The organism is Methylomonas sp. HYX-M1 (assembly GCF_040741385.1).
Taxonomy (GTDB): domain Bacteria; phylum Pseudomonadota; class Gammaproteobacteria; order Methylococcales; family Methylomonadaceae; genus Methylomonas; species Methylomonas rhizoryzae.
Window position 1 is genome coordinate 802,664 of record NZ_CP160405.1, and the last position, 461,373, is coordinate 1,264,036.

Sequence of the window (461,373 nt, forward strand, 5' to 3'; positions counted from 1 at the left end):
AGTTGATAGCGGTTCTCGACGACGGCAAACTGGTGGCCGGCGGTTTGGAAGGTTCCGAGAATTCCTCGTTGGACGTTCGATACGTGGTCAGCCGCTTGAAGGCGGACGGTAGTTTCGACAGCGATTTCGACGGCGACGGCCGCTTGGAGATCGACTTTCCGGTCACTTCGGTGCGAGTACTGGACGACGGCGGGATCATGGTCAGCGAGTTGACTCCCAACAGCAGTACCGGCGGCGTCGAAGTCGTGGTGGCGCACTATCAGGCCGACGGTAGCGCCGACGACCAATTCGGCAGTGCCGGCGTGGCGGATACCGGATTCGTAGCCGCCGACGCCCGCATTATCGACGTCGATACTACCGGCCGCATCCTGTTGCAATTGACGGGCAGCGGCTTGGACGGCTCCGACCAATTGATCAGGCTGGCGGCAGACGGTGCGGTCGACGATCAATTCGGCTTGGGCGGCAGCGTCGACGGACAGTTGCTGACGCAAACGGCCGACGGCAAATGGTTGATCGGCGCCACCGCATTCGACGGCGCGTCATTTACGCTTACCAGACTCAACGCCGACGGCGCGTTCGACGACAGTTTCGACGCCGACGGCGAAATCGCTATCGATGCCGCGGTCGCCGCAGTCGGCCTGTTGGACGACGGCCGCATTCTAGTCGCGCAAGACGCCGGTGCCGCCGCAAGCTTAGGCAATCCGCAAATTGCATTCGCCTTGTACAACGCCGACGGTAGTTTGGATAGCGCGCTTGACGGTAGCCGTAGCATAGCGATGGCCGGCCAAGTGAGCGGTATCGACGTGTTGTCGATTTCGGACGATGGACAATTATTGATTCGCCTGGATTATGCCGACGACTCCGGCGATGCCGATAAGGGCGGCTTGCCGTCCCTGCTGCGCTTGAACCCGGACGGCTCCGTCGACCGCAGTTTCGCCGCGGCCTCGGACGCCGCCGGCCCCGTGCTGTTGGATGCTACGGTTAGCGTGGCGGACGCGGAATTGGACGCTTACGGTTGGGCTAACGCCACGGTGACGCTGCAACGCCGGGGCGAAGCCGCTGCCGACGATCAATTCTCGGCAAATCAAGGCGGCAGTTTGGCCGAATTGATCGAAGGCGGCGAGTTGAAAGTAGAGCAAACCGTCATCGGCACGGTCAGCCAAAATAGCGCCGGGATCTTGCGGTTGACCTTTAACGATCAGGCCGGCTCGGAGTTGGTTAGCGCTGCACTGCGGCAAATTGCTTACGAGAATGTCGGCAGCGCAAGCGGTGCGGTGGAAATAGCATGGCTATTCAATGACGGCAATAGCGGCGAGCAAGGCGACGGCGGGGCATTGTCGGCCAGCTTGATCAGCTGGGTGAATCTATCCGCGTCGCCTGCAGGCAACCATAACCCGGCGATTACCTCGGCCGGTACCGGCAGCGTGGCGGAAAACGCCGCGCCGGGCACGGTCATTTATACCGCAACCGCGACGGATCAGGATGCCGACACGGTTTTAAGCTTCAGTTTGGCCGGAGCCGACGCTAACTTGCTGAACATCGACGGCAGCAGCGGCCAGGTCTCGCTCAAGAATGCCGCGGATTTCGAAACCAAAGCCTTTTACAGTTTCCAAGTGTTGGCCAGCGACGGCAGCGCCAGCGTAGGCAAGGCGGTGACCGTTTCGGTCGAAAACGTCAACGAGGCGCCGCAATTCACTTCCGGCGCGAGCGGTAGCGTGGCCGAAAACGCCGCGACCGGCAGCGTGATTTATACTGCGACGGCAAGCGACGTCGACGCGAACAGCAGCCTGAGCTTTAGCCTGGCCGGCGACGATGCCGATTTATTGAATATCGACAGCAGCAGCGGCGCGGTGACATTGAAAAATCCGGCGGATTTCGAGACCAAGTCCGGTTATGTCTTCGAAGTCGTGGTCAGCGACGGCAGTTTGAGCGCCAGTCAAGCGGTGCAAGTTAACGTAACCGACCTGAACGAAGCGCCGGCCATCGGCTCCGCCGGCATAGGCGGCGTTCCGGATGGCGCGGCGGCGGGTACGGTGATTTATACCGCGCTCGCCGATGACCCGGACGCCGGCGCCACGCTCAGCTACAGCTTGTCTGGCGCCGACGCCGATTGGCTGAACATAGACGCGGCCAACGGTCAAGTGACCTTGAAGGCGGCTGCGGACTTGAACAGCAAAGCGGATTATAGCTTCGAGGTAATAGCGAGCGACGGCGAACTGTCGGCCGGCAAAGCGGTAACGATCAGCGTCGGCTTCGTCAATCAGGCGCCGGAAATTACCTCCGCCGCCACCGCCAGCGTGGCTGAAAATGCCGCCGGCGATAGTGTGGTCTACAGCGCGACCGCCAGCGATGCCAATCCCGGCAGCGAACTGCTATTCAGTTTGGCCGGAGACGACGCGGCTTTGTTGCGCATCGACGCCGGCACAGGCCAAGTGCGCTTGCAATCCGCCGCCGATTTCGAAACCAAAGCCAGCTACGCCTTTCAAGTAGTCGTCAGCGACGGCGAATTGAGTGCCGGCAAAGACGTGGTACTGACTGTGACCGACGTCAACGAAGCGCCGAGTCTGACCGCCCCGGCGGCAATTTCCTATACCGACACCGCCGGCGACGACAATTTCGCGGCGCAGACCGGATCCTTGGCAGCCAACGATCCCGAAACGGCCGCCCTGAGCTTCGGGATCGTAGGCGGAAGCTTGTCCGGCGACGGGGCGGCCGTTGTGCTGGCCGGGCTGTACGGTACATTGAGCGTCAACGTCGCCGCTGGAAGCTACCGTTACGATCCCGACGATGCGGCCTTGGAGTCGCTCACTCAAGCTGCGGCCGAACATTTCACTGTGACCGTCAGCGACGGCAATACGTTGGCCAACGCCGATTTGGCCGTCGAGATAAGCGGGGCGAACGACGCGGCCGAGATCGGCGGCGATTTGAACGGCGAAGTCAAGGAAGACGGGCAGTTGGAAGCGGCCGGAAGCCTGATCGTCGCCGACCGTGACGGCAGCGCCGATATCGTCGTGCAAACCGCTACGCTGGGAAGCTACGGTACGTTCAGTCTGGCGGCCGATAAAACTTGGCATTATCTGCTGAGTAACGCTGCCGACGCCGTGCAAGCCTTGGGTAGCGGTGTACGGCTGACCGATAGTTTCAGCGTGCTGGCGGCGGACGGCAGCAGGCAAACCGTGACGATAGGCGTGTCGGGCGCCAGCGAATACAACGAACTGACTGCGGTTAAACCCGGTAAATACTTGGGCGGCAGCAATAACGAGTCGATAACGGCGGATTCCGGCAACGACAGAATCGACGCCGGGGACGGCGACAACTTGGTTGACGCCGGCGCCGGCCGCAACAGCGTGAAAGCGGGTATCGGCGCGGACGACATCACGGCCGGCGAGGGCAACGACAAAATCGATGCCGGCGAGGGCAACAACAGCGTAGACGCCGGCGGCGGCAACAACAACGTCAAAGCCGGGGCCGGAGACGACGCTATTCGTTGCGGCGACGGCAACGACAAAATCAATGCCGGCGAGGGCAACAACAGCGTCGATGCCGACGGCGGCAAGAACAACGTTAAAGCCGGTAGCGGCGCCGACGAGATTATAGCCGGCAGCGGAAACGACGTTATCAATGCCGGCGATGGCGAGAATCTAATCGACGCCGGCGACGGTAAAAACAAAGTCGTCAGCGGGGCCGGCGACGATAAGGTCACTACCGGCAGCGGCAACGACAACATCGCTACCGGTGCCGGCAACGACGACATAGAGGCCGGCGCCGGTAAAGACAGAGTTAACGCCGGCGCGGGCGACGATATAATCCTGGGCGGCGAAGCTGCCGATAAATTGAGCGGCGGCAGCGGCAGCGATATTTTCGTATTCGCCGACCTTGCCGTCGGCGGCGCCGATACCGTCACGGACTTCGCCGAGGAAGACCTGCTGCGCCTCGATACCTCGGTATTCACGCAACTGCTAGGCGCTACCGCCGCCAACTTCGCGGTCGGCAAAGCCGCGGTCGACGCCGACGACTACCTGATATTCGACGACAAGAAAGGCGTGCTGTGGTACGACGCCGACGGCTCCGGCGCCGGAGCGGCGATCAAAATCGTGGGCTTGAAAGGCTCGGATAGCCATGGACTGAGCTTCGACGATCTGGATTTCGGGTAAGCCTTTCCAGCCGCATGCTTGCGGCTCGAGCGGGCCGGCTTAACGTTCATGAGGTGACGGCATCGCCCCGGCAAATGCAAGTCAACGGTGTTATGCCGTTAGTTTTTTGAGCCGCTGCCTCGTGACTTTCAGAGTAATATAGAAAGGTCGGCCCGCGTCGTTTCTTCGGCTATGTGCAAAATAAGCTTGGAATACAAGCCACTAAACTTTACCTGTGAGTTGAATCTCATGGCCGGAATCCGGTTCCCGGCAAATTATCGGCTTGGTAATGGATCAAATCGTAAATTTCCGCCAGTTTGTCATCCGGGATTTGCTTGATTTCGGCGATGATTTGGTCTTGTAGCATGACAGTGTTTCTCAATGGGCACATTTTTGTTTACCCAACCGAAAAATGCGCAACCGGAAGGTGCTGAAAATGTTTATCCAGGGTTAAAACCGTTATGCCGTGACGTTGGGCGACCGTGGCAATTAAAATATCGGTCAACGGCAAGGTTAAACCTTTAGCGCGTAGTTGTTGGGCAAGCATGCCAGCCGAATCAATCGTTATCCTCGGTTGGCAGGTAATGAATGGATTGGAACAGTAATCTTAACCGCCAGGCTTCCTTCTCCTGTTTAACGCCTTGCAACAATTCCGCAATGACTACACCCGTTATTGCGGCTTGGTTGGCTTCAATCAAAGTGGCAACCTGATCACCCATCTGACCATTTTTGGATTTGAAAAAGTCGATCCAGGCACAAGTATCGATTAACACCCGTTTCATGACGGACTTTCCAAGTCTCGTAATGCTTGCCAATTGTCTTCAACATCGATCGTCCCTGGCAATTCAGCAATTCTTGACGCTGCTTAAAGCGAATGTATTCCTCAATCGCTTCGGCAATGCTTTCCTTGGTCGTTTTGGCTTGGGTGTAAATCAACAGTTGTTCCAGAACGGAATTATCCAGGGAGATAGTGGTTTTCATTGTAGATAACCTCGTAATAATATTTCAGAATTCGCGCTTGATGCGTACATTCCTCACCGCACCCAGACTATTCGTTAAATTATTCGTAATGTGTCCACATCATGATGATCTTAATCGCCTGCTCGTTTTCCAAAACCTCATACACGAGCCGATGCTGTTTGTTGATACGCCGGGAAATCGCACCTTTTAGATCGCCTTTTAAAAACTCAAATTCAGGTGGATACGCATAAGGATCCTGAGCAATTAAGTCTAAAAGCGTCTGTGTTTTAGTTTGTAAATTAGAGGCGGTTATTAATTTGGCGTCTTTTTTAGCGCGCTGGGTAAAGTAAAGCTTGTACATTACCAATCCAAACGATCCGAACACTCGTCCAAAGGCGTATTCAAACCATCGATAATCGCTTGCTTGATTTTCGGGTCTTTAGACAAATAATCGCTGTCGCTCTCGGTGTTGAGGGTATTTTTAAGGAATAGCACAAAGTCCAGAACTTCTTTTTGGGAAGTCAACGGCAGTGTGTCGATTTCTTGATGAATTTTTTCTTGCAGAGAATTCATTTTTTAATCTCCGTTTGTCGTTCGGTAGCGAACTAATTTAGTTTGATAGTTCATTCCACTCGTTGCGTATTGTCAGAAACTCGGAATTGATCTCTTCGTCGCTACGCTGTCCGGCCGGCAGACTGTGAAGAAAAGCGGCCAAGGCTTCGTTGGCTGCGGGTTGCGGCAGTGAATTCGGTTTGGACTCCAGAAATTCGACGAAACGTAAAACCTCCAACGCCTTGGCGGGCGGCAGGGCTTTGACGTGTTGGTAGATGGTGTCGGCGATGGTCATTTAACTTGTTCTCCAGGAATCTTAATTTAAAAAAGTCCAAAAACTTGCAAAGTCTGATGTTTTAACGTTCTTCAATATCAATTTTTTTGTTTACGCAAACGATTTCATTTTGCTCATTCAATGAATAAACGAAAGAATGAACTCTGCGCCCAACGAAATCATCGTGATGCTCGCCATATGCGCCTTTTTCTCCGGCAATAATCCAGACCGGAGCCAAGTTTTCTTTATCAAGTAAATCTAGCAATGCTGTTCTGTCGATCAGTGCCGTAGTCGGTCCTTCTTCATGTACCGATGGATCTTTGAACAAAGTTTGGCCTTTCTCGTCTGCAAAACATAGCGTGCTTCCATTAATTAGCCTTAAACCAAGCTTTTGTATTAGCCACGGCGCAGGCAAATAAGTATTGATCGTCCCTTCAATCGAGTAATCATATCCGCCACGTTCCGCAGTATATTCGGCATATGTTGGTAGCGCTTTGTACCGAAAGCCATAGTCTCGATCAATGGCTTTCCAGTCATCGTCTAATTCGTATGACGGATACCAAGGGTATTCACCGATAAATGAACCATAAAATTCGCCGACTTTCGGAAATGCATCAGGATCAATCATGTTATGTGTAGAAATCGCATTTATGAATTGGTTTTTATGCTGTTTTTTGACGACTAAACACCAGCATCTGCACCATGAGTCGATACGCGAGTCCAAATCATACGAGGTGCTGTAATGCTTAAAACTTTTCATAACCAACCAGCGCTGTTCCGAATCTGGATCGGTTACATCCAGCAACGATGCACTATTCAATTGATCGGATTCGTTTTGTAGCCACAGTTTTTGCTCTTGCTTATTCAATAAGCGCAGTTTAAGTGTTTGCGGAGACCACCAGGCATGGGGATGATTTTCCCAATTGTCGTCTTTGGTTTTGCTAATAAGCAATGAAGGATCGATATTTCGTTTGTATATTTGCCAAGGACCTTCATATCGGCCAGCGTCATCGCTATAACCGGAGTCATAAATTAAATTGTCCGCTATACGGGCCAATAATTCATACAATGCTAGCCATTGGTATTTTTTACCAATACGTTCCATTTGTTTATGGCGTCTGCCCCGGCCGGAACCAATTCTGCCATCGAATTCGCCGAATAAGTCATAGGTCCACCCGTAATCGTGAGCCCGTTTGGTTACCCATCGCTGGGCTAAAATATCGTCAAAATGTTCCGGTCGATTATTTGAATATCGATTCAGAATTTGCCTTATTCCTTGTCGGCATCCAGACCAATATTGATATTTATATTTGTCATCGAGTAAGTTAATAAATATTTTCTCAAGCTCTTCGAATCTAGCGTCGTTTTGCTTCCTTTGTTCCAACTTCTTATTATCGTAAGCGACAATTTCAATTTTGACTTCAGTATCGGAGGCTTGGCTTTTTGATTTTTGACTTTCTGAATTTAGCTCCGAACTATTGCAGTCGATACAGAATTTCAGAATGTCATTAAATGCCGAAAGTTGATCAGAATTTGCATGATCGGCTAGCATTGAACGGAAGGCTTCAAAATTTTCGTACGGTGTTATTGCTTTATCTACGCCCAACGGTGTTACTGTCCAATGATGAACGGAGGGCTTAATAATATATTTGGCAAAATCGCCAAGCCACTCGCTACTTGCCGACCTAACAATATCATCCTTGTATTTGTCGCCATATTTCGCTAAATCCTTTTCGTCGACAAATTCAATCGGCCAATCACTTTGATACGGTGGCCTGACTTTTTCAATTTCTATTTGTTCAAGCAATAACTCGCAGTGCAATGCGTATTCGATGATACCCCTGGCATAGTCGCGCAGAAGCAAATGGGCTGGCGGCTTACCATCGGCAAAAATCCATTGGTAAACAAAAAGAGCAAGTTCGGCAAGATTTTTCTGGGTTTGTGCTTGTAATGCAGCGCCATAGCAGGCGGCCAATAATCTCTCCAAAATGTAAATGTCATCGACTTGCTGGAAACGTTCCAACAAGCTAAGTGCTAACGGCAAACGCGGCGCTAACAATGCAGACAATCCTTTAGTGGCTCTATCTCGAACGGTGCGATAGGAAGTCGAAAATAGCCAAGTCAGCATAGTTGCCGCCAATTCAGCGCGTATCGGGTCTATTTCCTCAAAACCCGATTCCACTGTCCAGGAAAGCAGGGTATCAAGTGGTGAACCATTCTCTAGGTCAAGATTAGCGATAGCAATAGACCATTTCGCATCGCGCTCAGGCATCGTCAAAGGGGCCAATTTATCGTGCAAGTAATTGGCATTGAAGCGGTTGTTAGGCTCGGTACTGACAGCAACAAGTGTTTCCAGCCAGGGATTGCGATAATTTTGTGATAAATCAATCACTAATTCACGGGTTCTATCGGTAAAAAAATCCTGTCGGCGCAATAACAAACTGTTCAAAAATGCTTCATTAATTGTCCATTTGTATGATCCGTTGGCTGATGGAAATATATCGAGCAATTCGCAATCTCTCGTTTCCGGTAGTAAAACCGATAATGCTTCGATAATACCGGCAACCCTGTAAACATCTTTACGAGAAAGAAAATTATGTAGCGGAGTCCCTGCCTCCAACGGTTGAACGCTATTATTCGAAGAAAGCTGCTCATTTAACAAATGCGTCGCTATTTGAAAATCGCTGAAACGCTCGAACGTGAAACGTGCTTGTTCTTCTAACTGATTATTTTCGATATAAACAGGCTCAATCGTTAAAATTCCCTCATGTTCGAATTGGCTCAACAAGCTGCGGTCATGTTGGCCCGTAGATGCATATATCGAATCAAAACAAGCGATAGTTGTTTCAATTGACAGGTAGGAAGATTGATTGGATAGTAGTTTCGCAGTAAATGCCTTTAACGCCCGCGCAATAATGTTCTGCCTTTTATCCAGCCCCATCCGCAATTCAATTTGGTTGGCTAATGATTTTAGATAAAAATCGAAATATTCCGTTAAACCTTGTATTCCTCGTGGAAAACAGTTAAGCCCTTGTCGTTCCAAACTGTCGCACAAGGTTTTAAGGAAAAGCGGGTTGTTAAATTCTGGCAATAAATGCGGAACACTGGGCCGGAAAATTTTGCGCTTGGCCAGATAAGTTCTGGCTGCGTACCCGCCTCCGTCGGCAAAACCGTGATGTTCTATCTGCTTCAAGCTATCGCGCAGAAGAGAATCAGCAGGCAAAACAAATGGCAGGTAAGTTGTGCGGCATGAAACGATAAGGGCAAGATGAGGGTAGCGTTTAACTTCCTCGATTAACAGTGCCAGGTATTGAGGCCAAATTTCTACACCGAAACGTTCGTTTAATGCGTCGATTATCAGCAATGCTCTCACGCCTGCAGCTTGTCCCGCCGCATCCAACGCTCCGAGAAAGGTTGAAAATGAGATATGCCTTAAATCCAACTGCTCAAGAATTTGCGTACGAGGGTCTTGTAAGAAAAACTGACTGTTGATCAAAAAAATAGCCGGGTAACCTTTTTTGATTGCATCATTGGCAATATCAGCCAACAGATGAGATTTGCCAGTTCCCGCTTCGCCGTAAAGAAGCACAGCCTGTTCATTTGCCAGTATCCAAGTATCTGAACTGAGTTTTTCGCTTATTTCTTCAAGTGTTTGTCCGAACGTATCTACATCATTTAATGCGCTGCTAATTTTATCTATCTCTGATTTGTCTTTTTCCTCTGACCGAATATGCCATAAATGAGCTTGACATTGATTGACAATGATTTGGATTGGTTGAATTTGACTGCACCATTCGGCGGTAGGATAAGACTTTGTTACAGGAAAGCTTTGATTTAGTAGGTCGATTAGTTTCGCGCTTTGGTTTAATAACGCCTGTAAATCAGTTTCCGGTATATTTTTCTGTTTAAAGTCATTGCATCGCTTTATTAACGACTTAATGAAATACTCGCGTTGCTCCTCAAGCCAAGGTGATCGACTAATGCCTAAAAATACCTGCCGTATTGGTAACGATATATGAAATTGAGGCGTATATCGGGAACCTAACGAATTACTGGCAGCGTTGATGTGCCGAGAAAACCAAACAGGAGTAAAGCGAAGTTCATCAAAGAAAAAGCACATCCTCCCGGCGTAAAACGGATCATTGCGATGCAAGCGCTCGCGAATATCGGTAGCTTGCCAAAGTATAATTTCGATATTGCGATCTTCGCTTAACTCAGAGAGACGAGTCGTTTTCCAATCTATCCAACGTTGCCCTTCTGTTTTATTTTTTCCGGTTCGCCCATCTTTAAGATCTATTGGTAGGCAGACAATGTAACGCGTCAGTTTGGGATGCTTCTCGATAGCTTGTCTAAATGACTCTGTAAGCTGTGTTATTTGACCGGATTCGAACTTATCGAAAAACTTCGCTTGCCAACCTGTTTCCGTTCCGTCAGCTTGACGCACATAGCATTCAACCCCTGCATCTGAACCATGGCCTTTACGAAGAAACTCATCGCCTACTACTCTTGGTTCAAGAGATGCAAGCTGGCAACATAACTCTTCAAAGCCATAGTGTTGGCTACCATTCAATGAACGAATTTTTAGCAGGTCGGTGTTAGTCATCGTCGTCGACATCTCGATGGCGCACATCGTTCCCCAATCCCTCTGCCGGCGCATGCGCCCAGCGGTTGCGGATGGTTTGGGCTTCTTTCAGCCAGTTTCGCGCGTCCCGGTTAAAGCCGCCTTGGTTGGCTATCTCGTACCAGTTTTGGTTGGCTATTCGCAATAAAGCCGCTAAGTCGAGCCGCTCCAATGTATGCGAGGGTAATGAAGCTGCGAAGGTTTTTTGCTGGTAGGTTAATTTGTCCAGTACCAGCGATTTCCACCAGTCGGAATCCAGCGCCGGCAATGTGGCTGACAATAGTTTGAGCAGTTGTTGCTTGAGCAGGCCGAGGATTTCCATATTTGATTGTCCGATTCCGGCTGACGGAAGTGTTGGTTAGTTGGTCATTTGGGTGTTTTAGCTAATTTTCCGGGCAAAGTCACGTGGCAATCAGTGCGTGACAGCCAAGGTCTTGATTTGCTCAACGGCGCAGGGTTACCCGTTCATATCTGGCGTATCGGTTGGGGTAGCGGGTGCTTAACTGGTTAACTTGAATGTCGCCGGGCTACATTCGATTTCAGCCTGCCGGAATCGAAGCCTGGGGGGCAGCCAGGTGGCCGGTTTTGCCTACAGTTCTCAACTGCCGGAATGGCTGAATGGTTACGACTTTTCTTGATAAAACCAGGCCGTAGAGCCAGCGTAAGTTTGCCGATGACAGGCAGAAAGAGGGCTACCCCTTGTCCGGCTTCATGCCGATTTGCCGAATGTCGTGTTCCATTAACAAGAAAAGCGCCGGAAGCGTTTGCCACTCTGCCTCAGTTCAAGCTCAATTCCGCCCTAAGCCGTTCTGCCATCAAGTCGACGAACGAACGGATTTTGGCCGAGGAATGGCGGCCCTCGCGGTGCAGGATATGCACCGGAACCGGCGGACTTTCGTAGTCGCCCAGTACGATTTTCAATAGGCCGCTACGTAACGCTTCGGCAATCTGATAGTTCAGCAGGCGGGTAATGCCCAGTCCCGCCTTGGCGGCAACGGCGGCCGAGTCGTTGTCGCTGACGCTCAACATCGGTTGTACTTTGACGGTTTGCTGCCGGCCGTCCTGTTGAAAGCGCAGTTCGTTGTTCGGATTCAGGCCGCGGGCCAGAATGATGCGGTGTCGGCTTAAATCGTCCGGGGATTGCGGGATGCCGTGCTCGGCCAGATAATCCGGCGCGGCGCACAGTACCCGCCTGACCGACCCGACCCGCAGTGCCCGGTAGGTCGAATCGGGCAACTCGGCGATGCGTATCGCCACATCCACGCCTTCTTCCAGCATGTTGACCACCCGGTCGACAAACAAGGCATTGACTTCCACCGCCGGATAACGGCGCAAATAGTCGATGATGCCTGGCATGATGAACAAGCGGCCGAACAATACCGAGGCGGTTACCGTCAGTTGGCCGCGCGGTTCGGCGTTGATGCCCAGCGCCGCGTCGTCGGCTTCGTCGGCCAGGGCGATGATGCGTTTGGCGTCTTCGTAATACTTCTGGCCGGCTTCGGTCATCCGCACGTAGCGGGTGGTGCGATTCAATAGCTTAACCCCCAAACGCTCCTCCAATGCCGCCACCGCCCGCGTTACGGCGGGCGGCGACATCTGCAACTTGCGCGCGCCGCCGGCAAAGCCCTCGGCTTCGACCACGGCCACATACACACTCATTAAATGCAATCTATCCATCTTTAATTCCACTTATCGGAATAGTTAATTGATAATTTTAGTTATTCTTTAATTGATCGCAATAGAGCACACTGTACCCGCCTGTTGAATTTCAGCCGGGCCAATGACAAATCCTTTATTTCATTTTTGGAGAATATCGATGAGCCGTATTAGCAGCGTCAGCAACGAAACCGCCAATGTCGAACAACGCGCATTGTTTGAAGCCATCCAGGGCCGGCTGGGCATGGTGCCGAACTTTCTGCGGGTATTCGCCCACTCGCCGGATGCTCTAAAAGCCTTTCTCGGCTTGCATCACATCGCCGAGCACGGCTCGTTGGACGCCGGCACCCGCGAACGTATCGCGCTGGCGTTGGCCCAGCAGAACCAGTGCGAATATTGCCTGTCCGCTCATACCGCCATCGGCCGCAAAGCCGGTTTGAATGGCGCGGAAATAGAAGCCAACCGCGCCGGTACCAGCCAGGACGCCAAGGCGGCGGTTGCGGTCAAATTCGCCCGCGCCCTGGTCGAACATAAAGGCGAGGTGACTAATGCCGAGTTGCAAGCCATGCGCGACGCCGGCTTTAGCGAATCGGACATCGTCGAGGTGATTACCCACGTCGGCATGAACATTCTGACCAACCTATTGGGCAAAGCCAGTCGGGTCGACATCGATTTTCCGAAAGTGGGGTTAAAACAAGCCGCTTAAGCCCTAACCGGGCGAGACGCAGGGAGGGCGTTTGGCCCGGTGTATTGCGTTGAATGGAATTAGGTATTGCAAATTATGACTATTCAGCACGGTTAAGGCCTGTGCCGGAGTAGTCGTCAACCTCTCAACCCCGTCCGGAGACGCCCGCATGGCCCGTGCATTTGCCAAGATCAGCTTTACACCCAACGTCCAAGCGGTACAAACCGAACGTGGCAGCCGCTCGGCCTATCGCGCCGCCGAGCTGGGCGACGCCGAAACGGTGGCGCTAAGCGAATTTGAACAAGCTTTCATCGCCGAGCGCGACAGCTTTTATCTCGCTACCGTGAGCCAAACCGGTTGGCCTTATGTGCAACACCGCGGCGGGCCGACGGGATTTTTGAAAGTATTGGACGAGCAAACGATAGGTTACGCCGATTTCAGCGGCAACCGTCAATACCTGTCGGTCGGCAACTTACGCGGCGACGACCGGGTCAGTTTGCTGCTGATGGACTATCCCGGCCGGCAGCGCTTGAAAATTTGGGGAAGGGCGCGGGTGGTGAACGAACGAGACGCGCCGGATTTGCTGACAAGACTGGAATTACCCGACTTTCGCGCCCCGGTCGAGCGCGGCATCGTCATCCGGGTCGAAGCTTACGACTGGAATTGTCCGAAATACATTACGCCGCGTTACAGCCAACGCGAGGTCGAAGCGCTATTGGTTCAGGCCCGTCAGCAACAACCGGTGGCCGACACAACGCATGTGCCGGCCGCTCCGGGCAACGGTCCATTGCCTTTGAGCGTGAGCGGCATTCGCCAATTAACGCCCAGCATTCGCGCTTACGAATTGCGCCATGCCGACGGCGCGCCATTGCCCGCTTTCCGGGCCGGAGCGCATCTGCGCGTGCCGATTGCGCTACCCGACGGTACGCTCACCAACCGGGCCTATTCGCTGACCGACGGCGCTAACGATCCGGATTGCTACCGTATCGCAGTGCTGCGGCTGGATGACGGCGACGGCGGATCCTGCGCCGTGCACGCCGGCTGGCAACTCGGCACCCGAATCAACGTCGAGGTGCCGGAAAACTATTTTCCGCTACACGACGACGGACGTCCGGCGCTGTTGATTGCCGGCGGCATCGGTATCACCCCCATCAAGGCCATGGCCGAAACCTTGGCCGCGCGCGGCACAGAATTTCAACTGCATTACAGCGGCCGCACGCCGCAGCAGATGGCGTTCGTCAATGACTTGCAACGGCAGTTTTCCGAGCGATGCCGGTTTTATTTCAGTCAGGCGCAAATCCCGACCCGGTTGGACATACCAGGTTTGCTGGGTAAGGCATCCACCGACACCGTCATTTATGTCTGCGGCCCGACTCGCCTGATCGAAAGTGTGCGCCAAGCCGCCCGCCGGCTCGGAATCGCCGACGAACGGGTGCAATTTGAAAGTTTCATTTAACTGAAGGAGTTCAGCATGATCACTCTGTATGACATGTCGCTATCCGGCAATTGCCACAAAGTTCGCTTACTACTGAGTTTGCTGGCTTTGCCCTATCAAATCCAAGCCGTGGATTTACGCGGCGGCGAGCAGCGCGGCCCAGGCCATTTGCAACGCAACCCGTTCGGGCAAGTGCCGGTGTTGGACGACGACGGCCTTATCATCCGCGACAGTCAGGCCATTTTGGTGTATCTGGCCAAGCGTTACGGCGGGGAATCGTGGTGGTCGGACGATGCTTACTCGTTGGCGCAGATCGCCGCCTGGTTATCGACCGCCGCCAACGAAATTGCCAACGGTCCCGCCAAACTGCGGGTACACCATAAATTCGGTAGTCCTATCGATACGGCGGCGGCCGGGCAAACCGCCGACAAGGTGCTGGGCATTATCGACCGCCATCTGCAAAGCCGCGATTGGCTGGTCGGCGATTCGGTATCCATCGCCGACATCGCCGTCTACCCCTATTTGGCATTGGCGCCGGAAGGCGGTTTGGACATAGCCGCTTATCCCAACATCCTTGCCTGGTTTCAACGCCTACGCGCCTTGCCCGGATACGTGGCCATGCCGGGCATGTGGCAAGCCTAAATCATCCAATCGTTTAGCATGGAGAAAGCAGATGACTCAAGAAGTCAAAGCCCCCGTCCCACCCTTTACCGCCGAAACCGCCGCGCAAAAAGTGCGTATGGCCGAAGACGCCTGGAACTCGCGCGATCCGGACCGCGTTGTCCTGGTCTACACGGAAGACACCCTCTGGCGCAACCGCGCCGAGTTTCCGCAAGGTCGCGAACAAGTGCGCGAATTTTTGCAACGCAAATGGGCCAAGGAACTGGATTATCGCTTGATCAAGGAATTGTGGGCGTTTACCGCACACCGCATTGCCGTGCGTTTTGCCTACGAATGGCATGACGATTCCGGCCAGTGGTACCGCAGTTACGGCAACGAGAACTGGGAATTCAACCCGCAAGGCTTCATGCAGCGCCGTTTTGCCAGTATCAACGATTTGTCGATCAAACCGGAACAGCGCTTGTTCCATTGGCCGTTGGGTCGGCGGCCCGACGAGCATGCCGGCTTGAGCGATTTGGGTTTGTAACCCGGTTTCGGCGCCTGTATGGAAATCCGGCAATGGTTGTGCCCGGTGCTGGTGCCGTTCTGAAACACAACATTGCCGATCATTGACAAGGCGGTGATCGCGCAGTCGCCACCTTCAAGTGTGCGCAAATCGATCGCGGCATAGTTTGAACAATCGGGTTGGGCTGATAGAGCTTGCGAAGGCTCGCTCGCTGATTTTATCCCTCCGTCGCCTTCTCGCTTCGGCGACAGCGGCGCACGGAGTGCGAATGCCTGGATGGCATGAGTCAGCAGGCGCCCAGGATGCCGCTTAGCTCACTCGGCACATCCATGTGCCTCGCCCTTCGGGTGCGATGCACGCAAATCGGCTATCCTGCCGATTTGTCCTGCGGTGCTCGACGCGGCATAACGGGAGCCCACCCGCCGTGAAAATCAAAACCGTCTAATATTTGCGAGGTTTTGTAGGGCGCATTAGCGATAGCGTCATGCGTCGAATCCTTGAAATCCCCCATGCGGCGCAATACGGCTGCGCCTATTGACGCCCTACGATTGCGCCTTACGGCCTGAGTGCTAGCGAAGCGCGGACAACGCGGGCCATGTTGTTTACTGCATACCACGAGACTTGATTGACGTCATGCGGGCGCAGGGATATATTTCTTGTATATAGCATTTCGGAGTCACCCATGGCGACCAGTACCGTATTTACCAACAACCGCAGCCAGGCCGTGCGCCTACCCGCCGACATGCGCTTTCCCGACAGCGTCAAAAAGGTTGAGGTTCGTGCCGTCGGGCAGGAGCGCATCATTGCCCCGGCGGGCGCGGCCTGGGACAGTTTTTTTCTCGATGGCCCGAGCGTCAGCGACGATTTTCTAAACGAACGGCCTAGCCAGCAGCAAGGCGAGCGCGAGAGCTTTTAAGCGCATGCTGAAATATCTGCTCGACACCAACATCGTCATCTATGTGATTAAGCGGCGACCGATCGAGGTATTGGCAACCTTCAACCGGCATCACGGCCGCATGGCGATTTCAGCCGTGACCTTGGCCGAATTGATCCACGGCGCCGAAAAAAGCCAATTCCCCGAAAGAAATCTCGCCACGGTAGAAGATTTTTGCAGCCGTTTGCAGGTATTGCCTTACAACGACAGCGCCGCGCTGCATTACGGCGGCATACGCGCCGCGTTGGAGAAAATCGGCCAGCCGATTGGTGTAAACGACCTGCATATCGCCGCTCATGCTCGCAGCCAGGGTTTGATACTGGTCAGCAACAACTTGCGGGAGTTCGAGCGCGTGCCGGGGTTGTTGATGGAGAATTGGTTGGGGTGATTTTTTCTGGGTAGGGTGTGCTGAGCGGTAGCGAAGCGCATCAATTGCGAACGATGCGGTGCACGTTGTTTACCGTTGCCTCCGGGACTGTTTCTAAGCAAGCAGTATGTATAATACACACCATGAATAGCGCGGAATTAATCAAGCAGCTGCAAAACGATGGCTGGCTATTACGAGGCGTGAAAGGTTCGCATCACGTTTTTACCCATCCATCCAAGCCTGGGCATATTAGCGTACCGCATCCGCGCCAGGACTTGGGTCACGGACTGGTCAACAAACTACTGAAGCAGGCAGGTTTGAAATGAGATACCCGATAGCGATAGAAAGCGGCGACGAAACCCACGCCTACGGTGTCGTGGTGCCCGATTTGCCCGGTTGTTTTTCCGCCGGCGACAGTTTGGACGAAGCGATAGCCAATGCCAAGGAAGCCATCGAATTATGGATGGAGACGGTCATCGAAGACGGTCAAGCTATTCCGGAAGCAGCGCCGATTGCCAAGCATCAAGCCGACCCGGAATTTGCCGGCTGGATTTGGGCGGTCGTGGAAGTGGATCTGTCCAAACTGTCAGGCAAAGCCAGGCGGGTCAACATCACGCTGCCGGAACGGGTGCTGGCAGCGATTGACCAAGCCGCCGCGCGATTCGGCGACACCCGTTCCGGATTGCTGGCTAAAGCGGCATTGGAATATGTCGAGCGACATTCGGAAGCTTGATCCAATTCCGTATCTTGTGGGCCGTACGTCCTGATATTGTCGAAGGGCGAGCGGCATTTTTCATGGACTAACTGCTCTTTTAAGTTAATTCGTTTTGGTGTCGCTAGCGCGAAAGCTTGATTGAATGCCGGTTCCCACACCGACAGCCGAGACCCGACACATAAAACATCCGTCGCAATAGCGACACCGAATAATCAATAGCCCCCCAATCCCGGATTCCGCTTCGCTTCATCCAGGCTACGCATCAAACCAATAAAACCGCCACCTCATTCATAATGAATCCACAACCGCAAAACTTTAACGTGCTTCTCGCCGCTCAATATTTGGTAAATCAAACGATGCTGAATATTGATGCGCCGGCTAAATCGCCGACCCGTTTTTCATAATACGGCGGGTTCTGAAAGGGATCGTTTTTTGAGACTAACTAAGAGTTGCGAGGTTTTGTCCTTCAATCCCGCCGCCGCGAGTTTACGGGCGTCTTTTTGCGCTTGTTTGCTGTAAATGATTTCCCGGCTCACCAATCGAGTTCCTTGCTGCATTCCTCGGCAGGGAATGCCGGGCTTTCCAAATGATAGTCTTGCGCATGCCGGCGTTTTACGTAAGCGCGCTTGACCGGATTGTTAGAAATAGAGTTGGGGTGGAGCGCATCATCCTCTTTATTGCGAATGGCGTATTCCCGGAAATATCTTTGCCGCTTGCGCCTTTATGGGTAAAGCGGTAGAGGACCAAAAGGGTCGGTCAGTCGGATCGATTTTTCGGGCAATCGCCTAAAGCCTTAGAGCATGCCGGTCAATCCGAATGCGGATGCGGCGATCCCGGTAAAAGGCCGATTAGGGCCGGGTCGTGTTCCTTGTCGCCTAAATCGGCGAAATCGATCACTCGGTAATCGGCCGTTTCCGGCGTAGGCCAGGGGGAATCGCCCAAGTGATGCCATTCTATCAAGCGCGTCTGCAAGGCATGGTCGCGGCGCTGGCGCTTGATCAACGCGGGCAATTGCAGTTGCGGCAGCCACAACAGTTCCAGGGTCTCTTGTTCCTCGGCTATGCTGCCGGCGTAACGAATCGCGCTGAACTCGCCGTATCGCTCTTCGCCGACGGCGTGCAACGCGGATAAGTCGGTCGGAGAAATCAGGGTGGCCAGCGTGGTCCAGATCGGCAGTTGGCCAATCGCTTTCAAGTCGCCGGATACGTATTCGATCAGTCGTTTTTGGGCGTGAAACAATTGTTGGTGGTTGATCTCGCCGTAATGGGTGCGGCTCCACACTTCGCTGCTTTCGGCGCATAGATTGTGCGTTTCGATTCGATCGGCGGCGCGGTACAGGCGCCAACGATAATGCCGGCTGCCGTTTTTGGGGCGCTTGGCGTAGGTATCGCTTAGCGTGGTTTGGTACTCCGCGGCTAGACTGGGTAACGGTTCTTGGATACGCAGTGCGGGCAGCGGTTGGCCCGGCTGGTCGGCGCACGCGCTCAGAAAAAGTAAACAAAGCATGTATAAACCGGCGAGTGTATGAGGCATGGATGGGGTGCGGCTGGCGAGGCGCAGACGGAAAACGGGCGGTAAGGATTCAATCCGCGCTCCTGAAAATGTAGGCTTTTGCAGTAATCAAGGGTTATCGGCCGGGTTTGAACTGGAGAGCGTGCGCCATGACTTGATAAATATAGCTTTGTTCCTGCACGCCGTGGAATAAATACGCCTTAGGGCCGGTGGCGTAGATGGCTACGTCTTCGGCGGCGTGGGTTTCCAGTTCCAAAGGTACCGCCGCTTCCTGTAAGAAATCCGGATGGGCGCTATCCAGGCTGTGCAAATCCGGGCGCTTGCCGGGGCCGCGGTAGCCGGGACCGTTAGCATAACCCAAGGTGGTATAGGGCTGGCCGTTTTTGTCCAACGCGAAATTCTTAGCGCCCGGATGTTTGACTAAACCCAGGATGGGATTGCCGCGTTCCGGGTAGCCGGCGATGGTAAAGGTGTGGCTGTGATCGGCGGTAACGACGATCAAGGTGTCGGCGGCGTCGGTTTTGTTCACCGCTGTGCGTACCGCATTGGATAGTTCTATGGTATCGGTCAAGGCCCGGAATGCGTTGCCGGCGTGGTGGGCCAGGTCGATGCGGCCGGCTTCCACCATCAAAAAATAACCCTTGGGATTTTTGGCCAATAGGTCGATGGCTTTCTCGGTCATTTGGCTTAAGGACGGTTCGCCGCCGCGGTCGCTAGGGCGATCGTATTCGTATTCCATATGCGAGCGTTCGAATAATCCCAGTAAATGCTCGGTGGTTTCCGGGTCTACGGCGTCGAATCCGGCTTTGTCGTAAACGTAGGCCGCTTTGGGATATTGTTTTAGCCACTGCCGGGTTAAATCCAAACCGTCTTTGCGTCCGCCGGTTTTGCCCTCGTCTTCCGGATCGGCTTGGCTGGCCGGGAGAAACATGCTGCGTCCGCCGCCCAGCGCCACTTCCAAACCGTTGCCGTAGCCGAAATTCACCAGTTGCCTGGCAATATCGCCGATGGCGGTATCCGCCGGCAGTTGCGCGTCCGATTCCCAGTCCCGCTCCGAGGTATGGGCGTAGCAGGCGGCCGGCGTGGCATGCGTCAGCCGGGCCGTCGTGACCACCCCGGTCGATAGGCCGTGTTGTTCGGCTTGTTCCAGCAGCGTTTTTACCTGGTAGCGGTTGACGACGTTGAGGTCTTTTTCCTTGCGGTTTACTTCGCTGCTGACCGATAGCACGCCTTCGTTGGTTTTTACCCCGGTGATGATCGCGCTCATGGTTGGCGCGGAATCCGGCGTTTGTTGGTTGGCGCCGTAGGTTTTGGATAAAGCGACATAAGGAAATCGCTCGAATTCCAGTTGATTTTCTTCTCCGCCCCTGTGATTGGGTTTGCCTTGCCCTTCCAGAATGCGCGCGGCGGTGACGGTGGAAATCCCCATGCCGTCGCCGACGAATAAAATGACGTTTTTGGCGAAGCGCTGGTTCGCCGTTAATTGTTCGGCGGCGTGCAGACTGTCTTTGCCGTTTTTTTGCCAAAATTCGGCGGTTTCCAGGGGCGTGCCGGCGGCGGTTTGATTGAGCATCGAGAACAACAGGGCGGTTAACGGTGCGGTGTGGATATTCATTCGAAAAGGAGTGCGGTACATGGTTGAAAGCTTGGCGTGACGGCGGGTGGCGACCGTTTCGCGCATCCGCTTGCTACCCACATAGTACAACGCGATTGTTGCAAATCGGTGTTGTCAATCTTCGAAAACCGAAATACTGTGCCTGGGTTTGGCCGAGCCCGCCGTTGTTCGGCAAGGCCCGGCGTTCGGAGCGTCAGCCGCCGTCGACGATCAGGGCTTTGGCTTCCAGTTTCAGGGCCATTGCCGCGTTCAGCAGCTTCTTGCGTTGATTGCCGAAGTTTAAGCGTTTTAAGGCTTTCTTCTCGTAATCCAGGGCTTTCTGTAATTTGTTCAGGGCTTCCGGATACGGGTTGATGACGGCTTGTTGCAACACTTGAACGGCGTCTTCGGTGTCGGCCAGGGCTAATTTGACCGCGTTGTTGCTTGTTTTGCCTTTGTAATCGATCGCTTTTTGATCCATTTGATTGGAGCTGCGTATGTTCTCCAGCACGTTGATGCTGCGCAGAAACATTGCCACCGCCACGACTTGCGACGAATCCAATTTGACTTGGCGGTTTTTAGCGCTGGAAGTGAAGGCGCCCAGCGAATTGTTGAACGCTTCGGTGTTGTAGAAGGCTACCGCTTCTTCCAGGGTGCTGATGCTGTGATTATGGAAAAACGGCGCGGTATCCGCCGCTTCGATCAACGACGGGGTGCTGAAGCGGTGCAGGTGTTTGCCGGCGGTTAACGGCAATCCGTCTTTTTGCGGGACTACGCTGTCGTCGCTATAACAGGTTTGGTCTTGGTCGGGGCCGCAATCGTCTTGTTGTTGTTGACCGAAGCCGCCGTCGTAGGCGACGTTCGGATCGACCAAGTGGTGCGGTTGGTCGCGCATCCGCTCTATGCCGGTATCGCGGGTCGGATTGCCGCCGGTGGTGGAACTGATGGCGCCGGCGTTCATGTGGCAGCCGTTACAGTTTGCGGTGGTGCCGAATATCGGCAGGCCGCTTTCGCTATCGATGGGATTCTGTTTGGTGTCGAACAATAATTTGCCGCGCTGTACGATCGGCGATTTAAACGTCATCGCCGCCAGATTGATGTCCTGACTGCGGCCCAAGGACAGGATGTAGGCTTCCAGCGCGTCCAGTTCGTCTTCGCTGGGCATGCGAAAATCGACGTTTTCCACCCGGTTCAGGGATTGGGTCATGTGCTGTTTGATCGCGCCTTTAGCGAAGTCGCGCAAGCTGCCGCCGTCCGGAGCGCCGTCCGCCGACCAGCCTATCGCCTGGGTTTCCCGGTTTCCGGCTTCGGCAATGGGGTTATGGGTGGCGTAGTAGTCGGTGTCTTGGCTGAATTCGCCACCCAGCTCGGTGGTTTCGAATACCAAGCTTTGGCCTATGCCCAGTAGCTGCGAGGCGGAACGCTCGACCGGCGGCCGGTCGAAGCCGTCGATGTTGGCGCTGAACAAGCCGAATTGGCGAATCAGCGCCGGTTTTTCCAACTCCGCCAGTTGGCTATTGTATTCGGCGACGAACAAGGGATCGTTGGCGGGTAAGGTAGCGATGTAGGCCGGATCTATCGTGTGGTTGTTGTCCGGACGGTGGCAGGTCGAGCAGGTACGACCGTTGCCGGCGAAGGTTTCTTCGGTAAACAAGCGTTGGCCGGTCGCTATCAGCGCCGCTAATTGTTGTTCGGGGGTTTGCGTCGTGCTTTTAGCCGCGTAAGCCGGCTTAGGAAGTAGGAAGGAAAACCCGCCGGCATCCTCGCTACGGGGGGCCGAAACTGCGGACACGTTGGTCAACGGCAAGGCGCGTTCGCTGAAGTACAGACGTTGCAGTAATCCGGGCGAACCGCTTAGCAGCGCGTGGGTTCGCGGGTTATCGCCGGCTTCGGCAATCGCTGCGGCATCCACTGTAAAGTCCTGCATCAGCTCACGGTTCAAGGCCAGTGTTAGTCGGTGATGATCGCCTACGCGCTGCAATTGGCCGAGGTTGATGGCGTCGGGTTGCCCGCCGCCTCGCTGCTGGTTGTTCAGCAGCCATAATTGGTAATCGCCGGATTCCGGTAAGCCGTCGATAGCCGCGGATAAACGGCCGTCGATCAAGTTGATCGATACCACACCTTTTCCCAGGTTTGCGGCGGCGGACGACGTTTTCGAATAGGCCACGCGTATCTGCATACTTTCCCGGTCGGAACGCGCTTCGTGGCTGGTTTTCCAACGTTGGTAAAGGCCGTTTAAGGTGGCCGAATCGCCTAAACCGGTATAGGGCGTTTGCGGGTTTTGCCGGCTTGTGCCGAGCGAAATGCTCAATATCGCCAGTACTAACAGTAGAGCCGATAGTCGGTATGTTTTCGGATTGGAGTGGTGGAAGAGTTGGTTGGCTGGTGTGTGTTTTTTCATATTTGGTTTGTGCTCTGTCAACAACAGCGCTTATCGGTATTCTCTTTTGCAATCAAAAGCCGCCGCTAACCATGGTGATGGTCCGGTACGCAATAAGGCCGAAGGTTTCGTTCTTTTAAAGAGCAATCCCGCTCTGTGAATCGGTTAAAGCAATACTCAGACCAATGCGCCGATTCGGTCTGCATAGGGCAGGCAATGCGAGCGCTTTATGAAAAAGTGCGTTAAAAAACTTAGTTTGGGTGATTTCCCGCATTAATCTTCGGGTTAATGGGGCAAGGGCTGAAGCCGAATCGCTTTAAGACAAGGGGGATTAAAGACTTAAAACAAGGCTAGGGCTTTTAAACAGGATAAATAATGTTTGCGGCCACGGTCCGGAGCAAATTCTTGGCCCGGCAAGCGTAAACCGTAGCGCAGTCCGCTGTGTTCCGCGTCTATCAACCAACGGCATAACAGGCTTAGCCGTTGCTCCCGGTCGCTGCCGGGGGTCACGGCGTAATCCAGCCATAGTTGATTGGCGTCGCTGCTGCCGGCGTACTGTTTGGTTTGAAGTTGCCGGCCTTTGGCGAAGGTTTTCCAATGGATGTGGCGTTGTGGGTCGCCGAGTTGATAGGGCCGGGCGCCGTAAAACTCGTCGCTACCTTGGAGCCGGCTCCTAAACTGTGTGCCGTTGTCTTGCTGAGCTTGGGGGAGAGGCGGCGCGTAGGCGGCCGGTTGGGGGTATACCAACAATTTGCGGTCGAAACGCAGTGGTGACCAGGCGCGGAACAAGCCGAGCGGAAAACAAGCGGATAGTGTTACGGTGCCGCACACCAGCCATCCGCGTTGGCTGGCCGGCGTGTATAGCGTAACGGTTTGGGTTTGCTTGGCCGGCAAGTCCAACATGAGGCCGTCGGACAATTTGATATGAATGCCGTAACGCGTTTGCCAAGTGGGGTTTTGCAGGTAAAACACGAATCCTGCTGCGGTACCGGCGAAGGCGTTTGCCGGCTGTCCGGCTCCGACCGTCAAGCCGGCCAGCGCATTGTAGGTGTGCAATATGGTCACGAAGAACACGCCGGCCAGCAGGAACGCTAAAAAATACGCCAAATTGTTGCCGTAGACAAAGGCGATCAACATCAACAAGACGATCAGCAGTGCGAAACCCAGTCCTCTGCGGGTCGGTAGGATAAAAATCCGCCGCTGGTTTAGGGTAATGGGATCGTCGCCGGGCGCTTCACCGCGCAAAAACCGGCTGATGTCCAGTCGTTGTTTTAGGGTTAATTTCAATGGACCGGTATATGCCGAAAAATGGGGGCGATTACCGCTTCCGGGTCGGCAACGTCGGGTAGCAAGCGATGGGCGGCGACGGCCGGCAATATCGCTTGAAGATCGTCCGGCAGCACGCTATTGCGGCCGTGCAGATAAGCCCAGGCTTTGGCGGCGGCCAACAAAGCCAGTCCGGCTCTGGGCGATAGCCCGCAAGGGTAGTGCTCCGACTGGCGGGTAAATTCCAAAATGGCTTGCAAATAGTCCAGCAAGGCCGGCGAGACGTAAACTTGTTCCGCCGCCAATTGCTGTTCCCTTAGCCGGTCCGGCGCTAGCGCCACCGGTAGGTCCGCGATCAGCCGGTGCCGGGGTTGGCCTTGCAGAAGTTGACGCTCCGCTTGCGAATCGGGATAGCCTAAGGCGATGCGCATTAAAAAACGGTCCAGTTGCGATTCCGGCAACGGAAAAGTGCCGATTTGGTGAGACGGGTTTTGGGTGGCCACCACAAAAAAGGGCTGGGGCAGCGGGTAGGTTACCCCTTCCGCCGTGACTTGACGTTCTTCCATGGCTTCCAGTAACGCGCTTTGCGCTTTCGGCGTGGCGCGGTTGATTTCGTCCGCCAAAATCAATTGATTGAAAATCGGCCCGGGATGAAAACTGAAACTGTGTTGGCGGGCGTCGAACACCGAGCTGCCGATGATGTCGGCCGGTAAAATGTCGCTGGTGAATTGGATGCGTTGATATTCCAGGCCGAACAGTCCGGCCAGGGTATGGGCGAGCGTGGTTTTGCCGACCCCCGGCAAGTCTTCTATCAACAAATGGCCTTTGGCGAGTAAACAGCAAACCGCTAGGCGTATTTGCCGTTGTTTGCCTAAGATGACGTGCTCCGCCTGTTCGAGCAATTGGCGTAAGGCGGAAATGGTTGGGTCGGCTTTGGTTGGCATGATGGGCTGTAAATAGGGTTGAGACCGGGGCGATGGACTGTTGGCTGCGAGATGGCAGCAAAGTTTGCCCGGCCGATTATGTTAAAATTTTTCGATGAGTGAGATGGAAACCTTTAAATTGATCGAGCGTATTAGCTCGATTTTACGTTCCGAAGAACGTAAGCGCTATGCCGCTCTGGGGTTGCAGCCGATACACGGCCAAGTTTTGGAATATTTATCCGGTTGCAATAAATATAGCAATACCCATTCCGCGGTTGCGGAATACTTGGGCCTGACTAAAGGTACCGTTTCGCAGACCATCCAAATTCTGGAGCGCAAACGCTTTTTGCAAAAGCAAACCGATAGTTTGGACGGTAGAGTGGTTCATCTGACCCTGACCGACAGCGGACGCGGCTTGGTCGCAGGCTTGAAGCCCTTGGAACTATTCAAGCAAGCCGAACAAGACGCCAGCCGTCAGGCGTTCGGCAGTATCGAAACGGCTTTGCTCAAAACCCTGGAAATTTTGCAAATTGCCAATCAAAGCCGCAGTTTCGGCGCTTGCCGGACCTGTCATCATTTCGCCGTTCAGGCTAACCATTATCTGTGCGGCTTAACCGACGAAGCGCTGGATCGCGAGGATACTGATAAACTATGCCGAGACCACGTGCCTAAAACACATTCCAGTAACGACCGAGAGTAATCCTATGTTCGATCCCAAAGCTATAGACGGTATCGCCGACCGTATCGCCAGCGCCATCCCGCCCGGTTTCAGCCATTTCAAGGAGGATATGGAGAAAAACCTGCACGCTTTTTTGCAGAGCGCCTTATCCAAGCTGGATTTAGTCAGCCGGGAAGAGTTCGAAGTGCAAAAAGCGGTTTTGGCAAAAACCCGCAGCCGCTTGGAAGCCTTGGAAAAACGTGTCGAAGAGTTGGAAAAACGCTTGGCCGGCGAATAGTGTCTTATGTCGCTGGCGGTTGTCTACAGCCGTGGCCGAACCGGAATCGCCGCGCCGTTAGTGACGGTTGAAGTCCACGTCGGTAACGGCCTGCCGGCGTTGAACATCGTCGGCTTGCCCGAAGCGGCGGTTAAAGAAAGCAAAGACAGGGTGCGCGGCGCCATTATCAATTCCCAGTTCGAGTTTCCGTTTCAAAGAATCACAATCAATTTGGCTCCCGCCGACTTGCCGAAAGAAGGCGGGAGATTCGATTTGGCGATTGCGTTGGGCATTTTGGCGGCATCCGGGCAAATCCCCAAAGACGGCCTAGCTCGCTACGAGTTCGTCGGCGAGTTGTCGCTGGGCGGTCAGCTGCGTCCGATCACCGGGGCATTGCCGGTTGCCATACAAAGCCGGGATGCGCATAGGCAACTGATCCTGCCAGTAGAAAACGCGGCGGAAGCTACTTTGATCTCGGATATCGAGCTATTGCCGGCCGAAACCTTGTTGCAAGTCTGCGCGCATTTAGCCGGTACCCACGCGCTGGATAGTTATCGGACGCCGTTAACTTCGGTCGAGCAGGAGTTTGCGCTCGACTTTGCCGACGTGCACGGTCAATATCACGTGAAAAGAGCGATGGAAATCGCCGCCGCCGGGCGTCACAATTTGTTGATGCTGGGACCGCCGGGTACCGGGAAGTCGATGTTGGCGGCGCGTTTACCGACCATATTGCCGGCGTTAACCGAAAGACAGGCTCTGGAGACCGCGGCAATCGCCTCGATCAGCGACAGCGGTTTGGACGTATCGAAATGGCGTCAGCCGCCGTTTAGAGCGCCGCATCACACGGCATCGGCGGCGGCCTTGGTTGGCGGCGGCAGCAATCCCAAGCCGGGCGAAATCTCATTGGCGCACAATGGGGCCTTGTTTTTAGACGAATTGCCGGAGTTCGACCGTAGGGTTCTGGAGGTACTGCGCGAGCCTTTGGAGACCGGGCATATCACGATTTCCCGGGCGAATCGGCAAGCGGAGTTTCCGGCGCGCTTTCAATTGATTGCCGCGATGAATCCTTGTCCGTGCGGTTATCTGGGCGATGCGTCCGGCCGCTGCCATTGTACCTCGGAGCAGGTGGCGCGTTACCGGGCTAGGGTATCCGGGCCTTTGATGGATAGGATAGACATGCATTTGGAAGTGCCGCGGGTACCGTTAGCGGTGTTGCGGGTCGGCGATTCCACGGTGGAAGAGGCCAGTGGCGAAATTCGCCGCAGGGTAATCGCGGCCCGCAAGTTAGCCGAATTGCGTCAAGGTAAATGTAATAGCGAACTGGGTGCCAAGGAAATCAAAGCGTTGTGCCGTTTATCGGATACCGGACACCAGTTGTTGGAACAGGCGATGGAAAAATTCGGCTTGTCGCACAGAGCCTATCACCGCATTTTGAAAGTGGCCAGGACGGTGGCCGATTTGGCCGATTCGAGTGCAATAGAAACGTCGCATTTGAGCGAAGCAATCGGCTACCGCAAACTGGATCGCAGTCGTTAGGCATGGCCGAAACAACGCAGGTTGCGAGCGTTGGGGGCTGGCCCGTAGCTCGCAACCGGACAGGGCTATTGCGAATAACTGACGTTGGTTAGGCTGTCTTTGACCACTTTAGGAGTAATGAACAGCAGCAATTCACGTTTGGTTTGGTCTTTGAGCGTCTTTTTGAACATCCAGCCGACTAAAGGCAAATCCGAAATCCACGGTATGGTGCTGACGGTTTGGTTGGTGTCGGATTCGTACACGCCGCCCAATACGATGGTCTCGCCATCCTCCACTTGTACCATGGTTTCCAGTTCGCGCTTGTCTATCGCCAGAGTGCTCAAGCCGCCGGTGGTGACTTGGTTACCGCGTGAGTCGCGTTTGATTTGCAACGACATGATGACGCTGCCGGTAGGGGTGATTTGCGGGATGACCTGCATTTCCAGCACCGCTTCTTTAAATTCGGTTTGGGTGCCGTTTTGGCTGACGGTGGTGTAGGGGATTTCCAAACCTTGTTTGATCGTAGCGGGCACCCGGTCTGTGGTCATGACTCGGGGATTGGAAACCAATTCGCCTTTGCCGTCGTCTTGCAGGGCGCTGATTTCTAAATTCAGCAAATAATCGGCCCCGCGTGCCAACGTCATCGCTAACGAGCCGCCGCTGGAGGCCGCTAAGGCGGTGCCCAAGTCTTGCAGAATTTGGGAATTATCGAAGCCGGTGCTGTTGACGCCTGTGGTGCCGGTACCGGTAAAGCCGAATTCCTTGCCGCCGCCTACATCGGCTCTTTTGGCGACACCGAATCGGGTACCGATGTCTTGAGCGAACGAGGTGGTTGCGATCACGATGCGCGATTCGATTAATACTTGCCGTACCGGAATGTCCAATTTAACGATCATCTTGTGAATTTCTTCCAATTGCTTGGCAGTGTCTTTGACGATCAGTGTATTGGTTCTGGCATCGACGATGACCGTGCCGCGCGCCGAGATCAAGCGTAAGTCGTTGGCTTGGGTGCCGCCACCGCCGGGAAGCCCGCCGGGATTGCTGACCAGGCTGGTGGTGGCTGAACTGGTACCGCCGCAACCGGCGCCGGCCGCGCCGGCCGCGCCGCCACCTTTGGTCGATTGAGACAGCGGCCCGCCGCCTTGATTAAAGTTGCCTTTACCCATCAACACGTTACAAATGTCGGTGGCTCTGGCGTAATTGATTTGTATGTTTTCGGTTTTCAGCGGTTCTAATTGTTCGTAAATTCTTCTGGCCTCCAATTCTTTTTCTTCCAGAATTTTGATTTCCTCGGTAGGTCCCACCAGAATCACGTTACCGTTTTCACGTTTGGATAAACCGCGTAATTTCATCACGACGTCCAGGACTTGATCCCACGGTACGTCGTTGACGTGCAGGGCAATGGAGCCGCTTACCGAATCGGTGGTCACAATGTTAATTTCTTTGCCCTCTTGGGTTTTGATGTGGTCGGCTAGAATCATCAACACCGATTTAACGTCGATTTCCTGGAAATTCAACGATAGCTTGCTGCCCACGTACGGGGTTTTTTCCCGCAACTTCGCTTCTTTTTCGGCCGGCGTCAACGGACGGAATTCCACCGTCAGCAAATTATCTTCTTGAAACGACGAATACTCGTAGTTAGGCGTATTGGGGGTGATCGAGATACTGACGTTGTCGCCGCGCGGTATCGCGTCGATTTTTTGTATCGGTGTAGCAAAATCGGCAACGTCGAAGCTTTTTATCAGCGATTCCGGCAATTTGGTATTCAAAAAATTCAATATGACTTTTGTGCCTTGCTGTTTGGCGTCCACCAAGGTGTTGGGCGACGATAGCGACAACAGCAAACGGCCTTCGCCTCTAGGGCCGCGGCGAAAATCGATGCTCTTAATGGCTTGTTCGGGGATGAACCGGCTGAGCGAAGCGTCTTTAGCCGCCGTACGTTGCAAGGTTTTGCTGACTTCGGCGATAGTCGCGGCGGACTTTAAGACGATAAGGAACTTGTTATCGACGGTTTTGGTTTCGTAAGGGACTTTTTGAGTCAGGTTGATGACCAAGCGGGTGCGCTCCGGCGTTTCCATCACGTAGGCGGTATTGGCGGCGCCTTGGTTGATAGGGAAGCTTTTCTTCGCTAGATTGCTTTTTACCCCGTTGAAATCCAGAGCCAGACGCGCCGGATTGTCGGTCTCGAAGATCTTGGGCTGGCCGACAGGTGCGCTGAGCTCCAACTGGATCTGCAATTGGTTTTCGCCCAAACTCGAGAACTCCAGGTTGTTGATGGAGATTTCTTCGGCCGTAGCCAGCGTGGACCACAGCAATAGGCTAAAAAAGCACCGGTAGAAGTATCGGTTCGGTGCGCGCCGGAGGGGTTTAATTTGCGTAGTGCTCATATTCATAACCTTTTTACTCGACTAGGGCCAAGGTAGCCGCTTGTTCGCGCCAGGTGCCCGGTTTGTCGGGTACGATTTCCGTTAATTCGATTTTATCGTCGAGAATACGTATGATTCTGCCGTGGTTTTGCCCGATATAATTTCCGACTTGTACGCTGTGGATGGTGCCCTCCTTGGTTTTAACCAATCCCCATAAGCCTTTTTGATCCGTCAAGGTTCCCATCATGCGTAACGAGTCTAACGAAAAGGCTTCCAGTTCCTCTTTCCTTCGATTAAAGTCGGGAATGATGCCGCCGGTTGCGGCAATTTGCGCCTGGTTTTCTTCGGCGGTTTTTTCCGCCGAGTGAAAGGGGTCGCGCAAACCATCCGGTTTAAATACGAATGCTTCGACAATTTTGTTTTCCGGCAGCGGTTCTATGCTGCCTTTGGGACGAGCTTTTACTTCGGCAATGTATTTGCTCAAATCGCTAATGTCGTCGTTGACGCAAGCGTTCAGCAGCAGCAGTGCGGCAATCGGCGTGAAGTTGAATCGGCGGGACTTTCCGGGGTAATGGCCTGTCATCGTTTACCGACCCCTTTTCGGTTTTTTCTGGGAGGCGCCGGAGTCGCCTTCGTTATACGTTTTTATCACGGCCGACATCGCTAGTTCGGTTTTGGAATTGGGAGCCGGAGCGATGTTGACGTTGTGTACGGTGACAATCCTAGGCAGCGAAGCGAGTCCGCTGACGAAGAGTCCTAATTCGTTGTAGTTGCCTATCACTTGAATGTTGATGGGTAATTCCGAATAAAAGTCTTTACGCACTTCGGCGTTAGGTTGAAACAATTTGAACTCCAATCCGGCCGCCAAGCCGGTTTGGGAAATGTCCACCAACAGATTGGCGACTTCGGCTTTGGTCGGCATTTGTTTCAACATTTCCCCCCAAGGACGATTCTATTTGTTCGAGCTGGGCGAGGTAGTCGGGGAGGTTGATGGCTTTTTTTTGTTTGGTTTCGAACGATACTTTTAAATTGGCTTCTTCCTGTTCCAAGGCGTTCAATTCGTCTAATTGCGGATTGGTGATGTAATAAATGTCCGCGGCGACCACCAGAACGGAAACGATTACTCCCGCGGCAATTTTTACCGGCGTGGGCCAGGTACCGGCCGCATTGATGTCCCAATTGATTTCGGAAAGGTTCATGGTGTTTTGCCGTTTTGCTCGTTATCGGAGTCTTTTTCCTGCTTCGCGGTCAGCGAAAAGTCGTTCAGCGTTTCGCTGTCCTTGCCTTGACCTTTGATGACGTTCAGCGCGGCCGAGCTTAGCCAAAACGAATTATCGATTGCCCGCATGAAAGTCGACACCCGGGCGTTGGACTCCGCTTTACCGTCTATGGTCAGGTTGTTGTCTGCCTGTACGAACTTGGTCAGGTAAATGCCGTCAGGCGTGGTCTTTGGCAGTTCGTCAAACAAATGCACGATTTCCGGCCGGCTTTCCTGCAATTTTTGAATGACGTCTATCTTGGTCAGCAGTTTGTTCTTTTTCTCCTCGATTTCTTTGATTTCCGCTATTTTTTTGTCCAGGACGGCGATTTGATCGCGCAGTATTTGGTTTCTGTAGTTTTGATGTTCCTTCATCGCATCGATTTGCAGATAAACCAACAATAGGATGGATGAGGTAAACAACACGCCGGCGCCGATACCGGCGGCAAAGTCTTGTTGGCGTTTTTTACGGAGTTCTTCTCGCCACGGGAGTAAGTTGATTTTGGCCATTAGTCGAAACTCCTCAAGGCCAGACCGCAAGCGATCATCATCGCCGGGGTATCGTTACTCAAGTTTTGCGGCTTGACTCTGTTGGATAACGCCATGTTGATAAACGGGTTGGCGATGTACGACGACAAACCCAAGTCCCGTTCAACCAGTTTTTCCAGGCCCGGAATCGATGCGCAACCACCGGCTAAAATTAAAGCGTCTATGCCGCGGTTGGCGCTGGAGGATACGAAGAACTGCAGCGAGCGGGCGATTTGTTGCAACATGGCCTTTTTAAAAGGCTCCAACACGTCGGGAATGTAATTGTCCGGCAAGCCGCCGTGCCGTTTCGCCAAACCGGCTTCTTCGTAAGACAAGCCGTAACGGCGTTGGATTTCTTCGGTCAGTTGTTTGCCGCCGAAGCCCTGTTCCCGCGTGTAAATGGTTTTGCCGTTGTGCAAGATGTTCAGCGAAGTCAGGGTTGCGCCGACGTCGGCAATCGCAACGGTTTTATTGGCCATGTTTTCGGGTAATTGATCGACCAACAAGGTAAACGCGTTTTCCATTGCAAACGCTTCCACGTCTACGATGGCAGCTTTCAATCCGGCGTAATTCAACGCCGCTACTCTATCCTCTATGTTTTCGCGTCTGGAAGCGGCCAGCAGCACATCGAGCATTTCCGGATTACTTTTGGACGGGCCTTGTACTTCGAAATCCAAATTCACTTCGTCCAGCGAATAAGGAATGTATTGATCGGCTTCGACCATGATTTGTTCTTCCATGTCGGCCTCGGTCAGGGAGGCTGGCATGGTGATGATTTTGGTCATCACCGAGGAACCAGCTACCGCGACGCAAGCGCGTTTCGCACGGGTGCCGGATTGTCTGGCCGCAGCTTTGATCGCTTCGCCTATTACTTCGACATTGGTAATGTTTTTGTCGATCACGGCGTCTTGTGGCAGAGGAGCGACAGCGTAACTCTCGACTTTATAGCGCGCGCCCGTCCGACTCAATTCCAACAGTTTGACGGCTGCAGTGCTAATGTCTATGCCGAGTAAAGCGGCCTGACTCCTGTTAAACCAGCTCATGAACTAAACCCAATTGAAACCTCTAAATCGTGTGCTATATCTACAGCGCTATCGCGAGCGCCCCTCAGCTAGGAGCCAAGTATAGTAAGGTTTTGCTATTTTCATACCTTAACACAAGTTAAAAATAACTTTAACTTTCCCCTGTAAATATAGCGCGTATAGATCAATTTTTTGAGCTGTCGAATTGCATGTGTCGGATCGTGCATTAAGGAATGCGTACCGGCGGAAGGATGAAACCAGCGTAAGAAAGTTAGCAAAAGCAGGCATCTTTGCGAATTACGCTAAAATCTTTCAAATTTCTATCGTAGAGTACCCGTGCAGGTCAGACATCAAATCAGGCCGTTGAGAATGTTAGCGGCCCTGTTCAAATGGTTTTTTATCGCCATCGCCATTTTCGGCATCAGTTTTCTGGTTGCCGCTTATTTTTTTATCGTCGAGCTGGACAAAGAATTGCCGGACATCGAGCAGTTGGAGCACGTTCAGTACCAAATGCCGCTCAGCGTTTATAGCCGGGACGGGCTGTTGATAGGGCAATTCGGCGAGAAGCGGCGTATTCCGGTTCCAATCGGCGAGATTCCCAAGCAGCAGTTGAATGCTTTTTTAGCCGCGGAAGACGAACGGTTTTTTACCCACCCGGGCGTGGATTACAAAGGATTGCTGCGTGCTGCGAATCATTTGCTGAAAACCGGCAAAAAAAGTCAGGGTGGCAGTACGATTACGATGCAAGTGGTGCGCAACTTTTTAATCAGCAAGGAAAAAACGTATTTGCGCAAATTGAAGGAAATTTTGCTGGCCTTGAAGTTGGAACGGCGTTTTTCCAAAAACGAAATTTTCGAACTGTACTTGAACAAGATTTATCTCGGCCAGCGCGCCTACGGATTGGCGGCGGCAGCCCAAACGTATTACGGTAAAAGCCTATCGGAATTGAGTTTGCCGCAGCAGGCTATGTTGGCGGGATTGCCCAAGGCGCCTTCGCTGTACAACCCCATCGTTAACGTAGAGAGAGCAACGGAGCGGCGCAATTATGTTTTAAAGCGGATGTTGGATTTGAATTTTATTTCCGCCGGGCAGTTTCGCCAAGCCTTGGCCAGCAAAGACGATGCGGCCATTCAGCCGACTGTCATAGAGTTTGATGCGCCTTACGTGGCGGAAATGGCGAGGCAGGAATTGTTGGAGAAGTACGGCGACGATGCCTATACCCTGGGCCTGAAGGCTTACGTGACGGTTTCTTCCGGTTTGCAGCAGGCGGCGGATAACGCTGTGCGCACCGGTTTGCATTTGTACGACGATCGTTACGGCTATCGCGGTTTGCCGCACAAAAAACTCGCTAAACAGAGTGCGCTGAAAAGCTTGCCGGCGTTTGGCGATTGTCGTCAGGCAGTCGTCTCCGCGCTGTCGGAATCCGGATTTGTTGCAATGGCAGCGGATGGAGCGGAACTGATGGTGGCCTGGGAGCAGGTGCCTTGGCGGCGAGCCGAGGTAGAGCGGTTTCGCAGTAAGCCGTGGCAGGGCTTTTTCATTCAACCGGGTGATATTGTCTGGCTGCGGCAGTTGGAAGACGGTCGCTGGGCTTTGAGCCAAATTCCCGCGGCGGAAGCTGCGCTGGCAGCGGTCGATCCTTTTTCCGGAGCCATTCAGGCGATTTCCGGCGGTTTCGATTTTTATCGTAGCCGTTACAATCGGGCCACGCAATCCAAGCGGCAACCCGGGTCCGGTTTTAAGCCGTTCATTTATGCAGCTGCGTTGGAGAAGGGGTTTACCCCGGCCAGCATTATCAACGATGCACCGATAGTGATAGCGGATCCGTCTCAAGCCAACGATTGGCGTCCGGAAAATTATACCCGCCGATTTTTAGGGCCTACCCCGTTGCGGGTTGCACTTAGGCAATCGATTAATTTGGTGTCGATCAGGCTATTGCAGGACATTGGTATTCCTTACGCATTAGAGGTTGCGATGAGGTTCGGTTTCGAAAAGGAGCAATTGCCCGGGACCTTGTCGCTAGCCTTGGGTAGCGGATACGCGTCGCCGCTGAAAATGGCGCAGGCCTATTCCGTATTTGCAAACGGCGGCTACGCCGTCAAACCTTATTTGATTGAAAGAATCGATGATTACAGCGGCAAAGTCGTGTTTCAGGCCAATCCGGCCGGCGTGTGTCGGCATTGTTCCGAAGGTTTGGAATCCGCCAACTCCGCCCGGCGCGTCGTTTCCCCTCAGGTAAATTTTCTGATGAATAGTCTGCTGCGCGACGTGGTTGAGCGGGGCACGGCAACTACGGCGAAACAATTGGGGCGTAGCGATTTGGCCGGCAAAACCGGTACCACCAACGACCAGCGCGACGCCTGGTTTAACGGTTATACCCAGGATTTTGCGGTTTCCGTTTGGCTGGGTTTCGATAATTCCAATTCGTTGGGGAGAGGGGAAACCGGTGGAAAAGCCGCGATTCCGATCTGGATGGAATTTATGCGCAAAGCCTTAAAAGACAAGCCGGAAATGCCGCTGGTCGCGCCCGACGGTATCGTTCAAGCATACGTCAATCCGGAGGATGGCTTGTTATTGGATAAATCCAACAAAAACGGCTTGTGGGAATTCTTTGCCGAGGAAACTGCGCCGAAAAGCTATTCGATGCCTAAGCAGCCGGAATTCGAATGGGATGAAAATGCGGAGGGTTTGCAGGAGGCTTTGTTTTGACCCGCTTCCGCTGCTAACCGCCCGGCAATGTTTGGGCGGTTAGTGGCGCAAGGGTATTTGCGTTTATTTGCCGAACTTTTTACGGAATTTGTCTACCCGGCCGGATGTGTCGACTACGCGTTGTTTGCCGGTGTAAAAAGGATGGCACGAAGAACAGACCTCGATATGTAAATCTTTACCCAGCACGGAACCGGTTTCAAAAGTATTGCCGCAACCGCACGTGACTGTAATCTGTTTATAATCAGGATGAATTTCTGGTTTCATATTGCTCACACACCCGTTTGGGCTACATCTAAAGAGAACTGCTTATAATACGATCTAACAAGCCTTGCCGCAATAGTAAAAAACGCTATGGCATTAGTCGGCTGTAGACGCGGTTTCGACCTGAGCGCGAAAAGACGGCGGCGAATTTCGAATCATTAGCGACAACACGATAGCCGGAATACCGATAACGGCCGCGTAGACGAAAAAACCGCCGTATCCGACGCCGGCTACGATTTGCCCGGAAAAGCCGCCGATCAGTTTCGCTGGCAACGTCATCAATGAACTGAACAACGCGTATTGGGTTGCGGTGTAATTGGCGTTGGTCAAACTGGATAGATAAGCGATGAATACCGCGGAGGCTATGCCGCCGCTCAGATTATCCGCACTGACCACGGCCGCCAGTGACCATAAATTCGGCGGAATAATCGCCAAAGCCGCAAACAGCAAATTGGTCAGGGCCACCAAAACCGCGCCGAGTAGTAAAGGGCGCATGAGTCCGTAGCGTACCACCAAAACGCCGCCTAATGACGTGCCGAATATCGTCATGAAAAAGCCGAACAATTTGGTGACGTCGGCGATTTCTTTTTTGCTGAACCCCAAATCCAAATAGAATGGATTAGCCATGACGCCCATTGCAATATCGCTCATTTTATAGAGGCTGATCAGCGCCAAGATGGTGATGCCGTGCCGGCCGTTGCGTTGGAAAAATTCTACGAAGGGGCCGACGACGGCGTCGAAAAACCATGCCGCGAGTCCGGTAAAGTAGCTTTGTTTGCCGGATTGTCCGGCCTGATGATTGCTTTGTTTTGTCGCTAAGTTGGCGTTGTGATGCGGCTCCGTGATGAGGAAGGTCGTGACGATGCCCGCCGCCATCAGGTAGGCCATGGTTTGATAGGCAGTCGACCAATCGAAATATTCCGCGATATATAGTGCGCCGGCACCTGCGGCCAACAATGAAACCCGGTAGCCGAAGATATACGCTGCAGCCATCGCGCCCTGATATTCTTGAGCGATTGCTTCTATCCGGTAAGCGTCGATCACGATGTCTTGGGTGGCGGAACAAAAGGCCACAATCACGGCTAATAAGGCTGCCTGTTCCAACTGATCGGCGATAGTGAGACGGCTTATGCTCCAAAGTCCTAAGGCAATGCCTAGTTGCGAGAGCAGCATCCAACTGCGTCGTTTGCCCAGGCATCGGGTAAGTAAGGGGAGGGGGGCTTTATCGATAATGGGAGCCCATATGACTTTAACGGAATAGGCGGCACCGACCAGGCTGAAGTAACCGATGATCGCCAGGCTGATGTTAATGTCGGCCAGCCAGGCGGATAAGGTCGACGACACCAATATGAAGGGTAGTCCGGCGGAAAAGCCGAGAAAGATCATTGCCAGCACCTTGGGTTGGCAATACACGGAGAACGCGCGACGCCAAGATGAATGCGTCTTAGGCATCGGCGAATTCCGTGGTTTGGACGTAGGGCTGTTAACCGTTAATCAGATAATGGGTCAGGATGCTGGCGAAATAGCCGCCGGCAATCACGGGTGTCCATTTCAAGTGGCTGAAAAAGGTGTATTTATGATTGGATTGGCCCATTAATGCCACGCCGGCCGCGGAACCGACCGAAAACAATGAGCCGCCTACTCCGGCTGTTAACGTTACCAGCAGCCATTGGTATAAATCCATGTCAAGATTCATGTTCAGCACCGCGAACATCACCGGAATGTTGTCGACGACCGCGGAAATAATACCAACCAGAATGTTGGCGGTGGTGGCGCCTAGGCCGTCGTACATAGCGGCGGACAGCAGCTCCAAATAGCCGATGTAGCCCAAACCGCCCACAGCGAACACCACGCCGAAGAAGAACAGCAGAGTATCCCATTCCGCGGCTTTAACTTTGTTGAAAATATCGAATCTCGAACCTTCTACCGTGTAGCGTACCTTCAGGCTATAGCCGTACAGCATTAATACCGATAAGCCCAGCATCATGCCCATGAATGGCGGCAGATGCAGGAATTGTTTGAAACTGACCGCGCTGACGATGGTTAATAGAAACAAACCGCAGACTTGGATTGCGCCGGGTCTCAACTCGACGGCGGCTTCATCCACCGCTTCCGGCTGGGCGTCGGGAATGGCTCGCGACATGAAAAACGCCGGGACCGCAAAATTGACTACGGATGGGATAAACAGTTTGAAAAAGTCGAAGAACTCGGCGTAACCGGCCTGCCAGACCATCAAGGTAGTGATGTCGCCGAACGGGCAAAACGCGCCGCCGGCGTTTGCCGCTATTACTAGATTCACGAAGCCGATGGAGACGAAGGTTTCGTTGTCCTTGCCGACCGCCAATACCACCGCGCCGACCAACAATGCGGAAGTCAGATTGTCCGCAACAGCCGATAAAAAGAAGGTGATGATGCCGGTAATCCAAAACAATTGCTTATAGCCGAATTGTTTTCTGATCAACCAGGAGCGTAAGGCTTCGAAAACGTTGCGTTCCGCCATGGCGTTGATGTAGGTCATGGCAACCAGCAGGAACAGCATCAGTTCCGCATATTCTTTCAGGTCATGTTCGAAGGCCGCATGTAATTGCTCGCCCGGTACTCCGGCCTCTTGAGCCAGGATAGCGACGTGTGCCCAAATGACGGCCGCGGCGAAAATAACCGGCTTGGATTTGCGTAAGTGGGTGAACTCTTCCGCCATCACAAATCCGTATGCGATTATAAAGATCAGAACGGTGTAGATCCCTCGTTCCGTACCGGTTAGTCCCAGGTTACTAAATTCCTCGGCCATGGCAAGTTCCGGCAAGAACAAGAGACCGGCCAAAATTGACAGTAAGCGCAACAAGTTAGCCCCCTTATTAAAAAGTTATGGTTGTTTTAATGGTGAAAAAATCAACTGGGCATGTTATCACCTAATATTAATCTTTGTCATTTAAAGCCCTGCAGTATATTATTGCGCGCTCAATACAACATGCCTGCCTTGCGTAAAACCTTAGTAAATGTATCAATATAACGAGCGAGATCAGAAACTTATTGAAGAGCGGGTTGCTCAGTTTCGCGGACAAACCCAGCGTTTTTTGAATGGCGAATTAGGGCCCGACGAGTTTAGAGCCTTGCGCTTGATGAATGGGCTTTACATTCAAACTCACGCGCCGATGTTGCGGGTGGCCGTTCCCTACGGTTTGTTATCGTCCAAGCAGTTACGCATGTTGGCTAAGGTAGCCAGAGATTACGACAAAGGCTATTGCCATTTCACGACTCGGCAAAACGTACAGTACAACTGGCCGGCTTTGGAAAGAGTGCCGGACTTGCTGGCCGACTTGGCCACCGTGCAGATGCACGCGATTCAAACCAGCGGCAACTGTTTGCGCAACACGACTTCCGATCATCTGGCCGGCGTCTGCCTCGATGAAATCGAAGATCCAAGGCCTTATTGCGAAATCATCAGACAATGGACCACGCTGCATCCCGAGTTCGCGTATTTGCCGCGTAAATTCAAGATTGCCGTCAGCGGCTCAGAACGCGACCGGGCGGCCGTGCAGTTACACGATATAGGCGTTTACCTGGTAAAAAACTCGGCCGGAGAGGTCGGATTCAGAGTGTTGGCCGGCGGTGGCTTGGGCAGAACGCCGATGATAGGGCAAACCGTAAGGCCGTTCTTGGAGAAAAAATATCTGCTGTCCTATCTGGAAGCGATCTTGCGGGTTTACAACCTGCTGGGCAGGCGGGATAACAAATACAAAGCCAGGATCAAAATCCTGGTTAAAGAAATCGGTTTAGAGAAATTCACTGCTTTGGTGGAAGAAGAATGGCTGCGTATCCGCGACGATTTACTGCTCAGCGAGCAGGAAATCGAAGCGATGAAAGCCCATTTTCTGCCGCCGGCTTACGATGCCGGCGCATCGAACGAAACCGGTTACCCAGCACAGTTAGCAGCCGATCCCGACTTTGCCACTTGGGCGAAATATAACACGGTCGAGCACCGTGTGCCCGGATATCGGGCCGTATTCGTTTCATTGAAAGCGCCCGATTCGCCGCCCGGAGACATTACCGCCGATCAGCTCGATGCCTTGGCGGAGTTGGCCGACGTTTACAGTTTCGGGGAAATTAGAACTACCCACCGGCAGAATCTGGTACTGGCGGATATAAAACAAGCCGATTTATACGTACTGTGGCAAAAGTTGGCGCAATTGCAGTTGGCCACGCCTAATATCGGCACCGTTACCGACATGATTTGTTGTCCGGGTTTGGATTTTTGCTCGCTGGCTAATGCCGCTTCCATTGGTGTTGCCAAAGAAATCAACCAGGTTTTGGACAACATCGATTACGTGCACGACATCGGCGATCTGAAAATCAACATGTCCGGCTGCATGAACGGGTGTGCGCATCAAAGCGTCGGGCATATCGGTATTCTAGGCGTCGATAAGAAAGGCGAAGAATGGTATCAAATCACCCTGGGCGGCTCTTCCGACAACGAAGCAGCCATTGGAGAACGATTGGGTCCGGCCGTCGCTAAAAACGAAATTACTAAGGCTATCACGGATATATTGGACGTCTACTTAAAGCAACGTCTGGACGGCGAGGCCTTTTTGCAAACCGTAAAACGTATCGGATTGGAACCCTTTAAAACGCAAGTGTATGCCACTCATTAAAGATCGACAGCTTATAGAGAACTCATGGCGATTTGTCGCCGACGACGAGCCGTTGCCGGAGGCCGGAAATATTTCGGTTTCTCTGCATCGCTGGTTAAGCGAAAAAACCTCGCTGTTGCAACGTGCCGGCCAGGCCGGCGTCCGTTTGATTTCTACGGAGCCGGTGGAGGCTATTGCGGGCGATGTAACAGCTTTAGGCTTGATAGAGCTCGATTTCCAAAATTACGGTGACGGGCGGGCGTTTTCGCAAGCCAGAATTTTGCGCGACCGTTACGGGTATCGCGGTGAGATTCGGGCGATCGGCAACTTTCTCGCCGACCAAGTGTTTTATTTGCACCGGGTGGGCGTCAATGCGTTCGACTGCAAAACCGAAAAAGACATCGCATTGGCTCTTGCTGCGTTAGACGATTTTTCCGTTTTCTATCAAGCGTCCGTCAACAACTAAACAGCGAAGGTTCCGTTCCGGAACGGTGTATTCAGTTTAGCGTTATCGCTTTGCCGAATTCCCGGCGGGGTTGCAGCCCGAATCCGCCGGACCGGCAACTGCATTCTACGGCGGGAATTTTTTTCCAATCGCCTTCATTGTCCTTTCAACAAAGATCGAAGAGTGACGCAGCCGATAGCGGTTTGCTATCGGCTGCGTTTCGACGCCGCGCTAGCGGCTTTTCATGATGCTAATGCCTTTCAGCAGGTTTAAGGCTTCATGCAACGGGTAGTCCCGCAGATCTGATTCCGCAGTGGCATCGGCGCTTTTTTCGTTGCTTTCTTTGCCGTCGGTATCGTCCTCATCGCCGGTTTTTTTATCGACTTCGTTGCCGTTAGATAAGTGTCCGGATAGGTCGGCTTCTTTGATCGATTCGATTTTCGCTTGCTCCAGAGCTTCCAGCTTGACTCTGGCCAGCGTGACGTCCGGCTCTATGCCTTGAGCCTGAATAGAGCGTCCGGACGGCGTGTAATAGCGCGCGGTGGTCAATTTGACCGCGCCGCCGTTGCTGGTGGGCAGTATGGTTTGCACCGAGCCTTTGCCGAACGATTTTTCGCCCATAATGATGGCCCGCTTGTGATCTTGCAGGGCCCCGGCCACGATTTCCGAAGCGGAAGCGGAGCCGCCGTTGATCAACACCACGATGGGAGCGCCGTCGATAATGTCGTCCGGCGTTGCGGAGAAACGCATCTCGGAGTTTTTGATGCGGCCTTCGGTATAAACGATCAAGCCGGATTCGATAAACGCGTCGCTGACGTCCACCGCGGCATTCAACACCCCGCCCGGGTTGTTGCGCAGGTCTAAAATAATCCCTTTCAACGGTGCTTCGTTTTCGCGTTTCAACTCCGAAATCGCATCGACCAAGCTCTCGCCGGTGCCGGATTGGAAGCTGCTGATTCTGAGATAGCCGTAGTTTTTCTCCAGCATGCGGCTTTTGACGCTTTTTACCTTGATGATGTCGCGGGTCAGCTCGAATTTCAGCGGGGCTTCGGCGCCTTCGCGTATCACCGTCAGCACGATTTGACTACCCGGTTCGCCGCGCATGAGTTTTACCGCTTCCGCCAAGGTCATGCCTTTAACCGGTCTATCGTCTAAGCGGACGATCAAGTCGCCGGCTTTGATGCCGGCTTTTTGCGCCGGGGTATCGTCTATCGGCGATACCACCTTGACAAAACCGTTTTCCATGCCGACTTCTATGCCCAATCCGCCGAATTGGCCGGTGGTGCCTTCTTGCAGCTCTTTGTACTCTTCGTCCGCTAAATAGGCGGAATGCGGATCCAGGCCGGACAGCATGCCGCGAATGGCGTCTTCCAACAATTTCTTATCGGAAACCGGTTCGACGTAGTCTTGTTTGATGCGGCCGAAAATCTCTGTAAAGGTGCGAAGTTCCTCGAACGGCAGAGTGTCCGATGCGGCAACGGGAGCCGCCGGAGCGCCGGGTTTTTGCGCCAGTACGTTGGCGCACAAGCTGATGGTAGTACCCAGCATGAAACCGATCGATAACACTAACAGGTGAGTTTTGTTTCGCATGTGTAATAAGTCTCCGACAACCTTTGTCCTAAACGTAAATAAATTAAAGATGGGGGTGTATGCTCAATATGTAAAGTAGGCCGGATTTGGGGCTTGTGAACTAAATACAAGCGGGCGAACTACTCGACAATAAGCGTGATAGCGAATTTTTTGTCGATTTTAATCGGAATTAGGCCGTCATGGGGTGATTGTTAACTTTTACCTAATCTTCGGCACCATTTTTCCGGATCGACCGCCTTGCCTTGCTGGCGAATACCGAAGTACAGCGCCGCTTGCGATCGGCCGCCGCTACGTCCTACCGACGCTACGCTATCCCCGGCTTTGACGGTATCGCCTACGCTTTTGTTTAAGCTTTGGTTGAATGCGTACAAGCTCATATAGCCTTTGCCGTGGTTGACGATAATCATTAAACCGTAGCCGCGCAACCAATCGGCGTAAACCACCCGGCCGGCTGCCACCGCATGGATGGCGGCGCCTTCTTTGGCGGCGATCACCGTGCCGTCCCAAGTGGTTTCGAAACGTTTGCTGCCGAAACGTTCCAAAATCGCGCCTTGCACCGGCCACGGTAACTCGCCTTTCAACTCGGCAAACAACTTGCCGGTGGGCGGAGTGTCAGGCTTGGCGGATACGGGTTTTTCCGCTTGCGGTTTTGACTGTGTCGCTTCAGGCGGCGGGTCGGGATTGCGTCGTTTGACGTGTGAATCCACATGCGAACCTTGTTCGCTATTATCGTCGGATATAGGAAGCGATGCCAGCAGCGCGGTCAGCTTTCGTTCGTCATGCAGCAAGTCGGCGAGTTGGTGTTTTTTTTCCGCCTGATCTTGCTCCAATTCGCCGATTAAGCGCTCTCTTTGTTGTTTAAGGCTGTAAAGGCGCTCGGTTTCCCGTTGTTTTTTATTCAAAGCGATTTGCAGCAATTGGGATTCCGATTGGTTTTGTTGTTCCAGCGCGCGCAATTTCTGTAAATCGTCCTGGATTGCGCGCAGATTCCGCGCTCTTGCTTTGACGATGTAGTCGTAATATTTGAGCATGCGGCCGGTAAGCGCCGGATCGTGTTGCTTGAGCAGCAAATCCAGCCCGCTACGACGGCTTTTTTCCATGATAAACGCCGATTTGACCGTGTATGCCAATTGCTCGCGTTGTTTGGACAAATCCTGTTGGGTGGCGGCGATGTCCGTACGCAACGCTTTTAACCGGGTTTCGAAGGCTTGAATGCTGATTTTTAACTCGTTTAACGCGTTAGCCTGTTCGCCGTATTGGGTTTCCAGATTGCGCAACTCTTCGAGCTGCGCGGCTTTTTCCTCGGTCAAGCGCTTTACCTGAGCGTTAACTTTCAGCTTCTGCGCCTGAATCTCGTCCAGCTGCTGTTTGGCATCCGTTTCCGAGGTCGCGTATGCCGGGCGCAAACAGCACAGAACGGCCAAACAGAGCAGCATTGCGTATCTCATCGATGACTAGTCGGACTGAATCGGAAAGTTGAAAGGTACAGCTTACATTTTATCCTTCAAAAACACGCTTAGCGAATCCAAGGTGGGACAAATGAATCATATTTCAATGAAATCAGATGGTTGGCGATTCCTGCGTGCCGTCCTGGCTACTCGTTACGACAGTTTAAACCGCAACGAGCGGTGCTTTCGCACATAGTCGTGCTGCTTAAGCTAACGGCGGGCGGTAAAATGCTCGATTCCCGGCGTTTTCCGGCTTGGGCGCAATTTAACAGGCGGCCCGCATTCATCTCGGCCCGAACGCCTAAAAAATTTGGACTCTCCATGACCAGCAGCAATGCATTTACCCAGCTTCAGGCTTTTCTTAAAGACATGTTCCAATTCGGCGAACATGATCTGGACTTCGGCCTGTACCGCATCATCCGCTTGAAACGGCAATTCATCGAAAACTTCATAGCCGGCGACGGCCGGGACAGCTTGCGCGCCGTGGTGACAAACGCCTTGAGCAGCGTGCAGAACGCGCAAGTCAAGACTTCCGAACACTGGCTGGCGGGGTTTGCCGGACGCTTCGGCCAAAACGGCGCGCCGGTCTGGCAAAAATTGTATGACAACCCGTTCGACCAGGCCGCTCTCGACAAATACCAACTGCTGTTCCAGCTCAGCCCCGAGGAACAACAACACGGCGAACAGCACCTCGCCACTTGGCTGGAAGCCCGGCAGCTTGACAGCGGCAATCTGGAAGCCAAGGTTTACAACCACCTGCTGAACTTCTTCGAGCTGTATTACCAAAACGGCGACTTCGGCTATAACAGCCGCGCCGCCAGCGCCTTCAAGGTGGCTTACGAGGCCGACTACGACGGCTCGGACGTCCTGTTTCACTGGAAACACAAGGATAGCTACTACATCAAAACCGGCAACGGCTTTCACAGCGTGCGTTTTCAGCTCGATGCCGGTGAACTCGGTGAGCGCTGGCTGGAATTCCGCCTGACTCAAGGCAGCGCCGCCGCCGCGCAAAGCGCCGAGCGCAACAATAACAAAGACAGCCAGAGCAAACGCTACCGGCTGGCTGCAATCGATTCCATACCAGAGGTTGATAAAACCGTCTGGCAAATACGTTTCGAACTGGCCGACGCCAACACACCCAAAACCGAGCTTTACCCAAGGCTATGGCAAACGCTGTTCGGCGATAGCGATTTAACGCCTTATCTGTACAAGAAACCCGGCAAACACGAAGCCTTGCCCGGCGCGCCCTTGTTCAATGACTTGAAAGACGACGCCGGCAACGCCGAGGGCGGCCAGATCAAGGGCATAGCCCAATTACGCCTGAAATGGGATAAATATCTGGACGAACTGGCCAAGCGTGACGAATTCGCCAACTTAGGCAAAAACGCCGAACAGCGCATCGAGGCCCTGGCCAGCGACGCGATTGCCAATGCCCTGTTTCAGCTCGACAAAAACCTCAACAAATTCTATGTCGGCAACGATGCCGACTACTTTATTCATAAAGACTTGCTGGGCTTTTTGAGCCGGGAGAAAAGCCGCTTCATCAAGCAAGTGGTGTTCTCCGATCTGGAAAGCCTGCTGCACGCCGGCCAAGACAACGCCACCGTGTTGATAGCCCAAGCCTTCAACCAAGTGGCCGACCGTTTAATTCAGTTTTTGGCTGCCATCGAAAACTTCCAGAAAGGCTTGTTCGAACTGAAAAAGCAGGTGGTCGATAGCCACTATCTGATTTCGCTCGGCAAGATACCGGCCGAGTTTTACCCGCGCCTGCTGGACAATGCCGCCCAAGTTGGGGAATGGCGCGAGGTGTACGGCATCGACATCGCCGCGCCGGAACAACTGGCCGAGCATCCGGCCCTGGTGGTCGATACCGGCTATTACGCCGAAACCGGTCCGGACAGCGGCATCACCCGCAACCCGCTGCAAGACGATTTGCTCAGCCACCCGGTTTTCGACAATCTGGACGAACAAACCGACGGCCTGCTGGTCAATTCCGAAAATTGGCAAGCGCTGAACCTGTTGCAGGACAAGTTCCGCGGACAAATCAAGACCATTTACATCGACCCGCCCTACAACACTGGCGGCGACGGTTTTTTGTACAAGGACAGCTTCAAGCATTCCAGTTGGGCCAGCATGATCCACGACCGTCTGCAACTGGCTTACCCGCTGCTGAGTAAAAACGGCGTACTGTTTGCCAGCATAGACGATAAAGAACGCACCCAACTGGAAACTCAGTTGCGGCAGGTATTCGGCGCCGGCAATCGGGTGGAGGAACTGATCTGGGCGCAAAACTCCACCAAAAACCAGTCGCCGACCTATTCCAACAACCACGAATACATCGAAGTGTTCGCCAAGGATCTGGAAACCGTCAAGGCCGAGCCGATGATGTTCCGCGAACCCAAGCCGGGTTACGAAGAGATGATGGAACTGGTGGCGCGGTTGAACCCGGATTATCCCGGCATCGCCGCGATCGAGGCCGAAATCGCCGCGCTGTTCGAGCAGCACCGCCGCGAGTTCAGGGCCGAGCTGGAAGCACAAGGCCTAGAGTTCGATAAGAGTCTGGATTTGTGGAAGGGTCTTTACAATTACAGCCATGCCGAATACCGCGACGCCGACGGCCGTTACGTGCCGGAAGACGAAGCCCGCCAACGCGAGGCCAATATTTGGATTTGGCAGGAGGCTGACGCCTCAATGCCGCTGGTGTCCGCCGGTTCGAAAAAACCCAGCGTCAAAGACCCGAACGACCCCAATTACCGTTTCTATCAACCGTTACATCCAATTACCGGCAAACCTTGCCAGCCACCCAAGCGCGGTTGGGTTTGGCCTCGTCATCCCTTGGAAGGATTCTCCCAATCGTTCAGTGAATGGGATGACGACAACCGGATTGCCTACGGCGAAACCGAGCAAAAAATTCCACGTTTAAAGCGTTTCATTCACGAAGTGGACACCAATGTCGGGCGTTCAGTTATAACTGATTACACCGACGGCGAAAAAGAACTCACAACCTTGCTGGGTAAATCGCGCAGCTTCCCCAATCCCAAACCCACCACACTGATCGAGCGCTTTATCCAGCAAACCGCCAATGCCGGCGACTGGGTGCTGGACTTTTTCGCCGGCTCCGGCACCACCGGCCAGGCGGTGATGCACAGCGACCGGCAACGCCGCTTTCTGCTGACCGAAATGGGCGGCTATTTCGACAGTATTTTAAAACCGCGCATCAAGCGGGTGATGTACTCGACGCATTGGCAGGACGGCCTGCCGACCCAAGCCGGTCATGTCTACCGTCTGATCAAGGTGCAAGGCCTGGAACAATACGAAGACCTGCTGGATAACCTGCACCCGGTGTGGGACGACGCCAGCCTGCCGCCGCCGGTTCCGGTCAAATACCTGTTCCGTCCGGAGCAGCAAGCTATATTGTCCACGCTGGATTTGCGCCGGCCGTTCGCCAATACCCTGACCGTAGGAAAGGCCCGGCAAACCGCAACCATAGACCTGCTGGAAACCTGGTGTTATCTGCAAGGCTATTGGCTGAAATCCCGCCGCCTGTACCGTAAAAATACTCGGCCTCTCCCTGAGGGAGAGGCGCTGGGTGAGGGCGAAACCGAATCCGGCCTGACACTGGACAGGGATTATCTGGCCGCCGAAACCACCTACGGCACATTGGTACTATTCCGCGACATCAAAATCGGCGAGGACGACAGCGCGCAAATCCGCGCTATTTTAAGCCTGTACCGCATCGAACGGCTGGAGCTGAATTTGGACGCCGATCTGCGCCAGTTGCCGTTGCCGGCTACGCTGATTCAGGCCCACGATTTTCTGCGGGGCGCGCAATGGAATTGAAGCTGTACAACCGGGTCAAGCGCGAGTTGCTGGGCGAGTTTGTCGGGCGCGCCGAAAACAACGACGCTGCTTATCAAAAGTTGGTGGAAGATTTCGCCTCCGCGTCCACGACCGGCATCAAAAAAGTCTACGCCCGCCGCATCCAGGATTGGCTAAGGCAATACAACAGCCTGTTGTCCCGCCCGTTCAAACTGCGCTATTACCAGATTCTGGCGCTGTATTTCACCGAATACGTGTTAAGCGAGAAACGGGCCGGTAAAGATTTTACCGAACAAAAGGCGCTGGCTTACTGGATGGCGACCGGCAGCGGCAAAACCCTGCTGATGCATTTGAACCTGCTGCAATACATAGACCATATCGGCGGCGGCAACGCCTTTGACGAGTTGCACATCATCCTGACCACGCCGGGCGTGAATCTGATAGAGCAACACCAGCGCGAACTTAGCGAAACCGTGCAGCATTTGAACCGCTTTTACAGCAACCGCATCAAGCTGACCTGCGAAACCACCGCCGCACTGCTGAACAAGGAAGCCGGTTTCTTCAATTTGCCGGACAACAAACGGTTGTTCCGGCTGGTGCTGGTGGACGAAGGTCATATCGGCCTGGCCGGCGGCGGCCGCGAGGTCGGCGCGTTCAAGGCCTTGCGCAGTCAATTGCTGGCGCCGGAAAACAGCTTTTTGTTCGAGTATTCCGCCACCTACCACGGCATCGCCGACAAATACGTGCAGGAATACCAGGAACAGATCGTCTACGACTACAACTATTACCGCTTTTTCAAGGACGGTTACGGTAAGGATTATGCATTTCAGTCGTTGAATGACGACCGTTTTGCCGATACCGGCCAGACCGAGGCGGGGTTTTTCGACGCCACCCTGTCTTGTTTGCAGGACAAACTGGCGACCTATGAACAACTGACGGTCAACCACGCTCGACACAGCGGCGAATTGCCGTTTGCCGGCCGTTTTCCGCACAAGCCGCTGCTGGCTTACATGGGCAATACGGTGGAAGACCCGAAAAACGAGGGCAAGGGCCGCGACGAGGTATCGGACATCCGCAAGTTCGTGGTGTGGCTGGCGCACTTGTCCACGGCGGACAAGCAGCGTTACGCCGAGGCCTTCAACGGCCAGTATCTGGGCCAATTGACGTTGACCCGCAGCCCCGGCATTGCGGACGAAATCTGGTTGTCGTTCGGCGACGGCGATTATTGGGGCTTGATCAACGTCGGCAACGGCGACAAGTTTTTCAACGATTGCGCCGAACATCCGCAATTGCAGGACGCGCAAGGCCGGTTGTGCGTTACCTTGCGCAAGGCGGCGATTATCGGCAGCCGTTACGGTTTCGCCGGTATCGACGATTTGGCCAGCCCGATCAATGTGCTGGTCGGCAGCCGCAAGTTTTCCGCCGGTTGGAATTGTTACCGGGTGTCGCTGATTGGCCTGATCAATCTGGGTTCGGCCAAGGGCAATATGATCATCCAGATTTTCGGCCGCGGCGTGCGCCTTAAAGGCTTGAAGGAAGACGGCAAGCGCCGCAACAGCGAACATTGCCTGGATTATGGGGAGTTGCTATCTACACCCGATACGGCGGGCCGGCAATTGCGGCGGCTGGAAACCTTGAACGTATTCAGCTTGAACCGCTCCTGGCTGGAAACCTTTTTGCAGGCGCTGGAACAGGATATTCCGGCGATTTCCGGGCCTTACAGCGTGGAGGTTCAGCCCGCCGTGGTGCGGCTCGGCAAAAAGCGGCTAGCCAAAACCTTTGCCGATTACCAAGACAAGTTATTGGCCTTCAAAGTGGGCTTGAGCGAATTCGACGCGCCGCTGCAAGCGGTGTTGAATCCGGCCAGCCACGAATGGCAGTGGCGCTACCGGGATGCGAACGGGGATATCGACGGCGTGTTGCAGCCGTTTGCCATTTCTCTTGACTATCGTTCCAATCCGGCATCGGCCGGGGTGAATGTCGTCCATGATCTGAGCCATGCCTTAGCCCACTATGGCGGCTTCATGACGCCGGGGCATTTACAACGGCAACTGGCGGTCTGGTCGGTTCAGCAGCGAGTGCAATTTTATGTGGGGCAAGCCAACGATTTGCAGCCCTTGACGCTGGCGGTTCTGCTGCCCTTGCTGGCCGAAGTCCGATACGACCGCGAACTGGACAGCCGCAGTCTGGACGTGATCGAACGTATCGCCGAGGAGGTGCAACGCGACCTGCTGGACAAGGTCTTCCACAAAATCCGCTATGTGATCGACAAGCGGGCTTATCGCTACGAAGCGGTCAAGCAAGCCGTGGGCGACGAGCCGGGCGACTTCATCGAGCGCTATACCTTGACGTATGAGTTTGCCAATCAGCAAGACAAGCAACATTTCGAGGCCAAGGCCGGCACGCGCGCGGACATCGAACAGGCCTTGCAGGAAAATCGGGGGGCTTACCATATCTACGAACCGCTGTTGGGCGAAGCCGATGCGGACTTGCTGAAACCGCATAAACTCCAGCGTATTGGGATTTCGCCGGACAAACTGAACGGCGGCGAAAAGAAGTTTTTGCGCGACATCTTGGCCTACATCGATTTGAACTTTGCCCACGATCAGCGCGAGTTTTACCTGATGCGCAATGTCGAGTCCTTGCGTTCGATTGGTTTGTATCTGGAAGGCGAAACGCGGGTGTTTTATCCGGATTTCGTGTTATGGATTGTGAATGACAAGAAAAATGAGACGACGATTGTGCTATTTGACCCGAAAGGCCAGACCGGCATCATCGATGAAGCCGAGCTGGGCATCAGCGGCAAAGCGGCCTTGAACCAAAAAGTCACGGTGGCGACCGGCCGGCATCTGGCCGAACTGGCGCGGGAATTGACGGCCAAAACCGGCCGCAAAGTCATGATTCATTCGTTCATTCTGTTGCGGGACAGTTCCAAGCTGGGCAGGCCGAAAGGCAGTTCGCTGACCGATAAGGAACTCGCCTTAGCCGAAGAGATGATCCGGCAGCATATTCTGCGTCTGGATTGGCACGAAAAACGGGAAAACGGTAGCCGGGGGTTCAGGCTGGATAACGGCGAAACCTATCTGAGCCGGCTATTCGCCCAAATTGCCGGGCAAGAATCGGGTAGCTGAGCTGCTTCGTTCCGCGGGTGGGCCGGAGGGCGAACCTGAAAGGTTTTAGCGGTTTTACCGGGCGGGCCGGTTTGCGTTTTCGCCAGCGTTCCAGCTATGGTATAAAAACCGCCGGTCGAGCGGAAACCGCTCGGTGCGACACCCTAAAATCAATAACAAGCAAACTATGCCGCGGGAGTTTACCTATGGGTATCATGCAGGAATTTAAAGAATTTACCATGAAGGGCAATGTCGTCGACATGGCGGTCGGCGTGATCATCGGAGCAGCATTCGGTAAAATCGTCACCTCGCTGGTCAGCGACGTGATCATGCCGCCGATAGGTGTGTTGCTGGGCGGCGTCGACTTTACCGACTTGGCCGTGACCATACAGGCCGCCGCTAAAGCGGCGGACGGCAGCGTGATACCGGCGGTGGTGATTGGCTACGGTAAATTCATTCAGACCGTCATCGATTTTCTGATCGTGGCAGCCGCGATTTTCGGCATGATCAAAATTCTCAGCTCGTTCAAGAAAAAAGCCGAGCCGGCCCCGGAAGCTCCACCGGTCCCGTCCAATCAAGAACTGCTGCTGGCAGAAATCCGGGATTTATTGAAAAACAAATAATCCTTAGCAGACAATCGCTTAGAACGCTGGGATTGTAGCCCGGCGTTCAGATCCGATATTCCGCCGAGCGGGCATGGGCGGTCAAACTTTCTCCGCGAGCCAGCACGGAGGCGGTTTTGCCTAGTTCCGCAGCGCCTTGAGCCGAACAATTGATCAAGCTGCTGCGTTTTTGGAAATCGTATACGCCAAGCGGCGACGAATAACGGGCGGTGCCGGACGTCGGCAGCACGTGGTTGGGGCCGGCGCAGTAATCGCCCAGGGCTTCGGCGGTGTAGCGGCCCATGAAGATGGCGCCGGCGTTGCGGATCTGTTCGGCCAAGGCTTGCGGCTCGGCCACCGACAGTTCCAGATGTTCCGGGGCGATGCGGTTGGCGACTTCGGCCGCTGCCGATAAATCCGGCACTTTGATGAAGGCACCGCGTCCGGTCAAGGAGGCGCGAATGATGTCGGCCCGCTCCATCGTCGGCAGCAGGCGGTTGATGCTGGCTTCGACCCGCTCCAAAAACTCGGCGTTATCGCTGATCAAAATCGCTTGCGCGTTTTCGTCGTGTTCGGCCTGGGAAAACAAATCCATCGCGATCCAATCCGGCTCGGTTTGGCCGTCGCAAATTACCAGGATTTCGGAGGGGCCGGCGATCATGTCTATGCCGACCTGGCCGAATACCAGTTTTTTAGCGGTTGCTACATAGATGTTGCCGGGGCCGACGATTTTATCCACCGCCGGCACGGTTTCGGTGCCGTAGGCCAAAGCCGCGACCGCTTGAGCGCCGCCTATCGTGAATATCCGGTCGACGCCGGCGAGATAGGCGGCCGCCAATACCATCGCGTTGGTTTCGCCGCGCGGCGTAGGCACCACCATGATCAATTCGCCGACCCCGGCAACCTTGGCCGGAATCGCGTTCATCAACACCGAGGACGGATAAGCCGCTTTCCCGCCCGGTACGTACAAGCCGGCCTTGTCCAGCGGCGTGACATTTTGCCCCAGCAGGGTGCCGTCGGTTTCGACAAACTGCCATGGCTGCAGTTTTTGCCGTTCGGCGTAAGCCCGGATGCGTGCGGCCGCGGTTTGCAAGGCTTGGGCTTGAGCGGCGGGCAGACTTTCCCAGGCTTGTTGCAAGGCCGTTTTGCTGAGTTCCAGCTCGGTGCCGCAAGTAAAAGCCGTGGCATCGAAGCGGTTGGTGTATTCGATTAGCGCCGCGTCGCCGCGCCGGCGGATGTCGGCGATGATGTCCAGCACCCGTTTGTGGATTTCCAAGTCTTCGCCGGCATCCCATGCCAAACGTTGCTTGAGTCGGCTAGCGAAATCAGCGGCGGCATAATCCAGCCGAAACATGGAAAGTGCAGTCATGACTGTGCCCTCTTAGCCAGGGTGATTTCGAATTGGTCGATTAAAGCCTGAATAGCTTGATGTTTCATTTTCATGGCCGCCTTGTTGACTACCAGCCGCGAGGTAATGTCGGCGATCAATTCGCGCGGCTCCAGGCCGTTGGCTTTCAGGGTATTGCCGGTATCGACCAGATCGACGATGCAATCGGCCAAACCGACCAGCGGAGCCAGTTCCATCGAGCCGTACAATTTGATGATCTCGGCCTGGATGCCGAGATTCGCGAAATAACGTTGCGCCGATTTGACATACTTGGTAGCCACCCGCAAGCGTCCCTTGACCGGCGGTGCGCCGACCGGCCCGGCCGTCATCAGCCGGCAGCCGGCTATGCCCAAATCCAAGGGTTCGTACAAACTTTCCGCGCCGTGCTCCATCAGCACGTCTTTGCCGGCGATACCCAGGTCGGCCGCGCCGTATTCGACGAAGGTCGGCACGTCGGTGGCGCGAATGATCACCAGTTGTACGTCCGGGCGGGTGGTTTGCAAAATCAGCTTGCGGCTTTTATCCGGGTCGTCTACCGGAGTAATGCCGGCTTGTTCGAGAAACGGCAAGGCTTCTTCGTAAATCCTGCCTTTGGAAACGGCGATGGTCAGCATGGGAAGGTTTCGCTTATTCGGGTACCCGGCGTATGGTCGCGCCTAATTGAGTCAATTTTTCTTCGATGTGATCGTAACCGCGGTCGATGTGATAAATCCTGTCGACCAACGTGTCGCCGTCCGCCACCAAACCGGCCAACACCAAACTAGCCGAGGCGCGCAGGTCCGTGGCCATGACCGGTGCGCCGGTCAAACGTTCTATGCCGGAAATAATCGCGGTATTGGACTCCAGCCGGATTTGCGCCCCCATGCGTTGCAACTCTTGCATGTGCATGAAGCGGTTTTCGAATACCGTTTCGGTGATCACGCCCACTCCGTCGGCCACCGCATTCAATGCGGTAAATTGGGCTTGCATGTCGGTCGGAAACGCCGGATAGGGGGCGGTGCGCACCGAAACGGCGTGCGGGCGGCGGCCTTCCATGTCCAATTCTATCCAGTTATCGCCGCAGGTGATTTTTGCGCCGGTTTCTTTCAGTTTGTCCAGCACCGCGTCCAGCAAGGTCGGATCGGTATTTTTCAATTTGACTCGGCCGCGGCTGATCGCGCCGGCTACCAAATAGGTGCCGGTTTCGATCCGGTCCGGCAGAATGTCATAGTGCAAACCCGGCCGGCCCAGCCGTTCAACGCCCTCTACCGTCAAAATATCGGTGCCTATGCCGCTGATTTTGGCGCCCATCTTGTTTAAAAAATGCGCCAAATCGGAAACCTCGGGTTCCTTGGCGGCATTTTCGATAATGGTAGTGCCCTCGGCCAGGGTGGCGGCCATCAGAATGTTTTCGGTGCCGGTCACGGTGATTTTTTCCAGTACCAGGCGGCAGCCCTTTAAGCGCTTGGCTTTGGCATGGATGTAGCCGGCCTCGACCTCGATATCCGCACCCATTTTAACCAACGAGTCGATATGGATGTCCACCGGTCTGGAACCTATCGCGCAGCCGCCCGGCAGCGACACGTGCGCTTCGCCGAAGCGGGCCAGCAGCGGACCTAATACCAGGATGGAAGCGCGCATGGTTTTGACCAGTTCGTAGGGCGCTTCGTATTTGTCGATGCGGCTGCTGTCGACTTCGACGTTCATTTTTTCGTCGACCAGCAGCCGCACGCCCATTTGCCCCAACAGTTCCAGGCTGGTGGTGATGTCGCGCAAATGCGGCACGTTGCCGATACTGACCGGCAGTTCGGATAGTATGGTTGCGGCTAAAATCGGCAAAGCGGCGTTTTTGGCGCCGGATATTTTGATTTCGCCCGATAAGGGGTTGCCGCCGGTAATCAGTAATTTATCCATCGATGTTTGTAAAGGAAGTGAAGCGGTTCAAGCGCCGGCGCCGGAAAAATAGTCGGTTTTATCCAAACCGCTTAATCTGGCGAGGGCCAACAATTGTTCCGGTACGTTTTTGAAGGTTAAGCGCGCGCGTATCATCCTGCTGTGGCGAATCCATTCGATCATTAACGCCAAGCCGGCACTGTCGGTGGTCTTGACTTGGGCCAAATCGATGCAGATTTCGTCTATGCCTTTCAGGTATCGAAACGACTGCAAGCTGTGCTTGTCGATGTTGGCAAAGGTCAAATTGCCTTCCACGCTGAAATAGCCGGGCGCTTGCTCGGTAAGGTTCAATCTGCCCATTATTTGCTATCCGCTTTGTTCAGCAAAAACTTGCCTATCATTTGCTCCAGCACGATGGCCGAACTGGTGATGTCGATTTGGCTTTTGTCTTGTAGATAGTCGTCCGACGAGCCCGGATCGATGCTGATGTATTGCTCGCCCAACAAGCCGGCGGTATAGATGCTGGCCGCGGAATCCATAGGCAGATTGTCGTACCGGGATTCGATGCGCATTGTCACTATCGACTCGTGGCTGTCTTTATCCAAAGCGATCGAAGATACTCGACCGATGCGCACGCCGGCGACCGAGACCGGCGATTTGACTTTCAATCCCCCGGAATTTTGAAACCGCGCGGTCACCGTATAGCTGTCGTTGCTGGTGTAAGTGCCCAGGTTGCTGATTTGTAGCGCCATGTAAAACAGGGCGCCTATGCCCGCGGCCACGAACAAGCCGACCAGGGTGTCCTGTGTATGCGAGTGCTGCATGTTAAATGTCTCCGAACATCAAAGCCGTTAAAATGAAATCCAAGCCTAAAATGGCAAACGCCGAATTGACCACGGTACGGGTGGTGGCGCGGCTGACCCCTTCGGAAGTCGGGACGGCGTCGTAACCTTCGAACAATGCGATCCAAGACACCACAAAACCGAATACCAAGCTTTTCACCCAGCCGTTGACGATGTCTTCGCGAAAATCGATGCCGGCTTGCATTTGTGCCCAGAACGAGCCGTCGTCGACGCCCAGCATGCCGACCCCGACCAGATAACCGCCCATTACGCCTATGGTGCTGAAAATTGCCGCCAGTAACGGGTTGGAGAGCAAGCCGGCCAAAAAGCGCGGCGAAATGATGCGGTTGATAGGGTCTACCGCCATCATTTCCATGCCGGACAATTGTTCGGTGGCTTTCATCAAACCGATCTCGGCGGTCAAGGCCGATCCGGCCCGGCCGGCGAATAACAGGGCCGAAACGACCGGGCCTAATTCGCGCACCAGCGAGGCGGCCACCATCAGCCCCAAGGACTCTTCGGCGCCGAAGTCCGACAGGATATAAAAACCTTGCAGTGCCAGCACCATGCCGACGAACAGCCCGGATATGGCGATGATCAAAAACGACAGCACGCCGACCGAATACATTTGTTTGGTCAGTAAATTCAGGCGCGGCAGCACTTCGCCTATGCCGGACAGGGTGTGCAGCAGAAAGAACGTGCCGCGCCCCAATTTGGCGAAACCGACGCGGGTGGTTTGTCCCAATGATTCCAAGTAATGCAACATGTTTTGCCGAACCGCGTTATTTAGAGGCTAATAAATCGTCGAGATAGTCGCGCGCGGGGTAATGAAAGTGCACCGGTCCGTCCGCATCGCCGTTCATGAATTGGCGCACCCACTCGGATTGCGACACCGCCAATTGTTGCGGTGTGCCTTGCCCGATGATTTTACTGTCCGATAATACGTAGACGTAATCGGCAATCGCCGCAGTTTCCTGCACGTCGTGCGACACCACGATGCTGGTCAAACCCAAGGTGTTGTTCAACGATTTGATCAAATGCACCAACACGCCCATGGAAATCGGGTCTTGGCCGGTGAACGGCTCGTCGTACATGATCATCATCGGGTCCAAGGCAATCGCCCGTGCCAACGCTACCCGCCGCGCCATGCCGCCGGACAATTCGGCCGGCATCAACTCGCGCGCGCCGCGCAAACCCACGGCGTTCAATTTCATCAACACTAAGGTACGGATCATCGATTCGGGCAAATGGGTGTGCTCGCGCAACGGAAACGCCACGTTATCGTACACGTTCATGTCGGTCAGCAGCGCGCCGCTTTGAAACAACATGCCCATCCGTTTGCGTAGCGCGTAAAGTTGCTTGGTTTTCAAACGATGCACGTCTTGTCCGTCTACCAGGATTTGTCCGGCATCCGGATACAACTGCCCGCCGATCAATTTCAGCAAGGTGGTTTTACCGGTGCCGCTCGGGCCCATGATCGCAGTCACTTTGCCGCGCTGTATGGTCAGGCTGACGTCGTCGAAAATCTTCCGGGCGCCGCGGGAGAAACTAAGATTTTTGACGGCGACGATAGAGTCGTGAGAGACGGCGCGGCTAGGCATTTGCTTGAATTTGCGGAAAATGGCGGCAACTGTAATCGGCTATTGTCCCCGACCCGCCGAGAACAAGTCAATGACTCGGGATGAAAACACAGGCCATAACATGCAATAATAGTACCTTTTTTAACGCGGCAAATTGGCGATGGGTTTTCAGCAAGATCAGGACGTTCAGGCATTGGCGCTCGCGGTGATACAAACCGAGATGCAGGCCGTGGCCGATCTGGTGGAACGCATAGACCGACAATTCGTAGCCGCCTGTCGGCAACTGCTGGCTTGCCAAGGCCGCGTGGTCGTCACCGGCATGGGCAAGTCCGGACATATCGCCGGCAAAATCGCCGCAACCCTGGCCAGTACCGGTACCCCGGCGTTTTTCGTGCATCCCGGCGAAGCCAGTCACGGGGATTTGGGCATGATCACTCGCCAGGACGTGGTGTTGGCTTTATCCAATTCCGGCAACACCGAAGAAATTTTGACTATCCTACCCATCATTAAGCGCTTGGGGGTGCCGTTAATCGCGATGACCGGCAATCCGGAGTCGCCGTTGGCTCAGTTTGCCAGCGTACATATCAACGTCGGCGTGTCGCAGGAAGCCTGTCCGCTGGGTTTAGCTCCCACCTCCAGTACCACCGCGGCTTTGGTGATGGGAGACGCATTGGCGGTATCTTTGTTGCAGGCGCGGGGGTTTACCCGCGACGACTTCGCGCTGTCGCATCCGGGGGGCAGCTTGGGCAAGCGCCTGCTGTTGCAAGTGCAGGACGTCATGCACTGCAACGGGGAAATACCCAAGGTGTCCGATGCCGTTTTGGTTAAACAGGCTTTGCTGGAGATGACCGACAAGAAACTCGGCATGACCGCCGTGGTCAACGGCGAGGGCAAAGTGAGGGGCATATTTACCGACGGCGACTTGCGCCGCATGCTGGAGAAAAATCTGGATGTACACACGACGCCGGTGTCCGAGGTTATGACCGAAACCTGTACTACGATTGCGGCGGACATCCTGGCTGCAGAAGCGATGCAAATTATGGAAACCAAGAAAATCAACGCCTTGCTTGTGGTAGACGCCGACAAGAGCCTGCTCGGCGCGTTGAATATGCACGATCTGTTGCGCGCGGGTTTGCGCTAATCGGCGATGATGGAAGCGCTCAATCATTTAAGCGGCGAACAGCGCGCCAAAATCAGCCGGCTGAAATTGCTGATTTTGGACGTTGACGGCGTACTCACCGACGGCAGGCTGTTTTTCGACGATAGCGGCAAGGAGTACAAATGCTTTCACGCCCGCGACGGCCACGGCATTAAATTGTTGCGGCAAACCGGCGTGGAAGTTGCGGTCATTTCCGGTCGCAAGTCGCATTCCGTGACGCTTAGGATGCAAAGTTTGGGGGTTGACCGGGTTTATCAAGGTCACGAAAACAAACGGGCCGCCTTCGCCGAGCTGTTGGACGCGCTGGATCTAAAAGCCGGTCAAGCCGCCCACGTCGGCGACGATATTTTAGACTTGCCCATCATGACTCAGGTCGGATTTGCGGTGGCGGTTGCCGACGCGCATTTCGCGGTCAGGCAACGCGCCGATTGGTGCACTCAAAATCCCGGCGGTTTAGGCGCGGTTCGCGAGGTATGCGATCTGATCATGCTGGTACAAAACACCTTCGACGCGGCGCTAAAGGCTTACTTATGAGCTTTTGGGACAAATATCAGCTATACGTTTACGTAGCTTTGCTGGCGCTGGCCTCGTGGTGGCTGCAGCAGCGTTACGAACAACAACAAGCGGAAATCAAAGTGGCCGAAAACAGCCCGGATTTTTATAGCGAAAGCTACAGCAAAGTACAAATGGACACGGACGGCCTACCGAAAAACCAATTGCACGCCAAAGCGATGCAACATTACAAAGCGGACGGGACAACCCACTTGCAGCAGCCGGTGATGACCTTGTTCAACGCCAACGCGGCGCCTTGGCTGATAACCGCCGATAGCGCAATCTTGGCGGCCGACGGCGATCATTTGCAGCTAAACGGCGAAACCCACATCAGCCGGGAGGCGCGTGTCGGTAAGCCTGCGTTGCGAGTCAATACTTCCGACTTAAACGTCGTACTCTCGACGCATTACGCCGAAACCGCGGCGTGGGCGGAGATTGTCAGTGTGCCCAACAAAACCGCGGGCATCGGTATGGAAGTGACCTTTGTCAGTCCGGTTAACTTGAAGCTATTGTCCAAGGTAAAAGGGCGTTATGAAGTTAAATAAAATAATGCTGAGCGTTTTTATCCCGTTATTGGCCGTACAGCCGATAGCCGCCTTAGAATCGGATCCCGAGCAACCGGTTTACATCGACTCGGACCAGGCCACTTACAACGAAAAAGCCGAAACCAGTACTTATACCGGCAACGTGGTAGCGACCCAGGGCAGTATCAAAATCGATGCCGACAAGCTGGTGGTGTATCTGAAAAACGGCGACATCGTCAAGCTGGTCGCGACCGGGAATCCGTCCAAATTCAAGCAATTGCCGGCCGCCGGCAAAGACGAAATTCACGGCGAGGGCTTGGTGAACGAGTTTTATCCGGACAAAAATCTGTTGATTTTCACCAAAAACGCTTCGGTGTGGCAGGGCGACGCCCGGCAATCCAGCGATTACATCGAGTACGACACCAAAAATTCGTTGCTGAAAGCCGGCGAGGCCAGTTCGGACGGGAAACGCGTACATTCCGTGATCAAACCTAAAGCGAAAAAAACTCCCTGATATGGCCCGGCTGCGCGCGAACCAACTCTTCAAAAGCTATAACCGGCGCAACGTGGTCGACGGCGTCAGCCTGCAGGTCGATACCGGCGAGGTAGTCGGCTTGCTCGGTCCAAACGGCGCCGGCAAGACTACCAGTTTCTATATGCTGGTCGGTCTGATCAAGGCCGAGGCCGGCGAAATTTTTCTGGACGAGCTAAGCATCACCCATCACCCTATGCACCGGCGCGCCCGCCTGGGTATCGGTTATTTGGCCCAGGAAGCGTCGGTGTTTCGCAAATTGAACGTAGCCGACAACCTGCGGGCGGTGCTGCAAATCCGTAACGATTTGACCGACGGCCAGATCGAATTGATGATAGACGAACTGTTGGGCGAGTTCGGCATCAGCCACTTGCGCAGCCAAATCGCACTGGGATTGTCCGGCGGAGAAAGGCGTCGGGTCGAAATAGCCAGGGCTCTCGCCTCCGAGCCGCAATTTATTTTGCTCGACGAACCTTTTGCCGGCGTAGATCCCATCTCGGTATTAGAATTGCAAAAAATCATCGCGCATTTGAAAAATCGCGGTATAGGGATATTGATCACCGAACACAAAGTTAGGGAAACTCTGCAAATATGCGACCGGGCCTACATTATGAATGCCGGCCGCGTGATCGCCGAAGGGCCGTCGCGCGAGTTGGTCGATAATGAGGAAGTACGCCGGGTATATCTGGGCGACACATTTAGTCTATAGCGATCCGAATAGTTATGAAGCAATCCTTACAACTTCGCATCGGTCAAAGCTTGACCATGACGCCGCAGCTGCAGCAGGCCATCAAGCTGCTGCAGATGTCGACCTTGGACCTGCAACAAGAAATTCAGCAGGCACTCGAATCCAACATGATGCTGGAAATCGAAGAAGACGATCTGCCGACGTTGGAATATCGGGATAAGAAAGCCGACAACAACGACCAAATGACCAGCGAGGGTTCGCAAACCGATATGCCGGACGAACTGCCGGTCGACGTTAGTTGGGACGACGTTTACGAAAGCACGCTGCCGACCGGAGAAGATGGCTCGGACAGTAGCGAATTCGAAACTTTTCGCGGTAAAACCCAAACCTTGCAAGATCATTTGCTTTGGCAATTGGATTTAACGCATCTCTCCGAACGCGACTACGCAATAGCCACCGCCATTATCGACGCCATCAACGATGACGGCTACATCACCGGCGAATTGCACGATATTTACCAAGGTCTGCTGGAACAATTGGACGATTTGGAAATGGACGAAGTGCAGGCCGTGCTGCACATGATTCAAAATTTCGATCCGGTCGGCGTGGGCGCGTTGAACTTGGCCGATTGCCTGTGTTTACAGCTAAGGCAACTGCCGGACGATACCCCTTACAAGGAAGATGCTCTGGAATTTGCCGGCCGCCATCTGGAGTTGCTGACCAGTTGCGATCAAGCCCGTTTGATCAAACGGGTTGGTTTCAGCGAAGAACAGCTGAAAGGTGTTCTGGCCCTGATTCGCAGCCTGGACCCTAAGCCGGGCGCGAGGCTGCAGGAAGCCGACGTCGAATACGTGGTCCCCGACGTGTTCGTTGCCAAGGTAAAAGACCAATGGCAAGTGGCCTTGAATCCCGACATCGCGCCCAAATTGCGCATCAATCCGTTTTATTCGGGCATGATCAAACGGGCCGACAACAGTCAAGACAATGTCAGCATGAAGAACCATTTGCAGGAAGCACGCTGGTTCATCAAAAGTTTGCACAGCCGCAACGATACCTTGTTGCGGGTGGCCAAAAGCATTGTGGAAAAACAAGGCGAGTTCTTCGAGCATGGCCCCATCGCGATGAAAGCCATGGTGCTAAGAGACATCGCCGAAGAACTGGATTTGCATGAATCGACCATCTCGCGGGTCACCACGCAAAAATACATGCACACTCCGCAAGGCGTCATCGAATTCAAATATTTCTTTTCCAGCCACGTCAGCACCGACAGCGGCGGCGAATGCTCGGCTACGGCAATACGGGCGTTAATCAAAGAACTGGTCGGCAACGAAAACCCGGCCAAACCCTTAAGCGATAGTAAAATATCCGACTTATTGAACGAGAAAGGCATCAATGTGGCGCGTCGTACCATCGCCAAATACCGCGAAGCCATGTCGATTCCTTCCACCAGCCAAAGGAAACGGCTAATTTAACCGAAACAGGAAGCACATTTTCTATAAACAGGAGTATTTCCATGCAAATCAGTATCACAGGCCATCACGTTGAAGTTACCGAAGCGTTAAAAGCCCATGTAGAAGATAAAATCAGCAAGCTGAAACGCCATTTCGATAACGTGGTGGATGTACATGTCATTCTGACCGTCGAAAAGCTGGAACAAAAAGCCGAAGCCACGGTACAAGTATCCGGTGCCAAACTGTACGCCGACGATACCCAAGAAGACATGTACGTCGCTATCGATAATATGGTCGATAAATTGGATAGACAAATCGTCAAACACAAGGAAAAATTGCAAAATCACCGTTAAGCGTACCCTAACTTCGACAGGGCGAAGCCGGATTCGCCCTGTTTTCCGGCTCCATTTATGAAACTGGTCATCATCAGCGGCCTATCAGGCTCGGGAAAGAGTATCGCCCTGGATACATTGGAAGATTGCGGTTATTACTGCATCGACAATTTGCCGGTAACCTTGCTGCAAGGCTTCATCGATCATATTCTGTTGGAGCGCAATACCACTTACAACAAGACTGCAATCGGCATAGACGCCAGGAATCAAACCGAGAAGTTGGCGGATTTCCCCGACAATCTCAAATACATCCGCGATAAAGGCATAGACTGCGAAGTGGTCTACATGCAGGCCGAGGAACGCATATTGCTTAAACGCTACAGCGAAACCCGCCGCCGCCACCCTCTGACCACCGCGGCACGCACCCTGCCGGAAGCCTTGGAAATCGAGCAGGAAGTGTTGCGTCCCGTAGCCTTGCATGCCGATATCGTCATCGACACCAGTTACACGCAATATTACCAATTGCGCGATTTGCTCAAAAACCGCTTGGGCGAGAAGGGCAAAAGCAATTTATCCGTGTTGTTTCAATCGTTCGGCTTTAAATTCGGCATCCCGCTGGACGCGGATTTTGTGTTCGACGCCCGTAGCTTGCCCAATCCGTACTGGGTGGCCGAATTGCGCGGCTTGACCGGACAAGATCAGCCGGTGATCGACTTTCTGCAAAACGAAACCATCGTTAAAGAATATTTACACGACATCAGCCAATTCATTGAACGTTGGGCGCCGCGCTTCGAGTCGGATAACCGCAGCTATCTGACGATTGCCGTCGGATGCACCGGCGGTCAGCACCGTTCGGTGTACTTAGTGGAAATGCTGGGCAAGCAATTTCGCCAAACTGCGTCCAACATCATCGTCAGACACCGCGAATTGCGTTAACCCTCTTTTTGCGCCAATCCATGCCTTGATTATGACTGCCGTACTTCAGTTAGAAAATCCCAGACACCTGTTAGATAGAGCCGGCTTGATTTTGGAGAAAGGTTCCATCGTCGAAATTCGCAATTTCGTGCACACGCTATATCCGGCCGAAACCGCGCATATCCTGGAAGCCTTGGAGCCGGAGCAGCGTGCGAAAATATGGGCAGTCATTCCACCCAGCGTGATGGGGGAAATATTGGTCGAAGTCAACACCGAGGTCGGCGGCAACTTGGTGAAAATGACCGATCGCAAGGACTTAATCGCCGCCTGCGAAAACGTAGATTCCGACAACGTAGTCGACCTATTGCACGTGCTCCCGGAGCCGCTGCTGTCGCAAGTGGTGGAAGCCATCGGTACGCATAACCGCAGCCGTTTGGAACACAATTTGCGCTACGACGAGCACAGTGCGGCCGGGTTGATGTCGCACGACGTGATTACCGTGCGTGCCGACGTCACGCTGGACGTAGTCGCGCGCTATTTGCGCTTGCGCGGAAAAATTCCGGCGACTACCGACAGCTTGATCGTGGTGGACCGTAAAGAACAGTTTCAAGGCGTATTGCCGTTAAGCCAGTTTTTATCCAAGGATCCGCACAAAAAAGTGATCGACGTGATGGACAACCGGGCTAAAGGCGTGCCCTACAACATGCCTGTGCGCGACGTCGTCAAACTATTCGAGCAACGCAAACTATTGTCCGTGCCGGTGCTTGCCGACGACGGCAAGGTGTTGGGGCGGATTACCATAGACGACGTGATCGGCGAAATACGCGAGGAAGCCGAGCATTCTCTGATGGGTATGGCCGGCTTGAACGAAGAACAGGATATGTTTGCGCCGGTGACGACCAGCACCCGCCGCAGGGCTATCTGGCTGGGAATCAACCTGCTGACTGCGTTCTTGGCTTCTTGGGTGATCGATTTGTTCGAAGATACGATTTCGCAAATTGTCGCGCTTGCGGTATTGATGCCCATCGTCGCCAGCATGGGCGGTATCGCCGGCAGCCAAACCCTAACCCTAGTGGTTCGCGGTTTAGCGTTGCAACAAATTTCGGCAGCAAACGTCTGGAGTCTATTGTTCAAGGAAATTTCGGTCGGTGTGCTGAACGGCATGATCTGGTCCGCCATTGTTGCCGGCGTCGCCAGCTTTTGGTTCCACAACGTCGATTTGGGCCTGATGCTGGGAGCGGCGATGATGATCAATCTAGTCTGTGCCGCCTTGTCCGGCGTCGCGATTCCGGTTGCGCTGGAACGTATCGGCATAGACCCGGCGCTGGCCGGCGGGGTGCTGCTGACCACCGTTACCGACGTGGTCGGGTTTATGGCTTTTCTGGGTTTGGCGACATTGTTTCTGCTTTAAGTGTGGCCATGCTTTTTCCTATGGAAGATGATAGTATTCTGAAACAACCTGCTGATCCGGTATGAAAAATCTATGTCCATCAGTCCAATGCCCGTACAGAAAATCGTTTTGGAGTTCAAAAGCACGTCCCTGACCCTCCCGGTATTACTTCTGTCCAGCACTGACCTAAACCTGATAGAACAGCAACTGCAAGATAAAATTGCCCAGGCACCCGAGTTTTTCAAGCATTCTCCGCTTTTGATCGACTTACAAAAGTTAAACGCTAGCGAGCAAGAGCTTGATGCCGAAGCCCTTATTCATTTGGTGCGCGGTTTGGAACTACTCCCTATCGGGATCCGCGGCGGGACCGAAGCGCAAAACCGCATGGCGTTAGCTAACGGTTTACCGGTACACGCATTGCACGGCAGTGCTTCATCGCCGAGTGCCAAACCCGCGCCTAAGCCGCTGACGGTACCGGAAACCGGTCAGGAAAAACCGCAAACTCAGTCCGTCGAAAATAAATTGCTGACCCAGCCCGTTCGTTCCGGGCAGCGTGTGTATGCCAAAGGCGATTTGATCATTACCGCTACCGTCAGCGCCGGCGCGGAAATCATGGCGGAAGGCAATATTCATGTGTACGGTAGCCTACGCGGCAGAGCCTTGGCCGGCGTACAAGGCAATCCGGATAGCCGGATATTCTGCTCCGATTTACAAGCCGAGCTGATTTCCATTGCCGGCATTTACCAATTGAGCGACGATATTAAGCCGGACATGGCACACAAGCCGGTGCAAATCAGCTTGGACAATCAAACATTGATAATTAAAGAAATATAAGCACGTTTCGGAGGAACAACATTGGCCAGAATTATCGTGGTAACGTCGGGAAAAGGTGGAGTGGGCAAAACCACAACCAGCGCGGCTGTCGCAATGGGCCTGGCAAAAAGAGGCCACAAAACCGCCGTGATCGATTTCGATGTGGGCTTGCGTAATTTGGACCTGATCATGGGCTGCGAACGCCGGGTGGTTTACGACTTGATTAACGTAATCAACAACGAAGCCAGTTTGAATCAAGCGTTGATCCGGGACAAGCGTTGCGACCAGCTCTACATACTGCCGGCCTCGCAGACGCGCGACAAAGATGCGTTGAGCATAGAAGGCGTCGAGCGTATCCTCGAAGAGCTGTCCAAAGATTTTAAATACATCGTCTGCGACTCTCCCGCCGGCATAGAAAGAGGTGCGACTTTGGCCATGTATTTTGCCGACGACGCATTCGTCGTGACCAATCCGGAAGTCTCTTCCGTCCGGGATTCCGACCGGATGTTAGGCATACTGGCCAGCAAATCCCGCCGTGCCGAGCGTGGCGAAGAGCCGATTAAAGAATACTTGTTACTGTCCCGCTATTCGCCGGATCGAGTCAAACTCGGCGAAATGCTCAGCGTCGAGGACGTGCAGGAAATCCTATCCCTGCATTTGTTGGGCGTAATCCCGGAGTCCAAATCGGTTTTGAACGCGTCAAACTCCGGTACACCCGTTATCCTGGACGAACAAAGCGACGCCGGCCAAGCGTATCAAGACATCGTCGCCCGTTATCTGGGCGAAGATAAACCCCACCGTTTCATTGAGGAAGAGAAAAAAGGCTTGTTTAGTAAGCTGTTAGGGAGAAAATGATGAGTCTCTTGGATTATTTCAGGGCATCTAAACCCAGTTCCGCTTCGGTAGCCAAAGAACGCCTGCAAATTCTGGTGGCCCACGAACGAGCGTCGCGCAATCAGCCGTCCTACCTGCCGCAATTGCAGCAAGAACTACTGGAAGTGATACGCAAATACGTCAACGTCGGCCAAGATGCCATTACTGTAAATTTCGAACAGGACGGCAATCAGGAAACCTTGGAGTTGAACATCGTGCTGCCGGACGAGCGTTGATTCTCATGGCACCATTGTCCGGATGCCGCCGAGCGGCGTCCGTAACCGGTCTTTTTGCTGCAATGTGAGGTGTTGAAATGAGAGAAGTAATAGGTGAAGCCGCCGGTAAAATCTGGCACTATCTAAACGACAACGGCGCCGCCAGCGTCACTAAAATCACCACGGAAACCGGTTTGGGTAAAAACGAGGTGCAACGCGCCATCGGCTGGTTGTTAATGGAAGATAAATTGAACATCGAGGTAGTCGGCCGCGCCGAAACCGTGTCGTTAAAATAAGTTTACGTTTCTCAACCCTGCTTTAAGTTCAGCCTAAGCGATTACCGGCATCGTGGCACAACCATGATGCCGAGCTCGGGTATGAACTGCAGGGTTTTTTATTGCGCGATTTTTGCTGCTGTCATTCTCCGCACCGTGCGGCAAATCTACTACATTTGTTAGTATTACAAGCTTACCCGCTTACCATTCGTTACCACTTTCTCGCCTATTGCTTCGGAGTTTTACACTCGATATGAAAGCCAAAATAGCTACTTTGTTTTCGATTATTTTCCTGGTGTTGTTGAATTTCGCCATCTGGACTTACGTCAACAATCCACTCCAGCTCCCGCCTTGGAACAGTACCATGATGGGGGTGACTTATAACGGTTTACGCAAGGATTTCAGTCCGGAACTTAAAAATTACCCGACCCGCGAGCAAGTGCAGGAAGATTTCGAATTGCTTGCCGGTAAAGTTCATTCGATTCGTACCTATACCGCTTTGGAAGGTATGGAAGTCGTACCGGAAATCGCCGCCAAAAACGACATTAATCTGGCCATGGGCGCGTGGATAGACCTGTTCGCCGACACCACCACCGAACAGGATAAGGCCACGATAGAGCAAAGAAACCGCCGTGAAATCGAAAGTCTGGTCAACCTGACGAATCAATATCCTAAGACCATCGTTCGCACCTTGGTCGGTAACGAATCCTTGTTGCGCGCCCGCGGCATGATGGCCGACGCCGTCAAAGCCGATATGAGAGCGCAATACGGTGATCAATTGAGCCCGCAGGCGTTCGAAGACAAGGTCGAGGCCGAAATCAAGCTGCGGGTAGCCGAAAAAGCCAAACAATTAATCGAATACATTCGCGAAGTCAAAAAGCGCACCTGGAAGCCTGTCAGCACCTCGGAGACTTGGGATATCTGGGTTGCCAATCCGGAGCTGGTGGCCGAGGTCGACTACATAGGCGTGCACATTTTGCCTTACTGGGAAAACGTCCCCGTGGATCTTCCAGAAGGTGCCGAAGGTACCAGCGCCGTCGAGTATGTGTTCCAACGTTATTACGAATTGAAACAGCTGTATCCGGACAAACCGATTGTGATCACCGAGGCCGGCTGGCCGTCGGTCGGCCCGGAGCGCGGTTCGGCCACGGCCTCATTAATCAACCAAGCCAAATTTTTACGGGCGTTCCTGAACCGGGCGACCGCGGAAAAAGTGCTTTATTACGTCATCGAAGCCTTTGACCAACCCTGGAAGATTTCGATCGAGGGGACGGCAGGTGCTTATTGGGGCTTGTTCAATGCCGAACGTCAGCCCAAATTTCCCATGGAAGGCGAAGTGGTCGCCAATCCGATGTGGCGTAACTTCGCATCCGGCGCGGCGATACTCAGCGTGATCTTGATGGGCGCCTTTTTGTTTTCGCGGCGCAGCCTGAAGTTGCCGGGTAAGCTGGTATTCGGTGTTATCGCCAACTTGGCGGCTTCGGTGTTGTTCTGGTCCGCATCGATTGCGGCCGAGCAATATCAAACCGATTTTTCGGTGGTGTTCTGGGGAATACTCTTGATGATGCAAGCCATGGCGATATTGGTATTGTTGACCGAAACCCTGGAACTCACCGAAGTGTTGTGGCACCGCAAGGGCCGCCGTACCTTTAGCCCGTTGGCGCCGCATCCGGAATTCAAATTTCCGAAAGTCTCGATTCATTTGCCTATCCACAACGAACCGCCGGAAATGGTGCGCAAGACTCTGAATGCGCTGGCCAAGCTGGATTATCCGCATTACGAAGTATTGGTGATGGACAACAATACCAAAGACCCGGCGGTTTGGATGCCGGTGCAAACCGACTGCGACCGCTTAGGAGAGAAGTTTCGATTTTTCCATCTGGACAACTGGCCGGGCTATAAAGCCGGCGCTATCAATTATGCCTTGGAAAATACCGCAGCCGACGCGGAAATTATCGCCGTGATCGATAGCGATTACATCCTGTCGCCGGATTGGTTGAAATGCATGGTGCCGTATTTCGATAGGGAAAACGTCGGTTTCGTGCAGTCGCCTCAGGATTACCGCGACGCGCATCAAAGCTGGTTCAAGGATATGTGTTACTGGGAATATGCCGGTTTTTTCAATATCGGCATGGTGCAACGCAATGAATATAACGCGATTATCCAGCACGGCACGATGACCATGGTACGTAAATCGGCCTTCGAAAAAGTCGGCCCATGGGGTGAATGGTGTATTTGCGAGGATAGCGAATTGGGCTTACGCTTGTACGAAGCCGGTTACGATTCGGTGTATTGCAAGGAATCGTTCGGACGCGGCTTGATGCCGGACACCTTTTCCGGTTACATGACCCAAAGGTTTCGCTGGGTATACGGCGCCATGCAGATCATCAAAAAACATTGGCGGCATTTCTTGCCTAACAAGCGCTCGGCCCTGACTTCCGCGCAACGTTATTATTTCGTGGCCGGTTGGTTGCCGTGGTTTTCCGATGCTTTGGCTTTGCTGTTCACCATGGCCAGCTTGGTTTTGACCGCCATTCTGGTAGCTAACCCGCTGCATACCGAACTGCCGATCAATGCCTTTTTGTTACCCACCATAGGCCTGTTCGTGTTCAAGGTGTTGCGCGGCTTATGGCTGTACAAGGCCAGGGTGGCCTGTTCGATACTACAAGCCTTGGGCGCGGCCTTAGCCGGCTTGTCGTTAACGCACACGGTTGCCCGCGGTACCCTGCAAGGCTTGTTCACTTCCGGCAAACCGTTTATGCGCACGCCTAAATACGAGGCTCAAGGCCCGTTAATCGCGGGCTTGTTGGTCATTTGGCAAGAGCTGTTGCTGTTGAGTCTGTTGGTCGCCGGTATCGTCGCGATGCGGATGACCGAACAATTCGACACTACCAGCGGCCGGCTATGGGTGGCGGTACTCGCCGTGCAAGCGGTGCCCTATATCGCGACTTTTTTGACCATCATCATCAGCGTCGCGCCCAATTACTTTCCCGGCAAGCTATCGGCGGACGAACTGGACGCAGAAGCTTAATCCTACAGAAGCAGGCGGGAGGCCGCCCGTGGCCGCTCGCCTTAAGCAATGCCGGACGCGCAATAGGAGACGGGCGGTTTTTACGAATGAGGTAAAGCAAGCCGCCGGTCTAATTTAGGAGAAAACAATGAAGTTTAAAGTGAAACGACTGGTTGTGACGTTGACACTGCTCGCCGGGTTGCCGGTATACGCCCAGGAACCGCAAGGCAGCGAATTTTTGGATTTGATTCTATATAGACCGTTGGGTCTTGCGGCTACGGTAGCGGGTTGCGGGGCTTTCGTGGCCCTAGTGCCTTTCACGGCGTTCGCCAACATCAGTCCGCCGCACGATGCCTTTGATCTGACTGCCGACATGCTGATTTACAAACCGGCCGGCTTTACCTTCGACAGGCCGGTTGGCGTCCTCACTCCCGACGCGGATGGAAGATACAGACGCCATTGATTCCCTGGCCTCCGCCGCTCAGGCGGCGGTATGCGCTGCTTTGGGAACGGGCGCGGTGCCCGCCAAACCTTGAGCAGCGCAGTTCCTATCGAGCAGCTCCCTATGCGCGCAGCAAAGCTTTGATCAATTTTTCGGACAATTGCTCTTCGACGAATTGCGGCTCGTTAGGCGGATACAAAGACACTTCGTCGATTTCGAAGCCGTATTCGGCGCCCAGCGCAATCAGTTCTTTAATTTTCATACAGGCTTTCAATTTTTCTTTCAAGCCCTCGTCAACCTTAGACTTTTCTGAAAATTCTTTAATGACCTTAACAGACATAGATGACTCCGTAAAATAAACACAATTTAAGTGGAATATTCCGTTATCTCTATAAGCAAAAATATGACCAATTTATCCGGCTTAATCGAATCATTGAATATCAATGCCTTACAGTCAACAAGGAATTACGGTGATTCGATTGGCCGACAATTCGCGAGGCGTTTGTCGCTTTTACGACAATCCTCGCTTTGATAGTCTGTCAAGCTTGCGCCAAGGCTAAGCCGCGAAATACCGAACAGCGCTTGAATACCTCCATGGTCGGTGCCAATTGTTTTTGTTGACAAAATTTGGCGACCAGTTTGGTCAGCCCTTTGATGTCGCGGCCGGTGGCCTCGGGAAAGACCGCCGCCAATTCGTCGATCAAGCCTTCCGCCACCGGCAACGAGAATTGCTCGGTCATGACCCGCCAGATTTTGCAGCGGTCGACGTGGTCGGGGGAGTGATAGCGTATCATCGCGATACAGCGGGACACGATGGCTTCGTCGATGTCGTCCACCCGGTTGGTGGTCAAGAACAACAAGCCGTTGAAATATTCCAATACCCTTAAAAACACCCCGACCACCGCGTTGGACGCCAGATTGTCGGCGCGCTTTTTGATGTACACGTCGGCTTCGTCGATCAGCATGACAGCCCCCCAACGTTGAGCACGAATCAGGGTGTCTTTCAGGGTCTTTTCCATTTCGGCGACGTTCAGGCCCAATTGCCCGGAATGTACCCGGTACAAGGGGCGTTTGATGATCTCCGAATACACCTCCGCCGTCAGCGTTTTGCCCACCCCGGCCGGACCGGCGCACAACACTGTAGTACCGCCGGATTTACCGGCTACGATGTCGTCCATCAACATGTCCATTTCCGCCGTTAATATATCGATCAGATCGGTTTGCTCGGGCGGCAAAATCAACTTTTGTTTCAGTTCCGGCTGGTATTGGTAGGGCAGCATATCGTCGACGTATACCCACACGTGGTGGTGTAGCTCCAAATGAAACATCAAGATATAACCGTGTACCGGCAGCTCGGTGAACAGGCCGGCCGGAATTTCCTCTTTAAACGACTCCATGGCTTGCTCGGCCTTGCTGTCGTAACGCATGCTTCTACCGGCCTTGCGCAGGTATTTGCCGAGAATGTCGCCGGAGGCGTCCAAACTCAGCGCCCGCTCCGCCAAAATGTTTTCGTCGTTGACTAAACGGCAGGCGCCGCCGCCCGACGACATAATCACGGTGCTTTTGCGGGTCCAATCGTTGCTGCGCTGGTTAGCGGTGGGGTCCTCGGCGTAAATTCCGGTACCCCAACCTGAAAACTGTTCGCCGTAACGCGCCCGCCAATCGAAGTAGCGGGCGGAGGTTTCGTCGTAACTGGCAATCAAATCGGCGGTTTCTTTTAAAAAGCCTTTGGCGGCGAAAATCTCGGGGATGGTTTTACCGTCCAAATCTTTGGCGCGGATGATTAAGGTTTCGATGGCAATTTTGCCGCGACTATTGGCTTTCAACTCCAGCATAATCCGCCCGGCTTCTTCTTCGCCCGGCGGCGTGTAATCCAAGCGGGTAATCAAGTAGGCGTGGGTACGGCCGTTGCCCTGCACTTGAAACAACCAGCCGCGAATCGCGCCCTCCAGCAAATAACTGGCGATGTCGGGCAGCAACATTTCCAATTGGTCGGCGCCGTATCGGCTGCCCTGGTCGGCCAGGGCGCTTCTCAATGCCTTCAACATCGCAGCCTGTTGCTGCAAGGTATCGCCTTCCTGCGCGTACAAATCGGCGAGACTGCCTAACTCGGCGGGATTTAATTGGTCGTAAAGCACGTGTGCCTTGTTGCCGAAGCGTAAATGCTCGGACAGGCTATGCAAACGCGGATGTTCCGACATCAAGGGTTCGAGATGGCGTTTTTCTATGATTAGTTTCATGAACACGACTCCGGGGAAGGTAAGGCAAGACAAAGCAATTCGGCTAAATGCAACGGTTGGCTGAAACCGCCGTTGGCGATTTGTTGCTGACAGGAAAATCCGTTGCTCAGCAAGACGGCTTCGGGTGCGGACCGTAAGGCGGGGAATAACGCTAATTCCGCCATTTGTTGGGCGTGCGGGTGATGTTCGGCCTCCAAGCCGAAGTTGCCGGCCATGCCGCAACACGACGACTCGATCAACTCGAATTGCAAGCCGGGAATTTGTTTGAGCAGCTTACGCATGGACTTGACGGCCCCGACCGCTTTCTGGTGACAATGGCCGTGCATCAATACTTTGGGCAGCGCGGGGATGGCCGCGAACTGCAGGGTCCAACGGTTGCCGGTTTGCTCCCGGACGATGAACTCTTCCAGTAACAAAACTTTTTCGGCTAGTTTGCGCGCCGGTTCGCCCAAGCCCAATTTCAGGTATTCGTCGCGCAAGCTCAAGATACAAGACGGTTCCAAGCCGATGATAGTGCTGCCCGCGTCGATGTGCGGCAACAACGCTGCCAGCAAGCGCTGAGCCTCGCTCTTGGCCCGGTCGATCAAACCGTTGGAAAAATAGCTGCGGCCGCAGCACAAGGGACGGCGGGTTTTATCTTCCGCGCCGGCCACGTGCACGCGGTAACCGCCGGATTCCAACAAACGCACAGCGGCGTCCGCAGCGGCGGGGTTGAAATAGCGGCTGAAGGTGTCGACGAACAGCACCACGGAGCGATCATTCCGGTCGGCTAGGGCGGGTTTACACTGAAACGCCCGCTCGGCGGGTAACGGCAATGGCGCCGCCGCGCTAATACCCAAGTACTTTTCTCCCAGTGCTCTCAGCCAGAGGCTGGCGTTGCGCCGGGCGATCAGACGGCGTACGCCCGGCAGCGCCAGCAAACGCGGCGTTTCGGCCCATAAGCGGCGCCTGAGCGGTATGCCTTGTTGCGCCGTTTTTTGCGCCAAGAATTCGGCCTTGATCAAAGCCATATCCACTTCGTTTTCGCATTCCCGTTTGCAGCCTTTACAACTCACGCACAGCGCCATTGCTTGTTCCAGGCTTTTGTCGAACAAGGCCTGGGGGTTTTCGGCGTTCAACGCCGCTTTCAATAACTTGACTCTGCCGCCGGGCGACAGCAACGGATTGTCGCTGATCCGGTAACTCGGACACATCACCCCTTTAGCGGATTTTTGTTCGCATTGCCGGCTACCGATGCAGACAGCCACGGCTTTGGCAAAATCGGCGCCGTGTTTGGGAATGTCGGCATACGCATCGCCCATCCCGGCGTTTTCGTAAGACGACCAATCGAGAAACAGTTTCATAATGTCGTAGCGAGTTTAAAACCGGCTTCAAGCAAATTCGGCGCCAGCCAACAAAGTCCTTACCTTGGGGGCGGCGGCGGCGAAGCAATGTAGTAAGTCCTACAATTTTCCGACTTTCGGCCGCTAAACCGACAGCCAATTTCCATGAGGTCGCCGCCAAGCTTGGTCTTAGCGCAAAGGTCACGAGGCACAAACCTTGCTTTTGGTATGGTTTTATCAATGCGAAATCTTTATGAACTTGGACGATTACACTTGCCGTTATTTCATTAGCTATAGCGGCGTAAAACTGCCGTTGAAGCTGGTCAACGAATTCGAAGGCAGCGGTTTGGCTAACCGCAATACCTATTTTCGCGGCTATTTCGATACCGACCAGCGTTTAATCCGCTGCGAAAAACTGGTATACGGCGAAACCGAACTACTGCACGACTACCAATACGACGACAGCGGCGTACTGAGACGCGCCGAAATTACCGATGCGGACGGCGAACTGACCGTGTTGCATTTTGATGCGGCCGGGCAAGCCGTAGAAGAATAAACAGTCATAGCCTCGGCGCGTTGATTCCCGGCGCCGACCTATCGGTTAGGCTTGTCAACCCCGGATACGGCGTTCGACCGTGTTACACCGGGGGCATTGTGTTGGTCAATTAACAAGCAACCCAAAGGCAGCTTATTCTCCGAGCTGCCATACTATCGTAACGCCAAAATTGGCATTGGCGCTCTGTCCTATTTGGGGGGGGCCGCGCAAGCCGTGAGTAAGCTGCGCAGGGAGCAATTACTCGACGGTTAAAGCGTCTTCATCTGCCAAAATTCCCTGTTACCCATAAGCCGAGGCTACTTCGTGTTTAAGCATTCAATCGGCCAATCAGCCGCCATTCTGAACAGCGATTTTGTTGCTCTTTTAATAGTCGAGGACATGCGCATCGTATGGGGCAATGCGGCCTTGCACCGCATTTTGGGTTACGACCCGGATGAACTGATCGGGCAACCCATCCGCATGCTGTTTCTCGATCAAGAGAGCTATGAATCATTCCGACGTGAGGCGAATTCGGCGATCGCCAACGGGAACAGCTACTCCGGAACCATTCCGCAGCAACGCAAGGACGGTACGACGGGTTGGTATGAGTTCAATGTTTCAAGTCTTGTGGGCGAGCCTGACGCGATAGTCGGTGCCATCGTCGACAGAACCGCGTGGTACCGAACGGCCCGGGAACTGCAAGAGAGCGAATCGCGTTATCGGTCGGTGGTGGAAGATCAGATCGAGGTGATCAGTCGATTGTTGCCGGACGGCACCTTCCTGTTCGTCAATGACGTCTATTGCCGGGTATTTGGAAAATCCGCCGATGAATTGGTGGGTAATCACTGCTGGCAACCAATAGCTCATCCGGACGATTTGCCGATGATCGAGGCCAAGCTCCGCGAAATGTCGCAGGACCATCCGGTCGTGACCATCGAAAACCGGGTATTTGACGGCAATGGCGACGTACGTTGGATGCAATTCGTCAATCGAGGGTTTTATGGCGTTGATGGGGTCCTCAAGGAAATTCAGTCGGTTGGCAGAGATATTACCAAGCTCAAGCAGGTTGAATTAAACCTGCGTGAAAGCGAGGAAAGGCTGCAACGTGCCCAGTCGGTCGCGCGAATCGGTAGTTTCGCGATGGGCAGCGATACTGAAACCTTCAGTATGACCAAAGAAACGGCTCGATTGTTCGATCTTGACGATACGGGGGTAACGACATTCGTTGAATGGTTCGCGCGCGTGCATCCCGACGATCAACGCAACGTTGAAATTGCTTGGCGTGCCGCCTTGCGAGGTGCGCCGTATGACATGACCTACCGCATCGTGGTGCAAGGCCAGATCCGCTGGATCAGGGCAATGGCCGATCTGCAATTCGATGTTGACGGGCAGCTAATCAGGGCGGTCGGGACGGTACAAGACATTTCCGACCTCAAGCAAATCGAGTCCGACCTGCGGGAAAGCGATGAACGTCTGGAAATGGCGCTGGCGGGATCGGAACTGGTCATATGGGACTGGAAAATTCCTGAGCATAAAGTCACGGCGGGCAATCGCTGGTTCGAATTGCTGGGCTATACCAAAGCAGAGCTGGGCGACGATGAAGCCGATTGGATGAATTTGATCAATCCCAAAGGTCTACAAGCTTTAAAACAGAAACTTTTATCTCATTTGCACGGCGAAACCGCTAGTTTCGAGAGTGAACTCCAGTTGCGGCACAAGGACGGCCATTGGGTTTCGGTCGAAGCCAGAGGCAAGGTGACTCGAAGGCTCAAAGACAATGCCCCGCTGCGTATGGTGGGTACGATACTGGATGTCAGCCAGCGCAAGCGCCTGAATGAAGAAGGGTTGAATTTGCTGAAGCGGATCGAAGCGCTGATCCGCGAGAGTTCGTCGCATTCGCTAGGCAAAGCGGACGAAAAAAAATCGGTCGAAAACTTGACGAAGCGGCAGCGGCAAGTGCTCGGTATGATTGCCTCCGGTATGACATCGGCGGAAATCGGCAGGCGTTTGCACCTGTCTACCGCAACGGTCATTTCGCATCGCCGCAACCTGATGGCAACGTTAGGTCTGCACAGCACCGCTGAAGTCACCCGATTTGCAATCGATCACGGTCTGTTGACAAGCAACTAGCGCAAACAACGCCTCGTCTGCATTTATTTAGCATATATGAGTCAGAAAAATACCACATAGCGGTGGTTATTTTTGGGGTTCAATTACGTATGCTTTCCTGCCCGAACTTCATTACAGCACGACCCATGGCGCAAGATGAGTACAAGTTATCTCCCAACATGACCATTATTTCCCACACGGATGGGAAGAGCATCATCACCCATTGCAATCACGACTTCGTCCAGGCTTCGGGATATAGCCTGGAAGAGCTGATCGGCAAGCCGCACAACATATTGCGCCACCCCGATATGCCGAAGGAAGCGTTCAGAGATTTGTGGGATACCCTTAAACGGGGCAAACCATGGAGTGGCATCATTAAGAATCGTCGCAAGGACGGCGGCTACTACTGGGTGCGGGCAACAATCACACCATTGCCGGATAAAAGCGGCTACACCTCCGTGCGCGTCATGCCGACCACTGAGGAAGTAAGCTCGGCGCAAGCGCTCTACAAACGCATGGCCAAGGGGGAAAAAATCAAGTTGCGCGAAGGCAGAGTCGCCAACGCATCGCTCAACCCGCTCGACAGATTGAACATCTGTCAACGTTTGTGGTTGATGACGCTGGCGCCGATTGCCTTTATCTTGGCACTGACGCTGAAATATGCCGGAAGCGAAGAAATCCTTTTCAGTTCCGCTCTCGGGGTAATGCTGATTCTTCTGATCGCGATCAGTGTTATTCGTTATCTCACCGCTACCCTAAAACAGACTGCGGAAACTTCGATTGCCATAGCCACAGGCAACCTGCTCCAGCCTATTCCTGCCAGTCTGGACGACGAAATCGGCGCGTTGGTGGCTTCGATAGCCATCATGCGCAACAACCAGCATGAGGTAATCGCTACCTTAAAGCGTAACTCGGAAGTGCTTACCCAATTTTCCAACAGGCTCAGCGCATCCGCGACAAATGGGGCGCAAACTGCGGTATCCCAATACGAGGCGGTTTCAAGCATGTCCGAGGCAACGGAGAAATTATTGGCATCGTTCGAATCTATCGGAGACAGGGTCAACAATGTGACTTCGGCAAGCGAACGGTCCTCGGCGGTAGCGGACACCGGCGGTCAAATCATCCATGACGCCGCGGAGGAGATGCGCAAACTAGGCGAAGCGGTTCATACGACCGCCCAGAGTATCCAGCAACTGGAGGAGATGTCTCTACAAATAACCGGGATCGTCAATGTGATTCGAGAGATTGCCACCCAGACTAACCTGCTGGCCTTAAACGCGGCTATCGAAGCCGCACGGGCGGGGGACGGCGGGCGGGGGTTTGCGGTTGTTGCGGATGAGGTGCGCAAGCTGGCGGTCAGGACTGCGGAATCCACCTGTGAAATTGCCGCAATGATAGGCAAGATTCAGGCCGGAACCGCAAACGCGGTAATCAACATGGATACGGCAGTCGTCAATGCCGCCGAAGGGGTAAAGCTGGCACACAAGACCGGTGATTCCGTGATAGGCATCCGAACCGAAGCAAGCCAAGTATGCGATGCTGTGATCGAGATTACCCGGGTGCTTAAGGAACAGGCACTGGCGGCCAAGGATATTTCGCAACACATCGTGACGGTCTCCCACGGTGCGATCAACAATAGCATAGCGGCGGATGAAACGGCCTTGTTGGCCGAGCAGATTAAAGAAATCTCTGCGGCGCTCAGCCAAACAACAGAAAAATTCAAAATTTAGCCCGGCTATTCCGTCGCTTGAATTGTCGGGCGCCTTTGCGTCAGAAATGCTGCAGGCTGGCCGCCGCAGCATATTTTCAATCGGCAATAGGCTTTGCGACCACAGGCTAGGCGGGCTTTGTCGCAATCGTTGGCGGTTGCATGCTTTTATGCCCGCTTGGAAATCAATCGAAGCAATCGAAACTCATTTGTCCGCCCGGCGCGGGTTTGCGAAACAAATCGCAACGTAAAGCCGGTAGCGCCGTATGCAGTTGCGTGCGCTTGCTGATCAAGCGAAAGCGTTGGCCGATCAAGTCGGAGTAGGCACCGGTGCCGCGTAAGCGTTGATGAAAGCTGGGGTCGTAAACCTTGCCGTCCCGGCTGTCGCGTACCCGGTTCAGCAAGTGTTCGGCCTTCAGCGGATAGTGCTGCTGCAGCCATTCCCGGAATAAATCCGCTACCTCCAACGGCAAGCGCAGCAGAATGTATTCGGCGCTTTGCGCGCCGGCTTCGGCGGCGGAGCGGACGATGCGCTCGAGCTCCGGGTCGGTCAATACCGGTATGACCGGAGCGACCATGACGCCTACCGGAATGCCGGCGGCGCGCAGCCGGGTTACGGTTTGCAGTCGGCGCTGGGGTGCGGCGGCACGCGGCTCCAGTTTACGCGCCAATTCCCGCTCCAGACTGGTGATGGAGATGAACACCGAGGCCAGTCCTTGTGCCGCCATGTCCGCCAAAATATCGATATCGCGTTCGATCAGCGCGGATTTGCTGACGATGCTCACCGGATGACGGCATTCCGCTAAGACTTGCAATATCTGCCGCATGATGCCGAATTGCCGTTCCAAAGGCTGGTAAGGATCGGTATTGGTGCCCAAGGCCAAGGGAGCGCAGCGGTAGTTGCGCCGGCCGAGTTCGTCGCGCAAGATCGCGGCGGCGTCCGGTTTGACCAGAATGCGGGTTTCGAAATCCAAGCCGGCGGAATAGCCCAGGTAGGCGTGGCTGGGACGGGCGAAACAATAGATGCAGCCGTGTTCGCAACCTCGGTAAGGGTTGATGGAGCGGTCGAACGGGATGTCCGGCGATTGGTTGTAAGTGATCAGGCTGCGGCTGGTATCGACGATGGTCTCGGTCGCTAGCGGCGGCAAATCCGCGTCCAAACCGTTCCAGCCGTCGTCTTCCCAGCGTGTGGTTTGCTTTTCGAAGCGGCCGGCTGCGTTACTGACGCTGCCGCGGCCTTTATACACCAAGGGGCGCTTTGTCATCGGTCGGCACGGCGGAAAACCGGTTTACCCAGGCCAGCAGGGCAAGCACGGTTCATTCCCGATCGCGAGGTGGGGTGGCCGGCGGCAAGTTACGGCTTGCTTCATTCCGGCCGGCGCGGCGGTACCCGCGGCAAGTCGTGGTGTTCCAGCACCGCGCCGTCTTGGCCGCAGAATACCGCGGTGGCCAGGTCGGCGAAGATGCCGTGTTCGGGGATGCCGGGCAGCGCGTTCAGACGGTCGTTCAGGGTCTTGCCGTCCAGTGCGGGATCGAATACGGTATCCAGCACCAAACTACCCGACGAAGTGACGAACAAGCCGTCGCCGTTGGCGCGCAACTTCGGTTGACCGCCGATTTGTTCCAAGCTGCGGCTAAGCAATTGCCAGGCAAACGGCAGCACTTCTATCGGGATAGGGAAGTTCTGGCCGATGCGTTCCACGCGTTTGCTAGGATCTATCAATACCCAGAAGGCCTTGGCGGCTTTGGCCAGCAGTTTTTCCCGTACCAAGTCCGAGCCGCGGCCTTTCAACAAGGTCAGATCCGGCGCGACTTCGTCGGCGCCGTCCACGTAAACGTCCAGCCGGCTGATATGTTCCATGCCGCGAATTTTGAGACCTAGCTGCTGGGCTTTTATTGCGCTGACCACCGAGCTGGATACGACTTCTAGCGCCAAGCCTTCCTGTTGCTGGCGGCGCGCCAGAGCTTCGATAAAAAAATTGGCGGTGGAACCTGTGCCTAATCCGACCAGCATATCGGCTTGAATCAATTGGGCGGCATGTTCGGCGACGCGTTGTTTATCGTTCATGGCGGGCTCCGGGCAAGAGGGTTTAGGATTCTAATTGATTTAAGCGCTTTTCCAGGTCTTTGACTTTTTGCAACAATTCCGGCAGTTTAGCCAGCGCGGCCAATTCGCGCCAGATCACTTTGCGGTCTTTGGCCGGGCTGCCCCAGACTTGGCTGCCGGGCGCTATGTCTTGCGAGACGCCGCTGCGCGCCATCACCACCGCCCGACTACCTATTTTGACATGGTCCGCCACGCCGACGCTGCCTGCCAAGATAGCGCCATCGCCGATCTCGCACGATCCGGAGATGCCGCATTGTCCGCAGACGATGACGTTTTTGCCGACCTGATTGTTGTGGCCCAGCTGCACCAAGTTGTCGATTTTGCTGCCCCAGCCGATGCGGGTGGAACCCAAAGCGCCGCGGTCTACGCAGGTATTGGCGCCGATTTCCACGTTGTCTTCTATGACCACGTTGCCGACGTGCGGGACTTTGACGTGCCGGTTGCCGCGGTATTTATAGCCGAAGCCGTCGGCGCCTATGATGGCCCCGGAATGAATGGTCACGTTATCGCCGATTTGGGTGCGATCGTAGATCACCGCGTTCGGGTAAATCCGGCAATTTTTGCCGATCACCACCTGATTGCCGATATGGGCATTGGCGTCTATGGTGCTGCCGTCGCCGACCCGGCTATGTTGACCTATGCTGGCGAACGGCCCTACGTGTACGTCGCTGCCGAGTTCGGCGCTGGCGGCGATGGCGGCACGTTCCGATAGTTGCCTCTCGAGAGCCGGTTCCGGGTGCAGGGCTTTGACGGCGTCAATGAAGCTGATTTCCGGGTCTGCGCAAACCAACAGGGTTAAGCCGGCCGGCACATCGGCGTCCAGTAACGCTTCGGAAATGAAACAGGCCGATGCGCGGCAATCTTTCAGATATTTTTTGTATTTGCCGTCGCTGAGTACCGTGACTTGGTGTGCTTGGGCCGACATGATGTCGGCGGCCGATAAAATGTCCACGCCGCCGTCGCCGCGTGTTTCGGCGCCGCATAAGCGGGCTAATTCCGTTATTTGCATGCTGTGTCCTATTTCCAAATGCCTATGATGTGGGTGAAGTCGTCCGTCCAGGGTTTTAGACCGAAGGTTAGCGGCAATTTTTGCCAATGGCCGAGCGGACTGTGTTGCAGCTTGTCCAGGCGCTGCGGGTTTTTAGCGATCACCACCCAGTCGGTAGCGACTACCAAGGGTATGTCGGTTTCCGGTTTGAACTCTTGAAGCAAGCCGGCGAGTTTTTGGCTTTCGACATGGTCGGCCAAAACTTTTTTCAAAGCCAGGTGGCGGTTGGTGATATGAAATGCCAGCAGGCCGTCCGGCTTCAATTTGTTCAAATAAAGTTGCAAGGCCTCCCGGGTCAGCAAATGGGTAGGCACCGCGTCGGAGCTGAAGGCATCCATGATCAATAAATCGAAACTTTGCTCGCTTTCTTTTTCCAGTGATAAGCGGGCGTCGCCGATGACCATGTGCGCTTGCGGGTTGCAGCGCTGCAGATAATGAAACCAGGTCGGGTCTTGCGCGACTTTGACCACCAAAGGATCGATTTCGTAGAAACTCCAGTTTTGTTCCGGTTTGGCGTAGCAGGCTAAGGCTCCCGCGCCCAGGCCGACCGCGCCTATCCGCCAGTTGCCGTTTTGATCGTCGAATTCGGCGAACAACTGGCCGATAGGACCAGGGCGGCTGTAATAGGTTAAAGGCGTGGTGATCTGGCTGGCGGTCAAACGTTCGGCGCCGTGTTTGGTAGTGCCATGGTACAGTTCGTGGACTTTTTCCGGCCGGCTGCGTTCGTCCGCTATCACGGTTGCGCGTACTGACAACACGCCGAAAAAAGTCCGTTCTTGAAACAAGGTGTTGCTGGCCAAACTATGCAAGCCTAGTGCGAATATCAGGATCACCGCAGTTAAAAGTCCGAGTCCCAGCGGGTGGTGTCGTACGGAATAGGTCAGGCCGGCCAGCAGGATCAAGGCGCCGCCGATGACGTCGAGATACTGAAACAAGTCGTCGCTGCCGAAGTAGATGCCAAAACCCAATGCCAAAAGGACAAGCGGGAATATGGTTTGCCACCACCAGCGGCCGCTGCGGAAACCCGGCCTTAGTAACAGTGCGGCCACTATCATGATCGGATATTCGTAGACCGCGTTGAATATAAACGGCGCTACAAAGGTATTGAACAGACCGCCTAACATGCCGGCAAACGACATGATCAAATAAAACCGGGTTAGGTAACGAGCCGGCGGCCGTTGTTTGGCCAATTCGCCGTGGCAGACCATGACGGCCAGAAAGAACGCCAAGCAATGCAGAATCAGATCCAGCCAATAAGGCAGCACCGCCGGATTAATGAAGGAATAAGCGATGAACAGCAAAAGTACCGCCGGTTGAGCGGCAAGCATGGCGGGGTGTATGCAAGCGGCCCATTTGGAAAATACCAGAATGAAACTCAGCAGGTACAAGGTCAGCGGCACTATCCACAGCAGCGGAACCGCGGCGATGTCGGTACTGATGTATTGTGTCAGGCCCAATAACAAGCTGGACGGCACCAGAGCCAGAGCCAGCCAATGCAGTTCCTGCCAACGCCCGGGCGGCGGCAGGTCGGTTTCAGGATCCGCTTCGGCATCCGCGCCATCGTCGCTTGGTAATTCCGGATGTTTGCGCCACAGGGCTAGAGCGCAGGACAAGATTAGCAGGCATAGCAAGCCGTAACCTATGCTCCAGAGCAGCCGTTGATCGGCCAAACCGATATTGGGTTCCAGCAAAAAAGGATAACTCAGCAAGGCCAGCAAGCTGCCGGCATTACTGGCGGCGTATAGATAGTAAGGGTCGCTGCTGCTGCGGTGGCCCAAGTGAGAGAACCATTTTTGCAGTAACGGCGCCGTCGCGGAGACCACGAAAAACGGCAGACCGATTGCAACGAACAAAGTGCGGATCAGCCAAAACGCGGGATTGCCGTCGGTGGGCGGCTCGGCTTGTTCCGGCAGGGCCACCGGCAATACCAAGACACTGAATATCATCAATGCGGTGTGAATCTGAATTTGCCGCAAGTCGCCGGCCCGGCTACTCAAGCGATGGGCATACCAATAACCGCCGAACAACAGTGTCTGATAAAACACCATGCAGGTGTTCCAGACCGCCGGCGTGCCGCCCAGCAGAGGCAGTAATAATTTGCCGAACAGCGGTTGCAGCACGAACATCAGCATCGCGCTGAGGAACAAGGTGGTGGCGAATAATGCCACCGGCGATAAAGCATGTTTTGAAGAAGAAGTCATGTCAGCTATTGTTGTTATTAGACTCGGCTGCGTAACGCGGTGGTTTTCCAGCGGCCTGCTACGTAATCCAGCGCTTCTTGTATGTTGAGATCGCGGGTGCCGCCGCCGGTGCGCACGAAAAATTTCGGGGTATTGCCCTGGTTTAGAAATACCGGTCGAATGGCCGGGGAAATGATAACCCGGCACACGTCTTTATGGTCAACGACGTGAAACAGCACGTGCACGCTAGGGCAGAGATCCGCGCCTAAATTGGCGGAAATGCCGGTCATCAAGGCTTGTTCGAAGCCGTCGCGGTCCGGCCGTTTCAAGGTTTGGTAATCGGGCTCCAAACCCAGGATTTCGCCGTTATCCGCCACGCCTATCAACAAGGTGCCGCCGAGGTGGCTGTTGAAAAAACCCGCCAAGGTTTTCATGATCACCATTTCCAGATTACGGTTGACCCGCAATTCCTGCAGGTCCCAGCGCAGCGACGATTTGAATTCCAACAACGGCCCTTCGCCTTGACGGACAATGGAGGGCAAATCTTTGTCCAGTTCGGCCTTCAATGCGTCCAAATCCAGCAGGCGTTTGTGCAACACCTGGTAAAAACCCAGCGACAACAAACCGAGCAAGGCGCCGATTTCGGCGTAAAACACGATGATGTTGTTTTGGTTGATCTGTCCGGTGACGACTTCCGAAAATTGGGTCAGGACGAATTCGATAGACGATAGCGGGTCGGCGTTGCGCTCTCTGGAGCTGATGTAGTCGTAGCTGGGCGCCAATAGGAAAATGCCCATGCCGGCGCCTATCCAGGCGGCAAAAAAATAAATCTTCAGTTTTTGTTTCCAGATTTCCAGCAACTGCAGCAAAAAGCGTTTCATGGCGCGGGAATGTCCGAATTCGATGGGGATATATGCATTGAAACCGTTAGCCGACAGGCGGTGCCGCGCTTGTTGAATGCAGCATAGGCAGCGTCGATAAAACGCCTTAGCACGTCGGGACGTTGTGGTTTTTTAAATCGTGGCATTTACCGGATTAAACCGTTCTAAACGAGGGATTTGCCATGATGAGCATGCGCTGTTGAATAGGTGTTTCACCGTAGATGCACTAAAGATGGGCGTTACCGTGTTAGAGGTATGTCCGCCGCTTGAGCCGAGCTGCAGCCGCTATGTTAACTGAAACCCGCGGATTTATTCAGTGTTTTAGCGCTTAGTTAACCGAAGGCGGCTAAACGCGGCCGGTTAACGTTACAGTTGCTATGCCCGTTAGAACGATACGCGGAGTCAACATGCGAAATAACGCAGTGCGGAAAATGAATTTGATACCGGCCCTGTCTGGAAGTGCCGGTTGCGACTTGCCAGGTGTGGTTTGGTTGTTTACTTCGGCCTTGCTAGGCGGCATGGGCCTGAAACGGCGCTGACCCGGTCGATTGCACTCGGCGCGCCAGGCGGGTGAGGGCGATGCGGCGGCCCTCGCACTCCGCCGGCGCGGCGTCGGCTTAGTCCAAATTGTCGGTGACCGCGCCCTGCGAAGCCGAACTGACCAATTTGGCATATTTGGCCAATACGCCGCGGGTGTAGCGCGGGGCGGGCGCTTGCCACTTTTCGAAACGACGGGCGATTTCGTGCTCGTTGACGTGTAGGGTCAATTGCTTGGTTTCGGCATCTATGGTGATTTGATCGCCGTCTTGCACGACGGCCAGCGTGCCGCCGACCTGCGCTTCCGGGGTGATGTGGCCGACCACGAAGCCATGGGTGCCGCCGGAGAAACGGCCGTCGGTGATCAGCGCGACGTCCTTGCCCAGGCCTTTACCCATGATCGCCGAGGTGGGAGACAGCATTTCCCGCATGCCGGGGCCGCCTTTTGGACCTTCGTAGCGGATCACGATCACATCGCCCTTGACGATGCTGCCGTCCAAAATCGCTTTCAAGGCTTGTTCTTCGGCGTCGAACACTTTGGCTTTGCCGGTAAACACCAAACCTTCCTTGCCGGTGATTTTGGCCACCGCGCCTTGCGCCGCCAGATTGCCGTACAAAATCGCCAAATGACTGTCTTTCTTGATCGGGTTGTCCAGCGGGCGGATCATGTCTTGTCCGGCCGGATAGTCTTGGACGCCGGCCAGATTTTCCGCCAAAGTTTTGCCGGTCACGGTCAGGCAGTCGCCGTGTAGCAGGCCGATGTTCAACAATTCTTTCATCAACGGTTGAATGCCGCCGATTTCCACCAATTCGGCCATTTGGTATTTGCCGCTGGGTTTCAGGTCGGCCAGCATCGGGACTTTGGCACCGATGCGGGTAAAGTCGTCCAGCGTCAAATCGACGCCGGTGGCGTTGGCCATCGCCAATAAATGCAACACTGCGTTGGTGGAACCGCCCAGCGCAATCACCACGGTAATGGCGTTTTCGAAGGCCGCTTTGGTCATGATGTCGCGTGGCTTGATGTCTTTTTGCAAGAGTTCCAGCACCGCCGCACCGGCGCGCTCGCAATCGAGTTTTTTGTCGTTGGAGATTGCCGCTTGTGCCGAACTGTTCGGCAGACTCATACCCAACGCTTCTATCGCCGACGCCATGGTATTGGCGGTATACATGCCGCCGCAGGAGCCGGCGCCCGGTATGGCTTTGGCTTCGATGGCCGCCAACTCGGCGTCGTCGATCTGGTTGTTGGCGCGGGCGCCGACCGCTTCGAACACCGACACCACGTCCAGCTTTTTATCGTTGTGGCAGCCGGGCAGGATGGTGCCGCCGTAGACGAAGATGGCCGGCCGGTTCAGACGGGCCAGCGCAATCATGCAGCCCGGCATGTTTTTGTCGCAACCGCCGATGGCGACCACGCCGTCGAAGCCTTGGCAGCCGACTACGGTTTCGATCGAATCGGCAATCACTTCCCGCGACACCAACGAGTATTTCATACCCTCGGTACCCATCGAGATGCCGTCGGAGATGGTAATGGTGTTGAATATCACCGCCTTGCCGCCGGCAGCGTCCACCCCGCGTGCCGCGTCGTCGGCCAGGTGGTTGATGTGCATGTTGCAGGGCGTAACCATGCTCCAGGTCGACGCAACGCCGATTTGCGGTTTGGCGAAGTCTTCGTTGTTGAAGCCGACGGCGTGCAGCATGGCGCGGCTGGGCGCGCGCTCCATGCCGTCGACGACGAGCGAGGAAAATTGGCGGGTTTTGTCGGTCATGGCTTTACGTCGAATAATGAATGAATCGAATGTTGCCTTGCGCGGGCTCGGCAAAGCGGGGGTGCCGGTTAACGGCGGTGGCGAATCATGGTTGGTAGGCGGCTAAAACGTGTCCCAGCCGCTGGAGCGGCGGCGCCAGCTAAGCTTGGGTAGAATGTAGCCTAATAGTACGCCGAACAGCGCCAAGCCGCCGCCGTACAAAAACCAGTCTTGATTGGTGCTGTCGGTTAACGCTTGGTTTTCGCGTTTCAATTGCTGTAATTCCCGTTCGACGGTCACTACCCGTTCTTGCAATTGGTCGCGTTGTTGTTTCAGTTGGATGGCGTTGGCGGCTGTCTGTTGCAGTTCGGCCAATTCGGTGCCTAGGCGGTCTTTTTCCTTACCCATTTCTTCGCTGCCGACTTGCAAGGTTTTTAAGGCTTTGTTTTCTTCCTGCAAGGTTTCCAGCTTTTTGTTCAGCGCTTCCAATTGCGCTTTGGCACTGGGTTCCTTGCTGATGTAGCGGGTGAGTATGTAACCTTCGGCACCGTTGGCGGCTTGCACGTAGGTGTAGCCGTTTTCGGTGTTGTCGCCCAGGATGTTTAGCGGCGTGCCGTTAGGCAGCATGCGCACGATGCGGCTGCGTTCGCTTTCGCCGCTACGTATGGGCAGGTCTACGCTGTCGGTTACGTAACCCGTTCTGGCATGTGCCAAACCGCTGCCGGCGATGAAAATCAGTAGGCGGAGTATGCATTTTTTCACGGCAAGGCTCTTTATGAGATCGACAATAAGCCGACGATTTTATCGAAATTATCCACAGATGAGAAATTCCAACAGCGCTTTTTGCGCGTGTAGGCGATTCTCGGCCTCCGGAAATACCACGCTTTGCGGGCCGTCTATCACCTCGGCGCTGACTTCTTCGCCGCGATGAGCCGGCAAACAGTGCATAAACAAGGCGTCCGGATGCGCGGCTTGCATGGTTTGCGTGTTGACTTGAAAGTGGCGAAACGCCACTTCGCGTTTTTTTTGTTCCTCTTCCTGGCCCATGCTGGCCCAGACGTCGGTGACGACCAGGTCGGCATTTTGAGCGGCTTGTTCGGGCGAGGCGCAAAAGGCGACTCGGTCGGTAGCCGGTTCGACGATGGCGCTTGACGGCCGGTAATCGTCCGGGCAAGCGATGTTCAATTTGAAGTCGAATTGTCTGGCGGCGTTGATATAGGAATGGCACATATTGTTGCCGTCGCCTATCCAGGCCACGGTTTTACCGGCGATGTCGCCGCGCCGTTCGAAATAGGTCTGCATATCGGCCAACAGCTGGCAGGGGTGTAGCAAATCGGTTAAGCCGTTGATGACCGGAACCCGCGAGTGTCGGGCGAAGGTGGTGACCGTTTCGTGTTTGTGGGTACGCAACATGATGCAATCGACCATGCTGGAGATGACTTTCGCACTGTCTTCCAGGGGTTCGCCGCGGCCTAATTGGGTGTCGCGCGGCGATAGAAAAATCGCGCTGCCACCGAATTGCACCATGCCGGATTCGAAGGAAATTCGGGTACGCGTGGACGATTTTTCGAAGATCATCGCCAACACTCGGCCTTTCAAAGGTTGAAAGTCGGGGTCGCGATGATTTTTCAATTCGATGGCCCGCTGAATCAGAGTGCGTAACTCGCTGCCGGTCAAATCGAGCAGGCTGGTGAAATGTCTGATGGGTTTCATGGGGTAACGGTGAATGCTTGGATGAGCGCGGATAGCGTGTCCGTTAGTTGGGCGATTTGCCGGTCGTCTATGACCAGGGGCGGCAGCAAGCGGATGGTGTTGTCTGCAGTGACGTTGATCAGCAAATGCTTTTGCAGGGCCATCCCCACCAGCGCGCCGCAGGGTTTATCCAGTTCTATGCCTATCATCAGGCCTTTATGTCTGATCGATACGACATGCGGATTGCCGGCGGTTTGTTCGGCGATAGCGTTACAAATTTGTGCGCCTTTGATTTCGGCTTGTTGCACCCAATCGCTATGCGTCAAGGTGTCCAATACTGCGAGCGCCGCGCTGCAGGCCAACGGGTTGCCGCCGAAAGTCGAGCCGTGATTGCCGGCTGTCAACACCGATGCGGCTTTGCCGCTGGCTAAACAGGCGCCTATCGGCACGCCGTTGCCCAAGGCTTTGGCCAAGGTACAAACGTCGGGCAGAATGCCGTTGTGCTGATAGGCGAAGAAACGACCGGTACGGCCTATGCCGGTTTGGATTTCATCCAACATCAGCAACAAGTCGAATTGATCGCATAAACCGCGAATCTGGTTTAAATAATCGGCGGCCGGGATGTTGACTCCGCCTTCGCCTTGTATCGGTTCGACCAATATGGCTACGACGTTGGGGTTGTTTTGTACCGCGGCGCGGATCGCACCGATGTCGTTATAAGGGACGTGAGCGAATCCGGGTAAGAGCGGAGCAAAACCTTGTTTGATTTTAAGATTGCCGGTCGCGCTTAACGAACCCATGGTGCGGCCGTGAAAGCTTTTATCCATAGTCACAACTATGGGTTCGGCGATGCCTTTGTCGTGGCCGTATTTGCGGGCGATTTTGATGGCGGCTTCGTTGGCCTCCGCCCCCGAATTGCAAAAAAAGGCGTTGTGCATCCCGCTCAGTTGGCACAGCTTATCGGCCAAGTCTTCTTGCAATTGGACGCCGTATAAGTTGGAACTATGAATCAAGCGCTGGCTTTGCCGGCAAAGGGCTTCGTGCACCGCCGGATGGGCGTGTCCCAAGTTGCAGACCGCGATGCCGGCGACCGCATCCAAATAGCGGTTTCCGTCCAAATCCCATAACCAAGCGCCTTCGCCGCGCTCGAATTTCACTGCTTGCCGGGCATAGGTAGGCATAAGGTGTGTGGTCATTTTGTTAAGAGCAAGAAGGAGTTACAAGTTCGGACGGAGCTAAAAAAAAGCCGCGATTATATTTTTTTGCTCCCCGCTTAGCAACAGGATTCTTGTGTTCGGTTTAGCCAAGTCGCATCCCGCGTTTGTTCTCGGCTTGCTGATCACGGGCGGGCGACGGCGTTTGTTAGCAAGCCCTTGATTGACGATTGTTGGGGGAGGCGTTTTCCTGCGAAAAAACTATCCGGCTGACGCCTTTGAGCTGAACAACAATCCCGGGGCATTCGGTTACATTTATGTTGGCAATCGCCTTAACCCTGCGATTTTACGCTCAATATATTTTGTCCGGACTGGTCGAGGTTTTTGTCCAAGGCTTTCAGTAACAGCTGATCTTGTTGATAGATGTCCCGATAAAAATGGACTTGGCCTTGCTGATCGACGAAAGAAGTCGAATAGATGAATAACACAGGGATAGGATTTTTTAAGGATACGCGGCGGGTTTTGCTGTCCGACATGGCTTGCAGAATGTTTTCGTTATTCCAATCGGAGTCCGGTTGGTTTTTTAATACGAATTCGGCCAATTTATCGGCTTGGGCAACTCTCACGCAGCCGTGGCTGAAATCGCGGCGGCTGCGTTCGAATAGTCTGGGCGATGAGGTGTCGTGCAAATACACGTCTTCTTTATTGGGAAAGACGAATTTGACTTTGCCCAGCGGGTTATTTTTGCCGGGACGTTGTCTGACCCGAACCCGGCCGCTTTTCAGGTCTTCGAATACGCTGTCCCAGGAGTCGGCGTCGCTTTCGTTACGTTCCACCAGCTCGATGTCCTGGCTCTCCAAGTAGCCGATGTCTTCGTATAGTTTGGGGAGAATTTCCTTATCGAGAATGCTTTGCGGGATGTTCCAGTAGGGCATGAATTCCAGATAACGCATTTTTTCGAACAACACCGGCGTTGGGTTCTGCAGCGCTTTGCCGACGATGACTTTCAGATTCAACGGTTCGCTATCGTCGTTATCGTTGAAGGCCCATAATTGAAAAGCCGGGATGTTGACAATAATCAGCGGACCGTCGATGTCGTCCGGCAGCCAGCGCAAGCGCTCCAAAGCCAGTTCGATCTGCAAGATTTTTTGTTGCAGCGTTTCGTTCAATTTAGCGGCGGTTTCCGTGCCGATGATGCCGTCGGCCAGCAAGCCGTTCTGCAGTTGAAAGTTTTTTACGCCTTGTTGCAGCGCTTCCGAATAGATTGTGTCTTCTGCGAGCGATTGCGGGCTCATCGCGCCGGCTTGAATTAAACGTTGCCGTAGCAATGGCATTTGCGGGTGAGTCTCGAACGGATGCAGTGATGCGTTGAACAGCAAGGCTTCCCGGTTGGCTTCTTTGGGTAACTTTCGGTAAGCGGCTAATACGTTTTGTAATTGCCGGTATTGTTTGAATTTCGGCCGCAGTTGGTCCGGCAGTTTATTGAGCGTTTGATGTTCGAGCGCTTGCGCCAGCAACGCCGGAATGTCGAGGGTTCGGTTTTTGCCGAAGGTTTGCGGATAATCGAGTTGCTGCGGGCTGACCCTGCCAAAATGCAAGTCGTTGGCGTAGCGCAAAAAAGCGATGGAAAAAGCGGTGTCGAATTCTGCCAGTTCTTGCACGGCGCCGGTCGCTATCGAGCCGGCCAGGGTCAAATTTTTCCGCAGCAGTTCGGCATCGTAATAGCGCGGGTCGAGTCCGTCCGCAAAGGCCTGGGCAATCATCGTCAGACCTTGTTCGACCGCCGTATGATTTCGATTTGGGGGTAACCAGAGCAGTTGGTAACCGGTTTGCCGATATAGTGAGGCTAGCTGTTCGGCGAGCGGGGAAAAATCCGGCGAACTCAGCAGCGGATTGCGTTTGCCGGCGATGAGGGTTTTGAGCGCATCGGCCGTTGCGTCTTTTGCACCGGCGTTATCGGTTGCCGATTCGGTTTGCGCGGAAAACAGCAGTAATGCCAACAGCATCAGATAAAACGCGCGGGGAATAGTCCCGGATTGGCGCCCATGATTTTGCATAATAGACTCGATACACAAAGGCCCATAGGAAAGGCGAGTGTTTAGTTAACTCGCCGACGACAGGAAAACCTTAAGCCGTTCGGTTTGAGAAGCGGGGGATGCAACGGCTTGATTCCCCCTGATTTTCGCCGGCGCTTTAATAAACGTCTCTGACGTAACGTTTTTCTTTTTTCAAATTATTGACGTATTCGACAGTGTCGACCAGCGTCAGTTTGCCGTGTTCCCTAATGATGTCGTGCAAGGCTTGGTCGACGTCTTTAGCCATCCGGTAAGCGTCGCCGCAGACGAAAAAATAGCCACCTTGTTCTAGCCAGGCGAACAGCTCGGCACCGTGTTCCTTCATACGATCTTGCACGTAGATTTTCTGTTCTTGATCGCGGGAGAAAGCTAAATCCAGGCGGGTTAAAATGCCTGTAGCTTGCATGTCTTCGATTTCGTTGCGATAAATGAAATCGGTGGCTGCGTTACGATCGCCGAAGAATAACCAATTTTTGCCATTGGCGTTGCGGGCGCGGCGTTCCTGCAAAAAAGCGCGGAACGGCGCAATCCCTGTGCCGGGGCCTACCATGATCATCGGTAAATTATCGTCGGCAGGAACCCGAAAGTTATTGTTTGGGGTGAAAAAAATCTTCACGTCGCTGTCTGCGTCGACCAAGTCCGCCAGATAGGTGGAGCAAACCCCTTTGTGATGGCGGCCGTGTGCGTCGTAACGAACGCTGGCGACGGTCAGATGAACCGCGTCCGGATGTTGCTTGCTGCTGGAGGAGATCGAATAGGCACGGTGCTGCAAAGGTTTCAGCAAGGCCAGGAATTCCGCGGCGGATAATTCGACGGACGGGAACTGTAACAGCAAATCCAGGGTGTCTCGACCCCAAAGATAGTCGGACAGTTGATCTTTATCGCCGGCTTGCAGAAGGGCGTTCAACTGTTGATCGCCCGAGCGTCTGGCTATTTCCTCGACCAATTCCTTGCTGGGGGTTTTGATTTCGAAATGGGTGCGCAAGGCTTCGGACAGCGGCATCAATTCGCCGCCGACCGGCTCGTCCTCGCTGCCGGTACAACCTAGTGCCTTGACGATTTGTGCGACAAGGTCGGGACAGTTGGTCGGTACGACGCACAGGGCGTCGCCGGCTTCGTAGCTGAGTCCGGACCCGGCAATCGAGATTTCGTAATGGCGGGTTTCCTTCGACGAATGTTCCGCGGTCAACAGACGGTTGACCAGCAGTTTGGCCGGGAATGGGTTTTTGCGGTTGTAGGCCGGTTTACCGTTGTCTTGACTGCCGGTATCGACCACGGCGACGGTGGCGGCACCTTCGGCCATCAGTGGGATGACCTCGCTAATCCATTTTTCGGCCGGAGTTTCGAAGTCGACGTCGCAATCCACCCGATCGAAAATCCGCTTGGCCCCCAATGCGCTCAGCCGGTTATCCCAATCTATCCCGGCTTGGCAAAACAAATCGTAGCTGGTATCGCCTAAAGCCAGTACCGAGTATTTGACGTTTTCCAGGCGCGGCGCGTTATCGCCGTTGGCCGCCTCCCACAGCATTTCGGCATTGTCGGGCATCGCCCCTTCGCCATAGGTGCTGGTAATGATCAGCAAATATTCCATTTGCGCCAGCTGGCCGATTTCCACTTCATCCATGCTTTTCGCGACCGGCAGCAAGCCGTGGCTTTTGGCTCTGGCGGCGGTATCGTGGGCCAGGGATTCCGAATTACCGGTTTGACTACCGTACAAGATGTGCAAAGTTCGGGCATTTGCGGGGTTGACGCTGCCGGCGCTCTGGATCATGTGGCTATGCATGCCGGCAAAAAATCCGCTTAGCCAAGCGCGCTGAATTTCACTAAAAGGGGCGTTTTCGGGAATAAAAGGTGATTTCATTTCTATACCAATGGGGTCGTGTCAAACAGACCCGGTCGCTTTACAAATCAATACTCGCTGTGTGTCGCTGAATGTTTAACCGCACTTAATCGCCGGCCCCGTCGCCGGGCGACGAGAGCCGGAGAATGCCGGCATTGCCAACCGGAATTTAAGGCTATGCTATTTCGCTGTCCAGCATTTCCTTTACGATGGCTAAGCTTTCCAAGCTCGCCAAATTTTTGTCGACCGAGGGCACCTCGGCCAATGCTGTCCGATTGATTCGGTTTTGTTGAATGATCCAAGCGGTGGAGCCGATTGAATAGATGCTTTGCACATCGCGCAACATCAATGTGGTTTTGTAATCCGTCAAGCGTTTTTGCGCCATTAACGCGGCCAGTTGCTTGTCGTCGTATTGGCTATACGCTTCGCGGATGTTTTTGATTAACGCATCTTGCAATTTGCGCGGCCTTTCGGTGATCAGTTTATAGGCGTGTTTATCGATCAAGGCCGGTGTCACCGGCAATCCGGACTTGTCGAGCTGATCCTTGGCGATTTGCTGAGCTTTGTCGATCACTGCGTAGCTATTGATCAATTTCAGCGTCAACTCGGTGTCGGTTTCGCCATAAGCCGGGATGGCGCCGCCGAATAACGCGGCACCGGATAGGTAGGCGCGTTTGATTTGCTCGATTTGCTGTTGAGCGAACGCCACCGACAGTTCTTCGATCATGGCTTTGCGGTCCATGCTTTGTTGTAAATAGTCGGCGGTTTGGGTACGGTTCAACCAAGTCGGTAGTGCAAATTTGAAAAATTGACGCTCTACAGGCCAATTAGCCATGATGCGTTTGGCCGTTTCCGAATCGGTGTGTTCGATGTGCTGCTGCAGCATGTACAAAATAAATTGCTCATGCGCTTGCGCCATTTCGCTGTCTTCGGTCAAACGATGCAGGGTGACGGACGTTTTATCGTACAGGGCTTCCAAACGATCGTGTGGATCGTATTGATAGGCGTTGCCGCCGGACATGCCGGTGCAATAACCCTTGCCGAAACCGCCTAAATTCAATACCGCGCCGTTGATCATGTATTCGCAGGCGAAATCGCCCACGCCTTCCACCACCGCCATCGCGCCGGAGTTACGTACCGCAAAGCGGTCGCCGGCTTCTCCGTTGATGAAGGTTTTGCCGCCGGACGCGCCGAACAGGGCGAAATTGCCGATTAACACGTTTTCACCGGCTTGACTGGAGCCACCGCCCGGCGATTTAACCACGATGGTGCCGCCGCATGCGGTTTTACCGACGCCATCGTTGCAGGTGCCGGTGTGTTCCATGCGCAACCCGTCGTTGTTGAAAGCGGCATAGCTCTGGCCGGCCGAGCCGTAGGTGCGGACGGTGATGGTGTCGTCGGCCAGATAACGCCGGCCGTGCTGGTTGGTGTAGATGATTTTGCTTGCGGATATTTGTTCTGCCGACAATTCGTATTGCAGTAGCCGCTCCAAATCGATGGCGGTTTGTCCGCCTACGCTTTTGTTGCGGTTGTTCAATTTGAATTCGCTGCCTTCGATCACGATAGCGTTACGGCCTTTGTCGAACAGCTCGGATTTCACCCGAGCGAAGATCAGGTCGTCGATGGCAAAGTTTTTTTCCAGATAGATCGGCTTTTCAATTTTGACTTCTTGGACTTCGGCGAGCAATTTTTGCAAGTGCAACTGACCTATCATGCTTGGGTGATTGATCAGATGCAGCAATTCGGTTTTGCCGCGAATCTCTTTCAAACTTTGGTAGCCCAAATCCGCCAAAATTTCGCGCACTTCGTGGGCCAAATTCATGAAATATTGAGCCAATACCCGCGGGTCGCCTTTGAACTCTTCGTGGGCGGTGGTCAAACCGGCCGGACAACGTATGTTGCAGTTTTTGGCCATCACGCAGCGCAGCATCATTAGCGCCGTGGTGCCGAATTCGAAGGAGTCCGCGCCGAGTATGGCCGATTTGATTACGTCGGCGCCGTTTTGGTGGGCGGCGCTGCAACGCAGGACGACTTTGTCGCGCAAGCCGTTGACCGCCAGCGCTTGATGCACTTCGGCGATGCCGATTTCCGGAGAGCGGCCGGTATTTTTCAAGCTGGTGACCGCTGCCGCTCCGGTACCGCCGGTATTGCCGGCTACGTTGATCACGTCGGCGCCGGCTTTGGCGACGCCGACCGCGATAGTGCCTATGCCTTCTGAGGATACCAGTTTGACGATCACCCGAACGCGGGCGGCTTTGGCGTCGTGGATCAGCTGGCCCAAGTCTTCGATCGAATAGGTGTCGTGATGCGGCGGCGGGCTGACCAGTTCGACTTTCGGCGTGCCGCCGCGTAAAGCGGCTATTTCCACCGAGACCTTAGGCGCTGGTAGTTGGCCGCCTTCTCCGGGTTTTGCGCCTTGGCCGATCTTGATTTCGATTTCTTCCAGATTCGGGTCGGCTAAATAGCCGGCCCAAACGCCGAAGCGGCCGGACGCAAATTGCTTGATCTTGCTGGAGCGTATGGTGCCGAAGCGGCTGGAGTGTTCGCCGCCCTCGCCGGAGTTGCTCATGCCGCCGGCGATGTTGGTGCCCTGGGCGACGGCTTCGTGGGCTTCGGCCAACAACGCGCCGTGGCTCATCGCGCCGGAAGCCAGGGTCGGGGTGATTTGGTGAGCCGGTTGTACCTGATCCAGCGCTATCCGTTCTCGGCCGGGTTTTACCTTGCTCAAGTAGTGGTACAACAGACTGTCGCTATCGTTGACGCGGATGTTGAGATTGCCGTCTTCTATCGACGCCGCAAAATCCTGTCCTAAGAAGCGGGCTTTAAAATGTTCCGCGAGTTCTTTTAGCCGTGTTGCATTGTTATCGGACGTCAGTTCGATCCGGAACACCGCGCCGTTGCTTTGAGTAACGCTGAGGCCGCGAATCAAAAAGTTGTTGTTCCCCGGTAGGTTTTGGCTTCCGAGTAAGCGGTCGAAATCGGCTTTGCTCTGTGCTGTGCTGACGTCGACGGGAAATTCCATGACGTCACGTAGCGCAGCCGGGCGAACCGCGCGCTCCTGCGCCAGATTTTTGGTAAAACTGCGATAGGCAGGGGTAATGCCGAACGCGTCGATCTGCGCCGGCGTGCGTTTTTCGTAGCCGAAATCCAGGTAAGCGGTATCGCTGGCCTGTGCGGCTTGCTGTTGCGGTACGTATAGAATCGCTTCGTCGGTCATGGCGATATATTCGCGTACCGCGGTGTTGCCGAAGGTATGGCCGGCGCCGTCTTGACGTTCCTTGAACAGGCCGAGGAAGGGGATGTCGCTTTCGCTTTGTACTGTCAGGGCTTTATGATGCCATTCGCAAGCACTGGCGGCTATATCGGAAAACCGCGCGCCGCCGACCGACGAGTTAATGTTCGGAAAATAAGGCTTCAGCTTGGGTTCATCGGTATCGAGATAATTGGATTCGAAAAATTCGCCGCCGATATAACTTTCCGCAGTGCACAGGCCGAATTTGCCCATGGTTTTCATCAACGATTTTTCTACGCCTTTTTGGAAGTGGTACAAGGCCTTTTGCCGTGCCGCCGCGTCGACGTATTCGGTCACTACCCGGTTATGCACGCTGAGCGGGCAAATCGCCGAGGCGCCGAATCCCAAAATCGTCGCCACGTCGTGCGGACTGGCCGCTTGTCCGGTTTCCATGATCAGCGACGAGTTGAAACGCAAGCCTTGCTTGACCAAATGTTGATTGGCTGCGGCAATCATCAGCAAGGCGGGTATCGCTGCGTGGGTCTTGCTGATGTTGGCGTCGCTTAGAATGATGATGCCGGTGTTGGCGCGCGCAGCCTGTTCGACCTGATTGCATACTGCTAAAAATGCTTGTTCCAGCAGCTGTTCGTTACGCTGTGGGTCGGCGAAATCAGGGGTGTACAGCATGTCCAGGGTTACGTGTTTGACCTGGGTTTGTCGGCGGATTTGTTCCAGTTGCGTGCGTTGCAGAATCGGCGACTCAATCATGAGCTGCTTACTGGCGCTAGGTGCGAATGTCGGTTTGGCGCCCAGGGCGACGCGCAAAGTCATGCCGTCACTTTCCCGTAAAGAGTCCAGCGGCGGATTGGTGACTTGGGCGAAGCGCTGGCTGAAGTAGCGCGACATGCCGCCTTCGGCCGCGCTCAATGCGTTGGGCGCCAGGCCGTAGCCCATGGCCGTGACTTTTTCCAGGCCGGTTTGCAGAATCGGATCGAGCAGGAATTTAAAGCTTTCCTGATTCAGCGAATAGGCGGTATGACGCTGGTCGATGTTCAATTCGTGGTCGTTGCCGACTTCGGCAAGCTCGACCTTGGGTAACTGGTCGATGTGTATACAACGTTGTGCCAATAACGATTTGTAGTCTTTTTCGCCGGCCAAGCGTTCCATGACTTGGCGGCTGTCGTAGGACTTGCCGCTGTGATGGTCGAAGTACAACATACCGCCGGCTTCGATACGGCCGCGGCGTAGCACTTGCTCGGGCGGAAAATCGATTTGCCCGGCTTCGGACATTACCGCCAGATACTCCGCGGTTTCGACCGAACGCAACGGGCGTAAGCCCAGGCGATCGAGGCGGGCGCCGACCCGAATGCCGTCGTTGAAAATCAAGGCCGCCGGGCCGTCGTTCTTCTCTTCGTACAGGCTGAAATATTCCAGCATGGCCCGGACTTCCGGAGACAGCGTCGGGTCGTTTTCCCAGGCCGGCGGCATCATGGCCAAAATGGCGGTAACGATGTCGAGTTCGTCTTCGTTAATGCGGCGGGTTAGGGTTTGGTCCAGGCGGCCGGAGTCCGATTGGCCGCAGGGGAATACGATGTGTTTATTGTTTTGTCGAGCAATGGCGTTTTCGCTGAGGCGGTTTTTTTTGTCGGTGTTCAGTTCGCCGTTATGCGCCATGTAACGGAACGGTTGTGCCATCATCGTGGCCGGCGCGGTATTGGTCGAGAAGCGGGTGTGGAAAAACAGGGTGCTGATTTCGTGGTCTTTGTCGTACAAGTCGACGAAGTACGGAATGACTTCAAACGAGTTCAGGCGGCCTTTGTAGACCAAGGTGCGCGAACTCATGGACAGCGGATAAAAACCTTGCAATTCCGGGCGTTTGAAGCCGTCCGCCTCTATGGCCAGCAAGGCTTGTTGAATATGTCTTTCGAAGGCGTCATGGCTTGCGTCGGTTAAAGAAGCGGGACGCCCGAAAATAAGCTGTTTGATCGGCAGTTGCGCTTTGACTGATGCGGCGTTCAGCACTGCTTTGTCGACCGGGACCTCGCGCCATTTGATAACCGGCAGATCGAACTCTTTTAAATGCGTTTCGATTAATTGTGTGGCAATCGCGTCGTATTGGGCGTGATTTTCCGGAAAAAAGAAATTGGCAACCCCGAATTGACCCGGTTGCAAACTCTCATTGCCGGTGATCTTGCGGAAGAAGGTTAACGACAGATCTATATTGACGCCGGCACCGTCACCTATGCCTTCGGCGCTCATGCCGCCGCGGTGCGGGATGGTGCACAAGGCTTCGTGCGATTTCAACAACAGGTCATGCGTCTGTTTGCTATCCTTGCGTGTGATGAAACCTACGCCGCAACTGTCTTGCGATAGGTCGGCATCGTAGAGCATGTGAATTGCGTTATATTTCTGGGCGTTATTGATCATTGCTATCCAGATCCTGTCTTGCTGGTTTAAACGCGCCCTCGTGCCGATTTGCGCAGAGGGCGACTGTGCCGAAATGGTGTTTATGGCAGCTGCGTGTTACAGTCGCCAATAGCAGCAAAAATTCTGTGAGATTTTCTTAAGTTTTTCGGCTAGAGAAACTTACTAATGATACCATGCGCCGGCTTCTCTGTCATGGTGTGCGTGGCAGCGTTAGCCTTTAGCTAAAAGGTGCGAGTATTGATTTATGACTAATCTGCAACAAGAGTTCGATGTCATCGTGGTTGGCGGCGGAATGGTTGGTGCTGCGATTGCTTGCGGCCTGGGTGGCAGCGCTTTGAAGGTTGCCGTGATAGAAGCGCAAGCACCGGAGCCTTTTGCTCCCGAACAAGCGCACGATTTAAGGGTTTCGGCTTTAAGCATCGCATCCAGAAAAATTTTGGAATCCATCGGCGCCTGGGATGGCGTGGTTGCCAGAAGATACTGTCCGTTTCGACGCATGCGGGTTTGGGAAAGTAGCGGCGATACCACGTTCGATAGTGGCGATATCCGTTTTCCGGAATTAGGCTATATAGTCGAGAATCGAGTCACGCAATTAGCCTTGCTCGAGCGTCTTGCGGATTTTGAGAACGTAAGCGTGTTAATGCCGCAGGCGATCGACAAAATTCTATATGACGGCTGTTCCGCTCGGGTGCAATTAACCGACGGTGCCGAGTTGCATGCGCGTTTATTGGTGGCGGCCGACGGCGGACATTCCAAAGTTCGGCAGGCGGTCGGTTTAGGCGTCACCAGCTGGGATTACAATCAGCACGCCTTGGTGTTGTATGTGGAAACGGATTATCCGCAACAAGACATCACTTGGCAGCGCTTTGTGCCTAGTGGGCCTCAGGCTTTTCTGCCGCTGACCGGGCATTTCGCCTCGTTGGTTTGGTATCACTCGCCGGATGAAGTGCGTCGTTTGAAAGCCTTGCCGTTCGACGCATTGCAACAGGAGTTGGTTGCCGCGTTTCCCGAGTGTCTGGGTACTATCAAGCGCATCGTTGCGGTTGGCAGTTTTCCGTTACGGCGCCAGCATGCGCAGCAGTATGTCAAGCAGGGGGTGGCGTTAGCCGGCGATGCGGCGCATATGATAAACCCGTTAGCCGGGCAAGGCGTCAATATCGGCCTGTTGGACGCCGCAGCTTTGGCCGAAGTGTTGGTCGATGCGGCGCATGCCGGGCGGGACATTGCGGATGTCACGGTGTTAAGGCGTTACGAAGCCATGCGACGCAAGGAAAATCTCAAAATGATGACGGTCATGGACGTGTTTTATCAGTCGTTCAGCAACGACATCATGCCGATCAAATTAATCAGAAATATAGGATTGGGGCTGGCGCAACGTTTATCCCCGGTGCGGAAAAAAGTGATGAAGGCGGCGATGGGCTTGGAGGGTCAGTTGCCCAAGCTGGCGCGCGGCGAATCTTTAAACTTGAGATAGGGCGGTTTCCGGCCTCAATATACTCGGCTGATCGGTTTTTTTGTTCGGCTGCTGTTGCAAAGAGCAAAAATCCGGTGCTATTCGGGTATATTAATTCTTGGCAAGCGCCTCAAGCCGCTATGAGCCGGTTGTTGTGTTTATTTGCCGGATACGTATCGAGATAAAGTGTTGACGATACGTTGTCTGAAGTCCGGGTCGGTTATCGGTTGGGCGTTTTGGTCGGTAATGTAAAACATATCCTCAGCGCGGCTGCCTATGGTAGTGATTTTGGCGTCGTGCAATTGAATTCCCAGTTCGTTGAACGCGTGCCCTACCGAGGACAATAAGCCTGCTCTGTCGGTGGTTACCAATTCTATGCTGCTCAAGCGCTTGGGCGTGTCTTCCAAAAAGGTAATACGTGTTTGAATCGGGAAATGCTTGGCCTGACGGGATTGTTTGTGAAAATTTTTAGAGGTTTTGACTTGTTTTTCGCGCAAGCATTGTCTTAATGCGTCGCAGATGTGGATTTCGCGATGCAAATCGATAATCGCTTCTCCCGACTGTTCCAATACCTGAAAGCTATTCAGTACATAATCGTCGTCGGAGGTAATGATACGCGCATCCAAGATGGTTAGGCCCAGATAGTCTAGGGTCGCTGTACAGATGGTGAAGATTTGCTCCTGGTTTTGGGTATAGACGAATACTTCGGCGCTGCCGCGCTGGGTTTGCGGTCGTAATAGTACTAAAGGCAAATCGTGTTCGGCGCTTGCGGCAATCGCAATGGTATGCCAAGCGATTTCGTCCGCCGAATAACGCATGAAATAATCTTCGCTCAAGTGCTGCCACGAATGTTCTATGGTGTCTTGTTTTAACCCGAGTTGGCGCAAAATGGCTGTGGCTTCCGTTTGATTTTCTTTGATGCATTCGGAACGGGCCAAGGGGTTGTGTAAGCCGCGGTGTAGTGCTCTATGAGTGGCGACGTACAGGTCTTTCAGCAGCGCGTCTTTCCAGTTGTTCCAAAGGCTGGGATTGGTGGCACGGATGTCGGCGACGGTCAGTAGATAGAGATAATTGAGGTATTCGATGCTGCCGACCTGCAATGCGAATTGGTGTATCACGTCCGGATCGCTGATGTCTTTGCGTTGCGCGGTCATAGACATCAGCAAGTGATTACGCACCAGCCAAGTGATCAATTTCGTGTCGTGCTGGGTTAAGTCGTGTTGCTGGCAAAACTGGCTGGCGATAGTTTCGCCGAGCATGGAATGGTCGCCGCCGCGGCCTTTGGCGATATCGTGAAACAGTGCGGCGACGTATAGTACTTCCGGTTTGGGGACCAGCATGAAGATGTTGTTGCAAAACGGTAGTTCCTTGCTGTGCTTATCCAGTGCAAAGCGGCGCAAATTCCGGATGACGAACAACGTGTGTTCGTCGACGGTATAAATATGGAATAAGTCGTACTGCATGCGCGCGACGATGTTGGCGAAATCCGGCATGTAGGCGGCCAGCACGCCGTATCGGTTCATGCGTTTAAGCTGGTGGGTAATGCCGCGCGGTTGCCGGAGTATTTCCACGAACAGCCGATTGGCGGTTTTGTTCTGTCTAAACTGCGCGTCTATCAGTGGCAGATGTTTGCGAATCAAGCGAATGGTGCCGGCCCTGATGCCTTTTAACGAAGGCGCTTGCTGCAACAACAAAAAAATTTCCAAAAGGGCGAGCGGCTCTTTCTCGAATACGTCTTCGTGGCTGGCTTCCAGGTAGCCGGCAATGGCCGAAAAATTTGCGGTAATCGGTATTGGAATTAGGGTTTCAGAATTGTTGATCAGGCGTTCGTTCAATAACTGCAGCAGCATCTCGTTCAAGCATTCAATTTCCGCCACCGTCTTAAAAAAGAACTGCATGAAGGCTTCGACGTCCGGTTGCTGTTCGTGATCGGCGAATCCGAATAGTTTGGCCAGCTCGCGCTGATAATCGAATAGCAGCCTGTCCTCGCAACGGTTAGTGACGGTGTGCAGGGCGAAGCGCAGTCGCCATAAATTGTCGCGCGCGGCGATTAAGCTGTCGTATTCCGATTTCGGCAAAAAGCCGTATTTGATCAGTTCGTGCAATGAATCGGCGTTGTAATGATGTTTGAACACCCAGCCTATAACTTGTATATCCCGTAAGCCGCCGGGACCTTCTTTGATATTCGGTTCGAGGTTGTAAGCCGTATCGTGGTATTTGCCATGCCTTTGTTCTTGTTCTTCCATTTTGGCCAGGAAAAACCGCTCCGACGACCACAGTTGGCTGGCGATGACTTGTTTTTTCAGGGCTCTGAACAAGGATTGGTCGCCGGTGATCAGGCGCATTTCCAGCAGGCTGGTGAAGATGGTTTGATCCTGGCTGGCTAAAGCGGTGCATTCGAATACGAAGCAAGTGCCGAGGCCGGGTTTCAAGCCGATGTCCCAGAGGAAGTTGCTGAATGCCGACAGCCGCTCCTGGACATTTTCGGAAAAATTTTGGTCCAGTAAGATCAAAAGATCAATGTCCGAATAGGGGAATAATTCGCGCCTGCCATACCCGCCGGTTGCGACAATGGCTTGTTTGTTAGCCTCGTCGCCGAGAAAATGTTGCCAGCATGTGCTCAGCAAGTCGTCGATGAATTGGGCTTTTTCAGCAAGCAGGAGGTGCGGTGATGCGGTCGGGTCGAAGCGCTGCTTTAGTTGAGCGTTGGCTTGTTGTATGGCTTGTTTGTAAGCCGAAATCGGCGCGTGTTCTGAAAAGTAATCAGAAAAATTGAACGTCAATCGGCTTGGGGATACGTTCAAAATTCTTCCCGCCGCAAGGTCAGAATTTCGTATCCGCTTTCCGTCACCAGAATAGTATGTTCCCATTGGGCGGAAAGGCTGCGGTCTTTGGTTACCGCGGTCCAGCCGTCCGGCAGAATTTTCATGTGGCGTTTACCGATGTTGATCATGGGTTCTATGGTGAAAATCATACCCGGTAACATCATAGCGCCCTCGCCGAGTGTGCCGAAATGCATGACATGGGGTTCCTCGTGAAATTGTTTTCCGATGCCGTGCCCGCAAAACTCTCGAACGACAGAGTAGCGATTGCTTTCGGCGTAGGTTTGGATGGCATGTCCGATGTCGCCGAAATGCGCGCCGGGTCTGACTTGTTCTATACCCAGAAATAGGCATTCGCGCGTGATGTTGACCAAGCGTTTGGCATGCGGGCTGGTGTCGCCTATGCAAAACATCTTGCTGGTATCGCCGTGATAGCCGTCTTTGATAACGGTAATGTCGATGTTGACAATGTCGCCGCTTTTTAATTTTTTGTCGCTGGGAATGCCGTGGCAAATTTGGTGATTGATCGAGGTGCAAATCGATTTCGGATAACCTCGGTAGTTTAACGGAGCGGGAATTGCCTGTTGTTCGTTGACAATGTAATCGTGGCAGATACGGTCAAGTTCTTCAGTGGTGACACCTGCTGTGACGTGAGCTTCTATCATTTCGAGTACTTCGGCAGCTAACCTGCCTGCAATGCGCATTTTTTCGATTTCGTCCGGGGTTTTTATTGGGATGCTCATGGTGAGGCGGTGCGCTCAAAAAAGATGTATAGATTGACTGGCCGGACTAGCGGCATGGCGCTGTGTGCGGCTTGTTATGCCGCCCAGTCTACCAGACTTGGTATTGTTGTAAAATCACAATCATGGTATAAAGCCAAGTTCACTATGTTTAATACTCACGCTCGTCGACACGTCTGATAGGGTGCCGGTCATTTTTATGACGGTCATCAGGCGGGGCGGTGCGGAGGCGTAACCCATGCCGTAAACGGCAATTTTTAGGAGAAATCAATGGCAGCAGTGTCAATGCGTCAAATGTTGGAAGCAGGCGTTCACTTCGGGCACCAAACCCGGTATTGGAATCCGAAAATGGCATCCTTCTTGTTCGGTGCCCGCAATAAGATTCATATCATCGATCTGGAACAAACGCTTCCTATGTTTAACGATGCAATGAATTATCTTGGTCAAATGACCGCCAACAAAGGCACGATTCTGTTTGTAGGCACCAAAAAAGCCGCTCGCAAGGCGGTGGCCGAAGAGGCGAGACGCTGCGGCATGCCTTACGTGAATCACCGCTGGTTGGGTGGTATGCTAACCAACTTCAAAACCATCAAAAAGTCTATCAATCGTTTGAAAGAATTGGAAGCGATGAAGGCGGATGGTAGCTTGTATCAAAAATTCAGTAAAAAAGAAGCTTTGGGAATGGAACGTGAATTGGAGAAACTCGAGCGTAGCTTGGGCGGCATAAAAGACATGCGCGGTATTCCCGATGCGATTTTCGTGCTGGATGTCGGTTATGAAAAAAATGCCGTCATGGAAGCGAAAAAATTAGGCGTGCCGGTTGTAGGCGTCGTTGACTCAAATAATTCCCCGGAAAACATCGACTATGTTATTCCCGGTAACGACGACTCGATCCGCGCAGTCACTTTGTATTGCCAAAGCGCCGCTGCGGCGGTTTTGGAAGCTAAAGCGTTGCGTATGGATGCGGGCAGTAAGTCTGACGAGTTCGTCGAGGAAGTTGTCTCCGAATCGTAACATTCGCTGCCCGGCATTAGCTAACGCTGACAGCGACGGCGTTAGCTTTTGCTATCAACTTGATTTAAACGCCTCCATTGTGAGGCGTTTTTTTAGTTAACGAATTTGAGGAAATAGAGAATGAGTATTAGTGCGGCGATGGTGAAGGAACTGCGTGAGCGAACCGGTTCCGGCATGATGGAATGTAAAAAAGCCTTGGTGGAAGCCAATGGTGACATGGAATTGGCTATCGAGAATATGCGTAAAGCCGGCCTTGCCAAAGCGGATAAAAAGTCCGGTCGGATTGCGGCAGAGGGCATCATCGGTGTAAAAGTCTCCGACGACAACAAAACCGTGGTCATGGTCGACGTGAACTGCGAGACCGATTTTGTGGCTAAAGGCGAGGATTTCACCGGCTTTGTGAACGATGTTGCCGGTGCTTTACTAGCGGCTGAGGTGGAAAACGACGAGCAATTGCAAGCTTTAACCCTGGCGAGCGGCCAGAGCGTTGACGATACCCGCCGTGCGTTGATTGCTAAATTGGGCGAAAATATTACGGTAAGACGCTTTCAAAAATTTGCCACCGCTAGCGGTGGTCAAGCATGCTATCTACACGGTACCAAAATCGGTGTAATCGTTGAGCTAGCAAAAGGCGATGCCGAATTAGGCAAAGATGTTGCGATGCACATTGCGGCCAGTAAACCTATGTGTGTCTCGGCGGATCAAGTTGCGCCTGAATCCATTGAAAAGGAAAAAGAAATTTTCTTGGCGCAACAAGAAGAAAAAATCAAAGGTAAACCAGCGGATATCGTCGAAAAAATGGTTTCCGGCCGCATCAATAAATTTTTGGCGGAAGTGACCTTGCAAGGCCAAGCTTTCATTAAAGACGATAGCAAAACGGTTGCTCAGCTGTTGAAAGAAAAAGGCAATGACGTGGTACGCTTTGCCCGTTTTGAAGTCGGTGAAGGCATAGAGAAAAAAGAAGAGAACTTCGCCGAGGAAGTGATGGCGCAAGTCAGAGGTTAATGCCTCGGAAAGACAAACCCGGTTCTTACCGGGTTTTTTCTGTATCAAAAGATTGCCTAAATCACGCTAGAGGATTAGCCGGTTGAATATGAGCCAGATTATTTGTCAAAGAATTTTACTTAAATTAAGTGGCGAAGCGTTGATGAGCGAAAAGGGTGGCAGTATTGATCCCGATATCGTTCAACGTTTGGCTCAAGAAGTTAAAGAATTGTGTGATGCGGGTGTGCAGGTTGGCCTGGTCATCGGCGGAGGAAATATTTTACGAGGCGCTGAAAAGGCTTCGGATGGTTTAAACCGGGTTACCAGCGATCAAATGGGGATGTTGGCGACGGTGATTAATGCTTTGGCGATGCAGGATGCGCTGGAATATCTCGGGCAACCCGTCCGCGTGATGACGGCGTTGAAGATTAATCAGGTTTGCGAAGACTATATTCGGCGGCGAGCGGTACGGCATTTGGAAAAAGGCCGGGTGACAATATTTGCCGCCGGTACCGGCAATCCTTTTTTTACCACCGATACCGCGGCGAGTTTGCGTGCGATTGAGATCGACGCCGAGTTGATGATTAAAGCGACTAAAGTGAAAGGCGTATATTCGGCCGATCCGAATAAAGAGCCTGATGCGGTGTTTTATTCGCGTTTGACTTACGACGAAGCGATCGATCAACGCTTAAACGTCATGGATACGACGGCGTTGGTATTATGTCGGGATAATAATCTGCCGATGCGGGTGATGAATGTTTTTGAACCTGGAGCAGTAATGCGTTTAATGCGCGGCGAAGATATAGGCTCCCTAATCGTGAGGAATTGAGGAAACAATAATGATCAGTGATATTCAGCAAGACGCCGCGGCGCGTATGGCGAAAAGTATTGAAGCGTTGCAAAAAGCATTCAGTAAAATTCGTACCGGGCGCGCTCACCCGAGTTTATTGGATCAAATCAGCGTCAGTTATTACGGTTCCGAATCCCCGCTTTCTCAGGTTGCTAATATCTCTGTTGAGGACGCCAGAACATTAAAAGTAGTGCCGTGGGAAAAAGGCATGGTGCAGGCGATAGAAAAGGCGATTATGTCCTCCGGTTTGGGTTTAAATCCGGCTACGCAGGGAACGGTCATTCGCATACCTTTACCGGCATTGACCGAAGAGCGTCGGCGGGATTTAGTCAAAATAGTCAAAGCCGAAGCGGAACAAGGCCGGGTTTCGATTCGCAACATCCGTCGCGATGCCAATGCGGCCATTAAAGATGCATTGAAAGACAAGCTGGTTTCCGAGGACGATGCGCGTCAGGGTGAAGATAAGATTCAAAAATTGACCGACCAATACATCAAAGAGGTAGAGAAGCATCTGGAAGAGAAAGAAGCCGATCTGCTGTCTATTTAACATACGAATTAGCTGCAGACCTTTGGAATTCCGATATGGCTCGCGATCTTGGCGGCAAAATAATCGTTAACGGCGAAAAACCTAAGCATATTGCCATTATCATGGATGGCAACGGACGCTGGGCGCAAAAGCGCATGATGCCGAGGATCATGGGACACCATGCCGGCGTTAAAGCCGTGCGAAAAGTGGTTGAATATTGCGCGAAGGAAGAAATTCAAGTGTTGTCGCTGTTTGCGTTTAGTAGCGAAAACTGGCGCAGACCGAAAGAGGAAGTCAGCCTGCTGATGGAGTTATTCATGAGCACGTTGCAATCCGAGGTGGATAAGCTGGATAAAAACAATATCCGGCTACGGATAATCGGTGACAAATCGGTATTTCCGGAAAGTTTGCAAAATAAAATATACGCGGCCGAGCGTCAAACCGCCGAAAATAGCGGACTGACCTTGGTGATAGCCGCTAATTACGGCGGACGTTGGGACGTTACCCAAGCGCTGCGGACCATTGTTGCCAAGATCGGCGCAGGGGAAATCGCCGAGCACGAGGTTAGCGAGCAAGTGATCAGCCAACATTTAACCACGGTCGATTTGCCCGACCCCGATCTTTTCATTCGTTCTGGCGGCGAGGAACGGGTCAGTAACTTCCTGTTATGGCAACTCGCTTATACGGAACTGTTTTTTACCGACGTATTATGGCCCGATTTCGATCAAGAAATGATGCAAAAAGCGGTCGACAGTTTTAAAAGCCGGCAACGGCGCTTTGGGCATACCGGAGAGCAAGTCGTCGATAAACGCGTTTTATAACCAATAACTACAACTATAAATTTACGATTATGTTACACCACCGCATTCTTACCGCCTGCATATTGGCCGCAGTCGTTGTTTTGGCCGTATTTCAATTGGAAGCGATTTACTTTTCGTTATTTGTAGCTTTGATTACGCTGGCCGGCGCATGGGAATGGTTGGCCTTGAGCGGCGTGGAAAAGTTGAGGCAGAGGCTGATATTTTTGGCTGCGTTAATTTTTCCGATGTTGGGAGTAACCTATTGGACTCTCTTTTTAGAGCTGCTGGGGGAGGCGATGGAGTGGCCGGAAGTGAAAGAATACTCCGATGCGCTCGAATGGTTCGTTGTCGTACCGGTATTGTTCTGGATTACAGCCATGGTACTGATTCGCCAAGCGGCGCCGCAGCTGTTGAAGGCGGAGTTTAAACCACGGCTGGAATTCTTTGTCGGATGGTTGATATTACTCTCTGCCTGGATGTTCCTAAGCAAGTTGCGGGCTTATTACGGTTCCAGCATGGTGCTGTATTTTTTGGTTTTAATCAGCGCCGCCGACATCTCGGCCTTTTTCGCAGGGAAAAAATGGGGCAAGGATAAGTTGGCACCTGAAATTAGTCCCGGAAAGACTGTGCAAGGCATGTACGGAGCTTTAACCTCGGCGATGGTTTGCGGAATCGGATTTTATGTATTCGGCAAATTGTTATTCGGAGATTCGGGCGAAAATCAAGACGATTCTTTGTGGTTTTTGAACGAATTGGTCTTAATCGACGTCATCATTCTGTCAGTGCTAACCGTGCTAATATCCATATACGGCGATTTATTTTTCAGTTTAATGAAAAGGCGTAAAGGCGTGAAAGATAGCGGCAATCTGTTGCCCGGACACGGCGGAGTATTGGATAGAGTCGACAGCATTATTGCTGCCACCCCGTTCTTTTATGCGGGTATTTTATTAATCGGCCGGATATTCTACTCATGAAAGGAATCTGCATATTGGGGGCAACGGGTTCGATAGGCGTCAGCACCTTAGACGTTGTCGGCAGGCATCCCGACTTATACAAAGTCGTTGCGTTGACGGCCAACGGCAATATCGATGGGTTGTTTCAACAATGTATGCAGCATCGTCCCGAATATGCCGTCGTGGTGGATGAAGCCAAGGCCGCCGATTTTTGCGAAAAAATTGCGGCGTCGCCAATAGCCGATATGTCCGTATTGTCGGGTCCTCGGGCATTGGAACAGGTCGCGACCTTGGCTAACGTCGATACCGTGATGGCGGCAATCGTCGGAGCGGCGGGTTTGTTGCCTACTCTTGCGGCTGCCAAAGCGGGTAAAACGGTATTGTTGGCGAATAAAGAAGCCTTGGTGATGTCCGGGCAAATATTCATGCAGGCCGTTAGTGCCTCGGGTGCAACCTTGTTGCCTATAGACAGCGAGCACAACGCTATTTTTCAGTGTATGCCGGCAAATTACGTTGCAGGTCATCGCGCCAAACAGGCCAGACGGATTTTGCTGACGGCGTCGGGCGGGCCGTTTAGAAAAACCCCCTTGGAGGCATTGCCCGATGTGACTCCTGAACAAGCGGTGGCCCATCCCAAATGGGACATGGGGAGAAAGATTTCCGTCGATTCGGCTACCATGATGAATAAGGGGCTGGAATTAATCGAGGCCTGTTTGTTGTTCGACATGGAGCCTGACGACATTCAAGTGGTCATACATCCGCAAAGTATCATTCATTCGATGGTAGATTACGTGGACGGCTCCGTGCTTGCGCAAATGGGTAATCCCGACATGCGGACGCCGATTGCCCACGCCATGGCATGGCCGGAGCGTTTCGACTCCGGCGTTGCTCCTTTGAATATTTTCGAGGTAGCGCATATGGATTTCGAACAGCCGGATTTACAGCGTTTTCCATGCTTGAAATTGGCATATGAAGCGATAAAAGTAGGAGGGATTATGCCAACCGTATTAAATGCGGCCAATGAAATCGCGGTCGACGCGTTTTTATCGGAGAAGGTTAGGTTTACCGATATAGCGCTGATTATCGAACAAAGTATGGCCCGGTTTGCACCTGAATCGGCCGATACCTTGGACTTGGTGTTGGCCGCCGACCGGAAGGCCCGCGATGTAGCCGAACAAGTGATCCAGGCGCTGTCCGCTTAATGGATACTTTGCATACCCTGTTTTACTTCAGCGTGGCAATCGCAGTGCTCGTGGCTTTTCACGAGTTCGGGCATTATTGGGTCGCGCGGCTAGCGGGTGTCAAAGTCCTTAGATTTTCGATCGGATTCGGGAAGAAATTGTGGGCGTATCAAAAAACGCCCGAGCAAACCGAATTCGTATTGTCCGCCGTACCTCTAGGTGGTTATGTCAAGATGGTTGATGAACGCGAAGGCGAGGTTAAACCGGAAGACTTGCCCTATGCATTCAACCGTCAATCAGTCGGTGTCCGCACGGCGATAGTGATGGCCGGTCCTTTGGCGAATTTACTGTTGGCGGTCACTTTGTTTTGGTTGGTATTGATTATCGGCGAAACCGGTCTAAAGCCGGTGGTAGGAAATATCAGCCCTGACAGTTTGGCGTACGAGGCCGGTTTTGAAGTCGGCGATGAAATTATCGCCGTCAACCAAAAAAGCACTCCGACCTGGAGTTTGGCATTCGATGAATTGTTTTCCTTAGCGATAGACGGCGCTCAAGATATTGTTGTAGACGTAAAAGCCGGCGACGGCAGTCAGAAGTTTAGGGTATTGAAATTCGCTTCCGCCGATTTGGTGAGTCCGGACGTATTAAATAGCCGTCTGGGTTTGCAGCCTTGGATGCCCAAGATAAAGCCGATTATCGGAAAACTATTGGACGGGGGCGTGGCGAAGCAGGTAGGCTTGCAAGTCGGTGATCTTATCGTTAGTGCCGATAACCGTCCCATAGCCGATTGGCAACAATGGGTAGAGTACGTTCAAGCTAGACCTGATAAGGAAATTACCGTTCTGCTTGAGCGGAACGATGTACAAACTTCGTTACAACTGACGCCGATTCGAGAAGAGCCCGAAGACGGTAAAGTCGTGGGAAAAATTGGCGCCGGTCCTTTAATTCCCGATAACCTGATGCAGGATTTACAGGTGGAATACTCGATGTCGCCGCTGGCTGCTGTGCCGGTTGCGTTGAATAAAACCTGGTTTTATTCGGTTAGTACGTTAAAAATGATAGGCAAAATGTTTATCGGCGCCGCCTCTGTCGAGAACTTGAGCGGGCCTATTAGCATAGCGCAGTATGCCGGCCAATCTGCTGAAGTGGGGTTTACTGCCTTTTTAAAGTTTCTCGCATTGGTTAGCGTCAGTTTGGGCGTATTGAACTTATTGCCCGTACCCGTTCTGGATGGCGGCCATTTGCTGTTTTATTTCATTGAGTTTATCAAAGGCAGTCCTGTACCGGATAAGATGCAATGGTATTTTCAGCAAATCGGTATGTTTTTGCTGATGTCCTTGATGACCTTGGCGCTATTTTTAGACCTGGACCGTTTATTTCAGTAGATCTGAACGAACGCAACGCCGCCTTGTCTGCCCATTATCTTCCAAAACCTAATTGGTTCATCTTATGAAAAAATTGATGCGCGTTTTGACTACGATGTCAGCGTTAGTTGCTTTAACGACCGGATATACCGATGAGTTAGCCATTAAAAAGACTTTAGGCGAGTTTGTTCCCGGAGCTCGTATAGACTCGATTGCCCCGATGGAGATTAAAAGTCTGTACGAAGTGATTGCCGACGGCAACATTTTTTATGTTTCTGAGGATGGTCGTTATTTACTGCAAGGCCAAGTGTTCGATTCGGTCGAAAAGAAAAATATTACCGAAGATAAAATGGCAGGCGTAAGAAAACAGGCGTTAGATAAGGTTGGCGAGCAAAACATGATTGTCTTCAAGCCTGATGCTAACAAACACATAGTGTCTGTTTTCACGGATATCGATTGCGGTTATTGCCGTAAACTGCATTCGGAGATCGATCAATATCTCGCACAGGGCATCACCGTGCGTTATTTGTTTTTCCCTCGAGCCGGCAAAGGTTCGGACTCTTACGCAAAAGCTGTTGCTGTTTGGTGTTCTGCAGACAAACAAAAAGCTCTGACTTCGGCCAAAAAGGGCGAAACCGTGCAAGCCAAGTCCTGCGATAATCCGATAGACCGGCATATGCAATTGGGCGAGGCATTCGGTATGAGCGGAACGCCGATGATTGTGACGGAAAAAGGCAATGTTTTGCCGGGTTATGTTCCCGCGGAAAAGCTGGCCAAAATTCTTAATGCCGAATAGTTTACGGGCATGTATGTTTTGCTAAAACTGACGTCCTAAAAAACCTGTCTGCCGAAACACAATCAGGTCCTATTCCGCTATCCCATCTACGCTTTCTTTTTTATTAGCTAGTGCGAATGTCTGAGGGCATTCGCTTTCCATTCTATAAATCGGACCGACATAAGCGCTGTCCGGATTAGTGCGGCCTGCATAATCCGAAATCTATTCAGTCTTGCTATTTCTACTTTGAAGCATGCCCATCCTTAGAACAGAAGTCGTGTTCGGGCCCCATTGTTTTTCCGAATTCGCTCGGTATCATCCTGTTTGCTCCTAATGCGTTAATCTTATAGGAGACGTAAAATCCGTTATTTTGGTAAATGTTAAGATCACTCATACTGGGTTTGCGTCTAAAGTTAGTCAAGCTCAAGATGGTTTGATTGAACGATGACAACGCTTTTGTGTCGGATCTAAACAATTGAGATATGAGCGACCGGATTTAATTGACGGGTTTTACTGAATCAGGAGAGAAAATGCGAATTAAGTTGCCTTTCGAAATGAATATTCCAATCGCGGGAGAAGCGAGCGTCGAAATTGATAAAACCATGAGAGAAGTATTTTATTTCATAGGTGAGCGATTTTTCGATAATTATCCTAAATGGGCGCAGGAAGTTATTGGTTTCGAGGCTCTTGATGGTGTTGAAGCCAGAGTCGGGGCAAAAGCCAAGCAACTACGGCAGGAGCCCGATGGAACATTCGAATCGATATTCGAAATCATTGAATATCAACCTTATGCCACAGTAGTGTTTCAAGGCATTCGAGATCCCTATAAACACCACTATCAATTGCAGGGACAAGAAACCGAAAAACCAACCAAACTGACGTTTCGCTTCGAACTTTTGGAGCTGGACGTATTTATGCGGCCCTTCGAAAAATTGATACGCTATGCGATCGAAGAAGGGGCGGAAAATACTGTAGAAAATATAAAAAACCTAATCGCGGCTGAGTGCTGATATAAAACCTATTTATTCGGAGTTGTCAATATGGAGTTTGTAGTTCATAAAGATACGGGATTGATTCCACAAGTGTTGGCCGCCATCCTGGATGAATGCGTCAATGGCGTTACGTTAGCTGATCCTGATCTGGAAGATGCACCAATTGTTTACGCTAATAAAGCGTTTGAAAAATTAACAGGTTATAGTCGAGAAGATATTGTAGGTAAAAATTGCCGATTTTTACAGGGTAACGATAGAGATCAAGAAGCTAGGTTTATAATTGCCGAGGCGATTAAAAATCGAGAAACCGTAGAAGTAACTCTGAGAAATTATAAAAAAGATGGAACTTTATTTCACAATAGATTGAAAATAGTTCCTTTGTTTGATAAAAAACAAAGAGTTATTTATTTTTTGGGTGTGCAGCACGATATTACGGTACAAGTAAATAATACTAATGAATTATTAGAGCTAAACGGCATTATTAATGCTTTAAAAAAATAAAACATTTGCGTGTATAAGGTATGAGCTCAATTAATAACGGTTCTAATCCGGATTTGCTACTTAATCAAAGTTTACTCGGACTAGCGGTTTTAGCCTTCGTCGTATTATTAGTGATTGAGAAGCGAAAGCCTTATAGGCAGTTTCCGTCCAAAGTGTATAAAGAATCAATTGTGACGAATACCACGGCATTTTTGGTTAACAACATCATTCTTACCGTACTCAAAGCATCCTCATTATTTCTGGTGGCGCAAGAGTTTTCATATTTAGGTTTGTTAAACGGAATGCAAACCGGGCCCGTTAAATTTTTGTTGGTATTTGCCCTATTTGATTTTGCAATTTATCTTTGGCATGTTGCCGGTCATAAGTTTGAATGGTTATGGCGATTTCATAAGGTGCACCACAGCGATAAAAGTTTTAACGTGTCTACCGGGTTTAGGTTTCACGTGCTCGACTTGCTGTTGGAAATAGTTTACAAATGCATATTTGTTATTTTAATAGGTGTAAATGCCTATTTGGTTTTATCGATAGAAATTATCGAATTATTTTTTATATTTTTTCATCATGCCAACATTAAAGTGCCTAATGAAGAATATGTTTCTAATTTTATTATCACCCCGTATTTGCATCGAGTTCATCATTCGAAAATACGCATAGAACACGATAGTAACTACGGCATTGTTTTGTCCGTTTGGGATAAGATGTTCGGTACCAGAAAGGAGTTGGTTCCTGCAAATATAGGTTTGGATTTAATCGAGGCGGAAAACTTCGTGCAATTGTTTTCGCTGGCGTTTATTACCGAACGAAAAATCAGGCAGCTTTTAGGCTTAATTCCAAAAGGCAAACGATAACAAATCAATGTAGTACGTTAACTGGGCATCGGGATGATTATTAAAACCAAAAAACAAATCCCGGATAGCGGAATAACCGATCCGAAGATTTTTCAGCAAAGAAGGCGGATTATAAAAGCGCTCGCTCTGGCACCTGTTTTGCCTTTGCAAAACACCTATGCAAATCGCGATAGCATAGAGAATAAATCGTTTGCTAAGCTGAACAAGGTGGCGCCTCATTTGGAAAATGTGGACCTAACTCCGCCGCAATTCGTCAAAAATTTCACTAATTATTACGAGTTTTCTTTTGATAAAGAAGAATCCTCGCAATTGGCAAGCAAGCTTGTAGTATCCGATTGGAGCTTGGAAATAGCCGGCGAGGTGGAGGTTCCGAAAAGGGTTTATATCGAAGACTTGCTTAAGTCGGCGTTGCTTCAGGAATATAGGTATAGACTTCGTTGTGTGGAAGGTTGGTCTATGGTCGTGCCTTGGATAGGGCTTCCGTTATCCGGAATATTGAGTGCAGCTAAGCCCTTGTCGTCCGCTAAGTTCGTAAGGTTTACCTCGATATTTCAGCCGGAAAATATGCCCAAGCAAGCTAAGGGTGCCATGTTGGACTGGCCGTACGTAGAGGGTTTAAGAATTGATGAAGCCATGCATCCATTAACCATCCTGGCGGTTGGCATGTACGGTGAATATTTGCCTAAGCAAAATGGGGCGCCGGTTAGATTGATTGTGCCATGGAAATATGGGTTTAAAAGTATAAAAGCGGTTGTCAAAATAGAATTGTTGAAAAGGCAGCCGATAACAAGTTGGAATAAGTTTGCAGCCGATGAATATGGGTTTTATGCAAACGTAAATCCCAAAGTGCCGCATCCTCGTTGGAGTCAACATTCGGAACGGGTGTTGGGAACGGGTTTTTTTACGCCCAGACGTAACACCGAATTATTCAACGGCTACGGGGACGAAGTAGCATCAATGTATAGTCAAATGGATCTGCGGCAATTTTTCTAATGTCATTGAAGCTTGATAATATCAGAATTCCGGTGGCGCTTTGCTGTTTGTTGCCTTTGTTTTGGTTGTTGTTGGATATTTTATTGGATAGATTGGGTGGCAATCCGATTCAAGCCATTACTATTAGGTTAGGGGATTGGGCGCTCCGATTTATTTGCATCACCTTAGCGATAACGCCGGTTCAAACGATTACGAATTGGCGTGGCATGGCCGATTTTAGGCAAATGTTCGGAATGTATGCTTTTTTTTATGCTTCGTTACATTTGTTGGCATACTTATTCGTTGACCATGCAGCGGCCTGGCATACCATATATGTGGATATAATCGAAAGCATTTATTTATGGATGGGGGTAATCGCTTATTTCGTCATTTTGTTGTTGGCGGTGACTTCTCCAAATTCAGCTAAAAAACGTTTAGGCAAAAATTGGAAAAAATTACACCGTTTTATATATTATGCCGCAATCATTGCTGTCACTCACTATATTTGGCAGCTGAAGGGCAATTTAATCCAACCCTTGGTTTATTTGATTTTAGTGATTTTGCTATTAGTTTTCAGAATGATGGTTTGGTTAAAAAGTCGCCAGTTGAGTAAATTGATGTTGCCCCGCGGAAAATCCGTACATCTCGATCAGAGCGATTGAGGAGATATAAAACTCGCTATATGTGGAGGTGAAACATGAACCAGCCAGCCGTATTAGTGACCGGAGGAACAGGGTTTCTGGGTAGCGCTTTAGTGAAGCGATTACTGGCCGGCGGATATGCCGTTACCGTATTCAGCCGAAGTTCGGCTAAGGTGGCCGGCCGGTTCGATGCGTCCGTTAAAGCCGTCACTCGCATTGACCAATTACCTGAAGCGGATCAATTTTTTGCCGTGGTAAATTTGGCCGGAGCGGGTATTTTCGACGGTTTTTGGACGGCTGCGCGCAAGGCATTAATCAGGAATAGCCGAATCCAGTTCACCTTGCAGCTAGTCGCTTGGATGACGGCGGCTAAGAGCAAGCCGGCGTTCGTTAGCGGCTCGGCGATAGGCTATTACGGTAATCAAGCGGAGCGAATCCTGGACGAAGACAGTAGGCCGGTTAACGATTTCAGCCAGCAGCTTTGTGCGGATTGGGAGACGGCGGCCCGCACGGCAGAGCTTGCCGGGATAAGAGTGTGTTTGATTCGTACCGGTTTGGTGTTAGGTGACAAAGGCGGCATTCTAAACAGGATGTTGCTGCCGTTCCGAATGGGGTTTGGTGGCAGATTGGGTAGCGGGAACCAATGGATGTCTTGGATACATATCGACGATTGGATCGCCATTGTTATGGCGATGTTAACCGATTCGACGATGACGGGCCCTTATAACGCGGTGGCGCCGGAACCCGTGACCAACCGCCAATTCAGCGCGGCACTGGCGGGCCAATTGCATAGACCCATGCTCATGCCTATGCCGGAACGCTTGCTAAGATTGGTTTTGGGCGAAATGGCCGATGTGTTGCTGGGTAGTCAACGAGTCGTGCCTAAGCGCCTTTTAGCGAGTGGATTTCGCTTTCAATTCAATCAGCTCAGTCAAGCGCTACACAATATTTTAAATCCGGTTTAATCCGCATGTTGATAGATTCTTTGTCTTTATTATTGGCATTTACCTCGTTCCTAAGCGGTTACGAAGTCTGCTTGATTGCGTTGGCACTTGGCTTATTGATTTATGCTGTTACCCCTGAGCCCGATGTCGGCTACGAGCCGCGTACTCCGACGAGCTTGTATTTTTATTTGCAGTGGACTTGGTTGGGCTACATCAAACTTAAAGACGCATTTTGGCCGTTTTTTATTCTGTATAACAGTTTATTGTTTTACATCGATTACCGGATCGATCAAGGTACTTTTACGGTCGCAAGCTGGGTGACCATGCACATTATCATGGCTATGCCGTTGATTTACTGGACCGGAGCGGTGTGGCGCTGCTCCAAAAATTGTCAACGGCGGTGGAGTGGGGTGGCGGCGCGTTGGCTGGTCGTTGCCGCCTATTTAGACTTGGCACTACGCTGGGTGATTTATCAGCATTACCCGAACATTATGTTCAATTGTCAGCAAATGATTATTCATTGGGGCGATTGCGTTTAAACGCCCATGCATCGCAGTTATTCAACCTCGTTGTTCATTTTTCGGCGAGATTTACGCCTTTATGATAATGCCGGCTTGAATGCGGCCTTGACAAACTCCAAGCGGGTGTTTGCCGCATTTGTTTTTGACCCCGAACAAATCGAGCCTCATGCCTACCAAAGCCGTTTCGGCTTGAACTATCTGTTGGAAGCCGTGCAGGATTTGCAGGAACAGTTGCGCGCACGCGGTGCGCGCTTGCATCTTTTTTATGCTGCTCCCATCCAGGTGTTATCCGTCTTGCATCGGCGGTTGAATTTGGCCGCGGTTTTCGTCAATCGCGATTACACGCCGTTCAGCAAACGAAGAGATTCCGAATTGGCGGCGTATTGCGCGGATCACGGGTTAGGCTTTTTTCAGCATGCCGATGCGTTGTTGAACGAGCCGGAAGCAGTGGTCAAAGCCAACGGCGGCCGCTATCAGGTGTTTACCGCTTTCTATCGACAAGCGCATGCCATTCCCGTCGCGCAACCTCGCGAGTTAGCGGCCGGCGAATTCGTGATCGACGCCGTACCGGAAGAAATCGAGTCACCAGCGCGATTTGCAGGGCCCTGCAGCAGTCCGTTGCGGGGCGGGCGCGCTCAGGCATTGCAACGCCTGCAGCAATTGTCCAAGCTGGTTGCTTATAGTCTGCAACGCGATTTTCCGGCGCTGGAGCAAACTAGCGGATTGTCCGCTGATTTGAAGTTCGGTTGTTGCTCGATACGGGAAGCCTACTTCGCCGCGGTTTTGAATCTTGGCTCCGACCACGCGCTGCTCAGACAATTTTATTGGCGGGACTTTTTTTACCATATCGCCGTTGATTTTCCACACGTATTCGGCCACGCTTTCCAGCCGCGATTCGACCATTTGTCTTGGCGTAACGATTTAGCCGAATTTGAAGCTTGGGCGGCGGGACGTACCGGCTTTCCGATAGTGGATGCAGGGATGCGGCAGTTGAATCAAACCGGCATGCTACCCAACCGGCTTAGAATGATAGTTGCGTCGTTTTTAGTCAAAGATCTACACGTCAGTTGGCGCTGGGGAGAACGCTATTTCGCCCAGCGATTGGTCGATTACGATCCTTGTTTGAATAACGGCAATTGGCAATGGGCAGCCTCAACCGGCTGTGACGCGCAGCCGTATTTTCGAATTTTTAATCCTTGGTTACAGCAAAAAAAATACGATCCGGATTGTGCTTACATCTCGCGTTGGCTGCCCGAACTTGCCCAGTTCGCGCCGCATGCCATTCATAATTGGCACATTAATCCTTTGGCCTGCGATTATCCGCCGCCCATGCTCGACCACGCCGAGCGTAGTCGTCAAGCCAAAGTGCTATTTCATGACATAGCCTCTGATAAATAATGGAACCTATATTAATCGGTATAAGCAGTTGTTTACTGGGTCATACGGTTAGGTACGACGGTGCGCATAAATACCACAGTTATATCGAACGCACGCTCGGTCAGTATTTTCAGTTTAAACCGTTCTGCCCGGAGTATGCCGCCGGGTTGGGCGTGCCGCGTCCGGCGGTTCAGCTGAGAGAATTCGGTGGCGAGGTGCGCGTCGTCGGGGTAAAAGATCATAGTTTCGACGTTACCGAGCAACTGCGGGAAACCAGCGCCCGTCAGAGCGACTGGCTTGCTCCGCTGTCGGGATATATCCTGAAAAAGGATTCGCCAAGCTGCGGCATGGAGCGAGTCAAGATTTATAAGAACGACATACCGGCTAAGACCGGTGTAGGTGTGTTCGCCCAATTCATGCAACGGCAATTTCCCGATTTGCCGGTAGAAGAAGAAGGGAGGCTCGGTGATCCGATGCTGAGAGAAAATTTCATTCAACGGGTTTTCGTACGGCATCGTTGGTTGGAATTAAAGCGAAGCGGCTTGAGCAAGCATGGCTTGATCACCTTTCACAGCCGACATAAATTGATTGCGATGAGTCACGAGCAAAATCGAGCCAAAAGTTTAGGCCGTATGCTGGCCGATGCCGAGACCGGCACTATCGATCAGCTTGCCGCCCGTTATTTCGGCGAATTAATGGCCTGCTTGCAAATCGTTGCCACCCGCGGTAATCACGTCAATGTGTTGCAGCATATACAGGGTTATTTAAAGCATACATTAGACGGCGAGGACAAAAAGGAACTAGTGGAGACCATCGAATCCTATCGGCGTGGCGAGGTACCGTTAATCGTGCCGTTGACGTTGTTGCGGCATCATTTTCGCAAGCAGCCCGATCCTTTTATCGATGCGTCGTTTTACATGGTTCCTCATCCTGCGCAATTAGCCTTGCTTAACGAAATTTGACGACCTCGTTATACAATGCCGGTGTTTTTCGGCCAACGCTCTGCAGTCTCACATCAAAATTCGATAAGGTAACTTTATGGAAACATGGCAAAAACTTGTCCCGGTCGGCCAAGATCTTTGGCAACAATGGTATCAACTGACCCTACACAATCGGGAATACGCCGTTGCATTGGTGGTGTGTGCGGTTTTGGTCACTGCAATTTTTTACAGTATCCGCATCGGATTTCTGAAAAGCGCCTACCGAAAATTGGAACAGGCCAGAGCTGCCGCACAAGCCGAACTCGAGGAAGCCGGGACCCATGTTGCCGCCTTGCAACAGCAAATCGCACAATTGGATGGCGAGCTGCAGCAAGCTAAGTTGGATGCCCAGGCTCAAGCCAGCCAAGCGGCAAGCAACGCAGAGAGTTTGTCCCGGCGCAACAAACAATTGGCGGAAAGTGCGGCTAGCTTGACCGAATGTTTCGAGTTGAGCGTGGAGAAACTGCCGGCAGCCGATGCGGCGCATTTGCCGGAAGCCTATGCGGCCATCCTGAACCGGGCGGCGGAGCGCTTTAGAAATGAGTTGCAGGCCAAGGCGCAGTTGCAACTATCGTTACATGCGGAAGCGACGAAAACCGCCGAAAAAGAAATGCTGGCCAACGGCTTGCAAGACCGGTTGAACATTCAAACGCAACAGCTGGCGAAGTTGGAATTGGAATTGGAACAGTTGCAGCATGCGCGGCAACAATGGGAAGCCGATAAACAACGTCTCACCACGGAAATTCAGGGCTTGAAAGCGCAAGCCGCGCTGGCGCAAGCGTCGGCAAGCGTTCCGGCTGCTCCGCCGGCGCCGACGATTGCTGTCGGTGCGGAATTGGAACCTGTAGCGGTTAACACGCTTGCCGACTTAGACGACGGCACCGTCAAACAAGAGTCCGCAACGGCAGATTGGGCAGCCGGCGAGGAGGTTGTTTCGCCGAAGGCGCCGATGGACGCCGAGCCGGTAAATGTTATGGAAAGTCGGAAAGAGGATGACGGACCGCGCAAAGGCTTATTCGCCCGGGCGATGAGTTCTTTCAGCAAAATCGACGGCAGATTGGGCATGAATACGGCTGCCGATGTAGAAGAATTGCAAACCGATGCCGTTCTCGGCGAAGTGCCGGCCATTTCTGCAGAAGAGCTGTCACCGATAAGCGCAGCAGCAAGCGTGGAAACAAGCGCCGTTGCCAAAAATTCCGGCATTTTCGGCATGTTCAATCAACCGGCAATTCCGGAGGAAACGCCAACGCTGCCTATTCAAGCAGCCGAGCCGGCCAAACCCGATACCCAGCCGAAAGGCAAAGGATTTTTCGCGAGAACCCTGGATTCCATCGCTAAAATCGACGAAAAACTCGGCATGAAACCGGACATGACAGCGGTTGAAGCGGAACAGCCCGCAAGGGTCGAAACCTTGGCCGCTACGGCTGTGCAATCTGAAGCGGATGCCGCCGATAAGACCCAAGCCTTTGGGGACGGCGTTTCCGCCAAACTAGGCGGTCTGTTGGGCGGATTCGGGAAACCGGTCCGGAAAAAAAATGCACAGCCGGCTGAGGCCGACGAACGCATTGAGCTTGCCGATAATGGCGAAGCGGCGAAAAAGGCATCGCTGTCCGGCTGGATGAAAAAACTTAAACCGGGCAAGTAAACCGTTTTTCCGTTTGGGGCCGAAGCTCCGTCGGCCTCAGCCAGCCGTTCGGCGGCATTGTGCCAATAAGGCGCTCAGCGTTTCAGCGCCTAGTTGTCTGGTCTTTTGTATGTTGCGAGCCGGTATGTTTTCCGGATCCGGAAAGGTGGCAATCGCCCGTTCTATGCTGGATTCTCTGAGCAAATGCAGCATAGGGAAGGGCGATCGGTTGGTGTAGTTGGCGGCGTCGTCTTCGCTGCTCGGCTCGCTGAACTCGAAATGATAGTCGGGATGAAAACTGGCTATTTGATAAATGCCTTCGTATCCCAGCTCGATTAGCAATTGTTCGGCGATAGCCAGTATGTCCAAATAATCGTCGAAATCCTCGTAACCTTCGGGCAGTATCAACAGCGTGGTTTCAGTTTCCGGATTTTTATCCAAATGCTCGCATTCCTCGACTACGGCTGCCAAAGTCTGTTCCGGCAGCGGCGTGCGGCACACCTGATAACGTATACTGTTGGAGAGATGTTCGCGTCTAGCGAAGGGACAGATTTCATAGGCAATCACGAAATCGGTGAGCCATCTTCCGGTAGCTTCAATAATGTGTTGATCATTCATGGCTGTTAGAACCGTTAATAAAGTTTTCGCGATTGGCTGCTTAGCCTCGGTGTGTTTGGTATTTTCGGCCTCGCACGCAAACGAGATATTCGAGTGGCACGACGCGGCGGGTAAGCACCATTATTCCGATCGTTCGCAGCAGCCAGCCAGAATTTTACAGATTGAGCCCGGTGCAGACTATTACTTGGTAAAAAAGGTCTACGACGGCGATACCGTATTATTGGCAAACGGCTGGAAAGTCCGTCTGTTAGGCATCAATACCCCGGAGGTGGCGGGACGATACAAAGCCGCCGAAACGGGCGGGGAAGCGGCCAAGGCGTGGTTGATTCGGGCGCTGGAAGGAAAAACCGTCCGTCTGGAATACGACGCGGAAAAACAGGATGCGTACCGGCGGGTGTTGGCCCATCTTTTTAGCTCGGACCGCAAGCACATCAATGTAGAGCTGGTTAAGTTGGGTTATGCCGCGGTGGCGATCCATCCGCCGAATTTAAAATACGCAGGGACCTTGTTGGCTGCCCAGGCACAAGCCGAGCGCGAGCGTTTGGGGATTTGGCGGGAGGCTGATTACGCGGCTGTTCCGGCCGAGCAATTGACGGACGGCAACTACAAAGGTTGGAAACGTATTACCGGGCGCGTGCACGATGTGAAATTGGGCAAAAAATATGGCTATTTAGAACTGTCCGATCAAGTTTCGGTACGCATCGATAGCGCCAATCTAAGCCTTTTTCCGGCTCTGGAGGGATATCTGGGCCGGCGCATAGAAGCCAGGGGGTGGGTGAGAAAGTCCCGGCAGCGTTTTGTGTTGGGCGTGCGCCATCCGGGCGAAATCAAGGAAATAAAGTAAAAAAAGGGGGCATAAAGCCCCCTTTGGAACGCGAGGGTGGGGGGTTATTTGTCGGTACGTCTATAGACCACGCGGCGATTGTAGGCGCGGCCTGCATCGGTATCGTTGGATTCTACCGGTTGACTTTCGCCGAAACCTACTGTGGTCATACGGTTGCCGTCTATTCCTTGGTTGACGATTTCTTTCTTGACGGATAGTGCTCGGCGTTCGGACAAGCCTTGGTTGTAGGCTTCGCTGCCGACGCTATCGGTATGGCCTTCGATTTCTACCGTCAGCGTCGGATTCAGTTTCATCACTTTAACCGCATTGTCGATCAAAGGATCGTATTTTGATTTAACGACGTCGCTGTCGAAATCGAACAAGACGCCGTGGAACGCCCAGCAGCCGTCTTTATCGACAATCGCGCCTTTCGGGGTGTCCGGGCATTTGTCTTTGTCATTGAGTACGCCGTCTTGGTCGTCGTCTTTAGGCCCGGGTTTGCCGTCATTGAAAAACACCTGCTTGACGAATGCGCTCATGCCGTCGGCATTGGCGACGCTGGTAGCATCGGTCGTAACGCCGCAGCCGGACGTTTGGGAAATTTCCTGCAATACCGCTTGGCCGCCGACATCGCTCTCGTTGCCGACCCAGACGGTGTGTATGCATAAACGGTCTCCGTATTGAGCCTTAAGCGCCTCTGCGGCGGGTATAGGCGAGGTTTCGTCCATGCCGTCGCTGAAGACGATCAGGGCGATGTTGCCGGGTGCCGAGGCTAAATCCGCATTGGTTGCGCTCAACGCTTCCGCCAAAGGCGTACCGCCGCTCGAACATTGCATGGACAGAATCGCGCTTTCGAAACCGGATGCCGAATAAGGCTGGATGCCTTGATTCAGTTGGGACGTGCTCCAGTCCACACAGGGACCGAAACCGAAGCTGCGCAGGCCGGAAGACAGCGGAATGGCCGGAATGCTTTTATTGAATTTATTCAGCAAGTTTTTTTCTACGTCTAATTTTGTTCCGCTGTACTCGGAAGCGCCCAGGTAGGTTTTGCTCATCGACGAAGACGAGTCGTTCAAGACAAAGAAGCTGTTGGTTTTCTGTACGAGCAGGCCGGCTTTGACTTGAGCGTTCAAGTCTTCGGCTTGAAAAGGTTGAAAAGTATTGCTGGATTGCGTTGCACAACCGGACAAGATCACGCCTGTCAGCGTTGCCGTAAGAGTGAGCATTTTTTGCATGAATGGTCTCCTGGTGCGTTATATGAATTTCGGCTCGTAGGCCTGGTTTTAGAGTCTAGCATTTTTTGTGACTAACTCTCTAATACCAGCGTAATTTTTAAAGCTTACGTGCTGCTTAGTTTTTGGACTTAAAATACCGGCGTTTTTTGCTTGCATTGTTAGAGTACGTCAAGCGGACTTAAAGTTTGGCATGCGAGCGTACTATAGCGCCGCCGGTTAATCCCAACCAGCCGGTGTTTGTAGGTTTTTAGTAACTATTCGGCGCGAGGCAAAAATCCCTGTTCCGATGGAGAGGGTGAGGACAGGGAGCACTCCTTTATCTTGGCTGACGCTGAATGAGTACCGTTTTTTATAGCTTAATTTAGGTAATTATTGAAATGACGATTAGAACCCGCTTCGCTCCGAGTCCCACCGGCTATCTGCACGTAGGCGGAGCCCGCACGGCTTTGTTTTCCTGGTTGTATGCGCGCAAACACGGCGGTAAATTCATTTTGCGTATCGAAGATACCGACCTGGAACGCTCCAGTCAGGAGTCGGTGAATGCGATCTTGGAAGGCATGACTTGGTTGGGGCTGGAATACGACGAGGGCCCTTTTTATCAAACTCACCGCTTCGACCGGTATAAAGAAGTGATCCAGCAATTGCTGGATCAAGGCGACGCCTACTATTGCTATTGCAGTCGCGAGGAGCTGGATGCCTTGCGCGAACAACAAATGGCCAATAAAGAAAAACCGCGCTACAACGGCAAATGCCGTACTGCGGAGGCCGCAGACGGCGAGCGGGTGGTGCGTTTCAAAAATCCGGATCACGGCGACGTGATCATCGACGATTTGGTCAAGGGCCGTATCGTGGTTGCCAACAAAGAACTGGACGATTTGATCATCGCCCGTTCGGACGGCACCCCTACTTACAATTTGACCGTTGTGGTCGACGATATGGATATGGGAGTGACTCACGTAATCCGCGGCGACGACCACGTCAATAACACCCCGCGGCAAATCAACATACTAAAGGCTTTAGGGGCGAGTTTACCGGTTTACGCTCACGTGCCGATGATTTTGGGGGCGGACGGAGCGCGCTTGTCCAAACGCCACGGCGCAGTGAGTGTGATGCAGTACCGCATGGACGGCTATATGCCGGAGGCCTTGCTGAATTATTTAGTGCGGTTGGGCTGGTCGCACGGCGATCAGGAATTGTTCAGCGTCGACGAGATGATACAACTGTTCGATCTGGAAAAAGTCAACGTCTCGGCTTCTACCTTTAACACCGAAAAACTGTTGTGGCTTAATCATCAATATTTGATGAATAGCGATCCGGCCAGGGTGGCGCATCACTTGAGCTGGCATTTTGGTGAATTGGGCATAGACCCGGCTACCGGGCCGGCGTTGACGGATGTGGTGCTGGCCCAACGCGAGCGTTGCAAGACGTTGGTGGAAATGGCAGAACAAAGTGTCTATTTCTACCGCGACTTCGATAGTTACGAGGAAAAAGCCGTCAAGAAAAATTTCAAGGCCGGCGTCGAAGACGTATTACAGCATTTATGGAGCCGCTTCGACAGTTTGTCAGGTTGGCAGCCGGAGGCTTTGCATCAAGTCGTCATCGACAGCGCAGCGGCGTTGGAGCTCAACCTGGGCAAAGTGGCGCAACCCTTGCGAATTGCCGTATGCGGATGCGGAGTGTCTCCGGCCATAGACCAGACCTTGTATCTGTTAGGCAAGGAAAAGACGCTGGATAGAATCGCGCGCGCCATCGAATACATCAAACAACATTGCTGAGCGGAAAAGCCGGCAGGCTTGGTATAGGCGAGGACACGGACGTTTCGGTCTAAACCGGGTTGGTATTCAGTTTTGCCGCCGCCTGCTGTTCGAATTCCGCCAGCGGCAGCGGCTTGGCGAACCAATAGCCCTGGTAGGTTTTGCAGCCCGATTGTTTCAGAAACTCGTACTGAGCTTGCGTTTCCACTCCTTCGGCGACGCATTCCAGCAGCAAGTTTTCGGCCATGCCAATGATGGTTTGCACGACTATCGTGTCGTTAGGGGTCACGCCGATATTGCGTACGAAAGATTGATCGATCTTGAGTTGGTCTATAGGCAATTTGGTCAAGTAGGATAACGACGAATAACCGGTGCCGAAATCGTCGATCGAAAACTGTAAGCCGGTTTCCCGCAAACGCTGAATTTTATCTATCGTATCGTCGATGTCGCTTAGCACCAACGATTCGGTTAATTCCAGTTTCAGGCGGTCGGCGGCACTGCCCAGCCCTTGTATCGTTCGGCAGACTCGTTCGACAAAATCGGTTTGATGAAACTGTAACGCACTGACATTCACCGCCAGCGTCAGCCTGGACAAGCCGGCGTCCTCGTCCCAGCGTATTAACTGTTGACAGGCGCGTTCCAATACCCATTGGCCCAAGGTCACGATCAAGCCGGTTTGCTCGGCGAGTGGGATAAAATCCTGCGGCGACACTAAACCGCGTTGCGGATGTTGCCAACGCAACAAGGCCTCGGCACCGACAATGCGGTTTAGGTGGTCTACTTGCATTTGGTAGAACAATACGAACTGATTTTCCCTTATGGCCAGACGCAAATCGTTTTCCAGCCCTGTTCTGGCCTCCAAAGCGGCTTGCATGGCAGGATCGTAGAACATCAGGCTGTTGCGGCCTTTGCGTTTTGCCTGGTATAGCGCCGTTTCCGAATGTTTCAACAATTCGCCGGCCGAATGGTTGCTGTTTCCGAACACGCTGACGCCGACGCTTGCCGAGCAATGGTGTTGTTGGCCTTTAAGTAGATAAGGCCCATCTATGCAGGTCAAGATTTTGTCGGCCAGCACTTTGACTTGTGCGGACGCCCGGCAAACTTCGTCGCCTACACCGTTTAACACCACGACAAATTGATCGCCGCCGGGTCTGGCCACGCTGTCGTCCTCGCGCACCGAATTTTGCAAACGTCCGGCGACTTCGGTCAACAACAAGTCGCCGACGGCATGGCCCCGCGTGTCGTTCAAGCTTTTGAAATCGTCCAAACCGATGAACAGTACCGCGCCGAAGCTACCGTTACGGGCGTTTGTGGCGATGGCTTGCTGCAAACGGTCGTACAGCAGTTTACGATTCGGCAAATGGGTTAATTGATCGTAAAACGCCAGCCGTTCGATTTCGGCTTCTGCGGCGAGGCGGGCTCGCTCGCGGCTGAAATTTTCCAGAGCGAAATTGATTTCATCGACCATTTCCGACAACAGATTGCGGGCCGATTCGTCGAAGGCCATAGCCATGGAGGCCTGCAACAACAAGGCGCCGATCACCGTGCCGTCGCGCCAAAGCGGTAACGCCGAAATGGCATGATGATCCGCATTATCGTCTTGCGGCGTGCCGTTCGGGGCGACAGACCACAACGCACGCTGTTCTTGAATGGCGGCCTTGCACGGGTGGCCGGCATCTTGCGCAATCAATCTATCCAACTCCGCTAAGCTGCGTGCTTCCCGGCCGGCACAAGCAATGGCGCGAAGTTTCCCGCTTTCTCCGTCGTTCAGCACGATACAGGCGCTCAGGATGCCGTCCAACTGGGCCGCGATTTGACATATCTGCGAAAACAATTCGTCTTCGCGAATGCAGTGCAAGATGGCTTTGTTGCATTGGCTTAACACGGCGTAAAGTTGCATTTGCCTGTGGATGCGGGCCTCGGCGTTTTTGCGTTCGCTAATGTCGCGCGCGATGCCCAGCACGCCGATCAAACCGCCCGCTTTGTCGTACATCGGCGTTTTCAAGGTTTCGAACAAGCCGTGGTGGCTGCCGTCGGCGAAGTTTAAATATTCTTCGTTGGCGCATACCCGGCCCGTTGCCGTTGCACGCAGGTCATGACAGCGAAAAGAGTCGGCGAGCGGTTTGTCTACGAAATCGTAATCGGTCTTGCCGACAATATCCGCCTCCTTTGCGCCGTACAAGGATTCGAAACGCCGGTTGCAGGCCAAAAACACCCCGTTAGGGTCTTTTAACCAGACCAAATCCGGAATGGTGCGCAGCAAGGTATGCAGTTGCGCATGGGCGATCATGTAATCGTTCAAGGTCGTTTTCAGTTGCTGTTCGCTGGCCAGCAACTGGCGGTTGCGTTCTTTGACGACGTCTTCCAGATGATGGCGCAGACGGGAAATTTCCAGATGGGTGCGCACCCTGGCCAGCAATTCTTCGCGCCGAAACGGTTTGGTGACGTAATCGACCGCGCCGAGTTCGAAGCCTTGCAGTATCTCTTGCGGTTCGCTAATGGCGCTGATGAACAACACCGGGATGTTGCAAGTGTGCGGGTCTGCTTTCAGCCGGCGGCAGACGGTAAAACCGTCGATCACCGGCATCATGATGTCCAATAAAATAAGGTCCGGGGTTTGACTGCGAACGGCTTCCAACGCGAGTTCGCCGCTAAGCGCCGGACGCGCGTCGAAGCCTTCGTTCTTGAGCAAGTCGGACAACAATTTCAAAGACGCCGGGGTGTCGTCGACTATCAAAATTTGGCTTTTTTCGCTCATAGCAATCAGGAAATGGCACGTAACGCAGTCAGAATAGCGGGATAATTCAAATCGGCAGCCAACTTCGCCAAGATTTGCGCCAATGTGCGGTTTTGTTCTTGAATTCGGGTTATGGCCTGTTCGATGCGGGCGCCGTCCAGACTGATCAAGGCCGCTTCCAGCTCGGTTCGGAGTGCTGCGTTCACTCCTGTCAGCATGTCGGCGCCCAGGCCTGGTTCGGCCGCAGCCGCGTCCGGATAATCGGCGTAAAGAAACGACACGCCGAGTTGTTTGCCGAGGCAGGCGTATAGTTCGGCGGCTTGAAAGGGTTTGCCGACGAAATCGTCTATGCCGCCGGTTAACATTTCCGCCCGCTGTTCGGTAAAAGCCGATGCGGATACCGCGACGATTTTCACCTTGTTTCCGCCGGGCAACTTTCGGATGATTTTAGCGGCTTGCAATCCGTCCAATACCGGCATTTGTCTATCCATCCAGATGAAATCCGGTTGCCAGCTTTCGAACAAGGCGACGGCTTTTTCGCCGTTTTCCACAGCCATAACGTCCAGGCCGATAGTTTTCATGAGTTGCGTCAACAACAAGCGGTTTTCCGGCTGATCTTCGGCGATTAGAATGCGCAACGGTTTTTGGCCCGGGGCGAGGCCGATCACCGTGCGCTCATCGACTTTTCTGTTGCGTTGAAATTCGCTTGCGCTGGCCAGCTGCAAGGGGATTTCGATGCGGAATAAGGAACCTTTGCCCACTGTACTCTCCAGGCTGATCTTGCCGTTCATCAGTTGCACGAATTGCCGGGAAATGCTCAAGCCCAGCCCGGTGCCTTTGACATTCGCCGCCGGATTGAGTTGTACGAAGGGTTCGAAAATACGCTGCCGCGCTGGTGCGGGAATTCCCGGCCCGCTGTCTTCGACTTCTATGGTTAACGTAGGGAGTTTGCCCGAGGCGGTAGCGATGCGAATGATGACCTGGCCGTGCTCGGTAAACTTGATCGCATTGCCGACCAAGTTGATCAGCACTTGCCGTAAGCGGGCTTGGTCGCCGATCAGGTAGCGGGGAATATCGGCCGCCGACTCCACCTTTAGCTGCAATTGTTTATCCAGGGCGCGTATCCGCATCATGTTCGCAACTTGTTCCACCATGGCCGGTAAATCGTAAGGCGCTTGTTCCAATTGAGTCCTTCCGGCTTCGATTTTGGCCATTTCCAATACGTTGTTGATCAGCGTCAGCAAGTGTTCGCCGCTGTGCTGAATGATTTCCAAATTGCAACGGTCGTCGCCTTGGATTTCGGCGTTGCTCAACAACAAAGATGAGAATCCCAATATGGCGTTTAACGGCGTCCGCAGCTCGTGGTTCATGTTGGCCAGGAAGGTGCTTTTAGCTTTGTTAGCCGCTTCCGCTGCCTCGCAGGCCAGGCGCAATTGCTCGGTGCGGCGTTGTACCGTTTCTTCCAGCAAGTCTTTGTAGCGCGAACGTTCGGCTTCGGCGTGTTTGCGTTCGCTGATGTCCCGGCAAATGGCCAGGTTGTAAACGCTGCCGTCGTATTCGAAATAATTGCAAGTCACCTCGACCGGAAACAGTTTGCCCGAACGGGTGCGGTGGACGGATTCGAATTGCATTTGCCGCTTGAACGACAAATCCTGCCAAAAATTTTGCCAGCGTTCCGCCTGCCATTTCGGGTCGATGTCGGCGATACCCATGTTCCCGGTCAATTCAGCGCGGCTATAGCCTAAGGTATCGGCGGTACTTTGATTGACGTATAAAAAACGCGGATCCTTCTCGCCGGTCAGCAAAATGGTTTCTCGCACTTTATCCAGGGCGAAGCTGAGTAAATTCAATTGGTGCTGGGTCTGTTTGCGTTCGGTTAAATCGTAAACCAGACCGACGAAGCCACCGACAGAGCCGTCGGCGTTCAGCAGTGCGGTGATGCAAAGATTGACCGGGAAGCGCTGGCCGTTCTTGCGAATAAACGTCCACTCATGCTCTTCCGACTGATGGTGCAACGGCCGGGTAACGAAGGCGGTAAATCCGGGCTTTACCGGATAGCCGAGTTCGTCCGACAAGGTTGTCGCGTAGCGGGCGATTTCCTCCGGGTCGTGCCAGCTTAGCGGGGTCGTGCGGCCTATCACTTCGTCGGCACGGTAGCCGAGCAAGCGTTCGGCGGCCGGATTGAAACTGGTGACGATGCCGTCGGCATCGGTGGTGACTATGCCGTAAGCGACGTTATCCAAGATGGTGCGGCGAAAATTGCTCAATTTAAGCAATTCGGCTTCGCGTTCCTCAATCGCATCCATCATCGCGTTAAAGCTGCCGGCCAATCTGGACAATTCGTCGCTGCCGCCGGTTTGCACACGGTGCCGGTAATTGGCGGCCGCTTGAATGGTTTCGGTGGCCGCCGTCAGTTTTGCGATAGGTTCCGCTACCGTGCATTTCAAAACGTGCAATTGAATCGCGGTGGCGGTCAGCATGACCAATAGGCCGGAGGCAAACAACCATGCCAATTGCGCGGTTTGATTTTCCAGTTGTCTAAGACTCATGTGCAACTGCAAATACGCACCGTGGCTCAAGGCCAGTCGCAGTTGCGCGTGCTTGCCGTTGAGGTGCAGGCCGTTGCTCGGCAGCGTTACGGACGGCGCGTCGCCGCTGGTAAAGCCGGCCAGGCGTTCGCCGTTTTGCAGCACGATCTCGGCGCCGAGTATTTCAGGATTGGCGTGCAGCGTTTCTAAAATCTCTTGGGCGCGGCTAGGGTCTTGAAAGGCAATGGCGGCATCGCTGCCTACCGCAACAAACCGGGCGTATGGCTCTATGATTTGCCGGACTCTTTGTTCCAAGGTCAAACGCTGATAAACGGCCAAGCCGGCTGCGCCTAGCAGCAAGGCCAGCAGAGCCGCCGTCCAAAGTACCGATGCCAGCCGGGTTTGAATGCTCATGCTTCACTGCCCTAATCAGCGTACACGGATGAAAGCGCCGTTGACCAAGACATCGTTGGACACTTCCAGCATCTTGGTTTGAATTTTCAAACTTACCGAACGGGCTTGATCCAAGTTGACGCTCATGCCTATCCGGTCGCGGACGTTGAAGCGGATGATGCCGCCTTCGTCGAGGAAGGTATCGGCATCGCCGGCCGTCAAAATAGGCATGCCGCGCGTTTCGGCCAGTATCGCGCGGCGTAGCGTGTCGTCTTGATACGTGACGTAGGCGATGTGGCAATTGCGCGCTTCTTTGGCGTTGCTGACGCGGACGACGGTAAAGCTGCGGCCGTTTTCATTGCGGTCTTGCAGGGTATTGTCCAAAATTTCGCCGAAGGGATCGGGGCCGATCACGCAAATGCGCCAGTGGTCCGCGACGCCGTTAAACGCGCTATCCGGCCAGTCGACATAGTGAGCGAAGTTGCGCAAAAAAGCGGCTTTGACCGAATAAGGGTTTTCTTGTGCCATGGCGTTGGCGTTAAGCGCCGAGGCGGCATACAGGAAAACGAAAGCACCGGAGACGGATGCGGCGAACAAGCGCGTGGTGAGCCGAGTTCGTCGCGCTAAACGGAGCCGGAGTTTGCCTGTCCTTGTCATGATAGGCTCCGACGTCTCAGTAGTTGAGCGAAAAGTTGATCATCAACTCGCGCGGCCGGCCCCGGCTGCTTTGCGAGGGACGATAGTGTTCGTCTAGTAGGTTTTTACCGATGAGATCGATGGTTAAGGCATGGTTACCGAATTTCCAGGTGTAACCGATCAAGGCGTTGAGCAAGGCATAGGTTTGATGCGCCGATTTCGGGGTGTCCGGCAGCAAGGTTTGATCGTAGACAAAGTTAACCCCGCCGCCGAGGTGCAGGCCGGCTAAGTTGGCGTCTTGAAAATCGTAACGGGTCCAAAGATTGGCCAAGTGCGGTGCGCTCATTTGCAGCGGCGCGTCGTGATAGCGCAATACGTTTTTGTAATTGGTGCGGCCGGCCGCGTCCAGCGTCGCCGGGTTTTGCGCCAAAATCGCAGCGTCTTGGCCGCTGAACTCGGTGATTTTGGCGTCCATGTAGCTGTAAGACAGATACATTTGCCAGCCGTCCAAGAGTTTTGCACTGGCATCCCACTCGATGCCGCGCGAGCGTTGTGCGCCGGTTTGCACGCTGTAAATGGTCGTGACCCCCGATGCATCGGTGACCGCCAGATCGTTGACGATGTTGCGGTTTTCGATGTCGAAGTAGGTCAGCGTGCTGCTGATGCGGCCGTCGAATAGGTCGGCTTTGAGGCCGACGTCGAAGCCGCGGCCTTCGCTGGGTTTGGCGGTCGATTGGCTGCCGTCCAGGTTGTTGATCAAAAACGTGCCCGGCACGAAGGATTCCGAATAGCTGCCGAACAGCGACCATTGCGGCGTTAGTTTGAACAGGGCGCCGTATTGCGGGGTCACCCGGTTGACGACCGCGCTGGGTTGGTCGATACCGGACAGGCGGTCCGATACTTGCGATTCGGTCAAGGTCCAGCGCCAGCCGCTCAAGATCAACAGACGGTCGTCGAACAAGCCTAGCGTCGAGCCGCCGTACAACGATTTGTCCACCGCATTGACGTTTTGATCGAAGCGGGCGGCGGTCAGCATGGACAGTGGAATGAAGGTGTTGCGGTTCCAAGTGGTGGGGTCGCTTAAATCCCAGCGCGGCAACGGCGAGCCGATAGGGTTGCTACCTAACGCCGGATTGTTGGGGGCTTGGCCGGCCGTGCGATAGAAATTGCGGTCGACGTATTGCCCGCCCAGCAGCAGTCGCAAGCTGGCGAAGCCGAAATCGTATTTTCCAACACCTTGCAATTCTATGCTGTCGTCGCGGTTGCTATAGAACTGATGCCTGACCCGGCGGCCTTGTACCACGGATTGGTTGTTGGCCATGCCCAAATTGCCGGTGAACAAAGCGTCTACATCGTATTCCAGATGCGAATAGCTGCTGCGCAACGACCAGTTGGAATCGACCTTGAAATCGATCCAAGCGCTCAAATTGTGGGTGTTGCTGTGTCGGTAATCGGTATAAGCCATGCTGTTCCAATTATCCGGCAAGCCGGGCACGTCCACTCCGGACAAGTTCGGATCGGTCGCTGTCGGCACTACGCCGGCCCAGGTACCGTAGCCGGGTTTTTGCATCAGCTGCGGTTCTTCGATTTTCTCGAAATGTTCGTATTTCAGCGAGGCGCTGACTCTATCGTTAGGCTGCCACAACAGCGACGGGGAAATATTCCAGGAATGGGCGTCGTAAGCGTCCCAGTAATGCATGTCTTGATCGTAAGAGGCCGCCAACCGGTAAAACAGGGTGTTGGACGCCGGACCGGTTACGTCGGTGTCGAAGCGGTATTCGCCGTAGGAACCGTAGCGGGCGTCCGCATTGACGGCGAATTGCCGTTGCGGGCTTTTGCTGATGACGTTGACGATACCGCCCGGCGCGACCTGGCCGTACAAAAACGATGCCGGCCCTTTGACGACTTCGACCCGGGCGATATTGGTGAAGTCGAAAATCGACGGACCGTGCATGCCGTCGCGTAGAACCTGGATATTGCCGCCGGGTAGCGAGCCGACCGTGAAACCGCGGATGGCCAGGTTGGCGTTGCCTTCGTTGAAATCGTTGCTGCGGTAAGTCACCCCCGGCGAGTAGCGGGCGATGTCGAAAATGTCGCGCGGTTGTTGATCTTTGATAAAAGCCGGTGTAAACGCCTGAACGGCGAAGGGCAGGTCGCGAATCGGCGTATCCAAGCGCGACGCCGAGACTGAATTGGATGCTTTGTAGCCGCTATCCAATTGTGCCGATACCTCGAAAGGGGAAACGACCACGTTGACCAGTTCGCTGATGTCCATATCCGCTACGGCCTGGGCAGGTGTTTTGGCGGTTGTAGGACGCGAAGCGTTTTCGCCCGTAGATGGATTTTCCTGCCAAAAGTCTTCCGTGCGGGCAGGCTGACTTAACAACAATGCTATTGCGCCGATGGTTTTAACCAAGAATGTCGGGCTGTCGCGTCTCATGCTCAGTCTCCTGACAGGAACCGCCTTATTGTAGTACCGAATTTAGGTTTTTTGGCGGCCCGGCCGAAGGCAATACGGCTACGCGCTATGCCGAGCTGGGAAGATTTGGAAGCCTTGCGCTAAAGGTTTGTTTCGCCTTGAGTAGAATGGGCTAGCGGCAGCGTAACTTTCTTTTCACGATGATCCGCAGCCTTGCTGTTATTGCAATTGACTCGGCAAACACAGCGCTTTTGCCGTTTTGCTAATCAATACCTGAGCGCCGAAACGGTCGTTGACGGAACTGATTTGTGAGTTGGGCCTGGTTTGGGCCGGTTTGGTTTTGGCCAAGCGTACAGGATAACACGTCAGTAAATCGGTTTTGCCGAAAGCGGAAGCGCTGCTGTCGTCTAGTGCGGCCGGGGCGCATAACTTAGACGGCGGCGCCAATTTAAACCTGAGAGGACCGGCCTGATCGTCTTGCAACAACAATTCCGTAGGCGTGAATTTCGCTAATGCGGCTTGGCCGGGCTTAGCCTTGGCTACTTTCGCCTTGTAGCATTGGAAATGTGTCAGGCGGGTGTCGTTCAAGGCGGTGGCGCCCCCGTCTCCTGCTGCTTTGGCGCCGGGTGACAACAGACTGGCCGGGGCGGACAGATTTAAACTCAGTTCGCCGAGTTGATTGCTGATGGCGACGGTTTTGGGTTGGAATTTGCTTTGCGCCGGTTTGGTTTTTGTCGGTTGATTCAAATACTCGGTCAGATGGGCGGGGTGGCTGGCTGTTTGCGTGTCGTTTGAGCCGATCGCAACCGGATTGCACAGTTGAGCCGGTTTGCGCAGGTTCATTTTTCTGGCCTGTTCTACCTCGGCCACGCCGAGGGCGTCGGCTACCGGCAACGCATTGACCGGACTGAATTTGGGATAAGGACCGGTGCCGCGCGCTGCCTTGGCCGGGCTGGCTTGCCAGCACAGGAAGGGATCCAAACTACCGCTATCGTCGCTCGGTGCCGTCAGCGGACAATCCTGCGACAGGCAGGCGGCGATGAAGCCGATGCCGGTGGAAACGATCAAATCCGGCTCAGTGTCGTCGTTCAATTGCGCCAGTTTGGCGTCGCCATAGCTGCCCAAGGAAATAAAGCCGCTGAACGTGAAACTGCCGTCGCCGTTGCCGCGCAGGCCGGCCGCGCGCGACGAGCTGCTAATGCTAAAGCCCAAATCCGGTTTGCCGTCCCGGTCGGCGTCGGCGGCCTGTAGACCCGCCAAACTGCCCAAATTCAAACCCAAGGCTTGCGAACCGGCAAAACCGCCATTGCCTTGGCCGGCGAAAAACTCAATATCGTCCTGGTTGTTGCTGCCGATGATCGCGGCCAGATCCAGCTTGCCGTCCAGGTTGAAATCCGCCGTGGCCAGTGACTTGGCAATGACGTCGGCGCGCACGATCTGCGCCGCCTGAAAGCTGCCGTCGCCGTTACCGAGAGCCAGTTGCAAGCTGCCGTTCGGCGCGCTTTCGTTGTCGCCGTAGTGGGCGATTGCCAAATCCGGCTTGCCGTCGCCATTGAAATCGGCGCTGGCAACCGCGACCGGTACCACGCCGACCGCCAGGGCAGGTTGCAAGGTGAAGCTACCCGCGCCGTTGCCCAACAGCAGTGACAGGCTGTTATGCGTCGGATCGGTCGCGATTAAATCGGGATAGGAGTCGTTGTTGAGCCGGGCACTGGTCAGAAACTGATTAGCCGAATAATTAGGCTCCGGCAGGGCTATCGTCTCGGCGTCGGTGAAACTGCCGTCGCCTTGGCCCAAACTGATGAGCAGATTGGGATAGCTGCCCGAGTTCAGAAAGGCGGCGTCCCGTTTGCCGTCGCCGTTCCAGTCGCCGCTGACCACCTTGACGCCGTCAATCGGCCTGGGTAATAGGGTGGGGCTGTCGAAGCGGCCTTGGCCGAGACCGAGCAGTAGCGCGGCTTGTTGGCTGTGGTTGGCGACCAAAAGATCGGCGATGCCGTCGCCGGAAAAGTCGGCGGCCACGCTATCGAGCGCGCCGAGGATGTATCCGGTTCCGTCGGTGGTCGGATAGGCCGGCAAGCCGCTGAAATAGCCGTCGCCCTTGCCGTAAAGCAGGCTTAGGTGGTCGTCGTAACTGTTGGAAACCAGCAAATCGGTTTTGTCGTCGCCGTCCAGATCGACTATGGACACTTCGGCCGGATTGTTTCCGGTCTGGTAATAGCGCGGCGGTGCCAGACTGCCGTCGCCTTGATTCAACAATACGCTGACGTTGTTGCTGCCGCCTGATGCCAGCACCACGTCGGGTTTGCTATCGGCGTTCAAATCGCCGACCCGCACCAAATAAGGCGGCGCGCCGAGCGGAAAACGGCTGGCCGGCAGAAAGCCGCCCGCGCCGTCGCCGAGCAGCACCGCGCCGTTGCTGACCAGATCGGGATTCTGGTCACCGTTCAGGTCGGTTGCCGCCAAGGATTGCGCCAACTCCGGTACCGGAAAGGTTTGGATCGGCTGAAAACTGCCGTCGCCGTTGCCCAGACGCAAGGCGATGGTTTGCGTCTCGTAGTCGTAATCGGCCACCGCCAGGTCCGGCTTGTCGTCGCGATTGAAATCGGCCACCGCTACGTCGAAAGGTAATTTGCCGATGCTAACCGACTGCGGCGCGGCAAAGCCGCCGCTGCCGTCGCCCAGCAGTAGCGACACGTCGCCGACGCCGGCAAACGGATCGCCGAGATTGGCGGTGACCAGATCGATATGGCCGTCGCGGTTGAAATCGCCGGCCTGGATGCGTTGCGGGCGTATGCCGGTGGGAACTGCCGTCGAGGCGTCGAAACTTCCGTCTCCTTTGCCAAAGTAAATGGAAATGTTATTGGTGGGTTCGTTGGCCGAGGCTGCATCGCTAATTCCATCGCCGTTAACATCGGTAAAAATCAGGTCGATCGGCCCCAGCGCATTGGTTACGGCAAAGCGATGGGGCTTGCCGCCAACCGTTGCAACCAACACTTTAGATCCTCCATGCGTGCCGCACTCCTTTTTTAGCGCCTGAACCAACGATTCCCCGTTCCCCAGATTGCTTAGCCAGATGTTCTCGGCAGTTGATGCGACATTGGCCGTGGAAAACTGGAGCGAATTTGAACTCGATGCCGTTGATTTACTTTTGGATCCATCTGCGCAATCTATATCAGATGATTTTGTGCATCCTTGAATTAAAACCAAGCCGCATAAAAAAATCGCTTGGATCAGCCTTCCACGCCTCTCAAAGCGCCGTATTGAACACAATGTTAAAAAGAAGCGAAACCAATGATTGATCCGATCAATCTTTAACGGCAATGGCGTGTTGGTCTTAGGCATTGTGGATTCCTGAAATTCAAACCGGCTAGTTAGTGTTGACCAGACATCAGGGTTTACGAAAAAACCGTTCATATTCGTTTCGCAATAGCCGACAGAACCGAAGCATGCAATCCGGTTGGATAGTGTCCGGCTTGCGGATTAGCGTGACAACGCCGAATTCTCCGGTTTCGGTGAAGTAGCTCAAGGTCAGATGGTCGGCCTTATCGCAGTTATCGAGCGGAAAATCGACGAAAGCCGCGCCTTGGTGGCATTTGAAATCGCTGCCGGGACGGTTGATGCGCGTAGCGAAATATTGGTGTTCCAGACGCACCACCCCGGCATCGACAATTAAGGCGGCGGAGGTGCTGCGCGAGGTGGATTCCGCGGTCGACAAAACAATGCTGATGGTTCGCCAAGTCTGCTCGATGCTGAACGTTCCGGTTTGAGACTGTTGTTCGCCGGCCAGACTTTTGTCGACGCCGGCTTGCCAAACTCCGTTGATGTTGGGCGTGGTGATGCCCAGCAAGCGGCGGGCGACGGAGCACCGCCACAAGTGCGATGAGGTCAGATTACCGAGCAGAATGTATACGATGGGCGTCGAAACCGGAACGGAGCTGATGCTTAGCCATGGCGACGAGTCGGCAATCGCGTGCAACGCATAGCCGATGGCCATGGCTATCGGCGAGGCGAATAAACTCAAGCGCCAATACACGCCAAGGGATTCGGCCGGTTGATTGATATCGTGAACAGTGTAGCGATGGTAAGCCATGATTGCCTCGCACGCAGGAGTCAAGTTTTTAAGGTGGGTGGCTCGATGATGCGAGCTTTGCGGGCTCGGGTCAAGTGTTTCTATAGCCGCTCTTGACAATCCCTTGCTCTTTAACGGATGACAAAGACGTGATTTGATGCTGACCGTTGGATAGTCGAGTGGCAACCGGTTCACCGTGCAGTTTGCGGCTCGATATACCTTACCTGAGTGCTCCGGCTTGCTTGACTAACAGCCGGGGTAAATCCGCTCCGCAGCTTTTGTCGAACGCGGCTCGGCGACCAGGCCGGACGACCGCACTTTGACCGCATTCAACCGCGCCCGCTAGGTTAGGTCTGTGACCATAGGCGGGCCGGTTGATCTGCCACGAATGAAAGGTTGTTGTAAGCTTGGCTGATTAGAATTTCGACTTTGCGCCACTTTCCATTCAGCCTTATGCCTTCGTCGTTTCTATGTGCCAGCGATGGGTTCGGTTTCGCTAGCGTTATGAAAACCAGACAACCGGTAGCGATTGCTTGCCGTTTGACGGACGCCGTCCGTAGCCGGGAACAGGCATGCGATAGCGGTTTGCTGCCGTGTGTGCCGGCCGGCCTAAGCAGGCGATAGCATGATCACCTCTAAATTCGTGCACCGCCCGGTGCTTTCCATCGTCATGGCCATCCTGACTATCTTGATCGGCCTGCTGTCGCTGACCCGGTTGTCCGTTACCCAATTTCCCGACATCGCCCCGCCCGAGGTGAGTGTGACCGCCAAGTTTATCGGCGCCAATGCCGAGGCCGTGGTCAAGACCGTCGTCACGCCGCTGGAACGGGCGATCAACGGGGTGCCGGGCATGGCCTATATGGCGTCGGTGTCCGGCAACGACGGCGTCAGCGTGATACAGATTATCTTTAAAGCCGGCACCGATCCGGAAGTGGCCTCGGTCAACGTGCAGAACCGGGTGGCCTCGGTGTTGGACGAGTTGCCGGAAGAAGCGATCAAAGCCGGGGTTATCGTCGAGAAGGTGCAAAACAGCATGTTGTTGTACATCAATATTCTCAGCCGGGACCCGAATCTGGATGAAAAATTTCTGTACAACTTTACCGACATCAACGTGCTCAGGGAGCTGAAACGCATTGAAGGCGTGGGCTTTGCCGACATCATGGGAGCGCGGGAATACGCGATGCGGGTTTGGTTGAAACCCGAGAAATTGCTGATGTACAACATTTCGCCGGCCGAAGTCATCGAGCAATTGCGCGCCTACAACGTCGAGGCTGCGCCCGGCAAGATAGGCGAAAGCTCCGGGCGAGACGCCCAGGCCATGCAGTATATTTTGAAATATACCGGCAAATATAACACCGTCGAAGAGTATGAAAACATCGTTTTGAGCGGTAAAAGCGACGGCGAAATTTTACGCTTGAGAGATGTGGCCGAAGTCGCTTTCGATTCGCAGGATTACGACGTGTTGTCCAAGGAAAACGGCAAACCTTCCGCGGCCATCATGCTGAAACAGCGGCCGGGCAGCAATGCCAAGGAAGTGATAGCCAACATCAAGGCCACTATGGAACGGATCAAGGCCGAGTCGTTTCCGCCCGGCATGGATTACAGTCTGAGCTACGACGTCTCCAAATTTCTGGACGCTTCCATCCACGAAGTGGTTAAGACCTTGCTGGAAGCCTTTGTGCTGGTGGCCTTGGTGGTGTTCGTTTTTCTGCAGGACGTCCGCTCCACCCTGATTCCGGTGGTCACCGTGCCGGTTTCGTTGATAGGCACGTTTTTCTTCCTGCAACTGATGGGCTTTTCGTTGAATCTGATTACCTTGTTTGCCTTGGTGCTGGCGATCGGTATCGTCATCGACGACTCCATCGTGGTGATCGAAGCAGTGCACGCCAAGCTGGAGCAAGGCAATATAGGCCCGAAACGGGCCACCGAACAAGCCATGCGGGAAATCGGCGGTGCGATTGTCGCGATTACCCTGGTGATGTCGGCGGTGTTTTTGCCGGTGTCGTTCATGGAAGGCTCCGCCGGCATTTTTTTCCGGCAATTTTCCTTGACCATGGCGTTTGCCATCGTGCTGTCCGGCATCACCGCCCTGACCTTGACGCCCGCGCTGTGCGCGTTTTTCCTGAAAGCCGTGCACCATCATCCGCAGCACAAAACCGGCTTGCAAAAATTCTTCGCCGGCTTCAACCGCCGGTATAACGGTTTGGCGGAAGGTTACAAAAGACTGATCGGCAGGATAGCCAACCGTAGATCGATTACCTTCGGTATCTTGCTGGGGTTCTCGTTCGGGGCGGGTTTAATCGGCAAGCAGGTACCTTCCGGTTTTATTCCGCAGGAGGACCAAGGCACGATTTACGCCAATATCACTACGCCGTCCGGCGCCACGCTGGAACGCACCGAACACGTGGTGGATGACGTGCAGCGTATTGCGTCGGAGATGGATGCGGTGGATTCGGTATCCAGTCTGGCAGGCTTCAGCGTGTTGTCGGACGGTACCGGGGCGGTCTACGGCATGAATCTGATCAGCTTGAAGGACTGGCAGGACAGACGTCTGTCCGATAAGCAGGTCATCAAACTGCTGGAGGAAAAAACCCGCCACATTAAAGACGGCGGCATCGAGTTTTTTACCCCGCCGCCGGTGCCAGGCTTCGGAAATTCCAGCGGTTTCGAAATGCGTTTGTTGGATAAAACCGGCGGCAGCCTGGAAAATTTGCAGAAAGTCGCCGATGAGTTCGTAGACGAACTTAACCGGCGGCCGGAAATCAGCAACGCGTTCACCACTTTTAACACCCGCTTCCCGCAGTTTCTGCTGCACGTCGATATCGACAAGGCGGCGCAAAAGGGCGTGACCACCGAGAGCGCCATGAGTACCTTGCAAGCCCTGATAGGCAGCGAATATGCCACCAATTTCATTCGCTTCGGCCAGATGTACCGGGTAATGGTACAAGCCTTGCCGGAATACCGTGCCAAACCGGACGATTTGCTGAAGCTGTACATAAAAAACAAAGACGGTCATATGGTGCCGTTTTCTGCATTTTTACGGGTGGAAAAAGTTTACGGTCCCGAACAGGTTACCCGTTACAACATGTATACCTCGGCCATGGTCAATGGTCAGCCCGCCGAGGGCTACAGCAGCGGCCAAGCCATCGAAGCCATCAAGCAGGTGGCGGCGCAAAAATTGCCCAAAGGGTTTGGTTACGATTGGGCCGGTTCGTCGCGCGACGAGGCCAATGCCGGCCATCAGGCCGTTTTTATTTTTCTGATCTGTCTGCTGTTCGTCTATCTGCTGCTGGCCGCCCAGTACGAGAGCTTTCTGTTGCCCTTGCCGGTGATCCTGTCCTTGCCTATCGGCATCTTCGGCGCCATGTTTTTTCTATGGTTGATGGGGCTGGAAAACAATATCTATGCGCAAATCGCCATGATTATGTTGATCGGCATCCTGGGTAAAAACGCGATTCTGATCATCGAATTTGCCGCCTTGAAGCACAAGCAAGGCCAATCGGCGTTCGAGGCCGCCATAGCGGGTGCCGTGTTGCGTTTGCGCCCCATCCTGATGACCTCGTTCGCCTTCGTCGCCGGCCTGATTCCGTTGATGTTCGCGTCGGGGGCCGGCGAAATCGGCAACAACACCTTGGGCTCGGCGGCGGCCGGCGGCATGATCTTCGGCACCGTGTTCGGTGTCATTGTTATTCCGGGCTTGTATGTGGTGTTTGCCGGTGCCGCCGACAAACATCGGCGCAGCGATCAAAAAGAAAAAGCCCCTTTTACCGAGACTTGGTAGCTGTCCGGCGGGGGCTCCAATTCCGCCGGCAAACTTGGGCAGACTTGAAATAGGGGGCTAGCCCGGGGGCAGGTCAACCACAGGCCGGACTCTTTGCCGCCACATATTGGATCACGCAAATGACGGCGTTTTGCGGGTCTTGCAATACGGCAAAGCGGCCGACTTCCGGTATGTCCTGCGGCGGCAGGCACACGGCACCGCCGAGTTGTTGCGCCAGCGCGGCGGTTGCGTCGACGTCGTCCACGGTCACGTAGGTGCCCCAATGCGGCGGCATGCCGGTTTTGTCGGCCGGTATCGCCATCAGGCCGCCGATGTGGTGGCCGTCGCAATTAATCAAGGTGTAATCGACTCCCGGTAAGGCGGTGGGGGCAGGTTCCATTTGCCAGCCGAACAAACTGCTATAAAAGGTTTTTGCCGCTTCCGCGTCGCTGGTTAACAGCTCGCACCAACTGAACATGCCGTGTTGCAGGGAGTTATAGTGGCCTTCACAGCCGGGCGCGGCGTCGGCCGGCTCAGGGGTGCTGCCGCTGCCGGCGAACAAAGCATCCATGCGGCTTTGCAAATCAGCCGGGTCCACGTCTTCCAGGTGGCTGGCGATCATCCAGTGGTGGCCGAACGGATCGGTCAATGCGCCCATGCGATCGCCCCAAAACTGGTCGGCCGGCGGCATGGTTTCCACTGCGCCGGCGGCGATGGCGCGGGCGAAAAAGGCGTCGACATCGGCGACATACAAATGCAGTTTGACACAGCTGCCGCCTAGCGTATGCGGTGCGGTGGACGTCGCCGCCGGGTATTCGTCGGCAATCATGAAATGGGATGCGCCGATGGTGAATTCGGCATGGCCGACGGCGCCGTTCGGCATGTGCAAGCGCATGGTCTCGGTGGCGCCGAAGGCTGCGCGGTAAAACGCCAATGCCGCCGCGGCGTTTTTTACGGTTAAGTACGGGGTTACACTCCGGTGGCTATCCGGAATCGGGTTGATGGTGCTCATGGAATTACTCTCCGGTGGTTATTGTTTGTCACGGGCTGAATTTGCCTTTGCTTGGAAAAGGATGATGTAGCGGGAATGGAAGCATGTCCGCATTTGCGCGGCAAAAGACATTATCCCCTTATCGGCAGCGGGCGCCGACGGGTTAGTCTAACATCTAAATTGTCCTGCGTTAACCATGGCCGGCCGCCGGTTGCGGGATGTTGCCGGACACGGGGTCTGCTCACGCAGCTTTAACCTAACGATCATGAAGGTCTGGAATCGCCCCGGCAAATGAAAGGTAGTTGGTAGGAGCGACGCATAGTCGCGATGATGGCCTTGCGGATCGCGGCTATCTGTCGTTCTTACCATGACTTTCATAGTAAAGAGCAGTTGAGTCTTGAAAAATCCCGTTCGCCCGGAGTTTATCGAAGGGTGAGCGGAATTTTTCAAATATCCGGAGGGTGGGTGTGTTGTAGATCGTCCGAACTTCGACGTTGCTCAGCACGAACGGCCTACAATACACGGCAACTGCTGTTTTTAGGTTTAACGGTCGCTATAGACGGTTTTGCAAACGTTGCGGGCGTCGCAGACTACGTTTTTGCGGATATTGAGATTTTTGCGCGGTTCGGGTTCGGCTGCAGCCGGTTGCACCGGAGTTTCCATCGCCTCGCCCGCGCTAAGGGTCATGGTTTCGCTGTCGTGCGTGATGCGAAAGTGCCTAAGAGCGTTCATGCCGATCAGCGCTTCGTTCAAATTGTCGTTGATGTGGGCGTCCAGGTTGCGGATTTCCAGGCTGCCGATTTTCAGGCTGTCGATGTGAGTCTCGCGTTCTAATATCCTGCCGCCGGCCGTGTTGGCCGGAATGTATTGGCCGTATTGCAGATGCGCTGCGCTGGCCAGCTTGGCTGGTATGACGGTCTTGGTCGCGCCGGTGTCGATCAAAAACGGTATCGGAGTGCCGTTGACCAGTGCGGTACCGCGAAAATGGCCGTAACGGTCGATTTTGAGCGTGGTTTCGCCCACAGAAACCAGCGCCTGTTCGGTTTCGCCGCGGGCGGCGTTAGCGGCTACCCGGTTCAAGTATCCATCGGCGGCCAACCACAGCAAGGCCAAGGTTGCGGCGGGATACAACAAATACGGCCAGGAGCCGGCGCGTTCGGTTGGTTTGCTCATGGTTTCCTCCCGGCAGGACGGTTAACCTACCCGCGGTCTACGGTTGGCTAAGCTATGCAAGGCCAAGGCCAGCAAAATTAAGCCGGTGCCCACGATAATTTTCCAGGTCATGGGTTCGTGGTTCACGCTATAGCCCAGCAGCAAGGACAAAGGCGGGGTGATTAAGGTAATCAGCGCCACCGAAGTCGCACTCAGATGGATCAGCAGGAAATAGTACAACACCAAGCCCAACGGGGTCGCCAGCAGGCCCAGATACAGGATAGACCATAGGGTTTGCGGCGTCATGCTCGGCGGCCACGCGCCGCCGTCCGCCGCGTACCAGGTCGCCAGATACAGCGGCAGCGACAACAGCAAGCCGCCCGAGACTTGAGTCATGGCCGGCAAGCCGGCGTCTATCCGTTTCACCCATACCGAGCCGGCCGATTGCAACAGCACTGACAGCAGCATGCCCACCAATGCCGGGATGGCGCCGCCGGGCAGTGCCAATGCCGATTGAAACATCAATACCAAGCCGGCTACTCCCAGCAAATAAGCCGATAGCTTGCCCCAGCCCAAACTGGCTTCGTTCAGCGCAAAAGCCGCCATAGGCGCTGTCATCAACGGGCTTAAGCCGAAAATCACCGATACCCAGCCGGACGGCAAATATTGAGTACACCAATAGGTCAGCAGCAAACTGGCGTAAAGCTGCAAGGCGACGGCGGCGTAAGTCTGCCAGGCTTTGCCGTGCAGCGGCAGATGTTGGCGGGCGAGCGGCATGGCCAGTAACAGGCATAACGCGCCTATGCTCATGCGCGCGGTGGCGGCGAATACGAAACCGACCTCGCCGCCACTCCATTTGATAGCCAGCGGCGTGGTGGCCCAAATCGCCACGACGACCACGTACGCAAACGCAACGCGCATCTTGGACCGGCGTCAACGATGCGCGCGCTGCGCCAGCAAATCGTCGACGACGCCGGGATCGGCCAGGGTCGATGTATCGCCCAGTTCGTGCACGTCGCCGGCGGCAATCTTGCGCAGGATGCGCCGCATGATTTTGCCGGAACGGGTTTTAGGTAAACCCGGCGCCCATTGAATGACGTCCGGCAAGGCGATGGCGCTGATTTCTTCCTTGACCAAATCGACCAATTGCTTTTTCAACTCGTCGCTGGGTTGCACGCCGAGGTTCAAAGTGACGAAGGCGTAGATGCCTTGGCCTTTGATGGCGTGCGGATAGCCGACCACGGCCGCTTCGGCCACGTCGTGGTGCAAGACCAGCGCGCTTTCGATTTCCGCTGTGCCCAGGCGGTGGCCGGAGACGTTGATTACATCGTCCACCCGGCCGGTGATCCAGTAATAGCCGTCGGCGTCGCGGCGGGCGCCGTCGCCGGCAAAATATTTGCCCGGAAAGTGCCGCAAATAGGTGTCCAGAAAGCGTTGATGGTCGCCGTATATCGTGCGCATCTGTCCCGGCCAGCTTTGGGTCAACACCAAAATGCCTTCGGCCTCGCCTTCCAGTAGACGACCTTCGTTGTCGACGATGGCCGGTTGTACTCCGAAAAACGGCAGGGTCGCGGAGCCGGGCTTCAAGGCAATCGCTCCCGGCAGCGGGGTAATCATGATGCCGCCGGTTTCGGTTTGCCACCAGGTATCCACGATAGGGCAGCGGGTTTCGCCGACCACGTGGTAATACCATTCCCAGGCTTCCGGGTTGATCGGTTCGCCCACGCTGCCCAGAATGCGCAAGCTGCTGCGCCCGGTACGTTTGACGAAATCGTCGCCTTGCGCCATCAGCGCGCGAATGGCGGTCGGCGCGGTATAGAAGATATTTACCTTATGTTTGTCGACCACTTGCCAGAAACGGTCGGCGGCCGGATAGGTCGGTACCCCTTCGAACATCAAGGTGGTAGCGCCGTTGCACAAAGGGCCGTACAACACGTAGGAATGTCCGGTAATCCAGCCGATGTCGGCGGTACACCAGTAAATGTCGCCGTCGTGGTAATCGAAAATGTACTTATGGGTCATCGCCGCATACAACAAATAACCGCCGGTGGTATGCAGCACGCCTTTGGGTTTGCCGGTGGAGCCGGAGGTATACAGGATGAACAGCGGATCTTCCGCGTCCATGGTTTCCGCCGGGCAGTGCGGCGACGCCTCGGCCATTGCAGCGCGATAGCAGACGTCGCGCTCGGGATGCCACGGAATGTCGTGGCCGGTGTGCTTGATGACGATGAGGGTCTGCAGGTTGGGGCACTGTGCCGCGGCTTTATCGGCGGTTTGCTTGGAATGGACGATTTTGCCGCCGCGGTAGCTTTCGTCAGAGCAAATCAGCACCCGGCAGTCGGCATCCAGGATGCGGTCGCGCAAGGCGTCGGCCGAAAATCCGCCGAAAACGATGGAATGCACCGCGCCGATGCGGGTACAGGCTAGGATAACTACTGCCGCTTCGCTGATCATCGGCAAGTAAATGCACACCCTATCGCCCTTTTTAACGCCCTGCGCTTTCAGCACGTTGGCGAATTTGCATACTTCCCGGTGTAATTCCTTATAAGTCAAGGTACTGTCGTCGGCCGGGTCGTCGCCTTCCCAGATAATCGCGACTTGGTCGCCGCGGGTTTCCAGATGTCTATCCAAGCAATTGACGCTGACGTTCAATTTCCCGCCGACGAACCAATGCACGTCGCCTTGCGCGAAGTCGCAATGCGTTACCTGTGTCCAGCGTTGTTCCCAATTCAAAAACTGTGCGGCTTGCTCGGCCCAAAAACCTTCCGGGTCGCTGATCGAATGCTGGTACATGCTATGGTAGGTATCGGCGTCGATATGCGCCCGGCGGGCGATCTCGGGTTTTACGGGATAGACATGATGCTCTGACATGGTAATTCCTTTGGTCGGGTCCGGTTCTTGTGCGTGGTAGACGCTGGCATTCGGGAAAATGTAAAGCCACCAAGCGTATCCTAAGCCAGGCGCCGCGTCCACTGGGATTAAGAGGGCGCACGTCAATACAGACGGCGACGAAATAGCCAGCCGGCGTTGGCCAAACACAGTAAGCCGATCAAGGCCAGAGGCCAATATTGGTCGCGCAGCTTGGCGACGTTCAAGCTTTGTCAAGGAATTGTGAGGAAACACAGGGCGATTCAGCTTACCGAGGGCTTGGGGTATTTTTAATCCGAGGCATTCGGTTCTACAATTATGTTTTGACAATATAAGCGCTTACTATATAATGCCCGAATTGACACGCCAGTCGTAGTCAAGCCGAGGTGGTGAAATTGGTAGACGCGCTAGCTTCAGGTGCTAGTGGGGGTAACCCCGTGGAGGTTCAAGTCCTCTCCTCGGCACCATAACTTATGTTATTGTTTTTACTCGATTTTTAACAAATCGAGCAGATAGAAAACTCCCTATGTAACCCATACTGTAGCCCATTGTGTAACCCACGGGGCGGGAGTTTTATCTTGTCTCATCTCTATAAGCGCGGTGATGTTTACTATTACCGTCGCCGTATTCCTTCCGCTTCTAAGCGTTTTTGCGTATCTCTTAAAACCTCTAATCATGCCGATGCTTCACGGTTGGCATCATGCTATGATTATTATTTTTCGCAAATAATTATCAATCGCATGAAGTTTGATTTTAAAAATATCAATTTTGATAACATTAGTAAGCTGGAAGTTACCATCGGTGCCGATGGTTCTAGAACACTAAAAACAACGCCAGAGGAGATTAACGCTACTAACGGCGATAAGTTCTCTATGCTTTTGGCTGCTTTTGGTAGTGGCTTGTCGGTTATTCATTCTCCTTCTCAAATTCCTTCCGTTTTGCCGGATTCCTCTGTTCCTGCTGCTGTTCCTGTTCCTGTATTTGATGATTCTTTACCTACCATCGATGAAGCTATAGAGCTTTATCGCAAGCATCGCATTTCAAAAAAAGAGTCAATGGCTAAGTTTGATACGCATTTCAAGCGTTTGTCAGAGATTTGTGGGTCAATGCGTATTAACCAAGTTACTTATAAGCACGCTTTTGAAATCGTAGAAAAGTTGAAGCAGATGCCTTGGAATATGCGTCCATATTTTCACTTGTCTATGGATGATATTATTGATCAGTATGATGGTGACAAGTGTTACACTTATTCTAACGTCAATAATTATATTGACAGATACAATAGTTTTTTTAACAAGTTTTTAGCTTCTGTTTTTCCTGATTCCAATATTCGCGTTAGCCCTTTTTCCACTTTGCGTCTTGACGAAGAACTGACTCCGCCTCGAATGGATAAAGTGCCTTTCGAGCATCAAGATTTGAAGGTTATTTTTCGTTCTAATCGTTTTTCGATGAAGGACTTTTCTCATAATTATCAGTATTGGGGGCCGCTGATAGCACTTTATACTGGCGCACGTCGCGCTGAGATTGCTCAGATTATGAAGAAAGATGTCTATATGGTCGATGATTATTGGTGTATTGATATAAATGACGATGATTTGGGTAAGAAATTAAAAAATATTGGTTCTCGTCGTATTGTCCCCATACATCAAGAATTGATCGATTTGGGTTTTCTTGATTTCGTTAAATCTGTTAATGGTAATCCAGATACTCGTATATTTCGTGAGATTAAGAAAAGCACGGATAAAGAAGGCTTTGGTCGTCCGTTGGAAGAATTTAACCGGTACATCAGGACACTCGCTAAATTCGAGAAGAAATATTTCCATTCGTTTCGCGGAACATTTTCAAGCGATTTGCACGCCGAAGGTGTCGATTATATTACTCGCTATCGTCTGTCCGGTCGTGCTGAGCAATCTCGTACAGTAGAGGAAAAGCATTACATAAAGCTTAAAATGAAAACCTTGCATGAAAATCTTCATAAAGTGTCTTATTGGCAATTTGTTCAGCATTTAAAGCCATAGTCCGTAGAAAATTACACATTACGCATGTAATCCTACACGTGTAAAGTGTAGCAATTCTACACTTCTCTAAATCTTCACTATTTCCAGTAGCGAGAAACCATTTATCGTTTTTCGCCGCTTTTTACGTCGCACCTTCCCACCTTATAACCTCATTATAGTTATCTTTCCGTTATTTAGACAATAATATCAATTCATTATATTCTTCTTATTATCCATATAACACAAACATAATTATAACTGCATTATCTAATAAATAATCGATATATAACATATATTCAATTATGTTATATATCTAAGCATTATAATAATAGTTTCACGTGAAACCAAAAAAAATAAAAATATCGTGAATGAAAAAAAGCGGATTCTTGTTTTTAGTGATAATAGACAGCGTAGAACGCAAAAATGATATTTAAAAATAAATATAAATAATAGCTGTCTTAATCGCATGCGCAGCGAAGCGAAGGCGTTTCATCTAAAGCGAATAGAGCAGCGCGAACATCGATAGTTAATATATATTGTGACATTCATCAAATAAAATATTAGTTTCTATATTATCGTTATTCTATTTTTGATATATACTTTAAATATATCTTAAATTCAAGTCACGGACGACGAAAATGCATCACTCGCATTTTAATCATAGGCAATATCATATTATCGGCGATTTTAATACCGCTGCGCCTGTCGTCTCGTATCGCAAGCCTGTTCATCTTAAGGGCTCTCCTAATAAATCAACGATAGTAGATCGCAAAGCTTCATGCATCCCTCTTCCGCTCGTTGTCGATGGTCGTCCTAAGCACATTCTGGACTGCCTGACACTCGTCTTCATGTCTGATTTCAGCATGTCAAAAAACCCTTCCAGCGTTGAAAGCGCGTTCTCGTTGCATGGAGCTTTGCCGTCCTCTATTGTCAATTATCGATTTTCAGCTGATGACCATGTCATGTCTGTCAAAATCATCGATTCCTTTGCTTTCGATGTTTCCAAGAAAAGGGATTTTCTAAAGAAATATTTCGATTTTTTCCGTCTTAAGTTCCCTACCGGTAAAACCTATTCTTCGATTTTGCTTCGCATGGATCGCAAGTTTTTTCTTGTGCGTAAAGACAAGCAATATAAACATGCTAAGTGTCTTTCTGACCTTTTGAGTGGTGTTGTCGGCAAGCATGGCGCTCTTTACGTTTCTGATTGGGTCGTCGATGAAGCAAAAGAGCGTAATGACCGCAATATAGCTAAGCTCAAAGACACTTATTTGGTTTCTTCTCGTGGTCACATGACTATTTTCGACGCTTGGCAGTCTTCTGTCAGCAACCCTATTAATCGTCGCAATGAGTTGCTTACACGTATTAACGGCATGGAGAAAGCTGCCAATGAAATGGGCTATGCCTGCCTTTTCGTTACATTGACCGCTCCTTCGTCTTTTCATTCTTCATCTCGCAAATACCAAGGTTTTACGCCTCGCGAAACTCTCAATGTGCTTAATTCGCAGTGGAACGAGTTCCGCACTGAATACTGCAAGAACAAGGGTATTGAGATGTTCGGGTTGTCGATTATCGAGCCGCATAAAGACGGTTCGCCTCACTTGCACAAAATCCTTTTTTTGCCTTCTTATGTTATCGATGGTGTTGTCGCTGAAATGTCTAAAATTGCCCTTCGCATAGATGGCGACGAAAACGGTGCGGCTCCGCTTCCTGGCTTTAACCACTTTTCTGCTGGTCATTACAAGAATGTTAAAGGTCAATTTATCGAGTGCGACAAAGACACAGACGGCGCAATGCCTGCGTGCGGCGGCCGCTTCAAAGCTGTTTTGATTGATCCTGAGCGCGGAAGTGCGACAGGCTATGTTGTGAAGTATGTCACAAAGTCATTGGGTTTTGATGTTGACAATCAAGATTATGATGTGCAATCAGACATCAATTTTAGAATTCGCGCGTGGGCCAGTTTCTGGGGTATTCGTCAATTCGACTTTTTTGGTACTCCCCCTGTTTCTTTGTGGCGTGAATCACGTCGCATGTTTCAAGAATGCCATTTTAAGGTTGAGTCTCAAGACTCAAGTGGCAGCTTTTCATATATCCGCATCACTGACGATTCCGGCAAAAAGCGCTGCTTTGGTAATCAGCAGTTGACCGATGCTATCGATCAGGCTGTCTATCATGCCGGTCACACCGATTTTAAAGAGTTTGTTGACTCTATTGGCGGATTTTCAGTTTCTAAGAAAGACCTCTCTATACATACATATTCAGTTGAGAAACTTAATAAGTACGGCGAGAAAGTCAGAAAGCTTGACGGCCTTGAGTATCAAGTTACGCTTGAAGAAAATTTCGGTGTTTCTACCGTCGACAGACATTGTAATCATGTTATCGAATGGAAAATCTCAAATATCCCGCATGTTGATTTGCAAGAATCTATTAAGTCTATTACTGCAAGCTCATTGTCTCGTGATGCTTCTTTCCTTGTTTATGATAAGACTAATATTAAGTCATATGATAATCGTATTATCGGCTGGGTATGTTCTGGTTTTTCATCAAATGGTGTTGGTCAATTTTCTTCTGATGCAGACTTTGACGATTACAAGCTTGCTCATTCTAAGCGCTTGAGCGCTTTGATTGACGTGCATCAAAACACCATAGATTTTGATGCAGATGTTAAGCGCGGAGCGCTGGCAGAGCTTGCGATGGTTGCGGGTGAGTCGCATCGCGCCGCGACCGCAGACAGCGGGAGCGAAGCCTCTCGGACTCGTATCAATAATTCTGTAATCAAAGAAAAACAGGAAATTAAAGAAAAAGTGCTGTTTTCTTGTTATCCGTCTATTACTAAGCGCGGTACAGCAGTCAAATACTCTCATTTGTACTGTAATTTCAGAAATTAGCTAATTTAATATCAAAAAACAATCTGTTTTAATACTGATATTTCAATATCAGCGGATTCTTTTTGTCTTTTAATTAAAATAGTATCTTTTTGCAATCTTGATAATAATAGTTTTTAGTATATAATATATATTGAAAGACAAAATCTTTCATCTATCCGTTTGCCCTCGCTTGAATATCAAGCGAGGGATTTTAAACGGCATCAAAACAAATTAAATGGATTTACAGATGATTACTCTACAGGGGCAAGTTTTAAATATCTTTCGATCAGATGATTACAAAAACGCTAAAACTGGCGAAGTGACTTTGGGTCGTTCTCGCGTTCAGATTTTAGGCGAAATTCATCTTGAAAGTGGCGACGTGCAAATGCAAATCTTCGAATTGTCTTTGCCTGAGCGCTTCAAAGACGAGATGCAAGAATACAAAGGACATGTTGTTCGTTTCGAGATCGGCGTCGGTGCCACGGCTACGGGGAAGGTTTACATCATGATGGCTCAAAAAGCGCACATCGTTTTAGTTAAATAAGGATTTCATGCATTCGCATGGACGCGTTGCCTGACGTTTTTTTTCAGGTTTTATAAGGAAATTAGTTATGAACATTAAACAAAAATTTGCTGCTGCATCTGCTCTTACTGTTGCTTCTGTGAGTTCTGCTTTCGCTGCTGTTCCCACTGAAGTTACTGACGCTATTGCTACTGCTAAAACTGACGCCGTGTCTTTGGGCGGTTCTGTTTTAGTTGTTGTTGTTGCGTTGTTCGGCTTGATGCTGTTGCGCAGAGCAATTAAATAATCCATTTTTTGGGTTGTTTGATGGGGAAGGCGGGGTTTTCCCGCCTTTTTTTAGAAGGAAACGGAGACATGGATGTCAAACTTATATAACGGCTATTGCTATAAAACGATTGAAGAAGCTGCTGATCACGAGCTTTCTACTTATGTGGTTTTTGGTAAAGACTTTATTTCTTCTATCACGAGTTATTCAGTCACTTCTCAAACTACTGTTGATTTTACTGTCGAATATAATAATTTTTCTGATTTTTTTTCTTCTAGTCATCATTTTACTAGAGTATATCCATCATGTTCGGTTGTCGGTTCTGATCCAGGACTAAATTCTTCGGGTTTAACTGTATCTGATGCAGTTGATTTGTCCTGGTCTGTTGTTGCTGTTCTTGTATCCGCTTACTGTTTTAAAATTTTAATCAGGTTTCTGAGGTCTTTAGAATGATCGCTGATATTTACGTTTATGCAATTCTGCTCTCAATAGTGGGTTCTGCATGGATATTATTCTCAGAGTAGTATTTTTATTGCTATTTGCTGCTAATGCTAATGCTCTTACTTATCCTGCATTAACATCATCGCCCGCGTCCGACGGTTCTTCGATGAACTATACAATAGACTCTGCGGGTAAAGAAATAACTCCTATCGGGGGTGATCTTATCAACGGCGCTACCGCTGTTAATAACGCTGACGGAACTGCTTCATATAAGTGGGTTCAGCATCTTGACGAAGTCGCAGCTGGCGTTGGCGCCGCTGCTGCCGTTACGCATGCTCTTTCTTATGCCAGCATTATATCTTCGACCGGCATCGCTTCTTCTGTTTCCGCTTTTTTTGTTTCAAATCCTTACGGCTTCGCGGCTCTTGCTATTGCTGGCGTCATTCCCAGCATTGTCAATTATTTTAGCAAAAACGGCGTCACTGTTAACAGCGACGGCACTCTTACTCAATCTTTGCCTTACGTTTATTGCGTCAATCCCAGTTGCTCAGTTTATCAGGGCCGATCTGCAGCAGATACTTGCTCGAATCCGGCGTCTATCAATTATCTGCGAAATCTTTATCAGCAGCAGAATGGCACCAGCCGCACGATCGGCTATATTTCTCCGGCTACTTCTGAAACCGGGTGTAACAGTTATATCACTTATCTTGACGGCGTTAGCTATTGGCCGAATGAATCGAGTCGTAATCCTTGGTATATTCAGCTCTATAAAGTCGTTCCGACTGTCGCTGTAAATGTTCCTCTCGATCCTTCTTATCTTCAACCCGCTTTAACTAAATCGCCGTCTGATCCTGCGGGTGTTGTGCATGATATTAGTAACGGTATAACGCTCGGCTGCTCAGCTGGAAAGTGTAGTAAGTCTGATATTGATAAGATGCCTGTTTCCGGTTCTCCTACTGTCGCTATTCCTGGCGGTAATGTTCAAATTCCGCTCGAATCTTCGAATAGTGTTACGCCCGACGGCAGGGTTAGAAAAAGTAAAACCGTTTTAGACGTTCAGCAAACTAGCCCGACATCTTTTTCTGTTTCAGAACAAGAAACTGTTGAGACTATAAACCCCGATGGCACTTCTAGCACTGCTACAGTTAGCAATCCTGCTACTCCTTCATCCAATTTTTCTAGCGATACTCAGACTTCTACTCAACCTGCTTTTGATTTTAAGAATGATTGTGAAACAAATCCGAATTCCCTGGGCTGTGTCGATGTTTCTAATCTTAATCTAGACGATCCTACTAATCAGAAGCCTCTTGATTCTTCTGATTTATCTAGTTTTGACAAGACTGTTAACCTTGTCACAGATTTTGCTCCAGCGAATTCCCAAGTGGGCACTTGTCCAGCCCCTTTGGTTGTTCATTCCAGTCTTTTAAGTATGGATATTACCCTTCCTTGGGATACCGTTTGTCAGTTTGCAGTGATGATACGACCCATGGTCGTATCGTTAGCTTATTTGTCAGCCGCTTTTCTTTTTGTTGTTGGGAGTTAATTCATGGGCGCTATTTTACGAGTTATTTTGCAGCTTGTTGGCTTGTTTACAGCTGAATTCATTGGCAAGTTATTGTTGCAGTTAGGTATTGCTAGCGTTACTTATCTTGGTTTTAAAGAGCTTTTAAATGTCGCAATTTCTCATATTCAAGAAAATTACGGCGCAATTAATGGCTCAGTTTTGCAGATATTACATCTTTCTGGTTTTACAGACGCATTTTCTATAATAACTTCTGCAATTGTCGCAAAAGCTGCAATGGTTTCAACAACTAAATTTGTTGCTAGCAAAATAAATACTTCATTATAGTTGGCATTTAAATGTAATATGCTAAAATAAAGTATAGGAAAGGATTTTCTATATTATTAAAACGGATTTTAATTATGATTACACTTATCACCGGCACACCCGGTGCCGGCAAAACCCTTTGGACTGTCAATGAAATTGACAAGCTTTTAAAGCGCGAAGAAAAAGACGCAAAAAAAGAGAATGGCGACAGTCATACTCCTCGCGCCACGTTGTGGGTGCATGGTATTAAAAAGCTAAAAATCCCACATATCCCAGTATATTGTCATTCCCCGCTTTGCGATTTATGCCGTTCTCAGGACGAAGAAATCAAGAAAGCCAAGGAAGAGGGTAAGCCGGTTTATTATGTAGACGATTGGCAAGAATGGGCTTGCCCAGGCTCTCTAATCGTAATCGATGAAGTACAGCGCATCTGGCGTCCTCGTGGCTCTTCTCAGAAGCTTCCTGAAGCTGTTGCAGGCTTAGAGACTCATAGACATTACGGTATTGATTTCTGGCTCATCAGCCAAGGCCCGCATCTCTTTGATAACTTTATTCGTTTGTTGGTTGGTCGACATATTCACTTAGTTGCAAAATGGAACAAACGTTTTCAATATGAATGGCCCGAATGCAAGCAAGACGTCACATCAAGAACTGATGCAACGGTTTTCGACTATAAATTGCCAAAGCATATATATGGCATGTATCACAGTGCTGAAGTTCATACAAAGCTTAATCTTAGAACACCCAAAGTCGTCTATTTTGTTGCAGCTATAATTCCAGTGGCTTTGTTCGCTGTTTATCATTCTTTTACTAGCGTGATAATGCCTAAATTGAGTCCTGATAAGCCAGCTATCGAGTCAAAAAAGACTGACAAGGTTGGCGTCGACAAACTTGCTCAGACAGCTATAGAACATAATGATTTAAAGCTTACTCAAGTTTCTCAAGAAAAAACATATTTTGATTTTGAACCAAAAATCAAGAATGTACCTGAGTCCGCTCCCGCATATTCTGGTCTTTTTAAAGTTGAATCTGCTCCGATCTTAGGTGCTTGCATCAAGATTAAAGACAAGTGTTCATGCTACACGCATCAAGCAACACCTTATCCTTCTTCTCATGAATTTTGTGAAGAAATGGTAAAAGGGCATTATTTTAATCCTTACTCTAAGCCCGTTGTTGTTCAACCTTTCATTGCTTCTCAAGTTTCTCAAGATAAACATAAAGATAATATTTTTGAGTCGCCCTTGAATTCAAACGAAACTATGTAATACTTAATATTGTGAATCTAATTAAATGGAGTTAATATGTCATCAATAAACTATTTACAAACTCAAGTCGCCGCATCAAAGCAGGGTTTATCTATATACGAGCGACATTTTCAAAATGATACTGCAAATATAATCAGCGCATATAAAGAATTGGTTCGATTACAAACTAATTTAATTGAAGCTTTGCAATTTCAATTGCCTGTGTATCCTACATATCAACTCGAAGACGATTATTTTGAAATAGTCGATCCTTTTTATAGTGATTTCGATTTCCATGGATGCGATTATGAATGAATATCAACTACTTCTATTAAAAGAATTAATCGAAATTTGGAGTAAAAATAATGGATAACGTTAAATTGATGATTGTTGGTAGTTTTCATAGAAAGCACGGTCTCACTTTTCTTCGTTTTTCGTCTGATCAAGCTTTTGTTGATCGCATTTTAGAAGATTCTGTCGACGAAATTCTGACTGTTAAGATTTTAAGAGATAGTAACGATCACAGATCATATGTGATGCACATTCTTGATTAATAAATTCAACATTGATAGATATTCATTTCATGATAGTGAGACATATAAATTATCTGGCGAAGATTTTTATTTGTATGTTCTTGAGCAAGAAAAACAGGGCATCAATGCCCTGTTTTCTGGTGATGCAACCGCGCGATTCAGGGGTTCTTTTGTCGTCATAAATTATAAATCTGGCAAAATTCGCGAAACTTCTCCCCATATTCAATATTTGGTCGATAGGCTTGCATCGTCTGGCTTTTCAGTCGACAAACAAGAGCAGATATTGCATGGTTGTAATAACGAAATTGCGATTGATTATTTAAAAAGCCTTGTCGAGCAGGACACTCTAAATAATCTGATTGAGAGTAATGATGACAATATTCAGCTTTGTGATTATATTGATTTTGATAACGACATAAATTCTTTTGATTTTTAGTCATGTATAAAGAAAATTATCTTGAAGAGCTAACTAGGAAAATCGAATATAACAGCTTCATGATTCGTTGTATTTACGTCGACATCAGCGTTTTGTTTGCTGAGCAAGGTTTGCTTTATACTCAGAATAATATCTACGATATGAACAAATATACTCTTCCCCGCGCTTTCAATTATGAATATTTATCTCTTTTGGATAGAGTTGAATTTTTCATTGATCGAAACTTGTTGCTCAAAGATACTGTTGATTTTGTCAAAAAGATGTCTGAATCAGAATATGACGACCATCTTTTTGCTATTTATGCTGAAGCTTTCTTTTCTATTCAACCAGGTTGCATTGACAGCAAAGAAGATTCTCATCATTTCCTTTATTTTATTGATCTCATCATACAGTTCCAAACTAAATGCGCTGATTACCGCGTCGAAATGATGTTCATTAATAACTTCTATTATATCCGTATAACTAGATCGAATGGTTTTTGTATTGCTTATAATGATTTTATGCACGAAGACTTTGCAATGCCAATTTTTACTAAGTGCGAATATTCATTGTATCGAATGCATGTTTATGATTATCTCTTAACTAAATCCGACGATTATCAATCAAAGTTTTTCAATCGCGTTCAATCTCCGCATTCATTAGATCAACATGAGTTTTATGTTTACAAAGAAGAGTATGAACTCAATTTATTGGTCGTTGACGATACCCATCCTTTTCAAGATTTTAGTTTTTAATATTCTGCGATATTCATCACAAAAATATTTAGAAATTCAATGAAAATATATTAACGAAGTGGTAAAAAGATACTATACTATAAGTATAGACAAACTAAACGGAGTTAATAAAATGAAAACTAAAGAAACTACTCAAGCTGACGTCGACTATCTTAAATATATTTTTTCAAAAGATGTTATTAACGTTAAAGAAGGCTATCTTGTCGATATTTATGTCAAGGATAATACTTTTCATGGTTTTAGTATTTACACTGTTACAAAGCAAGTTTATCTTGATTATTTGTCTTTTGTTGAAGCTGAAAAAGAAGCGTTGGTAAAAGAAGAAGCAACAAAAATAGAAGCTGAGAAAACTGAATCAGAGTTAAATTATGAAGAGTCTGGAGACTCTAAGATTCAACAAATCAAATCGCAAATTGAATCATTAAAAACTCTTGAGCGTTATCTTGATAATGAAGTCTTGGCAGTTTGGGCATTGAGCAGCTATGATCTCATTTCGCAAAAGCCGTCTTTGCCAGATTTTGATGTCGATCATTATCATGATTTGATGCGTAAGAGTAATAAAGTGTTTTTTGAGCTTTGCAAATTGTCTGAAGAGCTTCGTCATGAAGAATCTTTCGAGTGTATGGATTTTATTAGATAAATAAATATTTTTACCGCCTTCTTATAGAGAAGGTAAAAATATACGGGCGGCAAGGTTTTAGCGATAGCGTTTTGCTGCCTATTTTAAATGCCGTCTTGATTGGAAAATCAAGACACAACAACGGAGCATAAAGTCATGGATGACATTCGAAAATATTATGAAGCAATGAACGAAGCTACAAACTATCGTAAGAGTTTGCCTGCTCGTTATGCTATAGCAGAAGTGTCGAAGCGCAGATATTATGAGCTTTTCGAGCGCATGAAGATCGCTAAGAAAACGCCAATCGAATACGCTAATAGTCGTAGCTATTATTATACTTGTAGAGCTGCTTGGTGTTATTGTTTAGAGCAAGAAGCTAAAGCTTACTATGATTTAGCAAGCAAAGAAAAAGATGCGTCGACAAAAATCACTTACATAAAAGCGTATTGCAAGCTTGTTGATTACTTGCGTGAATGTCCGCCTGATTCTCAGCATAATCATTTGAAGCAAGCTGAAAATGGCGAATATGTCAGTGAATGGAAAGAGGCTAAAAAGCCTTACGTTAAATCAAAGTCTAAAAAAGGACAGAAACTTCCAAAGCTTTGGCAGGATACTTTTTTTAATTATTTGTCAGCTTTGGATTCAAAACAAAAAGACCAGAGCGACTATTTAACTGCTGTGTGCTGCCTTAAATTATTTGGTGTCAGGCCGCAAGAGCTGGCTACTGGTGTGGTTGTGCGACAAAAAGACAATATGTTGCACATCGTCGTTAAGAGTTCGAAGACTCATAGGGGGAAGTATGGTCAGGACATTAGGAGTTTTTCTGTTTATAGTGATTGTCCTTATTTCGCTCATTTAAAATCTTTAATCCATGATGATTCTGATCTTATCGTCAAGATTAAGAGCGCTAAAAACCTTGCAGAGCAGTTGCGCAAGTTCAACGACAGGCTTTTCCCAAGCCTGTCATCAAAAGTTAGCGCTTATACTTTCCGGCATCACTTTTTAGCATCAGCTAAAAGCTTGCTTACTAAAGAAGGCGTTGCTGTCGTTGCTGGTCATAGCAATGACCTTTCTCAAAGCTATTACAGTAATCGTAAGGGTGCAGGCACGTTCAAGATTGATAATATTAATGGCACTAAAAGGGTTAAGCTAGTTTCAAAAAACAATCTTAATCAATTGCTTTCTGATTTAGCGCCTTCTATGTAAACCATTTTTTTTTCCAGTATGTTGCTGTGAATTTGCCTTATTTCGTCATCGCTTTTTGATGCTGTAAATCTTAGTGCAGATGCAGCAACATAATTAATGTCTAAGTCAAAGCTTATCCATTTTCGTTCAAGATTTTCCGCTACAGAGCCTGTCGTATTCGATCCGCCAAATATATCGACGACGATGTCTCCAGGTTCTGTCAGCATCTTTATGAAGAACTCAGGCAGCTTTGCAGGGAATCTCGCTGGATGGCCTTTTATTCCAAGCATTTTGCATCCTGACAAGTAAGTTCCATTTGATTCTGAATTCGATATTTGCAGTAGGTTTGATGGTATAGCTCCGCCATTGTCTTTTCCAAAGCCGGTCCCTATGTCATGACCAGATGGTCTTTTTGCCGGGCTGTAGAATTCGTCAGGTGCTTTCAAAAGCTTTTTCATTCGTTCGCTGTATTCTGTTAAAACCTTTGATACGTCCGCTTTCGGCCACTCTGTTTTGCTGAACCACCATACCGTGTTAACAGAGTCTTTTGCCCTTATTTTACGTTTGTTTACCCACTCGATTGGCGAGGGTAATTTGCTGGGGTTATACCAGTAAAATTCTTCTGCAAGGTAGAACCCAATTTCGTCGCAAAATCGCAGTAAAACACGAAATTGGTAAAGGCTTCTTGTCGGAACTCCCTTTTGATATGCGCCGCCTAGGTCAAGCACAAAGCTGCCTTCTGGTTTTAGTTTTTTAAATACCATTTTCCCGAATTCAATCAGCCAGTCGACGTATTCGTGCTGGTCTTCGTTTCCATATTCTTTTTTTCTTAATAATGCGAATGGCGGACTTGTCATTACAAGGTCAATGCTGTTGTCAGGCATTTTTGCCATCAATTCAAGTGAATTTCCGCAGAACATGGCGCCTTTTTCTGTTCTGTAGGCTGGTTGCCTGTCAAAATTAAACTCCATCAATCAAAACCTTAAAATTGTTGCTAAAAATGATACTTATATGCTGTAGACCCAAAGTCGTCAATCTTTAATTATTTGTCATATGAAACGAGCCAAACATGGGTCAATTAGAGAGCTTTTCGCCAAAAATCTTAAGCGTCTTCGCTTAAAAAAAGATATGTCGCAAGAAGAGCTTGCCGAGGCGTCAGAATTACATCGTACGTATGTCAGTTCTGTCGAGCGTGGTGAGCGCAATATATCTCTTGATAATGTCGAAAAACTTGCAAATGCACTTGATTCAGATGTTCGGCTTTTCTTTGATACCGACAACGATTCAATTGATGAAAGTTCATCCTGACAAAGCCATACTTGACGAAATTTTCCCTTCTCTTCGCAAATACCAGCAGTTAGCAGAAAAGCACGGCATCAACGATATTTTTCAGGATAACGGCGGCAAGCTTTTGCAAGTCATTTTGACGACGAGCTTAGAGGTTTTGCCAGGCCGCGAGGGTAATGATGCTAAGGATGAAAACGGTAATGAATATGAGCTGAAATCAGTTAATCGCTTGCTGACAAAGAGTTTTTCGACTCATCATCATATGAATCCAACGATCATTGCTAAATACAAGCAAGTCGACTGGGTTTTTGCTATTTATGAGGGTATCGAGCTTCTTTATATCTATCTTTTGACGCCTTCACAGCTAATGCCATTTTACGACAAGTGGGAATCAAAGTGGCATGCTGATGGTGGAAAAGACATTAATAATCCTAAAATTCCCATGACATATGTTATGGAACATGGCAAGTTGATTTTTTCCAATATCAGTATTTATGAGTAGTTTTGCTTATGGTATCATTTCCTTGCTGTCGCCCGTTTTGTAGCCCGAAATGTAGCCCAGCGGGGAGTTTTTTCTCCTCAGAATAATCGTTTTTTATCAATAAAAACAGTTACTTAGTGAGTCGTGTTTTTTCTGAGCAGAGTCAAGTCCTCTCCTCGGCACCATATTACGGTTTCAGGTGGTAGCATCTGACAACAAAACCCGCAAGCTGTAAGGCTTAGCGGGTTTTTTTATGCCTCACGTGGCAACACCTAACACCGAGCAAAAAATCTTGGCGATTGGCGAATATCCGGCTATCGGCCTAGCCGATGCCCGCGCCAAGCGCGAAGAGGCCAAAAAGCAGCTTGCCAACGGCATCGATCCATCGACCGCCAAAAAAGCCGCCAAAGCGGCCAGCCAAGACGCCGCCGCCAACAGCTTCGAAGTCATTGCCCGCGAATGGCACGAAACCCACATGGCGAACAAAACCGCAGACCACGCCAAGAAAACCTTGCTCAACCTGGAAAGGGACGTTTTCCCCTGGCTGGGCCGAATGCCCATCGTCAACATTGAGGCACCCGACGTGCTGGCCGCAGTCAAACGCATCGAACAACGCGGCGCGAATGAAATCGCCTCGAAGACCCGGCGAGCCAACGGCCAAGTGTTTCGCTACGCCATTACCACTGGCCGCGCCGTTAGAAACCCGGTTCCCGATCTGCAAGGGGCATTCGTACCAACCACTGTCAAACACCATGCCGCCATCAGCGACCCGGTACAAATCGGCGCATTGCTGCGAGCCTGCGAAGGCTATACCGGTCACTTTACCACCCATTGCGCGTTGCGCTTGTCCTTCTTGGTCATGTTGAGGCCTGGCGAAGTGCGTAAGGCCGAATGGTCTGAAATCGACCTGGAGCGGGCCGAATGGCGCATTCCGGCCGCCAAAATGAAGATGCGCGAGGAACACATCAGCCCGTTATCCCGGCAGGCGCTAGCCATCTTCGAGGAAAGCAAGCCGCTGACCGGTACCGGCCACTTTGTGTTTCCGTCGGTACGCAGTAACGCCAGGCCCATGTCGGAAACACCAGCACCGGCGCTGAAATGACCGCCCACGGCTTCCGGGGCATGGCTTCTACCCGGCTCAACGAAGCCCACCTATTCAACCCGGATGCCATCGAGCGTCAGCTTGCCCACGGCGAGCAAAACAGTGTCCGCGCCGCCTACAACCGAGCGCAATACCTGCCGGAACGGGTGAAGATGTTGCAGTGGTGGGCGGATTATTTGGACAGCTTGAAGGAAGGCGCGGCGGTGGTGCCGTTTCAACGCAAGAGCGCCTAAGCGCTATACTCCAAACGCCATGGGCGGTTGTTTCCAATGGGAACGGTTACAGGCGCGAAAGTGATGGTATGATCCGGTTCGAATCCGGCACCGTTTATGGCCTGGATACCAACATCAGCAAGGCAAATTACCAACACCTCATCAATGCGCCGGTACCGGCCGCATTTCGTAACGACAAGCTACCCACATCATCACCCTTGATAGTGTTTGATTGTGTCGAATGCTGTTGCTTGGTGTAACGCTACAGCATACAATGCCGGCATGATTAAATCGTTCCAACACAAAGGCCTGAAAGCCTTTTTCGAAACGGGCAGCAAGGTCGGCATCAAGCCGGAACACGCTGCCAAGCTCAACCGGCAACTGTTGCGCCTGGACATCGCCAAGACAGCCAACGACGTGAACTTGCCCGGCTGGCGCTTGCACCCGTTGAGCGGCGATCTGGCCGGCCATTACTCCATCGTCGTCAATGGCAATTGGCGGATGACCTTCAAGTTCGAAGGCGAAGACGTGGTGTTGGTCGATTACATGGACTACCACTAAGAGGCAACCCCATGACGCAAATCCACAACCCACCACACCCCGGCGAAACCTTGCGCGAAGACATCTTGCCGGCGCTGTCGCTGACGGTCACCGAAGCCGCCAAGCAGCTTGGCGTCACCCGAGGCACCTTGTCCAAAGTGCTGAATGGCCGGGCGGCTATATCGCCGGAAATGGCGCTCAGAATCGAAAGCTGGCTCGGCGTCGAGAATGGCGGCCGGGCCGATCTATGGATAGCCCACCAAGCCGCCTACGACCTTTGGCAAGCCCGCCAAGCGGGAGCGCCTACCGTGCAACGGGCGGTGATACCGCACTGAAGCAACCCGGCAAGGCCATTGATGAGGCCGGCTGACACCCGATAAACCGCCTAGCCCGACGGGGCGAAACCTGGGCAACCTATCACCCAGTGACGCGGTTTTCCTCTTGAATGGCAGACCGAGAAAGGCCGAATGATTGATTACGATTTTTGGGGCATAAAGCAAGAGTTTACACCTGAATCCGTGACTTCAAATATTGTCAGCCCTTTTATTCGGAAACTATTACAAAAGTGGCCGAATTTAAAATTACATTCCTTGCAATCGAGTGTAACGGCTTAAAATTCACCCTATTAGCAGGCGTTTTTTCCAGGCATGGATAAATTGGCTGGATTTTAAGCGCAGCGATGCGCTCACTGCCGTATTTACGCAGTGAGAGGTGGCGGGCTTTGAGGGTTGAAAATCAGTCGCTAGCCGGCGGCGAGTTTGGCGTAGGTGGCTTCAAAGGCGATGAAACCCGGGCAGAGCTGCGAGAAACGCAGCTTGAGCCGGCGGCCACTGCGGATGAGTCGCGCGGCCAGATACATGAGTTCCTGGATCACGGTTTTGATGCGGCGCCGCTTGGCAGGATGTCTGACCGGGCTTTGTTCGCCCAGCAAGCCGATCAGGCCGATCCAGCGCAGGATAAAGCCAATATCAAACAAGTCCCAAATCGTCCCCGTCGGATCAGTAAACATCACCGGGTTGCCGCCCGCGTAAGTATACACATTGGTGCCGCCTTCCAGGCCGATCAGGTCCGGCTGCAGGTAGCGGCCGGTGCGGGGCGAGAAGTAGTGGGTGTGGTTGTAGTGCAGGCCGGTGGTGCTGTCGTAGTATTGGCCGGGGTAGCGCAGGTTGAACGTCACCTTCGCACCGTCGCCGTAGGGTGCGAACGGCCAGTGCCATACCGGCTGGCTGAGATTGCCGGCCTGTTCGTAGATCAAGCGACCGGCGGTGTCGTAGACGTAGCGGTATAGCCCTGACTGCCGTTAGCCGGCGGGGTCGGGGCGATGTTTTCCCTCGCCAGGTGTGTCGTTGTTGCAATAGGTGGCTTACTCCGCGAATCACCCGTCGATATCATAATAAACCGCCGCATGGTCGTAGGCGATCCGCAATCCAAATGCCACCATACGGCGAAACCGCGATGCGTTCCGTCTTACGGCCTTGATTTGGGAGCGATATTCGATTTTTGAGAGTGCTTTTGAAAAAGCTTTTTTGATAGCTCGCCATCGATTGGAGTATTGATCATCACCAGATGGCAATGTCCAAATGGCGTGCATGTGATCCGGCAAAACAACCCAGGCGTCGATATGAAAGGGCTGTTGTTGCCGAGTTGCGCGGACCGCTTCCCGTAATTCGGCAATATGCTCGATCAACAATGCCGATTTTCGCTCAAGCAAATTAACCGTGAAAAAATAAGTCCCGCCCGGAATGCGATTGCGTCGATAGTTTGGCATGGAACAAGTTTATTTCATTCGGCGGATGACGCAAGCTTATCCGCCCTACGGCCCTGCCGTTGCCGGCCTGTTCGTAGATCAAGCGGCCGGCGGTGTCGTAAACGTAGCGGGTTTGCCCGGCCCCGTTGGTTTTCAACACCCGCCGCCGGCCGCTGTCGTAGCGGTATTGCTCGGTGTTAGCGACTTGGGTGAATTTAGTCAGGGTACGGTCGGCGCCGTAGCTGTAGACAAAACTGCCGTAGCCGGTAATGAAGCCGGATTGATCGTATTGGTAAGCAGCGGTATAACCCTGACTGCCGTTAGCCGGCGGGGTTGGGGTGATGTCTTCCCTGGCCAGACGGTTGTCGTTGTTGCAATAGGTGGCTTGCGCCGCGAATCACCTACGACATACGGCCCTGCGTAGGAGGAGTCCATCCCATTGCCATACGGCCTTAAATACAGAAAACTATTCTTTACTGCGTTCTTCGGCAATAGCCAGCTTCTTACGTTCGGCCGGACTCAACACAGATTCAATTTTCCTATAAAGCTCGGCAGCTTCTCGGTACTTACCTAGCCGAAATGCCTCGTGTGCCTTGGGCCGCAATTTATCTGCCATCACGTCAAATGCGTATTTCTCCGCCCATAATTTTCGTTGGCTTCCAAGCGTTGTAAAAAACGCCGGATCGCCTTGCAACACTTTTATGCAATACCGTTTTGCCAATTCTGCTGTTTTTGTAAGACCATCGGCAAGAACCTCTTGCGTTGTCGCTGTAGGATAGCGATATTTTTCCGCGAATTCAGGATCAGTAGAGCGAATGCATTCCGACAGCGAATACCGAACTCCTTGGCGAGTAATTCCAAAGCCGATTTCGTATGATCGCCGTCCGTGATACACGTCAACGTCAATGTCGCCATTCCGATAAAGAACAAGCGTCGGCAGTGACTCAACCTCCACGAAGCCAAGAGCACTTAGGAATGCAAATCTCTCCTTAACAAGATTCGCAAAGTTGAGGTATGTGCGGTCCACCCCAGAAGCACCGTTCCTACTCATTTCGGCGGATTCCAAAAGTTCGTGTTAGCATCGAACGTCCATCCGCGTTCTTTAAGCAGATATCGTTCAGCGTTCAGGAATTGACCGCCGTTATCACCAACTGACGCATCCCTAATCGGCAAGCCCCGATTCATCTCACTACGAAGCACGCCAGAGTTCTGCGCCCAATCCGACTTTGAGTTTCGTTGATACGGCAAACGATCCAGCAGCGACTTTTCACCATTCCCCAAGTTTTGAAGGTCTTTAACCCTACCGATGACAGTGGTTGTCTCCTTTGCAACCTCCACCGCATTATCCGTAACCCGTCTGATCGTCCCTAAAGCCGGTACTCCCGGAGCCAATCCAATCGTATCGAGCGCTAAGTTGACGCCATTATACATGGTAGGGGCCATGGCGAAGGTAGCAAGACTATTGGCAAAAAAGCCAATATCAAACAAGTCCCAAATCGTCCCCGTCGGATCGGTAAACATCACCGGGTTGCCGTTGGCGTAAGTATACACGTTGGTGCCGCCTTCCAGGCCGATCAGGTCCGGTTGCAGGTAGCGGCCGGTGCGGGGCGAGAAGTAGCGGGTGTGGTTGTAGTGCAGGCCGGTGGTGCTGTCGTAGTATTGGCCGGGGTAGCGCAGGTTGAACGTCACCTTCGCACCGTCGCCGTCCGGGTCTTCCTGGGCGGCAACGTCGCCGTAGGGCGCGAACGGCCAGTGCCACACCGGCTGGCTGAGATTGCCGGAGGCGCGGCGCAGATAGCGCGGGGTGTTGGCGAAGTCGGTTTCGATGTAATAAATCGCCGCCAGGCTGCCGTCGGTTTTTTGGTCGACCACGGCCAGCGGCACGTCGCCCAGCCACACGTAGTTGCGGGCGCTGCCGTTGCCGGCCTGTTCATAGATCAAGCGGCCGGCAGTGTCGTAGACGTAGCGGGTTTGCCCGGCCCCGTTGGTTTTCAACACCCGCCGCCGGCCGCTGTCGTAGCGGTATTGCTCGCTGGTAGCGGCTTGGGTGAATTTAGTCAGGGTACGGTCGGCGCCGTAGCGGTAGACAAAACTGCCGTAGCCGGTAATGAAGCCGGATTGGTCGTAGCGGTAAGCAGCGGTATAGCCCTGACTGCCGTTAGCCGGCGGGGTTGGGGTGATGTCTTCCCGGGTCAGACGGTTGTCGCTGTAAGACAAAACGTCAGTACGTCTTAAGGCGCCGCTACCTGTGTAGTTTTCCAAGCGGGTCAGGTTGCCGTTGTTGTCGTGTTCCAGCAGGGTTTTTTCGGCACTGGCGCGTGACTTTTGCGAAACCAAGCGATCGAAGTCGTCGTAGTAGAAGGAGGTTATGTCGTAAACAGTTACCCGATTGCGACTGTCGTAGGCGAGATAATGGTTATACATGTCGCTGTTGTTAGCCTGTCGCATCCGCACAACGATTAAGCGTCCGCCGTTATCGCGGGAACGAATGTATTTCAAGCCGTTGCCGAAGGTCAGGCTGCGCAGGCGCTTGTCTAACGGTTGGTAGCTGACGTCGCGGGCCAAGGTGTTGGCGGTGCCGTTCAGGCTGGCGCCGACCTGGGCGATGCGAAAATCGCCGTCTGCATAGGCGTATTCGATGCGCAAGCCTTTGGGATAAGCGACGGCTTGCAGGCGGTTGCCGGGGCCGTATTCGTAGGCCGTGCTCAAGGCCGGCAGGCCGGTAACGGCTTGCTCGCTGTGGGTGACGTTGCCGCGGGCGTCGTAGCGCATGCGGTCGGTGACAGTCAAACCGCCGGCCGAGGTGCGGCTGCTTTCCACCAGGCGGCCTACATAATGGGCGGCATGGGCGCTATCGTCTGACGGCGCTTTGTCCCAAGTTTGACTTTCGCTGCCGCCGTCGGAGTAATCGACCCGGGTCAAGCGGTCCAGGGCGTCGTAGTGTTTGCGGGCGCTGTTGCCGTCGCTGTCTTCCCGGTAGATTTCGTTGCCGGCCAAGTCGTATAGCGAGCCGCGATTGCCGAAGTCCGGCGAGTCTTCGTCAATGTGTTTGCCCAGTTCGTTGTTGGTCAATAAGGAGGTGGCGTTGACCGGATCGACCACTTGCGTGACCCGGCCGGCCACGTCGTAGTCCAGGCTGAACAGCGGAATTTTGGGGCCTAATTTGCCTTTGCTCGACAGTGTGGCCAGGGAGCGATCGCTGATTTGATCCAGCACGGTGTAGTCGGTCAAGTCGCAGATTTCGCCGCTGATACAGGATCGGGTCTGATGATTGTTGCCGTCGTAGCTCAGGGTTTTGTCCCATGCGCCCGTGCCGTCGGCGGTTTCGATCAGCAGGCCTTTTTCGTCAAAGCTTTGTTTCCAGGTTTGGCCGCTATCGTCACTACGTTGCGCGATGGTTTGCAGAATGTTGCCGCGGCTGTCGCGCCGGTATTCGAGCGTGTCGGTAATCTCGCCGTGCGTCAGGCTGACGGTTTTTACCGAGCCGGCCGGGGTATAGCTGTAGTTGAGTACGCTGCCGTCCGGCCGGGTTTGGCTTTGCAGGCGGCCGTTGGTGGTGTAGCTGTAGCGGGTCACGTCGTCGCCTACGCTTTCCGTGACCGGCTGCCGCAGCGTGTTGTATTCGGTCACGCTGTGTACGCCGTTGATGTCGACTTGCTCGGTGATTTGGCCGTGAGCGTTGACGCTGAGCACGGACGACACCCGACCCAAGGCGTCGGTGGTGCGCCACAGATCTCCGTTGCGGCGGTATTCGGTGACCGTACTGCCGTTTTCCGCGCGTGGCCCGGTTTTGCTGACTTTTAAGGTGACGTGGCTGCTGTTGTCGTAAACGTAGGCATAGTCGGTCTGATGGCAGGTGGTGGATGTTGCCGGGCAACTGTCGTCGACCAAGGCTTCCGTAGCCGGGCGCACGATTTCCCGAATCACCTGGCCATTGTCGTCGTAACGCCAATCCTTGGCGACTTCGCCGACCACTTCCGAGGTTTTCAGCGGAAAGCGCTCGTCCCAGGTCCAGGTGGTGAGGCGCTCTTGTTTGGTGCCGTCGGCTTCGGTGCGGGTCAGCGGCAGGCCGCGGTTGAGTGTGCCCTTGGGGTAGGTGAAGCGGGTAACCCGGCCGAGAAAATCGGTACGGGTTAGCAGGTCGCCTTTGATATTGTAGGTGGACTTCTTAAAATCCTCCTCGCAGTCGGCGCAACGGGTGTTGGTCGAAACCGCTCGGTAAATCCTGGAATAAGGGCCGGTATCTTGACTGACTATATCGAAATTTTTTCGGGTGACAAACGAGCGGTATTTGTCGGTATCCGAGTCGGCGAATTTTAAAGTTAATTCGTGCGGATCGGCCAGACTGGCGCGCAGCGTGCGCTCGCTAATCAAATTCTTTTCGTTATGACCGGCCATTGCGATGGTTGTAAACCTTGGCCTTGAGTCCGCGCCAGCGCAAAGAAATTCGTTTTTAATTAACGTATTGCCATTTTCCACCACCGACTTTAAATAAGAAAACCTAAAATTATCTTTGGTATCGCAATTGATGAATTCCGGTCGGTAGGTTCTGGTAAGCGGCTCGCTGCCTTCCAGCGCCGCCGGGAAGGTGAATTGGTTTTTGTAAAGAGTTACGCCGTTGACGACTTCTTTCAGCCCAAGTACATATTTATAAATCTGGCCGTCGGGATCGGTAACTAACACCGATTTGTCCGGGTTGAAGGTAAAACGCAATTGCCGCCCGCTCGGCACGTGCGTGACGGTCGATAACTTATCGTCGACATAGTCCAACCGGTGCTCGATGCCTTGCCGGTTAAACCGGGCCAATAAATTACCGTTTTTGTCGTACGCTTCCCGCATGCCGCTAGAAAATTGGGTATAGACCCAATCGTAGGTTTGGCCGTTGACGACGCCTTTTTTCTCCAAGGTATCTCTGAGATCGTCGCGTAACGGCTTTAAATTTTTGCCGAAGGTGATGCAGACGCCCATGGTGCACACCTTGATTTTTTCCACCGTGCTCAGTTGGTTCAGAATGCAACTGGAATAATTGTGCCCCCACAGCGTGCCCATGTTGTTGCGGTAATCGCAGCCCGGGCTGGTGACGGATCGTGCCGAGACGTTGTAGCGAGTAAACTCTAACGGAAACTGTCCCGTACCCCGGTAATCGGTTTCGCTTAATAGGGTGAAACCGCCCCGCAGGTCGGTGTCGAATTTCACCTCCGGAATGCGCTTTTTGTCTTCGGTCGATTGCAGCGGGCCGGAGAATTCTTCGTAACCGAGTCCGGACTCGTCGGCCCGGCCGATGAGCGGACTCATTAGCCCGATCAAGAGCAAGCAGCCGTAAACGAAAAGGTTTCGGTGGTGATGTTTGAACATGTTAAAAATCCCGATGTTTGAATGGATAACGGCAGTTAAACAACGCATTAAAAGCGCGGCGGCTGAGCCTGCAAGGAAGACGAGTATCCGGCCGTTTGCCCGGACAGGCGCGCGCGCCCATCCGGGCCGGCCGGAACAAAAAAGGAAAAAAGCCATAAGCTGAAACGGGCTGTGACGGAAGGTTTCCCGATTTCCAACGTTGACTTGCACTGGTGTGCATCCATGGCTTTAAGCTTTACTTTCAATAAATAGCTTTTGAGTTGAGTTGTCTATAACGTTAGCGGTTAACCGACTCCGACAGGCTAACGCCATTAGCCTTGCGAAATACGGCGGGCTGATATTAGCTTAAAAAATACGCCGACTCAATACCTTTAGCAAATCGCAGTCGAGACAATATTCCATATATATTAATAAGTTATGTAATCATATTCTTACAGGCTATCAAGATAGGCGCGCTGGCATGTAATCTAGTAATACATTGCGCGGCATGCAAAGCCTTAAGGTACGCATGGCATTCCCCGCCGACTTTAAATGAGCATAAAACTTTAGCTGCCTCCCCGGCGGAGCCGGGGAATTTATCGTGCTTGCTTAACGTTGCTTCCAACCCGACGGCGTTTGGATAAATTGTCCGGGCGCCGCTTTTTCTATAACTTTTTGCGCTGTCAGCTTAGCCACCTCTTCCGCCGATACGCCGTTTTTGGCGGCTATCCGCTCGTATTCGGCCCGCCGTTGGGCGTTGATGTCGTTCACCAAGGCTTTTACGTCACTGGGTGCATTGGGGTTAACCAAGCCTAAATAACCGTTCATCAGTTCGCCGACTAGTCCCGCTGACTTTGCTTGCGCTAAGTCGGCCGCGGCGACCGGGTTTGCAGCCAACCAAAACGACAATAAGCCGGCCAACAAAAAATGCGTTGCTTTGATTCTCATTGAGGGCTCCTTTAAAACAAACCTTTTTCGCTACTGATCAGGGCATCCACGTCTTTTTCCACTTTGAGGCGAATTTCGTGTTCTATTTTGACGTTCATATTGATTTCTATCGGTTTTTCCGGCGCTTCCAATCTGACGGACGGCGAGCAGGCTGTCATTAACAGCGTATCGCAGACTAGGCCGGCAATAAATGCCGCTTTCAATTTCATAGAGTTCTCCAAGCCGCATTGTGCGGCGCAGTATTGACGGTTTCGGAACATTTTGTTTTACGGTTTGGCGTTTTTTACCTGTTCGAGAATCGGCCGCTCGAAATCGCCTGCCAGTACGCCTTTTTGCAAGAGTTCCGGCAACTGCCCGTGCAATTTCAAGTTAAACGCCAAAGGATGACCGGACAATACCGACGGATTTTTGCCTTCCAAACGCAAACCTAAACTATAACTGCCATCCGGCCGGTAATCCACGCCGGCTTGCAGGGCGTGGTATTGCAAATTTCTCAGCGCGCTGAAAGCCAAATTTCCGTCGTCCCCCGGGCCTGTGTAGCGCAGGACTCCCGGCACTATCCCCGTTAACGTTCCGTCCTTCAGTTCCACAGTGTCGGATTCGACGCTTAACGGCAACTTACCGTTCAGCATGCCGGTTCCCGACAAATTGGGGTAGTTCATGGCTTGCAGTAGCTGCTGCAGATCGACATTGTTGACGACTAAAATCAAGCGTATCGGCCCACCGGTCAGTTCCAATTCGGCCGGTTCCAGCTGCAACTTGCCGCCAAACATAGGCAGACTGGCTTGATCGATTGCCAAGCGGCCGTTTTGGTAAGCGGCGTTAAGTTGTATGTCGCGAAATTCGGTGTTTTCATTTAATTGCCAGCTCGGCACTGTCAATGAAACAATATATGTGGGTAGTGTCGATTCGGCGGCGTCCAATTGCACAAATCCTTTAGAGATGTGAGTAGAGCCTATTGCCAGCCCCAAATCATAGCCTTTTAGAAAAACCGCGTGCGTCATAGGCTTGCCGGCCTGCCAGTGCATGCGCACGGCTCCCATGATCTCGCCGGCGTTAACTTGCCAAGCCGAGGTTGCCGTCGGCAGCCAAGGCGCTGCAAGCCGGCGGGCTTGAGCGGCGCTGAGTGCCAGATGAGCGTCTACCGCCAACTCGTCGGCGGCTAATTCGAGTTCCGCGCCGGCCAGATAGTCGTTATGTTCGGTTAACTGCAGATAGCCTTTGAAGCGCTTATGGTCTTCCGGACTGTTGCCGTGCAAATGCAATTGCGCCTGTATCTTATCCAAAGCCGGCCAGATGAGCGCGGCGAGTGGCTGCCTGATTTGGTTCGGCAGCCATGCGCATTGCGTTAGCCAGCCGCGCAGCAACTCCACGTTCGCTTGCAAGCCGATGAGCGGACTGTTATCGGGCGGATTTCGGCCATAGTTGCCGGCCGCTATCGCACTGCCGTCCGCTTTGCGCAGTTGCAGTGAAAGCATGCCGGCGCCGAAATCCTGCCCTATGCTCAAGGCATATTCGGAGTCGTTGAGTAAAACCTGTACAGTTTGTTGTTCGGCAGTATTAAATTCCGCCTGACCTATAAATCGGGACTCTCCCCAGGGCGCGATTACCGTCAGATCCAGTTGCTTGATAGAGAGGCTGCGTAGCGGCAAGCGTAGCGCCGCCGCGGAATCCTCGGCCGGGGTGGTATCGGTATCGCTGTCGGCTCGATAGTGAAACGTCAACTTGGCTTTTTCGATAAAGCCGGTATCCGGCTGCAAGGTTTGCCAGTCGTAATTCAGATTCGCCTCGCTCAGTTCCGCCGCCAATAAGCCTTTCCCGGTCTCTAATTCGAATTGCAGATGCGCCAATGCGGCGTGATCCATAGTCAAGCTCAATCCGGAAACGGCGGGATTGGCAAATAAGCTTTGTGCCATTAAACGCCGTAACGCCTGTTCGCCCAGCCAATCCCGTTGTTGCCAGACTAACCATCCGGCCGATACTGTCAGCAAACAACACAAGGCCAAACCGATTTTGAAGCGCATCCGGCCAAGCCGGCCGGGCGAGGAAGCCGTCCGCATGCCTGGTTAAATGCTCACCGTTTGCCCGCTGGCGGCCGATTTGAGCGCGGCGACAATAACGCGGCAATTTGCTTTGGCGTCGTCCAAGGATAAAAGCGGCGGTTTATCTTGCAGCACGCAGTCGCTGAAATGCTCGATTTCCAGTTTGAAGTGATTGGCCGCGGGTAAGCGCTCCTCGCCTTGGCGGCCGTCTTCGCTCCACCAGGAAATGATCGGAATATCGCCGGGCAATTGCCAAACCACATGGCATTTAAGCCCTCCCTGGCTGCCGACGATTTCGTATTCGCAGCGGCGAGCCCGCTGGAAGCTGAAATCGAACTGGGCAAAGCGGCCGTCGCCGTAATCCAAAATTCCGCTGCTGGCAATATCGGCGCCGCTATCGGCGTATTTAGCCATGCAGGTAACCGCCGACGGCGCTTGCTCGAAAAACATGCGGATGACGTGTATCGCGTAACAGCCTATGTCCCACATGGCGCCGCCGCCCCGGTCGACGTGTTCGGCCAGCCGGTACATGCGGGCCGGACGCATCATGAACGAAAAGCAACTGCGTACCGAACGGACGTCGCCTATCAAGCCGGATTGGATGATTTCCATCACGCGCCGGTGTTGCGGATGAAATCGGTACATAAAGCCTTCCATGACTTTGACATCGTAGTTGCGGGCGGCTTTATCGATCGCTTCGATGTCGCTTAAAGATAATGCCATCGGTTTTTCGCATAGCACATGCTTGCGATGCGCTATTGCCCGTAACGCCCATTCGGCATGTTCGTGGTTTGCCATCGGTAAATAAACCGCTTGCACGTCCGGGTTGGTTAGCAAGGCCTCCATGTCGTCGTAAGCGTGTATGCCGGGATAGCAAGGGGCGTATTTTTTGAGCGTTTCCGCCGCGGCCCCCGGCCGCCGGCTGGCGATTGCAACCAGTTCGGCATTGTCGGCTTCTAAGATAGCGGGCAACAAACGCTCGTTGACGCGGGCTGCGCCCAGAATGCCCCAACGTAGTTTTTCGGCTTGGTTCATGATGCTCGGCTCCTGCTGATAAGTTTTATTTTCGAATCCGAGTTTGCAGGCTTAATGCCGAACAGTCAAACCCGCACGCCATTTTCGGGCAAAAGCGGCTGAGGGACGGACGCATCCCCGGCGGAACTATGTGAATTTGCGGCTAATCCAATCGGCATTGCGGTCAAGGAGGTAGTTATGAAAATGCATCCCGTAAAATCCAGCAAAATCGATGTGATCGGCTACGACGACGCGACGCACAAAATGCGGGTGTCGTTTCGGGGAGATTCCTCGTTGGATTTCTGCCACGTGCCGGAAGCGGTCTTCAACGCGTTTTTGCATGCGCGCTCTAAGAATAGGTTTTTCAAACGCCACATCTTGGGAGTTTTTCCGAGTTGAGCCTGACGCTGCCGCTTCAGTTTCCGACGGCGGCGGACGGTACAAAGCAAGCTAGCCTTCGCAACGTGTACAGGCTTACGCTGCAAGGCGTTTTTGCAACAAAAATATTTTCGTTGCAATCGGCTCCACTCCACACAGCTTTACTAGACTTACCCTGCCGTCAACTAAAAGGAATTCATTATGTCCGCATCTATCGAAAAATTATTCGACAACCTGCATAAACTCCCCCAAGTTCCCGAGGTAGTGCGAACCTTGATTAATCAACTCAACGATCCTCATGCCGAACTGCTCGATATTGTTAAAACCGTCGAAAAAGAGCAGGTGATTGCTTTGAAAGTGTTGCGTTTGGTCAACTCCGCTCACTTCGGTCTATCGCGAAAAGTCGGGTCGTTGAGTGAAGCCGTGCTGCTGATTGGCATGGGGCAGCTCAAGACGTTGGTGATTGCGTCCGGCCTGGTTGCCTCGGTGCCCAGCCTACAAAATTTCGATTTAAGGAAATTCTGGAGCACTAGTTTCAGAGCGGCCGAGTACGCCAAATGGTTCGCCGCAAGAGCCGGGGTAGACGCCGACGTGGCATTTACCGCCGGCCTGATAGGCGGCATGGGTAAGTTACTCATCCACATGGCTTACCCAAGCGAATCCAACGAAATCGAACAACACGCCAAAGCCGGCCACCTAAGCCGGCCCGACGTGGAACGAAAACGCATCGGATTTACCAACCAACAAGCGTGTGCGGAACTGTTCAGACGCTGGAAATTTGCGGACGAGTTAATCGATGCAATCAATCAATCCGCCGAACCCCTCACTTGGGAAAACCCATCCGCCTTGGCTTACGTCGTGCATCTGGCACAATTCATTAGTTATTGCATCGATTGCAATATGCCTAAAGAAACGATCGAGCAAAATTTCCCTTATCCCGTGGCCGAGAAACTCGGCCTGGACCGAGACGCGGTCGATGCCGATTTATGCGAGCTACTCCTGCTCGAATCGCCGCTGGAAGATCTCGCCGCTTAATCGTCAAGGCCGGGCAGGAACACTGTTCGATTAGAAGCGGTTTTTGATTGACGGACGTCAATACTTAACGGGGCGGCGTGTGTTCGAATGGTTTTGCCGGTAAGTCGTTAGTCTTTACGAATGCCAGGAGGTAGGGATGAAAACATCGTTATTCGATTACGACATATTGATAGACCAAGCGCGAGCGCTTTACGCCGCACTACATGCCCGCAGGGTCGCCGCCGCCGATTCCGAGCTGAGTCGATTGGAAAGCTTGTTCGAGAGGGCCGAAGCCCGTTACCAACGCCGCCTCAATCGCTGTGCAATCTGCTACCGCCTACGCAATCACGATTGCATTCGCGAGCCCGGCCGGAAATCCGTGGCTTGCCTGCGTAACGGACAGTTGCAACAGGCAGCCTGACAGCCGGCTGTTTCTTTATCCTGCCGGCCGATAGTCATTATGTGTTTCAAACGGCAACGACCCTTACAAATTCCGGCTCAGTTAGGCCGCGCTTTTACCTCATCCACCGGCTCAAAGCGGCCGTAATTCAGCAAAATAGCCGGCAGCAACAGTAAATTTAAAATGGTTGAAGACGTTAAACCGCCGATGATGATGGTTGCCATCGGCCCCATGATTTCTCGGCCGGGATTGTCGCTGTCGAATGCGACAGGCAGCATGGCTAATGCCGTAACGGAAGCCGTCATCAAAATTGACGGCAAACGCTCTTGAGCGCCCCGCAACGCGGTAGCCTGAGACCAGATTTGCCCTTCTTGTTCTATCAAATGGCGATAGTGCGAAATGAGCATGATCGAATTGCGCACCGTGATTCCGAATAAGGTGACAAAGCCGACGAACGAGCCTACCGACAAGGACGCGTCGGTCACTAGCACCGCCGCAACGCCCCCGAGCAGGGCAAAGGGCAAATTCACTAAGGTTAGCGCGGTGTGGCGTATGCTCCCCAACGCCAGCGAGATAAAAATCAATACCCCGGCCCCGGCGATGAGAGCATGCACGATTAACACCCGCCGCGCTTTAGCTTGCTCCAACGCGGCGCCGATGATTTCCGGATAGCTGTCGCTACTCCACGATAGCTGTTTGAACAATTTATCCTTAAGTTCGGCGATGAAACCGTCCATGTCGCGCTGATCGACGTTACAGGTAACCGTTTGCGCTCGCAAAGCCCCTTGATGCAGAATGTTGTACCTGCCTTCGCTATGGCGGATATCGGCTATTTGACCGAGCAGCACGCGCTCGCCTTCGGCATTTTTGATAGCCAGTTGTTGCAAGGATGCGGCCCTGGAACGCAGCTCCGGCGCTAAGGTAACCGTGACGTCGACGACGCGGTTACCCTGTATGCTTTTGCCGACAATTCGACCGCCGTAGGCGGTTTCCAGTGCCGTCATCGCTTGTGCCGGCGTGATGCCGCGAAACTTCAACTTGTCCAAATCCAGTTTGATTTGCAACATCGCCGTCGCGGATTGCGAGCGTTGTTGTACGTCGATAGCGCCGGCAAGTGTGCGCATTAATTCGGCGACCCGTCCGGCTTGCTCATCTAATACCGCAAGATCGCTGCCGTAAATATTGACGACTACCGATGCGGTGTAGCCGGATATGGTTTCATCCACCCGTTCGGTCAGAAAGGTGTTGGCTTCGTAATTGATGCCGGGGAATTCGTTCAATAGGGTTCTGAGTTGATCCAGCACCCGCTGTTGTTCTCGGCCGGACAAGGGTTTAAGGCGTACTTCGTATTCGCTGTAATGGCTGCCGTAAGTGTCGGCACCGCGTTCTGCGCGTCCGGCCCATTGCGATACAGACTCCACGCCGTCTACGCCCAAAAAGCGCGCCGTCAGCAACTGCCCTATCCGTATCGATTCTTGCAGCGAGCTTCCCGGGATGCTCGCGGTATGGACGATGAAATGCCCTTCGCGCAATTCGGGTAAAAACTGATGCTCCAAGCGGGAAAACCCCCAGATGCCGGCTACGCAGGCCAGTACTCCGCATAGCATCACCATGCGAAAATGCCCGATAACCCATTGCAATTGTTGAGCGTACCCTCGCTTTAGCCAGCGCACCAAAGGTGGCTCTGCGGCCGTTAGCTGACTTTTGTTTAGCAGCAGGTGACAAAGTGCAGGCGTAAGCGTCAGCGCGGTAAGCAGCGACATCAAGATCGCCAAAATATAGGCATAGCCTAAGGGAGAAAATAAACGCCCGGTTACGCCGTCCAAGGTCAGCAAGGGTACAAACACCAAGGCAACGATGAAGCTGGCGTATACCACCGACCCTCTAACCTCAAGCGAAGCACGTTGAATGACAGTGCCGGCCGTTTCAGGGAGCAAGCGGCTTTGATTTTCGCGCAAGCGGCGAAAAATGTTTTCGGTATCGATGATGGCATCGTCTACAACTTCACCTAGCGCAATAGCCAAGCCGCCCAATACCATAATATTCAGATTGACGCCCATCTCCAACAACACGATTACCGCAGATACCAGTGATACCGGAATCGCTAATGCGGCAATCAGCGAGCTGCGAAAATTGAATAAAAACAGGTATAAAACCAGGATGACGAAGCCGCCGCCAAACAATAAATGACCGGCTAAGTTGTTAACTGCGGTCTCTATGTAATCCGCCGGACGAAACAAATGCGGAAAAAAGCGAATATCTTGCTGCTTAAACAAGGGAGCGAAGGCGGCCAATGCGGCTTCGACTTGTTTAGAGACGGACAAGGTGTTGGCGCCGAATTGGCCGATGACCATCAATACCACGCCAGGCCTGCCCATGATTTGCGCGGCGCTGATCGGCGGTTCCGCCGAATAGCGTACCTCCGCGACATCCGCCAATGTGATGTTGCCGGCGTTTAAGCGTTTTATCACCACCGAGCTGAATTGCTCGGGCGTGACTAACTGGCCTACCACTTGTAGGGTGAAACGTTGGTTGCTGTTTTCCAAAAAACCGGCGCCTTTGATTTCCGCCGCCGCAGCCGCCGCGGCGGCCACTTGCTCGATGTCTAAGTTGAAGCGTTGCAACGCCTCCGGATGTACTTGAATTTGCAGTTGCGCGACGTCGCCGCCGAATACGTTGACGTCGGCCACTCCGGGAATGGCGAGCAATCGGGGAGCGAGCGTCCAATCGACCAGACTGCGCAATTCCATCAAGGACCGGGTGTCGGAGCTCAAACCTAAAGTCATTACCGTTGCGGACGACGAGGACAGCGGTACGGCAACCGGCGTACCGATGCCGGCCGGTAATTTTTGTCCCAAACTAACCAGGCGTTCGGCGACCAATTGCCGGTTTCTATAAATATCCGTGTCGTCCGCAAACGTTGCGGTAACGATGGACAAGCCCTGAATCGACTCCGAGCGTAGGGCTTCCAAACCGATTAACGGTCTTATCGAGGTTTCTATCGGCTGGGTAACCAAAACTTCCACTTGCTCCGCAGCTAAACCGGGCGCTTCAGTCTGGATAATGACGCGTTTGGGCGAGAATTCCGGAAAGATGTCCAGTCCGGCGTCCGAAAATCGGTAAATGCCGTATGCGACTAACAGAACGGCAACGGTAACCACAATACCGGAGTAGCGAATTGAGAAACGGATTAGCGCGGCTAGCATGGCGTGGGCGAATCGGTAAAAACTCCGCTATTGTGCCTTGCTCGCCGGATTCCGGTCTAATTTAATGCCGACAAGGATTGAGTGGCCGCGGACTGGTAGTCTGCTTTCTGGGCGGGTAGATACAAAAAAGGCGTGGAGAACCACGCCTTGTTGCCGGGGTTAGCTTTCAAACATTACCAACTGAAGCTGCCGGAGGTCGCACCGCTACCGTCGTAACTGAACCCGATTTTTTCGCCGTTGGTTACCGCGAAACTGCAAGTACCGCTGGTGCTGGCCGACAAGGTTGCGCCGTAGAAGATCGCTTTGCCGGCGTTGTTGGTGGTTACGGACGATGTGCCGGATATGGTTTTAGAACTGCCTTTGGTAGGCATGTACGATCCACTCCATGTGCCGTATACCGTGGCGCCGCTGACTATGGAACCGGCCGATTCAACCGTAACGGTAGCTACGCATCTGGATTTGCCGCCGCTCAACAGTTGGCGAGTGACGTTGGTGCTTCCTACCAGCATATTGGCGTCGGAAGCTGCTTGAATGACAGTGATGGTTTGAGTTGAACTGTTTTTCAGACCGGTATTATCGGTTACTGTCAAGGTAGCGGTATAGTTTCCGGGGGTGTTGTAAGTATGATTGGCGCTGGAACCCGTTGCATTGGTAGAGCCGTCGCCGAAGTTCCAATCGAATCCGACAATGGAACCGTCTTGATCGTACGAACTGTTGCCATTGAAAGAGGCCGTCAACGGACCATCCCCTTCGGTAGGCGTGGCCGACATCACTGCGGTCGGCGCCATCATAGAAACCGTGCTTTTCGGATAGCTACCGGTTATTTGGTACTGGCCCAAGCTAGCGTAATCCGAATATCCGGTGGTCAAATCGCCGTAACCCACGCCGTCGATGCGCAAATAGAATTGTCCTGATCCTAACGTCGCGCTGATAGAAGCCGACAAGCTGGTGGCCGGATTGGCGCTAGCAACCACTTTTCCGGCAGAATCCAACAATTCTACGGAAATATCCAGGTTAGAACCGGATGCAATGGTACCGGAGGCTACATTGAACTGCACTGCACCGCCATCGGTATAAAAAGTGAACATGTCCAAGTCCGTTCTGCGTTCTATCACGCCGGTTTGCACCACGGCGTTAGCGTCGCCAGCCAATGGCGCGGCGTTTGCCAGCGTATCGGCGAAATCATCGGCGCGTAGCGGAGTTCCGGCAGCGCTGATGACTGCAATGTCGTCTTGCAAATTGTTGGCATTGGGATATTCGCCCTTACTCCATTGGGTGGCCGGTTTGTAATAACCGGAGCCCATAATCGGCGCCCATCCGGTAGCTCCGCTACCATGGCCTGCGTAGTAAGTGACGCTGGAATTGCCGTCATGGGTTAAATTCAAATTGTGGCCCACCTCGTGCGATACCGCTTCAGCCACGTATTTAGGCGCACCATTGCCCAATTTATCGAAAAATACCCAAGCTGGCCGGTAGTAATCCGGATTCGACGAAGAGTAGTAGGAAAATACGTTTAGATAAGCAATGCCGCCGCAGGATTGGCTGCATAATTCCGGCATCGAACGGGTAATGACGGCTCTAGTGCCGTATTGAGCATCCGAGCTACTGGTTCGTTGCAAGGCATCGGCGCTCGGTTCTTCGGTGGTGACGTCTACATCAAAGGGTGCGTAATCTTCCGCCACCCGTTGCCAGATTTCTTTAACTTTACTTAATTCGCCCGAACTAAATGTGCCGGGAACTCCGTCGGTGTCGTAAGCTTGCGCGTTTAGCGTGCCGCTATTCCAGGCGGTGCTGCTTGCGGCATGACCGTTGAAATCCAGGTAAATCACCCGATTCGATCCGGGTTTACTGTGCAATGCGAAGGCGTCGGTTCCGGATGCAATGGTATTAAAGGTATCGGTAGAACTTACCGTTGCCGCCTGTTCAAAATCAGTAGTGCCACTTTTTTTAGGGCCGGGGACAGTAGGGGCCGCGGCTTGATTCTCTTCTTCAACGTATAGCAGGCGGCCGCTTTCGTCTATCCATGCGCTTGAATCGGTACGTAATATTTCGGTCAGTTTTTCAGCCGACATATCGTAGGCTTTAGCCACCTCAGGCAATCTTTCGCCCAAAGCATCGATAGCCGCTTGCCCGTTCGCTTTAGATTTTAAGCTGATTTGCGGAAACGGAGTTTCCGCATCATTATTCGCCACAAGAGTATTAGCAGCGTTCGCGGAGCTTTGCGCATTGGCGCGAACCACGGAGAGGGGCTGTTGCAATCCCGAACCGTTTAAGCCGGAAACGATCGCTTCTACACTACCGTCGAGTTGAGCGGTTAATGCATAGTTATAACCAAGCAGCGCTTGCCGGGCGGTTTGAACATCGAAAAAATGTAAACGCTCGATTGGAAATTGGACTGGCGCATTTGCGAAAGCGTCGTTAAATACCGTGTGATGAGCCTGTGTTTGAGCAAATGCCGTTGATGTGTCGCTTACCAGAGCCGTGAATACGGCAGATACGATAAAAGTTGTTCTGTTCATAGTCTTCTGTCCGCTTGATTGGGTAAAGAGTGGGTATGTCTTTGCCAAGATGTTTTTTTTATTTGGTCGGGGCTTAGTAAACGAAAAACGGTGCGTGTAATCTGTGAATTACTTTTCAGTCGGCCACAGCCGTATGGCGGCGCAAGCGAATTGCGCATCAATTTGTGCGACGTTGCTTATTTATATTTATAAAACAACACTTTGAGTCGCTTTAAGCACAATTCTTTGCGCAATCCGGCAGAATTGGACTAAACCGCTTAAAGCAGCACGGGGCAAATGGGGTTCTTGATGAAATATCCGAAATAGTTCGCGCTTTTTGGAGGCAGGAACCGGATTGGCGGCCTGACGAATCATGGGTAGAGCAAATTATCAGTTAGCAATATGACGACAATACGAGTGCGATTAGGCTATCGCATTCGGTAACTCACGAAGGCTGCTTCGACGAAACATATTGATAACGGGGACTAAAGCATCCGCTCTCGCAAAAATAGGATCTTTGAACCGGTAAAAATGATGTCAACACAAAACCATTCGTTCGATTAACAACTCAACATGATCTCAATTTTTTAGATATTAATCCAGATACTGGCGGTGTGACAGGTTTTCATCCGGCAGCAGTTTCATCGGGCTTTGATGGTGAAGGCATGGCGTTCCGGCCGGCGGCGAACTGTAGTGGTCTAATAAAAATGGCCACCCTGGGCCAAGGCGTGATCGGTCCATTTCACCATGTCTGAATATCTCGCAACACCTGTTCCGCGGGTGTGGCCTTGCCTTGTGCGGCATCCTGTTGACCGCGTCGGATATTTTCCTGCACATAAAGCCGGTATTTGCTATACATTTGTCCGACTTCGTTTTTGCTTAGCCGTTTCAACATTCAAGGATGCTGTCATGCTTATTCGTCATTCCATTGTTACCGCCAGTGCCGTCATCGCGGTTGCCGGCCTAACCTCCGCCTGCTCGTTGTTCGAAAGTTCGTCCGACAGTTCCGCGGGAATTTTTAATCTCGTGTCGAGCCCGCTTACTTCCAGTTCCGATTCTTCGTTGACCAAACAGGAGCGTTACGAAAACGACATCGCCAACTATACCGCTCAATTCGTCGAATCCGATCACGGCACGTTGGATAATTTTCGCGCCGATGTCGGCGAAATGGCGCAGGAATACGGCATCACCGATTGGGAGAACGATCGTAACACCTTTATCGGCATCGGCCGCGGGCTCAAAAAAGCCAAGTTGGGCAGACCGCAAATTTCCGCATTCAGCGAAAGTCTGACCAACAAAGATCCTTTAAAAATGCAAATCATCGACGAAGGGCTAAAAAAATAGGCTTGCCTGTTTGGGTTAAGGCCGCAGTGCGCGTATCCGGCTTGTTGTTACGCGCCTGTCTGTGCGCGGCCATTGCCGCTTGTACTCAGGTACGGGCAGCCACATTCGACTTTTTATATATCGAAGCTAACGAAGGCTCGGCCAGCGGCGGCCATGCGGCCTTGCGTTTCGGCGACCGGGTTTATCATTTCCAACACGAGGACTCCGGCTGGCTGCAGCTATACCGAGATAGTTTTTCGGCTTTCCGTTTTCAATATGCAGACCGGGAGAATCGACCCATCCATGGTCATAGCATTCAGGTCGACGCCGATTTTCTCGGCTTTTTACAAGATCATTTCGATCGCTTGTTATTAAGCCAACGCCGGCAATTGGCCAAATTGGCAATCACCCGAGACGGCCTTGGATTGATTGCGGGATTATCCAAACAAGATCGCCATGCGCTGATCGATTTACAAGGCGCCGGTTATTTCCGGCAGCATTACAGGCCCACGGAAACGGATAGTCCGCCGCGCACGCAGTCGAGTGCCTTGCTCAGCGAAGTCACATTGTTGGCAGAGCGCAGCGACGGCGCGGGATTCATCCAACGCAAACGGCTAAACGTGTTGCACGAGTTGTTGACTTTGACGCCGGAATCCGGCGCCTCGCCCGGAGAGAGCGAAGCGGAACATTCGACTAACGCGCTACTGCCTTTCGTGCAACGCTATCGCTACCAATTAACGAAACTAGCCGCATTAGACGTATTGCAAGCAGCCGTCCCGCCGCGCCCGGAAAGCATGCTAAGTCTGGCCGGGCAAACGCCGCGATTGACAGATGCACAGCACCGCGCGTTGGGCGATTTTCGCGAGCGCTTGATTCAAGACGCGCTTCGCCTATTGCATAGCGAACGCCCCGATTGGGGCTATCCACTTTTGGTGGTTTTGGCCAGATTGCACGCAGTCGACGCATCGTTACAAACGGGTTATCCGGTGGTGTTGTCCCGCCTGATCGACAACGCCGATGCCGGCCCGGTGCCGGAATATAAATTTGCTGCCTTATTGCAACGCGGGCTGCAAACAGTTGCGCACGCTGCTGCCGGGCTGGCTGCGGCCCGGTTACCTGACGAGCGGAGCTATGCCGATTGGGAAATGAGCGTCAATGCGCTATGGCAGGTATTGCATGCCGCAACCGGCACTTTGGCCGTTTCAGCGTTGACCCATACGCCGGCGCTCGCCGCCGAAAGCGAATTACTGCCCAGTGTACATTCCGCAGACGCGCTAAGGGAATATGGAAACCGCTTGCAAAATCAGCTTGATAAGCAGATTGCCGACCTGGATCGGCGCTATCGGTATCGAATTCTGACCCACAATTGCGTCACCGAAATCTTCCGCCAGCTCAATGCTGCCGCTTCCGACTATCATGCCAACCGGCACGCGGTTTCGCTAAGCGAGGCGGAAGCCGCAACAGATATATTCGGCGGATACATCCCGCCGGCAGGATGGGATTTCATTCCCAACCAGGCATTTTCCCAAGTCGGCTCGGAATATCGCATCGCCGGCAGTTACCGCATTTCACCCTATCGCGAGCGCGCATTGGCTGCCATGGCCGCTAATGCGGATTTTTGGCGCGGCTTAAGGGAAGCCAATACGCTAACGTCTGGTGTGTATCGTTGGAACGAAACCGACGCAGTCTTCTTGTTTTTTACGCAAGACTCTATTTGGTTCAGGCCGCTACAAGGCGGTTTAAATTTAGCCGCAGCGGCCGGCGAAAGCCTGTTCGGCTTGTTCAGTTGGCCTTGGGACGACGGCAGGCACTTACAACACAGTCTCAAGGGCGCCGCGGTCAGCTTGCCGGAATTGTTGTTTTTCAACATTCGCAAAGGCTCGTTTCCGGATTTACTCGGGGATGGTCCTGTCAACATGGCCGTGAACACGCCATAAATTATCGTGCCCGGTATGGCAGGCAATCGTGATACGCAAAGCGCGGACAGGCGCCTTGGTGCCTAACTATGTGGCCATGGACCGGGCGCTCAAGCCGCGAAAAAACGCCGGGTAGCAAAAATTTGCGGCGAAAAACGTTTGCCTTGCCAGGACAAGCTACGCTTCAACACGAAATCGAAACGGAAAGGGTGATAATCCTGCAAAGCTTGCAGCGGCGCGACGGCGTCTTCGGCTAACAAACCCGCTGTAGCGAAGGAGGCCGGCGAAATCAGCGGCAAAATGCCGGTCAAAGGATAATCCGAGCCGTACAGCAAGCGGGGGTGCCAAGCCGTTTCGCTAAGCAGCGTTTTGATGACGTTCGCATCGCGGTTGCGCAATATTATTGCCGAAATGTCGCCGAACAGCTGAGCGTGCCATTGGGATTGCGTCATCATGTGCGCGAATAAGTCGAAACTTCTGACGTGCTTGCCGTTGTCGTCTCTATCGCTGCCTATGCTGGCGCAGTGGGCGACCACGACCCGCACGCCGGCATCCAAAGCCCTTCGCAGACGTAGCGGATTGCCGAACTCCGGTCGGTCGGCACCGGTTACGGCCTTTTCTTCCCCACTATGACTGATGACGGGGATGTCCAGAGCCGCGGCGGCTCGATAAAAGCGATCGCACAGCGGCGAGGCCGGGTCTATGCCCATCGCCGGCGGCAGCCATTTAACCGCACGGGCGCCGTTTTTTACCGCTTGTTGCAACGCTTGTACGCAATCCTGCCGATAGGGATGAATACTGGCTACCCATTCCAGCCGGTCCGGGTAGCGTTGCGCAAGGGTTTGGGCATAGGCATTGGGTACGTAAAAAAATGAATGGACGTGATCCGCGTCGCCGGCCGCGCCATGGGTGCGGTCGAAGGCATACAGCATGGCTTTGGCACCGGTAGGCATGCTGTCCAGCAATGCCAACAGGCGATTCAGATAGCCCAGGTCCTGCCCGCCGGGACGGCCGGTACACGCCGCGTTGGAGTAAGCCCGGTATTGCAGCGATTGCAGCGGATGTAACAGCGGTTGTCTCATGGCGGGATTGAGTTCAATCCCGCTGTCGCCGTCGCCGGAGCCTAGAATATGCACGTGGCAATCCCACCACTCGTTCGGGTCTATCCCCTGCCAAGCTTCGGTTTCCAAGGCGGAGGCCGGCGCTTGGCGCGGATCCAGGCATTGATTGCTCAGTCGCCACCATCCTTGGGCTGCCGGGCTGCAAGCCGTCAAACCCAGGCCGGCCATGCTCAAAAAGCGGCGGCGCGAAACCTGGTGCGGCTGTTCAGGCGAGGTTGAGCTAGGCATTTTATCCTTGTATACGGGCTTATAGCATCGCTTGTATAGATTCAGGCTATCCGCTATATATTGGGCGCATTTCAACATTCGGTGGCCGCTTTGTCCGGCGAGGAAGCCTGGCTACGTCCTGCTAGGTTGTGCATCAGCCGCCATGCCGCTCAATATCCGGTAGGAGATCGACAGTGCAATTTAAAGATTATTACCAGATTTTAGGCGTAAATCGGGATGCGGCGGTAGAGGACATCAAAAAAGCCTATCGTAAACTGGCCCGCAAGTATCACCCGGATATTTCCAAAGAAGCCAACGCTGAAGCGCGGATGAAAGAAGTCAACGAAGCTTACGCGGTATTGTCCGATACCGAGAAGCGGGCGGCTTATGACCAGTTGGGGCGCGGCTATCGGCCCGGTCAGGAATTTCATCCTCCGCCCGATTGGGATGCCGGTTTCGAGTTTTCCACTACCGATGCCGGCGACTTCGGCGATTTTTTCAGCCAATTGTTCGGGCGCATGGGAGCGGGCAGGCGTCAAACCGGTCCGTTTGCAAGCGGCGGCTCGGTTCACGGCCGCGGCGAAGACCATCATGCCAAAGTATTGCTGGATATTGAAGACGCCTTTAGCGGTGCCACCCGGCAAGTGAGTCTGCGGGTGCCGCGTCTCGATGCGCAAGGCCGAGTCGGTTTGGACAATCGCACGTTGAACGTCAAAATTCCCAAAGGCGTGCACGAAGGCCAAATAATCCGCTTGGCCGGCCAAGGAGCGCCGGGATTGGGTAGCGGCACGCCGGGCGATTTGTTGCTGGAAGTGCATTTCAACCCGCATAAGTCGTTGCGCGTCGACGCTGCCAATCTGCACATGAGTTTGCCGGTCAGTCCTTGGGAAGCCGCACTGGGCGCGGCGATTTCGGTCAATTTATTCTCGACAGTGCTGAAAGTACGCATACCGGCCGGCACGCAGAGCGGTCAACAGTTACGCTTGCGCGGCCAAGGGATACCCAGTACGCCGCCCGGGGATCTGTTTTTGGACATTCAGGTATTGTTGCCGCCCGCGACTAGCGCTAAAGCGCGGGAAATCTATGAAACAATGGCGCGGGAACTGGCATTCGATCCGCGCGCAGACAGGAGGATATAAGCGATGCCGGAAGCGAAGCAGGTGATAGACGCCATACTCGAAGCAGGCGGATTGACTTTACAACAACTGGCCCAATTATCAGAGGTAGAGCCGGAATGGATTAGCCGGCATATAGCCGAAGGTTTATTGTCGCCCGGCAAGGAACAGGCCGGAGAATGGCGATTTTCCAGTGCCAGCTTGTTAAGAATACGTCGCATCGTTAGCCTGGAGCGCGATTTCGAAGCCGTACCGGAACTGGCGGCACTGGTTGCCGACTTGGAAGAAGAAATCGCTATTTTGCGCAAGCGTTTGCAGCGGGCCGGGCTGGATTGATCCGGATGCGCGTGTCTGGGGCCGCCATCGCAAGGCAGGACTTTGTTTTTAAGTTTTCCGATCAGGGGGAAATGGCATGAGCGAATTACTCCACTTGGCTTGTCCGCACTGTTTGGCGGTCAACCGTCTGCCGGCCGAACGGTTGGCGCAAGGACCTAAATGCGGTGTGTGCCATAGGGCTCTGTTTGACGGTCATCCGATTGCATTGAATGCGGAAGGGTTCGACAAACAACTGCAGCACAATGCGCTTCCGCTGCTGGTGGATTTTTGGGCGGATTGGTGCGGACCGTGCAAAATGATGGCGCCGGCTTTCGCCCAAGCGGCTCGGACCTTGGAGCCGCGTATGCGGCTGGCCAAGGTCGATACCGAGGCGGAGCCGGAACTGGCCGCCCGTTACGCTATCCGCAGTATTCCCACGCTGATTTTGTTTCGCGGCGGCCGGGAAGTGGCGCGGCAGGCCGGCGCCATGGCGGCCGGCGATATTGTCAACTGGGCATTGCGTCCTCAATGAACTTGCCGGCGGTTGGTTTTTACCGCGCCCGAATCGGGGTTGCGCTCGATGGATGATAGAATCGGCGCTTTTTTCAAACGGATTGATTTTGCAATGCTGAAACGTGTTTCTCTAGCCTTGGCGTCTTTTTGCTTGGCCACTTCAGGGGCGGTTGCCGAACCTGAGGACGATTGGTCGGTCTGGCTAAACAGCACCTTGCAAACCGATTTCGGCGGCAGCCCCTATCTAGCTTATTTGGAGTTGGCGCCGCGTACCAAGAACGACAACGGCGAATTTGCCCAGATGATTGTGCGACCGCTGTTGGGATACAAAATCACGCCGAAATTGCAAGTGTGGGCCGGCTACACCTGGCAGGGCGAATACAGCAAAGATAACGATTTTGACATGGCGACTCACGATGCCGTGCAGCAATTGCAGTGGATCGACAACTGGACGCCGCAGCTCAACTTCCAGTACCGGTTTCGAGTGGAACAGCGTTTTTTCGCCGACGAAGCCGATGCCGGACATCGCATGCGTCATCGTTTGCGTTGGCTGTATTCATTGCCCGCCAGCCAGGTCTATCTGATTGCGCTGGACGAATTGTTCGTGTATTTCAACTCTATCGACGAAGGACCGAGAGCGCATTCGGTTCAAACCGGCGTCAACCAAAATCGAAGTTATGTCGGAGTCGGTTACAAATTGACGCCCAAGATCAATGTCGACACCGGCTATCAATTGCACTATGTGCATAATTACGGCACGCCGGATTTGTTGAACCATGTTTGGTTGACCAATTTCAACCTCAACTTTTAGTCGGCAGCCGAAAGCCGGCGGTTTTTATGCGGACATTGCGCTTCGAACGCGCAGTGCGTCGCGTACTCGATAAGTGAGTTTTTATGCCTAAATTACGATTAGTTGCTTTGACTTTGCTGTGGTTTTCCCTACCTCTGCATGCCGAAACCGTCGGTTGCGTTACCACCAGTTGGAAGTTGATCGGCGCCAATCACAAAGTTTGCGTCGAGGCGTTCGCCGACCCGGATATTGCTGGAGTTACCTGTCACGTCAGCCAGGCCAAAACCGGCGGTATTTCCGGCGCCTTGGGCGTGGCGCAGGACCCGTCACAGTTCTCGTTGTCTTGCCAGCAAACCGGGCCGATTCAATTACCCGGCAAGATGCCGGAGCAAAAGGAAGTATTTTCGGAAGGCACGTCGTTGTTATTCAAGGAAACCAAGGTCATACGCTTGTGGGACGAGGCACACAACAGCTTGGTGTACTTGGCGATCAGCCGCAAGATCATCGAAGGGGCGCCGGCTAACAGCATCTCGACGGTGGCTGTTAGGCCTTGGGGTGGCGGCGGGCAATGAGTCAGGAATTACCCCGTGCGGCCGAAGAACGGATTGCGGTGAGTCTGAAAACCCTGATCGATCTGGCTCAACCGGCTGCCGCGCTGAAACTTCAGCCTGGCCGGATACGCGCGGCGCAAAGCGGCAATTATTTGTCCGGTTTCAAGGGGCGCGGCATGGCGTTTTTGGAAACCCGGTTGTACCAGCCGGGAGACGACGTGCGGCGCATGGATTGGCGGGTGACCGCGCGCACCGGCAAAGCGCACAGCAAGATTTTTGCCGAAGAACGCGAGCGACCATTGTTTATTTCGGTGGATTACCGGGCCTGCATGGCTTTTGCCAGCCGGGGAGTGTTCAAGCGTGTGCAAGCCGCTAAATTGGCCGCATTGCTGGCTTGGAGCGGCTTGAAACAAGGCGACCGTATCGGCGGGCAAATATTCGGTGAAGCCGGGTGCATGGAATTGAAGCCGCGCAACGGCAAAGCAGCCTTGCTGCGTTTTCTGAATGCCTTGGTACAACCGGTTTATACGAGTGTCGGCGCGGAAGGCTCCAGTGTCTTGGAGCGGGCTTTGGTTCGCTTGCAACACCATGCCCACCCCGGGAGTCGGGTGTATGTGATCAGCGACTTTCGCGGTTTGACGACCGGCGTTGAAAGCCACTTGACCTTGCTGTCCCGGCACTGCGAAGTAATATTGCTGCAAGTCTACGATGCCCTGGAAACGCAATTGCCGCAAACCGGCCGCTACCGGTTTACCGACAAAATACGCGATTTGGTCGTGGACAGCGGCGACATTGGCCTGAGACAGGAATATGGCCGACGCTTCGAGCAGCGTCAGGCCCGATTGATGCAGCTGTGTCAAAAATTGAGTTTAACCTTACTGACTTGCGACACCCGGCAATTGCCGCAACAAGTGCTCAGTGTCCATGCGTTGTCCACTCAGTCGAATAAAAGCGTGCGAATTTAGGTGTTGGCTGGTGTTGCGTCGTGTAAATGTGGCTCGAGTTTGATCCGTTTCTACCTACGTTGGATATAGGAAAGACAGTGACGCCGCTCGACGAAAATCCGCTTAAGGAAATCTATCGCGACCGTTGGTTGCTGGCGGTACATAAGCCGGCCGGCTTGTTGGTGCACCGCAGTCCCATCGACAAACACGAAACCGAATTTGCCTTGCAGTATGCTAGGGCCCTGAACGCAGGCGCGCACGTTTACCCGGTGCACAGGTTGGACCGGCCAACTTCCGGGCTGTTAGTCTTCGCTCGCGATGCCCGGACTGCCCGCAGTTTGGGTAAAGCGCTGATGGCCGGCGAAGTCCGCAAAACTTATCGGGCCGTAGTAAGAGGATGGCCGCCCGAGCAAGGTTTGATCGATCATCCGTTACGCGACGAGCCGGACGATCGGCGTCTGAAGAGCGAGCCGCACGCGGTGCGCCAAGCCCGCACCGGCTACCGACGTTTGGCGACTACGGAAATTCCGGTAGCAATCGAAGGTCACGCCACCAGCCGCTACAGCTTGGTCGAGTTGTATCCGGAAACCGGCCGCAAGCACCAATTGCGCCGACACATGAAGCACATCAGTCACCCCATCATCGGCGACGCCAACCACGGACGCGGTCGTCACAATCGTTATTTCGCCGAACGTTTCGGTTATGGCCGCTTGATGCTGGCGGCTACCGAAATGAGATTCCGGCATCCCGCCACCGGCGCGGAGTTGCATTTGCATGCCGAGCCGGACGCCAGCTTCATGCAAGTGTTGTCGATATTTTAACAGGCGTCCGCCGGAGACTGGCGCCGGGGTGATGCACCTCATCAAGCAAAGCCGAACAGCAGCCCCAGCAAGCCGCCGAATACGCCGCCCCAAACCACCAGCCAGCCCAAATGTTGTTTGATGATGGTTTGCACGATTTCTTTGACCATTAACGGGGTCAGTTCGCTCAGCCGTTTATCGATGACGGCTTCGATTTTTCCGGTTAAATCCTCGCCGATTTTGTGCGCGTTCAAACCGTGCTGCAGCGCTTGCCTAAAACGTTCGGATTCGACCATTTCCTGCAGGGTATGCCGCATTTTTTCGCACACCGGTGCTTGCAACGGCGCCAGTGCCTCTTCGCCGCCCATCATCATCACCATGCCGCCGAACGGAGAAGCCATGATGGAAACGACCAAGCCTTGGTAAATTTTGTCGTAATCGACCGCCTCCAACAAAGGCTGTAAATTCAATACCCGGCTGCCTTGCGCTTCTTCGGTTTCGATAAAATTTTCGATATTCTCGACGGTAAAGAATTGCTGCATCATCAGAGCTTTGATCGAGGCTTTAAATTCTTCGAACCGAGCGGGAATAACCCCGGAGCCGTACAAATAAGGTACTTTCTCGAACAGCATATGAACGGCCAGCCAGTTGGTGATGGCACCGGAGAAGGCAAAAAAACCGATGGCCTTGAAAGTATCAGAACCTACCGGGCTGATATAGCCAAGCAGAATGATCAAGGCGGAAATTGAATTGGTGAGAAAGCTTTTGTCGAGGAATTTTTTTGTGTCCATGAGTGATGATGTATCGAGTGATTGGAAGTTAACGTTGCGAAACGCAGATAAGGCGGCGCTCCAAGGTTGACCGAATCATCAATGGGTGCGGTTTGGAAAAATTCAAGATTACTATGGTTCGTAGTGCAAGCGGTCTATAAGCGTTGGGAGCCGGTGTTTGGGCGGCCGAGCTTCTGTGTTGGGCTCAGGGTCCGGTTGCTGCATTGATGCTCGGATCGAAGCATGCTTTTATGCCGGCGTTTGTTAAGCTCCTGCCGGCATGGGCTTTTTAGATGCGGCCGATTCCGTTGAGCAAAGTAAGCCTCCTTCGGGGGGGGGCATGGCGTTACTCAAAAACAACCGCTGTTTGAGGCGATTTTTTAAATCTTTTACTCAACTATAAGTAATTGATTTTATATGTACAAAAAAGCTGTTTCTTGAGAGCGCTTTAGGCAGGGAGCCGGCCGGGTTTACGGCGATGCTAGCGGCCGTTACCGGTAATCCTCATGTTTACTATGAAAGTCATGGTGGGGGCGACGTATAGCCGCGATTTGCAAGGCCATCATCGCGACTATACGCCGCTCCCAGTGCGCTCGTGAAGGCGCACACATCGGATGGTGAAAGTCCATGTCAGGGTATGCCAAGGCTCTGTGGCTGGAGGTGGATCGTTGGGACGTGTGTGCGAGATAAGCGAGGAGCTCTGTGCGGTGGCGCGAAACCGGGCAGGCGTCAGAGCTCGATACGACTACATGGAGGCAGGAGGTAGAGCAACGCAGGAGCAGTTGCCGAGCACGGAAGGGGCGAAAGCCGCGAGAGGCTGGGTTAGCCCGGCTCAGGCCCGCTACTCAGTCTGTTTGTCGTTCGGCCTTGCTTTTGAGCGTTGTCATTAAACGGGACATCGCTTGTGTCAACTCGTCACCACTATCAGCCGGACTATGCGGTGCCAATGCTGCAATCGTATCGGCCGAAGGCAGCCTGGCCGGCCGCAACGGGCGGACGTCCCGCCACGGCGGTAAAATCTTGATGCGTACCTTGTCGATTTTGCCGGAAGCGATAGTAGTCGGAAGGTTGAGCAGGGTGTCCTGATAAAACCTCAGCTGCGTAGCCCAGGCGGAGGAGGTTGCATATATCGTCAAGCGTTGCCGGTTACGTAAGCAATGTACGATATTTTCCGCTATATTTTGGGGTAATAGGGAGCGCACTTGCTGCAGCAACTGCCGTTGTTCGGCTATCTGCACCAGACAATAGGCCAAGGCGTGGTTTTCATAGCCTAGGGCCGATTTGAAAACGGTTTTTTTCGATAGATTCATACTCTCGCAATAGATCAGGAAACGGTGGTGGTACGATGAGAACGTTTTTACAGGCTTTACTGACAAAGACGCAATTCCAGCCGGTCCGCTTGTTGACTATTCTTAGGGCCGTACAAGCCGAGTTTCGGCATATTCCGTCTTCGGCTGTCGACATCCTGGCCGAAGCTTTGCAGATTTCACGCACTCAAATCCTAGCGGTCGCGGAATTTTACAGTTTTCTGCATTTGACGCCACAAGGGCGTTACGCGGTACTGTTCAGCGATTCGATTACTGACCGTATGCTGGACCAGCAAAATCTGCTGCATTACGCGGCCAAGCGATGGAATGTCGCGATTGGCGAGGTTCGCGCCGACGGCATGGTCAGTTTGCATACGACGTCTTGCACCGGGTTATGCGATCAAGGCCCGGCGGCTTTGATCAACGGTATCGCTATTGCGAATTTGAATCGGCCAAAAATCGATCTCATCGCGGAACTGATCGAACGGCAAGCGCCGTTAGCTCAGTGGCCAGCCTCCTTATTCGCTGTCAACGACAATCTATATAAAGCCGGTTTATTGCTCAAATCTTCGCTCGACAGCGGCGCAGCGATTCGGGCCGCATGCGCGCATGACCGAGCTGAGGTCTTTTCCGAGTTGGAACGATCCGGGTTGCGCGGTCGGGGCGGTGCCGGTTTTAAGACCGCGTTGAAATGGCGTTATTGTGCGGAAGAGGTTTCCGACCGCCATTACGTGGTATGTAATGCGGACGAGGGGGAACCCGGTACTTTCAAGGATAGAGTGCTGCTGAATAGTTTTGCCGATCAGGTATTTGAAGGCATGACGGTATGCGCCTTTCTGATAGGCGCCCGGCAAGGGTTTTTGTATTTGCGCGCGGAATACGAATTTTTGCACTCTAAGTTGGAGGCTGTTCTCGAGCGGCGCCGACAAGCCGGTTTGTTGGGAAATAACATTCTGAACAAAGCTTTCGATTTCGACATCGAGATTAGGTTAGGTGCAGGCGCTTATATTTGCGGCGAAGAATCCGCGCTGATTGAGTCGTTGGAAGGTAAGCCGGGCATTCCCCGCAATCGTCCGCCTTATCCGGTCAGCAGCGGCTATTTGCAAAAACCCACGGTAGTCAACAATGTGGAAACTTTTCTGGCGGCGGCGCAGATCGTCGTGCGCGGGGCGGATTGGTTTAACGTGCAAGGGACGGAAAAATCTCCGGGTAGCAAAATTCTCAGCGTTAGCGGCGATTGTTTAAGGCCCGGCATTTATGAATATCCTTTCGGTACCCCGGTCCGGCAAATACTGAACGACTGTGGTGCACGCGACGTACTCGGCGTGCAAGTGGGCGGGCCGTCCGGGACGTTTATATCCAATAGGGAACTCGGTCGCTGCTTGGCGTTTGAAGACCTGCCTACTGGCGGATCGTTTATCGTGTTCGATAACAGCAGGAATATCTTGCAAATCACCCAAAATTTTATCCATTTCTTCGCACACGAAAGCTGCGGTTTTTGTACGCCGTGCCGGGTGGGGACTTCGTTATTGAAGCAACAACTGGATAAAATCGTGGAGGGTCACGGTTCGGCCGGCGATGTGGCGGAGCTGGAAAGTCTGTGCCGGTTGGTCAAGCAATACAGCCATTGCGGTTTGGGACAAACTGCGGCGAATCCGATTTTGTCGACTTTGCAACGCTATCCCGACGTTTATCAAGCTCAGCTGAAGCGTATCAGTTACGAGCCGGGATTCGATTTGGACGGGGCTTTGGCTGTTGCCCGGCGCATGGCGAATCGCGACGACGCCGCGGCGCATTTGTCGCAAGTGGAGGAGTAAACCATGTCGGGCACGATAAACATCGACGGTAAGACCGTGCCGTATCGGGACGGCCAAACCATTATGGACGCGGCCATTGCGGCGGGTATCTATATTCCGCATTTATGCCATAAGCCGGGGTTTACGCCGCACGGCAGTTGTAAGCTCTGCACGGTTAAGGTGAACGGGCGCAATTGTTCCGCTTGTACGTTTCCGGCGGCGGACGGTCAAGTGGTGATCAACACTAGCGACGAGTTGCTGCAAGACAGGCGGCGAATCACGCAAATGCTGTTCGTCGAAGGCAATCATTTTTGTCCGTCCTGTGAGAAATCAGGTAATTGCCAGTTGCAGGGTGTTGCTTACCATTTGAATATGCTGGATAACCACTTTCCGCATTTTTACGCCGATCGGCGGGTGGACGCGTCGCACCCGGACATCATGATCGACCATAATCGCTGCATATTTTGTAATTTGTGCGTGCGCGCCAGCCGGGAAAAAGACCGGAAAAACGTTTTCGACATCGCCGGACGCGGGATCAATAAACGCTTGATCGTCAACTCGGTCAGCGGCACGTTGAAAGACAGCGCCATTAGCGTCGACGATTGCGCTGCTCATATTTGTCCTACCGGAGCCATTCTGATCAAGCGCAGTGCTTATCGCTTACCCATAGGTCAGCGTACTTACGACCAACGGCAAATCAGTGATGTGGCGCTTTCCGGGGAGGTGGAACATGGCCAAGATTAAAGTCGCTACCGTGTCATTGGCCGGATGTTTCGGCTGTCACATGTCGTTCCTCGATATAGACGAGCGCCTGATCGCGTTGCTTGAGGTCGCTGAGTTTGATCGTTCGCCATTGACGGACATAGAGCACTGCGGTCCTTGCGATGTTGGCCTGATAGAAGGGGGTGTTTGTAACGCGGAAAATGTGCACGTGTTGCGCGAATTTCGCAGAAATTGCAAAACGCTGGTTGCAGTTGGTGCTTGCGCAATCAACGGCGGCTTACCGGCCATGCGTAACCAGTTTGCCTTGGAGGAATGTTTGCTGGAGGCGTATCGGGACGGAATTGGCGTCGAGAATCCGCATATTCCTAACGATCCGGAACTTCCTCTGTTGCTGGACAAGGTTCATCCCATCCACGAAATCGTTAAGGTCGATTATTTTTTACCCGGTTGCCCGCCATCGGCAGATGTGTTCTGGACATTTCTGAGTGCGCTATTGGCTGGGCGCGAACCGAGTTTACCTTATGAATTAGTTCATTACGACTAATAAGGATGACAAATGTACGAACATCTCGAAACTGCCGCTAATCCGGCCGGGTTGAAGCGGGTTGCCGTGGATCCGGTGTCCCGCGTGGAAGGACACGGCAAGGTCACGCTGTTACTGGACGAGAATAATCAAGTCCGACAAGCGCGCTTGCACATCGTCGAGTTTCGCGGCTTCGAAAAATTTATCCAAGGCCGCCCGTACTGGGAGCTGCCGGTGATGGTGCAGCGTTTGTGCGGCATTTGCCCGGTCAGTCATCATCTCGCCGCCGCTAAAGCCATTGACCAGTTAGTCGGCGTAGATCCGCCGGATTTAACCCCGGCCGCCGACAAGTTGCGCCGCTTGCTGCATTTCGGCCAGGTGTTGCAATCGCACGCCTTACATTTCTTCCACCTATCCAGCCCCGATTTGTTATTCGGTTTCGAAAGCGATATTAGCAGGCGCAATATTGTTGCGGTGTTGGCGGATTATCCCGGCATCGGCATGCAAGGCGTCAAACTACGCAAATACGGTCAGGAAGTGATACGCATGGTATCCGGTAAAAGGGTGCACGGAACCGGAGCGATTGCCGGCGGAATGAATAAGGCGCTCGACAAAGACGAGCGGGATTACCTGTTACAAGACATCGAACAAGTGATCGTTTGGGCGCAGGAGGCGGTAGGCTTGATCAAAAAGGTGCATACTTCCAACCAGGCTTTTTACGATACTTTCGCTACCGTTCCCAGCAGCTACTTGGGCCTTATTAAACCGAATGGTGCTTTAGAGTTATACCACGGCGGTATTCGCGCAAAAAATGCCGATGGAGAAATCTTGGTCGACCATTTCGATTATTGCCGATATTACGACTTGATACGGGAAGAAGTAAGGTCATGGAGTTATATGAAGTTCCCGTATCTGACTTCAATCGGCAAGGAGCAAGGCTGGTATAGGGTCGGTCCGCTGGCGCGGCTGAACAACTGCGATTACATCGATACGCCATTGGCCGAGTCTGCCCGAGTGGACTTCAAGCTGCACGGCGGCGCGATGATGGTGCATAGTACGTTGGCTTTTCATTGGGCGCGCTTGATCGAGTTGTTGCATTGTGCGGAAAGTATTCGGGATTTATTGCACGATGCGGCTGTGTTAAGTCGGGATCTCATCGTTAAGGGCGAAAAGCGCTACGAGGGCATCGGGGTGATAGAAGCGCCGCGAGGTACTTTGTTTCATCATTATCAAGTCGACGAAAACGATATTGTCACTAAGGCCAATCTGATCGTGTCGACCACGAGCAACAACATGGGGATGAACGAATCGATACGGCAAGTCGCGGCGGAGTATCTGTCCGGCCGCGAGTTGACCGAGCCTTTATTGAATAACTTGGAAGTAGCTATCCGCGCCTACGATCCATGTTTGTCTTGCGCTACCCATGCTATCGGCAAAATGCCTTTGCAACTGGAATTGGTCGATTCGGCAGGCCGTTTGCTGGACCGCTTGACGCGGGATAGCGACGGCGGTTTTGTACGCTGAGTACCGATGGTTGCGCCGGTTTTGATTTTCGGCTACGGCAATCCCAGTCGTGGCGACGATGCGCTGGGGCCAAAGGTAATCGAATATTTGCAGTCGCGATATAGCCCGCAGGACGTTGAGCTGTTAACGGATTTTCAGTTGCAGATTGAGCATGTTCTGGATCTAAGCGGACGTCGGACGGTGTTGTTTGTGGATGCTGCGGTTATCGGCGATGGACCTTACGCTTTATCGTTGCTTCAGCCTGAACGGGATAACAGTTATAGCAGTCATGCTATGAGTCCGTCGGCATTACTCGCTGTATATCAAGCGGTTATGGGGCAAAATCCACCCTGCAGTTATATGTTGAGTATACGTGCGCGTTCCTTTCAATTGGGAAGCGGACTCAGCCATGCGGCTGCCGAACATTTGATCCAGGCTTGCGGGTTTGTCGATGCGTGGATTACCCAGCTTTTTCGTGAAAACATAACGGCAAATTGAGCGGGTGGAAAGCCATTTTGCCCGCTTTAACCTGAATCTTTGCCGAATGGCCAGAGTTCAGTGCCGCCGTCAAATGATGCGATTGAGGTTTAGCCGCATGGACCTTTCCCCTTAAGATCGAATCTTTTTCTTTGACATATCGACTCACAGCTCCCAAAATTCAAGGTCCGCCATCAGACGAAATGCGACTGCCGGGGAAATTCGTCTATCAAGCGTTTCGAGATTATGATTGCTAGGTGCTTGGTATCCTAATAGAGCATTCGCTATCTAAGCGTTTTTTTTTGTTAGAATTTTAATAAGCACACTACAACACCAGCACAACACACTTATGAACAAAAAAAAAATTATCCTGTTTGTCGCTTGTTTAGCAGGCCTTTTAGCCTTGCAAATAAAGTTTTTATTACCGTGGATGTACGATATCGCCGCATCGGATTTGTTTTTAGTCGAGTCTAAAGATACAGCAAACCCTATGCCTATTTCCAACGACATGACGAATCTGGCGTTTTTGCAATGTAATCGATATGTCAGCAATCAAATCGGTTCAGAGGGTAGCGCTCAGTTTGCCAGTCAACCGGCAAATGCCTGGAGTTTGGGAAACTACGAATACATCGTTAACGCGGAAGTGGAAGTGACTTTGAAAGATGTACCGACTAATTTATACCACTATGTCTGCAGGATTCAGTACACTGAGGGTGACGATTTGTCCGGCGTGAACAATGGCGACAATTGGTCGGTAGTCGGAATAACAGGATTGCCGGACCTTTAAGCGAAAAGATTCCGTTTGGGAGTTTTCTTAGATTCCCGCACAGGCTCGCTCGCAGCCTGTGCATAACATAGAGCCGGATTTTTTTAGAGAGAAGATTCGGCTTTTCAGTGAGCCCGGAGGGTGGCGGCAGTCATCCTTGGTTAGGCAGTCCATGTTTGCCTTAAGTAGGTAACCTATTTTAGGTAAGCCGCTCGTGTTGTTGATGCTTCGAATTTGATATACATTCGGATCAATCATCCTCTTCAACTTGCCGGCTAGGTCAAGAAAATCAGATGTTGCGTCACTTTAAGCAATACAATGAATAGCATTTTTTTGCCGTCGCTTCTCCGTCTCGAAATCAACCGCTATGCTTATGCGATGGCTGCCGTCTTGCAGCCTTGATTAGCCTGACCCGGTTCGCGATGCGGTTTCGGAAAATTTAATCCAGTTTGTACCCACCTTGAAGAACAGCTCTCTAGATACAAATTGCCAGCTTGCCGACGCTTTGGGCATCGGGGAAGACGAAATCACTCGGCGCATGTCCTTTTTAGAGTTTGCGGATGAGGATAGACGGATGCTGGCCCAAGCGAAGGATTTGCTGCAACCTCTGCAGGTTGAAATTGCCGAGGCATTTTACGAATTTATCCTGTCTTTTCCGGAACTAAAAAATATAGTCGACGCTAGCGGTACCGGCATTGAAGAGCTCAAACGCATCCAAGGGGACTATTTCACCTCTCTGCTTGATGGAAATTACGACCTAAATTACTTTTGCGATCGCCTCAACGTTGGTTTGGCGCACGAACGTATCGGTTTGGATATTAAATGGTACGTCGGCGCTTACCGGAAATACTTGTCGGAAGTTTACGACCGGCTCCACGGCCAGCTGTCCGGTGACATCGAGTTGTTACACCGAATGTTTGCAGCATTGGGCAAAGTCGTGTTGTTGGACGCGGGACTTGCCATAGACGCCTATAACTTTTCCAACAAGCAGGCAGTTTTGGCGCTGGATAAGCGCTTGCACGAATTGATCCAAGGCATAGACGGCTTTGTTTGGGAATACGATGTCGCGTTGTGCCGTTTTCGCTATGTAAGCAACAAAGTAGAGAAACTGCTCGGATACGCGCAGCAACAGTGGTTAGAAGACTCGGGTTTGCGTCAGCGCATCGTTCATCCGGATAATCAGCGCGATACGGCTGAAGCGTTTACCAAAGCGTGTCAGGAAGGCGGAAATTTTGCGATTGAATATCGGGTTTTTACGCTAACCGGCAGCACGGTGTGGGTAAGCGAACGGGTGAGTGCCGAAAAAAATGCGCTAGGCCACGTCACTTTGCTGAGAGGCTTGATGTTGGATGTGACTGAGCGTAAACGTAACGAGGAGCAGTTAGCGTATTTGGTGACCTATGACGAACTAACCGGTTTGCCCAATCGCAGTTTGTTTGTCAGCCATTTAAAAATCGCATTGGCCGAAGCTACACGAAACGGCCGAAGATTGGCCATCTTATTCTTGGACCTGGATGGTTTTAAAGATATTAACGATAGTTTAGGGCATGAGGCTGGCGATCAGTTGATTAAAGGCATAGCAAAAACTCTGAGCGACCGTTGCTTGCGTAAAGATGACTTTATTGCTCGGTTCGGTGGCGACGAGTTTTGTGTGATTTTGGAAGATAAGCAAGACTATTTTAGACCGGAGACTGTCGCCGAGCGTTGTTTAACTCAGTTGGCTAAGCCTATTTTGATCGAAAGCAATTGCATTTATCCACGGGCGAGCATAGGCATTACTCTATTTCCCGACGATGCCGAAACGCCGGAAGCATTGCTGCAGTGCGCGGATAGCGCAATGTACGCTGCCAAGACCGCGGGTAAACATCGGTATACCTTCTACAACCCGAAAATGACGCGCTTGGCGGAGCAGCGGTTGAGTTTGGAAAACGATTTAAGAAAAGCGGTGGAATTAGGGAGTTTTGTTTTGCATTATCAGCCTCAGATTGCGTTGCTTGATGGCAGAATGGTTGCCGTAGAGGCGTTGATTCGTTGGATCGATCCGGAAAGGGGGATGGTATCGCCGGACGAGTTTATTCCGGTTGCGGAGCGTATAGGCTTGATCACGCCGATAGGAGAGTGGGTGTTAAGCACTGCCTGCAAGCAATTCATGGTTTGGCGGCAGGCAGGTGTCGAGCTGGATTACATCGCCGTGAACATTTCAGCTATGCACTTCGAATCGAAGTCTCTGCCGGCAACAATCGATAAAGTCATGCGCGAAACCGCCATACCTGCTTCTGCACTGGAGTTGGAAATCACCGAAAGCGTGTTGCAAACGAATGTGGATTGTTCGGATTGTTTTAAGGAGTTGCAGACCTTGGGAATTAAAATCGCCATTGACGACTTTGGCACCGGTTATTCCTGTTTGAATTCGTTGACTCAATTGCCGCTCGATTGTTTGAAAATCGATAAATCGTTTATCCGCGATGTTTTAAACAATACCAATGATGCGGCGATTGTAGCCACAATATTAGCGATGAGTAGAATTATGAAGTTTAAGGTTGTTGCAGAGGGAGTGGAAACCCTGGAGCAACTGCATTATTTGCATGCCGTAGGCTGCGACTTGGCGCAAGGCTATTATTTTAGCAAGCCGGTACCTGCGGAGCGGATTTCCGAATTGGCGGTATCCGGTTTTTTACCGCTATAGTGAATTTTTTACGGTAATAATGGATTGCTAGCGTGGCTGCCAAATCTAAGTTAGAGCAAATTTTGTTATCCAATCGTCCCGCCCCGATTTTGCCTACCGGTTTGAATCGCCTGTTACAAGCCTTTGAAGCGCATTCGCTCACACCCAAGGATTTGGTCGAAGTCATTTCGGAATATCCTGCTATCGCTGCGCGGCTGCTGTTTGTTGCAAATTCGGCGTGGGCTCCGCCTTCGGTGCCTATAGAAAGTTTGGAAGCAGCTTGTATTCGCTTAGGAGTAACTTTAGTTCGTAGCGTAAGCATTTCGTTGTGCATCACGGCTTCATTCGATGTGATTAGCCGCTGCCCGGCGTTCGAGCCGGAACGGTTTTGGTGTACCGCGTTGATGGCTGCCGAGGCTTCTGCTTTATTGGCGGACATGTGTGTCGGAATTGATGTTCCTGATAACGCCACGATGTATACGGCTGGATTGCTGCATAATTTAGGTTTGTTGTGGTTAGCGGGAAATTGGTCCGAAGAAACTTCGAGGGCGTTGCAGCTCAAATCTGAACGGGATGACATTTCGGTAAGAGCCGCCTTGCGCGAAGTCGTTGGCATCGATTATTGCGAAGCGGGTGGCGTGCTCGGCAGGGCGTGGAAGTTGCCTCAGGTGCTGGTGTCCGCAATCGAGTATCACAGTGCCGAGGATTATCCCAATTGTGCGGAACCGAGTGCTGTATTGGTCGGCTATGCGTTAGAGCTTATGGATGCTTTGAATTCGGAGAGCGAACAAAGCCCGTCTTTGCGGGAGCGGGGCGGGATAGCGCTCGATCATCAGCGTTTAGACGAGGTGTTGCAACGTCTGCGCGAGAAACGCCAAGAAATCTCGAGATTGTCTAGCGTTATATTTTCCTGAGGATTATCGGTAAGCATAAAGTCACGACTGTTAACTGCTTACATTTCATGCCATTGTTGATTAGGCGCGACCAATTTCTTGGATCCTTTTAGGAAAACGGTTGCACGCACTCACTTAAAAAGAGGGGCGGATTAAATAATGGTAAAATAAGCGATCTTTTTCTTCGCCGTGTATTTTTATGACAGACATAGCCGCACTTTATCAATCGGATTTGCCAAATCTAAGGTTGCTAGGACGTGGAAAAGTGCGGGATATGTATGAAGTCGACGAGAAGCATCTTTTGATCGTCACCACGGATAGGATGTCTGCGTTCGATGTGGTATTGCCAAATCCGATTCCCGGTAAAGGGCTGGTTCTAACTCGACTAGCCAATTTTTGGTTCGACAAAACTAAACATATCATTGCGAATCACATCGCGGACGATCTGAGCTTGGAACAGGCGGTTTCCGATCCTGAGCTGCGCCGGCAAATCGAAGGGCGGGCTATTGTGGTTAAACGCCTTAAACCTCTGCCGGTAGAAGCTATTGTGCGAGGTTATTTAATTGGTTCAGGTTGGAAAGATTATCTAGCAAACGGTAAGGTCTGCGGCATTGTCTTGCCCAACGGATTGAAGCAAGCCCAGCAATTACCTGAACCGATTTTTACGCCATCGAGTAAAGCGGAAGTCGGAGTTCATGACGAGAATATCAGCTTTAGTCAAATGGTTGGTATGTTAGGTGAAACCCTTGCCGAGCAAGTCCGCAACGTTAGCTTGCAGATCTACGGTTATGCTGCAGAGTTTGCCCGTCAGCGCGGCATTATCATCGCCGATACCAAGTTTGAGTTTGGCTTGGACGATAATGGCGTTTTACATTTAATAGACGAAGTCCTTACCCCTGATTCGTCTCGATTTTGGCCTGCGGACCAATATCGCGTAGGCATTAGTCCGCCAAGTTTTGATAAGCAATACTTGCGGGATTATCTGGAGACATTGGACTGGGATAAAACGCCTCCCGGCCCTCGGTTGCCCGAACAAGTTGCTGCGCAATGCAGCGACAAATATCGCGAAGCTGCAGCCATTTTGATAGGGGATTAATATCCCGTATTCACGTAGCTAAGAGCATGCGCACGTCTATTCATTTTGTCATTGAGTTGTAATAAATTATTGATTTAAAAAGATTGTTAAGTTGGTCGCCGGTTTTTAAGTATAATCAGGAATCTTTAATAACACCCGAGGAATACTTATGCTAGACGCGGAATGGTTCAGCGAAGCGCAGCATGCAAACGGTACTGCATTTTCTCTAAAAATTAAGCGAAAGTTGCACGAAGAGCAGTCCGAGTTTCAGTTTTTGGAAATCTATGAAACCGAGCATTTCGGTAATCTGATGGTCATCGACGGCTGTACCATGGTTTCCACTCGAGATAATTTTTTTTATCACGAGATGATGAGTCATCCGGTTTTGTTCAGCCATCCTGATCCGAAAAAAGTTTGGATTATTGGTGGCGGGGATTGTGGTACGTTGCGTGAGGTCTTGAAGCACCAATCCGTAGAACAAGCCGTGCAAATCGATATAGATGAAAGGGTTACTCGCTTAGCGGAAATTTATTTTCCCGAACTGTGCGTATCAAACAACGACCCGCGTGCCGAGCTGAAATTTATCGATGGTATCAAATGGGTAAAAGATGCTGAGCCGAATAGCGTTGACGTCATTATTGTCGACAGTACCGATCCTGTCGGACCCGCCGAGGGGTTGTTCTGTGCAGATTTTTATAAGGATTGTTTTAATGCGTTGACTGAAAATGGAATAGTGATCCAACAAAGCGAATCGGCGTTGTTGCATATGGATATACTAAATGAAATGCGGCAAGAAATGCGCGCTGGTGGCTTCGAAAACATGCAAACTGTGTTTTTTCCACAATGCATTTATCCGTCCGGATGGTGGAGTGCGACTATGGCGGGTAAGTGCGACTTGTCAGCATTTCGGGAGCAAGCTAGCGCTAGCAAAGATTTCGACACGACCTATTACAATCGAGAAATTCATCTGGCCAGTTTAGCCATGCCTGAGTTTTTCAGAAAACATGTGTTGAAATAAAGGCGTCAAGCTGTTTTAGCAGTCTAATCATTGATATATAGTCATTTGCTGCTGTAGACATCTACATTTAAACGCAGTCGAATGTGTTTGCTAGCACGTTTCCATCTCTGCCAACACATGACATATCTGTCATGTGTTGGCAGTCTAGTCATCAGTAAAGTTCTAAGCCGCTTTAATTTACGCTTAATTTCTTCAAGGCAAACTTAGTCATAATATTGCGTTACGGGATAAATTCTCTAACGAAATCAGGCGGTAGTGCTCAGTCTAGACATTTGTTTTCGAATCTTTCCGGGAACGGTGGGCAATTGTGAATAACTTGGCATACAAATAGCATTTTCCCTAGTAATCTCGAGGCCGATTTTGGGTGCTGCTTTTGCTGACGCGAATTTTCAAGCTCGTAGAGAATAAACAACAATAATTCGGGTGATCCTAATGGTTAAGGTTAAGATGTTTAATATTGTAATTACGTTGGCAGCATTTGCTGCATTGGTGTTTTTGCTACCTGCAGATAAAGATTTGCCTCAAGCGACTAAAAGCAAACAACAAACTTATTCAAGTAAAGAAAACATTTCTACCAAATCTAATGAAAAGCAGTCGACTACAACAGACAGCGGCTACTTGAGAGCCGTCTAATAGTTTTGTAATAAGTTGAATTTAAGGCTTAAATATGGGTAATTTGAATCGTTGTTGTAATTGGCTTTTTGTTTATTGAGCTTGTCTAAGGTATTGTTTGACTTTAGATATTAAAATGGGCTTTTGATTCTTTCGCTTCAAAACAAAAAACGACAATGGCGATTGGAATTAAATATGAAACTTATTTTTACATTGAGTTTGTTAAAAAAAGTATTTCTACTTAGGAAGTAAAAAATGAGGTTGTAGGGTCAGCCGCAATATGTATACTCCCCATTTAAAATTTACCTGTCTGTAAGTTATAGTGTTTTTCAAGTCCCCTCTATATAAAACTTTCCAGTTGCTTTTCAATTTTTTCTAGGTCCAATTTTCCGATATTTTTCCATTCAATTTTTCCAGTCGGCGATATAAGTAAAGTGGTCGGAGTGAATGTTATTCCGCCGAATTCTTTTGCTAAAGCGTCGGTTGGATCTAAAGTAATGGAATACGGTATCTGCATGGCTGTTGCAATTTCCAACACGCGATTAGGTGGATCGTAAGACATGGCTATGGCGATAATCTTTAATCCGCGATGATTGTATCGGGCATGCAAAGAGCTCAGTATCGGAATTTCTTGAATGCAAGTCCGGCAGTCGGTAGACCAAAAGCTAACGATCACAGGATGTTGTTTCAAATCAGCTGAATTGATTGTCTCCCCCTTTATCGTTACAAAGCTGGTTTTTGGGATGTGATCGTCATGATTGTGTCTATATAAGGAAACAATGGACATGCATGCTATCAATACTCCTGAAGCAAAAATTAAAAGTTTTTTAGTGCGCATAGGCCGATATTGACATGTGCGTTATGGGGCTGTAACAAGAACGCGGGTTTGGTTTGTATCGGATTCGTTTTTCGTTCATCACATATTTTCGCTTAAGCCACTTAATTAGGACGCTACAACAGACGTTAGCATGTCGGTGTATTGATGAAGCTGCGAATATGTTTGTTCCATAGCTATACCTCTGTAAAATATTGCACAATTGACTGTGGCCTAGGGTGACACGATGAAAAGAATCCTTATTTCCGACAAACTGGCCGATGATGGTATTAATTTTTTAAACGCGCAAGAAGGAATTCAAATTCATATACAAACCGGGGTGTCGGAAGTCACGCTTTGCGAAATCATACCTGACTTCGATGCGTTGTTGATTCGCAGCGATACTCAAGTTACCGCTAAGGTATTGAAAGCGGCTAAGTGCCTCAAAGTGGTGGGAAGGGCCGGGATTGGCGTCGACAATGTCGATTTAGAGGCGGCCATGGAACAAGGCGTCATTGTAATGAACACCCCGGATGCGAATGCTGTCACAACCGCAGAGTTGGCCATCGCACATATGTTTTCTCTAAGCCGGAATTTGCCGAGCGCCAACTTGTCGGTGCGTCAAGGGAAATGGGAGCGTAGCAAATTGATGGGTGCCGAAATTGCCCATAAGACACTGGCAATTTTGGGTTTTGGCACAATAGGCCGCATCGTAGCGCAACGCGGCAACGGTTTAAGTATGCGGGTGATCGCGTACGATCCTTATGTGGCGCCGGAAATTTTTGAAAAATATGCAGCCGAGATGGTGGATTTGGATGCTCTGATCAGGCAAGCCGATTTTTTGACTCTGCATTGTCCCTTGTTAGAAAAGACGCGTAACATCATCGGCATGAAGCAGTTGGCAATGATGAAAAAAAGTGCGAGGCTGATCAACTGTGCGCGTGGAGGATTGGTCGACGAACAGGCTTTATTCGATGCTTTGAACGAAGGGCGAATCGCCGGGGCGGCATTGGACGTGTATGAGCAAGAGCCTCCCAAAGACTCTCCGTTGTTCAAGCTGGACAACATTGTGTTTACCCCGCATCTGGGCGCTTCCACCAAGGAAGCGCAAGTGGCGGTTAGCGTGGAAATCGCTCGACAAGTCGTGAAATTCCTGCAGACCGGGGAAGCGGTCAATGCCTTGAATTTGCCGCGGATGACCGCAGAGGAGTTGAAACAGGCGCAGCCCTTTATGAACTTGGCGCGTACGCTGGGAAAAGTGATGGTGGGCTTGATCGATCAACCTATCCATAAATTGGAGGTTTCAGTTTACGGCAAAGCGGCTTCCTGCAAGATTCGGGCAATTTCGGACGAGGCTTTGATCGGGTTGTTAGCCGATAAGTTGTCCACCCCGGTTAACCGGGTCAATGTGGACGGTATAGCAAAGCGTCAAGGTATAACCTTACATGAGTCTCAGGCTGAGGAAGCGGAAGGTTATCAATCGCTGATCAAGCTCACCGGATATTGTGGTGACGGGATATTAAGCTTGTCCGGTACCTTATTAGCGGACCATCATCCGCGTCTGGTCAGTATTGATCAATTCGAAATCGAAGTGGTGCCTGAAGGCGTGTTATTGTTTACCCGTCATACCGATAGGCCGGGAGTCATCGCGGCGATTAGCTCGATATTGGGTAGTTGTAATATAAACATTACACGCATGGCGGTGAGCGTTGCGGATGGTGAGCAGTTGGCGATGATGGCTATTGGCGTATCCGATTTATTAGACGGGAAATTGCTGCAATCCGTTTGTAGCGTTCCTGCAGTTCATAGTGCAAAGCAGATCAAATTATGAGTTTTGAGGTTGTTTGTTTCGATTGTGACAGTACGTTAAGCCGCGTTGAAGGCATAGACGAATTGGCGCGTCGCAACGGTTTATTCGAGGAAGTCTCGGCATTAACCGATAAGGCGATGAATGGCGAATTGGCTTTAAACGAGGTCTATGGCAAAAGACTGGAGCTTATCAAGCCGGATCAAGCGGCAATCGACTGGTTGGCGGATTTGTATATTGCCGAAATGGTGGATGGGGTGGCCGAAACCGTAAGCACTTTGTTAGCCAACGGCGTAGGCGTACACATTATTAGCGGTGGCTTGCGTCAGGCGATTTTACCGCTCGCGGCGCGTCTGGGTATTCCCGACGAGAATGTTCATGCCGTGGAGTTGCTGTTAAGCGAAACCGGTCAGTACGTCGATTACGTGCGCCATTCTCCGCTAGCGGTTAACGGCGGAAAGGCGCGGATTTGCCGACGATTGAAAATGCAGTTTAGAGCGCTTGCTATGGTAGGTGATGGAAAAACCGATTTAGAGGCGAAAGAAGCGGGTGCGTTTATGATAGGTTTCGGTGGCGTAGTAAGTAGACCTCTGGTACAAGAGCAAGCCGATGTGTTCGTAACCGATCGATCGTTGACGGCGGTATTGCCCCATGTGTTGTAACAAGAACTCGAAAAAACCGCTAGGGCAATGATAAAATTCAAAATTTACAGTTAAGAGAGAGACAATGGCTGGGCATAGTAAATGGGCGAACATCAAACATCGTAAAGGCGCGCAAGACGCCAAGCGCGGCAAGATTTTCACCAAGCTAATCCGTGAAATTTCCGTTGCCGCTAAAAGCTCAGGTGGAGGCGATCCGGCCAATAATCCCGCTCTACGCACTGCGATCGATAAAGCCTTGGGTGTCAATATGAAGCGTGACACCATCGATAACACCATTAAAAAGGCCACGGGAGCACTGGATGGCGACAATTTCGAAGAAGTTCGATACGAGGGCTACGGACCCGGCGGTACGGCTGTGATGGTGAACTGTTTAACCGACAATCGTAATCGCACCGTCGCCGAAGTCAGGCATGCCTTCTCCAAACATGGCGGAAATTTGGGTACCGACGGTTCCGTAGCGTATATGTTTCGGAAAGTCGGTATCATAAGTTTCGGTAACGAGATTAACGAAGATGCGTTAATGGAAGCGGCTATGGAAGTCGGTGCCGAAGATATTGTCAGCAACGACGATGGTTCCGTGGATATATTCACGGCGCCTGAAGATTATTTGAACGTGAAAGAGGCTCTAATTGCCGCAGGCTGGGTTCCCGAGAACAGTGAAATTACCATGCATGCGGATACAAAAACCGAACTGGATGCCGAGGCAGCGGAAAAAATGCTCAAACTGATCGATCGCTTGGAAGACTTGGATGACGTTCAAGACGTCTATACCAACGCCAATATTAGCGATGAGATTATGGACGCCGTTGCTGCCGGCTGAGTTCGAAACTGCATACGTAAGGCTTTGAGTAGAATTCTTGGGATAGATCCCGGTTCTCGAATAACAGGATACGGTGTTTTGGAACCCACATCGGGCGGCATCCGATACGTAGCAAGCGGGTGTATTCGCATTCATGCCGAAGACTTTCCGTCCCGGCTGAAGCAAATATTCGATGGTATCAGCGAGATCATTGCCTTATACCAGCCGCGGCAAATGGCTATCGAACAAGTGTTCATGCACAAAAATGCCGATTCGGCATTAAAGTTGGGACAAGCACGGGGGGCCGCGATTTGCGCAAGCATGAATCAAAGTCTGCCGGTTTTCGAATACGCGGCTCGACAGGTCAAGCAGGCTCTGGTGGGTAACGGAAACGCCGATAAACACCAAGTACAGCACATGGTAAAAATTCTGTTAAGCATCAGGGGCGATTTGCAAATCGATGCCAGCGATGCATTAGCCATTGGTTTGTGCCACTTCCATTACCAGCAAACCGCTCAGCGATTAGCCGGGGTTATCTCTTGATTGGTTATTTACGCGGCCAGGTAATTCAAAAATCCCCGCCGCAATTGCTTTTGGAGGTACACGGCGTCGGTTACGAAATCGAAGCGCCTATGACCACGTTTTACGAGTTGCCGGCCGTGGGCGAGCAAGTTTGCTTGCATACTCATTTGGTTGTTCGGGAGGACGCCCATATTTTGTTTGGTTTTAGCAATCTGGCGGATCGCACCCTATTTCGCTACCTCATCAAAGTAAATGGGGTTGGGCCGAAATTGGCCTTAACCATTTTATCCGGCCAAAGTGCCGAGGAATTTCAACGTTGCGTGAGCGATAGCGACATTAAAGCCTTGGTGCGCTTGCCTGGAGTTGGCCAAAAAACTGCGGAAAGGCTGATCGTGGAAATGCGCGGTCGTTTGCCGGCGTTTTCCAGCGTGCACGGCTCAGGGAGTTCTCTCGTTTCCGCAAGCGAGACGCAGCCGAGCCATGCTAAGCAAGAAGCAATCAGCGCCCTATGTGCGTTGGGCTATAAGCCGCAAGATGCCAATCGGATGATACAGGCGGTTGCCGGCGACGAGTTGAGTTGTGAAGACATGATTCGCCAAGCTCTGAGAGGAGCGGCCAAGTGATTGAAAGCGATCGTTTGCTGACGGCTCATGGCGTCAAAGACGAAGAGCGCCTAGACCGAGCAATTCGCCCCAAGCGTCTCAAAGATTATGTCGGCCAACGCGAGTTACGGCAGCAGATGGAAATATTCATTCAGGCCGCTGTGAGCCGTTCGGAAGCGCTGGACCATGTGTTGATCTTCGGGCCGCCGGGCTTGGGCAAAACAACGTTGGCTAATATCGTGGCTGCGGAAATGAACGTGAGCATACGCCAGACTTCCGGGCCTGTGCTGGATAAAGCCGGCGATTTGGCCGCCTTATTGACCAATTTGCAAGCACACGACGTATTGTTTATCGACGAAATCCACAGGTTGAATCCGGCCGTAGAAGAAGTGCTATACCCGGCTATGGAAGACTATCAGATTGATATTATAATAGGCGAAGGTCCTGCTGCTCGTTCCATAAAACTTGATTTGCCGCCATTCACCTTAGTCGGTGCGACAACGCGTGCCGGTTTGCTGACATCCCCGTTACGAGACCGCTTCGGTATCGTCCAGCGTTTAGAGTTTTACAGTATAGAAGAGCTTTCCGACATTGTGTGCCGGTCGGCGGCCATGCTGGGTATCGCAATCGATAAGTACGGCGCCGAAGAAATTGCCAGACGTTCGCGCGGTACGCCGCGAATCGCAAACCGGCTGTTGCGTAGGGTCAGAGACTATGCCCAAGTCAAAGGGAACGGACAAATCAGCGATAACATAGCCCGGCAAGCGTTAGAAATGTTGAAAATCGATAAGCATGGTTTCGATATGTTGGATCGTAAATTGTTGTTGGCGATGCTCGAACATTTTGACGGCGGGCCGGTGGGTTTAGATACGTTGGCTGCAGCGATCAGCGAAGAACGCGGTACGGTAGAAGACGTTTTGGAACCCTTTTTGTTACAGCAAGGTTTTATCATGCGAACGCCACGCGGCAGGGTTGTTACGCAAAAAGCATATGATCATTTTGGTTTGAACCCGCCAGGGCGCCCACCTGCAACAGAGGACTTATTTGATCGTTAATGGATTTGCCGAAACGCATGAAGACATTTAATTGGCCGGTTCGCGTTTACTACGAAGATACCGATGCCGGCGGAGTGGTATTTTACGCGAACTATTTAAAGTTTTTCGAACGCGCCCGTACTGAAATGTTGCGGCAAGCGGGCTTCGAGCAAGACAGACTGATGGTAGAACTGGGCGTCCTCTTCGTGGTGCGCTCGGTTGGGGTCGACTACTTAAAGCCTGCCCGATTCAATGATCAACTCGACGTCAGCGCCGGCATCGTTGAAGTCAAAAAAACCAGTCTTACCTTCGAACAAGCGGTCACGCGAAACCTGGACATATTATGTACGGGTAGTGTACGCATCGCGTGTATAGACGTGCGAACTATGAAACCCCAACCCATTCCCGTTGCCATTATGGAGCAGTTAACATAAATGAACGCTGATTTGTCGATTATCACGCTGGTTAAGGAAGCCAGCTTCGTTGTGCAGTTCGTCATGTTTATCTTACTTTCGGCGTCGATAGTATCTTGGACTTTTATATTCAGTAAGCGGCGCGACTTGAATCAAGCCATCGACATTACCGACGAGTTCGAAGACGAATTTTGGTCCGGCGTCGGCCTTGCGGAGCTTTATAAGCGCATGTCCGGCGATCGGTTCGACCCCGAGGGCATAGAAAAAATATTTTTAGCGGGTTACCGAGAGTTCGCGCGTATGCGGCAAAAAGGGGATGTCGAGCCGGCCATACAGGTAGAAAGTGCGCAAAGGGCCATGCGCATCGAGTTGTCCAGGGAATTGGATCGGTTGGATGAAACTTTGCCGTTTTTAGCAACAGTCGGTTCTACCAGCCCCTATATCGGCTTGTTCGGTACGGTATGGGGCATTATGAATTCGTTTCAGGCTTTGGGCGAAGTCAAAAATGCTACGTTGGCCAACGTGGCGCCCGGCATTTCCGAAGCGCTTATCGCTACTGCTATTGGTTTATTTGCCGCAATCCCGGCGGTAATCGCTTATAACCGGTTTTCCACGCGCTTGGACCGGTTGGCCGGACGATACGAACTGTTCATCGACGAATTCGTCGTGTTATTGCAAAGACAGGCGCACAGCAAATGAATGTAGCGAACAGTAATCGTCGGTCACGGAAACGCCGTGCGCCTATGGCTGAAATTAACGTTGTTCCGTATATCGACGTTACCTTTGTGCTTTTAATCATCTTCATGATCACCGCACCTTTAGTCCAGACAGGCGTAGACGTCGATTTGCCGCAAGCCGAGGCGGAATCGGTCGATTTGCAAGATCAGACTCCGGTGATCGTATCGATCAAAAAGGATGGTAGCTTTTACGTTGATATTGGCAATGGCGACGAAGAAGCCGATACCCCGGTAGACGAGGATGCTTTGCGAACTCGGGTAGCAGCGGTGTTTCGCAATAATCCCAAAGCTCAGTTATATGTGCGCGGCGACCACGAGGTCGATTACGGCAGTATCGTAAAAGTGATGGTCGAATTGAAAAAAACCGGTGCGCCCAAAGTCGGTTTGATGACATCGCCGCCGCCCGAACAATGATTTGCCGTGGATTATGAGAAAATTCGGACCTTCGCTAGTGTTGGCCGTGCTGTTGCACGTGCTCATTTTCGCCGTTTTTTTATTGAGTTTTAATTTCAGCGCTGAGCCCGAAACGGCGCAAATCTCTCCGGCCGACATTATCGAAGCGACTGTTTTGGACGGAGCGGAAATCGATGCCGAGGCGGAGCGCTTAAGGCAGGCGGAAGAAATCCAACGTGTAATGGAACAGCAGCGACAACAAGCCATAGAAGAGGCTCGAAATAAAGAGCAGCAAATGTTGGAGCAGGCTAAAGCTCAGCGGGTATTAGAAGAAAAAAAAGCCCTGGAGCAAGCGGAAAAGTTAAAGCGTGAAGCCTTGGAGGAACGCAAGCAACAAGAACGGCTGGAGGCCGAGAGAAGACAGGAAGAGCAACGATTAGAAGAAGCCCGGCAACAGCGGTTGTTGGAAGAGAAAAAGGCTAAACAAGCGGCCGAGGTCGCAGAAAAACAGCGGCAAGCCAAATTGCTTGCTGAAAAGCAACGAGCTGAGGAGGCGGCACGAGCCGCTGCGGAGGCTAAAGCAAGAGCCGAACAAGAAAAACAAGCTGCACTGCTAGCTGAAAAAGCTAAGCAGGAAGCGCAAGTCAAGGCGGAAAAAGCGGCAGTTGAAAAAGCCGAACAGCATAAAAAGGAAAAACTGGCCGCAGAAGCAAAGGCTAGAAAAGAGGCTGAGGCGAAAGCGGAGGCCGAGGCAAAAGCGGAAAGAGAGCGTTTGGCCCTAGAGACTGCCGCCAAGGCGAAGGCCGAAGCGGCGGCTAAAGCCAAAGCGGAGGCAGAGGCTAAGGCTAAAGCCGAAAAAGAGAAATTGGCTGCCGAAGCTGCCGCCAAGGCAAAAGCCGAGGCGGCGGCTAAAGCCAAAGTGGAGGCAGAGGCTAAAGCCGAAAAAGAAAAATTGGCTGCCGAAGCCGTTGCCAAGGCAAAGGCCGAGGCGGCGGCTAAAGCCAAAGCGGAGGCGGACGCCAAGGCTAAAGCGGAAAAAGAGAGACTGGCTGCCGAGGCTGCCGTCAAGGTAAAGGCCGAAGCGGCGGCTAAAGCCAAAGCGGAGGCGGATGCCAAGGCTAAAGCGGAAAAAGAGAGACTGGCCGCCGAGGCCGCCGCCAAGGCAAAGGCCGAGTTAGCGGCTAAGGCCAAAGCGGAGGCGGAAGCCAAGGCTAAAGCGGAAAAAGAGAGACTGGCCGCCGAAACTGCCGCCAGGGCAAAGGCTGAAGCCGAAGCTAAAGCCGAGAAAGAGCGTCTAGCCGCGGAAGCAGCCGCTAAAGCTAAGGCGGAACAAGAAAGGCAAGCGGCAGAGGCCGCTGCTGCGGCCAAGGCTGAACAAGAGCGTCAAGCTGCGGCGGCAGCCGAAGAAGCACGTATTAATCAATTGATCAAAAATAAAACCGAGGCGGCTTGGATAAGACCGATGAGTGCTGCAGCCGGTCTGAAGTGCGCAATTCAGGTAAAATTACTACCTGGCGGCGATGTCATGGATGCCGTCGTGGTCGAAAGTAGCGGCGATCCCGTATTCGATCGATCTGCGGAAAATGCGGTCAGAAAAGCAACGCCTTTACCGGTGCCGCAAGACAAAGTGTTGTTCAATCAAAAATATCGCGTGTTCAAATTGATATTCAATCCTGGTTAGGTATTACACGGAAAACTTGCAATGAAACTATTCGCAAACATATTCTGCATTAGCGTTCTGATTTTGATATCCGAATGTGCAAGCGCGGAAGGGCTCACAATAGAAATTACCAAAGGCGCGCAAACGGCGGTGCCGATCGCCATCGTGCCCTTTGCACAACAAGGCAGCATAGGCAATGTCAAGCTTTCCGATGTGATCGATTCGGACCTGGCCGGCAGCGGTTTTTTTAAAACCTTGGCCGAGGAAGATATGCTCACTCAGCCAAGCGAGCCTGACAAAGTCAATTTTCGCGATTGGCAAGCGCTGGGCCAGGATTACTTGACAATAGGTCAAATCCAGGGCAACGGCAATAGCTTCAACATCGAATTTCACTTGTTCAACGTTCATAACGGCCAGTTATTGATGGGTTATCGCCTGACTGTCGGTCCCCAAGAGCTGCGGCGCGCGGCCCACCATATCAGCGACTTGATTTACGAGAAACTTACCGGGCGTAAAGGTGTTTTCAACACGCGCATCGCCTATGTGACTAGTGCGGCGCGCGGAAGCGGCAAGCAATACATGCTGCAAGTGGCCGATGCCGACGGTTACAATCCCAGGACCATAGCGGAGTCGCCGGAACCTATCATGGCGCCGGCGTGGTCGCCCGATGCCAGCAAAATCGCTTACGTATCGTTCCATACCAAGCGCTCGGCTATATATGTGCAGACTTTGGCGAACGGGCAGCGGGAAAGCGTTGCCGCATATCCCGGAATCAATGGTGCGCCGGCGTTTTCGCCTGATGGCAGTAAACTGGCAATTACCTTGTCCAAGGACGGTAGCCCGGATATTTACGTATTGAATTTGGCTACGCGCGGATTAACCCGGTTGACCTCCGGTTTGTCGATTGATACCGAGCCGACCTGGTCGCCCGACGGCAGTTCCATTGTGTTCACTTCCGACATGGGCGGAAAACCGCAGCTTTACAGCATTCCGATTTCGGGGGGCAGAGCGACTCGCTTGACATTTCAAGGCGACTACAACGCTAGGGGACGATTTTCTCCGGACGGCCGTAGCTTGGCGATGGTCAACGGCAGCGGCGGGCGTTACCGGATTGCCGTGTTGGACTTGGCTTCTCGCACGACGACCTTGCTAAGCGAGGGTAACTTGGATGAATCTCCGAGTTTTGCGCCGAACGGGGCGATGATATTGTTCGCGGCAAACCGTGGCGGACGTTCGGTATTATCAGTAGTCGCTAGCGACGGCGCGATGCAGCAAAAATTGGATTTCCAAAGCGGCGGCGTCCGCGAACCGGCCTGGGCCCCTTAACCTTATTTTTATTTGACTTAGCAAAATTTTGGAGACGAAGTATGAAATTCAGTAAATCTTGTTTGGCCTTGGCAATGCTGGCGGTATTGGCGTCCGGTTGCGGTTCGACGGACGAAGAAAGCAGTTTCACCGAAGGGCAAGGTAGCGACGCTTCGACCAGCGGTTATAACAACGGGTCAATGTCCGGTAGCCAATTCGGCAACGGAGACGGCTATTCGTCCGGATACGGTTCGGGTTCCGGCAGTAATTTGGGCCCGGAGTTTAGCGACCCGAACAATCCTCTGTCCAAACAAGTCATCTACTTCGAGTTGGATAGCAGCCAAGTCAAACAGGAATTCGTTCCGGTCGTTGCCGCACACGCTCAGTATTTGGCCTCGCATCCGAATCAACACGTGATTTTGGCCGGCCATGCCGATGAACGCGGTTCCAGCGAATACAACATCGCTTTAGGCGAACAGCGCGCTAAAGCGGTGGAGCGCATGATGCGCGCGCAAGGCGTAACCGCCGGCCAATTGGAAATTGTCAGTTACGGCGAAGAAAAACCGGCGTCCGCCGGCCATGACGAGTCGGCCTGGCAAATGAATCGTCGGGTCGAAGTAGGCTATCAATGAAAAAAAACGCACTTCTAATGCTGTGCGCAAGCATCGGAGTTAGCGCCGACGCTTGCGCGGTTCAGCCTAATAGCGATGCTTATGGCAATAGCGTTAATTACGCGGCACCTGCCGAATCGGCGAGTGACAGCGCTGTTTTCGAGTTGTTAGGACGTTTGGAACAACTGCAATTGGAAGTGCAGCAACTGCGCGGCATGGTGGAAGAGCAGGCGCAAACTATCGCCGACTTGGAACGCAAGCAAGGCAATATGTATTCCGATTTGGACGAAAGATTACAGTTGCTTTCCGCCCAACCGGCATCCGCTCAAGCTTTAGCAGCGCAAACGCCGAATCCGGTAGTTGCCGCTCCGCCGGCGGCGGAGGCCAGTCAGCCGTCGCCGCAAGCTGTCGCTCAGGCTGCGGCCGCACAACCGGCAGCGGTTAGCGAAGCGCCTAAATCCGCGCCCGCGCCGTCAGCCAGTGAGCAAGACCGTTACAAAGAGGCTTACGATACCCTGCGCAACGGTCATAATGGTCAGGCAATTCAAATGCTGCAAGCTTTGTTGGCCGATTTTCCGGCCGGCGCTTATAGCGATAATGCGCAGTATTGGTTAGGGGAGGCCTACAAAATCGAGCGCGATTACGATAAATCCCGTCTAGCCTTCGCCAAAGTAGTCAGTAATTACCCGAATAGCAGCAAAGTTCCGGATGCCTTGCTGAAATTGGGTTATATCGAAATCGAACAACAAAATCCCGCAAAAGCCCGCGACTATTTGACGCGGGTGACTACCGGTTACCCCGGCACTACCGCTGCGCATTTGGCGGCCAAAAAACTGGCTCAACTGCCGCAATAAGCAGCGATGTCCATTTCGCTCCGTATCACGGAGATTTTTTACTCTTTGCAAGGTGAAGCGAATACGGTCGGAATCCCCACCGTATTCGTGCGCTTGACCGGTTGTCCGTTGCGCTGTGCCTATTGCGATACGGCCTACGCGTTTAACGGCGGCGAACGAGTGCCGTTAGCCGACATTGTTGCTCAGGTTAAAGGGTTCCGTACAAAATATGTGACGGTGACCGGCGGCGAGCCGTTGGCCCAGCCCGGATGCAAGGAATTGCTGCGAACCTTGGCGGATGAAGATTATTTGGTCTCACTAGAAACCAGCGGTGCTATCGACTTATCCGGAGTCGACGGACGCGTGGTTAAGGTGATGGATTTAAAAACCCCGTCATCCGGGGAAATGCACAAAAATTTGTACGGAAATATCGAGCACTTGACGCAACAGGATCAGGTGAAATTTGTAATTGGCGATGACTCCGATTACGTTTGGTCCAAGCAACAGTTGGTCGATTTTAATCTTTCGGGTCGTTGTCAGGTCTTGTTCTCGCCGGTGATGGGAATGATGTCACCCACCGAATTAGCGGACCGGGTATTGGCGGACCAATTGCCCGTGCGCTTTCAAATTCAACTGCATAAGCTACTCTGGAACGATGCCCGTGGAAAATAAGCTAACGGCTAAGTCCGCTATCGTTTTACTGTCCGGAGGATTGGATTCCATTACAGTATTGGCCGGTGCACAACGGCAGGGTTACCTCTGTCATGCGTTAAGCTTTAATTACGGTCAAAGGCATAACGCCGAACTGGCTGCGGCTAAGCGTATCGCTCACCAGTATCAGGTGCAGTCGCACAAGATCATCGAATTGGGCTTGGGCAATATTGGCGGCTCGGCTTTGACGGACCCGCATATCGATGTGCCGCTGACCCCGCAGTCAGGTATTCCTGTCACCTATGTGCCGGCTCGCAACACCCTATTTTTGGCGTTTGCATTAGCTTGGGCCGAAGTTTTGGAGTTGCAGGATATCTTCATTGGAGTGAATGCGGTGGATTACTCCGGCTATCCGGACTGCCGCCCGGAATTCATTCAAGCGTTCCAAACCATGGCAAATCTTGCGACCAAAGCCGGCGTCGAAGGGCGGGAAATCCGCATTCACACGCCGTTAATCGATTTAAGCAAGGCGCAAATCATTGCGCGCGGGCTGGCGTTGGGCGTTGATTATTCCGCTACCGTATCGTGTTATGCGGCCGATGCGGACGGTAGAGCTTGCGGTAGTTGCGATGCCTGTCGCTTACGCAAGGCTGGCTTCGAGGCTTTGGAGCGGCCGGACCCAACTCGTTATCAGTGCAACAATTCTTAACGGCAGCCGTGCAGGGCTCGGATTTGTGGATTATGCTTAATCGCGATCTACAAATCGAAACGGAACCTGCGTCATGCAAATCAATCATGAGAAATCCCAATTTATTGCGGTAGCGTCCATTGCGGCCGAATTAACCTCGGTAATGGAAGTGGCCAAAGAAATTTCATTGGCTGCCGCGAACGCCAAAGCTATTGCCTTTCGAGCCGGGGAGAAGGCCAAAGGTTTTCAACCGATTACCGACTACATCAACGAGCTGGCCAAAGATGCGATGGATCTGGTTACCCGCATCCACGAGCACGCTACCCAACTGTACCGAATGACGGTAAGCGAACACCGCATGACCTACACGAGTGCTCAATTGCAAAAAATAGCCGCCGCGGTTGCGACGACCAAAGCGCCCTATGCGTACTCGTTAGCTGAACCTATCCGCCGGTTCGAAGAAAGGCGTAAGGATGAATATTTTGCTTTTGTCGATCAGGCTAGTGGTTTGGTGATGCAGCTGACCGAGATCATGTATCCCGCCCGGGCGGCACGGGTAATCGCTGCGAATTCTCGAATCGAGGCTTCTCAAGCGGGAGAATATATGCAAAGTCTGCAGGCAGTAGCCGAAAGTGTCGATAACGCCGCGCAAGTTATTAACGATAAAGTGCATAAATGCCGTAGCGCGTTAGGCTTGATCACCAATACTCACTAGTATCCAGTCAGACGAAGAGGTAAACAACACAATGAAATCGACCAAAATTTATGAAGGCAATTATCAATGGATAATGTTTGGTAGAGATCCGCACAAGCCTCAAAAGCTTATCGATACCAATCAATATATGATTCGCACCGACAAGCGTTGTTTGCTGATGGAGCCCGGTGGCGTGGAGCTGTTTGCGCCGATGTTGTCGGCGGTGCTGCATTATGCACCTGTCGAGGAAATCACCGATTTGTTTGCGTCGCACCAAGATCCGGATATCGTATCCTCCTTGGGTTTATGGGATCAGGTGTTGCCTAACGCTAAACTGCATGCCCCGAAAATTTGGGAGGGTTTTATTCGGCATTTCGGCTGTGAAAATATCGACTATGTCGGCATTCCGGATCATGGCGGCACTATTAATCTGGGAGCTTTAGAGATTGAATTCATTCCTGCACATTATTTGCATGCGACAGCGAATTTTCATGTTTACGATCCGCAGGCAAAAATTTTGATGTCCGGTGACGTGGGGGCGTCGCTGGAGTCAAACGAGTCTCCTTTATTCGTAGAAAATTTCGAAGCGCATATCGAAAAAATGCGATATTTTCATCAGCGTTGGATGCCCTCTAATCAAGCTAAACGTGCATGGATAGAGCGTGTGCGTGGCTTGGATATCGACATCATTGCCCCCCAGCACGGCCGAATGTTCAAAGGCGACGATGTCAAGCGCTTTCTGGAATGGTTCGACGGTTTACAAGTTGGTATTGCCGTATAAAACAAGCATTTGCTGCGAATAATGTTTATAATTGCGCACCAATAGCCCTCGTCGAGAGACGGGGGTTTTTTGTTAGACAGTGTTTTGGAGTGTCTCGTCGCACATGGCGCAAAAGCTTTACATACAGACAAACGGTTGTCAGATGAACGAATACGATTCCGACAAGATGCGGGACGTATTGCAGGCCTCGCACGGCATGGAGTTTACCGAAAATCCGGAGCTTGCCGACGTATTGTTGTTGAACACGTGTTCGATTCGGGAAAAAGCGCAAGAGAAGGTGTTCTCGGCAGTAGGCCGCTGGAAAAAAATCAAAGACAAACGCCCTGACGTGATTATCGGCGTGGGCGGTTGCGTAGCCAGTCAAGAAGGCGCAGCGATTCAACAGCGCGCACCTTATGTCGATATCGTCTTCGGTCCGCAAACCTTGCATCGCTTGCCGGAATTGTTGAATCAGGCGCGCAATGGGGTTAAACACGTCGTCGACATTTCGTTTCCGGAAATAGAAAAGTTCGACAATTTACCCGAGCCACGGGCAGAAGGGCCTAAGGCTTTCGTATCGGTGATGGAAGGCTGCAGCAAATATTGCACTTATTGCGTAGTTCCTTATACCCGCGGCGAAGAAGTCAGCCGGCCGCTTGCCGATGTCGTTGCGGAAGTCGAAACCTTAGCAAAACAAGGCGTCAGGGAAGTCAATTTGCTGGGACAAAACGTAAATGCGTACCGCGGTGTTCTACCGGACGGCGAAATTGCCGGTTTCGCATTGCTGCTGCATTTTGTTGCAGCGGTCGACGGTATCGATAGAATTCGGTTCACGACCTCGCATCCCCTGGAGTTTACCGATGACATCATCGACGCGTTCGCCGAAATTCCGAAATTGGTCAACCATTTACACCTGCCGGTGCAAAGCGGCAGCGACCGCATATTGGCGGAAATGAAGCGCGGCCATAAGCGGGCGGATTATTTGGAAATTATGCGCAAAATTAAGGCGGTGCGTCCCGGAATTTCGCTTTCCTCCGACTTTATCGTCGGGTTTCCGGGCGAAACCGATCAAGATTTCGAGGACACTATGTCGCTAATAGAAGAAGTGGGCTACGACTTTTCCTATAGTTTCATATTTAGTGCGCGGCCCGGCACCCCCGCCGCCGAATTTCCGGATAGCGTTGCCATGGATGTGAAAGAGCAACGCCTGCAACGTTTGCAGCAGCGTTTGGCGGAAATGACGCTGGCGATATCCGAGAGTATGGTAGGTTCAGTGCAAAGCGTTCTGGTGGAAGGTAAGTCCAAGAAAAATCCGCTGCATTTGACCGGGCGCACGGAAAACAATCGAGTCGTTAATTTCGCGGCACATCCGCGTCTGATCGGTCAGTTCGTCGACGTGCTGATTACCGAAGCGCTACCCAATTCTCTACGCGGCCGGATAGTGGAATCTTCGCTTGACGGCATAGTGGCTAAGGTTGCATGTTGAACACAGCCGAATTCACTCAAGAAATCACGTTATTACCCGCCGACATTCAGCGCTTATCCAACCTATGCGGTCAGTTGGATGTGCATTTAAGGCAAATCGAACAAAGGTTGCATGTCGATATTTCTAATCGCAGCAATCGTTTTCAAATTACCGGCATAGACGCAGCGGTAAAGGCGGCTTGTGCAGTGGTGCAAAAATTGTTCGAGCTGGCGGAAAAAGAAGAAATTACTCCGGAACAAGTCCACCTCAGTTTGCAGGACGCCAATATCGATCAATTATTGGCTGCGGATTCCGGAACGAAAACGGAACCGGTTGCCATCAAGACTAAGCGCGGCTTCATTAAAGGACGCGGGCACAATCAACAGGACTATCTGCGTAAAATTCTGACTCACGACATTAATTTCGGCGTAGGTCCGGCCGGTACCGGCAAGACCTATTTAGCGGTCGCCTGCGCGGTGGAAGCCTTACAAAATGAATATGTCAGACGTATCGTGCTGGTACGCCCGGCAGTGGAAGCCGGGGAAAAATTGGGCTTTCTGCCGGGCGATATGGCGCAAAAGGTAGACCCTTATTTGCGTCCGTTGTACGATGCCCTGTACGACATGTTAGGTTTCGAACGGGTCGAAAAGTTATTGGAAAAAAACGTGATAGAAGTTGCCCCCTTGGCTTTTATGCGGGGTAGAACGCTGAACGATTCTTTTATTATCCTGGACGAAGCGCAGAATACGACGACCGAGCAAATCAAAATGTTTTTGACTCGCGTCGGTTTCGGTTCCACTGCGGTTATTACCGGCGATGTCACCCAAATCGATTTGCCCAGCGAAAAGATGTCCGGGTTGAAGCACGTATTGAAAGTGTTAAAAGACGTAGAGGGTATTAGTTTCACGTTTTTTGGCGTAAAAGACGTGGTCAGGCATCCCTTGGTACAGCGCATCGTCGCGGCATACGACCGCTACGAACAACAGGAAGCGTCCCGCTCCAATCCATGAATTTCCTAGAAGTACAAATTGCAACCGAATGCGCGAATATTCCGGGCGAGCAGCAGTTCCAATACTGGGTGGATACGGTGTTGAGCGACGCAACCCGAGATAGCGAAATTGTGATTCGTCTGGTCGACTTTGCCGAAAGCGCCGAATTAAACCAACAATTTCGGAATAAAACCGGGCCGACCAATATCTTGTCTTTTCCTTTCGAGCCGCCGGCGGAAGTCGAGTCCGATTTACTCGGCGATTTGGTAATCTGTGCCCCGCTTATTGCCGAAGAAGCCTTGCAGCAACATAAACCCATTGACCATCATTGGGCCCATATCACCGTACACGGTATACTGCACTTATTAGGTTACGATCACATCGCAGAGCAGGACGCCGAGGAGATGGAGGCCGTGGAAGTCAGAATCTTAACAGTATTGCATATCCCAGATCCCTATCAGGAAGCGAGTACGCCATGAGCGACGGTATCCCCCCGACGAGTCAATCCCATCAGAAAAGCTTATTGGAAAGAATCAGTCATTTTTTGACCGGAGAGCCGCAGGACCAAGAAGATTTGTTGGAAATTCTGCGGGAATCGGAAGAAAAGCATTTATTGGACGCCGATTCGTTGGCGATGATCGAAGGGGTGATGCAGGTTTCGGAGTTGCGGGTCAGAGATATTATGATCCCGCGCTCGCAAATGGTGGTGGTACCCAGAGAAGCCGAGTTAGAAACTATTTTCCCCTTGGTCATCGAGTTTGCCCATTCCCGGTTTCCGGTGATCGAGGAAGACCGCAGCAAGGTTGTCGGTATTTTGCTGGCTAAGGATTTGTTACCGCATGCTTTACGCGATAAAACCGCTAAAGTGGAAGACATCATGCGTCCGGTCGTAGTCGTGCCGGAAAGCAAGCGCTTGAACGTATTGCTCAAGGAGTTTCGTACCGAGCGCAATCATATGGCTATCGTGGTCGACGAATACGGAAACGCCGCCGGATTGGTCACAATAGAAGACGTGTTGGAACAAATCGTCGGCAAGATTGAAGACGAACACGACGACGACGATACCAAGGAATATATTTCGCAGCGCAGCGAACGGGAGTTTATCCTGAAAGCATTAACGCCGATTGTAGAATTTAACGACTATTTCTCTGCGGATTTGGAAGACAACGATTGCGATACGGTGGGTGGATTAATCTTGCAGCGATTAGAGCATTTTCCAAAAAAAGGCGAGAAGGTGGAAATAGACGATTTCGTATTCGAAGTTCTACGCGCCGACAACCGTCGCGTTCACTTGCTAAGGCTTAAGCTCAAATAAGCCGCATGATTCAACTTGTTTGTATCGCATTATTGCTATTCCTCGGAGCCAAAGCAGCTTGAGTAGTCGTGGCATACTTCGCAAGACGGAGCGCGGCATACGTATAAACCTTCCGTTTCGCACAATTGTTTATATAAAAACTTTTTCCATTTCATATCCCGGCTATTATGCGCGGCCAATTCCGGAAAATTGTGTTGAAGCATAGCCGTTAGTTCTTTTCGGCTCCATAAGCCCAAATCCTGCCAAAGATGGTCGCTGCCCAAGCAGGCCGCCACGATAATCGTTATCAAAAATTCCGTGACATTGGATTGTTCCCTTGCATACTGACGCAGCAAGTGTTCCAGGTCTTGCTTTTCCAGCATGCGGCTGAAATCCAACGATTTGCCGGAAACTGCATAGTCGGCCAGTGGATAGGCGGGAAACAGGCTAGACGAAAACTGTTCGAATTGTTCGCCAGTCATGCCCAAGGCATCGGGCAATACACCGTCGCCGACCAGCCAGCTCGCCACGATTTGCGCCAGCCAGTGGCTATTGGCGGAGGGTTCGCAGTGGGCGATCAATTCCGCGTAATAGTGTTCTCGAGTATACGAAGCGAGTGCGGGTATAGACATGATGCGGTTCCCCTTCGGTTGGAAATGCCGCACCGGTGACGCATGGGTATGCTGCAAGGCCAGTGTGACATTTTTTACGTGCAGGTTAAGTTAGTATTGAACGCGGATATCTTCGTCGCGCACGATCATTTGGCAGGCTAGGCGCCAATCGGTCGGCAAATCGTCGACAGCCATGGTGTCGATTTGCTCTTGAGTGATTTTGCCGAGTTCCTTCAATACAGTCTTTTCCTTATCGGTCAAAGGACCGCCCATGCGCTGATTTTTCTTGTCGATGCTGGAAACCTGCACGATGCAGGTGCCGCACTCCCCGTCCTCGCAAGAAAAGTTAATGGGGATTTTGTTTTCCAGCGCTAACTTCAGCACGGTTTGAGTATGGCTGCCGGCAACGGCGTAAACCGTTTTGTCCCGGTATTCCGGACTGGTAAATGTAATTAAAGCCATGATGAGTACCTCTAAACGTTATGCGGGTTTGACGCAGATTTTGCCGCCTAACACCTGTGCTTGGCAGGCTAAACGGTTGTGTTTGCCGGCCATGTTTTCCCTCAGAATTTTGTCTTCCAATACCGAAGGCTCGCTGAGATGATTCCAGCCTTCGGTCACTTTCATCAAACAGGTGCCGCAGTCGCCTTCGCGGCAGCCGTAGGTAATGCCTGAACCGACTTTTTCGGATATTTCTATTACCCGAGTTCCAGCCGGAACGGTTACGGTCACACTTATATCTTCAAACGTAATGGTCGCTTTCGCCATTGATAACACTCCGTAAATAATAACAAGCACGAAAATAACCGACTCCGCGGTATCTTCGTTTGGTTTTCGCCCCAATTTAGCGGCGATAAATACCCGCTTCGTACCGAATGCGGGTGACCCGCGCGTCAAGTGCGGGTTTGGTCTTCGGACTCGTCTAATTCAGAGTCGGAAGGCCTCACATCAGGTCTGAAATATCGAGAGTTTTGGCGGCTCTGATGCCCATCAGCTCTTGGGCAAGCTCGAGGCCGAATGCTTTACACTCCACGATTTCCGCGTCGGTAGGGATCAACTTAACTCGGAGTCCGGGTACCGGAACTCTTAACTTCAAACCTCTCAACCGGTCTTCGACCAGTCTGACGCCTTCGCCCGTCCATCCGTAAGAGCCGAATACCCCGCCCAGCTTGTTTTTCAAGTTGACGACGGTTAACGAAGACAACAAATCCCAAATCGGCTTGACGGCATCGCCGTTAATGGTCGGCGTGCCTAGCACCAAACCGTCCGCTTCTTCGATTAAATCTACGAATGGAGAGACTTCGCCGCCTTCCAGGTCGTACAAAGAAACCCGGACTTCAGGTACTTGCATGGCTCCCTGGTAAATGGCCTCCGCCATGCGGCGGGTGTTGCCGTAAGAGCTGATGTAGAAAATCAACAAGGATTTTTGCTGGGGACTGATTTCGCTATGCAGCGCGGGGCTGGACAACTGCCGGTAACGATTGATGTATCGATCGGGGCGGTCGCGTAATATCGGCCCGTGGGTAGGGGCGATCAGTTTGAGCGGCAAGGGTTCGATCAACTCCAGGGCGTGCAGTACGTATTCTTTAAACGGGCGCATGATATGCGCGTAGTAGTATTCGAACGAAAAGCGGAAATCGCCAACCTGATCGTTGAATAAACGTTGGTCGCAAAAGTGGCAGCCGAAGACGTCCCCGGAAAACAAGGTTTGTTCTTCCGGTACGTAGGCGCATTGGGTATCCGGCCAGTGCAAGTAAGGGGTGTGCAAAAAATGGATGCTGCGATCGCCTAGCGAGACAAAATCGCCGGTTAACACCGGTTTGTAGCTCAACTCGTCCTGTTTGAGCAGGCCTTTTAACATCGATTGCGCCTTTTGCGAGATGAACAGTTGCGCCTGCGGCGCGCGGCGCATCAGTTCCGGAAGTGCGCCGGTATGGTCGGGCTCCAGATGATTGAGGACGATGACTTTGATTTCGGAATAGTCGGCGATGCTTTCCAAGCGGGCAAAAAAGTCGCCGGCAAAGCCTTCTTTAACGGTGTCGACCACTGCAACGCCGGTACTGCCACGGATCACATAGGCGTTGTAGCTGGTACCGTTAGCGGTTCTCAAGATAATATCGAATGTGCGCAGATTAGGGTCCAGCGCACCGACCCAATGGACGCGTTCAGACAATGCTACCGCTTGAGGGGCCCCTGCGGCATTTGTCAATATGGCGGCGTTCATGGGCTGCATGCTTGTTGCCTATGTTGCCGGGTACAGGTTTCCGGATCGTTGGCGTCCCGATTCGTATCCAAACCCAGCCACGCGTCTATCTGTTCCGCCTCGAATCCGGCGCGCCGTTTGCCGTCGACTTCCAGCAGCGGGCGTCTGATCAAAATCGGGTCTGAGACCATCAATTCGATTGCTTCCGGTTCGCTCAGAATATCGGGATTGATGGCACCGCTTTTAATCGCCGGTGCGCTTCGGTTAAACCATTCCTGTACCGGCATGGAGCCGAAGAATGAACGCAATTTAGCGCGATCTTGTTTCCAAGGTTGCTGAAGTAGATCGTACACTATCAGCAAATGTCCGGCTTTGGACAAGAGTTGCTTTTGCTTGTTGTTGTTTATACAACCGGGCTTTTCATAAAAATGCACTATTGCCATAACAATTAATGCGCTTGCAATGCTGCCATGGCCTCCGCCATTTTTTCCGGTGGAATGCCGGTCAGCGAGCCGGGCGGATTGATTTCCATGCCTTTGGCATCCAGGATTGCGCCTTCGATCGGACAAATCGTTGCGCATTGCGGCGTATCGTAATCGCCGTCGCATTCGGTGCATTTTCTAGGGTTGATCAGAAAATGTGCCTCGGCTTTGTAGATGGCTTTGCTTGGGCACAGAGGTTCGCAGGCGTAGCAATTAACGCAGGTATTGATAATCTTTAAAGCCATGACATCACCTTAACTTGTTCTTTCGTTTTTAATTAAAGTGGCAGGCCGGCTTGCTTATCCATAAGCCAGCCTGCCGACGAGTCCATCTGCGCTATGCATCGATCTGTTCGAAAAGGTGCCTAAGGCTATTCTTTTCGAAGCCGGCTAGGCGGGGTGCCTAGCCGGTTATCGATCAAGCGGTAGCGCGTATTCTGCCTTCCGCGTCGTCCAGTTTGCCGGCAGCCGCCATTTCCTCGTAGACGGCCATGACGGCTTCTTCGATCGGCTCCATCGCGTGTTCGCCGTTGGGTTGGATGCCGGCTTTTTCCAGCATATCCCAAGGTTCATAACCGATCTTAGAGCACAGAACGACTTCGCAGCCTTCCAATGCACGAATGGTGCGTTGCAATACGCTTTCGCCGTCGCCGCAGGTGTCGTCGCCGCTGCAATACAAATCGGTTTTACGGTGGCTCATGAAACGAACGCCGTTCGGAGAGGCTTCGTAAATCAAGAACTCTTTCGCGTGGCCGAAATGTTGGTTGATGACGCCTTGACCGCTGGTCGCGATAGCCATCAATACCGGACGGGTGTCGAGTTTTTTCGCTTCGGCATGCTTAGCGGCCGCTTCATCTTTCTTGGCGCGTTTGCTGTGCATCTCTTCGGCAATGGCTTCGTGGATGACTTTGCGTTTTACCATGGCGGATTGATAATCGATTTCCATCTCTTCGATTTTATCCAGCGTGAACTCGTCGCCGCGGTCTTCACCCAACAAGCCAACCGCGTCCGCCCGGCATTGGCGGCAATGGCGCATCATGTTCATGTCGCCGGAGCAGGCGTCTTGCAGATCCATCAATTCGTCTTGAGTCGGTCCGCGTTGGCCCATTACCCCAAAGAACGTGCCGTGTTCCGCTTCGGCGATCAACGGCATGACGTTGTGCAGGAAAGCGCCTTTGGTTTTGACGATTTTGCTGACTTCGGCCAAATGCTTGTCGTTAATGCCGGGAATCATGACCGAATTGACTTTGACCAAAATGCCTTTTGCAACCAGCATTTCCAAGCCTTTTTGCTGTTGTTCGATCAGGATGCGGGCACCTTCCACACCTTTAATGCGCTTGTTTTCCCAGAAAATCCAAGGATAAATTTGCGCACCGATTTCCGGGTCGACGCAGTTGATCGTGATGGTCACGTGATCGATGTTGTGTTTGGACAATTCTTCGACCGATTCCGGCAATGCCAAACCGTTGGTGGACACGCAGAGCTTTATGTCGGGCGCGTCTTCGCTCAGGCGGCGGAAGGTTTCGAACGTCCGGTCCGGATTGGCTAACGGATCACCGGGGCCGGCAATGCCCAATACCGTCATTTGCGGAATGGTAGCCGCCACCGCCATGGTTTTTTTCACGGCTTGATCAGGCGTCAGCAGCTCGGAAACCACGCCTGGGCGGGATTCGTTAGAGCAATCGTATTTACGGTTACAGTAATGACATTGAATATTGCACGCCGGCGCGACTGCTACGTGCATGCGGGCAAAATAATGGTGAGCGTCTTCCGAATAGCAGGGATGATTTTCCACCTTGGCGCGGATTTCGTCCGACAAATGACCCAGTTGGTCGTCGGATGAGCCGCAAGAATGGGATGAACAGCCGCCTGCACTGGCAGCTGGGGTTTCGTTTAATACTGGCAATTCCATGAATGTCACCTCGCTTGATTTGGTTCGATTGCTTTCAAGCATAGGTTGTGCCAAATCATAATTTATTGAAATATATGATTTCTTTGGTTAAATACCGCCTGTATTTGTCGGAAACCAAACAGGATGCCTTCTCGCCGATGTGTTTTAGTTGACAAATTTGTAATTTCCACATTTAACGGAAGGGTTTGATTTTTATGGCAATGAATAGAGGTGGATGGCACAAGAGCCATTGGCATGACGCGCGGGTTGTGTAACCCGCGTAGGGTTAGGAGCGTCTATCGGTTCGCCGTTATGGACGGATACCATGCATTGGGAATGGCAGATAAATCACAGGTTGCGGCAGGGGCGGCCGACCCGACGTCCGTGTCCGGGTCAGGGGGGCGGTTTGCCTTCGCTTAAACCGGTCGTGCGAGCACCAAATTACTGCGAGGTGTTGGCGCCGGCCGGCGCGTAAGCGCTGACGCTGATCTCCAAATCCGGTTGACCTTCCTGGCCTTTTTGTCTTAAGCGCAAGGCGCCGCTCAACGAAGCCGGGGTGGCGGAGGTGCAGCCGCTTTGGACGAAAAACCAGGAGGAGTCGCGTTGCGAGGAGCCGTCAGGATCCTGGTAATTGACGTCGGTGGTGAAATCCACCCAATTGGTGCTGATAGGCGCCACGCTGGTCAAAGGTTGTGCACTGTCGCCCGGCTGGTGCACGACCGAGGTATAGGTCAGGCCGGCCCGGTATAACACTTCGTCGGATTGCTGGGCGCCGCGGGTGACGAAATTATAGCCGGCGGCAATGGGGCCGCGGTCTCTATACCCTGCCCGCACCACGTCGTTGATTTCGAAATATTGGGTGCCGGCGGTGTTGGGGTCGTAATCGACGTTGTTCAAGCGAATTTTCACCCCGTACACGCAACTGGTACCGGCGGAGTTGCGCCACACCCGGTCGGTCAGAGTACCGATGGTGATGCCGTTGATTATGATGTTGCGGGAGGTGGAGGCTTTTTGCGAGTAACCGGATACCGGCGGACTGTTGGACGGTACGGCGCAGGTGTTGTTTTCGCCGCCGTTGGGCGAAAATGTCGGCGGGGTGGATTCGTCGGAACCGAAATCGCCGGTCAAATTACAGGTGACGTAGGCCGAGGTGCCGCCGGACACCGGCACGCCGGTGTCCGGCAGGCTGACTAGACCGGTCGCCAACGCGCCGGAAGAGACGGCCAAACCGCCGAGCAAGCCGCTGATCATCGAGAGTTTTTGCATAGTAGTTTCCGTTTGAAGTGAAAGTAAGCCGGCGCCTTAGCAAAGCCGGTAAGAAAAGGCATCCGTGCCGGAGCGCGGTTAAAAACCGTGTCCTATGCAGGTCGTGACCTGCACTCCATCTACCGTGACGCCGTCCGGACAGACGGCGGCGGTGAAATCGGTGGCGGCGTCGATTACGGCGTGTTCCGTGTTTTGCGCATCCGCCAAATTGGCGCCGTGCAGGTCGGCGCCGGAGAAATCGCTGCCGGCCAGATCGGCGCCGGCCAGATCGGCGTTTTGCAGGTCGGCGCCGTTGAAATCGGTATCCGCCAAGTAGGCCGAACTCAAATCGGCAGCGTTCAGCTCGGCTCCGGCTAAACTCGCGCCGGTTAAATTGGCGTAGGCCAGTTTGCCGTTGGCCAGTTGCGCGCCTTGCAGATTGCTTTCCGCCATTTGCGCGCCGCTCAACGTGGCGCCGTTCAACTTGGCGGCGCTTAAGTCGGCTTGATTCAGTTGGGCGCCGTACAAATTCGCGTCGGAAAAATCGGCATGGTTCAAATCGGCCCCGGCGGCGATTAGCGGGTTGTTGCCGCCGGTTTGCAGTTTGGAGAAATTGGCGCCGGCCGCTTGGGTCTGCGGGCTCAAAGTCAGGGAGCCTATGACCGCAGAACCGCTCAAATCGGCGCCGCGTAAATTGGCTTGCCCCAACTCTCCGGCCAAGCGGGCGTTGCGCAGAATCGCGCCTTGCAGGTTCAAGTCCTTCAAATGGTCTGCGGTACTGAAATCGCACTGGCTCATGTCGCGCAACAGTTCGGGATGGGCGCAAGCGAAAGGGTCCGGGCCGGCTTGTCGTTCGGTGGGCTGCCAGGCTTGCGGATGTTCGTCCGGCGGCAGATTTTGGTTGGCGTCTATCAGGCTTTGATAGACGACTTGCCGGTAGCGCACGCTGTCGTTCAGGCCGTACACCGGCTGCTCGCCCCAGTCGCCACGAAATTCGCCGGCCGCTCTGGCGGTCGGAGCGGCTTGCGTGTCACCGTCGAGGCCCAGTCCGACGAATACCCGGTCCCAGCCGAGATCGCTGTCGTCATTCCCTGATGGGGATTGCCGCGCGGAGACATCCGTCCCGGCCGAGGCGTGTGCAGTATGCGCGCGCGCTGAGTGTCCGCTCGCCTGCGTTTGCCGGCCGTCGAGCCATAATTCGGCCAAGGCGATAGCCATAACTACGGCGAGTAGTGAGAGTCCTAAGGGTCTGGTGCGACTAGTCATCATGCGGTACCGGAATCAGCGGGGAGGTTGCAGTGCGAGCCGGACATACCGGCCGCAAAAGACTAGTGGGATAAGGCGGATTTGCGTATAGGAAAAACTCCTTAAATTCATTGAAATATAAAGGAATTTTTCCCATATATGGCCGGGGCGTGGTCTTGTAGAATGCCTTAGGCCGTTAGAGGCGGCTGGTCGATTGATTTCGTTTGCCCGTCTACCCTTCACCGCTTGCATGCCCGCATTACTCTCCCGAATTGTTTTCGCCGCCGGCCCGGCGGGCCGTGTTCAACGCGTTTTGTTAGCCGGTCTATGCGGGTTGGCCGCCGACGCGGCGTGGTGTCAAGCACCGCAAGCGGAGGAGTCGCCGACGGTTTTGCAGGAAATTGCGGTAGACGAGGCGACCGAACTGGAAACCGTAGTGGTGGAAGAGAAAGCCGCAACCAAACTCGGGCCATTGGAAGGTCTGCTGTTGGAAAAGGAGCAAATCCCCGGTAACGTGCAATCTTTGAGCGGCGAGGAGATTAAGGCCTCGTTCGCCACCAGTATGGGCGATTTGCTGAACAGCCGGCTGCAGTCGATCAACGTCAACGATTACCAGGGCAATCCGTTTCAAATGGACATCAGTTTTCGCGGGTTTTCCGCGTCGCCGCAGCTTGGTACCCCGCAAGGCTTGTCGGTGTTCGTCGACGGGGTACGGGTCAACGAGCCGTTCGGCGACGTCGTCAATTGGGATTTGGTGCCGATGAATGCCTTGTCCGGCGTGGATGTGTTTCCCGGCTCCAACCCGCTATTCGGCTTGAACACTCTGGGCGGGGCGCTGTCGCTACGTACCAAGAACGGTTTCGACGATACCGGAACCTCGTTGCGCTTTACCGGCGGTTCCTGGGATAGAAAAAAAGGCGAATTGACCGCCGGTTGGAATAACGGCACCTTGGGCGGCTTTATCGCCTTTACCGGTTTCGACGAGGAAGGCTGGCGGCAAAACTCGCCGTCGCAAGTCAACCAAGGTTTCGCCCGCCTGGATTTACGTGGGGACAATTACGCGTTGCGCTTCAGCAGCTTGCTGGTCGGCAACGAATTGTTGGGCAACGGCTTGGTACCGACCAGTTTGTACCGGCAGGATCCGAGTGCCGTATTCACTTCGCCGGACGCGACCACTAACGAGCTGCAACAATTCACCTTGGGCGGTGAATTGTTTTTTAACGACGAGCTCAGTCTGACCGGACAAATTTATCGGCGCGACAGTAGCCGCCAGGCGGTAGCCGGGGATATTTACGAGGACTTTTCCGAGATGGAGGCCGGGGATTTGGACCGGCCGATGCAGGCGAACGGCACGCTGACCGGCGATCCGGTTTGTCTGTATCAGGACGTCAACCACGACGGCTTGCCGGATTACGGCTTGGACCGCGACGGCGACGGCTATGTCGATAGCGGCACGCTGAACATGGAAAATTTGTCTCTAGCCGACAGCAACTATCTGGTTCGTTTGCCGTCGTTGAATTTTCCATGCAGCAAGGTCAAATACGACCGTACCAGCGGGCCGCGCGACGGTGCGGCCGGCGACAATACCGATCCGATTTCCACCGATCCCAGGCATTCGCCCAGCGGGGTCGTCCAGGGTACGCCCATCGGTGTCATCAGCAAGACTGCGGTCGGTCAATTGACCGACGGCGCTTCCTTGCAATTGAACTGGAACGGCAAACAGCATAAATTCATGTTCGGCGGTTCGATCGACGACGCCAATACCGATTTCGCCACCAGCCAGCGTTTGGCTCTGATAGACGCCAGCCATAGGGTGTACAGCGATCCGAGTGCACTGGATCCGATTTATACCGCCGGGCAGCAAGATATCGTCAACAATAGTTTTGCGGGCAAGTCGACTACTCTCAGCGCCTATTTCAGCGAAACCTATTCGCCTTGGGACAACTTGCACTTGAGCGTATCGGGGCGCTTTAACCGCACCCGAGTCAAAAACCGCATGCGCGCCCGGACCCGGGCCGGTTTCGAAAGCTTGAGCGACATTCAAAACCTCAATCAATACCGGCCCAACGTCATCGTCTGTCCGTCGAACGATCCGGCTTCCTGCCCCAACGATCCGAATTATCAGGACCGTTCTTGGTTGTCCGACGTGTATTTGTCGCAAGATCCGTATTGGGGCTTGGGCCAATATTCGGAAACGCCGACCTCGGAAGTGTTCGACTATCTGTCGTTCAATCCGTCGGCCGGCATCAGCTATTTGCCGTTTAAAGACCAAGACGTGCCGTATCGGGACCTGAACCCGTTTTTCAACTGGAGCCAAGGTACCCGCACCCCGTCCAGCGTCGAATTGGGTTGTGCTTACGACGGTACCTTGGTCAGACAAACGCCGGGCGATCCGAATTCGCCGCTGATCCCGAAAAGCTTGGCATCGGTCGGCGGCGCTTGCACCCTGCCTACTGCCTTGTCCGGCGATCCGTATCTGCCGCAAATTTTCGCCGATTCGTATGAAGTCGGCTTGCGCGGTAAGGCCTTCGGCGATTGGAACTGGAATGCCGGTTTGTATCGCACCGATATTCGCGACGATATTTATTTGGTGGGCATCACCGCCGACCGCAGTTTTTTCGACAGCATAGGCGAAACCCGGCGGCAAGGCATCGAATTCGGCTTCAACGGCAAGGCCGGCATTGCCGACATCAGCGTCAATTACGGCTATACCGATGCGACTTTTCAATCGCATTTGTTCATGCTCAGCGCACACAACAGCAGCGCAGCCGTGGTCAGCCCGGACGCCAGTTACGGCCAAGTGTTGTACGACGAGACCGGCCGCCCGCTACGGGCTTTGAACGATATGATAGAAGTGCGACCGGGCGACCGCATGCCGGGCATCCCGCTGCACAACATCAACGCTTCGTTAAACTTGCACCTGACCGAGCAATGGCAATTCGGCATCACCATGGTGGCGCATTCCTCGTCGTACGCGCGCGGTAACGAAAACAACCAACACAGCCAGGGGGCTTACGAATATTACTATGGCTTTAACGAGCAGGGCGAGCGGGTGTTGTTGAAAGGCCGGCAGTTCGCCGACGAGGGCAAAACGCCGGGTTACGTGGTGTTTCATCTGAAAACCCGATACGAAGTCGGCAACGGTTTGGCATTTTTTGCCATGGTCAACAACCTGTTCGACCGCGAATACGCCACCGCCAGTCGGCTGGGGGCCAATCCGTTCTCGCCGTCTATTCGCGGCGCCGTGGGCGGCAGCGGTTGGAATTACAATTCTGCGGAATGGCTGAGCAGCACCTTCATCGGCCCCGGCGCGCCGCGCGCCTATTGGGCCGGGGTGGAGCTGAACTTTTAAGCGCGTCCTGCATTGTGCCGGTTCGGGTTACCATAGCGCCGCTTTAAACCATCGAATAATCAGACACAAACAGGAGCAACATGGAGATTTTATTGATAGGCGCGGTCGCTTGCATGGCGGCCTTAATCGCATCGGCGTGGCTGATGACTTTCGCCCGCTGGTTTCCGATTCCGGGCATAGACGGAAAATTTCTGGTGGATTACAAAACCATGATCCGCGCCCACGTCGATTATGCGCTGATGGCCTTGTTCAACTTGGCTTTTTACGGCGTGGGCATCGATTTGCCGGTGTTCGCCTGTTGGTGCGTGGCAATCGGCGGCTTTGCCAATCCCACGGTATTCGTCATCGCCGCATTCGACCCGGATTTCTGGCAGAAAAATCATTGGCGGGTATACACCGCAATCAGCTTTGCGCTAACTACTATCGGTTTTATCGGAGTGGGCGCGGCGCTGTTGAGTCGCGCTTTGTAACGGCCCCCGGCGTTTCTAAAGGCTTAGCACTCTTTCCGCTCGGGCGCACGCATGGCTAGCTCTCGGTTGACGAATGGTTTTTCAGGTAGGGTAAAAATTCCTGATCTTCGATCAACATATGTTTGGCGATGAGTTCGTGGACTAAAAATCCGAATAGTTCGCTGGTTCCTAATTCGCCGCGGCGAAACGCGGCTACGCGCTGCAGGGTTAACTCGCTAAGGCGCTTATGGCAGCTCGTGTGGTGTTCCAGATTGGGAAAGCCGATTTGGGCTAGCACGGTTTCTTCGTCGTGAAAATGCTGCTGCAGCGTTGCGACCAGATCATTCAGAATGGCCGCGGCTTGCGGGGACGGGGTTTTGGCGATAGCGGCCGCTAATAAATCGTTCGCTAATTGGAACAAGGTTTCATGCTGATGATCGATTAATTCGTTGCCGGTTTTGTAGGTGTTGTTCCAGCTCAGTTTCACTAAGCCGGCCGGATAATGGGCGTTACTCGCCGCGGAACAGTCGGCGGCTTGTACTTGGTTGCGGCCGTGTTTTTTGGCGGCGTAAAGCGCTTGGTCGGCGCGTTTAAGCAGGACGTTCAAATTTTCCGGGCCATGATTCAGCGTTGCAACGCCGATCGAAATAGTGGCCCGCACCGGAATGTCGTCTTTGTTCGCCAAGTTGGCGGCGGATACCGCTATGCGCAAACGTTCGGCAATCTGTTTGCCTTCCTCGCAAGCGGTCTCCGGCAGAACCGCGGCAAACTCCTCGCCGCCCAGCCGGCCGACTTGGTCCGCTTCTCGCAAGGTTTGACGCAAAATGCCGGCCACTTGCTTGAGTACTTGATCGCCGGTGTCGTGACCGAATCTATCGTTGATCGCTTTAAAATAATCTATGTCCAGCATCAATAGCGTTAAGGCCGAACCGTAGCGAACGGCGCGGGCCAATTCGACTTCCGCCAATGCCATAAAATGCCGGCGGTTGGCGATTTCGGTTAAAAAGTCGGTATGCGCCTGGCGTTCCAGTTCGGCTTCCGTTTGCGAATGTTCTATGGCGATGGCGGCAAGGTTGGCCGCGCTTTCTATCAGTTCCAAATTCCGCTCGCTCGGCGCCTGCGGATGATGGTGATAGATTGCGAAGGTGCCGAGTATCCGGCCTTTGGACGATAAAATCGGTTCGGACCAGCAGGCCGCTAACTTGGCCGATGCGGCCAGTTCTTTATAAGGCGCCCAGTAAGGGTGGGTTTGAATATTCTCCACGATGACTCGTTTGCGGGTGGCGACCGCGCTGCCGCAAGAACCTACGCCGACGCCAGTGCTGATGCCGTTAATCGCCTCGTTGTAAAACTCCGGCAAACTGGGTGCGGCACCGTGTATCAGGTGTTGGCCGTCCCGGTCCAGTAACAGGATGGAGCACAGCATCCCCGGGTTTTCGGCTTCCAAATTGTGCACGATGTCCAGCAAAATCTGCGGTAACGATGCGCCGGTAGCAATTAATTCCAGGGTCGATTTTCGGGCTTGATCGTGCTGTTCGGCGCGCCAACGGTCGGTGATGTCGTGAAAGCTGACCAAGCGGCGGTTGCCGACCCAATTGACGATCATGTCCACCCGCCGAATCGAGCCGTCCTTGCATGTCACCGAAGCTTCCAGTTGCGGCGGCTTGAGGCCTTTAGAGCGAGCCTCGGCGGTTTCCTGCACCCACTTGGCGACGACTTGGTTACGGTAGTTTTCGTCCGGGTAAGCCAGCCGGTACCAATGCTCTATCGTGGGAATGTCGGTTAAGTTGTAACCAAACAAATCGATAAAGCGTTCATTGATGTACTCTATTTGGCCGTTCACATTCGACCAGCCTATGCCGATGGGCGAAGAATCCAAGATGGCCTGGAGTTGTATCCGGCTGTCGCGTAGTGCATCCGCCGTTCGCTCCCGTTCCTCGATTTCGGCCAATAATTGCCGGTTCGTTTCAGTGAGTTCGGCGGTGCGCCGGGCGACGTGGCGGGACAGATTTTCATTCAAGTCCGCAAGACGCTTTTCGGTGTCCCTCTGTTTTAAGCGGTTCAAACCGTTGCCGGCCAACATTTGCGCCAACTGCACGTAGAAGTTCATGATAGGTTTGATACGCTCGCGCTCAATGATAGGCACGGCCCGAATCGCCGTAAGATATTCCGCCTCGTCGAAACCCATTTGTTGCGCTTGTTTGCGAAAAAACTCCAAATCGGGCGGCTCGTGCAGCACCTGGCCGAAATGTAAGGTCGCCAATGACCGGCCTTCCACGATGATAGGCGTGGCGTAATCGAATAGACCGTTAGTGCATGCGCAGCCGCAGTATTGACCTTCCGCCACGCTGTCCGCCAAGGCGCAGTTGCTTTGTTGGCAGCGCTCCAAGGTTCGCGGGGTGGCGCGGTGAAAATCCGTGCAGACTTTTTGCCAGCCGGCCGCGCTGATAATCTGATTGTCGGTGTCGATCAAACCATGAAGTATGCCGGTCGCTTCATATAACGATTGCAGCAAACTGTGAAACTGTTCGATGTCGACCAAGTCGGAAAAGCGGTAGTTCATCGATATGTTGTTGATGCCATGGTTTGAGAGAGGGGGTACGTTGTGATTATCGGCGGGAATGCGCCTTTAATACAAAATTGCGAAACATAGTGTGAAGGCGTTTGAAAAATAAGCTGCAGCTATCATAGCGTCAATGTTGTTAAACCGTAACGAATGGGTGGCCCCACGGCGTCTTTCCATGTGCTGACGATTTTAGCTTGGCCGTTGCGGCAAGGTTGCCGCCATTCGAGAAGTGCCGGTCATGGTGGGCTTAACCAATAGCGGCGTTGCGAAGCGCGCCAAGTTTGCATGTCCAGATGGTTGCCGGTTACGGAGGCTACAATCGCACCGCTCCGGCCGGTGATCAATACGGAAGCGCCCAATTGTTGGTAGCGGGCATTAACGGCAGGATGCGGAAAGCCGAAACGGTTGGCGTGACCGGCCGGAATGAGTACCCAAGCCGGTTTGATTTGCTGCAAAAATGCCGGGCTCGAAGAGGTTTTGCTGCCGTGGTGCGGGGCAATCAAAATAGTGCTGGCCAGACTGCCGCCATAGCCGCTGGTCAAACTATCCTCGGCTGCGCGTTCGATGTCGCCGCTGAACAATACGCCAAAGTGCGGGCCGTTGATTTGCAAGACGCAAGAGTTGTCGTTTTCCGAGGCAAAGGGGTGTTCCGGCGGGCCAAGCATGCGAAAGCCAATCCCGTTCCATTCCCACTGCTGGCCGGCGCGGCAATAGCGACCGCGCTGTTGTTTGGCCCAATAAGGGGCGCTACTGTAGATGGTGTCGACCGGCATCTCGGCCAGTAAAGAGGCGGTGCCTCCGCTATGGTCATTGTCGGCGTGGCTTACTATTAGCGTGTCGATTCGGCGGATTCCGCGGTAACGCAAATACGGCAAGACCACGCTTTCGCCCATGTCGGCCTGTTCGGAGAAACGCGGGCCGGTATCGAAGACCAGTACGTGCTCCGAGGTTTCCAGCACGGCCGACAGACCTTGGCCGACATCTAACACGCTTAAGCGAAAATCGCCATGTTGCGGTAGGTCGCGCGTCGGAAACAGCAGCGGCAGGCAAAACACCGCGCACCAGTGCCGGCCCGGCAAGCCGCGCGGTGCCAAGGCTAAAGCGACGCCGGCCAGTGCGCATGCGAGCGCGAAGGACGACGGCGCCGGCAGCGAGACACTGGCGGCGGGAATGGTAGCCAACAGGTTTAGCGCATCGCATAAGCCATTGATGATAAAACCAAGCGGCCAAAGCAAAACGCCGGCTAATTCGCTGGATAGCAAGCCTAGAGCGGCTGCCGATAACGCAACCGGGGTGACGATTAAGCCGACCAGTGGGACCGCCAACGCGTTGGCAATGGGGGCGATCAGCGAGGTTTGCTGAAAAAACAGAATCAATAGCGGCGTCAAGCCGGCCGCCATGGCGATATGTAGCGTAACGGCGCGCCGCCAAGCCGAATCCGGTACCAAACGTCCGCCGGATATATACAGCAAGCAAGCGACGGCGGCGAACGATAGCCAGAAACCGGGCGAAATCACGGCCAACGGATCGAAAGCGGTGACGGCAACCAAGGCCAAACAAAGGGTGCGGCTCGCCGAACTATGCCGCTGCCAAGCCAAGGCCAGCAGGGCTATGCTTAACATGACCAGGGCGCGTTGTACCGGTATGGTCAAGCCGGCTAAGCCGGCGTAGAGCAAGGCCGCCGACCATGCCGCCGCTGCCGCGATTGCGGGAGGCGCTAGTTTGCCGGGCCCCAGCCAAGCGGCGGCCCGGCCGGCGGCCCAAAACACCAGGCCGGCGATCAGGCTGACATGGGCGCCCGAGATGACCATGAGATGAATCACGCCGGTGCGGCGGAACAGCTGCCATTGCGGACGATCGATTTGTTGCTGATCGCCTATCGTCAGCGCTTTGACGATGCCTAAACCAGCCTCGGCCGGCATGGCGAGATCGAGGTTGTCGGAAATGCGCTGCCGCCAGGCGGCTAGCGTTCTGGTCGGCGAGAACGGCGGGGATGTTACGTGTGCCGCGGTCGGGTTGGTTCGCACGTAACCTGTGGCGTCTATCCCGTTGGCGAACAGCCAGGCCTCGTAGTCGAAGCCGCCGGGATTGCTGCGTCCGTGCGGGGCTTTCAGGCGTACTGTCAATGCCCAACTTTGTCCGCCTTTTAGCAGGGGAGTAGGTTCGTACCAGCTGAGACGAATTTTTCCGGGAATGCCGGGCGCGGCTTTCAGCACCGCGAATTCGAAGCTGATCCTATGCTGATCGATGCGCGGCAAGTCGGCAATATAGCCCTCAATGCGAACATCACGGCCTTCCCATTGTGCATCCAAACGCTGGGCCAAGCGCCAGTGGCCGAATAACGACGCCCACAATATTGCCGACAACAACGCACACCCCCAGTGTCGCAAGCCTAGCCGGGTGCGGCCGAACGTGAAAGTCAAGGCGCACAGCGCTAGAGCTTCCGGCACATCCGGCAAGCGGGTCAATTGTTGTACCCAGGCTATCCCGGCTACGAAGGCGAGCGACCACCACATGGGGTTGCGGTGTCAGCGCATCTCCGGAGAATTTTGCGTGGCTAGGCTGCGTTTTGTACACTGGCGGATTTTATTAACCGGTTGCTTATTCATGTCGTTCAACCTGCCTCACAATTTGCTGCGTAAGATTTGGCGTCAATCTCATGTGTTTTTAGCCTTGGCGGTCGGGCTGTTGTTTGTACTGCAGGGAATTACCGGCAGCTTCAGCGTTTACCGGGAAGAGTTGGATAAGCTGTTCAATCCCGAGCTGCATGTCGAGGCTAAGGCGAATCAGTTTTTGCCGTTAGATACAATATTAGCGGAAATTCGAAAAGCCCACCCGGATAGACACGGTTCCTGGGTCTTGGAAATGCCGGTAAGTTCTGACGGTGTGCTGACGGCCTGGTTCGAAAAACCGCGCGAAAGCGTAGATCTGTGGTACGCACCGCTGATGGTTGCGGTGGATCCTTATACGGGGCGGGTGCTCGCCAATCGGTTTTGGGGGCAAACCTTGACTACCTGGGTGGCCGATTGGCACAGCCATTGGTTATTGGACGCGGCCGGCAGAGTTTGGGTGGCACGTTTGGCTGTACTGCTGATGCTATCCGTGCTCAGTGGCTTGTGCCTGTGGTGGCCGGGACGGAGCAATTTGCTCAAGGCGTTGCGCCTACGCCACGATGCGGGTTTGATGCGCTTATTAATGGACAGCCATCGGCTGCTGGGACTTACGAGCGCGATTTTGCTATTGCTGCTGGCATTTACCGGTTTTCATCTGGCCAATCCGGCATTGTTGGAGGCGTGGACCGGGGCTGGCGGCATGGGGCACGGCGATGCCGGGCCGAATGTCCGCAGTACCGCGGTGCCTAACGGCAGACCGATTTCAGTTGAGGAAGCGGTATTGGTCGCCCGCGGCCTGTTTCCGAGTTCCGAATTGCGGCGAGTCACTACCCCGGCCGGAGAATTGGGAACTTACAAAGTCAATTTGCGGCAGCGGCGCGAACTCAATCAACGCCACTCGTTTACTACGGTGTGGATAGACCGGTGGAGCGGGCAGATTCGCGCGGTCAACAATCCGATTTTATACACGCCCGGCCAGACCTTCACCACCTGGCAATGGCCGCTACATACCGGCGAGGCCTTCGGTAGCGGGGGGCGTTTGTTATGGTTTTTGCTGGGGTTCGTACCGTTGTTGCTGTGGACTAGCGGCGTTGCCCACTGGTTATACCGCCACGGGCACTTGCAGGATAAAGCCGTCCGGCCGGGCTTGTGGGCGCGAGCTTTGCCGGCCAGGCTGTTAAATGCGGGTAAAAATCTAATTTTGCTGCTGTTGACTTGGTGGAATGGTTGTAAATACCTGACACGTTGGGCGGTCGCATCCGGTGCGCGCCGATTTCGGGTTTTCGCCGCGCAGTGTAGAGAGCGCTTAAACCGTGGCGAATAAAGCGGACCGTACTGCCATTTCATCAAAATCTCAAGGACAAGAGCAGCGCTTAGCCTGAGTCTTGTCCTTGAGAGCTAAGGCATTATTGGTCGAGTGTTTCGCAGCTGCGGTATTTTTCGCCATTGTTGCAAGTATCGGTACCGGGGCCGCCGCTTAATTTATCGGTACCGTCGCCGCCGTCCAGGGTGTCGTTGCCGGCGGAGCCGTTAACGATGTCGTTGCCTGTGCCTGTGGTAACGGTGTCGTCGCCGCTTTGGCCATTGACTCGATTGTTGCCGTCGCCGGCGTGGATTTCGTCGTTGCCGTTGTTGCCGTTGATGCGGTCGTTGCCGGGGCCTGTGACGATGATGTCGTTACCGTTGCCGCCGTTGATGACGTTGTTATCCGGGCCAGCAATTAAGTAATCGTCGCCGTTGTTGCCGTTGATGACGTTTTTGCCGTAGCCGCCGTCTATCGAATCGTAGCCGTCGCCGCCCTTGATGTTGTCGTTGCCGTCCAAGCCGCAAATGATATCGTCACCCTTACCGCCGTTAATGATGTTGTTTTTGCTGTTGCCGATAATAACGTCGGAGGCATTGCTGCCTTTGATGGTGACTTGGGTGGGAAATACGAAAATATCCGGGTAAAAACCGAAACATTGGTAAGCGCCGCGGTCGTGCAAAAACACGTCGTCTTTGTTATTGGTATCCCCAAGGGCAATGTCGGTAGCGACCGAGTCAAATACGATAAAGCGGCCGTTAGCCGATATGCTGGGATTGGCACTGCTGCCGTTACCGGCTTGCCCGTAAGGCGCGATCCAGGGCGGTATGTACGTGGCTACCGATACATTGTTGAAGCGGCCGTATTGGGTATCGCCGACCAGGATTTGGTTGACGTTGTTCGCTCGATAGCTGTAAACCACATAGCGACCGTCGCTGCTGATCGTGGCATTCGAGGAATAGGCGTTTTCCAACGAAGGGCTGACCATGCGGGCGAATGGCGGGTTATTGTGTTCTTGGTACTTCCTGTCCAGCACGTAAATATCGCGCAAGCCGTTGTAGTCCCCTATGATGAGATTCGTGGCATCGGATTCGAACGCGACGTAAACCGCATCAGCCGAAATGCTGGGTGCGTAGCTGTCGCCGTCGGCCAATACGCCGTCGGCGGTTTGGCTGACTCTAAGCGTTTGCGCTTGAGCCCTATCCCGTACATAGATGTGGTATTTAGCGTTGCTGTCGCCCGCCACCAGATTACCGGCTATTGAACTGAACGCCACGAATTTGCCGTCGCCGGATAGGGTAGGACTTTCGCTGGGGCCGTTGGCCTGGGTATCGGTGCCAGCGATGGATACTCTCTCGGTGGTGTGAGCAGCCCAGTTGTGGACGAAGATGTCGATCAGGCCGTTGGTGTCGCCCGCGACTAAATTTGTCGCCTTGGATTCGAAAGCGATCGTGCTGCCGTCGGCCGAAATGGCCGGATGTTGACTGAAGTTGTCGGCTTGACTGCCGTCGCTTTTCACCGAAACTCGAATGGTGTCGTCGGTTTGCCTATCGTGTAAAAACACGTCGACCGCTTTATTGCTGTCGCTGTCGACTAAATTAGTGGCGGCGGATTCGAAGGCGACGTAACGGCCGTTAGCCGAGATCGTCGGATGGTTGCTGGCCGCGTTACCGACGATGCCGTCGGAATTGACCGAAATCAGTTCGACTTCGCCGGAAACGATATCTACCAGATAAATATCGGCCTTGCCGTTGTTGTCGTCTTGTAACAGCGGCGCTAGCGATTCGAAGACCACGACGCTGCCGTCGGCGGATACGCTCGGATTTTGGTTGGCGCCCGCCACTTGTTGTCCCGAGGACGTTAGAGAAATGCGGGTCGTCGTCGGTACGGCGTTTGCAGCGTTGGAAAGTAATATCGCCGAAAACAGTAATATCCAGGGGAAACCGTGCACACGCGATGCGATGCGGGCGGCAGAGCAGGTCATAAATGCGCTCCTGTCGGAAAATTAGTAAATGTAAACATATGTTAACAAATTGAATCGGTCGCTGAGCTATGTACTTTGGGGCGAGGCAGGCAGGCGTATCCGCGCCTTGCTTAAACCTGATAGAATTCTTAAGTGCTTCCCAAGCTACGCAGAGTGTAGAAATGCCTAAAAAAATAATAAAAAAATATTTACCGGATCCCGAAAAAATCAAATCGATAAAAAGCTTGCAGTTTTTAGGCGATCGTTTGCATGACCCGAATTTGTGGCATTTAAATCGCCATTCGGTTGCCTTGGCATTCGCGGTCGGCCTGTTTTTCGCCTGGGTGCCGTCACCGACGCAAATGGCGATGGCCGCTGCCGGAGCATTGTTCGTTCGCGCTAATTTGCCCATTTCGGTTGCGCTGGTATGGATTACCAATCCGATAACCATGCCGCCCTTGTTTTACTTTGCTTATTTAGTGGGCATTTGGTTGTTGAATAAACCGCATTTCGACGGCGAATTTGCGCTGGACAGCGTATTTTCCAGCATGGCCGACATCGGCGGGCCGTTTTTGTTCGGTTGCTTGGTGGTGGGGGTTACCTGTTCCGCCGCCGGTTATTTCGGAATGAACGCTTTTTGGCATTGGCATGTTGCCCACCGTTGGAAGGTGCGTAAACGGCAGCGCGCAGAAAGACGGCAGCAATCTTGAGTGCCGGCATCAGGGCGATGCTGCTAGCCGCCGCCCTGATTCTTAGGCGCTAAGCCCTCGCCTCGTTTGCCGAATAAACGGCAAATGCAGGGAGTTACCGTTTGTAAGCGCTCGTCGCGCTAACAAAACCATTTTGCAGGTTCCAAACTATTTGTGCTGGCGGCATGACCGGCAGATACAACTGGTTTACCAAGTTTCCAATCTTAATCGGTCATAACCGAACTTTCGGGCTTGACCGGCCAGCGCAAGCCTCGCGCCTCATAAGTCATCAAATCGCTAAAAACAAGCCCGCACTATCGGTAGGGACGGCCTTGATATGCGCAAACTTCTGTTTAGGAGTATGCCTTGTTGAGATAACGCCGGTAGCAGACGGCCACAAAACCACATGATCTATGTTGGTTACATGACATCGGCTAACAAATTGTCGTTATGCATCCACGCCTTGATTGTGGTTATTTTAAAAAAATATAATATAAACAGGATGTTGTGGGTAAAAAACTGTTTGGCATGGCCATTGCATTAATAGCATTGTCATTAACAACACGCCCACAAGAGGAGAATGTCATGGCATTACGTCAATGTGCTATATACGGTAAAGGTGGTATCGGTAAATCGACCACTACGCAAAATCTGGTTGCGGCTCTGGCTGAAGCCGGCAAAAAAGTCATGATCGTCGGCTGCGATCCTAAAGCCGATTCTACCCGTTTGATCCTGCATGCGAAAGCGCAAAACTCCATCATGCAAATGGCTGCCGATGCCGGTAGCGTTGAAGATTTGGAACTGGAAGACGTATTGAAAGTCGGCTACGGCGACGTTAAATGCGTTGAATCCGGCGGTCCAGAGCCCGGCGTAGGTTGCGCAGGCCGTGGTGTTATCACCGCTATCAACTTCTTGGAAGAAGAAGGCGCTTACGACGACGACTTAGACTTCGTATTCTACGACGTATTGGGTGACGTTGTTTGCGGCGGTTTCGCTATGCCTATCCGCGAAAACAAAGCCCAAGAAATTTACATCGTATGCTCAGGCGAAATGATGGCTATGTACGCTGCCAACAACATCGCTAAAGGTATCGTGAAATACGCTAACTCCGGCGGCGTGCGTTTGGCCGGTTTGATCTGCAACAGCCGTAACACCGACCGCGAAGACGAGCTGATCATGGCTTTGGCAGAACGCATGGGTACTTTCATGATCCATTTCGTGCCACGCGACAACGTTGTACAGCGCGCTGAAATCCGTCGTATGACCGTTATCGAATACGATCCAACCGCGCAACAAGCTAACGAATACCGCGCTTTGGCTCAAAAAATCATCGAAAACAAAAAATTGGTCATCCCAAGCCCGATCACCATGGACGAGCTGGAAGACTTGTTGATGGAATTCGGCATCATGGAAGCGGAAGACGAATCCGCTATTGGTAAAACTGCTGCTCAAGAGTAATTAGCCAAGCAGGGTGGGGTTGCCTTGTGCTGTCCCACCCTTTAAACGGCGAGCAGTACTCGTTGCTTGCCAACGATTTCTCAAAACTGGTTATGTCGGGAGATTGCCCGCGACCATAGGAGGATTACATCATGGCTGCCATGACTAGAGAAGAAACCGAAGCGCTTATCCAAGAAGTGCTCGAAATCTACCCTGAAAAAGCAAAAAAAGACCGGGCTAAACACTTAGCCGTCAACGATCACGAGTTGGAAAAATCCAACAAATGCATTACCTCCAACCGTAAATCATTGCCGGGTGTAATGACTATCCGCGGTTGTGCCTATGCCGGTTCTAAAGGTGTGGTATGGGGTCCTATCAAAGATATGATCCATATTTCACACGGTCCTGTCGGCTGCGGTCAATATTCCCGTGCCGGTCGTCGTAACTACTATATCGGTACCACCGGCGTTAACGCATTCGTAACGATGAACTTTACCTCTGACTTCCAAGAGAAAGACATCGTATTCGGCGGCGACAAAAAACTGGCCAAATGTATCGATGAAATCGATCAATTGTTCCCATTGAACAAAGGTATTTCTATCCAATCCGAGTGCCCAATCGGTTTGATCGGTGACGACATCGAAGCGGTTTCCAAAGCGAAATCCAAAGACATCGGCAAAACCGTTGTGCCTGTTCGTTGCGAAGGCTTCCGCGGCGTATCGCAATCTCTGGGTCACCACATCGCCAACGACGCGATCCGTGACTGGGTTTTGGACAAACGCGACGGCGACGACAGCTTCCCAACCACTCCTTACGACGTTGCCGTTATCGGTGACTACAACATCGGTGGTGACGCTTGGGCTTCACGTACCTTGTTGGAAGAAATGGGTCTGCGCGTAGTAGCTCAATGGTCCGGCGACGGTACCATCGCCGAGATCGAAAAAACCCCGAAAGTTAAATTGAACCTGATCCACTGCTACCGTTCAATGAACTACATTGCACGGCACATGGAAGAAAAGTACAGCATTCCCTGGATCGAGTACAACTTCTTCGGCCCGACCAAAATTGCTGAATCTTTGCGCAAAATCGCTGCTCACTTCGATGACACCATCAAAGAAGGTGCAGAGCGCGTAATCGAACGCTACAAAGCCGAATACGAAGCGGTTATCGCCAAATACAAACCACGTCTGCAAGGCAAACGCGTCATGCTGTACATCGGCGGTCTGCGTCCTCGCCACGTTATTGGTGCTTATGAAGATTTGGGCATGGAAGTGGTCGGTACCGGTTACGAATTCGGTCATAACGACGACTACGACCGTACCATTAAAGAAATCGGCAATGCGACTTTGTTGTACGACGACGTCACCGGTTACGAATTCGAAGAATTCGTTAAAAAAGTGCAACCCGACTTGATCGGTTCCGGTATTAAAGAGAAATACATTTTCCAAAAAATGGGTATCCCATTCCGGCAAATGCACTCTTGGGACTATTCAGGCCCTTATCACGGCTACGACGGTTTCGCGATCTTCGCCCGCGATATGGACATGACCTTGAACAATCCTTGCTGGAAACAAGTCAAGGCCCCTTGGAAAGCCGAGGCAGCAAGCGAGCCGGTTAAAGCCGTCGCGTAATGTGCACGCGCAAGGTGGGCGCAGCCGCTGCTCACCTGCCCTCCGAAGCAAGAGCGGCCTGCTTTGCGCGATGCCCAACGAACATCGGTGCACAACACCCGATTTAATCCAATCACGCCTGTCCACAGATTAGTGGCGCGTTAGGAGATTACTATGAGCCAACAAGTCGACAAAATTGAACCTAGTTACCCTTTATTTCGCAACGACGAATACAAGGACAACCTTGCCGAAAAGCGTGCCCTGTACGAAGAGCGTTTTCCGCAAGAACAAATCGATGAAGTATTCGAATGGACCACTACCAAAGAATACCAAGAGCTGAACTTCCAACGTGAAGCGATCACAATCAACCCCGCCAAAGCTTGCCAGCCCCTGGGCGCGGTATTGTGCGCATTGGGTTTCGAAAAAACCATGCCGTACGTACACGGATCACAAGGTTGCGTAGCCTACTTCCGTACTTACTTCAACCGTCATTTCAAAGAGCCGGTGTCTTGCGTATCCGACTCCATGACTGAAGACGCAGCGGTATTCGGTGGACAAAAAAATATTTTCGCCGGTTTGGAAAACGCGAAAGCCTTGTATCAACCGGACGTAATTGCCGTATCGACCACCTGTATGGCGGAAGTTATCGGCGACGACTTGAACGCGTTCATCAACAACGCCAAAAACGAAGGCCATATTCCGAAAGAGTATCCGGTACCGTTTGCGCATACTCCAAGTTTCGTTGGTAGCCATGTTACCGGTTGGGACAACATGTTCGAGGGTATCATCCGGTACTACACCCTGAACTACATGGAAGACAAAGAAGTCGGTTCCAACGGTAAAATCAACTTCGTTCCGGGTTTCGAAACCTACTTGGGTAACTACCGCGTGATTCATCGCATGATGAAAGAGATGGGCGTAGGTTATTCCTTGTTGAGCGATCCTACCGAAGTTCTGGATACGCCTGCCGACGGTACTTTCCGTATGTACTCGGGCGGTACTTCTTACGACGAAGTCAAAGATGCGCCGAACGCGATCACTACCGTGCTGTTGCAACCTTGGCAATTGGAAAAAACCAAAAAATTCGTCGAAACCACTTGGAAACAAGACGTGCCTAAACTGAACATTCCGATGGGCTTGGAATGGACCGACGCGTTCTTGATGAAAATCTCCGAGTTGAGCGGTAAGCCGATTGCCGAATCGCTGGAAAAAGAACGCGGTCGTTTGGTCGACATGATGACCGACTCGCACGCTTGGTTGCACGACAAAAAATTCGCATTGTACGGCGATGCGGACTTCGTGTTGGGTATGACTAAATTCTTGCTGGAATTGGGCGCTGAAGTAACCGACGTATTGGTTAACCACGCCAACAAACGCTGGAAAAAAGCGTGCGAAGCGATGTTGGCCGAATCTCCTTACGGCAAAAACACCACCGTACACATCGGACGCGACTTGTGGCATTTCCGTTCATTGATGTTCACCAACAAACCGGACTTCATGATCGGTAACTCGTACGGCAAGTTCATTCAACGCGACACCTATTACAAAGGTGAAGAGTTTGAAGTGCCGCTGATCCGTATCGGTTTCCCCATCTTCGACCGTCATCATCTGCACAGAATGACGACCTTGGGTTACGAAGGCTCCATGTACATCCTGACCACCCTGGTCAACTGCGTACTGGAACAGTTGGACAAAGAAACCAAAGGTATGGGAACCACCGACTACAACTACGACTTGATCCGCTAAGCGTAGACGTACCAGGGTGGGCTCGGGATCTCCCGAGTCCACCCTCCCATCGTTTCAAGTCGGGTGTTAACATAGCCCGGACAATCTTATCTCAATCGGAGAAATCTATGCCTAGCGTGATGCTGAGAAAGCGTGAAGACGGCAAGCTACTGTTTTACGTTGCTAAAAAAGATTTGGAAGAGACCATAGAATCGTTAGAATTCGACAGCCCGGACAAATGGGGCGGCGAAGTGATTTTAGGGGATGGTTCCAAATATTTCTTTGAAGTCCTGGATGCGCCGCCTAAGATTCCTATCACTTTGCAGGCGAAAAAAGTTGCGGAGGCCTAATCATGGCGCTTTACATCGTTGCAGACGAATGCATTTCTTGCGGTGATTGCGCACCGGTATGCCCTACCGATTCGATTAAAGAAGGCGCAGTGGTGTTCGAAATCAGTAAAAAAACCTGCACCGAATGCGAAGGCGATTTCGATGAGCCGCAATGCGTCAGAGTTTGCCCCATAGATAACTGTATCTTGCCCTTAGTAGCTTAAAATCGGTCCGGTTCGCGGACACACCTTCTATTTTTTTCCAAATTAGCGACGAATCTAGGAAAACCACATGATCAGTCCCGAGCAAGTACAAGAGATAGCGACGGCGGTAAAAGGTCGGGTGTTGAGTGAGACGACGATAGCTTCGTTGCGCGCGGAATATCCCGGCCTACATTTCACTTATTGCCTTGACGACGACATTTCCAATCACGAGCCTGTGCTGGAATGCGGAACCTTCAACCTTTACTTGGTCGACGGCCGCGAACACTGCTTGCGTTTCACTAGCGTTCACGAATATGCCTCGGGGATCGTCATCGCAGAAGTGATAGACGAGTAAGCAGGCGCATGGCAGAACCGGCAAATCATATCCAGGTTCCGTTCGGCGATTGCAGTTTATGCCCATTTAGAAACAAAACCTTGTTGATGGGTCGCTGCATGCCCGGCCACACCTGCGTGCGCGTGGAAAGCGGCAAGCAAATCGACCGATTTTTTAGGGTCAACCCGGTCTACGCGGAACACTATCTGCGCGATCCCTATTGGGAACGACGCGCGGTTGCCGCCCGCTATGCACCGCAAAAAGCCTTGCACGCCTTGATCGAAGACAGCGACGAAGTCGTGCGTCGCGTCGTCGCTTTTCGATTGCCTTCCCACCAATTACAGGCTTGGATAAGCGATTCCGACCGCGACGTGCGCATGACCGTAGCCGAACGCATAGACTTGGAACACTTAGAGCAACTAGCGGATGACAGGGATTATCTGGTACGCTTGACCGTGGTTAAACGCTTGCCGCCCGGCCGCTTGTTTCGTTTCATTAAAGACAGGGACACCCAAGTGCGCAAACGGGTAGCCGAGCGGCTTCCGGAAGTCAGTTTGGGCCTGATGATGGCCGATCCTTCGCCGGAAGTGAGGCGCATCGTTGCGGAGCGCTTGCCGGCCGACGAGGCCGTGGCGCTGTTGAACGACAGCGATTGGGTGGTGCGGTATACGGCGGCGACTAAAGTTAGCCCGGAAAATCTGCCGCCCTTGCGTAACGACCCCGAGCCGGACGTACGAGAATTAGTGCTCCATCGTCTCCATCTAACTAGCGATACCGATTCGAAACATGACTGACGCCCGCTTGACCGTAACCGGACCCGAAATTGCCGAATGTTGCAAAAAGTGTATCCCAGGCCAAACGGACGAATTACTGACGCAAAAATTGCAGAGCCTGTATCCCGAATTTCCGGTTCATCTGGCACAGGTGGGCGAAGAGTGGTACCGCTTGGGTGGCGTGGTAGGCTCTGACGGCAGCCGGATTGCCAACGATTTGACCGAGTGGGTGGAACGAACCTACATCGAATGCGGGCAAAACCTACAGACCTTGATCGACTACACGCTGGAGCAACGCTTGATTGCCACCAAGCAGACCGGCCATACCCTGTATTTCGTCGTGCAAACCGGCGAGCAGGCCGAAGATTTCACCTTGATCGAAGTCGATAAAACTCACGAGGTATCGGATCGGATGTTGGCGAACGAAACCCGCCCGCCGGAAGATTTGGAAGAGTTTATCGACCCGTTACACCCTTTTTGCATAGACAGCTTTTGCTTCGGGCAATCCCGGTACGCTTACCGGCGCAAAACCGACGTGCGTTTATTCATGGAAGTCGTCAACGAACGCCACAGCGGCGAGCATCCGGTACAGCGCTTCATGGACGATTGGAACCGCAGCAGTGCCGGGCAAAAGCATAGGATGTCCGACGATTGGATCATTCGTCCTTATAGCCATACCGGCCGTTTCGGCGAGCAAATCGTCAACGTCGAATTAATCAACGTGCACCAAGGCCATTTGCCGCATTTGGAAGACTTTGCCGGCAAAAAAGGCAGTGCCTTGAGTAATTTACTGAATCGTTTCGACCGGCAAGCCGGTTATCCTTTTGCCTGGTACTTTTACATGCTGAAAGGCAAATTGGTATCCACCCATAGCGCGGAAGCCGTGTTCGCCGACATTTCCGGGGATTTTGCTTATTTGCCGCAACGCGACGAAGCGGTGCTGCGCGATTGGATTGCCAGCCCCTACAACGTGTAAATCCATTTACTCAAGCCGGGCGTGATTAAGATCAACCGGCATTTTCCGCAATAACTTGTCGAATCAATTGTTCCGCAGCCTCCAGTTCCCGCTCGAAAACATCGGTGCGGTAGGCTTCGTGATTCAAATCTATCGCGTTTTCAACCGGTGTTATCGAGTCGGAGCCGACGTAAACCCGGGTTACAGTCGACAGCCCCGGTTGCAAAGGTTGGGCGCGCAAGTCGTCGGCATTCAAGGCAATTCGCACTTGCAGGCGCTCCGCCACATGGATGAAATTGCCGGTGGCGTTATCGGCCGGCAATAGCGCGAACGTACTGCCGGTGGCCGGATTGATGCCTTGTACCCGGCCACGGTATACCCTCTGGGCTTGCTGGGCGTCGATGCGAATCTCGGCCGGTTGACCGACGCGTATCGGTGCGGCTTGGGTTTCCAGAAAATTGGCCTCCACCCATACCTGATCCAACGGGACAATGACCAGCAACGGCGTGCCCGGATTTAAACGGTCGCCCACGTGCACTTTGCGCTTGGCAACGTAACCGGATACCGGAGCAATCACGTTTTGCCGGCTATAGTCCAGGAAAGCGCGTCGCAGCCGGCTTTTGGCGCGTTCGACCGCCGGATGTTCGCCGGGCTCGGACCGGCCTAATTGGGCGAGCAAGCCTTGCCGTTCCGCCTCGGTTTCACGCAGGCCGGCGATCAATTCCTCAATGTTATCTTCAGCATTTTGCACGTCCTGCTCGGCGGCGGCACCGTCCGCGACCGCGATCGACAAGCGCGCCAAGTCGTGTCGTACCCGTTGCAGAGCCGCTTGTTTGGCGTCGGCACGATGCGTTAAGGCTGCGAGTTGAGCTTTTAGGGCCATGACGTTGCGTACCGCTTCCGCCAGTTCGGCTTGGGCCTGTTGCAAAGCGATCAGCGCCTGGGCGCCGTCCAATCTGACCAAAATATCGCCTTTGTGAACCTTTGAGGTGTTTTCCGCCAGGACTTCGACGACCGTACCTTCGCTTTGATTTTTTACCGTAATCAAATGTCCGGCAACGAAAGCGTCGTCGGTGCCGACCCAATCGCGCTGATCCAACCACCAAAATAATAATGCAGTGATTGCGACGACAGTCAGTGTGGCTGCCAGGGAAACTAGACGGCGCTGGCGTTGACGCAGGCTTTCGCGCGGACGGATTTTTTTATGCATGGCTTAGGCCTGGTGATTGAGATCGTTACGGCAAATGCGGTGTGCCGTTGCTTTCGGCCAGGTTCGGCGCATCGCTTACCTTGACGGAATCGGCGTCGTAGCCGCCGCCCAAGGCTTTGATCAAGCCGACCGACACCTTTCTTTGTGCGACTTCGAGACCAAGCAGCACCAAGTGCTCTTGATTTTCGGCAATGCGGGCTTGTAAAACCTGAAGCCGGTCGGCCAGTCCGGACTGGAGCAAACGTGCGGCCAGCCGGCTTCCGGCTGCGGCGGCTTCCAACTTGGCACGTTGTTCGTTGCGGCGGGCGGCGAATTCTCGCCAGCGACTCAAGCTGTCGGCGACTTCTTGCACCGCGTGCAATAGCGCCGCGTTGTAGCGTTCGACTGCGGCGTCGTAGGCGGCTCGACGGTCAGTTAGTTTGGCTCGCAGCAGGCCGCCTTCGAAAATCGGCAATTCTATGGCCGGCCCGACCGCGTAGGCCAAGCTGGCGCCTTGCAATACAAGGTCCGTCAGGCTGACGCTATGTAAACCGCTGAACGCGTAAAGGTTGACGTCCGGGTAAAAAGCGGTTTCGGCGACCATGACGTCCTCGGCGGCGGCCTCCGCTTGCAGTCTGGCGGCGCTCAGGTCGGGGCGCTTCGACAACAAGCGTAAAGGCAAATCGGTCGGTAGATGTAAAAGTGCAGCTGCCGTGTTAGGCCTAATGGTCAGCGCCTGCCCCCAATCGGCGCCTCGCCCGGCCAGCACGGCCAAACGGTTGCGTTGCGTTTCGGTCGTGCCGTGCAAGCGGGCCAGTTCTTGCGCGGCCTCACTCAGCGCGATTTCGGCTTGCAGCGTCGGGGCGTCGCCGCTAAGTCCGGCCCTGCGCTTTGCCTGCTGCAAAGCCAGCAAGCCTTGCCGGTCCGCCGCAATCCGTTCCGCCAGCTGTGTTTGCGCTAGGCTGGTTTGTAAGTCGAAATAGCAAGCGGTCAGTTCGGCGGTAAGCAGCAGGCGCGCGTCTGCCAGTTCCGCCGCGCCGGCCAACGACCGGTCGAACGCGCTTTGCAGCGCGGCGCGGTCGTGGCCCCAAAAATCCAGGTGGTAGCGCAACACCAAGGGATTGATCAGCAGTTGTCGAAAATGCTCGCCGGCCAGCTTGGCCTGAACGCTGTTGGCGGAGAAGCGTTGCGCGCTGAAACCGAGACTGGACTCCAGCGTCGGATATAACTCGGCGCCGCGTGCGTCCACCAGGGCTTGCGCTTGTGTCAGCCGAGCAGCGGCGATATGGATGTTCGGGTTATCGCTTAAGGCGGTGGCGATCAGCCGGTCCAGTACCGGATCGTTGAACTGCCGCCACCAGTTTTGTTCCGGCCACGCCCGCTTGGCGGTGGCTTCGGTGCCGGCTAGGTCAAGGGTTTGTCGAATGGCGGGCATGCCTTTCATGCGGGCAGGCGTGTCGCCGTTACTGCCGAGCCGGGCGCAGGCGCAACACAGGCAGGACAACCAGATTGCGGCCCAGACACGGCTCGGCAGCCGGGTAAGCGGCGGCATCAGATTTCCTCCGCGACGACTTCAGCCGCTAATTGCGACAATGCCGGTTGTGCGCCGGCTTCGTTGGGCTTGCGCGGCGGATGGGCAAACCAAACCAAGGCTGCCAGCGTCAGGAAAGCGCAGCCGGCCAGCCAGTAGGCGTCGCTGATGCTGCGAATTTGTTGGGCTTGCGTGACCAGTTTGGCAAACTTGGCGAAGGCCGCCGCGTCGCTGTAACCGGCGTCGACTAAGCGTTGCAATGCGGTAAAGTCGGAGTGGTTTTCGGCGAATCTGTGCAGGTGCAGCGGGGTCCGGCGATACAGCACGATGGCTTGCAAGGAGATGCCGAATCCACCGGCCGCTATGCGCAAAAAGTTCGCCAATTCCAAGGCCTGCCAGTGCCGTTCCGCCGGTAAATCGTGCAACATCAATCGCGTCAGGGGCACGAAAAAACTGCCCAGGCAAATGCCCTCCCACAATTTCGCCCAAAACAGCCGGTCGAAAGCGGCCGGATCGTCGAATCGGCCGAGCCAAAAATACACGGCGGAGAAAGCGGTAAGGTTGATGCTGGCCAGTAAGCGGGCGTCGGTGCGATTGACGATTTCGTGCATTATGCCGGCGGTCGGCTTGGCGAATATGGCCATCGGTAAAAATACCAGGCCGGCCAGCAACGACGAATAACCCAGCGTGACTTGCAGTTGCACGATCAACATCGATAGCAAGCCTTGAAACATCAGGAACCCACAGCACAAGGCGACAACGCCTATCGCGACATTGCGTCGTTCGAATAGGCGAATGTCGATATAGGGATGTTTGACCCGCGCTTCCCACCAGATCCAGAAAACCAAACTGGCGACGGAGAACCCGGCTACTGCCGAAAGGTAGGGCGAGTTGCCCCAGTCACTATCGTTGCCTTGGTTCAATAAGGTTTGCAGACCGAGCAGGGTGCAGGCCGCGAGGGCAAAGCCGACGCTATCGAAGCGGCGGCGTATCGCACGGCTGCCGCGAGCGTACAGCAAAGCGCCGATGCAGGCGGCAATGCTCAGCGCCAGCGCGATGTTGAGCCGGAACAGCCAGCGCCAGCCCACGCTATCCGCTATCCAGCCGCCTAAAGGCGGGCCCAGGGTAAACGGTGTGAGGGTGAGCAGATTCCAAACCCCGATACCCAGAGATTTTTGCCGTTCCGGGTATTCTTTGAGCAGCAGCGATTGGCCGATAGGCAGGCTCACGCCGCCGGAAAAACCTAAAAGAATACGCGCACTTAGATAAGGCAGCAGCGAGGTAGCGTAGGCGCAGCAAGCCGAGCTCAGTGCAAAAACCAGGCACGAGGCGATGAAAGGTCGGTATTCGCCGATGCGTCGGGAAAGCCAACCGCCGACCGGATAACCCAACGCCAGGCCTATCATGTAATCGGTCTGGGTCCAGGCCGCGAAACTGAGCGGAATGCCCAAGCCGCCGGCAACCCTGGGCAGCATGGCGATATAGGCGCCGGCGTTGAATACGACCAACGCATGGCCGCCGCCTAAGCACAGGTTGAAGAGTAAAAAGCGCCAGCCGCGTAGGCGCTTGAAATAAACCCCGCTCATTTCAGGGCTAGCGGTGGGGTAGCCGGCACAACATGCCAGCCTAAGTCGTCGAATGCGCGAGCCAGCAAACGCTCGCCCAGTTCGGAGATAAGCTTTTTGAAGGCTGCGCCGTCGGTTTGCAGCGAATGCAGCGCCGCATCGTCGACACAATAAGAATCGGCCGCGGTGCGTGCCAGGACCCGGCCGGTTTTCGGGTTGATCAGTTTCAGCATCACCTGCAACGATACTTGACCGGCAAAAATTCGATAACGGTTTACTCCGATTTCCACAACGGCGTCGTAACCGTGCAGCTCGCTGTAACGGCTGTCGGCGTCCGCCTGCGCGTACCAATTTTCCACTGCGCGGCGCCAGTGCTGCAGTTGTGCGTTCCGTTCCGACTTGACGATCGGCAGCGGGCGAATATCGCGATGGACGCGGCTGTGTAGCCAATGGTCCGATAAATTGGCGCGAGCGATTTCGGCCAAAACGACGGTCGGCGTCCAGATGGGGGCCGGTCCACTCGCTTGCTCCCCTGCCGTTACTAGCGTGAAGGTATCGAGTTCGTTCGGGGCGATGGCTCCGGCAATAACGATGCCGCCGGCATTGCGGTACAGGTGCCGCTCCGGGTCTAGCGGCATGGCCATGTTGCGGTAGTGCGCATAAGCCGGTATCCGGTCTTCGATGGGGTCGGGCTCGATGTCCAGCGGCGGCGTTTCCAGCGCCACAATCAGCACGGATTGCAGTTTGCTGAGTTCCGCTTCCGGCAGGCGGACAGCCGGTGTCCGGCAACCGGTCAATAAACAAGCCAAAAGCACATACCGGGCGGATCGGGTTGCCGCTGCGAATAGTTGGCCGATTCCGGATCTAACCGCGTCGGCTGGCGTTAAACGGTGGGTGATCGGCATATCGGCTCTCCGCAGCTGGTTCGGGAATTTGATGGCGATTCACTATAGGTAGAGCCTTTGTATAAGTAAAACGATATTTATTAGACTTTCGTATCGATAATGTCGATACTAAATCCATGGACATTGACCAAATCAAAACGTTTTTAAGCGTCGCCGCCAACGGCAGCTTTCTGGAAGCGGCCAATCGTTTATACGTCACTCAATCCACGGTCAGTACCCGCATCCAGCGTCTGGAAGCTTATCTGGGGGTGCAACTGTTCGTGCGTAACCGGGCCGGCGCCGGTTTGACCCTGGCCGGCAAGCGCTTTTTGCGGCACGCCAAAACCTTGTTGTTGACTTTGGAGCAAGCCAGGCACGACATCGGATTGCCTAGCCGATATAGAGCCAGCGTGAGCATAGGCGCCCGGATTGCCTTGTGGGAAGGCTTGCTGCCGCGATGGATAGGCGAAATTCGCAGGACGATGCCGAACATATCGTTGCGTAGCGAGATCGGTTTCGAGGAGGATTTGATGCGCGGTTTGGTCGAGGGCAGTATCGACATCGGCTTGATGTACACCCCGCAGCACAACCCGGCCTTGATCATCGAGCATTTGTTCGACGAGATTTTGGTGCTGGTCGGCAGCGATCCCTATCGGCCGTGGCCGAACGACGATTACATCTATGTGGATTGGGGGCCGGGTTTTTATGCTCAGCACAGCAATAGTTACCCGAATCCGGAGCGTCCGGGACAATGGGTGAATATCGGTTGGTTGGCGGTGCAATTGGTGTTGTGCAACGGCGGATCCTGCTTTTTGCCGATTCGCTTGGCCGAGCCGTGGTTGGCGGCCGGCAAATTGTTTTTGCTACAGGACGGCGCCGGTTTCCGCTTGCCGGCCTATATGGTTTCGCAACGAGACGGCGATGCCGAGGTGCTGACGCCCATATTGCAGCGCTTTCGCGCTTTAGCCGCGCTGGAAAGCCAAAAACGCCAGAGTTAGCGTTTCCGGTTTCGGTTCTAGCAAGTTCCGCGCGACCCGTCGTGGATGAGTCCCGTCGCTTATCAGTCACGCCGAGGATGCCGCCGCTCGCGTGTTGACAATCAATCGATTGATTGATATGGTTTCAATCGATCGATTGATTGAATACCGGACGCGGCGAAAGTACATGGGCAATGACAAGACGGACAATAAGGAGGGGGGCGACGCGCGTAGCCGGTTAGTGAGCGCGGCGCTCAAATTGTTTGCCGAAAAAGGCTATGAAGGCGCCTCCACCCGGCTGATTTGCGAAGCGGCCAACGTCAATATATCGGCGATTCGCTATTACTTCGGCGATAAAGCCGGCCTATATCGGGCGGCGTTCACCGAACCTATGGGCGAGACCCGCTGCGGGGGCGATGTCCGTGCTTATGCCGATATGCCGTTGCCGGAGTTGTTGCGCCGCTTCTTTACCGAATTTCTGGAACCCTTCAAAAAAGGCGAAGAACTGAAGCTGGTCATGAAGCTGCATTTCCGGGAAATGGTCGAGCCGACCGGTGCTTGGCAGCAGGAAATCGATGCGGAGTTAAAACCGCAGCACGACGCGCTGGTATCGCTGCTGCAAAAGCATTTGCAGTTAGAGCAAGCCGATACCGACCTGCACCGCTTGGCATTCGCCATTGTCGGCATGGTAGTGCATTTTTACGTCGGTCAAGACATCCTGACCGCAATAGATTTGCCGTTAGTGGATACGCCCGAGGCTATCGACACCTTGGCCGACAGATTGAGCGGCTTCGCCCTGTCGATGATAGAAGGCGAAGCGGCCCGGCGCAGGCAATCCCTGGAGTAATCCAGCTTATTTCCATTAGCGGCGCGCCCGGATGTCGGTACGACGGGGTGCCATGAAATTCGTCGAATCGCCAGCGAACCAAGTTCGCGGATAAAGGTCAGCTTCACTGGAGGATTTATGACCATCAGCAAAATCGTTATATCGTTGACCCTAGTATTGATGCTGTTAGGCATCGGTTTAGCGGTCGGCAACAACCAAAAGCAACCGGTGCAATCAGAGCCGGCAAACGTGGCGAATCCCGCGCTGAGCGTGACTATCGTCCAACCGCAAATGCGGCAGATGCCTAATCGCCTGACGGCTAACGGTTCTATCGCCGCCTGGCAGGAAGCCGTGATCGGCGCGGAAATCGGCGATTTGCGTCTGGCGGCGGTCAAGGTGCAAGTTGGCGAATTCGTGAAGAAAGGGCAGGTACTGGCCGATTTTGCGGAAGAAAGCGTGTTGGCCGACCTGGCGCAAGCCCGGGCTTTGGTAGCCGAGGCCGAAGCGAATCTGGCCGAAGCGCAGGTCAATGCGGAACGTGCCAGAAAAGCCTCGCTGTCAGGGGCTTTTAGTGCGCAGCAAGTCGATCAATATACTACTGCGGCCAAAACCGCGGCGGCCAAACTGCAATCGGCTCACGCCCAGTTGCAGATTCAGCAGTTGCGCTTAAAGCACACCAAGGTGCTGGCCAGCGACGACGGTGTCATCTCTTCGCGCTCCGCGACCTTGGGTGCGGTAGCTACCAATGGTCAGGAATTGTTTCGTTTGATTCGGGGCAATCGGCTGGAATGGCGCGGCGAAGTCACCGCCGCCGAAATGACCCGGTTGCGGCCGGGCGTCGGCGTTACGGTCGAGGTCCCCAACGTCGGCAGCGTGACCGGGACGCTACGATTTTTAGCACCGACCTTGGACGAACAAAGCCGAAACGGCTTGGTTTACGTGGATTTGCCCGATGCCGCGGCCAAAGGTTTGCGGGCCGGCATGTTTGCCCGCGGCGAATTCGCATTGGGGGATAGCGCCGCCTTGACCGTGCCGCAAGACGCCTTATCGTTACGGGAAGGCTTTTCTTACGTGTTTCGGGTCCACGCGCACAGCCAAGACCAGGCCCAAGTCGAGCAAGTCAAAGTCCAAATCGGCCGCCGGGACGGCAACCATTTGGAAATTCTGGCCGGTTTGCAAGCCGACGATAGGCTGGTCGCGTCGGGCGCGTCATTTTTAGCCGACGGCGATAACGTCAGGGTGGTCATGCCGTGAACGTATCCGCGTGGTGCATCCGCAATCCGATTCCGGCCATGATGTTGTTCGTGCTGCTGAGCTTTGCCGGCATGCACAGTTTCAAGGCCATGAAGGTGCAAAATTTTCCGGACCTGGAACTGCCGACGGTCACCGTGACTGCGACTTTGCCCGGTGCGTCGCCGGCGCAAATGGAAACCGAAGTGACGCGAAAAATCGAAAATGCGCTGGCTACGTTACAGGGCTTGAAGCACATTACCAGCAAAGTCCAAGACGGTAGTGTCACGATTACCGTGCAATTTCGCTTGGAGAAACCGGTGCAGGAGGCGGTGGACGACGTGCGCTCCGCCGTTACCAAAGTCCGTACCGATTTACCCGGCGATTTGCGCGATCCGGTGGTCAATAAATTGGACTTGGCCGGCTCGCCGATTTTTGCGTTTACCGTCCGTTCCAAACAACGCGACGACGAGGCCTTGTCGTGGTTCGTCGACGACACCGTTTCCAAACGACTGTTGGCTGTCAACGGCGTCGGCGCGGTCACCCGGGTAGGCGGCGCCAGCCGGGAAGTGACTATTGGGTTGGATCCTGTCAAGCTGCAAGCCTTGGGCGCTACGGCGGCCGACATTTCCCGGCAATTGCGCGACATGCAACGCGAAAGCGCCGGCGGCCGTACCGATTTGGGTAGCGGCGAGCAACCGGTGCGTACCCTGGCGAACGTGGCCTCGGTAGACGAACTGCGGCCGCTGCAATTGACCTTGCCGGACGGTCGGCACATCCGCCTGGATCAAGTCGCGCAAATCGACGATTCGGTGGCCGAACCGCGCGCCGCTGCGTTTTTGGACGGCAAACCGGTAGTCGGTTTCGAAGTAACCCGCAGTCGGGGCGCCGGCGAGGTGGAAGTCGGCAGCGGGGTCAAACGCGTCTTGGCGGAATTGGCCGCGGCCAATCCCGACATAGAATTCACTGAGGCATTCAATTTCGTCGCGCCGGTGGAGGAAGAATTCGAAGGCTCGATGTCTATGCTGTACGAGGGCAGTGCGCTGGCCGTACTGGTCGTGTGGCTGTTTCTGCGCGATTGGCGGGCAACCTTTATTTCGGCGGTAGCCTTGCCGTTGTCGGTTCTGCCGGCATTCGCCGGTATGGACTATTTAGGCTTTTCGTTGAATGTGATCACTTTGTTGGCGCTGTCCTTGGTGATAGGCATATTGGTCGACGATGCGATTGTGGAGGTGGAAAACATCGTCCGCCACCTGCGGATGGGAAAATCCCCGTACCAGGCGGCCATGGAAGCGGCCGACGAGATCGGTCTGGCGGTGGTGGCCACGACCTTTGCGTTAGTGGCGGTGTTTTTGCCTACGGCGTTCATGAGCGGGGTAGCCGGGCGGTTTTTCAAACAATTCGGTTGGACGGCGGCGCTAGCGGTGATGGCGTCTTTAGTCGTGGCGCGCATGTTGACGCCGATGATGGCGGCCTATCTGTTAAAAGCCCATCCCGAAGCCGGCGGAAGCGAAGGGCCCGTGATGCGGCATTACATGCGGGCCGCAGCCTGGTGTTTAACGCACCGGTTGACGACTATCACCGGTGCGGCGCTGTTTTTCGTCGCCTCGCTGCTGTTAATTCCGCTGTTGCCGACCGGATTTCTGCCGGCCGACGACAATCCGCAAACCCAAGTGTTCGTGGAATTGCCGCCGGGCGCGACGTTGCATCAGACCGAACAGGCCGCGGAAACCGCTCGGCGGCTACTTGCGCCAATTCCCTATGTGCAACGCGTCTATACCACCATAGGTGCCGGTTCTGCCGGTACCGATCCGATGGCCGGCTCGCAAGGCAGCGGCGAGGTCAGAAAAGCCACCTTGACCATCACCTTGGCCGGGCGCAACGCCCGGCCGCTGCGCAAGCAGGCAATCGAGTTGCAAATCCGGCAAGCGCTGCAGCAATTACCCGGCGTCCGCATCAAAATCGGTTTGGGTGCTTCCGGCGAAAAATACGTCTTGGTGTTGAGCGGCGACGATCCGCAAGCGTTGAGTCGTGCCGCCCGTGCCGTGGAACAGGATTTACGGACCATACCCGGCTTAGGCAGCATTGCTTCCAGCGCGGCTTTGATACGGCCTGAGATTGCCGTGCGTCCGGATTTCGCCCGCGCGGCCGATTTAGGCGTGACGACGACGGCCTTGGCCGAAACCCTGCGGATTGCCACGGTCGGCGATTACGATTGGTCGCTGTCCAAACTGAATTTGGCGCAACGGCAAGTGCCGATGGTGGTCAAATTGGCGCCGGAAGGCCGTCGCGATTTGGCGGTGCTGGAACGGCTGGCGGTGCCGTCCAGCAAAGCCGGCAGCGCTACGGTGTTGGTAGGCCAAGTGGCCAAGCTGGAGTTGTCCAGCGGCCCGGCGGTGATAGACCGCTACGACCGCTCGCGCAACGTCAATTTCGAAATCGAATTGTCCGGCCTGCCCTTGGGCGACGTCACCGCCGCGGTGCAAAATCTGCCCAGCATCAACAACCTGCCGGCCGGCGTGAAACAAATCAACATCGGCGACGCCGAAATGATGGAGGAATTGTTCGGCAGTTTCGGCTTGGCCATGCTGACCGGGGTGTTGTGCATACTGGTGGTGCTGATCTTGCTGTTCAAGGATTTTTTGCAACCCATCACGATATTGGCGGCGCTGCCATTGGCGTTCGGCGGCGGCTTTGTGGCCTTGCTATTGACCGGCAAGGCGTTTTCCATGCCGTCTCTGATCGGCTTGGTCATGCTGATGGGGATTGCCACCAAAAATTCCATCTTGCTGGTGGAATACGCCATCGTCGCCCGCCGCGACCACGGTTTAAGCCGGGTCGAGGCTTTGCTGGACGCTTGCCATAAAAGGGCTAGGCCCATCGTGATGACGACCATCGCCATGGGAGCCGGCATGCTGCCTATCGCGATGGGCGCCGGCGACGCCGATCCGTCCTTCCGCAGCCCTATGGCTATCGCCGTTATCGGCGGATTGGTGACCTCAACCTTGCTCAGTTTGTTGGTCATTCCGGTGGCTTACACCTATTTGGACGACTGCAAGCAGGGCGGGCTGGCGTTTTGGCGGCGGCTTACCGGTACTGCGGTGGCTATCGATGAGACGAGGCCCGGAATAAGCTAAGACGGTTGCGTCAATTCCTTTTTTTAGCGGATCATCCAATCCGCCCGCTTTGTTGGGTTGAAACGTTCGGAACGGAGAATATGCCATGCACCGTTTAAGGCTATGCCTAGCAGTTGAAAAATAAACAAGTAAACCGATAACCAAATCGGCAGGAAAAACAACACGGCAAAGTCCGCTGCCACAGCTACGTTCTCAAGCAAAGCCATGGTGATCCAGGGCAATGCCAACGTGTTCCAACTGAACACCCAAAAACCGGCTAACCAACGTTGCCCTATTAGCAGAGCGCCGAGTAACACTCCGATACAACAGATGACTATTTCGGTCAATTCGGCCCGAAAGGCGATCATAGGCAGGCTGTAAAAACCGGTGCCAGAGGGCAAACCGAACAGTTGGAACAGATGCACCATCAAGGCGTACAAAGAGACGAGTAATAGCCCGATGAAAGCTGCAAGCCAGGGATGGGGGTTAGTGGTCTTCATTAAACCGGCTCCGGAATGTAAGGGCTCATCCGCTCCACCGGTAAACAGATTCGTCGGGGTGCAGCCTGAGATTTTTGGATCAAGAATGGCGATCGAATACCCTGGAACCATGGCAACGCAGTGGTCCATCGCAATTGGTGTGCTGCATTGAGCAGCAGATTAATATCCGCATGTTCACGGAGCGGCTAAGCGGCTATCGAAAATTACCTGCACCGGTATCGTCTGCACCGATCCCGGTGCAGGTTGGGCCAGCGCCAACCGCAGCGATTGTCTTTACGCTCGCCCAAGGCTATCGTCTGGAATTACCGGCTTCCGTGTTACCCTGCCCCGCTCGAATCCTTTGTCGAATAGTAACGCAACCAATAAAAGCCAATTTTCTGGTAATGCCGAATGGGCCGCAATCCGAAGCCGATGAGAACTGAGTGTCGGCTTGTTTGGCGCTTGGAATGTAAATGATTCGACCGTGGATTATCCGGCGGAATAGACATCGGTATCAGCAGCGGCCGGCGGCGGGTGTTGAAAACCAACGGGGCCGGGCAAACCCGCTACGTCTACGACACCGCCGGCCGCTTGATCTACGAACAAACCGGCAGCGCCCGCAACTACGTGTGGCTGGGCGACAACCCTTCTGACAAGGGGGCTGGCCGTGGTCGACCAAAAAACCGACGGCAGTCTGGCCGCGCTCTACTACATCGAAACCGACTTCGCCAACACCCCGCGCTATCTGTTCAAAAAACATTAGGACTCGGTATGTCCATATGCACTGATGAAGCCGACCGGATTAAAAGGTAACCACCACATCGGCGCCGAAAATAAACTGGCTGTCCTTGTTGCGTTCGTCGTATGCATCGACACCTTGCGACCAATCGTAGCGCGCTTCGGGTCTAACCATTAACCACTTCTCCGGCTTCCAGTTAACGCCGAGCGTCGCGGCATAATAGTTGGCCGCTCCGGTCGCCAGTACCGCGCAACTTGGGCACATTTGACCGACCCGAACGCCGTCGTCGTCGCGAAACCATTCGCCGCGCAGGCCCACTCCCAACGTATCGGACACGTCGTATTTCAGTTGCGAATGAATACCGTACCATTCGGCGTCGGCGAAATTGTTCAACGGATGCTGCTGCTCGATACCGTGGTCGTGTTGCAGCACGTAGTGCCAGCGCTCGGCGAAGTTGTGCTGAAAGACCAGGCTGTAAAAGGTGCGGTTATCGCGTTTGTCGATGCCGGTCTGGCGCTGGAATTCGCGCAGATTGTTGTCGCTGTTGACGTCGCCGGTGATCAGCGTGGCGGTGAAGGAGGTCGCCGCATCGTCGCTGGCCCAGGTGGCGCCGCCCAGGAAATTCCAGTTCTCCATGTTTTTGTCGAATCCGTCCCAGGCGCCATTGCCGTCCAGCACACCATTCAATTTAGTGTGGCCGCCAGTGACTGCGCCCAAGGTGATACTTAAATTGTCGTTTAGCGGATAAGTGGTGGTCATACCGAAATGGGTAAACGGCTCGCCGTATTGGAAGGTATAGGGATGGGTGTAGAAAAAATTGTCCGGCGACAATCCGGTCTCGTAGCCCATGATCGTATAAAACCGGCCGATGCGCGTCTTCAGGCCGTTGCCCAGCGGCATGAAAATATCCAGATAGGCATTGGGGATCGCCAGCTTGTAGAAACGCTCGTCGGAGCCGATCAAGCGGTTGTCCCAATGCCCGCCACCGTAGGGGTTGATGGTGTTAAAACGGGCGTCGCTGCCGTACATCAGGGTCAGCATGCCACCGATGTCCCAATGGTCGCCGCCGGTATCGACGTCGCGGATCAACTCGCCGCCGAGCTGGTGCAGATTGAACTCGTTGGCGCGGTCGGCAAACACCACGGGGCCATTGTAGCGGTCGCCCGGATCGTTGGCGTTGTAAACGATACCGGCGTCGGCCCAACTGCGGACGTGTAAATTGGCGGCCTTCATCCAGGGCAAGTCGTTGATAAACGACAGGCCGTTCAATAAACCGGCGCGTTCCTCGGCCGGTAATGGCGACATCGCCAACAATAGCGGTGCGGCATACAGCCAGTCGCGAGTTCGGGAAGCAGGGGTTGGCATGAGTATTCTCCTGTCGGTCAATGAGTCAGCAAACTTTTTTCGGGCGCAAACGCCCCCGCAAGCCGGAAAATCCGGCTTGAATGGTTAGGATTGAGGAAAATTAAATGGCTAAAACCGGCGGCTTAGTCCGGGCGAGTGAGATAAGCGCGCCAGCCGCCGAAGCCGGTGATGTCCAGTGCCTCGCGCACGGCGGCCGCCTCGCAGACAAAGCCCTGTACGCTCGTACCATCCTGCAATTGCACCCGGCCTATGCCCAGCGGCGCCGGGATTTCGGCGACGAATTCGCCGTATCGGTGAATTGGCAAAGCCCAGACCTCAACGGCGATGGCCGCGCCGGTGTCGTCGCGTACCATGCCGGGCCGCTTGCCGTCCGGCAATGCGTACAGCCGATACGTGGGCGCGGTGTGCGTGCATTGCAGCAAGATGCCGCCGCGACCGGTCAACAGATGATTCAGCGGCAGGCCGGACAGATGCGCGCCGCACACCGCGACCCGAACAAAGCCGGCCAAGTCGTCGCCGTCCGCTGCGGGAAATTCTGAGCTTAAGGTTTCGGAGACACCCAATTTATGCGGCGCCAACTGTTCTCGGCGTTTCGCCAACGCCAGCAAAGCCCGGTCGGCAAAGGCCGGCGCGCACAGCGTGATGCCGAACGGCAGGCCATTGCCGCGAAACCCGGCCGGCAGTGCGATGGCGCTCAGGTCGAGCAGATTCATGAAATTGGTGTAATAGCCCAGCCGGCTGTTCAATTCGACCGGATTGGCTTCGACGGCGGCAATCGGGTAAATCGTGCCGGTGGTCGGCGTGACCAACACATCGACCTGTCGCCAGATTGCATCGCTTTGCACCATCAAATTCTGTAAGCGGTAAAACGCACGCCAGGCATCCGCGGCCGACAAGTCCGACGCTTTGGCCAAAATGTCCCTGGTAACCGGAAATAAAGCCTCGGGCTTGGTCTGCATTAGTTCACCGGCCACCAGATAACGCTCGGCCAGCCACGGCCCGGCGTAAAGCAAGTCGGCGGCATCCAGCAAGGGCTGAATGTCCACTTCGACCATGCTGCCGCCTTGGGCCTGCAATTGCGCGACAGCCTCGGCAAGCAAGGCTTCCGCCGCATCGTCGCCGAAAAATTGCAATTGCTCCGGCTTCGGCACTCCGCAGCGAAAGCGGCCGGCAAAGCCGGGCGGCACCGGCGAGGGCTGGTCTCGGCGGTTGTAAGCGTCCGTAGCGTCGTACACATTGGCGACTTGTAGCACCCGCTCGGCGTCGGCGGCCGTCAACGCAAACACCGAGACGCAATCCAAACTACGACAAGCCGGCACCACGCCAGACGTGCTTAACAAGCCCCGCGTCGGTTTGACACCAACCAAGTTATTGAAGGCCGCCGGCACCCGACCGGACCCGGCAGTGTCGGTGCCCAAGGCAAAACTGGCCAGACCGCTCGCCACCGCGACCGCCGAGCCGGAACTGGAACCACCGGCGATGTAAGCCGGATCGAAACTGTTTTGGCACACGCCGTAGGGCGAGCGGGTACCGACCAAGCCGGTCGCGAATTGGTCCAGATTGGTTTTGCCGACTGGAATCGCGCCGGCGGCTATCAACTGCCGCACCACGAACGCCGATTGCTCTGGCTGGTAGGCATAAGCCGGGCAAGCCGCCGTCGTAGGCAGATCGGCCAGATCGATATTGTCCTTGATCGCAAACGGAATTCCGTACAAGGGCAACTCGTCCGGCGACTGGTCTGCCAATGCCGCGGCGTAAGCCTGCAGCCGTTCGAGCGGCACGCGGTTGATCCAGACCCCGCGCTGCGGTGCCGATTCCAATCGCTGCCACAGCATGCTTACCAGCGCCGTCGGCGTCAGCATACCGTCGCGGTAGGCGTGGCTCAGACCAGCGATGCTCAGGACTTCCGGTAATTCGCTCCAGGTTGTCATGCCTCCTCCCCGGCCTGCAACACCAATAAATCCTGGCCGGCGCTGATTTGTCCGCCTTCGGCGCAAAACACTTGCCAGACCGTACCGTCCTCTGGTGCCGTTACCGGAAACTCCATTTTCATCGATTCGACCACCACCAAGGCATCGCCTTGCTTGACCCTATCGCCGGCCTTGACCAGTACTTGCCAGACGTTGCCGGCGATATGGCTGGCCACGGCCCGGGCACCGGCCGGCAAGTCCAGCTCGGTATCGATGGCCGCCGCCGCGACGGCCTGATCGTCGGCGTAAACCTGGCCGGCTTGCGCCCAGCGTTCGCGTTCGGCGTCGAAGGCCGCCTGTTGCCGGCTTTTACATGCGGCGATCTCGCCGGCGTGTGTGCGCAGAAACTCGTTGTACTGGCGCAAACTGAAGGTTTCCTCGCGGATATCCAGTTTGAGCTTGCCGCTGATCAAGTCCTGCCGATGACGCAGCAATTCCTCGGCGGATACCGGATAGAAGCGGATTTGGTCGAAAAAGCGCAGCAGCCACGGCTTGCCGTCGCGAAAATCGGCGGTTTGCCGGTAGCGGTTCCACATCGGCACGGTGCGACCGACAAACTGGTAGCCGCCCGGGCCTTCCATGCCGTACACGCACAGATAAGCACCGCCGATACCGACCGCGTTCTCCGGGGTCCAGGTCCGGGCCGGGTTGTATTTGGTGGTCACCAGCCGGTGGCGCGGATCGATAGGCGTCGCCACCGGCGCGCCGAGGTAGACGTCGCCCAAGCCCATTACCAGATAACTGGCGTTGAACAGGATGTCCTTGACTTGGTCGATACTGTCCAGACCGTTGATGCGGCGGATGAATTCGATATTGCTCGGGCACCACGGCGCATCCTTGCGCACCGACTGCATGTATTTTTCGATCGCCAGTTGCGTGGACGGGTCGTCCCAGGACAGCGGCAGGTGGACGATACGGGTCGGCACTTCCATGTCTTCGATGGCCGGCAGTTCGGCTTCGGCTTGCGCCAGAATCCGCAGCAGTTCGTCCAGCGGCAGGCGGCGGTCGTAGTGCACTTGCAAGGAGCGGATGCCCGGCGTCAGATCGACGATGCCGGCAATGCGGCGGTGTTGCAGCCAGGTCATCAAGGCATGCACCCGAAAGCGCAGATTAAGATCCAATACCAAGGGACCGTACTCGATCAGCAGATTGCGGTCGCCGGCCTGGCGATAGGTCACCGCCACCCGGTCTTGGCCGGCTGGAAGCTGGGCCAGGATGCAGCTTTCCGCGAAATCGGGTGGTGCCGGCAGTTCCGGTAACGCGGCATGAGCCGGGTCGGCCAAGGCCTGCTCGACCTGGGCATCCAGTTTCGCCGCTTGTGCGCGGTTCAGGCGGATGAAACGCACGCTATTGCCGGGCTTCAATTGGCCCAGCTTCCACAATTCGGCCGCGACCACGGTAGCTGGACAGACAAACCCGCCCAGACTGGGGCCGTCCGGGCCGAGAATCACAGGCATGTCGCCGGTGAAATCCACCGCGCCGATGGCGTAGGCGTTGTCGTGGATGTTGGACGGATGCAAACCGGCCTCGCCGCCGTCGCTACGGGCCCAGCGCGGTTTCGGGCCGATCAAACGGATGCCGGTGCGATTGGAGTTGTAATGTACCTCCCAATCGGTCGCGAAAAATTCGGCGATGTCCGCGTCGGTAAAAAAGTCCGGCGCGCCGTGTGGGCCGTACAGCACGCCAATTTGCCAGTGCTCGGCGTAACGGGGCAGCGCGCCTCGATTCGGCACGATTTCCTCGGCAAAGGCTGTTTCCGCCGCGACCGGCAACACGTCGCCGACCCGCAGCACCCGGCCGCCGTGGCCGCCGAACTGGCCGAGCGTGAAGGTGGCTCGGCTGCCCAGATATTCCGGCACGTCGAAGCCGCCTTGTATCGCCAGATAACTGCGGCAACCCTGGCCGGCAATATTGCCCAGTTTCAACACGTCGCCGGCCGCAACTGCAATCGCCTGCCAGTAGGGTATGGCTTGACCGTTCAACTCGGCTTGCATCGCTGCGCCGGTTAACACGATGCGGGTGGCAAAATTGAAGCGCAGGCTGGGGCCGTTGATGGCCATTTCCAGCCCGGCCGCATCCTCCGGGTTACCCAAAATTCGGTTCGCCAAGCGAAAGGCCAGCATATCCATCGGCCCGGACGGTGGCACGCCGACGTCCCAATAACCCAAGCGCCCCGGATAATCCTGAATCATGCTTTGGGTGCCGGCTTCCAGCACGTCCAGGGTGCGAGGCTGGTAGCTCAGGCCAGCCAGGTAGGCGGTGATCTGGTCACCATTACGAAATACGTCGTCGGCGACGATCCGCCGCAAATAGGCCAGATTGGTTTCGATGCCGTACAAGCGGGTGTCGGCCAAAGCTGCATCCATTTGCGCCAAGGCCTGTTCGCGATCTGCCGCATGGACGATGACTTTGGCCAGCAAGGGATCGTAATGCGGCGTGACCTCCAGGCCGTTCTCCAGCCAATGATCGACCCTGACCGCCTCGGGAAACCGGCAATCGGTCAGCAAGCCGGATGAAGGCTGGAAATTTTTGTTCGGGTCTTCGGCGTACACCCTGACTTGCATCGAACAGCCTTGTGGCGCATGCCGGTATTGATCCAGAAATGCCCGGTCGCCGGCCGCCAACCGCAGCATCCAGGCCACCAGATCGGTGCCGGTGACTTGCTCGGTGACGCCGTGTTCGACCTGCAAGCGGGTGTTGACTTCCAAAAAATAAAATTCGCCGCTGTCCTGGTCGTAAACAAATTCGACCGTGCCGGCGGAGCGGTAATTCACCGCCTCGGCCAGCGCCAAGGCATGGCGGTAAAGTGCCGCGCGGGTCGCGTCGCTGAGGCCCGGCGCCGGGGTTTCTTCTATCACTTTCTGGTTACGACGCTGTACCGAACAATCGCGCTCGCCCAAATGGATCACCCGCCCGGCGCCGTCGCCGAAAATCTGTACCTCGATATGACGGGCGCGCTCGATGAATTTTTCCAGATACAAGCCGCTGTCCTTGAAGTTGGCCGCGCTCAAGCGCTGCACCACCGCAAACGCCTCGCATAGCTCGGCCTCGGTGCGGCACAAACGCATGCCGATACCGCCGCCGCCGGCGGTACTTTTTAGCATCAGCGGGTAGCCTATGTCGGTAGCCGCCTGCAAAGCCTGATCGATGTCCGCCAGCAAACCGGTGCCCGGCAGCAAGGGTACGCCGCAGGTTCTGGCGATCTCGCGGGCGGTGTGCTTCAAACCAAAGCGCCGCAATTGTTCCGGCGTCGGGCCGATGAACACGATGCCGGCGGCCGCGCATTGCTCGGCGAATTCGGCGTTTTCGCTCAGGAAGCCGTAGCCGGGATGAATGGCCTCGGCGCCGGTAGCCAGCGCTGCTTCCAGAATCCGCTCGACGCGCAAATAGCTGTCGGCCGCCGCCGCGCCGCCGACGCACACTGCTTCGTCGGCTTCCCGGACGTGACGGGCATGGGCGTCGGCTTCGGAATACACCGCAACGCTGGCGACGCCCAATTCTTTTAAGGTCCGCATGATGCGGCAGGCGATTTCGCCGCGATTGGCGATCAAAACCTTGTTAAACATGAATCCTCGTTTGGCGGGCCGTCCCGCCTTGACATACCGGCGCCGGGTCGTCCCGGTGCGGATGAAAAATCAATCCCAGATCAGCAGCCGCACCGGCGTCGGGTTGTAGGCGTTACACGGGTTGTTCAACTGCGGACAATTCGAAATCAGCGCGATCACGTCCATCTCCGCCCGCATTTCCACATACTTGCCCGGCGCGGAAATGCCGTCGGCAAAGGTCAATTGGCCGTCGGGCGTGACCGGCACGTTCATGAAAAAATTGATATTGCTGGCGATGTCGCGCTTGGCCAGGCCGCAGTCGGCATGGCCGATGGCCAATAGAAAACTGTCGCGGCAGCTGTGCATGTGCTTCTTATCCAGCGCATAGCGCACCGTGTTGCTCTCGGCGGCACAGGCGCCGCCCAGGGTGTCGTGGCGGCCGCAGGTGTCGGCGACGATGGTCAATAAAACGTTGCCCTCGCCGGAGATCAGCTGGGTGCCGGCGCTCAGGTACAGATTGCCTTGCCGGCGGATGGTGTCGCTGGCGCTGTAGCGTTCTTCATGGTCGGCCGCGCTGTAAAACAAGGTGTCGACGGCTTGGTTGCCTTCCAGATCCAGGATGCGAAAGGTCTGGCCTTGTTTGATGGTATGCAGCCACGGTTCGCCGGCCGGCAGGGTGTAATCGTATATGGCGCTGCTCGGATCGAGGGTGCTTTCGACGATGGGCATAGGGTATTCCTCGTAAAATCGGTGTTACAGGTAATAACGTTCGGTATTGGTAAAGCCGCGGCCGTTTTCCGGGCGGAAATTGCGGCACTTGTCGTCTTGATCCGGCAAAGCGCCGCGATAGGCCTCCAGCAACACCGGTTTGGGCTGGTAGTGCGGATTGGGATCCAACGGGTGCGGACAGGTGCTAAGCACTACCAGTGTGTTCATTTCGAAACGCAGTTCCACTTGGCTGACTGGAGCGGAATGGCCCACCTGAAACTGCAGATTGCCGTCCGCGCCGACCGCGACCTTGCTGAAGAAGTTGAGGTTGGCCACCAGATCGCGTTTGCCCAAGCCCCATTTTTCCAATTCGATCAGCAGGCTGTCGCGACCGTTGCGGTACATCGCGTTGCGATGGCTTTGATAGCTGGCGGTACCGTATTTGGCCAGCACGTGCGCGGCATCGGACACCCCGCATACGGTGTCGTGCCAGCCCAGCGTGTCGCCGGTAATCGAGCACAACACCCGGCCCATGTCCGAATAACAGACAAAGCCTTCAGTCAGATGAAAGGTATGCTGGGCCTTTAGGGTGTCGGCCATGTTGTAGCGTTCGCTGCGTTCGTCGTAGTTGATAAACAAGGCCGCCAGATTGGCGCCGCCTTCGCTGTCGGTCAGCCGCAGGCGGTTGCCGCGCCGCATCCGGAACGAGGTATGGGCGCCGGCCGGCAAGGTTTCGCTCCATAGCAGGTCGGTGGTATTGATCGAGGCTAAGCTCATCGTTGTCTCCTGAATCGGTTATAGCGCCGGAGCCTGGCTCAGGCGCTCGAGTAGTTCGAAATCGGTCTGCATGCCGGAGGTCTCGCGGATGCCGGCCAGAATTTGTTTTTTTAAGGCAATGAAGTCCGGGTTCTGTTTCATGTCCTGGTCGCGGTGATCCGGCAACGGTACCGTATGCACCGCGGCGATGCGTCCCGGCCGGGGGGCCATCAACACCACCCGGTGCGCCAGATAAATCGCTTCTTCCACGTCGTGGGTGACGAACAGCACCGTGGTTTTTTCCAGGATGGAAACGTGCAGGATCAGATCGTGCATTACCTCGCGGGTCTGGGCGTCCAGTGCGCCGAACGGTTCGTCCATCAACAGGATGCGCGGCCGTGCCATCAAGGCCCTGGCGATGGCCACCCGCTGCTGCATACCGCCGGACAGCTGATTGGGGTAGGCGCCGGCCACGTGGCTTAGGCCCATCAAGCGGATCAAGGCGTCGGCCCGGCCTTCGGCGGATTCGACATCGCTCAGCGTCGACACGTCGCGGTGCACCTTCAGTTGCCGGCAAAACCTGATGTTCTCTGTCACAGTCAGCCACGGATACAGGCTGTAATGCTGGAACACCATGGCCCGGTCGATACCGGGGCCGGTAATTGCCGCGCCGTCGACGCTAACGCTGCCGCCGCTGGCCGGTTCCAGGCCGGCGACGATGCGCAGCAAGGTCGACTTGCCGCAGCCGGAGGCGCCGACCAGAGTGACGAACTCGCCGGGCGCAATGTCGAGATCGGCATTTTGCAGCGCGACGATGTCCGCGCCGTTGGCGGCAAAGCGTTTTTGCAATTGGCGGATTTGGATGATGGGTGTGGTCATCGGCGCTATCTCCGGTACAGCCAGGGGAAGCTGCGGCGATGCGCCCAGCGGAAGCATTGGTCGGTCGCCAACCCGAACAGGCCGATCAGAATGATGCCGGCGAAGATTTTGTCGGTTTGCAGAAAACGTTGCGCCTTCAAGACCGCAAAACCCAGCCCGGAATTAGCCGCAACCAACTCGGCCACCACCAGGTAAGTCCAGGCCCAGCCCATCGTCACCCGCAGGGTATCGAGTATGGCCGGCTTGGCCGACGGGATGATCACCCGCATGACGATTTCGTCGCGGTCGGCGCCCATGGTTTGCGCCGCCTCGATTTGCTCCATCGGCACCCGGCGCACGTCCTCGGCGATCATCAGCAGCATCTGGAAGAAGGTACCGATGAAAATAATCGCGATTTTGGCGCCTTCGTCTATGCCCACCCACAGCATCACCAACGGAATGAAGGCTGCCGCCGGCATATAGCGGATGAAATCGGTCAACGGCTCGAATAAAGCTTTGACCGGCGCATAAGTGCCGACCAGGACGCCTAAGGGCAATGCCAACACTGCCGACAATAAAAATCCGGCCACCACCCGGTAAACGCTGATCGTCACGTCACCGAGCAAATCGCCGTCGTGCAGCCATTCCCAGGCGCTGTTCAGCACCAGCGGCGGGGTCGGCAAAAACACCGGGTCTATCGCGCCGCCGGTCGAGGCCAGCCACCAAGCCAGCAGCGCCAGCAGCAAACCGCTGCAGGCGATCAGCCAATGAATGCGCCGATCCAAGCTGGCACGTATCGCCCACAGCGGTCGGCGCGGATTCGAATTGTCAGTCATAGTCGCCACCTTGAGCTAATGAGCGGCGAGCGCTTCGGTCACCAACGAGGCGTCAAAGCCGGCGGCTAAATCGGGCACGGATTCGATCAGGCGATTGTCTTTTAGAAAGCCGGCGATGGTAGGACCGACCGCGGCCAGCGAGGCTGGTTCGCTGGCGGCGGCCATGGCTTTGAGATTGTCTTCGAGGGTAAAGAAACGGGTGCCCGGCAGAAACACTTTGTAGGCGTCCGGTTTCATGCCGACCACCTTGGCCATGATGGCAACGGCCTGGTCGGGTTGTTCGCGTATAAACTGTTGCGTGTCCTGCCAGGCTTTGATCATGCCGACCAATTCGGCGCGGTGAGTTTCGATGGCTTTGACTCGAGCGACCAGCAAATCGGGGATCAGGCCGGGCATATCTTTGGATGTGAACAGCGCCGCGCCCTTGCCGCTGGTCTGGATATTATTGACCCAGGGATTCCATACCACCGTCGCATCGACCCGGCCGCTCAGGAATGCCGCTGCGGCGTCGCCGGCCGACAGATTCACGGTTTTGATATCGTCGAAACTCAAGCCGTTTTTGCTCAGCGCGGTGGCGAGCACGAAATGGGAAATCGAATAATGCTCGAGGGCGATGGTTTTGCCTTTCAGGTCGGCAAAGCTTTTGATGGCGGGATTGACCATCAAGGCGTCGTTGCCGTCGGAATTGTCATTGACCAGAATCGCTTTGACCGGCACGTTCTTGCTCAGCGGCGCCATGGTGTCGGACCAGGTTTGGCAATTGGCGTCCAACTGGCCGGCCGACAAGGCCGAGATCGAGTCGGTGTAATTGGCAAACCACACTAATTTGACCTTGGCCCCGTATTTTTTGAAATAGCCGTTTTTCTCGGCGACGTACCATGCCACCCAGCCGGGCCAATCGCTGACGCCGACCTTGATTTCGGCGCGCGCCGGGATCGACAGACAAAACAACGCCGCGGCAAGCACCAATGCCGGGAATCGGGAGAAATTGCGGGAGGAAATTGAGGTCATGAGCAGCTCCGGTCGGGTTGAAAAAGCTACACGTAGAGGCGGATCGGTTTGCTAAACCGTCTGACCTCCCGGGCTTTTATCCCGCCGTGTAGCTCCCCGAAAGAAGCCGGCAACTCTCGGTCGCTGACGCTCGAAAACGAGCCGGAACCCTAGTCACCATTTTGATAAGGCGCTTGTGTGATCGCGCCTCACGTGTTTCTTAAAATATTAGCAAATGATATGCCTAAATATTATTTATATTATAATCAATAAGATATGAAATAATGCCGATAACAAAATCCAGTATTTTGTTTTTTAATGGTGCAATCAGCGAAAAAAAGATCGAAATTGGTGCGCAAAAACTAAAAACATTGATTTCCGAAAGGGAGCTGTTTTTGATTTGACCAAGCGCAGTCCAATAGCTCAAGTTTACTGATTTGACCAAGCGCAGTCCAATAGCTCAAGTTTACACAGTCGGCCGCCCGGCCCGAGAGGGCCTATCAAGGCCGCGAGAAATGGATGCCGAGCGTAACGGCGACAGGGACGTGATCGAGCAGGCGGCGATGCTCAATATCGCCCGCTTGCACGATTTTTACTACAACTTCATCGAAGATTCCGGCTGGTTGGGGCCTTTGGAGTTCGAATCCGAACAGCCATAGGGCAAAGCCGGCGAAATCCGGGTGCAGCCCGGCAATTGCACCGATTATTGTCACAAGTCGGTACCGCGCGCCGATCCGCGCCGCTATAACATGTCGCCGAATAACGATGCCGACAATGCCTGCCCCGAATATTCCGACAGCAACCACAACATACACGGGCGTTTGCTCGGGATGTTGAACGCGGATTACACCGGCAGCATACAGCGCGACAGCTTGAATCGGGAACTGAAATTGGCCGATTTGGCGGAAGATAATTCCAAAACGGCTTTTCTGTTGAGTGCTAAAGACAACGGTACCCCGGACGGCAGTTGTTTTTATTGTCACGCCGGTCGGCAGGATAAATACCAGCGCGACGTGATGACCGCCGCCGGCGTGAATTGCATAGACTGCCACGGCGACTTGGCGGTGTTGGCGGGCGGCGGAGCCATGGTCAGCCGGGGGAAAGGGGACAGTCATATCGATTCCAGGGATCCGCCGGATTACAACGCACCTATCGACAAGGACAAACTGGCGCAAGCCTAATATGAGCTGGCAGAGCAGTTACGGTCCCGACGCAAATGGTAGTTACTACTTGCTGATCAAAGGCGACGCCGGTTTGTACCGGCGCAACGGCAATGTTGTATCGACTTTGGACATGGCTTTGATATTTGCCGGCGGTACCGGTGTCGATAACGGCGACGGCACGTATGTTTTGACCAACGGCGATCAGAGCGAAACCTTGAGCGAGGTGCAGTTGCTGGACAAGGTGAAAACTTCCGTGAACGTCTGGACGGTAAGCTTTGTGCGCATTCCGTGGGCCGAAGAATTATCCTGCGCGAATTGTCATACCGGCACGGGCGACGAACCGGTCAGACGGCGTTCTTACGATATGACGACCGGTATTTTCAGGTTGCAGGAAGTGACTAACGAGCGATTCGCGGAAAATCTATTACCGAAAAAGCACGATTCCAGTTACACCTTGCTGGTGCAGGACGGGCAAAGCTGCCCGCCCGGTACCTATTCGGATACACGGAGCGACGAAGGTCAGCATGTCTGCGTGCGCGGTTTGTTTAAAGACAGTATCGACCGGCATGGCGCGGTGCCGTGCGAGGCCTGTCACGGCGCTACCCATACGATTTGGCCTAATCCGAATCCCTACGCCAACGATAACGTTACCGCGTTGCAGTTGCAGGGGCATGCCGGCACGCTGTTGGAAGGTAACGTTTGTCATACCGAAGGCGCTTTCAATGACGGCACTGTGGACGGCGTGCGCTACGGAACAGGCATTCTGGCCGGTCCGCACAATATGCACCCGGTCAACGATGCATCCTGGTGGAAACAGCGCGATAGCGGGCCTACCAACAGCAGCGATCAAACCAGACAGGGCGGCTGGCATAACGTGTGGGCTAAAAAGCCCGGAGCGAACGGCGAAGACCAGTGCGCCGCTTGCCATGGGGCCGACCACAAAGGTACGCGCTTGTCGAAAACTCCGGTCGACCGCACGTTTAGCAACGGTAAAGGCCGGCCGGTTTACGTCAAAGCCGGCGATTATATCGGCTGCGATTGATGCCATAGCCTGGAGCAAAGTTTCTTGAAGTAAATTCCTTGCGAAACTGCCGTGGCCCGGCTATTCGGCCGGACCACGGTGCCCGTTTTATTCGTAGTCGCACTGCGGCAGTCGACGCGTGTCGCGAAATCTTCACATTACGCTGCTATTTACAAGCGATTAACCCGCTCGAAACGAGTCGGCGGGCTGTCGTTAGTCATTAATTAAGATCCGCGCCGTGAAAGCAATTAAAAAATACTATTGGCTGGTATTGTTCGCAATGTTTTTATTAGTCTCTGTTTGGTTTGCCGATTATTTAACTCTGGATGGGATTAAAAGTAATAAGCAATGGATCAAAAACATCATAGCACACCATTATATTTTATCGGTGGCTGTGTTTTTTATCGCTTGCAGCGTTTTTATTAATTCACCGCTACCGATGGCGGCGGTTATTAAGGTGATGGGCGGCTATTTTTTTGGGTTTTATTATGGAGCCGTTTATAATATATCGGCGACGCTTATCGCCTGCTTGCTAGGCTTTTACTTAAGCCGCTACGCGCTGAAAGACTTATTCGAGGCGGCGTATTATCAAAGGTTGCAAAAAGTCGAGCAAGAAATAGAGGTCAACGGCTTTTATTATTTCTTAAGTCTACGCTTAGTAATGGTAGTACCTTATTTCATTATCAATGTAATTGCCGGAATTTCTCGGGTATCGTTCAAGCACTATTTGTTTGCCACCGTATTAGGCGTTATTCCCAGCTCCTTGATTTACGCGAACGGCGGCAGCAAATTGGAGCAGATCGAGTCGGTCGCGCAATTGTTGCAACCCGAGTATGTCGTCTCGCTGGTTTTGCTGGCTTGTGCGCTATTGTGGCCGGCGTTGCAACGCAAATAAAGATTTTTTCTCCCCGGGCTGTGCTGTAGCTTGCCGCCATGGCCGCCTAGCTTCTTGCTTTTGTCTTAAACTCCAACCCTACACTTAGCCATTTGCCGTAATGGGCTGCAGACTTTTATCGCCCTGTAAGTTTCCCTATGCATGTGTTACATTCTTGCCGGCAGGCGTCGGGTATGACCGGCGGCGAATATACGGCAGGTTGGATGCGTATATTAGTGCTTATTATTAACGGCATTCTAATAATCATTATTATTTATAAGCGGGAGGGAGTATGTTGTTTTTGGCGAAGTTATGTGGGATATTGACGTTGGTTTGGTTTTATTTGGCGGCTAAAGAACATAAGGCGCCTTTGGTCAACTGGGCTATTATCGGTTTGATAGGTTATTGGTTGACCTGGTGGTTGGCGAAAATGTTATTTGTGGTGCCGCTTGCCGATATTGTGCCTAAACATTCGGTTGTGGAGTTTTTATTAACTCAAACTCCGGTGGCATTCGCGCTTGGTGTTTGTTATTTCATTCGTAAAAAGTTAATTGCCGGTATTACTACCGCAAGTTGAGTCGGAAAACGATGCGTAAGGTCGCGTTGGTCACCGGTGCCGCTAAGCGGATAGGGGCTGGGTGTGTGCGATATCTGCACCAGCGCGGCTATTACGTCGTGTTGCATTACCGTAGTTCGCAGGATCAGGCACGGCGTTTGGCGGACGAGTTAAACGCCGGCCGAGCCGATACGGTAAAAATTTTTGCAGCGGATTTGTCCGATGTTGATAGGATCGAGAGCTTGGCACAAGCGGTCGTTGCGGCTTGGGGCAGGCTGGATCTGTTAGTAAATAACGCTTCGGCGTTTTATGCGTCCCCGTTTGGCAGTGTCAGCGAATCGGTATGGGACGATTTATTTGCGAGTAATCTAAAGGCGCCGTTTTTTCTGACTCAGGCGTTGGCGCCGGCTTTATCGCAAAGTCGTGGCGCCGTCGTGAACATCGTCGACATTCATGCCGAACGGGGTTTGCCCGGATTTTCGGTGTACAGCGTTGCCAAAGCGGGTTTGGTGGCGATGACCAAGAGCCTGGCGAAGGAGTTGGCGCCCGCCGTGCGGGTCAACGCGGTCGCGCCGGGAGCGATTTTATGGCCGGAGCAACAAAACCAAGGCGGAACGGGTGCCGAGCAAGCCGAGATATTGCAGAGGATAGCTTTGCAGCGTTTAGGTGCGGTCGAGGATGTCGCCAAGGCGGTGGTTTTTTTGGCCGACGATGCCGATTACATGACGGGGCAGGTACTGACGGTCGACGGTGGCCGCTTATTGTTTTCCTAGTATCGGGTCAAAGTCGATTTTATGCTGGTTGACCTGCGACTTGTCGAACGCTTGCCAAAGTTCCAGGTAAGATTTGCCGTTAGTCGGATGTATGCCTTCGGGAGCGACTTCCGCCAATGGCTCCAGAACGAAGGCATAACGTTCGATCTCGTCGCGGGGAATTTGCAGGCGGCCGTCGCGTATCACTTGATCGCCGTACAAGATCAAATCCAAGTCCAAGGTTCGGGCGGAAAATTTTTGAGATTCTTGGCTGCGGCCGTGTTCCAGCTCGATTTGCTTCAGCAGTTTGGCAACCTCTTTGGCCGTCAACTCGGATTGGAAACCGACGATCAGATTAAAAAAACTATCCCCTATGAAACCGACCGGCTCGCTTTCGTAAACGCTGGACAGGGTTAGCCGGCCAAATAGGGATTGCAATGCCCGCAAGCTGGATGGAACGTGAATTTCCTTGTCAATATTGCTGCCGACGCTGATATATCCTTGAGGCATGTTATTTTTGTCCGCGTTCTATGATGATGCCGACGTCTCGGGCTCGGCTGATCGCGCCCTTTTTGTTCAATACGATTTTCACCCAAGGGATTGGAAATTCGCTTAACAACAGCCGAGCGATTTCCTCGATCAGCGTTTCTACCAAGAAGTATTCGCTGGCTTCCACAAAGTTGACGACTCGGTCGGTCACAGCTTTATAGTCTAGCGTATGGATAATGTTATCGGTTTTAGCGGCTTGCCGAATGTCGAAAGCCATTTCGATATCCAGTACGATTTTTTGCTTGATTTTGCGCTCCCAGTCGTAAATGCCTATTACGGTCTCAATTTCCAGGCCGCCTAAAAAGATAATATCCATCGTCAATTTCCAGTTATCATATTTTTTTGATGTTTCAGTATCGAGTATCTGACTCGCTTGTACAAGTGTTGACGTGAGAGGTTGATGGAATGATTGAATGGCTGCTCGTGCCTTTGGCTTACCTAACGGGATCGGTATCCAGCGCGATTATCGTGTGCCGGACGATGGGCTTGGCGGACCCCAGGGAAAACGGTTCGGGCAATCCGGGGGCTACTAATGTGATGCGGATCGGCGGTAAAAAGGCGGCGGCCATAACCTTGGCGGGCGATGCGTTAAAAGGGTTGATTCCGGTGCTGTTAGCTAAAGTCCTGGGGGCCGATAGTTTGGTATTGTCGCTCGTGGTGTTCGCTGCGTTTATGGGGCATTTGTATCCGATATTCTTCGGGTTTAAGGGCGGTAAAGGCGTGGCGACTTCGTTCGGCGTGACCTTGGGTGTCGACTGGATGTTGGGGCTGGCGGTGTTGGCTACTTGGCTATCGGTATATAAAATCGGCAAGATTTCTTCCTTGTCCGCCTTGGTCGCGGCGCTGTTGACCCCACTTTATGTTTGGTTGATTGTCGGAGACCTGTCGTTAACGCTTACGTTTGGCGCGATTTCCTTGATCCTGTTGTGGCGCCACAAAAGCAATATCCAGCGTTTGCTGGCGGGAAGCGAGTCCTAATCAAAGTTTGGGTAATTCGTCCATCGGCCAGCGCGGGCGGGCGAAAATTTCCAAAGGCTGCGTTTGGCCGGCCAGCAGGCGCTGACAACCGGCGTAGGCGATCATCGCGCCGTTATCGGTACAAAATTCCGGGCGTGGGAAATGGATAGATGCTCTTTCCCGGCTCGCCGTTTGCTGTAATTGTCTGCGAATTTCCAGATTGGCGCTGACGCCGCCGGCTACTACCAGACGCTTCAAGCCGGTCTGCTGCAAGGCGCGGCGGCATTTGATCGCCAAAGTTTCCGCGATGCTCTGTTGAAATGCATAAGCAATGTCGGCTTTGTCTCGTTCCGAGCCGCTACTGGTCTGGAAGGTATTCAGCGTGAAGGTTTTTAAGCCGCTGAAACTAAAGTCCAAACCCGGGCGGTCGGTCATGGGTCGCGGGAACTGATAGCGCGGTTTGCCGGTTTGCGCCAGCTTGGCCAACTCAGGTCCGCCTGGGTAGTTTAGGCCAAGCAGTTTGGCGGTTTTGTCGAAGGCTTCGCCGGCTGCATCGTCCAGGGATTCGCCGAGCAAGCGATACCGGCCGATGGCGCTGACTTCTATCAACTGAGTGTGGCCGCCGGAAATCAATAAGGCGACGAATGGAAACTCGGGGGCGTTAGATTCCAACATCGGTGCTAACAAATGTCCTTCCATGTGATGGACGGCAATCGCCGGAAGTTGCCAAGCCCAGGCCAGACTGCGGGCGGTGGCGGCGCCGACTAGCAAGGCTCCCATCAATCCAGGGCCCGCCGTGTAGGCGATGCCGGCCAAGTCGGACGCGGCTAAGCCGCCGTCGGCAAGTACCGTTTTAATTAACGGAACCAATTTGCGTACATGATCGCGCGATGCCAACTCCGGTACCACGCCGCCGTATTCGTTGTGCGTGCTCACTTGGCTATGCAAGGCGTGGGCGATTAAACCGCGTTGCGCATGATAGACGGCGACCGCAGTTTCGTCGCAGGAAGTTTCTATGCCTAAAACGTACATTAATTTTTTGAATAAAGCCGATTTGTCGGTATAATCCGGCGGTTTCACGGGGTGTGTTTTCGCCTAACGTTTTTTCAAGATACTAACACAACTGGATAATTGCTAATGCCATCAGTAAAAGTTAAAGAGAACGAACATTTCGATATCGCGATTCGCCGTTTCAAACGCGCATGCGAAAAAGCCGGTGTTTTGGCCGAAGTTCGTCGTCGCGAATTTTACGAAAAGCCCACCGCTGAGCGTAAACGTAAAGGTGCTGCGGCTGTTAAGCGTCATTTGAAGAAATTGGCGCGCGAACGTTATGCGTTGAAAAATTTGCGCCGCGGCAGACCGCAAACCTAATCGGTCATGAGCGAATTAAAAGAGCGTATCAAGGAGGATATGAAGGTTTCGATGAAGAGTGGCGATAAAGCCAGATTGGGCGTAATTCGCATGATCTTGGCAGCCATCAAGCAAGTCGAAGTCGACGAGCGCATAGAGTTGGGAGACGACAGGGTAGTGGTTGTGCTCGATAAAATGCTGAAGCAGCGGCGCGAATCGATCAAGCAATACCGAGATGCCAATCGAGTCGATTTGGCGGAAGTCGAAGAGGCTGAAATTGCGGTTATTCAGGATTTTTTGCCTAAGGCTTTGACCGAGGCCGAAATCGAGCAAATGATCGATAAGGCGATTCAAGAGTCGGGCGCTAGCTCCATCAAAGACATGGGTGCGGTCATGGCGATATTAAAGCCGCAGATGCAGGGTCGGGCCGATATGGCAGCCGTCAGTGCAACGATAAAAGCAAAATTCGCCGGCTAGCCTCGGCGATATTTTTGTCGGTAGTATGTCCGGCAGGATACCGCGTCAATTCATAGACGATCTGCTATTGCGAGTCGATATCGTCGATCTGATCGACTCGTACCTTCCTTTGAAAAAAAACGGAAGCAACTACGTTGCCCGTTGTCCGTTTCATTCAGAAAAAACACCTAGTTTTTCAGTGAGTCGCAACCGGCAGATGTATCACTGTTTCGGTTGCGGTGCCAGCGGGAATGCTATCAGCTTTATGATGGAGTATAGCCATTTGGGCTTTGTTGAAGCGGTAGAAGACTTAGCTGCTTTGGCTGGCGTCGAGGTTCCTGATAATCGTAATGCCGAGCTCGACGTTGAGCATAAAGACCGGTTGGTGCGCTTATATTCGGTGTTAGAGGGCGTGGCGGCGTTTTATGCGGACCAATTGAACTCGCCGGTCGGTCGGAGTGTCGATCAGTATCTAGCGAAGCGTGGGATTGGAAAACACATAGCCCGCGAATATCTGCTGGGTTTTGCGCCGCAGGCTTGGGAGGAGTTGCTGCGTCGTTTCCCGCGCGAAGACTTAGTGGCGGCGGGGATGTTGGTGGTTAAGGACGACGGCAAGGTTTACGACCGGTTTCGTGGTCGTCTCATGTTCCCCATTCGCGACAAGCGCGGTCGAGTGATAGGTTTCGGTGGGCGTGTTCTGGATGACTCTTTGCCTAAATATCTGAATTCGCCGGAAACGCCGGTTTATTCGAAAGGCAGCGAAGTTTACGGCTTATACGAATTGTTGCAGCGTAAAAAGCGGCCGGAACGCATTGTGGTGGTGGAAGGCTATATGGACGTGATCGCGCTGAGCCAATTCGGCATCGGTAATGCGGTGGCCATGTTGGGTACGGCTACGTCGATAACTCAAGTCGAGTTGTTGTTCCGTTTCGCCGCGGAATTGGTGTTTTGTTTCGACGGAGATAATGCCGGCAAGCAGGCGGCATGGAGAGCGGTGGAGGCCGCGTTGCCAAGTTTACGCGATGGTCGGCAAATAAAAATCATCATGCTGCCGCAAGGGCAGGATCCGGATACGTTAGTGCGCGAATACGGGGTGCCGGAGTTCGATAAGTATCTGCATGGTGCAACCGCTTTGTCAGACTATTTTTTCGAGCATTTGGCTGCCGGCTCCGGCCTGTCGACGCTTGAGGGTCGGGCCGCGTTGATGGCGGCAGCCAAGCCTTTGCTGGAGAAACTTCCGCAGGGTTTTTTTCGCGAAATGATGTGGAAACGCTTGCGGCATGAAACCGGTCTTGTCGGGGGCGATAGTAAGGAAAATCGAGCTACACTTAGCTCGAAAAATGCGGTTGGGCAGGGCGGTCGAGTGGGACGCAGGCCGAGTTTGCTGCGAAAAGTGTTGGCATTGTTAATGCAATACCCGCAATTGGCGGGCGGAATGGAAATTAGGCTAAAGCGGCTGGAGGGTTTGGAATTTCCCGGGATGGAATTTTTGGCGGAAATTTTGGCGAAGATCCGGCTTGAAAAGCCGGAAAGTGGCGCCATTTTATTGGAGTCTTATCGTGGTGGTCCGCATGAAAAGATCGTCAATAGTTTAGCCGCCATGGACTTGGGCGTTCCGGAAGGCGGCGAGGAAGCCGAGATTACCGGAGCGTTAACGCAGCTAGTCAGACAAGTTAAGCGGCAAAAGCTCGACGAGTTATTGGATAAAGAGGTAAGAAGCGGATTGGGCGATGAAGAAAAACAATTGCTGAGGGCATTGTTAAAAGACCGCGTCTAGAAGTTCGTCACTAACATTGCTATAATCTCGTGTTCTGTGGCGATTGGTGCTGATAACCTATTGTGAGCAAAGAATGAATCAAGAACAACAGCAGTCTCAACTCAAACAACTGATAGCAAAAGGTAAAGCGCAAGGCTATTTGACTTACGCGGAAGTAAACGACCATTTGCCAAGCGACATCATTGATCCGGAGCAGATAGACGATATTATCGGCATGATCAATGACATGGGCATTCAGGTATACGAAGTTGCACCTGACGACGATGATTCTTTGATTAGTTCGGATGCCGTTGTAGCTGTCGACGATGACGAAGAAGTTGCCGAAGTTGCCGCTCTGGCTTCGGTCGATAGCGAATTTGGCCGTACTACCGACCCCGTGCGTTTGTATATGCGTGAAATGGGTTCGGTAGAGCTTTTGACGCGCGAGCAGGAACTGAAAATTGCTAAACGTATCGAGGAAGGCCAGCGTCAAGTGGTGAGCGCAGTCGCTCGTTCAGGCTTTATCGTGGAATCCTTCATCGAAACCTTCGATTCCATAGAGGACGAGGAAGCAGGAATTCGATTGGGCGATTTGCTGCAAGGTTTTGTCGACTATAGCGAAGTCGAAGAAATCGAGGTTGAGGATGTAGATCTGGAGGCGCCTGCGGAGGATGCCGACGAAGAGGAAGTCAAGGCCGTCGACTACGAAGAAGTCAAGCAAAAAGTTGAGCTGCTGAAAAAAGCGCTCAAGGCTGCAAACACCGCTGTTAAAAAACATGGCTACGGCCATGACAAGGCGGAAAAAGCCTACGAAGCGGTGGACGAGGTGTTTTCTATTTTTAAATGGACGCCGCAGTATTTGAAAAAAATGACGTCTATTGCCGAAGAATTGATAGCTACGATTCGCGAACACGAAAAACAAGTCATGGATGCGTGCGTCAAGAAATCTAAAATCACGCGGCGCGACTTCATTAATTCGTTTGCCGAGAACGAGGCGAATTTAGATTGGCTGGACCGGTTTATTGCGGCCAACTCCGGTTGTGCGGCGTTGTTGGAAGATAATAGAAGTCGTGTGCTGCAAGCTCAGCAGCGCTTGGCGGATATAGAAGGCCAATACGGCCTGAGTATTTCCATTTTGAAAAGCCTATGCCGCAACATTTCTTTAGGCGAAGCGAAAGCTAGAAGAGCTAAAAAAGAAATGATAGAAGCCAATTTGCGTTTGGTGATTTCTATCGCCAAGAAATATACCAATCGCGGCTTGCAGTTCTTGGATTTAATTCAGGAGGGCAATATCGGCTTAATGAAGGCGGTCGATAAATTCGAGTATCGTAGAGGCTATAAGTTTTCCACCTATGCTACCTGGTGGATCCGCCAAGCAATCACGCGTTCGATTGCCGATCAGGCCAGAACGATTAGGATTCCGGTGCATATGATAGAGACTATCAACAAGTTGAACCGGGTTTCCAGACAGATCTTGCAGGAGTTGGGGCGCGAGGCAACGCCGGAAGAGCTCGCCGAGCGCATGGAAATGCCGGAAGACAAAATTCGCAAAGTGCTAAAAATCGCCAAAGAGCCGATATCGATGGAAACCCCTATCGGCGACGACGAGGATTCGCATTTGGGCGATTTTATCGAAGATTCCAAGATGCTGTCGCCTGTGGAATCTGCTACAATTGCCGGGCTACGCGAATCGACACAAAACGTTCTGGCCGGTTTGACGGCTCGGGAGGCAAAAGTCCTGCGCATGCGCTTCGGTATCAACATGAATACCGACCATACTTTGGAAGAAGTGGGTAAGCAATTCGATGTAACCAGAGAAAGGATACGCCAGATCGAAGCGAAAGCGTTAAGGAAATTGCGCCACCCGTCGCGTTCGGAACAGCTGCGCTGTTTTCTCGATGAATAAATAGGGCCCTTAGCTCAGTTGGTCAGAGCTTCCGACTCATAATCGGCAGGTCGTAGGTTCAAGTCCTACAGGGCCCACCATAAATTCAAGGCCGTATTCAACGGCCTTTTCTTTTTCCACACTATTTTCAAGAGGTGTGTCGCTGTGAATAAAAATTACCTTTTTACGTCAGAGTCCGTATCAGAAGGTCATCCCGATAAAGTAGCGGATCAGATTTCCGACGCCGTCGTTGATGCGTTGCTGGCCCAGGATCCGCGTGCGCGAATCGCTTGCGAGACTCTAGTAAAAACCGGAATGGTACTGTTGGCGGGCGAAATTACTACCAGTGCCTGGGTTGACATGGAAGAGCTGGTTAGGAAAGTCGTATGCAGCATCGGTTACGATCATGGCGATATCGGTTTTGACGGAAATAGCTGTGCGGTATTGAATGCGATAGGCAAGCAGTCTGCCGATATTGCCATGGGGGTAGACGAGTCGGACAATCACGAACAAGGGGCGGGCGACCAAGGCTTGATGTTTGGTTACGCCACCAACGAAACCGACGTGTTTATGCCGGCACCCATCACCTATGCGCACCGCTTGGTGGAAAGACAGGCATTTCTACGGAAAAATAAAACCTTGCCGTGGCTGCGTCCGGATGCCAAAAGTCAGATTACCTTCCGATACGAAAACGATAAACCTGTCGCCATCGATGCGGTCGTGTTATCCACGCAACATTCTCCGGAAGTCGGCGGCAAATTCTTGGAAGAAGCGGTCATGGACGAGATCATACTGCCGACTTTGCCGAAAGACTGGCTACATAAAGACACCCAATATTTCATCAACCCGACCGGCCAATTCATCATCGGTGGTCCTGTAGGCGACTGCGGATTGACCGGGCGTAAGATTATCGTAGACACTTACGGTGGTATGGCGCGTCACGGCGGCGGTGCGTTTTCCGGCAAAGACCCGTCCAAAGTGGATCGTTCCGCGGCCTATATGGCGCGCTACGTTGCGAAAAACATCGTTGCAGCCGGCTTGGCCGAGCGCTGCGAAATTCAGGTGTCTTACGCGATCGGCGTGGCGGAACCGACCTCGATTACCGTGGAAACATTCGGTACGGGTAGAGTGGACGAAGCGCGTTTAGTGAAAATCATCAGAGAGCATTTCGATTTGCGTCCCAAAGGCCTGATTGCTCAATTGGGGCTATTAAAACCGATTTACCAGCCGACTGCCGCTTATGGTCATTTCGGCCGTACCGAAGCGACCTTTAGCTGGGAAAAAACCGACAAAGCCGAGGCTTTACGGGACGCAGCAGGTTTATAAGCAGACTCAGGAGACTTCAAAGATGCAAACCGATTACAAAGTTGCCGACATGGCTTTGGCGGACTGGGGTAGAAAGGAGATCAATATCGCCGAAACCGAAATGCCCGGTTTGATGGCCTTACGTAGCGAATACGGCGATTCCCAGCCGCTGAAAGGTGCGAGAATTGCCGGTTGTCTGCATATGACCATACAAACTGCTGTCTTGATCGAAACCTTGACGGCCTTGGGTGCACAAGTGCGTTGGTCGTCCTGCAACATTTTTTCCACTCAGGACCATGCGGCGGCGGCCATAGCGGCGGCGGGCGTTCCGGTTTTCGCCTGGAAAGGAGAGAACGAGGAAGAATTCGACTGGTGCATAGAGCAAACCATTATCGGACCTAACGGTTGGCGGCCTAACATGATTTTGGACGACGGCGGCGATTTGACGGTGATGATGCACCAAAAATTTCCGGAATTGATGGCCGACGTTAAAGGTTTATCCGAAGAAACCACCACCGGCGTGCACCGTTTGTACGAGATGGTCAAAGCAGGGACCTTGAAAGTACCGGCGTTTAACGTCAACGACTCGGTTACCAAGTCTAAATTCGATAATTTGTACGGCTGCAGGGAATCGTTGGTCGACGGCATCAAACGCGCTACCGACGTAATGATCGCCGGAAAAATTGCCGTGGTGTGCGGTTACGGCGACGTCGGCAAAGGTTGCGCGCAATCGTTACGCGGTTTGGGAGCCACGGTTTGGGTGACCGAGATCGATCCGATTTGCGCACTGCAAGCGGCTATGGAAGGCTACCGGGTAGTGACGATGGACGAAGCGGCTTCACTGGCGAATATTTTTGTTACCGCAACCGGTAACGTTTCGGTCATCACTCACGACCACATGAAAGCGATGCGCGACCAAGCCATCGTCTGCAACATCGGCCATTTCGATTCCGAAATCGAAATCGCTGCCTTGCGGCATTACCGCTGGGAAAACATCAAACCTCAAGTCGACCACGTGATTTTTCCGGACGGAAAACGGATTATTGTGCTGGCGGAAGGACGTTTGGTAAATTTGGGCTGTGCTACCGGCCATCCTAGCTTCGTGATGTCCAATTCGTTCTGCAATCAGGTACTGGCGCAAATCGAATTGTGGAACAACGCTTCCGCTTACGAAAACAAGGTCTACGTATTGCCGAAAAAATTGGACGAAAAAGTCGCCAGGGCGCATTTGGCGCAAATCGGGGTCAAATTGACGCAATTGACTGCTGAACAGGCCGACTATATCAGCGTTCCCGTTGAAGGTCCTTACAAACCGGATCATTACCGGTATTGATTCGGTAACGTTTCAGGCCGGCGTTTCCGAATCGCAAACGCCGGCCTGGAAGCGGCCGTGTTCTTGAGTGTGCGGGTTAATCAAGCTTTACCCGCGGTAAAAATCAAATATTCGGTCAGCTTTTCGGCAAACAATACCTGTTGTGCCAGACCGACTAAGTAATTGGCGGTTTGCGCCGGCGTACGCAAGCCCAGCCATTGGCTGAGTTTTTGTACCGGTTGCAAACGCTTGGCTACCTTATACATATACTCCGCCGAGGCCAGGGTTTGGGCGGTAATGTCGTGGCAGACGACATTGACATATCCTTGGTTTTCCAATAACGCCTCGAATTCATCCCGGGCGCATAAATTGGGTACCGCCCAGCCGTTCAAACAGGTTTTCACTGCTTGCCATTGACGCTCGTCGAAGTGCCGCTGCAGCAGAAAACCGTCGCAAACCACCAATTTGCCGCCGGGTTTCAACACACGGAACGCTTCGCGCAGAAAATCCGCTTTGTTCAAAGCATGGCAGGAGCTTTCCAACGCCCACACCGCGTCGAAGCTGGCGTCGGCGAAGGGCGTCGCGCAAAAGTCGGCGACTTGGAAATCGACCAAGTCGGCTACGCCGTGGCGGCGGGCGTGGCGGCCGGCATGGCTGGCTTGTTGGGCACTGATGGTGATGCCGGTGACCCGATTGCCGTGCTGTTTCGCCATCCAAATACTGCTGCCGCCTATGCCGCAGCCGGCGTCCAGCACCCTATCATCCGGTTGCAGGCCGGCTTTGGTGTACAACACCTGATTTTTGTTCAATAGAGCCTGATGCTGATCATACGGGCTAGCGCAATCCCAATAACCGTAGTGCAATGCCAGATTGTCGCGGTTACACCAGGCAAACAAGTAGTCGCGGTAACATTCGTCGTAATGGCGGGTGGCGTCCGCTTTCAGCCGGTCGCCTGTGATCTTTGGGGCTTGAAGTTGGTCGCGGTAATCCTGATTGGGTTGAATGCTGTACATCGATGGGAACGCTTAAACGGCAAAAACCGCAGATTATAAGCCAGTCCGGGGTGTTTAAGAGCCGGTAACAGGTTGATGGGCGGAAATAAGCGCCCACATCGCCCGCCAGACCGGTTCGTTCAGTTCGCCGATATGCCGGTAGCGGATGATGCCTTCGGCGTCGATCGCATAGGTTTGCGGCAGGCTGAACACGTCCAGGGCCAGGCCGGCGGAGGCGGCACCGTCGAACATGACCCAAACGAACGGATCGCCTTGTTGTTGCAGCCAGGCTTTGGCCGACTCGGCTTCGTCCTGGTAATCCACTCCGTATATATTGATGCCGTATTGGCGGGTGATTTCCAACAACAACGGGTGTTCGTTGCGGCAAGCGGTGCACCAAGTGGCCCAAACGTTGATCAGGGCGGGACCTTTGATGTCGGCGCTGTCCAGCAGGCGGCCGCCGTCTTGCAAGGCCGGCAGGCTGAAGGCAGGCACCGGCTTGCCGATCAGGCGGGACGCGGTGCGGTTGGGGTCGAAGGTCAGACCGCGCCAAAACAATAAAGCCAAAGCTAATCCGAGCAGAACCGGTAGCCACAATAATAATGTCGGAACCGGCTTGGATGGATTCATTTTAAATAATCCAATTCGCGGGTTCTGGACAGCTCCTTGTCGTGGTAATACTTGAATTTGGTGATGGCCTCCAGGCCGTGGCAATCCACGCAAAAGGTGTCTTTGACGCCTTTGCTGCGTAAAAAACTGTTGATCGGCGAGCCTTCCACGTTGTCTTTAAACCCGGTAGGCTTGACCGCCGCCGGTTGCTTGCGCGATTGTGCCAGTTGTTCGGCGTCCCAGAAATGCGGCTCGTGGCAGGTGATGCAGGCGATTTCCCCGAACTCCTCGATTTTTTCCTGCTTGTCCAGCAGCGGCATACGTTGTTTATCCGAGCGCAGTACCAAGTCCTGGTGCGGGTGGCTGAAATGTTTCACCACTTTTTTCTCGGCTATGCCGTCCTTTTGATGGCAATTGACGCATAACTTGTCTTCCTTCAGTTCGACTCGGTCGGCGTCCGGATCCGGCGCGCCTTCCGTCACCCGCCGGGTGGCGTCCAGATGCGGGGCTTCGTTTTTGCCGCGGTGCAGGGTGTGGCAGGCGCCGCACACGCCTTTGTCCGGCAGTTCTTCCAAGCGGTTGTCTTTTTTCTCGGCGGTGATGCGCAAATCGTGGTCGCTGCCTACCACGGCTTGTTTGCCGGCGTGGCAGTGCGAACATAGCTGGCCGTCGCGGTGATCCTCCACCAATGCCGGTGTGTTAAGCTCGCCGCGGTGCACCGAATGGCAGGTCAGACATTTGACTTCCTTGGTCTTGTTGCCGGCAATCTCCACTTCGTCGTCCATTTTCAGGTTCACGGGATGCACGCCTTTATGCTTGGCGTCGTCCTTGTCTTTGGCGTGCTGGCGCTCGTGGCAGGTTTCGCAAAAGTCGTTGAGGTCGTCCAACTCGTCTTCCAGCAGCGGTGTCCCCAGCTTGCCGTCGTGCACCTTGTGACAGGTCTCGCACGTGACGAACTCCACTTTTTTGTCGTGGCGTTTCATCGGTTTGTCGGGTTTGACGTTGACCGGATGAATGCCTTTGCGGCGGGCGTCCTGTTTGTTTTTGGAAAATTGCCGTTCGTGGCAGGCGCCGCACAACCGGCCTTTGTCTTCCGCCAGCGAGGTCAGGGCGTCTTTGCCGTGGCCGCCGTGGATTTGATGGCAGCTTTGGCAAATCAGGCCGTTGTCGTGGCCCAAGGCGCTGCCGGCTTGTTTTAACGGATCGGCCAAACCTTCCTGCAAATTCTTGTCGCTGGGGTAACCCGGGGCGTCTTTAGTCGGAGGCTCTGCCAGTTTCAGGGCCAGGGGATGATTGATGCCGCGCTTTTTGACGTCGGTTTCCCGGGCGTGCTTGATTTTGGATTCGTGGCAGCGCTCGCACATGTCGCCGCCTTTGCTGGGGATTCGTAGCCAGGCGTTTTGGTGGCCTTGGTACAAGGTGTCGTTGCCTTCGCCTTTGGTATGCGGGGTGTGGCAGCTGGTGCAGGGTAGCTCTTTGTCCTTGGTATGCGGAAATTCGTCCGGCAGTTTGTCCTTGCGTTCCTTTTCGTGGCGCTTGTCCTTGCGAGTCTGCTCGTCGTAAATCGTGGCGTGTTGCTCGCCTTGGCCGATGCGCAGGCGCGAATCCAACACCGCACCGTTGTGGCAGCTGTAGCACATGGCCAGCGCCGCTTCCGGCAGCATGCCTTGTTTGTCCGTTTCGTTACCTTGCTTGGCCCAGGATAAATGGCAGATCAGGCAGTTTTTTTGCGAGGCGTCGGGGCTGGTGTCGTTATCGACGGTGGTTATGGTTTGCTCGCCGACTTTGATCGGCAGGGCGACCACCTTGCCGGCCAGGGTTTCCGCTGCATACAGCACGCCGTCGCGGTAAGCCAGACCGGTCGGCGATTGCAGTTTCACCGGTTTGCCGGCGGCGTCGCTCAGTTCGCCGGCCGCCGCGCCGGCCTTGAAGACTTTGACGGTGCCGAAATAACTGTCGCTGACGAACAGCAGTTTATTCTCCCGGTCCATGGCGATGCCGTTGGGGCGGAACAGGTGATGAGCGTCGCTGCCGAAGCTGCCGATCCGGCTGAAGAAACGGCCGTTTTGATCGAACATCTGTACCCTGGCGTTCAGAATGTCGGTCACGTATAAGTAACCGTCGCTATCGAACAGCATTTGATAGGGGTATTGAAACTCGCCGTCCATTTCGCCGCGCCGGCCGAAGCAGTCCAGCACTTTAGACACTTGCACATCGTAGCGGCAAATCCTGTGGTTGGCGCGGTCGGCCCAGAATAACACGTCCTGGTAAACCGCCACTGCCACCGGTTCCGGCGCGGCTAAAGGCTGGGGTTGTTCCGCATCGGCGCTAATTGCCGGCGGGGGAGGCAGCAAATTTTTGGCCGGCAGAGTTTGGCGGATTTGGCCGCCGGCGTCGATTTGCAACAGGCGGCCGCCGTCCGGGTCGGCCAGCCACCAATGGTTTCGGTAGCCGAATGCGTCCAGCGCCGAACCGGGGACGCCGCCGGCTTGGCTTGGCGTGCCGCCGGCAAATACGGTCAGGCCGTTTAAATCCAGCACGGCCAGTTGGCCGGCGTCGTTCCAGGCCAGGGCGGCCGGTTGGGCCAGATGTTGAGCGAAGGTGCGTATTTCGGTGGCCGGCAGCGCCGCAGTCAAGCCGCTCCATAGCCACAATAGGCCAAGCAATAAGCTCCGCATCGGCTTAGCGCAGCATGTCGCGGATGGTGATGCGCTGGTCGTCCTTCTGGTAACGGCCGAAGAACTGCGCAATCACGTGTTTTTGCATGGCTCGGGTTTGCTCGGGATTGGCGCCTAAGGCCGGCAAATCCAGCAACGGCTTTTCGCTGCTATGGCAGGCTTGGCATTCCGGGCCTTTCTTTTCCAGCGGCCAGTGGATTTTGGCGCGTAACGGAATTTTTTGTTCCGGCGTGGCGTTTTCCCATTGTTTGGCAATGCCGCGGCTGAAATCGCCGTCTTTCAGGGCAATGGCAAGTTGACCTTGGTAAAACGGCGCGATTTTCGGATTGTCCGGTCGCTGTTTTTCGTTGTCGAGGTCTTTGCCCAGGCGGAACAAACCGGCACCGTCGACTGTGCTGCCGGTTTGATAGTCGAACCAGTAGTAATCCAGTTTGGCGTCTTGTGGACGGAAATGACAGGTCTCGCAGGCGATGAAGCGCACGTGCATGTTCATGAAAGCGCGGCTGCGCAGCTGTTTGCTGTGCGGCAGCGGGCCGTGGCAATCGCGGCAGAAGGTGGCGGGCGCAGTTTCCAGTTCGCCCGCTTGTTTGTGAAAAGGCTGGATCACCGGCTTTTTGCGGATTTCCACGTCCTTATGTTTTTGCAGCAAGTCGGCGGCATGCTCCAAAGCTTCCCGGTCCGGCACGGCTTGTTCCATGCGTTGTTGATAAAGCGGCACCGCCTGAGCGGGTAAGGCCGCGCAAGCCATCAGCAGCAACGCAAGGCTTTGTATTTCCAATTTCATGGCTTATTTCCCCGGACGTCGATAGCGGCGTTGCTGGCGGCGCAGCAGCCGAATCAAGCGTTTGATGTTCAGACGAATGTATTTTCGGTAACTTTTAGCCAGCAACAGGTTGACGTGCTGTTTTAAGGACAGCAGCTTGGACTGTTTTTTCTTGGGTTTGCTGCCGATGATGATGGTCTGGAATTTGTCCGCGCCGAAAATCGAATTATTGGTGTTTTTGCTCAGCTTGCTGCGGTCGCCGCGCCATTGCCAATACACGCTACCCAAGCCGAAAATCAGCGACAGTAATCCCAAAATTGCCGCAGCGACGAACCAGCCCGAATGGCCGCTGTGTTTGCCCAACAATTGCTCCAAACTGTCGCGCAGACCGACATTGATCATTGCCACGTCGTGTTGCGGCACGGTGAAGAAACCGCGGTTCAGGGGATTTTTTGCATAACCCTGGTGGCAGCCGGCTTGGCCGCAGGTTTTTTCCAGATTGTCTTTATGTACGCTGGACAGTGGGTTGTTGTCGTTGTACACGGCGTGATGCAAACCGTCCGGCGCGTGGCATTCCAGACAGGACGCACCGTGCAAACTGCCGTCGGCCAGCAGGCGGCCGTGCAGCATTTTGTCGTAGGTTTCCACCGAATGAATGAAGGCCAGGCTGACCGGTACTTTTTGCTTGGTTTTAGGATCCTCTTGCTCGACCTTGGCCATTTTGGCGACGTCGCCGTGACAGTCGGTGCAAATTTTGTTGGATTCGTTTTTGTTCAAGCGGTTGCCGATGTAGCGGCGCAAAATATGGCCGCTGAACTGGTCGCGCCAGACATCGCCTTCGTGGCAGGTACCGCATTCGGCGTCGTTGTGGGCGAAGGCTTCCTTGAACGCCTCCCATTGGTTGTCGGCGATATAAGGCACGTTGGCGTGGCAGCGACGGCAGGACGGCAAACTGGACTCTTCGTCCTCCTCGATGCGGTTGCCGGCCGCGAATTTTTTGCTCCAGCCCTTGCCGTGCGCCGATTTTTCGTACTCGTCGACGATTTTCTTGTGGGTGAATGCCTTGCCTTCGGACGGTTCCTTGACGTGGCAGCTCTCGCTGCAATCGACCAGACCGTCTTTTTCCTCGTGCGGATAGTCGGTGATTTTGCGGTGGCAATCCTTGCAAGGGACGGAGCCGTGCAGCGAGCCGTAATAGTCGGCTTTCAAAATGCTGGCGGAACGTAATTGGCCGTGTTTATCGATATATTTCAAATCCGGCAGGCCGTGGCAGGAAAAGCAGCCGTCCGGGTCCGGATGGCGCTTTTCCGCTAAGGCCGGCAGGCAAAATACCAGCAGTGCCCACAGTAAGCAGAGTCCGGCAAGCCCTGGCCCGATTCCGCGGGCGCGTCCCTTAAAGTCCGTCATTTTCGCGTTGTTTGGATGATCGAATGAAAATTAAGTCAGTAACACCGCCACCGCCACCGCCAAACTGAAACCGGTGACGATCAAACCGTTGACTACCCGGCCCCAGTTGATTTCCTGGGCGGTAAACGCCGGTTTGCGACTTGAAAGCAGGTCGATTTGCCAATCCGGTTCCGGAAAGATTTCCACGCCTTTTTTGATCCGTTTCGGGGTTTTGTTGCGTGACGCAGTGGTCCATTCGATCGCATTCCAGTCGCACACGTCCACGCATTCGTGACAGGACATACACGAGGTTTGATCGACGATGGCCACTTTATCCACCATTTTGATCGCGCCGCACATGCAGTTTCTGGCGCAAACGTTGCAGCCGGTGCAGCGCTGTTTGTCGACCCGGATTCGGTGCATAGAGCCGAAGCGGGCGCCCAGCCGGTTGACCAGGGCGTCGAACGCGCCGATAGGGCACATGAATTGGCAATAGGTGCGGCCTTTGTTGGCGAAAAAGCCGAGCAGCAGCAACAGCGACAGGTTCGCCAAGCCGACCGCCGAGAAGATGAAGGCCAGGCCGACGAAACCGCCGGACAAGGCTTCCACCAGGCGCGGCACGGTGATGAAATTACACAAGGTACAGGCGCTGATGCCCAGGGCCGGCAAGATCACCAGGTAAGTGCCGAGATAGCCGTAGCGGATCTGGATTTGCGGCAGCCAGCGGTATTCGATTTTCCAGCGTTCGTTCAGCATGCGGCTGACCAGTTCGCTGAAGCCGCCGACCGGGCAAATCCAGCCGCACCAGATGCGGCCGAAGAAAAAGGTGGTCAGCAGGATCAAGCCGAAAGCAATCACCCCGACCATGGCCGCCGAGGCGTGCACGATGAAATCGTCCAGGGTCATGCCGGGAAAGTACAAGTAAAACCGGCGCATGCACAGCCGGCCGCACAAATCGCTATTGCCGGCCAGTTGCGGCAGTACGGCCAAAGGCCCTAAAAAAAGGGCGCAGGATACGGCGATTGCGATATAGCGGTAACGTTGCGGTTTAGGCACTTCGCGCCATTGTTCCAATAGCTTCATGCTAGCCTCCTGAAAGATCGGGTAGTTTCAAAACCAAAAGGTTGTGTGCAGCGTCCTTGTTGTTTCGGTGGCGTCTCGCTGCGCCGACACCCCCTTTATTTCCTTTATTCATACATTCCGCCGCAAGCCGGTCGACTTTCCGGACAGCGGCTGACGGTTTAGCGTTCGAATTCATGGCAACTCAGGCATAAGCTGCCGTCCAGGGCCGGCAGTCTCAGCAGCACTTCGTTGCTTAAGCGCCGGTAGCCCAGGTCAGGGCGTTCACCGTGTTGCATGGCCAAAGCCAGTAGGCGTTCGTCTTTGTCGGCGCGAAACACCTGGTCCCAGCTATGCTCTTGGTACTTGACGCCTTTTTTGACGTCGGCCGACACTTGGGCGCCGGCCGGGTTGTTGATATCCATGACGCCTTCCGGATGCGGCGAATGGCAGCTGACGCAGGTCACCCGGCCGTCGGCCGCCAAGGGCAGGATGATGCCGTGTTCGCGGGCGGCCTGATCCATGTGTTTTTTCATGTTGTCCTTGGGCTTGGCGCCTTGATGCTCCAGCGCGTTCAGATGCGGAGTCTTCAAATGGCAGCCGAAACACAGCTTTTCTGCCGGCAGACGCAGCTTCAATTGTTCCCGGGCCAGCGGTTCGTCGCGTTGCTCGTGGACTTTTTCGTGGCAGTACAAACAATGTTCTTTTTTGATGTCGCCGCTTTCGTCCAGCATCAGATGTACGTTGGGGCGCTGGTGCGACTCTTTGTCGTGGCAGTTGTAGCAAAACTTTTCCAGCGGTCGATACGGGCCGCCGCGCAGAAAGTTGGCGGCCTTTTTGTCTATCTTGTCGTACGGCGTTTCGTCCATTTTTTCCAGGCCGTGGCAGGTTTGGCAACTCAGTTTGCCGTCTTTCAGTTCGAATGCCGCCGGCGGTTGCATGCCGTCGGCCAGTTCGACGTCCACCGCGTGGTGTAAATCCGGCAAGCGTTTGGATTGCCGGTAGGACTGGCGCTGCCAATCGTCGGCGGTATCGGCCAGCAGAGCCGGCGTCCACAGTGCCATTAACAAGGCGGCTATAGTCTTCATAAGCCTCTTTGCACACTTTCGCCGTGGTTGTGGCACACGGCGCAGTCGCTGCCGCTGTTGAAATGCACGCCGGTCAAGCCGTTGCGAGTGACCGTATCGCCGCCATCCAAGGTTTGGCTCATGTTGTGGCACAGCACGCACAGGTCGCTGTAGTCGTCGCCGACGATGTCGACCGGATAGGGGTGATTGCGAATGTCTTGTTCCAACAGCGGCACGCCTTGCCGGGAGTTTTCGATGATCAGGTTGGGGTTGCGGGTGCCGTGCAGGCTATGGCAATCCGAGCAATCGACGATGGTTTGGTAAGCGTAAGCGCCGCTACGCAAACCGTTGTACAGGCCGATACCGTCGCCGTCGCGTACGCCGTGCGCATCGATCAGCGTGTAATAGTCTTCGGCTCTGAGCGACTGGTCGCGGTTGCCGGCATGCTTGATGCGCCATTTTTTCTGTTGGTGGTCGACGTTGTGGCAACGCAGGCAGAACTCGCTTTTATTGTTGTACGGTTTTTTACCGACGTCGGCGTCGTTGAACACGGTCAAGTCCCGGTTCAATTCGAATTGGCCGTCCATGTCCGAGCTTTGGTGGCAGACCACGCATTGCTTGCTGGTGGTGCGAAGATCTTTCGGGGTGTTGAAATCGTGGCGGTGGCGTCCGCCGCGGACCGGCGACAGGGGCAGGTCTTTGCTGTTGTGACACACGATGCATTGCCGGCCGGCGTTGCTGCCGTTGCTGCCGTGACAACCGGTGCAGGTGCGGAATTTTTTGCGGTTGACGATGGTTTTGATGTCCGGCACCGAGTTATGCAAACGTTGCAGAGCGTGGCAACTGCTGCAATTGGGTTTGCCCCAGGCCTCACCGTTGCCGTGGCTGGCGTCCAACAACAGATTGCCGGTGGCTTGCGAGACGTTGCGGGCACAGGCGGGGTTGGCCGCTAGTGAGCAGCACAAGATCAGCAGCAGGCCGAGCGTTGCTAACGGGCCGGGCCGTGAGTGGTTGGCGAGAGAAGGTACAGCTAGCATCTCAACGATCCCTCGCGGTATGGCAATCGCTGCAGTAAATTTCGTTATGGCAGCGGCCGCATCGGCCGCTGTCCAACCGCGACTCCAGGCCGTGCAGGGTGCGGTAGCCCAGGGGGTGGTAACCCGCGCCGGCGGTGTCGCGGCGCAAATGGCAATCGGTACAGAAGTTGCGGTCCAGATGGCAGGTTTGACACCACTTGTCGTCCTGGCGGGCGATTTCGTTATGGTGATTGGCATAGTCCAGGCGGTGGTCGGCCGGCCAGATTTTGGTTTTATCGTCGTGGCACAGATCGCAGCGCCACGGGCCGCGCATTTCGTCCACGTGGCAGCTGTGGCAGATCGGCTTCAGGGCTTCGTTGGCGATGACCGTGATTTGCTTGAGCTTGTCGCTATCGGACATGTCGGTTTTGTTAAAGGTATGGCACAACAGGCAGCTGTCGCCTTCTGCTTTCATCACTTCCATGTGTGCGTTGTGCGGGTAATACACGTCGCTACGCTTTTCCCGTTGTTTCCACCATTTTTTTTCGTCGTCGTCGTCCGCCGGCATGGCAACGCCGGCCGGGGCGATGGTTTGTGCCGGACTGGGCAAGCTCAGTTGCAGCAGGAATAGAAACAGCAGAAAGCGGGTCATGGGGTTCTGGCTTGAAAACGGTCGAAATAATAGGTCAATTGCAGTGCGGCCAAATATTCGTTACTCAGGGCGGTGTTGTCGATGTAACTGCCCTTGAAGGCCAAAATAATGCTGGAGTCCAGCATGTAATGGACTTCGTTCTCGATGCCGCGGGCTTGGTTGTGACCGTACAGCAGTTTGTCTTCCACCCGCCAGGCCAGATTGAATAAGTAGCGGGTCTTGGCGTTCATCGCGTGGCTGGCCGACAGATACACGCTGTTGGCGCTTTCGCCGCTATTCAGTTCCAGATAGTCGTATTCGCCGCGCAGATTGAAACCGGGACGCCATTGATAGCTGACGCCGGCGTTCAGGCCGGTACCGCTGTAGCCTTGGTCGCGGCCGGCCGCTTGCAGGCCCACGGAATATTTCAGCCGCTCGTTGTAGGCGTATTCGGCGGAACCCCGCCACACCCGTTGCTCGCCCAAGGCATAGGCGCTGTAAAAGCGGTCGCGGAAGCTGACGTAGGGTTGGCGCGGCCGGTAAGCTTCCAGATAGTTGCGGATTCGCAGACCTTTGAGCGGATCCCACCAACTGTCCAGCATCACGTTTTCCAGCCGGCTTTTGTCGGCCGCATAAGATGCTTGGAGAAACAGTTCCAACGGCTTGTCCTGAGCCAGCAAATGTCCGGCGAAATGAGCGGTACCGTTGATGCGGTAGGTGGTTTTGCCGTGCTGTTGCACGATGCCGCCGCTGCCGCTTTCGTCGGCGTCGAACTGGTCGTCGCTAATCAGTTGTTCGCCCAAGCTATCGTTCAATACGCTAAGTTGGTTGCGTTCCAGGCTTTGCAGGCCTAAACGCAGGTCGAAGACGTTGATTTGCGCGCCGCCCGCAGCGAACGACCAGTGCGGCGCCAGCTTCAGCAAGCCCTCCGCACCGGCGATCCAGGCGGCGTCCAGCGAGCGGACGTGGTCCACTCGCAAGGGCCGGCCGGCGTAGACTTCCAGCGTGAAGGGCCGGCCGTTGAAACTGTAACCGGCCGAGGCGCCGTCCAGCAGGTATAACCCTAAGCTGTCGCTACGCTCGAAGCGGCCGCCTTTAAGCGTCAGCGACCAGTCCGGCAGGGCTTTTTCCAAGAAGGCTTGGTAAACCTTCAGGTCTTCCCGGTAAATGTCGGTACTGGCGCGGCCTAGCGTGCTGATCCGGGCGTTGAGTTGCCGCTCCGGATTGGTATAGGCGAACTGGCCCCAGACTTCGCCGGTGTAGTCGCCGTCGCGGTTGTAGCGGTTGTCGGTTTGCAGCTTGCTGCGTATCGAGCCGCTCCAATTATCCGCAATAGCCGGCAGCGCCGTCAGCCAACACCAAGCCAAGCCGGCCAGACAAAAAGCCGGCGCGGCAGTTAAGGTGCGCACGCAGTGATTATCCCCCGTCATCTTTGGTCCGAAAGTTCCATCTTTGAAAATGCGCTTCAATCCGTCGCTCGGGTTATGACCTCGAAGGGTTCCAGGCCGCTGGTCGCTTGCCGGTTGCTATCGGCCTTGCGGCGTTTCAACGCCCATGTGTACAAGCTGGCGACCCCGACCACGCAACTGCCGCAGCCGGCGCATTTACCGGCGGTCGGCAAGGTACAGGCGGTCGCAAGCGCGGCTTGTCCCAGGGCGATGCCGGAGCCGGCCAACCAAGGCAAAAATTGCCGCCGAGCTTTGGCAAGCCGGCCGTTATCGGGCTCGGCGGCATCCGGCGCGGGGTTGTTGAGATCGAGTGCGGAGTCGGCGTTGATCGTGTTCATGCTATTTACCTCAGCGTTTCTTTTTCGACTTGATGTCGTACAACACGCCGCGGGCCGGCAATTCGCCGACCAGCGCGGTTACGTAGCCGTAATCGGACGTGGTGCCGGGAGTGACCGAGACGATTTGCGCGTCGACTGCGGCAAACGGTTTTTTCTTGGCCAACACCTTGGCGTCGTCGGCGTCTATGGCCAGAAAGCCGACTTCGCCGGGGTCGGTGGCGCGGCCGGCGTAAGGCAGTTTGATCAGCATTTTGTAGCCGCCCAACGATTGCACGCGTTGCTGGTTTTGATCGCGTATCGCGAACTCGAACACCGAGCTGGTGACCGTACCTTTCAGCTTGCCTTGTTTGAGCAAGTAGTTTTTCAGCGTTTTGGTTTTTTTGCGGTTTATGCGGCGGGAAAAATCCAGCAAGTTGTCGCTGCCGACTTCCAGTTTGTAATTGGGGACTATGTTGCGGCTGGCTTCGTTATAAGTCACCACAATCCCCAAATTGCGCATCTCCCGGTCCACGATACGGTTGTTGAAGAAAAACACCTCGGTTTCGGACATGGCTTGCAGCGCGGAAACGGCCGCGGTGTCGCCGTCCAGTTCCAGCGTGGTTTTCACGGTGCTGGCGGCCAGCGGTTTGAATTCGCCTTCGACGATGCTGTGCGAGGTGGCGCGCAAGGCGGACATAAACGGCTCGACGTTGGTGGCGTCCAGAATGCCGTCCACGTTTTCGACGATGTTGCCGTCGCTGAGCGAGTAATAAGGCATGTCCAATTTCACCACGCCTTCTTCCACCAGGCGCGGGTAGGCGGTTTTATCGCTCATGCCGGCGACCACCCGCACGTTTTTACTGCCCAATACGCCGTCCGGCTTGACTGCGGAACTGACCTTGCCCCGGCTGTCGCGGGTATGGCAATCGTCGCAAGGCATGGTGGCCACCGACGGCTTGGTGTTGTGCGACAGCAAATAGTCGTTGGATTCGGTCCAGACCAACTGGGTGTCGGGGTTTTTGTAACCTTTTTGGCTCAACAAGGCGTCCAGGCCTGCTTTTAGCTGTTTAACCTCGTCGTAACTGGCTGGGGCTGCGTCGCTGCCGTCGACTTGCAGGCGTTCGCGGCGGCTGACCATGCGTTGATTGGCTTTATCCCACCAGTAATAGCGCGGGGTGGCTTGATAGGGCGTCATGCGCAAGCTGCCGTCTTCCGCTTCCCGGTAGCGGAAGCGAATGTTCAAGGCCGCGCCGTCGTGCTTGACCTCGGGGATATGGCAAGTCTGGCAAGCGATTTCCTCCAGATGCACCAGCGTAGTTCTATCCAGACTATTGGCCGGATAGCCGACCATGTCGCCGTTGGCGCGCCATAATTCCCGGTGTGCGTCCAAAATGGTGGGTTGGCCGGACGGTAGCGCAGCGTTTTCGGCCCCGCCGAAACGTTCGCCGCCGTGGCAGTATTCGCAGCTGTAAGGGCCGGGTTGGTAGTTCAAGTCGCGGCGCACGTCCTGGTCGGAATTGCCGACCCGGAAGTTGTGGTCGGCGTCCAAGTCCACGTTCAAATAGCCGGCCTTGTAATACTGCTTGCTGTGGCAGGCGTTGCAATTTTCGATGTCGCGCGACTCCGTGCCTTCGGTCCAGGTTTTGCTTTTGTGGATGTCGTCCCGGTAGTCGTCGATGAGGGTGCCGTCTGCGGCGTATTCGACTGCGGAGACCGCGCCGTAGCCGTAAAAGCCGCGCCGCCAATGGCTGGTGGAATGGCATAGCATGCAGTTGTCGTTGTCCGGAAAGCGCAGCATCGGCATCTGCATTTTGCCGTTGGCGTCGAAGGCGCCGGAGTCCCAGGTCAATTGGGGTGTGGCGCCGCTGGCGGTACCGCTGACGGATCTGAGCAGAAAGCTGCCGTTTTCCGAATCCGGCGCGATGTTGAGGAATTGGAAAATCGCCGAATTCGCCTCGCGGAAATGACCGTTTTTCAAGAGTTGGTTGGCGCGGAGTTCGCTCCAGGTATCGGTGCCGGTCAAGCCGCAATCGTTACCGTTGCATTCGACGATGCGGTCGGCCGAGGCGGCGCTGTTGTTTTTCAATTGGGACAAATCGGCGTGGCACAACAGGCAATCCGGCTCCATGACGCCGCTTTGTTGCCAGTCCCAGCGGCTTGGGGTGTCGCCGCCTTGCCACTCGAAATAGTCGCCGTCCCATTCGGCTATCGCGCTGTCCGCGGTTTGATCGTAGCGCTTGCCGGTGCGGTCTTTTTCCGCGTAGCCGCCGCCGTTGTGGCAGCCGCCGCAGGTTTTGACCAAGCCGGGTGCGCCGTAATCCAGAAACTCGCCGGCGAAGGCATTGGATTTTTTCGATAGCCACAAGGGGTTGTTGTCTAGCATGCAGTTATAGCCGCCGAAATAACCGGGCGATACCACCGGAACCACGCCGCGTTGGCTGCCGAAGGTATCGTTAGCTTCGTCGCGGCCCATTTCGAAATGGTAGGAATGGGCGATTTTATCGATGTCGTGACAGCCGCCGCCTTCGCCGTTGCCGCAGCTCATGCGGGTGCTATAGGGCTTGTTGCTGTCTTTGACGTGTTTACCGTCTTCGTCCAATAGCGGTATGGCCGGGTGCAGGACCGGTTTGTCGAAGTTGTTGACGGCGGCAACTGCGCCCGCGACCGACAAGAGTAATAACCCGAATAACAAACTCCGTTGTACTAGGATTTTCGATAAGCGCATGATGTGGGGGCAGCCGAATAAAGACAATTGGTGATAACAGTTAGCAAAATGCAAGCCATGTCCTGTGTTGCTTTAGGGCTTGTCAATTCTAAGTTTGTGCCGGTTGCGGTCTCGCCTGTACCGATGCAAGCGTGAGACTGTTGTCGCTGTAGTTGATTGATTTTCGGTAATTGCTCAATCGATTACAGAAAAATTTTAACTTACCGGCAGGCTTGGCATGGTTAATGCCTTTGCATGAGCTAAAACCCTGGCTGTGGTAAGGAAAGTGAGGCTAATGGCGCTTAATAATTGAACTATGTTATTTAGCGATTATAAAGTATGGGAATGCGGGATATGCCGCATTTGCGCCGGCGGGGCCGGTTCTGCATTCAGCCTGTCCGGCGCTTGGCGCAAAAAACTCGGACTGTATTGTTTGAGGTCGGGTGTTTTCCGGTGGGCGATAGCGCCGGAACTCGCTGGTACGGCGGGGCTTTGCCGAATCGGTTAAGCCATGGGCAGGCGCTAACCCGGCGGACTCAAGGGAGCCAGTGCTTAGAAAGTCGATAAGGCCGGGTAATAGCGGGCTTCCGTAGTTTTGAGCTTACATCGGCTGCGGCAGCATAAGCTGTCGGGACTATGGGTCCGGCTTTTGAGAGAGAGGCTTCGACCTGATTTTTTTCAGAACGGCTCAAAAGGGATGAGTGTTGTAGCATATTGAAATAAAAAGGTATTTTTTTAGTTCATCGTCAGTGGAACGGTTTTTGCTGACGCCACTCTCGTGATTTCATTCTTTTAACCGAAATCGCATGAATTGCCGGCCGTTTTTCACCTACGTCATGCGGCCGTCAGCGCTTACTATCTTCACGAGAGAGAATAATAATGGCTAAAAATAACAATCGCTCAGGGCCGCCTGGGGCTAAGCGGCTGGGCCTGTTGCTGCTAACGCCTTTGATGGCGGCGATGCTGGTCCCGCCTGCCGACGCCGCCACCAAGATTGCCGCGAAAAGTAAATTCGACAAAAAAACCGGAAATCTGGTGGTGTCGGGTAGGGTGAAAGGCCTGGCGGCCGGTTCGCCGGTCACGGTATACGATGCGGCCACCAACCAAGTGTTGTATTCCAAAACCATAGACAGCAAGGGTAAATTCCAATGGACGGTGCCGGCGAACAGCGATTCCTTGTGTAAAGTCAACGTGGTGGCCGGCGACGCGCAACAAGCGTTTTCCATCGGTGGGGCCGACAAAACCTGTAAAAAAGCGCCAACCTGCCGGATTGCCGAGGGCGATAAACAGATTCAAGCCGGCGCCGGCGTCAGTTTGAGCGTGGACGCTAGCAAAACCTCGAAAAAAGATCCGCTGAGCTTTAGCTGGATGGTCAGCAACACCGGGCCTACCGTCACCGCCAGCGCTACGCAGACCCCAACCGCGACCGGCAACAGTCTGAGTCACACCTTTGATTACACGGGTTTGTACCGGGTCGATTTGAAGGGTAGTAACTCTGCCGGCACCTGTAGCGATTCGGTGACGGTCTCCGTGGCGCCAACCAGTTCGCCTAGCAGCGAGGCTTTGGCGGCGTCGGCGAAGAGCTCGGCTCCGGCGGCTGCGTCCGCTTTGAACACGGCGGACGGCGGCTACGTGGTGTTGCCGTTCGAAGAAACCGGCATGCAGGGCGGCAGCCAGGTCAACCTTCCTTACAACCCGTTAATTCCCTATAACTCTCTGAACGCCCAAGTCATTCAGAAGATAGAGCATAAGCCGGTTATCGTCGGCGACGGCACGGCGTCCGCGTATTATTCGGCCGGCATCAACCCGACTGATCCCGTGGGTTCGGATTCCATCAACTCCACCAGCCAGAACTGGTTCGGCGAGGGCAAAGTGGGGTCTAACGTCGATTATGCAGCTTCGAAGCATGATACCGATCCCAGCAGTAAAACTTATCAATATCCCACCCAAAACGAGTTCATTGCCGGCCAGGACTTCGTCGATGCAACCGTTCGTAAAACCGAGCAGTGGGACAGGATGTATCAAAAAAATCGAACCACGCAAACCGGTTTCGACATGGCTTGGCAGCAAAACCGCTTTAGCCCGGCCAAGCCGCTGGCGCAACCGGACGAAGGCATACGCGGTTTTGTCGATATGGGCGAAGGCGTCAGGGCCATGCCGGGCATAGCCGACCCGTATAACGCCAACGATCCGCAGGCGATCCCTTACAATTCCGCTCAAAATGCCTTCGTGGCACAGTTCATTCCGGCGTCTAACGTGGACGACAAAGGCCGGGTGAATCCTTACCCCGTGATGCGAGTGGAAGCAAAAGTCGACGGTGCTACCGTGGCAAAAGCCGATACCGTTTATACCACCGCATCGGAAACCCGTTGCCGCGAGTGCCATTTGCCGGGCGGTATCGCTGCCGACGATCAAGTTTGGCGCACGCCGGTTACCGAGGCAGAACTGACGTTGACTGACGGCTCTCCCGGGCCGGCTACCGGTAAAGGCAGCTTTTTCAAAAATGACTCCGATGTGCGAGTGGCTGCGAAAGCTCACCCGCCGGCTATCCATAACCGTTTTACCAACAAACACCCGGAAAATTCCAGCTTTAATAATCTGATTAATTCCGGCGCGGATATTCCACGTCACACCGATACCGATATTCGTACCGATAGGGTGAAAGAAGTACGGTGGGTTAAATTGGACGACAACGGTAATGCGACGAACGAGATTAGCACGACTAAGCCGGCCGATACGCAAGGCTGGACCGAGCAAGTCCGGCTTAAATTCAGATCCGGCGCCGATTATGGCAATGCGGAAGACCCTGTCGCACAAGAGAAGGCCGCTTTGTTTAACACGCTGGTGATGCATGATTACATGGTCAAATGGGGGCCGAACCCTGATTTGAATAAAGTTTGGCCGAAAAGCTACTCGTCGCAATTGGCGGATGCTTATTCTGAGGACGATCTTGGTACCTCTGCATCGCAGCCGATGTACTTTTGCTCCGGCCACCATCAAAGTCAGATGAAGTTCGATGTCGGTATAGGCGCCAAATCGCCGGCGACCAATCGTTCCGATTACTCCAGGGCTTTCCACGCGTTCCATGGCAAGTTTCAGGTGTATAAGGCGGATGTCACTAGCGGTGCCGACGGTAAAGCGCACCTCAAGGGCGAATTGGTCCGCGACAGCCGCGGTCATCCTTTGATGTACGGCGGGCGCGGTTGGGATTCGCAAATGGACGACGACAATGGCATTCCACTGGTATTGCAAGAGGATGGATCGTTTCCCGATAACTCCGGCTTGAAAGGCACTGATCCTTCGACTTGGGATTCAACCAAATTTAAGGTTAACGCAAGTTTTGACGGTAATGGCGTGCGTACCAACGAATACTATGAGCCTGATAAAAACAACTGGCGTCCGGATTTGTTTCCGATGCGTAGCGATGCCGAGTTGATGTTGCCGTTCGGGGAAAACGTGGCGATGGAAGACAACTGCGTCACCTGTCATACCGGTAAAACCGAGAAAAGCTACCGCGACATCCATCACGCCGCCGGCTTGAAATGCGATGCCTGTCACGGCGACATGCTGGCGGTGGGTAACGTGTTTCCCAACGACAGCTACGATCAAAACCTGATGTGGGCCGGCGCGATGGGGGTAGACGTCGACAATGGTTACGACTACAGCAGTTTGGCGACAGCGGAAGCCAATCTGTTGAAAAGTCAACCGGTCGACTTTCGCCGTCCGTGGTTGGACGAGCCGGATTGCGGTTCCTGCCATATCGGCGATGCCAATCTGAAAGAAGGCGATACCTTGTCCAGCTCGCATAGCGACAGCGGCCACGTCAATCACACCTTGGCCAACGTGTTCAGTGCCGGCTCGCTCAAGCAGGCCTGGATGGATGGCGACAAATCGGGGTGGTCGATGACGCCGATCAACGCGCGCTTTGCAGTGATGCCGTTGACCGAACAGCGCTTGGAAAAAACCACCACCAGTTATGCCGAGCAACCGTTATCGCAAGCCTTGTATCGCAAAAGCGGGGACGTGCACGGTTCCGGGGCTAACGGCAACCTGACTTGTTCGACCTGTCACGGCGGTTCGCACGCGATTTGGCCTAACCCGAATCCGGACGCCAACGACAACGTCACCGCCAAGCAATTGCAAGGCTACGACGGTAATATCGCCGAATGTTCGGTCTGCCACGTCAAGGACGATTTCGACAGCGGTTTGGTGGCCGACAACGGGAAGTTGGTGCACGGCAAGCAGCTCGGCGTAGCGCAAGGGTACCGAGGTTCCGCGACGGTAGTGCCGAACGTCAACGATACCGCGCAAAACGCGTTCCTGGCCGGCCCGCACGGTTTGCATCCGGTCGGCGATACGGTCAACGAAGCCTGGTGGAAAAACGCCGACGGCATTCATGTCGACGACTTCAAGAGCAAGGTCGGCAACGGCGGCTGGCACAGCGAGATGGCTTATAAGCCAGGCCCGGACGGCGAAGACCAGTGCGCGGCTTGCCACGGCAAGGATCACAAAGGTACGCGCTTGTCCAAAACCTTGGTGGCTCGCGAATTTGTCAGCGACAAAGGCAAGAAAATCAAGGTGGAAGCCGGACAAGTGATCGGTTGCGATTTGTGCCATGCGATGAAGGTCAGCTTCAAACGCGCGCCCAATCCCAAGGCTAAGGACGGCGGCTGGCCGGCGGCGGCATTGCATGCGCCGCCGATGCCGGATGCGATCAGCCCTTCCGGTTCTAACGGAGGTGGCGGCGGCGGCCATTAACAGGCGTTAACTCGCTATAGTCAGGGAAAGGGACGAATTTTCGTCCCTTTCTTTTATTCGTTTCGCCCATTCGAATGACTAGGTTTTTGTTCTGAGCAGTTCCCTAGTTATTCGAATTGGCCGCACGCTAAAAATTTGTGAGCGATAACCATAGGTAAGATCAATCAATGAATAGGAATGTTTGTTCAGGTCGCGGCTTGCGAGAGGCGATGACGGCGGAAGCGCGGTTTCACCGGTTTTTGAATAGGATGCTGATTATCGTCTCTATGCTGTTACTGATTGAAACGGCTTCGGTGCAGGCGGCTAACCAAAAGCCTGTAGCCCTGGCCGGGGAAGAGCAAAGCAAGGCGCGATACGGGCGCAACTGAACGGTGGGCAGAGCTATGAGTCGACGGTCGGGCGAGCTGCTGCCGTTGCGCCTGCTTGAATCGTGGACAGAGACAAATAGGCGTTAGATTGTCCGACAGCCTAGAATAAGCGCGTTAGGGTTTTCAGGCTGGGGCGGGCATTTTTTGAACTTTTTCTCGTGCCGAAAACCTGAGCAGGGTGCCGAACGTAAAGACCTCGAGCCTGCCGCTAATGTTCTTCCAAGCTAAAGCCTGTTTGCTCGGTTTACGCGAAGCGGAGAGTAATGGTTTTTTGAATTGAAGTCGGTATTTTACGGGCCGTCAACGCTATTGCACGGAGAAACGCTTCATCGTATACTTCGGATAGCTTGATCAAGCTAGCACACAACTAAAACACCTCTGGAGGGTATGCAAATGAAATGGGAAACACCAGCTTACAACGACATGCGTTTCGGTTTCGAAGTGACCATGTACATTTACAACCGTTAAGCATTAACAGTTGTGTACGAAAAAGGGGCAGTAGCTGCCCCTTTTTTTTTGCCTGCCGTTTTCTTATCCCTTATCATTTAAACCCGACTTACAACCAAGCTCATCATGAAAATAAGAGTTCTCGGCGCCGGCGCCGGCGGCGGTTTCCCGCAATGGAACTGCAATTGCGACAATTGCGGCCGTTACCGCAGAGGCGAATTCAACGGCAAAGCTCGCACCCAATCGTCCATCGCGATTAGTACCGACGACCGCAACTGGCTGCTGTTCAATACCTCGCCGGACATTCGCGCCCAACTGGAAGCCTTCCCCGCCATACAGCCCAAGCAAGGCATACGCGACACCGGCATCAAGGCCGTGTTGCTGATCGACAGCCAGATCGACCATACCACCGGCATGTTGATGCTGCGCGAAGGCAAACCGCTGGACGTGTATTGCACTGAAATGGTCAAGCAGGATTTGACCAGCGGTTTTCCGTTGTTCATCATGCTGAAGGATTACTGCACGGTCAACCATCATGCCATTGCCTGCGACGAAACCCCGTTCGAGATTCCCGGCATAGACGACATCCGGCTTTATGCCCATGCGTTGAAAAGCAAGGCGCCGCCGTACTCGCCGCACCGTCACGATCCGCACGACGGCGACAATATCGGCGTGATCATAGAGCAAATCTCCACGGGAAAAAAACTGTATTACGCGCCGGGGCTGGGCGAGATAGAACGGCAAGTGTATGCTGCGATGCAAAACGTCGATTGTTTGCTGGTGGACGGCACCTTCTGGACCGACGACGAAATGGTCACTCGTGGCATCAGCCAAAAGCGTGCCCGCGAAATCGGCCATTTACCGCAATCCGGTCCCGGCGGCATGATCGAAGTGTTGAACGGCGTGCCGAACGCTCGTAAGATTTTGATTCATATCAATAACACCAATCCGATTCTCGACGAAGATTCGGCTGAGCGTAAGATCCTGGAGGCCAACGGTATCGAAGTGGCTTACGACGGTTTGGAAATCGACTTATAACAAAAGGTGTTAAATGACTGCTGACAATCAACCCTGGAGCCGCGAAGAATTCGAAGCCAAATTGCGCGGTATGGAAAAGTACTATCACATCCATCACCCGATGCATGTGCTGATGAACGAAGGTAAGCTGACCAAAGAACAGCTGCAAGGCTGGGTCGCCAACCGCTTTTATTACCAGGTGATGATTCCGATCAAGGACGCCAACATCATGGCCAATTGCCCGGACCGGGAAACCCGCGCCAAGTGGGTGCAGCGCATTTTGGATCACGACGGCCACCCGGGTGATACCGGTGGCATTGAGGCCTGGATCCAACTGGGTATCGCGGTCGGTTTGAGCCGCGAGGAAATCACTTCGCTGAAACACGTATTGCCGGGGGTGCGTTTCGCGGTCGACGCCTACGTCAATTTCGCCCGTCGCGCCGAATGGCACGAGGCTGCCAGCTCGTCATTGACGGAACTATTCGCCCCGAAAATCCATCAACAGCGCTTGGACAATTGGCCGGACGTGTATCCTTGGGTTGAGCAAGAAGGTTATGCCTATTTTAAAAAGCGCCTGACCGAGGCCCGCCGCGATGTTGAGCACGGCCTGGAACTGACGCTGGACTGGTACAAAACCCGCGAACAACAAGAGCGCATGCTGGAGATCCTGAAATTCAAGCTCGACGTGCTGTGGACCATGGCCGACGCGATGTATCTGGCCTACGTCGCCGACATGCCGCCGTATTTCAATATCGAGCAATAACATGCAAACCGCCGCACGGCTACGTTTCAGTGCCGAAGATTATCTGGCTTGGGAAGCAACCCAGGCTGAAAAGCACGAGTTTGTCGCCGGCGAGGTGTTTGCCATGCTGGGCGCGCGGCAGGATCACGTTATCGTCTCCGGCAATATTTTCGCGGCGTTGAAACAGCGCCTGCGCGGCACACCTTGCCGGGCTTACGTTGCCGATATGAAATTGAAAGTCGAAGCCGCCGATGCGTTTCTCTATCCCGACGTCATGGTGTCCTGTCATCCGGAAGACCGTAAATCGGAGCAATTCATTTCGAATCCGACGCTGATCGTCGAAGTATTGTCCGACTCGACCGCAAACTACGACCGCGGCGGCAAATTCGTCGCTTACCGTAAGCTGGATTCACTAAAAGAATACCTGGTCGTCGACATCGAAGCCCGTCGGGTGGAATGCTTCCGCCGTACTGCCGACAACGATTGGCTGCTGCACGATTACGTCGGCGAAGCCGATTGCGACTTGAGCAGTTTGAATATCCGCTTACCGATGGCGGATGTTTTTGAAGACATCGAAGCCGTGTAAACCGGCAATCACCTTTTTCAAATCCGAAGCCCAATGACGATCAACCCCGACCAAATCCTGCAATTCTCGCCGTTGCACCGCCTGCAATGGGAAGAAGCCCAGCAAAAATACGTGATTCTCTATCCGGAAGGCATGGTCGAGCTGAACCAAAGCTCTGCCGAAATCCTCAAGCTGTGCGATGGCGCTCATAACCCGGCGCAAATCGTCGAGGCACTGGAAGCCAAATTCGAGACCAGCGGCTTGAGCAACGACATCCACAATTTCCTGAACATCGCCCTGCAACATGGCTGGATCAAACAAGGCTAACATCACCCCGCCGCGCTGGCTGCTGGCGGAACTGAGTTACAAATGCCCGCTGCAATGCCCGTATTGCTCGAATCCCTTGGATTACGCCAAATACCCGGATGAGCTGAGTACCGACGACTGGAAACGGGTGCTCAGTCAGGCGCGCAAAATGGGTGCGGTGCAACTGGGCTTTTCCGGCGGCGAACCTTTGACCCGGCAAGACTTGACCGAACTGGTGCGCTACGCCCGCGAGCTGGGTTATTACTCGAATCTGATTACTTCCGGTTACGGGCTGAGCGAAGACAAAATCGTCGAGCTAAAACAGGCCGGTCTCGATCACATTCAGGTCAGTATCCAGGCCAGCACTCAGGAGCTGAACGACCACATTGCAGGCACCGCGACCTACCAACAAAAACAGGAAGTCGCCCGCCTGATCAAGAAACACGGTTATCCTATGGTGTTGTGCGTGGTAATCCACCGCCAGAACATTCATCAGATGCCGCAAATTCTGGAAATGGCCGAAAACCTCGGTGCCGATTACCTGGAACTGGCCAACACCCAGTATTACGGCTGGGCGCACATCAACCGCGACGCCTTGCTGCCAACCAAGGAACAATTCGAGGAAGCCGAGAAAATCGCCCAGGCGTATAAGGTAAAAGTCGCCGGCAAAATGAAGATTTATTACGTGGTGCCGGATTATTACGAAGACCGACCCAAAGCCTGCATGAACGGCTGGGGCACGACTTTTTTGACTATCGCTCCGGACGGTACCGCGCTGCCTTGCCATTCCGCCCGCGAGTTGCCGGGACTGGACTGTCCCAACGTCAAGGACTTCAGCATAGAACAGATCTGGAACGAATCGAAAACCTTCAATTTTTTCCGCGGTACCGAATGGATGCAGGAGCCTTGCCGCAGCTGCGACGAAAAGCACAAGGACTTCGGCGGTTGCCGCTGCCAAGCGTATTTGTTCAATCAAGACATCTTCAGTACCGATCCGGTATGCAGCAAGTCGCCCAACCGCAATAAAGTGGATCGAATCATTGCCGACGCCCGGCAAGCGGCTTTGGCGGAACAGGAGCGGCCGCTGATTTTTCGCAACAGCAAAAATTCCAAGCGTTATTTCGGCTAGTGCCGAGCGATACCCTCAGCGTTTGCGCAAAAAAATATCCCGTTTACCGTTGTCGTCGTTATCGATCAAATTACCGGCTTCGGAAGCAAACGCCGCCCATTTGCCGTTAGCGGAGATCGTCGGCGTATAACTGCTGCCATTGCCCCCGACCGACAGCAGTTGGGTTTGGCGGGTTTTCACGTCGTACAAAAATATGTCGTCCACGCCGTTATCGTCAGCAGCGACCAAATTGCTGGCGGACGAGGCGAATACGATCCAGCGGCCGTTGGCGGAAATCGACGGATCGGCGCTATCGCCGTTGCTTTCCGCCGCAATGCCCTGTGTGACGCGGGTAGTGCTGGCTTTTTTAACGTCGTATACGAAAATGTCGGTTTTGCCGTTGTTGTCTCCGTTCACCAGATTGCTGGCCGCGGATGCAAAGGCGATGTAGCGGCCGTTGCCGGAAATCGACGCGCTTTTACTGTCGCCGTTTGCTCCGGGGCCGGGTATCAAGGCTAGACTAGCGGCTTTTTTGTCGTACAGAAAAATGTCGGCGTGCCCGTTGCCGTCGTTGCCGACCAGGTTGTCGGCAGCAGAGGTGAAGGCAATCCAGCGGCCGGTCGCGGAAATGCTGGGAAAATTGCTGTTACCGTCGTTAACGGCGCCGGTTGTTCCGGCCGATACCCGGCTCAGCGTTTTGCGTTGCTTGTCGTACAAAAAAACGTCGTCCACGCCGTTGTCGTCTCCGACCAGCAGATTGCTCGCAGCCGATGCGAAGGCCAGCCAGCGGCCGTTGGCGGACAGCGCAGGCGCATAGCTTTCGCCGTTGCCGTCCCCGCCGTCACTGCTTGCCGAAACCCGCGTGGTGTGGCCCTTGATGCGGTCGGTTAAAAAAATGTCGCCAAACTGGTTGCCGTCGGTTTCTATCAGGTTGCTGGCAAAGGAGCGAAACGCCAGCCAGCGGCCGTTGCCGGACATCGTGGGTTCGAAGCTGGCGGAATCGCCCGATTCGCCGTTTTGGTTGACCGAAACCAGCCGGTTTTTCTTCTGCACCCTGTCGAACACAAACACGTCTTCTATGCCGCTGTCGCCCGCGACTAAATTGGTAGCGACCGACGAATAAGCGATCCAGCGGCCGGTGGTTGAGATAGTTTGTCCGAAGCTGGCTTCGTTACCGACCCGGCCGGCCGCGTCTGTGGAAGCGCACAGCATGCCGGCAGGCGCGGCGTGCACATTAGGACCCAACAAGACCGTCGCCAGCCAAAGCATCGAAATGCCGGAAACCAGGTTGGTCGGGATAAAAATCTGATTTGCCATGGTGTTAACCGGAAAACCTTAAGTCAGCTTGGGCTTAAGTGTAGAAAACAGCGAGTAAGCCTGTGAGTAAATTTTGGTGCGGACCGACTTTGGAACCCATCGCGCCGGCTGGTTGCGAAGATTCGGTGAGCCTCAAAATGCCTAGCGGCGAGCTTGGCCTCGCCGTGTCCGCAGTCATCGCTTCAACTGCGAAAGCAAGGGTAGCGATGATTACGGTTTAAACCGGCGTACATATACTTGTTGAATTCCACTGGAGCCGTCCGAGTTTGGCTTCGCAAGTTGATAGGCAATCCAGCGACCGTTGGCGGCGATGCCGGGCTTGAGCGTGATGCTGTCGGCCAGTCCCTTGGCGGCGACCGGGTAAATCGATGTGTTGCCGGTTTTGCGGTTGAGGCTTCTAATGACCCACAGATTCTTGGAGACTATTCCGAAATCGGCCAAGATTCGGCCGTTGTTGGTGATCAGGGGTGTTTGAATGAAGCTCGGATCTTTACCGTCGCTACGATAAACCCGTTCGGTTTTTCCCAATTTACGGTCGAACACGTAAGTCCGGGTTTCCTGTGTCAATTCATTGTCTGGCGCGCGGTAAATCAATTGATAGCTATAGCCTATCCGGCGGGCGTTTAGGGAAATCGATGCCCATAACGGCGAGAAGCTGAGGATAGTGCCGATGTCTAAATCGGGGTTGATCCGTTCCGTGGTTCCGGTTTCTACGTTGTGTATAAAAATATCCATCAGGCCATTGTCGTCCCCCTCGACCAGATTCGACGCTCTCGAACTAAACACCACCCAGTTCCCGTCCGCCGAGATGGTCGGCGCTTGGCTGGCACCGTTGCTCTGCGTTCCGTCCGAGCTCAGCGAAATGCGCCGGGTTTCCCCGCTTTCCAGGTCGCGCAAAAAAATGTCGGCGGCGCCGTTGCTATCGTTGGCTACCAAATTCGTGGCGCTGGATTGAAAGACGATGCGGCGGCCGTTGGCGGAAATACCGGGCGCCGAGCTGGCCTTGTTGCCCTGGATTCCGGACGAATCCACCGAAACCAACACGGTTTCCCCGGTTTTGCGCCGGTGCAAAAAGATGTCTTGCACAGCGTTGCTGTCGTTTGCCACCAGATTGCTGGCCAGAGACTCGAACGCCACGGAACCGTCTCTACTGACCGTAGCGTGAGCGCTGGCCGCATTGCCGGCCGCTCCGGCGGAATCGACCGATGCCTGAATGGGGGCGGCTTTGGCGCTGAGGCACATCTGCGTCCCCAGTAACAGCGCCAGCAGCAATGATTTACCGCCGGAGCGGGCGGATTCGGGCTTTGCTATGGTCAGCATCCATTGTCTCCTGTATTGATTGTATCTGCGCATCGGCGAGAGTGCCTGTTCCTATTTATTCCTGCGGCCTAGGCCGGGTATTAAAGCAGAGATTGACAAACGATTTTATGAAACTCGGCTTTGCGTCATTCAATCGCGATTTTGAATCGGATGTTGCGAGCCCCATTCAATGGGCTTGCCGCTGTGTTTCCGGTTGGTTGCCGATTTGTGCTATGGCTGTGGCAAAATAACCGGTTTAACGCAGCATTGAGCTTGGAGCGAGCGGTGGTCACGGCATTAGGAAAACTCTCTAACGGGCAGTATATCTTTACCGGTGGCTGCCGTGAATAATCGAGCGATTAGCGAGCGCGATCTGGCCGTCGTTTGGCATCCTTGCACCCAGATGAAGGACCACGAATGGTTGCCGCTGATTCCGATCAAGTCCGGGCAGGGAGTATGGCTGGAAGATTTCGATGGTCGGCGCTATTTGGATGCGGTCAGTTCCTGGTGGGTCAATTTGTTCGGCCACGCCAATCCGGACATCAGTCAAGCCGTCAAACGGCAAATCGATACGCTGGAGCATGTGATTCTGGGCGGCTTTACCCATTTGCCGGCCGTGGAACTGGCGGAACAGCTGGTGGCCATTACGCCGCAGGGCCTGGACAAATGCTTTTATGCGGATAACGGGTCGTCGGCCGTCGAAATCGCCTTGAAAATGAGTTTTCACTATTGGCGCAATTGCGGCCGGCCGCAGAAAACCAAGTTCATCACCTTGGAAAACAGTTATCACGGCGAAACCTTGGGTGCCTTGGCGGTCGGCGACGTGGCGTTGTACAAGGATACTTACGCGCCGTTGCTGATGGAGGTGATCACGGTTCCGGGGCCGGACTGCTTTCACCGCGACACCGGCGAGAGTTGGGAGGCTTATTCCTTACGCCGCTTCGAGCACATGCGGCAAACGCTGGAGCAACATGCCGATTCGGTTTGCGCGGTGATCGTCGAACCGTTGGTGCAATGTGCCGGCACTATGCGCATGTATCATCCGGTCTATCTTGCCCGTCTGCGCGAGGCCTGCGACCGGTACGGAGTACATTTGATCGCCGACGAAATCGCGGTGGGTTTCGGCCGCACCGGCACGCTGTTCGCTTGCGAACAAGCCGGCATCAGTCCGGATTTTATGTGTCTGTCCAAGGGACTAACCGGCGGCTATTTGCCGTTGTCGGCGGTATTGACTTCCGACCGGGTCTACCAGGCTTTTTACGACGATTACCAAAATTTGAGCGCGTTTTTGCATTCGCATAGTTACACCGGCAACGCCCTGGCTTGCAGCGCAGCCTTGGCGACCTTGAACATTTTTCAAACCCACGACGTCTTGGGCCGGAATCGGCAATTGGCGGCGGCGATGGCGCGGGCGGTCGAACGCTTTGCCGAGCATCCCAACGTCGGCGAAGTCAGGCAGACCGGCATGATAGTGGCGATAGAACTCGTCCGGGACAAAGCCGCCCGCCTGCCGTTTCCGTGGCAGCAAAGGCGCGGTCTCGGCGTTTATCGCCATGCCTTGCAGCGCGGCGTGTTGTTGCGTCCCTTGGGGAACGTGATTTATTTCATGCCGCCTTACGTGATCAGCGAGCAGGAGATCGAGTTGATGGCGGAGGCGGCCTGGGAAGGCATACGGATTGCGGTGCAAGACTGATGCGCGTATCGAGAATATTCGTGGATATGGCTTTGAACGTAGGGGGGCGGGTCACGCTGGACGAGGCGCAAGCGCATTATGTGCGCAGCGTGCTGCGCTTGCGTCAGGATCAGCCGGTGGTGTTATTCAACGGCTCGGGCGGAGAATACCTGGGACGCTTCAGCGAGGTGAGCCGCAAAGCGGTCAGGGTGGAGGTGCAGGCCTTCGAAGCGCGAGACCTGGAGTCGCCGTTGGCGGTGCATCTGGGTTTGGGCATTTCGCGCGGCGACCGCATGGATTTTGCCGTGCAAAAAGCGGTGGAGTTGGGGGTGGCGCACATCACGCCCTTGCTGACCGAACGTTGCGTGATCAAATTCAGCGACGACAAAAAGCAGCAGCGGGTACAGCATTGGCGCGGCATTGTGCAACACGCGGCGGAGCAATGCGGCAGAGCCCGTGTGCCGGCGTTGACCGAGGTCAGCGAATTGTCCGCTTGGCTTGATTGTCAACAGGGTTGCAAAGTATTTCTGGATCCCTACGCGGAACGGAGTTTGGCGGATGTGCAGCCCGAGGCGCAGCAACTGACCTTGTTGTCCGGTCCGGAAGGCGGATTTAGCGAGCAGGAGCGCGAATGGGCCAAGCAAGCGGGCTTTGTGCCGGTGCGGATGGGCGCGCGCATTTTGCGTACGGAAACCGCGGTATTGTCGGCGTTGGCGGCCGTACAGACGTTATGGGGAGATTTTCGTTGATTGCCGGGCTACGCGCCGGGTTGGCGCCGCTGCTGTGTTTGCTTTTGTTAATCGGATTAGCTTGCGTGGCGGCTTACGGAGTGATGCAGCTAGGCGGCGATTTTTTACCGCTACACAAGTGGATCAGCAAGCTGACGCTGGCTTTCTTATTGCTTAGCGTATTCCCGCTAAGGCCGTATCTCGGTTTTAGTTGGGCGGATTTGGGATTTGCATCCACAAAAACCTTCTTTCGTCAGCTAGCCCGAGGGTTATTGTTGAGTTTGCTTACTTTGACGCCGCTCATTGCCTTGTTGGTGGCCTTGGATATTCAGGTGTGGGATGCCAAGCGGCATTGGTCGGCAGGGGGCTTGGCCGGCAAACTCGGTTTGGCGTTGCTTGCGTCTTTATTCATCGGCGTCGGCGAAGAACTGCTGTTTCGCGGCTTATTGTTGAGTTTTTTAAAGCGCAGCATCGGCGTTTACCCGGCTGTGGCGCTGACTTCGTTGTATTTTGCGGCACTGCATTTTTTAAAGAGCGACGTGCAGATAGCGGTCGCGCAACAAACGTTGACCAGCGGTTTTGTGTTGACAGCGCAGGCATTCGCGAATTTGGCGAATCCCAAAATTCTCGATGCGTTTATTTCACTGTTTGTGATCGGCGTGTTTTTGGCGCTGCTAAGGCTGCGTTTTGCAGGTAACTTGGGAGTTTGTATCGGTTGTCACGCCGGCTGGGTCTGGCAGATCAAGGTCACCAAGGACTTGTTCGAGCTTAACCATCAGGCGGACCACCTGTATTTGGTCAGCGGCTACGACGGCGTCATTGGTCCCCTGGTTAGCGTATGGCTGACCGGAACGTTGATCGCTTGGCTTGGGTTCGGCCGCCGGCGCAACGCGGCCAAGTCTTAGCTTGCCTTGGCGATTGTGTGCTTTCGGGTTTACAAACCGCACACGATCTCGCGCACCAGCTCCGGGCCTCTATAGATCAGCCCGCTATAAACTTGGATCAGCCGCGCGCCGGCATCCAGTTTTTCTTGCGCGTCTTGCGCGCTCAGTATGCCGCCTGCGGCAATGATGGGCAGTTTGCCTTGCAGGGCGTCGGCCAATTGTGCCACCACGGCGGTTGCGCGTTGCCTGAGCGGCGCGCCGCTCAGGCCGCCGGCTTGCTCGGCGAGGCGGTGGCCGGCGACGGACTCGCGGGCGATGGTGGTGTTGGTGGCTATCACCGCGTCCATGCCGAATGCAAGCAGCAGATCCGCGATATGTCTGACCTGTTCCGGGGTCAAGTCCGGGGCGATTTTGACCGCGATTGGCGTGTATTTACCGTGCTGCCGTTGCAAGATCGTCTGTTCTTGTTTCAAGGCATCCAGCAGTTGTCTGATTTCGTCGCCTTGTTGCAGTTGGCGCAAGTTTTGGGTGTTGGGCGAGGAAATGTTGATGGTGACGTAGCTGGCGGCCGCATAGCTTTTACGTAATCCGGTCAAATAATCTTCGCGGGCTTGCTCTATCGGAGTATCGGCGTTTTTGCCGATATTGATTCCTAAAATCCCGCGGTAGCGGCATTGTTCCACTTGCCGCAGCAAATGCTCGATGCCTAGGTTGTTAAAGCCCATGCGATTGATGATGGCCTGATGCTCCGGTAAGCGGAACAAACGCGGTTTGGGATTGCCGGGTTGCGGACGTGGCGTAACCGTGCCGATTTCGAGGAAACCGAATCCGACCGCGGACAGCGCGTCTATGTACTCGCCGTTTTTATCCAGTCCGGCGGCGAGGCCGAGCGGATTTTTAAATTGCAAACCCATCGCTTCGACCGGTTTGTCCGGCAGATTCGGAAATGCCAGCCGGCTTAGGCCGAGCCGGCGGCTTGTTTCCAGTAGCTGTAAGGTGGCATGGTGCGCGCGCTCCGGGTCAAGCGCGAACAACAACGGACGAAGCAAGGGATAGAGATTCATGGCGTTAACGCTTGAGCGCGTAATGGCTGGGGTCTAGGGCGGATGGGCGTTGCAATATCAAGTCGGCAAGCAAAGCGGCCGATGCAGGCCCCATCACCAGACCGTTGCGGAAATGACCGGCGTTGATGCTTAAGTTTTCGATTTCCGGATGCGGGCCGATAAACGGCACGCCGTCCGGCGTACCGGGACGCAAGCCGGCCCAATGGGCGGCTATCGGGTATTTTTTGAGCGCCGGCAGCAACTCGGTCGCGAAACGGTACAAGGCCGATTTGGCTTGGTCGGTGGTGGTCTTGTCGAAGCCGGTGCTTTCCACCGTGCTGCCGGCCAGAATTTTGCCGTCGCGGCGCGGAATTAAGTAGTGGTCACCGTCCAGCACCATGCGGCATAAAGTTTCCGGTTCGGCGTCGAACAGCAGCATTTGCCCGCGCACCGGCTTAATCGGCAATTGCAAGGCGCTATCCGGCAGCCAAGTAGTCAGCCATTCGGCGGTCCATGCGCCGGCGCAAACGACGGTGTGGTGGGGGGTAAAGCGCTGGTGCTCGCTCAAAATGGCGGTCAAACGATTGTTGCGGCGCTCGACCGCCACGATGCGGCTATGTTCCAGGATGCGGACCCCGTTTTTCAGCAAATAGGTTTGCAAAGCTCTGAGTAATCTGGGATTGCGGACTTGGGCAATGTCCGGCAGCCACAACGGATTTAGCAATTGGGTGTTAAGCCCGGGGGTTAAGGCTTCGGTGACGGGGTGGTGAGCGATGCCGCGATCTAAGCACCAGGCTCTCGCAGCCGTTATGTCCGGATTCTTACAAATCAGCATGCCGCACGGCGTCCATTCGGGGTCTATGCCCGTCTCGGTATCGAGTTTCGCGCACAGCGGCGGATAGCGTTTCAAGCTGTTCTCGACCAGGTCGGAAATGGCTGTGGATTGGCGCCAAGGATAGATGGGCAGCAAAATCCCGCCGCCGGCCCAGGAGGCTTCGCGCGCTGCCGCCGATTTGTCCAAAATCGTCACTTGGCAGCCGGCGGCCGCAAGTTCCAGCGCGGTTAGAAAGCCGCTGATGCCGCCGCCGATGATGAGGATGTCTGTTGCAGATGTCATTGAGGCTTGTCGTCGAAAATTCGGCTGGTCGCCGCGATTTTAGCGCATCCGAATCCGGGTAGGCGGCTTATCAGTCCGAACATAGTTGCGCCTTGACGGTGCGGATTGCGATTGGAGTGTTTATTTTAAACGAGATGTTGTTTTTTTTTAACATTCTCTTGTTAAACTTTACTTGTTTTTAATATCCTATTGAAAATTAAAAGTTTTTATTCGTGCAAAAAATCAACATAAAACTTGTGTCGGTAGGAAAGTGCTGCTATTATTGCCAGCGTCGAAAAATACTGTGTTGCGTTTTTGCAAATTGCAGGCTGTCTTACAACAATAACCCTTGGGGGGACGACAATGACTTTCAATAAATCTCAACTGGCGCTAGGAATCGCTGCCGCTTCTTTGACGATGGCTATGGCGGCGCCGGTTCAAGCAGCCGATACCAAAGCCGAGCGGGTTGCCGATGCCGCCGCTAGAAAAACCGAAGCGCTGGAACTGCAAATGCAACAAATGGCCGAGCAAATGCAAGCCATGCAGGCGGAATTGAGCCGTGTTAAAACGACATCGGCTAAAGCGTCTACCGAAACCGCGAAAATCGAAGAACTGGACCACTGGATGGCTTCCATGAAGTCTGCCCCGGCGGTTTCCGGCTCTAAAGACAACTTGGTTATGGTTCGTGGCGGTTTCACCACTTTGGATCAAGACAGAGGTAGTCCCGGTTTGTTGGGTGCCGTAAACAAAGGCGCTTTCTTGTCCAACAACGAAAATAACGATGGCTTTTACTTTGGCGGCGCGTTCGACTTCAACGTCAATAATGACCTTTTCGGTTTGATGGACGGTACATCGTTCCTCGTTGAATTAGGCATTGAATACGCACAATATGGTAGCGGTGTGAACGCTGTATCATCAGGTTATTTCACTCCATTAGTCGATGGCACTCCCGTAGCTGTTGCAACTAACAACACAACTTCGACTGACGCCCGTTTAAGAATCAACGCTTCGCCGAAAATCAAATTCATGCACGGCAGCAAATTGCGTCCTTGGATCATTCCTGTAGGTTTGGACATCAACATCTTGGGTGTTCCGTCTAACGCAGTTTCCGTATTGAATGCGGGCATGAACTTCGGTGCCGGTGTCGACTACGAAATCTGGAGAGGCATCGTGGTGGGTGCCGATACTCGCTATCACTATTCAACCGGTGACTTGGATGGTACGCCGACTGACGGCCTGAATGCCGGCGGTTACGTAGGTTTCCAATTCTAAGCTGAGCCCATTTCAGCAAAAAAGGGAAGGCCTCGGCCTTCCTTTTTTTATGCGCGCTTGGTGGATAAATCAGTGGCCGATCCGTGATTGGAAAGTGCCGGAATCGGTCGCCGTCTCGTATCAGTCCAACGCCGCCGGCCCCCAAAGACAGGCGCCGGCCGGCGCCAGGTTGACCAGTTTCTCGTTGACGAACTCGTAGAAACCGCGCTCGGCCAGCTCGCGGCCGTAACCGGAGTTTTTGACGCCGCCGAACGGCAGTTCCGGAGCGGTCCACGCCGGCTGGTTGACGAACACCATGCCGCAGTCGATTTGCGCGGCAAGCGCGCGGCCGCGTTCGATGTCGGCTGTGAATACCGAGGCGCCGAGGCCGTAAGGCGTGGCGTTGGCTAATGCAATCGCCTGTTCGGCGTTGTCGACCATGTGGAACGCCGCGACCGGTCCGAACAGTTCCTGGTTAAACACCGGATTATGTTCGTCTATGCCCGTAATCACGGTCGGTTGCAGAAAATAGCCGGGCCGGGCGAGGCGTTTGCCGCCCAGCGCAATCTGCGCGCCGGCCTGTTTGGCTTGGCCGATTTGCTCCAGCAGCCGGTTCAAGGCCGTTTCCGAAGCCACCGGCGCCAACGTCGTCTGCGGATTCATCGGATCGCCGGCCCGCAGCGCCGCCAAGCGCGCGGTGAATCCGTCCAGAAACGTCGCGGCGCGCTGGCGGCCGACCACGATAATCCGCTTGGAGCCGACGCAGCATTGGCCGTTGTTGAACATCCTGCCGAATACCGCGCCGTCCAGCGCCGCTGCCAGCGGCGCGTCTTCCAGCACGATCAGCGGATCGCTGCCGCCCATTTCCGCGACGACTTTTTTCAATGCCCGGCCGGCGCGTTCGGCCACGGCCGCCCCGGCGCGTTCGCTGCCGGTGATCGTGACGCCGCGAATGCGCGGGTCGGCGATGGCGCGGCCGATTTGCTCGATACCGGCAAACAGATTGGTGTAAACGCCGTTCGGCGCGCCGGCGTCCGCGAACAACCGCGACAAGGCCAGCGCCGCTTGCGGCACGTTTTCCGCGTGCTTCAGCACCAGCACGTTGCCGGCCATCAAATGCGGCCCGGCGATGCGCGCCACCTGGTAGTACGGAAAATTCCACGGTGTTATGCCCAGAATCGCGCCGATCGGCTCGATCAGTACCCGGGCATTGCGCGCATTCGGTAAGGTTTTGGGTTGTAGAAAGCTCGCGGCATTGTCGGCGTAGTAATCGAGGATCGCGGCGGCAAGCTCGACTTCGGCTTGGGCTTCCCCGATCAGCTTGCCCATCTCTAGCGTCAAATAGTGCGCGTACTCCGCTTTTCTTTCCAGCAGGATGGCCGCCGCCTTGGCGACGATCTTGGCGCGCTCGTCGATGGCCCGATGCCGCCAGTCGGTTTTATATGCCTGGTCGGCGTTGGCGATGGCAAGTTCCAGCTCAGCATCGGAGAGTTCGGCATAGGAGGCGAGTAATTCGCCGCTTGCCGGATTGATGGTTTGATAGGCCATAATATGAATTCCTGTGTAGTCGATTACGCCGTGCCAGAACAATCCGGCGCACGGGTAACACGAGGTGAACGGCTGGCGGAAGCAGCGACCGGCTCATTTCGGGCCGGTCACTTGTTCGTTACTAACCCGTCACGCCTGGCGTCAATAAAAAGTGGCCGGCAGGCAGCTTTTCTTGATAGGTGTAGGGGCTGGCCTTGTTCTCGGCCACCCAGCGTTTTTCCGCGATTGATTCGAACGGCGGCGGCAGTTCGCCTTGCAACGACCAAAGATCGAACGGGGTTTCGTCGATGGAAATTTCCCAATCGAAACCGCGCTCTTTGACAAATGGCGCAATCACTTCGTCCAGCGTCCGCATCCACCATTCCCGTATGATGGGGCCGGGTAGGGTTCGGGCGATCTGGTCAACCTTGAAGCGAACAAACTTGTCGTTGCGTACGCCGCCGACGAAGCAATTGCCCGGCTCCACTTCTTCATAAATGACCACGGCATAAAACCTAGGGATAGGTACGCCGGCATAAACGTTGGTAATGTTTTCCGCCAACTGTTGTTTGTCTGCGGCGCTGAAGGCGCCGGTCGGATGGTAGACTTTCCACAAAGGCATGAGGATTCTCCTGAAAGTGAGTTATTAGGCCAACTCGAGTTGGCCCGGTTCGGTAGCCGCTAAGGCCGAAATCCGGCCGCCTGGCGCCGGCGGCGATCCGAATTCGGGCGACGCGCCGTTTGCTCGGATTTTGCGAGACCCTTGGGAGGAACCGAGCTCAACGGCGGCGTCGGCGCATACTCTAGGCCGACGCCAGCCGTGGGTAAAATGGCGAATATTCATGCGCTGATGAATTTTTTCGATGCCGGTTGTCGAGGCGTTTTCGCTAACATGCGGCGCTAAAAATTTGCGGGAATCCAGCTATGGCCGATTTGAGAACCTTCGATTTGAATTTGCTGGTCGCTTTCGATTTGCTGATGCGAGAACGCAGCGTGTCGCGGGCGGCGGAGCGCATGTTCATCAGCCAGTCGGCGATGAGCCACGTGTTGCAGCGCTTGCGCCAGCAATTGGAAGACCCGTTGCTGGTGAAAACCCCGGCCGGCATGGTACCGACCGCGCGGGCCCTGGCGCTGGTAGAGCCGGTAGCGGCGGTGCTGAAGGACGTGGAAGGGTTGATCAAGGCACCGGCCCCGTTCGATCCGGCCGGCAGCCGGCGCTCGTTCGCGATTGCCGCCACCGATTACGTCGAGGCCTTGCTAGTGCCGAAACTGGCGCCGCGCATCGCCCGCCAGGCGCCGGGGGTGAACGTACACTTCAAGCGCACCAGCAACCGGTTTCCGCTTGAAGCGCTGGAGCAGGGCGAAATCGATTTGCTGTTGGGTTTCGAAGTGATGCTGAACCCGCCCAAGCATCTGCATTGCCGGACCTTGTTCGAAGACTGCATGGTCTGCGTGGCGCGGCTCGGCCATCCGGTCGTGAATCCGCAATTGACCCTGGAGGAATACATTGGCCTGCCGCACATCATGCTGTCCGGTACCGGCGCCGGCAGCGGCCAGGTCGATAGCTGGCTGGCCGAGCGCGGCCTGGAGCGGCGGGTGGCGTTGACGGTTTCGCATTTCTTGTCGGCGCCGTTGATTGTGGCGCAAACCGACATGGTCATGGCCTTTCCTAAGCGTGCCGCCGAGCAGCTTGCGCAAAACCAGCCGCTGCAATGGGTGCCGTTGCCGCTGGATTTGCCGGATTACGCCACGGTGATGGTCTGGCATCCGCTGCATGACCGCGAGCCGGCTAATGCTTGGCTACGCGGCGAAATCCGCGCCGCTTGCGCCGATTTGGGCGCCTAAGCGAATTCCGGTTCGCCCAGTTCCGGAAAATAGCGCAACTGCATGCGCCGGCAATATTCTGTCAAGGCCGGTTGCGCCAGCGCGTATTCCTTGACCGGCGAGGCAACCGGACAAGCGAGTAGATTGATCAGGATGCCGTAGGCGGAAGCGTCGACGCTGGCGGGCTGATCGCCGAGCAAGTAGGGCTGGTCCGCCAGCGCGGCAGCCAATGCTGCCACGTCCTGCCGGCCCAACTCGAATACCTGCGCGGCCGGCAAGCGGCCGATGCCGTGGCCGCGAATCTGGCTTTTGATCCGCAGTCGGTAAAGGCTGGCAATGCCATCGGTAAGCAGCGGCGGCAGGCCGTGAAAAATCGCCTGTTTGTTGATGCGCCAATTCTCCGGCCCGGTTTGCCAGCGGCTGTACATGCAGACCCAGTACAAATGCTCTTCCAGCAGGCGTTGCCAAGCCAGGGCTTGGGCTTGTTGCCGCTCGGAAAGGGTTTGGTCCAGCCGGTCGCCGAAGCACTGTTGCAGATAGCTGATAATGATCCGGCTATCGGCGATTTTGCGGCCGTCGTGTTCGATGTAGGGCAGTTTGCCCAGCGGCGCGGCAACCGGTAGCGTTTCCACGATCCGGTACTCGATTGCCGCCATGCGCAGATAGGTTTCCAGCTTGGCGCAAAACTGGCTGGGGTTGGGAATCTGCCAGGCTCTGGGGAATTGGTACAAAGTGATCATTGATGCTCTTCGCAGTGGCTTTTGAATGTGAGGCATTTAGCCGATTTCCCGCGAAAAATATACCCGACTGACCGATATTTTTGCCCACTTTCCTATTCAAAAATTTAACCGGATTGTAATGAACCTAATTCAGATGATTATGAAAGTTGGTTTTGTCGCGCAGGCAATGTTCGTAAAACCTCGGTTGCCACAGCGTTTTCGCACCATTGGATTTGACCTCGGCGGGAACACGCCTAGAAAAAGCGGTTTTCACCATTTGCCAGCGGGTAGAAAAATCGGCATCGCCACAAGGTAAACTCCACAAACAATGCAAATGGTCGGGCAGTATCGCCGCAGCCAAAAGCTTGAAAGGCCGTTTGTTTTTTACTTCTCGGAATGCCTGGCGGAGCAATATCACACGTTGTTTATCGGCAAAAATAGCCTGTCTACGGTCACAAACCGACGTAAAGAAATACGTGCCGCCTGGAATGTACAAACGTCGATAATTACTCATAAAACAACCTTAGAAATCAGATGAAACGGCAAGGCATTCACAGCATGTGGGCCAAAATCCTTGCCATATCCAATACAGCCTTCGCTTATTCCGGCCTATCGGGTTGGAGTAAAGTCAATCGGCGTTGCAAGGCTTCGATGACCTTCTCGGCAATCGAATCATGAAAAGGTTGTTTATCCTGAGCCAAGTTACATTGCTCCAAGGCATCGTAATACGCCAGCTGGGATTCGGCATCGCCGTGAATAATGGCAATGGGGTAGCCGTGTTGCAGCAAAACCAGATTCATCACCAAGCGGGCGGGCGGTGCGGCCATTGCCATTCACAAACGGGTGAAGTCACCAGCCGTTCATGCAGCTCGGCGGCCAGCACAATCTCACCTTCCGCCACGACATAGGTACGGGATGCGCCGCTGACTTGGTTGGGTCTAGCGCGGCGTTTGAGCCAATTGCCCAACCCCGCAGCTAAAATTACCTAGCTGATGCGGTGCGGACAGCAGAATCGGCTCGGACAGTATTAATTCTGCCAGGGTTTGGGAGCGGCCATCAGGCGCTCAAACCCTTCACCGCTGGGCGGTTGATCCGGAAGGGATTCTTCGGCGGCGCGGCGGGCGGCATCGATCATGAATTCCGAGCGGGTTTTGCCCCGAGCTTTGGCGGCTTGGTCAATCAAGGCGCGAATCTCGGTGCGAACCGGATTCAGCGCCGAGCGGCCGAATGCCTTGTGGGTGGCGGATTTCATCTATGTCAAAACCTGACAAGGCTTTGTCTATGTGGCTTTTGTAATCGATGTATTTGTTCGCTACCTCGTCGGTTGGAAAGTCTCGTCTTCCCGCATGCCGACTTTGTACCGGATGTGCCGGAGCAGGCGCTACATGACCGGCAACCCCAGCGCGACGGCGGCCTGATTCACCACAGCGTCCGCGGTGTACAGTACGTGTCGATCCGCTACCGAGCGATTGGCCGAGGCCGGCGTTGAAGCTTCGGTGGGCAGCGTGGGCGACTCTTATGACAACGCCTTGGCCGAAACCATCAATGGTTTGTATAAAGCCGAGCGGATTCACAAACAGTCGTGGAAAAACCGCGAAGCCGCAGGGCAATCGCGCTTAAATTCCACCGATCACTGGTAGCAGGTAATTGTTATCCCATCCGGCCTTGAGTCGCTTGACTTTGACGCCGAGCTTGCGGGATTTTTCGTTTTTGATCAGATTCAGGGCAATGTGGCGGATGGTAGCCAGATTGGCGGCGCTGTGGCCTTTTCGGGTGCGATTACGATCTTCATCGAAGGTAACGTCCAGTACCGGACCATTAAACACAGAGGTCTCATCGAGACCCATTTTCAAGACGCGTGCTGTTGCAGCCACTGCCAACATTTATCCGCGTCCTGGTAACCGATATAACGCGCGGCTAACGACATCGGATTGACTGAAATACCGGGATATTTTGCGTGGACTACTTCACTCTAGCGGAGTTGCTCGTTCGATACTGCCAGGGCTTCTTGCTGGTCGCCGTCCGGTACGGCTTGCCAGCCGCCGCCCAGGGCTTTGTAGACGGCGGTCAATGCGCTGGCGGTTGCGGTTTCACTTTGAGCCAGTCGGGTTTGATCTTGCAGTAACCGAGACTCGGCGTCCAGCACGGTCAGAAAGTCGGTCAAGCCTTCGCGGTATTGCAGTTGCGCCAGTTCGCGGGCTTGCCGGCTTGAAGCCTCGGCTTGGGCCAGCAAATCGCGCCGCCGGCGTTGTTCGCCGTAATTGACTAGGGCGTTTTCGGTGTCTTCCAGTGCGGTCAATACGGTTTGTTCATAATTTGCCAGACTGGCCTCCGCACGCGCGTCGGCTGCTTTGATTTGCGCGTACACTCGGCCCAGGTCCAAGGCCGCCCAACTGATTTTCGGGCCTATCGAATACGATTCCGAGCCCGGCGCGACCAAACCCGATAAGGTCGTCGCTTCCAAGGAAATGCTGCCGACGAAGCTGACCCGGGGAAACAGATCGGCTGTCGCCACGCCGATACGAGCGGTGGCTGCCGCCAAGGTGCGTTCGGCGCTGCGAATGTCCGGCCGGCGGCGGAGCAAATCGGCCGGATTGCCGATGCCGATCAGTTCCGGCGCCTTCGGCAGCGCGGCGTGTGGTGTCAAACGTGCGGCCAAGGCATACGGCATTTCGCCGCATAGTACGCTTAAACGATGTATGGCTTGTTTGAGGCTGGCGTCCAAGTCAGGCAAGCCGGCCCGAGTGGCGTTCAATTGGGCATCGGCTCGCGCCACATCCAATGGGGTTCCGCGGCCGTTAGCGAATTTCGCCTGGGTGATGGTCAAGGTTTGCCGTTGATTGGCTACGTTTTGCTCCGCCACTTGCCGCTGCAATTGCAAGCCGCGCAATTCGAAATAGTTGCGCGCCACTTCGGCAATCAGGCTGATGCCGATGTCGTGCAAGCTGGCCAATTGCGCGTCGACCTCGTCGTTGCTGGCTTCCACATTGCGCCGCACCCGGCCGAAAAAGTCCAACTCCCAACTGGCGTCGAAGCCGGTGTTGTACAGCTTCAGTTCGCGCGGGACGAAGTTGCGGTTGTTCAATGCGCCGCTGCTGCGTTTTTGTTCGGTGTAATTGGCATGCGCGCTAATGACCGGGGCCAATTGCAACCCGGCTTGCAGATACAATGCACGGGCTTCGCGCAAATTGGCTTGCGCGGCTTTCAGCTCGCGGTTGTGCGCCAGCGCGAGCTCGACCAAGTCGGTCAGTTGCGGGTCGTTAAACCCGCGCCACCAGAGCAAGTCGACCGGATTGTCGGAATAAGGACTTGTTTCGCCGTTGGCAAAGCCGGCCGGCGGATGGCTGTCCGGGGTTTGAAAATCCGGACCGACTGCGCAGCCGGTCAGCGCCAGGCTGGCAGCGGCCAATAATACGTGGGTAACAAAAGCGCTGGGTTTTGCGTTCATGGCCGGCCCTGTTCGGAGTCAAGATGTTGAGCGAGCGTAGCGGTTTGACGCTTGCCGCCCAAGCGTTTCGCAACGGCTTGCACTACCACGTAAAACACCGGGGTGAGCAGTAAGCCGAATAAGGTCACGCCTATCATGCCGCTGAACACCGCGGTGCCCAGCAAGCGTCTGGCTTCGGCGCCGGCGCCGCTGGCCACGACCAAGGGAAATACCCCCATGATAAAAGCGAACGAGGTCATCAAGATAGGCCGCAAGCGGATTCGGGCCGCCTCGGTAGCCGCCTCGACGGCGCTCAAACCTGCCTCTTGCCGGTGTTTGGCGAATTCCACGATCAAAATCGCGTTCTTGCTGGCCAAGCCGACCAAAACGATGAAGCCGACTTGGGTAAAGATGTTGTTGTCCATCTGTGCCAGCCAAACCCCGGTCATCGACGACAATATACACATGGGCACGATCAGGATGACCGCGAACGGCAGTGACCAACTTTCGTATTGGGCCGCCAGCGCCAAGAACACGAACACCACGCTGAGCGGGAATACCAGCAGCGCGACGTTGCCGGCCAATACCTGTTGCAGGCTGAGCTCGGTCCATTCGAAATCGAATCCGGGCGGCAATTCGGCGTCCAGTAATTGATTCATGGTTGCTATCGCCTGGCCGGAGCTGATGCCCGGCAAGGTATTGCCATTAATTTCCGCGGCGGGATACATGTTGTAACGGGTGATTTTATCCGGCCCCAAGATGTTTTCGACTTTGGCGATGGCGCCCAAAGGCACCATGCCGCCTTGGGCGTTTTTGGTTTTCAATTGCGCGATGTCGTCGCCGTTCATCCGATAGTTCGCGTCGGCTTGCGCCACCACTTGGTAGGTGCGGCCGAATAGATTGAAGTCGTTGACGTACAACGAGCCCAAATAAATCTGCAAGGTTTCGAAAATGTCGCTCAACGGAATGTCCATAGCCTTGGCGCGACTGCGGTCCACGTCTACGAACAGTTGCGGCACGTTGGCGCGGAAGGTGGTAAACAAGCGGCTCATGCCGGGCTGTTGGTTGCCTTTGCCGATCATGTCCGATACCACTTGCTGCAGGGCGTCGGTGCCGGCGTTATTGCGGTCTTGCACTTGCAGCTTGAAACCGCCGACCGAGCTCATGCCGCGTATCGGCGGCGGGGCGAACACGGCGATATAGGCGTCGTCTATGCTTGCCAAACGCTGACCCAAGGTTTTGACCAAGGCGTCCGCGCTGAGCTCCGGTTTGCCCGCCCGGTTGTCGAAATTGTCCAGGCGGGCGAACAAGGTGGCGACGTTGGATTGCGCCGAGCCGGTCAGTACCGACCAGCCGGCGTATGCGTTGACGTGGGAGACGCCCTCGGTTTCTAAAATGATGCGGCTGGCTTCCTTGACTACCGCTTGGCTGCGCGACAGCGACGCGGCGTCCGGCAGTTGCGCGTACAAAACTAAATAACCCTGATCCTGCTGCGGAATGAAACCGGTAGGGACTTTTTCGAAGGCGAGCAGATTCAGGGCATTCAAGCCGACGTACAGCATCAGTACGACGGCGCTCATCCGAATCAAACGGGCGACCAGGCGCGCATAGCCGGCGCCGAACGCGGCGAAAAATCGGTTGAAAGCGTTGAAAAACCAGCCGAACCAGCGTTCCACGAAACGGGTTACCGCATCTTTGTCGTGGTGAGCCCTATCCAGCAGCAGCGCGCACAAGGCCGGACTCAAGGTTAGCGAATTGAAGGCGGAAATCACGGTCGATACCGCAATGGTAAAAGCGAATTGCTGATAAAACGCCCCCGATACCCCGGTGATGAATGCGGTCGGCACGAACACTGCCACCAATACCAAGGCCGTGGCGATGATAGGGCTGATGACCTCGCTCATTGCGGTGCGCGCAGCGGCGCGGGCAGTCATGCCTTCCGCCATGTGTCTTTCCACATTTTCTACTACCACGATGGCATCGTCGACCACGATGCCGATGGCCAATACCAAGCCGAACAGCGACAGGGTGTTTAGCGACAGCCCCAGGCCGGCCATGACGGCGAAGGTACCGATCATGGACACCGGCACGGCCAGCAACGGAATCAAGCTGGCCCGCCAGTTTTGCAAAAACACGATGACGACCAGCACCACCAGCAGCAAGGCTTCGAACAAGGTTTCCACCACGGCCGCTATCGATTGCTGCACGAACACCACGGTGTCGTACACCAACAAATAATCCAGGCCTTCCGGGAAGCGCGGTTTCAATTTTTCCATGGCCGCCAGCACTGCCGCTTTGGTATCCAAGGCATTGGAACCGGGCAGTTGGAAAATCGCCAGGCCGACGGATTCTTCGCCGTCCAAAAACAGGCCGGAGTTGTAATCCTTGGCGCCCAGCTCGATGCGGGCCACGTCTTGCAAACGGGTGATTTCGCCGTTTTTGTCCTGTTTGATAATGATGTCGCCGAACTGTTCAGCGGTTTGCAAACGGCCCAAGGTACTGACCGTGTATTGGAATTCGGCATTTTCCGGCGACGGTTGCTGACCGACCACGCCCGCGGCGACTTGTACGTTTTGTTCGCGCACCGCCGCGACCACTTCGCCGGCAGTTAGGTTTCTGGCCGCGATTTGTTCGGGATTCAACCACAGTCGCATACTGTAATCGCGGGCACCGAACACGATGATTTCGCCCACGCCGGGTAAGCGGGCCAAGGTATCCTTGATTTGCAACAAGGCGTAATTGCTCAGGTAGACGCTGTCGTAACGGTGATCCGGCGAGATCAGATTGACTACCAGGCTTAAATCCGGACTGCGCTTTTTGACGCTGATGCCTTGCCGGCGCACTTCTTCCGGCAGCTTGGGTTCGGCCAGTGCCACCCGGTTTTGCACCAAAACCTGGGCTTTGTCCAGATCGGCGCCCGGTTTGAAGGCGATGGTCAAACTCATGTTGCCGCTGTTGGTGGATTGCGAGGACATATACAACATATCCTCTACACCGTTGACTTCCTGTTCGATCGGCGTGGCCACCGTGTCGGCCACGACCTGGGCGTTGGCGCCCGGATAACTGGCGCTGACCACCACGGTGGGCGGGGCGATTTGCGGATATTGGGCGATCGGCAGGTCGATCAAGGCCAATGCGCCGACCAGCACGATGACGATGGACAGTACCGCCGCGAAAATCGGCCGGTCTATAAAAAAGTGGCTGAATTTACCCATGAGTTATGGCGCTCCTTGCGCGCTCAGCTCGATGCGCTCGGGGTCGACCGAGAGGCCGGCCTTGAGTTTTTGCCCGCCTTCGACGACGACCCAATCGTCGACGTTCAAGCCGCTTGTTACCGCGCGGAGCGGGCCGACGCGCGCACCCAGCGTAACCGTGCGGTATTCGAGCTGATTGTCCGGTTTTACCACCCACACGAAATTTTGCGCCTGGTCGGCGGAGATAGCCCGTTCAGGCAGTAACAAAGCCGGGTAAGGCCGGCTGCCTTGCACCCGCATCCGGGCGAACAAGCCGGGGCTCAACAAACCGTCCGGATTGGCGAACACGCCGCGCAAGCTGATGGTGCCGGTGTTGGGGTTCTCTTGCGGCGCGACGTAATCCAACCGGCCGGCGTGCGGAAAATCCGCTTCGTCGGCCAGGGCCAACTGCACGGGGATACCGGTCAAATCGCCAGCGTCCGCGCTGCCGAGCCGCTTGCGCCGGTACTTCAACACCGATTGCTCGTCGGCATCGACATAGACATAAACCGGGTCGGTGGCGACGATGGTCGCTAACACCGCGGCATCGCCGCCGGCATTGACCAAGTTGCCGACAGTGACCATTTCCCGGCTGATGCGGCCGGCAATCGGCGCGCGGATTTCGCTGTAATCCAAGTTCAATTGTGCCGTGTAAACGTTGGCCTCGGCGGAAGCGACTGCGGCGCCGGCCTCGCGTAGCGTTTCCCGCCGGGTGTCGTATTCTTCGCGGGATATGGCATTGGCGCGGCTCAGGTTTTCCGCCCGTTTCATGTCGGTTTTGGCCAAATCCGCTTTGACCTTGGCCCGTTCCAGTTCCGCTTTGGCGAAATTTAGTTGGGCTTTGAAAGGTTTTTGATCGATCACGAACAATAAGTCGCCGCGCTTTACCGTGCTGCCGGCGGTAAAGTTCTGCTTTTCCAGAAAGCCGGATACTCTGGCCCGTACTTCGACCGTATTGACCGCTGCCACTCGACCGGTAAATTCGTCCCATTCGCTGACCTCTTGGGCGATTGCTTTGGCTGCTTTAACGCCGGGCGGCGGCATGGACGCATCGTTGTTTACGGCGTCGCCGCAGCCGGTAGCGGCAAGGGTGACGGTTATTAAGCCGGCCCTGATGATTGCCGGTATTACGCTCGCCCGCTGCTTGTCGACGAGGCGGAGTAGAGGCGGGTTGAGCCGGTATATGAGCGGCGTCGACGCAGGGTGGGGCGAGTGTGGCATGGCTGGATGCTCCGGCATAAATAAAAAGGTAATGTACCTTACCGTTTAGTTTATGGTACCCTGTTTTACCGTGTCAAATGTATTTTCGATTGGTTGAACATGGTTAAATGCGGCCGGCCGGCCAAGGGTTGCGAGCAAGAAAGTAGCGACCGCCTATTGGATACGGCCTTACAGCTTTTTTTAGAAAACGGTTACGGCGATCTGAGCATGGAGAGCCTGGCGCGCGAGGCCAGAGTGTCCTTGCGCACGATTTACAACCAATTCGGCGGTAAAGCCGGGGTGTTCGGTGCGCTGATTCGGCGTTGCAGCGACCGGTTCATCGGTAGTTTGAAAGACGGGCAGGACGGCGATCTCGAGCAAGCTCTGGTCGCATTCGGGGTCAAGTTTCTGTTTCAAATATCCAGGCCGGAAGTGATGCGGATGCGGGCGATTCTGATTGCCGAATGTCAACGCTTTCCCGATCTGGCCGTGCAGTTTTATCAAGAAGGCCCCAGCCGCACGCTGGCGCACTTGGCGGAATTCTTCTCCGCCCAACAACGGGCGGGGCGGATTGTTGCCGATTTTTCCGCGCAAATTCTGGCCGATCAATACATCAGCGCATTGCGCGGCGAAAGAATGCAGCGCCAGCAGTTGGGTTTGGAAGATGCTCCAGACCAAGCGGAAATCGAGAGTTGGGTCAAGCTGGCCACCCATTTGTTTTTACGCGGCTGTTGTGCGCCGTAAAGCCCCGATTCGGCCGCTTGCTACGAGTCCGGCGGATGCTGTGGTCAACTTCAAGAGATTTGCACAATTCTGCATTTTCGGCAAAGCGGATGCGTGGCGATGAATTCGGCAAGTTTGGCTTGCATGTGCTCATTAGCAATGCAAACGAGCGTAGCCGCCTGCCTGGCTTTCGCGTCAGTTCGAGTTGAACGGTGGGCGGGCACGGTTAACCAATTGAGTTAACAAGCGGGGAAGCTGCAGCATATCGTCGAATAGTACTTCATCCGCGATTCGGCATGACGCTGTCTCAGCGTTTCGCACATACCGGAAGGCTTTCATGCCTGCCGCTACGGCTGCCTCAATCCCAACATTACTGTCTTCTACCACCACGCATTGGCTGGGCATAAAACCCATCGCATTTGCCGCATATCGGAATAAACCGGGCTCGGGCTTCCAACAGCCAACGTCATAAGCGCTGAAAAGGTTGTCATCGAAGTAGCGGGAGAGGCCGCTAACCTGCAGCGCCTGACGGATTTTCAAAAGAGGCCCGCTCGATGCAATGCATTTGGGAAAGTCAGCGGTTTTGAGCATTTCAAGAACGCCGGGCATAGGTTTCAATTCGCGACAGAACAGTTCCGCCACGTGCTGGCGATAATTCAGTTCGAACCCATCCGGCAACTTCCGGCAAAGACGGCCTTCAAGGTCGGTAAGGATAGACGCCAGCTTCTTGCCGCGATAACGCAGGGTCAAAGCGTCCACCGTATCATCCAGTTGCGGAAGCAGATCGAGAAACGCTTGATTGCAAAGCCCCTCGCTGTCTACAAGGGTACCGTCCAAATCAAAGATTACACAGATGCCGGTCATTTACGGGGGGTACTCCGGCTAGGGGGTGCAAAGTCTGTTGGGGGATGGCTTACCGGGGTCTTGCCCCAAGTTTACCATCGCGGAATCAATAAAGGTCGCCTAATGCGCCAAAATCAACACCCCTGGCTTGCCTGTTACTCCGGCCAGCGCAGGCGCGGTTAAACACTGAATACGTTCATCTCCTTCCAATGCTGGCTGAATACCATGTCCGAGTTGACGATATGCTTGCTCCAGCGCTCGATGAATTCCGGCACATCGCGTTGGCCCAATTGATCGTGTTGGATTTTTTTGTCCAATTCCATTAGCTTCTCCAGCATCAGATTATGTTCCTTGGCGTGGTTCGAATAATGCGTGAACCCCGATTTTTTCATTAAGCTCTCTTCTTCGCCGAAATGTTCCTTGACGTGCTGGTAAAGCTCGAACATCAAGTCAAGCCGTTCGTCCTTGTTGCGGGCTACGCACAATTTTTCGGCAATCTTGAAGAAGTCCTGGTGCTGATTGTCCACCCGTGGATCGCCCATGGCATAACAATCCTGCCACACGCAATGCGCCATGCTGCCGGGCAAGGCTTTGGACATTTCCGTGAGCTGCCGATGTTTGGCGAGGTAGTCCGCGGTCTTGTCGCAGCTTTTTTTAAATACGAATGCTTTACGGGCCTGGTGATAGGCGTCGCTGCCGTAAAAGTTGGCGTGCATCTGCGCCAGTTCGAATTTCCGGTACGCCGCCAACGGTTTGACGGCCTCGTTTCGGCAACGGATTGCGGCCTTTTCGGCCAACATTTTTTGCAGATTGGCCGGGTCGGCGATCAAGGTGTTGACTGAATGGCGGATTTGCGCGTCGAAGATCGCATGCTGCCGGTCGAGCACCTTGTCGACCATGCCCAGGTGCCAGGCCCGGCGTGCGCTGAGCGGCAGGCGCTGTTCGGTCAATTCGGCCGCGGTGGCGTGCCCCACCCGCTTCGGTAATAAATAGGTCCAATATTCGGAGCCGTACAACTCGCCCATGTTTTTGTAGTGCGGGTTGAAAACCACGCCGTCGCGAACGAACACCTTGTCCGGCGCCAGCGCCAATATCGCGCCGCCGGCGCCGGCGTTGCCGGCCACTGCGGCGACGGTGAGCTTGTCCATGGTGGTGATGATTTGCAGGATCAGGTCGTCGATGGCGTTGATGTTGTCCCAGGATTCGTCGGCCGGATTGGCCGCAGCCTCGATCCGGTTTAAATGAATGCCATTGGACCAGAAGTCGCCGCCGCCGGTCAGGACGATGGCTTTCACATCCAGCGTCGCCACGTGTCGATAAACCCGCAACAGCAAGCGGCATTGCTCGGTAGACATGCCGCCGTTGTGAAACTGAAAATGTAAATAGGCGGCCTGGCCGGCGATTTCGTACCAGACTTCCTGCCAGGGATAGTGTCGGCCTGGCCGGGTGTAATCGAGTTCGATGCGCTTGACGGATTTGCCGAACCAGCCCGACAGACCGGATTGCGGTTTCGGCAGCAAATCGGCCAATGCGGTTGCCGCCGGCAGCTTGATCGCCCTGGCATCGCCGGTTTTGGGTTTCAGATGGCCGATCCAGATCGAGCCGTCGAGCGTGGCGCGGCAAATAGCGCCGTCGGCAACGGCGACGATCTCGCCGGGTTTGCCGCCGAAGCGCTCGCCGGCCGCGGCGTTGTATAAATAAAACGGCCGGCCGTACAGATCGTCCAGCACGCCGGGACTGCCGTCGGCGGCGTGGATTCTGGCCAGGATTTCGGCGGTCGTGTGCCTGCACCAGTCAATGCGGCGATCGGCTTGTTTCATGGCCGGCCGCAGCCGGCCTTTGACGTCGGCCCGATTGTAGTCCAGCGGCTCCGGCCGAAAATGCGGCGAATCCAGATAGGTCATGGCTTCCCACAGGCAATCCACCGCGCACTGCGCTACCTCCCGATTGAATATGCTGCTCTTGCTGGCCCGGCGTAGCGGGAAACGTTTCGCCGCCCAAATCGCGCCGGCATCCATTTCCCGGGCGGCGGCCAGCAGCGTTACCCCCCATTCCGCTAGCCGTTCCTGAATCGCCCAGTCCAGCGACGACGGGCCGCGGTCGCCTTTGATGCCGGGATGCACGATCAGGCACAGATAGTTTCGGTAAAGCGCTTCCGGCAGGCGCCGGGTCAGATAGGGACACAGAATCAGATCCGGTTTGAACAATTCCACGCCTTCGATCAGTTGCGCCTCGTTGCCGAGATGCAATTCCACCGAAACGTCGTAACCGGCGTCGTCCAGTTCGGTGTAAAAGCGTTGAGTCAATCCCGAAAAGGCAGTTGAGATCAATAAAATGCGCATAACGGTTCTCCTTGCTGTCGTTACTGCCGGACAAAGCGGCGGCCTGCCCGGCCGGCGGTATCGCCGCGGTTATTGGGGGGAACTTCGCACCGGCCGATAGCGCACCGGGCGCGAACGGAATCGGACGGCTAACGTCCGCGCTGTCGCCGGGTTTTATCCTGGCTTGGTCAATGCAGGGATGTGGCGCGACTGAATCGCTGTCGATAGTTTTGCGGATTGACGCCTAACTGGCGGAGGAAGGTGCGCCGCATCCGCTCCGGGTCCTTGAAGCCGGTCTTATCGGCGACGCTTTCGATGGAGAGTTCGGTAGTTTCCAGAAAATGCCGGGCTTGGTCGATGCGGGCGGTTTCGACGAACTTGGCCGGGGTCATGCCGGTTTCGTTCAGAAACACCCGGGCGAAATTGCGCGGACTCATCGCCAAACGTTCCGCCATCGCTTCCACTTTCAGATCGGTATGCAAATTGGCGACAATCCAGGATTGCAATTCGCGCAAGTCGGTGCGTTGGAACGCTTCGTTGGATAAATAACTGCTGAACTGGGATTGGCCGCCCGGCCGTTTCAGAAACACGACCAGGAAGCGGGCGACATATAGCGCCAAATCGCGGCCCCAGTCTTCCTCGAGCATGGCCAGCGCCAGATCGATGCCGGAGGTGATGCCGCCGGAGGTGAAAATATGACCGTGTTTGATGAAAATCCGGTCGGCTTCGACCTGGATGTTCGGATAGCATTGCGCCAATTGCTGGCTGTAATGCCAGTGGGTGGTGGCAATCCGGCCGTCCAGCAGGCCGGCCTCGGCTAACAAAAAGGCGCCGGTACACACCGAGGCGATGCGCCGGACCTTAGGCGCCATCGCGGCGATCCAGTCCAACAGTTCCCGGTTGTGCACTTCCCGCGAAATATCGCCGCCCGGAATCAGCAAGGTGTCGTATTGGGCCGAACTATCGCCGTAAATGTCTTCGGCGACGACTTGCAGGCCGGACATGGTCGCTACCGGCCCGGGGCTGCTACCCAACAGCTTGATCGTGTAAATCGGCTCGCAGTCGATACCGTGTTGGCCCAAGCCGAGATTGGCGAAGTTGAACACTTCGAACGGCCCGGTGATGTCCAGCGATTCCACGCCGGGAAACACGACGATGCCGATGGTGCGCGATTGGTATTTGAAGTTCTCCGGATGAGCAAAGCTAAATGCCGTCATGACATCTTCCCCCGTTAGCTGATCTCGTTGACAAGCCTACTCGCTCTGGCGAAGGATTCAATGACAACTTTCCCTCGTTTTCCGCCAAGACGCATTGCGGCAGGAACGGCCGGGTTGAGCCCAGTTTAGAACTCCCTATCAATCGAGCCGATCGCCATAGGCTGTCAGCTGCGATTGGCGAAAACCGACTCGGACGCGGCTGTTGATTTCGTCGCTGCCAATAGGAATTTGCTAATCGGAGCGGTCTTCGATCTATCGTTTTAACGGTTTGGGCGCGTGACCGGATAGTTCCGATTTAAGTCGATTGCCGGAAACCTGCCGCGCCAATCGCTATACAATGATCTGCATCATTATTCCCGAGCGGACGCGGATAAGCCGGAACGGGCGTTTGTGCGCTCGGTTCCGGCGCTCCCGTACTTCGGTTTGCGTTCGTGTGGATAAAATGTTTCGTCTTCCATCGCCAAGCAGAAAAATCGACATAATCCCAAATGAAAACGTGGCTTAATCACTGGATGGCAGGTACGGCGGAGCGGGAAAACCGGGCGATGCCGGCCGGACCGTTTGTATTGGCAGACTTTACGCCGCGCCCGGCTACCCAGTTGCTGATACTGCAACCCACGCCGTTTTGCAATCTGGATTGCGACTATTGTTATTTGCCGCAGCGCGATTCGCGCGCCCGAATGTCGCTCGACACGGTGAAACTGGCGGCGCAACGCGTGTTGGAGGACGGCCTGCTGGGACCTGAACTGACCGTGGTTTGGCATGCCGGGGAGCCTTTGGCGGTGCCGGTCGACTTCTACCGGCAAGCGTTCGGCATTTTCGACCAGTTGTTGAGCGGCCGTTGCCGGGTATCGCATTCGATACAAACCAACGCCACGTTAATCGACGCGCACTGGTGCGAGCTGTTTAGTCAACATCGGGTCAGGGTCGGGGTCAGCGTCGACGGTCCGGCAGCGATTAACGATAGCCACCGCAAGACCCGGCAGGGCAAAGGCAGTTTCGCTCAGGTGCAGCGCGGAATGGCAGCGTTGCGCCACCACGGCGTTCCGTTTCACGTGATTGCCGTGGTGACCGCCGACAGCCTGCCGCACGCTCGATTATTGCATGATTTCGTCCTCGAACAGGGCATAGGCGAGATCGGTTTCAATTTCGACGAAGCCGAAGGCCCGCACGCCGATTCCAGTTTGCGCGGACGGGAGGCGGAACATAGGCGTTTTTTCGAACAACTGCTAGCCTTGCAATTGCAATCCGCGGATCGATACCGGGTTCGCGAATTGGCCAATGCCTTGAGCTTGATTCAACACGGCTTGCCGCGCTATTGCTGGCGAGGCCGGGATTGGCCGATGAACGCGCAGACTTTGCCGTTCGCTATCGTCACCGTGGCCTGGAACGGCGATTTTTCGACGTTTTCTCCGGAACTGCTGGGTCAGCCGGCGGCGGAATTCGATAACTTTGTGCTGGGCAATGTGCATTGCGGTGGATTTTTGCAAGCCGCCGAGCGGCCGGCGTTTGCACGTTTATGGGAAGGCATCCTGGCGGGGACTGCCGTTTGCCGACGGTCTTGCGGATATTTCAATTATTGCGGCGGCGGCGCGCCGGCCAACAAATGGTTCGAAAACGGCGGCTTGGACAGCGGCGAAACCTTGTATTGCCGCAGTATGTTGATTCGGCCGTTCGAAACCGTATTGCAGGCCTTGGAACGCGAGGCGGCGGGACAGGCCGGAAGCGGAGAGCAACTATAGAGGATAGGAGCATGGCATGGGCATGATACCTGCCAAAAAAGTATTTCTGAGCAGCACCACCAAAGACCTTTGGCAATACCGGGCCGAAGCCGGCCAACTGATCAAAAAGCTCAATCAGGCTTATCAGAACAAGTTTCAATTGATCGAAGTGACCATGGACACCGAGGCCTTGGACGGCGAGCGGATTCCGGCCCTGGACCGCTCGCGCAAATGGGTCAGGGAAGAGTGCGATTGGCTGGTATCCATCATTGCCTGGAACTACGGCTACGTGCCGGCAGGGGAAAGCCGTAGCGTCACCGAATGGGAATATTGGGAAGGGGTGGAAAGCGGTAAGCCCTGTTTCGTGTTTTTGGCCGGCGAAGTCGGCGACGGCGAAAAAAAATACCGGGCCTTGGGTTCGGATGTGGAAAAGGAAAATCTGGCCGATTGGAAGTCCACCGATTTGGTGCCGCCGGAACATGCCCAGGCCTTGGCAAGCTTTAAAACCAAGTTGCGGGAAAAGGATTTTCGCATCTTCGCCAACATCCAGCATTTTCTGCAGCAGTTGGAAGAGGCCTTCAAAAAGCGCATTGAATTGGAGCTCAAGCAACAGCCGGAAGCGGCCAACGCTCAACGCCAAGATACCCAGTATCTGGTCGAGCTGATGAAGCTGAAAGATCAAATCCAAAACTGTTTGCAGCAGGTGGAGCAATTGGCCGGCTTGAAACAAATCCACGACCGCTTGCACCAGATCCGCCAATTCGGTATTCGCCGCTGGCGCGAGGAAGTCAGCATGCAATGGCAGGACGGTCCGATGAGCGACACCACCAAGGTCACATATTTGCTGGGCTTGTTGAAGATCAAAGAAGCGCGCGGCGAACTGTCCGGTTACGCTCACAATCTGCCCGAACAGGCGGATCTGGCCAATTTGCAGCTGGTGATCGGCAAAGTGTTGGAGACCGAGTTTCAAGATCAACCGAAGGACAAGCAAGCCTTCGATCACATCACCCATCTGTACGCCGCCCGGGTGCAGTCCGCCTTCGTCAATGCCAACGGCACCATGTTGCTGAAAGCTAACAATATGTCCACCTGCTTATTCGATGCGGCGGCATCCGCCGAGTCGACTTTGAAAGCCGACGATAAAGGATTTTTGAAAGAGGTGGTACAGGCGTTGAACGACGGTCACGTCAAAGTGCAGCGTTTGTTCAACAAGCATAACGACTGGCAGGGCATGCACGATCAATTGGAGCGCATAGACCAAACCAAGGGCTCCAGTCTGTTCGTCTACGATTTGGAAGGTTTTTTGGATAATCCGGAGCGGGTTGCCGGGTTGCTGCAACACGCCAAAGCGGTTTCCGAACAGTGCGACTACCGGACCGATTGGTCCAGTAAAATCGCGGCGCTCGAACGGCATTTCGCCGATTTGCAAATCGACCGCAGCGAAGCGACTTACGAGCGGATGCGCAAAGCCTTCGACGACTTGTTTTTCGACGTGGACAAAGATACGTTGAAAAAAGTGGAGAGGGCGGCCGGCTGCGCCCGCCAATATGCCGACAGCGTCAGCGCGCAATGGCAATTGGCCAACCGGCGCCTTGGCGCCAACCCGCAGTAACAGGAGAGCTTAGATGGCCTTGCTAGATTTACGCGATTTGATCAAAGCCGGTAACGAACTGGAGCCCCGTTTCGACGGCTTGCAACCAGGCAGCCCCGAGTTCGAGGAATGGTTGCGGGAATTGCAGGATTGGTTGATGCGCTGTGTGGATTACGGGCGGTTTTTGGACAACGGCAGCCCGGAGCGGCGCGCCTTGCAAGGGCGGGTGGATTATTGGACCTCACGCTTGGGCATGCACGGCGTCGGTTTGCCGATCGACCAGCTGGCCGCGTTCGATCCCAGCGCCGGCGTAGTGCTGGACATCGATAGCCCCTTCCCGGGCCTGAAAGCCTACGACGAAGCCCAGCAGCGGGATTTTTACGGACGCGACCACGAAACCGCCGATTGCATTGCGCGTTTGGAGCGTAATCACATTCTGGTCATCGTCGGCGGGTCGGGTTCCGGCAAATCCTCACTGGCTCTGGCCGGCGTGTTGCCGGCTTTGCGCGACAAATATCCGCAATGGCTGTTTCCCAGCCCGTTCACGCCCGGTGTACGTCCGTTCGAATTTCTGGCCGCCGCGTTGTTGGCTGTAGCGGGTTCGGAGGGCGATGCGGCCGAATTAGCCGGTCGATTAAAAGCGCAACCCGCGCAAGCCGCTGCGGTTTTGGCCGAGCTGACCGGGCCGGGCGCCGGAATCCTGTTGGTGATAGACCAGTTCGAAGAGCTGCTGACATTATGTCAGGATGCCTTGGAACAAGCCGCCTTCGCCGAACTGTTGTGCCTGCTGTCCAGCCCGGCGGTCGGCGCCGCCGGTTTGGATTGCCGGGTATTGCTGACCTTGCGCACCGACCATCTGGCCCGTTTGGAAGCCAGCGAGCCGCTGAAACACCTATACGGTTTGGTCAGCAGCATCGATCAAAGCGAAGGCATTCTGCAGCTGGCGCCTATCGGTTTCGAGCATATACGCCAAGCTATCGAAAAGCCGGCCCGCAAAGTCGGCTTGCGTTTTATTCCGCCCAGCTTGATCGATGCCTTGGCCAGCCAGGCAGCCAGTTTGGTCGACGGCTTGCCGCTGTTGCAATACGCTTTGCGGCGTTTGTGGGAGCAGCGCCCGCGCAGCGAGCCGGTGCTGGACGAACATGGCAGCGTCGTCGAGCCGGGCAAACCCTTGGATTTTATCAATCAAGCCATGTTCGACGCGCTACCGGACGTTCAAGGCGCTTTGGGCAAAGTCGCCGAACAGGTTTATCGGAACTTGGACGACAGGCAACGGGCGTTATGCACGCGCCTGATGCTGGAATTGGTGCTGTTGGACGAAAACTTCGAGCAGCCCTTGCGCCGGCGGCGGGGCAAAGCGGAATTGATGGCGGTACTGAGTAAACAGTGGCCGGAACACGAAGTGGAACGGGTCATCGCGGCTTTCGTCGAGCCCGGCCTGTTGCGGCAAACCGGCGACGACGGCTTGCTGTTCGAAGTGGCGCACGAAGCCATGTTTCGCAACTGGGCTACGTTTCGTGACTGGATAGCCGGTCCGGAAGCCAAAGCCCGCTTGCATGCGATTAAATTGATTACCCGCGAAGCGCTGGACTGGCACAACCATCAACGCTCCGCCGATTATTTGAAGCTGGCCGGCGCACCGCTGCAAGCCGCGCAGCGCTATGTGGACGACAGTTGGCTGGTCGAAGGCGAAGTGACCGATTACGTGGCGGCCTGTATTGCCGAAGAACAACGCAAGGCGGCCGAAAAACGCCTGGCCGAACAGGCCAAGGAAGCGGCTCAGCAAGCGGAAATCGCCAAAACCAAAACCAAATACAAGTATTACACCAGCTTGGCGGTGTTGGTCCTGATACTGGTGAGTGCGGTGTTTTACGCGCTGTGGGCTCAGGCAAGACTGAATACCCAGCAAAACATGATCCATTTGGTGGAGCAGGAACGTAAAAGCGCTGCTTTAAACGTATTGCCGTGGATTTTGGCCTCCAAAACCCAGGCGCCTATCGACCTGGATTTAACCTATTCCAGCGGCAAATACGGCGGTAGCGATTTTCGCTACGTACTGGCACTGGCCTTGGACAATATGGACGACAAATTTCAGTTTACCCCGCGCGGCAGCAGCAATGCGCTGATCGTCGGGCAAGGCAGTGCGGTGTTGCAGTTCGATAACGCCGTTCCGCAGGACAAAGCCTTGCGCGTCTATCGGCTATGCGAAGACGGTCGTTTGGACCAGGCGCCTATCGAGATTCGTTACGGGCAAGGCCAGTTGGCGGCGCAAGCCAACGTGTCCCCGCCTGTGTTGGCAAACGGCAGCGATACCCGGTGGTTGATATTGCCGTTCAAGGTGGCGGGTTCCATGCGCGGCTGGGAGGTGGCGATCCATCGTTTGCAATGGCCGGCTCCGGCCTGCGCCGTCCATGACAAGCCGGACAGCGGTCACGCCGAGGCTATCGACTCCGCCCGGCAAAGCTTTCCCGATGCCAGCGACTTTTCGGACCTGGCTTTTTCGGCGGACGGCCGTTACGCCGCGTTCAGCGTGGTGAGCTATAAACCCAGGATACAAAGCGCCGTTTGGTTGTTCGACGCCGCTAGCCAGCGCTGGCAGGACGCCTCGCCGGCTTCGGTCGGCAAAGATGCGGACGATCACCAAGACGTGGTTTCGGCCCTAGCCTTCAGCGGCGAGCTACGCGACGGCGTGCCGGAGCTGATTACCGGCCGTTTGAACGGGGCGGTCTATTGCGGCGGCAAAATCCAGCCTACGTTGGACGCCAGCCAAGTCCAGCAGATTTCGGTCAGCCGGTTGCGTAGCGCCGGTAAATCCGACAACTGGCTGGTGGACCGGCACTTATCCGGGCAAACCGTGGTGCGGCAATGCAACGGCAGCGCGGAACCGTTGCGCCTGACCTTGGACAAGCAGGAGGCTACCGCCGGCTTGTCGCTGCGCGACATTGATTTCGGTGCCGACGGCGGCGTCCGGCCCGTGGTAAGTTACGTGGCCGACAAGCGGCCGCAATGTTGGGAATTGCGGGCCGAGCGCTGGCGCCCCATGGATTGCGGCTTGGGCGACGCCGTTACCCAGTTCGTCATGGTGAACCCTCAATACGCGGTGGCCGTCGAGCCGGGAGCAGTGCTGCGGCGTATCCGTCAACGTCAGCCGCAGTTTAGCAATCAAGCCGAAGCCAGGGTTGCCGGCGAGGCCGGCGTGGTTTGGCCCAAAGCGGTGGGCCAAGGGACGACGGCCGGCAGCGCCACCCGGTGGCAAGCGATGCATGGCTCGACGACTACCTTCAAGGCAATAGCCGGCACCGACGTGGAAATTCTGTGGGCCGCAGTGTCGCCGCACGGTCACTACATCGCTTGGTTGGACGGACACATCGACACCACCAAAATCGATTTGCATATTTATAACGTGGAGTCCCGGCAGCTGGTGGAACTGCCCAAGCCGCCGGAATTGGACAGGAAAAATATCGACGCGGTGGATTTGGTGGTCACCGACGACGGCATGGCCATCTTGGGAGTCCTGGACAAGCTGCATTTATACAGCGCCGATGGCGTTAAAGAAGAAGCGGTGATGCTGAGCCGTTTGAACGGTAATGCCGAATTTACCGTCGATCCGAATATCAATTGTTTGAACTTGTCGGAAGACGGCAAGCGTCTGGTGATAGGCACCAAGGGCGGGATGTTGGTGGCTGCTGCGGTGGTTCCCGGCAACTTGCTGAACACCGAGCAGAAATACCCGTATATGCGCGCCAACGTGGCGGCTTGCGCGGTGGACAACAGTGGTTTGTTGGTGGGCGGCTACGAAACCGGCGCCATAGAGGTATTTCCGGCCGATAGCGCTGCTAAACCGTTTGTGTTGCCCTTGCATGCCGCGATTCAGGTCACCGAGTCCGTGCACACCCTGAGTCTGGATCTCGCCCGCGGTTATTTGGCGGCTTTGTTCGACAAGCAAAGCGGCAACTGCACGGCCAGCGGCTTGTCGGGGCAGTCGGTACGCATTTGGAGTTTGGACGCCGCGGCCGGCACCCCGCTAGTATCCAATTATTGCATCCCCAACCGCGACGTGCTGGCTATCGGCCGTTTGCACGAGCAGGACGGCGGTTTGCACTTGCCTGTGGTATTTGCCGATACGGTGGAGCTCAGACCCTGCCGAGGTTGCGCCGCACCGGCGGAATCGGCCGACGCCGTGCTGCAACGTTTGATGGCTGAGGCGATGCGTAATGGCGCGGAAGAGAAAGGGGATATGCGCGAATTCGGTATCGAATTGAAGGCGGCGGCGCCGTGAGCCGTCGAAAACGATAGCGTTGCGCGCCGACTATGCGTGGTTCCGGGCTATCTGCAAGGCGCAGGCGGCGGCTAGACGCCCGGTTTGCGCACCGCCCTCCATAAAGCCGTAATAAGCATCGCTGAGTTGCTCGCCGGCAAAAATCAGGTTGTCGAATACCACTTGTTGTGCATCGGCCGGGCCGGCTTCCACCCAAAAAAATTCGGCGAATTCGGTTAGTTGTCCGGGCTTAAAGTTCGCGTATCCGCCGCCGGTAAAGCGGCTTCGTCCCCATGCGCTTTTCAGCAGGGTTCCGGTTGCCGAATCGCCGGCGCCGGGTAAGACGCGCTCCAACTCGGCAATGAATTGTCGGCCCAGCGCTTTGAAATCGCGGCTTCGGTTTAACCGTTCGACTTGCTTGCCGCCCAAGAAAAAATTCAGCGCGCCGTTCGGTCGCTTGGGTTGACGTTGCGATTCGTCCCATACGGCGGCAAACCCCATATCGGTCCATGCCGCCAAGCTGAAGCCGGCCGGGTTGCGCCAGAATCGTTCGGCGAATCCGGCGATCAGTTTTTCATTGGCGCCTAAGCCGGTTTCGTTGACGAAACGGCGGAATAAATCGGGCAGCCGCACATTCAGCGCGACTTGACGGAGGGCCGGAAACGGCATGGCGACGATCACGATGTCGGCCGATTCCGAGCTGCGGTCGGCAAAAGTCAATTGATAGCCGTCGCCGAAGTGCGTGAGACTGTGCAAAGCCTTACCGTAGCGGATTTGTCCCGGCAAGGCTGCTGCCAGCGCGTCGGTGAGTCGGGCCGAACCGCCGGTGACCGCAAACGCCTCGTCGCTGTAACCGAGTATTTCCACCGAGCGGCCGTCGACTTGCGGTAATAAAAACAGCAACTGCAAGGCGGAGGAATCGGCGGGTTCCGCGCCGTATTCGGTACGAATGGCGTTTTCGAACAAGACCCGGACATAGCCTGCCCGGATTTTGTCTGCATGCAAATTCAGGTAGTCGGCAACCGAAAGCTGATCGAAAAACGGGGCATAGCGCTCCCAATCCCGGTCGATCAGGGCGGCGTCTTCGCTAATCTGTGCGGCTAGCGCGAATATGTCGGCGGCTAAGTGCTCGGCGTCGTAGCTTAGGCCGTCGAAAAAATAGGCTTCTTCGGGAATGTCAGTGCGGGCGGCGTCTTTGAGTCTGTCGAACAGCGCAATGTCGAAGGCTTTGGCTAGCGCGCGCATCTCCAAATGGTCGGTATTGATCAGTTCGGCGCCGAGGTCGACGGTCAAGCCGTCGTCGATAGTGACGGACAGCATGCGCCCGCCGGGTCGGCTGCGGGCTTCGTACACCGTGGCGATAATCCCGGCTTTGCGCAGCCGGTATGCGGCGTTCAAACCGGCGATGCCGGCGCCGATAATGGCGACGCGCGCCGCCGGCTGCGGCTTGCCGGCGAATGCCGGAGCGATGCCGCTCAATTCCAGCACGCCGCCTATTCCCGCTGCAACCGAGGTTTTGACGAAGCGGCGTCTATCCCAACCGAGAACGGTATGCGGAAGCGGGGCAGGCCGCTGCCGGGATTCAAGATAGTCGCGTCTAGCGGCTTGTAAAGCTAGGACGAGTTTGCGAAATAAAATGCTGTGCGCCACGACAAAGCTCCTGAGCAAATGGAGAGAAGAGCATATTTTGCGTCGGAATCCCTTATTAGGGAACTAGTTTGCTTGGCGACGATGCGACCGGGAAATCAGGTGCCGGACGGCTGCCAGCATGTCTATCACGATAAAAACTTATCGATTTCAGCGAATAACTTGCTGACTTCAATAGGCTTGGTCAAAAAACCGGCAAAACCGGCCGCTTTTTCTTTGAGACTCGGTTCTTTCGGTATGTTTGCGGTTACCGCGATGACCGGGATATTGACCGTCGGCGGATGGGCTTTCAAGGTTTCCAAGGCTTGGTAACCGCTCATCCCGGGTAAATTGATGTCCATCAGGATCAGCGACGGCGGGTTAGCCAACGCCAGACCTATGCCTTGTTCGGCGTTGCCGGCGACCAATAAGGTGATATTGGGGCGCTTCTCGAAAATGCTGCGAATCAATTTGACGTTTTGCGGGTTATCTTCGATGTACAGCACGTTGTAACGCCGGTGGCCGGCGGTTTTGGCGGTGCCGGCCGTTGGCGGCGCCGATTCGTTGACTTGAGCGTCGAATTCTTCGCAAATAGGGAAGCCTACCCAAAAAGTACTGCCTTGTCCCGGCTTGCTGTCGAAGCCGATTTCGCCGCCCATGGCTTCCGTCAAACGTTTGGTGATGACCAAGCCGATGCCGGTACCTTCGATATGGCTTCTTTCGGCGCCGAGACGGTCGAACGATTCGAACACCCTGTTTTGTTTGTCTGCGGGAATGCCGATGCCGGTATCGCTGACACTGATGCGTACTTGCCGGTCTGTGCTCTGCGTGCGTAAGCGGACTTGACCGCCATCCCGGTTATATTTGATGCCGTTGGATAAAAAATTAATGACGATTTGCCGCAAACGCTTGCGGTCCGCGTAAACCGTAAGCTGTTTGCTACCGTCGCAGTCGACGTTGATGTCTATATTGCTTTCCCGCGCGCTGGGAGCAATCAGGGCCAGACTGTCGGCAATGACCGCTTGGACGTTGACGGGTTGCATCATGTAATCCAGCTTGCCGGCCTCGATGCGGGACAGGTCTATCAGGTCGTTGATGATGGACAACAGGTGCTTGCCGGCGTTTTCGATTTCCGCGGCAACTTCGCGGGTTTCTGCCGGATTGTGCTTGTCCATTGCCATCAATTGCGAGAAGCCGAGCACCGCGTTTAGCGGCGTGCGTAATTCGTGGCTCATGCTGGCCAAAAATTCGCTTTTGGCCCGGTTGGCTGATTCGGCTTGATTTTTGGCGTTTTCCAGTTCCGAAATGTCGCGGGTCACCACCACCGTATGGCTGACTTCTCCGCTTGGGGCAACGTAGGGGTAATAGCTGATCGCGCATTCGCGCGTCCCGATGGCCGGGAAATCGATTTCGGCCTGATGCGATTGCGGTACGCCTTTGGTAAACACGTGCTCCAATTGCGGGGCGATAAACTGCGAATAACGGTACTCACCCCAAACTTCGCCCGCGGAGCGGCCGATTGCCTCGGAACGCTTGACGCCCATACGCGCGCACCAGCCGTCGCTGACCGCTTCGTAGCAATGTTGGCGATTGAGCACGCTCATGGCATCCGGCACGCTGTTGACGATGAATTCGTAGCGGCTTAGCTCGGCCTGACGCTGCGACAAGGCGTATTGTTGCTTGAGCACGTCGTTGAAGTTGTCGCTGATGCGTTTGCCGTTGACGCACAAGTACAAGGTGATCAGGCCTATCGACAGTGCCGCGGACAAATGCAGCGAATCGCTGCGGCTTAGACTGATTGCGAAACCGGCCAACAGCGCGGGCGAACAATACAATTGGTAGGAAATTTTGTCGGCCGATAAAAAGGTAATACCGCCGGCAAACAAGCCGAACAAGCAAAACAACACGAAGAATACATAAGGCGCATCAATGGCCGGCAAAAACAACACGGCGGCCGCGCCCCAAATCAAACCGAATACGGCCATGTGCAAACGGTATAGCTGTAACCACTTGCCATAATCCGATAGGCTGCCGGCTGCGCGTTGGCTGCGGTAGGCGCTGGTAATCGCGATGCGTAACAAAAGCGCCGGAATTTGCAGCAACAGCCAGGCGGCAATATGCATGGCATTGGCCACTTGCAGCAGCACCGAAGCCATGACGATCGCTATCATGGCATTGGACAGCAATTCCATGGCGATGCCGCTGTAAAGGTTGTGGGTGCGGGTTTCCAGGCTAAGACGCGCGAGTGCGGCGTCCGGCGCCGCATGGTTTGTGGCGTTCATAGGCGGAATCCTTGGCCGATGGGCTGAAGTGCGTGTTGATGGGAATTGGCAATTGAGCAAATTTAGCATTTTCCCGGCTAAAGTGCGCGTTAAACCCACTCAGGTTGGGCCGCCGGTACGGTATAGATTTTTGATGAAAGCGGCTTTACCCTCAAGGGCACAAGCGCCAAGAAAGGCGAGGCGTCCGCCGGTGTTGCCCGGCAGTCGAACTGACGCTTGGGCCAAGTGGATAACTGTCAGGTGGGCATCTTCGCAACCTTGTACCCCCAGGGCATGAGTGCCGAGGCGACATGACCACCTTAATCGACGCCCGCCTGTATTTGTCCGAGGACTGGTGTCTTGATGAGGCGCGCTGCAAGAAGGCGGCGATTCTCAAGGAGGCGCGCGAGTTTCTCAGTAAATTTCAACTGACACTGGCGATGCTGGAAATCGCCCGGCAACGCGGGATTCAATTCGGCTACGTCGGCATTGACGGCGGCTACGGCAAGGAACCGGCTTTCCTGCGGGGTGTTGAGCATAAGGCTGCCGTTTTGTTGCGGATGTGCATTGTGGTCAAACGATTTATCTGCAAGACCCTGAGCCGTACCCGAATGGTTCGGGCGGGGTAGAAAGCCAAGCCACCGCCAGCCGCAATGCACAGTCCGACGCGTAGACCGGTGGGCGGCCGCGCAAGCACCCGGAAGCCTGGCAGCGACTGACCGCGTGAGGCCGAAAAAGGCTTTTTGATCGCCGATTATCTGCATGCCCTGGTTTGGGTATGGGATGGTCAAGAAGAAAACCCGCGTTGCTGGCATTGGCTGGTACGGCGTGAAGTCGGCATGGAAGCTAGATCGCACATTGCTTATTCGGCGCGCCCGCTTGCTATCCGGCATGCCGGCCAAATTAAACGGTATGGCTACGTATAGCGGGCGGATAGCCTTGACGGGCGGTTTTGTCGTGGCCGAGCGTCCTACTAAGCCGCAGTTAGCGGCATTGCGGTCCGGCTGCGATATAATGCCGGCTAACCAACGCAATGATTTCGTGGCCGCTGTTAGGCTGCGAAAACTCCCCAATCAGATTCGAACCTCCATGCAAGCTACTGAATTCAAGCGTCGCCGCACTTTTGCCATCATTTCCCACCCGGACGCCGGTAAAACCACCATCACCGAAAAACTGCTGTTGTTCGGCGGGGCGATTCAGCTGGCCGGTTCGGTCAAAGGCCGTAAAGCGGCCAGGCACGCGACTTCCGACTGGATGGAGATGGAAAAGGAGCGGGGTATTTCGGTAACCACGTCGGTGATGCAGTTTGAGCACAAAGACGCCATCATCAACTTGCTGGATACTCCGGGCCACGAGGATTTCTCGGAAGATACCTACCGTACCTTGACCGCGGTGGATTCGGCCTTGATGGTGATCGACGTGGCCAAAGGGGTCGAGGACCGGACCATCAAGCTGATGGAAGTATGCCGTTTGCGCGATACGCCCATTCTGACCTTTATCAACAAATTGGACCGGGAAGGCCGCGAGCCGATAGAGCTGTTGGATGAGGTCGAAAGCGTGCTGAAAATCGAATGCGCGCCGATGACCTGGCCTATCGGCATGGGCAAGCGCTTTAAAGGCGTATACCAAATGTACAAGGACGAGACGATTTTGTTCAGTCCGCATCACGGCGGCAAGATTGCCCAGTCCGAGACCGTCAAAGGGATAAACAATCCGCATCTGGACGAGTTGCTGGGTTTGCAGGCCGACGAATTGCGCGAAGAAATCGAATTGGTAAAGGGTGCCAGTCACGAATTCGATCTGGAAAAATATTTGCGCGGCGAACAAACGCCCGTGTTTTTCGGCTCGGCAATCAACAATTTCGGCATTGTCGAATTGCTGGATGCCTTCGCCGAGTTTGCGCCGCCGCCGCGGCCGCGCCAATCCGAACAGCGTTTGGTGCAGCCCGAGGAAGACAAGTTCAGCGGCTTCGTGTTCAAAATTCAGGCCAATATGGACCCGGCCCACCGCGATAGGGTGGCGTTCATGCGCATTTGTTCCGGCAAGTTCGACCGGGGCATGAAAATGCATCACGTCAGGACAGGCAAAGGCATTCAAGTCGCCAACGCGATTACCTTTCAGGCCGACAGCCGCAAGAACGTCGAGGAAGCTTATCCCGGCGATATCATCGGATTGCACAACCACGGCACCATACAGGTGGGCGACACCTTTACCCAAGGCGAGACGCTCAAGTTCGGCGGCATCCCGTATTTTGCGCCGGAGCTGTTTCGCCGCGTGGTGTTGAAAGATCCGTTACGGGCCAAGGCTTTGCAAAAAGGTTTGGTGCAACTGACCGAAGAGGGGGCCACGCAGTTGTTCAAGCCCTTGAAGAATAACGATTTGATATTAGGCGCGGTTGGTATTTTGCAGTTTGACGTGACCGCGCACCGTTTGAAGCACGAGTACAACGTGGAGTGTTCTTACGACGCCTCGCCGATCAGCACCGTGCGCTGGGTCAGCTCGGCGAATCCGCTCAAGTTGGAAGAATTCAAAAACAAGGCCTTCGAAAATCTAGCGGAAGACGGCGGCGGCTATTTGGTGTATTTGGCCACCAGCCGGGTCAATTTGCAGCTGACCGAAGAGCGCTGGCCGGACATCGTGTTCAGCGCTACCCGCGAATTGTAAGGTGGGTAGGGCGCGCCGCTGCGGCATCGGCGGCGGCGCGCCGGGCTTATTTAGGGTCCGCCTCGTTGGTAAAAATAGGATTATTCAAGTCTTCTTCTGTCAGTTTGGCGCGTTCTTCCGGATAGATGTGCCAGAACGATTGGTCGATGGCGCCGTCGCTGTAGCTGTTTTTGCGGCTGTGGCCGAACGGGCACCACCAGTTTTCCACCACTTTGACCAAATAAGCGTGCCATTCGAACAGGCCTACGCTGAACGGGCAATACCAGGTGCAGTTCAGGATCCAGAACAATTTGGATTGCGCCATGCTCAATTTAAACGAACCGTCCATGACGATTTGGTTTTTCAAGGTGTAGCGGTGACTGGCGCGGTCGGGCAAAAAGTCGCGGTAGGTTTTGACGTTTTCCGCGCCGACCAATTTCAGGCTGAAATAAGTCAAATAAGCGCTGAGGAACACGAACGGCAGCGTCAAAATCGGCAAATAGATAAACACCAGGCCGATGGCGCGCGAGAGGACCGATTTCTGTTTGTGATGGCAACCGATGTTGACGCGCTCGGCGCAGGATTCGCAGGCTTTCATTTTTATTATCTCCTTGGGTGGGTTGTGTCGCGCTCGGGTTCGAGCAGTTGGTAAATTCTTAAACAACCTTCGCAGCAGAAGTGCCGCGTCTCGCCGCTTTGCGGGCACGGCAAACTGAAGCCGGCGAGTTTGACCGGTTGACCGCACAGCAGGCAAGGCGGATAGGTTTTCGCCATTGTTGTCCTTACATCCTGGCCGAGACCGCACAAAAAAAGGTTTTCAGGTATTCGGTCTCCGGCATCGCCGGTAATATAGGGTGGTCGGGGCCCTGGCCGCCGGCGGCGACGAAAGTCAGATGTCTATCGATGTGTTTGGCCGAGCCGCGCAGGATTTCCTGCAAATCCGCCCGATGTAAATGATGAGAACACGACGCCGATACCAGCAAGCCGTCGTTGGCCAGCACTTGCAGCGCCAATTGATTTAGGCGCCGGTAGGCTTCGTAGCCGGCTTGATAATCTTTCTTGCGTTTGATCAGCGCCGGCGGGTCCAGCACGATGGCGTCGAAATGTAAATGCTGATCGCGGGCTTGTTTCAAAAACTCGAACACGTCGCTACGCACGCATTGCAACCGGTCGCCGACTCCGTTCAAGGCCGAGGATTCCTTGGCCAGACTTAAGGCGTGTTCCGAGCTGTCGACGCAAGTCACTTCGTCGGCTCCTGCCGCGGCCGCGGCTATACCCCAAGCGCCGGCGTAACTGAATAAATCCAGGACCTTGAGCCCTTTGCTCCAGCCGGCTAATTGCGCCCGGCTGACTCTGTGGTCGTAAAACCAGCCGGTCTTTTGGCCGGCGGCAATATCGGTTAGGTAGCGGATGCCGTTTTCTTCGATCAGTACGCGCTCGGGCAAGGTGCCGTGGGCCAGTGCCGTCTCCAGGCTTAGATTTTCCAATTGCCGCTGGCTGTTGTCGTTTTTCAGCAAAATCGCTTGCGGTGCTATCAGCTCGATCAGGACTTTGAGTAGCACCGGCTTCAGGTTTTCCATGCCGGCCGTGGTGATCTGCACCGACAGTACGCTGTCGTAGCGATCGATCACCAAGCCCGGCAAACCGTCGCTTTCGCCGTAAACCAGGCGGTAAAACGGTTTGTCGAACCAGCGCCGGCGCAATTTCATGGCTTGTTGCAGCCGGGAACGGAAAAATTTTTCGCCTATGCTGCTGTTGGGTTTGCGTGTCAACAGCCGGGCGCAGATCAAGGCGTGCGGATTGACGTAAACCACGCCCATCGGCTGGGCGCTGCTGTCGTGCAATACCGCTAAACTGCCGGGTTCGAATTGTTCCAGCGGGCTGCGTTTGCTGTCGATTTCGTTGCTAAATACCCATAAATGGCCTTGTCGTAAGCGTTTATCTTCGTGTTTTTTTAAAAACAGAGCGGGGTAAGTCATCGGAATTATATCGGCGTTAGGCTAAAACCGGCGGGTTCGATGGCGGGAATGACCAAAGCCAGTTGTATGTGTAGTGATTGTTGCGGGGTCCACAGCGCGTTACCGCCGAATTGCCCGGCGGGAAATATACGTTCGGCGACGGTGCGGCCGGTCAAATCGGTCACGGCCAGTTTCAAATCGGGCAAGGCTTGGTTGACCGCGGCTTGGTTGGTGAGTACCGCACTCAGCTTATAGCCGGAGGCCAAATAAGGTTTGAGTTCGGTGTGCGATACCGACCAGGCCGAGGGATTGCGATACGCCGGCAGGTTAAGGCCGAATCGGGCGGATAGTGCTACAAGATCGGCGTATAGGTAGGATTGCTGCCATGATGGGCCGGCCTTGAAATAGACGAATTGTAAAATCAGCACTAGCAACAACCAGGCATTACCGACCAGCCACGGCCACTGTGCGTTGGGCCGGTCGTGCTCCGGCAGGTCGATCGGGGCGGCGGCTATCGGGTTTATCCGTTCGCCGGCTTCGTCGCTCAAACTCGGTAACGCGTCGAACGCACGCCGGCAAGCGACGCAGGTTAACAAGCCCCGCGTTTCTCGCAATTGTTGGGTACTGACCGGTTGCTGCCGGTCGCAATGCGGACAGCGGCTAAACATGTCAAGCGGGTTTTCGGGCGTCCAGGCGGCACCAATCCTCCAGCCGTACCGGTTCGGAAACCGTTAGGCCTTGGGCGCGATAGGCTGCGGCCACCATGTCGGCCTGGTCGTGCAAGATGCCGGATAGCACCAGATCGCCGCCGGGTTTGACCAGGGCGGCTATGGTGGGGGCTAGTTTTATCAACGGATTGGCGAGAATATTGGCGACCACTACGTCGGCGGGTACGCCGTGAAACTGCTCCGGCAGGTAGTAGGCGATTTTGTCGGCTACCCGGTTTTTATCGGCGTTGTATTGGGTTGCGGTGAGGGCTTGCGGATCGATATCCACACCGTCGGCCCGCTCGGCGCCTAGCAATATTGCGGCTACGGCCAGGATGCCCGAGCCGCAGCCGTAATCGATCAGGGTTTTGCCGGCAAGCGGATGGGCGGCCAGCCATTCCAAGCACATCGCGGTAGTGGGGTGGGTGCCGGTACCGAAGGCTAAGCCCGGGTCCAAGGTCATGCAAATTTGCCCCGGTTGATTGATTTCTTGGCCGCTGGGGCAGACCCAAAATTTGCCGGCAAATTGCATGGGTTGAAAATAGTCCATCCAGGCCCGTTCCCAGGCCTGGTCTTGAATGACTTCCGCTTGCCAATACGCTAGAGGGCGGCCGATAAATTGATTGAACAGCAAGGTTTGTACGACGTCCGGGTCGGTATCCAATTCGAACAATGCAGTCACCCGGGTGTGGCTCCAGATTTGGGTTTGGTCGATAGCGGGTTCGTAAACCGGCTCGTCTTCGGCGTCGCTGTAAGTGACCGAAACCGCGCCTAATTCGCTGAAAAAATCCGACAGTTCCGGAGCGGTTTGCTCGTCCGTGACGATGGAAAGCTGGTGCCAGGCCATAGTGCGGGAGATGGAGATAGGTCGGCTGGAGCGAAGTATCCTACTCCGCTCCAGCCGGTTATTAGTGGATGCCCAGTTTCTTTTCCAGGTAATGGATGTTTTGGCCGCCTTCGACGAAGGCGGAATCGTTCATGATGCTTTGCTGCAACGGAATGTTGGTTTTGATGCCGTCTATGACCATTTCGCTCAGAGCGGTGCGCATTCTGGCGATGGCGCTGTTGCGGTCGTCGCCGTGTGCGATTAATTTGCCTATCATCGAATCGTAGTAAGGCGGAACTCGGTAGCCGTTGTAGATATGGGTTTCGCAGCGGATGCCGGGGCCGCCGGGCATATGGAATTGTTCTATGGTGCCGGGGCAGGGTATGAACGTTTTCGGATCTTCGGCGTTCAGCCGGCATTCGATGGCATGGCCGGTAAAACGCACTTGTTCTTGGCTGATGGACAGCGGTAGGCCGGCGGCGATGCGTAATTGCTCTTTGACGATGTCGAAACCGGTGATCATCTCGGTCACCGGATGCTCCACTTGCACCCGAGTATTCATCTCGATGAAATAAAACTGGCCTTTTTCGTACAAAAATTCGAAGGTGCCGGCGCCCAAATAGCCGATTTCACGGCAGGCTTGGGCGCAACGTTCACCCATCTTCGCTCGTTGTTCTGCGGTGATACCGGGCGCGGGCGCTTCTTCCACCACTTTTTGGTGACGGCGCTGCATGGAGCAATCGCGTTCGCCCAAGTGGATCGCGTTGCCGTGCGAATCGGCCAACACTTGAAACTCGATGTGGCGCGGGTCTTCCAAAAACTTTTCCATGTACACGGTGCCGTTGCCGAACGCGGCCATGGCTTCGCTTTTGGTCAGGGAAATTGCGCCGATCAAGGCTGCTTCCGTGTGTACCACCCGCATGCCGCGGCCGCCGCCGCCGCCGGCGGCTTTGATGATGACGGGATAACCCACTTCGCGCGCGAGTTGCAAATTGGCGTCGTCGTTATCGCTCAAAGGCTCGCCGTTGCCGGGGACGCAGGGTATGCCGGCCGCGAGCATGGCTTTTTTGGCGGAGATTTTGTCGCCCATCATGCGGATGGTTTCGGGTTTGGGCCCGATGAACACAAAGCCGCTTTGGCTGACTTTTTCGGAAAAGTCGGCGTTTTCCGATAAAAAGCCGTAGCCGGGATGGATGGCTTCGGCGTCGGTGACTTCCGCGGCACTGATGATGGCCGGGATGTTCAGATAGCTTTGCGCCGACGGCGCGGGGCCGATACAGACGGCTTCGTCGGCCAGACGTACGTGCTTCAAATCCCTGTCCGCTTCGGAAAATACGGCGACGGTTTTAATGCCCAGTTCGCGGCATGCGCGTAATACGCGCAGAGCAATTTCGCCGCGATTGGCTATGACTATTTTTTCGAACATGACTATCCCCCTGTTAGCGTTTATTCGATCACGAATAATGGCTGACCGTATTCCACGGGATGGGCATTCTCGACCAAAATTTGTTTGATTTTGCCGCTTTTATCGGCTTCGATTTGATTAAGGATTTTCATCGCTTCGATGATGCACAGGGTCTGACCGGCGGAAACCGATTGGCCGATTTCGACAAATGCGGCCGAGCCGGGCGACGCCGAGCGGTAGAAGGTGCCGACCATCGGCGATTTGACCACGTGGCCACTGATTTTTTCTTCCGCCGGAGCGGCAATCGGAGCGGCGGCTGCCGCGGGTGCGCCGGTCGGAGCGGCTGTGGCAAGCGGTGCGGCGTGTACAACCGGGGCCGTAGCGGAATACCGGCTAATGCGAACGGATTCTTCGCCTTCTGAAATTTCTATCTCAGCAATATCGGATTCCTCGATAAGATCGATGAGTTTTTTTATTTTTCTAATATCCATTGTTCTGAGTTCTCTCGTGTAAGATCTGATGAGCGGCTTGAAAAGCCAGTTCGTAACCGCGTGCACCCAAGCCGCAAATAACGCCTAAGGCGATATCCGAAAAGTATGAGTGTTGCCTGAAAGGCTCGCGGGCATGCACATTGGACAAATGTACTTCAATGAATGCAATCTTGGTGGCCAGCAAAGCGTCGCGTATCGCTACGCTGGTGTGAGTAAACGCGGCCGGATTAATAATGATGAAATCGACCTGGTCGTGGTACGCTTGATGTATCCGGCCGACGATTTCGTGTTCGGCGTTACTCTGAAAAAATTGTAAAACATGGCCTAAATCGTTTGCCATTTTCTCCAAACCGGCGGCAATGTCTGTAAGGGTTTTATGACCGTAAAGTCCGGGTTCGCGTACGCCTAACATATTCAAATTAGGGCCGTTCAAAACGGAAATCGTTGCCATGGAAATGCCGAACAATGGAGGATTTTTAAAACGGGAATTCTGCCTAAATTGTGGAATTTTGTCCAGAACTTCCCCAAATTGACGATTAATTATCCGGAAAGTAGTGATTTGTCTAAGGTAGGTAATGCAACTTGCGCTTGCCGACGCATTTATTGTGTAATTTTGCATAACCGGCATAGGTGGGCGAAATGATGGGATTTTTATACCTTGCTGTGAGCGCGGTTTATTGTGCGGTCGGTCCTGCGCGTTCGCAGGATCGAATGGAATTTGTGGAGCGAGGGGACATGCTTTATGAAAACCATTGCCGGGATGCCTGCTCGTGCAAATAAACCGTTGGCAACGTGTGTTGGCTTAGATTGGAAAAACCGGAGATCGATCAGATGCCGTTATCTCAACGATCGGTACTGCCATTATCGCTAAGTTGTTATCTGAAGGTGACGGCTGATGAGACGCCTGTCCGTGTTGTGGAAGCTTAAATGGTTGTGCGTCATTCTGGTCATGATGACGTTGGACTTTAGTCCTTTTCCAGTCTCGGCATTGCTGTTTTTGTATATTTTTCTATTCAAGCCTTTATGGTTTAAGGCATTTGTCGAGCGCTTATATGAGTGAATCAGGCTGCGGAGCTAACGTCAAACCAATCCGTATTTGATCGGATAGCCTGGTATTCGACACCATCGTTATTCTCAATGTGCATTCGGACTACGGGAAAGCCGGTTTCGTAGCGCGAGTCCGGCGTTAATTTCGGGATAGAATATCCGGCTGAATTTTCGCTCCGTTTAAACTAAGCGCACGTGTTCGGATCAAACCCGTAACTTCTGATTTGGATATAAGCGCCGTGCGTTCATCGTCTTTTTGCCAACAGTTCTGCAAATCTGCGGTTTTAAGCCGGAGATAATTTGCCGGGCCCATTCAACAACAGTCCTTCGTCACTACCGTGCATTCCTCCAATAATTCAACTCGAAAGATTCGTATCCTTCATCTTTTAACCTCTACGGCGGGTGGGCTCGGCCAGTCGGTGTTAACTTTGCTGGAGCAGTTGGATGCCAGCCGTTACGAACTGGTTATCGCCTTCGGTCCCGGTTACCCGTTAGACCAAGAGTTTCAGAAAACCGGCTATAGAGTGGTGGTGTTGCGTTTCGAGCGTTGGTTAAAAGCCAAAAACGTTTTGGGGTTTTTCGATTTATGTCGGTTTTTGCGTAAAGAGCGCTTCGATATTATCCACGTGCATGGTGGTAATGAGGTAGGCATATTGGGACGTATTGCCGCCGCTTTATTTAGTCGGGCCCATCTGATTTATTCGTTGCACGGCACGCCTACCGTAGACCGTCTGGCTTTACCGATTCGCGCGGTCATTCGGGGATTCGATCTTGTGTTGGATAGAGTGACGGATCGCTATATAGCGGTCTCCCGGCATATAGCACAGCGTTACTTGGATAAAGGCATCGGGCGGGGGCGCATGACTGTGATTCATCACGGAATCCCGATATACAGTGAAGAGCCGCAAGGCGAGGTCAAGGACTTAAGAAAAGAATTGGGTTTGGCAGGCAACGTCAAATTGATAGGCACGATAGGGTTGCTGGAAGAGCGCAAAGGTATCGAATATTTGTTGCAAGCGGTTCCCGAAGTGGTACGGCAGTTACCGGATTGTCGGTTTTTGATCATAGGTGCCGGGCCGCTGTTGGATTCGCTGCGAGCCTTGAGCGAAAGTTTAGGCGTAACGGAGTCGGTCTTATTTTTGGGTTGGCGAGACGATGCCAAGCAATTGATCGATTCGTTCGATGTGTTATGTCATCCGGCACTTTCCGAACCTTTCGGATTGGTTTTGTTGGAAGCGATGGTGCATTACAAGCCGGTGGTGGCGTCTGCAGTGCAAGGGATACCCGAAGTGGTGGCTGACGGTGAGACCGGTATTTTGATTCCGTCCCGAGATCCGGCGGCAATCTCTCTGGCGTTGCTAAAAATATTGAATTCTCCCGACTGGGCCGCGCAATTAGGCAATAACGGGCACCGCCGAGTCGTCGAGCATTTTTCTTTGTCCCACATGGCGCAGCAATACGAAGCTGTCTATCGGCAGTTAACTGCGTGATTGCTGCATTTCTAAGTTATTTCTAGGCGAGAAATTGAGATGAAAACAATAAAAATACCTTTCGGAAATCAGTTACGCCGTAATGATTGTGGCAACGGGATAGTCGGGCTTAAGGGTCGCGTGCTTGTTTCAGCTTTAGCAGTCTTGATTTCACTGTATGGGTCATCGGTTGTAGCGGCCAATATTACGATAAAAGGTGACCAAGCCATGACGCATTTGCCCAATGTGCAGGGTTTCTTGCATGGTTTCGACGATGTAAGTTACGACGAAAAGCGGGTCAACATGGTCATGATGAATGAGTTACGCCCCAAGTTTTGGCGAATCGGTATGACCGACAAAGCCGGGTTGAACCATATCCTCGCCAAAAAAGTAAATCCGAATCAAAAGATTACTTTGGTGGTTAGCGATCAATTGGCGGTGATAAAAGGCAGCTACCAAGCGTTAAAACCCTGGGAGAATTGGAATGCTTACCAACAATTGGTGCGCGATCTGGTATCGCTGTATAAACAGCACAATCTGAACATCGATTATTGGGACGTTTGGAGCGAGCCCGATACCACTGCGATGTGGTCGGGTTCTTGTGCTCAGGCTATGGAAACCTTCAAGCGGACGTTTGAAGCGATACGCTCGGTGGATTCATCGGCCAAAATCGTCGGTCCTAGTGTCAGCGACATTAATAGCAAAGGGGCGTGTGGTGATTCATTTTTCGGCCACTTTTTGAACTACGTTGCCGAACAAAACCTGAAATTCGATGCAATATCCTGGCATGAATTCAATCATCCGGAACAATTGCCGGCCCAGGCCGAGGTGATCAGGCAGTTTTTCGCCAAGCATCCAAGTCTAGGTATGCCGGAAATGCACGTTAACGAGTATTCAGGGCCGTTGGATGCGCCGATAGCCGGTTGGGCGGTAGGCTGGTTGTATTATTTGGAAGCGGCTAATCTGAATTGGGCAACTCGCGCCTGTTGGGGGCAGGGCTGCCAAGCGGGATTGGATTGGTTGTTTACCAAGAACACTGCCACCACCCCGTTATACTGGGTGCATCAAAGCTATGCAAATTTACCGTCAATGCGCTTGCGTAGCGTCACCGATACGCCAAGCGTTGTAGCAATGGCAGGTAAAAACGACGCCAAGCAAGAGTTGAGTGTGTTGGTTGGCAGGTTTTCCGGCAAGCAGGTATTCGGTGCCGCGGAGAATGTTACTTTGGTGATAGAAAACTTTCCTTACCATTTGAATTCGGTAAGTTATACGGTAAAGCGTATCCCGAGAACCTTGCAACCTACCCAGGAATTGGTGGCCCCAATACCCGTTAGTAACGAAAACTTGCCGGTCACTAATTCCACCGTAACCCTGAGTTTGCCGGCATTTCAGGACGGTGATGCTTATTTATTATCTTTGAAAGCCGTTCAATAAGGAGGCTTCTGCAGAGGTGGTGCTTAGATCGCGCTTCTACATTTTTGTCGGGGCGCATTGCAAAAGCGGGGATTTTTGTTGGAATCGGAGAGAAGTCATCCAGCCGCTCTGCTGAAACTTGGACGAGCAGTCAAGCGCGTTAGAAAAAGGCTTGCAGGATGCTTACCATAACGCCGTACTCATGCGATGGATGAGGGCATAGATGACAGCGCTTTGGCGATTGTGCTGCAAAGCGATGGCGGAATGTTGGCGTCCCCACGGGGGTTCGAACCCCGGTTACCGCCGTGAAAGGGCGGTGTCCTAGGCCACTAGACGATGGGGACTAGTGATGTTTGAAGTGCAGTGGATAATTTCTAGCCAATGTTGGCGTCCCCACGGGGGTTCGAACCCCGGTTACCGCCGTGAAAGGGCGGTGTCCTAGGCCACTAGACGATGGGGACAGGACTATAAGTTATCAAATTAACTACTTGGTGGAGCCAAGCGGGATCGAACCGCTGACCTCTTGCATGCCATGCAAGCGCTCTCCCAGCTGAGCTATGGCCCCGTAGTTGAGACTGGTCATTATACAGAGCTTGATTTTTTTGTCCAGAGATTTTTAACTGTGACGTAATGTGAAGGTTACCGGTCCGTCGTTGATCAGCGAAACTTGCATATCCGCTCCGAAACGTCCGAATTGCGTTGATGGATGGACCACTGCAGCGCGCTGTTGCAAGTAAGCAAACAATTGCTGCCCTTTCTCGGGCGGTGCAGCTGAGGCAAAGCTGGGACGATTACCTTTTTGCGTATCGGCGGCTAACGTAAATTGGGGAACCAACAGTAAAGCGCCTTGGATGTCACGCAAGCTCAAGTTCATTTTTCCGGCGTTATCGGGAAAAATGCGGTAGTTGAGTATTCGTTCCAATAGTCTGTCCGCTTGTGTCTTGTCGTCGAACTTTTCCACTGCGACCAAACCCATAATGCCGCGGCCTATGACGCCGATATCGATACCGTCTACGGTCACTTTGGCTTCGGTTACGCGTTGGATGATGGTAATCATTGCAGACTTTGCGGGTGGTTATCGAAATGCGCTAGAAGGGTAAGTTCAATGGCTGGCCGGTAACATTGAAGCATAATCTCCGCTTACGATGCGTTTAAGGTTGTCGGTTTTCAAGCAATATCGGTAAATCCAAACTTCCAGATCAGTCCCGTCGGCTAAGCGGGCTATTTTTCGACAGCGTTCATATTCATGCGGTTGCGGATGGCGCGGCGTGCATTCTTCGTATGTGTCCAATAACGCAAAAGTGGGTTGAGGATGCAACAAACGGTAGACTTCACCACGGACTTTGGCTTGGTCATGCTTATTAATAGCGCAAACCCAACCCGGGTAAGCGCCTAAATCGTAGAGGTTGCCGGGTACGGTTGCTTCTGCCATGAATTCGCTATCCCGGCGCAGGTAAGGATGTAAGCTGCCGTCGTTTGCGCGGCGTAACGTGCCGTATACGAAAAGGTGATTCAGCATGATCGGAGAGCAATGCAATGTTGAAAAACGCTTGCAATTCACTTAGGTTGCAGCACCAAGATTTTGCATTACAGGGCATCCGGCTAAAGCGGGTTTGGCGCGGCTGTGCCTTGCTGGAAAATTAATAGCGTATATCTATCAAATAATACCGGGTTTGTTGTGCTCCAACACCTATTACGATTTCGTCGTCCAAGGTTTTCTTCAATAATGCACGCGCCAATGGCGAATCTAAGCTGATCAAGCCTCCGGATGTGTCGATTTCGTCGGCACCTACGATGCGATAGGTGATTTCTTCGCCATCCATGGTTTCTAACGTGACCCAGGCACCGAAAAACACCTGCTGTTGATTGCCGGGTTTCTCGGCAACGACGGTTAGCGAAGGTAGGCGTTTTTGCAAATAATGAATGCGGCGGTCGATTTCTCGGAGCTCTTTTTTGCGGTAAATGTACTCGGCATTTTCCGAACGGTCGCCTTCCGCAGCGGCTGCGGCGAGTGCGGCGGTCACGTGCTTGCGCCGTTCCCACAGGGCTTGCAATTCGGTTTCCAGCTTTTTATAGCCTTCAGCGGTGATGTAAGGCGAGGATTTCGGTTTGGGCGGTCTCCAACGTGACATGCGGTTCCGTGATGCGGTTATAATGGGGTTTTGAATCTAGCGGACAAAGCTCATGCAAATTACTGATAAAACGGCTGTTTCCATCCATTATACTCTAACAAACGTCGACGGCGAGGCGCTGGATAGTTCGAGAGGTGCCGAGCCGCTAGTGTATTTGCACGGCGCGGGCAATATCATTGCCGGATTGGAAAATGCCTTGACCGGTAAAACCATAGGCGATGTTTTCGATGTCAGCATTCCACCTGCGGAAGCGTACGGCGAAGTGGTACCGGAAATGACCCAAGTGGTCTCCATCAAAATGTTCGAAGGCATGGACGTGGAAGTAGGCATGCAGTTTCATGCGGACGTCAATTACGGAAGCGGCGTGATTACCGTAACCGAAATTAACGGCGACGACGTAACGATTGACGGTAATCATCCTTTGGCCGGCGAGACGCTGAATTTTGCCGTAGAAGTGATCGACGTTCGGCCGGCAACGGCTGAAGAGTGGGCGCATGGCCACATTCATAGCGGCGGATGCCAGCATTAATTAGCCTAGATCAGCATTTTAACGCCATTGAGATATGAAATTTCATCCTTGCATAGACCAGTGCACGAAAGAAGGTAGCCATTGCGAAGGTTGCGGGCGCTCGCATCAGGAAATTGCCGGAACCAAGCAAATCGTGCAAGCTGCCGTGCAGTTCATCCGCCAGCAGGATTACGAAAATCCCGACGAATTCGTTGCCGCCATCGCTAAAAGCATTTTAAAAAAATTGCAAAAGCCGGCGTGAGTTGCGAATCCGGATAGACGTGAACTGCCTGTTGCAATTTTCTCGGCCTAGCTTTTGTTCTTAACATTAAGTTACAGCACCCTGCGATTCGGCGGCGCGACGGCTCGCGCTGCCCGGTTTTTTTATTAAGCGGATTTCATGGCTATGAACCGCATAATGGCTGTTAGTTTGTAATTCCGTGACTCTAGGTCTATGCTCTGTCCCGATGCAAGGATGATAAGCGCTTCACATTATCCCATGCCGGCGAGTGGCTTGCCCAAGTCTAATTTCACAGTCAATTCTTTAGGTAAACCTCTATGGCCGACGCGGTTTCGCTCAAGGATTTAATCGAAGCATTGGCCGGTTCGGTAATTTCCGCGCAAGATCGTATAGAACAGCATCATATAGCCAAGTTGGCTCAATATTTCGATGCGAAATCCAATCGGCCGATTTCCGTCAATATAAAGCTGCCGGATTTGTCCGTCGGTGCGGATGAAGAAGACGAAGTCGACATCAGCATACCGTTATTGGCTTTGGTGGGCTGTTCCACGCTGTCAATCAAAGCGATGGACGTGGAGTTCGACGTGGATTTATCCGATGTGGGCGATCCGGAAGATGTCCAACATCCGCCTTCCGCTCAGGAAGGTGAAAATCAGACTTGGCACAATTTGAAACCTTCCAAATCGATAGGTGTGGACTGGCGAGCGGCGGGCAGTAAAAAAATGGCGCGTTTGTCGCTCAAAGTCGAAGCGCAGGAGCCTACCGAAGGCATGGCAAGGCTGATTCAGCGGCTCAACAAATTAATTTAGTCCCGGAAATCACACAAGAGGTGTAGTCATGGCAGTAGCAGATCAGTTTAGAGGTTTACCAATGGCGGATTTGATAGGCGGTCCGCTGATTGCCGCGAGCGACGCACAGGTCACCTTGGCCAACGCGACAGCGTCGTTTATTAAAACCGTCGGTTTTTTACCCAAATACACGAACGGTCAGTTAGACCAGAACGACCCTTACGGCGACATTCGCACGGCGAAATTCAAATACAACCGTCCGGTGGGAGCGGCGACGCCGGGTGACAACGGCTTGGTACCGACCGAAACGGTGGAATTGGAAGTGCCTTTGCTGGCGATAGTTAAAATTCCGTCATTGAGTATTACCAGCGTCGACATTACTTTCGACATGGAAGTAAAAAGCTCGGAAAGCTCTAAAGAGACCGATTCCAGGTCCGGAACGTTGGAAGCCGAGGCGTCGGTAGGCTGGGGGCCGTTTAAAGCCTCGGTAAAAATCAGCGGTTCGATTTCTTCCGCGAAAGAACAAGCCCGTTCCACGGATAGTTCCGCGAAATACCATGTGGAAGTTCACGCGAAAGACAGCGGCATGCCGGAAGGATTATCCAGAGTATTGGACATGATGAATGCGTCGATAGCGCCTAAGTCGGTATTGCCGGCACCGGCAAACAATGGTACGCCCGCTAATAATCAGGCTAACCGCAATGTCCAACAACCGGCGACTCCGAATGGATAAGGTTCGGACGACGGGTTGACGGTTCTTTGGAGGCCAGCCTATCGCCGGCCTCGCTCGGTTTCCGGGGCCTGCGGTTACAAGTTTTGCGATCAATAGGTTTAACGTTAGCGTTCATGTTCGATCTAACTGATGTCAGTTTCGTAAAACGTATCGTTGTCGGTAACAACGATCCGGAGCGTATGCAATCCGAAGCTGAAATTCAACAGGCGGCTGCCTTGTTAAACCGCTGTTTAAGCGAGCCGCCCAAGGGGCGCATCATCGGCATAGAGAAAACCTTCAGCATTCTGAATATCGGCGAACATCAGGTGGTACTGCAATGTTTGATCTATCACGTCGGTTTCTCGCGTAAACCTTATTGGTTGGAGGACACTCAGTAATGCAATCGGTTGCCGAGGATAACGGGTCTTGAAACAAGCGGTCGCGACCTTCGACGATTTTTTGCGCGGCTTGCAACGTGAAGTTGGCTTGGCGCAAGCGGCTTTGCAAAAAAAACACGAGAGTTTGGTCAGGCGCTATTTCGACTTGCAAGCGGACGGCCAATTAAAAGCGATTAATTGGAAGGTTGAAATAGCCGATGCTAATGCCGCGGACGGCGAGGCTATGGAACTGCCCCTGCTGTCTTTGCTGCCGCCTACCCGGCATAAAGTGACCGAAGTTAGTTTGGAGTTTGCGGCCGACATCGTCGAAAACCGCACTAAATCCAACAGCGGTCGGGGAGCGTTAATGGTGGTGATAAAAAGGCGCCGCTTTTGGAGTAAAGGCGGGCAACGCAAAATTAAAGTGATGTTAATCGGCGACCAGCCCGGCCGGGTAGAAGTGTATTTGGACGGGGTTTTGTTTAAAACCGTCGATGGGGCGCGAATTGCGTCGGAATTGGAAGGTTAAGCGGATGGGATGTTGCAAACGGGCCCTCTAAATGGCTAAAAACGATGAGTTTGCTTTTCAGTTGTCGGAGCAAGACGAGCAATGCCTACGTGCGATTATGGCTGACAACAAGATTACGCCGTCTCGGCCTTTAAATCTCGATTTGCTAGGCTATAGCTTGTTGGCGGTAGCGTTGGCCTGCGGACTTTTTTTCTTGAAAGACAGTGTCTGGTTGGCAAGCTGGGCCGGCGACTTCGCGGCGTCAATACGCAATGCTTGGGGTAGTGCGAGTCTTCCTAATTGGCTTTGCGAACCATAAGCATCAATAAAACGGTACCATCGACAGGAGAAAGCGATGACGACATTCAAGTGTCAACCCAAAATAGCCGCCATTGGCATAGTCTGCGCAATGACGGCTGTGGTGGCCTACGGCAAGGATTCGATGGTAGGAGTTTGGTCCGGTCAGGTAGCCGGCAAGACGAACAGACCGGTCTCTGTCACGTTGAACATAGAGCAAGACGACAGCTTGGGTCAGGCTGCGGGTAGCATTGAGTATGGCTTGCCTTGGCAATGCAGCTTGAATTTGCAATACGACGGCGAACGCGAAAGTAACGGCGCGAAGGTGTTCTCTTTGTCCATTCCGCTCATCGCGGCCGCGCCGGGGCCGCACTGCCAAGTCTTGATCGGCGGTTTTGTATCCGTTTTAACAACGGACTCGGGGACTTTATCAACCCTAGTCGTAACCCGCTACAACGACGTCAAAGACAAAACTACACTAACCCGCCGTCCATAGGCGATTTCCAGCGAAAAACTATAGTCAACCGATGGGTCTTTTGTCCGGTTACAACGCTCGAAAACACCTACTTAATGCCACTACTATGAAGCTCTTTTTTAGCTGGTCGCCGCACCCAAATGGCGTCTTCGAGGGTGTGCATTCTTGGCAGCGGCTTTAATCATTCACCGAGCGGGGGACTTGTGTTATTCCCCTTTGCCTCCGCTAGCCGGAGCAATGTCCAGTTTGCACTGTCCGCGAAAATAATCCCATGCCAAGCAACGCTGTCCGGTATCGGGGTTTAGGCACCAAGTATCGATAGGGACGCCGTTTCGCATCACGGCTTCGGTTTTCCAACCGTCTGCCAGACATTTTTGGACGGCCGGGTTAGGCATGCGCTGCGCAGCCGCGGGCTGCGCAGCGTAAGGTGGTGCCGAGCATGCCGATAACAGCAATAACACACATCCTGCCGCAATCGAACAGGGCCGCGGCAACGTGAGTGCGATCATTGCGCCGCTCCCGGCATCGCTTGACGCTGTGCTGCCGGGAACACGGCTTTGTCGGCGGAATCGACATGCTTTTTAAACAAGTGTTGCGCGTTGCGTTGCATTTTAGGTGCTTCGGTGCTTTGGGTTTTGTTAGTGTCCAAAAAGGTTAAGGTGCGATTGCCGTCGGCAGTTTGGGCGATGCGTACTTTTCGTGCTTTAGCGAATTTATCGGGCAGTTTTTTACCGTTGTAGGCGCTATGACTGCCCGAGCTAGCGGTAGCTGCTGCCGTCGATTTTGCGGCGATTGCGTTCGCGGTTTTGCTTGCGCCGCTTTGCGCTGCACCGAATAGCGAATTTACCGACACATAACCCCAGGAATACGACGTGTTGTTTAGCTCGTCGGATTCCGCCACTACATTTTCGTCGTCTATCCACAGCGCCATGTAGTAATAGCCGTTGGGAATAAAATTGCCGTTCGCATCCAAGTAGAGATCGAAGAGGTAGGGGTTGCTATCGTCGCGATAAAACAGGTAGCCGGCCTCCAAAGTAGAGGAGGTGCGGTCGCTTACCAGTTTGTAAGTGTTGGCTGAGCTATCGGGTAAGAATTCGGAATCGGTTAGGACCAGATTGATATTCCAGCCGGCTGTGGCGGTAGCGCCGCCGTTGTTGCTGACTTCGTAAGTCAATTCGCCCAGGCCGCTGTAGTCGTCCCAAGATGCATACCACGTGTCTATACTCAGGTCGGCCGAATTGTTGGATAAGCTGACAATTGCGCTTGCGGGCGAAACATTATTGTTTTCGTCGGATTCGCGCACATCGTTTTGGTCGTCAACCAGTAGAGCCATGTAATAATCCCCGGGCTCCAAAGTTTGCGGAATCTGAAATTCGATACCGTTGCCTTCATCGATACTGCGGTATGCGCTGCCGCCCGTGTCCATGCTAAACGGTATCGCCTCGTAGACTACGTAAGTGTCGTTGGCGTTGATGATTGAATCGGTTGAAAGCAGCAAGCTGACGGTGATCCCACTGGGTGCTTCGCCGGTTCCGCCGTTCAGAACCTCCCATTCCAGTTCACCGTGGCCGCCAATGTTATAGTCTAAGTCGGCGCTCCAGTTCTTGATTTGCAAATCCGGCAAATCGCCGTTATCGGGAGGCACGGGATCAGGCGTGGGTGTGACGTCGCCGTTCGGACCGTCTTCCAAAATCCACATTTGGAACGTGACTTGCGGGAAAAAATCGTAAGGCATCCAGAAAAAGCCGCCATCGCCCCAGCCGGTCCCCCAGGAATTGATCACTTTCACGGCTCCGCCGACTTTGTTGTTGTCGTAACCCACCGCAGTGACGGCGTGACGGCCGTGCGGTCCGTTATTGTTGCCGTCGGTAGAGTTGTAGACCGAGTTTTCCCCTTTCAAGTTATAAAATTGATCGTAAACCTCTATGCCCAACACGACGGGCTTGCGTTGTGCCAGTGCACCCTTCAAATCGCTTAAATTGCTTAAGGTACTGCGTTTTAAGGCTTTAAATTTCGAGGCTTGCTCGAAGGCGGCTTGGCTGGGTGTCGCGGTAAAATCTTGGTCGGTATACGGCATCCGGTCCAGGGTTGCCGCACCTTTTTCGATGATCAAGTCCAGCGCATCGTAGATTTGTGAACCGTTGTCCTGACCACCGTTGATTTGGTTATAAATAAAAGCCGGGCTGAACAAGTGGGTATTGGTATTTAGTGACCAATTCATCTCGGCTTGTTCTTGGTAACTTTTCAATGCGTAACCGGTAGCCCAGGCGACGCAACTGCCTTGCTGGCCTTGGTCGCCGGGTGTGGGGAAATCGCCGCTAAGATCCACCGCTTCCGGCTCGGTCGGCGGAGCGCCGGGGGCACCTAACAAGTTAGAAGCCAAATGCGAGCGGTCGAAGGTCGAATAGGTTTTAGCGTCGACCTCTTGAGCGCCGGTGCCTTTGTCGTCGCTGCCTTGTTCTACGTTTATCAGCACATCGGCTGTGGCGCTGTAGACTTTGCCGTCGGTGACTCGATAAGGCAAAGTGATTTGGCCGGTAAAGTTAGGGGCTATGCTGACGTAAAGTACCCCGGATTGCGGATTTAAATAAGCAAAGTCGTAACCGACCCCGGAGATGTCGGCGCTTAAGTCATAATTTAACGTATCGTTGTCCGCGTCATCACCGATCAGTTGGGGCTGTAAATACGGAACTGCTGGGTCGGCGTTAAAGCTTAAGGAATGCGCCCTAGGTATTTTGTTGCCGGCCGGCCCTACTCCTATTTGTGTTTCTACACTGTTGTTGCTGGTATCCGCATCCTTTTTATGAAACTTGACCGACGAAACGCTGCTGAATTCGCCTAGGGAGCTGCCGGTCAAAGCGACTGTCCAGTTTTTACTTTCGCCCGGACGTAGGCGATTGGTTCTGCAGGTTAATTTTTTCAATCGTTTGGCTCTTTTACTGGCGAAACGACAGCCTTTCGAGGCGGATTGAAAGGTCGTGTTATCCGGCAATTGTTGGGTAACGACTATGGTCCTAGCCACTTTGCTGCCAATGTTGTCCACATTGACCGACAAATTTATCGTATCGGCTTGGCTAACCACGCTCGGACTGGCGATTACTGTTAGTTTTAAATCGGTGCCAAGTGCCAACGCGGACTGATGGGCAATTGACAGTAAGCCTAGAAACAGTATTGAGCTTGCTTTCATGGGTGCCTCCACTGCGAGAGAAGTGCGAGCGATAGGTTGCGATAACCGAATGTTATACGAATAATTTTATGCGTTAGTCTAATCTGCAAACAGGCGATTGCAAATCGAAATCTCTTAGTTTGTACAACGCGTCGATTACGATGATTTTTCACATGAATCACTGTTGACAGTTACTTAACCGATAAGCCTCTTGCTTGCTACCTTTTTTAGTGGGTGTAACTTCAACTAGATAGCGGTCGATTAATTCGCCTGATGTCGTTCTTTCTGCTTCGCTACGATCTACAAAACAGAAGTGGCCCCATTGGTTTGAACAGTAAATCGATGATTTAAAGTGAAATCCCTGCCATGGTTTAGGCGGCCAACTTGAGGGTTGGCACCCCATCGTTATACGCCTGATGAGGCGTTTTTCGTTTCAAACTGGAATGCGGTCGTTCGTGGTTGTACCACTCGAAATAATCCAGGATTGAAGCGCGGGCTTGGCCGACGGAATCGTAGGCATGCAGGTAAACCCGCTCGTATTTGACCGATCGCCATAGGCGCTCAACAAAGACATTATCCCGCCAAGCACCCCGACCGTCCATACTGAGCAGACAGCCCTGACCTTTCACGGCATCGACAAACGCCTTGGCGGTAAACTGGCTGCCTTGGTCAGTGTTGACGATATCCGGCTTGCCGTAGCGCTTGAAAGCCTGTTCCAGCACGTCCACCGCATGACAGGCTTCCAGCGTAATCGCCACCTTGGCGGCCAGGACTTTGCGAGTGGCCCAGTCGACGACCGCCGTTAAATACGCGAATCCTTTGGCCAGCGGGATGTAGGTGGTATCCAGCGCCCAGACCTGATTGGCACGGTTGATGGTCATGCCCCGCAGCAAGTAGGGATAGATTTCATGCCCCGGCGTCTTCTTGCTGGTATTGGGTTTGCAGTACACGGCTTCGATGCCCATTTTCGCCATCAAGGTTTTCACATGCTTGCGGCCAATCGGGATGCCTTGCCGATTCAGCTGATCCCGTAACTGGCGAGCGCCCATGAATGGGTGTTTCAGGTGCAGTGCGTCGAGTCGGCGCATGATGTCAAATTCGCGCTCCGGAACCGGCTTGGGCAGGTAGTACACACTGCCGCGACTGATGCCTAATAGCTTGGCCTGCCGACCAATCGGCAATTTGGATTGACGGTCGATCATCGCTTTGCGCTCAGCAATCCCGCCTTGGTGAGCGCGCCTTCTAAAAAATCGTTCTCCAATGTCAGTTGACCGATTTTCGCGTGTAGGGCTTGCAGATCGACGGGGGGCGATTCCGGCTCCGCGGGCTTCCCAAACACCTCGGCGGCCCGCTCGCTCAGCTGCTTCTTCCAATCGACAATCTGATTTTGATGAACCTCGAATTCCTGGGTCAATTGCCCCAAGGTTTTATCGCCCGCCAAGGCCGCCAGGGCGACTTTGGCTTTGAAGGCCGGTGAATGTTTTCTTCGCGGTTTTTTAGACATCTTCTGCTCCATTGCTTTGTCCTTACGGACGTTCAAAAGTAGCAGGTCTTTCACTTAATCGGTTGTTCAATTTTTCGGCACCACCTCTAAACACCCATGGTCAATTTGAGATTCGATTGATCTTGCCCATTGTTCAGCAAGAGACTTACTAGAAAATGATTTGCTTATTGGGCTTTCACCCTTGCGTCTAACTTGTACTTGCCAAGAACCACTTGGTAGCTTTCTGATGGTTGCCATAGCCGTTTTATCCTGTTCACTATGAATGATTTGTGAACGAAAAGCTGCTATGCGCTGGTTTTAGACTATTTACTAGCTATAACCCTTTGATTTTAATGGTGCCGGCAATAGGAATCGAACCTACGACCTTCGCGTTACGAGTGCGACTTTGGTAAAAACTCTCGGTAATCACCGACTAAACTAGTTAAATAAATTCAATTAGTTATTTAGATTCTGCTGTCGAGCATTACCGGGTAAAAACGACGTTTTTTATAGCGTAGTGCGACAAAAGTGCGACAAAGATTTATAATCAAACCCCAGAAACAAAGCGGGCTCGATGGTGTTACCAGCACCAACAAGCCCTAACCGATTCACTTAACGAGCAGGGTTAAGCAATGGCTACCGCAAATTATAACGCCATTGCCCCCAAGGGGTTTATATGGCGACCATCACGGAACGAGCCGACAAAGACGGCAAGCCGCGCTATACAGTTGAAATACGGCTTAAAGGCCACCCTCGCGAAACTGCTACCTTCAAACGCCTGACCGACGCCAAAAAATGGGCCGCTTCGACCGAAAGCGCCATTAGGGAAGGCCGCCACTTCAAAAGCACCGCCGCCAAAAAACACACCTTCGCGGACGCAATCGAACGCTATATCCGCGAAATTCTGCCGACCGAATTTACCAACGTTGAACAACGCAACCGGCGGCCTATTGCGGAATGGTGGGCTTCACAGATCGGTCATTGTGTGATGGCGGACCTATCAACCGCCACCTTTGCCGACTGTCGCAACACTTTAGCAACCACCGGCGGGCGTAAGGGGCGACCGCTGGCGGCGGCCACCATCAAAAAGCATTTTGTTGTGGTCACGGATGTTTTAAAGCGGTGCGTTAATGAATGGCACTGGTTGGAACAATCCCCGCTGAAAGATGGCGGCGTTAAATTGCCCGACCTGCCGCGGGGAATCGTGCGCTTTTTAGATGATGACGAACTAAACCGGCTAACTATCGCGTGTAAGGAGTCGCCTAACCCATTGCTTTATCCGGCCTTTGTTCTGGCTATTTCGACCGGGATGCGGCAAAGCGAAACGATGAACCTGTTTTGGCGGGAGCCGGAAACGCTGCCGACCGAAACCGCTTGGGGGGTGGTCAATCTAGCGGAATCCTGCATCATCTTGCACGAAACCAAAAACGGCGACCGGCGGCGGGTGCCGCTGGCTAGTCAAGCGCTGGTCGAGCTGCAAAAACTCAACAAAGTTAGGCGCCTGGATTCGGCGTTAGTGTTTCCAAGTCCTACCCACCCAAACAAACCGGTTGAACTCAAAAAAGCCTGGCTGAATGCCCTGAAGCGGGCCGAGGTGAATAATTTTCGTTGGCATGATCTGCGACATTGCACCGCGTCATATTTAGCGATGGGCGGCGCGTCCATGGTCGAAATCGCGGCGGTATTAGGCCATAAAACCTTAGATATGGTGAAGCGTTACAGCCACCTATCGGACGGCCATATTTCTAACGTAGTCGAGCGGATGAACAGCCGGATATTTGGTACAACCCCATAAGCAACAGGTACAACATGAATACCATCCCATTTGACACCCTGGAATTTGCCAACCGCCTAAAAGCCGCAGGCTTTAGCGACGACCAAGCCCAAGTGTTAACCGAGCTACAGCGTAGCGCTACCGACAGCACTCTTGAGCAGGCACGGCATGATTACCATTTGGACGACGTAGCCACCAAGCGAGATTTGAAAGAGATTGAAACTGCGCTACGCCATGATATTGAAATGCTCAGAGCTGAAACCAGCAAACAAATCGCGGAAACCGGCAGGCAAATAGCAGAAACCAAGGCCGACTTAACCCGCTGGATTATCGGCGCCGGTTTTCTGCAAACGACCTTGATTATTGGCGTATTGCTGAAAATCGCTCACTTGATTTAACTGCTTATCAAGCCTATTTGGACGGCGGCAAGGTTTTTCACAGCCTATGAATAACAAGATTTTTGGGGATTAATGGTGTCTTTTCTTCGCGATAAATTGTATGAGTATCAGCAAATCGCTAATGCGAGAATGGCAGATGAGTTGAAGGAGCAGCATTTGAAACAACTGGAGGCCGAGCACGCGGAAGCCGAAAAAATGGAGCGAGAAAAAAACTCGATTATCGAATTTGAAAGGATGGATGTGCCGGCGACGATAAAGCGATCAATGAGCAAAGAAAGCCTAAAAACAGAATTTGATAAAAGGTTGGAAGTATTAATGGCGTGGATGAAAGATATGGGTTTTAAAGCAGGCGATAAATTACCCAAAAAATATACTATCGAAAAGGTTTATTGCGAACTGGCAGGAATGGACGGTGATTTGTTTAACTCGATTGGTCTTTCAAGTTTTGAGAGGCATTTTTGGAGAAAGCAAAAAATATGCGAATTAACGCGGGGCAATAAGTCTACCATCTTGTAAAAGCCGAAATCGTGCCAAATAAGGGGGCTTTAAGCCCCTTTTTTAATGCCAAGACAAAATATTAAGGGATTGTTTCGGTTGACTCCAAACCGTGACAACTCAAAAACTGTCACGATTTTGTCGTGATTTATCATCTTTTTTAAACAAAAACAATACCATACGATTATGTCCGAACGCCGCCGATACCCGGTAGCAACACATGGAGATGATTATATGGCATCCACGCATACCACGCCTAACTGCGACAATACATTATATTTGACCGTTGAGCTGTTTAATAAAAAGCACCCAGCCTTTCCTGTGGGAACTTTGAGGCATTATATTTTTTATAAAGAATCAAATGGACTTCAAAAAGCTGGAGCAATATTTAAAATGGGGAGAAAAGTATTAATTAAGGAATCTGCGTTTTTTGAATGGATAGAGTCCGGCGCGGCAGCCACAGCATAGGTCAACATAATGACAAATACTACACGCCGCTGCGCCGGCTGCGGCACACCGCTACGGCCGGGAGAGCATCACGCCTGCCCGATGTGCGTAACATACACCCGACTGCACGCCGCGCTCGCATCATTTCGAGCGTTAGTCACCGCTTCCCGGCATGAGGGTGAAAAATGAGCAATCGGCACATCACCATGGCGTTCTCCATGCCGACCAACGCTAATGAAACGCTCGTCTTAATTTGCCTCGCGAATAAAGCAGACGACATGGGTTTGTGCTTCCCGAGCTACACAACCTTAATGGCCGAGACAAAGCTGGCAAAGGCAACGCTAGCCAAATCGTTACACATCCTCGAAGGCGCTGGCTTGATCGAAAGGAAGAGCCACGGCAGCATCGGCACTGGAAAAAAAGTAAACACATACAAAATGCTTTTTGACGAAAGCTGGTTCGTTAAATCATCGATAAGTTCAAGCATTGAACTAGCGATAAGTATACGGATTGAACTTATCGAAAAAATCAACAACTTACGCGCAAGCAAGCGCCAGCCGATAAGTTCAGCGCTTGAACTTCGAAAAGTTCAACGCTTGAACTCGATAAGTTCAACCCCTGAACATGAACCCCCATATAACCCCCATAGTGAATCCCCATTAATAAAAATAAACAAAAGCGACATTTCGAAATCCAAAAAAGCCGAAGATGAAACCAATCGAAATCCAGCAGAAGAAATATTCAATTTCTGGCAAACGACAATGAATCATCCCCAGGCGGTGTTCGACTCAAAACGAAAAGCCATCATCACCAGAGCCCTAAAAAGCTATACCGTCGATCAACTAAAGTCCGCAATAGCAGGCTGCTCAAAGTCAAGTTGGCATATGGGCCAGAACGACAAGAGCAAAGTTTATGACTCACTCGATTTGATTTTTCGAAACGCCGACAAAATCGAGAGCTTCATTCAAAACTCAACCATCAACCCACCCCACGGAGTAACAGCCCATGCAAACAAACACCAAAGATCAACAGCCATTGCGGGCCAAATTTTCGGCGCAGCAGCTCTCGTCCATGATGCCCAACGAGCGAGCACTCGCGGAGACGGATACCCTGTTTCTGCGAATGATGGGTATTTACTCCCAGCTCTGGATTGACCACTTCCCGACCCAAGAAGCCTACAAAATTTCCCGGCATGAATGGTCGATTCAGCTCTCTAAGCTAACTCAAACTCAGATCGAACGTGGGGTGCAGGGCTGCATATCCAGCGGCGAAAAGTTCCCACCAACGCTACCGCTATTCGTCAAATACGCTACCGCCGAACCAGAGCCAACACCCCGCAGCCGTCGCAAGGTCTACTAAAAATGGTTAACAATAACAAGCAATTGTCTTACGAAAACGCGGTTGTTAGCATCCTGCTACGCAACCCGACGGCCATTACAAGCGTTGAAATAAACCCATCGTGGTTCGAAGCGTGGCGACACGTAATCAGCGCCGCAAAAGCGATCGCCGCGGCCGGAACCGAGGTCGATGCGCTTAGCATCCACGAACACCTCAATCGCCCCGGCCTGCTTCAACAACTCGTTGATCTACAACAAAATCAGACAGGAGCTGTTCAGAACTTACAAAAATACCTTGCCGGCTTAAGAGAAATTCACCAGTCCAAAAAGGTTCGCCAAATTCTGACCTCTACCCTCGCCAACCTCGACGCCGGCCAAGACCTTAGCGCGGCGCTAAGTGATCTAATGCAAGCGACGGTAAACGAAATCTCGCAAGATTCAAGGACCTACAACTACACCATCAAACAGGCGATGGGGGCGTTTCTGGACCACCTGGATAACGCCTACGACACCCGCGAGTCCGGCGGACTCGGACTAAAAACCGGCATCAGAAAAGTAGACGCGGAACTGGGAGGCATGCACCCCGGCGACCTGGTTATAGTCGGCGCCCGCCCGGCAGTAGGCAAAACTGCATTTGGCTTGTCCGTGCTGTTAAATCTCGCCAAATCCGGCAAAAAAGTTGGCTTTATCAGCACGGAGATGCCCTCCAACCAAATCATGGCCAGAATCGTTGCCGCCGAGACCGGCATCAGCGGCCACAAGATTCGAGACGCCAACCTAAAAGACACCGATTGGCCGCTGATGACCACGGCAACCAAAAAAGTTGCTGGCTTAAACTTTCGGATCAACGATAACCCTAACGTCACCATCGCCGACATTGCACTACAAGCCAAGGCTTGGATGGTTGATGGCGGTGTTGACCTGATCGTGATCGATTACTTGACCCGTGTTAAACCAACAAGATCAACCGGAAGCCAAGTGCAGGACGTAGCCGAAGTCGTCACAGGGTGCAAAAACATCGCCCGGCAGTTAAACATCCCGGTCATGGTGCTTGCTCAACTGAACCGAAACGTCACTAACCGCAAAGACCCGCGACCCAATATGGCCGACTTGCGAGATTCCGGAGTCATTGAGCAGGAAGCCGACCAAATCCTCCTACTTTATCGAAACGACGACGATCTATCCCCCGCTGAGATCATCATCGACAAAAACCGGCACGGCGGCTGCGCCACGCTGTTAGTCCAATACCTGCCGGAAACGATGCAATGGACCAACCTACCAGACCAACACCCATGAAAAGCACCTTTACCAAAACCCGCGAAATCGCAGCAATGTTCGACTTATCAGAAGACGACCCACTCGAACTTGAAGACCAGTTGTTATACCTAGTCGGAAGAATCTCAAAAGCGTTGGACGCCGGGCGCATCACCACCAGCGACCCAGAGGCCGAACTGGCCTTGTTGGCCCTGTTAGCTTCAATTTCAACAAATTTCATCGGCGATACATTTCCCCTTAAACACCACGAGCACAACACCGTTCAATAACCCAGTGCATCCACTATTTTCCATCACAATCTGTCGCCATCTAAACCCGGAAAATTGCACAAGTTGCCGCTGAAACGGCGAGGAAAATAACCCCAGAAATCAAACACCGGGGCTGAAATGACCGACACGAAACAAATTGACTTGCTTGATCTGAACGAAGTCCTCAAGTGGCTGAAAATCAGTCGAGCGGGCTTTTACAAGCACATTGCCGACGGCACTTTCCCGCAGCCCATAAAAATCGGCACCCGCTCGCTCTGGTCCGCTACCGATCTAAAACAATCCATCAACAAACTAAACCCGAACAATACCATGGAAACTCAACAACCCGTATCCCGCAACGAGGCAATCCGCGCACAAAACACCATTCGATCCCTTGCTCCGGCCGTCGCATCGCTTGAGGCGCTTCCCGCCACAGCAATGACGCCGGAAGTTAAAACAACATTGACCCAACTTAAAGCTGACCTTCAAGCCGCGCAGTCGATTGTTAACCAGGCTGCCCAGCAACTTGAAAGCAAGGATGTTGCCATCATCAACGCAGCCGTGACATTATTTTTCAAGATCGATAACGAAATTCACGAGGCCAAAACGCTGCAAGCCAACCTCGCGAGCAGCTACACCTCAAAAATCGAAGAGCTAACCAAAAAACAATTTTCGCCCGAAGAAATCGCGAAAATCGTCGCTGACCCAGCTCCCGAAATTGCCGCGCTGGAAGCAAAAATCAAAGCCCTTCACGCCGAAAAGGCCAAGTGCAATAGCTACTTAGCGGATTCACCAAGGTTCGATGAAGAGTTGCTCGCCGGTACCCGCGCGTTCGAAGTCCGCGACCTCCAAAAATTTATGAAAACGATGGTAATCGGATGATGCTCACCATAACCCGGCCCGGCCACGTTAAAGCCAAGCTCACGCCGCTGATTGCCGCCTTGAGGGAAATAGACGGAGAATCAGTTAGTTACAACCCAGAAGCCTTCGAATCCGCTGCAGCGTTGTTGGTCCGCTGCGAACGGACACTTGCGGCGATCGATAACCCAAACTCTGGCCCTGCTAACGATCCGCTTAAAGACCTTCCAGCCAAAGTTGCACTTCGAGCACTCGGACTTACCATCCAAATCGAAGCCGAAAACCGGCTCGGCCAAACCGTCCTTGACCAATACCAGCGCGACCTAACGGACCTAAAACTCAACGGCGCCACTCTCTCCCAAGTCCGCGAACTCGAAGCAGAAGCAAAGGCTAAATCCGAAGCGCACCGGCTAAATGTCGTTGAATTGCAAGCTAAAAAAGCGCACTTGGACGAGTTTCTAGCCACCGCGCCGGACTATGACCTTTCGCTGTTGTCCGGCACCGAGTTCAGCCTGCTGGAAGCCTAAATGGAAGCCAACTCTACCAAAGATGAAAGCCAAGACAAGCGCGAGCTGATCCTTTCCAAAAAAATCGGCTCCCGATTGCGCGAGGCTCGCGAGATGTGTCAGTTCACACAAAAAACAGCCGCTCGACTGCTCGGTGTAGATCAACTCACCATCAAAGCCCTAGAGGGCAGCGATGGCCCGGACAATGGTTATATCCCCCTCTTGCTCATCGCCGATTGCGCCAAGCTCTACGACGTGTCGATCGATTACTTGTTCGGCTTAACTGATGACTTCGAAACCGGCCCGGACAAGCCGAGATTCGACTTCCAAGCCCTAAACTTCATCGTCGACGCCGGCTTCAAAAGCCGGGCTAATCTCTTAAACAACCAACGGAAGTTAGACAATAAGATCAATGCGGTAGCCGAGTCTATCAAGACACTCATTACCGCCGTCAAAGCCGCCGATGACGGGTTTATGCGCTTTTGGGAACTGAACCCGGACTTCGACCAAATGCCGGCCGGCTCGATGTTCATCAACCGCTTGGACGCAGCGATCAATATCGCCCGAGAAGCCGCCTGCCGGTTGGTTAGGAACAGGGTATTCGAAATTGAATACCTACATCAATTCGACCCCGATCAGGTGCGCCAAAATCCACACGAAGCCCACGAAAAACAGCCCCGGCAAGTAAGCAACCAAGCCAACCGCTATGGCCGCGAAGCCTAAACTAACCGCCGAACAGTGGGAAAGCGCTAAACGCGTCTGGGAAGCCGATCCGCGTAAAGGATTCCCCTGGCTGATCGAAAAACTTGAATTACCCGTTAGTGCTGAAGCCGTCAGGTTAAAAGCCAAACAAGAAAATTGGGTGAAACTTGGAGACGAAACACCAAACTTGGAAAACAAAAAATCCAAGCTTGGAAAATCGCAAACTCCAAGCTTGGACAGCAAACCCAACCCTGTCGCCAAGCCAACCCCTGATCCAAGCAACGAAGCGCCAGCGTGGGAGTCTGTAGACGAATCCGAATACGCCGCAATCGGGCGTCCTACCTACTATCTACCCTCACACGACCGACTGGCATATGACATGTGCTTGCGCGGCACAACCGACGCCGAAATGGCCGAAGCATTTGGCGTGACCGAGCAAACCATCAATAACTGGAAGCGCAAGCACTCGACCTTTTTTGAGTCCATAAGGAAAGGCAAGTTGGTTGCGGATGCCGTGGTGGCAGGAAGTCTTTACAAGAAAGCAACCGGCTACCGGTACCTCGAAATCAAGATCAAGGAAATGGCGGATGAATTCGGAAACATGACTCCGGTTGAGAAGGTTGTCACCGAAAAGGAATTGCCGCCCGATACGGCGGCCGCATTCCTTTGGCTCAAGAACCGCCAACCGAAATACTGGCGCGACAAGATCGAGGTGGAAAGCACTCACAAACTCGATCCGGAAATGATGGCGCGTATCAAAACAGAATTTGTCGATCGCATGGCGGCGGCAAGAGAAAGACAGCGAAAGGTGCTGCAAGCGCGAGGACTACTTGCAGTCGAAACTCAAGATGAAAACCAAACCGAAGAGGATTAGCAATGAATCAGTTACTGATGATTGATAAGGCCCCAACAATGTCTTCGCTGGAGATTGCGGAGTTGACTGGAAAAAGGCATGACCATGTTCTTGCTGATATTCGAAAGATATTTGATGGCGCAGGAATTTCGGCTCCCGATTTTTTGGGAGTCTATAAGAATCAACAAGGTAGAGGCACCCCATGCTTTTACCTGCCGCGCAATTCTGCGCACCTTGTTGTGTCGGGATACTCAGTCAAATATCGACTGCTTAATTTTCAGCAATCCGAAAGAATCAACAAAACAAGGACAAGCTGGAATAGGAGAAAGCAAATTTGCTGGCACCTACAGAGACAACGCTAACCGAATCAGGCATTCCTACGCTGAAACAAAATATACGACTTAACCATGACCGACATCATTTACACATCCGACTGGGGCGGGCTGTCCAAACACCTGATTGCGTCGTTCTACGAAGTGGATCGAGACGGTAAGCGCAAGAAACACGCTAATATTGTGGTGAAGGCGCCGATTGCCGACGACGCCAACCTTGAGGTGACGCTCAATTGGCAATCGCCGTTCGAACAGGCTGGACCGGAATCGAGCTTTCCTTCCTTTGCGGCCCTGCTACAGTCCGGAAGCACGCAAGCCGTAGAAAGCGTGCTCGACGTGTTTTTCTCGAAAAGTATCGCCGACGACGTAAAGCCTTACCTTAAAAAATTCGAAGGCCGTACCGGCATTACTAAGCTTAACTCGACGCAAGTTTTCACCGGCATGCCACCGGTAAAACTCAGCCTGAACCTACTGTTTCGGGCCTGGAAAGACCCGGCAACCGAAGTGCAGCAGCCCTTTAATCAACTCATGAGCTGGGCCTTACCGAAAAGTCTGGCGAAAGATAGCGTACTAGCTGGGGCGCTGACCGGACTCATGAAGGGCTCAAAAGATTGGATAGAGGCGGTATTGCCTTCCGAATCCCCGACCCTGCTGGGCATGACCTACAAAAACAACCGCTATGCGCCCCTGGTCATCGAGTCGATCCAGCAACCCATTTCATCACCGGTCGATGCCGACGGCCAATTCGTTGAATTGATGGTACCGGTTTCGTTGGCGACCTTAACCGCGATCGATAGAAACGATTGGGCAACCTTTAACATCAAGCGATAACAGGTATCAAAATGCACTCACACATTACGTGGGACTCCACCAACTCACCGATCAATACCACCTTTGCCCACCTGCTTTACAACATCCGGCGCTCCGACGCCAGCGAAGGCTTGGTCATGGATGCCGTTACCCTGTCCGACATTTTGGAAGAAGTGGAGCAGCTGGCGGTATTCGACGCCTTGGTGTCGCCTTATGCCAAGCTTCAGCGAAAAATGGACGTGCTAAAAGGCGTCATGGAGCGCGTAGGCGGCACCGTTAAGCCCGTCGCCATGCAGTTGAGCGAACCATTCAAGCAGAACGGCGTCGCGCAAGTGGCCGCGGTATTCGAGCTATCGGACGGGCAAACTATTTCGATCTTTTTCCATAATCCGGATGTGACGCCGGGCAAGATAGCGCCGACTGACGAAATGATTAGTTGGAAGTGGCTGCTGAATAAAAAGGACATCACCATTGTGGTAGCAGCCGAAAACGGCCTGGACTTGAACATCAAAGCCGTTGCGCAGCGAGTGATAAAACTTGCCGAGAAAAACAGCGCGGCATTCGCACGGGCAAACACCAAGCGAGCCGAAAATTTAGCCGCTATCGAGTCGCTGAAAACCGAGATTACCGGCCTGGAAAAAGAACTGGCCGACGCCCAAAAGGCATTGAAGCTCGCCAAAATGGAAGCCGAAGACCGGCTATTAACACCGGTAACCGCCGAGCTCTACGCCAAAATTCAAGCGAATCCCGCGCTATTAGGCCGTTACGGCGATGCCCTGGATGCAACCTTACGCGCCCGAATCTCCAACGTCAAAAAAATACTGCTTGGCTGGCCGAAATGGAGCGAAACCGAGCGCGACCTTTACAAATCGGTTAACAACGGTCACAACCTGATCTATCTGTCGATCGGTCGCAATAAGCCAAGCAACAAGCTTACCGAGGTAGTCTACAGGCTATTGATTTCCCATTCGTCATCACCCGACTGGATCGAGCTGAAAAGCATGCCGGACGACTTAATCAAAGCGCCGCGGATAATCGCCGAAGAGCTTGACCGGGCGGCCAAATGGCCTGAGTACCTGCATTAGTCCAGCGCTTGCCCTGACCTCCCGCACTTCCCCCGGCGGGATGGGTATTGTTACCACATTACCACGCCCTATGTTAAACAGAGACCGATCATCATCAAGCCTTTGTCGTTAGCTCAGGATGATTTTGTCATTGAACATTTCGTGGTTTTGGCATACTTTAATTTGGTTGGCAACCCCAGCTTTGGCTGCTGGGATCAATGTCGATGCAGAAGCGGCGATGGAGCTATCTGGAGCCGCTTTTGTGTTTTCAGCACTGGCCGAAGCCATTATGCAGGTATCCTTGCAAATCCTGTTCTATTAGCACAGTAACACCGTAAAGAACCTCAATTGGTGTCGATCAAAGGCCAGTGAGTGAGAGCCGGAGAGAAACCGGCTCTTACCCGATTAGGCCTCACTGCGCTCGTATGTGATTGTTGCTACCACGTGAGGTTGAAACTGGATGTGGTAACGAGCGACTTCATCCCAAAGCGTACGAAGCGAGATCGCCAATGGTTCGGTCGGTTTGCTGAGATGCGCGACGCCCTGAACTGCGTACTTCTCAAGTTCGTCTTCTTCGGCCCAACCCCACTTTGCCATGCGCTTAACGTACACCAAACAGTCGGACGTTTCACCAATTGCCTCCAGCACCTGTAGGCAGCAGACACCTTCGAGGACACACGAGTCGAGAGCTTGGACATCAGCGGCCAAGCGCTCGATGTCAAGGTTGACAAAGAAAGAACCTTGATGGCGGTGAAGGTAGTCGTCGGCGCTGATGACCCTGCGGCCGAGGCCGACGCCGAGTGCTCTCGCGATGGTTGTCTTTCCCGAGGCCTGAAAGCCGTCCACTGCGACAAGGCGCGCCTGTTGCTGCAATGCGGCTGACACGACTTGCTCGGCAGTGGTGCAACGGGTCAACTGTGAGGCCTAACGCAAAGCTAAGCCGAGGGCCCGCCGGAAGCGGGATCGTCGGATTGAGCGCCTAGTTGGGCACCATCCTGAGACGAAGTAACGAACTGCCTTCGTACCCAAAACAGAAGGGTAATACAGCCAGTAAATGTCAGAACGGATATAGCCAGCTCAAAACGTGCCAAATCTGCTTCCGATATCAGCAGCAGAACTGCCGCCGACAGCCCCAGAATTAGTGGCTCAACTGCTTCATCTGGTCCGGGCGTGAATAACATATGTGCGAGCTCAACCCCTGCGGAGATGGCCAGCGCGTACCCAACGATGTGAAGCGGATGCTTACTGTCCAATGCGCCTATTACCGGAACTGCTTCGGGGTCCAATGAAAGACACAATGCGAGTTTCGCAAAAAGAAGGAGGGGAATTGTGAGTCCGATGAGCATCTGTAGACGCACCTTCCACAGCGCAGCACGTGGACCATATTTCTTATAGAGCTCCCCCGCTGACTTCGCATCGCTCATGAGTTATTCACCATTGCTTGTTACGCCCAACAAGTTATTAAGCTGTTAACAGCATATCTACCAAAAAATACGGAATGAATAGATAGATTATTGATCCGCATACATTTATTAATTCTGTATATCATCTTTGGCAGTTAGTTACGGCAGGTAATTATCCTGTGGCAGCGATTGAATCATATTGGGCGATAGGTGGCAACGGGTCGACACCAATCAATCGCTCTAACACGCGAATTAGACCACCTGCAAAATTGCTAGCATGAAAATCAACACTTGACACCACCCCAAACGCAGTAGCACAATCTAGCCATCCTCGGAGCACCGAGGGCGGGATTCGAACCCCGTTGTTTGCTAAGGCGTGAATAAGAAGCCGCAGTCACGCGGTTTTTTTATGCCCGTCATTTTGCGCGGCTATGCCGTGTTCATCCATTATGGCGTGGTTATTTGGGCAGCCGTAAGGCTGGCCGCTCCTTAGCGCGGTAGTTCGAACCCACTTAACCACGCCGCCCACTGATTCGAACCATGGGCAGCGGTTGATCATCCAGCTAAGGAGAAACCGACATGACAGCTCAAACCTACACCACCGCTGCGCCATGCACTAACGTTAAGCGGCTGCAAAATGCCATCATCGATATGGATAGTCAGGCGCAAACCGGATTTGACGAGATCGAGGCTATTGCCAGCCTTGTCTTGTCCGCGATGGAGTCACCCGAAAGATATCCAGACGACGAAGACATTGCTCAAGCGCTTATCGTCATTATGCACAAGGCTAGCGAAATCAAGAACGACATCAATTACGCTGCTGAGGTCGTTGGCTGCAATTACAAAGACGAATCAACTATGCGGCGCTACGAGGCATACCGGGCCAATGAGGAGAAGAGACGTGGCTTGCAATCTCATGCAGCAAACGGGGGTGAAGAATGAGTGCAGAAACCGCCGAAGCAGCTGATTTTGGAGTCTCGCGAATCGACAAGGCGATGTGGGCATTATGGGAGCGAGCGCGGAACAGTTTTAGCGCCGATGAACTTGAATGGTTTGCTGGACTAGACCATGACGTGCCAGCCAATTTAAGGCGCGCTGCCGAGACTTTGGAGACCGCCTATTGCAACTCCAAGGACGAAGCCATAAGCAAGGACGATGCACTGGAAATAGTGTTGTCAGTTTCGATCAACATGTATGCGCTGGCCGCTATTGTCGATGTTTCCGGCAGTGCGGTTGACAGGCTTCGCCATCCGGAAATTTATGGTTTAAAAGGTAAAGATAGTTTGGCGGAAACGTAAAGCGGATAGAGACCAGGTGTTGACCTCTTCCAACTGTGTAAACAAGGGGAATTGAACTACGGCAAATTTTGCCGTAGTTGCCGACTTGTAACAATGCCCAACGCTAGGGAAGTGTTGGAGAATGGAAACCAAACCTGCGATTTGCCGGTTTGACATTTCGTCGCACCCTATGCGGCCGTGTCAAGGTCTAACAAGGCAGCCGGTGCTCTGGCGACTTTTTTATGTCGGTTGAATGGTATTTAAAACCGGAAAACGCCGCATTACGCCTATTTTTTGAGCCATAACATAGCGACTCCTTGTAACTTTTGGGAGTCGTTATGTCTCACAAGATTCTGAGAAAGCCAGACGTTCTAGCTAAACTCGGCATTAAAGAAACCCTTTTTAAAAAAATGATCAAGGCTGGCGCATTTCCGGGCCCAATCCTACTTGGTGGCGAAGACGCCAAGGCGACAGGGTGGCTTGAAAGCGAGGTGGACGCCTGGATCGATCAAAAGATAGCCGAGCGTGACGCGATTGCTGCCGGAGGTGCGCAATGAGCACTAAGTACGAGATTATTGAAATCGACACCGTGGAGATTACGGTTGATGTCTCGATGCTGATCAAATCGGATGATATGTTTTTTAGCGCGACTGATCTTGCCAAGCACTTCGGCAAAAAACCAAAGGATTTTTTGGCCTTAGAGTCAACAAAAGAATACATCGACGAAATTTTTAAAGGGGAGGATTCTCCCCTTAAGAAATTTGATGACTTGGTCCGAATCACGAAAGGGAAGTATGGCGGAACATGGCTTCACAATGAGTTGGCTTTCGAGTTTGCAGGTTGGTGCAGCGCAACATTTCGGCGCAAGCTCCACAAATGGACAGAATCACGACTTGCCGAAGAGCACCAGCGCCGACAGCACCGACTTGAAGCCAGAACCGGCTTTTTACCGATGACCAACGCGATACGGGCGGTGCATTCAGAGTTGAAGCCTTACCACTTTTCTAATGAGTGCGACATGATTAACCGGATCGTTACCGGCATGACATCCAAGAAGTTCAGGGAAGTGCGCGGAGTTGAAAGCGTGCGGGATGCGCTTACAGCCGCACAACTGCAATTGCTGGAAAAGCTGCAACGCCAGAACACTGCATTAATCGAACTCGGCTTTGGGTACGAAGAGCGCAAGCGGATGTTGCAACAAGGCGGCGGTATTGCCGACGCCATTGAGAGGCAAAATGCCGCCTAACCGTAAGCGATCTTTTTACTTGGATAAGAAGGATCGAAAATCGAGGGTTTGTTGATGGCGAGGATGTTTGCGATGCGCTCGGATATTCAGACCACACAGACGCCATGAAACAGCAATGTCGTGGGGTGGCGAAACACCACCCCACGACCAACAGTCGTGACAATCCCCATCGCCGCTGGGGGCGCACTGGAAATCAAGGTGAACGAATCGTTCACTCCTACTGGACTATCCCGCCGGGAAAGTGTGGGAGTCGCCAGAGGGGGTCTGAACCGAAGTGACCCCTTCGCAACACCCCCATCCCGCCGGGACAAGCGCTGGAGGTGAACGAATTAATCAAGATCGATTCCCGCGAAATGTCGGGGACAACCATCCAAACATGTAACGCCCGTGATTTGTGGCAATTCGTTGAGAGCAAGCAGGATTTTTCAACATGGATCAAGAGCCGAATTGCAAAATACGGATTCACGCAAGCCATTGATTTTGTCGTTATTGATAATTTTATCAACGACGGCACCGCCTTTGGCGGCAAGCGTAAAACCATCGATTACCATATCGCACTTGACATGGCGAAAGAACTCGCAATGGTCGGGCGGAGCGCAAAAGGTAAACAAGTCCGTCAATATTTCATTGCGTGCGAACGAAAAGTCAAAACCGGCAAATCGGCGGTTTTGACTCAACCGGTTTTTCGGTTCAGTACCAAGACTCTACCGGCGGTGTCATATCAAGCGACCCTCCTCGCCTCGAATGGATCGCTTTCGTTTATCGCCAAAAACGTCGCCGAAATTCTTGAATTGCATAATTCAGTCTAAAAAAATCACCCATTCCGGACGAAAACCGCCACTGGCACCAACGGAATTTTACTGAATTAAAGGCCGGTATCGGCCAAGAGCCGCCGGTCAAAATTTTCAAGCGAATGACTGGTCAATCGCAGAAAGCGGCCCTTAGAAATGTAAAGCGGACTGAACATAGTTTAAGGTTGTATCAGCGCTATCACTTTCAACAAGCTTCGCAAAACCACGGGCGTTTATGGGGTAACAAAGCCACTCGTAACATTTACCGAATGCTACGAAGATTCCCAATATTTACGCATTAATTCCAAGCCAAAAGAGGCACTCAAATAACTGCAATACTTTTGTAAGTCATCGGATTTCGTACGATCTGCTAAATCAGATACTGACTTAATACATATTGTTTTCGGAGAGGGAGCTGTTGTCATGCTAGCAGTGTAATACATTCCATAACATTCCATATCGACAGCTGCCATCTTGCGATGTTGACCTCGAAATACATTCTGTAGATCGGTTGAGGCAACTACAGAACTACCAGATACCATTGGAGCTACAATCAGTTTAGCTCTTTCAGATGGCGCATTTCCTTGAAATTTAGATTGAAACTCGTGGAGTTTAGATTCAATATTTCGAGCAATCGCTACGAGATCGCTTGATGCATCCTTTTGATTTGGGGCTGGTATCAAAACGCCATCCTGATTCCATTTTCCCTCCTGCCAATCCCAACTTTTATCAGCAATAACTACATCTCCGACACATACATTTTGATCCGAAAACCCCCCACAAATTCCCGTCATCATAAGTACTCTGGGCTTGAACATTTGAAGCAACGTGTCAGCAGTATGTGTCGCGGCTACCATTCCCATCTGAGAAAGGTGTGCGAAAGCAACTCGCTTTGTACTACCTGCATAGGTGATGTTACCTAACTTAACAATTACACCACGGGTTAAAAATTTCTCAGATGTAAGTTCAGGCTCCCATGTCGAAAGCACAGCCTTTAACTCTGGATCACACAAGGCTGTAAGAACACAAACATCGTAGTCATAGGTTAATTCTGCATTCTTAATTTTTTGCAAATGAGATACTGTAGTACCAAGAAATTTTTTCCAGCTATCGGAGCCTAGTGTAACTTCAATAATATGAGCTGTCAGATTCTGAAATTCATTCTTATGCTGCTCTAATGCATTAAGGTCGGCGGTAACTCCGATAATATATTTCGGAGCATTATAATTGCCGTCTTCAACAATTTGTTTTAATAGCTCAATACTTGTTTCACCATGCGGGTTGGCATCCTTTCTAATTGGTAACAGTACATCAAGTAGCATGATGTCAAACGCTACAACACTAAGCAGTTTGCGAGCTTCGGCAGCGTGAAAAGCTACAGAAATATTTGTATCCTGTAAACCTAACCCCAGAAGTTCGTTTTTCAGAATAGTGATTTTATCTAAGTTGTCATCAACTATTAATATCTTCATTATTTATTTCAATTCTTGCGTTAATTAATGCTGTTAGAAGGGCGTCACGCCAGTCACCAAGTTGACCAGAGTAATAAATGACATCAAGAAATCGAGAGCCAAATTTTTGGTGTAGCTCTTCTTTCAATGCGTTTAAATCTTTGCGCCCTCCATTCCTATCCGAAGGAAATTCTTCGTATTGTGTTAACACAACGCTATAGGTAGACGGTGATTTAGCTTCAATAAATCGAAGGATATCACTACCACCAAAACCCTGTGGCTGTCCTCCAGTTCGATCTTTGGAAACATCGAATGTTGGTAACGACATATCAATCACTGCCAAAGTGACTGCGTGTGTAGAAAGTACCCGAATTGCACTCGACAGTGAAGTAGCTATTTCCAGATTAGCATTTGGTATTGATTCCTGTAAAAAAAAATGCACTGCCTGAAGTTTTGGCTCATCATCTTCAATTATAAGTACAAGGGGATTATTCGTAGGCTTCATACAAACCTTCTCGTTCGTAGAGAGGAATAGTAATTTGGATCATCCAACGCTGGTCAACAATATCAAATTCTAAAGGGTGTAATACCAATGTGCGATCAACAAGCCGAGTTAATCTTGCAAGTTTTGGTAGCCCGGAACCTCCCTCACATCGCGCAAGTTCAGCATTATTTTGAGATAGATATTTGGTTTTAAGAATTTCCAATTCATTTGTCTCCAAAATTTCTATCCTTGCTTTAGATAAATTACTGAAGACTTTAAATGTTAGCAATTTATTTACACTATCAAAGTTAGCGTAAAGATCGAGAGCCCCTATCTCTTCTCTAAGCCCAGAATGCTTCCAAGCATTCTCAAAGATAACAAATAAACAATCAGTTACTACTGACAATCCTGAAGGAGATAAAGACAAATCTTGTTCAGGCATATTACAAAGGCTAACATCGATTGGAAATGCACGATAAACATTTGTAGTCGCTGTCTTAGCGATGTCTATCGCAATAGAAAATGCATAGTTATCATGCCCGCTGGTTTGAGGCGGTTTGAACCAATCAGCAATCGTATCGCATTGACTTTGAGTTGTGGTAGCTACTGTATGGATCGTTGTAACTAGCGGCATGGTTTGCGGACTAATATTGCGTAGTTTTTCGGCTAGGGTATCAAATTCCGCTTGAAGCTGATTTTTAACATCTTGCCGAACATACATCCCTAGTTTTATTAATGACGGTTCAAGGAGTTTCCAAAATATAGAATATCCCATGTATACAAGCGATTGAAATGATATATTGCTCTCAGCTATTAACTTTGTAAATGCTCTAAAAAGTTTAACGTCTGTTCTGGAAATTTTGTCTGGTATTGCTCCTTTAGGTTTTTTCTCAGAAATAATTTGTACACAGTCATTTACCAAATCGTCACCAATACCTTTTAATCTCATAGTAAATGTTTCGAGTGCGGCTATTACCAATACCCTATCTTGCTCAGAAATATTGAGTGTTGATCCCCAACGTTTATCGAATGCAGTCTGAGAGAATAATCCTGTCGAAGAATACAAAAGTCTCTGATCTTCCAAGACACCAAATAAAGTTCCACGCAAGCTGCCATGCCGAATTCGTAAACTCAAGTAGCAATCCAAGCCTTCATAAGGATCGTGTAAAAACCTTTCAAATAAACGTTCCAACAATTTTATGAGTAATGCGTCCGCCTCAGTCGGTTCTCCTCCCCCTAATTCTTGCAGAAAATCAATATTATTAGGTGAAACAAGATATTGTCTAATCAGATCGTTAGATAATGTGTCATTCGACTGACTTTCTAGTAACTTCATCAGGCGCTCATAATCCTGGTATAGTTCTTTTTCAGCCCATCTGTACAATGCCACTTCATTAGCAAATACACGAGTTTGATCAATTTGCCGCAAGCCGTTTCGTAGGGTTTTGTCTAGGGTTAATTCTTTTATGGCATCGATATAATCAGCTTTATTTTGTTCATCCCAATTCATCAATAACTGCATAACCTGCATTCGTTCATTCCGAACATCTTCTGTAGATTCAAGAAAATAGTTCATGGTAAGATTCTCTTCAATCCAAACGTCTCTTGCGAATGCTATTAAAATAGCATTAATAGTTTTATCATTTATAATATCAAACTTTTCAGAAACGTATTTTAAACCACCCATAATAGCAACTTCCTGGCACGCCATTTTACATATACCGTGAATATCCTGGTCTTCAGTCGTAATATAAGCATGGTGCGAGACAAGTCCAACTAAAATAGGGTCTATGTCAGTGAATGATGAGAATTTTCTATCCGTGAAGATTTTGGCTATGGGAAATTCAGTTGCGTAATGTGACGCTTTAAGCAACCATTGCGTCATTAGTTCAAACGCTTTTTTAAGCTCCCCTTTGTTTGTAAAAACTTTAAGACGAAGTTTTTCGGACTGCCGAGTCAAAAAATAAGAACCAAAATCAGCCATACAGTCGCACAACCAAAATGCTTCGTCCCACCGCTTCTGCTTGATTAATTGTCGCCCCAACCATAGATAGCTGAGTGAATCTTTAGCCGCTAAGTCTTCTATTGGATTACCATGTAAAACATTTAGAAAACTGGCGACTCGTTCATGCATTGCACAGCACTCATCTTGAGCTGATGATTCTAAGAAAATCTCGATAATTTCATCTTCCAATGCAGTAATTTCATCAAATTGCCAACCACAGACAGTTAGGCTCAATGCTAGTGGTAGTACTGTTTGTGAAGTTAGATCTCCAGCAAGCAATTGTGGAGAAATGCCAATAGCAACGCCAATATCGAGACTTTTAAGATTAGTTCCCAACTTAACAATATTTGTTATTGCCTCCAATGCTTGAATTCCTTCTTCATCACATTGACGTACATCTTTAAGCACATCTTGAAGAAACGGTGAAATATTTGATGGTAATTCATCCCAGCAGAGTCTCGATGTACAAGCGTCGAAAAGCAATTGAACTGATGGTGAATTGGCTACTGATAAAGCATTATTACTAGGCATGATACCAGTCAATGCAATATGAAGTTTTTGCAACCTACAGTCAGTATAGCCATCTTTAAGTAATGTATTAATAACTCGAATAGCGTCTGGACGCAAAGATTGCAAATCAGTCGTATCGTTTACGATATTTACCAATGTTTCAATAATTGCTTCGTAATAATCAATAAGACTTGATGTTAATTCTCGTGAAAGAATGATGGGTAAGGCTGACTCTTTCTTGCCATATAAACTTGAAAGTGAACGATATATTAAATACGTTGGCAGCCAATCACCGGCATTGGTAAATTCGGGGAAAGCATTTAAGCAATTCCAATGGAAGGCATCATAAGAAAAAGTCGGATCGTTGCGATCACTTACTACCTGTGCTATTAAACGGAGGGTTCCATTTTGCGCTATTGATTTCCAAGTTGCTGCGAGTGATTTCTGCGCCTCTATGCCCTTGCTCAGTTGCTCAAGTGCAAGTCGAAGCTCGATAGCCCATAAACTCCAGCCGCTTTTCACACAAAAAATATCCAGATTAGCTGCGGCAGTATCTATTTCGCCTGCCAAAATAATTTCTTGGATTTCTTTTTCAAAACAACGATATGCATTGATTTTTGTTGCTTGACCGCTAAGCCATGCACTTGCCCACGCCAATTCATTTTTTAAAGAAATCGGAGTTAATGGTGGATAGCTCCAAAGAAGATGTCCAATTTCACTAGAACCAAGGCGGAATAGTTTTGCTGTGTCTAATATTGCAATTCGTCTAAACCTCTGCAAATCAGAGTAATAATTCGATGGATGGGTCTTTCTAATTTCGTTTAAAGCATAGATTGCTCCATTGAGCTCTACAGCGTTTTTTACCCAGTCCCAGTTACGAATTTTTCCTTTTTTATTTTTCACTATATGCTTCCAGTAGCGCTGTGAATATTCTTTGATTTTGTACTAAAAGATATGAGTTTAGCAATTTTCCTTTCTTAAGACCGTCAGTTGTGCATCACTAACCAGCCGATCAAATAACAGCGGTCAAAGACGGTTATGGGTCGGTTTCGACAGTTCACAGCTCCTGAAATACCACATGCTGCACTGGCGCAATCATATCGGATTGGGCAACGGTATTGCGATTGGAATTACTTGTCGACTTTGGGTAGGAAACAGCGGCGGGATCGCTCGGAATGCACATGAATCCAGCGATGCCCAAACAACGACGTGCAAGTTAGATGACGACGAAATTTAAAACCTACGATTTGTCGGTTTTAACTCAGCGGAATTTTCCGCTTAGTACGAAGAGGGAATGGGAAGGTCATTGCCCCACCTCAAATTCCCGCGCCGGGAATAAAGACGAAATTCAAAACCGGCAAATCGCAGGTTTTGGCGCAGAAACGGCCAACGGAGATAGACGAAAGCAAATTTGCGTCGGTTAATAAATGGGCAGAATAGACTTTGTTTCAATCTCGTTTGCCGTGAGTGCTGCCGACTTCCGTCTTGTCATAATCGATCGCTGACATGAATTGGGATCAGAAATGGAAAGGCTTACCCTTTCTGGCTTTCACAAACCAGTCGTAGCCGCCCTAGCCAGGTCGACGAAATCAATAACTTCTTTGGGATGCTGCGCACTCACACCCCGCTGATTCTGGCATACAGCCCGCCTTGCAATCCAAACACCATGAAGCCAGCGATGACGGAAAGAGCGCCGAGCAGAAAGAAGCGCATCGCAATATATCCCCTCCGGAACAAAAGTCAAATGAATTGCCGAAGTGCTAACGACAAAAGCAAATAATTGCCGAAACCGATATACCGGAAATTCCCGGTATCGTGTCACCGGCGTTTCATTTGCCAGAAGTACTAGCCTATGGGAAGCAGTCAAACCGCCATATCGGCGGTTTGGGTCAATGGCGTTTGCATGAGGCCGAATCTCACTCCACCCACTTTCCCAAAATGTCGAGAACATTCGATTGTTGTCTGGGGATTTTATTTTTCAGTGCGACAAAAGTGCGACATTTTAAAAATCACCAACTTACAAATCATCGTAAGCTATTGTTTTTAATGGTGCCGGCAATAGGAATCGAACCTACGACCTTCGCGTTACGAGTGCGCTGCTCTACCTGCTGAGCTATGCCGGCTTGGATGGGATTTATTTGTAGATGGCTTTGGGGTCTTTTAAAACCGGGTCCTTGGCTAGCCATTGGCCGTTCTCCAAGCTGCGGTAAAAGCAGCTTTCACGGCCGGTGTGACAGGCGATGCCGCCTTCCTGGTCTATTTTAATCAATATGACGTCGTTATCGCAATCGAGTTGTATATCCACGATTCTTTGCCGGTGGCCGGATTCTTCGCCTTTACGCCATAGTCGTTGGCGCGAGCGAGACCAATAAACGGCGTATCCCTCGCTGGCCGTCAGTTGCAGGGATTCTTTATTCATCCAGGCAAACATGACGACTCGGCCGGTATCGTGTTGTTGCGCGATGACCGGCACCAAGCCGTCGTTCGTCCATTGGACTTCGTCAAGCCAATTCGGCGTCATAATCTTACCTCTATGCCTTTTGCTTGCATGTGGCGTTTGGCTTGTTCCACGCTATATTCGCCGAAATGAAAAATGCTGGCGGCCAGCACCGCGTCGGCTTTACCTTGCAGGATGCCGTCCGCCAAGTGGTCCAGGTTGCCAACGCCGCCGGAGGCGATTACCGGTACGCCTACCGCGTCGCTGACTGTCCGGGTTAGGGCTAGGTCGAAGCCGCATTTGGTGCCGTCTCGATCCATGCTGGTCAGCAAAATTTCGCCGGCGCCGAAGGCTGTCATTTTGACCGCCCATTCCACGGCGTCGATGCCGGTGGGTTTACGGCCGCCGTGGGTGAAAATCTCCCATCGGTCCGCTTCGCCGTCCTGACTGACCTTTTTCGCGTCTATCGCGACGACGATGCATTGCGCACCGAATTTATCCGCCGCTTCCCGGACGAATTCCGGGCGAAAAACCGCGGCGCTGTTGATGCCGACTTTGTCGGCGCCGGCATTCAGCATGCGGCGAATGTCGTCCAAGCTGCGGATGCCGCCGCCGACCGTTAACGGGATAAACACTTGGCCGGCGACTTGTTCCACGACGTGAACCATGGTCGTTCGGTTGTCGTGGGTGGCGGTAATGTCCAAAAAGGTGAGTTCGTCCGCACCTTCCTGATCGTAACGCCGGGCGATTTCCACCGGGTCGCCGGCGTCGCGGATGTCGACGAATTGCACGCCTTTGACGACGCGGCCGTTATCGACGTCCAGGCACGGAATGATGCGTTTTGCCAAGCCCATAAGTTATCCGAACGATTCGGCCAGTTTTTCGGCTTCGGCGAAGTCCATGGTGCCTTCGTAGATGGCCCGGCCGGTAATCGCGCCCATAATGCCTTCGTGCGAGACGGCGCCCAAGGCGCGGATGTCCTGCAAATTGGTGATGCCGCCGGAGGCGATGATGGGGATGTTGACCGACCGCGCCAATTTCGCCGTCGCTTCCACGTTGACGCCTTGCATCATACCGTCGCGGGAGATGTCGGTGTAAACAATGGCTGAAACGCCTTGCGCTTCGAATTTTTTCGCTAAGTCGATGACGTCGTGACGCGACAGCTTGGACCAGCCGTCGATCGCTACTTTGCCGTCTCTGGCGTCCAGGCCGATGATGATGTGGCCGGGAAATTCGATGGCGATGTCGCGGACGAAGTGCGGTTCGCTGACGGCTTTGGTGCCGATGATGACGTATTCCACCCCGGCTTCCAGATAAGCCTGTATGGTGTCTTCGTCGCGAATGCCGCCGCCGATTTGTACCGGTACGTCGGGATAGGCTTCTACGATGGCATGTATGACTTCGGCGTTTTTGGGCTTGCCCGCGAACGCGCCGTCTAAATCGACTAAATGCAACCGCTTTGCGCCTGCTGCCACCCAGCGTCCTGCGACGGCAATCGGATCGTCGGAAAACACCGTATCGTCTTCCATTCGACCTTGACGCAGCCGCACACACTTTCCTTCTTTCAAATCAATTGCAGGTATCAGCAACATAGCTTTATCTCAACGTTAAACCACTCGATGAATAATGTTAAAAAGCCGAACGGGGTCGGCGGAGGTTAATTTGCGCCATCCCAGCGCAAAAAATTTTGTAATAGCTTAAGTCCTACTGCTTGGCTTTTTTCCGGATGAAATTGCACGGCAAATACATTGTCTTTCGCCAGTGCGCAAGCAAACGCTTGGCCGTATGTGCTGTGTGCGATAGCGTCGCTTGGCGAATCCGGCTGGGCATAATAGCTGTGTACGAAATAAAACCGGCTCGACTGCGGTATGCCTTGCCATAACGGGTGGGGGGTTTGCTCCACTTGGTTCCAGCCCATATGCGGAATTTTCAGCCGTTGTCCGGTTTCGTCGCGGCAGGGATCTGGAAAACGGCGGACGTGACCGGGAATGATGTTCAGGCATTGGGTACCCTGGTTTTCTTCGCTATCGGTCAACAGCGCTTGCATGCCCAAGCAGATGCCCAAAAAAGGTTTGTTGTGCGCGGCTTGTTTGATGGCGTCGATTAAATTTAAGCGCTCCAGGGCGTCCATACAATCGCGTATGGCGCCGACTCCGGGAAATACGACGCGATCGGCTTGTTGTATGGTTTGTACCTGTGCGCTGATGCGGACGGATGCGCCGGGTGCCGCGTGTTGAAGTGCTTTGGCAATGGAATGCAGATTACCCATCCCGTAATCGATAACGGCAACTGAAGACATAAAGATAGCGTTGTTAAAAAGGATACGGCGTGTGGGGGGATTATAAACTACCTTTGGTTGACGGCATGATACCTGCCATACGGGGGTCGGGGCTAATCGCCATGCGCACGGCGCGGCCGAACGCTTTGAAGACGGTTTCGGCAATATGATGGGCGTTGCCGCCTTTCAAGTTGTCTATATGCAGCGTGACGCCGGCGTGATTGACGAAACCTTGGAAAAATTCCTTGAATAAATCGACGTCGAAGTTGCCGATCCAGGCGCGCTTGAACTCGACCTCGTAAAACAGTCCGGGTCGGCCGGAAAAATCCACTACTACGCGCGAGAGCGATTCGTCCAACGGGCAATACGCATGACCGTAGCGGTAGATGCCTTTTTTATCTCCCAGCGCTTTGGTGACGGCTTGTCCCAAGGTAATGCCGATGTCTTCTACGCTGTGGTGAGCGTCTATGTGCAGGTCGCCGTGAGATTCAATCGATAGATCGATAGAGCCGTGCCGGGCGATTTGATCCAGCATGTGTTCTAAAAAGGGCAGGCCTGTTTGGAACGAGGTGACGCCGTTGCCGTCCAGGTTGACCGCAACTTTGATTTGGGTTTCTAGGGTATTGCGCTCTACCTGAGCGGTACGGACAGTCATGCTGGCGGCAAGTGGGGAAATTACTCAAATAGTTTACGTGATTGTGACAGCTACGCCAAACTCTTGCTGGCTATTTCGTACACGTCTTTCGACAGATGGGGAGTGTTCACGATGCGTTGCAGCTGTTCTTTCATTAGATTTTGCCGGGCGTGATCGTAGCGGCGCCATTGGGCGAAGCCGGTGACCATGCGGGAGGCGATTTGCGGGTTTATGTCGTTTAGGGCGACAACTTGGTCGGCCAGGAAACGATACCCGTCGCCGTTTTTCGCGTGAAAATGCACCGGATTGGCTTGGCTGAAAGCACCTATCAGCGCTCTGACCCGGTTAGGGGTTTTGATGTCGAAGGCCGGATGTTGCATCAATGCCAGCACGGTGGCGAAGGTATCAGGCATGGCGCTGGAGGCTTGCAAGGCAAACCATTTGTCGATGACCAGGGCTTCGTGTTGCCATTGCCGATAAAAGCTATCCAGACAATCGGCTTTTGCCGGGTGATGGCTGTTGACGATGCCGGATAAGGCCGCCATTTGATCGGTCATGTTTTGGGTGCTGTCGAATTGCTGTTGGCTTAGCTGGTAACTTTCCGACGATTCCAGTTGACTCAGATAGCCTAAACAGGCGTTTTTCAAGCGGCGTCGGCCTATCGCCATGGCGTCGAATTTGCCGGATTCGTCGCGGTGGTGTATCAGGTAAACACGCTTGAAATCGTCCTGCAGGGCCTGTGCCAAGGTGTCTTTGACGAATTCCCGGGCATGGTGGATGGCGTCTACGTCGACCACCGCCATTTGCCCGGCCAGATAATTTTCTTCCGGCAGGGCCAGCAACAAGGCTTGGTAGGATAAGTCGTCGGCTTCTTCCTGCAGCAGGCTATGGAACGCGTCGATCAACAGTGCGTTCAGATGGAGCGGACGCTGGCGGCGGATGTCTTCTATCAAGCCGAAAATGATTTGTTTGGCCAGTTGTTGGCCGGCTTCCCAGCGATTGAAGGTGTCGTTGTCGTGGCGCAGCAAAAAGGCCAGCTCGCCCAACTCGCGCGGCATTTCCAGATTGACCGGCGCGGAAAAGCCGCGGAGCAACGATACCACGGGGCACGCATCGAGTTGTTCGAAAACGAAGATTTGGGCGGCTTCGGTTACATTGAGCGTGATTTCTTCCGAGCTTTCGCCGTGTATGACAATAGGCGCCGGCGAACCGTCCGGATTCAGCAGGCCCAATTTGACCGGAATGTGCAGCGGCAGTTTTTCGGGTTGACTTGGAGTAGGCGGGCAGCTTTGCCGAATATCCAGCCGCAACTGCCTTTTATCCGGGTCATAGTGTTGCGATACCGTCAGCACCGGCGTGCCGGCTTGGGAATACCAGCGGCGGAATTGGCTTAAATCGACGCCGTTCGCGCTCTCCATGGCGTTGACGAAATCGTCGCAGGTTACGGCTTGGCCGTCGTGGCGTTGGAAATATAAATCGCAGCCTTTACGAAAGCCTTTGGCGCCGAGCAACGTGTGCAGCATACGGACCACCTCAGCGCCTTTTTCGTAAACCGTCAAGGTATAAAAATTGTTGATTTCGATATAGGCTTCCGGCCGGATGGGATGGGCCAGCGGACCGGCGTCTTCCGCAAATTGGCGGGTGCGCAGCATGTTGACGTCTTCGATGCGTTTGACAGCCGGCGAGCTGCGGTCGCCGCTGAATTGCTGGTCGCGGAATACGGTGAAGCCTTCTTTCAAGCTCAATTGAAACCAGTCGCGGCAGGTAACCCGGTTGCCGGACCAGTTGTGAAAGTATTCGTGGCCGATGACGCCTTCGATGTGTTCGTAGTCGCTGTCCGTGGCGGTGTCGGGACGGGCCAGCACGAATTTGGTGTTGAAAACGTTCAGGCCTTTGTTTTCCATCGCACCCATATTGAAATGATCTACCGCGACGATCATGTACAAATCCAGATCGTATTCGCGCCCGTATTGCTCTTCGTCCCAGCGCATAGCATTTTGCAGAGATCGCATGGCGTGTCCGCACTTGTCCAGATTGTGGGGTTCTACGAAAATTTCCAAGTCAATCCGGCGCCCGCTCATCGTGACGAAGCTGTCTCGCACGCATTCCAACTGGCCGGCAACCAGGGCGAACAAGTAGCACGGTTTGGCGAAAGGGTCTTCCCAGCTAACCCAGTGCCGGCCGTCTGCGTTTTCGCCTTGGCCGGTTTTATTGCCGTTGGACAACAGAACCGGAAAGCGAGCGAAATCGGCCGTTAGTTTGGCGCTGAAGCGGCTCATGACGTCCGGTCGGTCCAAGAACCAGGTAATCTTGCGAAAACCTTGCGCTTCGCATTGGGTGCACAGCATGCTGCCGGACAGGTAAAGGCCTTCCAGTGCGGTATTGGCTTTGGGATTGATGCGGTTTTCGATAGCGACGGTAAAGGTGCCGTCTTGTGGAACGTTATGCAGGGTTAGAAATTCGGGAGTGAGCAGATAAGCGTCGCTCGACAGCGCGGTGCCGTCCAGGTCAATGCTCAAAAGTTCCAGCTCTTCGCCTTGCAAGGTTAACGAGGTATCGAGGTGCGCGCTGTCCGGATTGCGCCGCACCGATAGCCGTGAACGGACTAGCGTGCATTGTTCGTCCAGCTCGAACTCCAGGTCGATCCGATCGATTAAATATTCCGGAGGCGTGTAATCTTTTAGATAGATGGTTTGAGGGGCTGCGTCGCGCATCGATTATCGCTCTTCTTGTGGTATGGGTTTGGGTTTGTAGGAGATCAGCCAGTATGCCAGGCCCAAGGCTATGATAACCGCTGCAATCGCAACGATGTAAGGCCAATCCAAGTCCGCGACATCGAGCATGATGACTTTACGGGAAATAGCCATCAGCGCGGTAGCCAGCACCAGTTTAATCGGCAACACGTCGTGCCTGATATAAAAAGTGATGCTGATGAAGATTTCGACCGCAATCAACACCGACAATATCGAGCCGAACACGGCCAATAAGTCGGAAACGGTGAGTAACAACAGCGGCGGCGCAACCAAGCGTTGGTATAACACGTAAACTACGTCCGCTACACCCCATAAAATCACCAAAGTCGTTAATACGGCTAAGGTCCGCACCGCAATATGGATGACGGATTGCAAGACCTTGAGCATCGCGTCTTCCGGCACCGGCGGTAGTTTTTCTTCATGAATGTCCGGATCGCGCATGCCGCTCCGATTGGGCTGGCGCACGGGTGCGGAACTTGGCGGGCGTGGCGGCGTAGCCATGGTTTATTCCTCCGAACGCCGATAGGCGGCGTATGCCAGTAAGCCCCAAGCGGCGAGAAATGCCGTACCGCCGAACGGGGTGATCACCCCCAGCCAGCGGATTTTCAGGATTGCCAATAAGTACAGACTACCTGAAAACAGGACAATGCCGGCCAGTAATGCCCAGCCGGCCCAAAGTAATTGCCGTCGGGGTGGCAAGCTGCCGATTAAACCGAGCAGTAACGCATGCCACATTTGATAATCGACAGCGGTTTTGTAAATTTCCAATTCGTAAGCGGACAATGCTGATTTCAAACCGTGGGCGCCGAACGCACCCAACCCGACGCCCGAACCGCCTGCGATTGCCGCCCAAAACAAAAAGCGCGTTTGCATTATTTTTCCAATAGCCGTGGCATTAGCTGAACCAAGTTGCAAGGCCGGGTACGGTAGTCCAACTGCTCCTTGATCAACTGCTGCCAGGCGTCCCGGCAAGCGCCGGACGAGCCAGGTATGCAGAAAATATAAGTGGCGTTCGCGACCCCGGCGACGGCGCGCGACTGTATGGTCGAACTTTTAATGGTGTGATACGACAGCATTCGAAAGACTTCTCCGAACCCGTCCAGAACTTTGTCCAATAGTGGCAATACCGCTTCCGGCGTGCCGTCGCGGCCGGTCACGCCGGTGCCGCCGGTGCTGATGACGGCGTGTACGCTGGGGTCAGCAATCCATAAGCTGACGGCGGCGCGGATCTGGTAGATGTCGTCGGCTACGATTTTCTTGTCGATCAAGCGATGGCCGGCTTCGGTTAAGCCCGCCACCAAGGTTTGACCGGATGTGTCGTCCGCTTCGGTTCGGCTGTCGGATACCGTTAGTACGGCAATGTTTAGCGGGATGAATTCTCGATGATTTGACAAGCGCTACCTCCGGTTTATCTGCTGAATTCTAAGGAACCGCTACAGGGCTAGCAAGTGATTCCTGTCCGTGAAACTGCCTGTTGACTAAAGCCTTCAAGTGTAGACGATAGACAGGGAAGGTTGGTTTTGCCACCTCGTGGGCGGACTCGTATCGGAAGGCTGTTCCGGCTGTAATTGGCGCTGTATCTGTGCGGTGATATGATTACCGGCTTATAAGGGGCCCGATGCAACAATTTAGCCAATGGCTCGAGCCATCCCCGTTGGGTATGCGAATTGTCGGACTGCGCCGATAATTTGTTGCAACTGGGATTAGGATGGCCTGTTTATTGGGGGGGATCAAGCCGAATTGTGAATAGGCATCGGGAATTTTAGACGGTAGTTGCTTCCTCTCGCGATACTTGACGGAACAAAAACAACATAGGGTTATTGTCATTTTTAAGTTTTTCAAAAAGATTTTTTCGCCCAAGCGGCATTCCATAACCGTCACCGAGCGGCCGGTTACACAGCGTTCGCTGAGAATCTACTCAAGATCGGAGCATTGCATTTCGCGTTCGCAAATCAGCGATAACGCGCTGAAAGTACTGCAACGTCTGAAGAAAGCCGGTTTCGAGGCTTATCTGGTAGGTGGCTGCGTTCGGGATTTGTTGCTGGGGCGCGAACCGAAGGATTTCGACGTCGCGACCAATGCGAGTCCGGAACAGGTCAAGCAAGTGTTTAGAAATTGCAGGATCATCGGACGGCGCTTCCGCTTGGCTCACGTGTTTTTCGGCAAGGAAATCATCGAAGTCGCCACATTTCGAGGTTCCGCCGAGGACGACGCCGATCGGCAACTAGTGCACGAGGACGGACGAGTGTTGCGCGACAACGTATTCGGAACGTTGGAAGAAGACGTCTGGCGCCGCGACTTTACCGTCAACGCGCTGTATTACAACATTCGCGACTTTTCGGTGGTGGATTATACCGGCGGCATGCAAGATCACGCGGATGCGGTATTGCGCTTGTTAGGCGATCCGGAGCGGCGTTACCGGGAAGATCCGGTTAGGATGCTGCGGGCCGTTCGCTTTGCGGTAAAACTGGGTTTTAAACTGCATCCGGAGACTGAACGGCCGATATTCGCATTGGCCGATTCGCTCGGCAGCATTCCGGCCGCTCGTTTGTATGACGAGGTTTTGAAGTTATTTTTGGCCGGATACGGCGTGCAAACTTTCGAGCTGTTGCGGCACTACGGCTTGTTTGCGATTTTGTTTCCGGAAACCGACGCTTGCCTGGAAACTCAGGAACACGAATTCCCGCGTTTGTTCCTGATTCGGGCGCTGGAAAATTCCGATACGCGCTTTGCGGCAGGTAAAACGCTGACACCTTATTTTCTGTTGGCGGCTTTGTTGTGGGAGCCTTTGCAGTGCGCGGTGCAGCGTTTGCTGCAAAGGGGCGAAAACGAAACCATCGCCTACCAAAGCGCGGCGAACGAGGTGTTGGCTAAGCAAGTCAAAATCATTGCCATGCCGCGACACATTACCCAAGCGATGCGAGACGTTTGGTTCATGCAAGCCAAGTTGACTCGGACCGTCGGCAGCCGGCCTTACCGATTGTTGGAACAGCCGAAATTTCGGGCGGCTTACGATTTTCTGCAGCTGCGGGCCGAAACCGGCGGAGCCGATCCGGGCTTGGTCGATTGGTGGACCCGCTTCCAGAGTGCGGATGACGAAGAGCAGCGTAAAATGACGGCTCCGCCTAAAAATGGCGCGCCCAAACCGCGCACTAAAAATCGGCGTTACCGCGGCAAGCCCAAAACCGGCGGTGCGCCGACATGACGGCTGTAAGTGTGTGGGGCGAGGCGTACATAGGTTTGGGCAGCAATTTGGACGAGCCGTTACGTCAAGTGCTGAGCGCGGCGGACGAAATTGCGCAGCAGGCACAAATCCGCAAACTGGGCTTGTCTGCGCTTTATGGCAGCGCACCGGTAGGGCCGCAAGATCAACCCGATTACGTCAACGCGGTGATGCGGGTGGCTACGCTGTGTACGCCGCACGAGTTGCTTGCGGTTTTGCAGCAGATCGAGAATCAGCATGGCCGGGTCCGAAATCAGCGCTGGGGCGCCAGGACATTGGATCTGGATCTATTGTTGTACGCTGAAGAAATAATCGATACCGCCGACTTACAGGTGCCGCATCCGGAACTAATTCGTCGCGCGTTTGTATTGTATCCGTTAGCCGACGTGGCGCCGGCCGATTTACCGATACCCGGGTTAGGGGTGCTGGCGGATTTATTGGCCGCTTGTCCTTTTCAAGGTTTGCATAGGATCGAGTTATGACACTTTATGCCGAAGCCCCCAAAACGCTTAGCATTGCCGATATCGGCGCATTAAAGCGCGCGGGCGAGAAAATCAGTTGTTTGACGGCGTACGATGCCAGTTTCAGCGCCTTATTGGATCGATGCGGCGTCGAGATGCTGATGGTTGGCGATTCCTTAGGTATGGTGGTGCAAGGACAGGTCAGTACCGTGCCGGTGACGGTCGACGACATGGTGTATCACACCCGTTGTGTGACGCGGGCCCGCAAACGGGCCTTCGTCATTGCCGACATGCCGTTCGCCAGTTACGCCGATCCGCAACAAGCATTGCGCACCGCCACGCGCTTGATGCAGGAAGGCCAGGCGCAAATGGTCAAATTGGAAGGCGCTAAGCCGGAAATCATCGCGTTTTTAGCGGCGCAAGGGATACCGGTGTGCGGACATTTGGGCTTGCTGCCGCAATCGGTGAACCTGATCGGCGGATACAAGCTGCAAGGCCGGGATGCCGGGCAAGCCCAACAAATATTGGCCGATGCGGTGGCTATCGAGCAGGCGGGCGCGGGCATGCTGGTTTTGGAATGCGTGCCTGCATTATTGGCGGCGGAAATCAGCAGGCAGTTGACGATTCCGGTGATAGGCATCGGTGCGGGGGGCGATTGCGACGGCCAGGTACTGGTGTTATACGATATGCTGAATATTAGCGTGGGCAAGCGCCCGCGTTTTTCTAAAGACTTTCTGTCCGGGGCGGCGGACATAGAAGACGCCGTGCGTGGTTTTATCCAAGCGGTCAAGTCCGGGCAGTTTCCGAGTTTAGAGCAGAGTTATTGAATTTATGCAAACCTTAACGACCGTCGATGCCGTCAGAGCCCTAATCCGCACATGGCGGCAGTCCGAGCAAACCGTGGCGTTCGTGCCTACCATGGGCAATTTGCACGACGGACACATGCGTTTGGTGGAAATAGCGCATCAGCAGGCGGATCGGGTCGTGGTCAGTATCTTTGTCAATCCGGCGCAATTTGCTCCTAACGAAGATTTCGATAGCTATCCCAGAACCGAAAAAGAAGACAAGGACAAATTGGTCGGGCAAGGTGCCGATTTACTGTTTTTGCCCGGCGTGGCGGAAATGTATCCCCAGGCCTCGCAAACCAAAGTGTCCGTACCCGATTTGTCCGCCTTGCATTGCGGTGTTAACCGGCCGGGACATTTCGACGGCGTGGCCTTGGTGGTATGCAAATTGTTGAACATCGTGCAGCCGGATGTATTGCTATTAGGCGAAAAAGACTTCCAACAACTGGTAGTGCTCAGGCGTATGGTGTTGGATTTAAATCTGCCGGTGCGGGTTCAGGGCGTGGCGACGGTTAGGGAGGACAGCGGCCTGGCAATGAGTTCGCGCAACAGCTATTTATCCGACGAAGAGCGGACGGTGGCCCCCTTGCTTTTCCAATGTTTATGCGGTGCCCGGGAGGCTGTCTTGGCCGGCGAGCCCGAGCAGGCCATGCTGCAGCGCCAGCAACAAATACTCAGCGACGCGGGGTTTGTATTGGATTATTTCAGCCTATGCCGTAGCGCGGATTTATTGCCCCCCGACGCGGACGATACGGATTTGGTGGTCATGGCGGCTGCTAGGTTAGGCAAAACCCGGCTTATCGATAACATCCATTTCAGTCGCAAGTGATTCGGCGTTTTTCAATCGGCGCGACGGCGAATGCCTTTCGCTGGCCGCCAATCGATCGTTAGGGTTGGTCCCCGCGATTGCCCGCGGCGCAGGCAGGCGCTGACGAGTGGCGTGTTTGATAGCTATCGGCATTTCAGGCATAATCGCCGGTTCACTCGTTTTTGAAAACGTCGATTATGCACATCAATATGCTGAAAGCTAAGTTGCACAGGGCTCGTGTGACACATTCCGAACTCGACTACGAGGGTTCGTGCGCCATTGATGGCGATATCTTGGATTTGTCAGGAATTTTGGAATACGAGCAAATACATATTTACAACATCAACAACGGCCAGCGTTTTACCACCTACGCGATTCGTGCCGAAAACGGCTCCGGTGTGTTTTCGATTAACGGGGCGGCGGCGCGCTTAGCCTGTCCCGGCGATTTGATCATCGTTTGCGCCTTCGCTAGTTTGGATGAGGCGGAGTTGAAAAATTATCAACCGGTATTGGTGTATTTCGAGGCCGGTAATAAAGTCAGCCATTGCAGTCATTCGATTCCGGTGCAAGCCGCTTGAATTGAGTCCGACTCACACACTCACGCAACGCTTCTCAATCGGGCGCACACATCGTGTTGCGCCCGCAAATTCTAAAAAGCCCGGCTATTGCTTTAAAAATCAAGTTGCAAACGATGGATTTATGCGACCTGTGAATTTCGGTTAGGCTTCGGCGACATCGATTTCGCTGATTTTTTCCGTTAGCGTGATGCTTTGTTCGATGTTGACCAGCACTTTTTGCAGACCTAAGCGTTTGTTGCTGTTAATTACCATAGGCGATTTGATCGAGCCCTTGATCGTTGGCTTGTCGTTACCGCTCTCGTCTTTGTGCAACACGATTAGGATTAAAATTTCGTCGCCGTCGCTAATCTGCAATAACTGCTCTTCGGCGTCGGTCAAGACAAAACTGTAGTTGATGTTGAAGTGGACAGGGTGGGCGACGGATAACGTTAAATCTTCGTTATCCAGCGATTGCAACCAATAGACAATATCGCTGCCTTCCTGATGAAACAAATTGAAGCGGGTTTGGTCTTCGAAGCCGGGAATCCCATGCGGAAAAGTAATGACGGTATCAGGGTTGACCTGTTGATTGCCGAGCAACTTCGATTGAATTTCCATAAATGTGCCTGTTTTGTTCGCGTGAAAACCGATTTGACTCAGTGGCCAAGTTATAGCACGTCAAGCGTAATTTTCAATGCCGGTGACGCGCTAAAATAGCTAACGGCGCTTATTTGCTTGATCGGCATCCAATAGCTGGTAGAATTTGCGACCCTCTTTCAGGTGTTTGGATCGGTCGACAAGCGATCCCGCTTAAACAGGAAGCCGGTGCGGTGAATTTTCACTCATTCCGGCGCTGCCCCCGCAACGGTAGGTAAGTTAACGGTCTGCAATCACGCCACTGTGCCAAGGCATGGGAAGGCTGCAGTTCCGGCTGTATAGCCGCTTACAAGCCCGGAGACTGGCCTGAAGGATCGTTCGAGACAGCGGAGGGCTGTCGACGAAATGATCGTTGCCTGCTTCGGTCCGTTTCGCGCACCCGCTTATCCTCTGTCGTTTAATAACCCTTGATGCGCGGCGGGCGCAGAGGAATTCATGCGACAAATTAAAATTGCGTCATCAATGCTGTTCGGCATCGGTGCCATCGTTACCCATTCGCCGGCTGGCGCGAACGATCAAACCGGCTTTTTACCCGAAACGGTAGTGACCGCGACCCGCAGCGAAACGGTCACTGCGGAGCTGGCCACCGCGACCACGGTGTTTACCCGGGAAGACATAGAGCGCTTACAGGTCCGAACCTTACCGGATTTGCTCAAGACTGCGCCGGGTTTGGACATTACCCAAAACGGCGACTACGGGCAATATACTAGCGCATTCATGCGCGGCACCAATTCCGACCACGTGCTGGTGCTGATCGACGGAATCAAGGCGGGTTCGGTGACATTGGGTTCTGCCTCGTTCCAGTTCCTGCCGCTGGATCAAATCGAGCGGGTGGAAATCAGCCGTGGGCCGGATTCCAGTTTGTACGGTTCGGAAGCGCTCGGCGGCGTCATTCAAATTTTTACCCGTAAAGGCAGTCGTTCGGAGCAGCCCAGCATCAGTTTGGATGCCGGAGCAGGTTCTTACGATACCTTCAACGGTGCGGGTAACGTCAGCGGTAAAGTCGGTAATAGTTGGTACGCTTTGGGCGCCTCGCATTTCAACAGTCAAGGTTTCAATCTCCGCAACAGCGGCGAGAACGATAGGGACGGCTATTACAACACCGGGATCAATGCGCGTGCCGGACATCGTTTCGATAATAATGGCGAAATCGAAGCCAGCTTCATGCGCGCGCAAGGTAAAACCGAATACGACGGCATTCCGAATCGCACCGAATTCGTCAATCAGATGGTGGGTTTGTCCGGTAGCCTAGACGTGTTGGACAATTGGCGCTCCAGTCTGCGTTTCGGACAAACGCTGGACGAAAACGATAATTTCAACCCGGACGGCAGTTTTTACGGCCGTATCAATACCACCCGCTGGAACGCCAGCTGGTTGAACGAAGTACGCCTTAACGACGACCACCGCCTGACTCTAGGCAGCGACTATCGGGTCGACGAAGTACAGAGCAACGTCAATTACAGCGAGACGTCGCGTTACGACGTCGGTGTGTTCGGCAATATTCATAGTCGGTTGTTGGAGCGTCACTTCATCGATGCCTCGATACGCTGGGACGAAAATCAGGCCAGCGGCGATTATGTGACCGGCAGCATCGGTTGGCGCTTCAATTGGGATTACGGCTTGAGTACCTTCGCCCGCTTCGGTAACGCTTTCAAGGCGCCGACCTTCAACAGCTTGTATTGGCCGCACCAACAGTCTACTTTCTTCGGTACCACTTATATTACCGAGGGGAACCGCAGTTTGCGGGCGGAAGAGTCGACGACGGTGGAGGCCGGCATCGGAGGGCAACATGCCTGGGCGCAATGGCAAGTACGCGCTTATCATACCGATATCGACAATTTAATCGATTGGAGCGGCTTGGTGGTCAATCCGACGACGTATTTGTATCAGCCGGTTAATTTGGATAAAGCGCAAATTGACGGCATGGAAGCCGAGGTCAGTACCGAAACTTGGGGCTGGCGGCATGCGCTTTCAGGCAGTATTCTCAGTCCGCGCGACCGCAAAACCGATTTAAGGTTGGCGCGCCGCGCGGAACAGAGCTTGTCTTACGATTTATCGCGCGGATTCGGCGCTGTCGACGTTGGTGCCCACGTATTGGCGCAAGGTAACCGTTTCGACGACAGGGCGAATACCATAGTGGTTGACGGTTTCGTGACTTTGGACTTGCGGACCGCCTACCATATCGATAAACACTGGACGCTGAGCGCCAAGTTGAATAACGTGCTGGATAAACGTTATCAAACCGTGAATACTTATTACACGGCCGATAGAAACTTCTTTTTTTCCATTCATTATCAAAACTGATCCGGGAGATACTTGTATGAATTCAGCTCAATTGACCGTCAAACCCGGCGCCGTCGCCTTGATGGCGTTAATGGCCGCCACGCGATTTCACCACTTCGGGTCGCCGTTTGCCTTGCCGGACGCCTCGTTGGCGGTATTTTTCCTGGCCGGTTTATGGCTGGGCGGACGCTACCTGTTCGCCCTGTTGCTGGCGGAAGCGGGGCTTATCGATTATCTGGCCATCGCCCAGCTGGGCGTCAGCGATTATTGCATATCCGCGGCATATCTGTTTTTAGTACCGACCTATGCGGCGATGTGGTGGGGCGGCAAATGGTGCCGCCGGTTCGCGGCCGTGAACTTCAATACGCTGGCGCAGCAGGCGGTGGCGCTGGTGAGTGCCACTTCGCTGGCCTATCTGATTTCCAACGGCAGTTTTTATTGGTTATCCGGTAAGTTTGCCGGCGGCAACTGGACAGGATTCCTGGAAAGTTTCGCCAAGTATTATCCGTCTTATCTGCAATACACCGCGATTTACGCGGTCACTGTGTTTGCATTGGTGGTTCTCGGCAAAAACGTGCTGGGGCAACGTGCAACCCAGCATACCCATTAAGCCTGCGCTGGTTGGGTCGCCGGGGGCCGGCGGCCCGTTTCTAATAAATCCCGCTTAACCCTGTGACGCTGATGATGGCCGTGCTTTTGGCCATTGCTCTGGATTTTGGCCTGGGCGAGTTACCCAATCGTTACCACCCTTTAGTGTTTTTCGGGCGCTGGGCCGCGCGGGTGGAGCATTATTGCTCGGCTTCGAGTAAAGCCCCCAGGCTGCAACGGTTGTTCGGAATGGTAGCGTTAACGGTTGCGCTATCGCCGGCTTTGCCTATGGTATTGCTCGAACGCAACTGGCTGCTGGACGGCTTGCTGCTGTATTTTTGTATCGCTGCCCGTAGTTTGCAGCAACACGCGCAGCGGGTCCGGACGGCGCTGATCGCCGATGAGTTGCCGTTAGCCCGGCAACGGGTCGGGGATATGGTTAGCCGCCAGACCGGGGGCATGGATGCGCCGGCCGTGCGGCGAGCCGCGATAGAATCCGTGTTGGAAAATGGTGCCGATGCGGTGTTCGCGCCGCTGTTCTGGTTCGCGGTATTAGGCCCGTCCGGGGCTGTGCTGTATCGTTTGGCGAATACCCTGGACGCGATGTGGGGTTATAAAAATCAGCGCTATCGATATTTCGGCTGGGCGGCGGCACGATTCGACGACCTGTTGAACTTTGTGCCGGCGCGGCTGACGGCATTGACTTATGCGGTTCTAGGAAATGCTCCAGCGGCATTGCAGGCTTGGCGCACCCAAGCAGCCCTGTTGGAAAGTCCCAACGCCGGCCCGGTGATGGCTGCCGGTGCCGGCGCATTGAATCTTGAGTTGGGTGGTCCGGCTAGCTACCACGGCGTCGTCAAGCAAAAAATTTGGTTCGGTGGTGTTTGTCACCCGGAAAATGCCGACATCGATCGCGCCGTAACCTTGGTTTTTCGGGCGTTGGTCTTATGGGTTGCGGCAATCGGCATGTATGACTATGTTGCTTGAACACGGCGGATGTCTGCAGCTGGCCGCCCGGCAATTCGGCATTCCGGCTGCGGATTGGCTGGATTTATCCACCGGTATTAATCCTAATGGCTGGCCGGTACCGCCGGTGCCGGCCGAATGCTGGTTGCGTTTGCCGGAAGAGCAGGACGAATTATTGCCGGCGGCCAGGGCTTACTACGGCAATTCCTCGCTATTGGCGGTAGCCGGGTCGCAAGCGGCGATTCAAACCTTGCCGCGTTTGCGTCCACAGTCCAGGGTAGGGGTCTTGCATCCGGCTTATGCCGAACACGCCGGTGCCTGGCAGCGGGCCGGACATCAGGTTACGGCGCTGCAAGTGCATGCGCTCGAATCGGCGTTGCCGGCTTTGGATGTATTGATTTTGATCAATCCGAACAATCCGACCGGTTGCCGTTGGCCCATAGCGCAATTGTCGGACTGGCACGGCCGCTTGCAACAGCGGGGCGGTTGGTTGATCGTCGACGAGGCCTTTATTGATACGACGCCCGAGCTCAGTTTGTCGCCATTGCCGGTAAAGCCGGGTTTGATCGTGTTGCGTTCGCTTGGCAAATTCTTTGGTTTGGCCGGGATACGCTGTGGATTCGTGATCGCCGAAACGGCAATACTACAGCGATTGGCGGCAGAACTCGGGCCGTGGGCCATCAGTCATCCGGCTCGCTATGCGGCGGCGCGCGCACTAAAGGATACGCAATGGCAACGCGAGACGGCTATCCGTCTCAAATTGCAAAGCCGGCGCTTGACCGATCTACTAAGCGAAAATGGCTGGCCGCCTAGCGGTGGCTGCGATTTGTTTCAGTGGATAGAGACCGAATACGCCGGCCAATTGCATCGGATACTGGCCGAACAAGCGATTCTGACCCGTTTGTTCAGCCGGCCGGCCAGCGTGCGATTGGGCTTGCCCAAAGACGAACCGGCGTGGCGGCGCTTGCAACATGCGCTGGCGCATCCCGGGGTTTTAGCTCTGCAAGCCGTCAAATCGGGTTAGTCGGTGTCTTGCCCGTTGGCGTTGGGATTCGTCAACACCTCGTGTTCTTTACGCATTAGCCAATCCGACATGAGCGCGTAGCAGGTCGCCAGTAGCGTGGGGCCGATGAATACCCCTATAAAGCCGAAAGCCAACAAACCGCCCAAAATACCGAACAGTATTAAAACGAAAGGTAGTTCGACTTCTCGGCTGATTAACAGCGGACGTAACCAGTTGTCGATGGTTCCGACCAGCAATAAAAACCACGCGGCCAGAAACAAAGCCCAGCCGGCTTCACCCTCCATCAGTAACCATGCCGAAATCGGCAACCAGACTAGCGTGCCGGCCGCCGGAATAATCATCAAAAAAAATGCTGCGAAACCCAACGCGAACGCGTAGGGCACGCCGGCGATGATAAATCCCAAAATGGACGCCAGGGCTTGAGCCAAGGCGGTACCTAAAATGCCGTATACCACCGCCCTCAAGCTGGAGCGGACTATGGCCAATATGCGTTGGGTGTTTTCGCCGGCCAGACGCTGCATGAGGTTAACGAAATGTTGGGCAGCCTGTTCGCCGTCGCGGTAAAAAAAGAACAGCGCCAACAAGCTAAAACCCATATGTACCAATTCCCCGGCTAGACGTATGCCTTGTTCCAACGCCCAGCTACTGGCGGGAAGTGTGTATTTTCTGGCCAGATCCAGGACACGATTGGAATCTTCCGCAAAACTTTGCCAAGTTTCGCTTGCGCCGTCACCGACCAAGGGCAGCTCGCGCAACCAGGCCGGGGCCGGCGGCCATGCGTGAGGCTGGCCGGACAGCCATTGCAGTAGCCGGTTGACGTCGTCCGGGATGGCCGAGGCCGCGGCAACGAACGGCGTGAGCATGAACAAACCGATGGGCAGAACCATGCAAGTCGCCGCTTGGGTTGCCGTCAACTTGTAGTCTCTGAGTTTGTGATACATCGGCCAGGTAACGAACGACAAAATCGCGGCCCAGAGCATGTCGACAACAAACGGTTTTAATACTTGATAGCAGCCGAACAGCAGCAAGCCCAATGCAAACAGACTTGCGGTTTTTTCGTAGCGTGACGTGGCGGTGGGCATATAAGGATTCCTCAAAGCGAATACAACGCTACCGCACAGTTTTTTCGGCAAGAGCCGCTGTGAGCCGGCGCTCTGTAGCCGGAAGGGCTGTGCTTAGATGGGCCGGATTATAAAAGTTTTTGAAGCGGACGCGGCTGCGTTTGTGGGTCGATGATAAAGCCAATCGTCTAAAAATGCTTGGCGATAAGTTGTCCAAAATCAGCTAGCGGATTTGGCCGAAGGGGATGCTACGTCCTGGGCGGGTACGTTTTACAGCATGTTTTTCAATCAGTTAATCATGCGCAGAGCAGTGGATGTGAAGGGCGCTGATTGATATTTTGTTGCCGAGGCGATTGACTTTGTTAAGGTAAAAGAGTAAAGGGTGTTATGCTACCGTTTTTGTCGAGCCGCTGCTTTGGGTGGAGGTGGCCCAGATATGATTTCCAGTGCGACATCCAGTATCAATAGTTTTGCATACGACCAATTGAGCTCGACGCTTGCCAAGCGTAGTGCCGAACAAGCCGCGCAGAAAGCCGACGCGTTACGCGAGCAAGCCGACGCTGCTCAAGCGTTGGCGGATCGATACGATGCCAAGGCGAGGAGTCTGGATAATCAAGCCAACAAGGCTGAAGTCAATTCCGACGAAGCCCGGTTGCGTTTGACGCTATCGGGCGCATTTAAGAATGCAGGGCAGCAGTTGGTGCAAACGGTCAATCAAGCGGTAGTCAAGCCGGATGTTTATGCTGCGTCCGAAAGCGCTCTGGTATCGCAGCAGCAAACTATTATCGGCGGTACTATCGATACTACCGCTTGAGATTGCGGTGCGGGTTTGAACTGTTTGTCTCGTTGTATTCCGCGGTATTTGGCTGTTACCGTTTCTTGTAGGAGAGGTTGTCATGTTGTCGCCTATTAGTCACAATTCCCTGGATAAAGCGCAAAATTTGCTTTATACCAATATGCAGCGCCTAAGTTCCGGAAAGGCTATCAATTCAGCCGCGGACAATCCCGCCGGACTAGCCATTGCCAATGCGTTTACCAGTCAACTCGGCGGGCAGCAACAAGCGATCGGCAACATTGCCTCGGGCTTGTCGTTGACTGAAATTGCGGGCGGCGGGGCCGGCCAAATCACCGATAATCTGCAAAGAATTCGCGAGCTGACCGTGCAAGCCGGTAGTGCCGCGTTGTCCGCCACCGACCGGCAGAGCATTCAAGACGAAATCGACAACCTTAGTCAAGGCATAGACAGTATTGCCAACAATACCCAATTTAACGGCCGGCAGTTGCTGGACGGCAGCTTTTCCGGACAAGTCCAGATCGGTCCGGATTCCGGCGATACCTTGGAGTTGAATCTCGGTGATTTGACCGGTTCCGGCTTGGGCATTTCGGGCTTGGACGTAAGCAATGCCGGTAGTGTCGGCACGGCGTTGGATAGCATAGATTCCGCAATCGGTCGCGTTAGCGATCTACAAAGTACGCTAGCGGGAACTTCGGCCGGCTTGAGTTCGAATTTAGCCAACCTGCAAAGTAGTTATCAAAGTTTGGCGCAAGCGCGTAGCCGTAGCCAAGATACCGATTATGCTCAGGCGAGTTCCGATTTGAGTAAGGCTAGGGTTAATAATCAGCTGGCGGTTTACGCCGTGAAACTTTATCAGGATAATCAAAAAGCCGGTGCGTTAATTTCCCAATAAGCTCGGACGCGTTCGTTAGGTAGGATAGGTGTTTGATAGGGAGGCTCAGAATGGCCTACCATGCCATTTTTACTGCAATAAGCAGCAGAGTTACTCCGAAATAGCGCTTTAGCGTATCGGCAGGTAATCGATGTGCCCATTTTGCGCCGACAGGGGCCGAAAAAATGCTGGTGGATGCGATTCCGAACAATGCCGGGATATAAACGTAGCCCCAAAAACGTCCGTTTGCGGCGTTTTCGTTTCCCCAACCCAACAGCACATAACTGAAAGCCGCCGAATACGCGATAGGCAGCGTGCAGGCGGACGAAGTGCCGACTGCTTGTTTCATCGTGGTGCCGCAAGCGGCTAAATAAGGGACGGTCATGGTGCCTCCGCCGATGCCGAGAAGGGCGGAAACCGCGCCTATCGACGTCCCGGCCAGAATGTCCAAAAGTCGAGTCGTGCGAATAGGCTGGGTGTTTGCCGGCGGTGCGCTCAGCAAGCGTTTGCCGGTGACTATCAAATAGCAGACAAACAACCAGCGTAATAGCGTAGCGCTCAGATAGTGGGCGATTAATGCGCCTAACGATGCGCCGACAAACAATGCCGGGGCAAGCGCGGCGACCCGCGGCTGTAGAATATTGCCCAGCTTATGGTGAGTGGCCACCGAAGAGAGCGAGGTCAGGGTTGCGCTGGCCAGCGAAGTGGCTACGGAGATCAGCAAGGTGTGCTCGACGGCGAATCCCTGTGCGATCAACAACCAATTCAGCAGCGGCACGATCACTACTCCGCCGCCCAAGCCGAATAGACCGGCGGTAACGCCCGCTAATACGCCTAGCAACATACAGGCAAAAAAGACTTCCACTCGATAAACCGTTATCCGAATAAGCACAGCGATATGATAGCGAGTCATTTATACTGTGCACTCTTTAAATCCACCAATTAGTGGGTCTGGCTTCATGAAAATTTATCTAGTCGGCGGTGCGGTACGCGATCGTTTGTTGGATTATCCGGTTAGCGAGCAGGATTGGTTGGTGGTCGGGGCCACGGTTGGCGAAATGCTGGAGCGAGGTTACCGTCAAGTGGGGAAAGACTTTCCGGTTTTTTTGCACCCGGAAACGCAGGAAGAATACGCATTAGCCCGTACGGAACGCAAAACTGCGCCCGGCTACCGGGGATTCAGCATCAACGCGGATTCGGACGTGAGCTTGGAAGAAGACTTGCTCAGGCGCGATTTGACCATCAATGCGATGGCGATAGGCGACGACGGCGAGTTGATCGATCCGTTTAACGGCCGTTCGGATTTGCAACAGCGGGTATTGCGCCACGTATCGCCGGCTTTCGGCGAGGATCCGGTGCGGATTTTACGGGTGGCGCGCTTTGCCGCGCGCTATGCCCATCTAGGTTTCGTTGTCGCGGAGGAAACCCGGCAGCTCATGCAAGACATGGTGACCGGCGGCGAAGCCAACCACTTGGTGCCCGAACGGGTTTGGGCGGAATTGTACAAGGCCTTGAGCGAAAGGTCGCCGGCCGCTTTTATCCGGACCCTGCAAGATTGTCATGCGCTACCGACCATTTTTCCGGAAATACACGCTTTGTTCGGCGTACCGCAGCCGGCCAAATATCATCCGGAAATCGATACCGGTGTGCATAGTCTGATGGCGGTCTCGCAAGCCGCATTGTTATCCGATAAACCCGAAGTGCGTCTGGCCGCCTTGCTGCACGATTTAGGCAAAGCGGTTACCGATCCGGACAAATGGCCTAGCCACCACGGTCACGAGCGCCTGGGTTTGCCGGTATTGGATCGGTTTTGCGAGCGCTTGAGAGTACCCAAGGCCATCAAGGGCTTATGCGCGCAAGTGATGGAATACCATACGCTATGTCATCGGGCTTTCGAACTGCGGGCCGATACCTTGACCGACATGTTGCAGGCGCTTGGCGCTTTCAAGCCGGCAACGCAGTTACAGGACTTTCTGCTGGCCTGCGAGGCTGATGCGACCGGTCGGACCGGCTTCGAACAAGCGCCTTATCCGCAAGCCGCATACATCCGGGCCGCCGTCGAAGCGGCGCTGGCCGAAGATACGCGTACCGTGATGCAACCCGGTTTGAAAGGACCGCAAATCGGTCAGGCCATCAAAAGCATGCGGAGACAGGCGATCAACAATTTCAAACAACATTATTCCCGGAACCTATCCATCCGCCACGCATGAATCCGTTTTTTATTACCGTCGGCTTATTGACCTGCAGCAACATTTTCATGACTTTCGCTTGGTACGGACATTTAAAAGCTCTACAGCACCAGCATTGGCTTTGGGCGGCGCTGATCAGTTGGGGATTGGCTTTGTTCGAATATTTGTTGCAGGTGCCGGCGAATAGAATCGGCTATACGGCGATGAACGTCGGTCAATTGAAAATCATCCAGGAAGTGATCGCTTTGACCGTGTTCGTGCCGTTTGCCATGTTCTATCTGAAAGAACCGTTCAATAGGAATTATCTCTGGTCAGGCTTGTGTTTGCTGGGGGCGGTTTATTTCATATTTCGCGCCAAGCCGCTTTAAGGCGATTGTCTTTCACTAATGACGCCCGGCTGACCGGTCTGTGTAGTCGGACAAAAAAGACCTGTCATTCGGGGTATTTTTCGCCGAAAATCGCACCATCCACCTAAACGCCGTACACCCCCATGCTTAGTTATAGACACGGTTTTCACGCCGGAAATTTTGCGGACGTGCTCAAGCACAGCCTGCTCGCTTTAGCGATTAGCGCGTTGAAACGTAAAGACAAACCTTTTGTGTACATAGATACGCATGCCGGGGCGGGTAAATACGCTTTTAAGTCCGAGTTTTCCCAAAAAACCGGCGAATACCAACAAGGAATCCAAAAGGTCTGGGACGAGGCGCAGCCGCCGGCGGAGTTGGCGGCTTATTTAGCGGCGATACGGGCGGAAAATACCGGGCGTCGTCTGCTGCGTTACCCGGGATCGCCGCAATTGGTACGCCGTTTGATCAGAAATCAAGACCGGTTGCAATTATCCGAATTGCATACCAGCGATTTTCAGGCCTTACACGAATTGTTCGTTGCCGATAAGCAAGTCAGCGTCTCGAAAGAAGACGGTTTGGAAAAATTGGCAAAAAAATTGCCACCCATTCAAAAGCGCGGCTTGGTGTTTATCGATCCGAGTTACGAAATCAAAAGCGAATATTCCCGGGTCATCGAAACGCTGGAGCAAGCCTACCGGCGCTTCGCCACCGGGATATTCGTCTTATGGTATCCGGTGATAGACCGCGACGTTACCGAGGCCATGCTGAAGCGCATGCAACTTAGCGGCATACCCAAGCAATTGCGCATCGAGCATTGCGTGGCCCCGGACGGCGCTTGGTCCGGGATGACGGGTTCAGGCATGCTGTTCATCAACCCGCCTTGGTTGTTGCTGCAGCAGGCGGAAATGCTGTTGCCGTGGTTGAACCGGGTATTGACGGACGGTCAAGGAACTTGGACGATAGAATGGTGGGTTCCCGAAAAGGTGGGATAGCTAGGTGAAGAAATACGTCGATCTATTAGTAGCAGGGATGGTTGCGCTGGCGGTGGTGTTTTACGACGTCAGTCTGGAATTGATCGCCGAATTGCTGCACTTGTTGCTGGAGACTCTGCACAATATGTTCGAATTCCTCGAATTGGCGATAGAACATACGATAGAGCATGCGTTTCACACCGAGCACCATACCAGCCAGATCATCACGTTTTACATTCTGGTTGTATTGGGCATTGTTTTGCTCCGCTGGTTATGGCGGGTAGTGCCGCATTGGTATCGCGGTATGCTGCGGGTGGTCCGTCAGACATGGATAAGGCGAAAAATCGAAATGGAAATCTATTGGTTGTCTCTAACTTTAAGGTACAAAATCACCTTGATTTGTACGGCATTAGGCGTTGCTTACTTAGCGTCGTTCTTCGTCATGTAACCAGTGGATAAGCGTAGCGGCGAACCGGAGCTTTTCTGCTTTATTCGAGCGCGCTTGGCGCGGCCGGCTATTAACGCTTTAAAAAATCTCCCGTCAATATTTCCGCAATCCGCCGATTCGGGTTAGGATGACGGCTGAAATCAACCCTTGGCATTTGTCTATTTCAACCATTGCCGACGCAATTTTGGTTAGCGTTTATGACAAATGCTTAGGGATTAACGCGCAAAAGTCGTTGCTTGCCTGGGGGAGCCCTAGACCGGCCGGAATGCAGCCCAACCAAGCGTCATCCCGTGGCTTATGCCAATATTTACCGAATTAATCGAACATGCCTTTATCAGAACAAGTCAAACAGTCCATCCTGGGGGTTAGCGGCCTCGATACCCGGGACGTAGAGCGGGTCATGAATGCATTGCTCAGCGCGCCGGTCGATGCGGCGGATATTTATTTTCAATCCAGCCATTTCGAATCGTGGTCTCTGGAAGGCGGAATAGTCAAAGAAGGTACGCATTCTATCGAACGCGGTGCCGGAGTCCGGGTCGTCAGCGGCGATAAAACCGGCTTCGCTTACAGCGACCTCATAGAACTGCCCATCCTGTTGGAAGCGGCTAACAATGTCAAAGCGATCGTGCGGCAAGGCCAAACGGCCAGACAGCATATTCAGACTCCCGCCGGCTGGCCGCAGCTTTATCAACCGTTCAATCCGTTGCAGTCTTTAGACGATCAAGCGAAAATCGATTTGCTGAAGCGCGTCGACGCCGAGACCCGCAAACTGGACGAGCGCATTGAAGAAGTGATGGTTAGTCTGGTAGCGGCTTACGATCATATTCTGGTGGCCAACCAGGACGGCTCGCTGGCGGCCGATATCCGCCCGTTGGTTAGGATGAACGTCAGCGTCATCATGGTCGAAAACGGCCGGCGCGAGCAGGGCAGCATGGGCGGCGGCGGGCGTTGCGATTACCGTTATTTTTTAGACGGCGATAAAGCTTTTGAATACGGCAAAGAGGCCGTGCGTCAAGCTCAGATCAACTTGCAAGCCGGCGATGCGCCCGCCGGCAACATGACCGTGGTACTCGGCCCGGGATGGCCGGGTATTTTGCTGCACGAAGCCATAGGCCACGGCTTGGAAGGCGATTTCAACCGCAAAGGCACCTCGGCGTTCAGCGGCAGGGTGGGAGAGCGCGTCGCGTCCGATTTATGCACCGTGGTAGACGACGGTACTATTCCGGGCCGACGCGGTTCCTTGAGCATAGACGACGAAGGTACGCCCACCGAAAATACCGTGCTGATCGAAAAAGGCATCCTGAAAGGCTACATGCAGGACAAGTTAAACGCCAGGTTGATGGGCGTCAGACCGACCGGCAACGGCCGCCGCGAGTCGTACGCCAATTTGCCCATGCCGCGCATGACCAACACCTATATGTTGCCCGGCCAAAGCGATCCGGAAGAAATCATCCGTTCGGTCAAAAAAGGTTTGTACGCCCGTAATTTCGGCGGCGGTCAGGTGGACATCACCTCGGGCAAATTCGTGTTTTCCGCCAGCGAAGCGTATTTGATCGAAGACGGTAAAATTACCCGGCCGGTCAAAGGCGCGACGCTAATCGGCAACGGCCCCGACGTATTAACCAAGGTATCCATGGTAGGTAAGGACATGCAGCTGGACAGCGGCGTTGGCACCTGCGGTAAAGACGGGCAAAGCGTGCCGGTCGGCGTCGGCCAACCTACCTTGAAAATTGACGGCTTGACGGTTGGCGGTACCAGCCTGTAGCCGATGGCAACGCATCACAAGAGATAAGACATTGCAAAATCGGGATGAGATAGAGCGTTTGAAATGGGTGGTTCAACAGTTGTTGGACGAAGCGCAACAACAAGGCGCCAGTTCGGCGGAAGCGGCATTCAGCGTAGACAACGGCTTATCGGTGACGGCCCGCTTAGGCGACGTCGAAACCATTGAATACCACTGCGATCAAGGCATAGGGGTGACGGTGTATTTCGGTCAGCAAAAAGGCTCGGCCAGCACTAACGACGTGTCCCCGGCTTCGTTAAAGGAAACGGTCAAAGCGGCTTGCAGCATAGCCCGCTACGCCAGTCCCGACGAATATGCCGGCTTGCCGGATTCGCAGTTGTTGGCGACCGAGTTTCCGGATCTGAATTTATACCATCCCTGGACATTGGATGCCGAAAAAGCAATCGCGTTGGCGATCGAATGCGAAGACGCCGCCAGACAATACGACACGGCCATCAGCAATTCGGAAGGCGCGACGGTCAATAGCCATCAAGGCACCCGGGTATTCGGCAACTCGCTGGGTTTTTTACAGGGTTATCAATCCAGTCGCCATTCCATCAGTTGCGCCGTATTGGCCGGCAGCGGCGATGCGATGCAACGCGATTATTGGTACAGCGTGGCCCGCAATCCGGCACTGCTGGAATCCCCGAAGCTGGTCGGCGAAAAAGCGGCCAAACGCACGGTGGCGCGCATGAAAGCTCGCAGTCTCAGCACCCGGCAATGTCCGGTGCTGTTTGCTCCGGAAATGGCCTCCGGCTTGATCGGTTCGCTGTTAGGCGCGATTAGCGGCGGCAGTTTGTACCGTAAATCCTCCTTCCTGTTGAATAGCCTGGATACTCAAGTCCTGCCCGACTTCGTCCGCATCCACGAACAGCCCTTGCTGGTTGGCGGCATGGGCAGCGCTAGCTACGACGCTGAGGGTGTAGCGACGCGAGCCCGCGATATTGTCTCCGACGGTATCGTACGTTCTTATATTTTAAGTACGTATTCCGCGCGCAAGCTGGGTATGCAAACGACGGGCAATGCCGGCGGGGTACATAACTTGATTGTCGAGCCCGGCGGCAACGATTTTGCCGCGATGTTGAAATTGTTGGATAGCGGCTTGTTGGTGACCGAGCTGATGGGCCAGGGAGTAAACCGGGTGACCGGCGACTATTCGCGCGGTGCCTCCGGGTTTTGGGTGGAAAACGGCGAAATTCAATTTCCGGTGCAGGAAATCACGATTGCCGGAAACTTGAAGACCATGTTGCGTAATTTGGTCGCGATCGGCAACGACGTAGACATGCGCGGCAACATCCGGGTCGGTTCTATCTTGTTGGAGCAAATGGCTGTCGCAGGCGAATAGCGCTCATCCACCCGCCGACGGGGGCGCCTTTGCCCCTTGCGCGTCAGTTGCCGGAAATCGCGAAAACTTCCCCGTGTAAAATCACGTAAAATGCCTGTCCGCCTTGCGGATGGGCGTTGTCGGCGGACGGCTTGGTCTGCCTAATTCCTTCCATTCGCTGCGACGATACTGCCACAAGTACGTTTGGAACGATACAGGATCGGCGGGTTTCATTTTATTCATCATAGAACTACCGCCTGGGGTTCGGTTTAAAAAGATAGATAGCGATTGCATGAAAGACCTGAATACGCCGATTCTGTTAAGTGGCCCCGGCGACGTATCGCTGCCTTGGGCGCAACGCATTGTCAGCCGCTATGCCGGCCAAGCTAAGGTCAAAGCCGTCAATCTGGCGTCCGTAGACGTGGGCACTTCGACCCGGTTACGGATAGAAGTCGACCACGACGCGCCGGAACTGCTGCCGCAGCGATGGTTCGTCAAAACCCCGTCTCTAGCCTGGAAGTCGCGCGCGATCACCGCATTGCCGCGCTTTCTGCATAAAGAAGTTCGCTTTTATCAGCGATTGTCTGGGCACATCCCGCTGAAAATGCCGCGCATACTCGCGGCCGAAAGCCGGTTTGGCAGAGGATCCATCTTGGTGATGAGCGATTTGGCCGAGCATGACTTCCGGCCAGGGCGTGCCGCGGATGCCTTGTCCGTCGAACAAGCCCGCTTGGTGGTCGGGCATTTGGCGAAATTGCACGGACGCTATTGGAACCGGCCGGCAGTGTTGCATCAGCATCGTTGGTTGAACGGTTTTTCCCAGCAAGTCGAACACTCCATGGGCGCTTTGCTGGCGGTACCGTTGATGAAACGCGGCTTGGCCCGGGCGGGCGGGTATGTGGTTACCGGCTTGCATAAACCCGCCATACGCTATGCCGCCAATCGGCGCCGCTATAAACGCCTACTGGCAAACGAACCGATGACGCTGGTGCATTACGATTGCCATCCCGGCAATATTTTTTGGACAGACCGCGAACCGGGCTTTTTGGATTGGCAGTTGGTGCGTTGGGGAGAGGGGGTAGGCGATATTGCGTATTTCCTCGCTACCGGTTTGCAACCCGAGCTAAGGCGAGCGCACGAGCGCAGCCTTTTACAGCATTACGCTGCCGAGCTGGAAAGTGCCGGCGTGGGTGCAGTCAACGATAATGCCTTGTTTCGTCGCTATCAAGCGCATTTGGTCTACCCGTTCGAGGCGATGACGGTTACCTTGGCGATAGGCGGCATGATGCAAGCCGAAGCCAATCTGGAGCTCGTTCGCCGCACGGCGATAGCCGCCGCCGACCACGACAGTTTCGCAATCCTGGAGCCCTGATCTCAAGTCTCGATTACTATGAAAGTCATTGTGGGAGCGACGAGGCGTCGCTCCCACCGAAAAACTTTCATTTGCTGGGGTGATGCCGCTTTTTCATGCGCGTTACGCAGGCGTTTGAATTTTGGTTGCGATGCGTTGCAAGCTGGACACCACCAGCGCTTGAGCCCTTTCGACCTCGTCCGCTTCCGCGTAACAGCGCAATTCCGGCGCGTTACCGGATGGGCGTAAATGCACGATTTCCCCGTTTTCGAAGGTCAGGCGCAGCCCGTCCGTAGTGTCGCGCAGCATGACCTGTCCCATCGCGTCGCCCCAAATTCCCCGGTAGGCCTCGCTGTCGCTTTGCAGGGTCGCCAAAAGCGCTTGGCTGCTGGCGGTGGGCAGGTTTTGTATTCTATCGCTGGCGGTAAAACGCTTGGGCAGGGTTGCGCTCAAGGCGGATAGCGGCAGGTTTTGCGATTTGGCCATGGCCAATAATGCCAAGGCCGGCAATAGCGAATCTCGGGTCGGCAAGGCCGCCAGCGCTCGGCCGTTGACCTTCAAGCCGGGGCCGGCCAAAAAGCCGCCGTTGGCTTCGAAGCCGGCGATGCCGGCATAGCCCTCAGCTTGCGCTTGTGCCATGCCGGCAATCACATACGGCGAGCCGATGCGGGTGCGGATAACCTGGTCAAACAATGCGCTGGTTTCTATCGCCGTGTTGCAACTGACCGGAGTTACCACGCAATCCGCGGATAAATAATGCGCACATAACAAGCCGACGATATCGCCGCGCAGCCAAGCGCCGGTTTCGTCGGCGATGAGCGGTCGGTCGCCGTCGCCGTCGGTGGAAATAATCGCATCCAGTCCATGTTCGCGCGCCCATTGCCGGCCGCGTTGCTTGTCGTCCTCGCTAACCGCTTCGGTATCGATAGGGACGAAGACCTCGGTACGGGCTAAGCCCAACACTTCGGCGCCCAGCGAACTCAAGATGTCTTTCAAGCAATCGCGCGCGACGCTGGAGTGTTCGTAAACGCCTATCCGCCAGCCTTGCAACAATTCGCACCCGAATACATCGAGATAGCGTTGCCTGAATAAGGCCAAAGCTTGCGGATTGGCGGTTAGTTGGGGGAGGAGGTCCGGCTCGGGCAATTGCACGCGGGCGCGGCTGATTGCCGCTTCGTCCGCTTTGCTGATCTCGCCTTCCGGACGGTAAAACTTAATACCGTTACGGTCGAAAGGGATGTGGCTGCCGGTGACCATGACGGCCGGCATGTTGTGGGCGAGCGCGTAATAGGCCAAGGCCGGGGTCGGTAGGGCGCCGCAAAAATCGACTTCGCAGCCGGCCTTTAGGATGCCGGCCGCACAGGCTTGGGCTATCGCCGGACTGGACGGGCGCAGGTCCATACCCAACGCAATCTTTCGACCCGGAGCGGCCAAATCCAAGCCTTGCAAAAACGCTAATGTGTAGGCGGCGCAAACCGGCGCGGTCATTTGCGTTACCAAGCCGCGGGCACCGCTGGTGCCGAAGGCTACGCCGCTATCGGCCATCAGTTGTTGAATGTCTACGCTGGTCATGTGATCGAGTGTGCTTGCCGTATGTGGTAAAAACTGCAGTTTACCCTGAAAACAAAGCGCATGCGTCGGCTAAGTCGCTGCAGACAACCCGCTGCGGTGGTTGTCGGCGTTAGGTTTTAGCCGCGACGGTGCAGTTTAAAATCGGGTGAAGGCGTGTAAACCATATTAGGGCGAGGCAATGCGATGTGATAGCCCTGGGCGTAGTCTATGCCCATGTCGCACAGCGCGTCGAAGATCGCCTGATTTTCCACGAATTCGGCGATGGTGCGGATGCCGATGTCCTGGCACAGATTGGACAAGTTGCGTACCAAGGCGTAGTCGACCTTGGTCGTCAAGATGTTGCGGACGAAAGCGCCGTCGATTTTGACGTATTCGAAGCGTAGTTCGCGCAGGTAGTGGAAGGAATTGTAGCCGCTGCCGAAGTCGTCCAGCGCGAAGGCGAAGCCTTTACGGCGTAGATTGGTCAAAAACTGGCGCATATTGGTCATGTCGCTGATCGCTTCCCGCTCCAGAATCTCGAACACGATGCATTGCGGCGGAATATTCAATTGGTGGCAGAGTTCTTCCGCGTAGCCGAGTATGCCCCGGCCTTGGATCTGCTGGGCCGAGATGTTGATGAACAATTTGCTGTCGCGTTGGCTCGGGTCGGCGAGAAATTGGCTTTTCGCGGCGAAGGCCTTGCTGATGATGGCGTGGTCCAAATCCCGGCTCAGACCGTATTTTTCGATCGTCTCGATAAACATAGCGGCCGCGACGGTGCTGCCGTCGGTTTCTTGCAATCTGGCCACGGTTTCGTAGGCATACACATTACCGGATTTGCAATTGATGATGGCTTGGAAATAGGGGGAAATGCGGCTGGCGCGCAAGGCTTCGCGCAAATGTTCGGCATGGTCGCGGCTGTTGCGGCTGCTGGACAATTTGGCCGGCAATGCGTCTACGGTGCTGACCCCGTCCTTGCCCATTTCCTTGGCGTGGTACATCGCAATATCCGCGCCGGACAGCAAATCGTTGATGCTGACCGCGTCGACCGGATAGCTGACCACCCCTATCGATACCGTGACGTGATAGCGCTTGCCGTCTTCCGAGCTCAGCGTCAATTCGCGCAGGCTGCGGCCGATGTTGTCGGCTACCACCATGGCGCCGGGCCGATCGGTCTCGATCAAAATAACCGCGAATTCGTCACCGCCGATCCGGGTCGGCAAATCGCCCTTGCGCAGATGCGAGCGCAGTACCTCGGCAATCGCGCACAAAGCTTGGTCGCCGGTCGGATGGCCGTAGGAGTCGTTGACGTCCTTGAAATTGTCCAGGTCCAGCAGCAATAGCGAAAACGCGTGATTGTGCCGCTCCGAGCGGCCGATCTCGTATTCCAGCATCGCGTTGAAATGCCGGCGGTTGTACAGGCCGGTCAACGGGTCGTGCATCGAATAGTATTCCAGCTCACTCAAGGTGCGCGACAGTACTTTGCTGGAGCCGACCACCATCACCATCACGGCCAGTATCGAACGAATCACGCTTTCTTCCTGCGGGGTCAGATTCTTGTCCGAGGCATAGGCGACCCCGAGTAGGCCGGCCAGTTTAGGCGCGTAATCCGGTACCGACACGGTCAGTAGATGAACCTGGGAAATGGAACTGACCGTCGATGCGGACGGAAGCATGAATTCCTCGAAATCCAGCGGCGTGTCCTGCGGCAAACCCAAGTCGGTCAGCATGCGGCCACCCAGCATTTTTGCCGCTTCGCGGCGCACCTCGTCGGTATAGTCGCCCAAATAATACAAATACAGCGACAGGCCGTGTTCCTCGGCGAAAGCGATGAAGAAAAAATTGAACGGGAATATGGCGTGAAAATCGACCAGGATTTCCTGGACGAAGTCCTTCCACTGAGCGACCCGCTCGTGTGACAGAATAATCCGTTCCAATACCTGGCTTTGCCGTTCCAGCAGGTCTTTTTCGATCAGGGTGGTCGATAGTTGATTGATTGCGTGGTTGGCGCGGCTCATCAGCGAGCGCAGGTGATCCGAACCGGCCTGCCATTGCCGGCTGCGTTCGTTCAGCAATAGTGCCAACGCGTCGTCCAGCCTGCCGCAGAATTCGCCGGTATCCGCCATCACGCTGCTTAATTTATCGAAATCGCGGCTGCCCATCGCTTGCCGCAGGCCGGACATGATTTCGTGATGGATGTTTAGGGTCAGTTCCCAAACCCGATTGCCGTATTGCTGGGTACGGGTTTGGCTTTCCAGCAGCGAGGCCAAATGGTTGGCGATCTCCAGGCGCAGTTGTTCCAAATGGTTGGTTTGCGGCAAGGTCATGACCATTCCTCGGGGAAGCGTCCGCCGCTTTGCATTAGATCGATACCGCAGGGTAAATCTTTGAGCCAGGCCAGAAAATCTCCGACCGCCGCGCCGCGGTAAATAGGACCGTGCTGCGGCGCCAGCATGGCTATGTCCAGCTCGGCGATGGTGTCGAGCCAACAGCGTATCGCTTTGTTGGAACACATATAACGTTGGTGAAAACCGCGGATGTAAGGAATGTGCGCGGCAAAATCGTCGACGAAGGGCCGGTCGTCGTCGGCCGGCATCATCGCCGCACCGATGTCGCCGGTGAACAACACCTTGGCGACAGGATCGTAAACATTGATTTGGCCCTCGGAATGCAGGAAATGGGCCGGCAGCAATTGCAATTCGAACCCCGGCGCGATTTCGCAGATTTGGCCGACGTCGGGGATGCCGACAAAGCGGCTCATGTCCTTCAGGCCGTAGTGCGGCAGAAAACGCATCCAAATCCGCGACACGTAGACGTTGGCTCGGCAAATCTCCAGCCAAGTGGCCAGACCGCCGACGATGTCGGGGTCCTGGTGCGACAGAATGATGGCGCGAATTCCATCGGGGCCGACGTAGCGCAGCATTTCCGCCAACACCCTGGGCATGACGCCGAATCCGCCGGGATCGAGCAATACGCCGTCGTCGCCTTGCATCACCAAATATTGATTGGAACGGATGCCGTTTTCTTCACTGGAATCGCTCTCGTTCAACAACAAGAAACGGTGCCGGTCGGAATTGAATAAATGAATGTTGCGCATGGAGCTGAAGGTAAACAAATTCGATTGAACGGAATGCCGGGATAAGGCAATGGGCTGGGAAGTGTATCGGAAAAACCTTTTCCGCCCTATAGAAATTGTCCATGGAAAACAAAAATTGCCGCGTCATCGCAAGAATTGCGCTTTGCGTAGGAAGTTATTGAATTTACATCAGAAGCGTCGGAACAAGGTGGGCGATAGATGCTCGGATGTTCCGCTCAAGCCCGGGTGCGAGGTTGGGTGAATTTGCCTAATATCCTTATCGGTTCTTGTCGTGTCGATCAGGCTTTAAAACGGCGGGTGTGAGCGCTTTACAGGACTAAGTTACAGTCCCCGGGTGGTCAAGTGGGAGCAAACAGGTTGAAGGTAAGCGGCGGGCAAATTGGCATTGTTAACCGCCAAATTGCCGCCATTCAGAATCATGATTTAAGAATAAATTTTTTTAAATCAATCTGTTATTTGGTGGCGGCGGGGATTGAACCCGTGGCCGTTCCTTGCGAATCAACCATTTATTGCTTACCTTTGTCTTTTTTGTGTCAAATCTCTTGGTTAATGACTCAGTAGTCTGCGAGCCAACAAGGCTTGCATATCTCTTCTACCATCCACGATCAGCATAATATAAACGCTTTGCCCTTTCACTCGATAAATCACCCGATAGGGCTTAAAAATTACTTGCCGATATTCCGTAATGCCTAGCGAGATTAGCTCTTTGGGAAATGAGCCGCGCTCAGGAAACTGGGCAAGGTTTTCAACGGCCTCCATCAAACGATCCAGCACATTGTCGGCACTTGTTTTCGAATCAAACTCGGCGATATAGTTGTAAATTGCTTCTAAATCCTGTTCTGCGCCTTTGGTCAGTAGCACCGCGTAATCAGGCTCTACCATCAGTCGGTTACATGTTTGGCGCGAAGTCGAGCCGCTACATCGGCAACCGGTATAACCTGGCCTTGTTCGATTTCCTGATTACCTAATGCCAGAATTTTCAATAGTGCTAGAGTTTCTTGCGTTTCTTCATAGGATGCAACATCCTGAAGCACCGCTTTCGCCTCACCGTTTTGAGTAATAACCAACGGTTCGCGTTGCTCTGTTAGCAGAGCTAGTACCTCAGCAGCATTAGCTTTTAAGTAACTGATAGGTTTTACTTGAGAAGAAAAGCGCATAATTAAGTCCTAAGCGTATTGTGGACTTAATTTAGTCCTTTTTTGATCTACATGCAATTCATTTGCACATAATTGGCCTTGCGAGAGTACGGAGTCTTACCGGCGGTTAGAGTACGCGCAGGGGTTGGATGCTTAATGACAACAAATTTTGCCAAATTCTATCAATAATCTTGGCTGATAGCGGTCACCGGCAACAGTCGGCCAATTTGAGACATTCAGGCAGTGAAAATATAACCTCTTTAGACGTCCGGTCACTGTTAGTTACCAGACATCTACTACCCCATTGTGAGGCTGAATTAAAAGCTGGTTTGAGACGGCCGGACACAATTAATGTATATGACATTCTCGGCGGTTTTACGCAGCGGTTTCTACATGCAGTTTTCAAGCGCTTACGTAATAGCGAGCCAAGCACGTTTCCTTATGCTGCAGTTGCTGGGGGCATCTGATTTAATGTCTTGAGCGTATGCCCCCGGATATGCACCCAAAATTGCCTGGATGTGGGGGGAATTTTCTCGGATGTTGTTGGACGAAGTATAAACGAAAAAGCCCGCGTAATGCGGGCTTAGTGGATTTTCGTGGACTATCTTGGATGGTAAATTGGTGGAGGCGGCGGGGATTGAACCCGCGTCCGCAAGCACTCCGCCACAAGCTCTACATGCTTATCCCGCGCTTTTAATTTAACGGTTGACTACCCGTCGGGCCAAGAGGATCAACCGCGATTTCGATTGGATTTAACGCTTTTAGCTCCGAACAAAGCCTTGGCGCGATCTTATGTAATATGATCCCTGAGCGCCCCCGAGAGGACTCCAAGCGCATAAGGACACTTGGTCAGAGAAGTGGTGCAGGTTTTAAGCTGCTAAAGCCACTGAGTAGTTTTCGTCGTTTGCGAATACTTTTTTTCAGTAGGTTTTACGAGCGGTACTGTGCTCGGCATGCACCTGAGGTTTTGCTACCCACGTCGAAGCCATGTCGCCCCCGGTGTCGCTATTGTATCCAATTTCGATATGAAGTGGGGCGACATTTTTTAGCGTTGCAACTGTTTGGTTTGTGCGAGTAGGGTTTTCAAGTCGACCGAGAATTTTTGCCGGGCGATGTCGCCTACCGTCCCGGTGTAGCTTCGCTGCAGGTATAAGTCCACTCCACATACTTTGCCTATCATGGAGCAGCGTCCGCTGATGCCGAATTCACCGGCGGCCAATCGATAGGTGAGCGGCACGCAGTCGTTTCGCAATATTGCTCCGCCGACTATGAAGTCTGCTCGTTGGTCGAATGCATCGTAATCCAGGGTTTCAGGTATTAACGCCAAGTGGGCCAATAGGATAGGTGTGTCGTTCAAACTGCCGAAAATATCGCAATAGGCCTTGGCCAACCGGGGTAGCAGCCAGTCGGCTAACGCTCGGTAACCCAAAGGACCGGCTGTTTGAGCGGCGAAGTCTTGCAAACCGTGGAAACGCTTCATCCGCTCTTTGACATGTTAACGGTGATAGTGCGGGCTTAGCTCATGCACGGCGTCGACCATGGCGGCTACGTGGGCCGGGTCGATGTCGGGCAGTATGCCGTGACCTAAATTGAACACGTGGCCGGAACCTTGGCCGTAGCCTTGCAAAACTTTGCCGACTTTCTCTCGGATGACGGCCGGTGGCGCATACAGCGTCAATGGGTCCATATTGCCTTGCAAAGCGACTTTATCGCCTACCCGTATTCTTGCTTGGCCGATGTCGGTTTGCCAATCCAAGCCCAGCGCGTCGTAACCCGTATCCGCCATGGCTTCCAGCCATAGGCCGCCGCCTTTGGTGAACAAGATGGTGGGAATAGTGCGGCCGTCGTATTGCGTGTTCAAGGCTTGTCTGACCCGTTGTGCGTAACTTAACGAAAATTCCAGATAATCGGCGTGGCTCAATGCGCCGCCCCAGGTGTCGAATACCATGACGGCATCCGCGCCGGCCGCGATTTGTGCGTTCAGGTAGACGGCGACCGCTTGAGCGGTTTTATCCAGCAATTGGTGCATCAAGGCAGGCTGCTCGAACATCAAACCTTTGACTTTTTGAAAGTTTTTGCTGCCGCCGCCTTCCACCATATAGGTTGCCAAGGTCCACGGACTACCGGAAAAACCGATGAGCGGCACTCTGCCGTGTAGGTTGGTTTTGATCAAGCGAACGGCGTCCATTACGTAACGAAGCTCGGTTTCCGGATCAGGTATCGGTAAGCGTGCCACATCGGCCGCACTCCGTACCGGGCGGGCGAATTGCGGGCCTTCGCCTTCGGCGAAGGATAAGCCTAAACCCATGGCATCCGGTACGGTCAGAATGTCGGAAAACAAGATGGCGGCGTCGAACCGATAGCGGTCTAGCGGTTGCAGGGTCACTTCGCAGGCCAATTCCGGGTTGGTGCAAAGTTGCATAAAACTGCCGGCTTTGGCGCGGGTGGCGCGATATTCGGGCAAATAGCGTCCGGCTTGGCGCATCATCCATAGCGGCGTACGTTCGACGGGTTGTTTTAACAGGGCGCGAAGGAATAAGTCGTTTTGTAAGCTAGTCATGAGTTTGCTGGAAGGTTGGTGCTGCGAGAGGTCCGTCTCGCCGGTTAGGAAAATGCGGTCATTTGCGCCGGCTGTCTTTTTGTATGGCTTTCATGCGCTTGATGACGCCGGCTCCGAATTCGGCCGGCATCTCGGCTTTGGCGGTCATGGCCTCGCCGGCGGTAGCAAATGCACCGTAGAGCAGCACGTATTTTTCCTGGCCGGCCTTACCGATGGGGTAATATTTCAAATCGTTGGCATAGTTGGCGTATTTGCGCAAGAAGCGGTCTACGGCGTTGCGGCTGGATAGCACCATGATTTGCACGGTGTAGAAATCGCCCGGCTGTTCGTGTATCCAAGCGACGTCGCCGATTTCCGCCGATTCGGCGGAACCGGGTACTTGACTCGAGCTTTCTGCTTCGACCGATTTCGGTTCGGCCGGTTTTTCCGGTTTGGATTTGTCCGTGCCGGTTTTTGCGGCGGCCGGTTTTATCGGTGCCGGGGTGACCGGCGGGGTCGCGGTTTGTTGGTTGCTCGTCGGCAAAGCCGCGTCAATGGCGCTTGTCGGCTCAATGGCGGTGGGGGTTGGGGGTTGTTCGCTGGCAGCGGCTGGCGGATTGTCCGGGGTAGCGTCGGTAATTTGCGGTTTGACTACGGCCGGGACGGGAAGCGGGTCAAGCGCTATAGTGGCTGCGGGTACGGGAATCGCTTCGGGTCGGTCGCCGGGTAATGGCGGCGGCGAGAGCGATTGATTGGCCGTGATGGGGAGCGCCGCTTGCTGTGCGGTTTGCGGACTAACCGGTTTGTTAGCGTCGCGAATGAATTGACCCCGCCATTGATAGCCTAGCGCGGCTAACGCCATGCTAAGGCCTGCAATCAGCAGCATTTTTCCTTTGCGCTGTTTTTGCAAACGCCGCATTTTCGGTAATTCCGCGACTATCCGCCCCGGAATGCCGTGGGTTTTGTTCAGCAGTTTCTCGACCAGCTCGTCGGTGACATCCGCGTATGAAAGGGCATATTGCCCTTGCGCCGATAAATTTTGCAGATAAGTTAGGCATTGGCGATGGTTTAGCGGCGGCAGTTCGATGACGTGGCAGGCGTCCAAGCTCGGCTCCGTCGCGGTTTTCGCGTCAAATTCGTCGTGGCGCATGGCCAATACCAAGCGCAGGCCGGCCAGTGAATCGGCAAAACGAAGTAATTCGCCTATCAGTCCGGGAACCAGCGTGCCGGCATTGTCGACGATTAAGACGGCTTTGTGCTTGGAACAATAGGCTTTAAGGCGTGACAAGTCGAAGCGGTCGTCGGCGCTGCCGGGTATTAGACTGGCGTCCAGTTGCGTGGCGATGGCTTCGAAGCTCAGGCGCTCCGAGCCTTGCAACAGGCAAATGGGCCAAATTCCCTTGCAGCTGTCTTGCAAGGTTTTTAGCAATGTGGATTTGCCTATGCCTTGGGGGCCGCAAACCACCAAGGACTTGTGTAAATTCGTGAGTAAGTGAATCAACAAGTCCAGCTTTTGCGATCTGTCGATAGAAATCAAGGCGTGTTCGGACGCCTGTTTGTCCCGGATCGGCTTTTTAACGCTGTAAGTTAGATGGTCGTGATCCAGCATACTCTTCCAGCGTGGCTTTAAGCGGCGTCAGGTCGACATTGACCGGCAAAGTGGCTCTACCCGGCGTTTCCAACAAAATCACCCGTATTTTGCCGTCGACATTTTTTTTGTCGACCGACATCAAATCGATGTATTGCTCGGTCGTCATATCGCTAGGCGGATCAACGGGTAGGCGTGCGGCTTGCAAAATCGCGATTATCCGCGCAACTTCGGCGTCGTTCAGCCAGCCCAGGCGGCGAGACAAATCCGCGGCGAAACAAGTGCCTATTGCTACCGCTTCGCCGTGCAGGTAATTGCCGTAGCCGCTGCCGGTTTCGATGGCGTGGCCGAAGGTATGACCCAGGTTTAGCGTGGCGCGCACCCCGGTCTCGAATTCGTCTTCGCCGACCACTTCGGCTTTGTTAGCGCATGAGCGCTCTATGGCGTAGGCGAGGGTAGGCTTATCTCGCGCCAATAATAATGGCATGTTGGCTTCCAACCAGCTTAGAAATTCCGGGTCGCGAATCAAGCCGTATTTGATGACCTCGGCCAATCCGGCCGACAGTTGCCTGTCGTCCAAGCTGTCCAGCACATCGGCATCGGCGATCACGCATTGCGGCTGGTAGAACGCGCCTATCATGTTTTTGCCCAATGGATGATTGACGCCGGTTTTGCCGCCCACCGACGAATCCACTTGGGCTAATAGGGTGGTGGGGATTTGGATGAAGGCGATACCGCGTTGATAGCAGGCGGCGGCAAAACCGCCCATGTCGCCTATCACGCCGCCGCCCAGCGCAATCAAGGTTGCGTTGCGGCTGAATTTCTTTGCCAGCAGGGCATCGAAGATTTTTTCCAGATACGCAAGGGTTTTGAATTGCTCGCCGTCGGGCAATATCACCGTTTCCACTTGATGGCCATCGGCCAACGTAGCGGCGATTTTGCCGGCGTACAGCGGAGCGACGGTTTCGTTGCTGACGATGACGACTTGTTTGGAGCGGATGTGGCGGGCTAATAGTTCCGAGTTGTCCAGCAGCCCGGAGCCGATGTAAATCGGATAGCTGCGGGCGTCGTTCAGCTCAACTTGCAATACGTTCATATTGTTCCAACGCAGCTTGGTATTGCTGCAAAATGGTTTTGACTATGGTTTTACCCGGCAGTGCGCCGGAGTCGATTTTAAAGTCCGCGCATTCCATATATAACGGTTCGCGTTGCGCCAAAAGGGTTTGCAAGCGTTGGCGCGGATTATCGGTACGCAATAGCGGCCGTTGCGTGTCGTGCCGGGTACGGTACAGAATTTTATCGATAGAACAGTGCAAATATACGACGAATCCGCTGTTTTTCAGGGCTTCCCGGTTCTCCGGTTTGATCACCGAGCCGCCGCCGGTCGCCATCACGATGCCGCTGAGGCTGGTCAAATCCTTGATTACGGCTTGTTCGCGCATGCGGAAGCCTTCTTCGCCTTCGTACGAAAAGATGGTCGGGATGTCGACGCCCATGCATTCTTCGATGACTTTGTCGCTATCGAAAAACGGACGCTGCAACGCTTTCGCTACCTGCTTGCCGATAGTGGTTTTGCCCACCCCCATCAAACCGATCAAATAAATGTTCGCCGGATGCTTCATGTCGTGCAGTGCTGAGCGTTTAAAGCTCGGCATTATATGCCTTTTTTCGAATTGGCCGATAGTGCGGCGGCAGAAGCGACGGATATGCCAACGTCGAGTCGGGCAGGCTCTTACGCACTAATCTCGCGGTGTATAGCGCCTGCACAGCATTAAGTAAACAATTGAATATCGCTCGACATCTTAAACCGTTTAGAGCGGCAGGAGGCTGCCCGGGAGAAACGGTGGCCGGCGTCGTCTAAGCACACTTTGCCGCTTGGTTTTTAGCCTTAACGCTTGTTAAAGATGGGCTAAGGTTGTGGGTTTCGCATCCCTAGCGCATCTTTGCCTGCGGTTGGCGGACGTTGGCAGTCGCTTTGCATCGGACAGAAACTGGCTAAACAAAATGACAAAATATTGATCAGGATCAAATAGCAGGATGATCCGAAACGCGAAAATGTGATTTTTGCCTGTTTTTCCGCTCGACGGAACGCTCGGCACCATAGTGCGCGGCAACCGGCTAAAACCCGAACATGCTTATGAACGAATCAGACTATCTTGGATTTTTTGCCGCTCAACATCAGGCATTTGCCGACACTCTTGCCGTCCGGCGCGGACAAGCGGACTTGATTGACGGCTTATTATCCCTGGCTTTCAGCAGTTTCGACGGCAACGTGGAAGCTGAAAGCGCAAACCACCCGCCCATCGCTTGCCATAAAGGCTGTGCCACCTGTTGCACATTGCGGGTTACCGCTTCCGCTCCGGAAGTGTTGCTGGTAGCCCGCTTCATCCGTTGGCAAGATCAACGCGACCCTGCTTCCAACCTTGGCAAGCGGGTCATCAAGGCCAATCAAACTACCGTCGGCCTCGACGAAGCCGCCAGAGTCAAATTGCGCAAAACCTGCCCATTTATCCGCCGCGGCGCTTGCGGCATTTATCCGGTACGGCCGTTGGCCTGCCGCGGCCATGCCTGTTACGACAAGCGTGCGTGCAACGAAGCCGCGGCCGGCCGCATCGCCGAAATTCCGTTATCTTACCCTCACCGCAATTTCCGTAGCTTGATCCAAAACGCTTTGCAATCCGCTTTGCGTGATGCCGGCTACGTCTGGGATTTATACGAACTAAACAGGGCTGTGAGCTTGGCCTTGCAACAGGAAAACAGCGAATCGGCTTGGCAAGCCGGAATGGATCCATTCGCCGAAGCTGTGGTGAACGACATCGGCCGCGAAGAAATGGCCCGCACCTTCGATACGCTAAAGCGCTATCAAGCTTAATGGCAGGATGATACGCATTTTGCGTCTCCTCATGGATCAGTCTTACAGGTTAAACAAATCCAGCTGCCGATAAGCTTGCACAGTAGGTTCGTTATTAAGGCCGGACAAAATAACGCCTAACAAGCGCACCTTCTTACCTACGAAATCGGTGGACGACAATAAATTGGCCATCAGCTCGTAGGTGGCGTTACAGTCGGTCACGGGCTCGCTTAAGGTGCGCCCGCGGGTGATTTGTACAAAATTCTGATATTTGATTTTGACGGTCAAGGTGTGCGCCGACAACCGATTGTCCGCCAGTTTTTGCAAGGCCTGCTGCAGCAACAGTTTCAATTGCTCCAGTATCACCTCCGCATCGTCTATGTCTTCTTGGTAAGTCATTTCCACACCCACCGATTTGCGCTCCCGGTGCGAGTTGACGATGCGCTCGTCGATGCCGCGGGCGATCCGGTAATAATGCAACGCGGCTTTGCCGAAATGCTGTTGCAACACGTGCAGAGGGGTTTGTTTCAACGTCAGGCCGTTGGTTATACCCAAAGCTTGCATCTTCTTTTCGGTGGCGGGACCTATACCGTGAAATTTGCCTATCGGCAGCCGGTCGATAAAATTCTGGGCTTGCTCGGGCATGATCACGTGCAGGCCGTCCGGCTTGTCCAAATCCGATGCCAACTTGGCTAAAAACTTGTTGTACGACACGCCGGCGGATGCGGTTAATTCGGTCTCGCGCTGGATGTCGAGCTTGATTTGCTTGGCCAACCAGGTGGCCGAGCCCTGAAAACGCCGGCTATCGCTAACGTCCAAATAAGCTTCGTCCAGCGACAAGGGCTCTACGCAATCGCAATAACGGATGAAAATACGGCGTATCTGTTCCGAAACCTGACGGTAAACCTCGAAACGAGGCTTGACGAAAATGGCTTGCGGGCATAGCCGGTACGCGTGCGCGGAGGGCATGGCCGAATGCACGCCGAATTTGCGGGCTTCGTAACTGCAGGTGGCTACCACCCCGCGCGAATCCGGCCTACCGCCGACGATAAGCGGTTTGTTGCGGTATTGCGGGTAATCGCGTTGTTCGACCGCTGCGAAAAATGCATCCATGTCGACGTGGATGATTTTGCGCAGTGGCTCGGACATGGTTTTAGGAGGGGTCGGACGACTCCAGCTCGGCGGTCAGATTCCAGTCGGAGAACGGAAACGGCAGTTTGTCGGTATTGAAGGTCAAAAACAACAGGATATGGTAGTGATAAGTCGATAAATTGCGGCCGAAACCCAGGATGTTGGGATTCACGGCTCCGGTCAGCAAAACCGAACCGACTTGTAACAACACCACCAACCAAATCAATAGCTTGACCATGCTGTCTATCACCGCGTAGATCAGCATGAAAATAATGCGCTTCCAGGTTTCGATTTTCTTCAAATTGTCGTTCAGCATTTCTTGCACGGTTTTAACCTCTATTCATCACGTCGCGCAAATCCAGGGCCGCCGCATTGGCCCGGGCAATATAATTAGCCATCGCCAAGGAATAATTGGCGAACAAACCGAAACCGTCGCCGTTCAGCACGACCGGGCTCAGCGTAGGCGTCAAGGCGTTTTCCAAGGCTTGGATCATATTGTCCAAGGTGTTCATCGCCCGTTTGTCCAACAAAATGTCGGAAAAATCGTGCTTGATCGCTTTGAGAATGTGCAGCAAGGCCCAGCAAGCGCCGCGGGCTTCGTAGAACACGTTATCGATTTCCATCCAGGGGGTTTGCCCTATCGTCGGCATGTTAAAGTCGACCGGATTGGACGGATCGCCGTGCGCGGCACCGGAAAATTTGTCGGTACTGGCCGCCAAACGAGTGGACAAACCGCCCAAGCGTTTGATCACCACTTCGGTGTACTGCCACAAATTGTCGGCGCGGGAGTGAAACTGAGCCGGACGCGAGGTGGAAGACGGATTTTGCAGGCGTGACATATAGTGATGCAAAGCATCCACGCCTTTGACGTATTCGGCTTCGGTAGACGGCAATGCCCACGAATTGTGTTCGTAATAAAAATACGGCTCGGCTTGAGCCAGATCGGGGTCCTCCGCCGACTGCGATTGGTCGCGGGCAAAATGGTTGCGCAAAGCCGTGGTCGCATCGCGCAACATCACCAGAGCACCGTACTCCCAGTTTTGGATGTTGTCGCAAAACAAACCGGGAGGAGCGACGTCGTTGGTCAGATAACCGCCGGGCTTGAATAAAATCACGTCGGCGATGTGCGCCAGCGTGTTGGCATACACGTAGCCGATAGGCATTTGATCCGTGTGAGTCACGTTCATACGCTCGATCGCTTCGTCTTGCACGTTGAAGATATTCGGCTCGCGGCTCCACCACTCGCCCAAAACCAGCATCACGATAGCGACAACGCCCACCAACGTACCAAACCCCCAGAGTATGCCTTTAGACTTGGCGTCCTCGTAAGCATGCGGATTCTCTGACATGTATTGCGTATCCTAAATGTACTATTAAAATTGTGAGCTTATTACCGCTTTTATCGCCGGGTATGGTAGCACGGTTTACCGCGAAGACATCCCCATTCAATGCAGATTACGGCCGGATTGCTCCCAACCCGCCGCAGACATCGGCGGCATTTGAATGAAAAAGCCGTTATTCAGCAAACCGGCCATTACTTTTTGTACATCTTCCCGGGCCAATTTGCGCTCGGCATTCAGCTCAAGCTCCATTACGAAACTCAGCCGACCGAAATCGGCTAATAATTGCGCAGGCAGCACCGAAAAGTCGTCTTTGTCGCGCAAATATAAATACAGCTCGTCTTTTTTAGCGCTCTTATATATAAAACAATGCATTACCGTTCTCCTTGTCATAATTGCTGCCAATTTTACCGGTTTTTAGCTAGAATTTTGCTCCGCTCATCCTCTAATTCTGTAAGCCATGCAACCTGCCGCACCCGATAGCTTTTTTCGCTTAGCCTGTTGGTTCGAAGGCGCACTAATACCGGTTGCCGTGCTGGTCGGTCGGATTACCGACATAGATCCCTTCGCCGAACTGAATTTCGCAGAATTGGCTTTGTTTAACGGCGCACTGTTGACCCTGCCCTTGTTGCTGTTGTTTTGCCTGTTGCAACAATTGCCCTTCCCATCGCTACGACATATTCGCGAATTGCTGCTGGAAACCTTGGGCTCCAAATTACACCAGCGGCATTGGACCGACTTATTCATCCTGGCCTGTATCGCCGGTTTTTCCGAAGAGCTGCTGTTTCGCGGCACACTGCAACCTTGGCTGGAATACAAAACCAGCCCGGCTACCGGCTTGCTACTGAGCAACGCCATGTTTGCGCTAGCGCACGCGATCACTCCGCTTTATGCGGTATTGGCTATGCTGATGGGGATTTATCTGGGCATGAGCCTGGATTACAGCGGCGAACGCCAGCTGCTGACGCCCATCGCGATACATACTTTTTACGATTTTTTCGCTTTTTTGATCATTATCCGCGACTATCGCCGCAGCTTGTGAGATTTCCATATGCCGTCCTACTCCGCCCCGCAGTCCATGACGCCGCACTGGCTGGTATGTGCCATGATGCTGACCTCGCTGGCCCTTTACAACCTACTCTGCCACTTGTTTGCAGAGCAAATCCGCGTCGGCAACTTACCGGAAGCGGACCGGGTTTTGATCCGCACCGTATTGTACGTGTCGGCTATTGTGTTGTTTCCGCTCACTAATCTGATTCGCCACGTTCTGCTGCGCCTCAATCAAACCATGCCCGGCCCGACCGACGCACGGCAACGCTATTTCACCACCATCGTCGTCACCCAGGCGATGATAGAAATCGTTAGTACCTTCGGTTTGGTGATGTTCGTATTGGGCGACGATTTCAACACACTGTATATTTTTACTCTGCTGGGTGTAGTCGGCATTTATTTACACAAGCCCAAAATCGAAGAATTGGCAAGCATCCAAGACGCACTATCCCATCGCGCCGGCTAATCCGGCCGCAAGGAAGGCACGGCTTTCGGCATCTGCGGCTTAATTTACTCGCCGCAACCGACCGGACAGCGGCGCTTTCCTGCTTCGTCGCGGCGTAAGCCTATCCTGTCCCATGGTTTTTATACGGCCACTTAGGTTGTACAATACGCTGCTTTTCAAAAAATTAGCTCAGGTGTTACATGAAGATCATACAGGAAGCGCTCACGTTCGATGACGTGTTACTGGTTCCCGCCCATTCGACGGTTTTACCGCGCGAAGTGGAACTGAAAACCCAGCTCACCCGTAACATCACGCTCAACATCCCTTTGATTTCCGCCGCCATGGATACCGTCACCGAAGCCCGGTTGGCCATCGCTATTGCCCAGGAAGGCGGCATCGGCATCATCCACAAAAACATGACCATAGAACAGCAAGCGCGCGAGGTGCTGAGGGTCAAAAAATACGAAAGCGGCGTCATAAAAGATCCGATTACCGTCTCGCCGAATACCACCGTGCGGGAAGTGTTGGAATTGACTCACGCCAAAAACATCTCCGGCGTACCGGTGGTCGACGGCGAAGAGCTGGTCGGCATCGTTACCAGCCGCGACCTGCGCTTTGAAACTCGTCTGGACGAAGCCATCCGTTCGGTGATGACGCCCAAGGAGCGCTTGGTCACGGTCAACGAAGCCGCCGGTCAGCAAGAAGCCATCGCCAAACTGCACAAACACCGCATCGAAAAAGTCTTGGTGGTTAACAACGACTTTCAATTGCGCGGCATGATTACCGTCAAAGATATTCAAAAAGCCAAAGATAATCCGCACGCTTGCAAGGACGAACAGGAACGTTTGCGGGTCGGCGCCGCGGTCGGTACCGGAACCGGCACCGAAGAACGGGTGGAAGCCTTGGTCAACGCCGGCGTGGACGTGATCATCGTCGATACCGCGCACGGCCACTCACAAGGGGTATTGGACAAAGTACGCTGGGTTAAACAAACCTTCCCCAACGTACAAGTCATCGGCGGCAACATCGCCACGGCCGCCGCAGCGCTCGCCTTGGTGGAGGCCGGCGCCGACGGGGTCAAGGTCGGCATAGGTCCGGGTTCCATCTGCACCACCCGCATCGTCGCCGGGGTCGGCGTACCGCAAATTACCGCCGTCAGCGAAGTCGCCGCCGCCTTGAAAGGCTCGGGCATTCCTTTAATTGCCGACGGCGGCATTCGTTACTCCGGCGACGTGGCCAAAGCCTTGGCGGCCGGCGCTTATTCGGTGATGTTGGGCGGCCTGTTTGCCGGTACCGAGGAAGCGCCCGGCGAAGTGGAACTGTTCCAAGGCCGCTCCTACAAATCCTACCGCGGCATGGGCTCCTTGGGCGCGATGGCGCAGCAACAAGGTTCCAGCGATCGTTATTTCCAGGAAGCCGAAATCGTGGAAAAATTGGTGCCGGAGGGCATCGAAGGCCGCGTGCCTTACAAAGGCAGCGTGTTGGCGATCATTCACCAGCTGCTGGGCGGCGTGCGCTCCAGCATGGGCTACACCGGCAACCGCACCATTGCCCAAATGCACGACAACGCTCAGTTCGTGCGAGTCACCAGTGCCGGCATGCGCGAAAGCCACGTGCACGACGTAACCATCACCAAAGAAGCACCGAATTACCAACTGAATTAACTCGAATATAGGGTGGGTTAGCCAAGCGTAATCCACCCTATCAAGCCGCCCGGCGAATTACGCTTCGCTTTTATGCACTAAGGCTAAATCCGCCCATACACAATAGACCCGCCGCCGTGACACAAACCAATATCCATTCCGACAAAATCCTGATCCTCGACTTCGGTTCGCAGTACACGCAACTGATTGCCCGCCGCATCCGCGAGATCGGCGTGTACTGCGAAATCTATTCCTGCGACAGCAGCGACGAAGAGGTCAAAAACTTCGGCGCCAAGGGCATCATTCTGTCCGGTGGCCCGGAAACCGTGACCAGCAGCGACACCCCGCGCGCGCCGCAAGCCGTGTTCGAACTGGGCGTGCCGGTATTGGGGATTTGCTACGGCATGCAGACCATGGCCGAACAGTTGGGCGGCAAGGTCGAATCCTCCGACCACCGCGAATTCGGCTACGCCCAAATCCGCGCCCGCGGCCACTCCAAACTGTTGAAGGACATCGAAGACCACGTCTCGCCGGAAGGCTTTGGGCTATTGGACGTGTGGATGAGCCACGGCGACCGCGTCGTCGAACTGCCGGCAGGCTTTAAACTGATCGCCAGCTCGGACGGCGCGCCAATTGCCGGCATCGCCGACGAAGACCGCGATTTCTACGCGCTGCAATTCCACCCGGAAGTGACTCACACCAAGCAAGGCGGGCGCATCCTCGGCCGCTTCGCGTTGGATATTTGCGGCTGCGCGGCGCTGTGGAACGCCAGCAACATCATCGAAGACAGCATCAGCGCGGTACGGGAAAAAGTCGGTGGCGATCAGGTGATACTGGGCTTGTCCGGCGGCGTCGATTCCTCGGTGGTCGCCGCGTTGCTGCACCGCGCCATAGCCTCGCAACTAACCTGCGTGTTCGTCGATACCGGCTTGCTACGCCTGCACGAGGGCGACCAGGTGATGGCGATGTTCGCCGAACACATGGGTATTAAAGTGATCCGGGTCGATGCCGAAGCCCGCTACATGGCCGCGCTGTCCGGCGTCAACGACCCGGAGCAAAAACGCAAAATCATCGGTGGCCTGTTCGTGGAAATTTTCGACGAGGAAGCCGGCAAACTCACCGACGCCAAATGGCTGGCGCAAGGCACTATCTATCCCGACGTGATCGAATCGGCCGGCGCCAAAAGCGGCAAGGCGCATTTGATCAAATCCCACCACAACGTTGGCGGCCTGCCGGAAAACATGAAGCTGAAACTGGTCGAACCGCTGCGCGAATTGTTTAAGGATGAAGTGCGCAAGCTCGGCCTGGAACTGGGCCTGCCAGCCGACATGATCTACCGTCACCCCTTCCCCGGTCCCGGCTTGGGTGTGCGCATCCTCGGCGAAGTCAAAAAGTCCTATGCCGACTTGCTGCGCAAGGCCGACGCGATCTTCATCGAAGAATTGTATCGCCACGATTTGTACAACCAAGTCAGCCAAGCCTTCGCGGTGTTCCTGCCGGTCAAGTCAGTGGGTGTGATGGGCGACGGCCGCAAATACGACTATGTCGTCGCGCTGCGCGCGGTGGAAACCATAGATTTCATGACCGCCCGCTGGGCGCACCTGCCATACGACTTTTTGGACCTGGTCTCAAGGCGCATCATCAACGAAGTGCCGGGGATTTCCAGGGTAACTTATGATATTTCAGGTAAGCCGCCGGCGACGATAGAGTGGGAGTGAAAATAGGTAAAAGGCGTATCAATCGCGCCGAAAATGGCAATGTTTGCAAATTTTCGATGGCTTGATTCATCGCCTTAACGTAATTTTGCACTTCTTCCCAGTCATCGCGTTTATCCGGCGCAACATTCTCCTGTTCCAGCAACGCATCTTCCATATTGGTCTGCGTACCTTCGATTCGACTGGATTGGGTAGACTCTTTTAGCACGTACATGCGGATGAACAATTCGATATTAGGAATGTAGTCGGAGTACATGTCCAAGCGACCGAGTGCACGATCCGCTGACCCAGTAGCTGGATCAATTCCATGTCGTCCAAAACCCAGAGGCGATTGATCTTAGAGAGCTGGAAGCTTTTATAGTGTGATTGTTGCGTCAGTTGTCCGGCAGAAAATTTTTCATCTAGTCATTTCTGTAGAAAATTAAAACAGCCCCGCCGCTTATTCTTTATTTTATGGAAAAACTAAAATAGCGCCAGCGGCTATTTTAGGTTCGTCTAGAAACGATAGTTTTACGCTGAAACATAACAGTTTCATCGCGCCCACGCTTCGCACGGTAACTGCAGTGACGGACGCTCCAGCATCCGGTAGGCACCGCCGGAGCGTGGAAGCGATAAATAATAGCGTTTAGCCCGTTTCTCAGCATTGTTTTATATGAAATGCTTGATTTCTGTTGTTCTCTTCTTTGCGTTGGTCCGTTGCCTAGCGTGGTGAGTAGCATGCTTGCGGTCATGCTTTATATTGGCGCTGTTGGAGGTGTAGGCTTCGCGTTCAGATGCAGATAAACCGGCAAATTCATCAGGAATAATACACATGGCAATACTATTGTTTTTTCAATTAAAACAATAAATTGACTGTATTGCGTGTTGTGTATTTTTGCTCGGTGGATATAGTGAAGGCGTGTTTTCGTTGCTGCCGGTAAACGGTTTGGGAGGACGGATGAAAATCGCTAAGTTAGCTGCTGTAGGAATCGGACTATCGGTATTTGCCGTCGCCGGTCTGGCCGGAATTATCCCGTTGGAATTTGCCGTGCCGCTCTTATTGTTTGCGGCATTGATGCGCGGCAGTCTGTTGTTAATCGAAAAAGCGATCGACAGCGCGGCTCAGGCTAAGGAAGCCGATAGGCAGTAATTCGCAAACGGGTTAGTCCGGGGGACCCACGACTTTTGCCGTTGGCGGCAAGCGCGGCGTAATGCCTTCGACGAATACGGACGTAAGGCTGGACGGTCTCTCGGGCTGGTGTCCTGGGGTAAAAGCCAAGCGGGAGGAGGGCGATTAACCTCGCACGCACTAAAAGCGCGAGGTTAATCGTAAAGCGCAGCGGCGCTATTGTTTGACTTTCGGCAGTTCCTTGTCTTCGGTGTTGAAATGGCAAAGTCCGGCGGCAAAGTAATTGCATTCTTCCGATTGTTCGATTTTGGCTCCTGTGGGAGACAATTTAATCGTCAAGGTGCAAAAGTGGCGCTCGCTGGGGATTTGTTTTTTCAAAACCAACTCGTTTTCGCCGACATATTTTGCTTCGCCGGAAATATCGGCAGTGCAAGCGTGTTGGTCGCCGCTGCTGTCGGTCGGCTCGAAATCGACGTCAGCGTAGACCGTAGTTTGTTTACCGACTGTATTGATTTTTAAGTGTTGAACGTGCTTGCCGTCGGTCAGCACATAGTGATCGGTCAACGCAAACGCCGAACCGGATAACAACATCGACGCCAAGAACAGGATTTTTTTCATACTTTCTTCCCATGGTTATTATTAGAAATCGCCACTGCTTGAGCTGAGTCGCTCAATTCGTAGCCGAAAAACACCGAAATCCGAGGGCTTTGCTGGCAGCAAAACGCTACTCCAGCCGGTTGATTGTTAAACAATTGTCCCGCCGATGAGTCTCTGAACGCAAGCCGTAGGCATTTCAGCCTCTTTTCCGCTTTGCCCGGTACAGTCTTGGGTCCGCAACAGCGTCGGCTATCGTGCATTTTTAAAACAAACCGTTACAAAGGCTCCGCTCGTCTTACCAGGCTCCCAGCATTTTATCACGTTGCGTGGAGCACCCATTTCAAGACGTTGATCGATTAGCCGAGGCCGGTTTGTAGAGTTCGTTTGTTGCCTTAAAACCTGAACAAGAATAAGGCCGAAACAATTTCCGTTACCGGGCTTAGGGGCATCCGCAAACGGCTGGTCCGCATGATCAGGGGAGGGCTTCTATGAGCGGATGCACAATCCCCGAGGCCCTGCGCCGGTATGCACCCGGCGATTCGCCGACACAGCGTTTGAAAGCCCGGCTGAAGGCCGATACCGAATCGTAACTGCAACGTTCCGCGACCCGTTCTATGGTCATGCCGGATTCTTTTAGCCAGCACGCCGCAATCTGCATGCGCCATGACAGTAAATATTCCATCGGCGGACAGCCCAGCAGAGCGGCGAATTTTTTGGTCAGCGCGGCTTTGGACAGGTGGGCCTGTTGGGACAGTTCCTGCATGTTCCATGGCTTCCAAGGCTCTCGATGGATTGCGGTCAACACGGCTCCCAGACGAGCATCGTGCAGCGCGGCGAATAGTCCGTGGCTGACCAGTTGCTGTTCGATACAGTGACGGACAACCAAAATGAACAAGCCGTCGCACAGGCGCTCGATCAGCGCGAAGCGGCCGAGGCGTTCGGTTTGGCTTTCGGCGATCATCATCCGGGTCAACTCGGCCAGATGCTTTCCGGCTTGCTCGCGACGGATCACGATTTCCGCAGGCAAGGATTGCCACAACGCCGCTTTCGGCAAGCCCAGTTCGATCAGGCCGCACACAAAAGCGGTACTGCCTTGCGCCCAGCTAACCGGCCGGGCATCATCGGCGCCGAAGCTCAATTCATCGGCGCTGTAGGATAGATAATGCTTTTCGGCGTGCGGTAGAAACAAGATTAAATCGCCTTCTGCCAAAGCCAAGGGTTGGCGCCAAACCGGCGAATGGATCCAGCCGTTGCCTTTGGTCAATAGATGAAACCAGACGTCGCTGTCCGAATTATGGTCTATCGCCCAGCGCCCGCATACCCCGCCGGCATAAATCAGCTTGGCGCGTAGATTGAGGCCTTGCAGCAGAGAGGTGATCGTGTCCATCGTTTGTCCAGCAGGGTGAGCTTGTATGCAGTCAGTGGTTACCGTATTGGCCAGTCTAGCAAAACGGCCTTGCCGCGAATATCGATCATAGCTGCCTGCTGACCCAATTGAGATGGGGGGCTGGCGGATCAAGCTAAACGCGTTTTTTGAGCATGAATTATCGTGTTTCGGGCATGTTCTTCCGGTCAGGTTGCACCTACACTCGCGGACGGCGGCCTAAGTGGAAGCCGCGATCTTGTAAGGTTAGAGGATTAGCGATGGCATCACGTGCAATAGTAATTTTTCTTTTAGCGAGCGGTTTGACTACGGCCAACGCAGCGGTAGTGTGGAAAGGTCGCGAATCGACGTTGAACGCGAGTTACTTGGTGGGAGCGGGACCGGTGATGCATTCCGATAACGTCATTGATACTTCGGATTCAATGACGGATCGATTTGCTATGGCTATCGCCGGCAGCGATGCCGCATCCGGCGTTTTATTAGGCCAGCCCTGGAGCGGCGCACTGACGTATTCGGCGGCACACGAATTTGCGGTTTTCGGTTCACCGCAGAATCTGGCCGCGATTACCAGCAGCGGCAGTTCGAATGCCTCGGCAACCTTCACCGGCGGCACCAGTATCGGTGTGAACGTTCGCGCCCCGGGAAACAGTTGGGCGCTGGAGTTCGACGTGACTGGCCCTACCCCTTACACGTTGCAGGGCAGCGTCGGCGACAGCAATACGCGTAATACCACGGCCGGCGTTCAGCTTCAGCGTTTTACCGTTACCTGGGTTCCAATCGAATTATTCGCCGATACCCCAAGTTTTTACCAAACAGGGGAGTTAGCTCCGGGACAGTACCGCATCATCGCCACCGCTGCGGCGACGGCCGGACTATTGGTGCCTGCCGCTGAATCCGTCTGGAATTTACAACTGACTTTTGTGCCGCTACCTCCGGCCGCTTGGTTGTTCGCCGCTGTTTTGGGATTTTGGGGCATCAGTCGGAAGAAAACCGGTTGATTACCGGTTAGCTTGCAAAACCGATGTGACGGGAGCAGGCACTACCCGCGCAGGCGGGTGGTTAAGCGCAAATAAAACAAAGCGCATTATCCGATCAGCAATCGGATCGAGTCGGCCGCAGTCTATGGCTTGATGCAATCGAATCCGGCATAGAGTGAGGAGGTAGCTACGCACAATCCGGTTGGAAGCGAACCTGCGGCTCGCTGACTCCGCTACAGGCAGTGAGCGGGGGATACTCCCAAGTCTGCCTAGCTTGGCCGTAGTAGAGGCGTAACAGGCTACCAGCCTCCCTTGATGGATGCGGTGAAAATCCTCAGTGCTTTTCAGTGGCCAGGGTGATTGCCGTTTTCGTGCGTGTTAGTTGTAAAGACAACGGCGAGAGAATGCCCCCTCCGTCTTGTCGTTAACAATGAGGGGCTAGCTTGAAAATGAGGAGAGTGTATGCGAAAAATCAATACGATACGCGCCGTTTTGCCGGCGCTGAGCATTATTTGGCTGACGGCCATTTCAGCGCCTGCCTTGGCTGAAACCTGTCTTTGGGAAGGAAAGGCGCCGGCCTGTAACGGCGAATGCCGGCCGGGTTATACCTTGGTCAAACGGAACAAGGAAGGCGACGGTAAAAAGTGTGTGACCGGCACCAAGGCCTATTGCTGCAAATCGTCGGATGTCATCATCAGGGGAACCGCACCGTTCTGTAACGGCAAGTGCAAGGAAGGGGAGGAAATGCTGGGCGACTCGGACTATGGGCCGAAGGGCGAAAAATGCGAAACCGGCAAGGCGGCCATCTGTAGAATTTCGGTTCGCTGAACGGGCCGGGCTATTCGGCTGCCCGGTGAACTGAAAGCATGTGCGGTTTGAAGTCATAAACAGGCCTATAAAAGGCCGTGCGAAAGCTCGATCAAGTTCCGGCGTTGGCTGTTAGAATCAGTAGACGCCGCTATTGATTGACGACGGCTTTCGGATTAATCGCTAAGATTAATTGCATGGCGACCATCAATCAAACCTATTCGGATTTTAAAGCCGACCTCAAACGCTTAAACGATACCGCACCCGTCCCGGTTAAATTGACGTTTTTCCGGGCATTGCGCTTGATTTCGCGTCAGGAGTTGTGTTGTTTATTGCTTTACCGCATTTCCCATCTTTGTTATTGCCGGGGAAACAAATGCTTAGCCGGCTTTCTTTATCGCACCAATTTGTTGTTGACTGCTGCGGATATTCATCCTAGAAGCAAGATAGGTCCAGGTTGCCTGATTGCACATGCAATCGGCTTGGTTGTCGACGCGCAAATCGGCCGAAATTGTACGTTATTAGGCCATAATGTCGTGGGGCCGGCGTACAGCAACGGCCAATGGAGTTCGACTCCGACGATAGGCGACGATGTGACGATTTGTTTAAAGGCCTTGGTATTGGGCGATATTGAATTAAAGGATCAGCTAACCATAGGTCCTTATAGCTTGATCGACCATTCCCTGACAATTTCGAATTGTGTGGTCAGTTGCGTGCCGACTAAGATAGTTACCGCGCCACAAGCAACGCCGGCGAATCCGATTGAATAATTTTTACTATCTTCCTAATCTATGTCCGTAACCTAAGCCGATTGGTGTCAGGTATCGTCGCGGCCTCTTCAGCAAAGAGAGTAGGACGTGATTTCACTGTTCCACGTTAACTTGCAAAAAAAGCGATGCGCAAACCAACAAAGCTGCTGCCGTTACTGTTGATAACGAGCGCATGCTCTCAATACGACAATATTCCCGTTTTTCAACAAACCGTGCCGGAACCGGACGCTCAGGCCTTGGGCGCTCAAGCCGAACAAGCCGAAGGCATAATCTCCGGTCAAGCGGGGCAGTCGCCCGTTCCGGAAAATTTGCCGGCATCCGAACCGGTCGAATTGAGCGAATTTCCTTTGGAAGACAACCGTTACCAGGGGCAATTGCGTTTGCGCGTCGGCGATTCGGTCAAATTCATGGTTTGGGGTTATCCGGAACTGGCGCACGTCGCGGAGGTACAAGCCAACGGCGGCGTGACGCTACCGCTCGTCGGAGAAGTTGCCGCCAAAGGCCGCACGGTCGAAGATATCCGCAACGACGCCACACAGCTGATAGACGAGTTGTCGCGTAAGCAATACGATAATTTTCAATACGAGGACAGCTTGACCTTGTTCGTGTGGCAGCACGACGATTTGAAAATTACCGACGTCGTCAAACCGGACGGCACCGTCACCTTTCCTTTGGCCGGCAAAATACAGGTGGTGGGGCGCAGCATAGACGAGATCGAGTCCGATGTGCGTAATCGCTTGAAGCAGTACATCTACGACCCGCGCGTTTCCATTGTACCCAAGCTGACGCGGCGCAATATCGTCAGCAACCCTTTGGTGTCGATTTTGCCGCAAGACCTCAAACCGCGGCAAGTTGCGGTGATCGGCGAAGTGATGGTGCAAGGGCAAAAACCGATTGCTAGCGGTACCCGGGTCATGGACGCTTTAGCTGCTTCGCAGATCAAAGTCACCGGCGATATGGACAGCGTGGTGATTATTCGCAACATCGATTCCAAGCACCCGCAATATCGGCGGCTAAAGTTAAGCGAATACATGGAAGGCACGGCACCGGAACAAAACATTTTTTTGCATGAGAACGACGTCATCATTTTGCCTAAAACCAAAATTGCGGAAGTCGGCCAATTCGTTAACGATTTCTTTACCAGCACCAAACCGATATTGGAATGGTATATTGCCAGTCAGCAAACGTTTTACATCAACGACATTCTCCGGTTAAGCACCGAGGCCACCAAGGCCGCCATTCGCGCTTATAACCAAAGCACCGTTAACCCCACTTTGCCATCACCACCGTCCCCATGACAGCGATGCAGACACGCAACGGAATCGACGTAGAACACGAGTTGCCGACTCGCCGAGAATTGTTAGGCTTGTTTTTCGAATACAAGCGCAGCGTGTTGGTGGTTTTATGTACCACGATCGCAGTCAGCGCGTTCTTGGTCTATTACTTGTTGTCGCCGAGTTACGAAGCGAAAGCCAAGATCATCATCAACAACAGTCAATTGATGCAGCCTTTGGCCGATTCCGCTCCGCAAAGCGATTTCGAAAAAGTCATCGACTTCAATACCCAAAAGGATGTAATGGCGAGCGCCACTCTGGCGGCTGCCGTAGTCAAACAGCTGAATCTAAAAGACACGCGTACGATAGGGCGCATGGAAAAATTGAGTATGTGGGTGGGCGATATCAAGCGCACCTTAGGAAAAAGTTTGGGCATCGACTCTTGGGCTAAGCCCCATGATCCGGAGGCGGCAGCCATCGCTGCGGTGTTGGACAATCTGATGGTGGAAACGGCGCCGGAAAGCAAGGTCTTGAAATTAAGTTACCGGGCAAAAAATGCCCAAGAGTCGGCCGATACCTTGAATGCGCTGGTCAACGAATTTCAAAACTTTTACAACCAAACCATACGGGCGCAAGCCAACGGTATTATCGATTATTTGCAAAACCAACTGAACGACGTTACGACACGTCTGGAGCATTCCGAGAAAGAGTTGGAGCACTTCAGAAAAAACGACAGAGCGGTGTTGAGCGAGCGGGAGGGGCGGGTGCAAAGCATAGTCGGTATTACCGACAGCACCGGCGCTCAGGACGAAATCAAAATCTACATTTTGAAAATGGAAGACGAATTGCGCCAGTTATCCAGTTTGTTTGCTGCGAGTGATCCGCGCATCGTCGGCTTGAAAGCCAAGCTGCAAAGCTATGTCGCCTTGATTAACGCCATTCCCGAACGCGAATTGGAATTGCACCGGTTAAAACGCCAGTTCGAACTGGACCAGGAAAGCTATCTGTACATGAAGAAAAATTTGGAGAAGGCCACCTTGATCGCAGAAGGCCAAACCGATCAAATGCGCTTGGTCACCGTGTTGGAAAAAGCCGAAGCAAACGAAGACCCGGTGTCGCCGAAGCGTAAGCTGACTATGATCTTGTCCGTGTTTTTAGGTACCGGCTTGGGGCTAATGCTGGTTTTGGTATTGGCTTACTTCGATCATTCTATCGGTTCCGTCAAGGACGTCAGTACTCACTTAGGCCTCAGAACCATAGGCTCGCTACGTAAAATTTAAATGATGAATTCCCCTGCAAGCTTGGCCCCGCCGGGGCTCACCTTGGACGAGCTAAGCGCTCGTATCGATAAAGACTACGCCAAAATACTGCGTCATCCCGAAGCAATGGAGTTGTTTCGGGCCTTGGACAACGAGTTGTACACCGTTTTTCGCGATCGAGCGCATGCGGTGCTGATGACCAGTGCGGCCGATGCGGAAGGAAAAACCAGTCTGGTGTTGTTGCTGGGGGTTTTTAGCGCCCTGTTAGACAGAGAAGCCAAAGTAGTATTGATCGACGCGAGCGACGACCAGCGTTTGTTTCGGGTTTTAGTGGGCGAAGCGCCGCGCGTGGCGTTGGTCAATCTGGAGTCGGAACAGCTTGAGCAAGCGTTGTGTCCTACCTTGCTTGCCAATTTACAGATCGTCTCGTTGTACGGCTCTGGCAATGCCGCCAAGAAACTGCCGCACCATCGCCTCAGCAAACTGTTAGACCTGCTGCTGCAGCGGGCAAACCGAGTAGTGGTGGATAGTTCGGCGGCTCATCGTAACCGAGACGTGTTCGCCTTGGCGGCTATCGTCAAACACAGCTTAACCGTCGTCAAATACCGCGGACCGATTCGCGAGCAGGTACAGGTACTGATTAGCGAATTGGAACGCGCCGAATGTAAACAACTGGGCGTGGTGATTAATCAGCGTATCTATAATCTACCGGCGTTTTTATACCGCCATGTTTAGCGTTTACGGCGAAAATGCGCCGCGCACCATTTTCGCCGTAACGCTGGGTATGCTAGGCGCCGCCGTGTTGGTGGCAGGCGCGGAAAAACACAATCTGCTGGCAGTGGGGGTAGCTTGCGGTCTGCCCGTGGCGTTGCTGTTGTCGGTGCAACCACGGCGGTTAACCCTGCTATTTTTACTCGCGATATTGGTATTGGAAGAGTTTCCCAGCGGGGAGGGAGAAACTCTGGAACGCTCTACGCGGACCGCGTTTTATTCCGTTTCGCTGGGAATTCCCGGCTTTTATGCGCCCGATGCGTTGTTGGCGGCAACTTTGGCGGGGTTCACGATACGCTTGTTGTTGCTGAAACAGTCGTTTGCCCTGCCTTTAGATCGCATCTCCTTAGGCATAGCCTTGCTCTGCGCGGTACTGTTGACCTCTACCGGGTTATCGGTCTTGTTCGGCAGTCCTTTCGATGCGGCCGTGGCGAACGTATCCACCACCATGCCGGCGGTTAACGAACGCGCGGCCAAGCTGATAGCGTTGTTTCAGTTTAAAAACTTTTCGCTACTGGTATTCGCTTATTTACTCGGCTTGTTTTTTTTTCGCCGGCGGCGGGATTTGGACAATTTCGTCCATACCTTTCTGGCGGCGGCCGTCATTATGGTGCCGATAGGGGTTATTCGTTTCGCTTTGCATCCCCGCTTGATGGCGGAGAACAAACCGCTGTTCTATCACTCGCCGACTACTTGGATTTTCGGCTTGGTTATTTTTTACGTGTTATGTCTTTGGATTTATCGTAAAACCACGCCTCGGCAATTGCTCTGGCTAGGCATACTGTGCATCATTTTGAGCGGGTTTATTTTCGCCTCGTTTCGCCGGACCATGTGGGGAGCGATTATCTTGGCCGCAGTCGTCTTGGCGTTTCTGATTCCGCCGCAGCAGCGCCACCGTTATTTTTTGTTGATCATGGTCGGGATTGCCGGGATGGGCGCGGCTTTGTTGTTCAGTCCGGGGCTTTTGGCCGCCATCATGAACCGCATCAACGAAACCAGCGTTAGCGATCCCTCGACCTTATACCGCATGACGCTGTTCATCTGGTTTCATCAAAATCTTGCCGATCTACCGTTAATGGGGGTCGGGTTTCGGCCGCTGTGGGATATTCAGGCTAGGTTGGGATATTTCTCGACCAATTTGGAGAACATTCACAGCCTGTATTTTTGGATACTGTTAAGACTTGGTCTGCTCGGGGCGCTGTGCTTGCTGGTGATATTGGGACTGACGATTTGGGAAATTTTGAGAAAATTGAAAAATCGGCGCTACGCGGAATACCACGCCTTAGTGATCTGCATTTTCCTGGCATTGGTGATGCTGTTGTTCAGCGGAATCTTCAACCCGGTCTATGCGGAAGTACGCTACATGATTTTGTTCGGGTTTTCGCTGGCGATCATTTCCCGCTTGCCGCAAATAATCGCACAATCGCCGGCTAAACTGTGACCCAGTTAAAGTTTTTGTTGACACAAATGCTTACTTTAAGTAATCATTTTCTTACAGTAAGCGCGGCAGGTCAGAGTGGGTTCTCCTGTTCGGTTTATTCGATAACGGAGAACAATGATGAGAAAAAACATTCTGTTAGCTACGCTTTTAACCGTTTCGTTGGCTTTGCCTTTCAAGTTTGCCAATGCGGCATTCTCGAATCCCGATCCTGCTACCTTTCAAGACGATAGCGGTTCGGAACTGTTTAGCCCGACCTCCGGTAATCAGTTTTTTACCTTAGAGTTGGCCGACCTCGGATCGTCTGTGACCGATACCATTTTCGGCTTTTATGTGAAAGGGACGGATCCCACGGATCCCTCTAACCGTATCGAATTATTCGGCCCCGGCAACCATAACACGGCACAGGCGTTTTTGGTCGATTTGACCGCCGGTATCGTATTCGACTTAAACACGGCCTCGGTTGCGGGCAGCTTTGCGGCGGCGGGTAGTGTAATCGGTTTCTACTACGAGCTGCCTTTGTTGGGGGATATGGTTTTGTATAGCCAGTCATCCTTGAATAGCGGCGGGTTGGACGCGTTCGGCTTTTTCCCATTGATTGCCGATCCTACCGTCTGGTTGGTGGAAGTGGCGGTTCCTGACGGAAATGGCGGCTCGTTTCCACTAGCCTTCGAACTGGCCGCTAATCTCAATGCCATTCCGGAGCCTGGCGTGTTGGCCTTAATCGGCTTGGCGGGCTTGTTGTTCAACGTTTCCAGGTCTAAGGCCGGCGTCAAATCGTAAATCTACCGATCTTTGCCCGACGCAGCCGCTATCAAGTGGCCGTACCAAGCTTGCCCGATTACCTCGCGGGCATAGCGAGTTTGGTAAAGTCGATAATTGTTTTTTCCCAGGGTTGCTCTAAGTTCGCCGGACTCGACAAGTTGGGACAGGGCGTTTTCCCAGTCCGCGCCGCTCTGCGTTAAATAGCCGTTTTCCGCCAGGATCAATTCCCGATTGATGCCGACCGGCGACGCGACCACCGGCAAGCCGGCGGAAAAATACTGAATTAATTTGAATGCGCACTTACCCTTCTCGTAAGGCATGTCCCACAAGGGCATGATGCCGATATCCGAGGTCGACAGCCATTCGGCTTCAGCATCTCTTTGCCAGCGCAGGTACTCGACGGCAATGCCTTGCATGGGCAAATCGAATATATCGTCGCCGCCTATTAAGCGCAGTTTGAACGGATAGCGTTCGGCCAGTTTTCGAAATACCGGAATCAGCTCCTGCAAATAGCAGGCGTTACCTAAATTGCCTATCCAAACGATGATAGGTACGTCGTTCGACTTAGGCCGCCAACCGCCCAAATCGTCGTAACCGGTCGGCAAAATATGCACCTCGCGATGAAATTGCAGGGCGTAATCGGCTAAAAATCGGTTGCCGACCACGATGCGCCGACTCATGGCTATGAGTTCGCCCACTCTATCCGCATACCAAAACCGTTTACGTTGGTTGACCGAATTAGACGGCGCAAACCAGATGGCGTCGTCCAAATCGTACACGACGTTGGGATTCAAGCTGCAAATCAAGCGTTCGACCCAAGGTTTTCCCAGCGGGAAAACCTCGCGCTGGATGATGATTGCGTCGTAACGCCTAACCTTGGCCAGCAACGCCGGTAACCGTACTAAACAGCAATAAGCGAACATTGCGGCTTTGCGCAAGCTCGCCCACGAACCGCGGCGGCGGCGGTCGCGAAATAAGTTCGAGGTAATCAGGCCTTCTACTTCCAGCCGAATGCCGCGCGCCTGCAAATCGGCTTGATAAGCCGTGACGCGGTGGTAGACGGAGGGTGCTTCGGCAGGGTAAACGCTTACACACAACACGCAAAGCTCGGGCTGGGTTGTCATTGCTTGATTGCCGCTGAATGGGGCTGGGAGGATTGGTGGCTAGGGATAGTTCGAATTGGCTTTAATCCTGTCGCGTAATGTTTCAAACGCCACCAAGACTTCGGCGGGGCTGATCAAGTCGACGCAAGGGTGAGCCAACGGACAAGCCATGGCTAAACAAGGGCTGCATTCTACCGGATGATTCAACACGATAGCTTGTTTATTGATGGGCAACCAGATAGGCAAGTAGTTTCGGCTGCTGAATAGTGCGACCATCGGTAGGTTCAGGCCGTCGGCCATGTGCATGGGGCCGCTGTTGCTGGTGACGATAGCGCTACAGCGTTCCATCAATGCGCCGGTATGTTGCAAATGGGCTCGTCCGGCAAAATTTCTGACCCTGGCTTGTTTGTGGTCTGGCAGGCTGGCACACATGCGCTCCGCCGCCGGTCGTTCGATTTCTCCACCGAATATCAAGACGGAAATATCGGTGTGCCGTTCCAGCAAGTTTTCCAGAAACGCTTTGGCCAAATCTTCGCGCCATACTTCGGCGGGCTGTTTGGAGCCGAAAAAAAAGCCGATCAGCGGCGGCTTGAGGCCCTCGTGCTCGATGACCTCGGCTGCCCGGCGCCGGCTGGCGTCGCTCAAATAAAAGGCTTTTTTATAATGACGGTTACCGGCTTGGTTTAACAAACGCAAGGTGGTATCGACGATGTTCTCGCCGGCCAATTCGGTATCCGTCGGCACGGGCACGGGGTGAGTCAAAAAAGGCGCCAGCTCGGCCAGCGCAAACCCGGCCCGGTATCTAGGCATCGCCAGCCGCATCAAGAAAGCGTTGCGTTTGAAAACTTCGGCGTTGGAGCAAAAGGTGTTGAATGTGGGGGTGTGTAAATCCACCCACAGATCGTAACGCCGGCCAAGTAAGCGCCAAAGCAATAGGTATTTGCCCCAAGCCTTGTCGTTTCGATAAATCAGCAAGGCGTCTATATGCGGATTATGACTCAGTAGCGGTGCGACGTTGGCGCGGACTATCACCGTAATGGCTGCGTGCGGATATTTTTCTCTTAGTGCGTGTAAGGCGGGAGTAACTACCAAGGCATCGCCCAGGTCGGCCAGCATCAGACAGGCGATGCGCCGAATTTCCTCCGGTGCCGGTAGGGGCGGGGTCGTCACTAAGTCCTCCGCCGGGCAATCACAATCAGCTGCTCGCCCCAGCCGAATAACGGCGACCAGGGTTGGGAGAATAAATAATCCAAACCGCGTAGCAGGGTTCTGACCAGTTTCAACAGGCCGGTTTTTGCCAATAGCGTTTTAATCTTCTCCTTGCGGCCACGGGTTTGATAGTAATCGGCCATTTCCGCGTCGCCGTCCGGCTGTCTGCTTTTGAACGATCCCAGGGTTTGCCGTATCAATCCGGCGATGTCTATGCTGCGGATCACCACGTGTTCGACTTGGTATCCGGTCGCTTCCAGCATTGCGCATAAAGTCGCTTTATTGAATAACTGAATATGTTCGTCTTCGCAGTTGACGACCCACCATTGGGCACCGAAACAGCGCCTATACAGGCTGTCGAAGTTGGGGGTGGAAATCAGCAACAGCCCGTCCGGGTGCAGCCAATCGCGAATGCGGGTCAAGCAAGCGCGCGGCGACTCCAAGTGTTCTATCACTTCCAGCAAACTGACGACGTCGAATGCTTGGTCCGGGCGGAATTCTTCGACGGCGGCGTTATGAACCTTAAGCCCCAGCGCAGTTCGGGCATATTCGGCGGAGGCGTTTCCGTATTCCAAGCCTTCGACCAGCCAATGATTTTCGCGAGCCACGCTTAAAAAAGCGCCGGTGGAACAACCGATATCCAACAGCCTCGTGCCGGGTAGACGGTGCAAGCGCTGCAATTCGGCCAGATAACTGCGGTACAGGCTTAAGGTATTTTCCTCGAAAGCAATTCTGATCCGTTCGGCGTCCACGACGTCGTTTTCCGCCCAGGCTTGCAGTTTTTCCCTTAATAAGGCGGTTTTTACTCTGGGATTGACGTAGGTCATTCCGCACTGCGGGCAGCTTACCAGCCAAGAGTGGTGCAGGCGGTAGCGCGGCTGGCCGTCGCAATGGCCGCAGTAATCGCAACAGACCGGGCTATAGCCGTCCGGAAGGGTCGTATCCATTTTAGGCCTTTTTCCTGCCGAGTACGTAAAAGCCTCCGGCCAATTTATGGGCGTCCGGGTGGTTTCTCATTAATTTGTCCAAATATTTCCATGGGAAAAACAGCCAGCGAAACGCGCCGTTAACCAATTTGCGCAGCTTTGGATAGTTATCCGGGATCAGCATGCCGCACAAAATATTGGCCGATTGCAAAATGGCCGAAACCGGCCCCAGCGTGATGCCGAATTGCGGTTGCTCCAGGCCGGCGAACAATTTTTTCATCCCTTCCAAGGTAAAGCGGTGAAAATCGTTGGGATAACCGTGAAAGAAAAAAATGAAAGGCAGTTCGGCGTATAAGCGGCCGTTCGGCTTTAGCACTCTGAGCATTTCCGCCACTACCCATTCCGGCTGGTAAACATGCTCCAATACCGCGTTGCAGATCACCGAGTCGAAGCAGTTGTCGCGAAACGGAATGTGGTGCGCGTCGCCGACGCAATCCACGTTGTGAAACGCGGCCAAGTTCAAGGTGATTTCCCTGTCGGAATAACGGTGAGGACCGCCGCCGACGTTCAGGATGCGGGTAGCCTCGCCTTGATAATCGAACAGTGCTCGGGTGTCCGGGGTGCGGCGCAAATCGGGATTAAAGTGCAACATCATCTCGGGCGGACGCAAAAAACGGTACACGCGTTGTAAGAGCGTGGCGCGGGTCGGTTTGCTGTGTTCGTATTCGGCGACCATGGCTAGTCCGTGCTCGGTCGAGAGTTCTCCTGCGTGGTTTTGCGCGGAGCTGCCGGTCAACAAGATCGGAATGCCGTTTTGTACGGGATACTGCGCGCCGCAGCCGCTACAGACCAGGGTTGCGGCGCT

The 461,373-nt window shown here is 53.5% G+C and carries 421 protein-coding genes, 6 tRNA genes, 1 other RNA gene, 4 pseudogenes and 2 riboswitches (2 of these 434 only partly in view); of the genes and pseudogenes, 238 read left to right on the plus strand and 194 right to left on the minus strand.

Going from position 1 to position 461,373, the window contains the following annotated elements; genetic code table 11:
* On the plus strand, positions 1-4,154 hold the 3' portion of the coding sequence (locus AB0A83_RS03815) for a cadherin domain-containing protein (protein ID WP_367155440.1). 2,881 nt of this gene lie to the left of the window's left edge; the window shows 4,154 of its 7,035 coding nt (coding positions 2,882-7,035); its start codon lies beyond the left edge, outside the window; the stop codon is at positions 4,152-4,154.
* A 376-nt stretch (positions 4,155-4,530) separates the two neighbouring features.
* On the opposite strand, the gene AB0A83_RS03820 is transcribed toward AB0A83_RS03815, so the two are convergent.
* The 9 genes from AB0A83_RS03820 to AB0A83_RS03860 all read right to left on the minus strand — a co-directional run bounded on the left by AB0A83_RS03820 (position 4,531) and on the right by AB0A83_RS03860 (position 12,217).
* Positions 4,531-4,680, minus strand: coding sequence for a PIN domain-containing protein (locus AB0A83_RS03820; protein ID WP_190303239.1), 150 nt, complete (start codon positions 4,678-4,680; stop codon positions 4,531-4,533).
* Positions 4,681-4,690: 10 nt separating this feature from the next.
* On the minus strand, positions 4,691-4,852 hold the full coding sequence (locus AB0A83_RS03825) for a hypothetical protein (protein WP_367155441.1): 162 nt from the start codon (positions 4,850-4,852) through the stop codon (positions 4,691-4,693).
* Complete coding sequence (locus AB0A83_RS03830; RefSeq protein ID WP_367155442.1) at positions 4,845-5,114, minus strand: type II toxin-antitoxin system VapB family antitoxin; 270 nt, start codon at positions 5,112-5,114, stop codon at positions 4,845-4,847. Before AB0A83_RS03830 ends, AB0A83_RS03825 begins: the two co-directional genes overlap by 8 nt.
* Before the next feature lie 79 nt (positions 5,115-5,193).
* Positions 5,194-5,454 (minus strand): Txe/YoeB family addiction module toxin, encoded by a 261-nt coding sequence (locus AB0A83_RS03835; protein ID WP_367155443.1) that lies wholly within the window; start codon positions 5,452-5,454, stop codon positions 5,194-5,196.
* On the minus strand, positions 5,454-5,666 hold the full coding sequence (locus AB0A83_RS03840; RefSeq protein WP_367155444.1) for a hypothetical protein: 213 nt from the start codon (positions 5,664-5,666) through the stop codon (positions 5,454-5,456). Before AB0A83_RS03840 ends, AB0A83_RS03835 begins: the two co-directional genes overlap by 1 nt.
* Positions 5,667-5,703: 37 nt before the next feature.
* Complete coding sequence (locus tag AB0A83_RS03845; protein WP_150046883.1) at positions 5,704-5,940, minus strand: DUF2281 domain-containing protein; 237 nt, start codon at positions 5,938-5,940, stop codon at positions 5,704-5,706.
* A gap of 61 nt (positions 5,941-6,001) precedes the next feature.
* Positions 6,002-10,522 carry an AVAST type 2 anti-phage system protein Avs2 gene (avs2, locus tag AB0A83_RS03850; protein ID WP_367155445.1) on the minus strand — a complete coding sequence of 1,507 codons (4,521 nt, stop codon included), beginning with the start codon at positions 10,520-10,522 and terminating at the stop codon, positions 6,002-6,004.
* Complete coding sequence (locus AB0A83_RS03855) at positions 10,515-10,862, minus strand: Swt1 family HEPN domain-containing protein (RefSeq protein WP_367155446.1); 348 nt, start codon at positions 10,860-10,862, stop codon at positions 10,515-10,517. Before AB0A83_RS03855 ends, avs2 begins: the two co-directional genes overlap by 8 nt.
* Positions 10,863-11,317: 455 nt before the next feature.
* Entirely contained in the window at positions 11,318-12,217 is a 900-nt protein-coding gene (locus tag AB0A83_RS03860; RefSeq protein WP_150046889.1) for a LysR family transcriptional regulator, read from the minus strand.
* A 139-nt stretch (positions 12,218-12,356) separates the two neighbouring features.
* On the opposite strand from AB0A83_RS03860, the gene AB0A83_RS03865 reads away from it, so the two are divergent.
* The 8 genes from AB0A83_RS03865 (at position 12,357) to AB0A83_RS03900 (ending at position 17,476) form a co-directional block, all read left to right on the plus strand.
* The gene (locus AB0A83_RS03865; protein WP_367155447.1) at positions 12,357-12,902 is read left to right on the plus strand and encodes a carboxymuconolactone decarboxylase family protein; all 546 of its coding nucleotides are present in this window, start codon (positions 12,357-12,359) and stop codon (positions 12,900-12,902) included.
* A gap of 148 nt (positions 12,903-13,050) precedes the next feature.
* Positions 13,051-14,337 (plus strand): pyridoxamine 5'-phosphate oxidase family protein, encoded by a 1,287-nt coding sequence (locus AB0A83_RS03870; RefSeq protein WP_367155449.1) that lies wholly within the window; start codon positions 13,051-13,053, stop codon positions 14,335-14,337.
* Between the two features lie 15 nt (positions 14,338-14,352).
* The gene (locus AB0A83_RS03875; protein WP_367155451.1) at positions 14,353-14,958 is read left to right on the plus strand and encodes a glutathione S-transferase family protein; all 606 of its coding nucleotides are present in this window, start codon (positions 14,353-14,355) and stop codon (positions 14,956-14,958) included.
* 31 nt (positions 14,959-14,989) lie between these two features.
* Positions 14,990-15,463, plus strand: a complete 474-nt coding sequence (locus AB0A83_RS03880) for a DUF1348 family protein (RefSeq protein WP_367155452.1) — start codon at positions 14,990-14,992, stop codon at positions 15,461-15,463.
* Positions 15,464-16,124: 661 nt separating this feature from the next.
* Entirely contained in the window at positions 16,125-16,358 is a 234-nt protein-coding gene (vapB, locus tag AB0A83_RS03885) for a type II toxin-antitoxin system VapB family antitoxin (protein ID WP_150046899.1), read from the plus strand.
* A gap of 4 nt (positions 16,359-16,362) precedes the next feature.
* Complete coding sequence (locus AB0A83_RS03890; RefSeq protein ID WP_150046901.1) at positions 16,363-16,764, plus strand: type II toxin-antitoxin system VapC family toxin; 402 nt, start codon at positions 16,363-16,365, stop codon at positions 16,762-16,764.
* A 122-nt stretch (positions 16,765-16,886) separates the two neighbouring features.
* Positions 16,887-17,069, plus strand: a complete 183-nt coding sequence (locus tag AB0A83_RS03895; RefSeq protein WP_150046903.1) for a type II toxin-antitoxin system HicA family toxin — start codon at positions 16,887-16,889, stop codon at positions 17,067-17,069.
* A complete protein-coding gene (locus AB0A83_RS03900) occupies positions 17,066-17,476 on the plus strand; it encodes a type II toxin-antitoxin system HicB family antitoxin (protein WP_367155453.1) in 411 nt (136 codons plus the stop codon). The genes AB0A83_RS03895 and AB0A83_RS03900 overlap by 4 nt, the downstream gene beginning before the upstream one ends.
* A 789-nt stretch (positions 17,477-18,265) precedes the next feature.
* On the opposite strand, the gene AB0A83_RS03905 is transcribed toward AB0A83_RS03900, so the two are convergent.
* The 5 genes from AB0A83_RS03905 to AB0A83_RS03925 form a co-directional block, all read right to left on the minus strand.
* Positions 18,266-18,991: a hypothetical protein gene (locus AB0A83_RS03905; protein ID WP_367155454.1), complete on the minus strand. Its 726-nt coding sequence runs from the start codon at positions 18,989-18,991 to the stop codon at positions 18,266-18,268.
* Positions 18,992-19,085: 94 nt separating this feature from the next.
* A complete protein-coding gene (locus AB0A83_RS03910; protein WP_367155455.1) occupies positions 19,086-20,651 on the minus strand; it encodes an alkaline phosphatase in 1,566 nt (521 codons plus the stop codon).
* 127 nt (positions 20,652-20,778) lie between these two features.
* Positions 20,779-22,965, minus strand: coding sequence for a hypothetical protein (locus AB0A83_RS03915; RefSeq protein WP_367155456.1), 2,187 nt, complete (start codon positions 22,963-22,965; stop codon positions 20,779-20,781).
* Positions 22,966-23,283: 318 nt separating this feature from the next.
* Positions 23,284-24,231 (minus strand): DUF58 domain-containing protein, encoded by a 948-nt coding sequence (locus AB0A83_RS03920; RefSeq protein WP_367155457.1) that lies wholly within the window; start codon positions 24,229-24,231, stop codon positions 23,284-23,286.
* The gene (locus AB0A83_RS03925) at positions 24,228-25,154 is read right to left on the minus strand and encodes an AAA family ATPase (RefSeq protein ID WP_150046913.1); all 927 of its coding nucleotides are present in this window, start codon (positions 25,152-25,154) and stop codon (positions 24,228-24,230) included. Before AB0A83_RS03925 ends, AB0A83_RS03920 begins: the two co-directional genes overlap by 4 nt.
* Positions 25,155-25,257: 103 nt before the next feature.
* Here AB0A83_RS03925 and AB0A83_RS03930 point away from each other — a divergent pair, with 103 nt between their 5' ends.
* From AB0A83_RS03930 to AB0A83_RS03940, 3 genes are read left to right on the plus strand one after another with little or no spacing between them, the layout of a single operon-like run.
* Entirely contained in the window at positions 25,258-25,833 is a 576-nt protein-coding gene (locus AB0A83_RS03930; RefSeq protein WP_232056771.1) for a MarR family winged helix-turn-helix transcriptional regulator, read from the plus strand.
* Between the two features lie 4 nt (positions 25,834-25,837).
* Positions 25,838-26,089 carry an accessory factor UbiK family protein gene (locus AB0A83_RS03935; RefSeq protein WP_150046917.1) on the plus strand — a complete coding sequence of 84 codons (252 nt, stop codon included), beginning with the start codon at positions 25,838-25,840 and terminating at the stop codon, positions 26,087-26,089.
* Positions 26,090-26,095: 6 nt separating this feature from the next.
* Positions 26,096-27,604, plus strand: a complete 1,509-nt coding sequence (locus AB0A83_RS03940; protein WP_367155458.1) for a YifB family Mg chelatase-like AAA ATPase — start codon at positions 26,096-26,098, stop codon at positions 27,602-27,604.
* Positions 27,605-27,669: 65 nt separating this feature from the next.
* Here AB0A83_RS03940 and pilQ read toward each other — a convergent pair whose 3' ends face one another.
* Genes pilQ through AB0A83_RS03970 form a run of 6 tightly spaced genes read right to left on the minus strand, consistent with a single transcriptional unit; the run spans position 27,670 to position 32,778 of the window.
* Positions 27,670-29,970, minus strand: coding sequence for a type IV pilus secretin family protein (gene pilQ / locus AB0A83_RS03945; protein ID WP_150046921.1), 2,301 nt, complete (start codon positions 29,968-29,970; stop codon positions 27,670-27,672).
* Between the two features lie 13 nt (positions 29,971-29,983).
* Positions 29,984-30,532, minus strand: a complete 549-nt coding sequence (locus AB0A83_RS03950; RefSeq protein WP_150046923.1) for a pilus assembly protein PilP — start codon at positions 30,530-30,532, stop codon at positions 29,984-29,986.
* 3 nt (positions 30,533-30,535) lie between these two features.
* On the minus strand, positions 30,536-30,883 hold the full coding sequence (locus AB0A83_RS03955) for a type 4a pilus biogenesis protein PilO (protein WP_367155459.1): 348 nt from the start codon (positions 30,881-30,883) through the stop codon (positions 30,536-30,538).
* The gene (locus tag AB0A83_RS03960) at positions 30,780-31,148 is read right to left on the minus strand and encodes a type 4a pilus biogenesis protein PilO (RefSeq protein ID WP_367155460.1); all 369 of its coding nucleotides are present in this window, start codon (positions 31,146-31,148) and stop codon (positions 30,780-30,782) included. Before AB0A83_RS03960 ends, AB0A83_RS03955 begins: the two co-directional genes overlap by 104 nt.
* Positions 31,145-31,717 carry a PilN domain-containing protein gene (locus AB0A83_RS03965; protein WP_150046926.1) on the minus strand — a complete coding sequence of 191 codons (573 nt, stop codon included), beginning with the start codon at positions 31,715-31,717 and terminating at the stop codon, positions 31,145-31,147. Before AB0A83_RS03965 ends, AB0A83_RS03960 begins: the two co-directional genes overlap by 4 nt.
* Positions 31,717-32,778, minus strand: a complete 1,062-nt coding sequence (locus AB0A83_RS03970; protein ID WP_150046928.1) for a pilus assembly protein PilM — start codon at positions 32,776-32,778, stop codon at positions 31,717-31,719. The genes AB0A83_RS03965 and AB0A83_RS03970 overlap by 1 nt, the downstream gene beginning before the upstream one ends.
* A 315-nt stretch (positions 32,779-33,093) precedes the next feature.
* Between AB0A83_RS03970 and AB0A83_RS03975 the strand changes: the two genes are divergently transcribed.
* The gene (locus AB0A83_RS03975) at positions 33,094-35,466 is read left to right on the plus strand and encodes a penicillin-binding protein 1A (protein ID WP_367155461.1); all 2,373 of its coding nucleotides are present in this window, start codon (positions 33,094-33,096) and stop codon (positions 35,464-35,466) included.
* 63 nt (positions 35,467-35,529) lie between these two features.
* Here AB0A83_RS03975 and rpmE read toward each other — a convergent pair whose 3' ends face one another.
* The 3 genes from rpmE to nhaD all read right to left on the minus strand — a co-directional run bounded on the left by rpmE (position 35,530) and on the right by nhaD (position 38,569).
* Positions 35,530-35,730 (minus strand): 50S ribosomal protein L31, encoded by a 201-nt coding sequence (rpmE, locus tag AB0A83_RS03980; RefSeq protein WP_150046932.1) that lies wholly within the window; start codon positions 35,728-35,730, stop codon positions 35,530-35,532.
* Positions 35,731-35,823: 93 nt separating this feature from the next.
* Positions 35,824-37,179, minus strand: a complete 1,356-nt coding sequence (locus tag AB0A83_RS03985) for an MFS transporter (protein ID WP_367155463.1) — start codon at positions 37,177-37,179, stop codon at positions 35,824-35,826.
* Positions 37,180-37,210: 31 nt separating this feature from the next.
* Complete coding sequence (nhaD, locus tag AB0A83_RS03990) at positions 37,211-38,569, minus strand: sodium:proton antiporter NhaD (protein ID WP_232056772.1); 1,359 nt, start codon at positions 38,567-38,569, stop codon at positions 37,211-37,213.
* A 154-nt stretch (positions 38,570-38,723) separates the two neighbouring features.
* On the opposite strand from nhaD, the gene AB0A83_RS03995 reads away from it, so the two are divergent.
* Positions 38,724-40,376: a nitrite/sulfite reductase gene (locus AB0A83_RS03995; protein WP_150046936.1), complete on the plus strand. Its 1,653-nt coding sequence runs from the start codon at positions 38,724-38,726 to the stop codon at positions 40,374-40,376.
* Positions 40,363-40,821 (plus strand): DUF934 domain-containing protein, encoded by a 459-nt coding sequence (locus AB0A83_RS04000; protein WP_150046938.1) that lies wholly within the window; start codon positions 40,363-40,365, stop codon positions 40,819-40,821. Before AB0A83_RS03995 ends, AB0A83_RS04000 begins: the two co-directional genes overlap by 14 nt.
* A 210-nt stretch (positions 40,822-41,031) precedes the next feature.
* On the opposite strand, the gene AB0A83_RS04005 is transcribed toward AB0A83_RS04000, so the two are convergent.
* Both AB0A83_RS04005 and AB0A83_RS04010 read right to left on the minus strand, forming a co-directional pair.
* A complete protein-coding gene (locus AB0A83_RS04005; protein WP_150046940.1) occupies positions 41,032-42,390 on the minus strand; it encodes a S41 family peptidase in 1,359 nt (452 codons plus the stop codon).
* Positions 42,391-42,581: 191 nt separating this feature from the next.
* Positions 42,582-43,826 (minus strand): murein hydrolase activator EnvC, encoded by a 1,245-nt coding sequence (locus AB0A83_RS04010; protein WP_367155465.1) that lies wholly within the window; start codon positions 43,824-43,826, stop codon positions 42,582-42,584.
* A gap of 333 nt (positions 43,827-44,159) precedes the next feature.
* Here AB0A83_RS04010 and AB0A83_RS04015 point away from each other — a divergent pair, with 333 nt between their 5' ends.
* The 3 genes from AB0A83_RS04015 to mscL all read left to right on the plus strand — a co-directional run bounded on the left by AB0A83_RS04015 (position 44,160) and on the right by mscL (position 51,390).
* Positions 44,160-47,678 carry a site-specific DNA-methyltransferase gene (locus AB0A83_RS04015; RefSeq protein WP_367155467.1) on the plus strand — a complete coding sequence of 1,173 codons (3,519 nt, stop codon included), beginning with the start codon at positions 44,160-44,162 and terminating at the stop codon, positions 47,676-47,678.
* Positions 47,669-50,788: a DEAD/DEAH box helicase family protein gene (locus AB0A83_RS04020; RefSeq protein WP_367155468.1), complete on the plus strand. Its 3,120-nt coding sequence runs from the start codon at positions 47,669-47,671 to the stop codon at positions 50,786-50,788. Before AB0A83_RS04015 ends, AB0A83_RS04020 begins: the two co-directional genes overlap by 10 nt.
* Positions 50,789-50,973: 185 nt before the next feature.
* A complete protein-coding gene (mscL, locus tag AB0A83_RS04025; RefSeq protein ID WP_150046947.1) occupies positions 50,974-51,390 on the plus strand; it encodes a large-conductance mechanosensitive channel protein MscL in 417 nt (138 codons plus the stop codon).
* Between the two features lie 46 nt (positions 51,391-51,436).
* Here the strand turns inward: mscL and hisD are convergent, their stop codons facing one another.
* The 7 genes from hisD to AB0A83_RS04060 are packed head-to-tail and all read right to left on the minus strand — an operon-like array spanning position 51,437 to position 57,071.
* Positions 51,437-52,738: a histidinol dehydrogenase gene (gene hisD, locus AB0A83_RS04030; RefSeq protein ID WP_367155470.1), complete on the minus strand. Its 1,302-nt coding sequence runs from the start codon at positions 52,736-52,738 to the stop codon at positions 51,437-51,439.
* The gene (hisG, locus tag AB0A83_RS04035) at positions 52,735-53,370 is read right to left on the minus strand and encodes an ATP phosphoribosyltransferase (protein WP_367155471.1); all 636 of its coding nucleotides are present in this window, start codon (positions 53,368-53,370) and stop codon (positions 52,735-52,737) included. Before hisG ends, hisD begins: the two co-directional genes overlap by 4 nt.
* A 13-nt stretch (positions 53,371-53,383) precedes the next feature.
* The gene (gene murA / locus AB0A83_RS04040; protein WP_150046953.1) at positions 53,384-54,649 is read right to left on the minus strand and encodes a UDP-N-acetylglucosamine 1-carboxyvinyltransferase; all 1,266 of its coding nucleotides are present in this window, start codon (positions 54,647-54,649) and stop codon (positions 53,384-53,386) included.
* A gap of 27 nt (positions 54,650-54,676) precedes the next feature.
* Positions 54,677-54,988: an STAS domain-containing protein gene (locus tag AB0A83_RS04045; protein ID WP_150046955.1), complete on the minus strand. Its 312-nt coding sequence runs from the start codon at positions 54,986-54,988 to the stop codon at positions 54,677-54,679.
* Positions 54,988-55,452, minus strand: a complete 465-nt coding sequence (gene mlaD, locus AB0A83_RS04050; RefSeq protein ID WP_150046958.1) for an outer membrane lipid asymmetry maintenance protein MlaD — start codon at positions 55,450-55,452, stop codon at positions 54,988-54,990. The genes AB0A83_RS04045 and mlaD overlap by 1 nt, the downstream gene beginning before the upstream one ends.
* A gap of 1 nt (position 55,453) precedes the next feature.
* The gene (mlaE, locus tag AB0A83_RS04055; protein ID WP_150046960.1) at positions 55,454-56,236 is read right to left on the minus strand and encodes a lipid asymmetry maintenance ABC transporter permease subunit MlaE; all 783 of its coding nucleotides are present in this window, start codon (positions 56,234-56,236) and stop codon (positions 55,454-55,456) included.
* 16 nt (positions 56,237-56,252) lie between these two features.
* Positions 56,253-57,071, minus strand: a complete 819-nt coding sequence (locus AB0A83_RS04060; RefSeq protein ID WP_150046962.1) for an ABC transporter ATP-binding protein — start codon at positions 57,069-57,071, stop codon at positions 56,253-56,255.
* A 139-nt stretch (positions 57,072-57,210) separates the two neighbouring features.
* Between AB0A83_RS04060 and AB0A83_RS04065 the strand changes: the two genes are divergently transcribed.
* From AB0A83_RS04065 to AB0A83_RS04135, 15 genes are all read left to right on the plus strand, one after another.
* The gene (locus AB0A83_RS04065; protein ID WP_150046964.1) at positions 57,211-58,191 is read left to right on the plus strand and encodes an SIS domain-containing protein; all 981 of its coding nucleotides are present in this window, start codon (positions 57,211-57,213) and stop codon (positions 58,189-58,191) included.
* 6 nt (positions 58,192-58,197) lie between these two features.
* Positions 58,198-58,743, plus strand: a complete 546-nt coding sequence (gene kdsC / locus AB0A83_RS04070; RefSeq protein WP_367155473.1) for a 3-deoxy-manno-octulosonate-8-phosphatase KdsC — start codon at positions 58,198-58,200, stop codon at positions 58,741-58,743.
* Positions 58,740-59,306, plus strand: coding sequence for an LPS export ABC transporter periplasmic protein LptC (gene lptC, locus AB0A83_RS04075; RefSeq protein ID WP_150046967.1), 567 nt, complete (start codon positions 58,740-58,742; stop codon positions 59,304-59,306). Before kdsC ends, lptC begins: the two co-directional genes overlap by 4 nt.
* Positions 59,293-59,799: a lipopolysaccharide transport periplasmic protein LptA gene (lptA, locus tag AB0A83_RS04080; RefSeq protein WP_150046970.1), complete on the plus strand. Its 507-nt coding sequence runs from the start codon at positions 59,293-59,295 to the stop codon at positions 59,797-59,799. Before lptC ends, lptA begins: the two co-directional genes overlap by 14 nt.
* 1 nt (position 59,800) lies before the next feature.
* Positions 59,801-60,526: an LPS export ABC transporter ATP-binding protein gene (gene lptB / locus AB0A83_RS04085; RefSeq protein ID WP_150046972.1), complete on the plus strand. Its 726-nt coding sequence runs from the start codon at positions 59,801-59,803 to the stop codon at positions 60,524-60,526.
* 14 nt (positions 60,527-60,540) lie between these two features.
* Positions 60,541-61,977 carry an RNA polymerase factor sigma-54 gene (locus tag AB0A83_RS04090; RefSeq protein WP_150046974.1) on the plus strand — a complete coding sequence of 479 codons (1,437 nt, stop codon included), beginning with the start codon at positions 60,541-60,543 and terminating at the stop codon, positions 61,975-61,977.
* A 41-nt stretch (positions 61,978-62,018) separates the two neighbouring features.
* The gene (raiA, locus tag AB0A83_RS04095) at positions 62,019-62,309 is read left to right on the plus strand and encodes a ribosome-associated translation inhibitor RaiA (protein WP_150046976.1); all 291 of its coding nucleotides are present in this window, start codon (positions 62,019-62,021) and stop codon (positions 62,307-62,309) included.
* A 57-nt stretch (positions 62,310-62,366) separates the two neighbouring features.
* Positions 62,367-63,224 (plus strand): RNase adapter RapZ, encoded by an 858-nt coding sequence (gene rapZ / locus AB0A83_RS04100; RefSeq protein WP_150046978.1) that lies wholly within the window; start codon positions 62,367-62,369, stop codon positions 63,222-63,224.
* A 31-nt stretch (positions 63,225-63,255) separates the two neighbouring features.
* Entirely contained in the window at positions 63,256-64,614 is a 1,359-nt protein-coding gene (gene mgtE, locus AB0A83_RS04105; RefSeq protein WP_367155474.1) for a magnesium transporter, read from the plus strand.
* Between the two features lie 72 nt (positions 64,615-64,686).
* Entirely contained in the window at positions 64,687-65,427 is a 741-nt protein-coding gene (minC, locus tag AB0A83_RS04110) for a septum site-determining protein MinC (protein ID WP_150046982.1), read from the plus strand.
* A gap of 21 nt (positions 65,428-65,448) precedes the next feature.
* The gene (minD, locus tag AB0A83_RS04115) at positions 65,449-66,261 is read left to right on the plus strand and encodes a septum site-determining protein MinD (protein WP_150046983.1); all 813 of its coding nucleotides are present in this window, start codon (positions 65,449-65,451) and stop codon (positions 66,259-66,261) included.
* The gene (minE, locus tag AB0A83_RS04120; RefSeq protein ID WP_150051785.1) at positions 66,261-66,515 is read left to right on the plus strand and encodes a cell division topological specificity factor MinE; all 255 of its coding nucleotides are present in this window, start codon (positions 66,261-66,263) and stop codon (positions 66,513-66,515) included. The genes minD and minE overlap by 1 nt, the downstream gene beginning before the upstream one ends.
* Before the next feature lie 77 nt (positions 66,516-66,592).
* Positions 66,593-66,790 (plus strand): winged helix-turn-helix domain-containing protein, encoded by a 198-nt coding sequence (locus tag AB0A83_RS04125; RefSeq protein ID WP_150046985.1) that lies wholly within the window; start codon positions 66,593-66,595, stop codon positions 66,788-66,790.
* Positions 66,791-67,022: 232 nt separating this feature from the next.
* Positions 67,023-69,800, plus strand: coding sequence for a glycosyltransferase (locus AB0A83_RS04130; RefSeq protein ID WP_150046987.1), 2,778 nt, complete (start codon positions 67,023-67,025; stop codon positions 69,798-69,800).
* A 127-nt stretch (positions 69,801-69,927) separates the two neighbouring features.
* Entirely contained in the window at positions 69,928-70,242 is a 315-nt protein-coding gene (locus AB0A83_RS04135; RefSeq protein ID WP_150046988.1) for a hypothetical protein, read from the plus strand.
* Between the two features lie 100 nt (positions 70,243-70,342).
* Here AB0A83_RS04135 and AB0A83_RS04140 read toward each other — a convergent pair whose 3' ends face one another.
* The 3 genes from AB0A83_RS04140 to AB0A83_RS04150 form a co-directional block, all read right to left on the minus strand.
* Positions 70,343-70,561 (minus strand): Nif11-like leader peptide family natural product precursor, encoded by a 219-nt coding sequence (locus AB0A83_RS04140; protein WP_150046990.1) that lies wholly within the window; start codon positions 70,559-70,561, stop codon positions 70,343-70,345.
* A gap of 199 nt (positions 70,562-70,760) precedes the next feature.
* On the minus strand, positions 70,761-72,461 hold the full coding sequence (locus AB0A83_RS04145) for an AAA family ATPase (RefSeq protein ID WP_367155475.1): 1,701 nt from the start codon (positions 72,459-72,461) through the stop codon (positions 70,761-70,763).
* The gene (locus tag AB0A83_RS04150) at positions 72,458-73,804 is read right to left on the minus strand and encodes a (Fe-S)-binding protein (protein WP_367155476.1); all 1,347 of its coding nucleotides are present in this window, start codon (positions 73,802-73,804) and stop codon (positions 72,458-72,460) included. Before AB0A83_RS04150 ends, AB0A83_RS04145 begins: the two co-directional genes overlap by 4 nt.
* Positions 73,805-74,036: 232 nt before the next feature.
* Here AB0A83_RS04150 and AB0A83_RS04155 point away from each other — a divergent pair, with 232 nt between their 5' ends.
* The 3 genes from AB0A83_RS04155 (at position 74,037) to AB0A83_RS04165 (ending at position 78,157) form a co-directional block, all read left to right on the plus strand.
* Positions 74,037-74,339: a DUF6156 family protein gene (locus AB0A83_RS04155; protein ID WP_150046996.1), complete on the plus strand. Its 303-nt coding sequence runs from the start codon at positions 74,037-74,039 to the stop codon at positions 74,337-74,339.
* 303 nt (positions 74,340-74,642) lie between these two features.
* Positions 74,643-76,448, plus strand: a complete 1,806-nt coding sequence (locus AB0A83_RS04160; RefSeq protein ID WP_150046998.1) for a PAS domain S-box protein — start codon at positions 74,643-74,645, stop codon at positions 76,446-76,448.
* A 125-nt stretch (positions 76,449-76,573) separates the two neighbouring features.
* Positions 76,574-78,157 (plus strand): PAS domain-containing methyl-accepting chemotaxis protein, encoded by a 1,584-nt coding sequence (locus AB0A83_RS04165; RefSeq protein ID WP_367155477.1) that lies wholly within the window; start codon positions 76,574-76,576, stop codon positions 78,155-78,157.
* A 163-nt stretch (positions 78,158-78,320) separates the two neighbouring features.
* Here AB0A83_RS04165 and AB0A83_RS04170 read toward each other — a convergent pair whose 3' ends face one another.
* The 5 genes from AB0A83_RS04170 to AB0A83_RS04190 form a co-directional block, all read right to left on the minus strand.
* Positions 78,321-79,400: a PA0069 family radical SAM protein gene (locus AB0A83_RS04170; protein WP_367155478.1), complete on the minus strand. Its 1,080-nt coding sequence runs from the start codon at positions 79,398-79,400 to the stop codon at positions 78,321-78,323.
* Between the two features lie 101 nt (positions 79,401-79,501).
* Entirely contained in the window at positions 79,502-80,203 is a 702-nt protein-coding gene (gene rpiA / locus AB0A83_RS04175) for a ribose-5-phosphate isomerase RpiA (RefSeq protein WP_367155479.1), read from the minus strand.
* A 22-nt stretch (positions 80,204-80,225) separates the two neighbouring features.
* Positions 80,226-81,251 carry a UDP-3-O-(3-hydroxymyristoyl)glucosamine N-acyltransferase gene (lpxD, locus tag AB0A83_RS04180; protein ID WP_150047006.1) on the minus strand — a complete coding sequence of 342 codons (1,026 nt, stop codon included), beginning with the start codon at positions 81,249-81,251 and terminating at the stop codon, positions 80,226-80,228.
* 8 nt (positions 81,252-81,259) lie between these two features.
* Positions 81,260-83,491 carry a spermidine synthase gene (locus tag AB0A83_RS04185; RefSeq protein ID WP_150047008.1) on the minus strand — a complete coding sequence of 744 codons (2,232 nt, stop codon included), beginning with the start codon at positions 83,489-83,491 and terminating at the stop codon, positions 81,260-81,262.
* Positions 83,492-83,508: 17 nt separating this feature from the next.
* Positions 83,509-84,351 carry a helix-turn-helix domain-containing protein gene (locus AB0A83_RS04190; protein WP_150047010.1) on the minus strand — a complete coding sequence of 281 codons (843 nt, stop codon included), beginning with the start codon at positions 84,349-84,351 and terminating at the stop codon, positions 83,509-83,511.
* A 407-nt stretch (positions 84,352-84,758) separates the two neighbouring features.
* On the opposite strand from AB0A83_RS04190, the gene AB0A83_RS04195 reads away from it, so the two are divergent.
* Positions 84,759-84,890 (plus strand): hypothetical protein, encoded by a 132-nt coding sequence (locus AB0A83_RS04195; RefSeq protein WP_269473493.1) that lies wholly within the window; start codon positions 84,759-84,761, stop codon positions 84,888-84,890.
* A gap of 78 nt (positions 84,891-84,968) precedes the next feature.
* Here the strand turns inward: AB0A83_RS04195 and ilvD are convergent, their stop codons facing one another.
* The 7 genes from ilvD to AB0A83_RS04230 all read right to left on the minus strand — a co-directional run bounded on the left by ilvD (position 84,969) and on the right by AB0A83_RS04230 (position 99,053).
* Positions 84,969-86,654: a dihydroxy-acid dehydratase gene (gene ilvD, locus AB0A83_RS04200; protein WP_150047012.1), complete on the minus strand. Its 1,686-nt coding sequence runs from the start codon at positions 86,652-86,654 to the stop codon at positions 84,969-84,971.
* Between the two features lie 102 nt (positions 86,655-86,756).
* Positions 86,757-87,395: a TIGR04211 family SH3 domain-containing protein gene (locus tag AB0A83_RS04205; protein ID WP_232056774.1), complete on the minus strand. Its 639-nt coding sequence runs from the start codon at positions 87,393-87,395 to the stop codon at positions 86,757-86,759.
* Between the two features lie 48 nt (positions 87,396-87,443).
* On the minus strand, positions 87,444-88,346 hold the full coding sequence (argF, locus tag AB0A83_RS04210) for an ornithine carbamoyltransferase (RefSeq protein ID WP_150047016.1): 903 nt from the start codon (positions 88,344-88,346) through the stop codon (positions 87,444-87,446).
* Complete coding sequence (locus tag AB0A83_RS04215) at positions 88,343-89,521, minus strand: acetylornithine transaminase (protein WP_150047018.1); 1,179 nt, start codon at positions 89,519-89,521, stop codon at positions 88,343-88,345. The genes argF and AB0A83_RS04215 overlap by 4 nt, the downstream gene beginning before the upstream one ends.
* A 290-nt stretch (positions 89,522-89,811) precedes the next feature.
* Positions 89,812-91,536: a murein L,D-transpeptidase gene (locus AB0A83_RS04220; protein ID WP_367155482.1), complete on the minus strand. Its 1,725-nt coding sequence runs from the start codon at positions 91,534-91,536 to the stop codon at positions 89,812-89,814.
* Positions 91,537-91,672: 136 nt separating this feature from the next.
* Positions 91,673-93,415: a sulfite reductase subunit alpha gene (locus tag AB0A83_RS04225; RefSeq protein ID WP_367155483.1), complete on the minus strand. Its 1,743-nt coding sequence runs from the start codon at positions 93,413-93,415 to the stop codon at positions 91,673-91,675.
* A gap of 154 nt (positions 93,416-93,569) precedes the next feature.
* A complete protein-coding gene (locus tag AB0A83_RS04230) occupies positions 93,570-99,053 on the minus strand; it encodes a glutamate synthase-related protein (RefSeq protein ID WP_150047022.1) in 5,484 nt (1,827 codons plus the stop codon).
* A gap of 253 nt (positions 99,054-99,306) precedes the next feature.
* On the opposite strand from AB0A83_RS04230, the gene AB0A83_RS04235 reads away from it, so the two are divergent.
* On the plus strand, positions 99,307-100,527 hold the full coding sequence (locus AB0A83_RS04235) for an FAD-dependent monooxygenase (RefSeq protein WP_367156152.1): 1,221 nt from the start codon (positions 99,307-99,309) through the stop codon (positions 100,525-100,527).
* 137 nt (positions 100,528-100,664) lie between these two features.
* On the opposite strand, the gene glnD is transcribed toward AB0A83_RS04235, so the two are convergent.
* Together glnD and map are read right to left on the minus strand one after the other, a co-directional pair.
* Positions 100,665-103,289, minus strand: coding sequence for a [protein-PII] uridylyltransferase (glnD, locus tag AB0A83_RS04240; RefSeq protein WP_367156153.1), 2,625 nt, complete (start codon positions 103,287-103,289; stop codon positions 100,665-100,667).
* Between the two features lie 17 nt (positions 103,290-103,306).
* A complete protein-coding gene (map, locus tag AB0A83_RS04245) occupies positions 103,307-104,071 on the minus strand; it encodes a type I methionyl aminopeptidase (protein ID WP_150047026.1) in 765 nt (254 codons plus the stop codon).
* Between the two features lie 267 nt (positions 104,072-104,338).
* Between map and rpsB the strand changes: the two genes are divergently transcribed.
* The 19 genes from rpsB (at position 104,339) to AB0A83_RS04340 (ending at position 121,936) form a co-directional block, all read left to right on the plus strand.
* Positions 104,339-105,082: a 30S ribosomal protein S2 gene (gene rpsB / locus AB0A83_RS04250; protein ID WP_150047028.1), complete on the plus strand. Its 744-nt coding sequence runs from the start codon at positions 104,339-104,341 to the stop codon at positions 105,080-105,082.
* 120 nt (positions 105,083-105,202) lie between these two features.
* On the plus strand, positions 105,203-106,087 hold the full coding sequence (gene tsf / locus AB0A83_RS04255) for a translation elongation factor Ts (RefSeq protein ID WP_150047030.1): 885 nt from the start codon (positions 105,203-105,205) through the stop codon (positions 106,085-106,087).
* Between the two features lie 88 nt (positions 106,088-106,175).
* Positions 106,176-106,895, plus strand: coding sequence for a UMP kinase (pyrH, locus tag AB0A83_RS04260; protein ID WP_150047032.1), 720 nt, complete (start codon positions 106,176-106,178; stop codon positions 106,893-106,895).
* Between the two features lie 10 nt (positions 106,896-106,905).
* Positions 106,906-107,463: a ribosome recycling factor gene (gene frr, locus AB0A83_RS04265; RefSeq protein WP_150047034.1), complete on the plus strand. Its 558-nt coding sequence runs from the start codon at positions 106,906-106,908 to the stop codon at positions 107,461-107,463.
* A gap of 35 nt (positions 107,464-107,498) precedes the next feature.
* Entirely contained in the window at positions 107,499-108,263 is a 765-nt protein-coding gene (locus AB0A83_RS04270) for an isoprenyl transferase (RefSeq protein WP_150047036.1), read from the plus strand.
* Between the two features lie 29 nt (positions 108,264-108,292).
* Entirely contained in the window at positions 108,293-109,216 is a 924-nt protein-coding gene (locus tag AB0A83_RS04275; protein WP_367155485.1) for a phosphatidate cytidylyltransferase, read from the plus strand.
* Positions 109,213-110,397, plus strand: a complete 1,185-nt coding sequence (gene ispC, locus AB0A83_RS04280; protein WP_367155486.1) for a 1-deoxy-D-xylulose-5-phosphate reductoisomerase — start codon at positions 109,213-109,215, stop codon at positions 110,395-110,397. Before AB0A83_RS04275 ends, ispC begins: the two co-directional genes overlap by 4 nt.
* The gene (gene rseP / locus AB0A83_RS04285; RefSeq protein WP_150047042.1) at positions 110,397-111,761 is read left to right on the plus strand and encodes an RIP metalloprotease RseP; all 1,365 of its coding nucleotides are present in this window, start codon (positions 110,397-110,399) and stop codon (positions 111,759-111,761) included. The genes ispC and rseP overlap by 1 nt, the downstream gene beginning before the upstream one ends.
* A 64-nt stretch (positions 111,762-111,825) precedes the next feature.
* Entirely contained in the window at positions 111,826-112,536 is a 711-nt protein-coding gene (locus AB0A83_RS04290; RefSeq protein WP_150047044.1) for a DsbC family protein, read from the plus strand.
* Between the two features lie 509 nt (positions 112,537-113,045).
* Positions 113,046-113,525 carry a hypothetical protein gene (locus AB0A83_RS04295; protein ID WP_150047046.1) on the plus strand — a complete coding sequence of 160 codons (480 nt, stop codon included), beginning with the start codon at positions 113,046-113,048 and terminating at the stop codon, positions 113,523-113,525.
* A 30-nt stretch (positions 113,526-113,555) separates the two neighbouring features.
* A complete protein-coding gene (locus AB0A83_RS04300) occupies positions 113,556-114,008 on the plus strand; it encodes a PAS domain-containing protein (protein ID WP_150047048.1) in 453 nt (150 codons plus the stop codon).
* Between the two features lie 20 nt (positions 114,009-114,028).
* Positions 114,029-114,856 carry a sterol desaturase family protein gene (locus tag AB0A83_RS04305; RefSeq protein ID WP_150047050.1) on the plus strand — a complete coding sequence of 276 codons (828 nt, stop codon included), beginning with the start codon at positions 114,029-114,031 and terminating at the stop codon, positions 114,854-114,856.
* A 33-nt stretch (positions 114,857-114,889) separates the two neighbouring features.
* Positions 114,890-115,849, plus strand: a complete 960-nt coding sequence (gene msrP, locus AB0A83_RS04310) for a protein-methionine-sulfoxide reductase catalytic subunit MsrP (protein WP_367155487.1) — start codon at positions 114,890-114,892, stop codon at positions 115,847-115,849.
* Positions 115,849-116,490, plus strand: coding sequence for a sulfite oxidase heme-binding subunit YedZ (locus tag AB0A83_RS04315; RefSeq protein ID WP_150047054.1), 642 nt, complete (start codon positions 115,849-115,851; stop codon positions 116,488-116,490). The genes msrP and AB0A83_RS04315 overlap by 1 nt, the downstream gene beginning before the upstream one ends.
* 35 nt (positions 116,491-116,525) lie before the next feature.
* Positions 116,526-117,434, plus strand: coding sequence for a TIGR01777 family oxidoreductase (locus AB0A83_RS04320; RefSeq protein ID WP_150047056.1), 909 nt, complete (start codon positions 116,526-116,528; stop codon positions 117,432-117,434).
* Positions 117,435-117,439: 5 nt separating this feature from the next.
* Positions 117,440-117,952, plus strand: coding sequence for a hypothetical protein (locus AB0A83_RS04325; RefSeq protein WP_150047058.1), 513 nt, complete (start codon positions 117,440-117,442; stop codon positions 117,950-117,952).
* 6 nt (positions 117,953-117,958) lie between these two features.
* The gene (locus AB0A83_RS04330; protein ID WP_367155489.1) at positions 117,959-119,332 is read left to right on the plus strand and encodes a deoxyribodipyrimidine photo-lyase; all 1,374 of its coding nucleotides are present in this window, start codon (positions 117,959-117,961) and stop codon (positions 119,330-119,332) included.
* On the plus strand, positions 119,332-120,273 hold the full coding sequence (locus tag AB0A83_RS04335) for a DUF523 and DUF1722 domain-containing protein (RefSeq protein WP_150047062.1): 942 nt from the start codon (positions 119,332-119,334) through the stop codon (positions 120,271-120,273). Before AB0A83_RS04330 ends, AB0A83_RS04335 begins: the two co-directional genes overlap by 1 nt.
* A gap of 76 nt (positions 120,274-120,349) precedes the next feature.
* Positions 120,350-121,936, plus strand: coding sequence for a hypothetical protein (locus AB0A83_RS04340; protein ID WP_367155490.1), 1,587 nt, complete (start codon positions 120,350-120,352; stop codon positions 121,934-121,936).
* 36 nt (positions 121,937-121,972) lie between these two features.
* Here the strand turns inward: AB0A83_RS04340 and AB0A83_RS04345 are convergent, their stop codons facing one another.
* Positions 121,973-122,533 carry a DUF1415 domain-containing protein gene (locus tag AB0A83_RS04345; protein WP_150047066.1) on the minus strand — a complete coding sequence of 187 codons (561 nt, stop codon included), beginning with the start codon at positions 122,531-122,533 and terminating at the stop codon, positions 121,973-121,975.
* Here AB0A83_RS04345 and AB0A83_RS04350 point away from each other — a divergent pair.
* Positions 122,532-123,377 (plus strand): thermonuclease family protein, encoded by an 846-nt coding sequence (locus AB0A83_RS04350; protein WP_150047068.1) that lies wholly within the window; start codon positions 122,532-122,534, stop codon positions 123,375-123,377. The genes AB0A83_RS04345 and AB0A83_RS04350 overlap by 2 nt on opposite strands.
* A 44-nt stretch (positions 123,378-123,421) precedes the next feature.
* Here AB0A83_RS04350 and AB0A83_RS04355 read toward each other — a convergent pair whose 3' ends face one another.
* The gene (locus tag AB0A83_RS04355) at positions 123,422-124,591 is read right to left on the minus strand and encodes an OmpA family protein (RefSeq protein ID WP_367155491.1); all 1,170 of its coding nucleotides are present in this window, start codon (positions 124,589-124,591) and stop codon (positions 123,422-123,424) included.
* A gap of 377 nt (positions 124,592-124,968) precedes the next feature.
* On the opposite strand from AB0A83_RS04355, the gene gltX reads away from it, so the two are divergent.
* Positions 124,969-126,366: a glutamate--tRNA ligase gene (gene gltX / locus AB0A83_RS04360; RefSeq protein WP_367155492.1), complete on the plus strand. Its 1,398-nt coding sequence runs from the start codon at positions 124,969-124,971 to the stop codon at positions 126,364-126,366.
* Between the two features lie 49 nt (positions 126,367-126,415).
* Here gltX and AB0A83_RS04365 read toward each other — a convergent pair whose 3' ends face one another.
* The 6 genes from AB0A83_RS04365 to AB0A83_RS04390 all read right to left on the minus strand — a co-directional run bounded on the left by AB0A83_RS04365 (position 126,416) and on the right by AB0A83_RS04390 (position 139,151).
* Positions 126,416-129,103: an EAL domain-containing protein gene (locus AB0A83_RS04365; RefSeq protein ID WP_367155493.1), complete on the minus strand. Its 2,688-nt coding sequence runs from the start codon at positions 129,101-129,103 to the stop codon at positions 126,416-126,418.
* A 5-nt stretch (positions 129,104-129,108) separates the two neighbouring features.
* Entirely contained in the window at positions 129,109-132,024 is a 2,916-nt protein-coding gene (locus AB0A83_RS04370) for a PAS domain S-box protein (protein WP_367155494.1), read from the minus strand.
* Positions 132,025-132,039: 15 nt separating this feature from the next.
* Positions 132,040-132,660, minus strand: coding sequence for a YfiR family protein (locus tag AB0A83_RS04375; protein ID WP_150047077.1), 621 nt, complete (start codon positions 132,658-132,660; stop codon positions 132,040-132,042).
* A 16-nt stretch (positions 132,661-132,676) separates the two neighbouring features.
* A complete protein-coding gene (locus AB0A83_RS04380) occupies positions 132,677-135,079 on the minus strand; it encodes a TonB-dependent siderophore receptor (RefSeq protein WP_367155495.1) in 2,403 nt (800 codons plus the stop codon).
* A 198-nt stretch (positions 135,080-135,277) separates the two neighbouring features.
* Positions 135,278-138,055 (minus strand): FG-GAP repeat domain-containing protein, encoded by a 2,778-nt coding sequence (locus AB0A83_RS04385; protein WP_367155496.1) that lies wholly within the window; start codon positions 138,053-138,055, stop codon positions 135,278-135,280.
* Between the two features lie 394 nt (positions 138,056-138,449).
* On the minus strand, positions 138,450-139,151 hold the full coding sequence (locus tag AB0A83_RS04390) for a hypothetical protein (protein WP_367155497.1): 702 nt from the start codon (positions 139,149-139,151) through the stop codon (positions 138,450-138,452).
* Positions 139,152-139,755: 604 nt separating this feature from the next.
* Between AB0A83_RS04390 and AB0A83_RS04395 the strand changes: the two genes are divergently transcribed.
* On the plus strand, positions 139,756-142,911 hold the full coding sequence (locus AB0A83_RS04395; protein WP_367155498.1) for an efflux RND transporter permease subunit: 3,156 nt from the start codon (positions 139,756-139,758) through the stop codon (positions 142,909-142,911).
* 73 nt (positions 142,912-142,984) lie between these two features.
* Here AB0A83_RS04395 and AB0A83_RS04400 read toward each other — a convergent pair whose 3' ends face one another.
* From AB0A83_RS04400 to acs, 4 genes are all read right to left on the minus strand, one after another.
* Positions 142,985-143,902, minus strand: coding sequence for a VOC family protein (locus tag AB0A83_RS04400; RefSeq protein WP_367155499.1), 918 nt, complete (start codon positions 143,900-143,902; stop codon positions 142,985-142,987).
* A gap of 522 nt (positions 143,903-144,424) precedes the next feature.
* Entirely contained in the window at positions 144,425-145,054 is a 630-nt protein-coding gene (locus AB0A83_RS04405) for a TIGR02281 family clan AA aspartic protease (protein ID WP_367155501.1), read from the minus strand.
* A 21-nt stretch (positions 145,055-145,075) separates the two neighbouring features.
* Positions 145,076-145,954: a DMT family transporter gene (locus AB0A83_RS04410; RefSeq protein ID WP_150047086.1), complete on the minus strand. Its 879-nt coding sequence runs from the start codon at positions 145,952-145,954 to the stop codon at positions 145,076-145,078.
* Positions 145,955-145,966: 12 nt separating this feature from the next.
* On the minus strand, positions 145,967-147,904 hold the full coding sequence (gene acs / locus AB0A83_RS04415) for an acetate--CoA ligase (protein ID WP_150047088.1): 1,938 nt from the start codon (positions 147,902-147,904) through the stop codon (positions 145,967-145,969).
* A 377-nt stretch (positions 147,905-148,281) separates the two neighbouring features.
* On the opposite strand from acs, the gene AB0A83_RS04420 reads away from it, so the two are divergent.
* From AB0A83_RS04420 to AB0A83_RS04490, 15 genes are all read left to right on the plus strand, one after another.
* Positions 148,282-148,368, plus strand: a tRNA-Leu gene (locus AB0A83_RS04420).
* A gap of 111 nt (positions 148,369-148,479) precedes the next feature.
* Positions 148,480-149,919 carry a DUF6538 domain-containing protein gene (locus AB0A83_RS04425; protein WP_367155502.1) on the plus strand — a complete coding sequence of 480 codons (1,440 nt, stop codon included), beginning with the start codon at positions 148,480-148,482 and terminating at the stop codon, positions 149,917-149,919.
* Between the two features lie 617 nt (positions 149,920-150,536).
* Positions 150,537-152,783 carry a replication endonuclease gene (locus AB0A83_RS04430; protein WP_367155504.1) on the plus strand — a complete coding sequence of 749 codons (2,247 nt, stop codon included), beginning with the start codon at positions 150,537-150,539 and terminating at the stop codon, positions 152,781-152,783.
* Positions 152,784-152,997: 214 nt separating this feature from the next.
* Positions 152,998-153,306 carry a hypothetical protein gene (locus tag AB0A83_RS04435; protein ID WP_367155506.1) on the plus strand — a complete coding sequence of 103 codons (309 nt, stop codon included), beginning with the start codon at positions 152,998-153,000 and terminating at the stop codon, positions 153,304-153,306.
* A 67-nt stretch (positions 153,307-153,373) separates the two neighbouring features.
* Positions 153,374-153,571, plus strand: a complete 198-nt coding sequence (locus AB0A83_RS04440; RefSeq protein ID WP_367155507.1) for a major capsid protein — start codon at positions 153,374-153,376, stop codon at positions 153,569-153,571.
* 72 nt (positions 153,572-153,643) lie between these two features.
* Positions 153,644-154,003 (plus strand): hypothetical protein, encoded by a 360-nt coding sequence (locus tag AB0A83_RS04445; RefSeq protein ID WP_367155508.1) that lies wholly within the window; start codon positions 153,644-153,646, stop codon positions 154,001-154,003.
* Positions 154,004-154,052: 49 nt separating this feature from the next.
* Entirely contained in the window at positions 154,053-155,534 is a 1,482-nt protein-coding gene (locus AB0A83_RS04450) for a virulence factor TspB C-terminal domain-related protein (RefSeq protein WP_367155509.1), read from the plus strand.
* A 3-nt stretch (positions 155,535-155,537) separates the two neighbouring features.
* Positions 155,538-155,840 (plus strand): DUF2523 domain-containing protein, encoded by a 303-nt coding sequence (locus AB0A83_RS04455; protein WP_367155510.1) that lies wholly within the window; start codon positions 155,538-155,540, stop codon positions 155,838-155,840.
* Positions 155,841-155,914: 74 nt separating this feature from the next.
* A complete protein-coding gene (locus AB0A83_RS04460) occupies positions 155,915-157,084 on the plus strand; it encodes a zonular occludens toxin domain-containing protein (protein ID WP_367155511.1) in 1,170 nt (389 codons plus the stop codon).
* Between the two features lie 36 nt (positions 157,085-157,120).
* Positions 157,121-157,378 carry a hypothetical protein gene (locus AB0A83_RS04465; protein ID WP_367155512.1) on the plus strand — a complete coding sequence of 86 codons (258 nt, stop codon included), beginning with the start codon at positions 157,121-157,123 and terminating at the stop codon, positions 157,376-157,378.
* Positions 157,379-157,428: 50 nt separating this feature from the next.
* Positions 157,429-157,617, plus strand: a complete 189-nt coding sequence (locus tag AB0A83_RS04470; protein WP_367155514.1) for a hypothetical protein — start codon at positions 157,429-157,431, stop codon at positions 157,615-157,617.
* Complete coding sequence (locus AB0A83_RS04475; RefSeq protein ID WP_367155515.1) at positions 157,610-158,032, plus strand: hypothetical protein; 423 nt, start codon at positions 157,610-157,612, stop codon at positions 158,030-158,032. The genes AB0A83_RS04470 and AB0A83_RS04475 overlap by 8 nt, the downstream gene beginning before the upstream one ends.
* Before the next feature lie 2 nt (positions 158,033-158,034).
* On the plus strand, positions 158,035-158,766 hold the full coding sequence (locus AB0A83_RS04480; protein ID WP_367155516.1) for a hypothetical protein: 732 nt from the start codon (positions 158,035-158,037) through the stop codon (positions 158,764-158,766).
* Between the two features lie 112 nt (positions 158,767-158,878).
* Complete coding sequence (locus AB0A83_RS04485; RefSeq protein WP_367155517.1) at positions 158,879-159,406, plus strand: hypothetical protein; 528 nt, start codon at positions 158,879-158,881, stop codon at positions 159,404-159,406.
* 135 nt (positions 159,407-159,541) lie between these two features.
* Positions 159,542-160,591, plus strand: coding sequence for a hypothetical protein (locus tag AB0A83_RS04490; RefSeq protein WP_367155518.1), 1,050 nt, complete (start codon positions 159,542-159,544; stop codon positions 160,589-160,591).
* Here the strand turns inward: AB0A83_RS04490 and AB0A83_RS04495 are convergent.
* Entirely contained in the window at positions 160,558-161,541 is a 984-nt protein-coding gene (locus AB0A83_RS04495; RefSeq protein ID WP_367155519.1) for a site-specific DNA-methyltransferase, read from the minus strand. The two genes, AB0A83_RS04490 and AB0A83_RS04495, sit on opposite strands and share 34 nt — an antisense overlap.
* A gap of 82 nt (positions 161,542-161,623) precedes the next feature.
* On the opposite strand from AB0A83_RS04495, the gene AB0A83_RS04500 reads away from it, so the two are divergent.
* The 6 genes from AB0A83_RS04500 (at position 161,624) to AB0A83_RS04525 (ending at position 164,527) form a co-directional block, all read left to right on the plus strand.
* Positions 161,624-161,878: a helix-turn-helix domain-containing protein gene (locus tag AB0A83_RS04500; protein WP_367155520.1), complete on the plus strand. Its 255-nt coding sequence runs from the start codon at positions 161,624-161,626 to the stop codon at positions 161,876-161,878.
* Positions 161,862-162,359 (plus strand): hypothetical protein, encoded by a 498-nt coding sequence (locus AB0A83_RS04505; protein ID WP_367155521.1) that lies wholly within the window; start codon positions 161,862-161,864, stop codon positions 162,357-162,359. Before AB0A83_RS04500 ends, AB0A83_RS04505 begins: the two co-directional genes overlap by 17 nt.
* 232 nt (positions 162,360-162,591) lie before the next feature.
* Positions 162,592-163,440 (plus strand): tyrosine-type recombinase/integrase, encoded by an 849-nt coding sequence (locus tag AB0A83_RS04510; RefSeq protein ID WP_367155522.1) that lies wholly within the window; start codon positions 162,592-162,594, stop codon positions 163,438-163,440.
* The gene (locus AB0A83_RS04515) at positions 163,437-163,673 is read left to right on the plus strand and encodes a hypothetical protein (protein WP_232056780.1); all 237 of its coding nucleotides are present in this window, start codon (positions 163,437-163,439) and stop codon (positions 163,671-163,673) included. Before AB0A83_RS04510 ends, AB0A83_RS04515 begins: the two co-directional genes overlap by 4 nt.
* Before the next feature lie 261 nt (positions 163,674-163,934).
* A complete protein-coding gene (locus tag AB0A83_RS04520; protein WP_150047089.1) occupies positions 163,935-164,213 on the plus strand; it encodes a type II toxin-antitoxin system RelE/ParE family toxin in 279 nt (92 codons plus the stop codon).
* Positions 164,147-164,527, plus strand: coding sequence for a HigA family addiction module antitoxin (locus tag AB0A83_RS04525; protein ID WP_232056781.1), 381 nt, complete (start codon positions 164,147-164,149; stop codon positions 164,525-164,527). Before AB0A83_RS04520 ends, AB0A83_RS04525 begins: the two co-directional genes overlap by 67 nt.
* 407 nt (positions 164,528-164,934) lie before the next feature.
* Here the strand turns inward: AB0A83_RS04525 and AB0A83_RS04530 are convergent.
* From AB0A83_RS04530 to AB0A83_RS04540, 3 genes and pseudogenes are all read right to left on the minus strand, one after another.
* A pseudogene (locus tag AB0A83_RS04530) lies at positions 164,935-165,150 on the minus strand (IS1380 family transposase); the annotation flags it as partial.
* Between the two features lie 42 nt (positions 165,151-165,192).
* Positions 165,193-165,447 (minus strand): annotated as a pseudogene (locus AB0A83_RS04535) (RHS repeat-associated core domain-containing protein); the annotation flags it as partial.
* Positions 165,448-165,567: 120 nt separating this feature from the next.
* Complete coding sequence (locus tag AB0A83_RS04540) at positions 165,568-165,960, minus strand: transposase (protein ID WP_367155523.1); 393 nt, start codon at positions 165,958-165,960, stop codon at positions 165,568-165,570.
* Between AB0A83_RS04540 and AB0A83_RS04545 the strand changes: the two genes are divergently transcribed.
* A complete protein-coding gene (locus tag AB0A83_RS04545) occupies positions 165,959-166,363 on the plus strand; it encodes a hypothetical protein (protein WP_367155525.1) in 405 nt (134 codons plus the stop codon). The two genes, AB0A83_RS04540 and AB0A83_RS04545, sit on opposite strands and share 2 nt — an antisense overlap.
* 42 nt (positions 166,364-166,405) lie before the next feature.
* Here the strand turns inward: AB0A83_RS04545 and AB0A83_RS04550 are convergent, their stop codons facing one another.
* From AB0A83_RS04550 to AB0A83_RS04575, 6 genes are all read right to left on the minus strand, one after another.
* Positions 166,406-167,005, minus strand: coding sequence for a hypothetical protein (locus AB0A83_RS04550; RefSeq protein WP_367155527.1), 600 nt, complete (start codon positions 167,003-167,005; stop codon positions 166,406-166,408).
* Entirely contained in the window at positions 166,987-171,234 is a 4,248-nt protein-coding gene (locus AB0A83_RS04555; protein ID WP_367155529.1) for an RHS repeat-associated core domain-containing protein, read from the minus strand. Before AB0A83_RS04555 ends, AB0A83_RS04550 begins: the two co-directional genes overlap by 19 nt.
* A 648-nt stretch (positions 171,235-171,882) precedes the next feature.
* On the minus strand, positions 171,883-172,221 hold the full coding sequence (locus tag AB0A83_RS04560) for a YdbL family protein (protein WP_150047097.1): 339 nt from the start codon (positions 172,219-172,221) through the stop codon (positions 171,883-171,885).
* 11 nt (positions 172,222-172,232) lie between these two features.
* The gene (locus AB0A83_RS04565) at positions 172,233-172,430 is read right to left on the minus strand and encodes a YnbE family lipoprotein (protein ID WP_150047099.1); all 198 of its coding nucleotides are present in this window, start codon (positions 172,428-172,430) and stop codon (positions 172,233-172,235) included.
* Positions 172,431-172,487: 57 nt separating this feature from the next.
* Positions 172,488-174,245, minus strand: coding sequence for a YdbH domain-containing protein (locus AB0A83_RS04570; protein ID WP_367155530.1), 1,758 nt, complete (start codon positions 174,243-174,245; stop codon positions 172,488-172,490).
* A gap of 42 nt (positions 174,246-174,287) precedes the next feature.
* Positions 174,288-175,298: a Gfo/Idh/MocA family protein gene (locus AB0A83_RS04575; RefSeq protein WP_367155532.1), complete on the minus strand. Its 1,011-nt coding sequence runs from the start codon at positions 175,296-175,298 to the stop codon at positions 174,288-174,290.
* 177 nt (positions 175,299-175,475) lie between these two features.
* Between AB0A83_RS04575 and AB0A83_RS04580 the strand changes: the two genes are divergently transcribed.
* The 3 genes from AB0A83_RS04580 (at position 175,476) to AB0A83_RS04590 (ending at position 177,090) form a co-directional block, all read left to right on the plus strand.
* Positions 175,476-175,676, plus strand: coding sequence for a KTSC domain-containing protein (locus tag AB0A83_RS04580; RefSeq protein WP_150047105.1), 201 nt, complete (start codon positions 175,476-175,478; stop codon positions 175,674-175,676).
* Positions 175,677-175,856: 180 nt separating this feature from the next.
* Entirely contained in the window at positions 175,857-176,690 is an 834-nt protein-coding gene (locus AB0A83_RS04585; protein ID WP_150047107.1) for an HDOD domain-containing protein, read from the plus strand.
* 136 nt (positions 176,691-176,826) lie between these two features.
* Positions 176,827-177,090: a hypothetical protein gene (locus AB0A83_RS04590; protein ID WP_150047109.1), complete on the plus strand. Its 264-nt coding sequence runs from the start codon at positions 176,827-176,829 to the stop codon at positions 177,088-177,090.
* Positions 177,091-177,167: 77 nt separating this feature from the next.
* On the opposite strand, the gene AB0A83_RS04595 is transcribed toward AB0A83_RS04590, so the two are convergent.
* From AB0A83_RS04595 to AB0A83_RS04605, 3 genes are all read right to left on the minus strand, one after another.
* A complete protein-coding gene (locus tag AB0A83_RS04595) occupies positions 177,168-180,275 on the minus strand; it encodes an efflux RND transporter permease subunit (protein WP_367155533.1) in 3,108 nt (1,035 codons plus the stop codon).
* Between the two features lie 173 nt (positions 180,276-180,448).
* Positions 180,449-182,794 carry a PKD domain-containing protein gene (locus AB0A83_RS04600; RefSeq protein ID WP_367155534.1) on the minus strand — a complete coding sequence of 782 codons (2,346 nt, stop codon included), beginning with the start codon at positions 182,792-182,794 and terminating at the stop codon, positions 180,449-180,451.
* A gap of 721 nt (positions 182,795-183,515) precedes the next feature.
* The gene (locus tag AB0A83_RS04605) at positions 183,516-183,668 is read right to left on the minus strand and encodes a hypothetical protein (RefSeq protein ID WP_190303341.1); all 153 of its coding nucleotides are present in this window, start codon (positions 183,666-183,668) and stop codon (positions 183,516-183,518) included.
* A 14-nt stretch (positions 183,669-183,682) separates the two neighbouring features.
* Here AB0A83_RS04605 and AB0A83_RS04610 point away from each other — a divergent pair, with 14 nt between their 5' ends.
* Together AB0A83_RS04610 and AB0A83_RS04615 are read left to right on the plus strand one after the other, a co-directional pair.
* The gene (locus AB0A83_RS04610) at positions 183,683-184,117 is read left to right on the plus strand and encodes a putative lipoprotein (RefSeq protein ID WP_190303247.1); all 435 of its coding nucleotides are present in this window, start codon (positions 183,683-183,685) and stop codon (positions 184,115-184,117) included.
* 2 nt (positions 184,118-184,119) lie between these two features.
* Positions 184,120-186,033 carry a hypothetical protein gene (locus AB0A83_RS04615; protein WP_367155535.1) on the plus strand — a complete coding sequence of 638 codons (1,914 nt, stop codon included), beginning with the start codon at positions 184,120-184,122 and terminating at the stop codon, positions 186,031-186,033.
* Between the two features lie 89 nt (positions 186,034-186,122).
* Here AB0A83_RS04615 and AB0A83_RS04620 read toward each other — a convergent pair whose 3' ends face one another.
* Positions 186,123-187,361 carry an amidohydrolase family protein gene (locus AB0A83_RS04620; protein WP_150047117.1) on the minus strand — a complete coding sequence of 413 codons (1,239 nt, stop codon included), beginning with the start codon at positions 187,359-187,361 and terminating at the stop codon, positions 186,123-186,125.
* Between the two features lie 173 nt (positions 187,362-187,534).
* On the opposite strand from AB0A83_RS04620, the gene AB0A83_RS04625 reads away from it, so the two are divergent.
* The 7 genes from AB0A83_RS04625 (at position 187,535) to AB0A83_RS04655 (ending at position 192,389) form a co-directional block, all read left to right on the plus strand.
* Positions 187,535-188,479, plus strand: a complete 945-nt coding sequence (locus AB0A83_RS04625; RefSeq protein WP_367155536.1) for a DnaJ C-terminal domain-containing protein — start codon at positions 187,535-187,537, stop codon at positions 188,477-188,479.
* A 3-nt stretch (positions 188,480-188,482) separates the two neighbouring features.
* Positions 188,483-188,791 (plus strand): chaperone modulator CbpM, encoded by a 309-nt coding sequence (locus AB0A83_RS04630; RefSeq protein ID WP_150047121.1) that lies wholly within the window; start codon positions 188,483-188,485, stop codon positions 188,789-188,791.
* Between the two features lie 76 nt (positions 188,792-188,867).
* On the plus strand, positions 188,868-189,302 hold the full coding sequence (gene trxC, locus AB0A83_RS04635) for a thioredoxin TrxC (protein ID WP_367155537.1): 435 nt from the start codon (positions 188,868-188,870) through the stop codon (positions 189,300-189,302).
* Between the two features lie 93 nt (positions 189,303-189,395).
* On the plus strand, positions 189,396-190,094 hold the full coding sequence (locus tag AB0A83_RS04640; RefSeq protein ID WP_367155538.1) for a DUF2490 domain-containing protein: 699 nt from the start codon (positions 189,396-189,398) through the stop codon (positions 190,092-190,094).
* 83 nt (positions 190,095-190,177) lie between these two features.
* A complete protein-coding gene (locus AB0A83_RS04645) occupies positions 190,178-190,645 on the plus strand; it encodes a CreA family protein (protein ID WP_150047127.1) in 468 nt (155 codons plus the stop codon).
* Positions 190,642-191,589: a DUF58 domain-containing protein gene (locus tag AB0A83_RS04650; RefSeq protein WP_150047129.1), complete on the plus strand. Its 948-nt coding sequence runs from the start codon at positions 190,642-190,644 to the stop codon at positions 191,587-191,589. The genes AB0A83_RS04645 and AB0A83_RS04650 overlap by 4 nt, the downstream gene beginning before the upstream one ends.
* A 77-nt stretch (positions 191,590-191,666) precedes the next feature.
* The gene (locus tag AB0A83_RS04655; RefSeq protein ID WP_232056782.1) at positions 191,667-192,389 is read left to right on the plus strand and encodes a pseudouridine synthase; all 723 of its coding nucleotides are present in this window, start codon (positions 191,667-191,669) and stop codon (positions 192,387-192,389) included.
* A gap of 41 nt (positions 192,390-192,430) precedes the next feature.
* On the opposite strand, the gene AB0A83_RS04660 is transcribed toward AB0A83_RS04655, so the two are convergent.
* Together AB0A83_RS04660 and AB0A83_RS04665 are read right to left on the minus strand one after the other, a co-directional pair.
* On the minus strand, positions 192,431-193,159 hold the full coding sequence (locus AB0A83_RS04660; protein WP_150047133.1) for a DUF445 domain-containing protein: 729 nt from the start codon (positions 193,157-193,159) through the stop codon (positions 192,431-192,433).
* 824 nt (positions 193,160-193,983) lie between these two features.
* Positions 193,984-194,448, minus strand: a complete 465-nt coding sequence (locus tag AB0A83_RS04665) for a DciA family protein (protein WP_367155540.1) — start codon at positions 194,446-194,448, stop codon at positions 193,984-193,986.
* Between the two features lie 35 nt (positions 194,449-194,483).
* On the opposite strand from AB0A83_RS04665, the gene AB0A83_RS04670 reads away from it, so the two are divergent.
* From AB0A83_RS04670 to AB0A83_RS04720, 11 genes are all read left to right on the plus strand, one after another.
* A complete protein-coding gene (locus AB0A83_RS04670) occupies positions 194,484-196,262 on the plus strand; it encodes an NADH-ubiquinone oxidoreductase-F iron-sulfur binding region domain-containing protein (RefSeq protein WP_150047137.1) in 1,779 nt (592 codons plus the stop codon).
* A 3-nt stretch (positions 196,263-196,265) separates the two neighbouring features.
* Positions 196,266-196,985, plus strand: coding sequence for a 2Fe-2S iron-sulfur cluster-binding protein (locus AB0A83_RS04675; protein ID WP_150047140.1), 720 nt, complete (start codon positions 196,266-196,268; stop codon positions 196,983-196,985).
* Positions 196,972-197,508, plus strand: a complete 537-nt coding sequence (locus AB0A83_RS04680; RefSeq protein ID WP_367155541.1) for an NADP oxidoreductase — start codon at positions 196,972-196,974, stop codon at positions 197,506-197,508. Before AB0A83_RS04675 ends, AB0A83_RS04680 begins: the two co-directional genes overlap by 14 nt.
* 12 nt (positions 197,509-197,520) lie before the next feature.
* Positions 197,521-199,011 (plus strand): Ni/Fe hydrogenase subunit alpha, encoded by a 1,491-nt coding sequence (locus tag AB0A83_RS04685; RefSeq protein WP_150047144.1) that lies wholly within the window; start codon positions 197,521-197,523, stop codon positions 199,009-199,011.
* Positions 199,012-199,017: 6 nt separating this feature from the next.
* Positions 199,018-199,488 carry a hydrogenase maturation protease gene (locus AB0A83_RS04690; protein WP_150047146.1) on the plus strand — a complete coding sequence of 157 codons (471 nt, stop codon included), beginning with the start codon at positions 199,018-199,020 and terminating at the stop codon, positions 199,486-199,488.
* Positions 199,489-199,816: 328 nt separating this feature from the next.
* Positions 199,817-200,254: a hypothetical protein gene (locus AB0A83_RS04695; protein WP_150047148.1), complete on the plus strand. Its 438-nt coding sequence runs from the start codon at positions 199,817-199,819 to the stop codon at positions 200,252-200,254.
* A gap of 484 nt (positions 200,255-200,738) precedes the next feature.
* Positions 200,739-202,919, plus strand: coding sequence for an EAL domain-containing protein (locus AB0A83_RS04700; protein ID WP_269473506.1), 2,181 nt, complete (start codon positions 200,739-200,741; stop codon positions 202,917-202,919).
* Between the two features lie 32 nt (positions 202,920-202,951).
* Entirely contained in the window at positions 202,952-203,812 is an 861-nt protein-coding gene (locus AB0A83_RS04705) for an HDOD domain-containing protein (RefSeq protein WP_190303249.1), read from the plus strand.
* Positions 203,813-203,990: 178 nt separating this feature from the next.
* Positions 203,991-204,887 (plus strand): phosphoribosylaminoimidazolesuccinocarboxamide synthase, encoded by an 897-nt coding sequence (locus AB0A83_RS04710; RefSeq protein WP_150047153.1) that lies wholly within the window; start codon positions 203,991-203,993, stop codon positions 204,885-204,887.
* Positions 204,888-205,035: 148 nt separating this feature from the next.
* Positions 205,036-205,884 (plus strand): polyamine aminopropyltransferase, encoded by an 849-nt coding sequence (gene speE / locus AB0A83_RS04715; RefSeq protein WP_150047155.1) that lies wholly within the window; start codon positions 205,036-205,038, stop codon positions 205,882-205,884.
* A 432-nt stretch (positions 205,885-206,316) separates the two neighbouring features.
* Positions 206,317-206,517 (plus strand): hypothetical protein, encoded by a 201-nt coding sequence (locus AB0A83_RS04720; protein WP_150047157.1) that lies wholly within the window; start codon positions 206,317-206,319, stop codon positions 206,515-206,517.
* Between the two features lie 319 nt (positions 206,518-206,836).
* Here AB0A83_RS04720 and AB0A83_RS04725 read toward each other — a convergent pair whose 3' ends face one another.
* Positions 206,837-207,334: a TlpA disulfide reductase family protein gene (locus tag AB0A83_RS04725; RefSeq protein ID WP_150047158.1), complete on the minus strand. Its 498-nt coding sequence runs from the start codon at positions 207,332-207,334 to the stop codon at positions 206,837-206,839.
* 223 nt (positions 207,335-207,557) lie between these two features.
* Between AB0A83_RS04725 and serA the strand changes: the two genes are divergently transcribed.
* The 21 genes from serA (at position 207,558) to AB0A83_RS04830 (ending at position 225,250) form a co-directional block, all read left to right on the plus strand.
* The gene (serA, locus tag AB0A83_RS04730) at positions 207,558-209,141 is read left to right on the plus strand and encodes a phosphoglycerate dehydrogenase (RefSeq protein ID WP_367155542.1); all 1,584 of its coding nucleotides are present in this window, start codon (positions 207,558-207,560) and stop codon (positions 209,139-209,141) included.
* A complete protein-coding gene (locus AB0A83_RS04735) occupies positions 209,138-209,779 on the plus strand; it encodes an HAD-IB family phosphatase (protein ID WP_150047162.1) in 642 nt (213 codons plus the stop codon). The genes serA and AB0A83_RS04735 overlap by 4 nt, the downstream gene beginning before the upstream one ends.
* A 64-nt stretch (positions 209,780-209,843) precedes the next feature.
* Positions 209,844-210,599, plus strand: coding sequence for a YebC/PmpR family DNA-binding transcriptional regulator (locus tag AB0A83_RS04740; RefSeq protein WP_150047164.1), 756 nt, complete (start codon positions 209,844-209,846; stop codon positions 210,597-210,599).
* A 24-nt stretch (positions 210,600-210,623) separates the two neighbouring features.
* Positions 210,624-211,121, plus strand: a complete 498-nt coding sequence (ruvC, locus tag AB0A83_RS04745) for a crossover junction endodeoxyribonuclease RuvC (protein WP_150047166.1) — start codon at positions 210,624-210,626, stop codon at positions 211,119-211,121.
* Positions 211,118-211,723 (plus strand): Holliday junction branch migration protein RuvA, encoded by a 606-nt coding sequence (ruvA, locus tag AB0A83_RS04750; RefSeq protein ID WP_150047168.1) that lies wholly within the window; start codon positions 211,118-211,120, stop codon positions 211,721-211,723. Before ruvC ends, ruvA begins: the two co-directional genes overlap by 4 nt.
* Complete coding sequence (ruvB, locus tag AB0A83_RS04755; protein ID WP_150047170.1) at positions 211,720-212,757, plus strand: Holliday junction branch migration DNA helicase RuvB; 1,038 nt, start codon at positions 211,720-211,722, stop codon at positions 212,755-212,757. Before ruvA ends, ruvB begins: the two co-directional genes overlap by 4 nt.
* 17 nt (positions 212,758-212,774) lie before the next feature.
* The gene (ybgC, locus tag AB0A83_RS04760) at positions 212,775-213,170 is read left to right on the plus strand and encodes a tol-pal system-associated acyl-CoA thioesterase (RefSeq protein ID WP_150047172.1); all 396 of its coding nucleotides are present in this window, start codon (positions 212,775-212,777) and stop codon (positions 213,168-213,170) included.
* Positions 213,171-213,848 carry a protein TolQ gene (gene tolQ, locus AB0A83_RS04765; RefSeq protein WP_150047174.1) on the plus strand — a complete coding sequence of 226 codons (678 nt, stop codon included), beginning with the start codon at positions 213,171-213,173 and terminating at the stop codon, positions 213,846-213,848.
* A gap of 44 nt (positions 213,849-213,892) precedes the next feature.
* Positions 213,893-214,300, plus strand: coding sequence for a protein TolR (tolR, locus tag AB0A83_RS04770; protein WP_332095530.1), 408 nt, complete (start codon positions 213,893-213,895; stop codon positions 214,298-214,300).
* 13 nt (positions 214,301-214,313) lie between these two features.
* Positions 214,314-215,960, plus strand: a complete 1,647-nt coding sequence (gene tolA, locus AB0A83_RS04775; RefSeq protein WP_367155543.1) for a cell envelope integrity protein TolA — start codon at positions 214,314-214,316, stop codon at positions 215,958-215,960.
* 21 nt (positions 215,961-215,981) lie between these two features.
* Positions 215,982-217,265: a Tol-Pal system beta propeller repeat protein TolB gene (tolB, locus tag AB0A83_RS04780; RefSeq protein WP_367155544.1), complete on the plus strand. Its 1,284-nt coding sequence runs from the start codon at positions 215,982-215,984 to the stop codon at positions 217,263-217,265.
* Positions 217,266-217,306: 41 nt separating this feature from the next.
* On the plus strand, positions 217,307-217,876 hold the full coding sequence (gene pal, locus AB0A83_RS04785; RefSeq protein WP_150047183.1) for a peptidoglycan-associated lipoprotein Pal: 570 nt from the start codon (positions 217,307-217,309) through the stop codon (positions 217,874-217,876).
* Positions 217,873-218,709 (plus strand): tol-pal system protein YbgF, encoded by an 837-nt coding sequence (gene ybgF, locus AB0A83_RS04790; RefSeq protein WP_150047185.1) that lies wholly within the window; start codon positions 217,873-217,875, stop codon positions 218,707-218,709. The genes pal and ybgF overlap by 4 nt, the downstream gene beginning before the upstream one ends.
* 6 nt (positions 218,710-218,715) lie before the next feature.
* Positions 218,716-219,360 carry a 7-carboxy-7-deazaguanine synthase QueE gene (gene queE, locus AB0A83_RS04795; protein WP_150047187.1) on the plus strand — a complete coding sequence of 215 codons (645 nt, stop codon included), beginning with the start codon at positions 218,716-218,718 and terminating at the stop codon, positions 219,358-219,360.
* Positions 219,350-220,048: a 7-cyano-7-deazaguanine synthase QueC gene (gene queC / locus AB0A83_RS04800; protein WP_367155545.1), complete on the plus strand. Its 699-nt coding sequence runs from the start codon at positions 219,350-219,352 to the stop codon at positions 220,046-220,048. The genes queE and queC overlap by 11 nt, the downstream gene beginning before the upstream one ends.
* Before the next feature lie 73 nt (positions 220,049-220,121).
* A complete protein-coding gene (locus AB0A83_RS04805) occupies positions 220,122-220,742 on the plus strand; it encodes a chemotaxis protein (RefSeq protein WP_150047191.1) in 621 nt (206 codons plus the stop codon).
* 31 nt (positions 220,743-220,773) lie between these two features.
* Positions 220,774-221,502 carry an MBL fold metallo-hydrolase gene (locus tag AB0A83_RS04810; protein ID WP_150047192.1) on the plus strand — a complete coding sequence of 243 codons (729 nt, stop codon included), beginning with the start codon at positions 220,774-220,776 and terminating at the stop codon, positions 221,500-221,502.
* 103 nt (positions 221,503-221,605) lie between these two features.
* Entirely contained in the window at positions 221,606-222,967 is a 1,362-nt protein-coding gene (gene miaB, locus AB0A83_RS04815; RefSeq protein ID WP_150047193.1) for a tRNA (N6-isopentenyl adenosine(37)-C2)-methylthiotransferase MiaB, read from the plus strand.
* Positions 222,961-223,956, plus strand: a complete 996-nt coding sequence (locus AB0A83_RS04820) for a PhoH family protein (RefSeq protein WP_150047194.1) — start codon at positions 222,961-222,963, stop codon at positions 223,954-223,956. Before miaB ends, AB0A83_RS04820 begins: the two co-directional genes overlap by 7 nt.
* A complete protein-coding gene (ybeY, locus tag AB0A83_RS04825) occupies positions 223,953-224,414 on the plus strand; it encodes an rRNA maturation RNase YbeY (RefSeq protein WP_150047195.1) in 462 nt (153 codons plus the stop codon). The genes AB0A83_RS04820 and ybeY overlap by 4 nt, the downstream gene beginning before the upstream one ends.
* On the plus strand, positions 224,411-225,250 hold the full coding sequence (locus AB0A83_RS04830) for an HlyC/CorC family transporter (RefSeq protein WP_150047196.1): 840 nt from the start codon (positions 224,411-224,413) through the stop codon (positions 225,248-225,250). Before ybeY ends, AB0A83_RS04830 begins: the two co-directional genes overlap by 4 nt.
* Positions 225,251-225,285: 35 nt before the next feature.
* Here the strand turns inward: AB0A83_RS04830 and AB0A83_RS04835 are convergent, their stop codons facing one another.
* From AB0A83_RS04835 to AB0A83_RS04875, 9 genes are all read right to left on the minus strand, one after another.
* Entirely contained in the window at positions 225,286-225,861 is a 576-nt protein-coding gene (locus AB0A83_RS04835; RefSeq protein ID WP_150047197.1) for a nitrogen fixation protein NifQ, read from the minus strand.
* Positions 225,862-225,951: 90 nt separating this feature from the next.
* The gene (locus tag AB0A83_RS04840; RefSeq protein ID WP_150047198.1) at positions 225,952-226,302 is read right to left on the minus strand and encodes a 2Fe-2S iron-sulfur cluster-binding protein; all 351 of its coding nucleotides are present in this window, start codon (positions 226,300-226,302) and stop codon (positions 225,952-225,954) included.
* Positions 226,303-226,320: 18 nt separating this feature from the next.
* Positions 226,321-226,608, minus strand: a complete 288-nt coding sequence (locus AB0A83_RS04845; RefSeq protein ID WP_150047199.1) for a 2Fe-2S iron-sulfur cluster binding domain-containing protein — start codon at positions 226,606-226,608, stop codon at positions 226,321-226,323.
* A 175-nt stretch (positions 226,609-226,783) separates the two neighbouring features.
* Positions 226,784-228,064, minus strand: a complete 1,281-nt coding sequence (locus AB0A83_RS04850; protein ID WP_150051798.1) for an FprA family A-type flavoprotein — start codon at positions 228,062-228,064, stop codon at positions 226,784-226,786.
* The gene (locus AB0A83_RS04855) at positions 228,061-228,486 is read right to left on the minus strand and encodes an ArsC/Spx/MgsR family protein (RefSeq protein WP_150047200.1); all 426 of its coding nucleotides are present in this window, start codon (positions 228,484-228,486) and stop codon (positions 228,061-228,063) included. The genes AB0A83_RS04850 and AB0A83_RS04855 overlap by 4 nt, the downstream gene beginning before the upstream one ends.
* Before the next feature lie 5 nt (positions 228,487-228,491).
* On the minus strand, positions 228,492-228,770 hold the full coding sequence (locus tag AB0A83_RS04860) for a 4Fe-4S dicluster domain-containing protein (RefSeq protein WP_150047201.1): 279 nt from the start codon (positions 228,768-228,770) through the stop codon (positions 228,492-228,494).
* Between the two features lie 172 nt (positions 228,771-228,942).
* Entirely contained in the window at positions 228,943-230,436 is a 1,494-nt protein-coding gene (gene nifB / locus AB0A83_RS04865; protein WP_150047202.1) for a nitrogenase cofactor biosynthesis protein NifB, read from the minus strand.
* A 420-nt stretch (positions 230,437-230,856) separates the two neighbouring features.
* Positions 230,857-231,681 (minus strand): hypothetical protein, encoded by an 825-nt coding sequence (locus tag AB0A83_RS04870; protein ID WP_150047203.1) that lies wholly within the window; start codon positions 231,679-231,681, stop codon positions 230,857-230,859.
* 78 nt (positions 231,682-231,759) lie between these two features.
* Positions 231,760-232,878, minus strand: coding sequence for a pentapeptide repeat-containing protein (locus AB0A83_RS04875; protein WP_190303250.1), 1,119 nt, complete (start codon positions 232,876-232,878; stop codon positions 231,760-231,762).
* A 277-nt stretch (positions 232,879-233,155) separates the two neighbouring features.
* On the opposite strand from AB0A83_RS04875, the gene AB0A83_RS04880 reads away from it, so the two are divergent.
* Together AB0A83_RS04880 and AB0A83_RS04885 are read left to right on the plus strand one after the other, a co-directional pair.
* Positions 233,156-236,257, plus strand: coding sequence for a TonB-dependent receptor (locus tag AB0A83_RS04880; protein ID WP_367155548.1), 3,102 nt, complete (start codon positions 233,156-233,158; stop codon positions 236,255-236,257).
* 80 nt (positions 236,258-236,337) lie between these two features.
* The gene (locus AB0A83_RS04885) at positions 236,338-236,727 is read left to right on the plus strand and encodes a hypothetical protein (RefSeq protein WP_150047206.1); all 390 of its coding nucleotides are present in this window, start codon (positions 236,338-236,340) and stop codon (positions 236,725-236,727) included.
* 55 nt (positions 236,728-236,782) lie between these two features.
* Here AB0A83_RS04885 and AB0A83_RS04890 read toward each other — a convergent pair whose 3' ends face one another.
* Positions 236,783-239,269 carry a diguanylate cyclase gene (locus AB0A83_RS04890; RefSeq protein WP_367155549.1) on the minus strand — a complete coding sequence of 829 codons (2,487 nt, stop codon included), beginning with the start codon at positions 239,267-239,269 and terminating at the stop codon, positions 236,783-236,785.
* A gap of 239 nt (positions 239,270-239,508) precedes the next feature.
* Complete coding sequence (locus tag AB0A83_RS04895; protein WP_367155551.1) at positions 239,509-241,788, minus strand: DNA internalization-related competence protein ComEC/Rec2; 2,280 nt, start codon at positions 241,786-241,788, stop codon at positions 239,509-239,511.
* 37 nt (positions 241,789-241,825) lie between these two features.
* Between AB0A83_RS04895 and AB0A83_RS04900 the strand changes: the two genes are divergently transcribed.
* Positions 241,826-243,208: a PepSY-associated TM helix domain-containing protein gene (locus AB0A83_RS04900; RefSeq protein ID WP_367155552.1), complete on the plus strand. Its 1,383-nt coding sequence runs from the start codon at positions 241,826-241,828 to the stop codon at positions 243,206-243,208.
* Between the two features lie 82 nt (positions 243,209-243,290).
* Here the strand turns inward: AB0A83_RS04900 and AB0A83_RS04905 are convergent, their stop codons facing one another.
* Positions 243,291-245,171: a hypothetical protein gene (locus AB0A83_RS04905; RefSeq protein ID WP_367155553.1), complete on the minus strand. Its 1,881-nt coding sequence runs from the start codon at positions 245,169-245,171 to the stop codon at positions 243,291-243,293.
* A gap of 161 nt (positions 245,172-245,332) precedes the next feature.
* On the opposite strand from AB0A83_RS04905, the gene AB0A83_RS04910 reads away from it, so the two are divergent.
* The 9 genes from AB0A83_RS04910 to AB0A83_RS04950 all read left to right on the plus strand — a co-directional run bounded on the left by AB0A83_RS04910 (position 245,333) and on the right by AB0A83_RS04950 (position 253,226).
* Positions 245,333-245,860, plus strand: coding sequence for a DUF2062 domain-containing protein (locus AB0A83_RS04910; RefSeq protein ID WP_150047211.1), 528 nt, complete (start codon positions 245,333-245,335; stop codon positions 245,858-245,860).
* Between the two features lie 564 nt (positions 245,861-246,424).
* Positions 246,425-247,297: a nitrogenase iron protein gene (gene nifH / locus AB0A83_RS04915; RefSeq protein WP_150047212.1), complete on the plus strand. Its 873-nt coding sequence runs from the start codon at positions 246,425-246,427 to the stop codon at positions 247,295-247,297.
* Between the two features lie 131 nt (positions 247,298-247,428).
* Entirely contained in the window at positions 247,429-248,907 is a 1,479-nt protein-coding gene (nifD, locus tag AB0A83_RS04920; RefSeq protein ID WP_150047213.1) for a nitrogenase molybdenum-iron protein alpha chain, read from the plus strand.
* Positions 248,908-249,060: 153 nt separating this feature from the next.
* The gene (nifK, locus tag AB0A83_RS04925) at positions 249,061-250,632 is read left to right on the plus strand and encodes a nitrogenase molybdenum-iron protein subunit beta (protein WP_150047214.1); all 1,572 of its coding nucleotides are present in this window, start codon (positions 249,061-249,063) and stop codon (positions 250,630-250,632) included.
* Between the two features lie 107 nt (positions 250,633-250,739).
* The gene (nifT, locus tag AB0A83_RS04930; RefSeq protein WP_150047215.1) at positions 250,740-250,961 is read left to right on the plus strand and encodes a putative nitrogen fixation protein NifT; all 222 of its coding nucleotides are present in this window, start codon (positions 250,740-250,742) and stop codon (positions 250,959-250,961) included.
* A 2-nt stretch (positions 250,962-250,963) separates the two neighbouring features.
* Complete coding sequence (locus AB0A83_RS04935) at positions 250,964-251,164, plus strand: 4Fe-4S binding protein (protein ID WP_150047216.1); 201 nt, start codon at positions 250,964-250,966, stop codon at positions 251,162-251,164.
* Positions 251,165-251,231: 67 nt separating this feature from the next.
* Positions 251,232-251,498: a DUF6129 family protein gene (locus AB0A83_RS04940; RefSeq protein ID WP_150047217.1), complete on the plus strand. Its 267-nt coding sequence runs from the start codon at positions 251,232-251,234 to the stop codon at positions 251,496-251,498.
* Between the two features lie 8 nt (positions 251,499-251,506).
* Positions 251,507-252,271: a 4Fe4S-binding leucine-rich repeat protein gene (locus AB0A83_RS04945; RefSeq protein ID WP_150047218.1), complete on the plus strand. Its 765-nt coding sequence runs from the start codon at positions 251,507-251,509 to the stop codon at positions 252,269-252,271.
* The gene (locus AB0A83_RS04950) at positions 252,264-253,226 is read left to right on the plus strand and encodes a hypothetical protein (RefSeq protein WP_150047219.1); all 963 of its coding nucleotides are present in this window, start codon (positions 252,264-252,266) and stop codon (positions 253,224-253,226) included. The genes AB0A83_RS04945 and AB0A83_RS04950 overlap by 8 nt, the downstream gene beginning before the upstream one ends.
* A gap of 31 nt (positions 253,227-253,257) precedes the next feature.
* On the opposite strand, the gene AB0A83_RS04955 is transcribed toward AB0A83_RS04950, so the two are convergent.
* The 4 genes from AB0A83_RS04955 to AB0A83_RS04970 are packed head-to-tail and all read right to left on the minus strand — an operon-like array spanning position 253,258 to position 258,395.
* Positions 253,258-254,415, minus strand: a complete 1,158-nt coding sequence (locus tag AB0A83_RS04955; RefSeq protein ID WP_367155555.1) for an efflux RND transporter periplasmic adaptor subunit — start codon at positions 254,413-254,415, stop codon at positions 253,258-253,260.
* 25 nt (positions 254,416-254,440) lie between these two features.
* A complete protein-coding gene (locus AB0A83_RS04960) occupies positions 254,441-255,946 on the minus strand; it encodes an efflux transporter outer membrane subunit (RefSeq protein WP_367155556.1) in 1,506 nt (501 codons plus the stop codon).
* The gene (locus tag AB0A83_RS04965; RefSeq protein ID WP_367155557.1) at positions 255,946-257,511 is read right to left on the minus strand and encodes a DHA2 family efflux MFS transporter permease subunit; all 1,566 of its coding nucleotides are present in this window, start codon (positions 257,509-257,511) and stop codon (positions 255,946-255,948) included. The genes AB0A83_RS04960 and AB0A83_RS04965 overlap by 1 nt, the downstream gene beginning before the upstream one ends.
* Entirely contained in the window at positions 257,508-258,395 is an 888-nt protein-coding gene (locus AB0A83_RS04970) for a hypothetical protein (RefSeq protein WP_367155558.1), read from the minus strand. Before AB0A83_RS04970 ends, AB0A83_RS04965 begins: the two co-directional genes overlap by 4 nt.
* A 116-nt stretch (positions 258,396-258,511) precedes the next feature.
* On the opposite strand from AB0A83_RS04970, the gene AB0A83_RS04975 reads away from it, so the two are divergent.
* The 4 genes from AB0A83_RS04975 to AB0A83_RS04990 all read left to right on the plus strand — a co-directional run bounded on the left by AB0A83_RS04975 (position 258,512) and on the right by AB0A83_RS04990 (position 264,544).
* Positions 258,512-259,372: a LysR family transcriptional regulator gene (locus AB0A83_RS04975; protein ID WP_150047224.1), complete on the plus strand. Its 861-nt coding sequence runs from the start codon at positions 258,512-258,514 to the stop codon at positions 259,370-259,372.
* Between the two features lie 166 nt (positions 259,373-259,538).
* Positions 259,539-260,198 (plus strand): CerR family C-terminal domain-containing protein, encoded by a 660-nt coding sequence (locus AB0A83_RS04980; RefSeq protein ID WP_150047225.1) that lies wholly within the window; start codon positions 259,539-259,541, stop codon positions 260,196-260,198.
* Between the two features lie 117 nt (positions 260,199-260,315).
* Entirely contained in the window at positions 260,316-261,431 is a 1,116-nt protein-coding gene (locus AB0A83_RS04985) for an efflux RND transporter periplasmic adaptor subunit (RefSeq protein ID WP_150047226.1), read from the plus strand.
* Positions 261,428-264,544: an efflux RND transporter permease subunit gene (locus tag AB0A83_RS04990; protein ID WP_367155560.1), complete on the plus strand. Its 3,117-nt coding sequence runs from the start codon at positions 261,428-261,430 to the stop codon at positions 264,542-264,544. The genes AB0A83_RS04985 and AB0A83_RS04990 overlap by 4 nt, the downstream gene beginning before the upstream one ends.
* A 23-nt stretch (positions 264,545-264,567) precedes the next feature.
* On the opposite strand, the gene AB0A83_RS04995 is transcribed toward AB0A83_RS04990, so the two are convergent.
* From AB0A83_RS04995 to AB0A83_RS05035, 9 genes are all read right to left on the minus strand, one after another.
* Positions 264,568-265,023 (minus strand): hypothetical protein, encoded by a 456-nt coding sequence (locus AB0A83_RS04995; RefSeq protein WP_367155561.1) that lies wholly within the window; start codon positions 265,021-265,023, stop codon positions 264,568-264,570.
* A gap of 781 nt (positions 265,024-265,804) precedes the next feature.
* Positions 265,805-267,106, minus strand: a complete 1,302-nt coding sequence (locus AB0A83_RS05000; RefSeq protein ID WP_150047229.1) for a porin — start codon at positions 267,104-267,106, stop codon at positions 265,805-265,807.
* Between the two features lie 122 nt (positions 267,107-267,228).
* The gene (atzF, locus tag AB0A83_RS05005; RefSeq protein ID WP_367155563.1) at positions 267,229-269,037 is read right to left on the minus strand and encodes an allophanate hydrolase; all 1,809 of its coding nucleotides are present in this window, start codon (positions 269,035-269,037) and stop codon (positions 267,229-267,231) included.
* Positions 269,034-272,642 (minus strand): urea carboxylase, encoded by a 3,609-nt coding sequence (gene uca, locus AB0A83_RS05010; RefSeq protein WP_367155564.1) that lies wholly within the window; start codon positions 272,640-272,642, stop codon positions 269,034-269,036. The genes atzF and uca overlap by 4 nt, the downstream gene beginning before the upstream one ends.
* A 69-nt stretch (positions 272,643-272,711) precedes the next feature.
* Positions 272,712-273,350, minus strand: a complete 639-nt coding sequence (locus AB0A83_RS05015) for an urea amidolyase associated protein UAAP2 (RefSeq protein ID WP_150047232.1) — start codon at positions 273,348-273,350, stop codon at positions 272,712-272,714.
* Between the two features lie 24 nt (positions 273,351-273,374).
* Positions 273,375-274,106 (minus strand): urea amidolyase associated protein UAAP1, encoded by a 732-nt coding sequence (locus tag AB0A83_RS05020; protein ID WP_367155565.1) that lies wholly within the window; start codon positions 274,104-274,106, stop codon positions 273,375-273,377.
* Between the two features lie 18 nt (positions 274,107-274,124).
* A complete protein-coding gene (locus AB0A83_RS05025; RefSeq protein ID WP_367155567.1) occupies positions 274,125-274,964 on the minus strand; it encodes an ABC transporter ATP-binding protein in 840 nt (279 codons plus the stop codon).
* A gap of 5 nt (positions 274,965-274,969) precedes the next feature.
* A complete protein-coding gene (locus AB0A83_RS05030) occupies positions 274,970-275,779 on the minus strand; it encodes an ABC transporter permease (RefSeq protein WP_367155568.1) in 810 nt (269 codons plus the stop codon).
* A gap of 15 nt (positions 275,780-275,794) precedes the next feature.
* Entirely contained in the window at positions 275,795-276,790 is a 996-nt protein-coding gene (locus tag AB0A83_RS05035; protein WP_367155569.1) for an ABC transporter substrate-binding protein, read from the minus strand.
* Between the two features lie 63 nt (positions 276,791-276,853).
* Positions 276,854-276,954: riboswitch (guanidine-I (ykkC/yxkD leader) on the minus strand.
* A 330-nt stretch (positions 276,955-277,284) separates the two neighbouring features.
* Here AB0A83_RS05035 and AB0A83_RS05040 point away from each other — a divergent pair.
* From AB0A83_RS05040 to AB0A83_RS05065, 6 genes are all read left to right on the plus strand, one after another.
* Positions 277,285-277,428 (plus strand): hypothetical protein, encoded by a 144-nt coding sequence (locus tag AB0A83_RS05040; protein ID WP_367155570.1) that lies wholly within the window; start codon positions 277,285-277,287, stop codon positions 277,426-277,428.
* Between the two features lie 21 nt (positions 277,429-277,449).
* A complete protein-coding gene (locus AB0A83_RS05045) occupies positions 277,450-277,950 on the plus strand; it encodes a hypothetical protein (RefSeq protein WP_367155571.1) in 501 nt (166 codons plus the stop codon).
* Between the two features lies 1 nt (position 277,951).
* Positions 277,952-278,974 (plus strand): hypothetical protein, encoded by a 1,023-nt coding sequence (locus AB0A83_RS05050; RefSeq protein ID WP_367155572.1) that lies wholly within the window; start codon positions 277,952-277,954, stop codon positions 278,972-278,974.
* Between the two features lie 217 nt (positions 278,975-279,191).
* Positions 279,192-279,848, plus strand: coding sequence for a VTT domain-containing protein (locus AB0A83_RS05055; RefSeq protein WP_232056785.1), 657 nt, complete (start codon positions 279,192-279,194; stop codon positions 279,846-279,848).
* Positions 279,849-280,170: 322 nt separating this feature from the next.
* The gene (locus tag AB0A83_RS05060) at positions 280,171-280,404 is read left to right on the plus strand and encodes a hypothetical protein (protein ID WP_232056786.1); all 234 of its coding nucleotides are present in this window, start codon (positions 280,171-280,173) and stop codon (positions 280,402-280,404) included.
* An 11-nt stretch (positions 280,405-280,415) separates the two neighbouring features.
* Positions 280,416-281,156, plus strand: a complete 741-nt coding sequence (locus AB0A83_RS05065) for a pteridine reductase (protein WP_150047239.1) — start codon at positions 280,416-280,418, stop codon at positions 281,154-281,156.
* Here the strand turns inward: AB0A83_RS05065 and folK (AB0A83_RS05070) are convergent.
* Both folK (AB0A83_RS05070) and folB read right to left on the minus strand, forming a co-directional pair.
* The gene (folK, locus tag AB0A83_RS05070; protein ID WP_150047240.1) at positions 281,142-281,645 is read right to left on the minus strand and encodes a 2-amino-4-hydroxy-6-hydroxymethyldihydropteridine diphosphokinase; all 504 of its coding nucleotides are present in this window, start codon (positions 281,643-281,645) and stop codon (positions 281,142-281,144) included. The two genes, AB0A83_RS05065 and folK (AB0A83_RS05070), sit on opposite strands and share 15 nt — an antisense overlap.
* A gap of 1 nt (position 281,646) precedes the next feature.
* On the minus strand, positions 281,647-282,000 hold the full coding sequence (gene folB / locus AB0A83_RS05075; RefSeq protein WP_150047241.1) for a dihydroneopterin aldolase: 354 nt from the start codon (positions 281,998-282,000) through the stop codon (positions 281,647-281,649).
* Between the two features lie 89 nt (positions 282,001-282,089).
* Between folB and plsY the strand changes: the two genes are divergently transcribed.
* Positions 282,090-282,662 carry a glycerol-3-phosphate 1-O-acyltransferase PlsY gene (gene plsY / locus AB0A83_RS05080; protein ID WP_150047242.1) on the plus strand — a complete coding sequence of 191 codons (573 nt, stop codon included), beginning with the start codon at positions 282,090-282,092 and terminating at the stop codon, positions 282,660-282,662.
* Here plsY and tsaD read toward each other — a convergent pair whose 3' ends face one another.
* The gene (gene tsaD, locus AB0A83_RS05085; RefSeq protein WP_150047243.1) at positions 282,663-283,673 is read right to left on the minus strand and encodes a tRNA (adenosine(37)-N6)-threonylcarbamoyltransferase complex transferase subunit TsaD; all 1,011 of its coding nucleotides are present in this window, start codon (positions 283,671-283,673) and stop codon (positions 282,663-282,665) included.
* A 105-nt stretch (positions 283,674-283,778) separates the two neighbouring features.
* On the opposite strand from tsaD, the gene rpsU reads away from it, so the two are divergent.
* From rpsU to ahcY, 7 genes are all read left to right on the plus strand, one after another.
* Positions 283,779-284,012, plus strand: coding sequence for a 30S ribosomal protein S21 (gene rpsU / locus AB0A83_RS05090; RefSeq protein ID WP_150047244.1), 234 nt, complete (start codon positions 283,779-283,781; stop codon positions 284,010-284,012).
* A 6-nt stretch (positions 284,013-284,018) separates the two neighbouring features.
* Positions 284,019-284,468, plus strand: a complete 450-nt coding sequence (locus AB0A83_RS05095) for a GatB/YqeY domain-containing protein (protein ID WP_150047245.1) — start codon at positions 284,019-284,021, stop codon at positions 284,466-284,468.
* Between the two features lie 25 nt (positions 284,469-284,493).
* The gene (gene dnaG / locus AB0A83_RS05100) at positions 284,494-286,224 is read left to right on the plus strand and encodes a DNA primase (protein ID WP_367155574.1); all 1,731 of its coding nucleotides are present in this window, start codon (positions 284,494-284,496) and stop codon (positions 286,222-286,224) included.
* Positions 286,225-286,297: 73 nt separating this feature from the next.
* Entirely contained in the window at positions 286,298-288,109 is a 1,812-nt protein-coding gene (rpoD, locus tag AB0A83_RS05105) for an RNA polymerase sigma factor RpoD (RefSeq protein ID WP_150047247.1), read from the plus strand.
* 3 nt (positions 288,110-288,112) lie between these two features.
* Positions 288,113-288,189 (plus strand) — tRNA-Ile (locus AB0A83_RS05110).
* Positions 288,190-288,253: 64 nt separating this feature from the next.
* Positions 288,254-289,414 carry a methionine adenosyltransferase gene (gene metK / locus AB0A83_RS05115; RefSeq protein WP_150047248.1) on the plus strand — a complete coding sequence of 387 codons (1,161 nt, stop codon included), beginning with the start codon at positions 288,254-288,256 and terminating at the stop codon, positions 289,412-289,414.
* 22 nt (positions 289,415-289,436) lie between these two features.
* Positions 289,437-290,726, plus strand: coding sequence for an adenosylhomocysteinase (gene ahcY, locus AB0A83_RS05120; protein ID WP_150047249.1), 1,290 nt, complete (start codon positions 289,437-289,439; stop codon positions 290,724-290,726).
* 80 nt (positions 290,727-290,806) lie between these two features.
* Here ahcY and AB0A83_RS05125 read toward each other — a convergent pair whose 3' ends face one another.
* The 12 genes from AB0A83_RS05125 to AB0A83_RS05180 all read right to left on the minus strand — a co-directional run bounded on the left by AB0A83_RS05125 (position 290,807) and on the right by AB0A83_RS05180 (position 305,396).
* Positions 290,807-291,718 carry a cyclopropane-fatty-acyl-phospholipid synthase family protein gene (locus tag AB0A83_RS05125; protein WP_367155575.1) on the minus strand — a complete coding sequence of 304 codons (912 nt, stop codon included), beginning with the start codon at positions 291,716-291,718 and terminating at the stop codon, positions 290,807-290,809.
* A 54-nt stretch (positions 291,719-291,772) separates the two neighbouring features.
* Positions 291,773-292,327: a DsbE family thiol:disulfide interchange protein gene (locus AB0A83_RS05130; protein ID WP_367155576.1), complete on the minus strand. Its 555-nt coding sequence runs from the start codon at positions 292,325-292,327 to the stop codon at positions 291,773-291,775.
* Positions 292,324-294,984, minus strand: a complete 2,661-nt coding sequence (locus AB0A83_RS05135; protein WP_150047252.1) for a 6-bladed beta-propeller — start codon at positions 294,982-294,984, stop codon at positions 292,324-292,326. Before AB0A83_RS05135 ends, AB0A83_RS05130 begins: the two co-directional genes overlap by 4 nt.
* A gap of 4 nt (positions 294,985-294,988) precedes the next feature.
* Positions 294,989-295,768 carry a hypothetical protein gene (locus tag AB0A83_RS05140; protein WP_150047253.1) on the minus strand — a complete coding sequence of 260 codons (780 nt, stop codon included), beginning with the start codon at positions 295,766-295,768 and terminating at the stop codon, positions 294,989-294,991.
* 3 nt (positions 295,769-295,771) lie between these two features.
* Positions 295,772-297,154, minus strand: a complete 1,383-nt coding sequence (locus AB0A83_RS05145; protein ID WP_367155577.1) for a hypothetical protein — start codon at positions 297,152-297,154, stop codon at positions 295,772-295,774.
* Between the two features lie 30 nt (positions 297,155-297,184).
* The gene (locus AB0A83_RS05150; protein ID WP_150047255.1) at positions 297,185-298,216 is read right to left on the minus strand and encodes a 4Fe-4S binding protein; all 1,032 of its coding nucleotides are present in this window, start codon (positions 298,214-298,216) and stop codon (positions 297,185-297,187) included.
* Positions 298,217-298,374: 158 nt separating this feature from the next.
* On the minus strand, positions 298,375-299,280 hold the full coding sequence (locus AB0A83_RS05155; protein ID WP_367155578.1) for a hypothetical protein: 906 nt from the start codon (positions 299,278-299,280) through the stop codon (positions 298,375-298,377).
* Positions 299,277-300,296 carry a cytochrome c3 family protein gene (locus AB0A83_RS05160; protein WP_150047257.1) on the minus strand — a complete coding sequence of 340 codons (1,020 nt, stop codon included), beginning with the start codon at positions 300,294-300,296 and terminating at the stop codon, positions 299,277-299,279. The genes AB0A83_RS05155 and AB0A83_RS05160 overlap by 4 nt, the downstream gene beginning before the upstream one ends.
* 1 nt (position 300,297) lies before the next feature.
* On the minus strand, positions 300,298-300,927 hold the full coding sequence (locus AB0A83_RS05165) for a hypothetical protein (protein ID WP_367155579.1): 630 nt from the start codon (positions 300,925-300,927) through the stop codon (positions 300,298-300,300).
* The gene (locus tag AB0A83_RS05170) at positions 300,924-302,315 is read right to left on the minus strand and encodes a hypothetical protein (protein ID WP_367155580.1); all 1,392 of its coding nucleotides are present in this window, start codon (positions 302,313-302,315) and stop codon (positions 300,924-300,926) included. Before AB0A83_RS05170 ends, AB0A83_RS05165 begins: the two co-directional genes overlap by 4 nt.
* Before the next feature lie 56 nt (positions 302,316-302,371).
* Positions 302,372-302,692, minus strand: a complete 321-nt coding sequence (locus tag AB0A83_RS05175) for a hypothetical protein (RefSeq protein WP_150047259.1) — start codon at positions 302,690-302,692, stop codon at positions 302,372-302,374.
* Between the two features lie 10 nt (positions 302,693-302,702).
* Positions 302,703-305,396: a cytochrome C gene (locus AB0A83_RS05180; RefSeq protein ID WP_367155581.1), complete on the minus strand. Its 2,694-nt coding sequence runs from the start codon at positions 305,394-305,396 to the stop codon at positions 302,703-302,705.
* Positions 305,397-306,254: 858 nt separating this feature from the next.
* On the opposite strand from AB0A83_RS05180, the gene AB0A83_RS05185 reads away from it, so the two are divergent.
* The 8 genes from AB0A83_RS05185 to pqqE all read left to right on the plus strand — a co-directional run bounded on the left by AB0A83_RS05185 (position 306,255) and on the right by pqqE (position 314,707).
* Positions 306,255-310,133, plus strand: coding sequence for a PKD domain-containing protein (locus tag AB0A83_RS05185; protein WP_367155582.1), 3,879 nt, complete (start codon positions 306,255-306,257; stop codon positions 310,131-310,133).
* A 167-nt stretch (positions 310,134-310,300) separates the two neighbouring features.
* Positions 310,301-310,501, plus strand: coding sequence for a hypothetical protein (locus tag AB0A83_RS05190; protein ID WP_367155583.1), 201 nt, complete (start codon positions 310,301-310,303; stop codon positions 310,499-310,501).
* A 393-nt stretch (positions 310,502-310,894) separates the two neighbouring features.
* The gene (pqqA, locus tag AB0A83_RS05195) at positions 310,895-310,969 is read left to right on the plus strand and encodes a pyrroloquinoline quinone precursor peptide PqqA (RefSeq protein ID WP_054760176.1); all 75 of its coding nucleotides are present in this window, start codon (positions 310,895-310,897) and stop codon (positions 310,967-310,969) included.
* A gap of 105 nt (positions 310,970-311,074) precedes the next feature.
* The gene (gene pqqB, locus AB0A83_RS05200; protein ID WP_150047263.1) at positions 311,075-311,986 is read left to right on the plus strand and encodes a pyrroloquinoline quinone biosynthesis protein PqqB; all 912 of its coding nucleotides are present in this window, start codon (positions 311,075-311,077) and stop codon (positions 311,984-311,986) included.
* A gap of 13 nt (positions 311,987-311,999) precedes the next feature.
* Entirely contained in the window at positions 312,000-312,728 is a 729-nt protein-coding gene (gene pqqC, locus AB0A83_RS05205) for a pyrroloquinoline-quinone synthase PqqC (protein ID WP_367155584.1), read from the plus strand.
* 1 nt (position 312,729) lies between these two features.
* Entirely contained in the window at positions 312,730-313,293 is a 564-nt protein-coding gene (locus tag AB0A83_RS05210) for a Uma2 family endonuclease (RefSeq protein WP_367155585.1), read from the plus strand.
* Between the two features lie 33 nt (positions 313,294-313,326).
* Positions 313,327-313,599: a pyrroloquinoline quinone biosynthesis peptide chaperone PqqD gene (pqqD, locus tag AB0A83_RS05215; protein ID WP_150047266.1), complete on the plus strand. Its 273-nt coding sequence runs from the start codon at positions 313,327-313,329 to the stop codon at positions 313,597-313,599.
* Positions 313,577-314,707 (plus strand): pyrroloquinoline quinone biosynthesis protein PqqE, encoded by a 1,131-nt coding sequence (gene pqqE, locus AB0A83_RS05220; protein ID WP_367155586.1) that lies wholly within the window; start codon positions 313,577-313,579, stop codon positions 314,705-314,707. The genes pqqD and pqqE overlap by 23 nt, the downstream gene beginning before the upstream one ends.
* A gap of 15 nt (positions 314,708-314,722) precedes the next feature.
* Here pqqE and AB0A83_RS05225 read toward each other — a convergent pair whose 3' ends face one another.
* Positions 314,723-316,003 carry a TolB family protein gene (locus AB0A83_RS05225; RefSeq protein WP_367155588.1) on the minus strand — a complete coding sequence of 427 codons (1,281 nt, stop codon included), beginning with the start codon at positions 316,001-316,003 and terminating at the stop codon, positions 314,723-314,725.
* Positions 316,004-316,213: 210 nt separating this feature from the next.
* The gene (locus AB0A83_RS05230) at positions 316,214-317,323 is read right to left on the minus strand and encodes a TolB family protein (RefSeq protein ID WP_367155589.1); all 1,110 of its coding nucleotides are present in this window, start codon (positions 317,321-317,323) and stop codon (positions 316,214-316,216) included.
* Between the two features lie 322 nt (positions 317,324-317,645).
* Here AB0A83_RS05230 and AB0A83_RS05235 point away from each other — a divergent pair, with 322 nt between their 5' ends.
* Genes AB0A83_RS05235 through AB0A83_RS05245 form a run of 3 tightly spaced genes read left to right on the plus strand, consistent with a single transcriptional unit; the run spans position 317,646 to position 320,607 of the window.
* A complete protein-coding gene (locus tag AB0A83_RS05235) occupies positions 317,646-318,995 on the plus strand; it encodes an adenosylmethionine--8-amino-7-oxononanoate transaminase (protein ID WP_367155590.1) in 1,350 nt (449 codons plus the stop codon).
* Positions 318,995-319,723, plus strand: a complete 729-nt coding sequence (locus tag AB0A83_RS05240) for a 16S rRNA (uracil(1498)-N(3))-methyltransferase (RefSeq protein ID WP_367155591.1) — start codon at positions 318,995-318,997, stop codon at positions 319,721-319,723. Before AB0A83_RS05235 ends, AB0A83_RS05240 begins: the two co-directional genes overlap by 1 nt.
* Complete coding sequence (locus AB0A83_RS05245) at positions 319,705-320,607, plus strand: CPBP family intramembrane glutamic endopeptidase (RefSeq protein WP_190303252.1); 903 nt, start codon at positions 319,705-319,707, stop codon at positions 320,605-320,607. Before AB0A83_RS05240 ends, AB0A83_RS05245 begins: the two co-directional genes overlap by 19 nt.
* Before the next feature lie 29 nt (positions 320,608-320,636).
* Here AB0A83_RS05245 and AB0A83_RS05250 read toward each other — a convergent pair whose 3' ends face one another.
* Together AB0A83_RS05250 and thiO are read right to left on the minus strand one after the other, a co-directional pair.
* Positions 320,637-321,650 (minus strand): quinone-dependent dihydroorotate dehydrogenase, encoded by a 1,014-nt coding sequence (locus tag AB0A83_RS05250; protein WP_150047273.1) that lies wholly within the window; start codon positions 321,648-321,650, stop codon positions 320,637-320,639.
* A 4-nt stretch (positions 321,651-321,654) separates the two neighbouring features.
* On the minus strand, positions 321,655-322,746 hold the full coding sequence (gene thiO / locus AB0A83_RS05255) for a glycine oxidase ThiO (RefSeq protein WP_150047274.1): 1,092 nt from the start codon (positions 322,744-322,746) through the stop codon (positions 321,655-321,657).
* 294 nt (positions 322,747-323,040) lie between these two features.
* Here thiO and AB0A83_RS05260 point away from each other — a divergent pair, with 294 nt between their 5' ends.
* Positions 323,041-323,997, plus strand: coding sequence for a hypothetical protein (locus AB0A83_RS05260; RefSeq protein ID WP_232056788.1), 957 nt, complete (start codon positions 323,041-323,043; stop codon positions 323,995-323,997).
* 120 nt (positions 323,998-324,117) lie between these two features.
* Here the strand turns inward: AB0A83_RS05260 and AB0A83_RS05265 are convergent, their stop codons facing one another.
* The gene (locus tag AB0A83_RS05265; RefSeq protein ID WP_367155592.1) at positions 324,118-325,524 is read right to left on the minus strand and encodes an NAD-dependent succinate-semialdehyde dehydrogenase; all 1,407 of its coding nucleotides are present in this window, start codon (positions 325,522-325,524) and stop codon (positions 324,118-324,120) included.
* Positions 325,525-325,645: 121 nt separating this feature from the next.
* On the minus strand, positions 325,646-326,125 hold the full coding sequence (locus tag AB0A83_RS05270; protein WP_256612749.1) for a tautomerase family protein: 480 nt from the start codon (positions 326,123-326,125) through the stop codon (positions 325,646-325,648).
* 302 nt (positions 326,126-326,427) lie between these two features.
* On the opposite strand from AB0A83_RS05270, the gene AB0A83_RS05275 reads away from it, so the two are divergent.
* Positions 326,428-327,348 carry a LysR family transcriptional regulator gene (locus AB0A83_RS05275; RefSeq protein ID WP_367155594.1) on the plus strand — a complete coding sequence of 307 codons (921 nt, stop codon included), beginning with the start codon at positions 326,428-326,430 and terminating at the stop codon, positions 327,346-327,348.
* On the opposite strand, the gene AB0A83_RS05280 is transcribed toward AB0A83_RS05275, so the two are convergent.
* From AB0A83_RS05280 to AB0A83_RS05295, 4 genes are all read right to left on the minus strand, one after another.
* Entirely contained in the window at positions 327,345-328,067 is a 723-nt protein-coding gene (locus AB0A83_RS05280; protein ID WP_367155595.1) for a glutathione S-transferase family protein, read from the minus strand. The genes AB0A83_RS05275 and AB0A83_RS05280 overlap by 4 nt on opposite strands.
* Before the next feature lie 124 nt (positions 328,068-328,191).
* Positions 328,192-328,560, minus strand: a complete 369-nt coding sequence (locus AB0A83_RS05285) for a transposase (protein WP_150047279.1) — start codon at positions 328,558-328,560, stop codon at positions 328,192-328,194.
* An 85-nt stretch (positions 328,561-328,645) separates the two neighbouring features.
* Positions 328,646-328,873: a hypothetical protein gene (locus AB0A83_RS05290; RefSeq protein WP_367155596.1), complete on the minus strand. Its 228-nt coding sequence runs from the start codon at positions 328,871-328,873 to the stop codon at positions 328,646-328,648.
* A gap of 200 nt (positions 328,874-329,073) precedes the next feature.
* A complete protein-coding gene (locus AB0A83_RS05295; RefSeq protein ID WP_150047281.1) occupies positions 329,074-329,298 on the minus strand; it encodes a DUF1778 domain-containing protein in 225 nt (74 codons plus the stop codon).
* On the opposite strand from AB0A83_RS05295, the pseudogene AB0A83_RS05300 reads away from it, so the two are divergent.
* Positions 329,255-329,647 (plus strand): annotated as a pseudogene (locus tag AB0A83_RS05300) (DDE-type integrase/transposase/recombinase); the annotation flags it as partial. The gene AB0A83_RS05295 and the pseudogene AB0A83_RS05300 overlap by 44 nt on opposite strands.
* Positions 329,648-329,662: 15 nt before the next feature.
* Here the strand turns inward: AB0A83_RS05300 and AB0A83_RS05305 are convergent.
* The 4 genes and pseudogenes from AB0A83_RS05305 to AB0A83_RS05320 all read right to left on the minus strand — a co-directional run.
* A pseudogene (locus tag AB0A83_RS05305) lies at positions 329,663-329,857 on the minus strand (transposase); the annotation flags it as partial.
* Positions 329,858-330,018: 161 nt separating this feature from the next.
* On the minus strand, positions 330,019-331,494 hold the full coding sequence (locus tag AB0A83_RS05310) for an efflux transporter outer membrane subunit (protein ID WP_367155597.1): 1,476 nt from the start codon (positions 331,492-331,494) through the stop codon (positions 330,019-330,021).
* Positions 331,491-334,688 (minus strand): efflux RND transporter permease subunit, encoded by a 3,198-nt coding sequence (locus AB0A83_RS05315; protein ID WP_367155599.1) that lies wholly within the window; start codon positions 334,686-334,688, stop codon positions 331,491-331,493. Before AB0A83_RS05315 ends, AB0A83_RS05310 begins: the two co-directional genes overlap by 4 nt.
* Positions 334,689-334,691: 3 nt before the next feature.
* Entirely contained in the window at positions 334,692-335,927 is a 1,236-nt protein-coding gene (locus AB0A83_RS05320) for an efflux RND transporter periplasmic adaptor subunit (protein WP_367155600.1), read from the minus strand.
* Positions 335,928-336,026: 99 nt separating this feature from the next.
* On the opposite strand from AB0A83_RS05320, the gene AB0A83_RS05325 reads away from it, so the two are divergent.
* A complete protein-coding gene (locus AB0A83_RS05325) occupies positions 336,027-336,650 on the plus strand; it encodes a TetR/AcrR family transcriptional regulator (protein ID WP_367155601.1) in 624 nt (207 codons plus the stop codon).
* 174 nt (positions 336,651-336,824) lie between these two features.
* Here the strand turns inward: AB0A83_RS05325 and AB0A83_RS05330 are convergent, their stop codons facing one another.
* The 3 genes from AB0A83_RS05330 to AB0A83_RS05340 all read right to left on the minus strand — a co-directional run bounded on the left by AB0A83_RS05330 (position 336,825) and on the right by AB0A83_RS05340 (position 341,010).
* The gene (locus AB0A83_RS05330) at positions 336,825-337,493 is read right to left on the minus strand and encodes an HAD-IA family hydrolase (RefSeq protein ID WP_150047286.1); all 669 of its coding nucleotides are present in this window, start codon (positions 337,491-337,493) and stop codon (positions 336,825-336,827) included.
* 158 nt (positions 337,494-337,651) lie between these two features.
* Positions 337,652-339,814, minus strand: coding sequence for a hemerythrin domain-containing protein (locus AB0A83_RS05335; protein WP_367155602.1), 2,163 nt, complete (start codon positions 339,812-339,814; stop codon positions 337,652-337,654).
* A gap of 167 nt (positions 339,815-339,981) precedes the next feature.
* A complete protein-coding gene (locus tag AB0A83_RS05340; protein WP_367155604.1) occupies positions 339,982-341,010 on the minus strand; it encodes a GlxA family transcriptional regulator in 1,029 nt (342 codons plus the stop codon).
* 488 nt (positions 341,011-341,498) lie between these two features.
* On the opposite strand from AB0A83_RS05340, the gene grrM reads away from it, so the two are divergent.
* From grrM to AB0A83_RS05355, 3 genes are read left to right on the plus strand one after another with little or no spacing between them, the layout of a single operon-like run.
* Positions 341,499-342,752 carry a cyclophane-forming radical SAM/SPASM peptide maturase GrrM/OscB gene (grrM, locus tag AB0A83_RS05345; protein ID WP_367155605.1) on the plus strand — a complete coding sequence of 418 codons (1,254 nt, stop codon included), beginning with the start codon at positions 341,499-341,501 and terminating at the stop codon, positions 342,750-342,752.
* Positions 342,753-342,768: 16 nt separating this feature from the next.
* Positions 342,769-344,343: a DUF4062 domain-containing protein gene (locus AB0A83_RS05350; protein WP_367155606.1), complete on the plus strand. Its 1,575-nt coding sequence runs from the start codon at positions 342,769-342,771 to the stop codon at positions 344,341-344,343.
* 13 nt (positions 344,344-344,356) lie between these two features.
* Positions 344,357-348,601, plus strand: coding sequence for a hypothetical protein (locus AB0A83_RS05355; RefSeq protein ID WP_367155608.1), 4,245 nt, complete (start codon positions 344,357-344,359; stop codon positions 348,599-348,601).
* A 30-nt stretch (positions 348,602-348,631) separates the two neighbouring features.
* Here the strand turns inward: AB0A83_RS05355 and AB0A83_RS05360 are convergent, their stop codons facing one another.
* Together AB0A83_RS05360 and AB0A83_RS05365 are read right to left on the minus strand one after the other, a co-directional pair.
* The gene (locus AB0A83_RS05360) at positions 348,632-350,230 is read right to left on the minus strand and encodes a flavin monoamine oxidase family protein (protein WP_367155609.1); all 1,599 of its coding nucleotides are present in this window, start codon (positions 350,228-350,230) and stop codon (positions 348,632-348,634) included.
* A 125-nt stretch (positions 350,231-350,355) separates the two neighbouring features.
* On the minus strand, positions 350,356-352,488 hold the full coding sequence (locus tag AB0A83_RS05365) for an ATP-binding protein (protein WP_367155610.1): 2,133 nt from the start codon (positions 352,486-352,488) through the stop codon (positions 350,356-350,358).
* A 290-nt stretch (positions 352,489-352,778) separates the two neighbouring features.
* Between AB0A83_RS05365 and AB0A83_RS05370 the strand changes: the two genes are divergently transcribed.
* On the plus strand, positions 352,779-353,096 hold the full coding sequence (locus tag AB0A83_RS05370; protein ID WP_367155611.1) for a transposase: 318 nt from the start codon (positions 352,779-352,781) through the stop codon (positions 353,094-353,096).
* 460 nt (positions 353,097-353,556) lie between these two features.
* Complete coding sequence (locus AB0A83_RS05375) at positions 353,557-355,131, plus strand: peptide chain release factor 3 (protein ID WP_367155612.1); 1,575 nt, start codon at positions 353,557-353,559, stop codon at positions 355,129-355,131.
* Between the two features lie 46 nt (positions 355,132-355,177).
* On the opposite strand, the gene AB0A83_RS05380 is transcribed toward AB0A83_RS05375, so the two are convergent.
* The 7 genes from AB0A83_RS05380 to aroQ all read right to left on the minus strand — a co-directional run bounded on the left by AB0A83_RS05380 (position 355,178) and on the right by aroQ (position 360,948).
* The gene (locus AB0A83_RS05380; RefSeq protein WP_150047295.1) at positions 355,178-355,708 is read right to left on the minus strand and encodes a hypothetical protein; all 531 of its coding nucleotides are present in this window, start codon (positions 355,706-355,708) and stop codon (positions 355,178-355,180) included.
* A 184-nt stretch (positions 355,709-355,892) separates the two neighbouring features.
* Positions 355,893-357,089, minus strand: a complete 1,197-nt coding sequence (locus tag AB0A83_RS05385; RefSeq protein WP_367155613.1) for a class I SAM-dependent rRNA methyltransferase — start codon at positions 357,087-357,089, stop codon at positions 355,893-355,895.
* A gap of 5 nt (positions 357,090-357,094) precedes the next feature.
* Entirely contained in the window at positions 357,095-357,736 is a 642-nt protein-coding gene (locus AB0A83_RS05390) for a zinc-ribbon and DUF3426 domain-containing protein (protein ID WP_367155614.1), read from the minus strand.
* 1 nt (position 357,737) lies between these two features.
* Positions 357,738-358,622: a 50S ribosomal protein L11 methyltransferase gene (gene prmA / locus AB0A83_RS05395; protein WP_150047299.1), complete on the minus strand. Its 885-nt coding sequence runs from the start codon at positions 358,620-358,622 to the stop codon at positions 357,738-357,740.
* 61 nt (positions 358,623-358,683) lie between these two features.
* Positions 358,684-360,027 carry an acetyl-CoA carboxylase biotin carboxylase subunit gene (gene accC, locus AB0A83_RS05400; protein ID WP_150047300.1) on the minus strand — a complete coding sequence of 448 codons (1,344 nt, stop codon included), beginning with the start codon at positions 360,025-360,027 and terminating at the stop codon, positions 358,684-358,686.
* 20 nt (positions 360,028-360,047) lie between these two features.
* A complete protein-coding gene (gene accB, locus AB0A83_RS05405) occupies positions 360,048-360,497 on the minus strand; it encodes an acetyl-CoA carboxylase biotin carboxyl carrier protein (protein WP_150047301.1) in 450 nt (149 codons plus the stop codon).
* On the minus strand, positions 360,487-360,948 hold the full coding sequence (gene aroQ, locus AB0A83_RS05410) for a type II 3-dehydroquinate dehydratase (protein ID WP_150047302.1): 462 nt from the start codon (positions 360,946-360,948) through the stop codon (positions 360,487-360,489). The genes accB and aroQ overlap by 11 nt, the downstream gene beginning before the upstream one ends.
* Positions 360,949-361,392: 444 nt before the next feature.
* On the opposite strand from aroQ, the gene AB0A83_RS05415 reads away from it, so the two are divergent.
* The 3 genes from AB0A83_RS05415 to AB0A83_RS05425 all read left to right on the plus strand — a co-directional run bounded on the left by AB0A83_RS05415 (position 361,393) and on the right by AB0A83_RS05425 (position 364,447).
* The gene (locus AB0A83_RS05415; protein ID WP_190303255.1) at positions 361,393-361,557 is read left to right on the plus strand and encodes a hypothetical protein; all 165 of its coding nucleotides are present in this window, start codon (positions 361,393-361,395) and stop codon (positions 361,555-361,557) included.
* Between the two features lie 325 nt (positions 361,558-361,882).
* On the plus strand, positions 361,883-363,034 hold the full coding sequence (locus tag AB0A83_RS05420) for a glycosyltransferase family 4 protein (RefSeq protein WP_269473496.1): 1,152 nt from the start codon (positions 361,883-361,885) through the stop codon (positions 363,032-363,034).
* 207 nt (positions 363,035-363,241) lie between these two features.
* Complete coding sequence (locus tag AB0A83_RS05425; protein ID WP_190303257.1) at positions 363,242-364,447, plus strand: hypothetical protein; 1,206 nt, start codon at positions 363,242-363,244, stop codon at positions 364,445-364,447.
* Between the two features lie 247 nt (positions 364,448-364,694).
* Here AB0A83_RS05425 and AB0A83_RS05430 read toward each other — a convergent pair.
* From AB0A83_RS05430 to greB, 6 genes are all read right to left on the minus strand, one after another.
* A tRNA-Glu gene (locus AB0A83_RS05430) sits at positions 364,695-364,770 on the minus strand.
* A gap of 41 nt (positions 364,771-364,811) precedes the next feature.
* Positions 364,812-364,887 (minus strand) — tRNA-Glu (locus tag AB0A83_RS05435).
* A 28-nt stretch (positions 364,888-364,915) separates the two neighbouring features.
* Positions 364,916-364,991: transfer RNA gene (locus AB0A83_RS05440), tRNA-Ala, on the minus strand.
* Positions 364,992-365,042: 51 nt separating this feature from the next.
* Positions 365,043-365,483: a D-aminoacyl-tRNA deacylase gene (gene dtd / locus AB0A83_RS05445; RefSeq protein ID WP_150047305.1), complete on the minus strand. Its 441-nt coding sequence runs from the start codon at positions 365,481-365,483 to the stop codon at positions 365,043-365,045.
* Between the two features lie 45 nt (positions 365,484-365,528).
* Positions 365,529-365,945 (minus strand): gamma-glutamylcyclotransferase, encoded by a 417-nt coding sequence (locus AB0A83_RS05450; protein ID WP_150047306.1) that lies wholly within the window; start codon positions 365,943-365,945, stop codon positions 365,529-365,531.
* A gap of 121 nt (positions 365,946-366,066) precedes the next feature.
* The gene (gene greB, locus AB0A83_RS05455) at positions 366,067-366,558 is read right to left on the minus strand and encodes a transcription elongation factor GreB (RefSeq protein WP_150047307.1); all 492 of its coding nucleotides are present in this window, start codon (positions 366,556-366,558) and stop codon (positions 366,067-366,069) included.
* A gap of 52 nt (positions 366,559-366,610) precedes the next feature.
* Between greB and AB0A83_RS05460 the strand changes: the two genes are divergently transcribed.
* The 8 genes from AB0A83_RS05460 to AB0A83_RS05495 all read left to right on the plus strand — a co-directional run bounded on the left by AB0A83_RS05460 (position 366,611) and on the right by AB0A83_RS05495 (position 370,485).
* Positions 366,611-367,087: a peptidylprolyl isomerase gene (locus AB0A83_RS05460; protein WP_150047308.1), complete on the plus strand. Its 477-nt coding sequence runs from the start codon at positions 366,611-366,613 to the stop codon at positions 367,085-367,087.
* 34 nt (positions 367,088-367,121) lie between these two features.
* Positions 367,122-367,328: a DUF1289 domain-containing protein gene (locus tag AB0A83_RS05465; RefSeq protein ID WP_367155615.1), complete on the plus strand. Its 207-nt coding sequence runs from the start codon at positions 367,122-367,124 to the stop codon at positions 367,326-367,328.
* Positions 367,329-367,624: 296 nt separating this feature from the next.
* Positions 367,625-368,116, plus strand: coding sequence for a DUF2589 domain-containing protein (locus tag AB0A83_RS05470; protein WP_367155616.1), 492 nt, complete (start codon positions 367,625-367,627; stop codon positions 368,114-368,116).
* A gap of 28 nt (positions 368,117-368,144) precedes the next feature.
* A complete protein-coding gene (locus tag AB0A83_RS05475; RefSeq protein WP_150047311.1) occupies positions 368,145-368,828 on the plus strand; it encodes a DUF2589 domain-containing protein in 684 nt (227 codons plus the stop codon).
* 113 nt (positions 368,829-368,941) lie between these two features.
* On the plus strand, positions 368,942-369,205 hold the full coding sequence (locus AB0A83_RS05480) for a hypothetical protein (RefSeq protein ID WP_150047312.1): 264 nt from the start codon (positions 368,942-368,944) through the stop codon (positions 369,203-369,205).
* Between the two features lie 28 nt (positions 369,206-369,233).
* On the plus strand, positions 369,234-369,713 hold the full coding sequence (locus AB0A83_RS05485) for a DUF2589 domain-containing protein (protein ID WP_367155618.1): 480 nt from the start codon (positions 369,234-369,236) through the stop codon (positions 369,711-369,713).
* 31 nt (positions 369,714-369,744) lie between these two features.
* Positions 369,745-370,011: a hypothetical protein gene (locus AB0A83_RS05490; RefSeq protein ID WP_367155619.1), complete on the plus strand. Its 267-nt coding sequence runs from the start codon at positions 369,745-369,747 to the stop codon at positions 370,009-370,011.
* Positions 370,012-370,047: 36 nt separating this feature from the next.
* Complete coding sequence (locus AB0A83_RS05495; RefSeq protein WP_150047314.1) at positions 370,048-370,485, plus strand: hypothetical protein; 438 nt, start codon at positions 370,048-370,050, stop codon at positions 370,483-370,485.
* Between the two features lie 185 nt (positions 370,486-370,670).
* Here AB0A83_RS05495 and AB0A83_RS05500 read toward each other — a convergent pair whose 3' ends face one another.
* The 3 genes from AB0A83_RS05500 to AB0A83_RS05510 form a co-directional block, all read right to left on the minus strand.
* The gene (locus tag AB0A83_RS05500) at positions 370,671-370,973 is read right to left on the minus strand and encodes a hypothetical protein (RefSeq protein WP_150047315.1); all 303 of its coding nucleotides are present in this window, start codon (positions 370,971-370,973) and stop codon (positions 370,671-370,673) included.
* Positions 370,970-373,651, minus strand: a complete 2,682-nt coding sequence (locus tag AB0A83_RS05505; protein WP_367155621.1) for a C1 family peptidase — start codon at positions 373,649-373,651, stop codon at positions 370,970-370,972. Before AB0A83_RS05505 ends, AB0A83_RS05500 begins: the two co-directional genes overlap by 4 nt.
* A 350-nt stretch (positions 373,652-374,001) precedes the next feature.
* Positions 374,002-375,134 (minus strand): IS3 family transposase gene (locus AB0A83_RS05510; protein WP_367155190.1). Its coding sequence is split into 2 segments (ribosomal slippage): positions 374,002-374,873 and positions 374,873-375,134, totalling 1,134 coding nucleotides; the frame shifts between segments, so codons are not numbered across the junction.
* Positions 375,135-375,789: 655 nt separating this feature from the next.
* Between AB0A83_RS05510 and AB0A83_RS05515 the strand changes: the two genes are divergently transcribed.
* From AB0A83_RS05515 to AB0A83_RS05580, 14 genes are all read left to right on the plus strand, one after another.
* On the plus strand, positions 375,790-376,908 hold the full coding sequence (locus AB0A83_RS05515; protein ID WP_367155623.1) for a tyrosine-type recombinase/integrase: 1,119 nt from the start codon (positions 375,790-375,792) through the stop codon (positions 376,906-376,908).
* A gap of 14 nt (positions 376,909-376,922) precedes the next feature.
* Positions 376,923-377,285, plus strand: coding sequence for a DUF1640 domain-containing protein (locus AB0A83_RS05520; RefSeq protein WP_367155624.1), 363 nt, complete (start codon positions 376,923-376,925; stop codon positions 377,283-377,285).
* A 75-nt stretch (positions 377,286-377,360) separates the two neighbouring features.
* A complete protein-coding gene (locus AB0A83_RS05525) occupies positions 377,361-377,801 on the plus strand; it encodes a hypothetical protein (protein WP_367155625.1) in 441 nt (146 codons plus the stop codon).
* A gap of 213 nt (positions 377,802-378,014) precedes the next feature.
* The gene (locus tag AB0A83_RS05530; protein ID WP_367155627.1) at positions 378,015-378,248 is read left to right on the plus strand and encodes a hypothetical protein; all 234 of its coding nucleotides are present in this window, start codon (positions 378,015-378,017) and stop codon (positions 378,246-378,248) included.
* A gap of 164 nt (positions 378,249-378,412) precedes the next feature.
* Positions 378,413-379,381 (plus strand): helix-turn-helix domain-containing protein, encoded by a 969-nt coding sequence (locus AB0A83_RS05535; RefSeq protein WP_367155628.1) that lies wholly within the window; start codon positions 378,413-378,415, stop codon positions 379,379-379,381.
* A gap of 207 nt (positions 379,382-379,588) precedes the next feature.
* Complete coding sequence (locus tag AB0A83_RS05540; protein WP_367155630.1) at positions 379,589-380,860, plus strand: replicative DNA helicase; 1,272 nt, start codon at positions 379,589-379,591, stop codon at positions 380,858-380,860.
* Entirely contained in the window at positions 380,857-381,108 is a 252-nt protein-coding gene (locus tag AB0A83_RS05545; protein ID WP_367155632.1) for a hypothetical protein, read from the plus strand. The genes AB0A83_RS05540 and AB0A83_RS05545 overlap by 4 nt, the downstream gene beginning before the upstream one ends.
* A gap of 117 nt (positions 381,109-381,225) precedes the next feature.
* Positions 381,226-381,969: an AlpA family phage regulatory protein gene (locus AB0A83_RS05550; protein WP_367155633.1), complete on the plus strand. Its 744-nt coding sequence runs from the start codon at positions 381,226-381,228 to the stop codon at positions 381,967-381,969.
* The gene (locus tag AB0A83_RS05555; RefSeq protein ID WP_367155634.1) at positions 381,966-382,472 is read left to right on the plus strand and encodes a hypothetical protein; all 507 of its coding nucleotides are present in this window, start codon (positions 381,966-381,968) and stop codon (positions 382,470-382,472) included. Before AB0A83_RS05550 ends, AB0A83_RS05555 begins: the two co-directional genes overlap by 4 nt.
* Positions 382,473-383,174: a helix-turn-helix transcriptional regulator gene (locus tag AB0A83_RS05560; protein ID WP_367155636.1), complete on the plus strand. Its 702-nt coding sequence runs from the start codon at positions 382,473-382,475 to the stop codon at positions 383,172-383,174.
* Complete coding sequence (locus AB0A83_RS05565) at positions 383,158-384,027, plus strand: hypothetical protein (protein ID WP_367155637.1); 870 nt, start codon at positions 383,158-383,160, stop codon at positions 384,025-384,027. Before AB0A83_RS05560 ends, AB0A83_RS05565 begins: the two co-directional genes overlap by 17 nt.
* Positions 384,028-384,029: 2 nt before the next feature.
* Positions 384,030-384,368: a Rha family transcriptional regulator gene (locus AB0A83_RS05570; protein WP_367155638.1), complete on the plus strand. Its 339-nt coding sequence runs from the start codon at positions 384,030-384,032 to the stop codon at positions 384,366-384,368.
* A gap of 45 nt (positions 384,369-384,413) precedes the next feature.
* A complete protein-coding gene (locus tag AB0A83_RS05575; protein WP_367155639.1) occupies positions 384,414-385,169 on the plus strand; it encodes a hypothetical protein in 756 nt (251 codons plus the stop codon).
* Between the two features lie 11 nt (positions 385,170-385,180).
* Complete coding sequence (locus tag AB0A83_RS05580) at positions 385,181-386,233, plus strand: hypothetical protein (RefSeq protein WP_367155641.1); 1,053 nt, start codon at positions 385,181-385,183, stop codon at positions 386,231-386,233.
* A 108-nt stretch (positions 386,234-386,341) separates the two neighbouring features.
* On the opposite strand, the gene AB0A83_RS05585 is transcribed toward AB0A83_RS05580, so the two are convergent.
* The 3 genes from AB0A83_RS05585 to AB0A83_RS05595 form a co-directional block, all read right to left on the minus strand.
* The gene (locus tag AB0A83_RS05585; protein ID WP_367155642.1) at positions 386,342-386,500 is read right to left on the minus strand and encodes a hypothetical protein; all 159 of its coding nucleotides are present in this window, start codon (positions 386,498-386,500) and stop codon (positions 386,342-386,344) included.
* Positions 386,501-386,617: 117 nt separating this feature from the next.
* Entirely contained in the window at positions 386,618-387,097 is a 480-nt protein-coding gene (locus AB0A83_RS05590) for a hypothetical protein (protein WP_367155643.1), read from the minus strand.
* Positions 387,098-387,147: 50 nt separating this feature from the next.
* Positions 387,148-387,636 carry a hypothetical protein gene (locus AB0A83_RS05595; protein ID WP_367155644.1) on the minus strand — a complete coding sequence of 163 codons (489 nt, stop codon included), beginning with the start codon at positions 387,634-387,636 and terminating at the stop codon, positions 387,148-387,150.
* A 558-nt stretch (positions 387,637-388,194) separates the two neighbouring features.
* Between AB0A83_RS05595 and AB0A83_RS05600 the strand changes: the two genes are divergently transcribed.
* The 5 genes from AB0A83_RS05600 (at position 388,195) to AB0A83_RS05620 (ending at position 390,947) form a co-directional block, all read left to right on the plus strand.
* Positions 388,195-388,557 carry a hypothetical protein gene (locus AB0A83_RS05600; RefSeq protein ID WP_367155645.1) on the plus strand — a complete coding sequence of 121 codons (363 nt, stop codon included), beginning with the start codon at positions 388,195-388,197 and terminating at the stop codon, positions 388,555-388,557.
* The gene (locus tag AB0A83_RS05605; RefSeq protein ID WP_367155646.1) at positions 388,554-388,913 is read left to right on the plus strand and encodes a hypothetical protein; all 360 of its coding nucleotides are present in this window, start codon (positions 388,554-388,556) and stop codon (positions 388,911-388,913) included. The genes AB0A83_RS05600 and AB0A83_RS05605 overlap by 4 nt, the downstream gene beginning before the upstream one ends.
* Before the next feature lie 317 nt (positions 388,914-389,230).
* A complete protein-coding gene (locus AB0A83_RS05610) occupies positions 389,231-389,449 on the plus strand; it encodes a helix-turn-helix transcriptional regulator (protein WP_367155647.1) in 219 nt (72 codons plus the stop codon).
* The gene (locus AB0A83_RS05615; RefSeq protein ID WP_367155648.1) at positions 389,446-390,138 is read left to right on the plus strand and encodes a KilA-N domain-containing protein; all 693 of its coding nucleotides are present in this window, start codon (positions 389,446-389,448) and stop codon (positions 390,136-390,138) included. Before AB0A83_RS05610 ends, AB0A83_RS05615 begins: the two co-directional genes overlap by 4 nt.
* 320 nt (positions 390,139-390,458) lie before the next feature.
* Positions 390,459-390,947, plus strand: coding sequence for an antA/AntB antirepressor family protein (locus tag AB0A83_RS05620; protein WP_367155649.1), 489 nt, complete (start codon positions 390,459-390,461; stop codon positions 390,945-390,947).
* 254 nt (positions 390,948-391,201) lie between these two features.
* Here the strand turns inward: AB0A83_RS05620 and AB0A83_RS05625 are convergent, their stop codons facing one another.
* The 13 genes from AB0A83_RS05625 to moaB form a co-directional block, all read right to left on the minus strand.
* On the minus strand, positions 391,202-392,401 hold the full coding sequence (locus AB0A83_RS05625) for a hypothetical protein (RefSeq protein ID WP_367155650.1): 1,200 nt from the start codon (positions 392,399-392,401) through the stop codon (positions 391,202-391,204).
* Positions 392,382-392,885 (minus strand): hypothetical protein, encoded by a 504-nt coding sequence (locus tag AB0A83_RS05630; RefSeq protein ID WP_367155651.1) that lies wholly within the window; start codon positions 392,883-392,885, stop codon positions 392,382-392,384. The genes AB0A83_RS05625 and AB0A83_RS05630 overlap by 20 nt, the downstream gene beginning before the upstream one ends.
* Positions 392,869-396,282 (minus strand): hypothetical protein, encoded by a 3,414-nt coding sequence (locus AB0A83_RS05635; protein WP_367155652.1) that lies wholly within the window; start codon positions 396,280-396,282, stop codon positions 392,869-392,871. The genes AB0A83_RS05630 and AB0A83_RS05635 overlap by 17 nt, the downstream gene beginning before the upstream one ends.
* Positions 396,283-397,426: 1,144 nt before the next feature.
* Positions 397,427-397,502 (minus strand) — tRNA-Thr (locus tag AB0A83_RS05640).
* Between the two features lie 11 nt (positions 397,503-397,513).
* Complete coding sequence (gene hisI / locus AB0A83_RS05645) at positions 397,514-397,900, minus strand: phosphoribosyl-AMP cyclohydrolase (protein WP_150047329.1); 387 nt, start codon at positions 397,898-397,900, stop codon at positions 397,514-397,516.
* Entirely contained in the window at positions 397,897-398,670 is a 774-nt protein-coding gene (hisF, locus tag AB0A83_RS05650; protein WP_367155654.1) for an imidazole glycerol phosphate synthase subunit HisF, read from the minus strand. The genes hisI and hisF overlap by 4 nt, the downstream gene beginning before the upstream one ends.
* A 3-nt stretch (positions 398,671-398,673) precedes the next feature.
* The gene (gene hisA / locus AB0A83_RS05655) at positions 398,674-399,408 is read right to left on the minus strand and encodes a 1-(5-phosphoribosyl)-5-[(5-phosphoribosylamino)methylideneamino]imidazole-4-carboxamide isomerase (RefSeq protein WP_150047331.1); all 735 of its coding nucleotides are present in this window, start codon (positions 399,406-399,408) and stop codon (positions 398,674-398,676) included.
* Between the two features lie 65 nt (positions 399,409-399,473).
* Entirely contained in the window at positions 399,474-400,115 is a 642-nt protein-coding gene (hisH, locus tag AB0A83_RS05660; RefSeq protein ID WP_150047332.1) for an imidazole glycerol phosphate synthase subunit HisH, read from the minus strand.
* A 40-nt stretch (positions 400,116-400,155) separates the two neighbouring features.
* Positions 400,156-400,749, minus strand: a complete 594-nt coding sequence (gene hisB / locus AB0A83_RS05665; RefSeq protein ID WP_367155655.1) for an imidazoleglycerol-phosphate dehydratase HisB — start codon at positions 400,747-400,749, stop codon at positions 400,156-400,158.
* Between the two features lie 50 nt (positions 400,750-400,799).
* Positions 400,800-403,442, minus strand: coding sequence for an aminopeptidase N (pepN, locus tag AB0A83_RS05670; RefSeq protein WP_367155656.1), 2,643 nt, complete (start codon positions 403,440-403,442; stop codon positions 400,800-400,802).
* Between the two features lie 3 nt (positions 403,443-403,445).
* Positions 403,446-403,982 carry a phosphate-starvation-inducible PsiE family protein gene (locus AB0A83_RS05675; protein WP_190303258.1) on the minus strand — a complete coding sequence of 179 codons (537 nt, stop codon included), beginning with the start codon at positions 403,980-403,982 and terminating at the stop codon, positions 403,446-403,448.
* Positions 403,983-403,985: 3 nt separating this feature from the next.
* Positions 403,986-404,354, minus strand: coding sequence for a DUF423 domain-containing protein (locus tag AB0A83_RS05680; protein WP_150047335.1), 369 nt, complete (start codon positions 404,352-404,354; stop codon positions 403,986-403,988).
* Positions 404,354-404,875, minus strand: a complete 522-nt coding sequence (gene moaB, locus AB0A83_RS05685) for a molybdenum cofactor biosynthesis protein B (protein ID WP_150047336.1) — start codon at positions 404,873-404,875, stop codon at positions 404,354-404,356. Before moaB ends, AB0A83_RS05680 begins: the two co-directional genes overlap by 1 nt.
* A gap of 512 nt (positions 404,876-405,387) precedes the next feature.
* On the opposite strand from moaB, the gene pcnB reads away from it, so the two are divergent.
* The 5 genes from pcnB to panD all read left to right on the plus strand — a co-directional run bounded on the left by pcnB (position 405,388) and on the right by panD (position 409,396).
* Positions 405,388-406,686 carry a polynucleotide adenylyltransferase PcnB gene (gene pcnB / locus AB0A83_RS05690; RefSeq protein ID WP_150051810.1) on the plus strand — a complete coding sequence of 433 codons (1,299 nt, stop codon included), beginning with the start codon at positions 405,388-405,390 and terminating at the stop codon, positions 406,684-406,686.
* Positions 406,683-407,186 (plus strand): 2-amino-4-hydroxy-6-hydroxymethyldihydropteridine diphosphokinase, encoded by a 504-nt coding sequence (gene folK / locus AB0A83_RS05695; RefSeq protein ID WP_150047337.1) that lies wholly within the window; start codon positions 406,683-406,685, stop codon positions 407,184-407,186. The genes pcnB and folK (AB0A83_RS05695) overlap by 4 nt, the downstream gene beginning before the upstream one ends.
* Positions 407,183-407,992, plus strand: a complete 810-nt coding sequence (panB, locus tag AB0A83_RS05700) for a 3-methyl-2-oxobutanoate hydroxymethyltransferase (protein ID WP_150047338.1) — start codon at positions 407,183-407,185, stop codon at positions 407,990-407,992. The genes folK (AB0A83_RS05695) and panB overlap by 4 nt, the downstream gene beginning before the upstream one ends.
* A gap of 4 nt (positions 407,993-407,996) precedes the next feature.
* On the plus strand, positions 407,997-408,839 hold the full coding sequence (panC, locus tag AB0A83_RS05705) for a pantoate--beta-alanine ligase (protein WP_150047339.1): 843 nt from the start codon (positions 407,997-407,999) through the stop codon (positions 408,837-408,839).
* Positions 408,840-409,015: 176 nt separating this feature from the next.
* Entirely contained in the window at positions 409,016-409,396 is a 381-nt protein-coding gene (panD, locus tag AB0A83_RS05710) for an aspartate 1-decarboxylase (RefSeq protein WP_150047340.1), read from the plus strand.
* Positions 409,397-409,537: 141 nt separating this feature from the next.
* On the opposite strand, the gene fliW is transcribed toward panD, so the two are convergent.
* Positions 409,538-409,993, minus strand: coding sequence for a flagellar assembly protein FliW (gene fliW, locus AB0A83_RS05715; RefSeq protein ID WP_150047341.1), 456 nt, complete (start codon positions 409,991-409,993; stop codon positions 409,538-409,540).
* Positions 409,994-410,136: 143 nt separating this feature from the next.
* Positions 410,137-410,357, plus strand: a riboswitch (cobalamin riboswitch).
* A 110-nt stretch (positions 410,358-410,467) separates the two neighbouring features.
* Between fliW and AB0A83_RS05720 the strand changes: the two genes are divergently transcribed.
* The 4 genes from AB0A83_RS05720 (at position 410,468) to cobD (ending at position 414,893) form a co-directional block, all read left to right on the plus strand.
* Positions 410,468-412,336, plus strand: coding sequence for a TonB-dependent receptor (locus tag AB0A83_RS05720; protein WP_367155657.1), 1,869 nt, complete (start codon positions 410,468-410,470; stop codon positions 412,334-412,336).
* 16 nt (positions 412,337-412,352) lie between these two features.
* Positions 412,353-412,925, plus strand: a complete 573-nt coding sequence (locus tag AB0A83_RS05725; protein ID WP_367155659.1) for a hypothetical protein — start codon at positions 412,353-412,355, stop codon at positions 412,923-412,925.
* A gap of 71 nt (positions 412,926-412,996) precedes the next feature.
* Positions 412,997-413,890, plus strand: coding sequence for an adenosylcobinamide-phosphate synthase CbiB (gene cbiB, locus AB0A83_RS05730; protein WP_232056791.1), 894 nt, complete (start codon positions 412,997-412,999; stop codon positions 413,888-413,890).
* Positions 413,874-414,893, plus strand: coding sequence for a threonine-phosphate decarboxylase CobD (cobD, locus tag AB0A83_RS05735; RefSeq protein WP_367155660.1), 1,020 nt, complete (start codon positions 413,874-413,876; stop codon positions 414,891-414,893). The genes cbiB and cobD overlap by 17 nt, the downstream gene beginning before the upstream one ends.
* Here cobD and AB0A83_RS05740 read toward each other — a convergent pair.
* Positions 414,890-415,975, minus strand: coding sequence for an AI-2E family transporter (locus AB0A83_RS05740; protein ID WP_367155661.1), 1,086 nt, complete (start codon positions 415,973-415,975; stop codon positions 414,890-414,892). The two genes, cobD and AB0A83_RS05740, sit on opposite strands and share 4 nt — an antisense overlap.
* A 415-nt stretch (positions 415,976-416,390) precedes the next feature.
* On the opposite strand from AB0A83_RS05740, the gene AB0A83_RS05745 reads away from it, so the two are divergent.
* Both AB0A83_RS05745 and AB0A83_RS05750 read left to right on the plus strand, forming a co-directional pair.
* Entirely contained in the window at positions 416,391-416,768 is a 378-nt protein-coding gene (locus AB0A83_RS05745) for a hypothetical protein (protein WP_150047346.1), read from the plus strand.
* A gap of 82 nt (positions 416,769-416,850) precedes the next feature.
* Complete coding sequence (locus AB0A83_RS05750; RefSeq protein WP_150047347.1) at positions 416,851-417,642, plus strand: flagellin; 792 nt, start codon at positions 416,851-416,853, stop codon at positions 417,640-417,642.
* A 55-nt stretch (positions 417,643-417,697) separates the two neighbouring features.
* Here AB0A83_RS05750 and AB0A83_RS05755 read toward each other — a convergent pair whose 3' ends face one another.
* Positions 417,698-418,534, minus strand: coding sequence for a sulfite exporter TauE/SafE family protein (locus AB0A83_RS05755; RefSeq protein ID WP_150047348.1), 837 nt, complete (start codon positions 418,532-418,534; stop codon positions 417,698-417,700).
* A 46-nt stretch (positions 418,535-418,580) separates the two neighbouring features.
* Here AB0A83_RS05755 and AB0A83_RS05760 point away from each other — a divergent pair, with 46 nt between their 5' ends.
* The 7 genes from AB0A83_RS05760 (at position 418,581) to AB0A83_RS05790 (ending at position 426,055) form a co-directional block, all read left to right on the plus strand.
* The gene (locus tag AB0A83_RS05760; protein ID WP_367155662.1) at positions 418,581-419,831 is read left to right on the plus strand and encodes a multifunctional CCA addition/repair protein; all 1,251 of its coding nucleotides are present in this window, start codon (positions 418,581-418,583) and stop codon (positions 419,829-419,831) included.
* Positions 419,828-420,178: a DMT family protein gene (locus AB0A83_RS05765; RefSeq protein ID WP_367155664.1), complete on the plus strand. Its 351-nt coding sequence runs from the start codon at positions 419,828-419,830 to the stop codon at positions 420,176-420,178. Before AB0A83_RS05760 ends, AB0A83_RS05765 begins: the two co-directional genes overlap by 4 nt.
* 122 nt (positions 420,179-420,300) lie before the next feature.
* Complete coding sequence (locus AB0A83_RS05770; protein ID WP_367155665.1) at positions 420,301-421,149, plus strand: 23S rRNA (adenine(2030)-N(6))-methyltransferase RlmJ; 849 nt, start codon at positions 420,301-420,303, stop codon at positions 421,147-421,149.
* Positions 421,150-421,153: 4 nt separating this feature from the next.
* Positions 421,154-421,576, plus strand: coding sequence for a hypothetical protein (locus AB0A83_RS05775; protein ID WP_232056793.1), 423 nt, complete (start codon positions 421,154-421,156; stop codon positions 421,574-421,576).
* Positions 421,577-421,901: 325 nt separating this feature from the next.
* The gene (gene tldD / locus AB0A83_RS05780) at positions 421,902-423,341 is read left to right on the plus strand and encodes a metalloprotease TldD (RefSeq protein ID WP_150047352.1); all 1,440 of its coding nucleotides are present in this window, start codon (positions 421,902-421,904) and stop codon (positions 423,339-423,341) included.
* A gap of 31 nt (positions 423,342-423,372) precedes the next feature.
* A complete protein-coding gene (pmbA, locus tag AB0A83_RS05785; RefSeq protein ID WP_150047353.1) occupies positions 423,373-424,704 on the plus strand; it encodes a metalloprotease PmbA in 1,332 nt (443 codons plus the stop codon).
* Positions 424,705-424,975: 271 nt separating this feature from the next.
* Positions 424,976-426,055: a phosphotransferase gene (locus AB0A83_RS05790; RefSeq protein WP_367155667.1), complete on the plus strand. Its 1,080-nt coding sequence runs from the start codon at positions 424,976-424,978 to the stop codon at positions 426,053-426,055.
* A gap of 102 nt (positions 426,056-426,157) precedes the next feature.
* Here AB0A83_RS05790 and AB0A83_RS05795 read toward each other — a convergent pair whose 3' ends face one another.
* The 11 genes from AB0A83_RS05795 to AB0A83_RS05845 form a co-directional block, all read right to left on the minus strand.
* Positions 426,158-427,606: a phosphomannomutase gene (locus AB0A83_RS05795; RefSeq protein WP_150047355.1), complete on the minus strand. Its 1,449-nt coding sequence runs from the start codon at positions 427,604-427,606 to the stop codon at positions 426,158-426,160.
* Between the two features lie 116 nt (positions 427,607-427,722).
* The gene (locus AB0A83_RS05800) at positions 427,723-429,912 is read right to left on the minus strand and encodes a putative bifunctional diguanylate cyclase/phosphodiesterase (RefSeq protein ID WP_367155669.1); all 2,190 of its coding nucleotides are present in this window, start codon (positions 429,910-429,912) and stop codon (positions 427,723-427,725) included.
* Complete coding sequence (locus AB0A83_RS05805; RefSeq protein WP_150047357.1) at positions 429,909-430,682, minus strand: MBL fold metallo-hydrolase; 774 nt, start codon at positions 430,680-430,682, stop codon at positions 429,909-429,911. The genes AB0A83_RS05800 and AB0A83_RS05805 overlap by 4 nt, the downstream gene beginning before the upstream one ends.
* 546 nt (positions 430,683-431,228) lie before the next feature.
* Positions 431,229-431,564 (minus strand): type II toxin-antitoxin system RelE/ParE family toxin, encoded by a 336-nt coding sequence (locus AB0A83_RS05810; RefSeq protein WP_367155671.1) that lies wholly within the window; start codon positions 431,562-431,564, stop codon positions 431,229-431,231.
* Positions 431,564-431,839, minus strand: a complete 276-nt coding sequence (locus AB0A83_RS05815) for a type II toxin-antitoxin system Phd/YefM family antitoxin (protein ID WP_150047359.1) — start codon at positions 431,837-431,839, stop codon at positions 431,564-431,566. Before AB0A83_RS05815 ends, AB0A83_RS05810 begins: the two co-directional genes overlap by 1 nt.
* A gap of 598 nt (positions 431,840-432,437) precedes the next feature.
* Positions 432,438-432,816: a transfer-messenger RNA gene (ssrA, locus tag AB0A83_RS05820) on the minus strand.
* A gap of 47 nt (positions 432,817-432,863) precedes the next feature.
* Positions 432,864-433,298, minus strand: coding sequence for a hypothetical protein (locus AB0A83_RS05825; protein WP_150047360.1), 435 nt, complete (start codon positions 433,296-433,298; stop codon positions 432,864-432,866).
* Positions 433,299-433,313: 15 nt separating this feature from the next.
* Positions 433,314-434,378 carry a uroporphyrinogen decarboxylase gene (gene hemE, locus AB0A83_RS05830; protein WP_367155672.1) on the minus strand — a complete coding sequence of 355 codons (1,065 nt, stop codon included), beginning with the start codon at positions 434,376-434,378 and terminating at the stop codon, positions 433,314-433,316.
* A gap of 58 nt (positions 434,379-434,436) precedes the next feature.
* Positions 434,437-435,966: an AAA family ATPase gene (locus AB0A83_RS05835; protein WP_150047362.1), complete on the minus strand. Its 1,530-nt coding sequence runs from the start codon at positions 435,964-435,966 to the stop codon at positions 434,437-434,439.
* A complete protein-coding gene (gene aroB, locus AB0A83_RS05840) occupies positions 435,932-437,041 on the minus strand; it encodes a 3-dehydroquinate synthase (protein WP_150047363.1) in 1,110 nt (369 codons plus the stop codon). Before aroB ends, AB0A83_RS05835 begins: the two co-directional genes overlap by 35 nt.
* Positions 437,022-437,567 (minus strand): shikimate kinase, encoded by a 546-nt coding sequence (locus AB0A83_RS05845; RefSeq protein ID WP_150051816.1) that lies wholly within the window; start codon positions 437,565-437,567, stop codon positions 437,022-437,024. Before AB0A83_RS05845 ends, aroB begins: the two co-directional genes overlap by 20 nt.
* Before the next feature lie 515 nt (positions 437,568-438,082).
* On the opposite strand from AB0A83_RS05845, the gene AB0A83_RS05850 reads away from it, so the two are divergent.
* Positions 438,083-438,817 (plus strand): YkgJ family cysteine cluster protein, encoded by a 735-nt coding sequence (locus tag AB0A83_RS05850; RefSeq protein ID WP_232056794.1) that lies wholly within the window; start codon positions 438,083-438,085, stop codon positions 438,815-438,817.
* Positions 438,818-438,859: 42 nt separating this feature from the next.
* Here AB0A83_RS05850 and dinB read toward each other — a convergent pair whose 3' ends face one another.
* From dinB to AB0A83_RS05870, 4 genes are all read right to left on the minus strand, one after another.
* Positions 438,860-439,945 (minus strand): DNA polymerase IV, encoded by a 1,086-nt coding sequence (gene dinB / locus AB0A83_RS05855; RefSeq protein WP_150047365.1) that lies wholly within the window; start codon positions 439,943-439,945, stop codon positions 438,860-438,862.
* Between the two features lie 4 nt (positions 439,946-439,949).
* Positions 439,950-440,252 (minus strand): DUF4389 domain-containing protein, encoded by a 303-nt coding sequence (locus AB0A83_RS05860; protein WP_150047366.1) that lies wholly within the window; start codon positions 440,250-440,252, stop codon positions 439,950-439,952.
* Between the two features lie 4 nt (positions 440,253-440,256).
* On the minus strand, positions 440,257-441,276 hold the full coding sequence (locus AB0A83_RS05865; RefSeq protein WP_150047367.1) for a DUF2333 family protein: 1,020 nt from the start codon (positions 441,274-441,276) through the stop codon (positions 440,257-440,259).
* Positions 441,277-441,372: 96 nt separating this feature from the next.
* Positions 441,373-441,642: a YcgL domain-containing protein gene (locus AB0A83_RS05870; protein ID WP_190303259.1), complete on the minus strand. Its 270-nt coding sequence runs from the start codon at positions 441,640-441,642 to the stop codon at positions 441,373-441,375.
* 85 nt (positions 441,643-441,727) lie between these two features.
* Here AB0A83_RS05870 and AB0A83_RS05875 point away from each other — a divergent pair, with 85 nt between their 5' ends.
* The 4 genes from AB0A83_RS05875 (at position 441,728) to guaA (ending at position 446,123) form a co-directional block, all read left to right on the plus strand.
* On the plus strand, positions 441,728-442,309 hold the full coding sequence (locus AB0A83_RS05875) for a lysostaphin resistance A-like protein (protein WP_367155675.1): 582 nt from the start codon (positions 441,728-441,730) through the stop codon (positions 442,307-442,309).
* A gap of 9 nt (positions 442,310-442,318) precedes the next feature.
* Positions 442,319-442,783, plus strand: a complete 465-nt coding sequence (locus AB0A83_RS05880) for a hypothetical protein (RefSeq protein WP_150047370.1) — start codon at positions 442,319-442,321, stop codon at positions 442,781-442,783.
* A 179-nt stretch (positions 442,784-442,962) separates the two neighbouring features.
* Positions 442,963-444,426 (plus strand): IMP dehydrogenase, encoded by a 1,464-nt coding sequence (gene guaB, locus AB0A83_RS05885; protein WP_150047371.1) that lies wholly within the window; start codon positions 442,963-442,965, stop codon positions 444,424-444,426.
* A 116-nt stretch (positions 444,427-444,542) separates the two neighbouring features.
* Entirely contained in the window at positions 444,543-446,123 is a 1,581-nt protein-coding gene (guaA, locus tag AB0A83_RS05890; protein WP_150047372.1) for a glutamine-hydrolyzing GMP synthase, read from the plus strand.
* Here guaA and AB0A83_RS05895 read toward each other — a convergent pair.
* Positions 446,047-446,376, minus strand: a complete 330-nt coding sequence (locus tag AB0A83_RS05895; protein WP_197737414.1) for a Fic/DOC family N-terminal domain-containing protein — start codon at positions 446,374-446,376, stop codon at positions 446,047-446,049. The genes guaA and AB0A83_RS05895 overlap by 77 nt on opposite strands.
* Before the next feature lie 681 nt (positions 446,377-447,057).
* Between AB0A83_RS05895 and AB0A83_RS05900 the strand changes: the two genes are divergently transcribed.
* Entirely contained in the window at positions 447,058-447,249 is a 192-nt protein-coding gene (locus AB0A83_RS05900) for a hypothetical protein (RefSeq protein ID WP_150047373.1), read from the plus strand.
* A gap of 195 nt (positions 447,250-447,444) precedes the next feature.
* Here the strand turns inward: AB0A83_RS05900 and AB0A83_RS05905 are convergent, their stop codons facing one another.
* The gene (locus tag AB0A83_RS05905; protein WP_150047374.1) at positions 447,445-447,846 is read right to left on the minus strand and encodes a hypothetical protein; all 402 of its coding nucleotides are present in this window, start codon (positions 447,844-447,846) and stop codon (positions 447,445-447,447) included.
* A gap of 451 nt (positions 447,847-448,297) precedes the next feature.
* Entirely contained in the window at positions 448,298-449,212 is a 915-nt protein-coding gene (locus tag AB0A83_RS05910) for an AraC family transcriptional regulator (protein WP_150047375.1), read from the minus strand.
* 257 nt (positions 449,213-449,469) lie between these two features.
* Between AB0A83_RS05910 and AB0A83_RS05915 the strand changes: the two genes are divergently transcribed.
* From AB0A83_RS05915 to AB0A83_RS05950, 8 genes are all read left to right on the plus strand, one after another.
* A complete protein-coding gene (locus AB0A83_RS05915; RefSeq protein ID WP_150047376.1) occupies positions 449,470-450,207 on the plus strand; it encodes a hypothetical protein in 738 nt (245 codons plus the stop codon).
* A gap of 441 nt (positions 450,208-450,648) precedes the next feature.
* Entirely contained in the window at positions 450,649-451,014 is a 366-nt protein-coding gene (locus tag AB0A83_RS05920) for a hypothetical protein (protein ID WP_367155677.1), read from the plus strand.
* Between the two features lie 176 nt (positions 451,015-451,190).
* A complete protein-coding gene (locus AB0A83_RS05925; RefSeq protein WP_150047378.1) occupies positions 451,191-451,763 on the plus strand; it encodes a serine O-acetyltransferase in 573 nt (190 codons plus the stop codon).
* 125 nt (positions 451,764-451,888) lie between these two features.
* Positions 451,889-453,061 (plus strand): polysaccharide biosynthesis/export family protein, encoded by a 1,173-nt coding sequence (locus AB0A83_RS05930; protein ID WP_150047379.1) that lies wholly within the window; start codon positions 451,889-451,891, stop codon positions 453,059-453,061.
* 5 nt (positions 453,062-453,066) lie between these two features.
* Positions 453,067-454,317: a GumC family protein gene (locus AB0A83_RS05935; RefSeq protein WP_367155678.1), complete on the plus strand. Its 1,251-nt coding sequence runs from the start codon at positions 453,067-453,069 to the stop codon at positions 454,315-454,317.
* Positions 454,318-455,031: a hypothetical protein gene (locus AB0A83_RS05940; protein ID WP_367155680.1), complete on the plus strand. Its 714-nt coding sequence runs from the start codon at positions 454,318-454,320 to the stop codon at positions 455,029-455,031.
* Entirely contained in the window at positions 455,024-456,508 is a 1,485-nt protein-coding gene (locus AB0A83_RS05945) for an O-antigen ligase family protein (RefSeq protein ID WP_367155681.1), read from the plus strand. The genes AB0A83_RS05940 and AB0A83_RS05945 overlap by 8 nt, the downstream gene beginning before the upstream one ends.
* Before the next feature lie 117 nt (positions 456,509-456,625).
* On the plus strand, positions 456,626-457,288 hold the full coding sequence (locus tag AB0A83_RS05950; RefSeq protein WP_190303261.1) for a PEP-CTERM sorting domain-containing protein: 663 nt from the start codon (positions 456,626-456,628) through the stop codon (positions 457,286-457,288).
* Positions 457,289-457,290: 2 nt separating this feature from the next.
* On the opposite strand, the gene AB0A83_RS05955 is transcribed toward AB0A83_RS05950, so the two are convergent.
* The 4 genes in view from AB0A83_RS05955 to AB0A83_RS05970 are tightly spaced (at most 39 nt apart) and all read right to left on the minus strand, a layout consistent with a single transcriptional unit that may run on beyond the window.
* Entirely contained in the window at positions 457,291-458,394 is a 1,104-nt protein-coding gene (locus AB0A83_RS05955; protein ID WP_367155682.1) for a glycosyltransferase, read from the minus strand.
* 39 nt (positions 458,395-458,433) lie between these two features.
* Positions 458,434-459,543 (minus strand): glycosyltransferase family 9 protein, encoded by a 1,110-nt coding sequence (locus tag AB0A83_RS05960; protein WP_367155683.1) that lies wholly within the window; start codon positions 459,541-459,543, stop codon positions 458,434-458,436.
* Positions 459,543-460,529, minus strand: a complete 987-nt coding sequence (locus AB0A83_RS05965) for a class I SAM-dependent methyltransferase (protein ID WP_150047386.1) — start codon at positions 460,527-460,529, stop codon at positions 459,543-459,545. The genes AB0A83_RS05960 and AB0A83_RS05965 overlap by 1 nt, the downstream gene beginning before the upstream one ends.
* Position 460,530: 1 nt before the next feature.
* A protein-coding gene (locus tag AB0A83_RS05970) for a methyltransferase domain-containing protein (protein ID WP_150047387.1) crosses the window boundary here: on the minus strand, positions 460,531-461,373 show its 3' portion. The gene runs 75 nt beyond the window's last position; the window shows 843 of its 918 coding nt (coding positions 76-918); the start codon falls outside the window, past its right edge — the gene reads right to left on this strand; its stop codon occupies positions 460,531-460,533.

Bases quoted from the DNA above. Each gene is read 5' to 3' on its own strand.
- AB0A83_RS03820 (WP_190303239.1), bottom strand. From the start codon at position 4,680: ATGCTTGCCCAACAACTACGCGCTAAAGGTTTAACCTTGCCGTTGACC.
- AB0A83_RS03825 (WP_367155441.1), bottom strand. From the start codon at position 4,852: ATGGGTGATCAGGTTGCCACTTTGATTGAAGCCAACCAAGCCGCAATA.
- AB0A83_RS03830 (WP_367155442.1), bottom strand. From the start codon at position 5,114: ATGAAAACCACTATCTCCCTGGATAATTCCGTTCTGGAACAACTGTTG.
- AB0A83_RS03835 (WP_367155443.1), bottom strand. From the start codon at position 5,454: ATGTACAAGCTTTACTTTACCCAGCGCGCTAAAAAAGACGCCAAATTA.
- AB0A83_RS03840 (WP_367155444.1), bottom strand. From the start codon at position 5,666: ATGAATTCTCTGCAAGAAAAAATTCATCAAGAAATCGACACACTGCCG.
- AB0A83_RS03845 (WP_150046883.1), bottom strand. From the start codon at position 5,940: ATGACCATCGCCGACACCATCTACCAACACGTCAAAGCCCTGCCGCCC.
- avs2 (WP_367155445.1), bottom strand. From the start codon at position 10,522: ATGACTAACACCGACCTGCTAAAAATTCGTTCATTGAATGGTAGCCAA.
- AB0A83_RS03855 (WP_367155446.1), bottom strand. From the start codon at position 10,862: ATGGAAATCCTCGGCCTGCTCAAGCAACAACTGCTCAAACTATTGTCA.
- AB0A83_RS03860 (WP_150046889.1), bottom strand. From the start codon at position 12,217: ATGGATAGATTGCATTTAATGAGTGTGTATGTGGCCGTGGTCGAAGCC.
- AB0A83_RS03865 (WP_367155447.1), top strand. From the start codon at position 12,357: ATGAGCCGTATTAGCAGCGTCAGCAACGAAACCGCCAATGTCGAACAA.
- AB0A83_RS03870 (WP_367155449.1), top strand. From the start codon at position 13,051: ATGGCCCGTGCATTTGCCAAGATCAGCTTTACACCCAACGTCCAAGCG.
- AB0A83_RS03875 (WP_367155451.1), top strand. From the start codon at position 14,353: ATGATCACTCTGTATGACATGTCGCTATCCGGCAATTGCCACAAAGTT.
- AB0A83_RS03880 (WP_367155452.1), top strand. From the start codon at position 14,990: ATGACTCAAGAAGTCAAAGCCCCCGTCCCACCCTTTACCGCCGAAACC.
- vapB (WP_150046899.1), top strand. From the start codon at position 16,125: ATGGCGACCAGTACCGTATTTACCAACAACCGCAGCCAGGCCGTGCGC.
- AB0A83_RS03890 (WP_150046901.1), top strand. From the start codon at position 16,363: ATGCTGAAATATCTGCTCGACACCAACATCGTCATCTATGTGATTAAG.
- AB0A83_RS03895 (WP_150046903.1), top strand. From the start codon at position 16,887: ATGAATAGCGCGGAATTAATCAAGCAGCTGCAAAACGATGGCTGGCTA.
- AB0A83_RS03900 (WP_367155453.1), top strand. From the start codon at position 17,066: ATGAGATACCCGATAGCGATAGAAAGCGGCGACGAAACCCACGCCTAC.
- AB0A83_RS03905 (WP_367155454.1), bottom strand. From the start codon at position 18,991: ATGCCTCATACACTCGCCGGTTTATACATGCTTTGTTTACTTTTTCTG.
- AB0A83_RS03910 (WP_367155455.1), bottom strand. From the start codon at position 20,651: ATGCGCGAAACGGTCGCCACCCGCCGTCACGCCAAGCTTTCAACCATG.
- AB0A83_RS03915 (WP_367155456.1), bottom strand. From the start codon at position 22,965: ATGAAAAAACACACACCAGCCAACCAACTCTTCCACCACTCCAATCCG.
- AB0A83_RS03925 (WP_150046913.1), bottom strand. From the start codon at position 25,154: ATGCCAACCAAAGCCGACCCAACCATTTCCGCCTTACGCCAATTGCTC.
- AB0A83_RS03930 (WP_232056771.1), top strand. From the start codon at position 25,258: ATGGAAACCTTTAAATTGATCGAGCGTATTAGCTCGATTTTACGTTCC.
- AB0A83_RS03935 (WP_150046917.1), top strand. From the start codon at position 25,838: ATGTTCGATCCCAAAGCTATAGACGGTATCGCCGACCGTATCGCCAGC.
- AB0A83_RS03940 (WP_367155458.1), top strand. From the start codon at position 26,096: ATGTCGCTGGCGGTTGTCTACAGCCGTGGCCGAACCGGAATCGCCGCG.
- pilQ (WP_150046921.1), bottom strand. From the start codon at position 29,970: ATGAGCACTACGCAAATTAAACCCCTCCGGCGCGCACCGAACCGATAC.
- AB0A83_RS03950 (WP_150046923.1), bottom strand. From the start codon at position 30,532: ATGACAGGCCATTACCCCGGAAAGTCCCGCCGATTCAACTTCACGCCG.
- AB0A83_RS03955 (WP_367155459.1), bottom strand. From the start codon at position 30,883: ATGTTGAAACAAATGCCGACCAAAGCCGAAGTCGCCAATCTGTTGGTG.
- AB0A83_RS03960 (WP_367155460.1), bottom strand. From the start codon at position 31,148: ATGAACCTTTCCGAAATCAATTGGGACATCAATGCGGCCGGTACCTGG.
- AB0A83_RS03965 (WP_150046926.1), bottom strand. From the start codon at position 31,717: ATGGCCAAAATCAACTTACTCCCGTGGCGAGAAGAACTCCGTAAAAAA.
- AB0A83_RS03970 (WP_150046928.1), bottom strand. From the start codon at position 32,778: ATGAGCTGGTTTAACAGGAGTCAGGCCGCTTTACTCGGCATAGACATT.
- rpmE (WP_150046932.1), bottom strand. From the start codon at position 35,730: ATGAAACCAGAAATTCATCCTGATTATAAACAGATTACAGTCACGTGC.
- AB0A83_RS03985 (WP_367155463.1), bottom strand. From the start codon at position 37,179: ATGCCTAAGACGCATTCATCTTGGCGTCGCGCGTTCTCCGTGTATTGC.
- AB0A83_RS03995 (WP_150046936.1), top strand. From the start codon at position 38,724: ATGTATCAATATAACGAGCGAGATCAGAAACTTATTGAAGAGCGGGTT.
- AB0A83_RS04000 (WP_150046938.1), top strand. From the start codon at position 40,363: ATGCCACTCATTAAAGATCGACAGCTTATAGAGAACTCATGGCGATTT.
- AB0A83_RS04005 (WP_150046940.1), bottom strand. From the start codon at position 42,390: ATGCGAAACAAAACTCACCTGTTAGTGTTATCGATCGGTTTCATGCTG.
- AB0A83_RS04010 (WP_367155465.1), bottom strand. From the start codon at position 43,826: ATGCTGCTCTGTTTGGCCGTTCTGTGCTGTTTGCGCCCGGCATACGCG.
- AB0A83_RS04015 (WP_367155467.1), top strand. From the start codon at position 44,160: ATGACCAGCAGCAATGCATTTACCCAGCTTCAGGCTTTTCTTAAAGAC.
- AB0A83_RS04020 (WP_367155468.1), top strand. From the start codon at position 47,669: ATGGAATTGAAGCTGTACAACCGGGTCAAGCGCGAGTTGCTGGGCGAG.
- mscL (WP_150046947.1), top strand. From the start codon at position 50,974: ATGGGTATCATGCAGGAATTTAAAGAATTTACCATGAAGGGCAATGTC.
- hisD (WP_367155470.1), bottom strand. From the start codon at position 52,738: ATGACTGCACTTTCCATGTTTCGGCTGGATTATGCCGCCGCTGATTTC.
- hisG (WP_367155471.1), bottom strand. From the start codon at position 53,370: ATGCTGACCATCGCCGTTTCCAAAGGCAGGATTTACGAAGAAGCCTTG.
- murA (WP_150046953.1), bottom strand. From the start codon at position 54,649: ATGGATAAATTACTGATTACCGGCGGCAACCCCTTATCGGGCGAAATC.
- AB0A83_RS04045 (WP_150046955.1), bottom strand. From the start codon at position 54,988: ATGGGCAGATTGAACCTTACCGAGCAAGCGCCCGGCTATTTCAGCGTG.
- mlaD (WP_150046958.1), bottom strand. From the start codon at position 55,452: ATGCAGCACTCGCATACACAGGACACCCTGGTCGGCTTGTTCGTGGCC.
- mlaE (WP_150046960.1), bottom strand. From the start codon at position 56,236: ATGTTGCATTACTTGGAATCATTGGGACAAACCACCCGCGTCGGTTTC.
- AB0A83_RS04060 (WP_150046962.1), bottom strand. From the start codon at position 57,071: ATGCCTAGCCGCGCCGTCTCTCACGACTCTATCGTCGCCGTCAAAAAT.
- AB0A83_RS04065 (WP_150046964.1), top strand. From the start codon at position 57,211: ATGGGTTTTCAGCAAGATCAGGACGTTCAGGCATTGGCGCTCGCGGTG.
- kdsC (WP_367155473.1), top strand. From the start codon at position 58,198: ATGATGGAAGCGCTCAATCATTTAAGCGGCGAACAGCGCGCCAAAATC.
- lptC (WP_150046967.1), top strand. From the start codon at position 58,740: ATGAGCTTTTGGGACAAATATCAGCTATACGTTTACGTAGCTTTGCTG.
- lptA (WP_150046970.1), top strand. From the start codon at position 59,293: ATGAAGTTAAATAAAATAATGCTGAGCGTTTTTATCCCGTTATTGGCC.
- lptB (WP_150046972.1), top strand. From the start codon at position 59,801: ATGGCCCGGCTGCGCGCGAACCAACTCTTCAAAAGCTATAACCGGCGC.
- AB0A83_RS04090 (WP_150046974.1), top strand. From the start codon at position 60,541: ATGAAGCAATCCTTACAACTTCGCATCGGTCAAAGCTTGACCATGACG.
- raiA (WP_150046976.1), top strand. From the start codon at position 62,019: ATGCAAATCAGTATCACAGGCCATCACGTTGAAGTTACCGAAGCGTTA.
- rapZ (WP_150046978.1), top strand. From the start codon at position 62,367: ATGAAACTGGTCATCATCAGCGGCCTATCAGGCTCGGGAAAGAGTATC.
- mgtE (WP_367155474.1), top strand. From the start codon at position 63,256: ATGACTGCCGTACTTCAGTTAGAAAATCCCAGACACCTGTTAGATAGA.
- minC (WP_150046982.1), top strand. From the start codon at position 64,687: ATGTCCATCAGTCCAATGCCCGTACAGAAAATCGTTTTGGAGTTCAAA.
- minE (WP_150051785.1), top strand. From the start codon at position 66,261: ATGAGTCTCTTGGATTATTTCAGGGCATCTAAACCCAGTTCCGCTTCG.
- AB0A83_RS04125 (WP_150046985.1), top strand. From the start codon at position 66,593: ATGAGAGAAGTAATAGGTGAAGCCGCCGGTAAAATCTGGCACTATCTA.
- AB0A83_RS04130 (WP_150046987.1), top strand. From the start codon at position 67,023: ATGAAAGCCAAAATAGCTACTTTGTTTTCGATTATTTTCCTGGTGTTG.
- AB0A83_RS04135 (WP_150046988.1), top strand. From the start codon at position 69,928: ATGAAGTTTAAAGTGAAACGACTGGTTGTGACGTTGACACTGCTCGCC.
- AB0A83_RS04140 (WP_150046990.1), bottom strand. From the start codon at position 70,561: ATGTCTGTTAAGGTCATTAAAGAATTTTCAGAAAAGTCTAAGGTTGAC.
- AB0A83_RS04145 (WP_367155475.1), bottom strand. From the start codon at position 72,461: ATGAAACTAATCATAGAAAAACGCCATCTCGAACCCTTGATGTCGGAA.
- AB0A83_RS04150 (WP_367155476.1), bottom strand. From the start codon at position 73,804: ATGAAACTGTTTCTCGATTGGTCGTCTTACGAAAACGCCGGGATGGGC.
- AB0A83_RS04155 (WP_150046996.1), top strand. From the start codon at position 74,037: ATGAACTTGGACGATTACACTTGCCGTTATTTCATTAGCTATAGCGGC.
- AB0A83_RS04165 (WP_367155477.1), top strand. From the start codon at position 76,574: ATGGCGCAAGATGAGTACAAGTTATCTCCCAACATGACCATTATTTCC.
- AB0A83_RS04170 (WP_367155478.1), bottom strand. From the start codon at position 79,400: ATGACAAAGCGCCCCTTGGTGTATAAAGGCCGCGGCAGCGTCAGTAAC.
- rpiA (WP_367155479.1), bottom strand. From the start codon at position 80,203: ATGAACGATAAACAACGCGTCGCCGAACATGCCGCCCAATTGATTCAA.
- lpxD (WP_150047006.1), bottom strand. From the start codon at position 81,251: ATGCAAATAACGGAATTAGCCCGCTTATGCGGCGCCGAAACACGCGGC.
- AB0A83_RS04185 (WP_150047008.1), bottom strand. From the start codon at position 83,491: ATGACTTCTTCTTCAAAACATGCTTTATCGCCGGTGGCATTATTCGCC.
- AB0A83_RS04190 (WP_150047010.1), bottom strand. From the start codon at position 84,351: ATGAAACGCTTTTTGCTGCAGTTGCTGGAAATCTGGAAACAAAAACTG.
- AB0A83_RS04195 (WP_269473493.1), top strand. From the start codon at position 84,759: ATGCGAAATAACGCAGTGCGGAAAATGAATTTGATACCGGCCCTGTCT.
- ilvD (WP_150047012.1), bottom strand. From the start codon at position 86,654: ATGACCGACAAAACCCGCCAATTTTCCTCGCTCGTCGTCGACGGCATG.
- argF (WP_150047016.1), bottom strand. From the start codon at position 88,346: ATGAAACCCATCAGACATTTCACCAGCCTGCTCGATTTGACCGGCAGC.
- AB0A83_RS04215 (WP_150047018.1), bottom strand. From the start codon at position 89,521: ATGACCACACACCTTATGCCTACCTATGCCCGGCAAGCAGTGAAATTC.
- AB0A83_RS04220 (WP_367155482.1), bottom strand. From the start codon at position 91,536: ATGCAAAATCATGGGCGCCAATCCGGGACTATTCCCCGCGCGTTTTAT.
- AB0A83_RS04225 (WP_367155483.1), bottom strand. From the start codon at position 93,415: ATGAAATCACCTTTTATTCCCGAAAACGCCCCTTTTAGTGAAATTCAG.
- AB0A83_RS04230 (WP_150047022.1), bottom strand. From the start codon at position 99,053: ATGATCAATAACGCCCAGAAATATAACGCAATTCACATGCTCTACGAT.
- map (WP_150047026.1), bottom strand. From the start codon at position 104,071: ATGAGCATCCCAATAAAAACCCCGGACGAAATCGAAAAAATGCGCATT.
- rpsB (WP_150047028.1), top strand. From the start codon at position 104,339: ATGGCAGCAGTGTCAATGCGTCAAATGTTGGAAGCAGGCGTTCACTTC.
- tsf (WP_150047030.1), top strand. From the start codon at position 105,203: ATGAGTATTAGTGCGGCGATGGTGAAGGAACTGCGTGAGCGAACCGGT.
- pyrH (WP_150047032.1), top strand. From the start codon at position 106,176: ATGAGCCAGATTATTTGTCAAAGAATTTTACTTAAATTAAGTGGCGAA.
- frr (WP_150047034.1), top strand. From the start codon at position 106,906: ATGATCAGTGATATTCAGCAAGACGCCGCGGCGCGTATGGCGAAAAGT.
- AB0A83_RS04270 (WP_150047036.1), top strand. From the start codon at position 107,499: ATGGCTCGCGATCTTGGCGGCAAAATAATCGTTAACGGCGAAAAACCT.
- AB0A83_RS04275 (WP_367155485.1), top strand. From the start codon at position 108,293: ATGTTACACCACCGCATTCTTACCGCCTGCATATTGGCCGCAGTCGTT.
- ispC (WP_367155486.1), top strand. From the start codon at position 109,213: ATGAAAGGAATCTGCATATTGGGGGCAACGGGTTCGATAGGCGTCAGC.
- rseP (WP_150047042.1), top strand. From the start codon at position 110,397: ATGGATACTTTGCATACCCTGTTTTACTTCAGCGTGGCAATCGCAGTG.
- AB0A83_RS04290 (WP_150047044.1), top strand. From the start codon at position 111,826: ATGAAAAAATTGATGCGCGTTTTGACTACGATGTCAGCGTTAGTTGCT.
- AB0A83_RS04295 (WP_150047046.1), top strand. From the start codon at position 113,046: ATGCGAATTAAGTTGCCTTTCGAAATGAATATTCCAATCGCGGGAGAA.
- AB0A83_RS04300 (WP_150047048.1), top strand. From the start codon at position 113,556: ATGGAGTTTGTAGTTCATAAAGATACGGGATTGATTCCACAAGTGTTG.
- AB0A83_RS04305 (WP_150047050.1), top strand. From the start codon at position 114,029: ATGAGCTCAATTAATAACGGTTCTAATCCGGATTTGCTACTTAATCAA.
- msrP (WP_367155487.1), top strand. From the start codon at position 114,890: ATGATTATTAAAACCAAAAAACAAATCCCGGATAGCGGAATAACCGAT.
- AB0A83_RS04315 (WP_150047054.1), top strand. From the start codon at position 115,849: ATGTCATTGAAGCTTGATAATATCAGAATTCCGGTGGCGCTTTGCTGT.
- AB0A83_RS04320 (WP_150047056.1), top strand. From the start codon at position 116,526: ATGAACCAGCCAGCCGTATTAGTGACCGGAGGAACAGGGTTTCTGGGT.
- AB0A83_RS04325 (WP_150047058.1), top strand. From the start codon at position 117,440: ATGTTGATAGATTCTTTGTCTTTATTATTGGCATTTACCTCGTTCCTA.
- AB0A83_RS04330 (WP_367155489.1), top strand. From the start codon at position 117,959: ATGCATCGCAGTTATTCAACCTCGTTGTTCATTTTTCGGCGAGATTTA.
- AB0A83_RS04335 (WP_150047062.1), top strand. From the start codon at position 119,332: ATGGAACCTATATTAATCGGTATAAGCAGTTGTTTACTGGGTCATACG.
- AB0A83_RS04340 (WP_367155490.1), top strand. From the start codon at position 120,350: ATGGAAACATGGCAAAAACTTGTCCCGGTCGGCCAAGATCTTTGGCAA.
- AB0A83_RS04350 (WP_150047068.1), top strand. From the start codon at position 122,532: ATGGCTGTTAGAACCGTTAATAAAGTTTTCGCGATTGGCTGCTTAGCC.
- AB0A83_RS04345 (WP_150047066.1), bottom strand. From the start codon at position 122,533: ATGAATGATCAACACATTATTGAAGCTACCGGAAGATGGCTCACCGAT.
- AB0A83_RS04355 (WP_367155491.1), bottom strand. From the start codon at position 124,591: ATGCAAAAAATGCTCACTCTTACGGCAACGCTGACAGGCGTGATCTTG.
- gltX (WP_367155492.1), top strand. From the start codon at position 124,969: ATGACGATTAGAACCCGCTTCGCTCCGAGTCCCACCGGCTATCTGCAC.
- AB0A83_RS04365 (WP_367155493.1), bottom strand. From the start codon at position 129,103: ATGAGCGAAAAAAGCCAAATTTTGATAGTCGACGACACCCCGGCGTCT.
- AB0A83_RS04370 (WP_367155494.1), bottom strand. From the start codon at position 132,024: ATGAGCATTCAAACCCGGCTGGCATCGGTACTTTGGACGGCGGCTCTG.
- AB0A83_RS04375 (WP_150047077.1), bottom strand. From the start codon at position 132,660: ATGACAAGGACAGGCAAACTCCGGCTCCGTTTAGCGCGACGAACTCGG.
- AB0A83_RS04380 (WP_367155495.1), bottom strand. From the start codon at position 135,079: ATGAGACGCGACAGCCCGACATTCTTGGTTAAAACCATCGGCGCAATA.
- AB0A83_RS04390 (WP_367155497.1), bottom strand. From the start codon at position 139,151: ATGGCTTACCATCGCTACACTGTTCACGATATCAATCAACCGGCCGAA.
- AB0A83_RS04395 (WP_367155498.1), top strand. From the start codon at position 139,756: ATGATCACCTCTAAATTCGTGCACCGCCCGGTGCTTTCCATCGTCATG.
- AB0A83_RS04400 (WP_367155499.1), bottom strand. From the start codon at position 143,902: ATGAGCACCATCAACCCGATTCCGGATAGCCACCGGAGTGTAACCCCG.
- AB0A83_RS04405 (WP_367155501.1), bottom strand. From the start codon at position 145,054: ATGAGCAAACCAACCGAACGCGCCGGCTCCTGGCCGTATTTGTTGTAT.
- AB0A83_RS04410 (WP_150047086.1), bottom strand. From the start codon at position 145,954: ATGCGCGTTGCGTTTGCGTACGTGGTCGTCGTGGCGATTTGGGCCACC.
- acs (WP_150047088.1), bottom strand. From the start codon at position 147,904: ATGTCAGAGCATCATGTCTATCCCGTAAAACCCGAGATCGCCCGCCGG.
- AB0A83_RS04430 (WP_367155504.1), top strand. From the start codon at position 150,537: ATGCATCACTCGCATTTTAATCATAGGCAATATCATATTATCGGCGAT.
- AB0A83_RS04435 (WP_367155506.1), top strand. From the start codon at position 152,998: ATGGATTTACAGATGATTACTCTACAGGGGCAAGTTTTAAATATCTTT.
- AB0A83_RS04440 (WP_367155507.1), top strand. From the start codon at position 153,374: ATGAACATTAAACAAAAATTTGCTGCTGCATCTGCTCTTACTGTTGCT.
- AB0A83_RS04445 (WP_367155508.1), top strand. From the start codon at position 153,644: ATGTCAAACTTATATAACGGCTATTGCTATAAAACGATTGAAGAAGCT.
- AB0A83_RS04450 (WP_367155509.1), top strand. From the start codon at position 154,053: ATGGATATTATTCTCAGAGTAGTATTTTTATTGCTATTTGCTGCTAAT.
- AB0A83_RS04455 (WP_367155510.1), top strand. From the start codon at position 155,538: ATGGGCGCTATTTTACGAGTTATTTTGCAGCTTGTTGGCTTGTTTACA.
- AB0A83_RS04460 (WP_367155511.1), top strand. From the start codon at position 155,915: ATGATTACACTTATCACCGGCACACCCGGTGCCGGCAAAACCCTTTGG.
- AB0A83_RS04465 (WP_367155512.1), top strand. From the start codon at position 157,121: ATGTCATCAATAAACTATTTACAAACTCAAGTCGCCGCATCAAAGCAG.
- AB0A83_RS04470 (WP_367155514.1), top strand. From the start codon at position 157,429: ATGGATAACGTTAAATTGATGATTGTTGGTAGTTTTCATAGAAAGCAC.
- AB0A83_RS04480 (WP_367155516.1), top strand. From the start codon at position 158,035: ATGTATAAAGAAAATTATCTTGAAGAGCTAACTAGGAAAATCGAATAT.
- AB0A83_RS04485 (WP_367155517.1), top strand. From the start codon at position 158,879: ATGAAAACTAAAGAAACTACTCAAGCTGACGTCGACTATCTTAAATAT.
- AB0A83_RS04490 (WP_367155518.1), top strand. From the start codon at position 159,542: ATGGATGACATTCGAAAATATTATGAAGCAATGAACGAAGCTACAAAC.
- AB0A83_RS04495 (WP_367155519.1), bottom strand. From the start codon at position 161,541: ATGGAGTTTAATTTTGACAGGCAACCAGCCTACAGAACAGAAAAAGGC.
- AB0A83_RS04500 (WP_367155520.1), top strand. From the start codon at position 161,624: ATGAAACGAGCCAAACATGGGTCAATTAGAGAGCTTTTCGCCAAAAAT.
- AB0A83_RS04505 (WP_367155521.1), top strand. From the start codon at position 161,862: ATGAAAGTTCATCCTGACAAAGCCATACTTGACGAAATTTTCCCTTCT.
- AB0A83_RS04510 (WP_367155522.1), top strand. From the start codon at position 162,592: ATGCCTCACGTGGCAACACCTAACACCGAGCAAAAAATCTTGGCGATT.
- AB0A83_RS04515 (WP_232056780.1), top strand. From the start codon at position 163,437: ATGACCGCCCACGGCTTCCGGGGCATGGCTTCTACCCGGCTCAACGAA.
- AB0A83_RS04520 (WP_150047089.1), top strand. From the start codon at position 163,935: ATGATTAAATCGTTCCAACACAAAGGCCTGAAAGCCTTTTTCGAAACG.
- AB0A83_RS04545 (WP_367155525.1), top strand. From the start codon at position 165,959: ATGGAACAAGTTTATTTCATTCGGCGGATGACGCAAGCTTATCCGCCC.
- AB0A83_RS04540 (WP_367155523.1), bottom strand. From the start codon at position 165,960: ATGCCAAACTATCGACGCAATCGCATTCCGGGCGGGACTTATTTTTTC.
- AB0A83_RS04555 (WP_367155529.1), bottom strand. From the start codon at position 171,234: ATGAGTCCGCTCATCGGCCGGGCCGACGAGTCCGGACTCGGTTACGAA.
- AB0A83_RS04560 (WP_150047097.1), bottom strand. From the start codon at position 172,221: ATGAGAATCAAAGCAACGCATTTTTTGTTGGCCGGCTTATTGTCGTTT.
- AB0A83_RS04565 (WP_150047099.1), bottom strand. From the start codon at position 172,430: ATGAAATTGAAAGCGGCATTTATTGCCGGCCTAGTCTGCGATACGCTG.
- AB0A83_RS04570 (WP_367155530.1), bottom strand. From the start codon at position 174,245: ATGCGCTTCAAAATCGGTTTGGCCTTGTGTTGTTTGCTGACAGTATCG.
- AB0A83_RS04575 (WP_367155532.1), bottom strand. From the start codon at position 175,298: ATGAACCAAGCCGAAAAACTACGTTGGGGCATTCTGGGCGCAGCCCGC.
- AB0A83_RS04580 (WP_150047105.1), top strand. From the start codon at position 175,476: ATGAAAATGCATCCCGTAAAATCCAGCAAAATCGATGTGATCGGCTAC.
- AB0A83_RS04585 (WP_150047107.1), top strand. From the start codon at position 175,857: ATGTCCGCATCTATCGAAAAATTATTCGACAACCTGCATAAACTCCCC.
- AB0A83_RS04590 (WP_150047109.1), top strand. From the start codon at position 176,827: ATGAAAACATCGTTATTCGATTACGACATATTGATAGACCAAGCGCGA.
- AB0A83_RS04595 (WP_367155533.1), bottom strand. From the start codon at position 180,275: ATGCTAGCCGCGCTAATCCGTTTCTCAATTCGCTACTCCGGTATTGTG.
- AB0A83_RS04600 (WP_367155534.1), bottom strand. From the start codon at position 182,794: ATGAACAGAACAACTTTTATCGTATCTGCCGTATTCACGGCTCTGGTA.
- AB0A83_RS04605 (WP_190303341.1), bottom strand. From the start codon at position 183,668: ATGTTGAAACGGCTAAGCAAAAACGAAGTCGGACAAATGTATAGCAAA.
- AB0A83_RS04610 (WP_190303247.1), top strand. From the start codon at position 183,683: ATGCTTATTCGTCATTCCATTGTTACCGCCAGTGCCGTCATCGCGGTT.
- AB0A83_RS04620 (WP_150047117.1), bottom strand. From the start codon at position 187,361: ATGCCTAGCTCAACCTCGCCTGAACAGCCGCACCAGGTTTCGCGCCGC.
- AB0A83_RS04630 (WP_150047121.1), top strand. From the start codon at position 188,483: ATGCCGGAAGCGAAGCAGGTGATAGACGCCATACTCGAAGCAGGCGGA.
- trxC (WP_367155537.1), top strand. From the start codon at position 188,868: ATGAGCGAATTACTCCACTTGGCTTGTCCGCACTGTTTGGCGGTCAAC.
- AB0A83_RS04640 (WP_367155538.1), top strand. From the start codon at position 189,396: ATGCTGAAACGTGTTTCTCTAGCCTTGGCGTCTTTTTGCTTGGCCACT.
- AB0A83_RS04645 (WP_150047127.1), top strand. From the start codon at position 190,178: ATGCCTAAATTACGATTAGTTGCTTTGACTTTGCTGTGGTTTTCCCTA.
- AB0A83_RS04650 (WP_150047129.1), top strand. From the start codon at position 190,642: ATGAGTCAGGAATTACCCCGTGCGGCCGAAGAACGGATTGCGGTGAGT.
- AB0A83_RS04660 (WP_150047133.1), bottom strand. From the start codon at position 193,159: ATGGACACAAAAAAATTCCTCGACAAAAGCTTTCTCACCAATTCAATT.
- AB0A83_RS04665 (WP_367155540.1), bottom strand. From the start codon at position 194,448: ATGAATCTATCGAAAAAAACCGTTTTCAAATCGGCCCTAGGCTATGAA.
- AB0A83_RS04670 (WP_150047137.1), top strand. From the start codon at position 194,484: ATGAGAACGTTTTTACAGGCTTTACTGACAAAGACGCAATTCCAGCCG.
- AB0A83_RS04675 (WP_150047140.1), top strand. From the start codon at position 196,266: ATGTCGGGCACGATAAACATCGACGGTAAGACCGTGCCGTATCGGGAC.
- AB0A83_RS04680 (WP_367155541.1), top strand. From the start codon at position 196,972: ATGGCCAAGATTAAAGTCGCTACCGTGTCATTGGCCGGATGTTTCGGC.
- AB0A83_RS04685 (WP_150047144.1), top strand. From the start codon at position 197,521: ATGTACGAACATCTCGAAACTGCCGCTAATCCGGCCGGGTTGAAGCGG.
- AB0A83_RS04690 (WP_150047146.1), top strand. From the start codon at position 199,018: ATGGTTGCGCCGGTTTTGATTTTCGGCTACGGCAATCCCAGTCGTGGC.
- AB0A83_RS04695 (WP_150047148.1), top strand. From the start codon at position 199,817: ATGAACAAAAAAAAAATTATCCTGTTTGTCGCTTGTTTAGCAGGCCTT.
- AB0A83_RS04710 (WP_150047153.1), top strand. From the start codon at position 203,991: ATGACAGACATAGCCGCACTTTATCAATCGGATTTGCCAAATCTAAGG.
- speE (WP_150047155.1), top strand. From the start codon at position 205,036: ATGCTAGACGCGGAATGGTTCAGCGAAGCGCAGCATGCAAACGGTACT.
- AB0A83_RS04720 (WP_150047157.1), top strand. From the start codon at position 206,317: ATGGTTAAGGTTAAGATGTTTAATATTGTAATTACGTTGGCAGCATTT.
- AB0A83_RS04725 (WP_150047158.1), bottom strand. From the start codon at position 207,334: ATGCGCACTAAAAAACTTTTAATTTTTGCTTCAGGAGTATTGATAGCA.
- serA (WP_367155542.1), top strand. From the start codon at position 207,558: ATGAAAAGAATCCTTATTTCCGACAAACTGGCCGATGATGGTATTAAT.
- AB0A83_RS04735 (WP_150047162.1), top strand. From the start codon at position 209,138: ATGAGTTTTGAGGTTGTTTGTTTCGATTGTGACAGTACGTTAAGCCGC.
- AB0A83_RS04740 (WP_150047164.1), top strand. From the start codon at position 209,844: ATGGCTGGGCATAGTAAATGGGCGAACATCAAACATCGTAAAGGCGCG.
- ybgC (WP_150047172.1), top strand. From the start codon at position 212,775: ATGAAGACATTTAATTGGCCGGTTCGCGTTTACTACGAAGATACCGAT.
- tolQ (WP_150047174.1), top strand. From the start codon at position 213,171: ATGAACGCTGATTTGTCGATTATCACGCTGGTTAAGGAAGCCAGCTTC.
- tolR (WP_332095530.1), top strand. From the start codon at position 213,893: ATGGCTGAAATTAACGTTGTTCCGTATATCGACGTTACCTTTGTGCTT.
- tolA (WP_367155543.1), top strand. From the start codon at position 214,314: ATGAGAAAATTCGGACCTTCGCTAGTGTTGGCCGTGCTGTTGCACGTG.
- tolB (WP_367155544.1), top strand. From the start codon at position 215,982: ATGAAACTATTCGCAAACATATTCTGCATTAGCGTTCTGATTTTGATA.
- pal (WP_150047183.1), top strand. From the start codon at position 217,307: ATGAAATTCAGTAAATCTTGTTTGGCCTTGGCAATGCTGGCGGTATTG.
- ybgF (WP_150047185.1), top strand. From the start codon at position 217,873: ATGAAAAAAAACGCACTTCTAATGCTGTGCGCAAGCATCGGAGTTAGC.
- queE (WP_150047187.1), top strand. From the start codon at position 218,716: ATGTCCATTTCGCTCCGTATCACGGAGATTTTTTACTCTTTGCAAGGT.
- AB0A83_RS04805 (WP_150047191.1), top strand. From the start codon at position 220,122: ATGCAAATCAATCATGAGAAATCCCAATTTATTGCGGTAGCGTCCATT.
- AB0A83_RS04810 (WP_150047192.1), top strand. From the start codon at position 220,774: ATGAAATCGACCAAAATTTATGAAGGCAATTATCAATGGATAATGTTT.
- miaB (WP_150047193.1), top strand. From the start codon at position 221,606: ATGGCGCAAAAGCTTTACATACAGACAAACGGTTGTCAGATGAACGAA.
- AB0A83_RS04820 (WP_150047194.1), top strand. From the start codon at position 222,961: ATGTTGAACACAGCCGAATTCACTCAAGAAATCACGTTATTACCCGCC.
- ybeY (WP_150047195.1), top strand. From the start codon at position 223,953: ATGAATTTCCTAGAAGTACAAATTGCAACCGAATGCGCGAATATTCCG.
- AB0A83_RS04830 (WP_150047196.1), top strand. From the start codon at position 224,411: ATGAGCGACGGTATCCCCCCGACGAGTCAATCCCATCAGAAAAGCTTA.
- AB0A83_RS04835 (WP_150047197.1), bottom strand. From the start codon at position 225,861: ATGTCTATACCCGCACTCGCTTCGTATACTCGAGAACACTATTACGCG.
- AB0A83_RS04840 (WP_150047198.1), bottom strand. From the start codon at position 226,302: ATGGCTTTAATTACATTTACCAGTCCGGAATACCGGGACAAAACGGTT.
- AB0A83_RS04845 (WP_150047199.1), bottom strand. From the start codon at position 226,608: ATGGCGAAAGCGACCATTACGTTTGAAGATATAAGTGTGACCGTAACC.
- AB0A83_RS04850 (WP_150051798.1), bottom strand. From the start codon at position 228,064: ATGAACGCCGCCATATTGACAAATGCCGCAGGGGCCCCTCAAGCGGTA.
- AB0A83_RS04855 (WP_150047200.1), bottom strand. From the start codon at position 228,486: ATGGCAATAGTGCATTTTTATGAAAAGCCCGGTTGTATAAACAACAAC.
- AB0A83_RS04860 (WP_150047201.1), bottom strand. From the start codon at position 228,770: ATGGCTTTAAAGATTATCAATACCTGCGTTAATTGCTACGCCTGCGAA.
- nifB (WP_150047202.1), bottom strand. From the start codon at position 230,436: ATGGAATTGCCAGTATTAAACGAAACCCCAGCTGCCAGTGCAGGCGGC.
- AB0A83_RS04870 (WP_150047203.1), bottom strand. From the start codon at position 231,681: ATGCAAAAACTCTCGATGATCAGCGGCTTGCTCGGCGGTTTGGCCGTC.
- AB0A83_RS04875 (WP_190303250.1), bottom strand. From the start codon at position 232,878: ATGGCTATCGCCTTGGCCGAATTATGGCTCGACGGCCGGCAAACGCAG.
- AB0A83_RS04880 (WP_367155548.1), top strand. From the start codon at position 233,156: ATGCCCGCATTACTCTCCCGAATTGTTTTCGCCGCCGGCCCGGCGGGC.
- AB0A83_RS04885 (WP_150047206.1), top strand. From the start codon at position 236,338: ATGGAGATTTTATTGATAGGCGCGGTCGCTTGCATGGCGGCCTTAATC.
- AB0A83_RS04890 (WP_367155549.1), bottom strand. From the start codon at position 239,269: ATGAACTACCGCTTTTCCGACTTGGTCGACATCGAACAGTTTCACAGT.
- AB0A83_RS04895 (WP_367155551.1), bottom strand. From the start codon at position 241,788: ATGTGGTGGTCGCTCGCCTTCGTAGCCGGGATAGCCTGGGTACAACAA.
- AB0A83_RS04905 (WP_367155553.1), bottom strand. From the start codon at position 245,171: ATGACCTGCTCTGCCGCCCGCATCGCATCGCGTGTGCACGGTTTCCCC.
- AB0A83_RS04910 (WP_150047211.1), top strand. From the start codon at position 245,333: ATGCCTAAAAAAATAATAAAAAAATATTTACCGGATCCCGAAAAAATC.
- nifH (WP_150047212.1), top strand. From the start codon at position 246,425: ATGGCATTACGTCAATGTGCTATATACGGTAAAGGTGGTATCGGTAAA.
- nifD (WP_150047213.1), top strand. From the start codon at position 247,429: ATGGCTGCCATGACTAGAGAAGAAACCGAAGCGCTTATCCAAGAAGTG.
- nifK (WP_150047214.1), top strand. From the start codon at position 249,061: ATGAGCCAACAAGTCGACAAAATTGAACCTAGTTACCCTTTATTTCGC.
- nifT (WP_150047215.1), top strand. From the start codon at position 250,740: ATGCCTAGCGTGATGCTGAGAAAGCGTGAAGACGGCAAGCTACTGTTT.
- AB0A83_RS04935 (WP_150047216.1), top strand. From the start codon at position 250,964: ATGGCGCTTTACATCGTTGCAGACGAATGCATTTCTTGCGGTGATTGC.
- AB0A83_RS04940 (WP_150047217.1), top strand. From the start codon at position 251,232: ATGATCAGTCCCGAGCAAGTACAAGAGATAGCGACGGCGGTAAAAGGT.
- AB0A83_RS04945 (WP_150047218.1), top strand. From the start codon at position 251,507: ATGGCAGAACCGGCAAATCATATCCAGGTTCCGTTCGGCGATTGCAGT.
- AB0A83_RS04950 (WP_150047219.1), top strand. From the start codon at position 252,264: ATGACTGACGCCCGCTTGACCGTAACCGGACCCGAAATTGCCGAATGT.
- AB0A83_RS04955 (WP_367155555.1), bottom strand. From the start codon at position 254,415: ATGCATAAAAAAATCCGTCCGCGCGAAAGCCTGCGTCAACGCCAGCGC.
- AB0A83_RS04960 (WP_367155556.1), bottom strand. From the start codon at position 255,946: ATGCCGCCGCTTACCCGGCTGCCGAGCCGTGTCTGGGCCGCAATCTGG.
- AB0A83_RS04965 (WP_367155557.1), bottom strand. From the start codon at position 257,511: ATGAGCGGGGTTTATTTCAAGCGCCTACGCGGCTGGCGCTTTTTACTC.
- AB0A83_RS04970 (WP_367155558.1), bottom strand. From the start codon at position 258,395: ATGCCGATCACCCACCGTTTAACGCCAGCCGACGCGGTTAGATCCGGA.
- AB0A83_RS04975 (WP_150047224.1), top strand. From the start codon at position 258,512: ATGGACATTGACCAAATCAAAACGTTTTTAAGCGTCGCCGCCAACGGC.
- AB0A83_RS04980 (WP_150047225.1), top strand. From the start codon at position 259,539: ATGGGCAATGACAAGACGGACAATAAGGAGGGGGGCGACGCGCGTAGC.
- AB0A83_RS04985 (WP_150047226.1), top strand. From the start codon at position 260,316: ATGACCATCAGCAAAATCGTTATATCGTTGACCCTAGTATTGATGCTG.
- AB0A83_RS04995 (WP_367155561.1), bottom strand. From the start codon at position 265,023: ATGAAGACCACTAACCCCCATCCCTGGCTTGCAGCTTTCATCGGGCTA.
- AB0A83_RS05000 (WP_150047229.1), bottom strand. From the start codon at position 267,106: ATGCCAACCCCTGCTTCCCGAACTCGCGACTGGCTGTATGCCGCACCG.
- atzF (WP_367155563.1), bottom strand. From the start codon at position 269,037: ATGACAACCTGGAGCGAATTACCGGAAGTCCTGAGCATCGCTGGTCTG.
- uca (WP_367155564.1), bottom strand. From the start codon at position 272,642: ATGTTTAACAAGGTTTTGATCGCCAATCGCGGCGAAATCGCCTGCCGC.
- AB0A83_RS05015 (WP_150047232.1), bottom strand. From the start codon at position 273,350: ATGCCCATCGTCGAAAGCACCCTCGATCCGAGCAGCGCCATATACGAT.
- AB0A83_RS05020 (WP_367155565.1), bottom strand. From the start codon at position 274,106: ATGAGCTTAGCCTCGATCAATACCACCGACCTGCTATGGAGCGAAACC.
- AB0A83_RS05025 (WP_367155567.1), bottom strand. From the start codon at position 274,964: ATGACCACACCCATCATCCAAATCCGCCAATTGCAAAAACGCTTTGCC.
- AB0A83_RS05030 (WP_367155568.1), bottom strand. From the start codon at position 275,779: ATGACTGACAATTCGAATCCGCGCCGACCGCTGTGGGCGATACGTGCC.
- AB0A83_RS05035 (WP_367155569.1), bottom strand. From the start codon at position 276,790: ATGACCTCAATTTCCTCCCGCAATTTCTCCCGATTCCCGGCATTGGTG.
- AB0A83_RS05040 (WP_367155570.1), top strand. From the start codon at position 277,285: ATGGATGCCGAGCGTAACGGCGACAGGGACGTGATCGAGCAGGCGGCG.
- AB0A83_RS05050 (WP_367155572.1), top strand. From the start codon at position 277,952: ATGAGCTGGCAGAGCAGTTACGGTCCCGACGCAAATGGTAGTTACTAC.
- AB0A83_RS05065 (WP_150047239.1), top strand. From the start codon at position 280,416: ATGCGTAAGGTCGCGTTGGTCACCGGTGCCGCTAAGCGGATAGGGGCT.
- folK (WP_150047240.1), bottom strand. From the start codon at position 281,645: ATGCCTCAAGGATATATCAGCGTCGGCAGCAATATTGACAAGGAAATT.
- folB (WP_150047241.1), bottom strand. From the start codon at position 282,000: ATGGATATTATCTTTTTAGGCGGCCTGGAAATTGAGACCGTAATAGGC.
- plsY (WP_150047242.1), top strand. From the start codon at position 282,090: ATGATTGAATGGCTGCTCGTGCCTTTGGCTTACCTAACGGGATCGGTA.
- tsaD (WP_150047243.1), bottom strand. From the start codon at position 283,673: ATGTACGTTTTAGGCATAGAAACTTCCTGCGACGAAACTGCGGTCGCC.
- rpsU (WP_150047244.1), top strand. From the start codon at position 283,779: ATGCCATCAGTAAAAGTTAAAGAGAACGAACATTTCGATATCGCGATT.
- AB0A83_RS05095 (WP_150047245.1), top strand. From the start codon at position 284,019: ATGAGCGAATTAAAAGAGCGTATCAAGGAGGATATGAAGGTTTCGATG.
- dnaG (WP_367155574.1), top strand. From the start codon at position 284,494: ATGTCCGGCAGGATACCGCGTCAATTCATAGACGATCTGCTATTGCGA.
- rpoD (WP_150047247.1), top strand. From the start codon at position 286,298: ATGAATCAAGAACAACAGCAGTCTCAACTCAAACAACTGATAGCAAAA.
- ahcY (WP_150047249.1), top strand. From the start codon at position 289,437: ATGCAAACCGATTACAAAGTTGCCGACATGGCTTTGGCGGACTGGGGT.
- AB0A83_RS05125 (WP_367155575.1), bottom strand. From the start codon at position 291,718: ATGTACAGCATTCAACCCAATCAGGATTACCGCGACCAACTTCAAGCC.
- AB0A83_RS05130 (WP_367155576.1), bottom strand. From the start codon at position 292,327: ATGAATCCATCCAAGCCGGTTCCGACATTATTATTGTGGCTACCGGTT.
- AB0A83_RS05135 (WP_150047252.1), bottom strand. From the start codon at position 294,984: ATGCGGAGCTTATTGCTTGGCCTATTGTGGCTATGGAGCGGCTTGACT.
- AB0A83_RS05140 (WP_150047253.1), bottom strand. From the start codon at position 295,768: ATGAAATTGGAAATACAAAGCCTTGCGTTGCTGCTGATGGCTTGCGCG.
- AB0A83_RS05145 (WP_367155577.1), bottom strand. From the start codon at position 297,154: ATGACGGACTTTAAGGGACGCGCCCGCGGAATCGGGCCAGGGCTTGCC.
- AB0A83_RS05150 (WP_150047255.1), bottom strand. From the start codon at position 298,216: ATGAAGCTATTGGAACAATGGCGCGAAGTGCCTAAACCGCAACGTTAC.
- AB0A83_RS05155 (WP_367155578.1), bottom strand. From the start codon at position 299,280: ATGAAGACTATAGCCGCCTTGTTAATGGCACTGTGGACGCCGGCTCTG.
- AB0A83_RS05160 (WP_150047257.1), bottom strand. From the start codon at position 300,296: ATGCTAGCTGTACCTTCTCTCGCCAACCACTCACGGCCCGGCCCGTTA.
- AB0A83_RS05165 (WP_367155579.1), bottom strand. From the start codon at position 300,927: ATGACCCGCTTTCTGCTGTTTCTATTCCTGCTGCAACTGAGCTTGCCC.
- AB0A83_RS05175 (WP_150047259.1), bottom strand. From the start codon at position 302,692: ATGAACACGATCAACGCCGACTCCGCACTCGATCTCAACAACCCCGCG.
- AB0A83_RS05180 (WP_367155581.1), bottom strand. From the start codon at position 305,396: ATGCGCTTATCGAAAATCCTAGTACAACGGAGTTTGTTATTCGGGTTA.
- AB0A83_RS05185 (WP_367155582.1), top strand. From the start codon at position 306,255: ATGGCTAAAAATAACAATCGCTCAGGGCCGCCTGGGGCTAAGCGGCTG.
- AB0A83_RS05190 (WP_367155583.1), top strand. From the start codon at position 310,301: ATGAATAGGAATGTTTGTTCAGGTCGCGGCTTGCGAGAGGCGATGACG.
- pqqB (WP_150047263.1), top strand. From the start codon at position 311,075: ATGAAAATAAGAGTTCTCGGCGCCGGCGCCGGCGGCGGTTTCCCGCAA.
- pqqC (WP_367155584.1), top strand. From the start codon at position 312,000: ATGACTGCTGACAATCAACCCTGGAGCCGCGAAGAATTCGAAGCCAAA.
- AB0A83_RS05210 (WP_367155585.1), top strand. From the start codon at position 312,730: ATGCAAACCGCCGCACGGCTACGTTTCAGTGCCGAAGATTATCTGGCT.
- pqqD (WP_150047266.1), top strand. From the start codon at position 313,327: ATGACGATCAACCCCGACCAAATCCTGCAATTCTCGCCGTTGCACCGC.
- pqqE (WP_367155586.1), top strand. From the start codon at position 313,577: ATGGCTGGATCAAACAAGGCTAACATCACCCCGCCGCGCTGGCTGCTG.
- AB0A83_RS05225 (WP_367155588.1), bottom strand. From the start codon at position 316,003: ATGGCAAATCAGATTTTTATCCCGACCAACCTGGTTTCCGGCATTTCG.
- AB0A83_RS05230 (WP_367155589.1), bottom strand. From the start codon at position 317,323: ATGCTGACCATAGCAAAGCCCGAATCCGCCCGCTCCGGCGGTAAATCA.
- AB0A83_RS05240 (WP_367155591.1), top strand. From the start codon at position 318,995: ATGCGCGTATCGAGAATATTCGTGGATATGGCTTTGAACGTAGGGGGG.
- AB0A83_RS05245 (WP_190303252.1), top strand. From the start codon at position 319,705: ATGGGGAGATTTTCGTTGATTGCCGGGCTACGCGCCGGGTTGGCGCCG.
- AB0A83_RS05250 (WP_150047273.1), bottom strand. From the start codon at position 321,650: ATGAATCTCTATCCCTTGCTTCGTCCGTTGTTGTTCGCGCTTGACCCG.
- thiO (WP_150047274.1), bottom strand. From the start codon at position 322,746: ATGACATCTGCAACAGACATCCTCATCATCGGCGGCGGCATCAGCGGC.
- AB0A83_RS05265 (WP_367155592.1), bottom strand. From the start codon at position 325,524: ATGGCCTATCAAACCATCAATCCGGCAAGCGGCGAATTACTCGCCTCC.
- AB0A83_RS05270 (WP_256612749.1), bottom strand. From the start codon at position 326,125: ATGCCTTTGTGGAAAGTCTACCATCCGACCGGCGCCTTCAGCGCCGCA.
- AB0A83_RS05275 (WP_367155594.1), top strand. From the start codon at position 326,428: ATGGCCGATTTGAGAACCTTCGATTTGAATTTGCTGGTCGCTTTCGAT.
- AB0A83_RS05280 (WP_367155595.1), bottom strand. From the start codon at position 328,067: ATGATCACTTTGTACCAATTCCCCAGAGCCTGGCAGATTCCCAACCCC.
- AB0A83_RS05285 (WP_150047279.1), bottom strand. From the start codon at position 328,560: ATGAGTAATTATCGACGTTTGTACATTCCAGGCGGCACGTATTTCTTT.
- AB0A83_RS05290 (WP_367155596.1), bottom strand. From the start codon at position 328,873: ATGGCCGCACCGCCCGCCCGCTTGGTGATGAATCTGGTTTTGCTGCAA.
- AB0A83_RS05295 (WP_150047281.1), bottom strand. From the start codon at position 329,298: ATGAAATCCGCCACCCACAAGGCATTCGGCCGCTCGGCGCTGAATCCG.
- AB0A83_RS05310 (WP_367155597.1), bottom strand. From the start codon at position 331,494: ATGAACGCAAAACCCAGCGCTTTTGTTACCCACGTATTATTGGCCGCT.
- AB0A83_RS05315 (WP_367155599.1), bottom strand. From the start codon at position 334,688: ATGGGTAAATTCAGCCACTTTTTTATAGACCGGCCGATTTTCGCGGCG.
- AB0A83_RS05320 (WP_367155600.1), bottom strand. From the start codon at position 335,927: ATGCCACACTCGCCCCACCCTGCGTCGACGCCGCTCATATACCGGCTC.
- AB0A83_RS05325 (WP_367155601.1), top strand. From the start codon at position 336,027: ATGGTTAAATGCGGCCGGCCGGCCAAGGGTTGCGAGCAAGAAAGTAGC.
- AB0A83_RS05330 (WP_150047286.1), bottom strand. From the start codon at position 337,493: ATGACCGGCATCTGTGTAATCTTTGATTTGGACGGTACCCTTGTAGAC.
- AB0A83_RS05335 (WP_367155602.1), bottom strand. From the start codon at position 339,814: ATGCGCATTTTATTGATCTCAACTGCCTTTTCGGGATTGACTCAACGC.
- AB0A83_RS05340 (WP_367155604.1), bottom strand. From the start codon at position 341,010: ATGACGGCATTTAGCTTTGCTCATCCGGAGAACTTCAAATACCAATCG.
- grrM (WP_367155605.1), top strand. From the start codon at position 341,499: ATGAAAACGTGGCTTAATCACTGGATGGCAGGTACGGCGGAGCGGGAA.
- AB0A83_RS05350 (WP_367155606.1), top strand. From the start codon at position 342,769: ATGGGCATGATACCTGCCAAAAAAGTATTTCTGAGCAGCACCACCAAA.
- AB0A83_RS05355 (WP_367155608.1), top strand. From the start codon at position 344,357: ATGGCCTTGCTAGATTTACGCGATTTGATCAAAGCCGGTAACGAACTG.
- AB0A83_RS05365 (WP_367155610.1), bottom strand. From the start codon at position 352,488: ATGAACGCCACAAACCATGCGGCGCCGGACGCCGCACTCGCGCGTCTT.
- AB0A83_RS05370 (WP_367155611.1), top strand. From the start codon at position 352,779: ATGACCACCTTAATCGACGCCCGCCTGTATTTGTCCGAGGACTGGTGT.
- AB0A83_RS05375 (WP_367155612.1), top strand. From the start codon at position 353,557: ATGCAAGCTACTGAATTCAAGCGTCGCCGCACTTTTGCCATCATTTCC.
- AB0A83_RS05380 (WP_150047295.1), bottom strand. From the start codon at position 355,708: ATGAAAGCCTGCGAATCCTGCGCCGAGCGCGTCAACATCGGTTGCCAT.
- AB0A83_RS05385 (WP_367155613.1), bottom strand. From the start codon at position 357,089: ATGACTTACCCCGCTCTGTTTTTAAAAAAACACGAAGATAAACGCTTA.
- AB0A83_RS05390 (WP_367155614.1), bottom strand. From the start codon at position 357,736: ATGTTTAGCCGCTGTCCGCATTGCGACCGGCAGCAACCGGTCAGTACC.
- prmA (WP_150047299.1), bottom strand. From the start codon at position 358,622: ATGGCCTGGCACCAGCTTTCCATCGTCACGGACGAGCAAACCGCTCCG.
- accC (WP_150047300.1), bottom strand. From the start codon at position 360,027: ATGTTCGAAAAAATAGTCATAGCCAATCGCGGCGAAATTGCTCTGCGC.
- accB (WP_150047301.1), bottom strand. From the start codon at position 360,497: ATGGATATTAGAAAAATAAAAAAACTCATCGATCTTATCGAGGAATCC.
- aroQ (WP_150047302.1), bottom strand. From the start codon at position 360,948: ATGGCAACGATTTCCGTTTTGAACGGCCCTAATTTGAATATGTTAGGC.
- AB0A83_RS05415 (WP_190303255.1), top strand. From the start codon at position 361,393: ATGAGACGCCTGTCCGTGTTGTGGAAGCTTAAATGGTTGTGCGTCATT.
- AB0A83_RS05425 (WP_190303257.1), top strand. From the start codon at position 363,242: ATGACGCATTTGCCCAATGTGCAGGGTTTCTTGCATGGTTTCGACGAT.
- dtd (WP_150047305.1), bottom strand. From the start codon at position 365,483: ATGATTACCATCATCCAACGCGTAACCGAAGCCAAAGTGACCGTAGAC.
- AB0A83_RS05450 (WP_150047306.1), bottom strand. From the start codon at position 365,945: ATGCTGAATCACCTTTTCGTATACGGCACGTTACGCCGCGCAAACGAC.
- greB (WP_150047307.1), bottom strand. From the start codon at position 366,558: ATGTCACGTTGGAGACCGCCCAAACCGAAATCCTCGCCTTACATCACC.
- AB0A83_RS05460 (WP_150047308.1), top strand. From the start codon at position 366,611: ATGCAAATTACTGATAAAACGGCTGTTTCCATCCATTATACTCTAACA.
- AB0A83_RS05465 (WP_367155615.1), top strand. From the start codon at position 367,122: ATGAAATTTCATCCTTGCATAGACCAGTGCACGAAAGAAGGTAGCCAT.
- AB0A83_RS05470 (WP_367155616.1), top strand. From the start codon at position 367,625: ATGGCCGACGCGGTTTCGCTCAAGGATTTAATCGAAGCATTGGCCGGT.
- AB0A83_RS05475 (WP_150047311.1), top strand. From the start codon at position 368,145: ATGGCAGTAGCAGATCAGTTTAGAGGTTTACCAATGGCGGATTTGATA.
- AB0A83_RS05480 (WP_150047312.1), top strand. From the start codon at position 368,942: ATGTTCGATCTAACTGATGTCAGTTTCGTAAAACGTATCGTTGTCGGT.
- AB0A83_RS05490 (WP_367155619.1), top strand. From the start codon at position 369,745: ATGGCTAAAAACGATGAGTTTGCTTTTCAGTTGTCGGAGCAAGACGAG.
- AB0A83_RS05495 (WP_150047314.1), top strand. From the start codon at position 370,048: ATGACGACATTCAAGTGTCAACCCAAAATAGCCGCCATTGGCATAGTC.
- AB0A83_RS05500 (WP_150047315.1), bottom strand. From the start codon at position 370,973: ATGATCGCACTCACGTTGCCGCGGCCCTGTTCGATTGCGGCAGGATGT.
- AB0A83_RS05505 (WP_367155621.1), bottom strand. From the start codon at position 373,651: ATGAAAGCAAGCTCAATACTGTTTCTAGGCTTACTGTCAATTGCCCAT.
- AB0A83_RS05515 (WP_367155623.1), top strand. From the start codon at position 375,790: ATGGCGACCATCACGGAACGAGCCGACAAAGACGGCAAGCCGCGCTAT.
- AB0A83_RS05520 (WP_367155624.1), top strand. From the start codon at position 376,923: ATGAATACCATCCCATTTGACACCCTGGAATTTGCCAACCGCCTAAAA.
- AB0A83_RS05530 (WP_367155627.1), top strand. From the start codon at position 378,015: ATGGCATCCACGCATACCACGCCTAACTGCGACAATACATTATATTTG.
- AB0A83_RS05535 (WP_367155628.1), top strand. From the start codon at position 378,413: ATGAGCAATCGGCACATCACCATGGCGTTCTCCATGCCGACCAACGCT.
- AB0A83_RS05540 (WP_367155630.1), top strand. From the start codon at position 379,589: ATGGTTAACAATAACAAGCAATTGTCTTACGAAAACGCGGTTGTTAGC.
- AB0A83_RS05545 (WP_367155632.1), top strand. From the start codon at position 380,857: ATGAAAAGCACCTTTACCAAAACCCGCGAAATCGCAGCAATGTTCGAC.
- AB0A83_RS05550 (WP_367155633.1), top strand. From the start codon at position 381,226: ATGACCGACACGAAACAAATTGACTTGCTTGATCTGAACGAAGTCCTC.
- AB0A83_RS05555 (WP_367155634.1), top strand. From the start codon at position 381,966: ATGATGCTCACCATAACCCGGCCCGGCCACGTTAAAGCCAAGCTCACG.
- AB0A83_RS05560 (WP_367155636.1), top strand. From the start codon at position 382,473: ATGGAAGCCAACTCTACCAAAGATGAAAGCCAAGACAAGCGCGAGCTG.
- AB0A83_RS05565 (WP_367155637.1), top strand. From the start codon at position 383,158: ATGGCCGCGAAGCCTAAACTAACCGCCGAACAGTGGGAAAGCGCTAAA.
- AB0A83_RS05570 (WP_367155638.1), top strand. From the start codon at position 384,030: ATGAATCAGTTACTGATGATTGATAAGGCCCCAACAATGTCTTCGCTG.
- AB0A83_RS05575 (WP_367155639.1), top strand. From the start codon at position 384,414: ATGACCGACATCATTTACACATCCGACTGGGGCGGGCTGTCCAAACAC.
- AB0A83_RS05580 (WP_367155641.1), top strand. From the start codon at position 385,181: ATGCACTCACACATTACGTGGGACTCCACCAACTCACCGATCAATACC.
- AB0A83_RS05585 (WP_367155642.1), bottom strand. From the start codon at position 386,500: ATGGCTTCGGCCAGTGCTGAAAACACAAAAGCGGCTCCAGATAGCTCC.
- AB0A83_RS05595 (WP_367155644.1), bottom strand. From the start codon at position 387,636: ATGAGCGATGCGAAGTCAGCGGGGGAGCTCTATAAGAAATATGGTCCA.
- AB0A83_RS05600 (WP_367155645.1), top strand. From the start codon at position 388,195: ATGACAGCTCAAACCTACACCACCGCTGCGCCATGCACTAACGTTAAG.
- AB0A83_RS05605 (WP_367155646.1), top strand. From the start codon at position 388,554: ATGAGTGCAGAAACCGCCGAAGCAGCTGATTTTGGAGTCTCGCGAATC.
- AB0A83_RS05610 (WP_367155647.1), top strand. From the start codon at position 389,231: ATGTCTCACAAGATTCTGAGAAAGCCAGACGTTCTAGCTAAACTCGGC.
- AB0A83_RS05615 (WP_367155648.1), top strand. From the start codon at position 389,446: ATGAGCACTAAGTACGAGATTATTGAAATCGACACCGTGGAGATTACG.
- AB0A83_RS05625 (WP_367155650.1), bottom strand. From the start codon at position 392,401: ATGAAGATATTAATAGTTGATGACAACTTAGATAAAATCACTATTCTG.
- AB0A83_RS05630 (WP_367155651.1), bottom strand. From the start codon at position 392,885: ATGAAGCCTACGAATAATCCCCTTGTACTTATAATTGAAGATGATGAG.
- hisI (WP_150047329.1), bottom strand. From the start codon at position 397,900: ATGACGCCGAATTGGCTTGACGAAGTCCAATGGACGAACGACGGCTTG.
- hisF (WP_367155654.1), bottom strand. From the start codon at position 398,670: ATGGGCTTGGCAAAACGCATCATTCCGTGCCTGGACGTCGATAACGGC.
- hisA (WP_150047331.1), bottom strand. From the start codon at position 399,408: ATGTTGCTGATACCTGCAATTGATTTGAAAGAAGGAAAGTGTGTGCGG.
- hisH (WP_150047332.1), bottom strand. From the start codon at position 400,115: ATGTCTTCAGTTGCCGTTATCGATTACGGGATGGGTAATCTGCATTCC.
- hisB (WP_367155655.1), bottom strand. From the start codon at position 400,749: ATGACTGTCCGTACCGCTCAGGTAGAGCGCAATACCCTAGAAACCCAA.
- pepN (WP_367155656.1), bottom strand. From the start codon at position 403,442: ATGCGCGACGCAGCCCCTCAAACCATCTATCTAAAAGATTACACGCCT.
- AB0A83_RS05675 (WP_190303258.1), bottom strand. From the start codon at position 403,982: ATGGCTACGCCGCCACGCCCGCCAAGTTCCGCACCCGTGCGCCAGCCC.
- AB0A83_RS05680 (WP_150047335.1), bottom strand. From the start codon at position 404,354: ATGCAAACGCGCTTTTTGTTTTGGGCGGCAATCGCAGGCGGTTCGGGC.
- folK (WP_150047337.1), top strand. From the start codon at position 406,683: ATGACGGCTGTAAGTGTGTGGGGCGAGGCGTACATAGGTTTGGGCAGC.
- panB (WP_150047338.1), top strand. From the start codon at position 407,183: ATGACACTTTATGCCGAAGCCCCCAAAACGCTTAGCATTGCCGATATC.
- panC (WP_150047339.1), top strand. From the start codon at position 407,997: ATGCAAACCTTAACGACCGTCGATGCCGTCAGAGCCCTAATCCGCACA.
- panD (WP_150047340.1), top strand. From the start codon at position 409,016: ATGCACATCAATATGCTGAAAGCTAAGTTGCACAGGGCTCGTGTGACA.
- fliW (WP_150047341.1), bottom strand. From the start codon at position 409,993: ATGGAAATTCAATCGAAGTTGCTCGGCAATCAACAGGTCAACCCTGAT.
- AB0A83_RS05720 (WP_367155657.1), top strand. From the start codon at position 410,468: ATGCGACAAATTAAAATTGCGTCATCAATGCTGTTCGGCATCGGTGCC.
- AB0A83_RS05725 (WP_367155659.1), top strand. From the start codon at position 412,353: ATGAATTCAGCTCAATTGACCGTCAAACCCGGCGCCGTCGCCTTGATG.
- cbiB (WP_232056791.1), top strand. From the start codon at position 412,997: ATGATGGCCGTGCTTTTGGCCATTGCTCTGGATTTTGGCCTGGGCGAG.
- cobD (WP_367155660.1), top strand. From the start codon at position 413,874: ATGACTATGTTGCTTGAACACGGCGGATGTCTGCAGCTGGCCGCCCGG.
- AB0A83_RS05740 (WP_367155661.1), bottom strand. From the start codon at position 415,975: ATGCCCACCGCCACGTCACGCTACGAAAAAACCGCAAGTCTGTTTGCA.
- AB0A83_RS05745 (WP_150047346.1), top strand. From the start codon at position 416,391: ATGATTTCCAGTGCGACATCCAGTATCAATAGTTTTGCATACGACCAA.
- AB0A83_RS05750 (WP_150047347.1), top strand. From the start codon at position 416,851: ATGTTGTCGCCTATTAGTCACAATTCCCTGGATAAAGCGCAAAATTTG.
- AB0A83_RS05755 (WP_150047348.1), bottom strand. From the start codon at position 418,534: ATGACTCGCTATCATATCGCTGTGCTTATTCGGATAACGGTTTATCGA.
- AB0A83_RS05760 (WP_367155662.1), top strand. From the start codon at position 418,581: ATGAAAATTTATCTAGTCGGCGGTGCGGTACGCGATCGTTTGTTGGAT.
- AB0A83_RS05765 (WP_367155664.1), top strand. From the start codon at position 419,828: ATGAATCCGTTTTTTATTACCGTCGGCTTATTGACCTGCAGCAACATT.
- AB0A83_RS05770 (WP_367155665.1), top strand. From the start codon at position 420,301: ATGCTTAGTTATAGACACGGTTTTCACGCCGGAAATTTTGCGGACGTG.
- tldD (WP_150047352.1), top strand. From the start codon at position 421,902: ATGCCTTTATCAGAACAAGTCAAACAGTCCATCCTGGGGGTTAGCGGC.
- AB0A83_RS05790 (WP_367155667.1), top strand. From the start codon at position 424,976: ATGAAAGACCTGAATACGCCGATTCTGTTAAGTGGCCCCGGCGACGTA.
- AB0A83_RS05795 (WP_150047355.1), bottom strand. From the start codon at position 427,606: ATGACCAGCGTAGACATTCAACAACTGATGGCCGATAGCGGCGTAGCC.
- AB0A83_RS05800 (WP_367155669.1), bottom strand. From the start codon at position 429,912: ATGACCTTGCCGCAAACCAACCATTTGGAACAACTGCGCCTGGAGATC.
- AB0A83_RS05805 (WP_150047357.1), bottom strand. From the start codon at position 430,682: ATGCGCAACATTCATTTATTCAATTCCGACCGGCACCGTTTCTTGTTG.
- AB0A83_RS05810 (WP_367155671.1), bottom strand. From the start codon at position 431,564: ATGGTAGAGCCTGATTACGCGGTGCTACTGACCAAAGGCGCAGAACAG.
- AB0A83_RS05815 (WP_150047359.1), bottom strand. From the start codon at position 431,839: ATGCGCTTTTCTTCTCAAGTAAAACCTATCAGTTACTTAAAAGCTAAT.
- AB0A83_RS05825 (WP_150047360.1), bottom strand. From the start codon at position 433,298: ATGAAGCGTTTCCACGGTTTGCAAGACTTCGCCGCTCAAACAGCCGGT.
- hemE (WP_367155672.1), bottom strand. From the start codon at position 434,378: ATGACTAGCTTACAAAACGACTTATTCCTTCGCGCCCTGTTAAAACAA.
- AB0A83_RS05835 (WP_150047362.1), bottom strand. From the start codon at position 435,966: ATGCTGGATCACGACCATCTAACTTACAGCGTTAAAAAGCCGATCCGG.
- aroB (WP_150047363.1), bottom strand. From the start codon at position 437,041: ATGAACGTATTGCAAGTTGAGCTGAACGACGCCCGCAGCTATCCGATT.
- AB0A83_RS05845 (WP_150051816.1), bottom strand. From the start codon at position 437,567: ATGAAGCATCCGGCGAACATTTATTTGATCGGTTTGATGGGGGTGGGC.
- AB0A83_RS05850 (WP_232056794.1), top strand. From the start codon at position 438,083: ATGAACGAATCAGACTATCTTGGATTTTTTGCCGCTCAACATCAGGCA.
- dinB (WP_150047365.1), bottom strand. From the start codon at position 439,945: ATGTCCGAGCCACTGCGCAAAATCATCCACGTCGACATGGATGCATTT.
- AB0A83_RS05865 (WP_150047367.1), bottom strand. From the start codon at position 441,276: ATGTCAGAGAATCCGCATGCTTACGAGGACGCCAAGTCTAAAGGCATA.
- AB0A83_RS05870 (WP_190303259.1), bottom strand. From the start codon at position 441,642: ATGCATTGTTTTATATATAAGAGCGCTAAAAAAGACGAGCTGTATTTA.
- AB0A83_RS05875 (WP_367155675.1), top strand. From the start codon at position 441,728: ATGCAACCTGCCGCACCCGATAGCTTTTTTCGCTTAGCCTGTTGGTTC.
- AB0A83_RS05880 (WP_150047370.1), top strand. From the start codon at position 442,319: ATGCCGTCCTACTCCGCCCCGCAGTCCATGACGCCGCACTGGCTGGTA.
- guaB (WP_150047371.1), top strand. From the start codon at position 442,963: ATGAAGATCATACAGGAAGCGCTCACGTTCGATGACGTGTTACTGGTT.
- AB0A83_RS05895 (WP_197737414.1), bottom strand. From the start codon at position 446,376: ATGTACTCCGACTACATTCCTAATATCGAATTGTTCATCCGCATGTAC.
- AB0A83_RS05900 (WP_150047373.1), top strand. From the start codon at position 447,058: ATGAAAATCGCTAAGTTAGCTGCTGTAGGAATCGGACTATCGGTATTT.
- AB0A83_RS05905 (WP_150047374.1), bottom strand. From the start codon at position 447,846: ATGAAAAAAATCCTGTTCTTGGCGTCGATGTTGTTATCCGGTTCGGCG.
- AB0A83_RS05910 (WP_150047375.1), bottom strand. From the start codon at position 449,212: ATGGACACGATCACCTCTCTGCTGCAAGGCCTCAATCTACGCGCCAAG.
- AB0A83_RS05915 (WP_150047376.1), top strand. From the start codon at position 449,470: ATGGCATCACGTGCAATAGTAATTTTTCTTTTAGCGAGCGGTTTGACT.
- AB0A83_RS05920 (WP_367155677.1), top strand. From the start codon at position 450,649: ATGCGAAAAATCAATACGATACGCGCCGTTTTGCCGGCGCTGAGCATT.
- AB0A83_RS05925 (WP_150047378.1), top strand. From the start codon at position 451,191: ATGGCGACCATCAATCAAACCTATTCGGATTTTAAAGCCGACCTCAAA.
- AB0A83_RS05930 (WP_150047379.1), top strand. From the start codon at position 451,889: ATGCGCAAACCAACAAAGCTGCTGCCGTTACTGTTGATAACGAGCGCA.
- AB0A83_RS05935 (WP_367155678.1), top strand. From the start codon at position 453,067: ATGCAGACACGCAACGGAATCGACGTAGAACACGAGTTGCCGACTCGC.
- AB0A83_RS05940 (WP_367155680.1), top strand. From the start codon at position 454,318: ATGATGAATTCCCCTGCAAGCTTGGCCCCGCCGGGGCTCACCTTGGAC.
- AB0A83_RS05945 (WP_367155681.1), top strand. From the start codon at position 455,024: ATGTTTAGCGTTTACGGCGAAAATGCGCCGCGCACCATTTTCGCCGTA.
- AB0A83_RS05950 (WP_190303261.1), top strand. From the start codon at position 456,626: ATGAGAAAAAACATTCTGTTAGCTACGCTTTTAACCGTTTCGTTGGCT.
- AB0A83_RS05955 (WP_367155682.1), bottom strand. From the start codon at position 458,394: ATGACAACCCAGCCCGAGCTTTGCGTGTTGTGTGTAAGCGTTTACCCT.
- AB0A83_RS05965 (WP_150047386.1), bottom strand. From the start codon at position 460,529: ATGGATACGACCCTTCCGGACGGCTATAGCCCGGTCTGTTGCGATTAC.